At 61.5% G+C, this 461373-nt stretch carries 408 protein-coding genes, 2 tRNA genes, 22 pseudogenes and 3 riboswitches (2 of these 435 cut by a window edge); of the genes and pseudogenes, 201 read left to right on the top strand and 231 right to left on the bottom strand.

Annotated elements, in window-relative coordinates:
* On the bottom strand, positions 1-949 hold the 5' portion of the coding sequence (gene cobW / locus RX328_RS08050; RefSeq protein WP_213253901.1) for a cobalamin biosynthesis protein CobW. It extends 89 nt beyond the left edge of the window; 949 of the gene's 1038 nt are visible here — the first part of the coding sequence; it begins with the start codon at positions 947-949; the stop codon falls past the left edge of the window.
* On the bottom strand, positions 946-1320 hold the full coding sequence (locus RX328_RS08045; protein ID WP_213253902.1) for a DUF1636 family protein: 375 nt from the start codon (positions 1318-1320) through the stop codon (positions 946-948). The genes cobW and RX328_RS08045 overlap by 4 nt, the downstream gene beginning before the upstream one ends.
* Before the next feature lie 96 nt (positions 1321-1416).
* Positions 1417-1633: riboswitch (cobalamin riboswitch) on the bottom strand.
* A 39-nt stretch (positions 1634-1672) separates the two neighbouring features.
* Here RX328_RS08045 and cobO point away from each other — a divergent pair.
* Complete coding sequence (gene cobO, locus RX328_RS08040) at positions 1673-2326, top strand: cob(I)yrinic acid a,c-diamide adenosyltransferase (RefSeq protein ID WP_213253903.1); 654 nt, start codon at positions 1673-1675, stop codon at positions 2324-2326.
* Positions 2327-2350: 24 nt separating this feature from the next.
* The gene (locus RX328_RS08035) at positions 2351-3799 is read left to right on the top strand and encodes a cobyric acid synthase (RefSeq protein ID WP_213253904.1); all 1449 of its coding nucleotides are present in this window, start codon (positions 2351-2353) and stop codon (positions 3797-3799) included.
* Positions 3800-3808: 9 nt separating this feature from the next.
* On the opposite strand, the gene cobD is transcribed toward RX328_RS08035, so the two are convergent.
* Together cobD and cbiB are read right to left on the bottom strand one after the other, a co-directional pair.
* A complete protein-coding gene (cobD, locus tag RX328_RS08030) occupies positions 3809-4774 on the bottom strand; it encodes a threonine-phosphate decarboxylase CobD (RefSeq protein WP_213253905.1) in 966 nt (321 codons plus the stop codon).
* Positions 4775-4785: 11 nt separating this feature from the next.
* A complete protein-coding gene (cbiB, locus tag RX328_RS08025) occupies positions 4786-5727 on the bottom strand; it encodes an adenosylcobinamide-phosphate synthase CbiB (RefSeq protein ID WP_309142464.1) in 942 nt (313 codons plus the stop codon).
* 128 nt (positions 5728-5855) lie between these two features.
* Between cbiB and cobU the strand changes: the two genes are divergently transcribed.
* The 4 genes and pseudogenes from cobU (at position 5856) to hemN (ending at position 11659) form a co-directional block, all read left to right on the top strand.
* Entirely contained in the window at positions 5856-6359 is a 504-nt protein-coding gene (cobU, locus tag RX328_RS08020) for a bifunctional adenosylcobinamide kinase/adenosylcobinamide-phosphate guanylyltransferase (protein WP_213253906.1), read from the top strand.
* Positions 6360-6427: 68 nt separating this feature from the next.
* A complete protein-coding gene (gene cobS, locus RX328_RS08015; protein WP_213253907.1) occupies positions 6428-7210 on the top strand; it encodes an adenosylcobinamide-GDP ribazoletransferase in 783 nt (260 codons plus the stop codon).
* The gene (bluB, locus tag RX328_RS08010; RefSeq protein WP_213253908.1) at positions 7207-7848 is read left to right on the top strand and encodes a 5,6-dimethylbenzimidazole synthase; all 642 of its coding nucleotides are present in this window, start codon (positions 7207-7209) and stop codon (positions 7846-7848) included. The genes cobS and bluB overlap by 4 nt, the downstream gene beginning before the upstream one ends.
* Before the next feature lie 2457 nt (positions 7849-10305).
* Positions 10306-11659 (top strand): annotated as a pseudogene (gene hemN, locus RX328_RS08005) (oxygen-independent coproporphyrinogen III oxidase).
* Positions 11660-11692: 33 nt separating this feature from the next.
* Here hemN and RX328_RS08000 read toward each other — a convergent pair.
* The 11 genes from RX328_RS08000 to RX328_RS07950 form a co-directional block, all read right to left on the bottom strand.
* The gene (locus RX328_RS08000) at positions 11693-12100 is read right to left on the bottom strand and encodes a DUF6455 family protein (protein ID WP_057854144.1); all 408 of its coding nucleotides are present in this window, start codon (positions 12098-12100) and stop codon (positions 11693-11695) included.
* 150 nt (positions 12101-12250) lie between these two features.
* Positions 12251-12439: a cbb3-type cytochrome oxidase assembly protein CcoS gene (gene ccoS, locus RX328_RS07995; protein WP_108521769.1), complete on the bottom strand. Its 189-nt coding sequence runs from the start codon at positions 12437-12439 to the stop codon at positions 12251-12253.
* On the bottom strand, positions 12439-14631 hold the full coding sequence (locus tag RX328_RS07990) for a heavy metal translocating P-type ATPase (RefSeq protein WP_213251452.1): 2193 nt from the start codon (positions 14629-14631) through the stop codon (positions 12439-12441). Before RX328_RS07990 ends, ccoS begins: the two co-directional genes overlap by 1 nt.
* Before the next feature lie 11 nt (positions 14632-14642).
* Positions 14643-15089, bottom strand: coding sequence for a FixH family protein (locus RX328_RS07985; protein WP_249726348.1), 447 nt, complete (start codon positions 15087-15089; stop codon positions 14643-14645).
* A gap of 71 nt (positions 15090-15160) precedes the next feature.
* Positions 15161-16624: a cytochrome c oxidase accessory protein CcoG gene (ccoG, locus tag RX328_RS07980; RefSeq protein ID WP_108521774.1), complete on the bottom strand. Its 1464-nt coding sequence runs from the start codon at positions 16622-16624 to the stop codon at positions 15161-15163.
* A gap of 78 nt (positions 16625-16702) precedes the next feature.
* Positions 16703-17572 carry a cytochrome-c oxidase, cbb3-type subunit III gene (gene ccoP / locus RX328_RS07975; protein WP_213251450.1) on the bottom strand — a complete coding sequence of 290 codons (870 nt, stop codon included), beginning with the start codon at positions 17570-17572 and terminating at the stop codon, positions 16703-16705.
* 6 nt (positions 17573-17578) lie between these two features.
* Positions 17579-17743, bottom strand: a complete 165-nt coding sequence (locus RX328_RS07970) for a cbb3-type cytochrome c oxidase subunit 3 (protein WP_057846728.1) — start codon at positions 17741-17743, stop codon at positions 17579-17581.
* Between the two features lie 11 nt (positions 17744-17754).
* Complete coding sequence (gene ccoO / locus RX328_RS07965) at positions 17755-18489, bottom strand: cytochrome-c oxidase, cbb3-type subunit II (protein WP_057854472.1); 735 nt, start codon at positions 18487-18489, stop codon at positions 17755-17757.
* A gap of 11 nt (positions 18490-18500) precedes the next feature.
* Positions 18501-20123 carry a cytochrome-c oxidase, cbb3-type subunit I gene (gene ccoN / locus RX328_RS07960; protein ID WP_108521779.1) on the bottom strand — a complete coding sequence of 541 codons (1623 nt, stop codon included), beginning with the start codon at positions 20121-20123 and terminating at the stop codon, positions 18501-18503.
* A 403-nt stretch (positions 20124-20526) separates the two neighbouring features.
* The gene (locus tag RX328_RS07955; protein ID WP_108521781.1) at positions 20527-21246 is read right to left on the bottom strand and encodes a cyclic nucleotide-binding domain-containing protein; all 720 of its coding nucleotides are present in this window, start codon (positions 21244-21246) and stop codon (positions 20527-20529) included.
* 1271 nt (positions 21247-22517) lie between these two features.
* On the bottom strand, positions 22518-22958 hold the full coding sequence (locus RX328_RS07950; RefSeq protein WP_108521783.1) for an HPP family protein: 441 nt from the start codon (positions 22956-22958) through the stop codon (positions 22518-22520).
* Here RX328_RS07950 and RX328_RS07945 point away from each other — a divergent pair.
* The 5 genes from RX328_RS07945 to RX328_RS07925 all read left to right on the top strand — a co-directional run bounded on the left by RX328_RS07945 (position 22951) and on the right by RX328_RS07925 (position 26576).
* The gene (locus RX328_RS07945) at positions 22951-23148 is read left to right on the top strand and encodes a hypothetical protein (protein WP_213251449.1); all 198 of its coding nucleotides are present in this window, start codon (positions 22951-22953) and stop codon (positions 23146-23148) included. The two genes, RX328_RS07950 and RX328_RS07945, sit on opposite strands and share 8 nt — an antisense overlap.
* Positions 23145-24680: a sensor protein FixL gene (gene fixL, locus RX328_RS07940; RefSeq protein WP_213251448.1), complete on the top strand. Its 1536-nt coding sequence runs from the start codon at positions 23145-23147 to the stop codon at positions 24678-24680. The genes RX328_RS07945 and fixL overlap by 4 nt, the downstream gene beginning before the upstream one ends.
* Complete coding sequence (fixJ, locus tag RX328_RS07935) at positions 24670-25287, top strand: response regulator FixJ (protein WP_057854466.1); 618 nt, start codon at positions 24670-24672, stop codon at positions 25285-25287. The genes fixL and fixJ overlap by 11 nt, the downstream gene beginning before the upstream one ends.
* Before the next feature lie 85 nt (positions 25288-25372).
* Positions 25373-25768, top strand: a complete 396-nt coding sequence (locus tag RX328_RS07930) for a response regulator (protein ID WP_213251447.1) — start codon at positions 25373-25375, stop codon at positions 25766-25768.
* Between the two features lie 118 nt (positions 25769-25886).
* The gene (locus RX328_RS07925) at positions 25887-26576 is read left to right on the top strand and encodes a helix-turn-helix domain-containing protein (protein ID WP_213251446.1); all 690 of its coding nucleotides are present in this window, start codon (positions 25887-25889) and stop codon (positions 26574-26576) included.
* Between the two features lie 522 nt (positions 26577-27098).
* On the opposite strand, the gene RX328_RS07920 is transcribed toward RX328_RS07925, so the two are convergent.
* The 5 genes and pseudogenes from RX328_RS07920 to RX328_RS07905 form a co-directional block, all read right to left on the bottom strand.
* Positions 27099-27302 carry a cold-shock protein gene (locus RX328_RS07920; protein ID WP_213251445.1) on the bottom strand — a complete coding sequence of 68 codons (204 nt, stop codon included), beginning with the start codon at positions 27300-27302 and terminating at the stop codon, positions 27099-27101.
* A gap of 104 nt (positions 27303-27406) precedes the next feature.
* Positions 27407-27508, bottom strand: coding sequence for a hypothetical protein (locus tag RX328_RS43295; protein ID WP_410734052.1), 102 nt, complete (start codon positions 27506-27508; stop codon positions 27407-27409).
* A gap of 184 nt (positions 27509-27692) precedes the next feature.
* A complete protein-coding gene (locus RX328_RS07915; RefSeq protein ID WP_213251444.1) occupies positions 27693-27836 on the bottom strand; it encodes a hypothetical protein in 144 nt (47 codons plus the stop codon).
* Between the two features lie 96 nt (positions 27837-27932).
* Positions 27933-30259 (bottom strand): annotated as a pseudogene (gene metE, locus RX328_RS07910) (5-methyltetrahydropteroyltriglutamate--homocysteine S-methyltransferase).
* A gap of 100 nt (positions 30260-30359) precedes the next feature.
* Positions 30360-30555, bottom strand: a riboswitch (cobalamin riboswitch).
* A gap of 159 nt (positions 30556-30714) precedes the next feature.
* Positions 30715-30933 carry a hypothetical protein gene (locus tag RX328_RS07905; protein ID WP_197427507.1) on the bottom strand — a complete coding sequence of 73 codons (219 nt, stop codon included), beginning with the start codon at positions 30931-30933 and terminating at the stop codon, positions 30715-30717.
* Positions 30934-30947: 14 nt separating this feature from the next.
* On the opposite strand from RX328_RS07905, the gene RX328_RS43290 reads away from it, so the two are divergent.
* Complete coding sequence (locus tag RX328_RS43290) at positions 30948-31145, top strand: DUF6925 family protein (RefSeq protein WP_409410781.1); 198 nt, start codon at positions 30948-30950, stop codon at positions 31143-31145.
* Positions 31142-31405, top strand: coding sequence for a hypothetical protein (locus RX328_RS07900; RefSeq protein ID WP_145963731.1), 264 nt, complete (start codon positions 31142-31144; stop codon positions 31403-31405). Before RX328_RS43290 ends, RX328_RS07900 begins: the two co-directional genes overlap by 4 nt.
* Before the next feature lie 1040 nt (positions 31406-32445).
* Here the strand turns inward: RX328_RS07900 and RX328_RS07895 are convergent.
* The 7 genes and pseudogenes from RX328_RS07895 to bioB form a co-directional block, all read right to left on the bottom strand.
* Positions 32446-32876 (bottom strand): annotated as a pseudogene (locus RX328_RS07895) (3-methyl-2-oxobutanoate hydroxymethyltransferase); the annotation flags it as partial.
* 189 nt (positions 32877-33065) lie between these two features.
* A complete protein-coding gene (locus tag RX328_RS07890; protein ID WP_145963732.1) occupies positions 33066-33266 on the bottom strand; it encodes a hypothetical protein in 201 nt (66 codons plus the stop codon).
* 822 nt (positions 33267-34088) lie between these two features.
* Entirely contained in the window at positions 34089-35354 is a 1266-nt protein-coding gene (locus RX328_RS07885; RefSeq protein WP_057846716.1) for an adenosylmethionine--8-amino-7-oxononanoate transaminase, read from the bottom strand.
* A complete protein-coding gene (bioD, locus tag RX328_RS07880; protein ID WP_057854461.1) occupies positions 35351-35983 on the bottom strand; it encodes a dethiobiotin synthase in 633 nt (210 codons plus the stop codon). Before bioD ends, RX328_RS07885 begins: the two co-directional genes overlap by 4 nt.
* Positions 35980-37135, bottom strand: a pseudogene (locus RX328_RS07875) (8-amino-7-oxononanoate synthase). The gene bioD and the pseudogene RX328_RS07875 overlap by 4 nt, the downstream one beginning before the upstream one ends.
* An 81-nt stretch (positions 37136-37216) precedes the next feature.
* Positions 37217-37570 carry an aspartate 1-decarboxylase gene (gene panD / locus RX328_RS07870; RefSeq protein WP_057846713.1) on the bottom strand — a complete coding sequence of 118 codons (354 nt, stop codon included), beginning with the start codon at positions 37568-37570 and terminating at the stop codon, positions 37217-37219.
* 50 nt (positions 37571-37620) lie between these two features.
* Positions 37621-38616 (bottom strand): biotin synthase BioB, encoded by a 996-nt coding sequence (gene bioB / locus RX328_RS07865; protein WP_213251443.1) that lies wholly within the window; start codon positions 38614-38616, stop codon positions 37621-37623.
* A gap of 227 nt (positions 38617-38843) precedes the next feature.
* Here bioB and RX328_RS07860 point away from each other — a divergent pair, with 227 nt between their 5' ends.
* From RX328_RS07860 to RX328_RS07845, 4 genes are all read left to right on the top strand, one after another.
* Positions 38844-39479, top strand: coding sequence for a GntR family transcriptional regulator (locus tag RX328_RS07860; protein WP_057854457.1), 636 nt, complete (start codon positions 38844-38846; stop codon positions 39477-39479).
* A gap of 171 nt (positions 39480-39650) precedes the next feature.
* On the top strand, positions 39651-40010 hold the full coding sequence (locus RX328_RS07855) for a Dabb family protein (RefSeq protein ID WP_213251442.1): 360 nt from the start codon (positions 39651-39653) through the stop codon (positions 40008-40010).
* Between the two features lie 117 nt (positions 40011-40127).
* Entirely contained in the window at positions 40128-41519 is a 1392-nt protein-coding gene (gene pabB, locus RX328_RS07850) for an aminodeoxychorismate synthase component I (RefSeq protein ID WP_057854455.1), read from the top strand.
* Positions 41516-42100: an anthranilate synthase component II gene (locus RX328_RS07845; protein WP_213251441.1), complete on the top strand. Its 585-nt coding sequence runs from the start codon at positions 41516-41518 to the stop codon at positions 42098-42100. The genes pabB and RX328_RS07845 overlap by 4 nt, the downstream gene beginning before the upstream one ends.
* A 105-nt stretch (positions 42101-42205) precedes the next feature.
* On the opposite strand, the pseudogene RX328_RS07840 reads toward RX328_RS07845, so the two are convergent.
* Positions 42206-42962, bottom strand: a pseudogene (locus RX328_RS07840) (IS5 family transposase).
* Between the two features lie 962 nt (positions 42963-43924).
* Between RX328_RS07840 and RX328_RS07835 the strand changes: the two are divergent.
* Positions 43925-44185 carry a hypothetical protein gene (locus tag RX328_RS07835; protein WP_213251440.1) on the top strand — a complete coding sequence of 87 codons (261 nt, stop codon included), beginning with the start codon at positions 43925-43927 and terminating at the stop codon, positions 44183-44185.
* 189 nt (positions 44186-44374) lie between these two features.
* Here the strand turns inward: RX328_RS07835 and RX328_RS07830 are convergent, their stop codons facing one another.
* Together RX328_RS07830 and RX328_RS07825 are read right to left on the bottom strand one after the other, a co-directional pair.
* Positions 44375-46615, bottom strand: a complete 2241-nt coding sequence (locus RX328_RS07830; RefSeq protein WP_213251439.1) for a hypothetical protein — start codon at positions 46613-46615, stop codon at positions 44375-44377.
* A 591-nt stretch (positions 46616-47206) separates the two neighbouring features.
* Positions 47207-47776, bottom strand: a pseudogene (locus RX328_RS07825) (IS66 family transposase zinc-finger binding domain-containing protein); the annotation flags it as partial.
* Positions 47777-48164: 388 nt separating this feature from the next.
* Between RX328_RS07825 and RX328_RS07820 the strand changes: the two are divergent.
* Positions 48165-48701: pseudogene (locus RX328_RS07820) on the top strand (recombinase family protein); the annotation flags it as partial.
* A gap of 196 nt (positions 48702-48897) precedes the next feature.
* A complete protein-coding gene (locus RX328_RS07815) occupies positions 48898-50331 on the top strand; it encodes a recombinase family protein (protein WP_249726347.1) in 1434 nt (477 codons plus the stop codon).
* 52 nt (positions 50332-50383) lie between these two features.
* On the opposite strand, the gene tnpB is transcribed toward RX328_RS07815, so the two are convergent.
* Positions 50384-50641 carry an IS66 family insertion sequence element accessory protein TnpB gene (tnpB, locus tag RX328_RS07810; RefSeq protein ID WP_374226562.1) on the bottom strand — a complete coding sequence of 86 codons (258 nt, stop codon included), beginning with the start codon at positions 50639-50641 and terminating at the stop codon, positions 50384-50386.
* A 163-nt stretch (positions 50642-50804) separates the two neighbouring features.
* Positions 50805-51011 carry a transposase gene (locus tag RX328_RS43285; RefSeq protein ID WP_214493425.1) on the bottom strand — a complete coding sequence of 69 codons (207 nt, stop codon included), beginning with the start codon at positions 51009-51011 and terminating at the stop codon, positions 50805-50807.
* Between the two features lie 269 nt (positions 51012-51280).
* Between RX328_RS43285 and RX328_RS07805 the strand changes: the two are divergent.
* Positions 51281-51479 (top strand): annotated as a pseudogene (locus tag RX328_RS07805) (IS5/IS1182 family transposase); the annotation flags it as partial.
* A 942-nt stretch (positions 51480-52421) separates the two neighbouring features.
* Here RX328_RS07805 and RX328_RS07800 read toward each other — a convergent pair.
* Positions 52422-53249: a citryl-CoA lyase gene (locus RX328_RS07800; RefSeq protein WP_213251437.1), complete on the bottom strand. Its 828-nt coding sequence runs from the start codon at positions 53247-53249 to the stop codon at positions 52422-52424.
* A 63-nt stretch (positions 53250-53312) separates the two neighbouring features.
* A complete protein-coding gene (locus RX328_RS07795) occupies positions 53313-54530 on the bottom strand; it encodes a CoA transferase (RefSeq protein WP_317258792.1) in 1218 nt (405 codons plus the stop codon).
* On the opposite strand from RX328_RS07795, the gene RX328_RS07790 reads away from it, so the two are divergent.
* Both RX328_RS07790 and RX328_RS07785 read left to right on the top strand, forming a co-directional pair.
* Complete coding sequence (locus RX328_RS07790) at positions 54417-54839, top strand: hypothetical protein (protein ID WP_317258815.1); 423 nt, start codon at positions 54417-54419, stop codon at positions 54837-54839. The two genes, RX328_RS07795 and RX328_RS07790, sit on opposite strands and share 114 nt — an antisense overlap.
* The gene (locus tag RX328_RS07785; RefSeq protein WP_244608354.1) at positions 54839-54982 is read left to right on the top strand and encodes a hypothetical protein; all 144 of its coding nucleotides are present in this window, start codon (positions 54839-54841) and stop codon (positions 54980-54982) included. Before RX328_RS07790 ends, RX328_RS07785 begins: the two co-directional genes overlap by 1 nt.
* Here the strand turns inward: RX328_RS07785 and RX328_RS07780 are convergent, their stop codons facing one another.
* The 3 genes and pseudogenes from RX328_RS07780 to RX328_RS07770 form a co-directional block, all read right to left on the bottom strand.
* Positions 54983-55267 (bottom strand): hypothetical protein, encoded by a 285-nt coding sequence (locus RX328_RS07780; protein WP_249726346.1) that lies wholly within the window; start codon positions 55265-55267, stop codon positions 54983-54985. It abuts the gene before it with no gap.
* A gap of 15 nt (positions 55268-55282) precedes the next feature.
* Positions 55283-56050 (bottom strand): ABC transporter permease, encoded by a 768-nt coding sequence (locus RX328_RS07775; RefSeq protein WP_108516969.1) that lies wholly within the window; start codon positions 56048-56050, stop codon positions 55283-55285.
* Positions 56034-56784, bottom strand: a pseudogene (locus RX328_RS07770) (ABC transporter ATP-binding protein). Before RX328_RS07770 ends, RX328_RS07775 begins: the two are co-directional and overlap by 17 nt.
* A 156-nt stretch (positions 56785-56940) precedes the next feature.
* Here RX328_RS07770 and RX328_RS07765 point away from each other — a divergent pair.
* Together RX328_RS07765 and RX328_RS07760 are read left to right on the top strand one after the other, a co-directional pair.
* The gene (locus RX328_RS07765) at positions 56941-57666 is read left to right on the top strand and encodes an IclR family transcriptional regulator (protein WP_312017997.1); all 726 of its coding nucleotides are present in this window, start codon (positions 56941-56943) and stop codon (positions 57664-57666) included.
* Between the two features lie 150 nt (positions 57667-57816).
* The gene (locus tag RX328_RS07760; RefSeq protein WP_213251435.1) at positions 57817-58086 is read left to right on the top strand and encodes a hypothetical protein; all 270 of its coding nucleotides are present in this window, start codon (positions 57817-57819) and stop codon (positions 58084-58086) included.
* A 206-nt stretch (positions 58087-58292) separates the two neighbouring features.
* Here RX328_RS07760 and RX328_RS07755 read toward each other — a convergent pair whose 3' ends face one another.
* On the bottom strand, positions 58293-58649 hold the full coding sequence (locus RX328_RS07755; protein WP_190241880.1) for a hypothetical protein: 357 nt from the start codon (positions 58647-58649) through the stop codon (positions 58293-58295).
* Between the two features lie 1129 nt (positions 58650-59778).
* Here RX328_RS07755 and RX328_RS43280 point away from each other — a divergent pair.
* A pseudogene (locus RX328_RS43280) lies at positions 59779-59996 on the top strand (transposase); the annotation flags it as partial.
* A gap of 455 nt (positions 59997-60451) precedes the next feature.
* Here the strand turns inward: RX328_RS43280 and RX328_RS07745 are convergent.
* Both RX328_RS07745 and RX328_RS43275 read right to left on the bottom strand, forming a co-directional pair.
* Positions 60452-60623, bottom strand: a pseudogene (locus RX328_RS07745) (transposase domain-containing protein); the annotation flags it as partial.
* Positions 60617-60770, bottom strand: a pseudogene (locus RX328_RS43275) (FAD-dependent oxidoreductase); the annotation flags it as partial. The pseudogenes RX328_RS07745 and RX328_RS43275, both read right to left, overlap by 7 nt.
* 701 nt (positions 60771-61471) lie before the next feature.
* Between RX328_RS43275 and RX328_RS07740 the strand changes: the two are divergent.
* From RX328_RS07740 to RX328_RS07725, 4 genes and pseudogenes are all read left to right on the top strand, one after another.
* Positions 61472-61702, top strand: a complete 231-nt coding sequence (locus tag RX328_RS07740) for a hypothetical protein (RefSeq protein ID WP_249726345.1) — start codon at positions 61472-61474, stop codon at positions 61700-61702.
* A 544-nt stretch (positions 61703-62246) separates the two neighbouring features.
* The gene (locus RX328_RS07735; RefSeq protein ID WP_309142465.1) at positions 62247-63368 is read left to right on the top strand and encodes a TlpA disulfide reductase family protein; all 1122 of its coding nucleotides are present in this window, start codon (positions 62247-62249) and stop codon (positions 63366-63368) included.
* A gap of 117 nt (positions 63369-63485) precedes the next feature.
* Complete coding sequence (gene gltB / locus RX328_RS07730; protein ID WP_213251433.1) at positions 63486-68219, top strand: glutamate synthase large subunit; 4734 nt, start codon at positions 63486-63488, stop codon at positions 68217-68219.
* A 100-nt stretch (positions 68220-68319) separates the two neighbouring features.
* Positions 68320-69462 (top strand): annotated as a pseudogene (locus RX328_RS07725) (IS110 family transposase).
* Between the two features lie 1082 nt (positions 69463-70544).
* Here the strand turns inward: RX328_RS07725 and RX328_RS07720 are convergent.
* From RX328_RS07720 to RX328_RS07690, 7 genes and pseudogenes are all read right to left on the bottom strand, one after another.
* A pseudogene (locus RX328_RS07720) lies at positions 70545-70983 on the bottom strand (helix-turn-helix domain-containing protein); the annotation flags it as partial.
* Positions 70984-72056: 1073 nt separating this feature from the next.
* On the bottom strand, positions 72057-72362 hold the full coding sequence (locus tag RX328_RS07715) for a hypothetical protein (RefSeq protein ID WP_213251431.1): 306 nt from the start codon (positions 72360-72362) through the stop codon (positions 72057-72059).
* Positions 72331-72516: a hypothetical protein gene (locus RX328_RS07710; protein WP_213251430.1), complete on the bottom strand. Its 186-nt coding sequence runs from the start codon at positions 72514-72516 to the stop codon at positions 72331-72333. Before RX328_RS07710 ends, RX328_RS07715 begins: the two co-directional genes overlap by 32 nt.
* Positions 72517-72959: 443 nt before the next feature.
* A pseudogene (locus RX328_RS07705) lies at positions 72960-74233 on the bottom strand (IS256 family transposase).
* A gap of 200 nt (positions 74234-74433) precedes the next feature.
* Positions 74434-75182 (bottom strand): annotated as a pseudogene (locus RX328_RS07700) (ParB/RepB/Spo0J family partition protein); the annotation flags it as partial.
* 245 nt (positions 75183-75427) lie between these two features.
* Positions 75428-75865, bottom strand: coding sequence for an ImmA/IrrE family metallo-endopeptidase (locus tag RX328_RS07695; RefSeq protein WP_213251429.1), 438 nt, complete (start codon positions 75863-75865; stop codon positions 75428-75430).
* Positions 75865-75993, bottom strand: coding sequence for a hypothetical protein (locus RX328_RS07690; RefSeq protein WP_256441656.1), 129 nt, complete (start codon positions 75991-75993; stop codon positions 75865-75867). The genes RX328_RS07695 and RX328_RS07690 overlap by 1 nt, the downstream gene beginning before the upstream one ends.
* Between RX328_RS07690 and RX328_RS07685 the strand changes: the two genes are divergently transcribed.
* Both RX328_RS07685 and RX328_RS07680 read left to right on the top strand, forming a co-directional pair.
* A complete protein-coding gene (locus tag RX328_RS07685; protein ID WP_249726344.1) occupies positions 75993-76520 on the top strand; it encodes an SAVED domain-containing protein in 528 nt (175 codons plus the stop codon). The two genes, RX328_RS07690 and RX328_RS07685, sit on opposite strands and share 1 nt — an antisense overlap.
* 42 nt (positions 76521-76562) lie before the next feature.
* A complete protein-coding gene (locus RX328_RS07680) occupies positions 76563-77549 on the top strand; it encodes a hypothetical protein (protein ID WP_213251427.1) in 987 nt (328 codons plus the stop codon).
* Positions 77550-77604: 55 nt separating this feature from the next.
* Here RX328_RS07680 and RX328_RS07675 read toward each other — a convergent pair whose 3' ends face one another.
* Positions 77605-78588, bottom strand: a complete 984-nt coding sequence (locus tag RX328_RS07675; protein WP_213251426.1) for a hypothetical protein — start codon at positions 78586-78588, stop codon at positions 77605-77607.
* A gap of 189 nt (positions 78589-78777) precedes the next feature.
* On the opposite strand from RX328_RS07675, the gene RX328_RS07670 reads away from it, so the two are divergent.
* Both RX328_RS07670 and RX328_RS07665 read left to right on the top strand, forming a co-directional pair.
* Positions 78778-79980 (top strand): toll/interleukin-1 receptor domain-containing protein, encoded by a 1203-nt coding sequence (locus RX328_RS07670; protein ID WP_213251425.1) that lies wholly within the window; start codon positions 78778-78780, stop codon positions 79978-79980.
* A 357-nt stretch (positions 79981-80337) separates the two neighbouring features.
* The gene (locus tag RX328_RS07665; protein WP_108516991.1) at positions 80338-80550 is read left to right on the top strand and encodes a DUF2188 domain-containing protein; all 213 of its coding nucleotides are present in this window, start codon (positions 80338-80340) and stop codon (positions 80548-80550) included.
* 179 nt (positions 80551-80729) lie between these two features.
* On the opposite strand, the gene RX328_RS07660 is transcribed toward RX328_RS07665, so the two are convergent.
* From RX328_RS07660 to RX328_RS07620, 9 genes are all read right to left on the bottom strand, one after another.
* Positions 80730-81389, bottom strand: a complete 660-nt coding sequence (locus RX328_RS07660; protein ID WP_249726361.1) for an SMODS domain-containing nucleotidyltransferase — start codon at positions 81387-81389, stop codon at positions 80730-80732.
* A gap of 174 nt (positions 81390-81563) precedes the next feature.
* A complete protein-coding gene (locus tag RX328_RS07655) occupies positions 81564-83291 on the bottom strand; it encodes a ferritin-like domain-containing protein (protein WP_213251424.1) in 1728 nt (575 codons plus the stop codon).
* A complete protein-coding gene (locus tag RX328_RS07650; protein ID WP_213251423.1) occupies positions 83284-85959 on the bottom strand; it encodes a xanthine dehydrogenase family protein molybdopterin-binding subunit in 2676 nt (891 codons plus the stop codon). The genes RX328_RS07655 and RX328_RS07650 overlap by 8 nt, the downstream gene beginning before the upstream one ends.
* A 186-nt stretch (positions 85960-86145) precedes the next feature.
* Positions 86146-88350: a tetratricopeptide repeat protein gene (locus RX328_RS07645; RefSeq protein WP_213251422.1), complete on the bottom strand. Its 2205-nt coding sequence runs from the start codon at positions 88348-88350 to the stop codon at positions 86146-86148.
* A gap of 59 nt (positions 88351-88409) precedes the next feature.
* The gene (locus tag RX328_RS07640) at positions 88410-88622 is read right to left on the bottom strand and encodes a hypothetical protein (protein WP_108516999.1); all 213 of its coding nucleotides are present in this window, start codon (positions 88620-88622) and stop codon (positions 88410-88412) included.
* 425 nt (positions 88623-89047) lie between these two features.
* Complete coding sequence (locus tag RX328_RS07635) at positions 89048-89884, bottom strand: hypothetical protein (protein WP_213251421.1); 837 nt, start codon at positions 89882-89884, stop codon at positions 89048-89050.
* A gap of 65 nt (positions 89885-89949) precedes the next feature.
* On the bottom strand, positions 89950-90147 hold the full coding sequence (locus RX328_RS07630; protein ID WP_213251420.1) for a hypothetical protein: 198 nt from the start codon (positions 90145-90147) through the stop codon (positions 89950-89952).
* Complete coding sequence (locus tag RX328_RS07625) at positions 90147-90509, bottom strand: hypothetical protein (RefSeq protein WP_145963648.1); 363 nt, start codon at positions 90507-90509, stop codon at positions 90147-90149. Before RX328_RS07625 ends, RX328_RS07630 begins: the two co-directional genes overlap by 1 nt.
* Positions 90506-91072, bottom strand: a complete 567-nt coding sequence (locus RX328_RS07620) for a hypothetical protein (RefSeq protein ID WP_213251419.1) — start codon at positions 91070-91072, stop codon at positions 90506-90508. The genes RX328_RS07625 and RX328_RS07620 overlap by 4 nt, the downstream gene beginning before the upstream one ends.
* A 2069-nt stretch (positions 91073-93141) precedes the next feature.
* On the opposite strand from RX328_RS07620, the gene RX328_RS07615 reads away from it, so the two are divergent.
* The 3 genes from RX328_RS07615 to RX328_RS07605 all read left to right on the top strand — a co-directional run bounded on the left by RX328_RS07615 (position 93142) and on the right by RX328_RS07605 (position 96104).
* Positions 93142-94344 carry a tyrosine-type recombinase/integrase gene (locus RX328_RS07615; protein WP_213251417.1) on the top strand — a complete coding sequence of 401 codons (1203 nt, stop codon included), beginning with the start codon at positions 93142-93144 and terminating at the stop codon, positions 94342-94344.
* 326 nt (positions 94345-94670) lie between these two features.
* Positions 94671-95333 carry a DoxX family protein gene (locus tag RX328_RS07610; RefSeq protein WP_213251416.1) on the top strand — a complete coding sequence of 221 codons (663 nt, stop codon included), beginning with the start codon at positions 94671-94673 and terminating at the stop codon, positions 95331-95333.
* 30 nt (positions 95334-95363) lie between these two features.
* Positions 95364-96104 (top strand): class I SAM-dependent methyltransferase, encoded by a 741-nt coding sequence (locus tag RX328_RS07605; protein ID WP_213251415.1) that lies wholly within the window; start codon positions 95364-95366, stop codon positions 96102-96104.
* A gap of 1 nt (position 96105) precedes the next feature.
* Here RX328_RS07605 and RX328_RS07600 read toward each other — a convergent pair whose 3' ends face one another.
* The 5 genes from RX328_RS07600 to RX328_RS07580 are packed head-to-tail and all read right to left on the bottom strand — an operon-like array spanning position 96106 to position 100187.
* On the bottom strand, positions 96106-96840 hold the full coding sequence (locus tag RX328_RS07600; protein WP_213251414.1) for a glycosyltransferase family 2 protein: 735 nt from the start codon (positions 96838-96840) through the stop codon (positions 96106-96108).
* 35 nt (positions 96841-96875) lie between these two features.
* Positions 96876-97955 carry a radical SAM protein gene (locus tag RX328_RS07595; RefSeq protein WP_213251413.1) on the bottom strand — a complete coding sequence of 360 codons (1080 nt, stop codon included), beginning with the start codon at positions 97953-97955 and terminating at the stop codon, positions 96876-96878.
* Positions 97952-99325 carry a glycosyltransferase 87 family protein gene (locus tag RX328_RS07590; protein ID WP_213251412.1) on the bottom strand — a complete coding sequence of 458 codons (1374 nt, stop codon included), beginning with the start codon at positions 99323-99325 and terminating at the stop codon, positions 97952-97954. The genes RX328_RS07595 and RX328_RS07590 overlap by 4 nt, the downstream gene beginning before the upstream one ends.
* Complete coding sequence (locus tag RX328_RS07585; protein WP_213251411.1) at positions 99322-100026, bottom strand: TIGR04282 family arsenosugar biosynthesis glycosyltransferase; 705 nt, start codon at positions 100024-100026, stop codon at positions 99322-99324. The genes RX328_RS07590 and RX328_RS07585 overlap by 4 nt, the downstream gene beginning before the upstream one ends.
* Positions 100023-100187, bottom strand: coding sequence for a hypothetical protein (locus RX328_RS07580; protein WP_213251410.1), 165 nt, complete (start codon positions 100185-100187; stop codon positions 100023-100025). The genes RX328_RS07585 and RX328_RS07580 overlap by 4 nt, the downstream gene beginning before the upstream one ends.
* Before the next feature lie 295 nt (positions 100188-100482).
* On the opposite strand from RX328_RS07580, the gene RX328_RS07575 reads away from it, so the two are divergent.
* Entirely contained in the window at positions 100483-101628 is a 1146-nt protein-coding gene (locus RX328_RS07575; RefSeq protein WP_213251409.1) for an acyl-CoA dehydrogenase family protein, read from the top strand.
* A gap of 82 nt (positions 101629-101710) precedes the next feature.
* On the top strand, positions 101711-102556 hold the full coding sequence (locus RX328_RS07570) for a phosphate/phosphite/phosphonate ABC transporter substrate-binding protein (RefSeq protein WP_213251408.1): 846 nt from the start codon (positions 101711-101713) through the stop codon (positions 102554-102556).
* Between the two features lie 48 nt (positions 102557-102604).
* Here RX328_RS07570 and RX328_RS07565 read toward each other — a convergent pair whose 3' ends face one another.
* From RX328_RS07565 to RX328_RS07545, 5 genes are all read right to left on the bottom strand, one after another.
* Positions 102605-103798, bottom strand: a complete 1194-nt coding sequence (locus tag RX328_RS07565) for a radical SAM protein (protein WP_317258636.1) — start codon at positions 103796-103798, stop codon at positions 102605-102607.
* 145 nt (positions 103799-103943) lie between these two features.
* The gene (locus RX328_RS07560; RefSeq protein WP_249726343.1) at positions 103944-104948 is read right to left on the bottom strand and encodes a transporter; all 1005 of its coding nucleotides are present in this window, start codon (positions 104946-104948) and stop codon (positions 103944-103946) included.
* 157 nt (positions 104949-105105) lie between these two features.
* Positions 105106-106536: a DUF1254 domain-containing protein gene (locus RX328_RS07555; RefSeq protein ID WP_213251405.1), complete on the bottom strand. Its 1431-nt coding sequence runs from the start codon at positions 106534-106536 to the stop codon at positions 105106-105108.
* 117 nt (positions 106537-106653) lie between these two features.
* Positions 106654-107328, bottom strand: a complete 675-nt coding sequence (locus tag RX328_RS07550) for a hypothetical protein (protein ID WP_409410782.1) — start codon at positions 107326-107328, stop codon at positions 106654-106656.
* Positions 107329-107511: 183 nt separating this feature from the next.
* On the bottom strand, positions 107512-108153 hold the full coding sequence (locus tag RX328_RS07545; RefSeq protein WP_249726341.1) for a helix-turn-helix domain-containing protein: 642 nt from the start codon (positions 108151-108153) through the stop codon (positions 107512-107514).
* On the opposite strand from RX328_RS07545, the gene RX328_RS07540 reads away from it, so the two are divergent.
* The gene (locus RX328_RS07540; protein ID WP_213251404.1) at positions 108124-109131 is read left to right on the top strand and encodes an AraC family transcriptional regulator; all 1008 of its coding nucleotides are present in this window, start codon (positions 108124-108126) and stop codon (positions 109129-109131) included. The two genes, RX328_RS07545 and RX328_RS07540, sit on opposite strands and share 30 nt — an antisense overlap.
* A 545-nt stretch (positions 109132-109676) precedes the next feature.
* Here RX328_RS07540 and RX328_RS07535 read toward each other — a convergent pair.
* Positions 109677-110879 carry an aspartate kinase gene (locus RX328_RS07535; protein ID WP_213251403.1) on the bottom strand — a complete coding sequence of 401 codons (1203 nt, stop codon included), beginning with the start codon at positions 110877-110879 and terminating at the stop codon, positions 109677-109679.
* A complete protein-coding gene (gene nagA, locus RX328_RS07530; protein ID WP_213251402.1) occupies positions 110880-112061 on the bottom strand; it encodes an N-acetylglucosamine-6-phosphate deacetylase in 1182 nt (393 codons plus the stop codon).
* A gap of 116 nt (positions 112062-112177) precedes the next feature.
* Here nagA and RX328_RS07525 point away from each other — a divergent pair, with 116 nt between their 5' ends.
* From RX328_RS07525 to RX328_RS07515, 3 genes are read left to right on the top strand one after another with little or no spacing between them, the layout of a single operon-like run.
* Positions 112178-113116 (top strand): BadF/BadG/BcrA/BcrD ATPase family protein, encoded by a 939-nt coding sequence (locus tag RX328_RS07525; RefSeq protein ID WP_213251401.1) that lies wholly within the window; start codon positions 112178-112180, stop codon positions 113114-113116.
* Positions 113117-113135: 19 nt separating this feature from the next.
* Positions 113136-114080 carry an N-acetylmuramic acid 6-phosphate etherase gene (locus RX328_RS07520; protein ID WP_213251400.1) on the top strand — a complete coding sequence of 315 codons (945 nt, stop codon included), beginning with the start codon at positions 113136-113138 and terminating at the stop codon, positions 114078-114080.
* 11 nt (positions 114081-114091) lie between these two features.
* Positions 114092-115090 carry an SIS domain-containing protein gene (locus RX328_RS07515; RefSeq protein ID WP_213251399.1) on the top strand — a complete coding sequence of 333 codons (999 nt, stop codon included), beginning with the start codon at positions 114092-114094 and terminating at the stop codon, positions 115088-115090.
* A gap of 120 nt (positions 115091-115210) precedes the next feature.
* Here RX328_RS07515 and RX328_RS07510 read toward each other — a convergent pair whose 3' ends face one another.
* The 9 genes from RX328_RS07510 to RX328_RS07470 all read right to left on the bottom strand — a co-directional run bounded on the left by RX328_RS07510 (position 115211) and on the right by RX328_RS07470 (position 126252).
* Positions 115211-116413 (bottom strand): alpha/beta fold hydrolase, encoded by a 1203-nt coding sequence (locus RX328_RS07510; RefSeq protein WP_249726340.1) that lies wholly within the window; start codon positions 116411-116413, stop codon positions 115211-115213.
* Between the two features lie 16 nt (positions 116414-116429).
* Positions 116430-117878: a DUF4403 family protein gene (locus RX328_RS07505; protein ID WP_249726339.1), complete on the bottom strand. Its 1449-nt coding sequence runs from the start codon at positions 117876-117878 to the stop codon at positions 116430-116432.
* A gap of 300 nt (positions 117879-118178) precedes the next feature.
* Complete coding sequence (gene cbbX, locus RX328_RS07500; protein WP_213251398.1) at positions 118179-119072, bottom strand: CbbX protein; 894 nt, start codon at positions 119070-119072, stop codon at positions 118179-118181.
* Between the two features lie 154 nt (positions 119073-119226).
* Positions 119227-119646, bottom strand: coding sequence for a ribulose bisphosphate carboxylase small subunit (locus RX328_RS07495; protein ID WP_213251397.1), 420 nt, complete (start codon positions 119644-119646; stop codon positions 119227-119229).
* Between the two features lie 12 nt (positions 119647-119658).
* Positions 119659-121119 (bottom strand): form I ribulose bisphosphate carboxylase large subunit, encoded by a 1461-nt coding sequence (locus RX328_RS07490; protein ID WP_213251396.1) that lies wholly within the window; start codon positions 121117-121119, stop codon positions 119659-119661.
* 55 nt (positions 121120-121174) lie between these two features.
* Complete coding sequence (gene fba / locus RX328_RS07485) at positions 121175-122260, bottom strand: class II fructose-bisphosphate aldolase (RefSeq protein ID WP_213251395.1); 1086 nt, start codon at positions 122258-122260, stop codon at positions 121175-121177.
* A 33-nt stretch (positions 122261-122293) separates the two neighbouring features.
* A complete protein-coding gene (tkt, locus tag RX328_RS07480) occupies positions 122294-124330 on the bottom strand; it encodes a transketolase (RefSeq protein WP_213251394.1) in 2037 nt (678 codons plus the stop codon).
* Complete coding sequence (locus tag RX328_RS07475) at positions 124327-125202, bottom strand: phosphoribulokinase (protein ID WP_213251393.1); 876 nt, start codon at positions 125200-125202, stop codon at positions 124327-124329. The genes tkt and RX328_RS07475 overlap by 4 nt, the downstream gene beginning before the upstream one ends.
* A 12-nt stretch (positions 125203-125214) precedes the next feature.
* On the bottom strand, positions 125215-126252 hold the full coding sequence (locus tag RX328_RS07470) for a class 1 fructose-bisphosphatase (RefSeq protein ID WP_213251392.1): 1038 nt from the start codon (positions 126250-126252) through the stop codon (positions 125215-125217).
* A 147-nt stretch (positions 126253-126399) separates the two neighbouring features.
* On the opposite strand from RX328_RS07470, the gene RX328_RS07465 reads away from it, so the two are divergent.
* From RX328_RS07465 to RX328_RS07450, 4 genes are all read left to right on the top strand, one after another.
* A complete protein-coding gene (locus tag RX328_RS07465) occupies positions 126400-127368 on the top strand; it encodes a LysR family transcriptional regulator (RefSeq protein WP_213251391.1) in 969 nt (322 codons plus the stop codon).
* Between the two features lie 259 nt (positions 127369-127627).
* The gene (locus RX328_RS07460; protein WP_213251390.1) at positions 127628-128173 is read left to right on the top strand and encodes a TRAP transporter small permease; all 546 of its coding nucleotides are present in this window, start codon (positions 127628-127630) and stop codon (positions 128171-128173) included.
* A gap of 1 nt (position 128174) precedes the next feature.
* Positions 128175-129482, top strand: coding sequence for a TRAP transporter large permease (locus RX328_RS07455; RefSeq protein ID WP_213251389.1), 1308 nt, complete (start codon positions 128175-128177; stop codon positions 129480-129482).
* Positions 129483-129496: 14 nt separating this feature from the next.
* Positions 129497-130471: a TRAP transporter substrate-binding protein gene (locus RX328_RS07450; RefSeq protein WP_213251388.1), complete on the top strand. Its 975-nt coding sequence runs from the start codon at positions 129497-129499 to the stop codon at positions 130469-130471.
* A gap of 150 nt (positions 130472-130621) precedes the next feature.
* On the opposite strand, the gene RX328_RS07445 is transcribed toward RX328_RS07450, so the two are convergent.
* Positions 130622-131389: an SDR family oxidoreductase gene (locus tag RX328_RS07445; RefSeq protein WP_213251387.1), complete on the bottom strand. Its 768-nt coding sequence runs from the start codon at positions 131387-131389 to the stop codon at positions 130622-130624.
* Between the two features lie 428 nt (positions 131390-131817).
* Between RX328_RS07445 and RX328_RS07440 the strand changes: the two genes are divergently transcribed.
* From RX328_RS07440 to RX328_RS07340, 21 genes are all read left to right on the top strand, one after another.
* Positions 131818-133068 (top strand): ABC transporter substrate-binding protein, encoded by a 1251-nt coding sequence (locus RX328_RS07440; protein WP_213251386.1) that lies wholly within the window; start codon positions 131818-131820, stop codon positions 133066-133068.
* Positions 133069-133206: 138 nt separating this feature from the next.
* The gene (locus RX328_RS07435) at positions 133207-134034 is read left to right on the top strand and encodes an AraC family transcriptional regulator (protein ID WP_213251385.1); all 828 of its coding nucleotides are present in this window, start codon (positions 133207-133209) and stop codon (positions 134032-134034) included.
* 129 nt (positions 134035-134163) lie between these two features.
* Positions 134164-135174 (top strand): branched-chain amino acid ABC transporter permease, encoded by a 1011-nt coding sequence (locus RX328_RS07430; RefSeq protein WP_213251384.1) that lies wholly within the window; start codon positions 134164-134166, stop codon positions 135172-135174.
* Between the two features lies 1 nt (position 135175).
* Positions 135176-136258, top strand: a complete 1083-nt coding sequence (locus tag RX328_RS07425) for a branched-chain amino acid ABC transporter permease (protein WP_213251383.1) — start codon at positions 135176-135178, stop codon at positions 136256-136258.
* The gene (locus RX328_RS07420; protein ID WP_213251382.1) at positions 136251-137033 is read left to right on the top strand and encodes an ABC transporter ATP-binding protein; all 783 of its coding nucleotides are present in this window, start codon (positions 136251-136253) and stop codon (positions 137031-137033) included. The genes RX328_RS07425 and RX328_RS07420 overlap by 8 nt, the downstream gene beginning before the upstream one ends.
* The gene (locus RX328_RS07415; protein WP_213251381.1) at positions 137026-139263 is read left to right on the top strand and encodes an ABC transporter permease; all 2238 of its coding nucleotides are present in this window, start codon (positions 137026-137028) and stop codon (positions 139261-139263) included. The genes RX328_RS07420 and RX328_RS07415 overlap by 8 nt, the downstream gene beginning before the upstream one ends.
* A gap of 2 nt (positions 139264-139265) precedes the next feature.
* On the top strand, positions 139266-140099 hold the full coding sequence (locus RX328_RS07410) for a phosphoenolpyruvate hydrolase family protein (protein WP_213251380.1): 834 nt from the start codon (positions 139266-139268) through the stop codon (positions 140097-140099).
* A 24-nt stretch (positions 140100-140123) separates the two neighbouring features.
* Complete coding sequence (locus RX328_RS07405; protein ID WP_213251379.1) at positions 140124-143018, top strand: flotillin family protein; 2895 nt, start codon at positions 140124-140126, stop codon at positions 143016-143018.
* Positions 143019-143027: 9 nt separating this feature from the next.
* The gene (locus RX328_RS07400) at positions 143028-143465 is read left to right on the top strand and encodes an SRPBCC family protein (RefSeq protein WP_057842976.1); all 438 of its coding nucleotides are present in this window, start codon (positions 143028-143030) and stop codon (positions 143463-143465) included.
* Between the two features lies 1 nt (position 143466).
* Complete coding sequence (locus RX328_RS07395) at positions 143467-143910, top strand: SRPBCC family protein (protein ID WP_213251378.1); 444 nt, start codon at positions 143467-143469, stop codon at positions 143908-143910.
* Positions 143911-143926: 16 nt separating this feature from the next.
* Positions 143927-144745: an FAD binding domain-containing protein gene (locus RX328_RS07390; RefSeq protein ID WP_213251377.1), complete on the top strand. Its 819-nt coding sequence runs from the start codon at positions 143927-143929 to the stop codon at positions 144743-144745.
* Positions 144746-144751: 6 nt separating this feature from the next.
* A complete protein-coding gene (locus tag RX328_RS07385) occupies positions 144752-145231 on the top strand; it encodes a (2Fe-2S)-binding protein (RefSeq protein WP_213251376.1) in 480 nt (159 codons plus the stop codon).
* 11 nt (positions 145232-145242) lie between these two features.
* Complete coding sequence (locus RX328_RS07380; protein WP_213251375.1) at positions 145243-146820, top strand: xanthine dehydrogenase family protein molybdopterin-binding subunit; 1578 nt, start codon at positions 145243-145245, stop codon at positions 146818-146820.
* A gap of 2 nt (positions 146821-146822) precedes the next feature.
* Complete coding sequence (locus RX328_RS07375; RefSeq protein WP_213251374.1) at positions 146823-147845, top strand: xanthine dehydrogenase family protein molybdopterin-binding subunit; 1023 nt, start codon at positions 146823-146825, stop codon at positions 147843-147845.
* An 8-nt stretch (positions 147846-147853) separates the two neighbouring features.
* Positions 147854-148735, top strand: a complete 882-nt coding sequence (locus RX328_RS07370) for an AAA family ATPase (protein ID WP_213251373.1) — start codon at positions 147854-147856, stop codon at positions 148733-148735.
* Positions 148732-149850 carry a vWA domain-containing protein gene (locus tag RX328_RS07365; RefSeq protein WP_213251372.1) on the top strand — a complete coding sequence of 373 codons (1119 nt, stop codon included), beginning with the start codon at positions 148732-148734 and terminating at the stop codon, positions 149848-149850. The genes RX328_RS07370 and RX328_RS07365 overlap by 4 nt, the downstream gene beginning before the upstream one ends.
* Positions 149847-150737 (top strand): amidohydrolase family protein, encoded by an 891-nt coding sequence (locus tag RX328_RS07360; RefSeq protein WP_213251371.1) that lies wholly within the window; start codon positions 149847-149849, stop codon positions 150735-150737. Before RX328_RS07365 ends, RX328_RS07360 begins: the two co-directional genes overlap by 4 nt.
* A 43-nt stretch (positions 150738-150780) precedes the next feature.
* A complete protein-coding gene (locus tag RX328_RS07355; protein WP_213251370.1) occupies positions 150781-151629 on the top strand; it encodes an MBL fold metallo-hydrolase in 849 nt (282 codons plus the stop codon).
* Positions 151630-151648: 19 nt separating this feature from the next.
* Positions 151649-153226 (top strand): isochorismatase family protein, encoded by a 1578-nt coding sequence (locus RX328_RS07350; protein WP_213251369.1) that lies wholly within the window; start codon positions 151649-151651, stop codon positions 153224-153226.
* Between the two features lie 13 nt (positions 153227-153239).
* A complete protein-coding gene (locus RX328_RS07345) occupies positions 153240-153866 on the top strand; it encodes an FMN-dependent NADH-azoreductase (RefSeq protein ID WP_213251368.1) in 627 nt (208 codons plus the stop codon).
* Between the two features lie 73 nt (positions 153867-153939).
* Entirely contained in the window at positions 153940-154953 is a 1014-nt protein-coding gene (locus RX328_RS07340; protein WP_213251367.1) for a zinc-dependent alcohol dehydrogenase family protein, read from the top strand.
* A 37-nt stretch (positions 154954-154990) separates the two neighbouring features.
* On the opposite strand, the gene RX328_RS07335 is transcribed toward RX328_RS07340, so the two are convergent.
* A complete protein-coding gene (locus RX328_RS07335; protein ID WP_249726338.1) occupies positions 154991-155761 on the bottom strand; it encodes a DUF2066 domain-containing protein in 771 nt (256 codons plus the stop codon).
* Between the two features lie 640 nt (positions 155762-156401).
* Here RX328_RS07335 and RX328_RS07330 point away from each other — a divergent pair.
* From RX328_RS07330 to RX328_RS07315, 4 genes are read left to right on the top strand one after another with little or no spacing between them, the layout of a single operon-like run.
* On the top strand, positions 156402-157487 hold the full coding sequence (locus tag RX328_RS07330; RefSeq protein ID WP_213251365.1) for an efflux RND transporter periplasmic adaptor subunit: 1086 nt from the start codon (positions 156402-156404) through the stop codon (positions 157485-157487).
* Between the two features lie 47 nt (positions 157488-157534).
* A complete protein-coding gene (locus RX328_RS07325; protein WP_213251454.1) occupies positions 157535-158215 on the top strand; it encodes an ABC transporter ATP-binding protein in 681 nt (226 codons plus the stop codon).
* On the top strand, positions 158212-159372 hold the full coding sequence (locus RX328_RS07320; protein ID WP_213251364.1) for an ABC transporter permease: 1161 nt from the start codon (positions 158212-158214) through the stop codon (positions 159370-159372). The genes RX328_RS07325 and RX328_RS07320 overlap by 4 nt, the downstream gene beginning before the upstream one ends.
* A gap of 2 nt (positions 159373-159374) precedes the next feature.
* Positions 159375-160565 carry an ABC transporter permease gene (locus RX328_RS07315; protein WP_213251363.1) on the top strand — a complete coding sequence of 397 codons (1191 nt, stop codon included), beginning with the start codon at positions 159375-159377 and terminating at the stop codon, positions 160563-160565.
* 5 nt (positions 160566-160570) lie between these two features.
* Here RX328_RS07315 and RX328_RS07310 read toward each other — a convergent pair whose 3' ends face one another.
* Complete coding sequence (locus RX328_RS07310) at positions 160571-161548, bottom strand: Bug family tripartite tricarboxylate transporter substrate binding protein (RefSeq protein ID WP_213251362.1); 978 nt, start codon at positions 161546-161548, stop codon at positions 160571-160573.
* A 216-nt stretch (positions 161549-161764) separates the two neighbouring features.
* Here RX328_RS07310 and RX328_RS07305 point away from each other — a divergent pair, with 216 nt between their 5' ends.
* The 4 genes from RX328_RS07305 (at position 161765) to RX328_RS07290 (ending at position 167283) form a co-directional block, all read left to right on the top strand.
* Positions 161765-162709 carry a LysR family transcriptional regulator gene (locus tag RX328_RS07305; RefSeq protein WP_213251361.1) on the top strand — a complete coding sequence of 315 codons (945 nt, stop codon included), beginning with the start codon at positions 161765-161767 and terminating at the stop codon, positions 162707-162709.
* Positions 162710-162884: 175 nt separating this feature from the next.
* Complete coding sequence (locus RX328_RS07300; protein ID WP_213251360.1) at positions 162885-165563, top strand: flavin-containing monooxygenase; 2679 nt, start codon at positions 162885-162887, stop codon at positions 165561-165563.
* A gap of 261 nt (positions 165564-165824) precedes the next feature.
* On the top strand, positions 165825-166325 hold the full coding sequence (locus RX328_RS07295) for an L-2-amino-thiazoline-4-carboxylic acid hydrolase (RefSeq protein ID WP_213251359.1): 501 nt from the start codon (positions 165825-165827) through the stop codon (positions 166323-166325).
* Positions 166326-166431: 106 nt separating this feature from the next.
* The gene (locus RX328_RS07290) at positions 166432-167283 is read left to right on the top strand and encodes a phytanoyl-CoA dioxygenase family protein (protein ID WP_213251358.1); all 852 of its coding nucleotides are present in this window, start codon (positions 166432-166434) and stop codon (positions 167281-167283) included.
* Positions 167284-167523: 240 nt separating this feature from the next.
* Here RX328_RS07290 and RX328_RS07285 read toward each other — a convergent pair whose 3' ends face one another.
* The 3 genes from RX328_RS07285 to RX328_RS07275 form a co-directional block, all read right to left on the bottom strand.
* Positions 167524-168876 carry a flavin-containing monooxygenase gene (locus RX328_RS07285; RefSeq protein ID WP_249726337.1) on the bottom strand — a complete coding sequence of 451 codons (1353 nt, stop codon included), beginning with the start codon at positions 168874-168876 and terminating at the stop codon, positions 167524-167526.
* Positions 168789-169187: an NAD(P)-binding protein gene (locus tag RX328_RS07280; protein ID WP_249726336.1), complete on the bottom strand. Its 399-nt coding sequence runs from the start codon at positions 169185-169187 to the stop codon at positions 168789-168791. The genes RX328_RS07285 and RX328_RS07280 overlap by 88 nt, the downstream gene beginning before the upstream one ends.
* 170 nt (positions 169188-169357) lie before the next feature.
* On the bottom strand, positions 169358-170089 hold the full coding sequence (locus tag RX328_RS07275; protein WP_213251357.1) for a gamma-glutamylcyclotransferase: 732 nt from the start codon (positions 170087-170089) through the stop codon (positions 169358-169360).
* Positions 170090-170290: 201 nt separating this feature from the next.
* Here RX328_RS07275 and RX328_RS07270 point away from each other — a divergent pair, with 201 nt between their 5' ends.
* Positions 170291-171880: a gamma-glutamyltransferase gene (locus tag RX328_RS07270; protein ID WP_213251356.1), complete on the top strand. Its 1590-nt coding sequence runs from the start codon at positions 170291-170293 to the stop codon at positions 171878-171880.
* A gap of 143 nt (positions 171881-172023) precedes the next feature.
* Here RX328_RS07270 and RX328_RS07265 read toward each other — a convergent pair whose 3' ends face one another.
* The 6 genes from RX328_RS07265 to RX328_RS43270 all read right to left on the bottom strand — a co-directional run bounded on the left by RX328_RS07265 (position 172024) and on the right by RX328_RS43270 (position 177143).
* Positions 172024-173307: a DUF1236 domain-containing protein gene (locus tag RX328_RS07265; RefSeq protein ID WP_213251355.1), complete on the bottom strand. Its 1284-nt coding sequence runs from the start codon at positions 173305-173307 to the stop codon at positions 172024-172026.
* An 83-nt stretch (positions 173308-173390) separates the two neighbouring features.
* Positions 173391-174683: an NAD(P)/FAD-dependent oxidoreductase gene (locus tag RX328_RS07260; RefSeq protein ID WP_213251354.1), complete on the bottom strand. Its 1293-nt coding sequence runs from the start codon at positions 174681-174683 to the stop codon at positions 173391-173393.
* Between the two features lie 10 nt (positions 174684-174693).
* Positions 174694-175425: an amino acid ABC transporter ATP-binding protein gene (locus RX328_RS07255; protein ID WP_213251353.1), complete on the bottom strand. Its 732-nt coding sequence runs from the start codon at positions 175423-175425 to the stop codon at positions 174694-174696.
* Complete coding sequence (locus tag RX328_RS07250) at positions 175422-176075, bottom strand: amino acid ABC transporter permease (RefSeq protein ID WP_213251352.1); 654 nt, start codon at positions 176073-176075, stop codon at positions 175422-175424. The genes RX328_RS07255 and RX328_RS07250 overlap by 4 nt, the downstream gene beginning before the upstream one ends.
* Complete coding sequence (locus tag RX328_RS07245) at positions 176075-176842, bottom strand: ABC transporter substrate-binding protein (protein WP_213251351.1); 768 nt, start codon at positions 176840-176842, stop codon at positions 176075-176077. The genes RX328_RS07250 and RX328_RS07245 overlap by 1 nt, the downstream gene beginning before the upstream one ends.
* A gap of 43 nt (positions 176843-176885) precedes the next feature.
* Positions 176886-177143, bottom strand: coding sequence for a hypothetical protein (locus RX328_RS43270; protein ID WP_249726335.1), 258 nt, complete (start codon positions 177141-177143; stop codon positions 176886-176888).
* Here RX328_RS43270 and RX328_RS07240 point away from each other — a divergent pair.
* Positions 177118-177705: a cupin domain-containing protein gene (locus RX328_RS07240; protein ID WP_249726334.1), complete on the top strand. Its 588-nt coding sequence runs from the start codon at positions 177118-177120 to the stop codon at positions 177703-177705. The genes RX328_RS43270 and RX328_RS07240 overlap by 26 nt on opposite strands.
* A gap of 347 nt (positions 177706-178052) precedes the next feature.
* Complete coding sequence (locus RX328_RS07235) at positions 178053-178334, top strand: hypothetical protein (protein WP_249726333.1); 282 nt, start codon at positions 178053-178055, stop codon at positions 178332-178334.
* A gap of 147 nt (positions 178335-178481) precedes the next feature.
* Here RX328_RS07235 and RX328_RS07230 read toward each other — a convergent pair whose 3' ends face one another.
* Positions 178482-179747: a D-amino acid dehydrogenase gene (locus RX328_RS07230; protein ID WP_213251348.1), complete on the bottom strand. Its 1266-nt coding sequence runs from the start codon at positions 179745-179747 to the stop codon at positions 178482-178484.
* A 64-nt stretch (positions 179748-179811) separates the two neighbouring features.
* Positions 179812-181140: an aspartate aminotransferase family protein gene (locus tag RX328_RS07225; protein WP_213251347.1), complete on the bottom strand. Its 1329-nt coding sequence runs from the start codon at positions 181138-181140 to the stop codon at positions 179812-179814.
* A gap of 153 nt (positions 181141-181293) precedes the next feature.
* Between RX328_RS07225 and RX328_RS07220 the strand changes: the two genes are divergently transcribed.
* From RX328_RS07220 to RX328_RS07210, 3 genes are all read left to right on the top strand, one after another.
* On the top strand, positions 181294-181842 hold the full coding sequence (locus RX328_RS07220; RefSeq protein WP_213251346.1) for a cupin domain-containing protein: 549 nt from the start codon (positions 181294-181296) through the stop codon (positions 181840-181842).
* Between the two features lie 203 nt (positions 181843-182045).
* Positions 182046-182423: a PRC-barrel domain-containing protein gene (locus tag RX328_RS07215; protein ID WP_057842937.1), complete on the top strand. Its 378-nt coding sequence runs from the start codon at positions 182046-182048 to the stop codon at positions 182421-182423.
* A 262-nt stretch (positions 182424-182685) separates the two neighbouring features.
* A complete protein-coding gene (locus RX328_RS07210; protein ID WP_249726332.1) occupies positions 182686-183591 on the top strand; it encodes a 3-keto-5-aminohexanoate cleavage protein in 906 nt (301 codons plus the stop codon).
* 250 nt (positions 183592-183841) lie between these two features.
* Here the strand turns inward: RX328_RS07210 and RX328_RS07205 are convergent.
* Positions 183842-185403 (bottom strand): annotated as a pseudogene (locus tag RX328_RS07205) (winged helix-turn-helix domain-containing tetratricopeptide repeat protein).
* A gap of 147 nt (positions 185404-185550) precedes the next feature.
* Between RX328_RS07205 and RX328_RS43265 the strand changes: the two are divergent.
* Positions 185551-185787 (top strand): DUF1127 domain-containing protein, encoded by a 237-nt coding sequence (locus RX328_RS43265; RefSeq protein WP_213251345.1) that lies wholly within the window; start codon positions 185551-185553, stop codon positions 185785-185787.
* A gap of 41 nt (positions 185788-185828) precedes the next feature.
* On the opposite strand, the gene RX328_RS07200 is transcribed toward RX328_RS43265, so the two are convergent.
* The gene (locus tag RX328_RS07200; protein ID WP_213251344.1) at positions 185829-186440 is read right to left on the bottom strand and encodes a TetR/AcrR family transcriptional regulator; all 612 of its coding nucleotides are present in this window, start codon (positions 186438-186440) and stop codon (positions 185829-185831) included.
* Positions 186441-186553: 113 nt separating this feature from the next.
* On the opposite strand from RX328_RS07200, the gene RX328_RS07195 reads away from it, so the two are divergent.
* Together RX328_RS07195 and RX328_RS07190 are read left to right on the top strand one after the other, a co-directional pair.
* Positions 186554-187042 carry a tautomerase family protein gene (locus RX328_RS07195; RefSeq protein ID WP_213251343.1) on the top strand — a complete coding sequence of 163 codons (489 nt, stop codon included), beginning with the start codon at positions 186554-186556 and terminating at the stop codon, positions 187040-187042.
* A gap of 47 nt (positions 187043-187089) precedes the next feature.
* Complete coding sequence (locus RX328_RS07190; RefSeq protein WP_213251342.1) at positions 187090-187869, top strand: crotonase/enoyl-CoA hydratase family protein; 780 nt, start codon at positions 187090-187092, stop codon at positions 187867-187869.
* Positions 187870-187940: 71 nt separating this feature from the next.
* On the opposite strand, the gene RX328_RS07185 is transcribed toward RX328_RS07190, so the two are convergent.
* The gene (locus RX328_RS07185; protein ID WP_213251341.1) at positions 187941-188831 is read right to left on the bottom strand and encodes a LysR family transcriptional regulator; all 891 of its coding nucleotides are present in this window, start codon (positions 188829-188831) and stop codon (positions 187941-187943) included.
* 116 nt (positions 188832-188947) lie between these two features.
* Between RX328_RS07185 and RX328_RS07180 the strand changes: the two genes are divergently transcribed.
* On the top strand, positions 188948-189379 hold the full coding sequence (locus RX328_RS07180) for a cupin domain-containing protein (RefSeq protein ID WP_213251340.1): 432 nt from the start codon (positions 188948-188950) through the stop codon (positions 189377-189379).
* Positions 189380-189431: 52 nt separating this feature from the next.
* Here RX328_RS07180 and RX328_RS07175 read toward each other — a convergent pair whose 3' ends face one another.
* On the bottom strand, positions 189432-189710 hold the full coding sequence (locus RX328_RS07175) for a DUF1488 family protein (RefSeq protein WP_213251339.1): 279 nt from the start codon (positions 189708-189710) through the stop codon (positions 189432-189434).
* Between the two features lie 154 nt (positions 189711-189864).
* Between RX328_RS07175 and RX328_RS07170 the strand changes: the two genes are divergently transcribed.
* On the top strand, positions 189865-190269 hold the full coding sequence (locus RX328_RS07170; protein WP_213251338.1) for a DUF4864 domain-containing protein: 405 nt from the start codon (positions 189865-189867) through the stop codon (positions 190267-190269).
* Positions 190270-190272: 3 nt separating this feature from the next.
* On the opposite strand, the gene RX328_RS07165 is transcribed toward RX328_RS07170, so the two are convergent.
* Complete coding sequence (locus RX328_RS07165; RefSeq protein WP_249726350.1) at positions 190273-191472, bottom strand: MFS transporter; 1200 nt, start codon at positions 191470-191472, stop codon at positions 190273-190275.
* 166 nt (positions 191473-191638) lie between these two features.
* Here RX328_RS07165 and RX328_RS07160 point away from each other — a divergent pair, with 166 nt between their 5' ends.
* From RX328_RS07160 to RX328_RS07140, 5 genes are all read left to right on the top strand, one after another.
* A complete protein-coding gene (locus tag RX328_RS07160; protein ID WP_213251336.1) occupies positions 191639-192061 on the top strand; it encodes a hypothetical protein in 423 nt (140 codons plus the stop codon).
* A gap of 147 nt (positions 192062-192208) precedes the next feature.
* A complete protein-coding gene (locus RX328_RS07155; protein ID WP_213251335.1) occupies positions 192209-192670 on the top strand; it encodes a cupredoxin domain-containing protein in 462 nt (153 codons plus the stop codon).
* Positions 192671-192942: 272 nt separating this feature from the next.
* Entirely contained in the window at positions 192943-193428 is a 486-nt protein-coding gene (locus RX328_RS07150) for a DUF411 domain-containing protein (protein WP_213251334.1), read from the top strand.
* Between the two features lie 205 nt (positions 193429-193633).
* A complete protein-coding gene (locus tag RX328_RS07145) occupies positions 193634-194704 on the top strand; it encodes an AI-2E family transporter (protein ID WP_213251333.1) in 1071 nt (356 codons plus the stop codon).
* A gap of 167 nt (positions 194705-194871) precedes the next feature.
* Positions 194872-195576 (top strand): hypothetical protein, encoded by a 705-nt coding sequence (locus tag RX328_RS07140; protein WP_213251332.1) that lies wholly within the window; start codon positions 194872-194874, stop codon positions 195574-195576.
* A gap of 152 nt (positions 195577-195728) precedes the next feature.
* On the opposite strand, the gene RX328_RS07135 is transcribed toward RX328_RS07140, so the two are convergent.
* Positions 195729-196571 carry a GNAT family N-acetyltransferase gene (locus tag RX328_RS07135; protein ID WP_213251331.1) on the bottom strand — a complete coding sequence of 281 codons (843 nt, stop codon included), beginning with the start codon at positions 196569-196571 and terminating at the stop codon, positions 195729-195731.
* Positions 196572-196933: 362 nt separating this feature from the next.
* On the opposite strand from RX328_RS07135, the gene RX328_RS07130 reads away from it, so the two are divergent.
* A complete protein-coding gene (locus RX328_RS07130; RefSeq protein ID WP_213251330.1) occupies positions 196934-197362 on the top strand; it encodes a hypothetical protein in 429 nt (142 codons plus the stop codon).
* Positions 197363-197533: 171 nt separating this feature from the next.
* Here RX328_RS07130 and RX328_RS07125 read toward each other — a convergent pair whose 3' ends face one another.
* Positions 197534-197782: a hypothetical protein gene (locus RX328_RS07125; protein WP_317258633.1), complete on the bottom strand. Its 249-nt coding sequence runs from the start codon at positions 197780-197782 to the stop codon at positions 197534-197536.
* A 749-nt stretch (positions 197783-198531) separates the two neighbouring features.
* The gene (locus RX328_RS07120) at positions 198532-198729 is read right to left on the bottom strand and encodes a DUF3606 domain-containing protein (protein ID WP_213256606.1); all 198 of its coding nucleotides are present in this window, start codon (positions 198727-198729) and stop codon (positions 198532-198534) included.
* Between the two features lie 103 nt (positions 198730-198832).
* On the opposite strand from RX328_RS07120, the gene RX328_RS07115 reads away from it, so the two are divergent.
* Positions 198833-199267 carry a SemiSWEET transporter gene (locus RX328_RS07115; protein ID WP_312018149.1) on the top strand — a complete coding sequence of 145 codons (435 nt, stop codon included), beginning with the start codon at positions 198833-198835 and terminating at the stop codon, positions 199265-199267.
* A 609-nt stretch (positions 199268-199876) separates the two neighbouring features.
* On the top strand, positions 199877-200047 hold the full coding sequence (locus RX328_RS07110) for a hypothetical protein (RefSeq protein WP_213256608.1): 171 nt from the start codon (positions 199877-199879) through the stop codon (positions 200045-200047).
* A gap of 171 nt (positions 200048-200218) precedes the next feature.
* Here RX328_RS07110 and RX328_RS07105 read toward each other — a convergent pair whose 3' ends face one another.
* The 4 genes from RX328_RS07105 to RX328_RS07090 form a co-directional block, all read right to left on the bottom strand.
* Complete coding sequence (locus tag RX328_RS07105; RefSeq protein ID WP_249727236.1) at positions 200219-200821, bottom strand: hypothetical protein; 603 nt, start codon at positions 200819-200821, stop codon at positions 200219-200221.
* A gap of 341 nt (positions 200822-201162) precedes the next feature.
* Entirely contained in the window at positions 201163-201513 is a 351-nt protein-coding gene (locus tag RX328_RS07100) for a DUF6665 family protein (RefSeq protein ID WP_213256612.1), read from the bottom strand.
* A 45-nt stretch (positions 201514-201558) separates the two neighbouring features.
* Entirely contained in the window at positions 201559-202707 is a 1149-nt protein-coding gene (locus tag RX328_RS07095) for an OpgC domain-containing protein (RefSeq protein WP_213256620.1), read from the bottom strand.
* A 357-nt stretch (positions 202708-203064) separates the two neighbouring features.
* Positions 203065-203547 (bottom strand): GNAT family N-acetyltransferase, encoded by a 483-nt coding sequence (locus RX328_RS07090; RefSeq protein ID WP_213256622.1) that lies wholly within the window; start codon positions 203545-203547, stop codon positions 203065-203067.
* Between the two features lie 957 nt (positions 203548-204504).
* Here RX328_RS07090 and flhA point away from each other — a divergent pair.
* Both flhA and RX328_RS07080 read left to right on the top strand, forming a co-directional pair.
* The gene (gene flhA, locus RX328_RS07085; protein WP_213256623.1) at positions 204505-206646 is read left to right on the top strand and encodes a flagellar biosynthesis protein FlhA; all 2142 of its coding nucleotides are present in this window, start codon (positions 204505-204507) and stop codon (positions 206644-206646) included.
* 327 nt (positions 206647-206973) lie between these two features.
* Positions 206974-207180, top strand: coding sequence for a hypothetical protein (locus tag RX328_RS07080; protein WP_213256625.1), 207 nt, complete (start codon positions 206974-206976; stop codon positions 207178-207180).
* Between the two features lie 368 nt (positions 207181-207548).
* Here the strand turns inward: RX328_RS07080 and RX328_RS07075 are convergent, their stop codons facing one another.
* The 4 genes from RX328_RS07075 to fliI all read right to left on the bottom strand — a co-directional run bounded on the left by RX328_RS07075 (position 207549) and on the right by fliI (position 211062).
* Positions 207549-208460, bottom strand: coding sequence for an anti-sigma factor domain-containing protein (locus tag RX328_RS07075; protein ID WP_213256627.1), 912 nt, complete (start codon positions 208458-208460; stop codon positions 207549-207551).
* Between the two features lie 3 nt (positions 208461-208463).
* On the bottom strand, positions 208464-209021 hold the full coding sequence (locus tag RX328_RS07070; RefSeq protein WP_213256629.1) for a sigma-70 family RNA polymerase sigma factor: 558 nt from the start codon (positions 209019-209021) through the stop codon (positions 208464-208466).
* Positions 209022-209211: 190 nt separating this feature from the next.
* Positions 209212-209628, bottom strand: a complete 417-nt coding sequence (gene fliJ, locus RX328_RS07065; protein ID WP_057842912.1) for a flagellar export protein FliJ — start codon at positions 209626-209628, stop codon at positions 209212-209214.
* Between the two features lie 108 nt (positions 209629-209736).
* Complete coding sequence (gene fliI / locus RX328_RS07060; RefSeq protein WP_213256631.1) at positions 209737-211062, bottom strand: flagellar protein export ATPase FliI; 1326 nt, start codon at positions 211060-211062, stop codon at positions 209737-209739.
* Positions 211063-211429: 367 nt separating this feature from the next.
* Between fliI and ctrA the strand changes: the two genes are divergently transcribed.
* The 5 genes from ctrA (at position 211430) to RX328_RS07035 (ending at position 215345) form a co-directional block, all read left to right on the top strand.
* Entirely contained in the window at positions 211430-212131 is a 702-nt protein-coding gene (ctrA, locus tag RX328_RS07055; RefSeq protein WP_016848562.1) for a response regulator transcription factor CtrA, read from the top strand.
* Positions 212132-212301: 170 nt separating this feature from the next.
* Positions 212302-213108, top strand: coding sequence for a cytochrome P460 family protein (locus RX328_RS07050; RefSeq protein ID WP_213256633.1), 807 nt, complete (start codon positions 212302-212304; stop codon positions 213106-213108).
* A gap of 255 nt (positions 213109-213363) precedes the next feature.
* Entirely contained in the window at positions 213364-213768 is a 405-nt protein-coding gene (locus tag RX328_RS07045) for a DUF350 domain-containing protein (RefSeq protein ID WP_028347248.1), read from the top strand.
* Positions 213769-213770: 2 nt separating this feature from the next.
* Positions 213771-214181 carry a hypothetical protein gene (locus RX328_RS07040; RefSeq protein WP_213256635.1) on the top strand — a complete coding sequence of 137 codons (411 nt, stop codon included), beginning with the start codon at positions 213771-213773 and terminating at the stop codon, positions 214179-214181.
* 6 nt (positions 214182-214187) lie between these two features.
* On the top strand, positions 214188-215345 hold the full coding sequence (locus RX328_RS07035) for a glutathionylspermidine synthase family protein (RefSeq protein ID WP_213256637.1): 1158 nt from the start codon (positions 214188-214190) through the stop codon (positions 215343-215345).
* Positions 215346-215408: 63 nt separating this feature from the next.
* Here RX328_RS07035 and RX328_RS07030 read toward each other — a convergent pair whose 3' ends face one another.
* The 6 genes from RX328_RS07030 to chpT form a co-directional block, all read right to left on the bottom strand.
* Positions 215409-216287 (bottom strand): CheR family methyltransferase, encoded by an 879-nt coding sequence (locus RX328_RS07030; RefSeq protein WP_213256639.1) that lies wholly within the window; start codon positions 216285-216287, stop codon positions 215409-215411.
* Entirely contained in the window at positions 216284-217450 is a 1167-nt protein-coding gene (locus RX328_RS07025; protein WP_213256641.1) for a chemotaxis response regulator protein-glutamate methylesterase, read from the bottom strand. The genes RX328_RS07030 and RX328_RS07025 overlap by 4 nt, the downstream gene beginning before the upstream one ends.
* Before the next feature lie 77 nt (positions 217451-217527).
* Positions 217528-217893 (bottom strand): PleD family two-component system response regulator, encoded by a 366-nt coding sequence (locus RX328_RS07020; protein WP_213256642.1) that lies wholly within the window; start codon positions 217891-217893, stop codon positions 217528-217530.
* Positions 217894-217945: 52 nt separating this feature from the next.
* The gene (locus RX328_RS07015) at positions 217946-218416 is read right to left on the bottom strand and encodes a chemotaxis protein CheW (RefSeq protein WP_213256644.1); all 471 of its coding nucleotides are present in this window, start codon (positions 218414-218416) and stop codon (positions 217946-217948) included.
* A gap of 33 nt (positions 218417-218449) precedes the next feature.
* A complete protein-coding gene (locus RX328_RS07010; protein WP_317258632.1) occupies positions 218450-221167 on the bottom strand; it encodes a hybrid sensor histidine kinase/response regulator in 2718 nt (905 codons plus the stop codon).
* Positions 221168-221359: 192 nt separating this feature from the next.
* Entirely contained in the window at positions 221360-222007 is a 648-nt protein-coding gene (gene chpT / locus RX328_RS07005) for a histidine phosphotransferase ChpT (protein ID WP_213254070.1), read from the bottom strand.
* Between the two features lie 150 nt (positions 222008-222157).
* Between chpT and cysQ the strand changes: the two genes are divergently transcribed.
* The gene (cysQ, locus tag RX328_RS07000) at positions 222158-222985 is read left to right on the top strand and encodes a 3'(2'),5'-bisphosphate nucleotidase CysQ (RefSeq protein ID WP_213254071.1); all 828 of its coding nucleotides are present in this window, start codon (positions 222158-222160) and stop codon (positions 222983-222985) included.
* 110 nt (positions 222986-223095) lie between these two features.
* On the opposite strand, the gene RX328_RS06995 is transcribed toward cysQ, so the two are convergent.
* A complete protein-coding gene (locus RX328_RS06995; protein ID WP_247508661.1) occupies positions 223096-223560 on the bottom strand; it encodes a YHS domain-containing (seleno)protein in 465 nt (154 codons plus the stop codon).
* 152 nt (positions 223561-223712) lie between these two features.
* Between RX328_RS06995 and RX328_RS06990 the strand changes: the two genes are divergently transcribed.
* The 3 genes from RX328_RS06990 (at position 223713) to RX328_RS06980 (ending at position 225922) form a co-directional block, all read left to right on the top strand.
* On the top strand, positions 223713-224318 hold the full coding sequence (locus RX328_RS06990) for a DUF1134 domain-containing protein (protein WP_213254073.1): 606 nt from the start codon (positions 223713-223715) through the stop codon (positions 224316-224318).
* Between the two features lie 128 nt (positions 224319-224446).
* Positions 224447-225730: a hypothetical protein gene (locus RX328_RS06985; protein WP_213254074.1), complete on the top strand. Its 1284-nt coding sequence runs from the start codon at positions 224447-224449 to the stop codon at positions 225728-225730.
* A gap of 117 nt (positions 225731-225847) precedes the next feature.
* A tRNA-Val gene (locus tag RX328_RS06980) sits at positions 225848-225922 on the top strand.
* Positions 225923-226031: 109 nt separating this feature from the next.
* On the opposite strand, the gene RX328_RS06975 is transcribed toward RX328_RS06980, so the two are convergent.
* Positions 226032-226181, bottom strand: a complete 150-nt coding sequence (locus RX328_RS06975; RefSeq protein ID WP_213254075.1) for a hypothetical protein — start codon at positions 226179-226181, stop codon at positions 226032-226034.
* A 101-nt stretch (positions 226182-226282) separates the two neighbouring features.
* Positions 226283-226483: a hypothetical protein gene (locus tag RX328_RS06970; protein ID WP_028351264.1), complete on the bottom strand. Its 201-nt coding sequence runs from the start codon at positions 226481-226483 to the stop codon at positions 226283-226285.
* Between the two features lie 170 nt (positions 226484-226653).
* Here RX328_RS06970 and RX328_RS06965 point away from each other — a divergent pair, with 170 nt between their 5' ends.
* Together RX328_RS06965 and RX328_RS06960 are read left to right on the top strand one after the other, a co-directional pair.
* The gene (locus RX328_RS06965; protein ID WP_283772412.1) at positions 226654-226782 is read left to right on the top strand and encodes a hypothetical protein; all 129 of its coding nucleotides are present in this window, start codon (positions 226654-226656) and stop codon (positions 226780-226782) included.
* Between the two features lie 937 nt (positions 226783-227719).
* Positions 227720-228073 carry a nuclear transport factor 2 family protein gene (locus RX328_RS06960; protein WP_213254076.1) on the top strand — a complete coding sequence of 118 codons (354 nt, stop codon included), beginning with the start codon at positions 227720-227722 and terminating at the stop codon, positions 228071-228073.
* 80 nt (positions 228074-228153) lie between these two features.
* Here RX328_RS06960 and RX328_RS06955 read toward each other — a convergent pair whose 3' ends face one another.
* The 7 genes and pseudogenes from RX328_RS06955 to RX328_RS06920 all read right to left on the bottom strand — a co-directional run bounded on the left by RX328_RS06955 (position 228154) and on the right by RX328_RS06920 (position 234911).
* Positions 228154-228936: an SDR family NAD(P)-dependent oxidoreductase gene (locus RX328_RS06955; protein ID WP_213254077.1), complete on the bottom strand. Its 783-nt coding sequence runs from the start codon at positions 228934-228936 to the stop codon at positions 228154-228156.
* 811 nt (positions 228937-229747) lie between these two features.
* Positions 229748-229852 (bottom strand): annotated as a pseudogene (locus RX328_RS43260) (PEPxxWA-CTERM sorting domain-containing protein); the annotation flags it as partial.
* Between the two features lie 960 nt (positions 229853-230812).
* A complete protein-coding gene (locus RX328_RS06940; protein ID WP_213254078.1) occupies positions 230813-230953 on the bottom strand; it encodes a hypothetical protein in 141 nt (46 codons plus the stop codon).
* A gap of 101 nt (positions 230954-231054) precedes the next feature.
* On the bottom strand, positions 231055-231234 hold the full coding sequence (locus RX328_RS06935; protein ID WP_141686714.1) for a hypothetical protein: 180 nt from the start codon (positions 231232-231234) through the stop codon (positions 231055-231057).
* 119 nt (positions 231235-231353) lie between these two features.
* Positions 231354-232610 carry a M20/M25/M40 family metallo-hydrolase gene (locus tag RX328_RS06930; protein ID WP_312018089.1) on the bottom strand — a complete coding sequence of 419 codons (1257 nt, stop codon included), beginning with the start codon at positions 232608-232610 and terminating at the stop codon, positions 231354-231356.
* Positions 232611-232692: 82 nt separating this feature from the next.
* Positions 232693-233208, bottom strand: a complete 516-nt coding sequence (locus RX328_RS06925) for a hypothetical protein (RefSeq protein WP_213254079.1) — start codon at positions 233206-233208, stop codon at positions 232693-232695.
* Between the two features lie 155 nt (positions 233209-233363).
* Positions 233364-234911: an acetolactate synthase large subunit gene (locus RX328_RS06920; RefSeq protein WP_213254080.1), complete on the bottom strand. Its 1548-nt coding sequence runs from the start codon at positions 234909-234911 to the stop codon at positions 233364-233366.
* 228 nt (positions 234912-235139) lie between these two features.
* Here RX328_RS06920 and RX328_RS06915 point away from each other — a divergent pair, with 228 nt between their 5' ends.
* The 3 genes from RX328_RS06915 to RX328_RS06905 all read left to right on the top strand — a co-directional run bounded on the left by RX328_RS06915 (position 235140) and on the right by RX328_RS06905 (position 237865).
* Entirely contained in the window at positions 235140-235742 is a 603-nt protein-coding gene (locus tag RX328_RS06915) for a L,D-transpeptidase (RefSeq protein ID WP_213254081.1), read from the top strand.
* Positions 235743-235840: 98 nt separating this feature from the next.
* Complete coding sequence (locus tag RX328_RS06910) at positions 235841-236653, top strand: DUF2927 domain-containing protein (RefSeq protein WP_213254082.1); 813 nt, start codon at positions 235841-235843, stop codon at positions 236651-236653.
* A gap of 348 nt (positions 236654-237001) precedes the next feature.
* On the top strand, positions 237002-237865 hold the full coding sequence (locus RX328_RS06905; protein ID WP_213254083.1) for a LysR family transcriptional regulator: 864 nt from the start codon (positions 237002-237004) through the stop codon (positions 237863-237865).
* A 141-nt stretch (positions 237866-238006) separates the two neighbouring features.
* Here RX328_RS06905 and RX328_RS06900 read toward each other — a convergent pair whose 3' ends face one another.
* The 3 genes from RX328_RS06900 to RX328_RS06890 all read right to left on the bottom strand — a co-directional run bounded on the left by RX328_RS06900 (position 238007) and on the right by RX328_RS06890 (position 241656).
* A complete protein-coding gene (locus RX328_RS06900; protein ID WP_249726916.1) occupies positions 238007-239098 on the bottom strand; it encodes a M48 family metallopeptidase in 1092 nt (363 codons plus the stop codon).
* A 32-nt stretch (positions 239099-239130) separates the two neighbouring features.
* On the bottom strand, positions 239131-240288 hold the full coding sequence (locus tag RX328_RS06895; protein ID WP_213254085.1) for a DUF898 family protein: 1158 nt from the start codon (positions 240286-240288) through the stop codon (positions 239131-239133).
* Positions 240289-240483: 195 nt separating this feature from the next.
* Positions 240484-241656 (bottom strand): isovaleryl-CoA dehydrogenase, encoded by a 1173-nt coding sequence (locus RX328_RS06890; protein ID WP_213254086.1) that lies wholly within the window; start codon positions 241654-241656, stop codon positions 240484-240486.
* Between the two features lie 309 nt (positions 241657-241965).
* Here RX328_RS06890 and RX328_RS06885 point away from each other — a divergent pair, with 309 nt between their 5' ends.
* Together RX328_RS06885 and RX328_RS06880 are read left to right on the top strand one after the other, a co-directional pair.
* The gene (locus RX328_RS06885; protein ID WP_213254087.1) at positions 241966-243237 is read left to right on the top strand and encodes a cytochrome P450; all 1272 of its coding nucleotides are present in this window, start codon (positions 241966-241968) and stop codon (positions 243235-243237) included.
* Positions 243238-243269: 32 nt separating this feature from the next.
* Positions 243270-244544 (top strand): cytochrome P450, encoded by a 1275-nt coding sequence (locus tag RX328_RS06880; protein WP_213254088.1) that lies wholly within the window; start codon positions 243270-243272, stop codon positions 244542-244544.
* A 687-nt stretch (positions 244545-245231) separates the two neighbouring features.
* Here RX328_RS06880 and RX328_RS06875 read toward each other — a convergent pair.
* The 4 genes from RX328_RS06875 to RX328_RS43255 form a co-directional block, all read right to left on the bottom strand.
* On the bottom strand, positions 245232-246248 hold the full coding sequence (locus RX328_RS06875) for a methyltransferase (RefSeq protein ID WP_213254089.1): 1017 nt from the start codon (positions 246246-246248) through the stop codon (positions 245232-245234).
* Between the two features lie 22 nt (positions 246249-246270).
* The gene (locus RX328_RS06870; protein ID WP_213254090.1) at positions 246271-246711 is read right to left on the bottom strand and encodes a Bug family tripartite tricarboxylate transporter substrate binding protein; all 441 of its coding nucleotides are present in this window, start codon (positions 246709-246711) and stop codon (positions 246271-246273) included.
* A 17-nt stretch (positions 246712-246728) separates the two neighbouring features.
* A complete protein-coding gene (locus tag RX328_RS06865) occupies positions 246729-247145 on the bottom strand; it encodes a Bug family tripartite tricarboxylate transporter substrate binding protein (protein ID WP_213254091.1) in 417 nt (138 codons plus the stop codon).
* A 195-nt stretch (positions 247146-247340) separates the two neighbouring features.
* Entirely contained in the window at positions 247341-247727 is a 387-nt protein-coding gene (locus tag RX328_RS43255; protein WP_410734015.1) for a MarR family winged helix-turn-helix transcriptional regulator, read from the bottom strand.
* Between the two features lie 550 nt (positions 247728-248277).
* Between RX328_RS43255 and RX328_RS06855 the strand changes: the two genes are divergently transcribed.
* Both RX328_RS06855 and RX328_RS06850 read left to right on the top strand, forming a co-directional pair.
* On the top strand, positions 248278-248880 hold the full coding sequence (locus RX328_RS06855) for a winged helix-turn-helix domain-containing protein (RefSeq protein ID WP_249726918.1): 603 nt from the start codon (positions 248278-248280) through the stop codon (positions 248878-248880).
* Between the two features lie 11 nt (positions 248881-248891).
* Positions 248892-249680, top strand: coding sequence for an SRPBCC family protein (locus RX328_RS06850; RefSeq protein ID WP_213254093.1), 789 nt, complete (start codon positions 248892-248894; stop codon positions 249678-249680).
* A gap of 31 nt (positions 249681-249711) precedes the next feature.
* On the opposite strand, the gene RX328_RS06845 is transcribed toward RX328_RS06850, so the two are convergent.
* The gene (locus RX328_RS06845) at positions 249712-250353 is read right to left on the bottom strand and encodes an alpha/beta fold hydrolase (protein WP_213254094.1); all 642 of its coding nucleotides are present in this window, start codon (positions 250351-250353) and stop codon (positions 249712-249714) included.
* Between the two features lie 260 nt (positions 250354-250613).
* Positions 250614-251537 carry a LysR substrate-binding domain-containing protein gene (locus tag RX328_RS06840; RefSeq protein WP_213254095.1) on the bottom strand — a complete coding sequence of 308 codons (924 nt, stop codon included), beginning with the start codon at positions 251535-251537 and terminating at the stop codon, positions 250614-250616.
* A 128-nt stretch (positions 251538-251665) separates the two neighbouring features.
* Here RX328_RS06840 and RX328_RS06835 point away from each other — a divergent pair, with 128 nt between their 5' ends.
* The 4 genes from RX328_RS06835 to mdlC all read left to right on the top strand — a co-directional run bounded on the left by RX328_RS06835 (position 251666) and on the right by mdlC (position 256600).
* On the top strand, positions 251666-252832 hold the full coding sequence (locus RX328_RS06835) for an acyl-CoA dehydrogenase family protein (RefSeq protein WP_057857527.1): 1167 nt from the start codon (positions 251666-251668) through the stop codon (positions 252830-252832).
* Between the two features lie 9 nt (positions 252833-252841).
* The gene (locus tag RX328_RS06830; protein WP_213254096.1) at positions 252842-253972 is read left to right on the top strand and encodes a CaiB/BaiF CoA transferase family protein; all 1131 of its coding nucleotides are present in this window, start codon (positions 252842-252844) and stop codon (positions 253970-253972) included.
* Positions 253969-254823 (top strand): MaoC family dehydratase N-terminal domain-containing protein, encoded by an 855-nt coding sequence (locus tag RX328_RS06825; RefSeq protein WP_213254097.1) that lies wholly within the window; start codon positions 253969-253971, stop codon positions 254821-254823. The genes RX328_RS06830 and RX328_RS06825 overlap by 4 nt, the downstream gene beginning before the upstream one ends.
* Before the next feature lie 154 nt (positions 254824-254977).
* Complete coding sequence (gene mdlC / locus RX328_RS06820; RefSeq protein WP_213254098.1) at positions 254978-256600, top strand: benzoylformate decarboxylase; 1623 nt, start codon at positions 254978-254980, stop codon at positions 256598-256600.
* 238 nt (positions 256601-256838) lie between these two features.
* On the opposite strand, the gene RX328_RS06815 is transcribed toward mdlC, so the two are convergent.
* Positions 256839-257447 carry a hypothetical protein gene (locus RX328_RS06815; protein ID WP_213254099.1) on the bottom strand — a complete coding sequence of 203 codons (609 nt, stop codon included), beginning with the start codon at positions 257445-257447 and terminating at the stop codon, positions 256839-256841.
* Between the two features lie 119 nt (positions 257448-257566).
* Between RX328_RS06815 and RX328_RS06810 the strand changes: the two genes are divergently transcribed.
* Positions 257567-257998 carry a hypothetical protein gene (locus tag RX328_RS06810; protein ID WP_213254100.1) on the top strand — a complete coding sequence of 144 codons (432 nt, stop codon included), beginning with the start codon at positions 257567-257569 and terminating at the stop codon, positions 257996-257998.
* 263 nt (positions 257999-258261) lie between these two features.
* Here RX328_RS06810 and RX328_RS06805 read toward each other — a convergent pair whose 3' ends face one another.
* A complete protein-coding gene (locus RX328_RS06805) occupies positions 258262-259056 on the bottom strand; it encodes an SDR family oxidoreductase (protein WP_213254101.1) in 795 nt (264 codons plus the stop codon).
* A 26-nt stretch (positions 259057-259082) separates the two neighbouring features.
* Positions 259083-259781 (bottom strand): PAQR family membrane homeostasis protein TrhA, encoded by a 699-nt coding sequence (gene trhA, locus RX328_RS06800; protein ID WP_213254102.1) that lies wholly within the window; start codon positions 259779-259781, stop codon positions 259083-259085.
* Positions 259782-260053: 272 nt separating this feature from the next.
* Here trhA and RX328_RS06795 point away from each other — a divergent pair, with 272 nt between their 5' ends.
* The 3 genes from RX328_RS06795 (at position 260054) to RX328_RS06785 (ending at position 263557) form a co-directional block, all read left to right on the top strand.
* The gene (locus RX328_RS06795) at positions 260054-261517 is read left to right on the top strand and encodes a YcjX family protein (protein ID WP_213254103.1); all 1464 of its coding nucleotides are present in this window, start codon (positions 260054-260056) and stop codon (positions 261515-261517) included.
* A complete protein-coding gene (locus RX328_RS06790; protein WP_213254104.1) occupies positions 261514-262545 on the top strand; it encodes a YcjF family protein in 1032 nt (343 codons plus the stop codon). Before RX328_RS06795 ends, RX328_RS06790 begins: the two co-directional genes overlap by 4 nt.
* 337 nt (positions 262546-262882) lie before the next feature.
* Positions 262883-263557 carry an L-2-amino-thiazoline-4-carboxylic acid hydrolase gene (locus RX328_RS06785; protein WP_213254105.1) on the top strand — a complete coding sequence of 225 codons (675 nt, stop codon included), beginning with the start codon at positions 262883-262885 and terminating at the stop codon, positions 263555-263557.
* 154 nt (positions 263558-263711) lie between these two features.
* On the opposite strand, the gene RX328_RS06780 is transcribed toward RX328_RS06785, so the two are convergent.
* Positions 263712-264695 carry an AraC family transcriptional regulator gene (locus RX328_RS06780; protein WP_213254106.1) on the bottom strand — a complete coding sequence of 328 codons (984 nt, stop codon included), beginning with the start codon at positions 264693-264695 and terminating at the stop codon, positions 263712-263714.
* 158 nt (positions 264696-264853) lie between these two features.
* Here RX328_RS06780 and RX328_RS06775 point away from each other — a divergent pair, with 158 nt between their 5' ends.
* Positions 264854-266101: an NAD(P)/FAD-dependent oxidoreductase gene (locus RX328_RS06775; protein WP_213254107.1), complete on the top strand. Its 1248-nt coding sequence runs from the start codon at positions 264854-264856 to the stop codon at positions 266099-266101.
* A gap of 590 nt (positions 266102-266691) precedes the next feature.
* Positions 266692-267831 carry an O-antigen ligase family protein gene (locus RX328_RS06770; protein ID WP_213254108.1) on the top strand — a complete coding sequence of 380 codons (1140 nt, stop codon included), beginning with the start codon at positions 266692-266694 and terminating at the stop codon, positions 267829-267831.
* A gap of 931 nt (positions 267832-268762) precedes the next feature.
* Here the strand turns inward: RX328_RS06770 and RX328_RS06765 are convergent.
* On the bottom strand, positions 268763-270931 hold the full coding sequence (locus RX328_RS06765) for a pentapeptide repeat-containing protein (RefSeq protein ID WP_213254109.1): 2169 nt from the start codon (positions 270929-270931) through the stop codon (positions 268763-268765).
* A 663-nt stretch (positions 270932-271594) separates the two neighbouring features.
* Between RX328_RS06765 and RX328_RS06760 the strand changes: the two genes are divergently transcribed.
* From RX328_RS06760 to RX328_RS06745, 4 genes and pseudogenes are all read left to right on the top strand, one after another.
* Entirely contained in the window at positions 271595-272470 is an 876-nt protein-coding gene (locus tag RX328_RS06760; protein WP_312018091.1) for an AbiJ-NTD4 domain-containing protein, read from the top strand.
* 203 nt (positions 272471-272673) lie between these two features.
* Positions 272674-273087: pseudogene (locus tag RX328_RS06755) on the top strand (hypothetical protein).
* A gap of 56 nt (positions 273088-273143) precedes the next feature.
* Positions 273144-273632 (top strand): hypothetical protein, encoded by a 489-nt coding sequence (locus RX328_RS06750; RefSeq protein ID WP_213254110.1) that lies wholly within the window; start codon positions 273144-273146, stop codon positions 273630-273632.
* A gap of 12 nt (positions 273633-273644) precedes the next feature.
* Positions 273645-273755 (top strand): annotated as a pseudogene (locus RX328_RS06745) (SOS response-associated peptidase); the annotation flags it as partial.
* Positions 273756-273904: 149 nt separating this feature from the next.
* On the opposite strand, the gene RX328_RS06740 reads toward RX328_RS06745, so the two are convergent.
* Positions 273905-274144, bottom strand: a complete 240-nt coding sequence (locus RX328_RS06740) for a helix-turn-helix domain-containing protein (protein WP_213254111.1) — start codon at positions 274142-274144, stop codon at positions 273905-273907.
* 383 nt (positions 274145-274527) lie between these two features.
* Positions 274528-275556 (bottom strand): IS110 family transposase, encoded by a 1029-nt coding sequence (locus tag RX328_RS06735; protein ID WP_317258631.1) that lies wholly within the window; start codon positions 275554-275556, stop codon positions 274528-274530.
* A 128-nt stretch (positions 275557-275684) separates the two neighbouring features.
* On the opposite strand from RX328_RS06735, the gene RX328_RS06730 reads away from it, so the two are divergent.
* The 7 genes from RX328_RS06730 (at position 275685) to RX328_RS06700 (ending at position 284539) form a co-directional block, all read left to right on the top strand.
* On the top strand, positions 275685-276197 hold the full coding sequence (locus RX328_RS06730) for an SOS response-associated peptidase family protein (RefSeq protein WP_410734013.1): 513 nt from the start codon (positions 275685-275687) through the stop codon (positions 276195-276197).
* Between the two features lie 137 nt (positions 276198-276334).
* A complete protein-coding gene (locus RX328_RS06725; RefSeq protein ID WP_213257124.1) occupies positions 276335-276877 on the top strand; it encodes a response regulator transcription factor in 543 nt (180 codons plus the stop codon).
* A gap of 19 nt (positions 276878-276896) precedes the next feature.
* Positions 276897-277175, top strand: a complete 279-nt coding sequence (locus RX328_RS06720; protein ID WP_213257123.1) for a hypothetical protein — start codon at positions 276897-276899, stop codon at positions 277173-277175.
* Positions 277168-279936, top strand: coding sequence for a sensor histidine kinase (locus tag RX328_RS06715; protein WP_213257122.1), 2769 nt, complete (start codon positions 277168-277170; stop codon positions 279934-279936). The genes RX328_RS06720 and RX328_RS06715 overlap by 8 nt, the downstream gene beginning before the upstream one ends.
* 367 nt (positions 279937-280303) lie before the next feature.
* Complete coding sequence (locus tag RX328_RS06710) at positions 280304-281998, top strand: MFS transporter (RefSeq protein ID WP_213257121.1); 1695 nt, start codon at positions 280304-280306, stop codon at positions 281996-281998.
* 350 nt (positions 281999-282348) lie between these two features.
* A complete protein-coding gene (locus RX328_RS06705; protein ID WP_213257120.1) occupies positions 282349-283089 on the top strand; it encodes a metallophosphoesterase family protein in 741 nt (246 codons plus the stop codon).
* A 4-nt stretch (positions 283090-283093) separates the two neighbouring features.
* The gene (locus RX328_RS06700; protein WP_213257118.1) at positions 283094-284539 is read left to right on the top strand and encodes a serine/threonine protein kinase; all 1446 of its coding nucleotides are present in this window, start codon (positions 283094-283096) and stop codon (positions 284537-284539) included.
* Positions 284540-285315: 776 nt separating this feature from the next.
* Here the strand turns inward: RX328_RS06700 and RX328_RS06695 are convergent.
* From RX328_RS06695 to RX328_RS06670, 6 genes are all read right to left on the bottom strand, one after another.
* Complete coding sequence (locus tag RX328_RS06695) at positions 285316-286818, bottom strand: adenylate/guanylate cyclase domain-containing protein (protein WP_317258791.1); 1503 nt, start codon at positions 286816-286818, stop codon at positions 285316-285318.
* Positions 286819-288259: 1441 nt separating this feature from the next.
* The gene (locus tag RX328_RS06690; RefSeq protein WP_213257116.1) at positions 288260-288961 is read right to left on the bottom strand and encodes a hypothetical protein; all 702 of its coding nucleotides are present in this window, start codon (positions 288959-288961) and stop codon (positions 288260-288262) included.
* Positions 288962-289354: 393 nt separating this feature from the next.
* Positions 289355-290386, bottom strand: a complete 1032-nt coding sequence (locus tag RX328_RS06685) for an IS110 family transposase (protein ID WP_317258574.1) — start codon at positions 290384-290386, stop codon at positions 289355-289357.
* Between the two features lie 272 nt (positions 290387-290658).
* Positions 290659-290952 (bottom strand): hypothetical protein, encoded by a 294-nt coding sequence (locus tag RX328_RS06680; RefSeq protein WP_213257522.1) that lies wholly within the window; start codon positions 290950-290952, stop codon positions 290659-290661.
* A gap of 313 nt (positions 290953-291265) precedes the next feature.
* Positions 291266-292300, bottom strand: coding sequence for an SAM-dependent methyltransferase (locus RX328_RS06675; RefSeq protein WP_213257532.1), 1035 nt, complete (start codon positions 292298-292300; stop codon positions 291266-291268).
* Between the two features lie 235 nt (positions 292301-292535).
* Positions 292536-292808, bottom strand: coding sequence for a DUF3551 domain-containing protein (locus tag RX328_RS06670; protein ID WP_213257534.1), 273 nt, complete (start codon positions 292806-292808; stop codon positions 292536-292538).
* Positions 292809-293579: 771 nt separating this feature from the next.
* Between RX328_RS06670 and RX328_RS06665 the strand changes: the two genes are divergently transcribed.
* Both RX328_RS06665 and RX328_RS06660 read left to right on the top strand, forming a co-directional pair.
* On the top strand, positions 293580-293831 hold the full coding sequence (locus RX328_RS06665; RefSeq protein ID WP_317258630.1) for a hypothetical protein: 252 nt from the start codon (positions 293580-293582) through the stop codon (positions 293829-293831).
* A gap of 424 nt (positions 293832-294255) precedes the next feature.
* Positions 294256-295632 carry an IS110 family transposase gene (locus RX328_RS06660; protein ID WP_317258629.1) on the top strand — a complete coding sequence of 459 codons (1377 nt, stop codon included), beginning with the start codon at positions 294256-294258 and terminating at the stop codon, positions 295630-295632.
* Here the strand turns inward: RX328_RS06660 and RX328_RS06655 are convergent.
* Positions 295569-297146 carry a winged helix-turn-helix domain-containing tetratricopeptide repeat protein gene (locus RX328_RS06655; protein WP_213257510.1) on the bottom strand — a complete coding sequence of 526 codons (1578 nt, stop codon included), beginning with the start codon at positions 297144-297146 and terminating at the stop codon, positions 295569-295571. The two genes, RX328_RS06660 and RX328_RS06655, sit on opposite strands and share 64 nt — an antisense overlap.
* A 115-nt stretch (positions 297147-297261) precedes the next feature.
* On the opposite strand from RX328_RS06655, the gene RX328_RS06650 reads away from it, so the two are divergent.
* From RX328_RS06650 to RX328_RS06605, 10 genes are all read left to right on the top strand, one after another.
* The gene (locus tag RX328_RS06650) at positions 297262-298284 is read left to right on the top strand and encodes a Bug family tripartite tricarboxylate transporter substrate binding protein (protein ID WP_213257500.1); all 1023 of its coding nucleotides are present in this window, start codon (positions 297262-297264) and stop codon (positions 298282-298284) included.
* A gap of 14 nt (positions 298285-298298) precedes the next feature.
* Complete coding sequence (locus RX328_RS06645; RefSeq protein ID WP_213257499.1) at positions 298299-299303, top strand: methyltransferase; 1005 nt, start codon at positions 298299-298301, stop codon at positions 299301-299303.
* A gap of 26 nt (positions 299304-299329) precedes the next feature.
* A complete protein-coding gene (locus RX328_RS06640) occupies positions 299330-300385 on the top strand; it encodes an IS110 family transposase (RefSeq protein ID WP_317258790.1) in 1056 nt (351 codons plus the stop codon).
* A gap of 609 nt (positions 300386-300994) precedes the next feature.
* Positions 300995-302791, top strand: coding sequence for an adenylate/guanylate cyclase domain-containing protein (locus tag RX328_RS06635; protein WP_213257591.1), 1797 nt, complete (start codon positions 300995-300997; stop codon positions 302789-302791).
* A 423-nt stretch (positions 302792-303214) separates the two neighbouring features.
* Positions 303215-304246 carry an IS110 family transposase gene (locus RX328_RS06630; RefSeq protein WP_317258628.1) on the top strand — a complete coding sequence of 344 codons (1032 nt, stop codon included), beginning with the start codon at positions 303215-303217 and terminating at the stop codon, positions 304244-304246.
* Positions 304247-304951: 705 nt separating this feature from the next.
* Entirely contained in the window at positions 304952-305326 is a 375-nt protein-coding gene (locus tag RX328_RS06625; protein WP_213251950.1) for a response regulator, read from the top strand.
* 39 nt (positions 305327-305365) lie between these two features.
* Positions 305366-306505, top strand: coding sequence for an FIST signal transduction protein (locus RX328_RS06620; RefSeq protein WP_213251949.1), 1140 nt, complete (start codon positions 305366-305368; stop codon positions 306503-306505).
* 95 nt (positions 306506-306600) lie between these two features.
* Positions 306601-308721, top strand: a complete 2121-nt coding sequence (locus RX328_RS06615; protein ID WP_213251948.1) for a PAS-domain containing protein — start codon at positions 306601-306603, stop codon at positions 308719-308721.
* The gene (locus RX328_RS06610; protein ID WP_312018023.1) at positions 308673-308996 is read left to right on the top strand and encodes a response regulator; all 324 of its coding nucleotides are present in this window, start codon (positions 308673-308675) and stop codon (positions 308994-308996) included. The genes RX328_RS06615 and RX328_RS06610 overlap by 49 nt, the downstream gene beginning before the upstream one ends.
* Entirely contained in the window at positions 308993-310582 is a 1590-nt protein-coding gene (locus RX328_RS06605) for an adenylate/guanylate cyclase domain-containing protein (RefSeq protein WP_213251946.1), read from the top strand. The genes RX328_RS06610 and RX328_RS06605 overlap by 4 nt, the downstream gene beginning before the upstream one ends.
* A 69-nt stretch (positions 310583-310651) precedes the next feature.
* Here the strand turns inward: RX328_RS06605 and RX328_RS06600 are convergent, their stop codons facing one another.
* The 8 genes from RX328_RS06600 to RX328_RS06565 form a co-directional block, all read right to left on the bottom strand.
* The gene (locus RX328_RS06600) at positions 310652-311062 is read right to left on the bottom strand and encodes a hypothetical protein (protein WP_213251945.1); all 411 of its coding nucleotides are present in this window, start codon (positions 311060-311062) and stop codon (positions 310652-310654) included.
* Positions 311063-311207: 145 nt separating this feature from the next.
* The gene (locus tag RX328_RS06595; protein ID WP_249726433.1) at positions 311208-311855 is read right to left on the bottom strand and encodes a hypothetical protein; all 648 of its coding nucleotides are present in this window, start codon (positions 311853-311855) and stop codon (positions 311208-311210) included.
* Positions 311855-312427: a c-type cytochrome gene (locus RX328_RS06590; protein WP_249726432.1), complete on the bottom strand. Its 573-nt coding sequence runs from the start codon at positions 312425-312427 to the stop codon at positions 311855-311857. Before RX328_RS06590 ends, RX328_RS06595 begins: the two co-directional genes overlap by 1 nt.
* Positions 312428-312489: 62 nt before the next feature.
* The gene (locus tag RX328_RS06585; protein WP_249726431.1) at positions 312490-314199 is read right to left on the bottom strand and encodes a PQQ-dependent dehydrogenase, methanol/ethanol family; all 1710 of its coding nucleotides are present in this window, start codon (positions 314197-314199) and stop codon (positions 312490-312492) included.
* Positions 314200-314383: 184 nt separating this feature from the next.
* A complete protein-coding gene (locus tag RX328_RS06580) occupies positions 314384-314893 on the bottom strand; it encodes a copper chaperone PCu(A)C (protein WP_213251943.1) in 510 nt (169 codons plus the stop codon).
* Positions 314894-315071: 178 nt separating this feature from the next.
* Positions 315072-315368, bottom strand: coding sequence for a hypothetical protein (locus tag RX328_RS06575; RefSeq protein WP_213251942.1), 297 nt, complete (start codon positions 315366-315368; stop codon positions 315072-315074).
* Positions 315361-315630: a hypothetical protein gene (locus RX328_RS06570; protein WP_213251941.1), complete on the bottom strand. Its 270-nt coding sequence runs from the start codon at positions 315628-315630 to the stop codon at positions 315361-315363. The genes RX328_RS06575 and RX328_RS06570 overlap by 8 nt, the downstream gene beginning before the upstream one ends.
* Positions 315608-316108: an alpha/beta hydrolase gene (locus RX328_RS06565; RefSeq protein ID WP_213251940.1), complete on the bottom strand. Its 501-nt coding sequence runs from the start codon at positions 316106-316108 to the stop codon at positions 315608-315610. Before RX328_RS06565 ends, RX328_RS06570 begins: the two co-directional genes overlap by 23 nt.
* 647 nt (positions 316109-316755) lie before the next feature.
* On the opposite strand from RX328_RS06565, the gene RX328_RS06560 reads away from it, so the two are divergent.
* The 3 genes from RX328_RS06560 (at position 316756) to RX328_RS06550 (ending at position 322167) form a co-directional block, all read left to right on the top strand.
* Positions 316756-317376, top strand: a complete 621-nt coding sequence (locus RX328_RS06560) for a DUF2760 domain-containing protein (RefSeq protein WP_213251939.1) — start codon at positions 316756-316758, stop codon at positions 317374-317376.
* A 120-nt stretch (positions 317377-317496) separates the two neighbouring features.
* Positions 317497-319329 carry an Hsp70 family protein gene (locus RX328_RS06555; RefSeq protein ID WP_213251938.1) on the top strand — a complete coding sequence of 611 codons (1833 nt, stop codon included), beginning with the start codon at positions 317497-317499 and terminating at the stop codon, positions 319327-319329.
* A gap of 24 nt (positions 319330-319353) precedes the next feature.
* Positions 319354-322167, top strand: a complete 2814-nt coding sequence (locus RX328_RS06550; RefSeq protein ID WP_213251937.1) for a hsp70 family protein — start codon at positions 319354-319356, stop codon at positions 322165-322167.
* A gap of 1502 nt (positions 322168-323669) precedes the next feature.
* On the opposite strand, the gene RX328_RS06545 is transcribed toward RX328_RS06550, so the two are convergent.
* The 12 genes from RX328_RS06545 to RX328_RS06490 form a co-directional block, all read right to left on the bottom strand.
* On the bottom strand, positions 323670-323975 hold the full coding sequence (locus tag RX328_RS06545) for a hypothetical protein (RefSeq protein WP_213251936.1): 306 nt from the start codon (positions 323973-323975) through the stop codon (positions 323670-323672).
* A 468-nt stretch (positions 323976-324443) separates the two neighbouring features.
* Positions 324444-324548: riboswitch (SAM-I-IV-variant riboswitch) on the bottom strand.
* Positions 324549-324885: 337 nt separating this feature from the next.
* Positions 324886-325440, bottom strand: a complete 555-nt coding sequence (locus tag RX328_RS06540) for a hypothetical protein (RefSeq protein WP_213251935.1) — start codon at positions 325438-325440, stop codon at positions 324886-324888.
* Positions 325441-325554: 114 nt separating this feature from the next.
* Positions 325555-325965, bottom strand: a complete 411-nt coding sequence (locus tag RX328_RS06535) for a hypothetical protein (RefSeq protein WP_213251934.1) — start codon at positions 325963-325965, stop codon at positions 325555-325557.
* A gap of 75 nt (positions 325966-326040) precedes the next feature.
* Positions 326041-326580 carry a hypothetical protein gene (locus tag RX328_RS06530; protein WP_213251933.1) on the bottom strand — a complete coding sequence of 180 codons (540 nt, stop codon included), beginning with the start codon at positions 326578-326580 and terminating at the stop codon, positions 326041-326043.
* Positions 326577-329276 (bottom strand): hypothetical protein, encoded by a 2700-nt coding sequence (locus RX328_RS06525; protein WP_213251932.1) that lies wholly within the window; start codon positions 329274-329276, stop codon positions 326577-326579. Before RX328_RS06525 ends, RX328_RS06530 begins: the two co-directional genes overlap by 4 nt.
* Positions 329273-329875, bottom strand: a complete 603-nt coding sequence (locus tag RX328_RS06520; RefSeq protein ID WP_213251931.1) for a hypothetical protein — start codon at positions 329873-329875, stop codon at positions 329273-329275. Before RX328_RS06520 ends, RX328_RS06525 begins: the two co-directional genes overlap by 4 nt.
* Before the next feature lie 85 nt (positions 329876-329960).
* Positions 329961-331067, bottom strand: a complete 1107-nt coding sequence (locus RX328_RS06515; RefSeq protein WP_213251930.1) for a DNA polymerase III subunit beta — start codon at positions 331065-331067, stop codon at positions 329961-329963.
* A 213-nt stretch (positions 331068-331280) separates the two neighbouring features.
* Entirely contained in the window at positions 331281-331703 is a 423-nt protein-coding gene (locus RX328_RS06510; RefSeq protein WP_317258626.1) for an MT-A70 family methyltransferase, read from the bottom strand.
* Between the two features lie 304 nt (positions 331704-332007).
* Complete coding sequence (locus RX328_RS06505; protein WP_213251929.1) at positions 332008-332250, bottom strand: hypothetical protein; 243 nt, start codon at positions 332248-332250, stop codon at positions 332008-332010.
* A 195-nt stretch (positions 332251-332445) separates the two neighbouring features.
* Positions 332446-333120 (bottom strand): hypothetical protein, encoded by a 675-nt coding sequence (locus tag RX328_RS06500; protein WP_213251928.1) that lies wholly within the window; start codon positions 333118-333120, stop codon positions 332446-332448.
* Positions 333121-333355: 235 nt separating this feature from the next.
* Entirely contained in the window at positions 333356-334507 is a 1152-nt protein-coding gene (locus RX328_RS06495; RefSeq protein ID WP_317258625.1) for a site-specific integrase, read from the bottom strand.
* A gap of 586 nt (positions 334508-335093) precedes the next feature.
* Positions 335094-336593 (bottom strand): glycosyltransferase family 39 protein, encoded by a 1500-nt coding sequence (locus RX328_RS06490; protein WP_213251960.1) that lies wholly within the window; start codon positions 336591-336593, stop codon positions 335094-335096.
* 332 nt (positions 336594-336925) lie between these two features.
* On the opposite strand from RX328_RS06490, the gene RX328_RS06485 reads away from it, so the two are divergent.
* Complete coding sequence (locus tag RX328_RS06485) at positions 336926-338656, top strand: adenylate/guanylate cyclase domain-containing protein (RefSeq protein WP_213251959.1); 1731 nt, start codon at positions 336926-336928, stop codon at positions 338654-338656.
* Between the two features lie 381 nt (positions 338657-339037).
* Positions 339038-339238, top strand: coding sequence for a cold-shock protein (locus RX328_RS06480; protein ID WP_028351035.1), 201 nt, complete (start codon positions 339038-339040; stop codon positions 339236-339238).
* Positions 339239-339386: 148 nt separating this feature from the next.
* Here RX328_RS06480 and RX328_RS06475 read toward each other — a convergent pair whose 3' ends face one another.
* Complete coding sequence (locus tag RX328_RS06475; RefSeq protein WP_213251926.1) at positions 339387-340046, bottom strand: hypothetical protein; 660 nt, start codon at positions 340044-340046, stop codon at positions 339387-339389.
* 234 nt (positions 340047-340280) lie between these two features.
* On the opposite strand from RX328_RS06475, the gene putA reads away from it, so the two are divergent.
* The 3 genes from putA to RX328_RS06460 all read left to right on the top strand — a co-directional run bounded on the left by putA (position 340281) and on the right by RX328_RS06460 (position 345261).
* Positions 340281-343292: a bifunctional proline dehydrogenase/L-glutamate gamma-semialdehyde dehydrogenase PutA gene (gene putA, locus RX328_RS06470; protein ID WP_213251925.1), complete on the top strand. Its 3012-nt coding sequence runs from the start codon at positions 340281-340283 to the stop codon at positions 343290-343292.
* Positions 343293-343401: 109 nt separating this feature from the next.
* Complete coding sequence (locus tag RX328_RS06465; protein WP_213251924.1) at positions 343402-344607, top strand: CaiB/BaiF CoA transferase family protein; 1206 nt, start codon at positions 343402-343404, stop codon at positions 344605-344607.
* Between the two features lie 6 nt (positions 344608-344613).
* A complete protein-coding gene (locus RX328_RS06460) occupies positions 344614-345261 on the top strand; it encodes a glutathione S-transferase family protein (RefSeq protein ID WP_213251923.1) in 648 nt (215 codons plus the stop codon).
* Between the two features lie 12 nt (positions 345262-345273).
* Here RX328_RS06460 and RX328_RS06455 read toward each other — a convergent pair whose 3' ends face one another.
* Together RX328_RS06455 and RX328_RS06450 are read right to left on the bottom strand one after the other, a co-directional pair.
* Entirely contained in the window at positions 345274-346788 is a 1515-nt protein-coding gene (locus RX328_RS06455) for a hypothetical protein (RefSeq protein ID WP_213251922.1), read from the bottom strand.
* Between the two features lie 90 nt (positions 346789-346878).
* Complete coding sequence (locus RX328_RS06450; RefSeq protein WP_312018021.1) at positions 346879-347883, bottom strand: hypothetical protein; 1005 nt, start codon at positions 347881-347883, stop codon at positions 346879-346881.
* Positions 347884-348118: 235 nt separating this feature from the next.
* Between RX328_RS06450 and RX328_RS06445 the strand changes: the two genes are divergently transcribed.
* The 4 genes from RX328_RS06445 (at position 348119) to RX328_RS06430 (ending at position 350042) form a co-directional block, all read left to right on the top strand.
* Positions 348119-348490, top strand: a complete 372-nt coding sequence (locus tag RX328_RS06445) for a Crp/Fnr family transcriptional regulator (RefSeq protein WP_213251921.1) — start codon at positions 348119-348121, stop codon at positions 348488-348490.
* Positions 348490-349302: an MBL fold metallo-hydrolase gene (locus RX328_RS06440; RefSeq protein ID WP_213251920.1), complete on the top strand. Its 813-nt coding sequence runs from the start codon at positions 348490-348492 to the stop codon at positions 349300-349302. The genes RX328_RS06445 and RX328_RS06440 overlap by 1 nt, the downstream gene beginning before the upstream one ends.
* A gap of 126 nt (positions 349303-349428) precedes the next feature.
* Positions 349429-349830 carry a glutathione S-transferase gene (locus RX328_RS06435; protein WP_249726430.1) on the top strand — a complete coding sequence of 134 codons (402 nt, stop codon included), beginning with the start codon at positions 349429-349431 and terminating at the stop codon, positions 349828-349830.
* A 2-nt stretch (positions 349831-349832) separates the two neighbouring features.
* Positions 349833-350042, top strand: coding sequence for a glutathione S-transferase C-terminal domain-containing protein (locus RX328_RS06430; RefSeq protein ID WP_249726429.1), 210 nt, complete (start codon positions 349833-349835; stop codon positions 350040-350042).
* Between the two features lie 269 nt (positions 350043-350311).
* Here RX328_RS06430 and RX328_RS06425 read toward each other — a convergent pair whose 3' ends face one another.
* The 3 genes from RX328_RS06425 to RX328_RS06415 are packed head-to-tail and all read right to left on the bottom strand — an operon-like array spanning position 350312 to position 352331.
* Entirely contained in the window at positions 350312-350809 is a 498-nt protein-coding gene (locus RX328_RS06425; protein WP_213251919.1) for a TPM domain-containing protein, read from the bottom strand.
* Positions 350810-350811: 2 nt separating this feature from the next.
* Positions 350812-351702 carry a TPM domain-containing protein gene (locus RX328_RS06420; protein ID WP_213251918.1) on the bottom strand — a complete coding sequence of 297 codons (891 nt, stop codon included), beginning with the start codon at positions 351700-351702 and terminating at the stop codon, positions 350812-350814.
* A 20-nt stretch (positions 351703-351722) separates the two neighbouring features.
* The gene (locus RX328_RS06415) at positions 351723-352331 is read right to left on the bottom strand and encodes a LemA family protein (RefSeq protein ID WP_213251917.1); all 609 of its coding nucleotides are present in this window, start codon (positions 352329-352331) and stop codon (positions 351723-351725) included.
* A 160-nt stretch (positions 352332-352491) separates the two neighbouring features.
* Between RX328_RS06415 and RX328_RS06410 the strand changes: the two genes are divergently transcribed.
* From RX328_RS06410 to RX328_RS06400, 3 genes are read left to right on the top strand one after another with little or no spacing between them, the layout of a single operon-like run.
* Positions 352492-353343: an enoyl-CoA hydratase gene (locus tag RX328_RS06410; protein WP_213251916.1), complete on the top strand. Its 852-nt coding sequence runs from the start codon at positions 352492-352494 to the stop codon at positions 353341-353343.
* A gap of 21 nt (positions 353344-353364) precedes the next feature.
* The gene (locus tag RX328_RS06405; RefSeq protein WP_213251915.1) at positions 353365-354498 is read left to right on the top strand and encodes an acyl-CoA dehydrogenase family protein; all 1134 of its coding nucleotides are present in this window, start codon (positions 353365-353367) and stop codon (positions 354496-354498) included.
* A 14-nt stretch (positions 354499-354512) separates the two neighbouring features.
* Positions 354513-355709: an acyl-CoA dehydrogenase family protein gene (locus tag RX328_RS06400; protein WP_213251914.1), complete on the top strand. Its 1197-nt coding sequence runs from the start codon at positions 354513-354515 to the stop codon at positions 355707-355709.
* A 141-nt stretch (positions 355710-355850) separates the two neighbouring features.
* Here the strand turns inward: RX328_RS06400 and RX328_RS06395 are convergent, their stop codons facing one another.
* Positions 355851-358178 carry a xanthine dehydrogenase family protein molybdopterin-binding subunit gene (locus RX328_RS06395; RefSeq protein ID WP_213251913.1) on the bottom strand — a complete coding sequence of 776 codons (2328 nt, stop codon included), beginning with the start codon at positions 358176-358178 and terminating at the stop codon, positions 355851-355853.
* Between the two features lie 149 nt (positions 358179-358327).
* Positions 358328-359428 (bottom strand): S1C family serine protease, encoded by a 1101-nt coding sequence (locus RX328_RS06390; protein ID WP_213251912.1) that lies wholly within the window; start codon positions 359426-359428, stop codon positions 358328-358330.
* Positions 359429-359775: 347 nt separating this feature from the next.
* Here RX328_RS06390 and ftsH point away from each other — a divergent pair, with 347 nt between their 5' ends.
* Positions 359776-361617 carry an ATP-dependent zinc metalloprotease FtsH gene (ftsH, locus tag RX328_RS06385; RefSeq protein WP_213251957.1) on the top strand — a complete coding sequence of 614 codons (1842 nt, stop codon included), beginning with the start codon at positions 359776-359778 and terminating at the stop codon, positions 361615-361617.
* 2 nt (positions 361618-361619) lie between these two features.
* Here ftsH and RX328_RS06380 read toward each other — a convergent pair whose 3' ends face one another.
* Entirely contained in the window at positions 361620-362495 is an 876-nt protein-coding gene (locus RX328_RS06380) for a dihydrodipicolinate synthase family protein (protein WP_213251911.1), read from the bottom strand.
* Positions 362496-363004: 509 nt separating this feature from the next.
* Between RX328_RS06380 and RX328_RS06375 the strand changes: the two genes are divergently transcribed.
* Both RX328_RS06375 and RX328_RS06370 read left to right on the top strand, forming a co-directional pair.
* Complete coding sequence (locus RX328_RS06375) at positions 363005-364744, top strand: peroxidase family protein (RefSeq protein WP_213251910.1); 1740 nt, start codon at positions 363005-363007, stop codon at positions 364742-364744.
* A 41-nt stretch (positions 364745-364785) separates the two neighbouring features.
* Positions 364786-365196, top strand: a complete 411-nt coding sequence (locus RX328_RS06370; protein WP_213251909.1) for a hypothetical protein — start codon at positions 364786-364788, stop codon at positions 365194-365196.
* Positions 365197-365200: 4 nt separating this feature from the next.
* Here the strand turns inward: RX328_RS06370 and RX328_RS06365 are convergent, their stop codons facing one another.
* A complete protein-coding gene (locus tag RX328_RS06365; protein WP_213251908.1) occupies positions 365201-367309 on the bottom strand; it encodes a BTAD domain-containing putative transcriptional regulator in 2109 nt (702 codons plus the stop codon).
* 39 nt (positions 367310-367348) lie between these two features.
* On the bottom strand, positions 367349-368689 hold the full coding sequence (locus RX328_RS06360) for a YcaO-like family protein (protein WP_249726441.1): 1341 nt from the start codon (positions 368687-368689) through the stop codon (positions 367349-367351).
* 89 nt (positions 368690-368778) lie between these two features.
* On the opposite strand from RX328_RS06360, the gene RX328_RS06355 reads away from it, so the two are divergent.
* Positions 368779-369333, top strand: a complete 555-nt coding sequence (locus tag RX328_RS06355; protein ID WP_213251906.1) for a hypothetical protein — start codon at positions 368779-368781, stop codon at positions 369331-369333.
* A 63-nt stretch (positions 369334-369396) separates the two neighbouring features.
* Here RX328_RS06355 and RX328_RS06350 read toward each other — a convergent pair whose 3' ends face one another.
* The 5 genes from RX328_RS06350 to RX328_RS06330 all read right to left on the bottom strand — a co-directional run bounded on the left by RX328_RS06350 (position 369397) and on the right by RX328_RS06330 (position 373036).
* Positions 369397-369846, bottom strand: coding sequence for a helix-turn-helix domain-containing protein (locus RX328_RS06350; protein WP_213251905.1), 450 nt, complete (start codon positions 369844-369846; stop codon positions 369397-369399).
* A gap of 61 nt (positions 369847-369907) precedes the next feature.
* Positions 369908-370264, bottom strand: coding sequence for a hypothetical protein (locus RX328_RS06345; protein ID WP_213251904.1), 357 nt, complete (start codon positions 370262-370264; stop codon positions 369908-369910).
* 233 nt (positions 370265-370497) lie between these two features.
* Positions 370498-372138, bottom strand: a complete 1641-nt coding sequence (gene pgm / locus RX328_RS06340) for a phosphoglucomutase (alpha-D-glucose-1,6-bisphosphate-dependent) (RefSeq protein WP_213251903.1) — start codon at positions 372136-372138, stop codon at positions 370498-370500.
* A 109-nt stretch (positions 372139-372247) separates the two neighbouring features.
* Entirely contained in the window at positions 372248-372502 is a 255-nt protein-coding gene (locus tag RX328_RS06335; RefSeq protein ID WP_213251902.1) for a DUF3551 domain-containing protein, read from the bottom strand.
* Between the two features lie 51 nt (positions 372503-372553).
* Positions 372554-373036, bottom strand: coding sequence for an acyl-CoA thioesterase (locus RX328_RS06330; RefSeq protein WP_213251901.1), 483 nt, complete (start codon positions 373034-373036; stop codon positions 372554-372556).
* Between the two features lie 253 nt (positions 373037-373289).
* Between RX328_RS06330 and RX328_RS06325 the strand changes: the two genes are divergently transcribed.
* Positions 373290-373799 carry a MarR family winged helix-turn-helix transcriptional regulator gene (locus RX328_RS06325; RefSeq protein WP_213251900.1) on the top strand — a complete coding sequence of 170 codons (510 nt, stop codon included), beginning with the start codon at positions 373290-373292 and terminating at the stop codon, positions 373797-373799.
* Positions 373800-373801: 2 nt separating this feature from the next.
* Here RX328_RS06325 and RX328_RS43250 read toward each other — a convergent pair.
* Positions 373802-375443: pseudogene (locus tag RX328_RS43250) on the bottom strand (ATP-dependent acyl-CoA ligase).
* A 184-nt stretch (positions 375444-375627) separates the two neighbouring features.
* Here RX328_RS43250 and RX328_RS06310 point away from each other — a divergent pair.
* Positions 375628-377250: an AMP-binding protein gene (locus RX328_RS06310; protein WP_213251899.1), complete on the top strand. Its 1623-nt coding sequence runs from the start codon at positions 375628-375630 to the stop codon at positions 377248-377250.
* Between the two features lie 21 nt (positions 377251-377271).
* Here RX328_RS06310 and RX328_RS06305 read toward each other — a convergent pair whose 3' ends face one another.
* The 7 genes from RX328_RS06305 to RX328_RS06275 form a co-directional block, all read right to left on the bottom strand.
* On the bottom strand, positions 377272-378429 hold the full coding sequence (locus RX328_RS06305) for an ABC transporter substrate-binding protein (protein ID WP_213251898.1): 1158 nt from the start codon (positions 378427-378429) through the stop codon (positions 377272-377274).
* A 27-nt stretch (positions 378430-378456) separates the two neighbouring features.
* Positions 378457-379242, bottom strand: coding sequence for a cyclase family protein (locus RX328_RS06300; RefSeq protein ID WP_213251897.1), 786 nt, complete (start codon positions 379240-379242; stop codon positions 378457-378459).
* A gap of 29 nt (positions 379243-379271) precedes the next feature.
* Positions 379272-380513 (bottom strand): SDR family NAD(P)-dependent oxidoreductase, encoded by a 1242-nt coding sequence (locus RX328_RS06295; RefSeq protein WP_213251896.1) that lies wholly within the window; start codon positions 380511-380513, stop codon positions 379272-379274.
* Positions 380510-381688 (bottom strand): thiolase family protein, encoded by a 1179-nt coding sequence (locus tag RX328_RS06290; RefSeq protein ID WP_213251895.1) that lies wholly within the window; start codon positions 381686-381688, stop codon positions 380510-380512. Before RX328_RS06290 ends, RX328_RS06295 begins: the two co-directional genes overlap by 4 nt.
* A gap of 27 nt (positions 381689-381715) precedes the next feature.
* Complete coding sequence (locus RX328_RS06285) at positions 381716-382144, bottom strand: organic hydroperoxide resistance protein (protein WP_283772370.1); 429 nt, start codon at positions 382142-382144, stop codon at positions 381716-381718.
* Positions 382145-382153: 9 nt separating this feature from the next.
* Positions 382154-382954 carry an aspartate/glutamate racemase family protein gene (locus tag RX328_RS06280; RefSeq protein WP_213251894.1) on the bottom strand — a complete coding sequence of 267 codons (801 nt, stop codon included), beginning with the start codon at positions 382952-382954 and terminating at the stop codon, positions 382154-382156.
* Positions 382955-383453: 499 nt separating this feature from the next.
* Positions 383454-384290 (bottom strand): alpha/beta fold hydrolase, encoded by an 837-nt coding sequence (locus tag RX328_RS06275; RefSeq protein ID WP_213251893.1) that lies wholly within the window; start codon positions 384288-384290, stop codon positions 383454-383456.
* Positions 384291-384430: 140 nt separating this feature from the next.
* On the opposite strand from RX328_RS06275, the gene RX328_RS06270 reads away from it, so the two are divergent.
* The 4 genes from RX328_RS06270 to RX328_RS06255 are packed head-to-tail and all read left to right on the top strand — an operon-like array spanning position 384431 to position 389137.
* The gene (locus RX328_RS06270) at positions 384431-385579 is read left to right on the top strand and encodes an ABC transporter substrate-binding protein (protein WP_213251892.1); all 1149 of its coding nucleotides are present in this window, start codon (positions 384431-384433) and stop codon (positions 385577-385579) included.
* 38 nt (positions 385580-385617) lie between these two features.
* A complete protein-coding gene (locus RX328_RS06265) occupies positions 385618-386661 on the top strand; it encodes a branched-chain amino acid ABC transporter permease (protein ID WP_213251891.1) in 1044 nt (347 codons plus the stop codon).
* Positions 386658-388427 carry an ABC transporter permease subunit gene (locus tag RX328_RS06260; protein ID WP_213251890.1) on the top strand — a complete coding sequence of 590 codons (1770 nt, stop codon included), beginning with the start codon at positions 386658-386660 and terminating at the stop codon, positions 388425-388427. The genes RX328_RS06265 and RX328_RS06260 overlap by 4 nt, the downstream gene beginning before the upstream one ends.
* Positions 388428-388432: 5 nt before the next feature.
* Positions 388433-389137 (top strand): ABC transporter ATP-binding protein, encoded by a 705-nt coding sequence (locus tag RX328_RS06255; RefSeq protein WP_249726438.1) that lies wholly within the window; start codon positions 388433-388435, stop codon positions 389135-389137.
* A gap of 16 nt (positions 389138-389153) precedes the next feature.
* Here RX328_RS06255 and RX328_RS06250 read toward each other — a convergent pair whose 3' ends face one another.
* Genes RX328_RS06250 through RX328_RS06220 form a run of 7 tightly spaced genes read right to left on the bottom strand, consistent with a single transcriptional unit; the run spans position 389154 to position 395631 of the window.
* Positions 389154-390131 carry a 3-hydroxybutyryl-CoA dehydrogenase gene (locus RX328_RS06250; protein WP_213251888.1) on the bottom strand — a complete coding sequence of 326 codons (978 nt, stop codon included), beginning with the start codon at positions 390129-390131 and terminating at the stop codon, positions 389154-389156.
* Positions 390128-391219 carry an NAD/NADP-dependent octopine/nopaline dehydrogenase family protein gene (locus RX328_RS06245; RefSeq protein WP_213251955.1) on the bottom strand — a complete coding sequence of 364 codons (1092 nt, stop codon included), beginning with the start codon at positions 391217-391219 and terminating at the stop codon, positions 390128-390130. The genes RX328_RS06250 and RX328_RS06245 overlap by 4 nt, the downstream gene beginning before the upstream one ends.
* A 41-nt stretch (positions 391220-391260) precedes the next feature.
* Entirely contained in the window at positions 391261-391908 is a 648-nt protein-coding gene (locus tag RX328_RS06240) for a flavin reductase family protein (protein ID WP_213251887.1), read from the bottom strand.
* Between the two features lie 10 nt (positions 391909-391918).
* Positions 391919-392830 (bottom strand): fumarylacetoacetate hydrolase family protein, encoded by a 912-nt coding sequence (locus tag RX328_RS06235; protein WP_213251886.1) that lies wholly within the window; start codon positions 392828-392830, stop codon positions 391919-391921.
* Between the two features lie 10 nt (positions 392831-392840).
* Positions 392841-393968, bottom strand: a complete 1128-nt coding sequence (locus RX328_RS06230) for a cupin domain-containing protein (RefSeq protein ID WP_213251885.1) — start codon at positions 393966-393968, stop codon at positions 392841-392843.
* A 51-nt stretch (positions 393969-394019) separates the two neighbouring features.
* The gene (locus RX328_RS06225) at positions 394020-394415 is read right to left on the bottom strand and encodes a RidA family protein (RefSeq protein WP_213251884.1); all 396 of its coding nucleotides are present in this window, start codon (positions 394413-394415) and stop codon (positions 394020-394022) included.
* Between the two features lie 40 nt (positions 394416-394455).
* Positions 394456-395631 carry an acyl-CoA dehydrogenase family protein gene (locus RX328_RS06220; RefSeq protein ID WP_213251883.1) on the bottom strand — a complete coding sequence of 392 codons (1176 nt, stop codon included), beginning with the start codon at positions 395629-395631 and terminating at the stop codon, positions 394456-394458.
* A gap of 280 nt (positions 395632-395911) precedes the next feature.
* Between RX328_RS06220 and RX328_RS06215 the strand changes: the two genes are divergently transcribed.
* The 7 genes from RX328_RS06215 to RX328_RS06185 are packed head-to-tail and all read left to right on the top strand — an operon-like array spanning position 395912 to position 403699.
* On the top strand, positions 395912-398074 hold the full coding sequence (locus RX328_RS06215) for an indolepyruvate ferredoxin oxidoreductase subunit alpha (protein WP_213251882.1): 2163 nt from the start codon (positions 395912-395914) through the stop codon (positions 398072-398074).
* A complete protein-coding gene (locus tag RX328_RS06210; RefSeq protein ID WP_213251881.1) occupies positions 398071-399615 on the top strand; it encodes an indolepyruvate oxidoreductase subunit beta family protein in 1545 nt (514 codons plus the stop codon). Before RX328_RS06215 ends, RX328_RS06210 begins: the two co-directional genes overlap by 4 nt.
* A 2-nt stretch (positions 399616-399617) precedes the next feature.
* Positions 399618-400580, top strand: coding sequence for a PDR/VanB family oxidoreductase (locus tag RX328_RS06205; protein ID WP_213251880.1), 963 nt, complete (start codon positions 399618-399620; stop codon positions 400578-400580).
* Between the two features lie 11 nt (positions 400581-400591).
* A complete protein-coding gene (locus RX328_RS06200) occupies positions 400592-401905 on the top strand; it encodes an aromatic ring-hydroxylating dioxygenase subunit alpha (protein ID WP_213251879.1) in 1314 nt (437 codons plus the stop codon).
* A 1-nt stretch (position 401906) separates the two neighbouring features.
* Positions 401907-402419, top strand: coding sequence for an aromatic-ring-hydroxylating dioxygenase subunit beta (locus RX328_RS06195; RefSeq protein WP_249726427.1), 513 nt, complete (start codon positions 401907-401909; stop codon positions 402417-402419).
* Between the two features lie 12 nt (positions 402420-402431).
* Entirely contained in the window at positions 402432-403160 is a 729-nt protein-coding gene (locus RX328_RS06190; protein WP_409410801.1) for an SDR family NAD(P)-dependent oxidoreductase, read from the top strand.
* 20 nt (positions 403161-403180) lie between these two features.
* The gene (locus RX328_RS06185; protein WP_213251877.1) at positions 403181-403699 is read left to right on the top strand and encodes a MarR family winged helix-turn-helix transcriptional regulator; all 519 of its coding nucleotides are present in this window, start codon (positions 403181-403183) and stop codon (positions 403697-403699) included.
* A gap of 78 nt (positions 403700-403777) precedes the next feature.
* On the opposite strand, the gene RX328_RS06180 is transcribed toward RX328_RS06185, so the two are convergent.
* Genes RX328_RS06180 through RX328_RS06155 form a run of 6 tightly spaced genes read right to left on the bottom strand, consistent with a single transcriptional unit; the run spans position 403778 to position 410151 of the window.
* The gene (locus tag RX328_RS06180) at positions 403778-405196 is read right to left on the bottom strand and encodes an aldehyde dehydrogenase family protein (RefSeq protein WP_213251876.1); all 1419 of its coding nucleotides are present in this window, start codon (positions 405194-405196) and stop codon (positions 403778-403780) included.
* A 55-nt stretch (positions 405197-405251) separates the two neighbouring features.
* Positions 405252-406223 carry a Bug family tripartite tricarboxylate transporter substrate binding protein gene (locus RX328_RS06175; RefSeq protein WP_213251875.1) on the bottom strand — a complete coding sequence of 324 codons (972 nt, stop codon included), beginning with the start codon at positions 406221-406223 and terminating at the stop codon, positions 405252-405254.
* Between the two features lie 43 nt (positions 406224-406266).
* Positions 406267-407361 (bottom strand): alpha/beta hydrolase, encoded by a 1095-nt coding sequence (locus RX328_RS06170; RefSeq protein ID WP_213251874.1) that lies wholly within the window; start codon positions 407359-407361, stop codon positions 406267-406269.
* Between the two features lie 55 nt (positions 407362-407416).
* Complete coding sequence (locus RX328_RS06165; RefSeq protein WP_213251873.1) at positions 407417-408388, bottom strand: DUF6282 family protein; 972 nt, start codon at positions 408386-408388, stop codon at positions 407417-407419.
* Positions 408389-408416: 28 nt separating this feature from the next.
* Complete coding sequence (locus tag RX328_RS06160) at positions 408417-409349, bottom strand: hypothetical protein (RefSeq protein WP_213251872.1); 933 nt, start codon at positions 409347-409349, stop codon at positions 408417-408419.
* Entirely contained in the window at positions 409333-410151 is an 819-nt protein-coding gene (locus RX328_RS06155) for an HpcH/HpaI aldolase family protein (RefSeq protein ID WP_312018019.1), read from the bottom strand. Before RX328_RS06155 ends, RX328_RS06160 begins: the two co-directional genes overlap by 17 nt.
* Before the next feature lie 135 nt (positions 410152-410286).
* Between RX328_RS06155 and RX328_RS06150 the strand changes: the two genes are divergently transcribed.
* The 5 genes from RX328_RS06150 (at position 410287) to RX328_RS06130 (ending at position 413661) form a co-directional block, all read left to right on the top strand.
* The gene (locus RX328_RS06150; protein WP_213251870.1) at positions 410287-411066 is read left to right on the top strand and encodes a DNA-binding transcriptional regulator; all 780 of its coding nucleotides are present in this window, start codon (positions 410287-410289) and stop codon (positions 411064-411066) included.
* Positions 411067-411218: 152 nt separating this feature from the next.
* A complete protein-coding gene (locus tag RX328_RS06145) occupies positions 411219-411494 on the top strand; it encodes a helix-turn-helix domain-containing protein (protein WP_312018018.1) in 276 nt (91 codons plus the stop codon).
* 202 nt (positions 411495-411696) lie between these two features.
* Positions 411697-411918: a hypothetical protein gene (locus RX328_RS06140; protein WP_213251868.1), complete on the top strand. Its 222-nt coding sequence runs from the start codon at positions 411697-411699 to the stop codon at positions 411916-411918.
* 306 nt (positions 411919-412224) lie between these two features.
* Complete coding sequence (locus RX328_RS06135; protein ID WP_249726426.1) at positions 412225-413247, top strand: putative sulfate exporter family transporter; 1023 nt, start codon at positions 412225-412227, stop codon at positions 413245-413247.
* A 204-nt stretch (positions 413248-413451) separates the two neighbouring features.
* The gene (locus RX328_RS06130) at positions 413452-413661 is read left to right on the top strand and encodes a tautomerase family protein (RefSeq protein WP_213251953.1); all 210 of its coding nucleotides are present in this window, start codon (positions 413452-413454) and stop codon (positions 413659-413661) included.
* Between the two features lie 274 nt (positions 413662-413935).
* On the opposite strand, the gene RX328_RS06125 is transcribed toward RX328_RS06130, so the two are convergent.
* The 9 genes from RX328_RS06125 to RX328_RS06085 form a co-directional block, all read right to left on the bottom strand.
* Positions 413936-414706, bottom strand: a complete 771-nt coding sequence (locus RX328_RS06125; RefSeq protein WP_213251866.1) for an SDR family oxidoreductase — start codon at positions 414704-414706, stop codon at positions 413936-413938.
* 170 nt (positions 414707-414876) lie between these two features.
* Positions 414877-415533 carry a TetR/AcrR family transcriptional regulator gene (locus tag RX328_RS06120; protein ID WP_213251865.1) on the bottom strand — a complete coding sequence of 219 codons (657 nt, stop codon included), beginning with the start codon at positions 415531-415533 and terminating at the stop codon, positions 414877-414879.
* Between the two features lie 125 nt (positions 415534-415658).
* Positions 415659-416486, bottom strand: coding sequence for an enoyl-CoA hydratase-related protein (locus RX328_RS06115; protein ID WP_213251864.1), 828 nt, complete (start codon positions 416484-416486; stop codon positions 415659-415661).
* A gap of 22 nt (positions 416487-416508) precedes the next feature.
* Positions 416509-417513 carry an NAD(P)H-dependent flavin oxidoreductase gene (locus RX328_RS06110; protein WP_213251863.1) on the bottom strand — a complete coding sequence of 335 codons (1005 nt, stop codon included), beginning with the start codon at positions 417511-417513 and terminating at the stop codon, positions 416509-416511.
* A gap of 53 nt (positions 417514-417566) precedes the next feature.
* Positions 417567-418754 carry an acetyl-CoA C-acyltransferase gene (locus tag RX328_RS06105; protein WP_213251862.1) on the bottom strand — a complete coding sequence of 396 codons (1188 nt, stop codon included), beginning with the start codon at positions 418752-418754 and terminating at the stop codon, positions 417567-417569.
* A 47-nt stretch (positions 418755-418801) separates the two neighbouring features.
* Positions 418802-419932, bottom strand: a complete 1131-nt coding sequence (locus RX328_RS06100; protein WP_213251861.1) for an acyl-CoA dehydrogenase family protein — start codon at positions 419930-419932, stop codon at positions 418802-418804.
* Between the two features lie 19 nt (positions 419933-419951).
* Positions 419952-421133, bottom strand: a complete 1182-nt coding sequence (locus RX328_RS06095; protein WP_213251860.1) for an acyl-CoA dehydrogenase family protein — start codon at positions 421131-421133, stop codon at positions 419952-419954.
* 15 nt (positions 421134-421148) lie between these two features.
* Positions 421149-421886: an SDR family oxidoreductase gene (locus tag RX328_RS06090; protein WP_213251859.1), complete on the bottom strand. Its 738-nt coding sequence runs from the start codon at positions 421884-421886 to the stop codon at positions 421149-421151.
* A 19-nt stretch (positions 421887-421905) separates the two neighbouring features.
* Positions 421906-423510, bottom strand: a complete 1605-nt coding sequence (locus tag RX328_RS06085) for a class I adenylate-forming enzyme family protein (RefSeq protein WP_213251858.1) — start codon at positions 423508-423510, stop codon at positions 421906-421908.
* 235 nt (positions 423511-423745) lie between these two features.
* Between RX328_RS06085 and RX328_RS06080 the strand changes: the two genes are divergently transcribed.
* Complete coding sequence (locus RX328_RS06080) at positions 423746-424489, top strand: SDR family NAD(P)-dependent oxidoreductase (RefSeq protein ID WP_213251857.1); 744 nt, start codon at positions 423746-423748, stop codon at positions 424487-424489.
* Positions 424489-425166, top strand: a complete 678-nt coding sequence (locus RX328_RS06075; RefSeq protein WP_213251856.1) for a glutathione S-transferase family protein — start codon at positions 424489-424491, stop codon at positions 425164-425166. Before RX328_RS06080 ends, RX328_RS06075 begins: the two co-directional genes overlap by 1 nt.
* A gap of 32 nt (positions 425167-425198) precedes the next feature.
* On the opposite strand, the gene RX328_RS06070 is transcribed toward RX328_RS06075, so the two are convergent.
* Both RX328_RS06070 and RX328_RS06065 read right to left on the bottom strand, forming a co-directional pair.
* Positions 425199-426398, bottom strand: a complete 1200-nt coding sequence (locus RX328_RS06070; RefSeq protein ID WP_213251855.1) for a CaiB/BaiF CoA transferase family protein — start codon at positions 426396-426398, stop codon at positions 425199-425201.
* Between the two features lie 101 nt (positions 426399-426499).
* A complete protein-coding gene (locus RX328_RS06065; RefSeq protein ID WP_213251854.1) occupies positions 426500-427132 on the bottom strand; it encodes a 2-hydroxychromene-2-carboxylate isomerase in 633 nt (210 codons plus the stop codon).
* A gap of 225 nt (positions 427133-427357) precedes the next feature.
* Between RX328_RS06065 and RX328_RS06060 the strand changes: the two genes are divergently transcribed.
* Positions 427358-427870, top strand: a complete 513-nt coding sequence (locus RX328_RS06060; RefSeq protein ID WP_213251853.1) for a winged helix-turn-helix transcriptional regulator — start codon at positions 427358-427360, stop codon at positions 427868-427870.
* A gap of 118 nt (positions 427871-427988) precedes the next feature.
* Here the strand turns inward: RX328_RS06060 and RX328_RS06055 are convergent, their stop codons facing one another.
* The 6 genes from RX328_RS06055 to RX328_RS06030 form a co-directional block, all read right to left on the bottom strand.
* Positions 427989-429791 carry an AMP-binding protein gene (locus RX328_RS06055; RefSeq protein ID WP_213251852.1) on the bottom strand — a complete coding sequence of 601 codons (1803 nt, stop codon included), beginning with the start codon at positions 429789-429791 and terminating at the stop codon, positions 427989-427991.
* Positions 429792-429981: 190 nt separating this feature from the next.
* Positions 429982-431199: an ABC transporter substrate-binding protein gene (locus tag RX328_RS06050; RefSeq protein WP_213251851.1), complete on the bottom strand. Its 1218-nt coding sequence runs from the start codon at positions 431197-431199 to the stop codon at positions 429982-429984.
* A 609-nt stretch (positions 431200-431808) separates the two neighbouring features.
* Complete coding sequence (locus RX328_RS06045; protein WP_213251850.1) at positions 431809-432027, bottom strand: hypothetical protein; 219 nt, start codon at positions 432025-432027, stop codon at positions 431809-431811.
* A 20-nt stretch (positions 432028-432047) separates the two neighbouring features.
* Positions 432048-432212 carry a hypothetical protein gene (locus RX328_RS06040; protein WP_213251849.1) on the bottom strand — a complete coding sequence of 55 codons (165 nt, stop codon included), beginning with the start codon at positions 432210-432212 and terminating at the stop codon, positions 432048-432050.
* 68 nt (positions 432213-432280) lie between these two features.
* Complete coding sequence (locus RX328_RS06035) at positions 432281-433141, bottom strand: alpha/beta fold hydrolase (RefSeq protein WP_213251848.1); 861 nt, start codon at positions 433139-433141, stop codon at positions 432281-432283.
* Between the two features lie 32 nt (positions 433142-433173).
* Complete coding sequence (locus RX328_RS06030; RefSeq protein WP_213251952.1) at positions 433174-433752, bottom strand: TetR/AcrR family transcriptional regulator; 579 nt, start codon at positions 433750-433752, stop codon at positions 433174-433176.
* Positions 433753-433836: 84 nt separating this feature from the next.
* Between RX328_RS06030 and RX328_RS06025 the strand changes: the two genes are divergently transcribed.
* The 3 genes from RX328_RS06025 to RX328_RS06015 all read left to right on the top strand — a co-directional run bounded on the left by RX328_RS06025 (position 433837) and on the right by RX328_RS06015 (position 438664).
* Entirely contained in the window at positions 433837-434943 is a 1107-nt protein-coding gene (locus tag RX328_RS06025; protein ID WP_213251847.1) for an efflux RND transporter periplasmic adaptor subunit, read from the top strand.
* Positions 434944-434980: 37 nt separating this feature from the next.
* On the top strand, positions 434981-435439 hold the full coding sequence (locus tag RX328_RS06020) for a nuclear transport factor 2 family protein (protein WP_213251846.1): 459 nt from the start codon (positions 434981-434983) through the stop codon (positions 435437-435439).
* A gap of 114 nt (positions 435440-435553) precedes the next feature.
* Complete coding sequence (locus tag RX328_RS06015; protein ID WP_213251951.1) at positions 435554-438664, top strand: efflux RND transporter permease subunit; 3111 nt, start codon at positions 435554-435556, stop codon at positions 438662-438664.
* Between the two features lie 91 nt (positions 438665-438755).
* Here the strand turns inward: RX328_RS06015 and RX328_RS06010 are convergent, their stop codons facing one another.
* Positions 438756-438878 (bottom strand): hypothetical protein, encoded by a 123-nt coding sequence (locus RX328_RS06010; RefSeq protein ID WP_283772368.1) that lies wholly within the window; start codon positions 438876-438878, stop codon positions 438756-438758.
* A 264-nt stretch (positions 438879-439142) separates the two neighbouring features.
* Positions 439143-439508 carry a hypothetical protein gene (locus tag RX328_RS06005; RefSeq protein WP_317258624.1) on the bottom strand — a complete coding sequence of 122 codons (366 nt, stop codon included), beginning with the start codon at positions 439506-439508 and terminating at the stop codon, positions 439143-439145.
* Between the two features lie 361 nt (positions 439509-439869).
* Between RX328_RS06005 and RX328_RS06000 the strand changes: the two genes are divergently transcribed.
* The 5 genes from RX328_RS06000 to RX328_RS05980 all read left to right on the top strand — a co-directional run bounded on the left by RX328_RS06000 (position 439870) and on the right by RX328_RS05980 (position 445554).
* Complete coding sequence (locus RX328_RS06000) at positions 439870-442734, top strand: penicillin-binding protein 1A (protein ID WP_213251844.1); 2865 nt, start codon at positions 439870-439872, stop codon at positions 442732-442734.
* A gap of 8 nt (positions 442735-442742) precedes the next feature.
* Positions 442743-443750, top strand: coding sequence for a hypothetical protein (locus RX328_RS05995; RefSeq protein ID WP_213251843.1), 1008 nt, complete (start codon positions 442743-442745; stop codon positions 443748-443750).
* Positions 443751-444127: 377 nt separating this feature from the next.
* The gene (locus RX328_RS05990; protein WP_213251842.1) at positions 444128-444787 is read left to right on the top strand and encodes a hypothetical protein; all 660 of its coding nucleotides are present in this window, start codon (positions 444128-444130) and stop codon (positions 444785-444787) included.
* Complete coding sequence (locus tag RX328_RS05985; protein ID WP_213251841.1) at positions 444784-445050, top strand: HGGxSTG domain-containing protein; 267 nt, start codon at positions 444784-444786, stop codon at positions 445048-445050. Before RX328_RS05990 ends, RX328_RS05985 begins: the two co-directional genes overlap by 4 nt.
* Positions 445051-445239: 189 nt before the next feature.
* Positions 445240-445554 carry a hypothetical protein gene (locus tag RX328_RS05980; RefSeq protein ID WP_213251840.1) on the top strand — a complete coding sequence of 105 codons (315 nt, stop codon included), beginning with the start codon at positions 445240-445242 and terminating at the stop codon, positions 445552-445554.
* A gap of 352 nt (positions 445555-445906) precedes the next feature.
* Here RX328_RS05980 and RX328_RS05975 read toward each other — a convergent pair whose 3' ends face one another.
* Positions 445907-446941 (bottom strand): IS110 family transposase, encoded by a 1035-nt coding sequence (locus RX328_RS05975; protein WP_317258523.1) that lies wholly within the window; start codon positions 446939-446941, stop codon positions 445907-445909.
* A 128-nt stretch (positions 446942-447069) separates the two neighbouring features.
* Between RX328_RS05975 and RX328_RS05970 the strand changes: the two are divergent.
* Positions 447070-447249, top strand: a pseudogene (locus tag RX328_RS05970) (SOS response-associated peptidase); the annotation flags it as partial.
* 1514 nt (positions 447250-448763) lie between these two features.
* A complete protein-coding gene (locus RX328_RS05965; RefSeq protein WP_213257066.1) occupies positions 448764-452591 on the top strand; it encodes a LuxR C-terminal-related transcriptional regulator in 3828 nt (1275 codons plus the stop codon).
* 502 nt (positions 452592-453093) lie between these two features.
* Here RX328_RS05965 and RX328_RS05960 read toward each other — a convergent pair.
* Positions 453094-453168, bottom strand: a tRNA-Glu gene (locus RX328_RS05960).
* Between the two features lie 130 nt (positions 453169-453298).
* A complete protein-coding gene (locus tag RX328_RS05955; protein ID WP_213257068.1) occupies positions 453299-453637 on the bottom strand; it encodes a hypothetical protein in 339 nt (112 codons plus the stop codon).
* Between RX328_RS05955 and RX328_RS05950 the strand changes: the two genes are divergently transcribed.
* Positions 453636-454664: an RluA family pseudouridine synthase gene (locus RX328_RS05950; protein ID WP_213257070.1), complete on the top strand. Its 1029-nt coding sequence runs from the start codon at positions 453636-453638 to the stop codon at positions 454662-454664. The genes RX328_RS05955 and RX328_RS05950 overlap by 2 nt on opposite strands.
* 215 nt (positions 454665-454879) lie before the next feature.
* Positions 454880-455776 carry an RNA polymerase sigma factor RpoH gene (gene rpoH, locus RX328_RS05945; protein WP_171583706.1) on the top strand — a complete coding sequence of 299 codons (897 nt, stop codon included), beginning with the start codon at positions 454880-454882 and terminating at the stop codon, positions 455774-455776.
* Positions 455777-456001: 225 nt separating this feature from the next.
* Here rpoH and RX328_RS05940 read toward each other — a convergent pair whose 3' ends face one another.
* The 3 genes from RX328_RS05940 to RX328_RS05930 all read right to left on the bottom strand — a co-directional run bounded on the left by RX328_RS05940 (position 456002) and on the right by RX328_RS05930 (position 458440).
* Positions 456002-456625: an N-acetylmuramoyl-L-alanine amidase gene (locus RX328_RS05940; protein WP_213257072.1), complete on the bottom strand. Its 624-nt coding sequence runs from the start codon at positions 456623-456625 to the stop codon at positions 456002-456004.
* A gap of 745 nt (positions 456626-457370) precedes the next feature.
* Positions 457371-457988 (bottom strand): LysE family translocator, encoded by a 618-nt coding sequence (locus tag RX328_RS05935; RefSeq protein WP_213257074.1) that lies wholly within the window; start codon positions 457986-457988, stop codon positions 457371-457373.
* 50 nt (positions 457989-458038) lie between these two features.
* The gene (locus RX328_RS05930) at positions 458039-458440 is read right to left on the bottom strand and encodes a response regulator (protein ID WP_213257076.1); all 402 of its coding nucleotides are present in this window, start codon (positions 458438-458440) and stop codon (positions 458039-458041) included.
* Between the two features lie 150 nt (positions 458441-458590).
* On the opposite strand from RX328_RS05930, the gene RX328_RS05925 reads away from it, so the two are divergent.
* A complete protein-coding gene (locus RX328_RS05925; protein ID WP_213257078.1) occupies positions 458591-459433 on the top strand; it encodes an SDR family NAD(P)-dependent oxidoreductase in 843 nt (280 codons plus the stop codon).
* A gap of 310 nt (positions 459434-459743) precedes the next feature.
* Here RX328_RS05925 and RX328_RS05920 read toward each other — a convergent pair whose 3' ends face one another.
* Entirely contained in the window at positions 459744-460550 is an 807-nt protein-coding gene (locus tag RX328_RS05920; RefSeq protein ID WP_213257080.1) for a lytic transglycosylase domain-containing protein, read from the bottom strand.
* Positions 460551-460734: 184 nt separating this feature from the next.
* Positions 460735-461373 carry the 3' portion of an IS4 family transposase gene (locus tag RX328_RS05915; RefSeq protein ID WP_317258526.1) on the bottom strand. 549 nt of this gene lie beyond the right edge of the window, so 639 of the gene's 1188 nt are visible here — the last part of the coding sequence; the start codon falls outside the window, past its right edge; the stop codon is at positions 460735-460737.

Below are 461373 nucleotides of genomic sequence, written 5' to 3'. Positions count from 1 at the left end.
CCCAGGGCATATCGAACTGATGTCGTACTCGCTCCCCGACCGATTGCATCAGCAATCGCATCGGCTTGCCCGCAACCGCAATATATCCCTTGGCGCGCAGCACGTTCTGTTCGCGCGCAAGCCGCTGAATCGATGCGACCAGCGCATCGATATTCGCGACTTCCGGGAACTCGACTACAACGGAGGCAAAATCGTTGTGTTCGTGCTCTTCCTCGCCGTCGTGGTGCGAGGGGCGCGCGGCGAGATCGTCTTCTGCCGCTGCTTCGAGACCAAGGATCACACGGGCATCGACCGCGCCGTCGACGACCGGCAGCATCAGCAGCACGCGACGCGGCATCTCGGCCGCGATTGCCGCCTTGGCCGCTTCAAGTCCTTCCGCGCCGACAAGGTCCGCCTTGGTGAGCAGCACGATGTCCGCGCAAGCGATCTGATCCTCGAATACTTCCGAAAGCGGCGTTTCATGGTCGAGGTTTTCATCGGCCGCACGCTGGGCTTCGACCGCGACAGGATCGGGTGCGAAGCGGCCGGCCGCCACGGCCTCCGCGTCCGCTAGCGCGATCACGCCGTCGACCGTGATCCGCGAGCGGATTTCGGGCCAGTCGAATGCCTTGAGCAGTGGCTTCGGCAATGCCAATCCCGATGTCTCGATCAGGATATGGTCGGGCTTCACGCGTCGAGAGAGCAACTGCTCGATGGCGGGAATGAAATCGTCGGCGACTGTGCAGCAGATGCAGCCATTGGCGAGCTCTACGATGTTCTCTGCAGGACAGTTGGCGTCCGCGCAGGATTTCAGGATCTCTCCATCCACGCCTTCGCTGCCGAACTCGTTGACGAGCACCGCAAGCTTCCTGCCGTTCGCGTTGGTGATCAGGTGCTGGATCAGCGTCGTCTTGCCCGATCCGAGAAAGCCGGTGACAACGGTCACCGGGATCTTGGCAAGCGTTTTCATTCTGCGGCCTCCGGCACGACGGCGATGGGTGGAATGCGCGCAAGCGACTGCTTGCGGAAGATCTCCGGCCGGCTGCGCCATGGCACGATGCCGTCGGGCGCCGCCGCATAGGCCGCGGCGCCAGCAACAACGTCCGGCGCGCTTGCGTCTGACAAGCGGCCGTACACATAGGACCAGCGCCGGGGACCGGAGAGTGCAATCGAGCAGCCTTGGCTGCAGGCGGATAGACACTCGACCGGAACGACGTTGACGCCTTCCGGCACGCCAGCCGCGAGGATGGCGCTGTGCAGACGCGCGCCTGGCGCGGTTTCGCCTTCCATCAGCGTTTGGCCGGCACAGCAGGTGATGCAGACATGCAACGTAACGGTCATCGCCCCTTCTTCAAAAAATTTTTGACGGAGGCGATGAGGCACACGAACCCAGAGACGCGAGGGTTCGCTCCCCGTCGCGGAACACCCCGTCCGCCGGTGGTCAATCTGTGCGCTGGCAGGTCTCCCGGCTTGCGGAGCAGGTTTCCCTTTGATCTCCACCTTCCCAACCCAAACGGGCCAGTGGTTCTTGGAGATCTCTCCGGTCACGGTCGCGGGGGCGGCTGCTTTTCAGGGCTAAAGCTTCGAGGCAAGAGCCCTATCGCATTCCCTCTTCGCCTGTCGTAGGACAGGAACCAACGCTGCCTCACCATTTGCTCAAGCGTGCAACTTGTCAAGCCAAAGGAACGTGCAGATGATTTCCGAACCGGATGCCGCTGAGGAGGAAGCTGTCGTCGCCGAGGCCTCGCTCGATACCCGCCATGCTGCCAAAATGGCGAAGAAGAAGGCCGCCCGCGACCGGATGATGGCCACCAAGAGTGGAGAGAAGGGACTCATCATCGTCCACACCGGCGCAGGCAAGGGAAAATCTTCCTCGGCCTTCGGCATGATCATGCGGTGCGTCGCGCATGGCTTTCCCTGCGCTGTCGTGCAATTCATCAAGGGTGCGTGGGATACCGGCGAGCGCCGTCTCCTGACCGGACATTTTGGTGAACTGTGCCAGTTCCATGCGATGGGTGAAGGCTTTACCTGGGAAACCCAGGACCGCTCCCGCGACGTCGCTGCCGCCCGCGCCGCATGGGAGAAGGCCAAACAGCTGACCGCCGATCACGCCTTGCGCATGGTCGTTCTCGACGAGATCAACATTGCGCTTCGCTACGACTATCTGGAGATCGGAGAAATCGTTGAATTTCTCAAGAATTCAAAGCCGCCGATGACGCACGTCGTTCTCACCGGGCGCAATGCCAAGCAGGAATTGATCGACGCCGCCGACCTCGTCACGGAGATGACGCTCGTGAAGCATCCCTTCCGATCCGGAATCAAGGCGCAGCCCGGCATCGAGTTCTGACGAAGCAAGCGAGAATCCGATTCCATGGCGCGCGCATTGATGATCCAGGGAGCCGGCTCCGACGTCGGCAAGTCGCTCATCGTGGCCGCCCTTGCTCGCGCCGCGACCCGCCGCGGACATCGGGTACTTCCCTTCAAGCCGCAGAACATGTCAAACAACGCGGCCGTGACTATCGACGGCGGCGAGATCGGACGCGCACAGGCATTGCAGGCGCAAGCCGCAGGCGTCGAGCCGCACACGGACATGAATCCCGTCTTGCTGAAGCCGGAAACCGATATCGGCGCCCAGATCATCGTGCAGGGGCGCCGCGTGGCGACGGTGCGCGCACGCGAATATGCCGCGATGAAACCCTCGCTGATGGCGCCGGTTCTCGAGAGTTTCGCCCGGCTGAAGGATCGCGCCGATCTAGTTCTGGTCGAGGGCGCCGGCAGCCCCGCCGAAGTCAATTTGCGGAGCGCTGATATCGCCAACATGGGCTTTGCCCGGAGGGCCGAGGTCCCGGTCGTGCTGATCGGCGACATTGACCGCGGCGGCGTCATTGCGCAGCTCGTCGGCATCAAGACCGTGCTCGATCCCGAGGATGCCGCCATGATCCGCGGTTTTGTCATCAACAAATTTCGCGGTGATCCCTCCCTGTTTGACGATGGCTATCGGCTGATCGAAACCCGCACATCCTGGCGGGGTTTTGGGGTCCTGCCCTACTTCGCCCGCGCCAACGAGCTTCCGGCCGAAGATGCCCTGGGGCTTGCCGGTGCGCGCAAGGCGGCGCAATGCAAAATCGCCTTTCTCGCGCTTTCGCGGATCGCGAACTTTGACGACCTCGATCCGCTGAAGCTCGAACCCTGCGTCGATCTTGTGATGGTCGGGCCTGGAGAGGCGATCCCTGGCGATGCAAAGCTCGTCATCGTTCCCGGCTCGAAGTCGACACGTGGCGACCTCGCCTTCCTGCGCGCCCAGGGCTGGGACATTGATCTACTTGCTCACCATCGTCGCGGCGGCCATGTGCTCGGACTCTGCGGCGGTTACCAGATGCTCGGGCGCAGTGTGCAGGATCCGGAAGGTATCGAGGGACCGGCGGGAGAAACGCCCGGCCTCGGACTCCTGGACGTAACGACGGTGATGACGCCACAAAAGACTCTTACGCGCGTCACGGCGGTTCACGCCGCGACGAACCGGCCGATCGAGGCCTATGAGATTCACATCGGGCACACCGACGGGCCGGATCGAGCACGGCCATTTGCCTCATCTGACGGCGCACTGGAAGGCGCAGTTTCCAGCGACGGACGCGTGTACGGCAGCTATCTGCACGGCCTGTTTGCTTCCGATGGTTTCCGCGGCTCATTTCTCGCACGACTGGACATTCCGGCTACGGACCAGCAGTACCGCGCCAGAGTGGAGAGCGCACTCGACGCGCTAGCCGATCATGTCGACGCCCATCTCGACGTCGAAGGGCTGCTTGCGCTTGCGCGCTGAGGTTGGTGATCAACGCGAGAGCGCGGCAGCAAACCGCGCCCATTCGGTCTCGTTACCCGGCAATCCCAGCCGCAGCCATCCCGGTCTTTGCCCAAATACACGCGACCAGATCTGGCCCCGTGCGAGCCGCTCCTGCGCGGCACGCGCGTCGCCGGCCTCATAGAGCCGGAACAGCGGCGTGCCACCGACCAGTTGCCAGTCCTGCGATCGCACTTCGGCGTCCAGCCGGACGCCGTCGTGTGCCAGCCGCATGGAGGTCGCCTTCGTCCAATCGCGATCAAGCAAGGCGCGCCGTCCGATCGCAATCGCAGCACCCGAAATCGGCCATGGGCCTGCCATCGCCGCCAGCGCCGCGACATCGGCCTCGCTGCCGAGCGCGAAGCCGAGCCGTAGTCCCGCAAGCCCGTAAAATTTTCCGAACGAGCGCAGGATCAACAGCCCCGGCCGTTTCGCCTCCGGTGCCAGCGACAGGTCGGGGACGGCATCGCCGAAGCTCTCGTCGACCACGAGTCGACCGACGCGCGGCAACAGCGCGAGCAGTTCGTTCGGATCATGGCGCTGGCCGTCTGGATTGTTGGGATTGACGACCACGGCGAGATCGGCACCCACCAACCCTTCGAGATCAAAAACCTCTGCCACGTCCCAGGCTGCGGCCGCAAGAACTGCTGCGTACTCGTTATAGGTGGGCGCAAGAATCCGCGCCCTGCCGCACGATGAAAGATTCGGCAACAATTGGATGGCCGCTTGTGCGCCACCAAGCGCCACGATTGGCGCCTTGGTGGCATAGGCCTGATGAGCAGCCTGATGGAGGGACTCGATGTCGGATCGGGAGGGCAGCGCGCTCCAATGCCTTGGCTCAATCTCGCTCACCGGATAGGGCTGCCGATTGATCCCGGTCGAGAGGTCGATCCAGTCCTGCGCACGCCCGCCGAAACGCTGCACGGCGAGATCGAGATTGCCACCATGCTCGAGCATAGCCTTCTCCGTTATGCGAGAGCCATCATCGCAAGCGCGCCGGCCAACAGGACCATGGCGCGGACGTAGAGCTTCAGCCCTTGCCATATGTCAGCGGCAAGCGGATCGCGCGCGCCCTCGTTGAGCCAGGGTTCGTCGGCGGTACTTCCGTGATAGATGCGCGGCCCGCTGAGCCGCACGCCGAGCGCGCCGGCCATGGCTGCTTCCGGCCAGCCGGCATTGATCGAGCGGTGGCGGCTCGCATCCCTCACCATGCACGACATGGCATCCGAAGGCCGCCCGGCAACCAGCATGAACAGACAACCGGTGAGACGTGCAGGTATCAAATTTGCGAGATCGTCGATGCGCGCGGCAGCCCAACCGAAAGATCCGTGCCGCTCCGTGCGATGGCCGATCATGGAATCGAGCGTATTGATCGCCTTGTAGCCGATGATGCCCGGAAGCCCGAACAACGCCCCCCAGAACACCGGCGCGACGATGCCGTCGGAGGCGTTCTCGGCCAGACTCTCGATGGCCGCGCGCGCAATACCTGCCTCATCGAGAGCTGCGGGGTCGCGTCCCACGATGTGCGCGACCGCGGCACGTGCGGTTGCGATATCACCGGATTGCAGGGGATGCGCAACGGCGGCCACATAATCATAAAGCGAACGAAGTGCGACCAAGGGCCATACCAGGATTCCCAGCAGGACGATGCGGCTCCATTCAAAGGTGAGCGCGGCTTGAACTGACCATCCGATGCCGGCCGAAAGCCCAATCACGAAAAGCGCCACGACTGCGCCAGCAATCCGCCGGATTCCAGGCGGGTCGATGGACCTGTTGAAGCAAATATCGAGGATGTTGATCAGCCTGCCGAGCCAAGTGACGGGATGCCCCACGCGGGCGAACAGTGCGTCGGGCCAGCCCAACAGGGCGTCCACCGTCATCGCCACCACCATCGCTCCTGCAAAGCCCACGTATCGTCTCCCGTCCTGTCTGATCCTGATGCGCAAGAATTCTGCATCAAGGCAAGCCCCATCTCGCCTGATTTCGCCTTTGTCTTTATCGGAGAATGGTGATTACTGCTGGCTGAGCGGAGGACGTCATGGCCATCATACTCATCACGGGCGGCGCCCGATCAGGCAAAAGCCGGCGCGCGGAAGTCCGCGCGCGTGCCTTTCCGGGGCAACCCGTCTATTTCGCCACGGCAGAGGCGCTCGATGAGGAAATGGGCGAACGAATAGCAAAGCATCGCGCGCGACGCGGAAATGACTGGATCGAGCGCGAGGTACCGCTTGACCTCGTGCAGGCCCTAGCCGAGACAGATGGCGGTGGCGCAAGGCTGATCGATTGTCTCACGCTCTGGCTATCGAATTTGCTCCAGGCGGAGCGCAACTGGTCGCATGAGGCTTCACTGCTCGCTGACGCGCTTGCCCGCCAACGCAGTCCGGTCGTCATGGTCACGAACGAGGTCGGGCTCGGTATCGTGCCGGATAATGCGCTGGCGCGCGCATTTCGGGACGCGGCGGGCATCCTGAACCAGACGATTGCCTCCGTTGCCGACGAGGTCGAATTCGTCGTGGCAGGATTGCCGATGAAGCTGAAATAGTGCCGCGCTCGGCGGAGTTGCGACGCCTCGCCCGTTGTGCGAGTTGACGGTTCGAAGGTTGAAGACCTATGCATCATCTCGAGGTTCTCAGAAGCATCGTTACTGATCTGAGGATCGCCATCTCTCTCTCCACGATTCTACCTCTCGGGCCGGCGAAGCCGGTCAGCGATGGCGGTGTTGGCCGCGCGAGCTGGGCGCTGCCGGTAGCCGGACTGGTGGTGGGCCTTACCGGAGCGGTGGTCTATTCGATCGCGCGCGAGGTGGGTTTGCCGCCCGGCCCGGCCGCCATGCTCGCGGTGGCGGCCACGGTTCTTATCACCGGCGCGATGCACGAGGACGGCCTTGCCGATACCGCCGACGGGCTCGGCGGCGGTCGGACGCGCGAGCGGAAGCTCGAGATCATGCGGGACAGCCGGATCGGTACTTATGGCGGCTGCGCGCTTATCGTCTCGCTCATCTTGCGATGGAGCGCGCTTGCAACTATCGCCGATCCACAGTCGGTTGCGGCCGCGCTTTTGGTTGCACATGCGGCGGCGCGCGCCGGCTTGCCGGTATTCATGTGGCTGATTCCGCCGGCACGGTCGGACGGACTTTCAGCGGGGGCCGGACAGCCGCCGTGGCAAAGCGCTGCCATTGCTGTTGGTCTTGCGACCGCTTGCCTCGTTTGCGGTCTCGGGCCGAGCAAGGCGACGATCGGACTGATCTTGTTGTCGCTGGCCGGGCTGATATTGGCGCGGCTTGCCACCAGACAGGTCGGAGGACAGACAGGTGATATATTGGGTGCGTTCGAGCAGATTGGCGAGATCGCGATTCTGCTGGTGGCGGTAGCCCTCCTCCAGACGGAACTATGACCTTGACGATCTCATTCGATGAAGTTTTTCGCCGGCAACTGCGTGAGCTGTTCGTGTGGCGCCGCGACGTACGGCGCTTTCGTCCCGATCTGCTCCCGAGCGAAGCCATTGAGCGGCTCATTGAGATCGCCTGCCTTTCCCCGTCCGTCGGCCTGAGCCAGCCGTGGCGGTTCGTCATCGTCGAGGACAAGGCGAGGCGCCGTGCCGTGATCGAAGACTTCAAGACCTGCAATGCCGATGCGTTGCATTCTTATTCAGGCGAACGCGTGGCGCGGTACGCGACGCTTAAGCTTGCCGGCCTCGAAGAGGCTCCGGGTCACCTGGCCGTGTTCGCGGAAAAGGCAAGCGATATCGGGTATGGCCTCGGGCGAGCAACGATGCCGGAAACGGTCGAATATTCCGTCGCCGCGGCCATCTGCTCGATGTGGCTCGCCGCACGCGCGGAGGGCATTGGGCTTGGCTGGGTGTCGATCCTGAATCCGGCCCGCATCCACGAGATTCTCGAAGTGTCGGAGTCCTGGAAACTCATCGGCTATCTCTGCGTCGGCTACCCCCAGGCAGAGTTCGATCGGCCAGAACTTGAGCGGGCCAAGTGGGAATATCGGCGAGCGGCGAAGGAATTTACCACTCGACGCTAGCGCCCAGAATTTCAAGTTTCCACCCGGAGCCTTCCGTCGCGTGTTAACGTCGTGTAGGTCAACCAACCAGGACTAACGACCTGGCGATTGGCCGAAGGCAACGTTAGATTCCTCTCGGCTAGATATTGGCCCCACACTGGTTTGTCTGGCACTGCAGACCCGGGCCGCGATGTTTTTCCAGAGAGAGAGAGAGAGAGAGAGAGAGAGAGAGAGAGAGAGAGAGAGAGAGAGAGAGAGAGAATTTCCAGTTCCGGACGGCTGTGTTCGCTCGCAATACCCCGTGCGCACCTAAGAAGCGAGAAACTCGTTCGGGTTGAGGCCCCGGATCGGCGCGACCGATGCGGCGCCTGTTGCTGGCTGCCGTCGAAACCGGTGGGCCTCGCGCTTAAAGCTAGGCGCTAACCGACATCGATCGCCCAGCAATGATGGGTAGAGCGCGTGAGAAGCCACCCGCAGCCATCTACCAGAGTACGCTCGCACGATGATCGATCAGTGTGCTCGCAATTCGACGGGAAAGAATAATACCCGGTCGCCACTTCAGCTGTACGAGGCCACAACTATTTGAATCAACGCACTTAGTGGTAATGCCATGCCTGTCCTTGACAAAACGCTTTTCTGCCGTCCCAGTATCGTTGCGAAGTAATAGGCCGGTGACAGACATCAACTAATCCGATGGGCCGTTCTGATTTAGCGATGGATTGGTGCGAGGACGCGGCCAACCCCTGAATTCATGGGCGTGAGTGAGATCAAATGCAAGATCGCAAGCTGGCGCTCATACTCGCCGTAGTAAAAAATGCCCGGCCCCCTTTCGGCGGCCGGGCGGAAGTCAGTCTGGGAGGAGCGACGCTGTTACACATCGCACCAGCTTCCGTCGGCAGAGGGAGGGTGCCGACGGTTCATTTACGGCGAGGGCATTCGCCGTTAACTTTAGCCACGGGAAGGCCGATATCCGTTCCAAATGAAATCTGGCTTCGCTTCCTTCTGCTCTATTCAGGGAATTCGGCCCAACGCTGCGCGGGAAGGTCGACAACGGCGTCAGTTCTTCCCTCACGTAATCTTAGGACGGTCACCAAGATCATGCTTCTGAGATGGACCCACGGAAAAGAGGCTGTCCGTCAATGCTACACCCGCCGACTGATCGTCATCCACGACGGAAATGACGCCGAGTGTGTGCGGCCATTTGCACCAGACTATGCGCTTTTTCTATGCAGCATTCCGTAAAATTGGTGAAATCGATTGTTTTGATGGGATGCATTTATACTGTTGATACATAAAGACATGCGTTCAGCGGCCTTGATCTAAATCGCGTCGTTCGCGCCGGACGCTCTGATGACCCAGCGTAAGCTCTGGCCTCATAGCAATCTATTCTATCAAGACCTCGCGGTGGCCGACTTTTTTGCGCGGCCTCGGCCCTTTTCCCACCTGCAAGGCCCGCTGCGGGCTTGCGCTGCTTTTACGGATCAGCCAGGGCACGCCGCGGAAATCTCACAATTGCGCGTTTAGGGCTTCAACCGCGAAAGACCTCTGAGGGGGCGCGTTGGCCGACGGCTGGTGCGAAGGTAATCATCGAGGCTTGCACGGACACGGCTCGCAAACGGCGAGGCACCCGGCTCATCATGGCCCATGATTGTTTGATGGCCGACAAAGTCTCACTCGGCAACGTGGTAATTGCGACACTATTCTCAATCCAAGAATATCGCGCGGCCGTGCCCCGGGCCGACTAGACGCACATCATCGACAGCCTTCGAGCGGCACGTCATTTGCAAAGATGATGTTGGGCGTGGACACGGACGTTCACCCGTGCCGATGCCCGCAACCTCCAGGTTGCAGCCCGACGCACCTCTTGCTTCCCCCTTGCAAAGTGCGTCGGGCTTTTTCGGTCGTCAAGTTTCCACGCATCTGCCTATCCTTCGCGTGAATGCAAATTGGAACGCCTATGAACTATACGCGCGCATTTTCGGAGACGCCGAACGCCATGTCGGCGCCAATCATCGGATGCATGGCGATGTTCTCGGCGACCAGCGGCATTGCGGTCGCTGAGATTTAGTCCACTTCCTCCTGCGCCAGACGCAGCGGTAACGTTCACGGTGAGCAGGAAGCAGGGCTTGCGCCAGAGCGTAGCGACGCTGAAAAGTGCAGTTCCCTACTCGCTGAAAGGAGTGATCACCTTCAATAGTTCTTTCGGTAGCGTCCAATCCGATTAGAAGTGCACGCTGCTCCGTATCCGGATTTTTGTATCCGGGATGCGACAATGCAGCAGACAACCTGTCGGGGAGCCATCGAAAAACATTCCCAAATTGATAGTTTCCCGGTGATTTAGAACACTACCAACGACAACCTTGACGATCAAGCCCATTGGCTTTGAATCGCTGATCTCGCCGGTCATACTCCCTGACCCAGCGCAAAGTCCAGTTGGCGCTAGGCTGTTATGTGGCTAGGAATGGGGGGAACTCGAATATGCGATCGGATTTGGCTGACATCTACGGGCAAGACAAGCTCCCACGGTACACCAGCTATCCAGCAGCCCCGCACTTCTCTTCTGCAATCGGCGAGAAGGTGTATCGGCATTGGCTCAGATCGGTTTCGGCCCACCGACCCGTCTCGCTCTATTTTCACATACCTTTCTGTCGCTCAATGTGCTGGTACTGCGGATGCCATACATCGGTGGCCGAGCACGAAGAGCCGATCGCCGCGTTCGTCGCAGCTTTGCGTCGGAAGGCGCAACTAGTCGCGGACACGATAGAGAAAAGCCTGCCGGTCGCGCATCTGCACTTCGGCGGGGGCACTCCGACCATCATGGCTCCGCAACTGCTCGTCGATCTCGCTTACGCCTTGCGCTGTATCTTTTTCGTGGTTCCGGATGCCGAGATTGCCGTTGAGGTCGATCCGCGAACTCTGACCAACGACCTGACGCAGGCTTTAGAATACTGCGGGGTCACCCGCGCGAGCCTCGCAGTCCAGAGCTTCGACCCAAGAGTGCAGCGCACAATAAATAGATTGCAAAGCTTCGAGCAGACGGCCGCTGCAGTCGAAAGGCTTCGCCGGGCAGGTGTGCGGGGGATCAACTTCGACCTTCTCTATGGTCTTCCTTTTCAGACGGTAAGCTCTTGTCTAGACAGCATTGCCAAGTGCGTCGAATTGCGCCCCGAACGGCTTTTCGGTGTTCGGCTACGCGCACGTCCCATCATTCAAGAAGCATCAGCGCAAGATCGCGGAGGAGAGCTTACCTGATAGTGTCGAGCGACACGTTCAGTCCGAGACCATCGCAGAGGCCCCTCAGGACGCGGGGTATGTGCGCATCGGGTTGGATCACTTCGCGCTCCCAGACGATGCGCTCGCGACGGCGCAGCGCGATGGCCGATTGCGGCGCAATTTCCAGGGCTACACCGATGACGGCGCTGACACACTCATCGGCCTCGGGGCGAGCGCGATCGGTCGGATGCCACACGGCTTTGTCCAGAACGTGGTGGCCATCCGCGACTACCTGAACCGCATCGCGGAGGGCCGGCTAGCCACGGTGAAGGGTTATGCTTTCACCGAGGATGACCTTTTCCGCGCTGATATCATCGAGCGGGTCATGTGCGATTTGACCGTTGACCTGGAGCAGATATCCCGCATCCATCGTCGGGATCCACGGACAGCAGTCGTCGATCGCGCCCGAATCGACCGGCTTTTAGCCGACGGAGTCGCGACAATGTCTCAAGGTCGGCTAACCGTCAGCGAAGGATCGGAATTCCTGGTGCGTAGCGTCGCCTCAGCGTTTGATGCTCACCTTTCGCGGTCAACAGGCGTGCACAGTCGCGCGGTTTAAAGACCGAGAGGCCCTTAGACCATTTGTAGCTTGTCAGCAGCAGCTCGGACCACGAACGAGATCCATCGCATCTGGCTTTGGCTTCGTCCGCAGCGCATCGATCGTGTAGCTGTTGGCGCAGTATTCATGAAGATGCTGCGCCGTTGTTTCCGCCTCTATCTCGCGGTTGCATCGGGTCTTTTCGGCGCACAGTGCACACACCAGCGTCATGTCGCGCAGCACGCCCGGCTCCTTGCGCGCAATGGCCGTCTCGTCGATGCCGAGCGCCTTGAGTAGTCCCGACAGCTCATCAGCGCCGCGCCGCCCACGGTAAGTGAGGGTTTCGAGCTCGGTCGGTGAGACGCGAAGGTCGCGCGCGATGCAATCGAGCTCGGCGGCTCCAAGGGCGCGGAGGTCGGCGGTATCACGGAGCCGGCCGAGCCACTCCGAAAACCTGCCCATGAGCCTACCTCCGATCGATTCCTTTCTTATAGCCGATGCCATAGTACCCTCCCGGTACGGTTTGAGCACGTCAAGTATGCGGGGCGAATAGCCGACCGTATTGCGTCAGATCAAAATTGGAAGCATCCCGGGACGCGCAACGACGAGGCATTACGGTCGCGATTCCGACCTCAGCTCGACGCGGCGTGGAGCCTGCGTTTCGTCGTCGTCAGAAATCGCGCGCCAGGCGGCTCCCTCGAGATCGTCATATTGGCCGTTCTTGAGGGACCACAGAAATCCGAGCAGCCCGAACAGGCCGAGCAAGAGCGCCAGCGGCACCAGGAACACGATCACCTCCATCACAGATTCTCCTGCGGGAGAGGTCGCGCACGCAGCGCATTCAGCATCACCAGGATCGAGGAGCCCGACATCGCGGCGGCCGCGATCAGAGGCGTCACGAAGCCCAGAATGGCGATCGGCACGGCGAGGCAATTGTAGCCGACCGCGAGATAGAGGTTCTGCCGCATCAGGCGCAACGCTTTCCGCGAATGGTCTACCGCGGCAATCACCGGCGCGAGGCGGTTGCCGAGGAAGACGAGATCGGCCGTCGCCTGGCTCAAATGCGCCGCCGAGATCGGCGACATCGAGACATGCGCCGCCGCCAGCGACGGCGCATCGTTGAGCCCATCGCCGACCATCATGACTTTAAAACCCTGCCGCTTCAGTTCCCCGATCCGGGCGATCTTGTCGGCGGGCGTGACGCCGGCGCGCCATTCGGGGATTTGAAGCATCTCAGCCGCGGCGCGCACCGCCGGCTCGCGGTCACCGGAAACAATTTCTACCGCCACGCCACGCTTCTGCAGCGCCGCGATGACCGCGCGCGCGTCCGGCCGCAGGCTCTGGCAGACCGCGAACACATAACGTTTTTCACCACGCGCGAAGGCAACGACGGAAACCTCGGGATCGCGGCTCAGGAGTTCGTTCGCGAGATCATCGGCCTTGCAGAAAGTTGGACTTCCAAGCCTCACCTCTTCACCTTTAAGAACGCCGCGAACGCCCTGCCCCGGCTGTTCCGTGATCCCGGGCAGCGGCGATTTCGCGCCGGCCGCGCGCGCCAGCGCCGAGGCGACGGGGTGATGGCTCGCCAGCGCAAGCCGGCCCGCGAGCTCGAACACATCGGCGGGCACGGCCGCCGAGTTCACCACATCGAGCTCAGGTAACGTCAGCGTTCCCGTCTTGTCGAAGATGATACGGTCGATCTCGGCGACGCGCTCGATGGCATCACCCGAATTGAGCAGCACGCCAGCGCGGAACATCGCGCCCGACGCCACTGTCTGCACCGTCGGGATCGCAAGCCCCAGCGCACAGGGACAGGTGATGATCAGAACGGCGATCGCGGTGATAATGGCGTCATGGACGCTGGCGCCGGCGATCAACCAGCCGATCATGGTCAGGAAGGCCGTCGCGTGCACCACCGGTGCGTAGAGGCGCGAGGCACGGTCGGCAAGTTGCACATAGCGCGAGCGCACCTGCGCGGCGTGATCAAGCAGCCGCTGGATGTCCGCAAGCAGCGTGCCTTCGGAGGCGGCGGAAACGCGCATGCGCAAGGAGCCGGAGATGTTGAGCGAGCCGGCGTAGACCGCACTGCCCGGCTTGACCGCCGCATGCGACGTCTCCCCCGTGATCAGGCTCTGGTCGATCTCCGACCTGCCGTCGATGACCCTGCCATCGATCGCCGAACGCTCGCCGGGCCGCAGCAGAACGATGTCGCCGGCCTTGACCGCTGCGGCCGGCACCACGGAGATCTCGTCTGGACCGACGAACTTGGTCGCCGTCTCGGCCTTCAGAGCGGCGAGATTGCCGGCCACCGCGCGGGTTCGCCGCTGCATGTTCTGTTCGAGATAGCGCCCGATCAGGAGGAAGGTGAGCAGCATGATCGCCGCGTCGAAATAGGCGTGCTCGGCATGGCCGATGGTCTCGACGATCGAGGTCGCGAGCGCCAGGATGACGCCGATGCTGATCGGCACATCCATGTTGACGTTGCCGCTGCGCAGCGCGTTGAAGGCGGAGCGGAAGAAGGGCTGACCGGCATAGGCCGCGGCCGGCAGCGCGATCAGCGCCGATATCCAATGGAAGAAATCGCGCTGCTCTGGTAGCATGTCGCTGACATTACCGGACCACACCGGGATCGACAGCATCATGACGTTCATGGTCGCGAACGCCGCAACGCCCAGGCAGCGCAGCAGGAAGCGGGAGTTCTCGGCCTCTGCCGCTTCAGCGGTGACAGCCTCGAACGGATAGGCCTTGTAGCCGAGCTCGACCAGGCAATCGATGAAGCGCGCCGGATCGAGCGCGCCCTCCTTCCACTCCAGCGCGACACGGCGGTCGGTCAGGTTGACGCGCGCCAGCGTCACGTCCGGGATGGCTGAAAGGCCACGCTCGATCTTCGAGATGCAGCCGGCGCAGCTGATGCCTTCGACAGCGAGGTCAATATGCGCCACTCCGGAGCCGAGATGCTTAACATAATGCGAAAAGTCCCGTGTCGCCTGCATGACGCGTTCCCCTAGTTCAGTACCACGCGGTTCCTAGACATGAACAGACGCCGGCCGTCGGCTTCGCTTTCCAGCACCAGATTCCATTGCCCCGGTCCGACGGCGCCGCCGCTGCCCCGATAAATGCCGCCTGTCACCTCCAACAGCGCGATCACCCGGTCCGCCCGCCGGTCGGTCGGCCGCTCCAGGCGACCGGTGAATTTCAGTCCGGTCAGCGCCTTTCCGCTCCCGTCGCGTGCCTTGACTTCCAGCGCCGTGTCCCCGTCCGCACTGCGCGCAAGATGCGCGTCCACCTTCCAGCTGCGTGCATCCTGCTCGCGTGCGGCGGCGATCTCCTTCTCATAGGCAAGGCTCGCCGCATAGGCGCTGTCGACCTCGGTGCCGGGCAGCGTCATGGAAGCAAGCCTTATCATGGTGAGGTTGACGCCGATGACGACGCCAAAGAACGCAAGCAGCATGAAAAGCACCTTGCGGCCGGTGAGCGGCTTTGGCGATGCACTGGCTCTGTTCACGACAGCTCCACTTGTTCTCATGGCGAGACGAAATTGTCGATCGCGGAAGCGACCTCGCCGAGACCGATATCGGTGATCCGGAATTTAGTCGGGATCGATTTTTCGGTATTCTTCTCCGACGGAGCAGTCACCAGCACACGCAATTCTGTGGTGCCGTCGCGCCCGAGCACGACCATTGGCCGGTCGGGCGTGATCGAATCGTCGCCCACTACGTGGAGAACGGCATCCTGCGGACCATCGACGTCGATCGTCACCACGCGGTCAAAACCGCGCTTGTTGAGCAAACGGACCGTGTAGGCGTTGCGGATCGAGCCGTCGCTAAGCTTCACCGCGACAGGGTTGCGATCGTGCAGCACGTTGATGTCGAGCAGCGAACGGGTGAGCAACGCATACAGCATGATCCCACCGACGAGTGCGATCAGCGCGGTGTAGATGATCGTGCGTGGCCGCACGATGCGGTAGATCGGCGGCTCGCCGGCCATCCGGCGCTGGATGTTAATGTCATTGTCGTAGCCGATCAGCCGAGTCGGCCCGCCGATCTTCTTCATCACGTTGTCGCATGCATCGATGCACAGGCCGCACTGGATGCAATCGATCTGCGGGCCATTGCGGATATCGATGCCGGTCGGGCAGGCCGCCACGCATTGATAGCAATCGACGCAGTCGCCGGCAGGCAGGCCGAGCGCCCGCAGCTCGTTCGCCTTCTTTACCGACATGCGCTTTTCGCCGCGGTCGTAGCGATAGGTGACGTTCAGCGCCCATTCGTCGGTCAGCGCCGCCTGGATACGCGGCCAGGGGCACATGTAGACGCAGACCTGCTCGCGCATGAAGCCGGCGAGCAGATAGGTCGTGGCGGTGAGGATCGCGATCCAGATATAGGCGATCGCCGGCGCCTGGAAGGTGACGAGCTCCTTCACCAGCGTCGGCGCGTCGGTGAAATAGAGCACCCATGCGCCGCCCGTCCACCAGGCGATCAAGAGCCAGATCGAATGCTTGAGCACGATTTCGGAGACGCGCCCGAGTTTTAGGGGATCGGCGGAAGCCGCCTTCCTCATGCGCTCGCGCCGGTCGCCCTCGATCAGGCGCTCGACCGCATAGAACAGGTCGGTCCAGACCGTTTGCGGGCACAGATAGCCGCACCAGATGCGGCCGCCGACCGAATTCATCAGGAATAGTGTGAGCGCGGCGATGATCAGGAGGCCGGTGAAGTAATAGACCTCCTGCGGCCACAGCTCGATGAAAAAGAAATAGAAGCGACTGTTCGGCAGATCGATCAGCACCGCCTGATCTGGGGCGCCAAGGCCGCGATTCCAGCGCACGAAGGGCAGCAAGTAGTAGACGCCCAGGCAGAACGCCATCAGGCCCCATTTGATCCGACGGAAGGTGCCAAAAACACTCTGCGGGTAGACGTTCTTGCGGGCCGCGTAAAGCGGCCCAACATCTTCGACTTGGTCGGGGTCTGTTTGGATGATTTTGTTCATGGGCCCGTGCTCTCTTAGTCTCCTCCCTCTCTGCCGGGTTGATCCAGCGCAAACCCAACGCCGCTTCCCTTTGCTCCGCTACTTGCCGCCGCCGAGCGTGTGGACGTAGACCGCCAGCGCCTTGATGGTGGACGGATCAAGCCGGCCCACCCACGCCGGCATCACGCCGGCCCGACCATTCGTGATGGTCTCACTCAGGGTCGCCTCGTCCGATCCGTAGAGCCAGATCTTGTCAGTGAGATTGGGCGCGCCGAGCTCCTGGTTGCCCTTGCCCGCCTCACCATGGCAGCTCGTGCAATTCTCGGCGAAAATTTTTGCGCCGGCGGCGACATCGTAACCCTGGCGCGTCGGCAAGCCCGAGAGCGAGCGCACATAGTTGGCGACCGTGCCAATCTCGTCCCGCTTCAAGATGCCATCCTTGCCGAAGGCGAGCATCGCGCCCTCATGGGTCTTGGTGTGACCCGAGCGCGCGCCGAATTGGATAGTCTGCACGATCTGGTCGAGCGAGCCGCCCCACAACCAGTCGTCGTCGTTCAGGTTGGGATAGCCTTTTGCGCCGGCGCCGCCCGAGCCGTGGCACGGCGCGCAGTTGTCGCCGAACGCGGCCTTGCCGCGGGCGCGCGCCAGCGTCAGCAGCGCCGGATCCTTTTCGATATCGGCGAGCGAAGCAGCACCCAGCGCAATCATCTTGTCGCCGCGGATCTTTTCCAGAATTGCAAGCTCGACGCCGACCGCGGCGCGCGTCGAATAGTTGAGCGCGCCCCTGGTGTAGCTCCACAGAAGCGGCCAGGCCGGGTACACGACCCAATAACCGATCGCCCACAGGATGCAGGCGTAGAAGGTGATCAGCCACCAGCGCGGCAGCGGTGTATTGAGTTCCTTGATGCCATCCCACTGGTGACCGGTGGTGGTCTTGCCGGAAACCTCGTCAAGTTCGCTTTCCGCCATGACCTCTCAGTCCTCCCGCAACGGCATCCGAGATGCCTGGTCGAAAACCGCCTGGTTCCGCGGCCAAAGCGCGTAGATCACGATCGCAATGAACAGGCCGACGAAGATCGGCGTCCACACACTGGTGACGAGGTCCGACGCGATGTTGTGAACGATCAAGATTGCTTTCATCGTCCTGCCTCTCAGCGAAGATTGGCTTTTTCGTTGTAGAGCTTGAAGTCGACCAGCGTGCCGAGCATCTGCAAATACGCGACCAGCGCATCCATCTCGGTCGGCGCACCGGCCTTGCTGTCGAAATTGCGGATCACAGCTTTTGGATACCGTTTCCCGAACGCGTCGGTGCCGACACTATCCGGATCGGCCTGCGCCTTCAGGTCGGCGACCGCGTTCTTGATTTGCTCGTCCGAATAGGGCACCCCAACGATGCGGCTGGCCTTCAGGTTGTCGGCGACAACAGCGGTGTCGACCTCGGTCTGGGCGAGGAACGGATAGCCCGGCATCACCGACTGCGGCACAATCGCGCGCGGATTGGTCAGGTGAGTGACGTGCCACTCATCTGAATACTTTGCGCCGACCCGCGCGAGATCCGGCCCAGTGCGCTTCGAGCCCCACTGGAATGGATGGTCGTACATGCTCTCGGCAGCGAGCGAGAAGTGGCCATAGCGCTCAATCTCATCGCGGAGCGGCCGGACCATCTGCGAGTGGCAGAGATAGCAGCCCTCGCGGACATAGATATTGCGGCCTGCCAGTTCGAGCGGTGTGTAGGGCCTGACGCCATCGACCACCTCGATCGTGCTTTTCAGGTAGAACAGCGGCGTGATCTCGACCAGGCCGCCGATCGCAATCACAACCAGAATGCCCGCGATCAGGATGATGGAATTCTTCTCGAAGATTTGATGGCGGGTCCAAAAGGACATCCGATCGCTCCTTATTCCGCCGCCTGCAACGCGAGCTCTGTGCCGACGTCCGCCTCGCTTGCCCGCACCGTCATCCAGAGATTGTAGGCCATGATCAGCGCGCCGATCAGGAACAGCGCGCCGCCGGCGGCACGGATGACGTAGAACGGGTGCATCGCTTCCACCGTCTCGATGAAGGAATATTCGAGGAAGCCGAGCGAGGTGTAGGCGCGCCACATCAGGCCCTGCAGGATTCCGGAGACCCACATCGCCGAGATGTAGAGCACGATGCCGATGGTCGAGATCCAGAAGTGCCAGTTGACGAGCTTCAGGCTGTACAGTTCCTTGCGGCCCCACAGCCAGGGCACCAGGCAATACAGCGCACCAAAGGAGACGAAGCCGACCCACCCCAACGCACCGGAGTGAACGTGGCCGATGGTCCAGTCCGTATAGTGACTCAGCGAGTTCACCACCTTGATCGACATCAGAGGACCTTCAAAGGTGGACATGCCGTAGAAGGCCACGGAAACCACCAGCATGCGCAGCACCGGATCGGTGCGCAGCTTGTCCCAGGCGCCCGACAGCGTCATCAGGCCGTTGATCATGCCGCCCCAGGATGGCATCCAGAGCATCACAGAAAAAGTCATACCGAGCGTCTGCGTCCAGTCCGGCAGCGCCGTGTAGTGCAGATGGTGCGGGCCGGCCCAGATGTAGAGGAAAATCAGCGACCAAAAGTGGATGATCGAGAGCCGATAGGAATAGACCGGGCGCTCCGCGCGCTTCGGGATGAAGTAGTACATGATGGCGAGGAAGCCGGCGGTCAGGAAGAAGCCGACCGCGTTGTGGCCGTACCACCACTGGAACATCGCATCCTGCACACCGGCCCAGGCGATGTAGGATTTCGAGCCGAGCAGTGACACCGGCAGCGCCAGGTTGTTGCCGAGATGCAGCACGGCGATGGTGACGATGAAGGCGAGATAGAACCAGTTGGCGACGAAGATGTGCGGCTCCTTGCGCTTCACCAGCGTCATCACGAACACGACGAGATAGACGACCCAGACGATCGTCAGCCACAGATCGGCGTACCATTCGGGCTCGGCATATTCCTTGGATTGCGTCACGCCAAGTAGATAGCCGGTGCCTGCGATCACAATGAAGAAGTTGTAGCCGAGCACGACGAACCAAGGCGCGAGATCGCCCACGAGCCGCGTCCGGCAGGTCCGCTGCACCACATAGAACGAGGTCGCGATCAGCACGTTGCCGCCGAAGGCGAAGATCACCGCCGAGGTGTGCAGCGGCCGGAGCCGGCCAAAACTGGTCCAAGGCAGATCGAGATTGAGCAAGGGCCATGCGAGCTGGGATGCGATCAAGAGCCCGACGGCGAAGCCGGCGATGCCCCAGAACATCGCCATGAAGGAGGCAAATTTGATCGGACCGAGATTATAGTTCGGCTTCCCGCTGATCTCCTCCGGCGGCAGCGACGCGGGGCGGTCGAGATACCGATTCATGATGGCGAAGGAGGCGACGCCGCTCGCCACTGCAGCGAGCGAAGCATGAAACGCGAACGGCGCGTCCAGCGCCTTGGCGGCTGCGAACGCGCAGACGAAGGCTGCCATCGCGAAGAATAGCATCAGCCCGGCTTCGCCGTGGGTCATCCATTTCGTGGATTGAGTTTGCTGCATGTGTGATTCTCTTTGCATGGGCGCCTGCCCCGTCAGCCCGGGTCTCGCTGTGTTGTCCTTGATTGAGATCAACCCGATCAGCTACCCCCACGACCGGCGGGCATTTTGCACCCGCTCCAGCGGCTGCCTGAAGGAATCAGAATGGACGACGCTTGCGCGCTCCCGGTGTTGCCTGATGCGACCTTGGTGATTGGACACTGGCCCAAGCAAGAGCAGCGGCGAAAATCACGAAGACCGAGATGACAGCTGCGGAAACCAAGAGCGCATCGGCGGGCATGACGACCTCCATTGAAGCTGATGCGAATATATCGCCGTTTCAACAGAGGCGTCTTTGATCTTGATCAAACTAGGACAAAAGAACCCAACGCGACGCGCTTCAACTTATGCCCGCAGACAAGGCTTCGGCGCGCGGGGTATCCAACAGGACGACGCCACTCGCAAAGGTTTGGATCACACCATCACGTTCGAGCTTCGAGAAGGTACGGCTCACCGTCTCGATGGTGAGCCCCAGATGATCCGCGATGTCCAGCCTTTTCATCGGCAGCGGCATAATTTCTCCACCACGTCCAATTCCACTCAGTCGGTCGCGCCAGCCGATCAGGAAGCTCGCTATCTTCTCTTCGGCGGAGCGCCGTCCGAGCAAGACCATATGTTCCTGTGCCCGGGCCAGCTCGCGGCCCGCCAATTCAATCATGCGGCGCAGCAACTGCGGCCGGTTCTCGGCGAATGTCGCGAACGACTCCTTGGAGAACTGACACAGCGTGACACGGCCGATCGCGTCAGCGGAGAATTCGTGGCGCGGCAAGCCGGGGAGCCCGAGGAAATCGCCTGGCAATGCAAAACCGACGATCTGCCGCCGGCTGTCCGGCAACAGCTTGTAGAGGCGCAGGGTACCCGCATGCACGCTGAAGAACGACGTTGCTATGTTTGCCTGTGCGAACACGGTGGCGCCTGATTCAAAACGAACATGCCGCGACAGCTGCGCCAATTCGCGCAATTCGGTCTTGTCGAGCGCTGCGCAGATGGCAAAGCCCCTCGCCGTGCAATCGTGACACAATCGACAACGCGTTCCTTCCCCCAAAACCGAAATCTTCACACGTCCCTCCGATTGCCGCCTGCAGGCGCCTCATGGGCGCGTTTCCCTGCCGGTCGATGCAGTGTAGCGTCCGTAGGGATGAGGTGTTGTTGATGCAGATCAATCGCCGGAGACGCCCTGAAGCTGCGTCGTTCCGCGCCCCGCGTAGGTCGTTAAGGGCGCGAGCTCGAGCTTGCCACTGAGATCCACGGCACCTCGCTTGACGCGCTCCAGATCGAGGCGCCCAGCTATCGCTGGTCTCGGGCCTGCTGCACCATCCCCTGAACGGACAGTCAGCCTGCTCGTACCGGTGGTCAGCATCATTATCAAGGCCTGACCAAGCCCGCAGCTAGCCAGCTCCCACTTAAGCTGCCTGTTGAACAGAGCAAGATCGCCACGAAGAAACCCTCCCTGAAGCCGATTCTTAAACCCTCCCTCCCTCCCATCGCAGTTATCGCAAGATCCGGCTGGAGCCTGCGCAACAGCCAGGTCGCCCCGAAGGCGGCGCGGGCACCGGCCATGTGATCGTTGCGCCGCTGGACGATGACTTCAGGATCGACGCCAATTCTGGCGGGCCCGCCGCGAAGCGTGCCGCTTCGCAAAATGCGGTCCTATGAGGAAAACGCCCTCGGCCAACTCGTTCGCCGTCAAGGAGGTGGCTGGGTGTTACACTATGATTCCTCACTCCGCCTGGCCCACGAAGTCCGATTCATTGCAAGGACGAGCGTTCGCTCCCGGCGAATATGTCTCGATCGGCGGTCTGATCGGGTCACCGCCCTGCGGGGTCCGCGAGGGAGCGGAAGGCGGCAGTGCCGTTCCACCTCACCAATCCGAATTGTGGAATATTGTGTTGGTTTGGACTGTCCGGATCAATCCAATCTCGGATTTCGTGTTGGAGTCACCAGCCGCGTGTGCGACTATCCTTTCGAGGCCATGCTGCCGATGGTGCCCAGTCACCCTGGCGTTGTACTGGCTGATCGACCGCGCAGCACCTCTTGGGAGAAACGACCGATCAAGACATGCCTGGCGAGCACCCGATTCGCGCTCATCGAAGTGCTGCGAACGTTTGGCTGCGTTGCTCGAAATCGACTGAACTCTGGCCCCCGGAGAGGGAAGGCCGCTATAGAACCCACACGAACCAATGCTCTACCAGACATCGCAGTTCAACACGACAATCCAGATGGCCCACATTCGCCGCCGGGTTACTTCGGAGGATGGCGCGCCCGATCCGAACGAGCCGCTCAACTCATTGACCCTCAAGCGACTGCTGGTCATACGCGGCACTGCTGCGATCAGACTCGGTCAGCGTCCGCCGTGGCGCAATCCTGCAGCGCCCGCATCACGTCCTTCCGCGAAATAATGCCGGCAAGCCGCTGCTCGCTGTCGAGCACTGGCATGCTGCGGAGTCGGTGGTTGACCATCAGCTCCAGCACGCGGGTCAGCCTGGTTTCGGGAGCGACATAAATGAATTCCGCTGTCATTAGATCAACGGCAGTCCGCTGCATCAGGTCGCGGTAGCGCGGGATGATGCGCGCCGGCGTGAAAACGAAGCAGGACAGGTAGTCAAACTTGGAGATGACGCCGACCACCTGCGATCCGTCCATGACCGGATAGGCATTGAAATCTTGCTTCTCGAAGAGATCGCCGAGTTCGCACATCGTCATATCGCGCGCAACCGTCCTAGGCTCGCGCGTCATGTAATCGGCAACCGTCTGCTCGAGAAACTTGTACAAGGCGAAATCCTCGCTGTCGACGGCGCCACTTCAAGCACGCGGGGCGGCCGCGCATATTGAGCGAGGTCAAACGGATGAAATCAGCGCGATCGCACATATTTTCTCGCCCTTGAGTGCGGCCGGGCATTCGGCCCATAATCGGGAAAATCTCAATCGAATCCGCGCTCCGGAATTGGAAAAGGACAATTGAGCGGCATAGCCCCCTTCCCGTGTGACGACGGCAGCCACGATCAGCGCTTTCGGCTGGGTGCCGAGGGCGCTGGCGTCGGCGGCTGGGATATCGATCTGTCCACCAGGGAGTTGTTCTGGTCGAATATCGCGCGAAAACTGTTCGGCGTTTCCAATGCCGCTGCGGTCAGCTACGACCTGTTCCTTTGGCTGCTCGAGCCTGAGGACCGCGAGCGAACCGAGCAGGCGATCTCCCGTTCACGCGAGACCGGCGCCTCGTTTGACCTCTCCTACCGGCTAAGACACGAGGACGGCGGCAGCCATTGGGTCCGCGCCCGCGGCAGCGTCATCAGGAACAAGGATGGCATTCCGTCCCACCTTTCCGGCGTCGTGCTCGACCTCGAGGAGGAGAAGCGGCTCGAGGAGGACCTGCGCACGCGCGAACGGCACCTGCAGTTGATACTGGAGACCATCCCGGACGCGATGATCGTCATCGACAGCCGCGGCATCATGCAGTTCTTCTCGAGCGCGGCGGAACGCCAGTTCGGCTACGTCCAGAGCGAGGCAATCGGGCAGAATGTCAGCATCCTGATGCCCGAGCCCGACCGTTCACGCCATGACGGCTATATGGCGCGATACGTCGCCACCGGCGAACGGCACATCATCGGCATCGGCCGCATCGTCACCGGTCAGCGCAAGGACGGCACCACCTTCCCGATGCACCTGTCGATCGGCGAGATGCAATCCGGCGGCATGCCCTATTTTACCGGCTTCGTCCGCGACCTCACCGAGCATCAGCAGACCCAGGCGCGGCTGCAGGAATTGCAGTCCGAGCTCGTCCACATGTCACGGCTGAGCGCGATGGGAGAGATGGGTTCTGCATTGGCACATGAGCTTAACCAGCCGCTTGCTGCCATCAGCAACTACGTGAAGGGCTCGCGCCGGCTGCTTGCCGCGAGCCCCGATCCGAATCGCGCTAGAATCGAGAACGCGATGGATCGCGCCGCGGAACAGGCGATCCGCGCCGGGCAGATCATCCGGCGGCTGCGCGATTTCGTCGCCCGCGGCGAATCCGAAAAGCGCGTCGAGAGCCTTTCGAAGATGATCGAAGAAGCCGGCGCGCTTGGCCTAGCCGGTGCGCGCGAACAGGACGTGCGGATCCGCTTCAGCCTGGACCCGCAGCATGACCATGTCCTGGTCGACCGCGTCCAGATCCAGCAGGTGCTGGTCAATCTGTTCCGCAACGCGCTGGAAGCCATGGCCCAGTCCGCACGGCGCGAGCTCATCGTCTCTAACCGGCCGATCGACGGGGACATGACCGAAGTCTCGGTGTTCGACACCGGTCACGGATTCCCCGAAGATGTGGAGAGGCACCTGTTCCAGACCTTCTTTACGACCAAAGAAACCGGCATGGGGGTCGGGCTGTCGATCAGCCGCTCCATCATCGAGGCCCATGGCGGCAGGATGTGGGCCGAATCCGATCACGCAGGCGGCACGACGTTTCGCTTCACCCTGCCGGCGGCACCCAACGAGAGTTTGACAGATGGCAACTAGAGGAAATGTCTACGTCATCGACGATGATGAGGCGATGCGTGACTCGCTGCACTTCTTGCTCGATTCCGCGGATTTTGAGGTCAGTCTGTTCGAGACGGCGCAGAAATTCCTCGATCACCTTTCCACCATCGAATTCGGCTGTGTAGTCTCGGACGTCCGCATGCCCGGCATCGATGGCGTCGAGTTGCTAAAGCGCCTCAAGGTGAGCCGCGCCTCCTTGGCCGTCATCATCGTGACCGGCCATGGCGACGTCCCCCTCGCCGTCGAGGCGATGAAACTCGGTGCGGTCGATTTCCTGGAGAAGCCGTTCGAGGATGACCGCCTGGTCGCGATGATCGACGCCGCGCTCCGGCAGGCTGAAGCCGGCGCCCGCGACGAGGCAATGACGCAGGACATCGCCGCGCGGGTCGCCTCGCTGAGCCCGCGCGAGCGGCAGGTGATGGAGGGATTGGTGGCTGGCCTATCCAATAAGATGATCGCAGGCGACTACAATATCAGCCCGCGCACCATCGAGGTCTACCGAGCCAACGTGATGACCAAGATGCAGGCTTCGAGTCTTTCGGAACTCGTCCGCCTCGCCATGCGAGCCGGGGCGCTTAAAGATTGAGCTGAATCAAGTCGGGCCCGCTGGAAGGCCTTATGGATGCTCTGATCGACCGCATGGCTGATCAGAAAGCCGCATAAAGCCTGTGATGCCCTCACCTAACAGAACGCCCCTTGTCTACGTCGTCGATGATGACACCGATGTGCTCGGATCGCTGCGCTTTCTCCTGGAAACCGACGGTTTTTGTGTCCGCACTTTCCGCAGCGGCGAGGCGCTCCTGAACGCCATGACTATGGGCGGCGCCGATTGCTTCGTGATCGACTACAAGATGCCGGGCATGAGCGGCATCGACCTTGCCAGTCTCTTGCGCCGGCGCGATATCGATACGCCGATCATCCTGATCACCGGTCACCCCGACTCGTCCATTCCGGCCAAAGCAGCAGGCGCCGGTATTCGCCATGTGCTGGTCAAGCCGCATGTCGAGGACAGCCTTTCCTCCCATATCTGGGACGCGATCAACACGGAGCGGCCCTCGGCGTCCTGAAAACCGGCACACAGCTCCGGGATTCTACTTAAGGCATTGCCCCTAAGGCATGAAGCGAAATTTCCCAGCCGTTTTGTTCCACTTACCAATTCGCCATCCGCTGCACAGGAGATGGCTCATGCTCACACGATCGATCGCCCCGTCCCTCAACGTCAACCGAGCCGCTCCCGGCGCGTTTGGGCCTGTCGAACCGTTTTTCGGCCTCACAGGCCATGCTGGCCTGATCGCCACGGAGTTCACCTACCGCAAGGACGAGGAAATCTACGGTGAGGACGAGCCGGCGGAGTATGTTTACCAGGTCGTTCGCGGCGCGATGCGCACCTACAAGCTGCTGTCCGACGGACGTCGTCAAATCGGCGCGTTCCATTTGCCTGGCGACGTGTTCGGGCTAGAGTCTGGCACCAAGCACCGCCTGGCCGCCGAAGCCATCATCGACAGCACCGTGCGCCTGGTGAAGCGCCGCAGCCTCGAACATGCGGCCGGCACCGACGTCCGGGTCGCCCACAAGCTCTGGACCATAACGGCTGATGACCTCAAGCGCGCCGAGGAGCACATCCTGCTGCTTGGTCGCAAAAGCGCGATGGAACGAGTCGCCAACTTCCTCCTGGAGATGGATCGCCGCCTTACGGTGGCCGGCACGATGGCGCTCCCGATGTGCCGCCGCGACATCGGCGATTATCTCGGGCTTACGCTGGAAACGGTGTCACGTGCCCTGTCGCAATTGAACGACGAAGGCGTGCTGGGCTTTTCCGGTGCCCGCCAGATCGTGCTGCGCAACCACCAGCGCCTGCGCAACATGGATATCTGATCGGCCTCATATGGCGAAGCCAAGTCGAGCGAATTCAGGTTGGCCGATGTGAATAAGCAGTCGCTCCAACCTGAAGCGTTCCGGCGTGTTGACAAAGATCCAGTGATGCCGGGCGTGAGGCCAAAACAATGCGCAGGCTATAGATGTCTCCAAACGAAAGTTTCGCGAGATGCATGGCGTTCCCGATTGGACGTTGCATCCGACCGGGTCGAGGTAACGGGAGCGCAGCCGACGGGAGATCGCAATTGAACGCGATCGCCGCCTCGCGTCCGCCCGCTTGGTCCGCGAGCAGGGGCTTGATGTTGCACCGCCTGCCGAGACCTGGCCACTTACCTTGCGAGGTAACCGCTAATGCCTGTCCGAAAATATAAGGACTTGCTCGGTCCTAATGAAAAGGCGTGATTGCGGGGCGACTGGGATTGCGGGTTCATGGAGTGGGAGAAGCTAGAGGCGCTTTGGAACGCCGGTGATAAGAAAGCCTTCGTATGGTGGCCGGGAATGACTCTGCCCAAGTCTCTATGATCAACCGATCACGACCTTTTCGGCTCGACTACGTCCGGTCCTGCGGTCTACACCGATTTCATAGCTGACGCGGTCTCCTTGCTTGGGCGTTACACCGGGCAACAAGCTGCTCACGTGGAAGAATAGGTCCTCACCGCCAGTATCAGGCGCTATAAAGCCGAACCCCTTATCGTCCTTAAACAGCTTCACCTTGCCTTTGGGCATGTTCTTCTCTCCGAATCACATAAATTAACGGCGTATCAGATCATTAAACTCGACAGACCTGCTCGCCTCAAGTGATTTGCGGAATTAGGATTAGCTTTAGTGCGTCAACTCCGCCGCGTTGAGCCGTGGTAGCAGCAATGCAGCCGACAGTTTCTGAGACGCCTTTCGACAATGGCACCCGCCGGATAGGCGCAGCGATCTTCCAGCGCGAACAGATCGCCCTGTCTCAGGCGAACGACGACGGTTCGCTCGCGAGACGAGGAGCAAAAGCGTTCTCCGGCCTGATCTCACGCGACCAGGCAAGAGCATGCCAGTCCGGATGCGCATCGCCCGTTCGCAAATCGACCGACACTTCGCCGGTTCCGGTTCCCAAAGTCTGCAACACTCGACTCAACAAACCCCACCGAGATGGATCGAGAGATTTCGTCCGGCGCCCTCGTTCACCTCGATCGTTTGGGCGTTGCTTCCGACAAACTCCAGGATCGTTTTCTCGCCATCACGCCCATCTCCTCGACAAGCGAGAAATTCACGCAACAGGGCTCCTCCTTTCCAAAGCGGGTGCATTTGATCCAGAAACGCATCGGCGCTCCCTGTGAAAAAAGACGCCGGACATCGGCGATTGCCTCGGGATCAGGACGCCGCCCGCAATTCACGGGCAGCGGCGACCATATTGATGAGCGCGGGACGCACCTCATCCCATCGGCGCGTTTTAAGGCCGCAATCTGGATTGATCGAGAGCTGCGCATCGGAAAGCCGCTGCCGCGCCAGCGCAATGAGCTTCTTCATCTCGGCCGCGTCCGGCACGCGCGGCGAATGGATGTCGTAAACGCCGGGTCCGATCTCGTTCGGATATTTGTAGCTCTTGAAGGCGTCAAGCAGTTGCATCTTTGACCGCGACGTCTCGATCGAGATGACGTCGGCATCCATTGCCGCGATCGCGTCGATGATGTCGTTGAACTCGGAATAACACATATGGGTGTGGATCTGGGTCTCGTCGGCCACGCCCGACGAGCAAATGCGGAAGCTGTCTACGGCCCAGCCGAGGTAGGTCTTCCATTGTGACTTGCGCAGCGGCAATCCTTCTCGGAGCGCAGCCTCGTCAATCTGGATCATCATCGCGCCGGACCTCTCGAGGTCGATCACCTCGTCACGGATCGCTAGCGCGATCTGACGGCATGCTTCGCTCCGTGGAATATCATCACGGACGAACGACCAGTTCAGGATCGTCACCGGTCCTGTCACCATCGCCTTCAGTGGCTTCTTGGTCAGCGATTGCGCGTAGCGCCACCACTCCACCGCCATCGGCTTCGGCCGGGAGACATCACCAAAAAGGATGGGCGGCCGGACACAACGCGAGCCGTAGGACTGAACCCAACCATGCTTGGTGAATGCGAAGCCGGACAGCTGCTCGCCGAAATACTGCACCATGTCATTGCGCTCGAACTCGCCATGCACGAGAACGTCGAGACCGATGTCTTCCTGCCAGCGCACCGCGCGTGCCGTCTCCTCTTTGAGAAACTGCTCGTGTTGTGCGTCGCTCATCGTTCCCCGCGCATGGGCCGCGCGGCCTTTGCGAACTTCCGCCGTCTGCGGGAACGATCCGATCGTCGTCGTGGGAAATGTCGGCAATCCGAACCGCGCGCGCTGAACCTCGGCGCGCCGGGCGAAAGAACTGCGACGACGCCGCATGCCGTCATCGATTGCAGCCATTCGCTTGGCGACGTTCGCATTGTGAACGTTGGGCGACGTTTCGCGCGTGACGGCCGCGCCTTCTGAGGCCGCAAGTACATCCGCCGCTTCCTCCCAGCCTTTAGCCAGCACGCGTCCCAACGTTGCGAGTTCTCCGATCTTCTGGACGGAGAAAGCAAGCCAGCTTTTCACATCGGGATCGAGATCGGTCTCGAGATCGAGGTCGATCGGACATGAAGCAGCGAGCATGAGGGTGCAATCTGCACGCGGTCCTCGCCAAGCTTTGCGACGGCAGGTTCGAGCCGGTCGAGCACCGCTGGAAGGTTCGAACGCCAGACATTGCGGCCATCGACGACGCCGAGAGAGAGGACAATATCCCTTCGAGCGTCGGCGACAATCGGGCTCAACTGCTCTGGGGCGCGGACCAGGTCGATGTGAAGGCCCGCAACCGGCAACGTCAAAGCGGTTTCCAGGTTGTCGCCGATCGTTCCAAAATAGGTAGCGAGCATGATCTTGAGGTCGGGAACCTTCTTGGCCAGGTGGGCGTAGGTCCGGCGCAGCGCGTCGCGTGTAGCGTCGTCGAGGTCCAGGACCAGACATGGCTCGTCCAGCTACACCCACTCGGCGCCCCTTAGGGTGAGTTCGCGGAGAACATCTACATAGACCGGCAGCAGCCTATCGAGGAGCAACAGCGGATCGAATGCAGGATCTGCGCTCTTGCCGAGCTTCAGAAAGGTGACCGGACCAACCAGCACCGGGCGCGTCTGACAACCCAGGCTTTTCGCCTCTTCATACTCCTCGATCGGCTTGCGAGAGAAAAGCGTGAAGGTCTGGTCCTTGTGAAATTCCGGCAGCATGTAGTGATAATTAGTGTCGAACCATTTGGTCATCTCCTGCGCTGCGGCGCCGTGCTCGGCGTGACCGCAATTCGCATCATGGTCATCGCGCCGTGCGCCCCGTGCCATCGCAAAGTAGGTCTTGAGCGAAACAGGGCCTGCGCTCCAACCGTAAATTTCCGGAATGGCACCGACCATCACGCTGGTATCGAGCGCATGGTCATAAAGCGAGAAGTCGTTTGAAGGAATAACGGTTACGCCGAGCGATTTCTGCCGCGCCCAGTTGGCGGCGCGAAGCGCAGCCGCAGCCTCAAGAAGCTGCGTTTCGTCAGACTTTCCGGCCCAATAGCTCTCGAGCGCGAGTTTGAGTTCGCGGCGGGGACCGATGCGCGGCGTGCCGAGGGTAGCGACAGGAATCGAGAGAAGAGACATAGCTTCAACCCTATGTTGGGAGCAAGGCCATGGCGGACGCGTCCAGAAAAAGCCGCCGAAGCGGCAACTGCTTGGCGCACCACCGGGACACCCCGCCCGTGGACGAATATGTTGTCGGGCCAGGTCTCCCGGCTCGCGGGTCGTCGCTGCTATCCGGCCTTCCCGAAGCCGCGTGGCTTCAGTGACTTCTATTGGACAGCGGCTCGCCGCTTACAGTTGCGGGGGCAGCGCCGGCATCGCACCGGCTTCCCTCTTAGCTCCGGATCAATCCGGAGAGCCTCGACATCTCCGATTACCTGCAAGAGGGCCGTTCCGTTCGGTTCTCGGGAGCGATCGTCTGGACAACGGAGGCATCTAGCGCCTCGTCGTCGTGCGGCCCGATCGTCGCATAGAGTTCGGCGCGCGTCTGGATTCGATCGACAATCTTGTGGGTGCCGCGGTCGCGCGATCGCAGCTTACAGATCTTCCTGCGCCTTGTTAGCCACCCGCAGCGCAGACACCGGCCAGATCACCATTGAATAGTTACCTCGAATTCTGCCACCGCAAAGCAACGGCGTCTTGCCGAAGGCGGTCATGTTGGCGAGCAGCGGCACGCCCGGCATCCGCTCGGCAAAGGCAGGAACATTTCCGCGGTGTTGAGCGCGCCGGGAAAATCGGTAGGCGCCCGCCTCCAACTCTGCACGCGCTTATGTGCTGTATCGCGAGGCACACCCATATCTTTGCCGAAAGTACTGTCGCATCGCCGTACCCATGCAGTGACGTAGCCATTGCCCGAGGGTTGCCCACCTGCGCGCATCTCTATCCCCTGCATCCGCTCCGCGACCACCTTGGCCAAAAACGCCCGTTCAGGCATGACTGCCGCATCACCTTTCTGGCCCTTGCTTGAAAGTTACGGGCAACCCCGATCTCGTGGCCTTCGAGCGGCATGTCATCCATTCCGTCGTCTGCGGACTTGAACCATCCACCGTCGCACTCCGAAACGACCATTTTGCCTGCGCCATATTCCGCGTGACGCTTCGCCAGGTGCAGGCCTTGGAGCAGACATCGGCAGTGCTTGCGGCTTGGCTGTCGGCCTGGGACGAGCTCGGTCCGGTGGACGCCGACGACCCATCGATGCGCTACATTGACATTCCTATCGGCCTGTAGCTGCTCAAGATTCTGAATTCGCAGTGTACGTTACATACAGACTATAATAGATCACCGAAACCCGTGACGAGTGTCGCCGAGATGACCATCCCGCCTGAACAACGAAGGGAAACGGTGACCTCCCTAGGCATCCGGGCTTATCGCGGTAGACCGACCGATGCGTTGAGCTGCACGCTGCGTCCAGTTGATCATCTTTGCACAAAAGATGCGACACATGCGCAAAAATCACCGCCAAACGGCGCAAGAACTCGAGTATTCGATCATTTGTTCGCGCGACTAGAGACGACTAAAAGGGCATCTCGTAACACTGATGTTCTCACAAGCTTGGAGTTCTCGGTGAGTGATCGATCTACTCATCTCGATGCTCCTTCAGCGGCCCCTTGGGGCGTTTCCTCCCTGACTTGGCCGCGCGTAACATTCGCGCGGCCTTTTTTCTGCCTCCAGCAAGAGATTGACTTGCAGGATTCAATGGGCTTTGAACGCAAAAACGCATGGTGCGAGTAGGTTCTCGCGCAGATACAGGGTCATTAGCCCCTTGGCGAAGAGTTGTTCGTAAATGCCGGCGTACGGTCACCCATCCAAATTTTCGATTTGATTTCGCGAATAGGACGCCTCCGCAAGGCCGGCGATTGACGTCTTCGTAATTGTAATAAGCAGCCTTCGCGTCTTCGGGCGAGCGGCTCTGCAAGAAAGGTTGCGGTCGGGTATCTTCAAGCGGACTCCAGAGCGTCGCTCATGTATATCGAGTTCACGAAATCGGCCACATCGAATCAACCGTGAGCCGCCAGATCCGTCGGAATACTTCCAGACGACCAATTAGTTGCGCCGTGCTTTGTCATCTGAGACCGTCGGTCTCATCCGTCTGTCATACCGTTCCGCTAGGTCCAGCAGCCTTTTTCTGGTGAAAGGGTCTGCCTTGTCCGCTAGATCGCGAATGATCTGGGCCCGGTCCTTTAAAAACTGCTCATCCACGAAAACACCTATCCAGTGCAAGTTTCCGTTTTTTCTTAGCACTCAGTCGTTTGGTTCTCATCGGCTTTCCTTCCCTGCACCTTGGATCCACCCATGACATTAACGCTCTGAGGGGTGAGGCCGAGACGGTTCGTCATAGGAATTTCGGAATCGACCAAGGCACGCGCCATTTCGACACGCTTGGCACCACCCTTGGGCTTCACGGCGTCCCTGCCACGCTGAAGGAAGCCTCCGGCGTTCCGCCAGAAGCAAGGCATGGGTCTGGCCTGTGTGCGCGCAACCGCATCTAAGTAATAATTCCCATGGCCACTGACCGGCACTGTGTTTGCAGAATCCGAGGCAGACGTTGCCAACGCTATCTCCGGCCAGGATGACGTCGACGATGCGTGTCGTAATAGCCTCGTACGCTGTGCCCCGGCGACACGACGTCCCTCCACTGTCCACCGCTGCAGCATTGGATGGCGACACGTTCAAGAGGCTGCTCCGAACTGTGGCTCATTTTAGATCCCGGTCGATCGCTCGCCCCGTATCCCTGCAGCCAATGATTCCTAGGGAATTCGAGAGAAAACCGTCAATGGTAGAGGGAAGGAAGGATCTTGCCTCTCCAAAATTGGAGAACTACGCACAAACGTTAGTCGTCGCGCAACCATCTCTGTCGCTAATTCCCATCGCAGCGTCCGGGCATTGCTCACGAAGGCTCCTGGTCCGACGCTGGCAGATCCAGCAAACCAAACGGGATCCAGGCCAGAAAAGGCCAGAAGAAATAGAAGGATGCGACCGCTCGATAGGGCGCGGTCGAGTAAACTTCGTCGCGCGACAGCTCAGCCGCAGCACGCTTGTTCATCCTGTAAGCAGTGAAGTCGATGATTGTTGCCGACGTGTCTGTCACTTGATGCTTCCATGCTACTCTAGCGTCACACCGAATTCTAATGAGAAGTTTGTCAACTCCGCTAATGCGCTTCTGCCGCGCGCCTGTCTCCCGCGACTCGGTGCCACATTTAAGCCGCTCGCAACCAGCGAAGCCATTTGTGGTCGGCCTCCCGCCGCGCCTTGAAGTGGTCGACGCATTTGTTCGAACAAAGGGCCGTTCGCCAGCAGTAGTAGCGGATCAGCCCGAACTTTCCGCCGCATATCGCACAGCACCTCACTGGACCGTAGTAGGGAATATGGGAGCTGTTGCGCATTTTCGCCTCCTATCGGCGTTAGGTGGATAGCCCCTGCACTTTCTTCGCCTCAGCACCACGCCCGCACGTGAAATGCCGCGTCGGCGATGCCAAGTCTCGCGGTAGGTACGGGCGCTGGGGGCAAGAGTTTGACCCTGATGTGCGCCTCCCTGGTGAAGCGACGGCTCAATCGGCGTCCTTCGCTGAGATTTCCAATCTGTAACGAATATTTTCGTCTTGATTGATGCAATGAGCGGAGCGTTGACGGTTAAATCCTGCGCTCGCACGCGTTTCTTCGACCGATTTCAACAGGCCTTGCTGATGGGGTGCGTGTGCTAGCACTCGCCCCGATCTCGTCGCTGCCACCTCGTGCTTTGCGGTGTCAAAGGCGGCAATCCGATTTTTATCTCCAGCTGCTCGAAATGCATGGTCACTGTGGGCTGGGTGAGATGCCGATTTTGCCGCTGCCTAGGCGAATCCGAGGTGTTCGCGCTCCTTAGAGAACGTGCGGAGACGTTTAATGGTGGCTACACGCACCAAGCGCGTCCTCAAGCCTGCGCATCGGCAGAATCCCTGATGGCGGCATAGATTTGGTCAAGATCTATCGCCGTGACGCAATAAGGCGGCATCACATAGATCGTGTTGCCGAGCGGCCGCAGCAGCAGATTGCGGGCTTTAAAGAAAGCCTGAAGCTTCGGACCGATGCCCGCGAGATAGCCCGCATCATTCGTTTTCAGATCGAGTGCTGTAATGGTACCAGTTTGACGGATGTTTGCAAAGCGAGGGTCGGCGCGGAATGGCTCAATTGCCTGCTCTTGCATCGTGGCGACCGATGCAACACGTTGGCGAGTTTCCTGATCTTGCCAGAGATCCAGGTTGGCCTTTGCGGCGGCGCAGGCTACAGGATTCGCGGTATATGAACTCGAATGAAAGAACGTACGCGTACGATCTTTCGAATAGTGTGCGTCGAAAATATCTGCGCGGCAGAGTGTCACGGCGAGCGGAAGCGCCCCTCCCGTAAGTCCCTTCGAATAGCAGGCAATATCGGGCGTGACATTGGCCTGCTCACAGGCAAATAACGTTCCGGTGCGGCCCCAGCCCGTCATGACCTCGTCGGCAATGAACAGGACATCCGAGGCCTCGCAGATCCGCTTCATCTCTCTTAGCACCCAGGCTGGGTACATCAGCATCCCGCCTGCCCCCAATATCAGAGGCTCCACAATAAAGGCGGCCGGCATTTCGTTTCGACATGCGGACTCGAGCGCGTCGAGCGTCGCCTGCTCACGACCTCCCGCGGGGAATGGGATTGAGGTGACGTCGAACAGCAGCGGCCCATACGCAGCGTTGAACACGCCTCGGGCACCGACCGACATCGCCCCAACCGTATCGCCGTGGTAGGAATCTTGCATCACGATGATGCGTATTCGCTGTTTGCCGATATTATGCCAGTAGCCGAGTGCCATTTTTAAGGCCACTTCCACACTGGCTGAGCCACTGTCGGAGAAGAAGACATGGTCGAGGCCGCGGGGTGCCAGTTTCAAGAGTAGCGCCGCAACCTCCTCGGCCGGATCGTGGGTATAGCCGGCGAAGATGATCTGGTTGAGCTTGCCTGCCTGTTCCCGGATGGCGCTCACGATATGTGGATGGCAATGACCATGCGTCACGACCCACCAGGATGAGATTGCATCGATGATGCGGCGACCATCGGCGGTGTGGAGATAGGCCCCTTCACCACGCACAACCTTTGTCATCTCGTTTTGAAGCGCGTGTTGCGTGAACGGATGCCAGATCGGCGACTTCGTCTTTGGCATCATGGCTTGAAATCATCACCGCGGAATGAGGCTTTGAACGCGGCCTGCAGCGTGTCTGCCGTGAGAGGAGAAAGCCAGGGCAATCGCCCTAACCAACGCACCCGCCCGATCTCGCAAATTGCGCTCTCAGTCTCAGAATTTCTCTCGCCAATGAACGCAATCCCAAGAAGCTCGATCTGGCGCTTTCGCAGAGCCTCTATCGACAGCAGCGAGTGATTAATGGTGCCCAGCGCTGTTCTTGCGCAAAGCACGACTGGAAGCCGCCATCGCTCAAAGACGTCAGCATAAACTGCGCCGAGACTCAGCGGCACCATCAGCCCGCCGGCACCCTCGATCACTAGCGGTCGTTCCCCGGTATCCGGCACATCCAGCGAATCCGCGTCAATGCGAACTCCATCAATTTCGGCGGAATGATAGGGCGAAGCGGGCGTTCGAAGGCGGTAAAGCTCCGGCACGATGCGATCGGCTGAAAGGCTGCCCAGCCGTGCGACGAGCTCCGTATCGGTCTCCCCTTCGAGGCCGGCCTGAATCGGTTTCCAATAGTTCGCGCCGAGGAGATCGGCGAGTCCCGCAGAAAAAACCGTTTTTCCGATCCCGGTATCTGTGCCTGTTACCACGATCCGCTGACTCATCGAGATTCACCTCTCGTCTCCTCCATGAGAGCATCGAGCATCGCGCGCACGTCGTCCTCCACAACGTTGAGTGTCAGTGAAATTCGCAAACGGGCTGTGCCCGCCGGCACAGTTGGCGGCCGGATTCCGCGGATATCGAAGCCGCGAGCCTGCAGCCTCGATGCAAGCCGCATCGCACGCGAGTTGTCGCCAACAATATAGGGCACGATCTGCGAGTCCGAAGTATTTCGCAAACCGCGCACGCCGATCTCCCGATGCGTGAATGCGACCAGGTTGGCCAAACGTTGCTGACGCTCGGGTTCCTGCTGCAGGATCAAGATTGCCTCGCGCACGGCGACAGCCGTCAAGGGTGATGGCGCCGTGGCGTAGATAAACGGACGGCAGCGATTGATCATAAAGTCGCGCAGCACGCCGGAGGCAGTGACAAGCGCGCCGGCCGTACCCAGCGCCTTGCCGCAGGTATGAACGACCAAGAGATTTTCGCGCCTTTCATGGGGCGCGGTGAGTCCTCGTCCCTGCTCGCCGTAAACGCCTGTGGCATGAGCCTCATCCACCATCAGGAATGCATCGTGCCGGTCCGCAATCGCGACCAGCTCTTCGAGCGGCGCGAAATCGCCATCCATGCTGTAGAGACTTTCGACCACGATCCAGACGCGGCCCACTCCGCCTTTGGCCCGCCAGTCAAGAATTGTGTTTTCGATCGACTGGAGGTCATTATGGGCGCTTATCCGAAAGTCGGCCCGGCCAGCTCGCGCTCCTTCATGAATACTCGCGTGCACGAGCGAATCGAGGACAAGCAAATCGCCCCGCTGCGGCAGCGTTGTTAGGATAGCAAAGTTTGCGACATAACCGCCGCTAAAGAAAAGCGCCGTCTCTGCCCCAAAGAACCTGGCAGCGGCTGCTTCGAGAACTTCGTGCTCCTCGCAATTGCCGCGGAGAAGCCGCGACCCGCCAGCGCCGATTGGTGTGCCGGCCTGGAGAGCGGCCATGAGAGCTCTTTTTCATACGCGGCGCGCTCGCGAGCGCCAGATAATCGTTCGATGCGAAATCAATTCCCGCGCGCGGCCTGAGACTCCGCAGGCGATTGTCGTGTTTCAGGGCATGCAAGGCCGCGACATAATCGGCAACTTTGGCCGCGTGGTTTGCGTTCATTCTTCACTCCAGGATCACGATCCATCGCGCAAGAATTCCATTGGCCGCTAAGAACAACTGCTTCAGCAGCGACCTTAGCTTTCAACGTGACAAGATGCGATTTTCTCCGTCGACCAGCACAACACGCGGCCTGAAGATTTTTGCTTCCGCCTCATCAAAGGAGGCATATGCAACGATAATAATTTTGTCTCCGGGCATCGCGAGCCGCGCAGCCGCACCGTTCAAATCTATGGCGCCAGACCCGCGGGGCGCTTCCATCACCTCGGTGGCGAAACTCGCTCCGGTTTCGATGTTGTAGATTTCGACGCGCTCGTTGATCAGGAATCCCGCCGCGTCCAGCAGCGCCCGATCAATCGAAATCGAACCTTCAAGGTACAGATCGGCTTCGGTTACCGAGGCGCGATGGATTTTGCCTTTCATCAACGTAATCTGCATTTCTCACCTAAGCCGGAGTTTGCGCATAGCGCCCGTTTAGCTGTTTTCAATCAGGCAAGCCCGGACGTGATGCCGAGCCGGTGCAACAAACTCGCGTCGCGGTCGCGCTGCGGGTTCTTGGTGGTCAACAGTACATCGCCGATAAAGATCGAATTTGCGCCGGCCAAAAAGCACAGCGCCTGCAATTCGTCGGTCATGTACTGCCGTCCGGCGGATAACCGCACCACGCTCTTCGGCATCATGATTCGGGCCGTCGCTATCAGGCGCACCAGCGCGATCGGATTGGGGCGCTCCGCGGTGTCATAGACCGGTACGCCCGTGACCTCGTTCCATAGATTGATTGGCACGCTTTGCGGATGGCTCGGCAGATTGGCGAGCAGGACGAGCATGCCGAGCCGGTCCTCGAGGCGCTCGCCCATGCCGATAATGCCGCCACTGCACACCTTGATGCCGGCATCGCGGACGTGCGCAAGTGTGTCGACGCGGTCCTGCAGGGTGCGGGTGGTGATGATTTTGTCGTAGAACTCCGGCGAGGTGTCAACGTTGTGATTGTAGAAGTCGAGACCGGCCTCAGAGAGCCGTGCGGCCTGCTTAGGCGTCAGCATGCCGAGCGTGACGCAGGTTTCCATGCCAAGCCCTTTAACCGCGGTGACCATGTCGCAGATCTGATCGAGATCGCGATCTTTTGGACCGCGCCAGGCGGCGGCCATGCAGAAGCGAGTCGCGCCGGCATCCTTGGCGCGCTGCGCAGTGACGACCACATCGGCGCGATCCATCAGGCGGGTGGCTTTCAGGCTGGTGTCGTAGTGCGCGCTCTGCGCGCAGTAGCCGCAGTCTTCCGGACAACCGCCGGTCTTGATGCTGAGCAGGCTTGCTGTTTCGACGCGGTTTGGATCGAAGTTATCGCGATGAATGCTCTGCGCCTGAAACATCAGGTCGGCAAACGGCAGGCCATAAAGCGCGCCGGCCTCGGCTCGCCCCCAGTCACTTCGGACCGGCACGCCGTTGCCCCTGTCATTCCCTTCTACTCCCACGACAGCAACCATACAACTTGCCTTCCCAATTTTTAATAGATAAGGACGTCGATTATTTATTATGTGTGCCCGTCCGTTGGACCCTTCTATGCGTTCTCCAAGACGAACATAAAGATGTGTCAACGCTCAAAGGCCCCGGAAATCTGCCCGGATTGCAGAAAATCTGCAAAAAGAGGCCATTCTCGATTGCTACGGCCGAGTCGTCGCGCACGGCCGGCGCATAATTTGATAGATAATCTATGACGGACGACGAGAACACGACGATGGCGGGTCGCATTGCAGCGGCAATCGCTGCGCGCATTGTCAGCGGCGCGCTGCAACCAGACGCCCCACTCCGGCAGGATCATGTCGCGCGAGAATTCAACTCCAGCCACGTCCCGGTGCGCGAGGCGTTTCGGCAACTTCAGGCCCAACAGCTTGTCGTCGGCGTGCCCCGTCGCGGTATGCGGGTTGCTCCGCTCGATACCAATTCGGTGAAGGAGATCGCCGAGATGCGTGCCGCGCTCGAAGTGGTCGCGTTGCGCAATGCGGCGCCAAAGCTCACCTCTAGACATTTGGCACGGATCGAGCTTGCCCTGATTGAAGGAGACAATGCCCAAACGATTCAGGACTTTGAAATGGCCAACCGCGCCTTTCACCACGCGCTGGTGGCGCCCTGCGCGATGCCGCGCCTGCTCGCGAGCCTCGACGGACTACAGCTTGCAAATTCACGAGTCGTGTTCGCGGTGGCGCGCAGTAGCGGCTGGCGACCGCGGTCCAATCAGGATCACCGCCTGATTCTGCAAGCCCTGCGAGCGCGCAACACCGACCAGGCCTGTAGTCTGCTCGCGCGCCACATTCAAACGATTGAGCGCCTCGCCCTTCCCGCGTCCTGACCAGGAATGAGATCTGGCGAGTTGCGTTGCCGACCGCGGGCGAAGCGCAAGAGCGTCAAACCTTCGACCGTTTTGCCGCGCGAGGCGGCTTGCGGCCGCCCGCCGTTGCAGCGGGCTCGTTCCTAAGCTAGTTATGCGACCTCCTTGCGACATCACTCCTTAAGGCCATCCATGATTCGTCACATCGTCTTGTTCAGCGCCAAAGATCGGGCCCATATCGACCAAATCATCGAAGGCCTTTCGCTTCTCACCACAATCCCGCATGCACGCCGGCTCGAGGTTGCGCGCAACCGCAAGACCGACCAGCTTGGCAACGAGATCGACGTGGTGGTTTATGGTGAGTTCGACAACGAGACGGAGCTCGCAGCATACAAAGCGCACGATCTCTACCAGGAATCGATCAGGCGGGTACGATCCCTCCGGGAGCTGCGGTTCGCGGCCGACTATAATGTAGCCACAGATGCGCGGTTCGCCTCGACGGCAGCGGTAAGCCAAGGTAGTGGGCGCTTCGGGTCCACCGGCGGGGGTTAACCTGGCAATCGATCTCAAGACCTTGCGGAGCCAGACGAGCGTCGCTCTCGTCGGGGTGGGGATTCGTAATCGGAGCGCGTCTCACCAGCACGCCAATCGTCGGTGAGTGACAAGGCGATGCACGTCCGCGAACTGCAGTGGATTGAGCCTGTCACCGCGATGCGCTGTCTCGCGCATCGCCCGCACCTGACGTTCCTCGATAGCGCTGCACCGCAGCTGCTCGGGCGCTACTCCTATATGGCCTGCGACCCCTTCAGCACCTATATGGTCGCGGACGGACAGGCGAGTTGCAACGGAGAGACTCTTGCGGGCAATCCGTGGCGAGCTCTTCGCACCCTGCTCGCCAGGTACCGCGAAGAGCATCGTCCCGATCTGCCGCCGTTCCAGGGTGGTGCGGCCGGCTTCTTTGCTTATGATCTGAACAGGACACTGGAGCGACTGCCCGCGCCGGCAATTTCCGGTCAGAGGTTGCCGCAATCCATCCTGCATTTCTATGATGTGGTCATCAGCTTCGACCACCGTGACGAAAAATGCTGGCTCGTCTCGACCGGATGGCCGGAGCAGGATCTCGCACGACGGCGCGAGCGTGCGCGCCGTCGGGCCGATGAGTTTGCAGCGCGGCTCGCCGGCCCAAGGGCGCCGCGGAATGACCTCCCCGCCACAGCGGGCGCATGGCATTCGAACTTCAGCCGTGAGGGCTACATTGCGGCGGTGCAGCGCGTCATCGACTTGATTCTGGCTGGCGACATCTTCCAAGCGAACATTGCGCAGCGCTTCAGCGCCCGCCTGTCGAGCTCATTTGATCCGCTGGCTTTCTATTGTCGGCTGCGGTCGTTGAACCCGGCCCCCTTTGCGGCCCTCCTGCGCTATGGCAGGCTGACCATTGCCTCGAGCTCGCCAGAACGATTCCTCAAACTTAATGGACGGCAGGTCGAAACGCGCCCGATCAAGGGCACGATCGCGCGCTCCGCTGATTCCAAGGACGACCGGCGCCGCGCTGAACTCCTCCTCGCGTCCGAAAAGGACCGTGCCGAGAACACGATGATCGTCGACCTCCTGCGCAACGATCTGTCACGTGTTTGCACGCCGCAGTCGGTCGAGGTTCCAGCGCTGTGTGCCCTGGAATCCTATGCCTCAGTGCACCACCTCGTGTCGACCGTGACGGGTGAACTTGCCGGAGATGAAGACGCCGTCACCTTACTGCGAGCGTGCTTTCCCGGCGGCTCCATCACCGGGGCGCCCAAGGTGCGATCGATGGAAATTATTGCGGAGATCGAGCGGGTGGCGCGAGAGGTCTATTGCGGGGCGATCGGCTTTATCGGCTTCAACGGGCACATGGATACGAACATTGCGATCCGCACGGTCACATTCGACGATGACTTGGCTGTGTTTTATGCAGGGAGCGGGATCACGGCGATGTCGGATCCAGAGGCCGAATACGAGGAGACGCTCGCCAAGGCGCAGCGAATCTTTGACGCATTTCGTGCTGGGAGCTGTGGTGCATTTTGATTGTCATCATCGACAACTACGACTCCTTTGTCTTCAACATTGCCCGCTATTTCCGCAAGCTAGGTGCAGCAACGGCAGTGATACGGAACGACGCCGTCAGCGTCAGCGACCTTACCGGCCTCAAGCCGCGCGCCGTGGTCCTCTCCCCTGGTCCCTGCACACCACTTCAGGCCGGAATCTCGACCGCCGTCATCCGCGAACTGTCAGGTCGCGTCCCAATTCTGGGCATCTGCCTCGGACACCAGTGCATTGGGAGCGCGTTCGGCGGACGCGTGGCGCGTGCACGTCGTCCCATGCACGGCCGGTCCTCATACGTAGCCCATGACGGCCGCGGACTGTTCAAGGACCTTTCGTCCCCACTCTGCGTTGGACGCTACCATTCGCTTGTTGTTGAGCTCGACGGGTCATGCGCACCGCAACTCGCAGTGACAGCGCGTTCGGACGAAGGCGAGATCATGGCCCTCGCACATCGCTCTCACCCGACCTATGGCGTGCAGTTCCACCCGGAATCGATACTCACTCAACAAGGGCAGCTGCTACTGATGAACTTCTTGCGACTCGCAGAGACTCGTAGATCGTAAGGATATCGGAGAGCGTGTCGCACAATTGCCAGCTGGACGCACGGAAGCGAATTCGTCAGCTTCTGCGGGTTTGATAGGTACTAAGCAGATGGGTCGTGTGGACACTTATTTCACATCCAGAGCATGATGGCTGGAGAGTGACGACGGCGCAATCGCTTCGGGCGGTTTTTCGAGGCGGGTTGCTACGCGTCGGAACTGCTTGAGCTTGCTGAAGCCGCATTCCACACGATGTTTCTGGGCGTAGAGATGCTTGTCGAGCGGATATTTGAGCCCCCGTGACCGGTTGTTGGGAATGACAGTCCGCTCTTGGCGGGCGTTGGCTAGGCGTAAGTGGTCCGCGTCATAGGCCGTGTCAGCCATGACGACTTCGGCGGATAATCCCTCTATCAAGGCTGCGGCTTGCGGTGTATCACCGTTCTGACCCGCAGTTAGTATGAGCCGCACGGGCATCCCAAGCCTCGGACGACCATGTGGATCTTGGTGCTCAGGCCATCGCGAGAACGGCCGATGGCTCGATCTTCAGGCCCTTTTTTTAGCCCCGGCAGCGTGCTGATGGGCTCGGACGATGGTGGAATCAACGATCAGGTATTCGAAGTCCGGATTAGCGGACATCGCCTCGAAGATTCGCCACCAAACAACCTGGGTGTTCAGCGACTGAAGGGCCGGAAAACGCTGTTCCAATCGCCAAACAGCTCTGGAAGATCACGCCAGGGAGCACCCGTGCGCACAATCCAAAGGACGCCCTCCACGACATCCGGTGGTCGCGTCCCGTCGATCCCCTTTGATCGGGCCGGCCGATGATCAGTGGCCCTATCCGATCCCACGCCGCGTCGCTCAAGACCAAGCCGTCCATCACACCCAAGACTGTCCCCCAAAAAGCAGCCTTGAATCTGATTGCCGCCTCAAGGGAATCCCCAAAAGTCCACAGCACCTAATCCTAGAGAGCCCCTCGCCGCGTCCGGTTAGCGGCCGAGCTAAAGGCATCATCCCGTGCGCTCCCCCGGAATCAACAAATGAGACCGCAAGGCCATCGATCGGGCGAGCGGTTTTGTGACGCTCCTCGCGAGAAAGTTGCACCATGATCCTTTAAGGTGTTTTGCGGACTTACAACTGCGCGCTCGGTTGTAGTCAATGCGGCACGCTAAGGTCTCCGCTTGATCGTAGGCGCGCGCATGATGCTGCCCTGACGCCGGACGGCTGAAGAGCGCTGGGTCGTCAGGTTCTCGACAGCTCCACATAGCAAAGTGTGGTCTCCGGACGCCCGAAAGACGGCTGATGACACCGGAAGAACATTGGAGTGCCCGATGCTCAGCTGCTTGGAAGCGGCCCCTTGGGAACGTACGCTGGTTTGTTGTTGAGGTCCGACGTCCAGAAGCAGATTCGCAGTTGAAGCCTTGATCGTTCTCGGTCTGCCGTCTGAAATTCCACATCAGATCCGAGCCTAGCTTCGGATCGGCCTAAATTTTCGAAAGTGAGAACGGATGGATCTCCTTTAACTAACCGACTACATCAACAATCGGGCAACGCGGACCCGCAGGAGAGGACACCGGAGTTCTCGTCCGCAGATGCGGCGGCCTTTAGGCGCCAGCTGGGCGAATTTGCCAATTCAGACCCTCGCAGGCAGCCCCCACTGATCCAGTCGGCGCGCCACCACCGGAACCTATGTCCATGACGCAACCGCGCTGGGAGGACTACTCCCGAGTAGTCGCAAGGTAGCGGCGGTAAGGCGATGCCGGGCATTTCGGTGCCGCAGCCGCTCCAATCAAGTGGGGATTTCGTCCGTCGCAGAAGGCAGCCTCTTTATGCCGAGGATGCGCCCCTCATTTGGGGCTTGAGAACGCACTCAAGAAGACGGCCACTGAGCGCACCGCCAAGGGCCATGTAGATTATCTTCTCGGCTTGGGCCGCTGGCTCTTTGATAACAACAAGCAGGCCATCGCCGGTCGACTCAATGACGCTTCGCTCAACGATGATGTCCGGCAGTTCATAGGCGACAGCTACGACAGGAGGAGAGTCCTTACCGCGCTAAATTACCTCCGGGCGTCCCAATCCTCGAGCGGTGTGCCGCCGATCGCCGGCATTTGACGGTTCAGCTGCCAAGCAGAAGGAAGTCGGGGTCACGACGCTCCCGATCGAATTTCAGTCGGCCCCCGTTGTCGATCTGTTCGAGGGAGCCCGCGCCGGCTTCGAGCTCATCGAGGATTTCCTCTCGGTGATAACGGTCTGCTTGATGGCGTCACCACAGCGACGCTCTGGCGCGAGACACTCAGGTAACTACATCCCGAGGCGCGCGAACTGCATCGACGCGTGCTCCGCCTCGGGAAGGGGGTACCACGGGGCAATGCTCAACAACGACTTACAGAACGCAGGCGTGAGCTTGCCACGGTGAATCACAACGTTCTCGTGCCCCGTCGCAGCTTGGGCGCTCTGCCAATGCCGATTGTAGCCACGCTGTTCATTGGACTTCACGTGGCAAGCGGCGAAGTCGGCGTCACCCAGCGACGCCAACTGCCACGCATGTACCGGCCGCTTCGTATGGATGTGCACCCACATCGGGCTTGGCATCGCACCACTACGCAGCGCCTTGGGCTGCAGCTTGATCTCGAACAGCGTCCCTGGCTCGCCCTTCAAGGCGCGCGGTGGATCCACAGACGCCAGTTCCTCGGCCGCCCGCAACTGTTCAAGGTACTTCTGCGACGGAAACGCGTAGGTCTTCATGCAATCGATCGTGATCGCCGCCTTTCGCGCGTTCAATGAGTTTGTCTGTCCCTGAACCTCGGACAACATCGCCTTAAGCCGGACTATTTTTTCGTGCACTTCCGGCACTTGCGCAGGCGTGAGTAGGCCACGTCGGCGAGGCTCCTCCAGCGCGGCTACACAGGCCTCAATCTCGGCGGCCTGCGTCTGCAGGCGCTTAACGACGAGATCCACGACGTGGTTGGCGTCCTCGGGCTTCATCTGGCGCGCTTGCGAGACGGCGCTTTGCTGAGCCGGCAGATCGAACTGCAGCAGCTCGTCCAATCGCTTGAGTAATCCCGTCAGTGCGTTCCTGGAGGGCGGAGCCTGCCACATCTCCAGGTGCCCGGTCGCCGATGATGACGCCCTCGCGCGTGCCTCCTCTGCACTCGCGAGTTTCTTCGTACCCAGATCCGAGAGTACGATAACCTTGGCTGTCGGGGCCGTGGCAGCGTCGGGCCTGGCGAGCTGCGGCTCGCGCAGCCCGGCAGTTGAACTCCTCTCGCCTGCGGCCGGTGCGCGCTTGCCTTTCCCCTTCCTGCGCGCCGCGTGGCCCTCAGCCAATAAGACGGTATTTTCCGGTATCGCAGCCTGGGCAGGCGGTTCAATCAGGACTGGCCTCTTTGGCTGCACTGCCAAAAGTCGCGTGACTTCGTGCGCGGTGACCCATGCACCTTCCACGATCTGGTTCAACAGTTCCAATGGAAGGTCGGCATCCGTTCCGGCATCCCTTAGCCTGGCAACGATGCCGTTCACCCCTGACGCAAATTCCGAAAGCCGCTCCATGACTCCTTCCAGAACGGTGCAGTGCTCTGCGTCGAGTGCCGCTCCGTTGCTGTTTAAAACCGCGTCGGCCGTCGAGAGGAATGCCGGAAAAACATCCTCGATGAAGGTCCCGAGCAGACGCACTCGCCCGTTCTCACCCATGAGGATTTCCCTCACGGCTAGTCCGAACGTGCTCGCCTGCGGCACAATCATGAGCTGCGCGAGAGCGATCCGCGATTGCAGATACATGCACTTCGTATTAAGTGCCCAGCCGGTATGCAGCCGTAGTGCGGCCTCTTCGGCCTTCCGCATCTCGGGCGTAGTGCTTGGCAAGTTGGCAGTGGCCGCGCAGACGGACTGCATCCGTTCCGAGCGCAATGCCTTCTTTCCCCACCACTCCATGCAGGCCAGGTAGTGCTTCGCCACGCTGGAAACCGCTCGGCTCAGCTGGCCGGGCGGCGCGTTGGATTGGCGCATCTGGTCGAGCACGGCTGCTGCTTTCTTCCTGCTCGCCTCCAAGTCGTGGATAGTCCACGTGGCCACGGCGTTGCATTCGTCCGCCGCATCGAGCGTCTCGTCGCGGAGTCGGCGAGCCTGCTTGTCGGACAGAATGCTACGCGCCATATCTCGGGGCAGGCCCGCGTAGTAGTCCAGAACTGCTGAGCCTGCCTTGACGACTTGATCGATCAGCTCTTGCGCCTCCGACGGGTTCCGGGCTTGCGTGGCCACATTACGACAAGCATCAAGGTCCTCAAGCAGGCTGCGCATTTTTCGCTTTGCTGCCTTGTTCTCGTCGCCTCTTGGGGCTGCCACACCCGAAGTTGGTGGCTGGCTCACGAGCGGCGCCGTTCTATCTTGAGGCCCGGAGCGCATCCGCTCCACGACGGAGTCGAATGATTGCCTGCCTTGCCCGGGGGCGGGACCGGGCTCCGGGCTCAAACTGCTCGATCCCCACGTGCTGTCGGCTCCTGCAGCCCCAACGTGCGATTTGCCAGGTCGGTCAATGCCCGTCATATTCCATCTCCGATATGGGCGAGAATGCGCAGCCTGTCTGGATAGACAGGCTGGCTGACGAGTAGCTGACGAAGGGCGTTTTTCCGGATGCACAAGAAAACCCAGGTACCGTCGGTTGCAATTCCATGGGGTCTGGCGTGCTACTGGAGGCAACGGGGATGACCGCGTCGCCGTGACCGCCATAAGGAACCGCGCTGTCAGGCTGCGACAGAATCGGCCGTGACGGCGATCCTTGAGACTCCGCCCTATGCCGGCTGCTTTGTCTATAGGGACTTGGCAAAGACCATCCCGAAATACCGGAGCGCCGCCACGAGAATGCTCGCGTCCTGAAACGGACTGGTGGATTGTGGTGAGGCAAAAATACCCGGCGAATATCGATTGGCAGACCTTCGGCTGCCGCACGTCCTGTTCTCCGGGAAGGAGATGCGAGTCCGAAGAGCTTACTGATCCAGCGGTGATGCACCAATCCTGACCAGACGCAGAACGTCGGTCAAAACAACATTTTCTTGCCCCACGTCCGAATTCCGATGTTGCGCAGCTCTTTTCCAAAGCACAATCTTGCCGAAGCTGCCGCCCATCCCAGCCCAGTCAGAAGCGGCGCGGGATCGCCTCCAATGTCCTGGTTACATCCTCGCCCAGCTTCGACAACCGCGCCCCGCCACAGCAGGCGCAGGTGGTGGGGGGTATAGAGCGGCAATCTGGGTGCGAAGAGCGCGACAACCCGATTGACGCACTTCCACACTGTTTGCCGCGCGGCACGGGGGGATCGATGACGACGCGCTCGCGTTCGATGTCATCCGGCCAGGCCTTGCGTACCGGCCGCTTGCGCGTGAACGCGCGCACGGTCTGGGTTTTCGCCGCCGCGGCCCGAGCTGCAAGCTCATCCTCGGTCGCCGACATTACCAGATCTTTCAACTGCTCGATCAGCCGCGCCGTGGGTTCGGAGCGCGACCCATGCAACTCGCGTTTCAGCTTTTCGATCCTGAGCTGCAGATGAGCGATCAGCGCTTCGGTGTCGGACAGCTTTGCCTTCGCGCTGGCGGCTTCAGCCACGGCCGCATCACGCTCAGCCTCGACCCTTTGCCGCGCTTCACGCTCGACCAGCAGCGCCGCCTGGGCTCTCGCGAGGTCCGAAGGAAGATCATCCGACTTCAAATTCATGAAGCGAGTGAAATCAGATTGGCTGGCAAGTTCAATCACAAAATGTTTATCCAACTCGCGTTGGACGCCACGTTCCTTGAGGAGCGTCGGGAGATACCCATAAGAGTAACGATGACGTGGCGACCTCCGAAGAGGTGGAAGTCGTTGATCCGCGTCATCCGCTTTACGGTCGGCGCTATCGCTTAATCTCGATCGGCAAGGAGACGACAACACGCGGAGCGTGCAAGGAGCTCTTTGCGCGTGTACATTACCGATTCGGTCTCACGCTTCTTCTGCCGCTCGGGGTGACGAATCTTGAGCGGAACGGCTTGCTGCGCGCCGCGCCAACCAAGCTGAGCCTCGACGCGCTGCAGGACTTAATCGCGTTGGCCGAAGAGAGCGGGGGCACATGCCCATCGAACCTCGAGAGGTCTGGCGCAGTCTGCCGGAAGCGCTCCGGCAGGCGATCGCAGAGGATCTCGGCCAAGTCCTGCGGGAGATGAGCGATGGGCTCGGAACTCGTCAAGCCGGATCACCTGGACCGCAAAGCAGTGGTGTATGTGTGCGGCAGTCGACGCCACACCAAGTGATCACCAATCAAGAAAGCCTAAGGCTTCAGTACGCCCTCTCGCAGCGTGCTCGCGAGCTCGGATGGCGCGAGGCGGACATCGATGTGATTGACAGCGATCTTGGGCAGAGCGGCGCTGGCGCAGCGCACCGGAAAGGCTTCAAGGACTTGGTCGCCCGCGTCACTCTTGGTGAGGTTGGCCTTATCCTATCGATGGACGTGACGCGCCTGGCGCGGAATTGTTCGGATTGGTACCCGCTGCTTGATGTCTGCGGGCACCGTCGTTGTTTGATCGCCGACCGGGATGGCGTCTATGATCCTGGGACACCCAATGGCCGCCTGCTGCTCGGCCTGAAAGGTACGATCTCAGAGCTGGAATTGCACACGATCAGAAGCCGGATGACCACTGGGCGTATGGCAAAAGCCGAACGCGGTGACTTGGTCGTGCAGTTGCCGGCGGGCCTTGTCCGCGACCCTTCAGGGGTGGTCACCAAGGATCCCAATCTCGAGGTGCAGGGGCGCTTGTCGCTGCTCTTCGAGACCTTCCTGAAAGTACCGGACGGCCGCGCAAGCGATGCGGGCCTTTGTTGGCCGCGGCTTGGCACTGCCTCGCCTCGACCGCCATGGCGATCTGCGCTGGCAGCCTGCGACGGTGTCGGCCGTGACGGCGATCCTGAAGAATCCGGCCTATGCAGGCGCCTTTGTCTATGGAAGGACTTGGCAGAAGCCGTCCGAAATACCGGGAGAGCGTCCACAAAAGTCTCCGCGTCGTGGAACGGACTGGAGGATCGTGGTGAGGGAAAAGTACCCGGCCTATATCGACTGGGAAACCTTCGAGAAGATCCAGGCGATGCTGCGCGACAATCGTGCGGAGTACCAGCACATCAAAAGCCGTGGCATCCCGCGTGATGGAGCGGCCCTGCTCCACGGCATCACCTATTGCGGCGAATGCGGACACAAGATGGCCGTGCGTTACAAGGGCGGTAGTCAATATGTCTGCAATCATCTCAAAATCCAGCGTGGCGCACCAGAATGTCAGAACCTGCGCGCCGCACCGATCGACGCACAGGTTGCGGCGGCATTCTTGGAAGCTGTGGCACCGGCGGAAATCGATGCGTTGTCCAAAGCGCGCAAGACCCATCTGCAGTCCGAAAGAGCCCTGCGGCACGCTGAGGAGCAGCAGGTTGAGAGGCTTCGCTATCAGGCAGCCCTCGCCGAGCGCCAGTTCAATCGCACCGATCCCGATAACCGGCTCGTGACAGGCGAACTGGAACGACGGTGGGAAGCCGCTCTATCGGAGCTGCGCCGAGCCGAGGAGGCATTAGCCCAGCGCACGATGCACAAGTCCAATGAACCCTTGGGCGTTCCTCACGATCTGCGTGCCAAGGTGATCGCCCTTGGAAATCGTCTTCCGGCGCTATGGGACAACCCCGCGACCCGCAGGGACCACCGCAAGGCGCTCTTGCGCTGTCTGATCGAAAAGGTGGTGATGCGCCGCTGTGCCCGGGACAAGGCTGAGGTGCGCATTGTGTGGCGCGGCGGCGCGACCACTGAGCTTGTAGTCACCCTACCTGTGAATGCTGTGGCTGCGCTGCCGCGTCACAAGGAGATGGTAGAACGCATATGCGCATTGGCGCGGGATGGCGCCTACGACGATGAGATCGCGCGCATTCTGACGCAGGAAGGACATCACTCGCCATGGGAGGCTGACAAAGTTCTGCCGATCACGGTCCGGCGCATTCGTCTCAAACACCGCCTCAAGGTGCGGCATCGAACACGGTGGCCGGCGGTTGCCGACCATTTGACAGTAACCCAACTAGCACAACGCCTCAGGATACCCGTCAAATGGATTTATGTTCAGCTCAAGCGAGAGAGCATCCTGACCACCCGAGAGGCTTCGGGCCGCTTCCTCTTTCCTGACAACACAAACGCGTTGCAGGCGATTCGCAGCTTGAGAAATCATCATATCGCGAAGATTGATCTGAGGGAGGATCACCATGAAAAGTAGGGGCATCAACAAGAGCCCTCAAAGAGATAGCTCAATTGCGCCGGAGAGATCGTCACTGCTTCCCCTGCAACCGAAGGCGAGATGAACCTTCATCTCTCAAGTCTTTTTGTAAACAGGCATGCCCCCTGGCCATCATGCCAAATACCTTCAAAAGATCGCCGCGTTTTCCCCTGAAGCAAAAAAGATTTCCGCCAAGAGGATCTTGCTTGAGCACTTCCTGCACGCGGAGAGCCAAACTCGGAAAGCCGCACCGCATGTCGGTGTAGCCGGTCGCAAGCCACACACGAACGCCCGTCGGAATTGGGATCATCGTCCCTCCAGCACTCTTAAGACCCGCGATAGAGCGGCGATGTCGACATCCACTCCGACGATCAGACGAACACCGCTGCCGAGCACGATCTCCATCCGTCCAACAACCTGCTCGCAGCGAGCGGCGTCACGGCTCCCATCGCTTCTCGTTGGATCCGGCTCAATCAGAGCCGCAATAAACCCGTGTTCGCCATCTTTGGGTTAAGCGCTCCAAGAGCGCCCTGTCGCGCCAGGCGTCGCCATCCGAACAGTTGGCCAGGAAAAAGTCCGTGGCGGCGAGTAACAGGATCGCCACAGCAATAACTCTCCTCCACAATCCGCTGCTTCGCTTCAATACTGAACCGCCGCCGTCCTGTGTCGACAACCTCCATAACTTTCGCATTATTGGCAGTGGGTATGGTGTCCATACTGCCTGTAATCATGCAATAGCCAACCGCTGCAAGGCGGCCGCCCTCGGATGCGTACCTACCGACCGTGCTGCTGGCTGAATATTTCCCACCTCTCGCGTGCGATCTCGCGAATGGGCCGCCGAAGGTGCTCTCCCGCAATATCCTCCGGCGCCCCCATGTGCTGCGGGCTCTTGAGGATTCCCTTGAGGCGGCAAATCAGATCCAAGGCCGGTTTTTCGGGAGACAGTCTCGGTGTGTGGGCCGTCATTCCCAACAACCCGTCACCGGCGCTCAAATATCCGCTCGAAGCATCCAATGCCGAGGAACATCTTGTGGAATGCTGCTTGCAAGCTCAAGCAGTTCCGACGCGTAGCAACCCACTTCGAAAAAAATGCCCGAAGCTATTGCGCCTTCGCAACTCTCGCAGCCATCATGCTATGGATGCAATAAGTGTCCACACGACCTTGGCCGAAATGGCAGCAAGTTACATCAACGCGACGTCTGTGCCGCGATCACCCACTGAACCTTTGGCGGGCAGCAAGCAGCGGCTCTCCGGCTTGAGCCAGATGCGTCAGTGCGACCACGAGGTGTTACGGATATTGGTGACCAGTAGCCAGTTGCGCGGCGATGGCGGTCTGCCAACGCGTATCAGCATCATCTCGCGCCCTGTATCTGTGTTGCCGATAACCGAGCGCCGGGGAGTCCGGCAAAAAGCCCGGCATCGGCGGGTCGATACAGCGGTTGATCACGCGTCGCCCCGTGCTCTCCTTCGATAAAAACAACTGATCGAAATGACGATAAGATGCAGCTTGCCGAAGCTGCCGCTTTTTTGAGCGTGGCTTTACAAGGCACCAACTCTGCGATCAATACTGAACGTACCGAACCGGTTGCTAATTCTGTGATAAACAAAGCGCCATCTTGACCCAAGGCAACGCTCGTACACGTCGAGCCAGCGCAGGACTGATGCGGAGCGATGCACTCGCCATCCGATGCTAGGACGAAGACGTGGCCCAGCTATGCATGAGCTACGAACAGCGTCTGGCGTCCATTGCCAGCACGTCCGGACCGCTCGTCCCGAAGAATGAGCTAAACCTGCTGATCTTACGGCACACCCCAGACGACGCGAGAATGCTGCCAGGCCATTCCGCCAACCGTTATTGACGATCAAGGACCAGGAGCCACCGGGTGCAAGCCTGAAGATGCGGCCAAGGAAATGTCGATCAGATAGAGATTTCCCTACGCGTCGAACGACGGCCCTCGATGAAGCAGTCAGCCGGCTTGCCTCCACGGTTGACGTCCGCCCAATCCGAGCGGACTCCGGGCCGACGCAATTTGGCGGGCATGGCCGAAAAGACGCGCGTTCGGTGAGCTGCGGTGGTCCCTCAAGGTACATCATGGCGCTTCCTTCAGGCTGCGCTTTGGCTGCCCCTGATATTTGTAGGCGAACTGCTTGGGCATCGGCCCTTTATTGCGGTCCTTGCGTCCGGTCTGCTCCCATGCATGGGCCAGGATGCCTACCGCGCGTGACAAGCAGAAGATGCCGCGAGCTAGGGGTGCAGCAAAGCCCAGCTCCCCGTAGACGACTGCAGTGGCTCCATCGATGTTCATCGGGATGAGCTTGCCTTTGCGCTCGCGCATGACGCGCTCGATCGCGCGCGCAGCGCTGGCATAGCAACCGCTGACGACATCGCCACTGACCGCTGCATCGACTAGTGCGAGCAGCGGGTCAACGCGCGGGTCGACGGGATGAAACCGGTGACCGAAGCCGGGCAGATATTTGCTGCGCGTGGCGGTGAAATGGTCGATCGCCTCAGCGGCAGCCTCATCGATATCCTTGGTCTCGCTGCGGCGCAGGACCTCGTCATAGAGCTCAATCGCCTGCTCCCCCGCTCCGCCATGCAGGTCGTCGAGCGTGTTGATCGCGGAAGCCATCGCGCCGTTGAGCGGCACCCCACAACTGACAGCCATCTGCGCGATGGCGATGGAAGGTGCATGCGGGCCATGATCTACTGATGCAACCAGCGCAGCCTGCAACAGCCGCTCCTGCGCCGGTGTGGGTAGCTCGCCGCGCAGCATCAGCCAGATTATCGCGGTGAAGGAAATATGACCAATTAATTCCTCGATCGTGTATCCGCGGTAGGCGATCCGCCCGGGCGCAATGTCGCAGATGGAGGTCCGCCACCAATGGGCGGCCTGCTCTCGCAGCTCCGTTTCGCTCATTCTGTTTTCCAATCTCGTCAGCCTATGTCCTGCCGAAGCTTGCTTGCGTGCAACTCCTGCCCGTTACGCTGCTCCATCCGTCGCCGGGCGGACCCGCGAAAAATGTGCTCCTCCTTGACGTGGCGCTCCGGCGGCACCGCTTGCGATAAGGTGCTCAATTTCCGGATAGGTATGACCGAGCCGAGCCAGCCATCGCTCTGTGTCCGCACCGAGCAAGGGGGGGAGCGCGGGGACAGGAAACGCCTCATCCAGCCGAAAGCCGGGGCGCGTAATGCGTAATGGTGGTTCGCCAGCCCTGTCGAGCGGCAGCGTCTCGACAAAGCCGCGCTCCAGCAACTGCGGCTCGCGCAAAACTTGCGGAACGGTCAGCACACAGCCGGCAGGGACGCCGGCGGCATTCAACAGCGCCTCCCACTCGTCCGCAGGCCTGCAGCTCAACGCCGCATTCAACTCATCGCTAAGCGCCCAGCGGTTCATTTTACGCGCTTCGCGCTTTGCGAAGCGCGGATCTGTCTTCAGATCCGGCCGGCCGACCAGATCGCAAAGGGTCCGGTACTGCTTCTGCTCGTTGGCGGCTATATTCAGCGGGCCGGTCGCGGTGCGGAACGTGCCGGAGGGTGCAGCCGTGAAATTCTCGTTCCCCATCGGCTGCGGCTCGACTCCGCCGTTCAGATGATTGGAAACCACCCATCCCATGGCCGCGATTGTCGCCTCGAGCAGCGACACGTCGATGAACCGACCCCTGCCAATTTGCTGCTGCTCGACGAGCGCCGCGGAGATGGCAAAGGCGGCTGTTAGCCCGGCAATGGTGTCGGAGATCGGGAAGCCGGTCCGCAGCGGAGCCGTGGCTGCATCACCGGTAACACTCATCGCGCCGGAAAGGCCCTGGACGATCTGGTCGTAGGCCGGGCGGGCGGACCAAGGACCGTTTTGCCCAAAGCCTGAGATCGCGCAATAGATGAGGCGCGGGTTGCGCTTGCACAACGCGTCAAAACCGAGACCAAGCCGCTCCATGACCTTGGGCCGGAAGTTTTCGAGAAGGACGTCGGCCTCGGACACCAGCCTGAAAAACACTTCCCTTCCCGCTTCAGACTTCAGATCGAGCGCCACCGACTGCTTACCGGCGTTCACGGCGACGAAGGAGAGGCCCTGAAGGCGCTCTGCCCTTTGCGGATCGGCGCCAAGGCGCCGCGCGAGATCGCCTCCATTGGGGTTTTCGATCTTGATAACCTCCGCGCCCAAGCGCGCGAGATGGTAGCCGCAGAACGGGCCTGCCAACACGTTCGACAGGTCGAGGACACGGATACCGGTGAGCGGCAGGGACATCTGACGAAGCCTTCTTTGCGGTATCTTCGGCCGCTGCGGTTGAAGTTTTTGCTGAGGTCGATGTTGGCGGTGGCGATCCTGGAGTCGAAATCGCTCAACACAGCCAGCGGTACCTTGGCCGCCTCGGCGTCCATCAGGCCGCTCTGGGAAAACAGCGCTTTCGACGCTTTCAGGAAATCGACGTTCACCTCGCGATTATCGGTCTTGTATCGGGTCGGGACAACGAGCTGCTCCGTTGATACCGAGTTGATCCAGGAGCCGTGATGCCGAGCCTCAGGCCCTTGAGGTTGGCGCCGCTCTTCACCTTGTCGGCGATCGCTGCGCACCCCGAGAAGAATGCCGGGTATGTCGTTGAGCACGAAGACGCAGGATTCTCCTCGCGCTGCGCCTGCATCTGGATCGTGTGATCACAGAACCGCACGACGCCGTCCACCGAGCCACCAATCAGCGCCTGCAGCGCCTTGGAGCCGTCGGCCTGGAAACTCTCGAACAGTGACGTCGAGCCCTTCTTCTTTGAAGGTACCGAGCTTTACGCCCAATTCAGCAGGCATGTAATTGAGAATGTGGGAGCCGACGATGATCTTCAGTTTCGCCTTTTCAGGTTCGCCGGCGTCAGCCGATAAGAGGCAGAGGCCAGCGGCCGCAACACCAAAGATCAGTCGGATTAAAACGCGCATATACACCTCCATCATTAGCCAAGTACATGTTCAAGCTGCATGAGCCGGCGCTGGCCGACAAACCAACAACCTCTTTTCGGCACGATCGACGAGCGCGTCGAGCGCAACCACGAATGCGGACAGCACGATGATTCCGGCGAACACGCCCATCGCATCGAGCACCCCTTCCTGCGCGATCAGGTGCCCCAACCCGGCGGATGAGCCGAGATACTCCGTAACCACGGCGCCCACGACCGCCATGCCGACGGACACCCGCAGGCTCGACAGGGTCCAGGTGGTGGCAGAGGGTAGATAGACGTGGCGCAACAGCGAGGATTTCGAATCGCGCAGCAGTCGCGCGCTCGCCAGGACGACCGGATTGACCTCGCGCACGCCTTGGAAAGTGTTGAAGAACGCAACGAACAGCACGAGGGTCACGCCGAGCGCAACGTTCGAGGTCAGCCGCAGACCGAACCAGATGACGAAGATCGGCCCCAGCAGGATACGCGGGATCGCGTTGAACATGATGAAGCGCTGAACGACATCAGCGGCAAACGGGCTTAATCCCAGCCAGATCCCAAGCGCAGTGCCGATCGCAATCCCGACTACGAATGATAGGATCGTCTCGACCAGCGTTATGCCAACATCGCCCCAGAAATCCGCGGTCGACGTCCCGTTCCTTATCCTGCCGACCGGGGTCGACGGCGCCGGAAAGAAGAAGGCGTCGATGAGGCCTAATCGCACCCCCAGCTCCCAGATCAGGACAAGAGCGAGAACGATCGCGACTTGCGTGACAACGACCTTATTTCTGCGCGGCATAGCTCCTCTCCACTTCAGCGCCCAAGCAGCGACCAGATTTCGCGATAGAGCGCGACGAACTCGTCCTGGTCTGCAGCGCGGAGACGTCCCGGGGACGAGGCAGCGTGATCCTGACCTCGCCGACCATCCGGCTGGCAGGGCCTGCGGACATCACGGCGACGCGGGTCGGCCAGCGTAATCGCCTCGTCGAAATGATGGGTGATGAAGATCAAGGAGCGGCGCTCGGCCTGCCAGAGATCGGGCAGGATGCGGTGCGTCAGCCGGCGCGTGTGAACGTCGAGCGTCGAGAAGGGCTCGTCCATCAGAACGATTCTCGGCTCCATGATGAGCGTCTGCGCCATCGCCGCGCGCTTGCGTTGCCCGCCTGATAGCTGATGCGGATAACGCTGCTCAAATCCCGTCAGGCCGACTTTGGCGGGCCACTGCCGAACCTCGGCGCGCGTCTCCTCGAGTGACTTGCCCAGAAAGGCGAGCCCGAGCCCAACGTTGTCCTGCGCGGTCTTCCACGGCAGTAGGACCCCCTGTTGGAGCATGTAGCCGGACTGATCATTCAGTCCCGTGAGCGGCTTGCCGAAAATCTGAACGTCTCCCGAGGCGGGTTTTGAGAGACCTGTGGCAGTGCTCAGGATGGTGGACTTGCCGCAACCGGTTGGTCCCATGACCGCAACGAACTCCGCGTCGCCTACTTGGAGGTTCACGCTTTTGACTGCGATGAATGCGCCGAAGGGGATCATTACCTCGCGCAAGTCAACGGCCAGCGTTGGCTGCCCTTCGCGCTTCAGAACTCGTTCTGTTATATGCAATCCATAGTCATGTGTGTGAGAAGAGTCAATCTATTCTGCCGTACAGAACCGTTTACCTCCTTCTGTAATGGATTCTGGCGCCTTAATATGGCAGTGGTTCTATTCTACAGAACTGGAGCAGAGATGAGCAAGACAGGAGTTGACGCGGTCAGGAGAGCGCTCGCGATCCTGAAAAGTCTCAACGCGGAGCGGTCTGCGATCACGCTGACGCAGATTGCGGAGATGACGGACCTCTACAAGAGCACAGTACTCCGATTGGCCTCTTCGTTGGAGGCTGACGGCTTTCTCGTCCGCGGCGCGGACCGGTTGTTTCGACCGGGACCGGAGTTGTGGCGTCTCGGGGCGCTCTATCAGCGCGGTCTGGATCTTGGCGAAGTCATCCGGCCATCGCTTCGTCGCCTGGTTGAGGCAACGGGGGAAACTGCATCCTTTTATGTTGCAGATGGCGACGAACGCATCTGTCTTTACCGCGTCAATTCTCCACGTTCAGTTCGACATCATCTCGAAGAAGGCCAGCGATTGCCGATTGATCGCGGCGCCGCCGGGCGAATTCTTACTGCATACCGCGAGCCAACGAACGTAGAAGGGAAGAAGATCCGCGATAAAGGCTTTTATGTTTCGATCGGAGAGCGGGATCCGGAGGTCGCCGCGGCGGCCGTGCCGTTGATGGACGTACACGGCAAACTGAGGGGCGCCCTTTCGCTATCAGCGATCAGGACGCGCTTCGATGCCGACGCCCGCAAGTCGGCAATCGATGCTCTCAAATCGGAAGCCAAAGCCTTAGCGGGGTTGCTGCCTGCGAGCGAATGCTGATCATTGAGGGCGTCCGCTTTGCGCCATTTGTAAAGAAGTCGACGCGGCTTCGGCAAAGGCTGGCGGTGTCTTATGGCGCAGCATGAGGCAATCAGGCAGTTCACGACTGTTCAGAGGCAGAGCAGCCACGTTGAACGATCGAGTACAGAGATGATGGACGCGAACGACATTCACATTCGATTCGATGCGCCCGCCATGCTTCGCAAATGGCCCTCCATAAACAATGAGCGCCGTGCAGACAGAAGCACCTATCTGCTGGCGGAAGGCACGCTGGACGACTGCATACGAAAGTTTATGACCAAGCCTGAGGCCACACGTCATCTTTACGAAATCCACACAGCGCCACAGCCTCCGCTCGTAACGGAAGTCTTGTCAGCCGATCACATCACGGAGCTCGCCAGATTCCGAAGTTTCCTCTGATCGGGATGTTCCTGTCGGCACTTCTGGGTCAGGCGAAGGTCAGCCTCAAAATCGATGTTCGGGGGACACGCACCGCGCAACGCACGCCGAATGAATTAGTCTCAGATCAAGGACAACAATTCCGCTTCGCCCTCGAAAGCAGAGCTGAGCGTAGGTGCCGCTTTCGTCCTTGAGACCGGCTGCCCGGAGCATAGGCTCTTATTCAATCAGAAGCGATCATGCAGCTGCCGGCTGCGCGTCTTGTCGCCGACCGTCTCAGCCACGAACTGTCCCGGTCCTCGCGGGGGGCCCTCGGGCTGCCGTCGCCCCATCGCCATGATGGCGGTGCCCATCGCGCTGGAGCTGAGGGTGATGATGAAGCCGAACAGGAGCAGCCCGAGCGCGATGCCGGGGGTGTTATCGGCCAGGATGAGGTCTCGTATGTTGCCGGGATTGAGCAGCATGAGGCCACCGACCAGGAGCACCGCCAGCGACACGCCCGCGGCAAAGTTGATCGCGAGCAGCCGGACCAGCGGCGCTTCGAAAACAAGGGACCTGGGCGGCGACGGCGCCTCTTCCTGCATGTCGTCCTCCATCGCAAGAAAGCTATCGCATTTTTCGACCGATCGACCGCCGGGTCGGCTGGTGAAAGAATCCGCTCGCGGCGTTCACACCATGCGACAATAAGCATCAGGCGGCCGACCGCTACCTCGCCGTCCTCGAAATTGCTTCTCCGAACGTCTGCACGGCCACCACACGCGCCGCTGCCAGACTGCCTCGTGGTCGCGTCCATCGAACCCGAATAGGGCCGCAGTGATCGCTTCCAGCGCTGTGCTCGGAATCAATCAAGGGTTGCTTGGTTGATGACCTCGGAGTTCTCGCAGAGTTTGGGCTTGACCGACGTCTATGCATCGACAAGGCTTCTGTAATGGTACTCAGTCGCGCCGTAACAATCAGTGTCTTCAAATAGACGCTGGACCAAATCGGGAGAATTGAAAACGAAAACTTGGCGACCGCCAGCTCCGTACCTGTGCGTCGATGTGGCTTACTCCCAACATAAAGGCAGCAAAGTCCACTCGGTCCCGTATTCTGGGGAGCTCTAATTTATGATATGAGACGGTCAATTTCCCACCCGCGCATTCACTCTTAAGCAAGGCCCATGAGCAACCGCACACGTTTGCAAGCTGCCCCCCGAGCGATCCAACGATCAGGCGCTCCTCGCCCTGCCCTCAGACGGCAAGGCGAGGTAAGCGGTACTGAACTTTCGCTCCTACTCAGTAGCCGGTAGTGCCGTGCGATTCTTCAAGGACCCTCGGCCGTTCTAGCCGCAACTATCGCATGCTGCGGTATGCTCCCAAACCGCATCGAAGAGTCGCGAATTTCTTTGGCCTTAGTCTCTCCCCTTGGCATCGGCGCTTTTTATCCGTAAGCCCAAGATCCTGTCGTGCGGCTCATGTTCAGCTCCTTCAAATTGGCCCCCTATTGCCCTATGGCGGGAAAGAGCAAGGGCGGTGCCAGCACGTCTCGCGCGCATTAAGCGCCTGATTGCGCGTTGAAACAGTTCGCGATGCGCAAATGGCGCGCGGTGTTGTGAAGCTCACAGGTTTTGTGTGCCCCTGTCAGAAACCGGACAAGGATCGAGAGGCTGGCGCAGCTGTACCTTGCCCACGGCCTTAATCCAGGTGAAGTTCGCTCTGGCCCAAAACAAGGACCATGAAGCGTAGCCGCTTTCGGAAGAGCAGATCATCGGGATTTAAAAGGAGCACGAGGCTGGCGTTTCGGCCGCGGATCTGTGTTGGAAGCACGGCGTCAGTGACGCCAATATCTACAAATGGAAAGCCAAGCTCGGCAGGATGGAGGTCTCGGAGGCCAAACGCCTGAAGAGGTTGGAGGACGAAAACACGTGGCTGAGGCGGCTGCTGTGGGATGCGACCGTGTTCTGCAAGATCCGGGATCGGCTGCTGGACGGCGATATCGCGGCCAAGTTCTTGTCACTGTGCTGAACCTGCCGCACGTGCGTGTGGCTCTTGTCCAGCGAACACTTCTCGGTCGATGGCACGCTGATCGAGGTCTCGGCCTCCGTGAAGAGCATCAAGCCGAAGGGCGGTTCGGGGAAGCCGACAGCGCAAGGCGGGGCTCAATGCTAAAGCCCCTCACTTGGATAAGCAACACTAAGCCCGCGGGGATGCGGCCAATCATGCTTAGCGGTTTATGCCGCACGTGGCGTAAGGCCGTATCGATCAGGGACGCGATGACGGCCGATGCTCGGCGCTGCCGTCCGAAGCGACGCAATAGTGCTCGGAGCCTGGGTATGCGATCGAAGCCTTCTACCCATTTCACCTTCTTCGCGAAAGTGTTTAGCTGAAGCCATTCAGGCTTTGAGGTTTCACGGTATGAGAGCATCGATCTGAGACATCGGCCAGCCCCGCGCGTCCGGTTCGAAAGTTTGTGTGAACCAGGCATGCGGATCGACGTCATTCATCTTCGCGCGTCTGCAGAACCGTGGCGATGGTCGCCCAGGTCCGGCCGCCACCATGGCTGTCCGCCGAGAGCGCATTTTCTTCATGACGAAGGAGTCGTTCAGCGTGTTCTTTGCAGAGCGTCAGATCGTTTGCCGTTGTGGGATCGCGGCGCGACTTCACCTGGAAGATCGCTTCCGCCGCAATTCGGCCGGAGGTCATCGCAAGATTCGGACTTCCGACATGCGCAGACCATCAAACACTGTGCTGCATGAAGCCTACTTGCCGACGGCCCGCCGGCGGCGGCGTACTCGCCGCGGGGGCTACGGCCCGCCATCCGTCGTTTTCCGGCGTGATGGCTCAACCCCGCAACAAGGCACGTCATTTTGGTTGCATTCGCAACCGATAGACGCGGGAACCATGAAAGCCACTGTCCATCAGAAGATCACGGACCAGATCGTCAGTGACCTGCAACGACAATGGCCATTTCGATGAAAGCCGAGCATCGAGAAAGGCGCCATCTCGCGTCCTTGCGCCGCAACGGACTCCGTGTCGGGCACCAATATCGTGGTACCGTGGTCAGCGGCCGGCCGAAAAAGGAGACGCCGCCCGATCGCAGCGCGGAATTTCGTCGTGGCGTGTTTTCTAACCGAGATGCTGAAGCGAGCTGCTGCAAGGAATGAAACGATGCGGCCAATTGTAGAACGCAAACCCGTTATCCCGAAGGACGAAGGGACGACGGACTTGCGAAGGTATCGGTCTGAGGATCGATCAGCTCCCACAAAGCTCGCCGCGGGATCAGACGTCGATCGCGATGGTGATCTATAGCACCATCGCTTCAGTGAAGCAGGTCGATCCGCTTTTGATCAAGTCGGCGCGGACAATGGGAGCAACGCCGTAGCAATTCTTCCGCAAGGTCATCGTTCCTGCCGCGCTTCCGAGCATCTTTGTCGGCATTCGACTCGCCAGCGCGTCCGCAATGCTGGTGGGTTGCGTCCGAGATGGTCGGCGTGACGGCTGGTCTCGGCTATCTCATCATCAACAGCCAGTACAGCTTCCTGACCCCGCAAATGTATTTCGGCATCATTGGCATCACTGTGATCGGGCTTGCCTTCAATGCCGTTCTCAAGGCGCTGGAGCGGCGCTTTATGCGATGGAAGGCACCGGTGACGACATAAACAGGGCGGTACGAGCGGCTCCGATGCAACGACGTTGTCGCGATTTGCAACCTCATCGGCTAACGTTCAAGAAAAGCGTAACCGTCGGATCGCCGCGCTTTCTTTAGGAAGCAGGAACACCGAGTAGGAGGAGCGCAATTGGACGGGCAGAGCGAGCGAGGCTCGTATTAACAGCTATTTGCCGGTTCTGCGCGACGGCGGTTACGGCAGCAATCATCAAAACATCAGGTGCGCGATCGTCATGATGGGCGGGGCACAAAACCCCACGGCCCGAAGCGCACGACCCGCGTCCGATGTCTGACATCGAACAAGGCCGCCAGCTACAAACGCACCGCCGTGTTGGGCCGCCGAGGCAATCTTAGGCCGAATCAGGTGCGTATGTGCGTTGGTAGTGCTGGCACGGTCGTTGCTACGGGAGCAACACGGTGTCAGGCGGAGTGCATGCAGACGCGCTCTCGTTCATTGAACTCGTGCCCCGTTTCTTAGAGACAAACGATCTCGCGCACGGTCGCGCGAAGGTTTGGGAATAGCTTTGGAGAACAACGTGATCCTTCGTATCGACTCGCCAGCTCCTCCGATGAGGGTGGAAAGCTGGGTGCGTGGCGAGCCCCTCACCAACTTTAAGCTGGGAACGCTGTATATTGTCGAGTTTTGGGCGACTTGGTGCCGCGGATGTGTGGCGGTGATGCCCCATCTCGCGGAACTGCAAGAAAAATACAAAAATAGCGCAGTTGAGGTCATCGCAGTTGCAGCTTCCGAGCGAGGCTCAACGGCCGAGGAGGCGCGAACGAACTTGGACGCGTGGTTGACCGAAAAAGGCTCCAAGCTGAATTTTCGGATCGCGTTCGATTACGCGGGAAAAATGAAGAAGCTTTGGATGGCGCCCAGTTTTTCTGCCACTATCCCTACGTCATTCGTCATCGACCGTGACGGTCACGTCGCCTTTATCGGTCACCCGATGCAACTGTATGACGTGTTTACAAAAATGTTAAACGGCACCTGGCGCACCAGCGATGAAGCCAAAGCAGCGGATGCGGAGCGAATCGCTGAAGCAGAATCTAGAATGCGCGAGAAAGCCCGGATGCAAGCGTTCTGGGCCAAACTTGGGCCGGCGCTGAAGGCGCAGGATTGGTCGACGGCGCTTTCGGCCGCTAAAGAGGGCGTTACAGTGACGCCGGACGACATCAGCGTTCGCGTAGTTCATGCGGATCTGCTCCTGCACAAAATCCATGACATGCAGACGGGGTTAACCGTTATGCGTCAATTGGCTCGCGATGCGATCGACAAAAAATCTGAGGACTGGATGGTCGGGGCGATCCGCCAACTCTTCGATCCAGCGGAGGACAACTCTGATTTCCCGCATTCTGATCGCTTTGCGATGGGCAAGGAGTTGGCCGAACACATCCTCGCGCTGAATTCTCCAGAAGGCAGCGCCCTCCCCAAGTTTCTGTCCTATGGGGCGGTCGCTCAGTATTATTACGAAAGCGGCAACAAGGATCGTGCGGTCGAGTTAGTCGAGTCGGCGGTGAAGTCGCTGGATAGCCCGGGGCGGCCAATGGGGGCTGAAGAGAAGGCGCACTACCTGCGGCTGTTGCTTAAGGCCTTGGCCAAGTACAAGGATGAGGAGGCAAAGCCGTTCTGGGGGACGAAGAACGCCTTGGCCTGAATTTAAGAAAATGCGGCTCGCAAGGACGAGCGGTGGCCCAAGAGCGGGTGCCGCGGAACGCCCAAGGTGCGCCGAAGATGGCGGTGAGGCAGCTTGCCGCATGGAGAGGACGAGGACATGAACGGGTCGCAATTCGAGCGCGCAAACATCATGGCAGAAGAGCTGTCGGCGACCGTCGCCTCGAAAACGACTGATCCGATTCAGGAACACAATTCGCGTCCGCCGGCCGAAGGCCTCTACGATCCGAGCCTGGAGAAGGATTCCTGCGGCGTCGGCTTCATCGCCAACATCAAGGGCAAGAAGTCGCACGAGATCGTCTCGGACGCGCTCAACATCCTTTGCAATCTCGAGCACCGCGGCGCGGTCGGCGCCGACCCGCGCGCCGGCGACGGCGTCGGCATTTTGGTGCAGATCCCGCACGCCTTCTTCAGCCGCAAGGCCGGGGAGCTCGGCTTTACGCTGCCGGCTCCGGGCGAATACGCCATCGGCGCGCTGTTCATGCCGCGCGACACCGCCTGGCGCAACGTCATCAAGAGCATCATCGCCGACCAGATCAAGGCGGAAGGCCTGACCCTGCTCGGCTGGCGCGACGTGCCGACCGACAACTCCTCGCTCGGCGTCACCGTGAAGCCGACCGAGCCCGCCTGCATGCAGGTGTTCATCGGCCGCAATGGCACCGCCAAGACCGAGGACGATTTCGAGCGCCATCTCTACATCCTGCGCAAGTCGATCTCGCAGGCGATCTACCAGCGCCGTGACCGCGGCCTCGCGGGCTATTACCCATGCTCGATGTCCTGCCGTACCGTGATCTACAAGGGCATGTTCCTCGCCGACCAGCTCGGCAAGTACTATCCCGACCTGCATGAGGCGGACTTCGAGAGCGCCCTGGCGCTGGTGCATCAGCGCTTCTCGACCAACACCTTGCCGGCATGGTCGCTGGCGCATCCCTATCGGATGATCGCGCATAACGGCGAGATCAACACGCTGCGCGGCAACACCAACTGGATGGCGGCGCGTCAGGCGTCCGTGAGCTCGGAGCTCTACGGCAAGGACATCAACCGGCTCTGGCCCATCTCTTATGAAGGCCAGTCGGACACCGCCTGCTTCGACAACGCCCTCGAATTCCTGGTGCAGGGCGGCTACTCGCTGCCGCACGCCGTCATGATGATGATTCCGGAGGCGTGGGCCGGCAATCCCTTGATGGATGAGAAGCGCCGCGCCTTCTACGAATATCACGCAGCCCTGATGGAGCCGTGGGACGGCCCCGCAGCGATCGCCTTCACGGACGGCCGCCAGATCGGCGCCACGCTCGACCGCAACGGCCTGCGGCCGGCGCGCTATCTCGTGACCAAGGACGACCGCATCGTGATGGCGTCCGAGATGGGCGTGCTGACGATCCTCGAGGACCAGATCATCACCAAGTGGCGGCTGCAGCCCGGCAAGATGCTGCTGGTCGACCTCGAACAGGGCCGCCTGATTCCCGACGACGAGATCAAGGCCGAACTCGCCAAGAGCCATCCCTACAAGGAATGGCTCGAGCGGACCCAGATCGTGCTGGAGGAACTGCCGAAGGTGCCGACCACCGGCGTGCGCTCCAACCTGTCGCTGCTCGATCGCCAACAGGCGTTCGGCTACAGCCAGGAAGACATCACCATCCTGATGACGCCGATGGCCTCCATTGGCGAGGAAGCCGCGGGCTCGATGGGCAACGACACGCCGATCTCGGCGCTGTCGGACAAGGCCAAGCCGCTGTTCACCTACTTCAAGCAGAACTTTGCGCAGGTCACCAACCCGCCGATCGACCCGATCCGCGAGGAGCTGGTGATGAGCCTGGTCTCGATCATTGGACCGCGGCCGAACCTGTTCGACCTCCAGGGCCTTGCCACCACCAAGCGTCTTGAAGCGCGGCAGCCGATCCTGACCGACGCGGATCTGGAAAAGATCCGCTCGATCTCGGACGTGGCCGAATCCCACTTCAAGTCGCGCACGCTCGACACCACCTTCCACGCCGGTCTCGGTGCGGCCGGCATGGACCAGGTGCTCGACGAGCTCTGCGCACGCGCCGAAAGCGCGGTGCGCGAGGGCGTCAAAATCATCATCCTGTCCGACCGCATGGTCGGCTCCGACCGCGTGCCGATTCCGTCGCTGCTCGCCTGCGCCGCCGTGCATCATCATTTGATCCGCACCGGCCTGCGCACCTCGGTCGGCCTCGTCGTCGAATCCGGCGAGCCGCGCGAAGTGCATCACTTCGCCTGCCTTGCCGGCTACGGCGCAGAGGCGATCAACCCATACCTCGCGTTCGAGACCATCATCGCGATGAAGGACCGCCTGCCCGGCTCGCTCGACGACTACGAGATCGTCAAGCGCTACATCAAATCGATCGGCAAGGGCCTGCTCAAGGTGATGTCCAAGATGGGCATCTCGACCTACCAGTCCTATTGCGGCGCCCAGATCTTCGATGCCGTCGGCCTCAAGGCCGACTTCGTCGCGAAATTCTTCGCCGGCACCCATACCCGCGTCGAGGGCGTGGGTCTCGCTGAGATCGCCGAAGAGGCCGTGCGCCGCCATGCCGACGCGTTCGGCGAGGCGCTGGTCTACAAGACCGCGCTCGACGTCGGCGGCGAATATGCCTATCGCAGCCGCGGCGAGGACCATGCCTGGACCGCGGAATCGGTGGGCCTGCTCCAGCATGCCGCGCGCGGCAATTCGCTGGAGTGCTATCGCGCCTTCGCCAAGATCCTGAACGAGCAGTCCGAGCGGCTGCTGACGCTGCGCGGCCTGTTCCGGGTCAAGAGCGCGGAGGAAGAGAAGCGCAAGCCGGTGCCGCTCGACCAGGTCGAGCCGGCCAAGGACATCGTCAGGCGTTTCGCCACGGGCGCGATGAGCTTCGGCTCGATCTCGCGCGAGGCGCACACCACGCTCGCGATCGCCATGAACCGAATCGGCGGCAAGTCCAATACCGGCGAAGGCGGCGAAGAGGCCGATCGCTTCAAGCCGATGCCGAACGGAGATTCCATGCGCTCGGCGATCAAGCAGGTCGCCTCGGGCCGCTTCGGCGTGACCACGGAGTATCTCGTCAACTCCGACATGATGCAGATCAAGATGGCGCAGGGCGCCAAGCCCGGCGAAGGCGGCCAGCTGCCCGGCCACAAGGTCGACGCGACCATCGCAAAGGTCCGGCATTCGACGCCCGGAGTCGGCCTGATCTCGCCGCCGCCGCACCACGACATCTACTCGATCGAGGATTTGGCGCAGCTCATCTACGACCTCAAGAACGTCAACCCGACGGGCGACGTCTCGGTCAAGCTCGTCTCCGAGATCGGCGTCGGCACGGTCGCCGCAGGCGTCGCCAAGGCACGCGCCGACCATGTCACCATCGCCGGCTTCGAGGGCGGCACCGGCGCTTCGCCGCTGACCTCGATCAAGCACGCCGGCAGCCCCTGGGAAATTGGTCTCGCCGAAACCCACCAGACGCTGGTGCGCGAGCGGCTGCGCAGCCGCATCGTGGTCCAGGTCGACGGCGGCTTCCGCACCGGGCGTGACGTCGTGATCGGCGCGCTGCTTGGCGCCGACGAGTTCGGCTTCGCCACCGCGCCGCTGATCGCGGCCGGCTGCATCATGATGCGCAAGTGCCATCTCAACACCTGCCCGGTCGGCGTCGCGACCCAGGACCCGGTCCTGCGCAAGCGCTTCGCCGGCCAGCCCGAGCACGTCATCAACTACTTCTTCTTCGTCGCCGAGGAAGTCCGCGAGATAATGGCGTCGCTCGGCTTCCGCACCTTCAACGAGATGATCGGCCAGACCCAGCTGCTCGACCAGACCAAGCTGGTCGCGCACTGGAAGGCCAAGGGCCTCGACTTCTCGAAGCTGTTCGTGCGGCAGAAGGAAGAGAAGGGCCAGAAGATCTACCATTCCGAGCGCCAGAACCATCATCTGGAAGCGGTGCTGGATCGCGCGCTGATCGAGAAGGCCACGCCCGCGCTCGATCGCGGCGCGCCGGTCAAGATCGAGGCAGGGATCAACAGCACCAACCGTTCCGCCGGCGCGATGCTGTCGGGCGCGGTCGCCAAGATCTACGGCCATGCCGGGCTGCCGCATAACACGATCCATGTCAGCCTCAAGGGCACCGCGGGCCAGGCCTTCGGCGCCTGGCTGGCGCAAGGCGTCACTTTCGAGCTCGAAGGCGAAGCCAACGACTATGTCGGCAAGGGCCTCTCCGGCGGCAAGATCATCGTCAAGCCGCCGAAGAACAGCAGCATCGTGCCGGAAGAAAGCATCATCGTCGGCAACACCGTGATGTACGGCGCCATTCAAGGCGAGTGCTACTTCCGCGGCGTCGCTGGCGAACGATTTGCCGTGCGCAACTCGGGCGCGGTCGCCGTGGTTGAAGGCGCGGGCGATCATTGCTGCGAATACATGACCGGCGGCATCGTGGTCGTGCTCGGCAAGACCGGACGCAACTTCGCGGCCGGCATGTCCGGCGGCATCGCCTATGTGCTCGACGAGAGCGGCAATTTCGACAGATTGTGCAACCTCCCGATGGCCGAGCTCGAGCCGGTGCTGTCGGAAGAGCTGATCAACGCCGGCACCTATCATCACTCCGGTGACCTCGAGGCGCATGGCCGGGTCGACGTGTTCAAGAACCTGCTCGACTCCGACGTCGAGCGGCTGCACGTCCTGATCTCGCGCCACGCCAAGGCGACCGGCTCCAGGCGCGCTGCCGACATCCTTGCCAATTGGAAGGGCTGGCTGCCCAAATTCCGCAAGCTGATGCCGGACGAGTACCGGCGTGCGCTGCGCGAAATGGCCGCCAACGCGGACGCCGAGCCGAAAATCGCGATCAGGGCGTAGGCAATCACACCCCATCATTGCAAGCGCAGCGAAGAGAGTGGATAGCGACCAGATCTGGCCATACTGAAGTTGCGAGAAACCACCCAACATCGAGACGACGATGTTGCTCGATCATCCTCCCGACGGACCGACCGCTATCAGGACGCAGTTTGGCGCAATTTTTGTGTTTTGGAACTGAGCCGTTCGACGTGGCTGGTCACGTCGCCTTCGCCCGGGAAGGGCGAGAAGATGTCCAGGCTTAGCGTCACAGGGGCGAGCCGGCTGAGCTGATGAAACTGTTTGCGGAACTCAAGCGCAAGGCGGCGGCCCGAACCGGTCAGACCAATCCGATCGTCAGGATTCAGGAGGCGGGGCTTGACGGGTTCTGGCTGCACCGGGTTCTGCAACAGGAAGGCATTGAGAGCCACGTGGTCGATCACGAATCGATTGCGACCTCCCGGCGCCGGAGGCCGGCCAAGGCGGACAGGCTGGATGGCGAGGCGCTGTTGCGGGCGCTTCTGGTCTACAAGCGCGCGAGCCACGGGTCTGTGCGATGGTGGCGGCATCTTCACCTGAAGAGGAAGATCGCCGCAGGGTTTGCCGCGAATGGCAGACATTGATTGCTGAACGGATCGCGCATCGAACCGGATCAAGGGCCTTCTGTTCGCCCAGGGCATATCCGATTGCGCGCCGCTGCGGCAGGACCGGCGGGCGCGGCTTGAAGCATTGCGCACTGGAGACGCTCGGGCGTTGCCGTCGCATTTGGAAGATGCAAATCAGCCGTAAGCTGCATCGTCTCGAACTTCTGCTCGAACAGATCAAGACCGTGGAAGTCGAGCAGGATGCGTTGTTGGCTGCTGCCGAAAAGCCTGGGACTGAGACGACGGGGCCGGCCCCGATGACCATGCTGTTGGCATTGAAGGCGATGGGTCCCAACTTTGCAGCCGCTCTCTGGTCGGAGGCCTTCTACTGGCAGTGCTTCAACCGCCGCCAGCTTGCTGCTTATGCGGGACCCGCGCCGACGCCCTGGCGCAGCGGCGGCATCGAGCGGGAGCAGGGCGTGTCCAAAGCCGGCAGTCCACGGCTGCCAACCACGATGATCCAGCTCGCTTGGTTGTGGCTGCGGCACCAGCCGCAATCGGCGCTGGCTCGCTGGTTCAAGACGCACAGCCAAGGCGGTCGCAAGACCGCAATCGTTGCGCTGGCGCGCAAGTACGTGACGGCTGGTGTTGTGATCGAGGCAGCCGTGATGAAGAGCGTCTGAGATCAAAGCTTCTCTCGTAAGGAAACAAATCCGCCGCGGCCCGATCAGGCTCGGCCGATCCGGGTGGACGAACCGATGGATTGCATGGCTTCAAACGCCGCAATGAAGAATGGCCTCGTCCTCTCGAGCTTGCCCGCCGCAAGCGGAATTATGGTGCAGTCGCCCCCCTGACCGAATGTGAGTTTGATCTGGCACGTAAACCACATCGCCAAACCGGCTCGAATTTTGGATCGCTGACGATAAGGAGTTCTCCGGCCCAGTTACGCCCGACCACGAAAGCCTGATGGCGCTCTCGATCACGTCAAGGTCAAGCCGCTTCGCGGCGGCCGTACGGGCCAACCTTGACCTGATCTCCGCGCGCGATCTCCATAGCCAACGGGTTGGGACGAAGAGCTGGCCTGCAATCGAACAAAGAGCTGACAAACCGTATTGACGCACCACTTCCCCATGTGAGCAATCCATACTTTCTCATCGGATACACGGGATTACTTCGTCCGTTCCCTCGCAATGACGATGAGGAACAAACAGAACGAACTTAAGCGGCAGGTACTTCGGGTTTAATAGGCAAGATCACGGGTTTTCTCGAAATCGAACGGCACGACCGCAAGTACGCCCCGGTCGCCGAGCGGGTGAAGCATTTTCACGAATTCGTCGTTCCCTTGAGCGAAAAGGATCCGCGCGAGATGCTCAATGAATACGACGCCGTTGCGCTGACCGGCGGCGCGGAAGCTCCGCGCGACCTGTCGATCCCCGGCCGCGATCCGAAGTCACCGCTCGACGGATCTCCAGTCCGCGAGAAGGCGACCGCGCCTATGAGGCTCGACCGTCGGCGTCTCAGCGGACCCCGCCGCGCCGCCCTCCGAGCGATACGGCGGCGATGTGGAGGGCATTGTCGGCACCGTGCGGCATAGGGGGCTCGCTGAGCACCGCCCCTGGCGGTTACGTAAGCGGCGGTTCGGCAATGCCGCCTTCTTCGAACTGTCCGGCGTGCGGCAACGAGCCTTCTTCTGGTGATGCCGGAGACGCGGCGTGCGGCTTGATCGCGGCAAAGAAGTGGCCGCCGCCGAAGCCGGTTCGGTCGGTCACGTCGCTGGGGACAACGTTAGTAGGGAGAAAGGCCAGGCGTCGAGATTGTGCAGGCTTGCCGGTTGCGGAGCACGATCTGGCGGGCGCCGGAGAAGCCCAAAATGCCCTGCGCGTGAAGCTGTGACAGCGCGCGCGACACGGTCTCCAGCGTGAGGCCGAGATAATCGCCGATGTCGCGCCGGCACATCGGCAGCGCCATCATGCCGGCGACGGCCAGGCGGCGGTCCATTTCGAGCAGGAAGTTGCAACGCGCTCCATCGCGGTCTTGCGTCCCAGCAAGAGCATGTGATCCTCGGCATGGCGCAGCTCGCCGGCCGTGATGCCCCACAGCTTGCGTGCGACCAGTACGTCAGTGCCGGCCGCCTTTTCGAGGCTCGCGCGCTTCACGAGCCGTACGGTGGCGTCGATGATGGCTTCGGCCGCAAGGCGGTGCCGACGCGAATTGCTGTAACTGAAGCGCAACCTTCGCTTCGAAAGAGATGCTTGCGTAAAGTGGTAGTCTTAGAAATCATCGTGAACTTGCGAGCAAGCGTGCACATCGGATCCGAGGGCTTTCTCATCACCTGGCTGAGATCGATGGCCTTCAAGAGGGCGGTCCGGTCGTCCTTTTTCTTCCGGTAACCTGCGGAAGAATTCCCGCCAGAACCAGGATCACGGACGGGCCGACCTTGGTATCGAGTTTCCAGCCTACCGTACCTTCCAGCCATCTTTCGTTTCGTTCCTAGCAGGCTGAATACGGCAGGTATCGAAAAGACGTTCTCCCGTCCAACGGGTATCCAAGCACCCGCAATCACCTTGGGGAGCCGCAACATACATGCAGGAAATAGGAAGCGCGCTAAAATCCGAACGCCACACCGGGCTTGTTCACATATGGATCGGGGGCGAATTCTTGCCCGGCTCAATCGGTTAATGGACGCGACATGACAATTATTAAACATCCAGCCCGGAGTCTCAGATCCGTCGATCCGCCGCGCCAAGCGCGCCCGGGCAGTTGGATTTCTGGCTGTAAGCCATTGATCTATAATGATCGGGTTTCGACTCAGTTGGAAAAATTCTCGCGAAAAATCGATGATGGAAGCGTGCTCTTAATCAGCGGGTCCCAGGTTCGAGCCCTGGTGCGCCCACCGCCCTCGAGAGGCTGGCCCGCAAGGGCTTTTTAATTCCTCCACAGAACAAACCGGGTCTCGTGCGACGTTTTTTGTAGTCGTACGTCGCACGCCGTGCGACGAGTGGTGATGTTCTCGGAGTGTTCCGGATGGAATCCGGTACGCAGGGGACCGTCGATGCGGATCGTAGGGAATGTCACCATCCGAAAGGATGCGGAGCGCCGCGCGCAGTCGAGTGTGCTTGACCAGCTGCTGGAGCCGATGGCCGGCTGTGGGAATTACAATCACAGCGCCCAACTCGGGATAGGGCCGCGTTGGCCGCTCCCGAATATTAACGCGCCGAGCACCACAGCATCGTGCAGGGCTACAAGGCCGCCGAAATGAGATTGGGCCGGTCGGCGATCAGCCCTTCATCCCTTCCTTGCGAACCTGCAATTCAAGCCGATCGATGCCGGAATCTGCGCGATCCGCATTGCGGGCGCGGTAATGCTTCACGATAGTCTGCGCGCTTCGGTACGAGTGCCCGGTGATGTCGCAGATCGTCAGCAAGTCGCAGCCGGCGCGATCGAGCAGCATGACGCAGGTATCGCGCAGGTCCTGGTCGTGTTTTTGGTCAAGTTCGCCGGCGCCGTTGACGAACATCAGCGCAGGGCACGGCTTCAGACGCCATGCTGCCTCATCGCGTGCTGTCGCGCGCCGCCTGCGCATTCAGCCATTCCGTCAACACACGCTTGCGCTGATCGACCGCGCGGGCGCGCTGCGCCTTGTTCTCTTCATCGAGCGGGAAAGGCGCGAACAGCCTGTCGACGGTTCTGATCAGTTCGGTGGTCAGTCGCTCCGCGCGGACGATTGCCTGGCGCACGGTAACACGTGCGAGACATAGAAACTTTTGTGATGGGATCTAATAGCCAGCCTGCCGCGCGAGCGGGAACGGCGGCAATAAGATCTATGCTGGGCGGGCGGCTATGAGCATGGCGAGACTCTGAGCCCAGGCCCGCTGCGGTGCGCATCGGTCACGATTTCGCCTCGCCCTGCCGACTGAAGCTTCTTCTACCTCACATCCAGACCGCCCTGGCGCGGCCGCTCGCCGCCCCAATTCCGCTCGATCAGCCTTCGTAACATACGAGCATCCAGCTCTGAACATGGCTTGTCTTCAATCGCAGCTGAGGTTCGCCGGCATGACAATTGCAAATCTCAAAGCATCGAGCCAGGTGCTCGTGAAATCGTAACCCCCGACAGGATCACAAATGGGGGATGTCCCGATCGCTGTTGAACTACGTCGGGCTGACGTTGCCGGAATGAATGTTACGCGGCCCTCGTGACGTGGGCAACGGGGTTGATCGTCATGCGATTGTGGCGAGCTTGAAGGGCCGCACGCAGAACCGACAATTGCTTATGCGCCTTCAATCGTCTGAAGCCCTTGTTGGCCTCGATCATGCCGGCCGCGACCCATCGCAAGGCCATACCGGCATCTCGCCAGCGTTTGACGTTGCGCGTGACGCGGCGAATGGTGTCCATCATGTTCTCGGCGATGTTGGTACAAGCGAGCGATCGACGAAGCTCCTTCGGCAGCTTCAACCGGACCAGTCAGGATTTCGTCGAGGCCTTCGAGGATGCTCGCCGCTACGCCGGGCCATTGCTGGTCCAGGCGACGCGCGAGATTGCGGATCAATTTTTCAGCCTTGTCGGCGTCATCGAGCTCCCAGGCCTGGCGCAGCACCCGACGGGTGGCCGCATGATGCTCTTTCGGCAGGCGTTCCATGATGTTGCGCGCCTTGTGGATCTGGCAGCGCTGGATCGCAGCGGCCGAACCGAAGGTGAGGCGGATCGCCTTCGACAACGCCTTCGCGCCGTCGGCGATGAACAGTCTTGGCACCGTCGGGTCGAGCCCGCGCGAGACCAGGTTGTCCAGCAGGGACCTGAACCGTTGCGGCATTCTCGGTCGCCCCTTCCACCAGCGCCAGCGGATGCTTGTTGCCTTCGCCGTCAACCCCGATCGCGGCGACCAGCACGAGATCGTCGCCGAGATGCAGCCCGTCGATTTGGATCACCAGAAGGTCGAGTGCGGACAGATCGGCAGCCATGAAGTCGGCCAGCCGCGCCGCCGACAGCGCTACGAACCTCCGCGAGGCCGCCGACTTCGAAATCCCCGATCCGGGCGGTGCCGGCACGTCACCCTCGGGCAGCCGGACAGCGCGGCCGAACCGGCGCGTCGATACATTGATCAGCATCAGGTTCATCGCCCAGCGACCGAGCCAGTCTTCCTCCGCCGCCGTTTCCCAGCTCGGGATCGTGACCTCGCGGCCGTCCACGTCCCGGACCCGCGGGCGCTCGACCACGATCTTGCCGCCGTGGAAGCCGATCCGTCCCCGCGTTCGGCCCCAACGATGCGCCCGCCGCGCCGTATCGCGACCGTGGCGCGGCCCGCAGGCCGCCGTCACATCCGCCTCCATCATCGTGCCGAGCGCCTCGATCCCCGCCGCAAGGCAGAACCGATCGAAGCTCGCCCGTACTTCCGCAAACGTTTCGTCCACAGCCCCGGTCGCCGGCCAACCAGCCGGTGTGATATCTCTCGTTATGGCGTTGCTCTCCTTTGTGGAATCAGCACCCCGAGCCTATCGGCTCAAGGGGGGCAACGCCGACCTCTTCAGAAATTCAACAGAACCCGGGACATCCCCACACCAACATGATCACCAATTTTGTATAGCCACCACATTGATTTCATCCATTTTCAGTCACGTTATTCTCTTATCTGGCCGGGAAGGTCGGAACGGATGCCGGTAATCAGCGCAGCGGGAATGTTGCCGCCCGCTTCCGTGTAGGCTTCCGCGCCGATAAAGACCGCGGGCCGGTCCGTTGCCGCCACATTGGTCTTGGTCAGGTCGCGGCGGATGATCCACGGCTCGCGGTTGTAGGACAGGTTTTCATAAACCTGCTCCTGCCGTGCATGATCCTCGGTGATGGCGAAGGCCATCAATTGGTCCAAGGTCAGGTCGCCGTCGCGGTAAACCTGCATCTGATTGGGGCTGACAGCGCCAAGGCGTAGCCTCTGCTTCACCACATGCGGGGTGACGCCGAACCGGGCCGCGATTTCCTCGGCTCCCCATCCGTGATTGTCCGCAAGCTCGCGGAAACGCTCGAACTCGTCGGCAGGGTGAAGGTTCTCGCGCGTGACGTTCTCGTCAAGGCTGATCTCGGCGGGGTCGTTGGCCGTGTCGATGACGCAGCGGATCGGCTCCGTCTTCTTGATCTCCTTGCGCTTTACGCGCAGAAGCTCCGCCAGCCGACGGCCTTCACCGACACTCACAAGAAAGAAGCCGGTCCGCTCGCCTTCGCCGTCACGCTCCGGCTCCACCACAAGGTTTTGCAGCATCCCTTTGGCGGCGATGCTCGCGGCCTTCGCCTCGATGGACGCATCGCTGTGCGGGGTCTTCCGGGCGTTCTTCGGGTGCTTCTTGAGCTTGTTGAGGGGGATGAAAACCGTCGTGCCATTTTCAACGGTCGGGTGTTGTTCGCATTCGTGGTCATGGTCTTTCTCCTATGGGCTTGGGTTGGAGCGCAGCGCTGCGCTGCAACCCTGCCCGTCGGCGAGACCGGGTAGCAGAGGGCAAGAGCGGCCGGGCGGAGGGGGATCGCCGCTCGCAGGTCTGTGAAGTCGATCCATTTGCGGACCGCGGCCAATAGATAAACACCGTAGCGATTGGTGACATGATTCAAAAGCGACCACGTGATCTGCCTGCCGCTCACTTGCTGGCGGTAATCGTCGATCGGCATCAGCAGAAACGACGCAAAGGTGTCTGCTTCTCGCGCTCTCTGTCTGACTCCTTCCATTTGTTGCTCTGCAAAGGCGAGCATTCGAAGTCCAGGCCTATCGGGCTCGCGCCGTTCGCGTAGTCGGCCGCCGTCAATGGCCGGCGGTGCATGACGTAGTGCCCGAACTCGTGCGCCAACGTGAAGCGTTCCCGGCCTGGATATCGCGTCGTCGTATTGAAGAGGATTCGCCACGCCGGCTTCTTCCGGCTGGCGCGCAGCATGCCCTCGAACCCGTTGATTTCGATCCCCTCGATTCGGCTGATGGGATCTTCGAAGTTCTTCGAAACCTCCATGGCAAGGGCTTTGACGTCCACGGGGAAGCGGTCTTCACCAAGAACCGTTCGCAGCAGGACGGAAAAGTCGTTCGCTGCCTTTTTGGGCCGCTTCGATAAATGCATCAATCGTCCTCATCGTGGAGGATCTTCAACATCTCGCGCAGGCGCTCCTTGCTTCGTGGATTCATGCGCTGATACTTCCGAAAGAACGCCGTATCGGTTGCGTCCTCCTGGGTTGGCGCCGGTGCCATTGACGTTCCTGACGGGCGTGCTGATCGACGACGAGACGTCGACACTTATCTTCGATTGGAACCGCCATCAGCAAAAATGGCGTCCTCTGGATGCGGCCGACGACCAAAAGCGTTTTGCCATTGATGGAATCGATGAGGGCGCGGCTGGCGCTGAAGAAGTCGCTCTGCTTGTTTCCGTGTCGTATCAGGTTCATGCGGTCGGCGTCGCCAAGAAGCTCGCCGGCATTGCGCAGATATCCTTGTCCTTGGACGGTGGTCTTCCGGACAGCCATTGGTCAGAAGACAAGCAGCGAGCACTGGGTCAGCAGTTTCTTGAAACAGCGATCCGCTCAGGTAACCTGGGCATCCGTCGCATCCATCGTTTTCTGGCAGCCCAGAACAGCGTCGTTTTCCGTTTCGGATGCCTGTACGACAAGCGCAACCTCCCCGAATTGATCGTGTATCAGTACCAAAGGGAAGCGAACCCGCCTTACCCGTGGGGTATTCTCATGCCCGTCAGCGGACGCCTCAAGCCCGAAATCATCTGATAAGAGATCCCCATCGGCCTGAGAGATGATCGGCGAACGTCCATGAATGAGCGCGAGGTATCTGAACTCTGGAAGCAAGCCATTCTGGCAAAGCTCTATGAGCGGCAGCCACGCCCTGTTGACGTCGCGGTCGATGACGCGAATGCCGCCGCAAAAGCGACCGTTCCAGACGAGAACGAACTGTTCGATGCCATCATGGATGACCTACGACGCGATGGCTTGATCACGCACAGCACGCAACGCGCGCCGGAAGGAATGGTCTTCGACGCGAAATTGACGGCCACGGGAATCAAGCACTACGAGAAAACCCATCTCTCGGCCGCACCACGCAATGCGCCCATTCTTGCCGCGCTGGATCGGATCCGCGACATTTTGATCGGCGTCGCGACCGGCGGGCCAAGAATTCAGCAGGTCGACGCGGAGTACCGCACGCTCTTCGGGGAGCTCAGCGATCAACTCACCGCTCAGGGCATAGAGAACCCAGTTCCGTTTTCCGATCTTTGGCAGTGGTATGGCCGCTGGAGCAGTGGCGACCTTCCAAGCTATCAGTCACGCCGCCAATTCATCGCCGAGTTGATCGATCCCCTTGCTGCTCGGCTTCGCTCTGGACGCGCGCCCGCTGTCATTTCTCCTACGGGCTGGAGTCTTGTCGACCAGCAGATCGGCATTGCTCGCAAGAAGCTGGAAGCCGCGCAGACTGAGGTTGAATATCAGAGCGTGGGACTCGTCTGCCGTGAGGCCCTTCTTTCACTAGCCAAGGAAGTCTTCGTGGCCGCGCGACACCCGATCCTCGACGGCAAGGCCGTTGGTCCTTCAGACTTCAAGAGGATGATAGAGGCGTATATCGCTGTCGAGCTTGCAGGCGGTGCGGTCGAGGAACTCAGAAAGCACGCGCGCTCGGCCCTCGATCTTGCCAATCACACCACGCACACGCGAACCGCTGGTTTCCGAGATGCGGCGATAAGCCTGGAAGCGACGGCCTCCGTCGTGAACATTATTGCGATCGTCTCCGGGCGACGCGATCCATAACCAGCGTGCTTTATGGCTTCCTCCTGAGAAGGGCAAAGGGAAGGACCGACGGCTGTCAGTCTGGCTTTTCTTCGAACGGATCCCCCTCAGTCCAGGACTCGACATTTTCGACATGCGCATCCCAAAATGCGGAAAGCGTTTCGATATCCTGAGGCAGCAGCCATGCGGCCTCGAGATTGTCGAAGTGATTGAACTGGGGGATGGGTAGCAACCCGCTCGATCCCTCCCACAGGATGGGGCCGTATATCGCAGCCGCAGCGCGGCAAATGCCCTCATGGCAGCGCGCAAGCTTGTCGAGAGAAAAGCCGTTCTGACCGTCCAACAAAGTACTGCGCGAATGCTCGTCGGCGGCGTGAGCAATGAACTTGTTGCCGAACTCGGCAATGTCTTGCCACCCGCTTTTAGTCAGCATGGCCTCTATTTTGTCGAAGACGTCATCAGCGATGACATCACTCGGCGACCGCTGATCGTGCGCAACGCCGGACAACTTGTCGAACCGTTCGTGGACCATTTGCGAAACTGACCACGCCTGTGGTCCTGTTGTCGGCAACCACTGTGTATGGACGCCACCGCCCCGTTTGACGAGGCTCTCCATATAGGCGCGTTCGCCGGGTTCTGGATTATATGGCAGGCCATCGTAGGCGACATAATTCTCTCGCGTGATGAGTTCGCGGTGTGCCTTGATGTCATCGAGCACTCGGCGCAATGAGATGACCTGCCGTGCAGGCTTCGACGCCGCCTTGTCCATCAGCCTGCGGATCGACAGAGTCTGCACGGCGACGAAGCCTTGATCCATGAACTGGGCGATGGACCAGTTTCGCGCCGACGACTTGTAGCCGCCCAACCGTGACAGTCGCCGGGATTCATTTGTCACCCGAAAGACTGCGTCGTTCCAAAGCATCGCTGTGATCTGTTTCGAGACGGCGTGGTCCGGGTCGCCTGCAAGCATGTAGAGCCATCCGGTGCGCTTCTCTCGATACTGCCTGAGTCGACTCTTGTCAGCCACATCGCAATCGTCAATGCCGTACTGGAAATTCATGCTGATTCGCACCCACGAGCCGTTCATCCAAAGTTGAGTCTTATTGGACAATTCACGCGGGCGTTTGTCATCTGTGGAATAAGGGCATGGAAGCGCTCCCGCGCCCGAGCTCAAGGCTGCAGCACCGTTGAATTTTGTTCCTCATATGTTCATAATAGGTAACATGCGAACACGCGGTGGGGATGATCTATGGGGTTGCGATACAAGGGGCGGGCATTCAACGCAGGGGACTTCGCGAAGGACATCGAGTCGGCCGCGATCGAGGCTATCAAGGAAGAGCTGAGGGAGCGCTTCAGTACGATTCGCCATCCCAACACCGGTGAATTCCCGGCCGTGCTCGTCCATGGAGAAGCGCTCGACGATTTGCGTTTGAGCATCGAGGGCTCGCCGCAGCTCCTCGCGATCGTCAAGGAACGCATGAGCGCTGAAGAACTGGAAGCCACCGCCTTTTTGCCGGTGCAGAGTGGCTCGCCCAAAGCCTTCCTTAGCTATTCGTTTGAAGACCGTGATATGGCCGAGAAAGTGGCCCGAGGATTAATGGCGAGCGGCATCGACACTTGGTGGGCCGAATGGGAGATCCGCTCCGGCGACAGCCTGCGCCGGAAGATCGACGAAGGGTTGGGAAACTGCACCCATTTCCTCGTGCTGCTGACGCCCAGCGCGATGAAAAAGCCCTGGGTTCAGCAGGAAATGGATGCAGGCTTGGTCCGACGCATTTCCGGACAGGCACGCTTCATCGCGCTCCGCCATGGTCTCGCGGCGAGCGAGCTCCCGCCACTCTTGTCGGGCATGCTTTCGCCGGAGCTATACGTCTCGCACTTCGATCAAGGGGTGCGCGACCTTGTGAATGACATTCATGGTGTCTCCCGTAAGCCCCCGCTTGGCCCGATACCCAGCAGCATCGACCTGCCGGCCATCGGGTATTCGAAAATCGCAACGGCGATCGCCAAGGTCTTCGTCGAGGAAACTAAGGATGCAATGTTTGGTGATCCTCAGAAAAGCACAGGCGAGTTGGCAACGGCGGTCGATGTGTCGGAAGACGACATCGAAGACGCATTGCATGAGCTGCGCGACCTGGTGACGGTCAGTTTCGACCGTGGTCTCCCAAAGGCGGATCTCTTCGCCACGTTCGACAAACACTTCATGGAATGGTCGCCCCAGGAGGACGCACTGCGGATTGCGGCTGACCTCGTCAATGATCCGTCGATGCCGATTGATACCGGACAGGTCGCTCAGCGCTATGGGTGGGAACCGAGGCGGATGAACCCGGCACTGGCCTACCTTTTGGCGAGAAAGCTGATCGTCGACTATCAGGTGCTTGCCAGTCAGTACAACTCGATCCGTATCGTGAAGACGGACGCCACACGCCGCTTCGTAAAAAGCCGAAGCTGATTGAGGTCGCAGTCACAAAGTAGCCATTCGGTCGAGAGACTCGAATAGCCGCACCTAGCGCGATGGAGGCGCGGCAAAACCTGCTGGATTACGACCTACAGAACCTGATCCCCAAAACCAATCCCTGGGAGGTTTGCAATCAACTGTCTGGATAATATTGTCATTTCAGTCGGTTAAGGCTGATTTTCAGGCGTCATTTTGGAGGGCTATAGCGTAAACGTAGTTATCATCATCGCCCGGTGCGGCGCGACAATACTAGAGTGTTTATTTCACTCAAGTTTTTGCTTGGCCCTCGCGCTTCCTGATCTCTCTGAAAACCCAGTCCGTCACAGCCCTGTCACAGCTGGACGGAAAAACATGCCAACGATCCGAAAAAGAGGCCAGACGTGGCAAGCGCAGGTGCGCCGCGCTGGCTATCCCGCCTTGTCAAAATCCTTCGCGACCCGCGCCGACGCCATTGCTTGGGCACGTGAGAAGGAGCGATCAATTGATCGGGCGGAACTGCCCACCGACATCAAGGAGATGAGAAAGCTAACGATCGCTGATCTGCTGAAGCGGTACGAGCAGTAGATCACGCCAAGGAAGCGAGGGGCCGTCTTTGAGCGGTCGCGCATTCGCCAGCTATTGGCCCACGGGATGTCCCAAACAAGCCTGAGCAATCTGTAGGGCGCAACGGTCAGCCAGTATCGCGACGACCGGCTCAAGCTGGTCAATGCGCCGTCAGTGCGCCGCGAGCTGGTCATCCTTCGTCATGCATTCGAGGTTGCGAGACGCGAGTGGGGCCTTCCGATCAGGGAGAACCCCTTCAAATATATACGACTGGCCTCGCACGCGCGAAGATAGGCGCTCCGGGCCTTGAACTCGAAGACACCTTTTCTAGTCACTGAGGAGCCGCTACCCGGTGCACGCCAGTACGTTTGCTTCTGGTCTTGCTTTGAAAGGAAATCGAAGAAATCGCGCATGATCCAATCGTGGTACACGAATGACTTGTCGCGGTACTGGTAATTCTCAATGAACTGATAGCCGGGAGTGTCGACCAACATCCCGCTCATTGGCACGTCGCAGTGTTTGCGCCAGACGCGGCTCATGCGAGCCAGATATTTCATATTCTTGTTGGTCGCTTCGCTTCTCTTGGAGATCGCCGCAATTTCTGCTCGCGGATTGCAAACCTTCCAACTACCCCCGTCGTTTTCGTTCGGATAGGTGAAGCTATCGCTGTCTTTGTTCTCGAAAACCGGCAACACCCCAAAGGTCAAACCGTCTGTGAATGTGATGACGACGACTTGGCCATCGCCGAAACTTTCGGAGGTGCTGTAGGTCTTCTGAATTGATTTCTTGACCGCTTGGAGCGGTGCCGACTGACCGTTCGTCTGATATGCTTTGTACTTGTGATATTCAGCGTTTGGCAGAATGAACGCGATGTCGAGATCGCTTATTCACCAATTTAGAAGCCCACCTCCATGCGACCAAGTTCCTCCGCCATGCAACAATTCTCGGAGATCGAGGAACACCCCACCGATAGCCTGTAACAATTGAAACAACAATCGCGCGCACTTCCGTCATTTCGGTAGTGTTTGCGGCCATCAGGACGTCATACGCAACTCCTGCGTCGTCTCAAGAGCGCACCGACTGGAGTAATCAAAGGGCAGGAATGCCGCGAAGCGCTTCTCCGCAAACGCAATTTCACCAAGCATCGACATGGTCAGTTGTAAATTGACCAAAGTATCCGCCCCCGGCGCGTACCCTGAAGGTAGGACGTCGAATGGCATCCCCTCTCCGTCACGCGCCAGCTCGGTCGCCAGACTGCGGAGCGGACCGGTCATGTGCCTACGCGCCGCATTATGAAACCGCCCGCCACGCCTGTACGACTGATCAAGCAACATACACACAATCCAGTAGTGCAAATTACCAAGATGCCTCAGCGCGGGGTGTTTGTGGTGCGGGATCGGTTCGCCCGTTAACGGCAAACCGCTCGTCACGGACAGCTTGAATGCCGGGTAGTCGCGATTTGCCGGATCCCAGACCTCAAGACCCGGCAGCGCGGGATGCGTGCCATCAAACAACGAGCGAAAGAATTCGAAGTGTTCGCTTTCTCCTTCTTCTCGCACCTCTTCGAGCCGGCGTTGCCAAAGCCCAAAGTCAATGAGACGCGGATGACGCATCCGCAATTGATCGAGAACCGCTTCGATTTTGTGATAGAGCGAGCCAATCCGGTTTGGGCGAGTGGTACCCAGCACCTTGTACAGGCGCTCCACGAAGAGCTTATCTTCCTCATTCGTCTGCGCATCCGGGTCAACTGCTCGAGCGGATGCTTCAACATAAACGTATTTCGCAATGGTTTCCAAACTCAATGCCTCAAGCTTGAAATCGAACGGATAAATCTCTTGTTCATAGGGGAACTGTTGTCGGCCAAGATGTGGCGCGACGCCAAGTGCGAAAAGTAGATTATTCACAACATCCAAATGGACCATCTCTTCAATCGCTACGCCGAGCACATGAAGGGGACGGCCTCCGTATCTGTGGCTTGGCCAACCTGCCAGGGCCGCATATTGAGGCGTTTTGATCGAGAACGCAGCGAACAAGTATTGGACAAGTAGGGAGTGTTCGATTTCGGCCGCATCGCGCAACAATCTGATAAGTTCGAGCAATGGGTTGTCAAAGAGCGGGACGTACCGAAGTGCGTCTTGAATATCGGAAGACAACGTTTCGCGGAGCGGCATTTCTGTCGACAGAAAGCGATCCCTTGAAACAGCCGCTCCGAAATGCGCAGAGATCGACGACGGCGTGTCCGAGGACTTCTTTTTGGCATAAGACGCGACGACCTGCGTGATTGCACTGCGGTACCGAGCGTAGCCCGTGCATCGACACAAGTTATGGCCCGTTACCGCTTCGACGACTGTGTCGAGATCCTGCCCCTCAAGACTCGCCATTTGCTCGCAAGCAACCACACCAGCCAACACAAATCCGGCGCTGCAGAACCCGCATTGCATGGCATCGTGGTGAAGAATTGCGTCCTGGATTGGATGAAGTTGTTCGCCCACTGCGACACCCTCGATAGTAGTTACCTCCCACCCGTTCACATGACGCAGGCTAATCATGCACGATTGCTTCGTTGTGGGTGGTTCTGTCGGCGAATGCCGAACCAATACCGTGCATGCTCGACATTCCCCGATGCTACAGCCGATGCGGGTTCCGGTAAGACCGACGACTTCGCGAAGGTAGTGCGCGAGATGCATGTCGGCAGGTGCATCTCCAAGGTCATGAAGCTGACCATTGATAACGAGGCTGACATCGGTGGTTTTTCTAAGCACCTGGACGGCTCCGGATTTTCAGGTCTTTGTATCTGATCGGTAGCGCAGAAGGCCAAGCGTCTTCATCGTGATGTCCCAGAGCGTGCGCTATTGCGTTTGCGATCGCCGGAGCGACCGTCGTCATCGTAATTTCACCGGCCCCCTTATGGCGAATGTTAGCCTGCAGCTCGTTCAGCGCACCGCCTTCAGGAAGAGGTAACAGAACCGTTTCTAGATCTATCGCAATAACATCCGATGCTCGAGGAACGATGTATCGATCAAAGTTTACAAACCGGTCCTGACCGCTTGCTGGCGGCAACTGCTCAAAGAGTGCATGAGCCAGTCCCATTTGGAATCCACCTTCAACCTGGCCGTGGAGGATCGTCGCCGTGATTGCATCGCCAGCATCCAGGAATGAGACCGCAGCCGTAACCCGCAAACTTTCCGACTTTGGGTCAATTTCCACGACCACTAGGTGGCCGCCGGCTGCGTACGCCGAACGGGGGACTCGTGTCTTTCCAACAGCCGAGTGCGCTGGCGGGAAAATTGGATCGCCTTGAGTTGGCACCAGGGTGGCTTGGCAGGTCGCTTCCTTAGCAAAGCCAAGGGCATCAATAAAAGATGTGAAAGACCGCTCCCCGTCCATGAAAGTGGCCCGAGACCAGCCGTTCGAGAAGTAACCATGCGCAATTGCGAAACGCGGAGCGCTAGTCCTATCAAGGTGTGCGGCGATCGTACTGAGCGACACGGGCTTGCCTTCGCCGACGTGGAAGCCATCCGAACGCCAAGCATCGAAGAGGTCTTCGTCCGAAGTATCGAAGTTAACCAGTTCGCGTATCCCGGGAAAGATCTTGAGCCTGATCAATGCGTCGCAGGCTTGGCGCAAGACGTGAACATGGAAAAATGCGGTCTTCGATGCAGCCGTAGCCTGATGGCCATAAGTCGTCCCCTTCGCGATCAGCTGTTCTGCGAAGGAAACGAAAGGCTCTGCGTTGCCCAGCGACACATCGGCGGGAGCCCGGAATGTGTCAGCGGCGACTTTTCCTAGAGACCGGCGTGCTCCTTGACCTAGGTCTACAGATTGGCTCCAGACCGTTATCTGCCCGTCGAGTTCGAGCTGCACTGCAGCATATTGGCTATCTCCGCTTGTTCCGTAGGCTTCCATGCAACCGGCAAAGCCGACGCCACAATAGAGGCCTCTTGCCGCTCCTTCTCTTCGGATTTCGTCACGATTCTTCCACAGGTGGTGTTCGGCAGCTCTGTCACAGACTTCCGCATTGGCGACATGGAAGCAGAGCGGGGTACCTGCTATGTCGCGATCTGCTTTTTGCGGATCCGAATCGTATTGCAGAACATTCTGACGGCGAACGCCGATAGGATCGCGATTGAGCTTTAGAGTAGCAAGCTTGTCGATGGCCGTTTCAATGTTGAAAACGACCTGTGGAATTCCGAAGCCTCGCATCGAGCCTACGATAGGAACGGGGCGTCGTGTAACTACACCATTCGCACTGACTTTGTTGAATCTGTAGAATCCCGTCGCGTGAAGGGCCCCTAACTGCATCACAGGCGTGCTGAGATTAAGCTCAGCACCACCTTCGAATACAAAGTGAACAAGCGCTCGATCAAGCGAGCCATCTGGCTTGGCTGATATCAACGTGTGAACGCCGGAGCCATGCCGTTTTAACCCGGCCTGAAATTGCTCGAACCTGTCATATGCCAGCCTGACGGGGCGATCTGATAAAGCTGCAGCAAAGGCCAATTGGACAACGAACGGCGACTTATCACGGCCGCCGAAGCCGCCCCCGAGGTCGACACTGAGGATTTTGACATCGCGTATAGCAGGATTGTCTAGGCCGGCAGCAACAGCCTTGCGAATGTCTTTTAAATCAGCATAAGGCGCTTGGGTCCCAACCAGCATTGTAAGTGTGCCGTTTTGGACCCCCGCTAGGCCAGTCTCCGGTTCGAGGAAAGCAGGATCAACTTGCTGCGTGAAGGTCGTCGTCTCAATGCAGAATTCTCCGGGCGCCATTTTCAACAGTTCTTCGTATATCGCATTGGCGACCGGATCATGCACGTCCGCCCGAGTAAACTGGTCTTTCTCGAGCCGAAGGTGCCCGTGGTCGAACTGACTTGATAGTTGATGTTGTGAGAGAGACAGCAGGTAGTGCTGCGTCGATAGTATTGCGGGGGCAATCAACAATCGCCAGTCTGTTAACAGCTCCGCAGTCGACCGTTCATCGGCAATTGGAGTTGGGGTACCGTAGCTTACGATGCCGCGGTCCTCCCGCAATTCCTGTGCTGCTCTACGGAAGGTCAGGAAATCTTGAAACAGAAGAATCGCCAGAGGCTGGCTTAGGTACTGCGGTACTCGGTTCGGCGGGCATAGCTGCAACATTCCTGCGCCCGTTGCCGTGCCGGCTGTGTTGTCCAAACCGTGCTCCGCCAGGGTATCAGCTGTGATCGTGCGAAAAGGCTGATTCTGTGGGCCAAGGCGTTCAACGTTCAGGCGGACGAAGGGACGGTCAATGAAGGCTGTACGGATAATCAGTGCATGGGCACATTCATCAGGCCAACCAAGCTGCTGAGCGATATCCTTCACCCGAAAATCGCTAGCGAAGACTTTCCCTCCGGTGATCTTCGCCTTGCGTAAGTCGGACTCGGCAGCGAATGGTGCAACTTCAGGTCTCATTCGGACCTCGGGTTAATCGTTGCCGCTCTTTTGCTTGGCGTTTCGACCGCGGCTAAAGAGGAATGTGGTAGTACGCAAAAACAACGCTGCTGACGCGACGAGTCCACTCCAGCTTGCTCGAAGGCTTGGCTCGGGAATTTTTTTGTCATCGACGTTAATTCGTTCTTTTTGTGAGGCACTGCGTGCTTACGTTTCTGCTGAAAGAGCGCTGGGTTTCGCGTTCGAGCCCAGGCGTTCAACGACGCCCAAATTGGCCTCGAAATCGGGATCATTCCCGTGTTCAACGGCCAGATGAGCGTGCTCCAGAGCTTGCTCGAAGCGACCAAGCTTTAAGAATTCGGCCGCCAAATTGTTATGTGCTGCCGCGTGGTGCGGATTCGAACTAATGGCAACCTGAGCCAGCGCGATTGCGCGTTCCGTAAATCCGAGCTCGGACGCAGCAACGCCAGCGTTGGCGTTCAAATCCGGGTCGTGAGCTTCATGTCTTAGAGCCCGATCGTATGCGGCCAGCGCCAGAGCAGCATCTCCTCGTCCCAGATTGAGATTTCCGAGCTCGCGCATCGCTCGCCATTCTGACGGCTTGATCTCCAATGCACGCTGAAAATCCGCTTCCGCGCCTGTCACATCGACACCTTGAGCGCGCAAAATGCCACGGTTCAAATATGCTTCATAGTATGGTGGTGAAAGTTCTATCGCTCGCGCATAGGCATCGAGCGCCTCGCGTTCGCGACCCGCTATGCGGGCCAATAGGTTACCGAGGTCATTGTAATACTCGGCATAGTAGGGATCGAGCTCAATAGCATCCCGCAGACGCGCCTCAGCTCGAACAACATCTCCGGCCAGCTCATAAACTTGGCTTGTATTGTAAACAAGGATGGATCGATGAAGCAGAAAGGCGCCTTCGCCGTATGCTTCGACAATCTCTGAGAGTCCGTGCTCGCAAAGTGCTAATGCACTATTCAAGTCGCCTTGTCGCGCCTTAATGTAGGCGTACGCATTCTCCGCAAATACTTTGATGTATTGATAGCGTGGATGATTTGCGAACTTCTCCTCGATTAACCGCAGGTTGGCAACCGCACAGGCCTCGGCACGAGGAATATCTACGGGCACCTGGTATCGACCATAGGTCATCGACTGTGCGTACAGGGCGGTAGGAACAAAGCGGCTTAGTGGAAACTGCCGCAAGAATGCTTCCAGAAACGGTAGTGAGGAAGAGGAATACCCCATTGCATACAAAACGAATGCAGCATTGATAAAGAGCCCGTTTATCGGGTCATCACCCGACCCGTGCTTCTGCAACTCAGGATCTGAATAATTTGCAGCGAAGAATTCGAACCAGGTATCATAAAGCCCGATCCCCATGAGGATTTCACAGGGCTGGACCAGCGCTTCGACCCTCTCGAACTTGTTGCTGAGCGCGACGGCGTGGGCAAGGATCAGCGGAGCTGATCCTGATCTATATTGTGTCAATCGTCGAATGTGCGCTTCGCTATTGAGCCGATCTAGCACACTACAAGGCAATGTTTCGGCATTTCGGCGATTGATCAAATCGCCAACAAGTCCGTCCTCGACAAATGCAGTGGCCATTTCGACCCGCCGCTCTTGCGGGATAGAGGCTAAAAACAGATCGACGATGGCAAGAGCGCTCAACCGGTTAGTAGCATCCAGGCCTCTTCCCATGCATTTGAGCAACGCGGCACCCACGTCGAGATTGCCATTTGATCGCGTGAATAGGAGGTCCTTTTGCGCCGAAGCAAGACTCTCAACATCAAGTTGACTTTCAAAGTCCAGTTGGGTGAGAGGTGGGAGAACGAATCGCGGCGCATTTGCAATCAGCAATGCGCCCTCGCGGTCCAGAATCACGAATCGAATTCGTTTGCACTTCTCCTGAAGTCTTAGGAGAATTTCCAACAGGCTCCGCGAAGTAGCGCAAAGAGCTTGGCAGTTGTCGATAATGAGAACGACTTCGCGGTTAGATGTTTTGAGCGCTTGCAATATGAATTCACCAAGGCCCACCAGAAGTTTGTTTTGATACTCGTGATGGTAAAATCGGGTACGCTCTTCCCGGTTTGCCGTATTCGTCAAATCGCGCGGCACTAAGAAGGCTGCGGAACTACGAAAAGGCCATAGCCTCTTTAAGGTTTGCTCGTATTTGGCTAGAAGCCGCGGCGTGGCGGCCTCGCATTGCTTTATCAGGTCAAGACACAGCTCTTCAAATCCGGCGAGATAACCGCCGTGCAGCCATGAGCCATTTGATGTGACAACTTCATGGTTGGCAATGCCGTGGGCCGCTGCCAGCGCAGTGGAGCGCGTACCTGCCCCACTTGTGTCGACCAGCACGACAATACCTGCATCCCGCAACGCCGTGCGGATTAGCGCGACGAACGGCACCCTCGCCTCGCTAATCCATGTTCCTTTTGACGTTGCACTCACTTGTCTCGTTTAACGAGCTAGACGGTGCCAGTGTAAGGAGTGGTAGTGCGGATTTTGGTTTTGGTCGTGGTGACCTTCTTGATAATCGACGTGCCGCGCGGCGCTCCTGACTCGTAGGTCAGCTTCTGCTCTTCCGTGGATTCCGCGCGCTTCTCCGATTCCGTCTCGGTGATGATTTCCGGATATTTGGAGTTGAGCGGATTTGTTGAATGTGCGGTATCAGCAGCCATTGATATAACCCCCAGCCAACGCTTTGGTTGAATATCACTAAAGATCCAACTTTCGTTTCAAAATGGGTGTATGTCAATGGCCCTGCAACTCGGAGAATAAAATATTCCCTGCGAGGCTCGAAGGCCGGGACTAGGTGCCACGGGGCAGCCGTGACCGCTATCGCTTTTTCGGCGCCGTCTCCACACCAACACCAAGCCCAGTCATCGCGGGCCGGACTGGAATAGATCCCGCCAATCATCGGTTTATCAAACGGAATTAACTGAACAACTTCAATTTGCTACGGAAAGTTGTGCGCAAAGCTGTTTTAGACCCCGCAAACATTCGGGAATTTTCGAATCCAGCATGTATTACAACGACAGCGCGACCGCGGTGCCAGCCGCGCCGTCGGTGGTCACCAGCTTGTGGCAGCGCGATCTCAGCTCCTTCAAGAGCGACCCATCGGGGACTGGGTTCTTGGTCCCGTAGACTTGCTGCTTGGTTGAGACAAGTACCTGAGCATGTGCCTTGCGCTTGACGGTAGCAGGCGGTCGAGCAATTGCAGCGGCGTACCGTTGTGGCTGCCGTGATGCGCCACTTTGAGGAAATCCACCGGCTCGAGTTCGGAGGCGCATTTCTTTTCGATCATTTCCCAGCTTTCGAGTTCGGCATCACCGGGCAGCAGGAGTCGCTTGCCGGCGGCTTCGATGAGCAGGCACAGTGACGTATTGTTCTGCGCCTTGTCGATGAACCGTGCGGCCGTCACTCGGTGTTCGCGAATGGCGCGCCGAAGCCGCTCGAAATCGCTGGCCGATATGCCGCCGCGCTCCGCAGCACCGGCGCGCGCCACCGCGGGAAAGTCCCAATCGAAGCCTTCATCGCCGCCACGCACCTGCTTCTCGTGGCCGGTGCCGACCGCCGCAAGCGCTGTTGTCAAGGCCCGCTCTCGGGCACTCGTCGTGTAGTACACGCTAACGTCCGGTTCGGGCGCGAGCACCCGGATCTTGATGTTCTTGAACGTCGAAGATTCTTTCGCCTTGCCGCGCGCCAGGTAGGCAATCGGTTGCTTGCCGAGCTTGCGCAGGTAGTCGATCCGGTCCTTGTTGGCCAAGTTGTTTTCGAGGAGCGAACGGAAGGCGGGGTGCAGCACCATCCCGTTGCGGCGGACGTCGCGCGCGAATCCAGCCAGACCGTCGCGGAGTCTCTTCTGCAGCTTCGCCTTGGGAAAGTCCCGGTAGTAGTCCGGATGGCTCGGCAGGCCCATCCAGACCCGCTCGATTTCCATGCGGTTGAAGATCTCTCGCTCGCGATAGAAGCCTTCCAGGTGGTCGAGATGCTCGTGGGTGACAATCAGAAGATCAATCTTTCCATTGCACTGCTTCTCGATGTCGGCGCGATGTCCGGGAAGCGCACCAGGCTAGACAGATCGTTGGGAGCGCGGCCGAAATCGATTAAGATATGGCGGGTTTCGGCGCCATCAGGCAGGCTGAGCAGGATGCAGTCGCCGAACCCTACGACGTAACCACGGATCTGAATCGTACCTGTCATCAGTGCCCTCCAGCATAGTGGTCGTTATTGGGCCGGGCGTGCCGCATCGCGGCATTGCGCTGAAGCCGGAGTCGTCTTCCCTCGATCGTGGCGCGGATACGAAAATTTCCACCATCGGGCGCGCCCAATCCGCGGATCCCGTCGCTCACTCCCATGCTACCGGAGCGAATGAGGTAACGGGCATATTGCACTAGCGTCTTCCGCCGATCTTTCGTAGGCAGAACCATCGCCAGATGCAGGAAGTTACCGTTGCCGTCAAAAACCAACGTTCCACCGCAATAGAGCGGCAGCAATGTGTTGGTGAGCTTGCCGAGCGCGCGGCCTTTGAGCTCGACGTCTTCACTCCACGCGAATTCGATCACCCTCTCTTTGGGCGGCCAGTAGCCGCTTCGCGCGCGCTTCTTGGTGTGATAGACGGAAACAATGGTGAGGTTGGCGTCGAAGGGAATCTGGAAGAGCTCGCGGAATTCGTCGAGGAACCGATAGGCGTCGGCCGGCGTGGCGGTGATCGCTTCGATGTCTTGGCCTCGCGCAAAGCGTGAACGATATCTCTCCTGACACGCCGATCCTCTTGCATCGGCTTGAGTCCGCGCCGGCGGAAAATGCGTTTGAGTTCTGATCTGATTCCGTAGGAATCATCGGGATAAGCGACTTCGTCGGCGCGCAGCAGGGCGCGCGCATATTCATCGTAGCGTAAATCCACCGGCGGGCAGTAGTCGATGGCCCGGAGCATCACGTTGGCGGTTTGGTCGGCGGCGCGAAACAGCGCCTGGATCGCCTGCTGTTGGTCGCGCTTCTTCCCGCCCGCCTCACGGGAAACCTCCTTGAGATTGCGGATGTAGAGATACTGCAACAGATCGTAATAGACCCCGGTCAGGATCTCGGACCAGCCGTGCTCCTCGTAAGTGCCGCGTAAATCGCTCATTTTGCGTTTGTTCCAGGCGCCTCGCAGATAGTCCTGCTTGGCTAGGCCATGGATCGCCGCACCGAATTCGCTGGCGATAGCCGAGACGACATTTTTTGGCCGACAGGAGCGCCGGCGCTCCTGTCGTTACTAGCTTGGCAATTTCGCGATTTTTCAGACTTGCCAGCATAGCTATCGCATCGCCAAAATACTCGTGAAACCCTGCCGTCTCCGGGGAAGAAACCTCGTTGTACCCAGGCTTCAGCCCATCGAGTACTGTGTGGCCGAGTTCATGCGCGACGATGTCATGCGACAGGCAGGTATGGACCGGCTTGCCGTCGGGGCCTTCGAAATAGCAAAAGTGCAGCGCGCCGGTATCGCGATCGTAAAACGCGTTGTCATCGTAGCCAGCATGCGGCAACACCAACAGGCGTCCGAGGCCCGACGCCAAGGCACCGGTCGGCCCAAGGCTGTATCGTCCTCTAACACCGTCAGGACCTGTTCGATTATCGCCCAGACGTTCACTTGGTGAAAGTTGAAGTTGTCGAGAATCCGCTCGTTCTTCAAGCCTGCAATGCCGACGAATCCTGAGCGGTCCGCCAAGAGTCTGGCCGGCGTAAACCGTGTATCGAGGTCAGCGTTATAGTCCACGATCGCGACGCGCGCGCTGGTCGGGCCGTCGCCGACGGTAGCACACTCGATCGTCGCTTCAACCGGCCACAAATTTCGGGTGCGTGCGAGGAGCGGGTCCTTCGGAAGAACCTTGATCCGAATCGATCCGTTTCGACCTCTGCGCCGTTTCGTACCTGGCTTAAGTGTCACGCAGCCCCTTAATGGGAGCTACAATTCTGACTACAACTCTAGGTTATCGCAACAGCTTTTTTGGACCCGGGACGACCACACAGAACCGTAGCGCGCTATTTTCCTAACCTCCTTCGGCACAAGAACAGGGGCCCGGACTTTCGGAACCTCTTGAAATGGATAGGGCTGTTCGCGTCCAACGGCACGCCACCGGAGGTCATTACAAGCTCTCGGCGAGTGTCACGTCGAGATCAGCTTCGAGGCGCAATGGGTCGCCCCCAAGAAAATCTCCGAACGCGTTACGGCCGACATCGAGCTTTTGTCAGCGCTTACGAAGGAAGCCGGCATCGAACGCCAATGAGGTTGCTTTACGAGGTTGCTTCTGTTGGCTCGTGAGATTTTCTTTGATCTCGCGGTGCACACATCGTACACACGCCGCGTTCTAACCAATTGAAAGAATTAAACTCTCGATCCAATCCATCACTGGACCGACAGACTAAGAGTCGGCAAGTGTCGCGAGTGTGACACGGCAGGAGTGAATATCGAGCGTGATGAAAGCCAGAATGTCTTTGGTGCTATTGGACCGAGATAGCTGAGGGTTGAATGTGTCAATGCGCACATACCACACCAATTCCGCAGCATTGGAATGAGATTGATTACAAAAATATGATCGCATTGCTCAACCTGCGACCAAACCATATGAAGTGAGACGGGCTTTCGTGACCTAGCGTTTTGATGTGGCGAGCTTCCTTTGCTTGCAGTTGAGCGACGAACAAAAGTGCGCTTGTGTTGATTCATGTAAATCAACGATCGAAAGCCACTCCGGCTTCCAGCTCCAGGATCGCCTGGCAATGCGACAGAGGGTGTTCCGAGCACATGCCGCGCTTCTTCGCCTGAACGTTTTCACTTGGAAACCTCGTAGCGGAGTAATTCCACGGCTCTCGCGGAACTTTGCATGCAAGCAGCTCGCCGGCGTCGGCGCTTCCTTTAGATCAGCGCGGGGCTCCTTGATGTGCGGTCACAAAGCCATCGAAGTGTGTCGAAGGTTTTTGTTGCTCGGTTGAATCATTTGTGAGATGACCCGTGCGCAAACCGGCGCTAACATCGTTGGAGAATATAGGACCTGATACACCGCTCAGGCTGTCCGTAGCAGCCGCAATCGCGTTTCCGGATCAGACCATTTCCGAGAACAGCTTGAGACGAGAAGCCAAGCGCGGGCGACTTACGGTCGAGATTATTGCAGGCAAGGTGTTTACGACTCTCAATGAAATTGAAAGGATGCGTGGCCGATGCCGCGTAGAAGTAAGGGTGCCCGTCTCCACCTCAGACCAGCCCGCTACAGGGCCGGAAAGCTCACCCATCAAGCCACTTGGGTCATCCGGGACGGCACGGGATATTACGCCACTGGATGCGCTGAACGCGAAGTTGCAGCGGCTGAGCAAGTCCTCAAGGACTATATTGCAAAAAAATACGCGCCGACGCGCAAGGAACAAGACTTAGAGAAAATTCCCGTCGCCGACGTGCTTTCGATTTTCATTGACGACCGCCCCGACCTTTACGTCGAGAACTCCGACGCTCAGAAGTATCTCAATCGCATCGGGCGCCTCAAAGAGTTTTGGGGAAAGCTCATGTTGTCGGAGGTAACCCGGACCAAGTGCCGTGAGTACCAACAACACCGTGGCAATAAAGGCGGTGCCCGCCGAGATCTGGAGGATCTCAGGGCAGCCATCGCCAACCATGCGGCGGAAGGGCTGCACCGTGGCATTGTGAAGGTCACGCTTCCCAAGAAGGGCCCTGCCCGCGATCGATGGCTGACTCGCGATGAAGCCGCCCACCTAATCTGGACGTGTTGGCGCGCCCGCGAGATACAGACCATGCACCGCGGACCCAATAAAGGACAGCAGGTTGAAACGAATAAGCGGCCCCTTCGCCATCTCGCCCGGTTCATCCTTATCGGGGTCTATAGCGGGACGCGCGCGGGCGCCATTGCGTCAGCTTCGCCGACCGCGGCTATCGGGCGGTCCTTTGTCGACCTTGAACGTGGCGTCTACTACCGACGCGCCCAGGGGAAGCAGGAGACTAACAAACGGCAGCCGCCGATGCCGATCCCACCGCGCCTGCTGGCACACCTGCGACGCTGGAAGGAGCGCAAGATTATTGCGCGGCACTTTGTCGAGTTCAACGGCGAAGGTGTATCTTCCGTGAAGACCGCGTTCAAGCATGCGGTGACGCTGGCCAAGCTCGGGCCCGGCGTTTCGCCGCATACGTTACGGCACACCGCGGCAACGTGGTTGATGCAGAACGGTACCGACCCATGGCAAGCCGCCGGGTATCTCGGCATGAGCGTCGAAACGTTGTTGCGCGTGTACGGGCACCACCACCCGGACCACCTAAAGGACGCCGTCGCCAAGATGACGGCCAAACCTACCGCCTCAGCTTCGCCTCAGAAACCAGTCGAAAGGAAGAAAACGAACGTAGTCAAAATTCAATGAAAATGGGCACTTCTAGTGGGAATAGTGCGAGTTTCCGCCGCTCATAACGGTCTGGTTGCAGGTTCGAGTCCTGCCGGGCCCACCAAAGAAATTAGTAGTTTGCTGAGCCTGTTTTCGTAATCTCCGCGCCACGCGGTCTCTTAGCCTGGGACAAGGAAGCCTTCCCCGAACGAGGTACGGGCGCCTAAGGTTTTGATGCCGCCTTCTGCGTAATAACCACACGTTCCATTGCGTAGTAACCTGGTAGGCCCCTCAATCGCCCGCGCGGCGGTGCGCCAGCTGGCCGATAGGCAGATCAGCTATTCAATTCTTTGGAGCACGCGCAAATGCCCAAAAATCCCTTTACCGATATCTGGCAGTTCGTGACCGCGACTACCAGCGATTATCTTCGTCTGGGAAACTGGCGCTTTCTGATCCTGGCGCTGTTCTGGGCGCTGCTGCTCGCCAGCATTGCAGTGGCCTTGCAGAATTGGCGGGAGGATTCGGCGCAACGTAGCGGCCGACATCTTGGAATCTGGCTGGTCCGGGTCCTGATCGGCTGCATGTGGTTCGAAGGCATGTTGTGGAAACTCCCGCTGCCCGCGTCCGACGGTCTGCGATACTGGACCGAACAGGAAACGACCCGCGCAGCGTTCGAGTTTCACGGCACCTTCATGAAGGATATTGTGTTGCCTTACATGAGCGTCTTTGGACCAATTGTTTTTCTTGCCGAGCTGACGTTCGCCGCGTCGATGATCCTCGGGCTTGCGGTACGGTTCGTGGGCGTGCTGGCCGTCGCCTATACGCTGCAACTCTGGCTCGGCATCTATCGGCCGGGCGATCCGGCCGAGTGGCCGTGGTCATACATGTTTCTGGCCATGCTGATGTTCCTGTTTGTGCTCGAGGGCGCCGGCCGCAGTCTCGGCCTTGATGCCTGGTTGCGGCGCAACGTGCCTGTCGTGCGCGATGGGAAGGGCCTTATTGGCCGGTTCTTCAACATCGCCGGTTAGTCGTTATCGTTTTGCGTGGGAGACGAACAGATGATGGCACTGGCCCGCGCAGCGGCGCTTGTTGTAGGTCTGGGCGCAAGTTGCGGACACGCCGCTGACATTGGCTATCTGGCTCCGCCGGGTGTCCCCGCAAAGGAGTTTCCCGCGCCTCAGCGCGCCGTTGCGCAGATCGTCAGCCCGAGCCGCGCCTCCGAGGAGCACCGCGATTCACTGAATGAGGCCGGTGAGATCGCCCGCCTTCTTGAACTCAAGCCAGGCATGACGGTCGGCGATATTGGCGCCGGCGCCGGCTACCACACGGTCCGTCTCTCCCGTCTGGTCGGTCCCACCGGCTCCGTCATCGCCCAGGACGTCACGCGAAGTTACCTCATCGCGCTCGCCAGGCGAACGCAACGCCTGAGGCTGACAAATGTCACATTCGCGCTGGGCAAACCACACGACCCGCGCCTTCCCGCTTCCTCGCTCGACGTTGCCATCCTCGTGCACATGTATCACGAAATAGCTCAGCCCTATGCCTTCCTCTACAATCTGGCGCCCGCCTTAAAGTCGGGCGCGCGGGTCGGAATTGTCGATCTCGAGCGTCCGACGTCGGAGCATGGCACTCCAATCAAGCTGTTGCGTTGCGAACTGACCGCCGTTGGCTATCGCGAGATCGCCACACATCAGCTCGCAGGCGACGGCGGATACCTGGCGGTGTTTTCGCCGCCGGAGCCACGGGATCGAAAAGCCCCCCGGGACATCGTTGCTTGTCGGGGTGCCGGCACTCGCTGATCTAGCCGCGCCTCTCTCCCGGACCCCTTTGGTGTCGCAGCTCAATCGCGAGGCGAACAAAGGTCGTCGAAATCGACCAAGCTGCCTTGATGCCGGCAATGAGATTGCCGGAGACCTTCGATACCCCACCGATCCGGCGCCGCTGCCCGACGGCGATCTCGAGTGCCGGCAAGCGGGCGGCCGCAACCCGCATCAGCATTTCCAGGTTCCAGCCATATGTCTCCTCCTTCATACCGAGATGTCTCAGCTCATCCCGCCGGATGGCGCGAAACGGCGACAGGTCGGTGAAGCCTACGCCATAGACGAAGCGCAGGAGCAGCGTGCCGACATGAGCCGCGAGGAGCTGCTGCGGCGACAAGCTGCCGGATTCGCGTGAACCACGAACGCGCGAGCCGACAACGAAGATGGCCCGCCCAGCGACGATTGGCGATATAAGATCAGAGATGCGCTCTGCAGGATCACTGCCGTCACCGTCGAGAAAGACCAGAATGTCGGCGTCATCGCGCGCAGCGGCGATGCCTGCCTGGATGGCGCGACCGTAGCCACGTCGCGGCTCGACAATCACGCGAGCTCCGGCGGCCTGTGCCCGATCGGTCGTACGGTCCCGCGAGCCGCCATCGACAACGACGACTTCACTCACGTCCTGTGCCAGCACGGCGGCTACCACCTGGCCGATTGCCGTTTCCTCGTCGAGGCACGGAATGATCGCGGAAACGACCGGCGGTTGGCACAACACGGGCCGCTTCCCACCGATCCCGTGGGTCACCTCGTTCATAGGCTCCAGCGCAGGCCGCAATTGGCACAGCTCTTAGGCGGCTTATCCGATAGCAGGGCCGCACGAAACTCCCGGTACGCGGACCCGTTCCAGATGTCGTGTAGGGATTGCTGCCCTGCATGGCCAAGGGTGTAGTTGTCGTAGCCATGCTGCGAAAATGGCGCGATGCAGCATGGCAAGGCACGGCCATTGGCCGTGAAATACATCAACGACCATGGCCGTCGGCAGAGTGACCACGGCGAACCGTCACCACTGCCCTTTAGACTTAGTCCCGGCTCGGTTGCCGCGCCCGACGCGCTGAAGGTCACGCCGAGGGAATGCGCCAGATCCTCCGCCTCTTTCAAATAGGCCGCTTCTTCCTGCGTCAGGCGCTCGAACAGGGCCTGATCCGGCCGCGCCATACCAATGGCGGATTCCGTGAAGAATACGAGCCGTTGCAGATAAACTTCTTTGACACCGATCTCCGCCGCAACTTTCACAAATGCCGGCAGTTGCTCGACAGTCTCTTTCAGGCCGGTGAGCCAAACGGAAACTTGCGGCCTTGCGAACCCCTCCCGCTCCTGTAGCTCGCGAAATGCGCGAACATTGCGGACAATCCGACCGAAATAATCCCTGCCGCGAATCGCCTTGAAGCTCTCGCGGTTTGACGCGTCGAGCGACACACGCAGCTCATCAAGCCCGGCGTCGATCAGCGCACGGCCGTTGCGCTCACTGAGGACCGTGCCATTGGTGTTGAACAAGACGTAAACGCCGCGCCCTTTCAGGTATTTGACCATTTGCGGCAGGTTCGGGACCAGCATCGGCTCGCCAACGCCGTGCAGAACTACGCGCGCCAGATCGGGAAGCTGGTCGACAATCGACGAGAACAAATCCCAACTCATGTCTGCCGGCGGCTCGAGCTCCTCGTAGGTGCGAGGACAGGTGGTGCACAGCAGATTGCAGCGGTTAGTCACTTCGAGATAGGCGCAGACCGGCGGACGCTGGGCGATCTCGGTGCGCTCGCCCGTAACCGACTCGTGATAGCGGCGCGGATCGAACGGCGCGCGAGTGCCGTGCGCTTCGCCGGAGACGTTCATTGCGATGCCCCGGAATCTGCAGTCCGCTGCATGCGGGCCCTCCAGGCCGTAAAGGCGCAAGCTAGGAAAAGACCTCCGAACAGAATTGATTTGCTCACAATTCTCGGAATGTAGAAATCCCAGTCGAGCTGTTCGGACAGCAACAGCGCTCCGATCGAAACGGCCCAAGTAGGCGCGGATCCACACAGGGCGACAAACGGCATTATAATCAGAAAATACCAGGGATAGTTGGGCGACAACAACAGGAGCGCGAGAAGTAACAGCATGTTGATGTCGGCAAGACGGGATGCGATGCTGTGATGAGCGCTGCGGGCCACGGAGAGCCCCGTGAACCAAAGGACCAGCGCGGCCAGTGCGACGTAGGCGGCAACGTCGCCTTGATGCTCGCCAAACACCAGGCGCCAAAGTGACAACAGCCAGAGATCGTTGCCGCCACTGATGCCCTCTTCTGTCAGATAGCCTTTGGTGAGGAATCCGAGAACTCCCGAGCCAACCGACAGATAGGGAAGATAACAAAGCGCGACGGTAGCGATCACAACGAGCGGCATCTTGACGTCCCAGGGGCGCCAGATCCCGGCCAGCACCGGCGCCGCATAGGGCTTGACCAGCACTGAAAGAGTGATCACCACGGCTCCGCGGAGAGCACGGCCGGTCAAGGCAATCCACAGACCCAGCAGCATCAGCGCAACCATCAGCGCGTCGACATGGCCGTTGTTGGCAATCTCCCACACAGGCAGCGGATGCCAGAGATAGGCAACTACGCGCGTCACCGGGCGTTCCATACGCCGCAGCAGGACCACGATCAGTATCACCGTGACGGACTCACACCCCAGCAGCGCGAGACGCATTGTCGTCACGCTCTCGCCGATCCGCGTGACAATGAGGAAGAAGAATTGCGCCACGGGAGGATAGATGGTTACGGCCGTATCAGCCCGGTTGATGTGAGGAAAGACGATGCTGTCGCGCAGAAAGGCCAGCGTCTCATCAGCTGGCATGAAGCGATAAGGATTAATGCCTGCGGCCTGAACCCTGCCATCCCAGACGTAGCGATAGACGTCACTGGACAGAAGTGGATCGAACAGCAGCACATAACCTCTCAGCACGATCCCAAGCCCAACGATAAGCCATAGTGCATGACCAGGTGGCGAGCGCTCCGCCAGACTTGTCGCTACGATCGTCAGCAGACCTGCAAGGATGCTCAGAGCAATGAAGGCATTGTCGCCAGCAGCCTCGAAGGCGTAAGGAGTGACCAGGGTAAGACCGCACAAGACAACTCCGATGCCGGCCAACAGGCGAAGTGGAGATATCTCGTGGTCGGAGCGCATCAGTCGACCGAATTGACCGGCGATCGCTCCTGGCATGGGCTTCATTGGCTTACCTGCGGCGCGTCCTTCAAAAAGGCCCGGCTCGCCGGGGCAAATCCGCCGCCGCGAAAGCGGGTCGAATGCCCGGCCAGTTCGTCCTGCAGCCAACGCAAAGTTTCAATATCGTCGACATCGTACCATTCCGCTAGCAGCGTTGTGGCAAGCCCGATTTCGGCGGCGCGCTCGCGCGTACTGCGAGCTACGGTTTCTGTTCCCCATGCGATCTGCGTAAACAGGTGCTTGTGCGGATGCTTTAGGCCGATGAGATAGTAGCCACCGTCGCTTGCTGGCCCAAGCACCATCCGATCTCCGGGCTCGCGCATGGCTTCAACAGCCTGTACCAGCAAATGGATTGGCAGCGTCGGGCTGTCGCCGTTGACAAGCAGGACACAGTCATGTCCAGCGTCCAGAAGAGCGCGTGTCGCGCCAAGCAGCACGTGTCCCAAGTCATCGCCAGCCTGTAGTAGCAATCCGAACCCTGCCGGAAGCAGTTGCCGCATGACGTCTTCGGTGCCCGCCGGCGCGTAGACGCCATAGCCGCGCCTGCCGAGTGCCTCAGGGACCGCCTCGATTGCCGCGGCCACGTCGCGCAGAAAGCAGGCGGACAGCTCTGATGCTGCAACTTCGCCAATCGCCGTCGCAAGCCGTGTCTTTGAGCGGCCGGGCTGCGGCGCCTTGCATATGATGCCGATCGCCGCGACGCTCACAGCAGCCGACACCGCAGGCGGTCGGCCGCGACCGCGGTCAATTGCAACGTACACTTTTGCGTGCGCGCCTCGCGCGGCAGATTTTCCGGCGCCAATGCGGACGGTTGGGTGTAATGTTTCTGCGCGAGGATGGGCGGGATCCCGCCATCATTGATCGCCATCACCAGACAACCTCGTCACGCCGACGCCGGGCACGGTAGCGCTCTCCCTGACGGCGGGCAAGCGCCGCCGAAGCTGCACCGAAGTCACAAAAGAATTCTTCAAGTGACGTAACAAGTCGGCTTTGAAGAACGTATTTATCACGGCCTCCGCTCGCTGTTGGCATGGCAAGGGCTTGCCATGCCCGAAGCTAGTCATGTTGATCCAATCGTGCGGGTCGCGTAGCATCGATCGCAAAGAGAGGCGGGTTCGATATCTTCGAAGTTGGCTGGCAACACCTAAGAATCGAGGGTCGCCATGAATCACGAGACCGCAGTTTCGAATGCCAAAGAGATCGCCGATCGCATTCTCGCACCGACGGCCAGGCAAAATGACAAGGAAGCGCGATTTTCGTCCGAGGCAATCGCGGCGCTCGGTTCGGCCGGATTGATGGGGATCACGCTGCCCACCGAGATGGGCGGCTCGGCCCTAGGACCGCGGACGTTCGCTGCCGTCGTCGCGATACTTGCAGAAGCGGACGCGTCCGCCGCGATGGTTTATTTGATGCACATGAGCGCTACCGCGACGATCGCCACGGCCCGTCCGGGTGCCACGGTCACGCAGACGCTAAAGGATATTTCGGCCGGAAAACACCTGACCACCCTGGCATTCAGCGAAGCCGGATCGCGGAGCCACTTCTGGGCGCCCGTCTCGCGAGCGCAGCGAAACGCCGCCAACGTGCACCTCACGGCCAAGAAATCATGGGTGACAAGCGCCGGTCATGCACAAAGCTACGTTGTTTCGGCGCTCGCGCCTGAAGGCAAGAGCCCGACGGATTCAACCCTTTATCTTGTCGCCAGTGACACGCCCGGATTGTCGGTCGCCGGCCCGTGGGATGGTCTCGGGATGCGCGCCAACGCTTCTGCGCCGATGATCCTGGATGATTGCAAGATTAAAGCCGATCTCCAGCTGACCGACGATGGCGCCGGGTTCAAGGCGATGCTGGAAGTCGTGCTTCCGCTATTCAACCTCGGAACATCAGCGGTCGCGCTTGGTCTTTGCCGGGCTGCGGTGTCGGGGACGGCAGCACATCTCAACGGCGCTCGCTTCGAGCATTTGGGCCAGACGCTCGGCGAGAGCCTGCCGACGCTTCGCGCACAGCTTGCAACGATGCAGATCGACACCGATGGGCTTGCCGCGCGCGTCGACGATCTCGTCGATCATCTTGAGCGCCCCCGAGATACCACCATGCTGCGCGTGCTGGAGAGCAAGGCGGCGGCGGGTGACGTTGCCATCGCCGTCACCTCGGCAGCGATGCGGGCGTGCGGAGGCGCTGCGTTTTCCAAGCATCTGGCCATAGAGCGATTGTTCCGCGATGCACATGCAGGCGCCGTCATGGCGCCGACGGGCGATGTGCTGCGCGAGTTCATCGGGAAAGCCGTTTTGGGAATACCACTGTTCTGAGCGCGAGAGCTCTGCGCCGCTTGGCAGCGCTTGGATCGCGATAGACGAATTTCAATGTGGGCTCGAGAAGCGGGATGCAATCATGAGCCGGACGATCTGGGTAGGCGCCGTCGCATATGATCCGAAAGTGGTTGGTATCTGGGAGGGCATGCGACGCTACTTTCACGATGAAGCGGGCCTCGCCGTCGAAGTGGTGCTGTTTCAGAGCTACGAGGCGCAGGTCGCAGCTCTCCTGGCCTCGCCGAGTGAGCGGCTGCCGCGCATCGACATCGGATGGAATACGAATCTCGCCTATGTCCAGGCCGATGCCTGGAGCGACCATCGCTGTCGGCCGATCGCGATGCGCGATACGGATGTGGGCTGGATGACCAAGATCGTCGCGGTTACCGGCGGGTCCGTCGCCAAGCTTGCTGACCTTAACGGCCGCACCCTGGCTCTCGGCAGCCGCGACAGCGGCCATGCGGCGATCCTCCCGGTTTACTTTCTGGAGCGCGAGGGACTGTTTGAGGGAAAAGACTACCAAACGCTGCGCTTCAACACCGACCTTGGCAAGCACGGCGATACCGGCACCAGCGAGGCCGATGTCGTTCGCGCGGTGCTCGACGGCCGCGCCGATGCCGGCGCCATTGGCAGCCCGTTCTGGAATACCGTGCGTACCGAGCGCCTGGTGCCGCAAGGTGCGCTGACCGAGATCTGGACATCGCAACCCTTCAATCACTGCATGTTCACGGCGCGGTCGGATCTGGACCCCGCGTTGGAGCAGCAGTTTGCCAAAGCATTGTTTGGGATGAGCTACGATAACCCGGCCCATCGTCCTGTGCTCGAAGCGGAAGGGTTGCGCCAATGGATAGCACCGCAGCTTGATGCGTATGCGCAACTACGGGAAGCGTCGACGCAGCAAGGTTTCCTAACGCGGCCTTTGGCCTAGCAGCCGCTCCAAAGCCCCGGTCCGGCGTTGAGCGCGCTCGCGCCTTTGTCAGGCGCAATTGAAAATCATCGCCAACCTGCGCTGATGCTCGGATTCGCGATCGAAGGCGCGGCGCACGGCTGCGAAGGATTCGGCGAGCGGAAAGATTTCACGGCTGACCAGCAGGTCGTTATCCTCGGCTCCAACCGGATGCCAAAATACGCCCTCCGCAGTGATCGTCACCTCGGGAACCAGGTCCGCCCTTGCCAAAGCGATGCCCTGCGTGGCGGAGCCTCGCAGCGCAATCCGCCTGATCACCCGGTTCTCCTCGCTAATATGATGAGCGTCAAGGAAGCTGCGGAACTCATCGGCCTCTGCGTCAGTCGACACTGTCGCGGCCAATCGCACGCGGAATCCTTCAGCGCGGGCCCGTTCGATCCCCTTCCAGGCGCGTGCCCATGTTCCACCTCCTCGATGGCTGTCGTGGCGCTCCGGCGTGGGGCTGTCGAGGCTAATCTGCAACGTTACGCGCTCGCGCGGCAGTGAGCGGAGCGTTTCGAGCCGACGTCCCTCGAATAGCATACCGTTGGTGAGCACAATAATCGGCGCCGCAGCAGCACACGCTGCAAGGATCTCGCCGATATCCGGCAGCATGAACGGCTCGCCGCCGGTGACAAAAATCTCACTCACGCCGAGCTCCGCGGCCTCGATCGCGATCCGCCGCACCCGCTCGATACCGAGAGCCCGCCGCGGAGCTTTGGGTGACGAGCGCACGCAGCAATAGTCGCAGCTCAGGTTGCAATCGAAGTTGGTGTAAAGCCACAAGCGAGAGCCAACAGGCCGATCTTCCCCCACATTCTCAGGCGCCTCCCCGTACCGAAGCACCCATCGCGTGCGACCGTCTTCGACTGTCGCGTCAACCAAACTGTTGCGGGTGAAGCGACACCATGCCTCGAGCTCCGGGCCCACACTCGGATCACCGCTGATCACGGCCACAAGGTCACCCTTACGGCTGCGCCGCAGCGCAGCTATCAAATCCGGCAGCAGGCCCGAGGCGAATGTCTTGGTGCCGGCGTCGAGTTCAAGGTTGGCATTGGTCCTCATGCGTAGATCCTCGGCACCGGTTTCGTACCAGAACAATCTCGCCAGAACGCAACGAACACAGCCAATTTCCAACGAAAATGCAGGAAAATCAACGGTCGCTTTGTTTGCCCTCGCCGCTCGTAACGGTCTGGTTGCAGGTTCGAATCCTGCCGGGCCCACCAGTAGATCAATGGCTTGGTCGGTGGTACTTCGTTCGCCCGCTGAGAAAAAACGCGGGTGCGGCCGCCTGGGAAGTACGTGAGAGAGCTGATTGACCGATGGCGTATCTGGCAAGATTGGCGGCGTCGCTGCAGTGGCCGCGTGGCTATTTCGTAGTTATTCGCCGAGTTGCCGCCACGGTGGTGGGCGCCATCGGCGAAATCGAAAAGGTTAGCCACGTGTTCCAGCCGGCCGGGCGATTCTCTGCGGCGAACTCACCGTATCCTTTCAGGTTCAGATAGCCCTGCATGTCTCCTACAGGAAACAGGAAGCCGACCTGCGGACCGATGCCGAGCACCCGGGAGCGGAAGCCGCCCAGAGCCGGGTGCTGGCCAAAGTCATCGGTGATCTGCTGATAGGCATAACCCACAAGGCCGATGAAAGCCTGCTTTGATAGAAACTGAGAGGCACCCCAATCCACGTGGAAGTCGATGCCGTTCTGGTACTGCGTGTCCGGATTCTTGAAATTGTAGGTGAGTCCCGCGACGGCCGAAAATTCATGGCCGGTTTGCGGATTGAAGTAGGTGTAGCCGCCGCCGGTGTCGATGGCAGCGTGACCGATGCCGAGATTGGCGAGGCGGGTCGGACTGTAAGCCCCGACGGGAATGTCTCCCGTCACGTAAGTCATGAAATTGTGGAGGCCGGCGTTCCACTTGAGCGTTGCCTGCGGATAGAGGTCGCCGACCGAGGTGATCGAATCGCCGAAGCTGCCCGTGCGCGTTATCGCCAGCGGGCCGACGGAAGCGGTCAGCGTTCCGGCAAGATCGGCGCTCGACTTTCCGAACAGTCCAATTACGCCGATGGCTAGTTGTCCGCCCAGCACCGGCGTTGCAAACGTATAGGTAGGATTGAGCATCACGAGATCCGCCTGCGCATTCAGGCGCAGGTTCAGATCGACGTTCACGGTGGCGGGGATTCTGCCGACATGGATTTCCCTGGCCGCTGCTGCGCTGCCGAAGGCGCTTACGCTGGTGTGATAATAAACCGCCGCCATCGACCAGCCGGGGACCTGAGGCGTCGCTGCAAGGCTGCTGAAGCGGCCGGGAAGCCAATATGAGACGCCGCCTTCGTCGGCGTAGACCGCCGCAGGCGAGACCGACATCATCGCCATCGCGAAGGCGATGGCCGGGTTTCTGAATTGGAAACGGATTCTGGATTTTCTTCTGCCTGGCAGCATCACATCCCCCTGCATTCTGGATCGCGCAAAGCTCGTTCTGCCCGCAATCGATCTCATGCCGGCCCACAGGGGCCGGCATGAGTCCAGCTTCTCAAGCGCCAACCTTCCTGGCGGCGGGAACTGTCCATGTGCCGTTGATGATCGACGGATCTGTTTCCTGCGGCCAATACATGCGCAGCATGAGTATGAAATCGCCCTCAGGCGCGGGAAGCCAGTTCGATTCCTTGTCCTTGCCGGGGGAGTCCTTCTGAATGTAGAGATCGGTTGAGCCGTCCGGATTTTCCTTCAGATCTTCCCGGGCGCTGATCGAGTAGCGGTTGATCGGATTCTTCACAAAGAAGTAGCCGCTGTCGTACATCGTGAGCGACCAAAATCCCTCCGCCGGAGGCAGGTGGCCCTTGGCAAACCGCATCACATACTTGTTCGCGCCATTGTACTTGTGGCCATCCGCATCTTTTTGTGAAACCGGATACACCGCGTCCTGTGGACGATTGGCGCCGAGACCGATCGCGGTCACCAAAGCCCGCATCAGATAGTCGGTGCCGTAGATGCCGGTTCTCGTCGTGAAGGCAAAGCCGTTCTCGTCCCTGACGGCCTTGTTGACCTTGAACTGAAGCATAATCCGGTCGAACGAAACCTCCGGCACGCGCTTCAGGAAGTCCGCCTCCAGCTTGCTCTCGTCAAAATCCTGTCCGGGAACGATGCCGATGCGGGCAAATTTGGCAAGCTGAGGCGCGTCGGCGGCGTATGGCGGATTGGTCTTCATCAGGTCGCACAGCAGCTTGAAATACGACACCGCGTCCATGCGATTGACCTGCTCGCGGACGGCCGTCTTCATGTCGATCGACGGATCAACCTTTCCCGGAGGCGGCGTGTACGGCTTGCCGTAGGCGCTGAGCGGAACGAGCGTGCACTCGTCCTGCAGCTTGTGGACGCCGGCGTAGTCCTCCGGCGTGCCGGTGCAATAGATGCGGCCGAGCAGCCACACGATATTGGTTTGCGATTTGTACTCCCTCACGCCGGCCGGCAGCGTGCCTTTCCACCCGGGACCGGTGATGGCGTAAGTCTGCGCCCCGGTGCCGGTGGTGCGCTTGCCGGGCACCTGGAACACCGTCGTCCAGCCGTCCAGCATGGGCATCAGGAAATAGCGCCCCTTCATGTCGGGGATGCTCAGGACCCACGGTTCTTTCCCGACATCGAAGAAAGAAGTCGTGTAGAGCGTGTCCGCGTTCGGCGCGGTGACATCCCTGAACGAGGCGTCGGGATACTGGCGCAGCTTGATGATCTGGCCCATCGGGCCGCGCGTGCCCACGGGTTCGGCGACGTTGGTGATGATCCGGCGGGTCATCTCCATCGTCACCAAAGGATAGCCGAATATGTAGGCGTCGCTGGCGAGCCAGAAATCCTCCAGACCTTGCCCCACCCCGAGGAAGGAATCCTGGGCAAGGACCGATCGTGTTGCGGCCGCTCCTGCCAGCAGCCCCATTCCACCAAATGCAAGGGATCGACGGGTGATGTTCATCGCTATCTCCTTCCTGAAAACGAATACAAACGACGGGTAGATGTGAAGCTCATGCCATGTGGGACGAGGCGGTGAATTGGGCGGAGCGGCGGCTACGATGCCGCCAGTCGGCGCAGCTCAATAGCAAGGCGGATAAGGATAGTATCCGCACCGAGACGCGTAATACGGATAGGCCGCAGATCCGGCCACGGCGGCGGCTCCCGCAACGGCGGCGCCTCGGTAGAAGGCCCCCCGCCAAGCCGTTCGGCGGGCGACGCCGGCAAATGACAGAGGCGTGAACGGGCGGCCGATGATGTCGATAAATACCGATGCCGGCCCATCAGCTCCCGCAAGATCGCCCTCGAGAATATCGACGTCGAAAGTCAGCTTGTCGCCTTCAAGCCTGGGCGATTTCAGTACGACGACGGCGTCGAGCACCGAGGATCCGTCCTTTTTGAACCCCGAAACGGTCGCGTTTGGAGGGTCTTTCGCGAAATTGTCGCTACCACTGCCCCAATCCTCGACGATTCGGGCCGTGAGATCGTGGCCCGCCGCTCGGACGGGACGATCGGCAAATACGATCGCATTCGGCGAAATTCCGGTCAGCACCAGCTTGCCGTCCTTCAAGCTTGCACCGCGCGAATTGAGGACGAAGAGAGAGGGTACGACTTCCGGCTTTGCCTGGCCGATGGATTTCTCAAGCGGCACGTGCGGTTTGGGTTCGGATGTAGATTGAGCAGAAAGGTCTTGGGGAAAGACCAGCAGTCCGCCGGCGCAAAATGCGATCAGAGCAGCGCGAAATGTCATGGTTATTATCTCCCTTGAAAGCGGGTTGTTTTTCTTTTCGGGCGGCTCGCATGGCTTTCCAGAAAACGCCCCAAGCATTATCTCGCCTTGCAATAGGTGGCTCCTTCAGGAGCCCGGCAATCTCGCTAAACATTTCGCGCCAATTCAGATCGCGCGTCTTGCCATTTCGCGCCAATCGTCCGTAATAGTTCAGCGGCCAATCGCGTGAGACCGCCCGCGGGGGCGCGCCACATCATGTTTACGGGCACGTTGCTGCCGCCGGTAAACAACGGGTTGAATTTTCATCAAACGCGCGAAAGAGCGGCTGAAGCTGCTTGCGTTGGTATAGCCGAGGAATTTGGCTATATCCGACAAGCGCTTGCTTGAATCGGCGAGCAGGTGACACGCGATCTTCAAGCGAACCTCTGCGAGCATTTCGCTGTGGCTTGTGCCCATGCGCCCGAGATGACGCTGCAGCGTGCGCCCGCTGATTTTGAGCGCATGGGCCGTGCTATCGAGAGTTGCGTCACCGTGCCGCAGTGACGCGACAATGGCCGCGCGGACTATCCGGGATGAAGGCAAACGGACGGCTCTCATCGGTTTGTGTGAGGCGTGAAGCCCATGCTCCCTCAAGAGAAAAAGTGATGGTTCGAGGTTACCGGCAACACGGCCGCCAATCTGGCCATCAGCCGCCAGAATTTTCGCTAAATGAAATTGGTCGAGCGCATTCCGCCCATCCCGGGCATTGCGTGACTGTGAAATAGAGCAAGAGGGTTGGCGGCCTGCTAGACTGGGATCGCGCGACTTCTTGGGCAGGTAGCAATGACCGTCATTCCGTTGACCCGTTGTCAATTTCTCATGCCATTTGCCGAGATCCATTCGGAGATAGGTGGACCCACCGCGGCACTTCTCGCCAAGTTTCAGCTACCTACGTCCCTGGAAGAAAAGGCGGATCACTACGTGCCGCTGCTGCCGGCCGTTCGGTTCGCGACGGCGGCGCAGGAAAAGCAAGGCTTGTCGGAGATCGCCTTTCGAGCAGCCCAGAAACTCTCATTCGACCATTTGAGTGAGGACATGCGGGCCCGAATTCGCCATTCGCCTACCTTGCTGGTCGCTTTCCAGCACATGTGCAAGTGGGCTCCCGTCGAAGATACAAATCTCCGTCTATGGCTGGAGCCGCACGACGAGAGCGTAAGAATTTGCAGCAGGCTCGTTGGAACGAAAGGCATCTCCCATCTTGAGATGTCCCAATGGCTTCAGAACATTTTTGTCATGCACATTGTCCGTCAATTCGCGGGCGCAAACTGGACACCGAAAGTCATCGCGTTTGAAGCAAACTATACACCGGGCATTGAGGTTCAATCGCTTTGGCCGAATACCCGCTTCATATCATGCCAGAGGGCCTCATGGATCGAAGTGCCGCTGCAGTTCTTGAGCCATCCCAATCCAATGGATGTCGTTCCGTCGAATTTGCCCGAGACCGAGCGGCAGCCTTTCGGCAATGACGTCGTCAGCGTTCTCAAATTGACCCTGCCATCGTATCTGGACGAAGGAGGCCCTGCGCTGGCCCAGGCGGCCGAGATGGTTGGAGTGAGCGTTCGAAGTCTGCAGAGAAAGCTTTCGTTGGCTGGGCTGACATATTCGAGACTGCTGGAGCAGGTCCGTTTCAACAATGCGATAAGGCTCCTGAGTGATACCGAGAACAAAATCATCGACGTGGCGTTCTCATCGGGCTATGCTGACCCCGCCCACTTCACTCGCGCCTTTCGTCGAATCTCCGGACTTACCCCGCGAGAATTTCGAGACGTCCGGAGAAGCGGGGGAAGTTGAGCCTCACCTTCCCGACTCAGCAAACAACTCAATGCATCGAGACTGTGATTCTGGCTCGACGCAAACCACCACCAATCGACAGACTCGGCTGTGGGTCGACAGCAGAAAGCATTTCCGCTCTTCACCTGATGGCAGACATCCCTTCGAATATTGTCATTGTCTGTCTATCGGGGAGCGGTTCATCGACCACCGCTACGGACGGCACCAGTTTCGCCCCCAGAAAGGACTTCAATAAAGCGCAACGAACGCGATCGAAACCAAACGAAAACACATCAAAATCAACGAGGCGGATCGATAGCCCGCCGCTCGTAACGGTCTGGTTGCAGCTTCGAGTCCTGCCGGGCCCACCAGCCTTCGCTCGCGAAGCGAGAAGGCTGCCGCGCCGGAGCCCGAGGGCTAAGGCGGGCTGTACGACACGCGAGCTACGGCTCGGCAAGCCACGCCGGATCGTCGCAGCAGAAATCCGGAGAACTGCTGCTGGCTGCCGCTGAAGCACAATGCTGCAGAGCGCAAAGACATAAGGCCTGTTTGTCCGCTTCTCGAAGCTATGTTTTCTGGACAAGCGAATGCAGCGCCTTAACCGCAGCCTCCCGGCTCTCCACAGGGATAAACAGACTGACCGAATGCGGCGACAACACGTACTTATCGGGGACAATCCCGTGCTGTCCGAGAGCCTGCAACGCCTTGAACGGTAATTCCGACGAAACGCCGCCGAAGCAGGTGAGAGTAACCGAACTTGAAGCCTCGCGCTGCCTGCGCAGATCCTTGCTTTGCTCCAGCGTGCGCAACAGGGCGTCGAGCCACTCTGAATCACAGGCCACGGTCATGCTGGTTTTTTCCACGGCGAAGCTCGAGGCGAGGAGCTGCGGCCAGGACAGGCTGTTTTGCTTGAGATGCTCCGCAAATTTCTCGAAACCGTGATTGAGATCTTTGGAATCGATCTCCACGTGCTCAATGCGAGCCATCGAGTTGACGGCCAGAACCTTTCCGTTTTCCATGCCTGCAACCTCTTTCGTCACTTCCGTACTGCGTTCAACGCTACCCCACTGCTTCAGAACCAGACGCACATTCTGACTTTGCGCCAGCTCCACGCTGCGAAAATGCAGGATCTTTGCACCCCAGAAGCACATGTCGGACAGGGATGCGAAGTCCACGCGCCGCAGGGGCTTTGCATCCGGCACGATGCGCGGATCGGCCGAACAAATTCCGTCGACCTCTTTGATGATCTCACAGCGTTCGGCCTTCAGCGCCGCGGCCATCGCAACGGCCGTGGTGTCGCTGCCGCCCCGGCCGAGCGTGGTGATTTCCCGGGTCGCCGCGTTAACGCCCTGGAATCCTGCCAGCACCACAACGCGCCCACGATCAAGTTCCTCATGCACGCGAATGGGGCGTACATCCAGAATGCGTGCGGAGGAATGGGAGTCGTCGGTCATCACGCCGGCTTGGCTGCCGGTGAAGCTGATCGCGGGCACGCCGAGATCGGAAAGCGCCATGCTCATCAGGGACATGCTGATGCGCTCACCGGTGGTTAGCAGCATGTCGAATTCACGCCGATTGGGAGCAGGACTTACCTGATAAGCCATCTGGATCAATTGGTCAGTGGTATTGCCCATGGCGGAGACGATCGCCACGACACGATGACCACGGCCATGCAGGTCGGCGAGACTGCGCGCGACCGCACGAATTTTCGCCGGTGTTTCAAGACAGACACCGCCATATTTTTGTACGATGATGGGATGGTTGCGCATCTAACCTCGGTGAGAAGCCTCGCTCGCCTCGCCCTTCGAACCGACACCGCCTATCCATGTGCCGACGACTTCAAAGTTCGGATTGAACACGACAAGGTCCGCGCGGTATCCGGGCGCGATCCGTCCAAGCTCGGACTCAAGGCCCAGAAATGCCGCGGGTGTCCGGGAGGCCATGATGAGGGCATCGACAAGGGAGATGCCGAGCAGCGCAACAGCGTTGCGCACCGCCTCGATCATGGTGAGGTGGGCGCCCGCGAGTGTGCCATCGGGGCCAGTCAGGCGATTTTCGTTCAACGTGATCTGCCTTCCATGCAGCATGAATTGCCGGTCGTTCGTGCCCGTCAGTGGCATGGCATCGGTGATCAGCATCAATCGGTCGCGTTCCTTGCAGCGGAAGGCAACACGCAAACCGGCGCGGTCAACGTGGATGCCGTCGCAGATGATCCCTGCAAACAGCCGGTCATCCCCAAGCGCGGCACCCACCAAGCCCGGCTCCCGGGCGTTCAACTGCGACATGGCATTGAACAGGTGGGTGACCCCCGAGACACCGCGATCGACCGCCTGCCCGACTTCGGCTGCGGTGGCGTCGCTGTGGCCGGCCGCGATACGCAATCCGGCGCCGATCAATTCATCGATCATGGACGCGGGCACGCATTCCGGGGCCAAGGTCACAATGGAGCGGCCGCGGCCTCCAAAACTTTTGATCGCGGCGAGATCCCGCCGATCGGGCACGCGTATCTCGGCTTCCGGGTGAATGCCCTTGCGAGACCTGTTGAGGGCCGGTCCTTCCAGATGAAAGCCGAGAACGCCGGGAATCTTCAGACAGGCCTGGGCGACTGCAGCCAATCGCTCGATGACCTCGCTGCGATCGGTGATGAGGGTCGGCAAGCAGCCCGCGGTCCCCCCCTTGCGGTGCGCCTCAACGATGCGTCGCACGCCAGCCTCCGTTGGCTGGTCGTTGAGAAGAACGCCCCCGCCTCCGTTCACCTGGATGTCGATGAATCCGGGTGCGAGGATCGCGTCTGCGGGAAGGTGGATGGAGGCGCGCGCCTCCACCTCGCCGAAGGTGATGCGTTCAATCCGCCCCTCCGAGATCTCGACCGACCCGGGCCCGCGCATCTCGGCACCATCAAAGATGCGCTGCGCGGCAATCGTGAGGGAGGAAGAACCAGCGTGGCCCATCAGTATTGATCCGAGTGGCAGTCACAGACTCGTGAGGCGAGTCTCGTACAAGGCTTCATATGTACACCAAGGGTCTCTTGAGAGGACCCGGAGCGAAACCTTCGCGTTAACTTTCCATGGGAACAAAAGGTACCACGTATCTCGGCATTGATGGCGGTGGAACCCGCTGCCGCGCCCGGATCGAGGACGAAAGCGGCAGGGTACTCGGTGCAGCGAGTTCTGGACCTGCCACGACCCGGATTGGCTTCGAGAAGGCTTGGCGGTCCATCATGGAGGCCACTGAAGCTGCAGCCGCACAGGCCGGACTGACGCGCGAGGATTTCGCGCAGATGCACGCCGGAATTGGCCTCGCCGGTCTTGGTCGCCGGGGCGCGGAAGCGGCACTCAACAAGATCGCGCATCCCTTTGCGTCCGTCATCTTCATCAGCGACGGCCTGGCGGCCTGTCTCGGCGCCCATAGCGGCGCGGACGGGGCCATCGTGGTAGCCGGCACAGGCTCGGTGGGTGTTGGCCTGATCGAGGGCCGCGAGATCCGTCTCGCCGGTTACGGCTTTCCCGTGTCGGACGAAGGCAGCGGTGCCGACATCGGCCTGCAGGTTGTTCGATTGGCGTTGCGGGCCGCCGATCGCCGCAGCGAGCTGACCCCGTTGCTTTCAGAAGTGCTGGGCGCATTCGATCATGATCCTTATCAGGCGGTGGCCTGGTCTGAAGAAGCCAGGGCCACAGACTACGCTGCGTTCGCGCCGATCGTGATACGGCACGCCAATCAGGGCGATCCGGTCGGCCGTCGCATTGTGGAACGCGCGGCCGACGCCATTGGCGATCTGCTCGATCTGTTCCTGGCGAGAGGAATTGACCGGCTCTCGCTGGTGGGCGGGCTCGCCGATGCCATTACGCCCTGGCTGACACCTGACCTGCGCGCCCGCCTGAGGTGTCCCGACGCCGACGCGGCGGCCGGCGCATTACTAATTGCGCGAAGGCGGCTTGACGTGCCCAAGAAAGAACTGCCCAAGAGAGAAGCTGACCATGAACAGGCTTCAAAGTTCCGCGTTTGATGGGGCATGGATCAACTATATGGCCACCGAAGAAGTCGATCCCCGCTTTGCCGATCTCGATGCATGGCCGCTGACGTCAGCGATGGAAGCGATGTGGGAGGGCCAGCTTGCGGCAGTCGCGGCGATCGGCCACGCTCTTCCCGCGATCACAGCGGCGACTGAGGCGGCCAAGGCGGCGCTCGGCGATCGCGGACGCATTGTGTATGTCGGCGCCGGCACCTCGGGCCGCGTGGCGGTCCAGGACGGCGCCGAGCTGATGCCGACCTTCGCCTGGCCCAGCGAGCGCGTCCGCTTCATCGTCGCCGGCGGAGAAAGCGCGTTCGTTACCAGCATCGAGGGCGCGGAGGATGATGTCGACGACGCGGTCACGCAGATCGATGCCGCTCGGCTCACAGCGCACGACGTGGTGATCGCCGTTGCCGCCAGCGGGACAACGCCGTTCACGGTCGCGGCGCTGCAGCAGGCAGGCTCTTTCGGTGCCGTGACGATCGGTGTCGCCAACAATCCCGGCACTGCACTGCTGGAATCGGCAAAGTTTCCGATCTTGATAGAGACCGGTCACGAGTTGATCGCCGGCTCAACGCGGATGAAAGCGGGTACCGCGCAGAAGGTCGTGCTCAACCTGATCTCCTCAGGGATCATGTTGCGCCTCGGCCGGGTCTATCGCGGCATGATGGTGAACATGCAACCGACCAATGCCAAGCTGAAGCGGCGCGCCGAGGCCATGGTGGCGCAAATCGCGCATTGTGATCCGTCGCACGCGGCACGCTCGCTTGAGCAGGCCGAGGGCGACATCAAGACGGCAGGCCTTCTGGCATTGGGTGTCGACAGGGTTGATGCCGAGACCATTCTGAAAAATTGTGACGGCAACCTCCGGCGCGTGTTTGCCGAGCTAGCCAAGGATCGTGACCGGCATCCCAAGGAAGCGGCACCGCGCAAGCAAGGCGGAGCGGTTGAGCCGTGACGAAATCCGCAATGGCGAGCGAAATCGGGGAAAGCGCGGATGTTGTCGCCAAAATTCTGCGTAACCGCCCCGCTGGGCGCGACATCGCACAGCGAATCGGGATTGGCTCCGCCCCCCTGTGCGTGGTGTGCGGCCGGGGAAGCTCTGGGCATGCCGGGGTTTTCTTAAGATACCTGGTCGAGACGCGGCTTCGCCTTCCCGTTTCGGCCAGCGCTCCTTCGGTGATCACGGCATTTCGTACGCCCTTGATGCTGCGCGATGCGCTGTTCATCGTAATCTCGCAATCCGGGCGCAGCCCGGATCTTGTCGCGGCGACTAGGTCGGCGCGCGCCGCGGGCGCCCGCACCATCGCCATCGTCAATGAGACGTCGTCGCCGGTGGCTGACGAAGCGGAGTTCGTCGTTCCGATCGAAGCCGGCCAAGAGCACTCGGTCGCGGCGACCAAGACCGTAATTGGCTCGATGGCCGCTAGCGCCGAACTTGTTGCCGAGCTGGCGGAAGATCGTGCGCTGCGGTCAGCCCTCGACAGGTTGCCCGAGCGCCTGCACCGCGCGCTGGCGCTCGACTGGTCCGAGATTGCCGATGATCTCACCAAAGCGTCAGCCGTGTTTGTCGCCGCGCGGGGCCTGGGCCTGGGCTCGGCGCGGGAGATCGCGCTCAAGCTTTCGGAAATCCTGCGCCTGCCTTCCATTGGTTTGAGCGCCGCCGAGCTGCAGCATGGGCCGCGCGCCGCGTTATCATCGCGCACGCCGGTTCTCATGATGCGCCTCATGGATGAAACGGCGGCCACGGTGGACGCGCTGGCAGAAGAATTGCGCGAGCAAAAGATCGCGCTGCATCTGTGCGGCGGACCGCATGGCTCGCTGCCCTGGTTGGCCGAAGATGACCCCGCCACCGACCCGATCACCATGCTCGTTCCGGCCTATCGGATGATCGAGCAGACGGCGCGCGCCTGCGGATTTGACCCGGATCGTCCCCCTCGCCTGAGCAAGATTACCGAGACGTTTTGACAGCTGACTGATCGCTGGTGGCGACCGAAAGCTCGGCACCGCCGCACGCTACAGGTGAAATCGAAGCTGTTATGCCCATCGAGCAGATCGGCGTTTCCTTCGCAGCTCTCTGGACGAGCTCTATCTGACGCAATCGTCCGGAGGTATTTTCCCGGCAAAGCGGTCAGTCATCCAGTTCACCGCCGCCATCGTGCTCGCTTGCGCGGCGCGTCCGTGCCCGATACCGGGCAGGATGACCATCCTGACCTTGCTGCCAGCCTTGCACAGCTTGTCCATGTAGGCCTGGGTAATCGCAGGCTGGATGATCTGGTCATTGGTCCCCTGCGCTAGAAAGATGGGGATCTCGGGAGAGAGCACGCCGGTGCTGTTCTGTTCGAGAAGCGAGCGCCACGGTTCCACCTTGGTCGGATCTTGCACTGTCAAAAAATATTGCTCGAGCGGCCTCCCTGTTCTCTGCCTGACGATCAGGTCGAAAGGCCCTTCGATGCATTCTTGCGCCAGCCTGTCGATCGCGGGCATGGCGCGCGGATCGATGACGTTGTCGATGACCGCTCCGTAGACGCGGTGCCACGACCATAGCGTCATCGCCGTGATGTTCTTGCCGCCGATCGAATTGATATCGTCGCTCATCAGCTTTGCGAGGTCGGTTGCCGGCGCCGCAGCAGCGACGCCGACAAGCCGCAGCTCAGGGGCGTAGGTGTTTGCCATCATCCCAGCGAAGAGCGCGGCTTGCCCGCCTTGCGAATGTCCCCACACTATGAAGTCCTTGCCCTCGCCCGCGCGGGGAATGGAACGGGCCGCGCGCACGATATCGATCACGGCGCGACCTTCGCTCTCACCCACCAGATAAGGATGCGGGCCCGGCGTGCCGAGTCCCGGATAATCGGTCGCCGCCACGACGAAGCCACGGGAGATCATCGAACGAAGACCCTGGATCTGCTGAAACAGAAAAATGGCGAGCGACGGCGCGCAGCGCGGGACGATGCCCGAGGTAGGATGCGCCCAGGCAACGATCGGACGACCGCCGGGCGGGGGCGCGCCTTGGGGAACAATGACGACGCCGGACACAAAGATCGGCCGGCCCTTCAGCCCCGTCGACCGATATAGCACGCGATAGGTGGAGGCGCCGAGCGGAGCCCCGTCCATCGGCTCCTGCCGCACCAAGCTGCCCGGAGCGCCGGCGAGCAACGATTCCGGCGCATCATAAAATGCCGTCTGGGCCGACGCTATTCCCGCCAGGCCAAAGACAGCCGCGGCAACGAGCGCATTCGGCATCCATTTGCGCCGCCAGCGGCCGAAGAAATTGGTGGTGAAGTATCGCATGGTCCAGCTCACGTGCTTACAGCCCGTAAAGTATCTTCAGACCGCCGCTAGCATGAAGGGCAATCAGGATGCCTTCGCGTAGCAACTGCACCTTTTCGAGCCTTGCCGAGTCGAGGTGGCCCTCCATGCGAAAGCCATCCTTCAGCGGGCGCGTCAGGCGCTCGTTCGCCGCCATGAGCAGGTTCTGGTAGGAGATGCCGTAGTCGACATTGGCGACATTCTTCAATTGTGCCGCGAGCTGTTCCACGGCAGATCGAATCTGGCTGTCGTCTGATGAAGTTGTGAGGTCGATTTCGCCGAGACTGAAGGTCTTGGCGTTAGTATCGACGTTTGGTGTGGTGGAAAGATAGGTCCATTGGCCCGCGCTGGAATCGGTATCCGAGCTCTTTGCGATGCGCAGGCCTATCACGAGTTTGCCCGATGACGGATAAACCTGAACCTCGCGCACGGACGTGTCCTGTGCCGGCACGGCTGCGATCGCCTGGCTGATCTTGTCCTTGAGCGTCTCGTAGTTGATGCGGACGGGAAGAATGATGTTGAAGGTGCCAGGCTCGGCCACCTCGGTGCCGAGCGGCGGCAGGGCAGTCACTGTAACAGCTGGGGGCTGCTGGCCGATCACGGTTTCAGCGGAGCCGGTAAGTTCAAGCGATCCCCACAATACCTTGGCATCGGCGCGGACGCCCGCGAAAGCCGCGCTCTGCGGGGTCAGCTGCAGCCAAACCGGCGGATCCTCCGCGAGTTTGACCGGTTCAAACGCGTGACGCCACGCCGCCTCGGCCTTGCCGTGTAGGTCGAGTGCGCGCGCCGCCGCCAGCGCCCGTGACCGGATGCGGCCCAGCTGCGTCCGGATGTTGGGCTCGACATAGGGCGCAAGGTCAAACTCGCGGCCGAGCACGTGAAGGTAGGGATGTTCGCTCCAATGAAAGGAGTCGCTGATGTTCAGCTGTAGCGACCCATCCCTCCGCAGCGCCGGGCGCGCTTCAACCTCGATCGTGGCGCGCGCCTCGGTGTCGCCGCGAATGCGCGCCGTGAAACGATTGGCTCCCTGGCCTTCGGCCGCGCCATATATGGAGACGGCCCCGAAGATGCGGTCGCCCCGGCCATACAGAGAGACCGGGGTGGTCCGGTCGACGAAACCCCAGACATCGCAATTGGCGTTGATGCGGAAAATGAGAACACGACGATGAACGCAGTTGACGCGCTCGTCGATGGTGGCAAGCCGCTTTGGAATATCCCGCTCGATCGCCGCAGCGAGAGCCGGCAACCCGAACTCCACTGTCGCAGAGATTCGCGAAGTCGTTACGAGTGGCGTTGCTGCGTCCGGGCTCAGCGCCGGCTTTTCGGCGCCGAACGCGATCGACGGGAGCGCCCCAAGAGCGAACGCCGCCAGACGGGCAATGCCCATGCGTGATCCATTCGCGATCGAATCGTACTGCGGCTGATACATGCGTGATGGATGAGTCATTTTAGTGCTCCAGTTTCGGGAAAAACTAGAACCACAGTCGGAACTCAGTGTCGCTCGCGAGCAACCACAGCACTATACGTTAGTGGAACGAATGGCGGAAGTTGTTTCGCGATCCGGCTCGGCCGGAGCCCTATTGGCGAAGGCGGGGCTATGCGGCACGCGACCTACGGCTCGGCAAGCCACGCCGGATCACCGCGCCGCAACGTCGCACCGCAACGATACGTTCCGCGCCGCTCCGGCGAGGCGCGTTGTTGATCCCATCACACCCCTTTTCCCGCAAATTGAACGCGCGATCGCGCTTCACGCCGAACCAGCCGTCGACTTGTCTTTCAAAAAGACGCGGCTGGCGAGCACGTCCGACGCCTCCAGGGACATGATGTCGTCAGCCGTCAGCACACGATCGAGATTTGCGACGAGACGATTGGCTTGGCGCAGGCGCATGCGGTCGAGCGCATTTCGAATCGAGCGCGCGTTGGAGAACAGCGGCTGGGTCTTGCGCAGCGCGATATAGCGCGTGAACGCTTCACGCGCGTCGGCGCTGAATTTGTAGTTCATGTCGCGCAGCATCAGCTCGGCGATGGCAAGCAATTCGGGCTCCGAATAGTCCGGAAAATCGATGTGATGGGCGATGCGGGAGCGGAAGCCGGGATTGCTGGCGAAGAATTTATCCATCCGATCGCCGTAACCGGCAAGAATCACGACCAGATCCTCGCGCTGGGATTCCATCACCTGCAGCAGGATCTCGATCGCTTCCTGACCGTAGTCGCGTTCGTTGTCCGGCCGGTGGAGATAATAGGCTTCGTCGATGAAAAGCACGCCACCCATCGCCTTCTTCAGCACCTCCTTGGTCTTGGGCGCGGTGTGGCCGATATATTGTCCAACCAGCTCATCGCGGGTAACCGACACCACCTGGCCACGACGCACGAAACCGAGCCTGTGGAGGACGCTCGCGATCCGCAGAGCCACCGTGGTCTTGCCGGTGCCGGGATTGCCGGTGAACGACATGTGTAATGTCGGCACCTCGGACGTCAGATTGAGGCGCTTGCGGATACGTTCGATCAGCAAGAGCGACGCGATTTCGCGAATACGGGTTTTGACGGGCATCAGCCCGATCAGCTCGCGGTCGAGCTGCGTGAGGATTTCTTCGATGCCGACGGCTTCAAGCTCCTCGCGGAGGTTGACCGTGTCTGTCATGTCGGCGGTATCCAAGTCCATTTGGCAAACCTCGACGCGATGCACGCGCAGTCTGGAAAAAACTCCGTCGCCGCTTCTGCAGCGACGAAGCAGTGTATCCAGCAGACGAAAGGCACGATCAGGGAGAACTCGTCTGTCGGACCGAACCGATGAACTAACCGTAACGCCGGCCCTCCGGACGGTCGGCGGCGTATGATCTGGTCGTATAGCGGATGTTGCGGCCGGCAACTTCATGCCGCTCGAGGCGGAAGCCGGGTTCCTCCTTCGGTCGGTTAACGATGAAGGACAGCCGCACCGATTCCCAGCCGTGACTGGAATCGAATGCCGACAGGCGGATGTAGCTGTTACCATACACCTTGCGGCATTGGTTCAGCTCCATCATCACGCCGGCGGCGTCGCGGAGATCGAACATCGGCAATCCCCACATCTCCCACAGATTGTTGCGGGGATGCGGATCGTCGGTGAATTCGATGTTCACCGCCCAGCCATTCTCCAGGCAATACTGGACCTGCCGGGAAATCTGCTCGTCGGTGAGATCGGGCAGAAACGAGAAGCAGCCTTGGGTAATGCGCATGATTTCCGCTCCTTACATCGCGACAGAGGGCGTGGGCACGTAGTCGGGCATGTCGGTCGATTCGTAGTTGAAGGTGACATCCTTCCAGACCTCCAGCGCCGATTTCAGCGGCGTGCAGGTCTCGGCCGCCTTGGCCAGAATTTCGGGGCCCTCGTGCAGATAGTCGCGGCCTTCATTGCGCGCGAGAATCATTGCTTCCAGCGCGACGCGGTTGGCGGTCGCGCCGGCCTGAATGCCCATGGGATGGCCGATCGTGCCGCCGCCAAACTGCAGGATCACGTCTTCGCCGAGATGATCGAGCAGTTGATGCATCTGTCCGGCGTGAATGCCGCCGGACGCGACCGGCATCAGCTTGTTGAGGCTCGCCCAATGCTGGTCGAAGAACACGCCGTGCTCCAGCCGCATCGGATTGTAGTCCTCGCGGCAGATATCGTAATAGCCGCGCGTGGTCGCCGGATCGCCTTCGAGCTTGCCGACCACGGTGCCGGCATGGATGTGATCGACACCCGCGAGCCGCATCCATTTCGCGATCACCCGGAACGAGACCCCGTGGTTGCGCTGCCGCGTGTAAGTGGAGTGCCCGGCACGGTGCAGATGCAGGATCATGTCGTTGCGGCGCGCCCATTTCGCCATCGACTGGATCGCGGTGTAGCCGATCACCAGATCGATCATGATGATGACCGATCCGAGCTCCTTGGCGAACTCGGCGCGCTCGTACATATCTTCCATGGTTCCGGCGGTGACGTTGAGATAGGTGCCCTTGATCTCGCCGGTCGCCGCCTGCGCCTTGTTGACGGCCTCCATGCAATACAGAAACCGCTCGCGCCAATGCATGAACGGCTGCGAGTTGATGTTCTCGTCGTCCTTGGTGAAGTCGAGGCCGCCCTTCAGCGCCTCATACACCACGCGCCCGTAGTTGCGCCCGGATAGGCCGAGCTTCGGCTTAACCGTGGCTCCGAGCAGCGGCCGGCCAAACTTGTCCATGCGCTCGCGCTCGACCACGATGCCCGTCGCAGGCCCCTGGAACGTCTTCACGTAGGCCACCGGCAGCCGCATGTCCTCGAGCCGCAACGCCTTCAGCGGCTTAAAACCGAACACGTTGCCGATGATCGAGGCCGACAGATTGGCGATCGATCCGGGCTCGAACAGGTCGAGGTCGTAGGCGATGTAGGCAAAATACTGGCCCGGCGAATTCGGCACGGGATCGACGCGAAAACATTTGGCGCGGTATTTCTCCGCCGCCGTCAGCCGGTCGGTCCACACCACGGTCCAGGTCGCGGTCGAGGATTCGCCGGCGACCGCCGCTGACGCCTCGATCGGATCAACGCCTTCCTGTGGCGTGACGCGGAACAGCGCGATGATGTCGGTGTCCTTGGGCTGGTAGTCGGGCTCCCAGTAACCCATCTTCTTGTATTCGAGGACGCCGGATTTATAGCGATCCTTGCCGCGGACAGTCATCGAGTGCATGTTCATATCGCTCTCCTTGGGTGGTGTGCGGCGAGTGGTCGGGAATGAAGGCGTCGTCAGCTCATTCGGCGGCATCGGCTATTCCTCCGATTCGTGGATCGAGTGCGCCCGAGCGGTAGCGTCTTGCCATCTCGGCCAATGGGATGACCTTGATCTGCGACGCATGGCCCGCCGTGCCGAACTGTTCGAAGCGCTCGCGGCAAAGATCGCGCAAGCCATCCATCGCCGGTTTCAGAAATTTGCGCGGGTCGAACTCGCTCCTGCTCTGCGTTGCGACCTTGCGGAACGCCGCGGTCATCGCCAGCCGGCAATCGGTATCGATATTGACCTTTCGGACGCCGTGCTTGATGCCGCGGACGATTTCCTCGACCGGCACGCCCCAGGTCTGCGGCATCTCGCCGCCGAACTGGTTGAATGCGTCCTGCAGCGGCTGCGGCACCGAGGACGAGCCGTGCATCACCAGATGCGTGTTGGGCAGCCGGCGATGGATTTCCTCAACCACCCTCATGGCGAGAATGTCACCGTCCGGCTTGCGCGAGAATTTGTAGGCGCCGTGCGAGGTCCCCATCGCGATCGCCAGCGCATCGACCTTGGTAGCGCGAACGAAATCGACCGCCTGGTCTGGGTCGGTCAGCAACTGGTCGTGACTGACCTCGCCTTCGACGCCATGGCCGTCTTCCTGTTCGCCGCTGCCATGCTCCAGCGAGCCGAGCACGCCCAGTTCACCCTCGACCGAGGCGCCAATCCAATGCGCCATGTCGACGACACGGCGGGTGATGCCGACATTGTATTGGTAGCTCGCCGGAGTTTTGGCATCGGCCATCAGCGAGCCGTCCATCATCACCGACGTGAAGCCGTGCTGCAGCGCGGTGGCACAAGTTGATTCCTCGTTGCCGTGGTCCTGGTGCAGGCAAAGCGGGATATGCGGATACATCTCTTTCAGCGCATCGATCATCTTCGCCAGCATGATGTCGTTGGCGTAGGAGCGCGCGCCACGCGAGGCCTGGATGATGACGGGCGCATCGACAGCAGCCGCCGCCTCCATGATGGCAAGGCCCTGCTCCATGTTGTTGATGTTGAATGCCGGCACGCCATAGCCACGCTCGGCGGCATGATCCAGCAATTGCCTCAGCGTTATCAGCGCCATCGCAGCCTCCGTGTCATTGCTCTCTTGTGACCGTCATGCCCAAGTTGCCGCCATCCTTGACTGCGCGATGCTGCGCATCGCCGCTACTGCGACGGCGTTCGCGGTGATGCCGAATTCGCGATAGAGCGTTTCCGCCGGCGCAGATGCGCCAAAGCCGGTCATACCGACGAATTCGCCGCCATCGCCGAGCCAGCGCGCCCAGTCGCCCTCGATCGCGGCTTCGACCCCGACCCGCGGGGCGTCTCCAAGAACCTCCGCCCTGTACTCGCGCGACTGCTGGCGGAACAGCTCGAAGCACGGGGCCGAGACGACGGCCGCGTGGACATTATCCCTTGCGAGCGTTTTCGCAGCTTCGATGGCGATCGCGACTTCCGATCCGGTCGCGATCAGCGTGACATCGCGTCCGCCCTGCGGCTCAACGACGACATAGGCGCCGCGCGCGACCAGATTATCATCGCCGCCTTCGCGGAAGGCGGGCAGCGCTTGCCGCGACAGACACAGCACTGACGGACTGGCCTGCGCCCGTAGCGCGCAGTCCCAGGCCTCGGCGGTCTCGATGGCATCGGCCGGTCGGAAAACCAGCAGATTGGGGATCGCGCGAAGCGATGCCAGATGTTCGACCGGCTGATGGGTGGGACCATCCTCGCCCAGCCCAATGGAGTCGTGCGTCATCACATGGATGACACGAACGCTCATCAGCGCCGCCAGCCGGATCGCCGGACGGCTGTAATCGGCGAAGCTGAGAAACGTACCGCCGTAGGGGATGAATCCGCCATGCAGAGCGATGCCGTTCATCGCCGCCGCCATGGCGTGCTCGCGGACGCCATAATGAATATAGCTGCCTGAAAACGAGCCGGGCTGTACCGGGCGCTGGGTTTTGGCCCGCGTCAGGTTGGAATGCGTGAGATCCGCCGAGCCACCGAGCAGATTGGGCAGCGCTTCGGCGATTGCATCAATCACGCGCTGCGACGCCTGCCGGGTGGCAATATTCGGCCGCTCGGACGCGAAGTCATCGCGCAGCTTTGTCATGGCTTGCGCATAGCTGCACGGCAGGTTGCGATTCAGCGCGTCGTGAAATGGCGAGCGGGAATCCGAACTCAGACGCCGGGTCCGTTCGATCCAGCAGCGGCGGGCGGCATGCCCGCGGCGGCCTGCCTGACGCCACTGCGCGAGGACGGCTTCCGGAATCTCGAACGACGCGTGCGGCCAGTTCAGCGCAGCGCGGGTTTTGGCGGCTTCTTCGCCACCCAGCGGCGCGCCATGGACTTTCTCGGTTCCCTGACGGTTCGGCGCACCAAAGCCAATGATCGTGCGGCAGGCAATCAGCGACGGCCGGTCGCTGTTGCGCGCCCGCTCGATCGCGGCCGCGATCGCTTCGGGATCGTGGCCGTCGATTCGACTGGCCGACCAGCCTGCGGCCTTGAACCGTGCGAGCTGATCATCCGAACATGACAGTGACGTGGCGCCGTCGATCGAGATTTCGTTGTCGTCGAACAGCACGATCAGACGATTGAGCCTGAGATGCCCGGCCAGCGAGATAGCCTCGTGGCTGATCCCCTCCATCAGGCAGCCGTCGCCCGCGATCACATAGGTGAAATGATCGACGCAATCGTCGCCGAAGCGGGCGTTCATCAGCCGCTCGGCCAGCGCCATGCCGACGGCCGTGGCAATGCCCTGCCCTAGCGGTCCGGTAGTCGTCTCGACGCCGGGGGTGTGGCCATACTCGGGATGTCCCGGCGTCTTCGAACCCCATTGCCGAAAGGCCCTGAGCTCGTCCGACGTCACGCCCTCGTACCCCGTCAGGTGCAGAAGCGCATACAGCAGCATCGAGCCATGGCCGGCCGACAACACGAAGCGGTCGCGATCCGGCCACGCCGGGTCCGAGGGATCGAATTTGAGAAAGCGCGAAAACAGGACGGTCGCGACGTCAGCCATGCCCATCGGCATGCCGGGATGACCGGACTTGGCCTTCTCAACGGCGTCGATCGCCAGGAAGCGGATCGCGTTGGCCATCTCTGCGTGTGACAGATCCGGACGGCTGGCCATGCGGGATAGAGCGAGAGCGTTCATATCGTGCGCCTCTTGCGTTCCATCAGTTGCAGAATCAGTGGGGTGAGGATGAGCTGCATCGCCAAATCGAGCTTTGCTCCGTGGATCACGATCGAATTGGCGCGCGACATGAAGCTGTGCGGAATCATCGACAGCAGATAAGGAAAATCGATGCCGCGCGGATTCTTGAGACGGATCACCACCATCGATTCATCCGGCGTCGGAATCCACCGCGCGATGAACGGGTTCGACGTATCGACGGTCGGCACGCGCTGGAAATTGATGTCGGTCTCGGCGAACTGCGGACAGATGTAGTTCACGTAATCAGGCATTCGCCGTAGGATGGTGTCGGTCACCGCCTCAGCGGTATAGCCACGGTCGCGACGATCGCGATGCAGCTTCTGGATCCATTCCAGATTGATCACCGGCACGACGCCGATCTTGAGATCGGCATGCTGCGCCACATTGACCTTGTCGGTCACGACAGCGCCGTGCAACCCTTCGTAAAACAGCAGGTCGGATCCTGCCGGCAATTGATCCCATTCGGTGAATGTACCTGGTTTGGCGCCGTACAGCTTCGCCTCTTCGTCGTCGTGGACGTAATGACGTGTCATTCCGGTGCCGGATTCACCGTAATCGCGAAACACTCTTTCGAGTTCCTCGAACAGATTGGTTTCCGGACTGAAATGGCTGAAATGCTTGTTGCCGCGCTCGGCCTCCTCCTGCATTTTGGCGCGCATCTCGAAACGATTGTAACGATGGAAGGCGTCGCCCTCGATGTAGGCCGCAACCACCTTTTCGCGGCGGAAGATCTGCTCGAACGTCTTCTTCACCGACGTCGTGCCGGCGCCCGACGAACCCGTGATCGATATGATGGGATGAGCCCGTGACATTATGATGCCCCGTCAGCGGAACAGGCCGCGCCGCGCGAACAGCGGCGCATCGCTATTGTCGAACATCGGCTCGATCCTTTCGTGAATGGCGGCGATATCGCGCACGCCACGCACAGAACCCATGATCAGCGGCACCCGCTGGTGCGGGGTTTTCGCGCCCAGTTCCAGAATTCGCCGCCGTCCGGTCGACGCCGCGCCGCCCGCCCATTCCATTACCAGCGCCATGGGATGGGCCTCGTACAGCAGGCGAATCCTCCCTTCGCGATAGCTGGGGCGGGCATCGGCCGGATAAAGAAACACGCCGCCACGCGCCAGGATGCGAAGCGATTCCGCAACCAGCGAACCGATCCAGCGCATGTTGAAATCCGCCTCACCACCACCGCTGGTACCCGCGAGACATTCATCGATGTAGGCGCGAACGGGACCATGCCAGTGCCGGCGATTGGACGCGTTGATGGCGAACTCCGGCGTATCGCGTGCGACCTGCACGGCCTGCCGGATCAGCAGAAATTCCCGCGCGCGCCTGTCGAGAATGAAGATGTCGACGCGCGCGTTGAGCGCGAGAACGAGCGTGGTCTGTGGACCGTAGACGAAAAAGCCTGCCGCGCACTGCGCCGTGCCGGGCTCAAAGAAGGTCGAAAGGATGTCATTGCCTCTCGGGCGGATCGAAAAGATGGTGCCTATCGAGATGTTGTTTTCGAGATTGGCCGATCCGTCGAGTGGATCGATCGCAACACACAGGCGCGCCTCGGGCCGCAAGGTTTCCGGCACCGCCGCTTCCTCGGAAAGCACCGCCGCCACCGGCGCATCGCGCAGCGCACGCCGCATCATTTCGTCGGCGACGATATCGATGTCTTTCTGCCGGTCGCCGTCGGAATTGATGCCACCATCCTGCCCGGTGATATCAGCGAGCGGCCCATCCGCAATTAGCGCGGCGAGTTCGATTGCAGCAGCGGCAATGGCCTCGATCACCGCACCGATCGCCGCGCCATGGGGGATCTGCGCAATCGATTGGTCGAGATGTGAACGCAGCGTCACGCGTTCGTCCATGGCCGTCTCCCCGGTGCGCTCTCGCGGCGCTGTCGCAGCGTTCGCCGCGTTTGGCGACCCGCGCTCTTAAGCAAGCGCAGTTTGCCGAATTAGGGAAATTTTGTTATCTTTGGCCTGAGCAAAGTTTTTATTATAATGGGGTCTATCATGGCCGGCCGACTGTTGCGGGAATTGACCATCCGCCAATTGCGCGCGCTGGCCGCCGTGCAGAAGCACCGGTCGGTTACCGCGGCGTCGAAGCAGCTATACCTGACTCAGCCCGCGGTAACGCTGCAGTTGCGCAACCTGCAGGCGGTCGCCGGATTGCCGCTGATCCAGCGCACCGGCGACGGCATGCTGCTGACGGATGCCGGGCGCGAGGTATTGGCGCTGGCCGAGCGGATCGAGGCGGCGATCACCGACTGCGAGACCAGGTTGGAGATGATGGCGGGAAAGACCGCGGGCCGCATCTCGATCGGCGCGGTCTCGACCGCAAAATATTTCGTACCGTTCATGATCTCCGGATTCTCGAAGCTCTATCCGAACGTCGAAATCACGCTCTCGATCGGCAACCGCCAGGAGGTCGGCGAGGCGCTGCGCGGCTACGATCTCGACTTCGCGATCATGGGGCGCCCGCCCGCCGACATCGACATGAACGTCCACCTGATCGGCGACCATCCCCACGTCATCATCGCGCCGACCGCGCATCGGCTGGCGCGGAAATCCCGCATCGCGCTGCGCGAGCTTGCCGGCGAAACCTTCCTGACGCGCGAGCCGGGATCCGGAACGCGCGGGCTGATGGAGCAGTTGTTCGAGACATCTGGCATCCGCCCCAAGATCGGCCTTGCCATGAGCAGCAACGAGACCATCAAGCAGGCGGTGATCGCAGGGCTCGGCATCGCCTTCCTCTCGGCGCACACGGTCGCAACCGAGCTCGATGAACGGCGCCTGGTCACGCTGGACGTCGATGGCCTGCCGATCGTGCGGCAGTGGTTCGCGCTTGCGCGCAAGGACAAGGTCTTGCTGCCGCCGGCCCAGGCGATGCTCGATTTCCTCAGCGCCAAGGGCAAGCAGTTTCTGCCCCGCACCCACCGTCGGATAAGGCTCACCCGGCCGTCAGGCCGTGCCAGGCGCTGACGCGCTCTTCTCTCAACCTAAAGGACTAGAGCCAAGGGTCCGGCCGCGGAATGGTGTCCCGTAGAAAGAGTCGCAGGGATTTGCCCCGTCCTGCCTTGACTGTCCCGAACAACTCCGAAAACCTATCCCTTAGGAGGTTGATTTCGGTCGTCCGCTTTGGCGGGAAGCGGATCGATAGACCCTTCCAGAAGGAACGACTACCGGAATTGGTACGTCTATTGCTTCCGGGTGGTATGCGTGTGAGGGGTAAGGTCTCATTATGATCCGCGTGTTTCTCGATCGGCTCTACCTTTTCTCCGGATATCTTGCCGGACTTTTCCTCATTGCGATTTTTGTCCTGATGCTGCTGCTGTCGGGCGGCCGGCCGTTTGGCATCAATATTCCAGCGGGCGACGATTTCATCTCCTGGTGCATGGCGGCGACCGCCTTCCTCGGGCTGGCGCATACGTTCAAGCACGGCGAGATGATCCGCGTCGGCCTGTTGATCGACCGCCTCAACGACAACGTCCGCCATTATGTCGAGATCGCAGCCCTCCTTGTCGGTGTCGGCTTCATCGGCTTTTTTGCCTGGCATGCCGTGATCATGACCTGGCAGTCGTGGAAATTTTCCGATATTTCGCAAGGCGTCATCGCGGTGCCGCTGTGGATTCCGCAGCTCGGCTACAGCGGCGGCCTCGTGATTCTTTTCATCGCTTTTATGGATGAACTGGTCCATGTCCTGCGCGGCTTCACGCCGCGCTATGAGTTGCCAAAGCCGACGAGCGCCGAGGAAATCGTCGAGCGCGCCATGCAGAGCGGGGTCTGAGATGGAGCTGCTTTCCATCGCCGCCATCCTGCTCGGATTCCTCGCACTGCTGCTCGGCGCCGGCGTCTGGATTGGCGTCGCCCTGATGGCGACGGGATGGGCCGGCATGCAATTCGCCGGCGGCGCCATTCCGGCCGGCAGCGTGCTGGCGACGACGGTGTGGGGCAACAGCGCATCCTGGTCGCTCGCCGCGTTGCCACTTTTCATCTGGATGGGCGAAATTCTATTCCGCACGCGCCTGTCGGAGGAGATGTTTCGGGGATTTGCGCCCTGGCTGAACTGGCTGCCGGGCCGGCTCATGCACGTCAATGTGCTCGCCTGCGGCGTGTTCGGCTCGGTGTCGGGATCATCAGCCGCGACCTGCGCCACGGTTGCCAAGATCGCCCTACCCGAATTGAAGAAGCGCGGCTATGACGAAGGCTTGAGCCTCGGCTCGCTGGCCGGTGCGGGCACGCTCGGCATTCTCATCCCGCCGTCGATCACCATGGTGGTCTATGCGGTGCAGGCGAACGTCTCCATCATTCAGGTCTTTCTCGCCGGGTTTCTGCCGGGTGTGTTGGTGATGGCGCTCTATTCCGGCTACATCGCGATCTGGTCGCTCGCCAATCCGAAGCGGACGCCACCGGCCGAGCCGCCGATGAGCCTTCGCAGGCGTATTGCTGAGTCGCTCAATCTCATTCCTTGTCTGCTGCTGATCATTTTCGTCTTTCTGTCGCTGCTGATGGGCTGGGCGACGGCAACGGAATGCGCGGCCTGGGGCGTGCTGGGGTCGCTCGCGATTGCTTGGTGGCAGGGCGCGCTGAGCTGGCAATCGTTTTGGGCGAGCGTCATGGGCGCGACGCGGGTCAATTGCATGATCCTGCTGATCCTGGCGGGCGCCTCCTACATGGGCACCTCGATGGCCTATACTGGCATCCCGATGGCGCTCGCGAATTGGGTGAACAGCCTCCAGCTCAGCCCCTACGCGCTGATCGCGGCGCTGACAGTCATGTACGTCATACTTGGCACGGCACTCGACGGCATCTCCATGATTGTGCTGACGACCGCCATCGTCATTCCGATGGTGAAGCAGGCCGGCTTCGATCTGGTCTGGTTCGGCATTTTCCTGGTGCTGGTGGTGGAAATGGCGGAAGTCTCTCCACCCGTCGGCTTCAACCTGTTCGTCCTCCAAACCATGAGCGGCAAGGATTCCAACACGGTCGCCAAGGCAGCCCTGCCGTTCTTCTTCTTGCTCGTTCTGGCGGTTGCCATCATCACGGTGTTTCCTGATATCGTGATGATGCTGCCGCGGATCGCGTTCCCTGGCTAGAGAAAGGTATTGTCATGTTCAGACTTATAAAGACGTGCGCATTGGCCGCCTGCGTCGCGGCGCTTGCCGTTCCAGCAACGGCGCAGACAAAATGGAATCTTCCGGCGGCCTATCCGGCGGACAATCCGCATTCGGTGAATCTGATCGCGTTCGCCAAGGACGTTGCCGATGCCACCGGCAACAAGCTGCAGATCACCGTGCATCCCGCCGCGTCGCTGTTCAAGGCGCCGGAAATCAAACGCGCGGTCGCGACCGGCCAGGCGCAGGCCGGCGAGGTTCTGATCTCGCTGCACGAGAACGAAGATCCGATGTTCGGTATCGACGTTATCCCCTTCCTAGCGACGAGCTACCCCGCAGCCAAGAAGCTGTGGCTCGCCTCGAAGCCTGCCATCGAAAAGAAGCTCGCGTCGCAGGGGCTTATGCTTCTGTTCGCGGTGCCATGGGGTCCGCAGGGCATTTATGCCAAGAAGGAGCTCAACACGATCGAGGACATGAAAGGCCTGAAGTGGCGCGCCTATAACGTCGGCACCTCACGCATCGCTGAACTTGTCGGCGCGCAGCCCGTCACCATCCAGGCGGCTGAACTGCCGCAGGCATTGGCCACCGGCGTCGTGAACGCGTTCATGACCTCGGGCTCGACCGGCTACGATAGCAAGTCCTGGGAAACCATGACGCATTTCTACGATACGCAGGCATGGATCCCGAAGAACGTGACCTTCGTGAACAAGGCGGCTTTCGATGCGCTCGACAAGCCGACGCAGGACGCGATCCTCAAAGCAGCCGCGGTCGCCGAAGAACGCGGCTGGAAGCTCGCGGAAGAAAAGGCGAAATGGTATCTCGAACAGCTTCAGGCCAACAAAATGAAAGTGCTGCCGCCGCCTCCGGCGCTGAAGTCCGGCCTCGAGAAGATCGGCGAGCAGTTGACGGCCGATTGGCTAAAAAAGGCCGGCGCCGATGGTGAAGCCGTGATCGCCGCCTATAAGAAGTAAGAGCAGCGTTATCTTGCGCTCGCAGCGCCCGGCGTTGATTGCCGGACGCTGCCATTTCGCGGGGATGCTCGCAGGTGATATCTCGGCGAGCGCAATCAACACAGCAGCAACGAAACGCTGCTCCCTAGAAGTGAAACGACGCGTCAATAATCAAAGACAGGTCGTGATGCCGCCGTCGACGTAGAGCGTATGCCCGTTGACGAAAGATGAGGCATCTCCCGACAGAAAGGCGGCGGCGCCGATCAGTTCGTCGACATTACCCCAGCGCGAGGTCGGCGTCCGCTTTTCCAGCCACGCTGAAAATTCGGGATCGTCGACCAGCGCTTGATTGAGCGGGGTCTTGAAGTAACCCGGCGCGATGGCATTGATCTGCAGTCCGTGCTTGGCCCAATCGGCGCACATGCCGCGGGTGAGGTTCTTGATCGCTCCCTTGGTGGCGGTGTACGGGGCAATGCCTGGCCGGGCCAACTCGCTCTGGACCGACGCGATGTTGATAATCTTGCCCTTGCCGCGCGGGATCATGTAGCGCGCGACAGCCTGGCCGACGTAGAAGGCGCTCGAGACATTGGTTCTGAGCAATTGCTCCCACTTCTCCGCCGGAAAATCCTCAAGCGGCGTGCGAAACTGCATGCCGGCGTTGTTGACGAGAATATCGATTGCGCCATTCGTCCGCTCGATCGTGGCAATACCTTCGCGGACATCCTCGGCGAGGGTGACATCGAAACCGGCGACCGCAACGTTGTGCCCGGCTGCGGTCAAGCTCGCGGCGGCGGCCTCGAGCTTGCTGCGCTCCCGTCCATTCAGGACCACGGAGGCGCCATGCTCGGCGAGCCCTCGCGCGATGGCGAGGCCGATCCCCTGGGACGATCCTGTGACGAGCGCTCGTTTGCCGGCCAGATTGAACAGTTCAAATGCCACGGCGGGACCTTCTCCATGCGTGCAGGACCATCCGAGCGCCTTTCTGACGCCTGCCGGTCCGGTGCGAAAGAACGGATCCGGATGGACCTAGAAACACTGCAGACGGCGGTCAAGCCAAAACGGCGGTTGATGCGAGGTGACCCGTGTACCGGCGACTTTCCAGCCGCATGAATCTTCTTGACCGCAAAAAGTCCACCGCTCCACATCTCCACCGTCCGCAGCCTCACGGCCTGAACTCGCCGCAAATTTCGTCGCGGCGCAGCATGCAAAATGAGACTACCGGTCAAGTTGCGGCAGGTGAAGTTGCGCGCCCCGCCCCAGTCATCGGCTAGCTTTCGCCCGGCGGTCCCGGTCGCAAATGCATTGTGAAGGGCATGGCGATTTCGGAACGACCTATACCAAAACTGGCGATACAAGGGAGGGGTTCGATGTTTAAAAGCTGTGCGGGACTGGTCGCGCTGAGCAGTCTGTTGCTTTCCGGCGCCGCCTTAGCTCAAGAGAAAATCAGGGTCGGCGTCACCGCGACCCTCGAAGGCACTTATACGGTGCTCGGCGAAGACGGAATCCGCGGCCACCAGACCGCGATCAACACGCTCGGCAAGAAGGTCGGCGACAAGGAAATCGAATTCATCATCGCCTCCACGGATGCGACGCCCGACTCCGCCGTTCGTGCCGTACGCAAGCTGATCGAACAGGATAAGGTCCAGATCCTGCTTTCACCCCTGTCCGGTGACGAAGGCATTGCGGTGAAGAACTTTGCCAAGACGCGCCCCGAGCTGACTTTCATCAATGCCGCTTCCGGCGCGCAGGAGACCACTTACGTCGACCCGGCGCCGAACTTCTTCCGCTACAACATGGACGGCGCGCAATGGCAGGTCGGGTTGGGCAAGTATGCCTATGATACGAAAGGCTATCGCAAGATTGCGACGGTCGGGGACGATTATTCCTTCATCTATACGCAGGTGTTCGGGCTGGTGCTCGAGTTCTGCGGTGCTGGCGGACAGGTCACGAACCGGCAATGGGTGCCGCTCGGCACCAAGGACTTCGCCTCCGTCATTGCTGCTCTTCCCGACGACGTCGATGCGATCTATCTCGGCCTCGGCGGCGCCGACGCCGTCAATTTCCTAAACCAGTATCAGCAGGCTGGCGGCAAGGCCCGTCTGATGGGCGGCTCGATCATGGTCGACCAGACCATTCTTTCGGCCAAGGGCAATGCCAAAAATGCCCTCATCGGCACCATCGCCGCGAGTGGCCAGGCCGACACCTGGGAGGATCCAGGCTGGCAGAAGTTCGTGAAAGCGTATCAGGACGCCTTCCCACCGAACAAGCGGTTCCCGAGCCCGTCGCTGCTCGCCACCAACTACTACAACTCGACGATGGCGCTGATCCTCGGACTGCGTCAGGTCAATGGCGACCTCAGCAACAACCAGGCGAAGCTTAAGGAAGCCCTCGCCAAGATCGAGCTCGACGCGCCCAATGGCAAGATCAAGCTCGACTCCAACCGCCAGGCTATCGGAACCAACTTCGTCACCGAGGTGGTGGACGACGGCAAGGGCGCCTTGTTCAGCAAGGTCGTGAAGGTCATTCCGAACGTGAACCAGACGCTCGGCTACGACCCGGCAGTTTTCTCCAAGATCGGGCTGCCGAGCCGGACGGTTCCGGAGTGCAAGAAGTACTGACCTCTTCGCATTTGCGAACGGGCCCCGGTCACGCCGGAGCCCGGGCGCGACCCGGCAGGATGTGATCTACCCTTGCATTCTCGCGGCGGATGTTGAACGCTCATTGAAAAGACAAGAACATCCCGCGGGAGGGAAGGCATGAGCAAGGCTCTCGCCGTCTTCCACGGCCGGTTCGGTCGCGCGACGGTCTATCAGTTGAACCGCCCCTTCAACATGCACGCGCATCGCGAAGGGCACCTGATATTTCATGTCGGTGGAACGCCAGCGCGCATTGATGTGTGCGATGAGCGATGGCTGCTCGCGGAAGACTCCATTGTTGCCGTCAACCCTTGGGAACCGCACAATTTTGTCCCGACCGACACGGAGAACGGGGCGATCTTCTTCGTCCTTTACGTCAACGCCGAATGGTTCGCCCCCGATGCGGCCCGCGCCCACAGCCTGCGGTTTGGCCGCACCTGCTTCAAGCGTACGGCCACGCTCGACAGGCATATTCGCCGCTCTGCCGCGCTGGTGTGCGGCGCGCCTTCGCTGAGCAGCCTCGACTGCGAACTCAGGCAGTTGATCGACAGTTGTTATGACGAAAGCTGGCAGACGCCCGAGCCGGTGCAGGAGACACGGACCGCCACCGCCGTCACTGACTTTCGCGTCCGCAAATCCATCAAGCTGATGTCCGAAAGCCCGGGCGCCGAGATCGAGCTGGATTCGATCGCGCGGGCCTCTGGGCTGTCGCGCCCGCACTTCTACCGGCTGTTCCGAACCCAGACCGGCGTCACGCCAAACCTCTATCTCAATACACTGATCATGGAACAGGCACTGGACGCCCTGGTCGCGACCGAAGTGCCGATCGCCGATATCGGCTTCGATCTCGGCTTCTCCTCCCAGAGCGGTTTCACCCGCTTCTTCGCGGCCAATGTCGGGATGGCGCCGACTGAATACCGCCGCGCCGCCAAAGTCTTGCGCCCCTGAGTGCAACAGGCGCGAAAAGATACTGACAATCAAGTGCAAGGTCCGCGGCACCATTAGGATGCCCCAAAACGCGAGCCGAAACGGCCGCGGCGTCTGGGAGGACGGTATGGCGATGGCCGGGCTGCTACCGTGACAAGATTCATCGAACGCCATCCGGCGTGGGCGCTGATACTGCTGATCGCTGTCGCGGTGCTGTTGTGGCTGATCCTTGCCGTCTGGCCACCCGGACTCGAAGAGGCGATCGGCAGGAAGCGCGTCTTTCTCAACGCCCTGTTCAACGGCGTCACGCTCGGCAGCCTTTACTTCCTGGTGGCCAGCGGCTTCACGCTCATCTTCGGCCTGATGCGCAACGTCAATCTGGCGCATGGTTCGCTCTATCTGTTCGGCGGCTACATCGGTTACGCCATCAGCGTCTGGACCGGCTCATGGGTGCTCGGTTTCATCATCGCGTTTCTCGGTGTGGCGCTGGTCGGCATCGTCCTGCAAATCGTCGTCTTCCGTCGCATGGAGGGCGAGGATTTGCGCCAGACCATGGTCACGATCGGGCTCTCGATCGTGTTTGCGGACCTGATGCTGTGGGTATTCGGCGGCGATTTCTATCAGATCCAGACCCCGAGTTGGCTGGTCGGCCCAATCGAATTGCCGCTGGTCACCGCAGTCAAATCGTCGGGCGAGGCGGTCTACCTGCGCTACCCGATGGTGCGGCTCGTGATCTTCGTCGCCGCCGTCGTAATCGGCATCGTGATGTGGCTGGCGCTCAATCGAACCCGCGTCGGCATGATGGTGCGCGCCGGAGTCGACGACCGCGACATGCTTGCTGCGACCGGCGTGCCGATCCAGCTCGTCTTTGTTGCCGTGTTCGCACTCGGCGCGGGCCTTGCCGGCATCGCGGGCGTCGTCGGCGGAACCTTTCAGTCGATTTCGCCCGGCGAGGACACCCGATTTCTTCTGGCTTCCCTCGTCGTCGTCATCGTCGGCGGCATGGGCTCGATTCCGGGCGCGGCGCTGGGCGCCGTCATCATCGGCCTCGCCGAGCAGCTCGGCTCTGTCTACATCCCGACTTATGCAATCGTCGTAACCTTCCTCATCATGGTGCTGGTGCTGGCGCTGCGACCGCAGGGCCTATTGGCGAGGCGCTGACATGTCGTTGGTCCAGGGCGCGCATCCTCAGACCAGTCAGCCGGCAGGAGCGCGCGCGGCGTTGTTGGCGTGGCCGGAATTCAACAAGCCGGCTGTCTGGCTGGTCGCCGTGATCCTCTTGATCATGCCGTTCATCGCTAACGCCTTTTTCCTGATCGAGATCTTCGCCACCACGTTGATCCTCGGGACCGTCGCCCTCAGCCTGATGTTCCTGGCGGGCTATGGCGGCATGGTCAGCCTGATGCAGCTCACCGTCGCCGGCTTTGCCGCCTACATGGTCGCGGTGTTCGGCATGAGCGCCAACACCAATATCAGCCTCGGCTGGCCGTGGTGGCTTGCAACGCCGATGGCGCTGGTGCTCGCAACCGTCTTCGGCACGCTCGGCGGCGCGCTCGCGGTGCGCACCGAGGGCATCTACACCATCATGATCACGCTCGCGATCGGCGCGGCCTTCTACTATTTCACCAACCAGAACTGGCCGATCTTCGGCGGCCACACCGGCATCAACACCATCGCCACGCCGAAATTCTGGGGTGTCGACTGGCGCTCCGACATTCCCTTCTACTACGTCACGCTGGGCGTCGCGGCGTTTTGCTATTTCGCCGTTCAATATGTCTCGCGCGCTCCGTTCGGGCTCGCGCTGCAGGGCGTGCGCGACAATCCCCGCCGCATGGCGGCGCTCGGCTATAATGGCAACGCGCACCGCGTGGCAGCCTACGCGTTCGCGGCCTTCATCGCCGCACTCGGCGGCGTCCTGCAGGTCTGGAACTACCGGCAGATCTCGCCCGGCTCGGTCAGCGTCGGCGCCTGCATTGATATTCTGATCATCGCCGTGGTCGGCGGCATCACCCGCCCCGTCGGGCCCTTCATCGGCGCCTTCATCTTCGTCATCCTGCGTACCTTCGCGCTCGATCTGCTGGTCAAGTTAGGGCTCGACGGCAATCGCTTCCGGCTGCTGATCGGCCTCGGCTTCCTCGCCATCGTGTTCTGGTCGTCGGACGGCGTGATCGGTCTCTGGGAGCGATGGCGCCGTCGCACGGCCGTACCAGAAAAACGCGCAAGCGGAGGCCACGGTCATGGATAGCGCCGCGCCACGCTTTTCGGCCGTCGGTGCCGGCGCCGCGCTGGAGCTGCGCGGCGTGACGCGGCTGTTCGGCGCGCTCGCTGCCCTGACCGACGTCACCATCACCGTTCGCCCCGGCGAACGCCGCGCCGTGCTCGGCTCCAACGGCGCCGGCAAAACGACGCTGTTCAATTGCGTGACCGGCGACTTTCCGCCGTCCTCCGGCACCATCCGCTTCTTCGGCGAGGACATTACCCACTTCCCGCCTTACGAACGTATCAGGCGCGGCTTGCGCCGCACCTATCAGATATCAGCGCTGTTTCCCGGCCTCACAGTGAGGGACAATGTCTATCTCGCCTGCCGCGGCGTTTCCCGCGGACGATTTTCTCCGCTGCGCCCGGGGGCGAACGATGCCCTCATGCATGCGACAGAGGCGCTGATCCAGGCGGTGCACCTGACATCGGTCAGGGAGCAGCGGGTCGCGGAGCTCGCGCACGGCCAGCAGCGGCAGCTCGAGATCGCGCTCGCGCTCGCCGGCGCGCCCCGTTTTATCCTGTTCGACGAACCGGCCGCGGGCCTGTCCCCCACCGAGCGGCGCGAACTGATCGATATCTTGACGTCGCTGCCCGCCCATATCGGCTACATCATCATCGAGCACGACATGGATGTCGCGCTTCGCGTCGTCGAAAGCGTCACGATGATGCACAACGGCCGTGTCTTCAAGGAAGGCCTGCCGCACGAGATCGAAGCCGACCCGGAAGTGCAGGAGCTCTATCTCGGGGCCGGCCATGAGTGAGATCCGCCGTTCAGCGCCTGCCCTCGAAGTCCGGGGCCTCGACGTTTACTACGGCCATTCCCATGCGCTGCAGGGAGTCGAGCTGACGCTGGATTCCGGCGTGTTCTCGGTGGTCGGCCGCAACGGCATGGGCAAGACCACGCTGTGCAAGACCATCATGGGCTTGCTGCGGGCGAGCGGCGGTTCGGTTCGCGTCCGCGGCGAGGATATCACCCGCCTTAGCCCGGCGCGGATCGCGCAGCTCGGCGTCGGCTACGTTCCGCAAGGGCGACGGCTGTGGCGCTCGCTCAGCGTGGACGAACATCTGCGGCTGGCGGCCGGGATGCGGCGCGGCGTCTGGACGATCGACCGTGTCTACGAGACCTTTCCTCGCCTTGCCGAGCGCAAGGACCATGGCGGCGGCCAGCTCTCGGGCGGCGAACAGCAGATGCTGGCGATCTCGCGCGCGCTTCTGACCAATCCGCATCTCCTCATCATGGACGAGCCGACCGAAGGTCTTGCGCCTGTCATCGTCGCCCAGGTCGAAGAAATGCTGGTGCGGCTTGCCGAAGACGGCGAGATGTCGGTGCTGGTGATCGAGCAGAATATCGGCGTCGCCACGGCGATTTCGAAGAACGTCGCGATCATGGTCAATGGCCGCATCAATCGCATCATCGACTCCGCGCGACTTGCCGCCGACCGCGAGCTGCAACAACGGCTGCTTGGTGTTGGAGTCGTTGGAGTCCACGCCGAGCCGGACGCGGATATCGAAGGCGCGGATGCAGGCGCCGAAGCCAACGCGCATCCCGCACCGCCGCGCGCGTCGAGCACAGCGCCAATCCGCATCTATATCTCCAATCCCACGCTGCCGACGCGCTGGTCGCAGCCGGCGCCGATTGCGCGCATCGAGGCCGCCGCGCGCACGCTTTCGACGGGCATCACCCGGATTGAAGACGCCGCACGGCAGAAACGCCAAGCCGGTGCCGTCGTTCAAACCGCGTCCGGGCCACCGGTCGTTCTTGTCGTCGGCACGCTTGATACTAAGGGCGAGGAGTTGCGCTTCATTCGCGACGTGATCGCCGGACACGGCTTGCGGACGCGCCTGGTCGACGTCTCCACCAGCGGCAAGCTCTCCACCTGCGACGTCTCCGCCCAGGAAATCGCGCTCAATCATGGGCGCGGCGGATCGAGCGTGTTCGGCTCGGACCGCGGCGCGTCGGTGACCGCGATGGCCGACGCCTTCGCCAATTGGCTGCGCCGTCAGGGTAATGTCGCAGGCATCATTTCGGCGGGCGGCTCCGGCGGCGCCTCGCTGGTCGCGCCGGGCATGCGCGGCCTTCCCGTCGGCGTGCCGAAACTGATCATCTCATCCGTCGCGTCGGGAGATGTCGGTCCTTATGTCGGACCTGCCGATATCACGATGATGTATTCGGTCACCGACGTGCAGGGCCTCAATTCGATCTCGCGTGCCGTGCTCGCCAACGGCGCCAACGCCATCGCCGGCATGGTGAAGGCGCGTCTCGACAATCAAAGCGCGGCCGAGCGTAACGCGCGGGTTGCGTTACCCGCTGTCGGCATCACCATGTTCGGCGTGACGACGCCCGCCGTGCAGAAGATTACGGCCGATCTGCGCAGCGATTTCGAATGCCTCGTCTTCCACGCTACCGGCGTCGGCGGCCGCTCGATGGAAAAGCTGGTCGATTCCGGAATGCTCGCGGCCGTTGTCGATCTCACGACGACGGAAGTCTGCGATCTCCTGATGGGCGGTGTATTCCCCGCCACGGACGACCGCTTCGGCGCGATCATCCGCAGCCGCCTGCCCTTCATCGGCTCCGTCGGTGCGCTCGACATGGTCAATTTCGGCGCACCCGACACCATTCCCGAGCGCTATCGTCAGCGCAAGTTCCACGTTCACAATCCGCAGGTGACCTTGATGCGCACCACACCGGAAGAGAACGATCGTATGGGACGTTGGATCGGCGAAAAACTCAACCGGATGGACGGGCCGGTACGCTTCTTCCTCCCGGAAGGCGGCGTCTCCGCGCTCGACGCGCCGGGCCAGCCGTTCTGGGATCCGGAAGCGGATGCAGCGCTGTTTACCGCGCTGGAACGCAGCGTGCGCCAGACCGGCAATCGCCAGCTCATCCGCATCAGGCGCCACATCAACGAACCGGAATTTGCATCCGCCATCGTCAACGCGCTCCGTCCTCTGGTCGGACGCCCGGGGACACGTCGGAAAGTCGCGAGGTGATCATGGCGAAGTTCGAACGTTCGGCCATCCTGAAGAAATTTCGCAACATGGCCGCCAAGGGGGAGCCGATCGTTGGCGGCGGGGCGGGCACTGGCCTATCGGCCAAATGCGAGGAAGCCGGCGGCGTCGATCTGATCGTGATCTACAATTCCGGCCGCTACCGCATGGCAGGACGCGGCTCCCTCGCCGGCCTGATGCCCTATGGCGACGCCAACGCGATCGTGCTGGAGATGGCCGGCGAAGTGCTCCCCGTCGTCACCCGGACGCCGGTATTGGCGGGGGTCAACGGCACCGACCCGTTCCGCGACATGGATAGTTTTCTCGATCAGTTGAAGGCGCTGGGCTTTGCCGGCGTGCAGAACTTTCCGACCGTCGGCCTGATCGACGGCGTGTTCCGCGCCAACCTCGAGGAAACCGGAATGTCCTATGCGCTGGAGATCGACATGATCTCCAAAGCGCGCGACAAGGACATGCTGACGACGCCCTATGTGTTCAGCGAGAGCGAAGCCGCGGCAATGGCGATCGCGGGCGCTGACATCATCGTCTGTCACCTCGGCCTGACCACAGGCGGTGCGATCGGCGCGCATACCGCGCCGAAGCTCGAAGATTGCCCGGAACAGATCGACACCTGGGCTGCGGCGGCGCTCAGCGTCAATCCGGACATATTGGTGCTGGCCCATGGCGGCCCGATCGCCGAGCCCGCCGACGCTGACTTCATCATGAAACACACGCGCAAGTGCCACGGCTTTTACGGCGCATCGTCGATGGAGCGCCTGCCGGTGGAGCGGGCGCTCACGGAACAGGTTCGTAAATTCAAGGCGATCGGCGCGCGGTAACGCCGAGACCAAAGGGAGGAAGAGATGTCGGGGATTCTGGTTGGCGAATTGATCCTCTGGCTGATCATAGCGATCGTCGTGATCGCCATCGTCGTCTACATCGTGAACTGGCTCTACCACCGTTCGTCGAAGGAAGTGTCCTTCGTCCGCACCGGTCTCTTGGGCGAGCGCGTGGTGATCAATGGCGGCGCCTTCGTGCTGCCGTTCATCCACGACTACACGCCCGTCAACATGAACGTGCTGCCGATGGGCATCGTGCGCGCGAAGCATGACGCTGTCATCACCCGCGACCGCATGCGGATCGACATCGAGGCCGATTTTTACGTCCGGGTGCAGCCGACCCGCGAAGCGGTCGCCATCGCCGCCGCCACGCTCGGGCGGCGCACGCTCGAGCCGGAGCAGTTGCATGCCCTGCTTTCCGGCAAGTTCGTCTCCGCCATACGTTCGGTTGCCGCCGAAATGACCATGGAGCAGATGCACGAGCAGCGCGGCGAATACGTCACGCGGCTCAAGGCCGCCGCCGCCGAGGCGCTGGCCCAGAACGGCCTCGAGCTGGAGTCAGTCGCGATTACCGATCTCGACCAGACTGATCTCGAGTATTTCAATCCGTCGAACCGGTTTGATGCCGAGGGTCTGACGCGGCTGATGGAAGATATCGAGGCCAAGCGTAAGCTGCGCAACGACATCGAACAGGATTCGATGATCAAGATCCGCTCCCGCAATCTCGACGCCGAACGTCAGGCGCTGGAGATCGAACGCGAGAGCGAGACCGCCCGCCTCGAACAGGAGCGCGACATCGAGATGCGCCGCGCTCTGCAGCGCACGGAAGTTGCGCGCGAACGCGCCTTGCGGGAGACCGAGGCCGAGCAGGCGCAGATTTCGGCGCGTGAGGCCATCGAGAAGGCGCGCATCGCCAACGAGCTCGCCATCGCCGAAGCCCGCATCGCCTCGGAACGCGAAACGAGACACCGCGAGATCGAGCGCACGCGCGCGGTCGAAGAGAAGGAGCTGCTGGCGCGCGAGGAAATCGAAAAAGCCAAGATCGCCAACCAGCGCGCGGTCGATACCGCCCGCATCGCCTCCGAGCGCGAGGTGCGACAGCGCGACATCGAGCGTACGCGGACCGTCGAGGAGGCCGAGATCACGGCACGCGAAGCGATCGAGAAGGCGCGCATTCAGCAGGATCGCTCTGTGACCGACGCGCGGATCGTCAACGAGGAAGAAACCCGAAGGCGCGAAATCGAACGCACCCGCGCGGTCGAAGAAGCCGAGATAGCGGCGCGTGAGGCGACCGAAAAAGCGCGCATCGCCCAGACCACGATCGTTAACGTCGAACGCATCGCGTCCGACGAGCGCACCCGCGCGCTGGAAATCCAGCAGGTCCGCACCATCCAGGAAGCGGAGATCGAGGCGCAGAAGGCCGTGGAAGCTGCGCGGATCGCGCGCGAACGGACACTCGCAGCCGAGCGGATCGCCGCCGAGCAGACCACACGCAAGCTGGAAATCGAGCGCAACCAGGCGCTGGAAGTTGCCGGCATTGCCGCGCGAGAGGCAACCGAAGCCTCCCGCATCGCTCAGGAAGAGCGCGTTCGCTCGCTCGAAATCGCGCGCAACCGCGCCGTCGAGGAGGCCGATATCGCCTCGCGCGAAGCGATCGAGGGCGCCCGCATCTCCCAGGAGAAGGTCGTCGCCGCGCAACGTATTCGGGCCGAAAGAGAAACAAGGGGACTTGAAATCGAGCGCACCGAAGCGATCGAGGCCGCCGAGCTCAAGCGGCGCGATGCCATCGAACGGCGGCGCGTCGAAGTGGAGCTGGCGCTGGAGGCTGAACGTATCGCCTCGTCCAGGACGCGCGAAGTGCTCAATATCGACCAGAAAAAAGCGGTCGAGATCGCCGACGAGGAGCGCGTGATCGCGCTTGCCGCCAAACGCTCCGAGCGCATCGATGCCGACCGCCAGGTCAAGCAGGCAGAGATCAATGCCCGCAAGGAAGTCGAGACCACCGACGTCTCGCGCGAACAGGCGCTGGAGGCCGCTCGGCTGGCACGCCGGCGCGCGATCGAGCAACTCGAAGTCGCCCGTGTCCAGGCGCTGCAGGAGGCCGAGATCGCTTCCCGCGAGGAAGTCGAGCGGGCGCGCATCGCCTCCGACGGTGGCCTTGACGAAGCCCGCATCGGCCGCGAGCGCGATCTGCGGAAACTGGAGGTCAATCGCGAGAAGGACGTCGAAACGGCGCTGATGGAAAAGGCGATCGCGCTTTATCAGAAATCTCTGGAAGAATCGGCAGCCAAGGTGGCGGCCGAAGATGCGCGCGTGCGCGCGACCGAAGCGGCCGAGCGCGTCGTCACCGCCCGCGAAAGCGAGATCGCCAAGCGACAAAAGACCATCGAGGTGCTGCTGGCGGAGAAGCGGGCCGAGGAGACCCGTATCGCTGCCGACGCCGAGCGCGTGCGCGCCGCGGTCGAAGCCGAGGCGCAGCGGCTGCTCAACGAAGCGGAGAACGTGCTCACCGACCAGGCGCGCTACTCGCTGTTCCGCCGCAAGCTGCTCGACCGGATCGAGGGTATCGTGCGCGAGAGCGTCAAGCCGATGGAGAAGATTGAAGGCATCCGCATCCTTCAGGTCGACGGCCTCAACGGTAACGGTGGCGGCGGCAGCGGCCGCAGCGCCACCGACGAGGTGATCGACTCGGCGCTGCGCTACCGGGTGCAGGCGCCGCTGATCGACTCGATCCTTTCCGATATCGGCGTCGAGGGCGGCAGCCTCGCCAAGATGCCCGGCCTCATTCGCGAAGCGCGCGACATGCAGGGCATCAAAGAAGCGACGCGCAAGAGCGGTCCGGGCAAATCCGACGCGTCCCCCACCGCGCCTGCCGCCGGCGAGCCCCCCGCTGAACGCGGACCGCGCAAGAAAGGATAAGCACGCGTCATGGCCCGGGTCTACGTTTCCACTGTCGTCAACGCCCGCAACGACCGCGTCTGGGCGCGCGTGCGCGACTTCAATGGCTTGCCGAACTGGCATCCCGCGATTGCGGAGAGCCGCATCGAGGGCGGCGAGCCCGCAGACAAGATCGGATGCGTGCGGGATTTTCGCCTGCGCAACGGCGATCGTATCCGCGAGAAGCTGCTCGGGCTGTCCGACTACGACATGTTCTGCACCTACTCCATCCTGGAATCCCCGATGGGCGTGGAGAACTACGTTGCAACGCTGCGGCTGACGCCGGTGACCGACGGCGACCAGACGTTTCTGGAATGGACCGCCGAGTTCGACTGCGCGCCGGAGCGGGAAAACGAGCTCGTCAGCAACATCGGAACCGGCGTGTTCCAGGGCGGATTCGACGCGCTCAAGCGCGCCTTCGGAGGCTAGCGTGCCGCATATCGTCAAGAGCACGATCCTCGACGCGCCGACAACCGCGGTCTGGAACGTGCTGCGCGATTTCAACGGCCACGACCGCTGGCATCCTGAGGTCGCCACCAGCACGATCGAACGCGCACAGGCCGCCGACAAGATCGGCTGTATCAGACGTTTCAAGCTGCAGGACGGCTCGGAGCTGCGCGAGCAACTGCTGGCACTTTCGGACCTCGAACAGACCTTCAGCTACTGCCTGCTCGATACGCCGATCCCGATGTTCAACTATGTCGCACACGTACGCCTGCTCCCGGTCACCGACGGCGACCGCACCTTCTGGCACTGGGAATCCAGGTTCACCGCGCGGCCCGCCGATGCCGAGCGGCTGACTCAAATGGTCGCGGAACAGATCTATCAAGCCGGCTTCGATGCCATTCGCCGGCACCTGAAGGAGGCTGCATGAAAACAGAGGCGAAGCCATGCCCGTCACGGTGAAGACATTCGCAAGTTTCGGCGAGGCCGCCTCGGCATTGTCGTCCGACCGCAGCGCCCGCTATCTCGGCGGCGGCACGCTGGTCATGCGCGCCCTCAACGAGGGCGATGTCTCGATCTCCACCGTCGTGCGCGCGACCGATCGGGCGCTGTCTCGTATTGATGTCGCAAGCTCGCGCGTCACGATCGGTGCTGGTGTCACCTTTGCGAGAATTCTGGCCGAGCGCGAACTCGCCTTTCTGCACGCCCCAGCTCGTTCGATCGGCGGGCCGGCCGTGCGTAACATGGGCACGGTGGGCGGCAATCTGTTCGCGCCCAACCCTTATGGCGATTTCACCGTCGCACTGCTCGCGCTAGATGCGACTGTTTCCGTCCAGGGCGGTCTTGGTGCGCGCGACATGCCTATCGAAGAGTTCCTGCAATCCCGCGAACGCCAGAGCGGCGCGCTGGTGCTAGCCGTCTCCTGCCAGCGGCCCGCAAGCGCCGACGCTTTCCGCTATCGCAAGATCGCCCGCATCAAGCCGAAGGGCGGTTCGGTGATCACGCTCGCGGCGCATCTGCCTGCTAGCGGCGGCCGCATTTCAGGTGCGCGCATCGCGCTCGGCTCGATGGCCGCCACGCAAATTCGCGCCAGAGCCGCCGAGCGCGCGCTGGAGGGACGTTCGCTTGACGGTGCGGCAATCAACGCTGCTGCGGCGGTAGCCGCCGAAGGTGTGTCGCCCACAGACAATGCCCTTGGCAGCGCCTGGTATCGCCGCGAGATCGTCGGCGTTCACCTTCGTCGCCTGTTATCCGGGCTGGAGTAAGCCATCATGACCAAGACCCCGCTCCAGTTTCGTCACAATGGCCGCGATGTCGCGCTATTCGTCGACGGCGGCGTCAATCTGCTGGTCGCGCTCCGCGAACAGATCGGCGACATGACGCCGAAATTCGGCTGCGGCCAGGGCGGCTGCGGCGCCTGCAGCGTGCTGATCGATGGCGAACTGCATCTCTCCTGCCTGACGTTGGCGGAGTCGGTGGCCGGACGCTCCGTCGAGACGCTCGACGGGCTGAAGGACGGTCCCAACCTGCATCCGCTGCAACGCGCCTTTATGGAGCAGTTCGCGGCCCAATGCGGCTACTGCACGCCGGGCATGCTGATGGCGGCGAAGGCGCTGCTCGATCGCAATCCGTCTCCGAGCCGCGCCGAGGTCATTGAGGCGATCTCCGGCAACATCTGCCGCTGCACCGGATACGAGCCGATCATCAACGCCGTGATCGCCGCCGCTGCGAGTGGTCGCGCACGCGCCTAAAGGGAACGACCATGCTGGAACTGCGCAAGGACATCTTCGCCGACGAGCGCGACGATAATCTGAAAGAGATCGGAAAGGGTACGCAGCGCCAGGACATGCTCGGCCATGTCACTGGCACTTCGACCTATTTCGATGACCATAAGCTGCAGGGCATGCTGCATCTGAAAGTATTGCGCAGCCCGCATGCACATGCCCGCCTGCGCCGCATCGATACGATGGAAGCGGAACGTTCGCCCGGCGTTCGCCGCATCATTTGCGGCGCCGATGTGCCGCGCAATCTCAATACGCTGCTCAGCCTGATCAATTTCGGCAAGGACGACGAGCCGTCGCTTGCGGTCGACAAGGTGCGCTACAAGGGCGAGCCCATCATCGCGGTTGTCGCCGACACTCCGCGAGAAGCCTATGAGGCGATGGCGAAGGTGCGCGTTGACTACGAGCCGCTGCCCGCAGTGTTCGACGTCGAGGAAGCCCTGAAGCCGGGTGCGCCCGTCGTCAACGAGGTCTACCCCAAGAACACCTTCATCTATCACGACGTCTATGATCACCAGAAGCTGCGCTTCGGCGACGTCGAGCGCGGCTTCGCCGAGGCCGACCACGTCCTCGAACAGCGCTACCAGATGTCGCCGATCGAGCATGCGCCGACCGAAACCAACGGCTCGATCGCCGCACCCGACACCAACGGCCGTTATGTCGTCTACACCTCGACTCAGGCGCTGTTCTTCTCGCTCGATACCTGCGCCAAAATCCTCGATGTCCCTTCCAACACCTTCCACTTCATCGGCGGCACCGTCGGCGGCGGCTTTGGCGGCAAGGTGGACACGCTGACCGAACCGCTCGCCATTCTCGGCGCGATGCTGACTGGGCGTCCGGTGCGCTATCAGCTCGGCCGCGAGGAGGAGATGCAGTTCGGCTCGCCGCGCGGCGCCGAGCGCATTTACATTAAGGACGGCGTGATGAGCGACGGACGCATCGTCGCGCGCAAGATCCGCGCCTATTTCGACAGCGGCGCCTACACCCGGCTGTCCAGCTACGCGGTGGTCAAATGCGTGGCTCACCTGCCCGGCCCCTATACGATCCCGAACGTCCATGGCGACGTCTACTGCGTGTTCACCAACCGGACGCCGGCGACCGCCATGCGCGGCTTCGGCGTCACGGCGATGGACTTTGCGCTCGAATGCCAGATGGACAAGCTCGCCCATCTCGTCGGCATCGACCCGATGGAGTTTCGCATCCTCAACGCCTATCGCGACGGCGACATGAAGGCGCACCGGCGCGAGGCCAAGAACACCGCGTTGATCGAATGCGTCCAGGTCGCCGCCGAAAAAGCCAAATGGCCGCTGCGCGAAGAGTTCAAGCGCATGTCGTCGCGCCAGGACGGCGGCGGCAGCCGGGCAGCGATATCGCCGACACCGATCGAGCCTGTCCCGCAACGCGCCGCGGTCTCACAGCAGCGGACCACCTACGATCGCGCGCCTCCTGCGCCGATCCACGAACCGCCGCCACCCGCGCCGCCCCCTCCTCCAAGGCCGCCATCGCCATCACACGGCGCCACGCGCTTTTCTTCCGTCTTCGGCACCAGGAGGCGCTGACCATGGCAAAGCATCGCGGACGCGGCATCGCCTCGATCAACTATCCCATCGGCATGAACCTTGGCGGCGACCCCAGCCAGGCGCTGGTTCATTCCAATCCCAGCGGCAAGTTCACGGTGTCGCTATCGTCGATCGACCTCGGCCAGGGCATGAAATCGGTGACGCGGCAGATCTGCGCGGAGACGCTCGGCGTTCCCGTTGAAGACGTGTATGTCGACACCGCGGATTCCGACACCGGGCCACACTGCATGGGCTCGTTCGCGTCACGCGGCACGCATCGCGTCGGCAACGCGGTGATGGCGGCGGCGAAAGAGGCGCGCGGGGTCATGATGGAGGCCGCCGCCGAGGAGTTGGAGGTCAACGCTGCCGACCTTGAGACCGACGGGCGTGGCAACATCCACGTCAAGGGCGCGCCGCATCGCTCGATCTCCACCAAGGATGTCGCGATTGCTGCGCAGTTCAAGCAAGGCAAGACAATATCGGGACGCGGCATCTTTCTGGTGCCGTTGTCCGAGGTCAATCCCGAGACCGGCGAGATGTCACCCGCTACCTGCTACGCCCACGCCTGCCTGGTCGCCGAGGTCGAGGTCGATGACGAGACCGGCGAGATCGCGATGGTGCGCATGGACAGTGCCTACGAACTCGGCCGCGCGCTCAATCCGCGCTTGGTGGAACAGCAACTCGTCGGCGGCGCCTGGATGGGGATCAGCCACGCGCTGTTTGAAACGCCCGAGCCTTATTATCCCGATCCGGCGCACGGCCCGCGTGATTTCGTCGAATACCTGATGCCCGGACCCGGTGACATCTGCCCGCACGATATCGCGGTGCTGGAACGCCCCGCGGCCGACGGCCCGTTCGGCGCCAAGGGCCCGGGCGAGATGTGCGCCAATCCGGTGCTCCCTGCGGTCGCCAACGCCATCTTCAACGCGGTTGGCGTGCGGATGGATGAATTGCCGATCACGCCGGAAAAAGTTTTGCGGGCGATCAAGGCGCAGGGCGGCGCACGACCGCAGGCACGGCGCTGAGGCAGAACATGACGGTCCGCGGCAACATCGTCGGCATCGACAGCCCGGAGGCGCTGGAGCGGGCCCTGCGGACGGCGTACTATCTCGCCGACGACGGCCTCGCGACAGCAGCCTATCTGGCGCTCGCGCTCGGCAAGCCGCTGCTGCTGGAAGGCGCGCCCGGCGTCGGCAAGACGGAAGCCGCAAAAGCGATCGCCGCCGTGCTCGGCCGCCGCTTGATCCGGTTGCAATGCTATGAAGGCATCGACGCAGCCGCCGCGCTCTACGAGTGGAACTATCCGCGCCAGATGCTCGCGATCCGCCAGGCCGGCGAGGAAACAATCGATATCTATGGCGAGACCTTCCTGATCGAGCGGCCGATGCTCGCCTCGTTGCGCGCGCCTGACTCCACTGTGCTGCTGATCGATGAGATCGACCGCGCCGACCAGGAGTTCGAGGCCTTTCTGCTGGAATTCCTCTCCGACTTCCAGATTTCCATTCCCGAGCGCGGCACCGTTCGCGCCGCCGAGCGCCCGGTCGTCGTGCTGACCTCAAATCGCACCCGTGACCTGCACGAGGCGTTGCGCCGCCGCTGCGTCTATCACTGGATCGATTATCCCACCGCCGAGCGCGAGGCGCGCATTGTCATGATGCGGGCTTCCAGTGTCGCCGAAGCGACCGCGCGCGCGGTCGTCGCCGCCGTCGGCAAACTCCGGCGCGAACCGCTCAGCAAGGCGCCCGGAATCGCGGAAGCCGTGGACTGGGCCGAAGCCGCCACACTGCTGCACGCGCGCGGCGTCCGCTGGCCGGATGCGTTCAAACGCTCGATCGGGGTTGCACTGAAGGACGAGGAGGATCTCACCTTCATCTCCGGCCGGCTCGACGCCCTCATTGCGGAGGCTGCCGCGTGAGCGACGAACCTCAATTGCCGCGCGCTGCCGGCGTCTTCGTGTCCTTTGTCGCACTGCTGCGCACCAACGGCTTTGCCGTGGCGCCGGAACAGACGACTACGTTCCTGGCCGCCATCGAACTGCTGGGTCCGCGCAGCCTCGAAGCCATTCGGCAGGCTGGATTGGCAACGCTCGCGCCGCCACCCGAGCGGCGCGCGACCTACGACCGGCTGTTCGACATCCATTTCCTTGGAAGCGAAGCGGTCGATCGGGCGGGCGCAGAAGATGAGGAAGTGGTTCGCCTGCAGGAGGAAGGCCGCGGCGAGGACGAAACATTGTTCGCCGATGAAGCCCACGAATCCGGACTAGCCGCAGCCCGCGCGGAAGCGCTGGTCGAACGGCGCTTCGTGCCGGGCGCAACCGGCGATGTCTTGCGAAAGCTCTCTCGCGAGGCGCCGGCGCGGCTGCCACGGCGGCGCGGCCACCGGCGCAGGCGCGCCCGGCGCGGCCCTTGGGCCGACCTGCGGCGAACCTTGCGAGAGAGCGTGCGCAACGATGGCGAAGTGCTGCGGCTCGGCCGGCTGAAGCGGCGCACCCGGCCGCGCAAGATCCTGCTGTTGATCGACGTCTCCGGCTCGATGAAGGGGCGTACCGACGATAACATGAAGCTCGCGCATGCGCTGTCGCACGCGGCTCCCAACGTCGAAGTGTTCACCTTCGGCACCCGCCTCACCCGCGTCACCCGCGCGCTCCGTCTCAAGCGCCGCGAGCAGGCGCTGTTCGCCGCTGCGCATCTCGTCAGCGACTGGGACGGCGGCACCCGCATCGGCGACGCACTGCAGGCGTTCCTGGCGGTACCGCGGTTCGGCAGCTATGCGCGTGGCGCCGCCGTCGTGATCGTCTCCGACGGCCTCGAACGTGGCGATCCCTCCGCGCTACGCGACGCCGTTGCAAAGCTGTCGCGGCGCGCCTGGCGCCTGAGCTGGCTGACGCCGCTGGCGTCAGGCCCCACCTTTCAGCCGCAGACCGAAGCGCTGATCGCGATCAGGCGCTTCGTGGATGATCTGGTCGATGGCGGGTCTACAGCCGCGATCGTCTCGCATGTTCTCTCGCTCGGACAAAGGAAGGCCGCGTGACCGAAATCGTCGATGCTCATCACCACATCTGGCGTCAGGCCGACCTGCCCTGGCTTGTCGGCCCGATGCAGCCGCGCATCTTTGGCCCCTATGAGCCGATCCGCCGCGACTATCCGATCCAGGAATATCTTGGTGACCTCGCAGGCTCCGGCGTAACGCGGTCGGTCTACGTGCAGACCAACTGGGCCAACGATCGCTTCGAAGACGAAACGGCCTGGGTGCAAGAGACCGCAAAGGACCATGGCTGGCCGCACGCCATCGTCTCCTATGCCGACTTCAACGTCGATGATGTCCGCCCGCAGCTTGATCGTCTGGCGCGCTATCCGCTGGTGCGCGGCGTGCGCATGCAACTGCATTGGCACGAAAACCCGCTCTATCGTTTTGCCGCGCGACCGGACCTCTGCGCCGATCCGAAGATACGCCGCAACATCGCGCGGCTCGCCGATTATGGCTTCAGCTTCGATCTGCAGGTGTTCGCGCCGCAAATGGAAGATGCCGCAGGCCTCGCGGAAGCCTGTCCCGATGTAACCTTCATCCTGCAGCACGCCGGCATGCTGGAAGACCTTTCGCCGCAGGGTCGATCCGCCTGGCGCACCGGGATGACCCGGCTCGCGGCCTGCCCGAACATCGTCTCAAAGCTTTCCGGGCTCGGCACCTTCATCCACCGCAACGACCCGGCGCACGTAGCCGGTGTTGTCACCGAAACGGTCGCGATCTTCGGCGCCCAGCGCTGCCTGTTCGGCTCAAATTTTCCGATCGAAAAACTCTGGACCAGCTATCGCGAACTGATCGACGCCTACCTCGCCGCGACAGCCTCGCTTGCCGCGGATCAGCGCGACGCCGTTCTGCGAACGACTGCCACGCGCGTCTATCGGCTTGACCGATGACGGCGCGCGGATCCGCCAATCAAAAGAACGTGGGAGGGAACAGATGCCGCTTGAAATCAAGATCCTGGACTATGGAGATATCGAACTGGAATCGAGCTTTCTCGTGCTCGGCCGCGATTGCGGCCGGACCCGCCGTGTCCTGACGCTCGGCTTCCTGATCGTCGGCGGCCCCTATCCGGTGGTGATCGACACCGGCTACCGCTCCAACCAGATCATGGAAACGCTGGGCATGCGCGGGCTCCAGTTCCACGAGAACATGATCGAGAACCAGCTCGCGCGCCACGGCGTGCGCATGGGCGACGTCCGCTTCGTCTGCCACACCCATTTGCACATCGATCATGCCGGCAAGGACGATCTGTTTCCGATGAACACGACGGTCGTGCTCAACCGCAAGGAGCTGGAATATTCCGTCTCCGGCCTGATGCATCCGCAATATCCGGCGCCCGATATCAAGCATCTGATCGACCGCCTGCACACCAAGAGCGCACTGCGCTTCCTCGATCTCGAAGTGACCGGCCCGATCGAGCTGATGCCGGGCGTCTATTGCGAGGCCGCCAACGCCCACACCGAAGGCTCGATGAACATCCATGTTCACACCGCCGACGGCATCGCCACCATCTGCGGCGACGTGATCTACGATTTCAACGACCAGATCGTGAATCCCTTCCACGAAATCCATGATTGGGAGCCGCGCACCACGGGCAATCACGGCACCAGCAAGCGCGCCGAGAAGGCGGCCATCAAAAAGCTCCTGAGCAACTCGCGCTACCTGCTCCCGGTCCACGACCGGCCGGCCAAGATCGAAGGCGGCATGGTGGTCGGCCGGCTGCACGACCAAGTGCCCGGCCCCATCGTTCAGAGCTTGCCGCAACGCCACTGGTTCCCGGCCTGAGCGCTGAAAGGACCGACCGATGACGCACGTCACGCTGCGCCCGGACTTCGAGACATTGATCGATCCCTATGCGCCGGTCGGCCAGGTCGGCACAGGCTTTGAATTCACGGAAGGACCGATCTGGCACCCCACCCTCCATTATCTGCTATTTTCGGACATGCCGGCCGACGTGCGCCGGCGGTGGGACGCCAAACGTGGTGTCGTCGAGGTCAAACGCCCGTCGAACAAATGCAACGGCATGACCTATGACGCCGAGCTCAACCTGATCGTCTGCGAGCACGCCACCTCGTCATTGATCCGCGAACGCCCCGACGGAAGGCGCGAGGTAATCGCCTCGCATTTCGAAAATCAGGAACTCAACAGCCCGAACGACGTCTGCGTGCATTCGAGCGGCGCGATCTATTTCAGCGACCCCTGGTATGGCCGCATGCCGGTCTACGGCGTCGAACGGCCGCGCCAGCTCGGCTTTCAGGGCGTCTATCGTGTTCCGCCTGGCGGCGGCCCACCGAAGCTCGTCGTCGATCGTCACCTCTTCGATCAGCCCAATGGGCTCTGCTTCTCGCCCGACGAGCGCCTGCTTTACGTCAACGACACCACGCAGGCGCTGATCCGCGCCTTCGACGTCGAAGCCGATGGCTCGCTCTCCAACGCGCGCGTATTCGCCAGCGGCATCCGTTCCGAGCTCGAGCCCGGCCTGCCCGACGGCATGAAGTGCGACCAGCGCGGCAATGTCTGGGTCACGGCGCCCGGCGGTGTCTGGGTCTATTCGCCATCAGGCGAATTGCTCGGCAAGGTGCGCGTGCCCGAACTCGTCGCCAATCTCACCTGGGGCGGCTCTGATTTTCGCACGCTCTATCTGACTGCCACGCATTCGGTCTATGCAATTCCGGTCAGGGCCGGACCGCGCCACGAGCCCTATATGAGCGGCCGCACCTCGTCCGGTCCTGACACCGTCTCTGCCACGCCTGCCTCACCACAACTTGCCGGCGGCGACATGCGGCTCGATCCGCGGCGCTGCGCGATGATCATTCAGGATTTGCAGAACGACGTGATCATGGAGGGTGGCGCATTCGCCGATTCCGGCTCGCCCGCCCATGCGCGCCAGCAGCGGGTGGTCGACAATGTCCGCCGCCTTGCCGAGGCCGCGCGGGCGCGCGGCGTCATCATCATCCATGTCTGGTTCATCGTCGAACCTGGCGCGCCCGGCGTCACGCTCAACGCTCCCTTGTTCGAAGGCCTGGTCGATAGCGGCGCGATGGTGCGTGGAAGCTGGGGTGCGGCGCCAGTGCCAGGGCTTGAGCCGCGCGCCGGCGATTTCGTGGTCGAGAAGATGCGCATGAGCGCCTGGGAAGGCACGCGTCTGGAGACCATCCTGAAGGCGACCGGCCGCGACATGATCATCAACACCGGCGCCTGGACCAACATGTCGATCGAGCACACTGCCCGCACCGGCGCTGACAAGGGCTACTTCATGATCGTGCCGGAAGACTGCTGCTCGACCATGAACGCAGACTGGCACAACGCCTCGATCAACTTTGCGATGCAGAACGTCGCCGTCGTCACCAACGCCGATGCGGTTATCAGGGGATTAGGATGACCAGGGCGCGGCCATGCCAAAACTCTTTCACCTGAGCTGCTCGCCGCGCGCGGATTCGGAATCTTCAGCCGGCGCGCGCGTCTTTATCGACCGCTTTCATCAAGCGCGGCCCGACTGGGACATCGACGTGATGAACCTGTGGCGGGATCACCTGCCGGAGTTCGAAGGCTACGTGTTGGAGGCCAAATATGCCCGCATTAATGGCCGGGCTTTCACCGATTCACAGCGCGACGCCTTTGCGGTCACCGAGCGTATCGCGCTCCGGTTCGCGCTCGCCGATCGCGTGCTGATCTCGACGCCGATGTGGAATTTTGGCGTTCCCTACAAGCTGAAACAATGGATTGACGTGATCACGCAGCCCGGGCTGGCGTTCCGCTTCGATCCGGCGCAAGGCTATTTGCCTTTGTTCAAGGACCGGCCGACGGTCATCATTCTCGCCAGCGGCAGCGACTTCGTCACCGGCATGAACCGCGGCCGCATCGACATGGCGACGCCCTACCTGCGCGAGGCGCTCCGCTTCATCGGCGTCAGCAACGTGCGTTTCGTGCCGATCGGGCCGACGACCGGGCCGGTCGAGCCGATCCGGGCGGCACGCGAAGGCGCACATCGGCGGCTGGCCGAGATGGCTGCGCGATTCTGACCCGCAAGGTTGGCGGAACCGGAACATTTGCGGCAATATTGCGCGTACCGGACCGCATCAAAGGAGACTTCCGTTGAAATGTTATGAGCTACAGGGACCGAGCGGAATCGATGGACTTGCCCTCGTGGATAAGCCTGTGCCGACGCCCGGCGACGGCCAGGTGCTCGTCCGGCTCAGGGCGGCAACGCTGAACTATCGCGATCTCATCACCGTCAAGGGCGGCTACGGCTCGCGTCAGAAATTTCCGCTCGTACCGGTTTCGGATGGCGCGGGCGTGGTCGAGCGGGTCGGCCCGGGCGTGCGTGAATTCGCACCGGGCGATCGCGTCATCGGCAGCTTCTTCGAAGGCTGGATCGGCGGCGAACCAAGCGAAGCAAAAATGCGCTCAGCCCTCGGCGGCGCGGTGGACGGGGTCCTTGCCGAATATCGGGTTTTTCCGAAACACGCGCTGGTCCGAACACCGGAGCACCTCAGCGATATCGAAGCCGCCGCGCTTCCCTGCGCCGGGCTCACGGCCTGGAGCGCGATCGTCAAGCTCGGCGGCGTGAAGCCCGGTCAAACCGTTCTGACGCAGGGGACCGGGGGCGTATCCCTGTTCGCAGTTCAGTTCGCCAAAATGTGCGGCGCGCGCGTCATCGCAACCTCATCCAGCGACGCGAAGATCGAACGTCTCAAGCAGCTCGGCGCCGACTATACCTTGAACTACAAGACGACGCCCGATTGGGGGAAGAAAGCCCGCGAATGGAGCGGTCACGGCGTCGACCTGGTCGTGGAGGTCGGCGGGGTCGGTACGCTGAACGAATCGATCCGGGCGACCAGGATCGGCGGCACGATCGCGTTCATCGGCGTGCTCGCCGGGCCGCCGCCATCCGACCTGCGGCTCCCCTTGATGGTCATGCAGCAGCAGCGGCTGCAGGGCGTCACCGTCGGATCGGTCGAGGATCTCCAGGCGATGGCGGATGGGATTGCCGTCAACGGCATGAAGCCGGTGATCGACAGAACGTTCGGTTTCGATCAGGTCAGGGACGCTTTTATGCACATGGAGAGCGGTGCGCATTTCGGGAAGGTGGCGATCGAGATCGGGTGACGCCCCCTAAAGTCTGCTAAATCTGCGGCCGATTTCGTTAGCGTGGCGCCTGGCTGGCCGGATCGCCGTTGTCGGATAAAACCTGGGCCGCGCCGCCGACGCCACGCCGAAACGCTTCGTCAAACGTAACGCCGCGGACTTGCCAGCGGTGCGTCCGGCCTTGCCAGTCCATCTGCCAACGCGTGGCCCATCCAAGCTCGCGATCATTCCAAACCAGATGTCCGACCAACGCGAGTTCCCCACCCTGCTCTGTCGCAAGCGGCGCCAGAGCCGACGATGGCCTAGTCTCGAGCTTCGCGCCTTCCAGGCCCGATTTCGCCAACGCGGCCATGCTGGGCAGCACGATGTTCATCCCGCGCCTGTCGGCGGCTGCGAGCAACGCGTCGCGATGCAAATCGGACTGAGCTCCATCCGCCGCGACAATAAAATTCCTCGGGCCCTGCTCCATCTCGACAAAAACGGCCAGCCGCGGGCGATGTGAAAGCCATGGCTTGAGGCCGAGCGCCTTGAGGACGCCGTCGATTTTCTTTTCGTCAAAATCGACCGTCAGATCGTAGGGCCGATCGCGGGTACCCTGCTCGTCACGAACAGGCTTGCCTGCAAACTGGTCGCGATAACTGAATGCCTTGACGAAACTTTTTGCGTTCGATTTGTACGCCGCCAATCGACGGTCGCCCGCGAGTTTCTGTGCGCCGGATACCTTGATCAGGACGTCCTCCAAACAGGAGGCAAAGCCGATGATGCGGTTGCCTTCGCCCTGTCCCGTGACGACGGTCTGCGCCCGATACAGATCAGCTCCCGCCGCCATCGCTCCGGTGCACCAAACCAGGGCTGTTGCAAGGAGTATACCGACGATGGTGGCTGCGCCACGCCATATCAAAACAGGCTGGCGTCTCGTCATAGGCAGATCAACCACGATGAGGCTTCCGCGATTCCTCAAGCTCTTGTCTTGGAACATTGGCTAATGCAAGCCCCAGAAATATCGTTTTAAGAAAGCCCTCCCCGCTGGTGGGCCTTCAACCCTAGCATTATGTATCTTCGCTGGGAAAAACATACGCGCGGGTCCAATGACAGGGTTCCGACCTGCAAGGTTTTCCCGAGTTTTGCGGTCATTTCAGGATCGCAGGCGTCTACGCAGGGATCCGCGATGCTGATGTCCTGAAAATTGGCGATGCGGCGCGTACAACTCTTGCTGGTTCCACGAATTGCTTCTATCGCCATTAGGCCTTAGATTTCCGCCATTCGCCTCGTCGAAAACGGGCGCCGCCCGGCGCGCGCGAGAGCTGAACGGGATTTACAACCGAGCCGGGGTCGCCGCCTCACGAAAAAGCGGAGGGCTCGACCGCTGCTATGGCGAGACCTGTAGATCGGCTGTAAGAGAGACGGCCCGTGCGAGAACGATGTCGCCCGCGCGGAAGCTGCGGCGAGCAGCCGGATGGAAATGAACGATGCGCGAAGACAAGAGCAAATTGCTGAGATCGCTGACGATCGATCGCAGCGCCACCAAGGTGGAACGACCGAAGAGCCGCCGCTGGCTACCGATCGCGGCGGCCGTTGCCGCCTGCGTCGTCGCCTTTGCCGCCTTTGCCGCCTTCGAACTGCGCTGGCAGGACCCGCCCAAAGAAGCCGCACCGCAAACCGCATCGCAGCCGAACTCACAGCAGCAAGCGCCGCAGCAGCCTCAGCAGCCCGCAACGAATGGCAAGGCGGCCGGCAGCCTGGCGGCCTCCGGCTATGTGGTGGCACGCCGCAAGGCGACCGTTGCGGCCGAGATCACCGGCAAGGTGGTCGAGGTCTTCACCGACGAAGGCAGGACGGTGACCGAAGGGCAAGTCGTCGCGCGGCTCGACAGCGTGCTGGCCGAAAAGGACTATGAGCTGGCGCGTTCACGCGTCGAGACGGCCGACGCTGCCGTCGCCGCGATCACCGCCGAGCTGGAGGATGCGACCCGGATTATGTCGCGCGTGCAGACGCTGTCGCAAAAGAATTTTGCCACCGAGGCCGATCTGACCAAGGCGCAAGCGCGCGTCGGCGTGCTCAGCGCTCAGTTGCGTCAGGCGCAGTCGCAATTCGAGACCGCCAAGATCGACGCCAAGCGCAGCGCCTCGATGCTCGATAAGCATCAAATCCGTGCGCCGTTTGCCGGCGTCGTCATCGACCGCAGCGCGCAACCCGGCGAGATGATTTCGCCGATGTCAGTCGGCGGCTTCACCCGCACCGGCATCTGCACCATCGTCGACATGGATTCCATCGAAATCGAGGTCGACGTCAACGAGGCCTTCATCGGCCGCGTCACCCCCGGCGGTCCCGTGAACGCGGTGCTGGATGCCTATCCGGACTGGACCATTCCCGCCTCTGTCATCGCAATCGTGCCGACCGCAAACCGCGAAAAGGCCACGGTGAAGGTCCGCATTCGCTTCGAAAAGAAGGACCCACGCATTCTGCCCGACATGGCGGTGAAGGTGAACTTCTTGCGCGAGGCCAAGGCGAACGATAAGGCGAACGGCTCCGCCGACGCCAGCGCCGCGAACTAGCTCCCGACCGATTCAAAGAGGAGACAAATGTGACAGCCGAACACCCGATGGTTCGCCTTACCGCCGTAGCTAAGCGTTTCACCAAAGGCAAGGAGACGATCTCGATTTTCGACCACCTCGATCTTGCGATTCCCCGCGGCGATTTCGTCGCCGTCATGGGACCGTCGGGTTCGGGCAAGACGACGCTACTCAACCTGCTGGGCGGCATCGATCGCGTCGACGCGGGCGAGATTGCGGTGGCGGACCATCGCATCGACGGTCTCTCCGAGGGCGAATTGGCGGCTTGGCGAGCCGCCAATATCGGCTTCATTTTCCAGTTCTATAACCTGATGCCGATGCTGACGGCGGCCCAGAACGTGGAATTGCCGCTGTTGCTCACCAAATTGCGCAGCAAAGAACGCGCCGAGCGTGTTCACACCGCGCTTTCCGTGGTTGGGCTTGCCGATCGCGTCAAGCACCGTCCGCGCGAAATGTCGGGCGGCCAGCAGCAGCGCGTGGCGATAGCGCGCGCCATCGTCTCGGACCCGAATCTGTTGCTGTGCGACGAACCGACCGGCGATCTCGACCGTCAATCCGCCGACGAAATCTTATCGATTCTGCAACTGCTCAATGGCGAGCTCGGCAAGACCATCGTCATGGTCACCCACGATCCCGCGGCGGCAAACTATGCCAAGCGCGTCTTGCATCTCGACAAGGGCCGCTTCGTCGAACGGGAGCTTGCCGCGTGAACGACTTCGACCTGGTGCGGAAAAACCTGTTCCGCCGCAAACTGCGCGCGAGCCTGATGATCGTGTCGATCCTGATCGCCTTCATGATCTTCGGCGTGCTCGCCGGATTTTACCGTGCCTTCACCGCCGGCGAGGATGCCGCCGCCGCGGACCGGATGATCACGGTCAACAAGATCAACTTCACCCAGCCGATGCCGATCGCCTATTTCAACCGCGTAAAAGCGGTGGAAGGAGTGCGGCAGGTGACCTTCGCCAACTGGTTCGGCGGTTACTATCAGGATCCCAAGAACTTCATCATGGCGCTCGCGATCGAGCCAAACACCTATTTCGACGTCTATCGCAGCGAAATCGACGTTCCTCCCGAGCAGCTTCAGGCCTTCATACGCGACCGCGGCAGCGCGGTGGTCGGTGAAACGCTGGCGCAGAAGTGGGGCTGGAAGATCGGCGATCGGATTCCTCTCAATAGCAACATCTTCAGCCAGAAGAGCGGTGGTCACACCTGGGATCTCACCATTGTCGGCATCGCCAAGGGCAAGGCCCAGCACGTCGATACCAACTTCCTTCTGTTCCAGTATCCCTATTTCGACGAGACCCGCAGCTTCGGAAAGGATACCATCGGCTGGATGATCCTGCAGACCACCTCGCCCGAAAACAACGACCGCGTGGCCAAGGCGATCGACGCGATGTTCGCCAATTCCACCGCCGAGACCTCGACCGACACTGAAAAGGCCTTCGGCAAGGCCTTTGCGGCGCAGTTCGGCAACATCGCGCTGATCGTGTTGCTGGTGGTCGGCGCCGCCTTCGTCACCATTCTGATGATCGTCGGCAACACGATGGCGCTGTCGATCCGGGAGCGCACCCGCGAGATCGGCGTGCTGAAGACGCTCGGATTTTCAGGCCCGCGAATCCTAACGATGGTGCTCGGCGAATCCGTATTGCTGGCGCTGCTCGGCGGAATTCCCGGACTGGCGATCGCGGCGCTGATCGCCATGGCGCTGCGCAACAGCCTGGCCAACGTCGTGCCCGGCTTTGCCGTATCGCCGACCATAGCTCTGCAGGGGCTGGCGCTCATGATCGCGCTGGGGCTGATTACCGGGATCATCCCGGCGCTCAACGCCATGCGGCTCAAGATTGCAACCGCGCTCGGACGGGGATAGGCATGCGTTCGCTTTGGCTTCAAGTGGCGGCGGTCACCGCCATCAATCTCAAGAGCATCTCGCAGCGCCGCTGGCTCTCGCTCTCGACTGTGATCGCGATCGCACTGGTGGTGATCGTGCTGCTCGCATTCCTGGCGATGGCCAACGGCTTCCAGCGCACCATTGCCGGATCCGGCGCAGACGACATTGCCATCGTGTTGCGGGCCGGCTCGCAGGCCGAGATCAACAGCACCGTGAGCCGCGATCAGGTGCGGCTGATCGAGGATGGACCCGGGATTGCGCGCGGCAGCGACGGCAAGCCGCTGATCTCGCCGGAACTCTATCTTGTGGTCGACGGCATCAAGCGCACGACCAAGACCAAGGCCAATCTGCCGCTGCGCGGGATCGGTGAACAGGGCTCCGAGTTGCGCAAGGACGTTCGCATCACCGCAGGCCGCATGTTCAATCGCGGCAGCAACGAGGTGGTGGTCGGCAAGGCATTGCTGCGGGAATTTGAAGGGCTAGACCTCAGCTCCACCGTATCGTTCGGCGCCACGCGCTGGACCGTCGTCGGCGTGTTCGAGGCCGGCGGCAGCGTGTTCGAATCCGAGATCTGGGCCGATCTTTCCGTGGTCCAGAGCCTGTTCAACCGCAACAACATCGTGCAAACCGTGCGTGCGAGGCTCACCGGGCCGGCCGCACTGAATGAGCTCAAAAGCTACAGCGACAACGATCCGCGGTTGAAGCTCGACGTCAAATCCGAAGCGAGTTACTTTGCCGAACAGGCCTCGCAAACCTCCGACCTGATTCAGAAACTCGGCTGGCCTTTGGCGATCGCGATGGCGCTCGGAGCTGTCGCCGGAGCACTCAACACGATGTATTCGTCGGTCGCCGCGCGCGCGACCGAAATCGCAACGCTGCGAGCCATCGGCTTCGGCGGCTTCCCGGCTTTTGTCGGAACATTGGCCGAATCCCTGTTGCTCGCCGTCATCGGCGGCCTGCTGGGTGCCGCCGCCACCTATCTGATCTTCGATGGCGTCACGGCCTCGACGCTTGGCGGCAACTTCACCCAAGTGGTGTTCGACTTCAAGCTCAGCCCGTGGCTGATCGCCGAAGGCGTCGCGCTCGCGCTGATCGTGGGCCTGATCGGCGGGCTGTTTCCGGCGCTACGCGCCGCGCGATTGCCCATCGTCGAAGGTCTCTACGCAAACTGAGGGCTCTATTCGCCCTTCAGGCCTGCCACGCGGATCACCTCGCTCCATTTCCGTGTCTCGTCGTCGATGAACTTACCGAATTCGGCGGCCGAACCGGCGCGTGTTTCCAGCCCCTGGGCGAGCAGCTTCTGCTTCACCTCGGGGTCGGCGAGCGCACGGTTGATCTCTTGCTGCATCCGCTCGACGATTGGCTGCGGCGTCCCTGCCGGCGCCATGAAGCCGAACCATCCCGATGCCACCACGTTGGGAAAGCCCTGCTCGCGCAAGGTCGGAGCCTGCAGGTAGATGTCACTGCGCTCGGCGGAGGCGACACCCAGCACGCGGAAATCGCCGTTCTGGAGGTGCGGTAACGCCGTGCTGATCGCGGTCAAGGTGGCGTCGACGCGGCCAGCGAGCAGCTCCGTGTACGCCATCGCATCGCCGCGGTACTGCACGTTGAGGCCCTTGACGCCGGCGTCTCTCAGCAGCAACTCGGCCGCCAAATGCGGTTGAGAGCCGGCGCCCGGCGAGGCGAAGGTCAGGCCATCGGGCTGCGACTTGCCGTAGGCGATCATCTCCTGCAAATTCTTGAAGCTCGCCTTGGCATTGACGATCAGAAACAGCGGTGCCATGACGGTCATCGCCACCGGCTGCAGATCTTTGCGCTCGTACTTCAATTTTCCGAACAGCGCTTCGGCGGTGGCATAGGGCGCGGCGGCATAGAGGAAGGTGTATCCGTCCGGCACGGCGCGCGCGACCAGCTCGTTGGCAATGCGCGTGCCCGCACCCGGCTTGTTCTCGACGGTGAACTGTTGCCCGAGGCTGCGCCCGAACTGCTCGGCCAGGATGCGCAGCGAGATGTCGTTTGCCCCGCCGGCGCCGTAAGGCGACACCAGCCGCACCAGCCGTGACGGCCAACCGTCTTGGGCAAATGCCTCGAAGCCGGAGCCAGCCGAGAGGCAGGCGGCGATCGTGCCGAGCAACGTTCGGCGTGTGACTTTCATGAATGCCTCGTTGGGACCGCCCGAAGGTGCGGTGCAGCCCGTCGCGTCCATCCCATTTTTATCCGAGCCACATTGGCGCGATCGCAGACATCGCTGGACTCGTCTCATCGAGGCCGCAACGATAGATACGCGCCTTCTATCGAACAATCTGTATTTTTTGACCGATTGATAACCTCATCCTATGAATACGAGAGCGGCGACGCTGGGGGACCCGACATGGCGATGGATGTGACAGTGCGGCAGTTGCGCGCCTATGTGGCCGTGCTGGAGACCGCGAGCTTCTCGGAAGCCGCCAAGGCCATGCACTTGTCGCAGGCAGCGCTGTCGGGCCTCATCAAGGAGCTCGAGAGTCGCGTCGGCGTCCGCCTCCTGGACCGCACCACCCGCAAGGTTTCCGCTTCCGCCGTCGGCGAGACCTTTGCGCCAATGGCCCGGCGCGTGCTCTCGAACCTGGACGAGGCGCTGGAGAGCCTGACCAACCTGAAGGAGCTGCGCCGCGGGCTGGTGCGCGTGGCCGCGCCCGAGACCTTATCGTGCACGCTGCTTCCGGAGCTGATCGCTGAATACAATAATAGCCATCCCGGCGTGGACGTCCGCTTTGACGACGTGCCGATCCAGGAGGTGCTCGCCGGCTTGCAGAACGGCTCTACCGACATCGGCTTCGGGCCAGCCGGCGTCGTCCCGGATCAATCGGTCGAGGTGCACATGATTTGCGCCGATCCGCTCTGGGCGGCGTTGCGCAGCGATGATCCGCTGGCAAAAGGCAAGTCGGTTAGTTGGAAGGATCTGCGCGAGCGGCCCGTGCTCAACTACATGCCCAACATCGCCGTCAACGTGTTGAGCAACGTGCCGCCGAGGCATCACCCGAAGGAGCTGGTGCCGGTGCACCGGGTGAATACCGCGCTATCGATGCTGCGCGTGAGACAGGGCGCCGTGATCTGCCCCTCGACGGCGGAGCCGCTGGTGCGCGGCTTCGGACTGACGTTTCTGCCGCTCACGCAACCCACGGTCAAGTGGAAGATCGCGATGTTTGTCCGGAACAGCGCATCGCTCTCGCCCGCCGTGGAGAGTTTTCGCGAGTTCACGCTGGATTTCAGCGCGAACTGGGCGGCCACCGGAATCGGGCGCCGGCGCACGAATGAGCGACGCAAGCGCATGTAGCAAAGAGCATCGCGGGTAAGTCACTGCTTCGTAGGGAGAATTTGTGAAATCGCGGAAATCGGCGCCTCGGCAGAATGGGTCTGCAACCAACATCCACTGATTGCATATGTCCTGATGACAAACTGAACACGCGGCAGTAGCCTCCTTCAAAATGTAAACATACGGGAGGAGTGGCATGCCGGACGCAGCGGTCGCAGCACGTTCTTCTGAAGCAGCGAACAGCGGTACGACGCAGCAGGTCGATGTCGCAGTCGTTGGCGCCGGGTTTGCCGGCCTTTATCTCCTGCATCGCTTGCGCAAGGGCGGCTTCTCGGCGGTGGTGATCGAGGAGGCCGGCGACGTCGGCGGCACCTGGTACTGGAACCGCTATCCCGGCGCGCGCTGCGATATCCAGACTATCGACTACAGCTACGCCTTCGATCCCGAGTTGGAGAGCGCGTGGCAATGGTCGGAGAAATACGCAACGCAACCCGAGATCCTGCGCTATCTCGGTTTCGTCGCCGATCGATATGAGTTGCGGCGCGACATCCGCTTTTGCACCAAGGTCACAGCGGCAAATTGGGAAGAGAACGCAGAACGCTGGCGGCTCACGACGGACAATGGCGCTGATCTTTACTGCCGCCATTACATCATGGCGACCGGCTGTCTCTCCGCGCCCAAGCCACCGGAGATCGACGGCGTCAAGGATTTTGAGGGCGAGGTCTATTTCACCGGCCGCTGGCCGCATGAAGAGGTCAACTTCGCTGGCAAGCGCGTCGCCGTGATCGGCACGGGATCATCAGGCATCCAGTCGATCCCGCTGCTCGCCGAGCAGGCCGCGCACCTCACCGTTTTCCAGCGCACGCCGAATTTCGCCCTGCCCGCCCACAACGGTCCGGCGCCGGCGGACCGCCTGGCGCGGCTGCAAGGCGACCGGGCGGACTATCGCGAGCAGGCGCGCTGGTCACTCGCGGGCGTCCCCTATCCGCAGCAGACGTCCGTGAGCTGGCAGTTGAGCGACGCCGAGCGGCGCGAGCGGTTCGAGCAGGCCTGGGCCACCGGCGATCTCGTCTACATCCTGACCCAGCTCTGGGCCGACCAGGGTGTCGACGTCGATGGCAATGCGCTGCTCGCCGACCTCATCCGCGAGAAAATCCGCACCATCGTCAAGGACCCCGAGACGGCCGACGCATTGACCCCGCGCGACCATCCGTTCGGCGCCAAGCGGCCCTGCCTCGATACCAACTACTACGCTACGTTCAACCGCCCCAACGTCACGCTGGTGAACTTGCGAAAGGAGCGGATCACATCGATCACGGCTTCGGGCATCACGACCGACAAGCGCACGTTCGACGTCGATATGATCGTGTTCGCTACCGGCTTTGACGCCATGACCGGCGCCATCAAGGCGGTTCATCCAATCACGGGCCGCGATGGCAAATCGCTGTCCGACGTCTGGGCCAACGGTCCGCAGACCTATCTCGGGCTCACGGTGTCAGGCTTCCCCAATCTGTTCCTGATCACCGGCCCGGGCAGCCCGTCGGTGCTGTCGAACATGGCGGTCTCGATCGAGCAGCATGTCGACTGGGTGGTCGAGCGGCTGGCGGCGATGCGCGAGGCCGGCTTCACGACCATCGAGGCGACCGAGACCGCACAGGCCGGCTGGGCGCAGCACATGGCCGACTGTTCGATGCTGACGCTGCATCGGCTTGCCAACACCTGGTACACGGGCGCCAACGTGCCTGGCAAGGCGCAGGGCGTGATGCCCTATACCGGCGGCGTCGGCCCCTATCGCAGCATCTGCAAGGAGGTCGTCGCCCGCGGCATGCTCGGTTTCAGGCTGACCGGCCCGAACGTTCCGGAGCAATGCAATGACGGCCAGGTCGTACGCCTGCAGCCGGATGTGCGGCTGGTGCTCGGCATGCTGGCAGAGATGAACCTGCCGGCGATCGAGTCGCTCGGCGCCCAGGGCGCGCGCGACTTCGTCACCGAATTCAACAAGAGTCGTCCCGCCGGCCGGCCGGTCGGCGAGATCGGCGACGGCGTGCTGCACGGCGCCGATGGCCTGCTGCAGTATCGCCTGTATCGGCCGGCGACGCCCGGGCCGCATCCGATCGTGGTCTATTTCCACGGCGGCGGCTGGGTGTTCGGCGACGAGCAATCCGACGATCCGTTCTGCCGCGACATCTGCCGCCGCAGCGGGATGATCGTCGTCAGCGTCGGTTACCGCCATGCGCCCGAGCATCGCTTCCCCGCCGCGGCCGAGGATGGTTATGCGGCGACGCGCTGGATCGCCGAGCATGCGGCCGAGCTCGGCGGCAGGCCGGGACCGGTGCTGGTCGCGGGCTGGAGCGCCGGCGCCAACATCGCTGCCGTCACCTGCCAGCTCGCGCGCGACCGCGGCGGCCCGCAGATCGCAGGCCAGCTCCTGGTGTGCCCGGTCACCGATTGCAGGTTCGACCGTCCATCCTATACCGAGAATGCGGTCGGCTATTTCCTGACGCGATCGCTGATGTTCTGGTTCTGGGATATCTATTGTTCGCCCGCCGACCGCACCGATCCGCGCGCCTCGCCGCTGCGCGGCAATCTGGCGGACCTGCCGCCGGCGTTCGTGGCAACCTGCGAGTTCGATCCGCTGCGTGACGAGGGGATCGAATATGCCGAGGCGATGGCGGCCGCGGGCGTCCCGATCGAGCAGCTGCAGGCACGCGGCCACATCCACACGTCGCTGATGATGGTGGATGTGGTGATCACCGGCGTCAGTGGACGTGCCAAGATGGCGGAAGCGCTGCGCGGTTTTGCAGGGTTGCCGCGAAAGCTGGAAGAGAGCGGCGAAGGCGCTTCGCCGATCGCGGTCAACGCGGCTGCGGGATAGGCGCGAGGCAACGGCCGCTCGGCTTCATCCGAGCGGCCGCTCACGACCGGCGTTATGCTGCTTTGGCGCCGGCCTGGAGTGGCGATCGATAACCCATGCTGGTTCGAATTGTCCGGTGTCCCGCCCCATGCCTGAGCCTGCCGCATCTCATCGAGGGGCATGCATCAGATTTTCTAAGTCGATCACCCAATTTATCTCGCTTGCGCTCCCCTCGCCGGCCGCAATATCTCGCTGGAGGTCGGGAAACGAAAGGAGCCTGCGATGAACGTGCTCGACAATTATATGGTCGATCCCCGCCTGTCGCTGTTGGACAAAACGCGGATCCAGGCGCAGGTGCTGGTGCCGATGCTGCGGGCGTTGCGCGCGGAACTGGGCCAGCAAAAGGCCGATGCGATTGCGCGACAAGCCTTGCGCGACTGGTCGAAGGCGCTGTTCGCCGCCATCGGCGAGAATGTCGAGGGTAGCGCGCGGCGCAAATGGGCGACCATGCACACCGCGCTTGCCGGAGTCACCGAGCGGGAGGTAACGGTCGAGATGCGCCGCCACGACAAGGAGGCGCTGGAATTCGACGTTACGCATTGCCGGTTCGCGGACTTCTTCCGCGCGCTCGGCGAGCCGGAGCTCGGCGCGCTGCTGGTCTGCGCCACCGATTTCGATATCGTTGCCGCCGGCAACAGTGAGGTCAGCCTCAGGCGCGACCAGACTCTGATGCAGGGCGCGCCGAGCTGCACGTTCCGCTACGCATTCGCACCGCGACCATGATTTGCGCCACCGTCGACGCGCAGAAATCTCGTGAAAAACCCCCGCAGTTGCGTATGATATCTCGCAAGAAGCCTTGGCTTGACCGGGCTCACGAGGGAGAGCGCCGATGGCAGCGACAGCGGAGCAGGTTTTGCCCTGGCTCGGGGAACGCTCGTTCGCCTCCTTAAAGGAAGAGTTCGACCGCAGCGGTTACCTGATCTTCGAACGCGTTCTTGCACCTGACCGCGTAGCCGAAATTCGCGCGGCGCTGGCGCCGCATCTGGCGCGGGATCTGTTCGGCCGCAACGATTTTGAAGGCACCAGGACCAACCGGGTGTATGCACTGCTGGCGAAATCGCCCGTCTTCGCAGAGCTCGCGATCCATCCGCTCGCGATGGCCTTTGTGGAAGCCGAACTCGGCGACAGCTGCCTGTTGTCTGCCATGCTCGCAATCAATCTCCATCCCGGCGAGACTGTCCAGCCCTGGCATTTCGACGACAGCGGCGTGAAGATTCCGCGCCCCCGCCCCGCTCTTGGCATCAGCACGTTCTGGGCGATCGACGATACGACCGAGCAAAATGGCGCCACCGAAATTATTCCCGGAAGCCATCTGTGGGACGGGCACTATATCGAGGGCGCGGTGAAACCCGCTCATTTCACCAACGAAGCCGGTCACGAGGAAGGCGACAGGCCTGACGCCGTCAAGCTGATCATGCCATCCGGATCGCTGGCCATCACCAAGGGAACGCTGTGGCACCGCGGCGGCGCCAACCGGTCGGACCGGCCGCGCCTGATCATTACACCGCAATATTGCGCGGGCTGGGTGCGGCAACTCGAGAACATGGCGCTCGCCGTCCCTGCCGAGGTTGCCAGCAAACTGCCCGAGCGCGCACGCGAGCTGATCGGCTACTCGATCCATCCGCCGTTCATGGGCTATGTCGATGGCGTTCATCCCAGGCGGCTGCTGCAGACGCACTAACCTAGCGGCGCCATAAGTCCCTCATGGTGAGGAGCGCCAACGGGTCCGCGCGTAGCGCGGCCCGATGACAGGCTCCGCGCGTCTCGAACCATAAGTCTGTGGCCTACATCCTTCGAGACGCCCGCTCTGCGAGCTCCTCAGGATGAGGGGCTAGCTTTGCTAAACCCATCGCTTAGGCTTCCAGAGATGATGGGGTTTCGCTATGCTGAAACCATCCTACGCACTGCCCTTACGCACATCTTACTCCGCGGCGGCCGATGCTCTCGCCTCAACCCGCCCCTCCGTCTCAAACACGATTCCCTCATACCCCTTATCGGCAACGTCGGTGATCGCCGCGACGTATTTCGGCGTGCCGCCATTGTAGACGAGATATCGCGTCTTGCCGTGCTCGTGGCCGGGGATGTTGGAGTTGTAGCCGGTGAACCACGACTTGGCTTTGCGCATCAGCATGATGGCGTACATCTTGGTGACGTGGGCGGTCCAGCGCGCCTGCGCTTCGGCCGTTGGTTCGGCCCGCGTGTAGCCGCGATCCCAGATGTGGCCGAGCAGGCCCATGCACCAGCCGACGCCGTTCTCGATGCCGCGTGGAAAATTCGTCGAGGCCGAGGCGCTCTGCGGGCCGGTCGGCATCAGCAAGTTCGGAAAGCCATGCGTCATCATGCCGAGAAAAGTCGAGGGTCCGTCGCGCCATTCGTCGGCGAGCTTCACTCCGCCGACGCCGGCGATGTCGATCGAATCGAACGCGCCGGTGATGGCGTCGAATCCGGTGGAGTAGACGATGATATCGAGCTCGTAATCGCGCATGCTGGTACGCAGGCCGGTTTCGATCACGCGCTCGATCGGCGTCTCGCTGATGTCGACGAGATGCACGTTGTCACGGTTGTAAGCCTCGAAATAATTGGTCTCCAGCGGCACCCGCTGCACGCCAAAACCGTGATCCTTCGGAATCAGCTTTTCCGCGGTCACGGGGTCCTTGACGCGGCGGCGAATGCGGTCGGCGATATAGGCGGAAAACTCGGCATTGGCCGCCTCGTCGGTAAAAATCTCGCGAAAATTGCTCAGCCAGATCCCCAAGCCGGGCTCGTCATAGAGCTTGTCCCACAGCGCGAGCCGCTCCCCGCGCGTGGCCTCATAGAAGCCGCGCCGGTCCGGCTCGTGCTCGAAGCCGCCGGGCGTGCGCCGGCAGGCGGCAAAGATCTCGTCGTAGCGCGAGCGGATGTCGGCCATTTCCTGGTCCGAGATCGGGCTGTTGTTGAGCGGTGCGCTCCAGTTCGGCCGCCGCTGAAACACCGTGAGTTCGCCGACCTTGTTGGCAATCTCGCCGATCACCTGGATCGCGGTGGCGCCGGTGCCGATGATGCCGATCTTCTTGCCGGAGAGTTCAACCGGCTCGTGCGGCCAATAGAAGGTATGGAAAGAATGCCCCTTGAACGTCTCCATGCCCTCAAGCCGCGGCAGCGTCGGTACCGAGAGCAACCCGACCGCAAGAATGAGAAATCGGCAGCTCAGTTCACGCCCGTCGTCGAGCCGGAGCCGCCATAGATGACAGCCCTCGTCGAACGCCGCCGCTTCCACCCTGCGGTTGAACCGCATGTATTTGCGCAAATCGAACTTGTCGGCGACATAGTTGAGGTAGCGAAGATTCTCCGGCTGGCTCGAAACCGCTCCTGCCAGTGCCATTCGTTGAGCAGCTCTTTCGAGAAAGAATAGCCGTAGGTGTAGCTCTCGGAATCGAACCGCGCGCCGGGATAGCGGTTCCAGTACCAGGTTCCGCCGAGATCGGGCGCGGCATCGAGCACCAGCGCATCCACCCCGAGATCGGCCAGCCGCTTGATCTGGTAAATGCCCGATACGCCGGCGCCGACGACAACGACCTCGTAGTGCGACTTGATCTCCCCGGTCATGCGCGCCCTCTCCATTAATTGTTTTGGCCTTGATCGTCTCCGCGCGGCGGCCCTTATGATGCCAATTATCCGCGTCCTGCACTTGCGTCAGGATGCCGGATTGTGCGGCAAAACCAGCCTGAAACATTGTTTGAAAAATAAACGCGCCAGGCCGCCGTGGGGTGACCGCCTCAAGCACCGGGAGCGCCGCCGATCTGCGCATGCAAGTGCGCGACATACGGATCCTCGATCTCCAGCGCCTGCAACTGCGTCGCCAGTTGCACGAGGTATTCGCGGTTAGTGCCGAGAACGCCCTTTCCGCTCGCGATCATCGCGGCGGTCTCGGCGAGCGGCAGTTCGCCGACATAACTCGGGTGCGAGCGGTTGGAGGTGAAGGCAAGTGCGGTGATTGATCCCTGCGGCGTCGCCATCGGCACCATCGCCGGCGCATAGCCGCCGCGCAGCATTTCGCGGCGCCACAGGATCGCAGTCTCGGCATGGACGGAATCGGCCGCAATGCGGAACGCCAGCCCGCGGCAACATCCCAATTGCGGCTCCAGCGAGAGCATCAGCGCCGGATGGTCGTGCGATCCTCGGCCGAGATTGATCTTCAGCGTGAAGCGGCGCTGATAACCCTCGACGTCGGCGAGCCGGACCTCGGCAAAGTGAAAACCGGGATCCCACATCAGCGAGCCGTAGGAATAGATCCAGAGGTCGTCGCCATCAGCGTGATCGCCGAGCACCGTAAGCCGCGACGCTTCGATCGCCTCATCCGACAGCCGCCAGCCTGCCGGCCATCCCCCGGCCCGCGCCCGCCGCTCCCACATCGAAAGCATCTCCGGCGTCAGGCGCAGCAGCGACTTTTCCGGGTGCGTTACCCGGGCTCGCAGCTCCGGCAGATGAATGAATGCGTCGGCGGTCAAGCCAGTATGCTCCTTTGTGGATACGGCCATCGTTCGCAATGTGCCATTGTCGGGTGCAACACGCCAACACGAAGGCGGGCGATGCGAACTCCCAGCATGTTATTCTGTCATGGCTGGCCCAAGATTTTTAGGGTGTAATGGCGTCAACGAAATCCTCCGGCGACCGGCAACCACACACGTACAGGGATCAAAGGCAATCCGATGCGCGACCAGTTCTCCACTACCCAGGTGATACGCAAGCCGGCCGTCACTTCCAAGGGCGGCATCGTCGCCGCGCAATCAAGCAGGGCGGCGCGAGTGGGGGCCGAGGTGCTGGCCGCGGGCGGCGATTGCGTCGATGCCGTGATCGCGACGACGTTTGCGCTTGGCGTTCTGGAACCCTGGATGAGCGGGGTCGGCGGTGGCGGCGCGATGGTGCTCTACCGGGCGCGCGAAGACCGCTACGAGGTGATCGACTACGGCATGCGCGCGCCACTGAGCCTGCGGCTGGAAGATTATCCGCTGACCGGCGGTGGCGCGGCTTCCGACATCTTCCCCTGGCCGCGGGTAAAGGACGACCGCAACATTCACGGCCCCGGCTCGATCGCCGTGCCCGGCGTGGTCGCCGGCATGGAAGAGGCGCACCGCCGCCACGCAAAGCTGACGTGGAAGGAATTGCTGGCGCCAAGCATCGCGCTCGCAGAAGGCCTTGCGGTCGACTGGTGGACCACGGTGATGATTTCGAGCGCGGCGGCAGACTTGCGGCGTTACCCCGCGAGCGCCGCCGCCTATCTGCAAGACGGTCTGCCACCCAACCCGCAATGGGGCATCAGGTCCAAAGTCCGCATGCCGCAGGACCGGCTCAAGGCCACGATGGCGCAACTCGCCGGCGCCGGCCCGCGCGACTTCTACGAGGGCGATCTGGCGCAGAGCCTCGCCGCTGACATTCAGGCCGCGGGCGGCGCGCTGTCGGTCGAGGACCTCAAGCCGTTCCGCGCTCAATTGCGTGAGCCGCTGGCGATCCCCTATCGCGGCGGCAAGGTGTTCGCGACGCCCGAACTCACCGCAGGTCCAACGCTTTCGCGCACGCTTGGTCTGCTGCAACAGGATATCAAGCCCGCACGCGGCGGACCGGATGCGGCGGCCTACATCGCCTATGCATCGGCGCTGCAGGCCGCGTATCGCGAACGGTTGAAGGACATGGGCGACGAAGACGGCAGGCGCTCGCTCGGCGCCGAAGCGCTGGCACCGGCCTGCACCACGCATTTTTCCGCCGTCGACCGCGACGGCAACATGGCCGCGGTGACGCAAACCTTGCTGTCGACCTTCGGCTCCAAATTCGTAACGAACCAGACCGGCATCACCATGAACAACGGCATCATGTGGTTCGACCCGACCCCCGGCAAGCCGAATTCGCTGGCGCCGGGCAAACGCTGCCTCACCAATTACACGCCCGTGGTGGCGCAGGCGGCGGACGGAAGGCGCATCGCGGTCGGCGCTTCCGGCGGCCGGCGCATTCTGCCGGCGGTAAGCCAGCTTCTGTCTTTCGTGATGGATTACGGCATGGATCTCGATGCCGCAATCCATCAGCCGCGCATCGACGCCAGCGAAGGCGCGATCGTGATCGGCGACGTCCGTCTGCCGCAGGCCGCGCGCGATGCGCTAGGCTCGCGTTTCGATTACGAGGAGACACGCGTCCAGAACCTGCCGATGAAGTTCGCCTGCCCCAGCGTGGTGCTGCGCGACGGCGAAACCAACAGCGGCGCGACGGAGCCGTTCCACGCCTGGAGCGAGGCAGTGGTGGAGGGGTAGGAGGCGGCCCGTCATCAGGCAGCGACGCTGCTAAAGGTGCGATGCCGCTGAACGAGAAAAGTGCGGCAATCAGATGCCGCACTTTCCGTTACCCGTATCGATATTCTGGTGTGACGGCCTCTTGCGAGGCCAGACACACCCGCCTATCGCGTCTGCGGCTCAATCGTCACGGTGCAGTCGCCGCCTTGCATCGCAACCACGATCTGTCCATCGGATGCACCCAATGCAATCGGATTCGTCGATCCGCCGCCGCCCGGCGCGCGAACAGTGACGCTGATCGAATCCTGCGGTGCGGTCGAACCAACCGTCGGTGCGGTCGAACCAACCGTCGTGGGCGAGACTTCGGTAAGATTGCCCGCGGTATCCCGGCGCATGATACGGCAAGGCGCTCCGCCGGCTTGGGCCGCTCCGCCGGCCTGAGCCATCGCGTCGGCCGCACGTCCACTGCCGGCGGCGTCGCCGCCTGCGGCGCGAATGCGCGACGCGTCACGCGGAATATGGCTCACAATCCGCTGCGTGCGGGGTTCGACGATCACGATTTCCTCCTCGGTCGTGAAGTAATCGTAACCGCGGTACTGCGGCTCGATCGACACGATCGTGGCTGGCAGCCGTTGCACCCGCACATGGCGCGGGAGCCGCTCGCCTACCCGGATCGAGACGTTGAGATTGCGCTGCGGCGGCGCGAGACGCTCGCGGGTTAGCGTCTCGGAGATGCGCAGCTGCCTCTCGGTCGAGATCTGCTGGCGGTCTTGCGTCTGGCCAGTCTGGGTCTGCGTCGTCTGGCCAGAAGGCGGTGTGCGCGTGGTATCCGTCGCGGTCGATGGCCGGTCCGCATCCTTACCCCGCTCCGCAGCATCCTTCGAGCTATCGCGCTGATCGCGGCCGGATTCCTTTTGCGTCGTAGTTGTTCCCTCGCGCTCCTTCTGAGCGGCCGGGGTTCCATCCTTCGACTTTTCCTGCTCCGCCGTGGACTTATCGCGCGCCCTATCGCGTTTCATCTCGGCGCTGCCCTTGCCGCTGTCTTTGGCGTCCTTGCCTTCACGGGCTGTTTGTTCGTCGCGGCCGCCCTGGCGGGAATCCTGCGCGCGCTCACGGGATTTTGCATCCTCGCCGCGTCCGCGCTTGTCATCACTGGCGGTCGCCGGACGCTCGCTCGAGGGCGTGGCCTTGCCCTTTTCCTCGGTCTGTCGGGAACCGGCTCCCCTTTCCTCGCGGCCCGCCGGGCCTGGCGCCTTTTGTTCCGCACCCCGACCGCGCTCCTGCGCCCGGTCCGTGCCGCGCTCTTGCGATGCAGCACCCTTGCCGGAATCGCTCGGCCGCATCTGTTTCTGCTCTTCGCCTCTTCCGCCCGGCGCCTGGCCATAGGAAACAGCCGGCGCCAGCATCAGGCAGATAATTCCCGTCGATAACAGTAATTGCTTGCGCATTTGAATCTCCTTCAGATCGGAGTTACGCAAGCGAACGTTCGCCGCTGCCGTAGGTTCCGCATGAGCAGGGCTGGAGTCAGAAACTAGATCCCGAGCCGGTCCCGCACCCGCCCCGTGACGACGGCGGCGGTGACGCCGAGCGGCCAGAACGCGTGCAGCGCCATCGGCTTGATGCCGGTGATAGGCATATCAATCTCGGCATTCTTGCCGCCGACGAGGCGGCGCGCCAGCCGGGCGCCCATCGCGGTCGAGAGCGCGACGCCGCGGCCGTTGCAGCCGAGCGAGATCAGAAGATTCTCCGCCGGTTCATGCACATGAGGATAGTGATCGGGCGTGATCGCGAGCCGGCTATTCCAGCCGTGCGTCCAGGTCACGCCTTTCAGCCGCGGCCACAGCCGTTCGGCATAGCGGATGAGATAGGCGACATCGGTAGGCTTACTGATCCAGCGCATCGGCCCACGGCCGCCCATCAGCAGGCGATTATGCGCATCGATCCGGTAATACACCGTGATGTGGCCGCTCTCGTACAGCACCGAGCGCGTCGGCATGATTTCGCGTGCAACCTCCTCGGATAAAGGCGCGGTGGCCGCAATCGACGAAAACACCGGCACGATGGTGCGGCGGAGGCCCGGCCACAGATCGTCTGTGAATCCGTTCGTCGCCAGCAGCACTTTTTCGGCGCGCACGATCCCGCGCGGCGTCTCAACTCGCCAATGCGCGCCTTCACGCGACAAGGAAAGCGCCGGCGTCTCGCCATGCACGGCTGCGCCGGCCGCGATCGCGGCGCGCGCGAGCCCGCGCGCATAGCTCAGGGGATGCAGGTCGCCGCCGCGATTGTCCAGCATGGCGCAGAGATAGCGGTCGGTTCCGGTCGTCTCCCGCATCTGTTCGCGATTCAGCAGCATCACCGGCATGCCGCGGCGGATGCATTGCTTTGCCGTGTTTGCGATCGCCGCGGCGCTCGCCTCGTTATAGGCCGCGCGCAGCGTGCCGTTCTGCCTTGCTTCGCACGGAATCTGGCATCGGCGTATCAGGTCGAACGTGAAGTTGGTGGTGCCATAGGCGAACGCAATCATGCGACCGCCGAGCTCGGCGCCGAAATCGGCCTCGATCCGGTCAGGATCGTGCTTGAGGCCCGGATTGACCTGACCACCATTGTTGCCCGAAGCGCCCCAGCCCGGCTGTTGCGCTTCCAGCACGGCGATATCGACGCCTTGCTCGGCCAGATGCAGCGCCGTGGACAGTCCGGTAAAACCGCCGCCGATGATTGCGACGGAAACCGTCTTGTCTCTATCGAGCGGCGGCGTCGATGCCGGCGCGACCGCCGTATCAGCGTAGAGGCTTGGCGGCAGCGGCCGTCGGATGGGCGCATTCATGCCGGCAGACTCAGAGCGGATGCAGCACGCGCCGCAGAAAATCCTGCGTGCGCGCATGCTGCGGCTGGTTGAGAACCGATTTCGCCGGCCCCTGCTCGACGATCACGCCGCCATCGATGAACAGCACGCGGTCGGCGACATCCCGGGCAAATCCCATCTCGTGGGTGACGACGACCATGGTCATGCCGTCGTCGGCGAGCTTGCGCATCACCGACAGCACGTCGCCGACCAGTTCCGGATCGAGCGCCGAAGTCGGCTCGTCGAACAGGATCGCCTTCGGCTGCATCGCAAGTGCACGGGCAATCGCGACGCGCTGCTGCTGGCCGCCGGAGAGTTGCGGCGGATAGCTGTCGGCTTTCTCCGCGAGGCCCACCTGCGCCAGCAGCGCGCGGCCGCGCTCCAGCGCCTCACCGCGCGGCTCCTTCTTCACATAGAGCGGCCCCTCGATGACGTTTTCCAGCGCGGTGCGATGCGGAAACAGGTTGAAGCGCTGGAACACCATCGAGACCTGCGTCCGGATCGCAACGATCGAGGGCGCGCTGCGATCGACCCGCGCGCCTTCGACGAGTATATCGCCGCCGTCATAGCTCTCCAGCCCGTTGATGCAGCGCAGGATGGTGGATTTTCCGGAGCCTGAGGGGCCGACGATGCAGACCACCTCGCCCTTCTCGACGGAAGCCGTGATGCCCTTGAGCACCTCGAGCTTGCCAAAACTCTTGTGAACGTTAGTGAGTTCGATCATTTGTGGCCCCCGCGCTTCTCGAAGTGACGGACCAGCAGAATGAGCGGGATGCTCATGGTGAGATACATCAGCGCCACAAGCGTGAACACGCTGGTGTTCTTGAAAGTGGAGGACGCGATCAGCTTGCCCTGCAGCGCGAGCTCGGCCACCGTGATCGTCGACGCCTGCGAGGAATCCTTCAGCATCATGATCATGATGTTTCCGTAGGGCGGCAGCACGATCTTGACCGCCTGCGGCAGCACCACGCGGCGCATGGTCTGCCACCAGCCCATGCCGATCGCCTGCGCCGCCTCGATCTGCCCCTTGTCGATGGCCTCGATGCCGGCGCGGAAATTCTCGGCCTGGTACGCCGAATAAGCGATGCCAAGACCGAGAATTGCCGCCTGCAGGGCCGTCAAAGTGAGGCCGAGTTCGGGCATCACGAAATAGAGATAGAACAACAGCACGATGATCGGGATGCCGCGGATCACGTTGATCAGCCCGGCGCTGAAGCCTGTGAAGACGCCGATGCCGGATACCCGCATCAAGGCCCAGACCAGGCCGAGCGCGGTCGACAGCAAGAGCGAGCCGATCGTGACGATGACCGTCAGCGCCACGCCGCTCATCAGGATCGGCAGGAACTCGGTCGCGTCGCGCCAGAAGCCTTGCATCAGGCACCCTGCGCCTTGAGGCCCCATTTATCGAGGATCTTTTCCACCGTGCCGTTCGCCTTCAGCTTCGCCAGCGAGGCGTTGATCTTGGCAAGCAGCTCGGTATCGCCCTTGCGCACACCGATGCCGACGGAACCGACTGTCGCGGGCTTGTAACTCTCGACGATGCGCGCCTCGGGGAAGCCGCCTTGCTTGAGGTTGTAGGCGAGGATCGGATAGTCGGCGAAGCCGGCTTTGAGGCGGCCGGCGTTCACGTCACGCAAAATATCGGGAATGGTATCGTAGGCCTTAACCTCGCTGAACAGCCCCGACTTCTTCAGAGCATCGACGAACGCCGTGCCGACCTGCGCGCCGACCACTTCGCCCTTCAGATCGTCCTGCGTGGTGTAGGTCTTCGTATTGCTCTTCGGCACCAAGAGGCCTTCGCCGTAGCTGTAGAACGGTTCGGAGAAATCAATCACTTCCTTGCGAGCGGGGGTGACGAACATCGCCGCCGAGATGATGTCGATCTTGTTCGAGGTGAGCGAGGCGATCAGCGTCGAGAACTGCATCGGCTCGATCTGCACCTGGAAGCCGGCGTCCTTGCCGATCTCGGTGATGAGATCGACCATGATGCCCTGAATGCTGTTGGTCTTGGTGTCGAGGAAAGTGAAGGGCACACCGGTCGGCGTCGACCCCACTTTCAGCACCTTTTGCGCGGATGCCGGCATCGCGGCTGTGAGAACCATGGCCGCCACCGCGGCCTGAACGAGACGCTTCAGAGCCATCGCACCACCTCCTGAAACTGCACTCTGGCCTGGCCCGCCCGCCTTAGACCAAAGAGTTGCGGGCAACGCCGTTCAGGCCTATTTTCACCAATATGAAATTGTGGTCACACTTTCCTCGGGTTTGCAAGCGATTTTCATGCACATGAAGGAAGCGGTCTGACGTGAGCGGCGGCAAGCGAATAAAGAAACCGGCGTTCAAGGCCAAAGCAAGGGCCGCCGGAAAGGCAACGGCCAGGTCGAGGGCGAAGACCGCCGCCAGGCCGGCCGAGCCGGCGATGGACCTTGCGGTCGGCCGCCGCATCCGCGAGCTACGCCGCGAGCACAAGCTCTCGCTGGAGACGATTGCGGCGAAGACCGATCTGTCGATCGGCTTTCTCAGCCAGATCGAGCGCGGCCTGTCGTCGCCTTCGCTGCGCGTGCTGGCGACGCTCGCCGACGTGCTTGGCGTCGGCATCGCCGCGCTGTTCGGCTCGCAGCCGAGCGACGACGCCGCGTCCGGCGGCGTGGTGACGCGCGAAATGCAGCGCGCCGAACTAAAGCTGTGGCGCACCGGCATTTCAAAGCAGTTGCTGAGTCCGGCGGGTGCGGAAAACCGCCTCAATCTGTTTCTCGTGCACCTGGAGCCCGGCGGCAACACCGGCGACGAGCTCTACACCCATGACGGCGAGGAGGCGGGACTGGTGCTGGAAGGCGAGATGACGCTGACCGTCGACGCCGAGACCTGGTCGCTCAAGCGAGGAGACAGTTTTCGCTTTGCCAGCCGCCGCCCGCACCGCTTCTCAAATCCCGCGAAAGATGCGAAAGCGGTCGTGCTGTGGGTGAATTGCGTGACGCAGGCGAAACCGTCATTGCGAGGAGCGTAGCGACGAAGCAATCCATCTATCGCCACCCCGTGGGATGGATTGCTTCGCGGAGCCTGTCATCGGGCGCGCATTCGCGCGACCCGTTGGCTCGCAATGACGGCTTCGCTTCCGTTCCTCTCTCCTTCGCCGTCCACCGACTGTCCGCGTGCCGGGAACAACATCGCGAACGAATTTAGATATACCCGAATGAAATCGACAATCCGAATTTAGGACTGTCGATTCAGATGCCGTCAACTCCCGCCCTCTAGGCTTCCCGGAGGGCAAGGGTACATAGGAGCCGAGCAATGCCGAACCGAGGGAAGCACGGGAAAGCACGAGCCGATGCCGCCGAGGCCCGAGAAGATATCATGAGCTCGGCTGCCTTGAGCGCCATGAGCGCGGGCGCTGTAAATGCCATGGCGGCCGTGGGCGCCGCCGTCATCAAGCTGCACAAGGAGACCATGGACAAGAAGCCGGAATGGTTCTGGCACCTGTTCGCGAGGTGCGAGGCCAAAGCCGCACGTCTCGCCGAGCAGGCCGCGAACATCCCTAGATCCAATGGCGACGCCACATTCATTGAAGTCTACGCCAGGACCTTGCCGGAACTGGTGAAGAAGGCGCTAAGCGACCGCGACCGGGCACTGCACTGAACAGAACTCGGCGCGTCCGTGATGCGGACGCCGCGATGCGACACAAATAGCAGAAGTCAGTGCTCTGCGTGAGGTCTACGAATTCTCATCCCGCCGTCATTGCGAGGGCCAACGGGTCGCGATGACGGCGGGAGGTCCTGTGCGCCCCTATCCAAACCGGTGATCGTACCGGCTCACATTCAGCTCACTCACGTCGATATCCGGCTTCCGCCCGGAGATCAGGTCTGCCATCACCCGCCCCGAGCCGCAGGCCATGGTCCAGCCGAGCGTGCCGTGGCCGGTGTTGAGATGCAAATTGCTGTAACGCGTGGCGCCGATGATCGGCGGGCCGTCCGGCGTCATCGGGCGCAGGCCGCACCAGAAGCTGGCTTTGCTCAAGTCGCCGCCGCGCGGAAACATGTCGGACAGCGAATGGTCGAGCGTCGCGCGCCGCGCCGCATCGAGCGTGTTCGAATAGCCGGAAATTTCCGCGGTGCCGCCGACGCGGATGCGGTTACCCAGCCGCGTGATCGCAACCTTGTAGCTCTCGTCCATCACGGTCGAGACCGGCGCCCCCTCGGGATCGGTGACCGGCACCGTGATCGAATAGCCCTTCACGGGATAGACCGGAACGGAAATGCCGATGGGTTTAAGCAACCGCGGCGACCAGCTTCCGAGCGCTGCAACATAAGCGTCGGCCTGTAACAGGCCGGCGCCGGTCACCACGCCCGTAATCTTGCCGCCTTCCGTGACCAGCCGCTCGATCGTGGTATTGAACTTGAACTGCACGCCGAGCTTTGCTGCTTCCTTGGCAAGCGCCTGCGTGAACATGTGGCAATCGCCGGTCTCGTCCTCCGGCAATCGCAGCCCGCCGACAAATTTTTCCTTCACGGTCGCGAGCGCAGGCTCCGCGCCAATGCAGCCGGTGCGATCCAAAAGCTCGTACGGCACGCCATATTGCTTTAGCACCGCGATATCGCCGCCGGTCGAGTCGAGCTGCTTCTGCTTGCGGAAGAGCTGCAGCGTGCCGCGGCTGCGCTCGTCATATACGATGCCGGTCTCGGCGCGCAGCGCGCGCAGGCAATCGCGGCTGTATTCGGCGATCGGGATCATCCGGCTCTTGTTGACCGCGTAGCGCTCTTCGGTGCAGTTGCGCAGCATCTTCAGCCCCCAGATCCACATGACAGGATCGAGCTTGGGCCAGATCACCAGCGGGCCATGCCGCATCAATAGCCACTTGATCGCCTTCACCGGCACGCCGGGGCCAGCCCAGGGCGAGGAATAGCCGGGCGAAACCTCGCCGGCGTTGGCAAAACTGGTTTCCTGTGCAGGCTCCGCCTGACGGTCGACGACGACAACTTCGTGGCCGGAACGCGCCAGATAATAGGCTGTCGTGACGCCGATCACGCCACTGCCGAGTACGATGATTTTCACAATCCCTCACGCATCTGCCGCGGCGTCGCACGCCGCGGCCGCTCTATTTTCTTCAGAGCAAGGATCAGGCCACGCGCTTGATCGCGTCCCCGAGGATCGAAACCATGTCGTCGATATGGCTCTTCTCGACGATCAGGGGCGGCGACATCGCAAAGGAATCGCCGCTCATGCGCAAATAAAGCCCGCGATTGAAGCAATCCACCATCACGTCATAGCCCCGCGCGCCGACGCCGTCGCTGCGCGGCGAGAGCTCGACCGCACCCATCAGGCCGACATTGCGGATGTCGATCACGTTGGGCAGGCCTTTCAGCGAATGCAGCGCATCGCGCCAGTATTCGGCCAGCGACGCCCCGCGCGTCAGCAGGCCCTCGTCCTTGTAGATGTCGAGCGTTGCGAGGCCCGCGGCGCAGGCGGTCGGGTGCGCCGAATAGGTGTAGCCGTGGAACAGCTCGATCGTGCCCTCGGGCCCGGTCATCAGCCCGTCGTGGATCTTACGGCTGGCAAACACGGCGCCGCAGGGAACGGTGCCGTTGGTGATACCCTTGGCGGTCGTCATCATGTCGGGCGTGACGCCGAAATAATCCGCCGCAAACGGCGTGCCGAGCCGACCGAAGCCGGTGATGACCTCATCGAAGATGAGCAAGATACCGTGCTTGTCAGCGATCTCGCGCAGGCGCTTCAAATAGCCCTTCGGCGGCGGCAGCACCGCGGTCGAGCCCGGCACCGGCTCGACGATGACGGCGGCGATGGTGTCGGCGCCATGCAGCGCGACCATCCGCTCGAGATCGTCGGCGAGCTCCGCGCCATGCTCCGGCTGATCCTTGGCAAAGGCATTGCGAGTGAGATCGTGGGTGTGACGGATGTGATCGACTCCAGGCAGATGGGTGGCGAACGCGCGGCGGTTGGCCACCATGCCGCCGACCGACATGCCGCCGAAGCCGACGCCGTGATAGCCGCGCTCGCGGCCGATCAGGCGCGTCCGCGTCCCCTGTCCAATGGCCCGCTGATAGGCGAGCGCGATCTTCAGCGCGGTATCGACCGACTCGGAGCCCGAATTGGTGAAGAACACGCGATCCAGTCCCTTCGGCGCGATCTCGGTGAGCCGCTCGGCAAAATCGAACGCCAGCGGATGGCCCATGTTGAACGAGGGCGCGAAGTCGAGATTCATCAATTGCCGTTCGACGGCAGCCGCAATCTGGCGGCGGCCATGGCCGGCGTTGACGCACCAGAGGCCGGCGGAGCCGTCGATCACCTTGCGGCCGTCGACGGTGGTGTAGTGCATGCCCTCGGCGGAGGCGAACAGGCGGGGCGCTTTCTTGAACTGCCGGTTGGCCGTGAAAGGCATCCAGAACGAGTCGGTCTGCAGGGTGTTCGGCTTCTGATGAAGGGTCACGGTCTAGCTCCTTTGCTGGCAGCTCAAGGGTCCACCGGGCCACGCTCGGGAAGCCACAACAAGTCCTTTTCTGCACTCCTGCAACCCATTGATTTTGCTAACCAGGTCAGGGCATATTTGTTCGATCCGAAACACCTGCAACAGGGATTTTCGATGACCGTCGATATCGGTGGGCGACTCCGCTTCGTCCGGGCCCGGCACAAGCTATCGCAGCGCGAGCTGGCAAAACGCTCCGGCGTGACCAATTCGACGATCTCGCTAATCGAATCGAACCAGATGAACCCCTCCGTCGGCGCGCTGAAGCGAATCCTCGACGGGCTGCCGATGGGGCTTGCCGAATTCTTCGCGATCGAGCCGGAGCGGCCGCGCAAGGCGTTCTACCGCTCCGACGAACTGACCGAGATCGGCAAGCAGCCGATCTCCTACCGCCAGGTCGGCGACACCATGTTCGGCCGCGCGCTGCAGATCCTGAAGGAGCGTTACGAGCCCGGTAGCGACACCGGCCGGGTGCCGCTAACCCATGACGGCGAGGAAGGCGGCATCGTGGTGAGCGGCCGGCTGGAGGTGACCGTCGACGACGAGCGCCGCATTCTTGATCCGGGCGATGCCTATTATTTCGAAAGCCGCCGCCCGCACCGCTTCCGCTGCGTCGGTGGAAAGCCGTGCGAAGTGATAAGCGCCTGCACGCCGCCGACGTTTTGAGCGGCCAAGGCGCGTACTCATAAATCCGGGTGCAGCGCTGAATAGCAGCCGTCTCCGCCTTTGCGGCAGCGCGGACGCTCAGGCTCCCTGCGCCGCAACAAATGCCCTTGGCCGCGCTGTGAAATGTTCTCCGCTGCCAGGAACGACCCCCGTAGCGGCCGAGTTAAGTCGACGAAATCCACTCTTGTGAAGGGAGCCGAGCCATGGCCCGCGCAACAGCCCATCCGGATCATCAATGCATCTCAAGCGAAGACATTCATGGAACCGAGGTTTATGGAGCAGATGGAAAGAATATCGGTGAGATTGATCACCTCATCATCGACAAGGTGTCAGGTCGCGTAGCTTATGCCGTCATGAGCTTTGGCGGATTTGTCGGGTTGGGCCACAGCCATTATCCCATCCCGTGGAGCGCCCTGACATATGATACGTCGCTCGGTGGTTTTCGAACCAATATCACCGAGCAACAGCTCAAGGATGCGCCGGAGTTCAGTGACGACTCCTGGCAAGATCGAGACTGGGAAACGCGCACCCACCGGCACTACGGGATACCTACGTACTGGGAAGGGCGAGGTGGTCTATAACGCTCGGTAGCATCTGAAAATTTTCACTCGTCAGTGCCGCTGAGTCATTGAAGAAAGTTGGTCGACCGCCCTGGCTCGGCGTGGGGCGGTCGTACTATGCCTTCAAGTGCCAGCGAAAGCGCCTTTCATAAGGGAAGGCAGCGCCAGACCTCCGTGTCCGCCTTGGTTATTTGCGGCATCCGCCAGAGCCCAAAGATGCGTCTGCTTAGCCTCAGCAATCGATATCGCTCGTTTACGGGTACACGCCCTATGGATAGAAGGATTGGATCTTCAGGAGGGCGACACCGTGCGCAAGGTCTGGATCGAGGCGGCGTTGAACGGCTCATGGGGCCGCGCGCTCCAACCCGGCATTCCCGATACCGTTGAGACCATCATCGCCGAGGGCGTCGCCTGCGCGCGGGCCGGCGCTACCATCATTCATGTCCATGCCTATGATGGCGGCGGCCCGCAGACCTACGACTGGCAGGTCTATGCCCGCATCATCGAAGGCATTCGCAACCACGTCGATGTGCCGGTCTATCCCTCCTATCCGGCTTTCATAACCACAGGCAGCGACGGCAGCCCGCTCGCCGACGTCGCGGCCCGATTTGCCGACATCGAAGAACTTGCCGCGCGCGGCCTCTTGGATTTTGCCGTCATCGATCCCGGTAGCGTCAATTTGAGCCTGACAAAAATCACGGCGGACACGCAGCCTGGCGGCACCTACATGAATCCTGAATCCCATATCCGGTATGCGCTCGATTTCGCAGCACGTCGCGGCCTGCATACCGATTTTGCCATCTACGAGCCCGGCTTCCTGCGTGCCGGCGCAGCGCTTGCGCGCGCGTCCGGCGTCAAGGTGCCGATCTATCGTCTCATGTTCTGCAATCTGATCGCGGTCGGCCTTCCACCAAAGCCATATGCGCTCGCGGCCTACCATGCGCTGCTGGAGGAGGAAGCGCCCGGCGCGCCCTGGATGATTGCGGGCGTCAGCGCCGATCTCCGCCCGCTGTTCACTGATACGATCGCGCGGGGCGGCCATCTTCGCGTCGGCCTCGAGGATGCGCCGCTCGGCACGACCGCGACCAATCTGGAACTGGTCGAAGAGGCGGTTAGAACTGTGCGCGAACACGGCGCCGAACCCGCCTCTCCGGCCGAGATGCGGCAGGCATTGGCAGCGGCCGGCTGATAACCCGTTCCTCCCGGGGATCCTGAACAAAAACGCGAATCGACCTGCCGAGCCGGCCCGATCAGTACGATTGGATTTGGAACGTGATTTCCGGATGGTGGGTGCAGGCGATTATTGCGCGCAGGCGATCCGCCTATTTCGATTTCGGCGGAACGGCGCGCGATGACGCTGTGTCAATCTGGATTGCTCAATTCGTCTTGCAGAAAACATCAGGAACCGCCGGTCTCCTTTGGAGCATGCGGCATCACAATTAATCGGGAAGACCCGCACTGCGGAGACCCTTGGCGAAAGTGGCGAAGTCCTCCTCCCGGCGAAACATCGCCAAATCTCGCAGATTGGTGGCGCGCAAATCGGGATCACATTCGAGTGCTCGCGATATTGCTCGTTGTGCCAGATCAAGTCACCCCGCGAGCGCATTGCTCGCTGCCGAAATGCTTGTGGCCAGCAGGAAAGTCGGATTGAAACGTAGAGAGCTTTCGGCGCATGACGACGCCTTCTCATAGCGGCCTGCGAGAAAATGGGCATAAGCCATGGCCCCGTGCATGGCGTACGTGGAAGGATCGAGCGCGCTCAAGCGCATGGCATGCGCAGCGTGCTCAAGTGCTAAGTCCGGCTCACCTCTCCAAACTCTTAGCCACGCACTAAGGATCCAACTTCGCCCCAAGTTAGGATTTACCGCTAGTCCCCGGTCCATGAACGCCGCCGCATCGTCGAACTCATGGGCTACCAAGGCGAGTGCATATCCACCCATACACAGCGCAATCGGGTCATCTTCCCCCAGCAGCACCGCCTTCCGAGCCAGCCGTACAGCTTCCACACTTTCGTGAATGCGTTCGTCCATCCAACCACGCGCTTTCCGCTGCACGTAGCACCACGCAGCCATGCCATAGGCGCAGGCCAGACCATGATCGAGCTCGACAGCCTTGCAAAAGAGCCGGAGTGCTTCGGCATTCGCGTCCTTGGTCCACCGACCAGCGCTGGCCAGCCCACGCAGATAATAGTCGTATGCATCCAGATTTTCAGTTGGTTTGCGCTTTGCCCGCTTGATTTCCTCGCGCTGCAGCTTTGGTGCGATTTCACCCACCACGCTGGAAGTCACATGGTCCTGTAGATCGAACACATCCTCAAGCGCACCATCAAAGTGGTCAGCCCACAGATGTGCTCCAGTTTCTGCATCAATAAGCTGCCCCGCGATGCGCAGGCGATTTCCTGCCTTGCGCACGCTGCCTTCGAGTACGTAGCGCACCCAAGCTCGCGGCCGACCTGCCTCACGTCTACATTTCGGCCTTTGTAGGTGAAGCTCGAATTGCGAGCGATCACAAAGAGCCAATGAAAGCGCGACAGCGCCATCGTGATGTCCTCCACGACGCCGTCAGCAAAATACTCCTGCTCTGGATCTAAGCTTAGGTTGACGAAGGGGAGGACAGCGACTGAAGGCCTCGCGGGCAGCGTCAGGGAGCGTTTCGGCGGTTCTGCCCAGTTGTCGGACGCTGTGCCGCCTCGCTCTTCCTGCACTTGCCCGACAAAACGGAAGCCCCTCCGCGCCAGAGTTTTGAGGAGGCGCTGCTCTTCGCCGGAATCGCCGATCGCATTCCGAGCGGCGTTCAGGCGGGTCGTCAACGCAGCATCGGATACAATGCGTCCATTCCAAACGGCAATAATGAGGTCGTCTTTGCTGACGACGCGCTCCCTGTTTCGAATCAAGTAATCGAGCAGGTCAAAAACCTGCGGTGTGATTGACACCGCATCCGTCCCGCGGTGCAGTTCACGCTTTTCAGTGTCAAGCGTGTAATTCTCGAAGAGATAGCGCAAGTTGCCATTCCTTCTGGGTCACCTCTAAGGCCACCGCAGCACGAAGAATAAGCTGCCGGTAAGGGAAATGTAAGCCACCAGTTAAGCGCGCCGGCGCATCTAGCGGCAACTTTGTCTAGTGAAGAAGTCCAGACAGGACACACCGCAATGAGCACGATTCAAGGGCCTACCGAGCTGGGACCGGCAACCGCAAAGCGGCCCGTCTACAGTCCTCTCGAAGCATACTGGAATGCATTTCAGGAGTGGCGCAAACGCGAGAAGCTGCGAACCGAGTTGTGTCGCCTGACGGACAGCGAGCTTGCGGACATTGGTATCACGCGCGGCGAGATTGACTACGTCGCCTCAAACCACTCAATCTCGCCAGATCCCCTTCGTTGGATCTGACATCGGCACTCGATGGTGATCGACGTCGGGTGCATCTCGGCCTACTTCGCCAGCGCGCTTGAAAGCACCAGCTCGAGCTCCTGCCTGACATCATCAAGTGGCTGGGCGCTGCGCGCGGCGCGGCACATCGCGACCGTTCCCTCTACGGACGCGATGACGAGTGCGGCGAGCCGCCGCGCGCGCGCCGGCGCCACGCCCTCGCGGCGTAGGGCCGTGAACATGATGCGCTGCCAATCGGCAAACACGCCGTCGGCAAGATCGAGCAGATGCCGTTGTGCGGCTTCGTCCGGCTCGCCGTCCTTCTCCGTAGCATCGTTGACATATTGCTCGACCGCAACCGCGAGCACCGGGCATCCGGCCTGGAATTTCGTTCTCTCCAGCGTCTGACGCCACAGCGCGATGAAGGTGCACAGACCCGCGATGGCGCCGCGCGATTGGACCAGATGCCCCAGCGGCCCGCTGACCTGCTTGCCCGCAAACACCAGCGCGTCCTCGATCAGTTGCTGCTTGCCGCGCGGAAAGTGATGGCCAATCGAGCCCCGCGGCGTGCCGGTGTGGCGCACCACCTCGCGCATGCTGGTGGCGTTGACGCCGCGGCGGCTCATCAGGTCGGCGGCGCCTGCCACCATTTTTGCGCGGGTATCTGACGTCATCGCGAATCCTGTTCCAATGGACGGCCCACCCTAGAATATGACGCTTGACATAGCCAGCTCCATGGGACGCTATGACGAGTGTCATAGTCGGTGCCGCAGAAGGGATGTGCGTGATGACCTTCATCCATGTGATGACGCCGCAGGGACGGTTGAACGCCGATCAGCGGCGCGTGTTGGCAAAGACGCTGACGGATGCCGTGCTGGTGCCGGAAGTCGGCAAACTCACGCCGGAGGCGCGCCGCGGCTATCAACTCCATTTCGTCGAGCGTCCGCTCGACATGATCGCGCACGGCGGAGAGCTGCTCTCCGACAAGCCTAGTGATGTCATGGTGCTCGACGTCGTCGTGATGGACTGCTGCTGGACGCGCGAGGATCGCGCTGCCGTTATCCGCAATATTCACGCCGCGCTTGCAGACGCCTGCGGGATGAAGACGCCGTCGCCAGGCTGGTGGATCAATTTCCGCATCATCGAGGAAGGAAGCTGGGGGTCGCGCGGCGGCGCGCTGTCGTTCCTCGACCTGCTTGAACATGGCGCAGCGCATTTTTCGCCGGAACGCGCCGCGGCGATCCGCACCGCACTTGCCGTCAAATACGAGCGATAGGCGCGAGCCCGGCACTGCATTCCAGAACAGTCAGGACGGAGAAGATCATGAGCAGCGAAGGAACAATCCGCACCGAAACCCATGATCGCATCTTCAAGATCATCATCGACAACCCCGCCAAGAAGAACGCGTTCTCGCCGGCGATGATGGAGCAGTTGTCGGACGCCCTGACGGAACTCCACAACAACGACAACTATTGGGTCGGCGTCATCTGCGCCGAAGGTAAGGATTTCACCGCCGGCCTCGACATGCCGAAATTCTTCGGCCCTAACGCCGAGAAGCGGAATTTCAAAGAAGGTAATGTCGACGTCTTCGGCCTGCAGAAGCGCTGCAAGAAGCCGATCGTCACGGCGGTGCAGGGCATCGTCTTCACCGTCGGCATCGAGCTGATGCTGGCGGGCGACATTGTTGTTGCCGCCGACGATTCCCGCTTCTGCCAGATGGAATCCAAGCGTGGCATCGCCCCGCTTGGAGGTGCGCATTTCCGCTTCCTGTCGCGCACCGGCTGGGGCAACGCGATGTATCATCTGTTCCTCTGCGACGAATTCACCGCAGCGCGCGCCCGCGAGATCGGGCTGGTCCAGGAGGTGGTCCCGGCGGGCCAGCAAATCGAGCGTGCGATGGCGCTCGCCAGGATCATTGCCGGCAATGCGCCGCTCGGCATTCAGGTCACCAAGGAAGCGGCGCTTAAATATGTCGAGCAGGGCGAGCAGGCGGCGATCGCCTATCTCCCGACCGTGCGGGAACGCGTGCTCAACAGTGCCGACGCGCGCGAAGGCATTCAATCCTTCATCGAGCGGCGCGCCGCGGTCTTCCAGGGGCGGTGACTACCGCCCGTCCCTCACCTGACATCGACAATCTCGGCGGCCCTATCCGGTAGGCGCGGGGGCTTCCCCGCCTACCCCGTCAGGATCGATTTCAACGAGTCGCGCTGCTCGACGATGTAGTCGAAAAACGCGACAATCCGCGGCAAGCGTCGGATGTCGGGGTGCGTCAACAGCCGCCAGCTTCGGGTCAGCTCCGGCACGGGCCCGAGCACACGGACCAGATCCGGCTCCGCGTCCCCGAGCGCCGTCGGCAGCGGCCCTATTCCAGCGCCGGATTTCACCGCGGAAACGAGGCCGAGCACGCTGTTGTTGCGCACCGGCATTCTGGCGTCGGGCGCGACGTCCTTCAGCCACTTGGCGGCCCGGTGATTGGCCAGCGTCTCGTCGAAGCCGATAAGAGGATGTTGCGACAAGTCTTCGACACGATCGGGCTTGCCGTGACGCTCGACATAATCACGGCTGGCATACACCGCCCAGAATGAATCCGCGATCTTCCGGCCGATTAGCTCGTCGTCAGTATCGCCTGAGCGGAAAGCGACGTCGACCTCGCCCTTCGACAGGTCGAGATAGCGGTCGCTGGTGATGAACTCGACGCGCAAATGCGGATGGCGGGCATGAAACCGCTCGATCAGGCCCGACTGCGTTATGCGGATGACGATCGGCTCAGGGCACGTGACGCGGATCGCACCCTTCATCTCATGCTCGACATCGGTTGCCCGCCGCTGGAAATCCCCTATCGCGGCCTCGACGCGTTCAGCAAAGGGTAAGAGCGTGGTGCCGTATTCGGAAAGACGATAGCCACCGGCCTGCCGGCTCACCAGCGCCTGGCCGATCCGGCGCTCCAGCTCTTCAAGCCGGCGGTGCACGGTCGACTGGCTGGTGCCGAGCGCCTTGCCGGCTGCAATCGTGCTGCCGTGCCGCGCCACGGCAAGAAAGTATTTCAGGTCGTTCCAGTCGAACATGCGCCCATTATGCACTTTTGGAGCGGGACCTAGCAATCTTGCGGCTCCCGCGGCGTCGCCCTGCTGCCTAGGCTGTTGCGTCGAAACAGCGCGGTGACTAACGAAAGGAGCGATACATGCGTAGCCATCTTGTGCCGGGCATCACCCTGCTCGCCGGCCTCGGCCTCAGCCATCCCGCATCGGCGCAGCAACACGGAGCGACCACGCCGAATATCGCCAAGCCGAACATGGTGCTGCAGCAGGTCGTCGAGGGATTGCCAAAGGACGACAAGCAAACCGTGCGAGTCATGACGGCGACGTTCAAGCCGGGCGACAAGACCGTTTATCACACCCATCGCTTTCCGGTGACGGTCTACGTCCTCGAAGGCGCCTTCACGCTCGAACTGGACGGCCGTCCACCGCTCACGGTCAAGGCTGGCGAGGCGATGGTCGAACCGCCGAACGTGCCCATGACCGGTTACAACCGCAGCGCCACCGAGCCGACCAGGGTGGTCATCTTCTACGTCAGCGCGAACGATACGCCGTTCCTCGACGTGCATTCGCACTAGGCGGCCTGCCATCGCGGCGACGACAGCGCCTGGAGCAGGGCCAGCAACAGAGCTAACCGCGAAAATCGATGCTGCGCAGGATGATGCCGGGCGGGCTCCCCTCTAACTCCCCGGCGTCGAACTTGCGCGACGCGCATTGCTCGATCCGGTCACGCAGGCGCAGGAATTGCTGTTCGCGCTCGCTGGTCGCCGTGCGCGAGGCATGTTCCAGATCGTCCATCGCTGAAGCGCTGACGGCGCAGGGAATCTCCCTGGACCCATCCATCATGGAGAACAGCAGCACCATGCGATCGAACTCATAACCGCGAACGTTTCCGCGTGTGAGTGTCATCGGGTGTTCCTCCCCGAGAGAAAACGATAATTGCCTTGGCTTGTTCCTCCTCCCCCGAACGCTTACGCGAATAGTCCTTCCGCCGACGTGCCGGTGGGTATAAGTTTTCACCTGTCTGCACCGTGGCAAGCACCGCCAGTCGGGGGCATTTTGCATGCGCGCTCTTGTTCTGGTTCTCGCATTCCTCATCGGGTCGGGCGTCCCTGCCCTCGCCGACGATATCGCTACCGCCCAGAGCGTGATCCGCGCGCAGGAGCAGGCGTTCATCCGCGATGACGCCGCGGCCGCCTATTCCCATGCCGCGCCCGAGATCAGGCAGATCTTTCCGCAAGCCGACATCTTCATGCAGATGGTCCGGCAAGGCTACGCCCCGGTCTATCGCCACAAGAGTTTCGACTTCGGCGAGGCGCGTTCGGCCAATGGCCGGATCGCCCAGCGCGTCCACATCGTCGACGACAATGGCGAAGCCTGGGAAGCGCTTTACACGCTGGAGCAGCAGCCGGACGGCAGCCTGAAGATTACGGGATGTTCGCTGCTGAAGGCGGGACAGGCGGTTTGACGCTCATGCCATCGCGAGCCGCTGGCGTGCGCGCATCAGCAGCAGCAGCATGATCCCGATGTTGAGCGCGTTCCACGCCAGCCCGTTGGCGAACGCGGCGGTGTAGGAGCCGGTGGCGTCGAAGATCGCGCCGGAGATCCAGCCGCCGAACGACATGCCGAACACGGAGGCGAAGATCACGATGCCGACACGGGTCGCGGCTTCGGAAGCCGGCATCGCCTCGCGCACGATAATGGCGTAGCTCGGCACAATGCCGCCCTGGAACAGGCCGAACATCGCGGAGATGATGTAGAGCGAGGTCAGGCTGTCGAAGAACAGATAGAACAAAAGCGCGGTGCCCTGCGCCACCGAGCCGATCAGGAGCGTGGGGATGCCACCGATCTTGTCGGCGAGAAAGCCTGAACCGATGCGGCTGATGATGCCGAAACCCAGCATCAGCGACAGCATTTCGGCGCCGCGCGCCACGCCATAGCCGAGATCGCCGCAATAGGCGACGATGTGCACCTGCGGCATCGACATCGCCACGCAGCAGGCAATCGCGGCGAGGGACAGGATCGCCGTCAGCGCATTGGTGGAAAGGCGCAAGTCCACGCGCGGCGGCGGCGCATTGTCATGGTCGCGCTGCCCTCCCGCTCCCATCAGCATACGCAACGCGATCAGCGCCAGCGTCATCGCCACCGCGGTGAAGACGCCGATCGCGATATGGCTGGTGCGCCAGCCGATCTGCTCCATGCCGAAATTCACCAGCGGCGGCCAGATCGCACCGCCGATGTAGTTGCCGCTGGCGGCGATGGCGACCGCCAGCCCCCTATAGCGATCGAACCAGTGCGAGGCTTCCGCCATCAGCGGGCCGAAGGTGGCCGACGAAGAGAGCCCGATCGCGAAATGCACCAGGATAAAGGGCCAGATCGAGGTCGACATACCCGCGACGATATAGCCGAGGCCCAAAATGCCGATGCCGAGACCGATCGCGGTGACGATGCCGTAGCGGTCGGTGATCTTGCCCGTCAGCACGCCGCCGGAACCGAACCCGAGCATGACCATCGTAAAGGCTAGCGAGGCGGTGCCGCGGCTCGCGGCAAACTCCGTCTGCACCACCGGGAGTGCGACCACCACCGACCACATGCCGACGCTGCCGAGCGAGCCGATCAACACGGCCACGGCAAGCCTGAGCCACGCCCGGCGCGAATCGGGAACGAACAGGTCGGAATCTTTGGTGAATTCAGAATAAGTTACCACGGCAGGCGGAACTTCGGGGTCAAATCGCCCAAGGTCAAGCCACAATGCCGCGATGTTAGGCATGCGTTTGTGATGGGGACGGCGTCTCACGCCCTTGGCGGAATCGGCGGTTGGGGATAGCTTGCCCGCAATGTTCGTTCGCTTGACGAGGCCGGTGCGCGTCAAAGCGGGGTGGTTTGCTGCCCTGCTCTATCTGTTTTGCGTGCTGGTACCCGGCGCTGCGCTGGCGCTCGGCGATGCCGCGTCGTGCCTCGTGCACCAGTTCGGGACGGCTGCCGCCGCGCATATTCATGACGGCGCGCAGCCGGAACATGAGGCCTCGCACCAGCATCACGCCAATGCCGATCATGTCATGCCCGGGCACGCCGGGGATCAGCACGACGGCAAAGCCTCGCCGGGACCGTGCTGCGTGGTGCTGTGCGTTTCAGCGATCGCAGCCGATCCGCCTGCCGTCGCAATGCCCTCGCCGCCGGTCTCGCTCTGCGCTGCCGAAAACGTCCAGCGCCTGCCGGGTGAGGCTCCCCCTCTGCTCTATCGTCCTCCGATCGCCTGATCCGACATCACGACGGGCGGCTGCGCTTCGACTGCGCGCGCATGCCCGTACCTTCCTTCCCACGGATCTAGCCCAACATGCCGCGCGTCGCCGCGGCTGATCGTTGACGAACGAGAGAGAGAGAGAGAGAGAGAGAGAGAACATCGGATGAAAAACATCGTAATGGCTGGCCTTGCAATGGCCGCCTTGTGCGCACTGCCGGCGCCTGCGCATAGCCACGACAAGCACGCCCATGAAACCTATTCGGCCGGCGAGCCCGGCAATCCCAAGAAACCTTCGCGGACGATTCAAGTTGAAATGAGCGAAATGGCCTATACGCCCTCACGCATCGAGGTGAAGCACGGCGAGCAGATCCGTTTCGTGATCCGCAACGTCGGCCAGGAAGACCACGAATTCCTGCTCGCCACGACCGAAGAGAACCTGAAGCACGCCGAGGATATGAAGCAACACCCGCACATGGAGCACGACGAACCCAACGGCGTGCGGTTGGCGCCGAAAAAATCGGCCGAGATCGTCTGGAAATTCACCAAGGCAGGCACGTTCGAGTTTTCGTGCCTGATTCCCGGCCATCGCGACGGCGGTATGATCGGCCAAATCCTGGTGAAATGAATGACGGTGAGGTGAAGCCAGAACTGCAGGCTTAAGGGGACAACCAAGGGACAGCAGCAGGAGATCGACCAGATGAAGCAAATACTGGCCGGCTCAATAAATAGCGCGCCTGGATTAGTCCGTAGGATGGGTGGGGGGAAGCGATACCCATCGTCTGCAGTTCAAGAGGTGATGGATATCGCGGAGTTTATCATCGGGCCGGCCGAAGGCCGGACCCGTTGGCTCCACCCATCCTACGCTGACTGGAACCTCCAACGGAAAAGGTGAAGTCGATGAGCGAAACACTGCATTGCATCGCCCGGCGGTCCTTCCTCGGCGTGATCGCCGCCGTGCTGGCAGGCCGGACGATCGCGTCCGCCGCTGCCGCTAACCCTGTCGTGACCGTCCACAAGGATCCGAACTGCGGCTGTTGTTCGGGCTGGGCCGATCATCTGCGCGCGGCCGGCTTTCCGGTCGAGGTGCATGAGGCTACCGATCTTGCGCCGATCAAGCAGCAGCATGGCATTCCGCCTGAGCTCGCCGCCTGTCACACCGCGGTCGTGAGCGGCTACGCGATCGAAGGGCACGTGCCGGCGCTCGCGATCCAGCGCTTGCTGGCGGAGCGTCCGAACGCCAGGGGTCTTGCCGTTCCCGGCATGCCGGTTGGGTCACCGGGAATGGAAGGCGGGACGCCACAACCTTACACGGTCGTGTTGTTCGGCCCGGCCGGGCAAAGCCCCTATATGCGCTTCGTCGGAACGCAGCCGGTTGACACCTGATTTGCCGGTTGAGCCCTGCCTCGCACGCACGCCGGCCAGCGAGGTGACGGATTCTCAGGCTCGCGCGATCCTGGGCGTTACCGGAAATTCTGCGAACGGACGCGGTACAGGCACGAAAAACCGCTATACAAGCGGAGGACAAGCGCACCGGATCCATGGTCCCGGCATTGCGCAGCCGAACCGGAAAGCAGCGAACGAGACGCCCGTGCGAAGGATCGATGATCAGACCTTTCTGCTTTTGCTGTTTGCCGTTACGCTGGCATTCGCCTGGATTTTGCAGCCGTTCTACGGCGCCGTTCTGTGGGCGATCATCGTGGCCGTCATCTTTGCGCCGGTGAATCGGGCGCTGCTGCGATCGATGCCCGGCAGGCCGAACCTCGCGGCCCTGGTAACCGTCCTGCTCATCATCGCGATTGTACTTATACCGCTGGCGATGGTTGCGGCCTCCCTGGTGCAGGAAGCAACGAGTCTTTTTGAGAAGATCAGGTCCGGAGAATATGATTTCGCCGGCTACATCCAGCGTGTCTTCGATGCGCTGCCGGCCTGGGCGACCGGTTGGCTGGAGCGGTTCAACCTGACAAACCTTTCAGGGCTTCGCGAAACATTGTCGTCCAACCTGATGAAGGGCGGTCAGGTTCTGGCTCCCCAGGCGCTTACCATCGGGATGAACACTTTCGAGTTCGTGATCAGCCTCGCCATCATGTTGTACCTGCTGTTTTTCCTGATGCGCGATGGCAGGGCAGTGGCGGACCTGATCAAGCAGGCTGTTCCACTCCACGGCGATCAGAAATCAGCGCTCTTCACCAGGTTCGCCGATGTCGTTCGCGCCACCGTCAAGGGTGGGGTTGTGGTGGCCATTGTCCAGGGCGCGCTCGGCGGTTTGGCGTTCTGGTTCCTCGGGGTTCACGCGCCGATTTTGTGGGCCGTGCTGATGGCGTTCCTGTCGCTGCTGCCGGCCATCGGAGCCGCCTTGGTGTGGCTCCCCGTCGCGATCTACTTTCTCGCAACCGGCGCCGTTTGGCAGGGCATCGGGCTGATCGCCTATGGCGTGCTAATCATTGGCCTGGTGGACAATGTGCTGCGTCCATTCCTGGTCGGCAAAGATACCAAGCTGCCGGATTACGTTGTGCTGATTTCCACGCTGGGCGGCATCGAAGTCTTCGGCCTCAACGGTTTTGTCATCGGCCCGCTGATCGCGGCGATCTTCATGGTGAGCTGGGAGATTTTTTCGGCGTCCAGGCGGACGTCACGGAATGAGCGGGCTGGCGGCGGGTGATGTTGGCATAGACGTTTCGGCCGTCATTGCGAGCGAAGCGAAGCAATCCATTTCTCCGCACGGGGATAGATGGATTGCTTCGTCGCTTCGCTCCTCGCAATGACGGCGCCAGTTCCTAGAATGCACGAAACATACCGCCTGCCGAAACAAGTCGGACGGAGAGCGTCTTGAATTCCCGCATCTCGTTTGACGCGTTGCAGTTTGGCGCTCTGTGGCTGATCGGCACGGCGGCCCTGAGCCTCTCCGCGGTTCGGCGCCAAACATACATCCTCCCCACATTGGGCCCGACCGCGGCTGTGCACTTGTCTCTGGTCGCCCGGCTTCCTCAACAGCCCAGTTCCGGAATCAGCAAAGTCCTGGCTGAACTCGAGCGTCACCATCCTTCGCACCACTATTACCCCTCCGACACCGTCCATGTGACGATCCGAAATTTCGACGACATGAAGGACGTCGACCGACCCGAGTTGATCGCCCGACTGCGGCATTGCATCGGATCGCTTCGTCCCTTCGGCCTAACCGGACGAGGCCTGGGCGTTTCCCCCAATTCCGTCTTCCTGCAGTTGTTTCCCGAAGACGATTCGCTTTGGGAGCTCAGACAACAGCTTATACGCTCGACCCAGGATCTTTCTCGCGCGCGAAAATCAACAGCAGGCCCGGGGTTGTTTCGCGATCTTCTGTTTCGCAGGGCTGCCTTTGCAAACCTGATCCGCTTTTCGGGCCCGTTATCCGGTTCGTTCATTCGCGCGATCGCGCGCCATCGCACGACCAGCTTCGGCCGCTTTGCAGTTGAGGCTCTCGAACTCGTGCAAACGGACAGACTGTTCTCTGCCGCCGGCACCACGATAATGGATCGGATGCCATTGGGCCGGTAATGCCGAGGCCCGCGTGGCCTATTTCCGCCGTCATTGCGAGGAGCCAAGCGACAAAGCAATCCATACTTTCCTTGCGCGATGGATTGCTTCGCGGAGCCTGTCATCGGGCGCGCATTCGCGCGACCCGTTGGCTCGCAATGACGGTTGTGTGCCTACCCCAGCTCGAACGTCGTGACGCCGAACACTCGCTCCAGCCGCAGCGGCGGGATCGCGCCGGTATACATGCGCGCCGTCTCGAACACCGGCGCGAGCCCAAAACCTTCCGCCAGCGCGACCGCGTCGCGGTTGGTGCTGGGCACATCAAGAAAAATCTCCCCGCCGCCCTCCTTGGCGACCAAGTCGGACAACACCGCTTCGGCGATAGCGCGGTCGTCGGCAACCAGCGGCCCGATCTTAAAACCCTTCCGGCAGGGCCGGATCACGCCCCAGCCCGCTAGCCGACCATCGCGCACGACCGCGCACCCGACATGTCCGGGCGTCCCGATCCAGGCCCGCAGAAACGCCAGCCGTCGCGCCGGAAACACCGTCGCGTCGTCTGCTTCCACGTCAGCCAGCGGGATTTCGCGGAGGTCAATCACCCCGGCCTGCGGCGCGCTCGGCACCGCGATCATGCCGCCGTAGCGGACGTTGGCGTAAGCAAGCTGAAAGCCGGACTTCCTGTAATTGTCCTGCTGCGCCGTCACGCCATCGAGTCCGATCACGCGCGCGCCGGCATGTGCGATGGCCGCATTCCAGATGCGCAAGCCGTAGCCTTTGCCACGCACATCCGGCCGCACGATGTAAAAGCCGAGAAAGGAAAAGCGTGCGTCGTAATTGACGCAGGAGACGGTCGCGGCAGGCCGACCGTCGAGCTCCCCAATCAAGAAGCCGTGCGGATCAACGCACGAAAAACAGGTGGCATCCGCAAGCCCCGGATTCCAGCCTTCGGCCGCGGCCCAGTCGATGGCGATTGAAATTTCGTCCGGCCGCATGGTGCGGATGTTGAAGTCACTCATGATGACGATCTTTTGGGTGTGTCTCTCCAGCCGTCCTTGCGAGCGAAGCGACTTGTCCGCCATAGCTCGCAGAGCGACGGCGGAAGCAATCCATCAGGCGGCAACAGGAGCATGGATTGCTTCCTGGCGGAGCCTGTCATCGGGCGCGCATTCGCGCGACCTGTTGGCTCCTCGCAATGACGGCTATCGCGGAATTGTGTACTTGAGCGCACTGCGCTGGCGTCCTCGATTTGCGCTGCGAATGTGTGCGCCGTCCAGAAATGGCACACTTCTTCGCGCAGATTATCATTGCGCCCCTCGAATTGTTTAGCGAAAATTAACCACGCTGGCTGGCGCGGCTTGAGTAGTTGGAGGCTTCACACATGTACCGATCATCGCTCACGCTGGCCTTTGTTGTCCTGTGCTCCGCGCCCGCCGCGGCCACCGACGTCTATGTGGCGCCCGGCGCAATCTACGCGCCTTCCGCTGACATCTATGTGCGCCCTAGCCCGGCTCATCGACCATACGCGGAACCCGATTACGGATATCGGCAGCCCTCTTACGGCGTGCCGGCCCCCGCCTACCGCGCGCCGGCAGCGGTCTATGGCGAGTACGGAACGCCCTACCCCGCGCAGCCTGTCTACGTCGAACGTACGCCCGCCTATTCCGAGCGTTACTACGCTCGGGAGCGTTACTACGCGCAGGAACACGACTATGCGCGTGAATACGCGCCGCGGCCACCGCTGCCCGTGCCTTACCGCGCGCGGGCGCGATGCGACGACGGCTATGGCAGGTGGAGCTACTGCGACTAGAGTGCGCCCCACGCAGGCCCGTTGCCACATAGCGCGCAGGATGGGTAGAGCGACTTATCCGCCGTAGCTTGCCAGAGCGAAGGCGGAGGTTCGCAAGAGCGAAGGCGGAAGCGATACCCATCCGCGCACGCGATTGATGCGTTTCGATTTCTACTCTACCGATCCAACGCGCTACGGCCACAGCTGGATAAATTCGGGTCCACGCAACCCGGCAGCTTTCACTGCGCTGACGAATTCGTCGCCCAGGAATAACGGGCCACGTAGCAGCTGCGGCACCTTGAACACCGCTAGGCCCTCCGTCAGCTCCGGCCGGAACACGTAGCGTTCGACATCAAGGATGTCTCCATCGTCGAACCGCACCAGCTCCGATTTTTCCTCATTATAAGCGCGTCGACAACGGTTAGTACGTTGAACAGCCACAGGTCCGCTTCCGGACATTCCAGCGGCAGGAGTTCGCCGGAACGGTCCAGCAGCGGCGCCAGCACCCTGGCCGCATGCTCGCGAAGCACCAGCACGTGTCCGCCAAGCCAGGGAAGGTCCGCCTCAACCCGCGGCTCACCTTCGTCGTCCACCAGGAGCCTGGCCACAGGCATCGGTCGCCATCTAGCTCGCCGGGCGGTCCCATCCAGGCTCCACAAGTGCTCGTGATCGCTCTCGTGCACCGGAAGCACCCACTCCAAATTCGGGCGGACCCGCGGCTCGTAAATCCTCAAGACTTCCTCCTGATGACGAGTGCTCTTCAATGCTTACAATTGCGTAATATTCTTGACGGCAAGCACGTTTGCACCATGTAAGTGACAGGCGGAAGCGTTGAAATCCGTTCTTCAACTGAAGCCCAGCGGCCGTGCTCTGTGAGGCGAGCTGGGTCCTTTTGATTTCTGTATCTGGCCCGCCTCGATTGGCCTCAGAGGCAAACTACGATGAGCGGTATGAGACAAAACCGCGGCCGTCACTGGTCGGACGAGGACGACAATTTGCTGCGTTCTATGTCACGGGCAGGAAAGAGCCTCACCCTTATGACGGTGAAGCTCAATCGGCCGATGGCATCGATCAGAGCGCGCGCCGAAGATCTCGGCATCGGGATCCCCGGAACTGAGATAGGCCGGCGCAAGCATAGAAGAAGTGGTTAGCGAAACGACCGATCCCGCGAATGCCAGACATGCTGCCTCTTATCCCTTCTGATGCCGTGTGCCGAGCAGCCCCAGTTCTTTCCTGACAGCCGAAGCGGAATTGCCAACCCTATCGACGGCGCGAAGCAACTCCTGCTTTGATACCCCGAGCGCCTTGGTCCAGTACTTCATCTCCCACGCTTCGCGCGTGTTGATCTTGCTGCGGTCCGGAGCGCTCTTCTTGATTAGGCTTGTCATCATCTCCTCCTCGGGGAGCACGGTCCCGCCTGGGTTCTTGGGGGCATGAAGAAACGGGACCGTGCGACGGCCGGCGGTTACGCCGGCCTCGACGAACAAATACGTGACGACATTTCTGGTTCCTATTGCCAAGCTCTTGGACGAGCTTGGCACGCAGTACGCGGATCAAGATGTCGCGGTGCTAACTGTTAGACCCAATGGCGACCGAGCGTGCATAGCCGTCCCTCAACGCGCGCTCGTTGGAACGAACGGACGCGCGCACGATTGCCAGTCGATGAACACTGCTGTTGGTCTATTCGCTGCCTTTTGCACCACTGTTTCGTACGTTCCCCAGTTGAAGAAATGCTGGGAGACAGGATCAGCCGGCGATCTCTCGCTTCGAATGGTCCTGATCCTCGCATTGGGGGTTGCGACCTGGATAGGGTACGGCGTCTTGCAGAGCGACATCGTAATCATCATCGCCAACTCGGTCAGCCTCTGCCTCTTGCTCGGCATCCTCTATTTCAAGCTGAAAGAACGCCGCGCTCCCCGGAAATAGCGGTCGTCGCAATCCCGCTGTTCGGCTTCGGGCAAGTCGACGTGCTGGTCGAGCTATTTCTGAGCTAACATTTGTTATGGCCTGGGGCGAAGGATACGCGCAGCATCCTCGCATCAGCCCGGTGTGGGTGTCGGGCTGCATCTGCTGCAGCAAGGGCTTCAGCTCCATCAGGAGTTGGGGCTCTTGATTTTCAACGCATGTGGATAAACGCCGGCGAAGTGCTTCCGGTAACTTCCGGCCGATCATCGGACATGCGCCAAGCTGCCACGCCGACGCATACGGTGAGCATCAGGGACATCACGAGCAGAAGCATAAAGGAAAACTGGCTCAACTCCCTTGCCCCGCAAACCAGACTCAAATTTTGAGGAAGCGAGCACGGTCTGCCGAGTCGAACAATGCAGTTCGGTTGACCTAAGTGGAGTTTTCCCCACGCGGATTTTTTTGCAGGTGGGTGAAGCGGTCTGTCCGCCGGAGCTCACCAGAGCGGAAGGCGGAAGCTCGCTAGAGCGAGTTCGCATCTTCGCATCTCTTGCAACAGGCACCCGGCGGTCCCTGCGTCCTCTTCTTGATGGGGCGGAAGGATGGGCAAGGTGCCGGGCGAAACGCGCCATGCCGCAACTCGACGAGGTGCTGCGCATCCACCGCAGCGCGACTCTCGGCGCGGTCGCCAATGGGACGCTCGCCGACGCCGCACTCCTTCGCGTCGAAACGGTTCGAAACTTCGAAGCGCTGTCGCAGCACGCCTGGCGCTCTGCAGCTCATCTTGTCGGTCGCGGCTAGCCGGAAGCCCGTGGTGTCCATCGCTCCAGTTTCCTTGGCACCGTTCGTCATTCCGGGCTTCTCCATGCCGGTCTGCGGAGCGGCACCAGTGTTTTGTGCGAAGGCTGGGGTAGACAGAAAGATCAAGGATCGAACTCGACGTCCGCGATGGCCGCCAACTTCGTCCTCGCGTCAATCGCGCAACAACACGGCCTCCCGAAGGGTCCGGCTCGAGCCCAAGACGAAGGCGAGCCCCAGCGCCATCAGCAGCACGCCAAGCCAGGTTGCCATCCAGCCCCAGCCGTCATCAGCCGCCTCGGCGATCGGAGAGGCGACCGGCGCGGCCGGAGGCACGGAGACCGCAACCGCATCGCTTGGCGCCGGTGCGGCTGCCAAAAGTGTCTCCGCGTCGAGCCGGCGCGGCGTGGGGTGGTCAGGCGTGAGCTGATCGATCGCGCGGTTGGCGACCGGTGCCGGCGGCACGAAGGCCGCGGCCGCCGTAGCCGGGACGGAAGCGGCATCGACCACCTTGAGCTCGGGCGCGGGTTGCGTCGGCTGAGACGTTTCCGCCGGTGCGGAGCGCAGCAGCTCCGCACGCGCATCCATGACCGCCTTCTGCTTGGCCCGCGCGGCCTCGTTCTCCTCGACAGTGGCGACACGAGGCTTCGCGGCGCGATGACGAACCTGCTTCACCGTCGCGGTCCCCTCGGCAGCCTGGAACCAGCATTTGCGGCGCCCCTCAGATCGATAGACCCAGCGCTGACCTTCCGCCGTCGACGTACCGGGTCGCGGCAAGCACTCCCTTTCCCTTTCCGCTGAAGCGGGCTCAGGGGGCGTCGGGGGAGAGACATTGAACAAGTCTGCAAGAGGATTCGAAGATGCAGGCGAAGTCGGGAGACCTGCGAGAAGCACAAGAACGGCGATGCAAAATCGCAAATGACCGGACATGAGAACCCCAGTGTTGCGCCCCCTCGCGCCCGACCTTTGGCCGCGACCTGGGTCACAATGCGACTCAAATCCGGCAAGGCGGTGGATTCATTCTGGCCCGGAAACGAGAATGGGGCCCGAGTTCCGGTCCTTGCAGCCGCGCGAAAGGTGTCCAAGGCGGCCTCGATCGGTCATTGAAACTCAGTAAGTCATGTTGCTGACAGCATCGATGTGGCGGGCACGGCCCCCATGCACTGCTGCACCTCGCCCGGCACGTTATAGTCGCGCATGACAGGGCGGCTGTCGCGCAAGCCACACGCCTCTCGCTGCACCACGAACATCCAGAGCGCGTGGCCGGCCTCCGCCACTAGGATGCGCCGTGCCTGCTGCGCTGACGCCGGCGCGCCCGAGCGCGGATGGGTGGCATCGAACTCCCGCAGCCTGGCGAGGGCCGCTTCCAGCGCTCGCCCCATCCGTCCGAGCCCAACGGCTTGGTCCTGGGCGATCTCATAGTTGAGAACGTCGACGGGAGAGCGATCAAGGCGAAAATCGCGGGACATGGGGAATTTATAGCGCCACATGGATCGCATGTGCAACGAGGCGCGTCACTGTTGCGATCGCTGCCTGGGTTTGATGCTGATCGAGCTTAGCAGTGTTGCGGTCACGATCATCGCTGCGATGCCAGTGAGACTCAATGCTATCTGCATCGCAAGTCCATCTGAAATGTTTAGCAGCGCCGCGTAGCTGGCGAACGTCAAGAGAACGCCGAGGCAATAGATTGGTAGCGAGTTCTGGCCACAGAGGATCGCGCCGCGCATCACCGGCGTCGTCAGCCCTCGCCATTTGCGGGGCACGAGCCATGACGCCAAAACAGCAAGGGCCAAAAAATGCAGCAGTCGCAATGGATCGAGATTCGATTTATCCAAGGGGTAAATCAGTTTCGCCAACGCCTCCGGGATCAGTGCCTCCAGCGGTCTGATGCGCCAGCTCAATGCGATGAACAGGGTGAAGAGCAGATACAGAACGGCAAGCATAAGCGTCGTGCGTGACGTCACCCACGACCGGGGCCTCTTGCCCTCGATCATCCACCACGCGCCAAGCACGAACAGCAATTGCCAGGCCAGCGGATTGAAAGCCCAGTGGCCGTTCGGCCACGCCGGGACAGTCCAGCCAAAGGCATGCACCAACACATAAAGCGCCAGCGAGGCGCCAAGCGTCGCGTTCGGCGCTCGCAGCAGCAGCCACAGCAGCGGCGCGAACACGAGGTGAAGAAGCACGAAGACTGCCAACACGTCGGTATTGACCGGACGGTATTGCAGGACCGCCGCGCGCGCGAGCGTCGCGCCGGGATGGTCCAGCAAGATACGCGTATTGCTCTCGTCAGCAAGACGGCCAGTGCCCGCGAGGTGAACCAGGATGACGCAAGCGAGCGTGAGCAGCAGAAATGCAACATAAATGTCCCAGCTTCGCCGCAGCGTTCGGCTGATCACTCCGGTCCAGCCCTCGCAGCGCCATGCCCTGCCGTAAGCCAGCGCGCAGGTTACGCCCGAGACGAACATGAACACCTCCGAGGCATCGCTGAAGCCGTAGTTCCGCAGCGTCAGCCAAGTTCCGATGTTGTTGGGAACATGGTCAAGAAAGATGAACCACAGCGCGATGCCTCGGCAGGCATCTATTCGCAGGTCGCGGCCTTCGCCTTTCAGCTCCGGCAGCTCGCCGACCACGAACTTGGGGATGGTATTTCGGTCGTGCATCTCGATCACCCCGAGAACCAGCAAAATGGACCTGCCGCTCGAGCTCCTGGTGTGAGCTCGTTCACCATTAAAAGCTTATTTTTTCAGGCGAATCTGCGCGCAAGCGTTGAGCTCTGTCGGCGTTGCACGTGATCATTTGGGCCGCGCGATTACGCTCACACGTCCCTTCGGCGATTGACGAGCTCTGTCCGATGTCGGCTGTTAGAGAAGAGGGAGACTAGGTGTCGCGTGGTCAGGCAGTACTTAGGATGGGTGGAGCGCAGCGATACCCATCATCAAAAATCCATTCAATGAGTATGATGGGTTTCGCCTCGCTCTACCCATCCTACGCAGCACGTACCAAGGCGCACTGGCTCATTAGCTCAAAATGCCGTCCCCTAGTCCCCACCGGATCGCCATCTCGCTCGTCGTCCCCCACCCCAGCCGTTCGTAAAGCGGGCGTCCCTGCCGGGTCGAATGAAGGATCGCATAGCCAACCCCAAGTTCGCGGGCCCTCCCCTCGGCCAGTGCCATCAACCGCTTCGCCAGTCCCTTGCGCCGATGCTCGGGCTCCACGAAGACGTTGAGGATGTAGGCGCGGCGATGGTCGGCCGGATGGCTCGGATGGGGTGGCCAGTCGATGACCATCATGCCGAGGCCCGCGATCACGAAGCCGGCCCCCTCCAGCATCCAGCCGAAATAGCTGCCGTCTGCAAGGCGCGGTGCGAGCCATTGCTCGAAAGCCATCGTCATCGGCCGCAGCGCTTCGCGCGTTCGGCCGGACTCGGCGAACATCCGCTCGCGGTGTTCGCAGATCAATTTGAGATCATGTTCTGCAACGGGTCTTGCTGTGATGGCCATCAGACATCGTCCAAGCAGCGCGGTGGAGGGTAGTCTGTAGGATAGGTGGAGCGGGCGATACCCATCATCCCTCCGCGCACGCGATTGATGGGTTTCGCTTCGCTCTACCCATCCTACGCAGGAGTTACCTGACACGCACGCACGGAATGTCATGCTTGCAGTCCTCGCATCCCGGTGTTGTGAAGTGACTGATTCACTTGCCCAAATTACCGCGTACTCGGAAACGCATTTCACCGGCTCACAGCCAGAATCCGCTCGCACGGTTTCCTCAACGCAATCAACGTGATTTGCTGTCTAGTCCTGTCAGAAAAAATAAATCTATTTTCGATTGCCGCAAATCAGTCCTACAACCTTGCCCGTTCCGGCCCGCTAGAGGGGCGTATCGCGATCGTCACGGACGTTGGGTCGGAATGCGGTGGACGCGGCGGTGCCCGCTGCGTGCGCACCTTCGCAATCTCTTGCACACGAGACCGCGGGTGCTAGCCGGCACCCGGCATTCCCTGCGCCCTCTTCTTGATGGGCGAAAAGTTTTGGCAAAGCCCGGGCGGAATGCGCCGCGGGAACGCGGAGGTGTGTGTCTCTCCCCGTCATTGCGAGCCAACGGGTCGCGCGAATGCGCGCCCGATGACAGGCTCCGCGAAGCAATCCATGCCGCCGCTTGCGGAAACATGGATTGCTTCGTCGCTGACGCTCCTCGCAATGACGGGGCTGACAGCACAGGCATGCGGGCAGGACGGACGGCGGCCAGAAATACCGGCCCAAATCACCTCCGTTAACCCTTTGCTAACCATACACCGGGCAAAAATTGCCGGGTGAAGTCGAGTGTCGTCGGCCGCGTAGAACGGGAGGAACCCCGTGGACGCCAGTGCGGTACCTCACTTTCGGAACGGTGGCCCTTCGGCCGCCGCCAAGACGTCTGGCGCCCGATGGCGGGAGACGCGGGGGGAAGCGGCTACCATGGTCGATGTGACAGCGGGTCAGGGCGGCGCAGGCGCAGGCGCAGGCGGCAAGTTTCCGTCCTTAAGCGAAATCGGCGATATCCTAAAGCGCGGCGATCTGGCGCTGGCGCTCGGCGTCCTCGTCATCCTCGTGGTGCTGATCCTGCCGCTGCCGGCGATCGTGCTGGATCTCTTCCTGGCGATCTCGATCACGGTGTCGATCCTGATCCTGATGACGTCGCTGTTCATCCAGGCACCGCTGGAATTCTCGGCGTTCCCGACCGTGCTCTTGATCTCGACCATGCTGCGCTTGTCGCTGAACATGGCCTCTACCCGCCTGATTCTGTCGCACGGCCACGAAGGCACCGCCGCCGCCGGCCACGTCATCGAAGCGTTCGGCAATTTCGTGATGAGCGGTAATTTCGTGATCGGAATTATCGTGTTCGCGATTCTCGTGATCGTGAACTTCGTCGTCATCACCAAGGGTTCTGGGCGCATCGCCGAAGTCGCCGCCCGCTTCCAACTGGATTCGATGCCGGGCAAGCAGATGGCGATCGACGCCGATCTCTCCGCCGGCCTGATCGACGAGAAGACCGCCAAGGAGCGCCGCAAGGCACTCGAGGACGAAAGCGGCTTCTTCGGCGCCATGGACGGCGCCTCGAAATTCGTCCGCGGCGACGCGATCGCGGGCTTGCTTATCGTCTTCATCAACGTCATCGGCGGCATCATCATCGGCGTCGCCCAGCAAGGCATGAGCTTTGGCGACGCCGCCCGCACCTATACCATCCTGACGGTCGGCGACGGCCTGGTGACGCAGGTGCCGGCGCTGATCGTGTCCACCGCGGCGGGCCTTTTGGTGTCGAAGGCCGGCATCACGGGCGCCGCCGACAAAGCGCTGATGAAGCAGCTCTCGGGTTATCCGCAGGCGCTCGGCATGTCGGCCGGCGTGATGCTGGTGCTGGCGCTGCTGCCGGGCATTCCGATGCTCCCGTTCCTGGCGCTCGGCGGCGGCGCCGCCGTGCTGGCTTGGAAAGCGCGGAACCGCAACGGTGCCGTCAGGGCGGCGGAAGCGGCCGCCGCCGCCGCGCCCGAACTGGCCGCCGCAGCCGCCCAGGCCGCAGCGGAGGAGCCGATCGCCACCGCGCTCAAGATCGACGACCTCAAGATCGAGCTCGGCTATGCGCTGCTGCCGCTGGTCAACGGCCCTGATGGTACCGACCGCCTCACCGAGCAGATCAAGGCATTGCGCCGCTCGCTCGCGATCGAAATGGGCTTTGTGATGCCCGCCGTGCGCATCCTCGACAACGTCCAGCTCGAGGCCAACACCTACATCATCAAGATCAAGGAGGTGGACGCCGGCACCGGCAAGATCTGGCCGAACCAGTTCATGGTGATGGATCCCGCGGGCAACCAGGTCGGCGTGCCCGGCATCCATACCGTCGAGCCGACGTTTGGACTGCCCGCCACCTGGGTCGATGCCGCGCTGAAAGAAGAGGCCTCGCTGAAGGGCTACACCGTGGTCGATGCCGCGACCGTGCTGTCGACGCACCTCACCGAGTTGCTTAAGAACAACATGAGCGACTTGCTGTCCTATGGCGAGGTGCAGAAGCTGCTCAAGGACCTGCCGAAGGAACAGGGCGAACTGGTCAAGGACATCGTGCCGAGCCAGGTCACGGTATCGGGCATCCAGCGCGTGCTGCAGCTCCTGCTGGCCGAGCGGATCTCGATCCGCGACCTCTCCACCATTCTCGAAGGCATCGCCGACGCGCTCGCCTTCTCGCGCAACCCCGCTACCATGGTCGAACACGTCCGCGCTCGCCTGGCGCGCCAGATCTGCGCCCAGAACACCACATACAACGGTTATCTGCCGCTGATCGCGCTGTCGGCGCGGTGGGAACAGGCGTTTGCGGAATCGATCGTGGGCCAGGGCGAGGAGCGCAGCCTCGCCATGCAGCCCTCAAAACTGTCGGAGTTCATGACCAACGTTCGCAACGCCTTTGAGCAGGCAGCCCGCGAGGGCGAAGCGCCGGTGCTGGTGACGTCGGCGGCGATCCGGCCGTTCGTGCGCTCGCTGGTCGAGCGCTTCCGTTCGCAAACCACCGTGTTGTCGCAGGCGGAAATCCATCCGCGCGCGCGGCTGAAGACGGTCGGCAGCGTCTAGCCGCGGGCCGAAACACGGGCAAATCAGCGGCTTAATGCCGAAGCATTTTCGCCACAGGCAACTGGTTTGTCGAAAATGGCCCGTCCCGCACCATTCGGCGTTGAAACGTGGTGACGCCGGTATAAACCATTACAACTGCTGAACATTTATTCATTTGCGGCGGTCGCCGCGGGCATTCCAATCGCACCCGTTCAAGTCTTTTCACCGGCTTGTGATCGCCTCTTGGGAACGGGATCCCGGATTCCTACGTTGCCTGACGCGAGACGTTGAACCAGCCTGTCGGCGCATCCGACAAATCTACAGGCCGGAAGGCGGCAGGAGACTTCCATGAACCATTCGATCTACAGCGCAGATCGCACGACTCATCTCAAGATCGTGGTCGTGGCACTCGTGGCAGGTATCGTGGTCGCCGGGTTCAGCATCTCCGCGCGCAACACCTCGGATGAAGGTCTTACCCAGACCGCGAGCACGCGCGTGATGAAGGCCGGCAAGCCGGTGGCGATCACCAGCTCCGGTAACTCAGTCGTACGTTAACGGAGGAATCCGCAACACAGGAATTCACGGAATTCATGCGGCCCTTTAACAGCCCCCCAAAGTCGCCGCGTGGATATATAAGACCCCAACTACCCCCAAGTTGACTGCGAAAACGCCCGCTCCCCACGGGCGTTTTCTTTTTTGGCCGCGCGATACGAGACCGCTGCGTGCCGCGGACTCGCCGACGCTCACAAACCTTATTTGACACACCCACGGCCCTCATCCCTGAGGAGCAGGCCGAAGCCTGCATCTCGAAGGATGGCCGCGGAATGAGCGGCTGCAGCGGGGGTCTTCATGGTTCGCCCGGCGATGCGAAGCATCGTCCGGAGACGCGCGCAAGAAGCGCGCTCCTCACCATGAGGGACGGGTTAGCGCGGCGCGCTCGCCGGCACCGTCTCGATCAGCTTGCCGGTATAGATCGGCGCCGAGGTCGGCTGGCCGCTCGGCGAGCCGCCGGCCTGTTCGACCGTCACCGCATAGAGCGCCGTGTTAATCGTGCTGGCGTCGTAGTCGGCAAGCACCGGGCGCGCGGTGAAATCGCTGCCGCCGATCACGCCGAGCGAGCGCGGCTGCGCGAGGCGGTCGGAGATCAGCCAGAGCTCAAAGCTCTTGCCCGGCTCGGCATCGGCCCCGACCTTGCGGACGGTAAAGTTTTTGGTCGCCGCATCGACAGTCAAAATGAACGCGGGCGAGCCACCGTCACGCTGCAGCAGCGCGACATATTGCGCCGACGGTGTCGGCTGTGGCGCCGGCGTCTTCACCTCGACGGTCTGGATGCGCGGCTTCGGCCGCAGCGCCTCCGGTAATAGCTCCGGCCGATACACCTGCACCGCCAGCATCGCGATAAGCGCTGCGGCAATTGCGGTGGCGAAGGAGGCCACATTGCGCCAGCGCTTCGCGCGACTGGATAACTGGATGACGTTGTCCGCAACCGTATTGTCCGTGACGACTGGCGGTGCCTCGGCTACCGCGGGAGTCACCGGCTCAGCCGTGGGTTCAGGCGGCGGCGCAGGCTGCGTCGCCTCAGGCAGCGTCAGCGGCGCCTGCGCTTCCGTGGAATGTCCGATCGCGGCCTTGATGTTTTCCCACACGATCGGCCGCGGCTCGACGGAACCGACCATCTGGTTCAGCGCGCCGAGCCGGTATTCCCAGGCATGGACCAGCGCGCTGTATTCGCTATCGACGGCCATCATGGTCTCGACCTGCGCGCGCTCGTCGGCATCGAGAGTACCGAGCGCATATTCCGCGGCGAGCGCGATATGGTCTTCGCTATAGGCCATCGTTCAAGATCCGGACGCTAGTCCGAGACATTCCCTTATTTCCATCATGCTGCGGCGCAGCCACGTCTTCACAGTATTCACCGGCGTCTCGAACTTGGCGGCGAGCTGTTCGCGGCTCCAGCCGTTGTAATAGGCGAGCAGGACGAGCTTCTGCCGATCGGGCTCCAGGCGGCCGACGCATTCCAGCAACCGCTTCAACTCTTCCGTCATCTCGCGCCGCGCCAGCGGATCGGGTGACTCGGCCGCCACTTCCATCGCGGTCGGCTCCTCCTCGATCGAGCTTTCGCTCTTCTTGCGCACTACGTCGATCGCCCGGTTGCGCGCGATCGACGCCATCCACGTGATCGGCGAAGCGAGCGCAGGGTTGAACTGTCCGGCGCTGTTCCAGATCTTGACGTAGGCCTCCTGAATGACCTCCTCCGCGAGGTCCTGACGCCGCAAGATACGGAGCACGACGCCGAAGAGTTTCGCGCGCGTGGCGGCGTAAAGGCGCTCAAAAGCGGCCTCATCCCCCTTCGCCACCGCGGCAATCAGCCAGACCAGCTCCGCTGGCGTCAGCATTCAGCGTCCCCCAAAATCCCGCTCCTCCAATGCGTCCTACGCCGGAGCCGACGAGAAGTTTCGTAGCATACCTTGCGTCACAGGGGCCACCAAGTCGCCGATTCCGGAAGATTGGCCAAAAGATTGGCCAAGAAAAACCCGGGCCGTGAGGCCCGGGTTTTCAATCGTTCAACCGATGGTGTGAGAAGCGTCAGGCGACGCCAAGCCGGGCGCGCATCAGGCCGATTGAATCCATGTCGGCCTGCTCGCGGGCGCTCTCTTCGGCGCGCTCGCGGGCCTGGTCGCGCTCGTCGAGCAGTTCGACCTTTTTCAATTCCTCGAACGCCTCGCTCAACAGGCTCTTGGCATCCTCGAGTTGGATGCGCAGTTCGTCGGCGGAGCGGGTCAGGTTTTCCCGGCGCTGGATCGCGGCCTTGGCGTAGGTCGGATAGGCGAAGTGGGAGGGGTCGTTGATTCCGGCCCGCTCCTGCTCGGTCTGGATTTCGCGCTCGAGGTCGACCGACATGCGCTGGAAGTCGGCGATCATGCCTTCGATCTGGGTAACCCTTCGGCGCTTCTCGTCGACCTGAAATTTCTTCAGGCGGATCAGCGTTTCTCGTGACTTCATCGACTCATACTCCCCAGAAGTCCCAATCTGAACGCGGGACGGAGCCGGCTCCCTCGGGGGACCCACCGGCGTCGTTAATCATGTGCCGGGGATGATGGCCTGACAAAGTTAGCGTTCCGTTTCCAAATTGGCGAGGATATGCGCCAATTGGCGGTAGCCGTCATCGAGGCTCGATTTTTCCTCCTTGGCCTGGCGCAGGAAGGCTTCCAGCGGCTCGTGCAACCGGATCGCCTCGTCCACTTCGGGGCTCGAGCCTGCCCGATAGGCGCCAAGCCGGATCAGTTCCTCCATATCAGCGTAGGTCGCCATCACCTGGCGGCCCCGCATGATTATGGGGAGATAGTCGGGATTGGCCGATCTCGGCATCGTACGCGAGACCGATTTAAGAATATTGATCGCGGGAAACCGTCCGCGTTCTGCAATCGAGCGCTGCATCACGACGTGGCCGTCCAGAATGCCGCGCACCGCATCCGCGATCGGTTCGTTATGGTCGTCGCCGTCGACCAGCACCGTGAAAATGCCGGTGATGGTCCCAGCGCCGGTGCCCGGCCCTGCCCGCTCCAAGAGTTTCGGCAATTCGGTGAACACGGTCGGCGTATAGCCTTTCGCGGTCGGCGGCTCGCCGGCCGACAGCCCGATCTCGCGCTGTGCCATCGCAAAGCGCGTGACCGAATCCATCAGGCACAGCACGTCCTTGTCCTCGTCGCGGAAATATTCTGATATCGCCAGCGTCAGGTAGGCCGCCTGCCGCCGCATCAAGGCGGGCTCATCGGATGTCGCCACCACCACCACCGAGCGCGCCAGGCCCTCGTCGCCGAGATCCTCCTGCAGAAATTCCTGCACCTCGCGGCCGCGTTCGCCGATCAGGCCGATGACGGTGATGTCGGCGTCGACATTGCGCGCCAGCATCGACAGCAGCACCGATTTGCCGACACCGGAGCCGGCGAAGATGCCGAGCCGCTGGCCGCGGCAGCAGGTCAGGAACGTGTTGAGCGCCCGCACGCCGAGATCGAGCGGCGCCCCGACGCGCTTGCGCGAATGCGCAGGCGGCGGCGAATTGCGATAGGGCATCGGCGACGGGCCCTGCACCAGCTGCCCCTTGCCGTCGATCGGCTCCCCCATGGCATTGATGACGCGGCCGAGCCAGGCCGGCGACGGTCGCACCTGGCTCGCGGCGGTAGCGATCACCGCGCGGCAACCACGCCGGACGCCGTCGAGTCCGCCGAACGGCATCACGACAGCATTGCTGCCGGAAAAGCCGATCACTTCGGCCGGGATGAAGCGGCTTCCGCCGGTCTCGATGATGATGCGGGCGCCGACCGACATCGCATGGATAGGCCCCGCGATCTCGACCATCAGCCCGCGCACGCCCACGACGCGGCCATATATATTGACGCCGTCGATATCGCCGATCTGCTCCGCTAGCGCCTTCATTGCGAAAACCTTAAGTTTCCGCGCTTTAGCCGGCGGCGCTTAACCTCGTGTTTACCCGCATCATTAATCATTGCGTCACTGTCTTTGGTGACTGAGAGCGCTTGCCCGTCAGAAGAAGGGTGAGTCGCGAGAGTCGGTTAGGCCCGCCTCTTAATGTGGAGACTAAGCACACGCGGTAGAGAAAAGCTGCTTCTACGCAACATCTTAGGGCGATTCGATAAAAATTGCACTTGAAGACCTTGCGAACCGGAATCAGATTTTGTTAACCATGTGTCTGTCAGGATCCGAATCAGTTGTTCAAAGGCGTTTTGAGTGCCGCAAGTGCGGCCGACCTGACGCCCGGAGCGGCGGACTAAAGGGGACTGGCATGCGCGTTTTGCTGATAGAAGATGACAGCGCCGTCGCGCAGTCGATCGAATTGATGCTGAAATCCGAGAGTTTCAACGTCTACACGACGGATCTCGGAGAAGAAGGCGTCGATCTGGGTAAGCTTTACGACTACGATATTATCCTTCTCGACCTCAACCTGCCCGACATGTCCGGCTACGACGTGCTCAAGCAGCTCCGGGTCTCGAAAATCAAGACTCCCATTCTGATCCTCTCCGGCCTCGCCGGCATCGAGGACAAGGTCAAAGGTCTCGGCGTTGGCGCCGACGACTACATGACCAAACCTTTCCACAAGGACGAACTGGTTGCCCGCATCCACGCGATCGTGCGCCGTTCCAAGGGTCACGCCCAGTCGGTCATTCAGACCGGCGATCTCGTGGTCAATCTCGATACCAAGACGGTCGAGGTCGGCGGCCAGCGCGTGCACCTGACCGGCAAGGAATACCAGATGCTGGAGCTGCTCTCGCTCCGCAAGGGCACCACGCTGACCAAGGAAATGTTCCTCAACCACCTCTATGGCGGCATGGACGAGCCCGAGCTGAAGATCATCGACGTCTTCATCTGCAAGCTGCGCAAGAAACTCGCGAACGCCTCCGAGGGCCGCAACTTCATCGAGACCGTGTGGGGCCGCGGCTACGTGCTGCGCGAGCCGCACGAGGCGGACGAGCGCATTCCGGCCTGATCAGGGCTTACGGCGAGGCGCAAGGCTCTCTCCTGCCGACTGGACCCCGCCCGAATGGCGGGGTTTTTGTTTGGGCCATCGCTTACGCGACAAATTCGCTTCCCCTGGATTGAAACCCGCTTCGCGGTGTCTCGTACTTAATGGAATTGTCCGCAAACGAGGGGGAAGTCATGAAAAACGTCAGGCTGGTTGCCGCTGTCGCGCTCGGATCGGCATCGGGCGCGCTCATCGGCTATTCGGCGCTCGCCGGCGGCGACAAGGTCGCCTTCCCGGAGAATTTCGACAAGGACACGCTCTACGCCACGGTCGATCGTTACGACAACAAGCAGTATCGCGAGCTCTATGCGACGCCGGCGGCGGTCGACGCGGTACGCAAGGGGCAGCCGATCCCGAGCGGCACGGTGCTGACGCTGGTGCAGTACAAGGCGCAGCTCGATGCGGTCGGCGAGCCTCTCAAGGACGCCAACGGCCGTTTCCAGAAGGGCGACCTCGTCGCCTACACGGTGATGGAAAAGCGCGACGGCTGGGGCACCGAATACAAGGACGACATTCGGAACGGCGAATGGGAGTATCAGGCGTTTGGCCCGGACAAGAAGGTCAACGACAAGGCCAATTTGACGGCCTGCTTCACCTGCCACAAGCCGCATGCCGGGCAGGATTTTGTTATCTCACTAGCGGGCCTGAAGGGCACCCCCGAAGGCGCCATGGCAAAGCCCACGCCCGGGCCCGGCGTGGTCTCGATCTCCGACTTCAAGTTCGGGCCGGAGACCGTCGTCGTCAGCAAGGGCCAGGCCATCATCTGGCACAACGCCGATTCCTCGCCGCACCAGGTGACGATCACTAGCCCCAAGGCGCAGCGTTCGTCGATCGCACTGAAAGGCCAGACCACCCAGCTGACCCTCGCCGATGCAGGAATCTACGATTACATCTGCGGTCTGCACCCGGCAATGAAGGGCAAGATCGAGGTCAGGGAATAGCCAGCAGCGTCAAGACCGCTGCGGAAGATTTGCGAACCCCGCCGCAGATGGCGGGATTTTTTGCAGCGTTTTCAAGCGAAGTGGACACCGGTTCGCGTCAAGAAAACGCGTCAAAACAAGAACCTAGAGTCCGGTTCTGATTCAATCAGAACCGGACTCTAGGTAGAGTTTTTATTGGGATTGAACCGCTCGCGTCTATGCGCCGACTGAGAGATCGTGCGAACCTTTCGGAACGTACGAGTCGGGGCGAATTCAATGATCCTGCAATCCCTCGCCGGGCTGCCGGCGTTCCTGGTCTACTTCTGCACGGCAATCGTTGCCGTGGTCGCGTACCTCTTCGTCTACACCCGCGTCACGGCGCACAACGAGTTCGATCTGATCCGCGCCAATGAACCGGCCGCCGCGATTGCCCTGGGCTTGAGCCTGCTCGGCTTCGTGCTGCCGCTGGTCAGCGCTATCACCCATTCGGCCAACGTCTGGGATTGCCTGATCTGGGCCGCGATCGCGCTGATCGTGCAGATCATCGTCTATTACCTCGTCAGGGTTCCGGTGCCGAACCTGTCGAAGCGGATCGCATCGGGCGAACTCGCCGCCGCGATCTGGCTCGGGCTGTCCTCGCTGGCCGCGGGCGCGATCAACGCCGCTTGCATGACCTACTGACCATGGCGAACAATTCAGAGCCTGAATTCGGCAAGCGCAAACCCGTCTCGGTGCCGTCGGCGCCGCGCCCCGTTCCGCCGCCGCCGGCCAAGCGCTCTAGTCACGTTGCGCTCTTGCTGATGGGCACATTTGCCGTCGGCAGCGCCGCCTACACGCTGATGCCGAGCCGCACTTGCGAGCAACCAAACCCGCACTTGGCGTCGCCAACGCAAAGCAATGCCGAATGCTCGTCGCACAGCTCTTCGTCGAGCCATGGCGGCTCCAGCGGCGGCTCGTCCTCGCGCAGCAGCTACTACAGTAGCGATTCGTCCTCGAGCCATTCTTCCTCTGGCACTTCCGATTCTGGCTCGCATAGCGCGCAGCGCGGCGGCTTCGGCTCGTTCGGGCATGCCATCGGCTTCTCGGGCGGTTGAAATTGCATGCAGCGTATCCCCTGCCCCGAACGCGACGACTGGCGTGCTACCGCCGAAGGCGTTGGGTTCACTTTTCACACCATCGACGGCGAGCGCTATTGGGATGAACAGGCCTATTACGCGTTCACGCTGCAGGAAATCGAACGGCGGATCGAGACGCCGACCGGTGAGATCGATGCGATGTGTCTTGAGCTGGTCGGCCGCGTGATCAAGGACGAAAAATATCTGCGCCGATTGAAAATACCGGAAGCCTTCTGGCCGCTGCTCTCCGAGAGCTGGCGCCGCGACGATGCCAGCCTCTACGGCCGGCTGGACCTGAGCTACGACGGCTGGAGCCCGGCGAAGCTGCTGGAATACAACGCGGATACGCCGACTTCGATTTTCGAAGCGGCGGTTTTTCAGTGGACCTGGCTCGAACAGGCGATGGAGCGAAACATCATCCCGAAGCGCGCCGACCAGTTCAATTCAATCCATGAGCGCCTGATCGATGCCTGGAAGAAACATGGCGGCGCCAAGCATCTTCATCTCACAGGGATGACCGACAATACCGAGGATGCCGGTACGCTGATCTATCTGCAGGACACTGCGAGCCAGGCCGGACTGAAGACGACATTTATGGACATCAAGGACGTCGGGCTGGATGGCGATGGCCGCTTCGTCGATCTCGACGACCGTGCGATCGAGCTTGTTTTCAAGCTCTATCCCTGGGAATGGATGTTCCGCGACACGTTCGGCGAAAAACTCGCAACAGCACCCACCCGCTGGATCGAACCGCCATGGAAAGCGATCCTTTCCAACAAGGGCATCCTTCCGCTGCTGTGGGAGATGTTTCCGAAGCATCCCAATTTGCTGCCGGCCTATTTCGAGGACGATCCGAAAGCGGCGATGCTCGGCTCCTCATTCGTGCGCAAGCCGCTCTATTCGCGTGAGGGCGCCAACGTCGCGCTTGTCAGCGCCGGCACCACACTGATGGAGCAGCAGGGCCCTTATGGCGCGGAAGGATTCATTCGGCAGGCATTCGCGCCGCTTCCGAGCTTCGCCGACCAATACCCGGTGCTCGGAAGCTGGCTGGTCGATCACACGCCATGCGGCCTGTCGATCCGCGAGGACGAGAACCCGATCACCGGCAACACGTCGCGCTTCCTGCCGCACGCGATCTTGTAGCGCGGCAAGCCCGGAGGCGTGTCTCTCGCTCTCCCCGCGAAGAGCGGGGCAAGGTAAAGAAGATCAGCGCGCCGCGGCAACCGCCCGCAGGGTTTGCGGCACCAGGGTCGATGCCCCCGCCCGTATCACCGGTGCGATGTTCGGGCGATAAAGTCCGCGTCGCTCCGGATAAGGTTTGAAGGTGTTGGTGATGCCGACCACAGATTCGGCCGCGCCCAGCGCCAGCACGCCATCGGGCTCTAACATCCGGGACAGCCGCTCGAAGATGTTCGTCTTGGTGTTCTGATCGAAATAGATCAGCACGTTGCGGCAGAAGATGACGTCGAACACGCCGAGATGGGAGAAGTCCTGCAGCAGGTTGAGCTGGCGGTGCTGCACCATGCTGCGGATCTCGGCGCTGATCTGCCAGAGCTCACCATTCTGGGTGAAGTATTTCACCAGCAACCCAATCGGCAATCCGCGCTGCACCTCGAACTGGCTGAAGATACCGGCCTTCGATTTTTCCAGCACCGCCTGCGACAGGTCGGTCGCGACGATCTCGGTGCGCCAGCCGGACAGCAGGGGTCCCGCCTCCTTCAGGCACATCGCGATCGAATACGGCTCCTGCCCGGTGGAGGAAGCGGCGCACCAGATGCGTAAAGCGCGGCGGGCCGCGCGCGCCTGTACCAGCGCCGGAATTATCGCTTCCCGCAAATGATCGAACGGAATCTTGTCGCGGAAGAAGAACGTCTCGTTGGTGGTCATCGCCTCGACCACCTCCGCCGTCAGCGTCTCGGCCCCGCTCCTCATCTTCGCAACGAGCTCGGGAATACCCGGCAGGCTGGACTTGCGCGCCAGCGGCAGCAGCCGGCTTTCGACCAGATATTGCTTGTCGGCCGAAAGATCGAGCCCGGAGCGCTCTTTCAGAAGCTTACGCAGATACTCATAGTCTGAAGGCGTCACGAACGATCTCCCGAAAACAACCGAACCAGTTTTGGCGCGATCTGATTGAGCGGCAGAACCGCCGCGCAAATACCTGCATTGGCGGCCGCGCCAGGCATGCCCCACACCACGCTGGTCGCTTCGTCCTGAGCAATCACGCTGCCGCCGGCGGCGACGATCTCCTTGCCGCCGCGCATCCCGTCGGAGCCCATGCCGGTCAGAATCACCGACATGATGCTGCCCTGCCAGACGTCGATGGCGGAGTTGAACAGCGGGTCCACCGCAGGCTTGCAGAAGTTCACCGGCGGCCCGTCGTCGAGCGCGATCACAGTGTCGGCGCCATGGCGCACGACGCGCATGTGACGGCCACCCGGTGCAAGATAGATTCGACCGGGCTTGACGATCTCGCCATCAACGGCCTCGTGCGCCGGCCGGCGGCTCGCACGTCCCAGATGTTCGGCGAGAATCGTGGTGAAGGTTGGCGGCATGTGCTGGGTGATCAGCACCGGAAAACGATCGATCACCGGGCCGATGTCGGCGACCAGCGCCATCAGGGCCTGCGGGCCGCCGGTCGACGAGCCGATCAGAAGCACACGCGGTGCCAGCATGCTGAAGGGCCGGCGCGCCAGTGGCAGTTGCGCAACCGGTGCCGCGACCGGATGAACGGATACCTCGCGCACCCGCTCGGCCAGTGCCGGAGCCGGGCTCGCGCCAGGCGACGCGCGGCGGCGGGCCCGGGCGCCCAGATGGCGGATCTTCTGGATCAGGTCGTGGTGGAAGGTCTCGGCAGCGGTGGCCTCGCGCGTGCTCTCCGGCTTTGGAATGTAGTCGGCGGCGCCGAGCGAGAGCGCCTTGAAGCTGATCTCCGCATTGCGGCGGGTCAGCGTCGACGCCATGATGATCACAAGGTCGCGCTTTTTCGCAAGCAACTGGGGCAGCGCCGAAATACCGTCGAGCTCCGGCATTTCGATATCGAGCACGGCGACATCGGGCTTGATGCGGTCAATCTGGTTGACGGCGTCGAGGCCGGTGCGCAGGGAGGCGGAGACCTCCATGTCCGGCTCGGCGCCGATCCAGCGCGAGATCATTCCGCGGATCACGACGGAGTCGTCGACCACCATCACGCGCAGCTTGTCTTGCCTTGTCGAGATTGGCGGCGGAGACTTCGTTAACGCAACACTCATTACTTCACCCGACCCAACTCAAGCGGCACACTTACAAAAACAAGCCGAAGGCCGTTGAGCCGCCGGGAACGCGAGAATCAGATCAGGCCGACTTCCTGGAACTTCGCGGTAACGATGTCCTTGTCGAACGGCTTCATGATGTATTCGTTGGCACCGGCATGCAGCGCGCGCGCAATGTGTGCGACGTCGTTTTCGGTGGTGCAGAACACCACCTTGGGCGCGTCGCCGCCGGGCATGCGGCGCAGATTGCCGAGGAATTCGTAGCCGTCCATGACCGGCATATTCCAGTCGAGCAAAACCGCCTCGGGCATCGCGCGCTTGCAGGCTTCAAGCGCCTTCTCACCGTCCTCGGCTTCGACGATCTGAAAGTCGAGACCTTCGAGGATGCGTCGTGCGACCTTTCGGATGACGCTGGAGTCATCGACGACAAGACATGTTTTCATTTTAGGTCTCCACTTACATCAATTCCCAAGAGGGATGTTCCAGGTTGGATTGTCATGCCGCCATCAGGTCGGGCACGATTTCGAGAACGCGATCGACGTCGAGGACGACCATGAGCTGGCCGTCGAGGCGGTGCACACCGCCGGCGAGCTTGGCGAAGCGGGAATCCAGGTTGACCGGGTTTTCCTCGCGGCCATTGTCGGGTAGCCGCAGCACCTCGCCGATCTGGTCGATCAGGAGGCCGTAGGACTCGCCGCGCAGATCGACGCCGACCGCCATCGGCGGCTTGCCGTCGTCGTTCTTCGGCAAGCCCAAGCGGGCGCGCATGTCGACCACGGTGACGATGCGGCCGCGCAGATTGAGCACGCCGGCAATCTCGGCCGACGACAGCGGAACGCGCGTCAGCCGTTCCGGCATGAACACGTCCTGGACGCGGGAGATCGGCAGGCCGAACAACTGCCCGCCGATCACGGCGGTGACGTACTCGGCCACGGTGCCCTCGATGGTCTCGGTCTTGGTTGTCATGGTCTAACTTCCTTATGCCCCGGCCAAGCCTGCTTACGCCGCGCGCCGGGTCTCGGCGGTCTGTTCCTTCAGCGCCGCGATCAGGCCGGGGCGGTCGAACTTGGCGACGTAGTCGTGGAAGCCGGCCTGCCGCCCGCGCTCGATCGCCGCCGGCGACACCAGCGAGGACAGCGCGATGATCGGCAGCTGGCCCAGATTGTTGTCGGCGCGGATCGTCTCGGCGAATTCGAAGCCGTTCATGTCGGGCATCTCGATGTCGGTCAGCACCACGTCGAAGCTCTGGCCCGAGCGCAGCGCCGACAGCCCCTCCTGCGCGTTGACGGCGACCCGCACCTTGTAGCCGGCGGCTTTCAAGACCGGCGCCAGCATGTTGCGGAAGAAGGCGGAGTCATCGACCAGCAGCACCGATTGCGCCATCGACGAGGCCCGCATCTCCTTGCGCGAGAACCAGTCGGCAAACGCCATCGGCAGGAAGTGGCCGACGTCGATCACCTCGGTGGCCTGGCCCTTGATCACGGCGGACCCCAGAATGCCGTCCTGCTGGCCGGCGACCTCGATGTGCAGCCGCTCCTCGACGATGTCGATGATCTCGTCGACCACGAGCCCCATCGAGCGGCCGTCGTCGGCGAACACCAGGATCGGCTGCGCGCCGGAGGTCTGCACGGTGACGCCGGCCATCTGCACCAAGGGCATCAGCTGCTCGCGGTACTGCACCATGTAGCGGCCGTTGCTCAGCTCGATCTTGTCGGTGGCGATCTCTTCCAGCCGGGTGACGAGGCCGAGCGGCACCGCCTTGGGCTGCGAGGAGCCGGCGCGGAACACGAGCAGCGAGGTGAGCTGCTCGCTGCCGAAGCCATGCGCGGCGGAGGCCTCGTCGGCCATCTCATGGGCCGAGGAGCCGGAGGCGCCGAGCGCCTTGGCAATGCCGTTGGGGTCGATGATCATGATCACGGCGCCATCGCCCAAAATGGTGTTGCCGGAGAACATGTCGATGTGCCGCAGCTTGGTCGACATCGGCTTGACCACGATTTCTTCGGTGTGGAACACGCCGTCGACCACGATGCCGAAGGTCTGGCTGCCGACCTGGGTGACCACGATGAAGCCGTTCTCGGGGTCGCTGGACGAGCCGTCGTCGATCTTCAACAGCTTCTTCAGGTGCATCAGCGGCAGCAGCTTGTTGCGCAGCCGCAGCACCGCGGTGTCCTTGATGCGCTCGATGCGGTGTTCGGAGTTGGCGCGGGCGCGCACCAATTCGACCACCGACAATTGCGGGATGGCAAAGCGGTCGCCGGCGGCCTCCACGATCAGGGCCGAGACGATCGCGAGCGTCAGCGGAATCTTGATGGTGACGGAAGAACCTTCGCCGGCCACGCTCTTGATGTCGATGGTGCCGCCGATCTGGTCGATATTGGTGCGCACCACGTCCATGCCGACGCCGCGGCCGGAGACCGAGGTGACGGTGGCGGCGGTGGAAAAGCCCGGCGCGAAGATGAACTTGTGAACTTGCGCTTCGGTCATCTTCTCCAGTTCGGCCTCGGTGACGAGGCCGTTCTGCAGCGCTTTCGCCTTGATCCGCTCGGTGTTGAGGCCGCGGCCGTTATCGGCAATGCAGATGATGATGTGGCCGCCCTCGTGGTAGGCCGACAGCCTGATCGTGCCCTGCTCGCCCTTGCCGGCCGCCAGCCGCTCGGCCGGCGTCTCCAGGCCGTGGTCGGCGGAGTTGCGCACCATGTGGGTCAGGGGATCCTTGATCAAATCGAGCACCTGGCGGTCGAGCTCGGTGTCGGCGCCGTGCATCTCGAGCTCGATCTGCTTGCCAAGTTCGCCGGAGAGGTCGCGCACGATCCGCGGCAGCTTCTGCCAGGCATTGCCGATCGGCTGCATCCGCGTCTTCATGACGCCTTCCTGCAGCTCGGCGGTGACGTTGGAGAGCCGCTGCAGCGGCACCTTGAACTCGGTGTCCTCGTTGCGGCGGGAGATTTCCAGGAGCTGGTTGCGGGTCAAGACCAGCTCGGAGACCATGGTCATCAAATGTTCGAGGGTGTCGACGTTGACGCGGATCGACTGGTTGGCGATCTTGTCGGCTTCTTGGACGTCGACCTCGGTCGCGGCGGCGCGCTTGGCCGGCTTGGCCTTTAGTTCCTTCGCCGCTTCCTTGGCTTCCGGCGCCGCCTTGGCGACCGGCGCCGGCGCGACTTCGGTCGCGGTCTCGCGGAAGGCGCGCTCGAGATCGTCGAGCGAGACTTCGCCCGGACGCAACGGGCGTTCCAGCACCTGCTCGACCAGCGTGCCCGAAGTGACCGGGGGCTTCGCCCGCGGTGCCGCCACGACGGGCGCCGGCGCGGGTTCAGGCTGCGCCTCGGTGTCGGCCTGATGGCCGCCTTCGGCCATCGCATGCAGCTTCTCGATCAGGTCTTCGTCGGTGCCCTCGGGCTCGGTCTCGGTGGCCTCCAGCCCGGCGAGGATTTCCTTGATGCGGTCGATGCTGCTCAAGATCAGCGTCACGGCTTCGGCCTTGACCGGCATGCCGTCGCGGAATTTGCCCATCAAGGTCTCGCCGGCATGGGCGAGCGCTTCCAATCGCGGCAGGCCTAAGAAGCCGCAGGTGCCCTTGATGGTGTGGACCAGGCGGAAGATGTTATCCAGGATCTTCGCGTCGCTCGGGTCCTGCTCGAACCGCACCAACTGATTGTCGACCGTATCCAGGCTCTCGCTGGTCTCGGTCAGGAACTCCCGCAACAAATCATCCATGAAACTGGCCTTCGTACGCACCGGCACGCGACATCGACGCGCCTTACGGAACAGGGCCAGCTTCTATGCAAAGCGTTTAATATTGGTTGAGCAAATGGAAAAGAACGGGATCAACAAAGAGATAAGACGGCAGAAATGAATTCTGCCGCCTGTTTTCAACCGTTGATTAACCATGTCGGCGCGGTGGCGCGCTCAGGAAGCAGTAACGAGCACCTTTTCCCCGTCGGGTGCAAGCGTCACGCTCAGCCCGCAGGCCTGCGCCAACAACCGCGTATAGTAAGGCTGCACCGCATGCGCATCGACGGTCGCCGTCGAACTCGCGCTCACGAGATTGGCGATGTTCTGCGGCACGCGGGCATTGAGGCCCGAAGACGTGACGCGAAAACCCATCGTCTCGCCGTCGCCGATCGGATCGATCGTCAGCGTGCCGCCGCGCGGGATCGTTTGCTGCGCGATGATCAGCATGTTCAACAGCAGCTTGACGCGGTTCTTCGGCAGCAACAGCCGCGGCAGATTCCAGGTGATGGTAATCTTGCCGTCCTCGATGTGACCGCGTGCCATGGTCTGGGCATCGCCGAGATCGATCTGCGCGCCCGCCGATCCCGCAGCGCCAAACGCCAGGCGGCAGAACTGCAGCCGTGCGGAGGCGGTCTTGGCGCTCTTGCGGATCAGATCGAGCGCGAAATCGCGGTCTTCGGGCTTCGGGTTGTCGTCAAGCACCTCAAGCCCATTGACGATCGCGCCAACCGGGCTGATGAGATCGTGACAGACTCGCGAACACAACAGCGCCGCAAGTTCGAGGGTATCGGGAGCCGGACCGGGAGAGGAAGTGCCAGACATCATGGGTTCCTGGAAAGCCGCCGAGTCGCAAATTGCGGGCGGACCGTTACGAATCACGCGTGCTTATCGGTTTGATACACTGCGCAGCCCCGTGCTGCCAGCAGGGGGCGGCAATGGTAAGGCAGGACGAACAGCAAATGGGCCGAGCTCATGAATGAGGCACGTCCGCCGGCGCTCGATCGTGAGGCCGCAGCAGCGCTGATCGAACCGCTGACCGAGATCGTGATTCGGGCCGGCGCCGCCATCCTTGCCGTGAACCGTTCCGCCATGAAGGTCGACGGCAAGACCGACGGCTCGCCGGTAACGGAGGCCGATCTGGCGGCCGACCGAATCATCGCCGAGGGCCTTGCCCAGCTAGTGCCCGAAATACCTGCGCTCTCGGAGGAGCGCGTCCAAACGTCCGCGCTGCCCTATATGGAAAGCTTCTTCCTGATCGACCCGCTCGACGGCACCAAGGAGTTTGTCGCCGGCCGCAACGAATTCACCGTCAACCTGGCGCTGGTGACCCAGGGGACGCCGCTGCTTGGTATTATCAGCGCACCTGCGCTCGGGCTGATCTGGCGCGGCATTGTCGGACGCGGCGCCGAGCGGCTGACGCTCGGCACGAGCAAGCCGCTCGTTGAGCCGATTCGTACCCGCCCGTGCCCGCCGCGCGGCCAGCCATGGACCGTGGCGGTCAGCCGTTCGCATGGCGATGCCAGGACCGAAGCCTTTATTGCCGCAAGACCGGGGGCAGTACGGTGCGAGCTTGGCTCGGCGGTCAAATTGGGCCGGGTGGCCGAAGGCTCCGTCGATATTTATCCCCGGCTGTCGCCGACCTCGGAATGGGACATAGCCGCGGGCCACGCCGTCGTCGCAGCCGCCGGCGGCAGGATCACGGATTCAAGCGGCGCGGCCTTGCAATTTGGCACGGGACGGACGGGCTTCCTCGTTCCGGAATTCATCGCTTGGGGCGATCCGAAGGCAATGGAATCGTAGCCCGGGCGAGCGGAGCGACCCGCGGGCCGTGCCAGACAACTCGAATACGAGACGTTATCGCCAGTTTATCCCGGGGTCGCTTCGCTCGCCCGGGCTACGGCGTCTGTAATCTACTGCGCCAGCTCTCGCTCCAGCACCGGCCAGCGCGCGACGGCGTCTTTCAGGAAGCGCGCCGGCTCGGCGGCGAACGCATCGCGGTTGTCCTCGCGGCCGAACAGATAGAGCCGCTGGCCCGCAATCACCCAAAATCGCGGATTGCCCGCATAGGTCACCCCTCGCCCCAGATCGACCGGGTCATAGCCGCCGAACTGAGGCCCGTAGATTTCCGGATGCGCGACGAAAGAGGAGCGATTACCTTCGTTGCGGAAGCGCCAGACGGCGCCAGCTTCGCGGGCCTCGAAATCGGGTAAACCCTCGAGAGCCATGGATTCCGTAAAGTAGGCGACAGGATCGAAGCCTCCGATGGCGAGGCCGGAATAGCGGTTCACCACCACCCGCTCGGTGGTTGCAGCGCGCGCGGCAAAATCAAGGCTGACGACAACAAAAAAGCTTGCCAATAAGGCAAAAACGGCCATTTGGGGGCGTGAACCGTATCTTTCCTGCCGTTGTGCCGTCATAGTTGGTGCCGATAACATGCGAGTCGAGGGGACACTGGGCGCAACCTAGAGCCATGCAGTTGGCGTCAGGTTAAGGCGGCGGCCAGAATTTCGATGCCAGGGGTTCTTTCATGACGTTTGCTTCACGCCTTGCCGCGGTGACGTTCGCCGCGCTGATGTGCTGGATCGTGCCGGCTTCGGCGCAGCAGCCGCCGCCGGGGCAATACCCGCCTCCGCAGCGCCAGCCGGGTCCCGAGACCTTCGGGCCCGAAGAACTGGTCTCGGCTGGGCACAAATTCTTCGGCAATGTCTCGCGCGGCTTGGCGTCGGTCATCGAGCGCGCGGTCAGCCAATGGGGCCTGCCCAATGGTTACGTGCTGGGCGAAGAGGGCTCAGGCGCTTTTGTGGCGGGCCTGCGATACGGCGAAGGCACGCTCTACACCAAGAATGCCGGCGATCTCAGAGTCTACTGGCAGGGACCGTCGGTCGGCTTCGACTGGGGTGGCGACGGCGCGCGCACCATGACGCTGGTCTACAACCTGCCCGCCACCAACGCGATCTATCAGCGCTTCGTCGGCATCGACGGCTCCGCCTACATCGTCGGCGGCTTCGGCATGACCGCGCTGACCGCCAACAACATCGTGCTGGTGCCGATCCGTTCCGGCATCGGCTTAAGGCTCGGCGCCAATGTCGGGTATCTCAAATACACCCCGCGCGCGACCTGGAACCCGTTCTAAGCCCATCTTCAAGCATAGACGCCAAGTCTCCCGGATGGATTCAGGTTAACGCGGCATCGGGCTGGCGCAGGGTCGGGCCGGCGTGGCAATGTTATTAACGATTCCTTCTCTGTGTGGAGTAACCATCCATGATCGAGCCGATCATGTATCTGGCGATCGGTTTTCTGGTCTCGATGTTGTTCGGCCTGATGATCGTGCCGCTGGTGCATAACCGCGCGGTGCGGCTGACGACCCGGCGGCTGGAGGCGGCGACGCCGCTGTCGATGGCCGAAATCCAGGCCGACAAGGATCAGTTGCGCGCGGAATTCGCCATGTCGGCGCGACGGCTCGAAATGAGCGTCGAGCAGCTCAAGAACAAGACCACGAGCCAACTCGCCGAACTCGGCAAGAAGAGCGATGCGATCAACCGCATGAAGATCGAGCTCGGCGAAAAGAACGCCACGATCTTCGCGCTCGAAGCGCGCGAGAAGGCGATGAAAGAGCAGCTACGCGCCACCGAAGAGGAATTCGCGGCCAAGACCGAACTGTTGCGCAATGCCGAACAGGCGCTGACCGACAAGCAGGCCGAACTCGCCAGGATCAATCACGAATTGAACAACCGGTCGATGATGGCGGACAGCCGCCAGGTCGAGTTGGTCACGGTGCGCACGCAGATCGAGGAACTGAAGGGCCGCGTCGGCGATGCCGAGAAGGAATTTTCGGCAACCCAGGCCCGCCTCGCGCAGGAGCGCGCCGATTCCGAGCACGCGACGCGCGAACTGATGGAAGCGCGCAGCCGTGTCGAAAATTTGAGCCAGCGCGTCACCGATCTCGACCGGCAATTGATCGTGCAGATGAAGGAAGCCGAGATGCTCGGCAACCGCGTCAACGACCTCGAAGCGCGGCTGGCGACGCAAGGCAAGATCCTGGCCGAACGCGAATACGAGAACAATCAGCTCAAGCAGGCGAACGAAAACGCCGAACGCGCCGCGCGCGAACTGCGCGAGGAGATTGCGGCGATCAGCGGCGGCAAGTCGTCGATCGTGGAAAAATTGCGCGCCGAGAAAGCGGCAGTCGAAGAGCAGCTTCGCATCGCCCGCGACGAGCGCGCCAAACTGCAGCGCGACATCAACGCGATCCAGCAGCAGGCCGAAAGCTCCTGGGCGACCGAGCGGATGGAAAACGCGCTATTGCGCGAGCGCATCAACGACATCGCGGCCGAAGTTGCAAAACTCGCGATGCAGCTCGAGGGACCGAACTCAGCGATCGAGGCCATGCTGGCCGCGGAACCGGCCGTGCCGAAAGTGCCGGCCAAGCCCGCCAATGACGTCGCCGGTGCCGCCCCCGCCATGTCGGAAGGCGGCGGGACGTTGGCCGAGCGCATCCGGGCGCTACAGTCGCACGCCTCCCGCGCCCGTCAGCAGGGCGCGTAATTACCCCCTCTCCCGCGCGAAAACGCGAGGTTACGTCCTGACTGATCGCTTGACACCAGGGGTTCGTCCTTCGTAAATCGCGGGCTCTGACGGGCTCATTGCTTGCCCACATTTCCCGGACGCATAGCTCAGCGGGAGAGCGTTCCCTTCACACGGGAGAGGTCCAAGGTTCGATCCCTTGTGCGTCCACCATTCAAAGCCCCGTCAATCGGGGCTTTTTTGCATTTTGGTACCGCCTATTCGGTAGATACCGGTCGCGTCACCAGCGTGTCGCGTACCAGCCCGTCGAAATCGGCTGGTCTTATTCGATGCGGGCTTTTTCCTTCAGGTCGCGGATGCGAATTTCGGCCTCTTGCTTCGAGGTCACGATTTCGGACTGGTCGGGGACGCGGGCCTCTCGGCTGAGCCTTTTCAATTCCTCAAGCTGTTCATGCGTGGGTTTTTCGGTCATGGGGGCCTCCTCTGACGGGGCAACCGTGTCAAGAACGTCCTGTTCCCCTTGAGCCGTCCGTTGCGGCCGCCACAGGAAGAGAGAGGCCAAACCGAATGACCTTACTCCGGCGCCCTCATGCCGGGCGAGCGAAGCCACTCGTTTAGCCGAGATGCGGCTTCCATCTGTCGCGCCCGCCGCAAGAGCAGTTCCCGGGCCATGCCGGGCTGAGCCTCCCTTGCCGCCTCTCTGAAGCGCTTGGCTTCTTCCGCCAGCCGTTCCTCGAAAGTCTTCTCGTGCTTGATGCGCCGTCGTGTTGGCATGCCCGTGATCCCTCGTTCACGAGGGCCATTGAAATCCCGTGCCGGATCGCCGTCTGTCCGGCACCAGACTCATCGGCAGGCTGCCAATAAGTCGCGGCCCGTAGTTTGCCCGTCTTGCCGGAACACGATTCGCGGCGTGTCGTGGTAGCGGCACTTTCCGGGAGCAAACCATGCTCACAACCCTTCTTGTGATGGCGGCCATCACCATCATCGCTGGCGCCGCAGTGATCGCTATTTCCGAACTCACCCGTGCGCGCCACCCGCAAGCCGGTCCGCCGCCGCGGCGCCGGGCGTTTTAAACGCGCTCCACGTTCGCAGCGGAGCCTATGTTCCAGGCCATCAGCAGAAAGGGCCCCAGCGGCGGCGCTGAGGTCCTTTCAGTCAATGTCGCATCGGGGATATGCGACACACGATCCAATGCGGGTCGCAGATTTTCGTTCCTGTGGCGCGAGCCGCTTCTCGCTAGCCAGTCCTCTTGACCGCCTTCTTCACGGCGGCAAAAAAGCGGCCGCTCAATCGAGTATGACGGACTAGGTTATTTTAAGCAGCATGCGGGTTAACAACCGTGTAGCCGCGCAGCGAGCGCGCATGGATTCTCGTTGCGTGGCCGCCCGAGTTCGCATCGTATGCTATCCACGTATCGCCTTCGACATGTCGCTCTAGAACGAAAACGTGCCCACGTCGCACAGCGACCATTCCGGGTGCCGGCGATGTCCGTGGAAAGCGCAGCCAGTTGGATGCGAGATTCAGACCAGGCACGATCCGGCCGAAAACACGTATAGACGCACCGCAGCCGCAGAACGAGCGGGGACAACCGGCCGGACGACCGCCGACAGTTTGACCGCGATCGACATTCACGTCCGCCAATTCGCGACGGTAACTCTGTGCGGTCGCTTGAGCTGTGTAAGAACTGATCCGCTCACGACGGGGCTGCGAAAACGAGAAGTCGCAGGGCATGGTCACATTGCATTCGGGTATTTGAGCGGTGCGGGAAGGACGGGCTTCCGAAGCGATAGACCCGGTTACAACAAGGACAGACGCAACGAGGATTTGTTTGAGCATGCAGGACTCCGATTTAAATCCTGCCCCGCAATCAGGAGCCAATAATAGTTTGGCGAAAATGCGTTTGGAACGGCCGGTAGTTCCATATACGGAACCCTCCTAACCGCGCCTGAACGTTTGGTTCACAACGTGTTCATTCGCTTTGCCGTTAGTGATCCGCGGGAGGGACCGGACATGGCAAATGTGAATAACCGTTTCGATGCAATGGGTATTGTCGTTGATTGGATTGATGCCTGTAAGCAGCGGCGCCTCGATGCACTATTGGACCTATACGACGATGCGGCCACCGTGGAATGCTGCGAGGGCGGCAGCTTCAACGGTCGATCAGAGATGGAACGATATTGGCGGCCACGGCTCGCCAGGGCGGGAAATGACGCGTTCGCGATCGACGCATTGATGCCGGAAGAGGACGGCGTTTCACTGGACTATCGCGGTTACGACGGAAGGACGATGAGAACGCATTTTCGCTTCACGCGATCCGGCAAAATCCGGCTCACGGCGTGCGAGCCTGTGAAATCCGCCGCGTAGCGACCAACGTCCCGTGGCTATCGTGGCGAATGCCGCTGCAGTGGTGGCCGGCCCGAACGCGCCACGAGGACGGCGTAACCTTATCCGCGTTTTCGTAGCTGAATGCGACCGATCGCAGCCAGGATAAACCCGCGCGGAAACAGCCGCAGTAGAAACGGAACTATCTTCATGCCGAGGCCGGGCAGCACGACGCGTTTATTCTGCATCAATCCGCGATACCCCGCCTGCGCGACATCAGATGCCGAAACGTTCAGGATTTCATGCTCGAATCCGGGTTCAATCCCGGCCCGCGTTTGAAATTCCGACGACACCGAACCGGGACAGAGCGTCGTCACGCACACACCGCGTGGAGCGAGCTCCTGGCGCAGCGCCTCGCTGAATGACAGGACATAAGCCTTGGACGCATAGTACACCGCCATCCCTGGGCCCGGCAGAAAACCGGCAAGCGAACCAAGGTTGAGGATGCCGCCACGATGCCGGATCAGGCTCTCGGAAAACCGCAACGACAAATCGGTCAGCGCGACGATGTTGACGGCGATGATGCCGAGCTGCTCTGCCCGATCCAGTTCGATCGCATAGCCGAAAAGACCGAACCCCGCATTGTTGACGACGAACTCGACCTCCACGCCTTCGGCGGCTAGAGCCGAGGCAATGCTGTCGCAGGCCTTGGGGTGTTCAAGGTCGCAACAAATCAAGATCGGCGCCGTGCCGCCAGCCGCGACGATTTCGCTCGCCAACGTCGTCAGGCGATCCCCGCGTCGGTCGACCAGGGCTAATCGATGCCCGTTTGATGCGAAGACGCGCGCCAACGCGGTGCCTATTCCCGCCGATGCACCGGTAATCAGCGTGACACGCTCAACCATGCATTATCCTCAAGCGGGACAAGGGTCACCTGCTACGCGCCTGACGACAAGACAACGTCAACGACAGGTCTCGCGATACCGTCGGCAATTCCCCTCGCCTCGTTCGCCCAACCTGTCCTTGTTCAGGCAAGCCGCTCGTAATTCTTCACATAGGCCATCGCGTCGAACCCGCCGTTCGCAGGTTTCCCGATATCGGCGGCAACCGCCTTCGCCGCGCTCGCAGGAACGCCTCAGCTGATCGCAGTGCCCGTAGACACGAACTCCGCCAGGACCAATTTCCAAGCCCTGAGACGTAGCTGGACTGGGCAAGAGAGGGATCGCCATCAGCAGGAAAAAAGCCAATGCAGATGTTCTCATGTTCGATCCTCGGAAATAGCTGTCGAGGGAATAGTAAGTAAACATAACTGCATTGGTTCCTGACCCAAGCAATTAGTTGCCGCACGCGGAGCAGGCTCAAGGTCGGTCCATGGTGTGTCCACCGCCGTCCGGCCCTGTGCTGCGAAGCGCACGCCTAGACGAGCTTTAAAACGCGGACAGCCAAAGCGGCCGCCACCGAAGCGCCTCACTTCTCACGAGCGCCTACCAAATTCTTCAACGCCTTCGGAGGCTGCAGTCCGGGCGAGGTCAGCCACTCGTTGATGTAAGCGGTCGCCTCAGCTCGTCGGCACGTCGCAGAAGCAATTCCCGGGCTACGCTCGTGGCAATTGAGCCCCCAGGGTAATTGAAGACCAGCTTAAACCGCCGCGTCCGTCGGCAGCCGACGAAGACCGCCCGAACGCGGTCCGTTTGGCTGTGATCCTAGAAGATCAGACTACGCGACGTGCTGCTGCCTGTTGCGCCGACGATACGCCATGAACCCGACGCCGGCGAAGCCGAGGATCATCATGGCCCAGGTGGACGGCTCGGGGACGCCTGGCGTGACGGCGTTTGGATCGAAGGCAGCGATGTTGGTCAGAGGCAGGTCGATATGGGCATTGATCAAACTGCCGCCTGTCGCAAATCCGGTGTTGGGATCGATCAGCCTGACGGTGATGACCGTTCCGTTGATGCGGAATTGATAGTCTTTTGCCTGGAAGGTGAAATTCGTAATAAAGTTGAACCCGTTAAAGACGCTATTCTTGTATTGAATGCCTGCCGAAGTAAGCGCGTTGATATTGTCGGATAGATCGAAGCTGAGCCCATCCAGCGTGAGATTGAAGGCTGTGGCAGGCGCAATGGCGGCGATGTCAGGGAAATTCGAATAGAAGACATTCACAGTCCCGCTTCCCGGCGCAGGGATCAGCGAACTGTCGAACACGAAGCTTCCCGAGAGCGGGTCACTTTGAGTGAACCCATTTCCGCTAAAGGGCGCCTTCACGTTGGCGCCGCCCGGATTGATCGCTCCGGAAAAATTTGCGGTCATGTAAACGTCCGCGGACGCAACGGTTGCGCTCAGTATTATCGCGGCAATACCAAAAGCTGCAGCACTTAATTTCATCACTGGTACTCCACACACGAAATTAAATTTAGGTTTTAATTGTACCTGAAGATTAATAGTGACTAACAATCGGCTACAAGCATCCATGCCGTCAGTGATGAGGAATCATCTATCTGAAGTTGTGACTCCGACTGTCGGTCTTCGGCAGGCCAATTAATCTTTTGCTGCGCTAAACAGCGTGGGATCGATCGGCCCTCCCGCTTTATGGAGAGGCGGACGATTGCAGTTGCCGATGGCTTCGTCAAAAGGCTGCTGCGCACCGACCCCGAGGAGGCCTGATCCTGACGTTGTTTTTCTTTCCGGTGTGATGCCTGCTGGTGGTGCTCGGCCTGTTAATCGGGCGCAAGGCAGGACTGCTCGTGACCGGCGGCACGCCGGTCGCGCAGCGATAGAGTTAGATCAGATCCCAAGCACCCAGATCGCCACGATGGTGCCGAGCGTTGCCAGCCCGCTGATGGTCCATCCGGTTGCGTAAGAGATGCCGTCGTCGCTGGTGCCGCGCATTTCGTCGGCGCCTGTGGTTGGAGACCGCCACTGCATGGCACTGCTCCAAAAAGCCTGCCCGCAAGTGTAACGTCGGCCCGGGTTCCCGGTTCCACTCTATTTGGAAGCCGTCGGAGAGACGGCGCAAAAATCTTCGATCAGACGAAGGAAAGCCGGCGCGCGTCGGCCGGCGCGATCTCGTTTTCGTCGCCGACGATGATGGTGACCTTCCATCCCTCGCTGGCCCAGACCCGCGCTTTGGCGACCGCCACCAGCATGCTGCTTCGGTCCATCCTGACGGTCTCGTCCTTGCGTTCCGCCACGATCCTGTACGCCATGCCACAATCCCCTACGCCGGTATTACTACGGGAATTTTCGGTTACCGCTTTGGCCGCAATTGGCCGACAATTTGTCCAATCGGGGGCATGGTTAACGGCGCTGGGGACAATTCAGCCGCCTATTTCGCGGCGTTTCGCACCGCAAGCGGTTTGGTCACGCCATCGAGGCCGGTCAGGATCAGGACGGTTAACAGGGCGTTCTGCGGGCCGTACCAGGCGTTGGTTGGCTTGTACCACTCATTGCGCGAGTGCCAGTTGCCGCCCTCGCCGCCGCCGCCGATGGTGACGGCCGGAATGCCCAGCGACATCGCGATGTTGGAATCGGTGGAGGAGCCGGCAAAGGTCGGCCGTGGCCCCTTGGTAACTGCAGAGACGGCGCGCTGGGTCGCCTGGACGATCGGTGAATCCATCGCGACAATGCCCGCCGGCCGGTCGCCGATCAGTTTTGTCTCGACCGTCATCTTGTCGGACTTCCAGCGCGCGTTCTCATCCGCCACCGCTTCCTTCACGAGTTCGAGCAGCCGCGCCTCGAGCTTGAGCAGTTCCTCGGTCGAATTCGAGCGCATGTCGACGGCCATCCGCGCTTCGGCGGCGATGGCGTTGACCGAGGTGCCGCCGGTCACCGTGCCGACGGTAAAGGTGGTCTTCGGATCGGACGGCGGCTGCAGCTCGGAAATTTTCGCGATCGCCCGGCCCATGGCATGCGTCGCGCTCGGCAGTCCGAATTCCTGGAACGAGTGCCCGCCGGGGCCCTTGAAGGTGAACTCGTAGCGATGGCTGCCGGTCCCCTGATTAACGATGCGGGTGATGCCGAGCCCGTCGATCGAGATGAAGCCGTCAATATCGGTGTGATCGCGGAACAGCGCCTTCACGCCGCGCAGATTGCCGAGCTCTTCCTCGCCGACGGTGCCGACGAACAGGATGTCGCCGACGGTCGCGATCCCGTTTTCGTTCATCACCTTGATCAACGACAGCAGCACCGCAAGGCCGCGTGAATCGTCGCCGATGCCTGGCGCTACGATCGCGCCGTCCTTTTCCTTCACCGTGACGTCGGTACCTTCGGGAAACACCGTGTCGAGATGCGCGGAAACCACGAGCTTGGGCCGACCGCCGCCGCTGCCCTTGCGTAGCGCGATCACATTGCCTTCGGTATCGATCGACGCATCCGTGAAGCCGAGCTCCTGCATCCACTTCTGAAAATATTCGGCACGGACTTTTTCCTTGAACGGCGGCGCCGGGATTTCGGTGATGCGCTTCTGCTCGGCAAAAGTCCGCTCGTCGTCAGCCTTGATGTCGTCGAGCGACTTGGCGATTTTGGGATGGGCCAGAATGGCTTCGAGGTCGGGCGCGGGAGCTTGCGCCGCGGCCTGCTGCACCAGAGCGTGCTGTGCGACGGCGACAAATGCGATGGCCAGGATTGATCAGGTGAGCGTCATCAAAGTTCTCCGTTTGCAGGCTTCAGCCTGCGCTTAGCCCTGCATCCTTCAGCCGCTGCGCGAACCAGCCGGACAGGGCCTGGTCGAGAACGCCGCTGGTATAGACCTCCGACATTGTGACGTGGGTCTTGCCCAGCGTCAGCAGCACGCCGATCCAGTAGGCGAACCACAAATGCGGATCGGTCAGTGCGCGCAGCTTGTGCTGGTCATGCTCGAGCGGCTGATGATTGGCCGATTTGCGCACCTCGACCGCGAGCAGATTGTTGGGAATGGCGCGCTGGTGCACCACGATGTCGGGATAGATGGATTTGGCGAGGTGATCGTCGGTCGAGACGGTGGATCCGTGCGGCAGCCGCAGCGTGCGGTCGCCGAGCCGGTCGTATTCGCAGTCGATCTCCCAGCCCGGGAAATGCGTTTCGAACTGCACCGCGAGCCGGTGCGTCAGCGCGCGCTCGCCGACGTCCCTGTCGAGCAGGAAAGTTTCGCGTGCATAAAACTCGTGAAGTGCGGTGACGACCTTGTTCAGTTCGGTCTGCATCTGGCCTCCGACAAACACATGCCGTCATTGCGAGCGCAGCGAAGCAATCCATAGTGCCACAAGCGGAGGAATGGATTGCTTCGTCGCTGCGCTCCTCGCAATGACGATCTTATTCGGCGTTCCGGCTATCTCAAACTTCGAAGAATTGTTCTCTTCTACATCTGCACTTCGATCAGCCGCGGCCCCGGTTCGGCGACAGCTTCCGCCAGCGCCTTGTTGAAGTCGTCGACATTGGCGACCGTGCGACCCGGTACGCCCATGCCCTTGGCGAGGGCGACGAAGTCGAGATCGGGACGGTCGATCTTGAGCATGTCTTGCGCGCGCTGTCCTGGCTCGCCGGCGCCGACGCCGTCGAATTCGCCGCGAAGAATTTGGTAGATCTTATTGGCGAATACGATCGTGACGACGTTGAGGCCTTCGCGCGCCTGCGTCCACAGCGATTGTAGCGTGTACATCGCACTGCCGTCGCCGACCATGCAGATCACCTTGCGGTCCGGGCATGCCACCGCGGCACCCGTCGCGACCGGCGTCGAGAAGCCGATCGAGCCGCCCATGTTCTGCAGCCAGTCATGCGGGGCGGCGGCGGCGGTCGGCGGAAAGAAGCCGCGACCGGTGGTGATGGATTCATCGACGAGGATGGCGTTTTCCGGGATCGCCATCGCGATCGCCTGCGCGATCGAGGCGTGCGTCAGCGCGCCGGTCGGTTTGGCGATCTCGACCATCTTTTGCGGCTGCCGGTCGGCCGGCTGCGCGTGAAGCGCACCCGCCAACGCCTCCAGCGCAGCGACGGAATTTTCTGCGCCCGTGGTCATGCGATGAACCTCGCAGCCCTGGGGTTTGAGCATGCTCGGCTTGTTCGGATAGGCGAAGAACGCCACCGGGTCGTTGGCCTCGACCAGTACGATATTCCTAAAATCCTTCAGGATCGGCAGCGCCTGCTCGATCACGTAAGGAATGCGGTCGATCGCGAACCGGCCCCTGCCGCGCGCCATGCGCGGATTGTAGGTCTGGCCCATCACCTTGCAACCGGTCTTGCCCGCGATCTGGGCGGCCAGCGCCAGCCCGTGCTCGGTCAGCGCGCTGCCGGTCATCAAGAGCAGCGTCGACGCGCCGCCGCTCCGCAAAACCTTCGCGGCATGGTCGACGGCCTGCGCGGAATAATTGGCGCGCTGGCTTTCTGCCGGCACTTGCGCGATGCCGTCGGCATCGTTCCAGGCGGTGTCGGCGGGCAGGATCAGGGTCGCGATCTGCGGCGGCGAACTCTTGGCGGCGGCAATCGCGGCGGCGCCATCGGCGGCGACGGATTTGGCATCCGGCGAGGTCCGCACCCAGGACGACATCGGCCGAGCCAGCCCTTCGATATCTGATGTTAGGGGGGCGTTGTAGCCGATGTGATAGGTCGCGTGCTGGCCGACGATGTTGACGATGCCGGAATTGGCCTTCTTGGCATTGTGCAGGTTGGCAAGACCGTTGGCGAGGCCGGGCCCGAGATGCAACAGCGTCGAGGCCGGCGTGCCCTTCATGCGGTAATAGCCGTCGGCAGCCCCCGTCACCACGCCCTCGAACAGACCGAGCACGCAGCGCATCCTCTCGACCCGATCCAGTGCGGCGACGAAATGCATCTCCGAGGTGCCGGGATTGGTGAAGCAAACGTCCACCCCACCCGCGACCAATGTCCGCACCAGACTTTCCGCACCGTTCATGGTCTCATTCCCCTTCGCGCTTCGTTCTTAAGAGCCGCTGACGATCAAACATTGTTCGCACGTTTCGTCAAAGGTTTAGCGGAACAATGCAGCCATCGCGTAGGGCATGTTGTCTTTTTTAACCGCGGTGTTTCAAAATGGCTGTGGTCACGGGCTCGTTGCTTGCACGATCGCCGCAATTATGGCCTGTCTCGACCTGCTTATTCAGATCTTTCGCGAGGGAGAACAATGCTCCGGGCTTTTGCTTTGCTGTTTGCGGCGATCGCGATGCTGGCGGGGGCCGGCCACGCACAGGCCCAAAATCTCTTCCAACCTTTCTTTGAAGATACGCGCGACATCATGGGCGGCGGCCCCGGTTTCTTCCGGCCCGGCATGCCCAGCGGATCGAGCCCGATCCCGCGCACGACCGTAAACTTTGCCGGCAATTTTGCCCCCGGCACCATTTACATCGACACTGCCGAGCGCCGGCTCTATCTCGTGCTCGGCAACGGCCAGGCGATCCGCTACGGCATCGGTGTCGGCCGGGACGGCTTCCGCTGGAGCGGAACCCACCGCATCACTGCGAAGAAGGAATGGCCGAGCTGGACACCGCCGGTTCAGATGCTGCGGCGCCGGCCCGACCTGCCGCGCCACATGGTCGGCGGCATCGACAACCCGCTCGGCGCGCGGGCGATATATCTGGGATCGACGCTGTACCGCATCCACGGCTCCAACGAGCCCGAGACGATCGGACAGGCGGTCTCGTCCGGCTGCTTCCGCATGACCAACGAGGACGTGACCGACCTCTATAGCCGCGTCCGCATCGGCACCCCGGTTATCGTGAGGAATTAGGCTATAGCCATCCCGGAATTGGGCGGTCACGCGCGCAAGCGCGTGATCGGGGCTTTCAAGCCTTGCACGCACGCGCCAATTGCTGCAGCGTTGTTTGAATGCGCACGCCCCGCCGATTCCTGTATGTACGGACGCTAGCGGCTGCCCTGAGCGCCGCAGCGCTCGGCGAAACGTTGGTGGCGTGCACGGCCTTCGCCGATATTCCCGCCATCGCGCAGCGTCAGCGCGCCGAAAAAAAGATTTTCACCGACAGCGAGATCGTCGAAGGCTTTCTGAAGATCGCCTTCGGCGCCGAATATCATCTCGCCGGCCGGGTCGACCGCATCCGCAAATATGACGGGCCGGTGCGGGTGTTTGCCGACGGCACGCGCGCCGACCGCAAGGCGCAGCTTGCGAAGATCGTGGCCGATATCGCCGCGCACGTTCAGCACCTCGACATCGCGATGGCCGAAACCAGCGAAGACGCCAATGTGCAGGTCAAGCTGGTGCGCGACCGCGATCTCCAGCGCACGATCGCTACCTTTTACGGTAGCGAGCGGGCGCGCGAGATTCGCTCTTCGCTCGACCCGCAATGCCTGTCCGGCTTTCGCAAGAACGAGAAATTCGAAATCGAGCATTCCGACGTGATCCTCACCGTCGACAATGGCGATTTCGTCTTCTTCGACTGCGCCTATGAGGAATTGCTGCAGTCGCTGGGACCGATCAACGATACCTCGACCGTGCCCTGGACCATGTTCAACGACAATGTGTCGATGGGCTATTTCGATGTCTACGACCAGTATCTGCTCAACCTGCTCTACGATCCCCGGATCAAGCCCGGCATGACCGTTCAGGAGGTCAAGCCGCTGCTGCCGGATGTGCTGGCCGACGTGCGCACCTGGGTGCGCAAAGTCAATAACCTGCCGCAGTGATGGATCCCGTCCGGGCCGTGGCCCCACCCCGTCATTGCGAGGAGCAAAGCGACGAAGCAATCGATGTTTCAGCGGGCGCGGACAGATGGATTGCTTCGCGGAGCCTGTCATCGGGCGCGCATTCGCGCGACCCGTTGGCTCGCAATCGGGAAGTTGCCCGCAGGGCAGATTCGGCCAAGTCTTCGCTACCTCCGCTAGCCGCTCGCGCGCCGGTTGAACATCCCGCCAGGCCCTCTCCTATCCACTTTTTTTCAGTGACAACGCAAAGTTTTATCAATGAAAGGTTGTGACTTCCAAGAGCAAATCCTGTCTAATGGGGGTCATGGGCGCTTGCTATAAGTCTCTCAAATGAAGGACCTGCCGCGGATCCAGGCCCTGCGCTGCTTCATCACCGTGGCCCGCGAAGGCACGGTTTCGCGTGCGGCCACGTTGCTGCACCTCACCCAGCCTGCCGTCAGCCTGCAATTGAAGGGCCTGGAGGAGAGCACTGGTCTGCAGCTTTTCAACCGGACGCCGGGCGGCTTTACGCTGACGGAGGCGGGCGCCGCCCTGCTGCCGCTCGCGCATCGAACGGTATCGGCCTCGGCGGATTTTAGGACGGCGGCGGATTCGTTGCGCGAATCGCTGCGGGGCACGCTGCGCGTCGGCACGATTTTGGACCCCGAGTCGATCCGGCTCGGTCCGTTCGTGCGAAGCCTCGCCACCTCCTCGAAAAAGACCGAAGTCTTCCTCCGCTACGGCATGGCCGAGGACGTACTGGCGCAGATCGGCAGAGGCGAGCTCGATGTCGGATACTATATCGATGCCACGCCCGCCGAATTCCTCACGTCAGGGATGCTGTCCGAACGCGCCATCGACGATGGCAAGTTCCAGTTCATGGCGCTGACGCGCTTCGACTACCGCGTGATCGCCCCACGCGAATGGAGCAGCAAGGTGCTGGGCAAGGTCTGGGCCGATCTTGCCGATCTACCCTGGATCGGAACGCCACATGACTCGGCGCAGCGGAGGTTGCTCGACGACGTGTTCCGGCCGATGGGCTCATCGCCGAAGCGCGTCGCCTTCGCCGATCAGGAAGAAACCATGATTGAACTTGTCGAAGGCGGCAATGGCCTCGGCCTCGCCCGCGACAGCGTGCTCGACCGCGTCACGAGCAAACGGAATTTCGTGATTGCCGAGAAGGTGGCGCTGACCTGCGACCTCGGTTTCGTCTGATGTCGCGGCGCCACGAGCCGATGATCTCGCAGGCCTTCTCGGCCATGCAGGCGGTATGGGACTTGAAGCCGGCCGGTGTAGCGCCCGCACCGATCGAAGCGGCGAGATCACGGAAGAGCGCCCGTAGGTAACCAGAGCGGGTCAGGTTTTGCCGTCGCAGATCGATTTCAGTGATCGCCATTCCTCATTCGTCAGCAGCGGCGGCCCGCTGGCCGGCGGGTCTTGCCGGCTCATCCTTGCCAGCCGGTCCTCGCTCAAGGGATGGGTGGAGATGATGGAGAGGCCCTTGCCTTCCTTTCCAGTGACCCGAAGTAGCAATTCCCCGGTCGGCTTCGCCGGCCGGCCGAGCCGGTGCATAACCTCGATCGCAAAACTGTCGGCGTCGTTTTCGGCTTCGCGCGAATGCGACGACGTCACCAGCGTGCGCGAGCCGAAGATCAGCGCGCTGGAGCCCGTGATATCGCCGAACAACAATCCGATCAGGAACGAGGTGCCGCCATCATGGATCAACCCGCGCATGCTGTCGCGATGCTTGAGATGGCCGAGCTCATGGGCCAGCACGCCCGCGATCTCATCGGCGTTCTCGGCCTTCGCCAACAATCCGTTGAACAGATAGACCTTGCCGCCCGGCAGCGCGAAGGCATTCGGAACCGAACTCGACAGCACGCCCGACTGCACCGACGTGTCGAGACCCGCGGATTCCCGAAGCGCGGTCACGAGTTTGACGAAAGCCTTCTGGCCGGCGGCATTATCGCACACTTTGGCATCAAACATCGTCTTGACCTGACTGTCTGCGACGTCGCCGAGCCGCCGTTCGAACGCTTCAGGCACCAGCGGCGTGAGGCGATCGGCCGCGAGCGGAAGTCCGAACAGCACGACGGCAACGATTGAAGCTGCGGCCGCGAGCGACCAGCCGACGATGGCGGCAACGCCGCGGCGGCCGATCATGTGGTCATCTATTTTGGTGCAGCGCGAGACGAGCTCGTTGGCAAGCTCCGTGTCGCGAACCTCCAGTCGCGCCAGTGCAGGCGCGGTCAGACAGCTCAGGCGCAGCATACCGGCCGGACTGTCGGCGCGACGGATATCGGCATAGGCCCACGCCGCCAGCGCTTGTTCCCCCTCGTTGATTTCGAGCCGGTCGGCAAGGCGCAGCGTCACCATCCGTCGCCGGCTCGACGTTCCGTCGAAATAGGCCACCGAACCGCCCAGCAGCGGGTTTGCAGACATTGGCATATCGCTATCCATGGCCATAAGAGCTCTTAAGCCTAGAAGCCGCCGACATCGAGACCGTCAGCAAATCCTTCGCCGAGCGCGCTGGCCATTCCGCCGCGCGCCGAAACGTTGGCGGCTGCCTCGATACCGCTGACATTGACCGATCCGAGCACCCTGACCCAGAGGTCACGCAACAGGTAGACCCGGATCACGATATTCATCGCCAGCGCGAAAGCGAGATAGCCGATGCCGACGAGCACCAGAAGCGGGATGCTTTTCGCGAATTCCTGCGACTTGAAAAACTCGCTGAATGAATCGCCGCTCATGCTGGCGACCAATGCCGCCGACAGCGCCAGGTACGCCGAGAACACCAATGCGAGCACCACGATCCAGCCGATGACTTTCCAGTACAGGCCGATCAGCGCGCTCTTGGGCAAGGACGATTCCACACGCACGCCGCCGAACCGGATACCCGAGAGCCACCAGCGCCATTCGATCGCCTTGAACGCGCCGTAGATAAACGGCGCGAGCGGATACACCATCATGGCGACGGGCGCCAACAGCCACAGCCACCAGCCGCGCTTGAAAAACTCCCAGCCGCGGCCCTCGAAGCTGCCTTGCAGGTCGCCGTAGAAGGTGTGGCGCATCTTGTAGCGTTCGAGTGCCGCCGTGCGCCACGGCAGCGCCAGCCCAAGGGTCACCGCCGACAACAGGCCCCACAGCGATGCCTGCAAGGCATATATCCAGCCCGAGCCGGTCATCCAGAACCGCAGGCCGCGCCACACCGTGCGCGTGAGCCGGTAGCGGCGCGCGCGATAAATCGCAAACTGCCCGAACACATAGAAGAAGGCGACCAGCGGAATACTGGCAAACGCCTGGATATGCTCGGCCTCGAGGCCGATCAGAAAATAGCCGAGATAGACCGGCACCAGGATCGCGAGCGCGACCAAAAATCCGATCAGCAATTCCTTGCCGCGGCCGGTGTATTCCGCGGCATCGCCATTGACATGGGTGTTGGCCCAGAGATGGCGGCGGATGTCGGTGAGCAGCCAGAACCGGTAGAAGCCGAGGGTGACGAACTCGAGGCCAGCGCCGCGCTTGACCAGATCGAAGAATTCGCCGCGACTGCCCGAAAACGCCACCGGCATCGGCGGCGGCACGGACAAAGGCATCGGTGGCGGCACCTGCGGCGGCCAGCTCATCTGGTTCATGGTTCAACTCCAGCGCGAACGGTAGCGGATCAAACCACAGATTTGCCGGCCGTTGTGTGACCCAAGTCCCACAGGTGCGTCGAAGCTTACCGGTTTGAGGTTGGGCGGAGCCGTCGCGCCACATTGGATCACCTGCGTTGAGAGAGCTCCTCATCCCGACCTTCTCCCCGCAAGAGCGAGGAGAACGCGTAGGAGCTACGCCGTCTTCTCGAACAGCTCCCGTCCGATCAGCATGCGGCGGATTTCGCTGGTGCCGGCGCCGATCTCGTAGAGTTTGGCGTCGCGCAGCAGCCGCCCGGTCGGGTAGTCGTTGATATAGCCGTTGCCGCCGAGCAGCTGGATGGCGTCGAGCGCGCACTGCGTTGCTTTTTCCGCCGCGTAGAGAATGGCGCCGGCCGCGTCCTCGCGCGTGGTCTCGCCGCGGTCGCAGGCCTTGGCCACCGCATAGACATAGGCGCGCGAGGCATTCATCGTGGTGTACATGTCGGCCATCTTGCCCTGCACCAGCTGGAAGCTGCCGATCGGCTCGCCGAATTGCTTGCGCTCGTGCACGTAAGGCAGCACCACGTCCATGCAGGCCTGCATGATGCCGATCGGCCCCGCCGCCAGCACCGCGCGCTCATAGTCGAGGCCGCTCATCAGCACGTTGACGCCGCGGCCGACCTCGCTCAGCACGTTCTCCTCGGGCACCTCGCAGTCCTCGAACAGCAGCTCGCAGGTGTCGGAGCCGCGCATGCCGAGCTTGTCGAGCTTTTGTGCGGTGGAAAATCCCTTCATGCCCTTTTCGATGAGGAAGGCGGTGATGCCGCGCGGGCCAGCGTTAGGGTCGGTCTTGGCGTAGACCACCAGCGTGTCCGCCTCCGGACCGTTGGTGATCCACATCTTGTTGCCGTTCAGCACAAAGCGATCGCCCTTTTTCTCGGCGCGGGTCTTCATCGAGACCACGTCCGAGCCGGCGCCCGGCTCCGACATCGCGAGCGAGCCGACATGCTCGCCGGAGATCAATTTCGGCAGATATTTGCGCTTCTGCGCCTCGTTGCCATTGCGGCGGATCTGGTTGACGCAGAGGTTGGAATGCGCGCCATAGGACAGCCCGACGGAGGCTGACGCGCGAGATATTTCTTCCACCGCAATGCAGTGCTCGAGATAGCCGAGACCGGCGCCGCCATATTCCTCCTCGACCGTGATGCCGTGCAGGCCGAGCGCGCCGATCTTGGGCCAGAGGTCGCGCGGGAACTGGTTGCTGCGGTCGATCTCGGCGGCGCGCGGGGCGATTTCGTTCTGCGAAAACGCATGCACCGTGTCGCGAATTGCGTCCGCAGTCTCGCCAAGATCGAAATTCAACATCCGATGGGCGTTGGGAATCATGGCCGCCTCCCGGCGAATTAAACGTTGTTTCAAACAGACTTATAGCGTTTTCGAGCGAAGTGGACACCGGTTCGCGTCAAGAAAACGCGTCAAAACAAAAGCCTAGAGTCCGGTTCTGATCCAATCAGAACCGGGCTCTCGTCTTCGAAGCTAAGCTTGTCACGAGGCGAAATACTTGCGGCTGCCCAAGATCGGGCGGTACTGCGCTGCGGCCAACTCGCTCTTGCGCCGGGACACGGCTCGGGATGTAATAGGGTAAAACATCACCCGTTCGGTATGCTTCGCACGGGGAATCAGGGAGAGCGGCTCATGCACGGAACCATCGATCTCGCCGGAGATTCTCATCTGCGCGCCGCGCGCGACACGGCTCAGTCGATGCCGCTGGCCGATTTCGATGTCGGTAATCCCGAACTGTTCCAAAACGATTCATTCTGGCCGTATTTCGACCGGCTGCGCCGGGAAGAGCCGGTGCATTACTGCAAGGACAGCATGTTCGGCCCGTATTGGTCGATCACCAAGTACAACGACATCATGGATATCGAGACCAATCACGCGGTGTTCTCGTCGGCGGCCTCGCTCGGCGGCATCACCATCCGCGACGTCCCGCCGGACCTTCGCCGCGAAAGCTTCATCGCGATGGACCAGCCTCGCCATAGCGCGCAGCGCAAGACGGTGGCGCCGATGTTCACGCCGACGCATCTGGACCAGCTCGCGATCAACATCCGCAAGCGCTCCGCCGAATGCCTCGACAATCTTCCAAAGAACGAGGTGTTCGACTGGGTCGATCAGGTCTCGATCGAGCTCACCACGCAGATGCTCGCCGTATTGTTCGACTTCCCCTGGGAAGATCGCCGCAAGCTGACGCGCTGGTCCGACATCGCGACCACGATTCCGCATCCCGGCGGCCTGGTCGAGACCGAGGACCAGCGGCAGGCCGAGCTGCTGGAATGCGCGACCTATTTCGCAAGACTGTGGAAGGAGCGCATCAACCAGCCCCCGAAGAGCGACCTGTTGTCGATGATGGCGCATAGCGACGCGACGCGCGACATGGACCCGAAGAATTTCCTCGGCAATCTGATCCTGCTGATCGTCGGCGGCAACGATACCACCCGCAACACGCTCTCCGGCAGCGTCTATGCGCTGAACAAGAATCCGGAACAGTATCGGAAGCTCCGCGAAAACCCTGATCTGATCGACAGTTTCGTGCCCGAGGTGATCCGCTGGCAGACGCCGCTGGCGCATATGCGCCGCACCGCGCTCGAAGACATCGAATTCCGTGGGCGTCAGATCAGGAAGGGCGACAAGGTCGTGATGTGGTACGTCTCGGGCAACCGTGACGAGGAGGTGATCGACCGTCCCTATGAGTTCATCATCGACCGCGCCCGGCCCCGCACCCACCTTTCCTTTGGTTTCGGTATCCACCGCTGCGTCGGAATCAGGCTGGCGGAATTGCAACTGAAGATTATCTGGGAAGAAATCCTCAAGCGGTACGATAATATTGAAGTGATCGGCGAACCGAAGCGGGTATATTCGAGTTTCGTCAAGGGCTACGAGACCCTGCCGGTCCGCATCGCCGCCTAGCCGCGCTCACGCTCACCCGGGATGATCGAACAATGAACGTTCAGACTGCCATCAGAGCCGACAGACAAGAGCTGCTGCGCGCCGCACGCGAGGAGGCCTACTCGACGCCGCTGAAGGCCTTTCATCCCGGTGCGCCAAGACTTTTCCAGAACGATACGCTGTGGCCGTGGTTCGAGCGGCTGCGCAAGGAAGAGCCGGTACACTACTGCGAGAACTCGCCGATTGAGCCCTATTGGTCGGTGACCAAGTACAACGACATCATGCATGTCGACACCAACCACGGCATTTTCTCTTCCGACTCCACGCTCGGCGGCATCTCGATCCGCGATGTGCCGCCCGGCTACGATTATCCCAGCTTCATCGCGATGGACCAGCCCAGGCACTCGGCGCAGCGCAAGACGGTGTCGCCGATGTTCACGCCGACGCATCTGGATGAGCTGGCAAAACTGATCCGCGAGCGCTCGCAAAAGGTGCTGGACAATTTGCCGCGCAACGAGACCTTCAACTTCGTCGAGCGCGTCTCGATCGAACTGACAACGCAGATGCTGGCGACGCTGTTCGATTTCCCCTGGGAGGAGCGGCGCAAGCTGACGCGCTGGTCCGACGTCTCGACCGCGCTGCCCAAGAGCGGCGTTGTGGAATCGCCCGAGCAGCGACGCCGGGAGATGGATGAATGCTACGCCTACTTCTCAAAACTCTGGAACGAGCGCGTCAATGCGCCGCCGAAGAACGATCTGCTGTCGATGATGGCGCATAGCGACGCGACCCGGCACATGGACCCCGACAATCTGATGGGCAACATTATCCTGCTGATTGTCGGCGGCAACGACACCACCCGCAACACGATGAGCGGCTCGGTGCTGGCGCTGAACGAACACCCGGATCAGTATCAGAAGCTGCGCGAGAACCCCGCGCTGATCGATTCCATGGTTCCGGAAGTGATCCGCTGGCAGACGCCGCTCGCCCATATGCGCCGCACCGCTCTGGTCGACACCGAAATCGGCGGCAAAAAGATCAGGAAAGGCGATCGCGTCGTGATGTGGTACGTTTCGGGCAACCGCGACGAGGAAGGTATCGAGCGGCCTGATGAATTCATCATCGACCGCGCCCGCCCCCGCACCCATCTGTCGTTCGGCTTCGGCATTCACCGCTGCGTCGGCATGCGGCTCGCGGAGCTGCAGCTCAAGATCGTCTGGGAGGAGATGCTCAAGCGGTTCGATCGCATCGAGGTGGTCGGCGAGCCGAAGCGGGTCTATTCGAGCTTCGTGCGCGGCATCGAGCAATTGCCGGTTCGCATTCCCGGGTGAGCAGAGAGCTCAAGCCGCCTGGACTCGCGGAAGCGATCAACGCAACGGCTTTACCGGCGCGGCTGGAGAAGCAGACGTGACCAAGGCATTCATCGGCAGCGTAGCTGCATAGGGTTTGCCGCGGCCTCCCGCTGATCCGCGGGCTGGCCCGGCCCCACGTCCGCCCCTGAATTAAAGGCTGATCTCCCCCGCAACGTCGGCTGAGGGCCACAAAAGGGATATGGAGATGGCGTTTATGGATTAGAGGGGGCCTCAGGAAGAAACAGCACGGGGCGGATCGCGTTCTGTAAGGCCATCTCGGCCGTGCGCAAAATGCTTTTCTAATGGCACCTTCGATCTGGACACGCTCTTCAGGGGTAAGAGCCCCCATGTGCACAATTCGGTTTGCTTCGAACTCAGTCCATTCGTTGAAGTCCATTAGCGCTCCTGCGACTATGGCTTAATAAGATGCACCGTATTGTTGCGGTCGAGAGTGCGCTTCGGGTCAACAACGGACCTGGACGCGCCCAAAAAAGAAGTCCGCTGTGCCCTCGTAAACGGATATCGTCAGCCTGAACGCTCAGGTCCGAAAAGTGCCAGCCACGGAAGTGGCCAAGCCGACCTTAGCAAAACCGGTAGACGGAATTGGAGATCGACGGCTCTCGCGACTTGAGACTCGGCAGCAGTCTGCAAGCCATCAGATCGTTCTCAACCAACGCTCGCTTCGATCACACTGAAGCGGCCTGCCGGGTAGATCGATTCCGGTCGGAATCCATTTTCGTTGAGAAGATGGCGATGTTCTTTCTCCGTGCGCTCAAGACCTCCCGGGCCGCGAAGCATATTCAAGTCGCTCATCGCGTGCGCTTTGTCCTCATCTTTGACGGTCGGCGAATCCGGCATGATTCGTTCGACCAACAGCAACGTCCCATCTCTCGGCAGGGCTTGGCGACAATTTTTGAGGATTACGCCACTGCGTGCGTCATCCCAGTCGTGGATCACGCTTTTCAGGATAATGGCATCGGCGATGGCTGGAACCGTTTTGAAGAAGTCGCCAGCTAGGAAGCTTGCCCGATCACTGACACCCATGCGTTGAAAATGATCGTTCGCTATTGCGGCACATCTGGGAAGATCGAGAACCGTCCCGCGAAGCCGTGGATACTGCCTTGCGACGGCTCCGATCAGTTCGCCCGACCCGCCCCCCACGTCCATCAGATGTGAAATGCGGCCAAAATCATAGGCCGAAAGGATGTCCGGTGTGACCAGACGAGTCAGGTCCGCCATTGCCGCGTTGAATATGCGTACGTTCTCCGGGGTGCGCGACATCAGATCGAAACTGTTGCTCAGGCCCAGAAGCTGCGCGGCCGTTTTCCCGGTCACGATGGACTCAAGCAGTCCGCTCCATGATTTGGAAAGCATTTCGCCTTCGAAGATGACCCAGCTCTTGACGGAATGGTCGGCAGCGCCGTCCAGTGCCGTGCCAGTTTCCGTCAATGAATATCGCTCGTCGTCGGCCCGCGCACACACGCCGATGGTCGAAAGTCCTGTCAGAAGGCGTCCAAGCGCGTGTTGATCCGCACCTGTTGCCTTCGCGAGCGCGTCGAGGGACTGCGGACCGCCACGCAGCAACTCGGCAATCCCGAGCTTGGCTGCGACGTAAATTATCGCCGTCACGCGATGGGACTGGACGAGGTCGAAAAGCTTGAGAGCCGACGTAGGCGAGGGCATGGACGGCTCCTTTTGTTTTGCGCTATTGCGCGTTCCGAATGTCGATGAGCTTGGTGATCTCGCCGAGCCATGCGCGTTGCCGCGCGATTGCCGCCTTCAGCTCTTCGGTCGTCCCGTTGAGGACAGTGTGACCGCCGGCCTCCAGCTTTCGGCGAACCTCAGGCTCGCGAGAGATCGCGGCGACGTCGGCAGCGACGCGATTTCGCAACGCTTCTGGCATCGCCTTGTTGCCAAAAATGCCGGCTAACCCGTCTATTTCAAGTTCGGGGTACCCGAGTTCGCGCGCGGTCTGAAGGTTGGGTAAGGCAGCGGCGCGCGTCGGATTGATGACAGCAAGAAAGCGTGCCTTTCCGGACTGCACCGGGGAGGATGACGCCGTCAGTGATGTCACCAAGGCCTGGATCCGGCCTTCGCCGAGGTCGGCCTGGGGCTGCGATGCATCGCGATAACTGACGAAGTTCATCTGCAAGCCGTTCCGCTTCAGGAACGCCGCAAAGACGTTCGCGGCAGGGTCGGTCCGGACGTCCAGGCATATTTGCCGGGATTTGATCTCAGGACATCGATCAATTCCGGAATGCTGCGGACCGACAGATCGTTGCTGACTGCGAGAGTGAGGACGATCGCCGTCGTGGCAGCGATCGGCTCCAGATCGCGGTCGACATCGTAGGGCAACTTGTCGATTAGCAAGGGCGCAACGGTGACCGATCCAGCAACCGTATACAGAAGGGCGTGGTCGTCCTGACTGGCGACGAAAGAACCCACGCCGATGGTGCCTTCCGCACCGGGCTTGGCTTCGACGATGACCGGCTTGCCCCATTGCTTGCCGAGCGAGTCGGCGAATATCCGGGCCGCCGCATCGTTGGCGCTTCCGGCCGGGAACGTCACAATCAGCTTCACCGGACGTTCGGGCCAGTCAGCGTGTGCAGGCACTGGGACAGCAAGAACCGCAGCGCAGCCCGAGACTATAATCAGGGAAAGCAATCGTCGTGCAGCACTTGCACCCATCGCTATTTTGCGCGATTTCAGATCGAAAAAACGGACCCATGGACTTGAGCTGATCGTCTGTCGCTGGAGCACCATCATCGCCGCCTCCTATGTCGTCGGTTTGGTATCGGATTTGCGTCGCGGCTTTCGTCGACCGTTGCCGGGACGGGCGTAGGAATCGTGAGCTTCGATCAGGCGCACCAGCATATCCAGAAGGGCCGTGCGCTCGGCTTTCGAGAGTGGGGCCAGCAGGCGCTCCTGCGCGGCGAGCAGGGACGGGCGCAACCGGTGGCGCAAGTCAGCGCCCCGCCTCGTTCCGTAGAGCTGGCGCGCCCGTCGGTCATCGGGATCGATCTCCCGTTTGACCAGGCCTTTCTGCTCGAGAAATTCGATCATTTGGCCGAAGGTGACCGCATCGACACCCATGCGGGCCGCAAGCTGCCGCTGGCCGCTTCCCGGCTCCTCTAGAACGGCGGACAAGACTCCCCAAAGCATGGGCGTCAATGCTTCGTGCACGAGAGTTTCGGCCGTGACACCAAGACAAATCTGATGAAATCGGCGGGCTAAGTGAGCGGGCACCCTATGCGAGGGGAGCACCGGAGACTTTTCGGTCCGTCCAGAGCGAGTCTCGTGCATGGTTCACTCAATAGATAAGAATACTAATGATAAGAATACATACTATATCCGTTGTCAATGGCTGTCCTGCGCGAATCTCGCCGGGGCTCGCTTACGACGCGCCAAGGACCTGCGCTTTGTTTCCCCACTCACTACGGGAGGGATCTATCAGCGTCTGGGACCTACTCGATGCAGACGTCTGGTTTGATCAAACGCGGACCTTGGCCCTGCCCTATCCTCTATCTGCGTGACCTTCGAATGCGGACATCGCCGCCGACAGCGTTCGATTCCCCTTTGTGGCAGGAAGAGCATCGCCAATTCGCTTGCGCAGGTTCGACAACTCCGTTCGGATGACAGTGCACAGTCGCGTCGGGTAAGACTGCGGCCGAACGCAACTGTCCGCGTCGCTTCTTGACAAAAAAATTTGTCAATGTACGCTACCGCCATGATCGATATCGAAGTGATCAGCGATCCGGCGGTTGCAGTTGCGGCCCTTGACCCTATTCGAAGCGCGTTGCTGGCCGAACTCGCAGAGCCCGCGTCGGCGGCGATCCTGGCGACGCGCCTGGGGCTGCCTCGTCAGAAGGTGAACTATCATTTGCGCGCGCTCGAAGCCTGCAGGTTGGTCGAGGTCGCGGACGAACGGCAGTGGGGCGGATTGACCGAGCGGCTATTGGTGTTATCGGCCAAGTCGTTCGTTGTTTCGCCAGAGGCGTTAGGCGCGGTCGCAGCCGATCCGAAGCGCAGCAAGGATCAGCTCGCGGCCAGCTATCTGATCGCACTCGGCGCCCGGATCGTTCGCGAAGTCGGCGATCTCTGGAAACGTGCGCGGAAAGCCGACAAGCAGCTTGCGACCTTGTCGATCGATACAGAAATTCGCTTCGCCTCGCCTGCTGCCCGCGCCGCGTTCACGCGTGAGCTGACACAAGCCATCACCGAGCTGGTCAGCCGCTACCACGATGCGAACGCTTCGGGAGGCCGTAACCATCGATTGGTGATCGTGTCTCATCCCTTCCCTCAAACGTCCCACTGAAAGGACAGACCATGCCCGTGAAGAAGGAACCGTCTGGCCGTCGCAGCGTCGAAGCCAAGGTTGAGGTCCCCGGCACACCCGAAGAGGTATGGCAGGCGATCGCGACGGGTCCCGGCATTTCGTCGTGGTTTGTGCCGACGACGTTGGACGAAAAGGTCGGCGGCGAAACCAAATCGAGCTTTGGTCCGGGAATGGATTCCGAGGCCAAGATCACCGCTTGGGAGCCGGCCAAGCGTTTCGTCGCCGAAACAGAGGAAGGACCTGGCACAGTAGCCACCGAGTGGACCGTCGAAGCCAAGGACGGCGGCACCTGTGTGGTCCGGGTCGTTCATAGCTGGTTCGCCAATACGGACGATTGGGATGACCAGTTCGAGGGGCACACCTACGGCTGGATCGCATTCTTCCAGAACCTGCGGCTCTATCTGGAGCAATTCCGTGGGCAACACTCGACGACAGTGGCACTGTCCGCGATGTCGAATGGCAGCGATGCCTGGAGTCGCCTGGTCGGTCCGCTCGGATTAGCTGACGCAAGCGCCGGCACACGCTTTGCGACACCGGCTGGAGTGCCCGAGCTACGCGGCATCGTGGAAAACGTCAGTCCTCCTCAGTGGCCAGGACTGCAATTGCGGCTCGAACACCCCGCACCCGGCATCGCACATCTCTTTGCCATGCCGATCGGAGGGCCTATCCTGCTGACGGTCCGTCTCTACCTCTTCGGAGAGGCCGGGCGCGCTGTGGCCAATCACGTCGAGGCCGATTGGCGGCGTTGGCTCGATCGTGAATTCCCACCACAGACGTAGCGGCTGACGGTTCGGTCATTCCGGCAAGCCACTACGGGGCGTTAGCAAGTTGGCGCGACATCGACAGGATGGCGTGCATAGTCTCGGCCGGTTGCAGCGTCGGATGCAGATGCGTGCCTTTCAGCGTTGTTACTGGCCATCCCCGCCGTCGCGCTTCCAGGGTTGCGTGATCGTAAATGGGCGAGCATTGAATGAACCCGACCGGAACGTGGTCCCACGAGAAGGCGATCGGGTCTCTCGCCAAGAGGTCCAGGCCAACGAGGGACGTGCGCTTGATATCGCCCGCGAACCATCGTGACCAGATCGGAAGCGTTCCGTCGCTGGCTGCGATGCTTCTTATAAAATCCCGCAGAGCAGGTCGGACGGGCGAGGCAGCGCCTCGCGATGGCGGCACCTCTCCGTCGACGATAACAACGCCACGGCAGGGTAGCCTGCGCGCGAGATCTGCGACCAGCACACTTGCAGAGCTGTGACCGACCAATATCGGTTCGTGGCACGAGGTGATGCGCTGGAGCAGGTGGGACGTCCAATCACGCCAAGCCGGCGGCGGCTGGTTGTCGAGCACATCTGGCGTCTGAACATCGTGTCCTGATTTTCGCAACTCTTGTGCTGTAGGCTCCCAGCTCGACGCCCGAACCAACGGACCGGGTACAAGAACGAAATTGAGGCTCATACGAATTCCGCAAACTAAATTATGCTCAGCGCTATGATACCGCCGAGCGTTGCGAGCGCACAAGTTCGCTACGCCAAGCTCGTGGCCAACCATCGCGTTTTCATCGAGCTCGCTTCAATTCGAGCTTGGCTGCCTGCCAATCAGTTCCCACCCTGCCACCGCCACCCCCTATACAATTGCGGCATGACAGAAGTAGCCAGATGAGAATGCCGCACCCGGCCGTTTTCCTCTAAGCCAGCGCTTAAGGCCCGCACATCGGCTCAGGCGAGCTTGATGTCCCAGAGGCCCGCTTCGCGGCAAGCGATCAGTTCGTCGCGAAGCAGATCGCTCACGAGCGCAATTGCAGTCGAGCCGGGATGATCGATGGGAGACGCAAGGGTCAGTTCGCGCATCGGCGACGGTTTTGATATCGCCGCAGTTTCCAGCCGGCCGCTGGTGACTTCGTGGCGCACCGAGGACGGCGGCAGCAGCGTGTACCCCAGCCCTTCCTCGACAAGGCTGGTCAGCACGCGGAAGGAATCGGCTTCCAGCTTGACGTCGAGCTTGATTTTCTTCTTCGCCGCCGCCTGCTCGATCAGCGCCCGGAGCCCGTGCGAATGACTGGGGAGCACGAGGCGCTGCTTCAGCAGCCAGCCGATATCGACCTGCTTCCTCTCGGACAGCCCGCTGCCGCGCGGTCCGACGGCAACGATGGGATCGCGGCCGAGGCTTTGCACGGAAAGATGCAGGTCGCTCGACGGCCCGTAGATCAGCGCCAGATCCATCTCGCCGCGGTGCAGCCATTCCGTCAAATGGCCGCTGTAACTCTCAACGATGCAGAGCGAGATGCCGGGATACTTGTCGACCGTGCGCCGCGCGAGCCGCGCCGAAATCACGCAGCTCACGGTCGGCACCAGCCCAAGCACCACCCGGCCCGAGGGCGGGCCGCCGGCGGACTGGATCTCGTCGCGCACCTGATCGATCTGCCGGACGATGCCGGCGGTGCGCGCCAGCAGCAGCCGGCCGGCCTCCGTCAGCACCATGCCGCGGCCGTTCCGCGTGAACAGCTCGGCCCGCAGTTCATGCTCGAGCAGCTTGATCTGGCGGCTCAGCGCCGGCTGCGCCACCCGCAGCGTATCGGAGGCCTTGCTGAGGCTGCCGAGCTCCGCCACGCAACTGAAGGTCCTGAGCTGCCGGATATCCATTACTTGCCAATCTTCGAAGGCAGGTTCATACGCTATAACAATTCAGCATAGGTGCTCAGCCGCAGTTTCACAACGTTCCGCATCCCTAAGCAATTGACATCAACCCGCATCCATCGCCAGAAAACCCAATGACCGCACAAGAGCAACAAGACGAATTCCACGACATCCGCGACGCCGTCGCAAAGCTCTGCGCCCAGTTCCCCGGCGAGTACTGGCGCAAGCTGGATCGCCAAATGGCGTATCCGAAGGAGTTCGTCGACGCGCTCACGGAGGCCGGTTACCTCTCGGTGCTGATCCCCGAGGAATACGGCGGCTCCGGGCTAAAACTGTCGGCCGCAGCTGCGATCCTCGAAGAGATCCAGCGGGCGGGCTGCAACGGCGGCGGCTGCCACGCCCAGATGTACACCATGGGCACCGTGCTGCGGCACGGCAACGATGCCCAGAAGGCGAAGTACCTGCCCGGGATCGCTAGCGGTAAATTGCGACTGCAGGCGTTCGGCGTCACCGAGCCGACCAGCGGCACCGACACCTCCTCGCTGAAGACCGTCGCCAAGCGCGACGGCGACCACTACGTCGTCAACGGCCAGAAGATCTGGACCAGCCGCGCCGAACATTCCGACCTGATGATCCTCTTGGCGCGCACCACTCCGAAGGAGCAGGCCAAGAAGCGCACCGATGGCTTGTCCGTGTTCATCGTCGACATGCGCGAGGTCAAGGGCAAGGGCCTCGAAATCCGCCCGATCCGCACCATGATGAACCACGCCACGACCGAAGTGTTCTTTACGGACATGCGCGTGCCGGCCGAGAACCTGATCGGCGACGAGGGCAAGGGTTTTCGCTACATCCTCTCCGGCATGAACGCCGAGCGCATTTTGATCGCCGCCGAATGCATCGGCGACGCCAAATGGTTCATTGCGAAGGCCACCGCCTACGCCAAGGAGCGCGCCGTATTCGGCCGCCCGATCGGGCAGAACCAGGGCATCCAGTTCCCGATCGCGAAAGCCTACGCCGCGATGCGCGCGGCGGAGCTGATGGTGAAGGAAGCCACCCGCAAATACGAGGCCGGGCTCGATTGCGGCGCAGAAGCCAACATGGCCAAGATGCTGGCGGCGGATGCCTCCTGGGAAGCAGCCAACGCCTGCGTGCAGACCCATGGCGGGTTCGGTTTTGCGGAAGAATACGACGTCGAGCGCAAGTTCCGCGAGACGCGGCTCTATCAGGTGGCGCCGATCTCGACCAATCTGATCCTGTCCTACGTCGCCGAGCATGTGCTCGGCCTGCCCCGCTCCTACTGAGAACGTCAGATGCTGCCATTGGAAGGATTGATCGTCGTCTCCGTCGAACAGGCGGTCGCAGCCCCATTCTGCAGCTCGCGGCTTGCGGACGCCGGCGCGCATGTCGTCAAGGTCGAACGCCCCGAGGGCGATTTCGCCCGCGGTTATGATGCCGCCGCCAAGGGCCAGAGCAGCTATTTCGTCTGGCTCAACCGCGGCAAGAATTCCGTAGTGATCGACCTCGCGACCAAAGAGGGCCGCGCTGAACTCGAAGAGCTGATCGCAAGCGCCGACGTGCTGCTGCAGAACCTCAAGCCCGGATCGATGGACAAGCTCGGCTTCTCGCTGGATCGTCTGAAGAAGGATTATCCCGCGCTGATCTGCTGCACCATCTCGGGCTATGGCGACGAGGGCCCCTATGCCGACCGCAAGGCATACGATCTCTTGATCCAGGCCGAGAGCGGACTTGCCTCGATCACCGGCGGCCCCGAGGGCCCGTCGCGCGTCGGCATCTCCGTCGTCGATATCGCGACCGGCGCCACCGCGCATGCGGCGATCCTCGAGGCGCTGATCGCGCGGGGACGCACCGGCCGGGGCGCCGATATCCGGATCTCGATGTTCGACGTGATGGCCGACTGGATGGCGGTGCCGCTGATCAATTCGGAAGCCGGCAATCCGCCGAAGCGGATGGCGCTGGCCCATCCCTCGATCGCGCCCTATGGCGTGTTCAATTCCAGGGACGGCAAGGGCATCTTGATCTCGATCCAGAGCGAGCGCGAGTGGAAGAAGCTCTGCGCCGAGGTGCTCGATCAGCCCGACCTGCCCAATGATCCGCGCTTTGCCAACATGGTCGAGCGCGTGCGCAACCGCCAGCTCACCGACAAGGTGGTCTCGGATAGTTTCGCCTCGATGATGCGCGCTGAACTCTTGAAGCGCCTCGACGAGGCCGACATCGCCTTCGCCGAGGTCAACACGATGGCCGACCTCTCGGTGCATCCGCATCTGCGCCGCATCGAGGTCGATACGCCGAACGGCCAGGTGAGTTACGCCGCCCCCGCCGCGATCTTCGTCGGCGAGCCCAGGCACTATGGCGCGGTGCCCGCCATCGGCGACCATGTTGAACTGCCCAAAGCTCCCCGTATCAGGAGCCGCCAGTTATGACAGAAGCTCTCAACCTCGATCATCTGCGCCAATGGATCGGCCGCAGCACCGAAGCGTCAGACATCGTCACCGCGCAACTGGTGAAGGGCTTGCGCGCCACCCTGTTCCAGGACATCGGCGACCCTAAGACGGGCGACGCCGCACCCTGGACCACGCATTGGTGCCTGGCGCAGCCGGTGTTTCCGATGTCGCAGCTCGGCCCGGACGGCCATCCGACCCGCGGCGGTTTCCTGCCGCCGGTGCCGCTGCCGCGCCGGATGTGGGCCGGCGGCGAAATCGAATTCCTCCAGCCTTTGCGCGTCGGCGATGAGACGACACGCACGTCGCGCATTTCAGACGTGACGATGAAGACGGGCTCCACCGGCGTCCTGTGCTTCGTCTCCGTCGAACACACGATCACGACGCCGCGCGGGGTTGCTATCCGCGAGCGGCAGGACATCGTCTATCGCGACGTTGGGAGCGCTGCCGCCGCTTCGCCGCCGAAAGCTCCTCCGCCGCCGCCGGTCGCACGGCATCGCGAAACCCATGTCAGCGATCCCGTGCTGCTGTTTCGTTACTCGGCGCTGACCTTCAACGGCCACCGTATTCATTACGATCGCGACTACGTCACCAAGGTCGAGGGCTATCCCGGCCTGATCTTTCACGGCCCCTTGCAGGCCGCGCTGCTCGTTGAATTCGCCGCCAAACTTCACGGCGACAGCGCGCCGAAGAAATTCAGTTATCGCGGCCTGCAGCCGCTGTTCGAAGGCAGCGAGTTCTCGATCAACGCCAACGAAACCCACGCCGGCATGGAGCTGTGGATCGCGAATGCGGAAGGGCAGCCGACAATGAACGGCACGGCGACGTGGTGATTTTCACCGTCATTGCGCGCCAACGGGTCGGCGCGAAGCGCCGCCCGATGACAGGCTCCGCGAAGCAATCCACACCTCCCCGCAGGAAGCATGGATTGCTTCGTCGCTTTGCTCCTCGCAATGACGGAGTATGCAGCTAGATCTGGGAGTCCCAATGTCGTCCCGCAAACCAGCCAAAGCCGCTTCCGTCACCGTCAAGGACGCCACCTTCAGCCTGCTGCGCGCTTTCGGCATCAAGCGCGTGTTCGGCAATCCCGGCTCCACCGAACTGCCCTTCCTCAGCGACTGGCCCGATGACATCGACTACGTGCTCGGCCTGCAGGAGGCCTCCGTCGTCGGCATGGCTGATGGCTATGCGCAGGCGACCCGCAATGCCGGCTTCGTCAATTTGCATTCCGGCGCCGGCGTCGGCAACGCGCTTGGCAACATCTATACCGCCCATCGCAACCAGACGCCGCTCGTCATCACAGCCGGCCAGCAGGCGCGCTCGATCCTGCCGCTGCAGGCCTTTCTCTATGCCGAGCGCGCCTCGGAATTTCCGCGGCCCTATGTCAAATACAGCGTCGAGCCGGCGCGCGCCGAAGACGTGCCGGCCGCGATCGCGCGCGCCTATTACGTCGCGATGCAGCCGCCCTGCGGGCCGACCTTCGTCTCGATTCCGATCGACGATTGGACGCGCCCGACCCAGCCGGTCGAGGCCCGCCACGTCAGCCGCGAACTCGGCCCCGATCCGCAAGCGATGAAGGCGCTGGTCGCAGCACTCGCAGCCAGCAAGCGCCCGGCCCTCGTCGTAGGCCCCGCCGTCGACCGCGCCGAAGCCGTCGACCTCATGGTGAAGGTGGCGGAGAAGGCGAAGGCTGCCGTCTGGGTCAGCCCGTTCTCGGCGCGCTGCTCGTTCCCGGAACGCCATCCGCAATTTGCAGGCTTCCTGCACGCCTCGCCGGGACAGCTATCGGACGCGCTGCGCGGCCATGACCTCGTGGTCGTCATCGGCGCGCCGGTCTTCACCTTCCATGTCGAGGGCCATGCCACGATCTTCGATGGTGCCACCACGATCTTCCAGATCACCGACGATCCCGATGCCGCCGCGGTCACGCCGTCGGGCGCCAGCATCGTCGCCACCATGAAGCCCGCACTTTCAATGCTGCTCGACCTGCTGCCGGAAACCGCGCGCGCGATCCCGGCAGGCCGCGTGCTGCCGCCGGCCCCCGCAGCGGCCGATCCGCTCCCGGTCGAATTCCTGCTGTATCAGCTCTCGCAGGCCATGCCCGACAATGCAGCACTAGTGGAGGAAGCGCCCTCGCACCGCCCGGCGATGCAAAAGTTCATGCCGATGCGCGGCCAGGATAGTTTTTACACCATGGCAAGCGGTGGCCTCGGCTACGGCCTGCCCGCTGCCGTCGGCATCGCGCTCGGATGCCCCGGCGTCCGCACCGTCTGCCTGATCGGCGACGGCTCGGCGATGTATTCGATCCAGGCGCTGTGGACGGCGGCGCGGCGCAACCTGACACTGACCGTAGTGGTCATCAACAACGCGGGCTACGGCGCGATGCGCTCGTTCAGCCAAGTGATGCAGGTGCGCAACGTGCCGGGTCTCGAGCTGCCCGGCATCGATTTCGTGAAACTCGCGGAAAGCATGGGCTGTCACGCGGTGCGGGTGACGAAATCATCCGAACTCGCGGGCGCGCTCAAGCACGGGCTCTCTCATGACGGCACCAGCCTGATCGAAGTGATGGTCGATTCCGCCGTTCCGCTGCTCTATGCGCAGAAGGGGTAAGTTTGACCCCCGTAGCCCGGATGGAGCGTAGCGCAATCCGGGACAATTTCATCCGCGGATGCGCCTACCCCGGATTTCGCTTCGCTTCATCCGGGCTACACGCTGCTCTACGCGCAGAAGAGTTGAGGCACGCCTCTCTCCACGTCATTGCGAGGAGCAACGCGACGAAGCAATCCATTTTTTCTTTACGCGGTGAGATGGATTGCTTCGCTGCGCTCGCAATGACGTGGAGACGCCGTCACCCGCGCACCGCGGCGATTTCACCCGCGAGCCGGCTATAATCGGCCCAGACCAGATTTAAAAATAGCGGCGGCTCCTGCGCGGCTTGCAGCATCTGCGCGTAGCGCTGCTTCGCGCCGTCCATCTCCCACCATCGCTGCGCCGATATCACAATCTTACGGAAGTGATTGAGCGTTCCCGAAAATTGTCGGCGGTCGGCACCGGCAAGACCGGCGCAATGATTGAGCCAGTTGAATCCGGCGATGACGGCAATCGCCAGGTCGTTCATGGTATCGCCGGAGAACTCGATCACCGTCTCTTCGTGCGGCCGGTGCCGAAGATAGGCGTCCAGTATCGCGGCTTGCGAGTCCGGCTCGGCGAGCAGCTTGAATTCGCCCCTGGGCACCATCAAGAGATAGCGGAAAGCTTCCAGCCGCGTGTGATCGCAGACCGTCTGCTTGTCGGCACCCGTATCCGGCGATTTCCGCTTGCAGGCCGGATAGACCCAGTTTCCGTTGTCGGCCTCGTCGAGATATTGTTTGCCCTGCTTCTCGATGTCAGCCAGCAGCGCATGCGGAGCATCTGGCGTCGCAGAGGCTCGTCCGAGTAGCCTGGCATACCAGCTCATGACCCTCATTTGATTCAAAGGTTCGTCTATTCGCCCGCGAGTTCCGCACGCGGCGTTTACTTGACGTTGTTCTACGTTCGCACGAGAATTCGGCATGGGGCAACCATGGAGTGAACGCCATGAAACAGCCAAGCCTCAGAAAAGCTGCCCTCGCGGTCTCCGTCTTCGCATGCGCTACCATGCTCTCGTTTGACTGGAGCGAACAAAGGAGCGCTTCGCTATCTATCGAGCGCGCGCAGGCACAGACGGTTGATCCGTTAACCCCGGCGCCGCGCGTTACCCGGCGGCAGGCGCGGCGGGCCGCGGCCGGTGCCGCCGCAGTGGGCGCCGGTGCTGTCGCAGCCGGAGCGACTGCCGCCTACTACGGCAGCGGTCCCTACGCCTACTACCGCGGCAACGGTCCCTACGCCTACCAGGGCGGCGGCGCTCCCTACGCCTATTACGGCGGTCCGGGCGTGTGGAGCCAAGACTACGCAACGCGCAACGGCATCATCTGCCAGCCCGGCACAATGGTCCGCCTGGACGATGGCCTGATGCACAGGTGCCAGTAAGAGAGAAGTGACGCGAAATTCTCTCCTCCGTCATTGCCTGCGACAAACGCGAAGCGTTTGCGCAAGGGAGCGACGCGACGAAGCAATCCATTCTTTCCTCACGCGGAGAGATGGATTGCTTCGCTTCGCTCGCAATGACGGGAGGCGTAGGAGCCACCCCTCATCCTGAGGAGCGGCGTCTTCGCCGCGTCTCGATGGATGAGGCCCCAGTCCGGGCCTCATGGTTCGAGATGCGCTACGCGCTCCTCACCATGAGGGTCAAACTATTTGCCATAAGCTTCCCGCATCTTGGCCTGGATCTTCGCCATGCCCGCGATCCAGCGGTCGTAATTCTCGGTTTTCTTGCGCATGTAGCCGAGCACCTGCGGGTGCGGCAGGATCACGAAGGTTTCCGCTTCCAGCCCCTTCAGCACGTCCTGCGCCACCTGCTCCGGCGAGAGATCGCCGTCGCCGGATTGCGGGCCCTTGGGGATCGAGCGCAGCATGTTGGTATCGACGCCCTGCGGGCACAGGATCGAGACCTTGATGTTGTCGGCCTTGTGCGAGATCGCGAGGTTTTCGGCAAAGCCGACGGCAGCATGCTTGGTGGTCGAATAGGCCGGGCTGCCGACCTGCGACAGCAGGCCTGCCGCCGAAATCGTGTTGAGGAAATAGCCGCCGCCGCGGGCCTTCATGCGCGGAATCAAATGGCGCGCCGCATAGACATGGGCCATGACATGAACGGCCCAGCTTCGCTGCCACGGTTCGTCGGAGTCTCCGCCGGCATTTACCGACAGTGGATCGAAACCGCCGCCGATGCCGGCATTGGAGCAGAACAGCGCAATCGGGCCGAATTGATGCTCGGTCTCCTCGATGACGTGATAGACGTCCTTCTCCTTTCCGACATCGCATTTGAAGGCCGCCCCACCGATCGGCGTGGCGATGGCTCGCGCGCCATCGGGATCGATATCGGCGACAACAACCTTGGCGGCGCCTGCACGATGGAAGGCCTCGCACATCGCCTTGCCGATACCGTTGGCGCCGCCGGTGACAACCACGACTTTGCCCGTCACCCGCATGGCCGCCCTCCCCGTCTTCTAAAGTTCTACGTCAGGATCATCATATCGAGAATAGCCGTATAATGGCAGGCGGCGCCGAGCAAGACGAAGCCGTGCCAGATCGCGTTCTGGAAGCGCAACCGCTGCCAGGCATGGAAGATCACCCCAAGGCTATAGAGCACGCCACCCGCCACCAAAAAGCCCAGCGCCAGTGGCGGCACCGCCTTCACCACGGCGTCGTAAAGCGTGACGCCGCTCCAGCCCAACGCGAGATAAAGACCGACGGCCAAACGGTCGTATCGCCCCGGCAGCGCCAGTTTCAGCACCACGCCGGCGATCGCAATGCACCACACCCCGATCAGCAGCGCGATCGCGAGATAGCTGTCCCTCAGCTCCACGATGAACGGGGTATAGGTTGCGGCGATCAGGAGATAGATTGCGGAATGATCGAAGCGCCGCAGCACCCATTTGGCGCGCGATACCGGCCAGAGATTATAGATTGCCGACAAGGTCAGCATCGCGAGCAGGCCCGCGACGTAGACCGACACCACGGTAATTTCGAACGCACCGGCATAGACCGCCGTCAGCACGATCAGGGTGGTGGCGGCGATAAGCCCGAAACAGACGCCGACGATATGTACGACGCCATCGGCGATCAGCTCGGCGCGGTCGTAGTTCCAATGCATAGCGCCCGCCGCCGCATGGATCGATGTCGATGCGAATTGCTTCAGTTTGAATATGGTCATGCAGGCCCGTGAAAGCTGGTGAGGAGCGATTAGGACATGGGGGTTCCAAGGTCAACGAACCGTTGGCGCCGCCACCCTCAAAGGCTGTCGTCATGCGCTTTGGCGAACGATGCCAGTATCCCATCGTCGTGGCATTTTCGTGCTCCCGGTAACCGCCGGATATCCCGGGGGGATCGCCCTCTTCAGGCGATCACAAGCGCTTGATTTCAGCCCGCCAATCGCCACTTCTCCGGTAATTGCACACCAACGCCTCTCTCGAGCTTTCCGCCCGTATGCCTCCCAGTTTTTCAGAAATCATCGAGGAAGCGCGCCTGTCGGCGCGGGCACTGCTGGATTACGGCGACAGCTTTTTCAATCCCACCGTGCGGCTCGGCGTCACCGGCCTGTCGCGCGCCGGCAAGACGGTGTTCATCACGGCGCTGATCCACGGCCTGACCCGCGGCGGCAGGTTTCCGGTTTTCGAGCCGTATGCCTCGGGGCGGATCGCGCGCGCCCGGCTCGAGCCGCAGCCGGACGACGCGGTACCGCGGTTCGATTATGAGAACCACGTCCGCACCCTGATCGAGGAACGGCGCTGGCCGAACTCGACCACTGACATCTCTGAACTGCGCCTCGTCATCGATTACCAGCGGCAGAATGGCGCGGACCGCACGCTCACCATCGACATCGTCGATTACCCCGGCGAATGGCTGCTCGACCTGCCGCTGCTCAACAGGAGTTTTGAGCAATGGTCGGCCGAAAGCCTTGCGCTGTCGCGCGAGGGCCCACGCGCAAAGCTCGCCGCGCCGTGGCACGAGCATCTGGCGACGCTTCAGCCCGGCGGCCGCGAGAACGAGCAGGCGACGCTCGCCGCCGCAAAACTGTTCACCGATTATCTGCGCGCCGGCCGCGACGAACGTTTTGCCATGAGCCTGCTGCCGCCCGGGCGTTTTCTGATGCCAGGCAACCTCGCAGGATCGCCGGCGCTGACCTTCGCCCCGCTCGACGTGTCCATTGACGGCACCGCGCCCGACGGTTCGCTGTGGGCGATGATGCGGCGGCGCTATGAGGCCTATAAGGACGTCGTGGTACGTCCGTTCTTCCGCGATCATTTTGCGCGGCTCGACCGGCAGATCGTGCTGGTCGATGCGCTCGCGGCCTTCAATGCCGGGCCCGAAGCGCTGCACGATCTCGAAGCCGCGCTTGCCGGCATTCTCGATTGCTTCCGGATCGGCCGCAGCACCATCCTGAGCAGCCTGTTTCGTCCGCGGATCGACCGGATTCTGTTTGCCGCCACCAAGGCCGATCATCTGCACCATTCCAGCCATGACCGGCTGGAAGCCGTGCTGCGGCGCGCCGTCGCCAAGGCGGCCGACCGCGCCGAGTATGCCGGCGCCGCCATCGACGTGGTCGCGCTATCAGCAGTACGCGCCACGCGCGAGGCAATGGTTGCGCGCGGCCGGGAGAAGCTGCCGTCGATCCTCGGCACGCCCGCATCGGGCGAGGCCGCCAATGGCGATACCTTCGATGGCGAGACCGAAGTGGCGACCTTTCCGGGTGATCTGCCCGCCGATCCTGAAGAGCTGTTCAAGGGCGGCTTTCGCGGCCTTTCCAGCATGCCGTCCGACAGCGCCGATTTCCGCTTCCTGCGCTTCCGGCCACCGCTGCTGGAGCGCACCGGCAAGGACGAGCCCGCGCTGCCTCACATCCGCCTCGACCGCGCCCTTCAGTTCCTGATCGGAGACCGACTGCAATGAGCGAGAAAACGCCGCATCGGCGGCCGGCGACATTCAAGCTCGGCGACCCCGGCGTCATCGTGATAGATCCGGAGGAGACCGGCCGCCCTGCCCGCGGTACGGTGCAGATCACGCCGGAGGCAGATCCCGCAACGCTACCTGTACCGGTCGATGCGCCCCGTGCGCCGCTTCGCCGCGGCTTTCGCTGGGGCGCGCTGTTCTGGTCGGCCGTCGGCGGGCTGGTGCTGCTCGGCACAGGGCTCGGCGTCGTCAATCTGATCGAGGATCTGTTCGCGCGCAGCCAGACATTGGGCTACGTCGCGCTGGCATTTGCGGTGGCAGCCGGACTGGCGCTGACCGTCGTCATCGCGCGCGAAGCGTTCGGCCTGGCGCGGCTGGCGGCGATCGAAAAGCTGCACCAGCGCGCCGCCGAGGTGCTGCGCAGCGACGACCGCGCCGAGAGCCGTGCCGTCGTTAACGACTTGCTCAAGCTCGCGCATCAAAACCCGCAACTGGCGCGCGCCCGCGCCACGCTGGCAGGCCACGCCGACGACATCATCGACGGCGCCGACATGATCAAGCTGGCCGAGCGCGAACTGATGGCGCCGCTCGATGAAGAGGCGCGCCGGCTGGTTTCAACGGCCGCACAGCGCGTTTCGGTCGTGACCGCGGTGAGCCCGCGCGCGCTGATCGACGTGCTGTTCGTGTTCGTCGCCGCAATGCGCTTGATCCGGCAGCTGGCGCGGCTCTATGGCGGCCGGCCCGGCACGCTCGGCATGCTCAGCCTGTTGCGCCATATCATCGGCCATCTCGCCGTCACCGGCGGCATGGCGGTGGGCGACAGCCTGGTGCAGCAGATGCTCGGTCACGGCATCGCCGCAAAACTCTCGCAACGGCTCGGCGAGGGCGTGCTCAACGGCCTGCTCACGGCAAGGCTGGGATTAGCCGCGATCGACGTCACACGCCCCTTGCCGTTCACGGCACTGCCGCGCCCTGCGCTCTCCGATCTCGCCAAGGATTTGCTGAGCAAGCGCGAGGATGAGGCGTGAGGTTCGATTCCGCTAGGGCGCGCCCTTGAATCGAACCGACGAAAACAAGACGAGCAAGTTATCCCACAGCCCTTGATCGGTGTTGCACACTTAGTTGCCCGCCCACAGCGCCCGAAGACCTTCTCCGTTCGCGCATCAACGAGCTATCGAAAGTGGGCACACCAACCAGAGGCGTTGGCGAACGTCCGTCTGGGTTCGCATAGCAGACTCAAGTCGGGCATCATGCCACGTCCGGAAAGGGCCCAGAAGTGGACCCGTTGCAACCTTTGGAGCCGACTTTGGTGGTGGATTGCTGGGCCAGTCTGAAATAGGCTGGTTCTGCGGGTAGGGAAATCTCATGGCTGAAATTCATCCCTTTTATCTGGCCCATCGCGACGCAATGGAAGCCGCCATGCGCCAGCGCCTCGATCTTGCCGAAACGATGTTGCGCGAACGCGCGCAGCTCTCCGACATAGGCAAAATCAGGCAAGAAGTGATGGATGAGTTCGAAATCGTGCTCATTCAGATGCCCTATGTCGGTGGTGCGGCTAGTCGCATGAGCGACTTCTTCATGCGATTAATGGGCTTTATGGCTATCGGGCGCGTGCTCCGTCGGCATTGCGTGGCGCTCCCCGTAATCGGCGATATCGAACGAGAAAGCTACAAGGCTCAGTTGCTGACCGTGCCGGAGGCCAAACGGCTCGCATCGGGGCGTCAATTCATGTCTCCGGAAAATCGGGCCCTTCTGCGCGAGCAGGCGGCAAAAAGCCACGCGGAAGAATATCCGGAAGATTTCGTCTATGATTTTGTCGAGCCCGGCCCAGGCGATAATTTTGAGTTCGGCATCAATTACAAGGCGTGCGGCTTCTGCAAGTTCGCTGGCCGACACGGAGATCAAGAAATCCTGCCACACATTTGCGGGTTAGATTTCGAGGCTTACGCGACACGGGGCATTCGCCTCGAACGGACACAAACGCTGGCCGGCGGCGCAAGCCATTGCAATTTTCGGTTCTCGCGGCTCGAGCCAGAATAGGCTACGCCTAACGTCGGCTTTGGTCATTCGCGTCGGTTTGATCGCACATGGCGACTTCCTGTCTACTCCGGTGAACGGACATTCTCAGGACACGCGGGCATGTCTCAAATGTCCCAACAGCGGACCTTCACAACGCGCCGGAAGGGATGCGAGTTTACCTGTCGCCGCCAGGGAGTCCCGATTGGAAGACCGACCTTCGGAATTGTCCCGGTGGAATACCAAACTCGCGCTTGAATGCGCGATTGAATGCCGCTTCTGAATCGTACCCGACCTCCGCGGCTACATGTAGCACCGCCTCCCCCGTCGTCTGCAGCATTCTTGCGGCGAGCTGCAATCGCCAGCGTGCCAGATAGGTTAGTGGCGGCTCGCCGAGAAAGCGGGAGAACCTCTCGACGAGGACCGAGCGCGAGGTCCCGGTCTCGACGGCAAGCTTGTCCACAGTCCAATGATGCCGAGGCTTCCGGTGCAGAAGTGCCAGCGCACCGCCAACGACCGGATCGCGCGCGCCCGCAAGCCAGCCGGTCTGCTGCGGCGGCAACGCCTCCATGTAGCGGCGCATGGTCTCGATGAAGAGCGCTTCCGCCATCTTAGAGAGGAGGACCGATCGCCCCGGTCGCCCCGATCCAGCTTGGGAGACAAGATGACGAACCGAGTTCTCCAGCCATTCGCCGGCCGGGTCGCCGCGGAGATTGATCTTAATCATCAGCGGCAAGCCGGCCAGGAAAAGCCGATCCGCATGCCGCTCGCAGCCGAAGTAGCCGCAGACAAATCTGGTCGTCTCGCCGCCGCCGCCCAACCGCATCGTGGTGAGATTGCCCGCCAGGAATTCGCCGAGCGAGGCTCCGCTATCGAGGAAGGTCGACGGCGAGCCGTTTGAAACCGTGTGCGCGTCGCCGTGCGGGATGATCAGGATATCGCCCGCACCGACGGCTATATCCTCTTCACCCGGGAAGCGCACGACCGCCTTTCCATCGGTGACCAGGTGATAGCTGACCAGTCGCTCGGTCCCGGGGGCAAGCAGGTGAGCGACCTTTTGCAGTTGCGGCACCTGGAAACCCCAGGGGGCAGTGCACTCCGCGTGATAGAAGATGGCGCCGGTCATGCGCACCGAGGTCAGCACCTCCGATAGGGCATCCATTTGCTTGCTCCGGCGAGCGTGGACCCTGAATACGCTGCAAAGAAGTACGGATTTCCAGCAAAGTTTGGGATTCGGATTTCGGGTAGCTTTGGGCCTTAAGGCCGGCCGCCGCTACCAGTCTGCCTAGGCCGGCACGTAATATTTGGTGGGAGGTTTCGATGCGCAAGGCATTTGACATGATTGTTGTAGGCGCGCGCTGCGCCGGTTCGCCAACGGCGATGTTACTGGCCCGCAAAGGGTATCGGGTACTGGCGGTGGACCGCTCATCATTCCCGAGCGACACCATCTCCACTCATCTCCTGCATCCCCTCGCTGTGAGTGCCCTCTCGCAATGGGGACTGCTCGATCGGTTGGTGGCGACCGGATGCCCACCTATCCACACCTACTCCTTCGACTTTGGCGCTTTCACGATTTCCGGAGCCCCAGGCACGGACGAGAATCCAATCGCCTATTGCCCGCGGCGGACGATTCTCGACAAGCTGCTCGTCGACGCCGCGGCCGAATCCGGTGCGGAGATCCGTCAGGGTTTTACCGTCGAGGAGATTATTTTGGAAGGCGAACGTGCGGTCGGCATCAAGGGTCGATCCAAGCAGGGCGGTTCCGTCACCGAGTATGCCGACGCTATCGTTGGGGCCGACGGACGACACTCAATGGTCAGTGAGGCGGTCCACCCTGAACATTACCGCCAGAAGCCGCCACTTTTGGCTGGTTACTACAGCTATTGGAGCGGGCTGCCCATGAACGGCCGATTTGAAACCTATATTCGCGAGAAGCGTGGATTTGCGGCAATCCCGACCCACGACGACCTTACGCTCGTAATTGCCGGATGGCCGTACGCGGAGTTTGCGAAGAACAAGAAGGACATCGAGAGCAACTATCTCAAAGCAATCGATTTGGCGCCAGACTTCGCGAAGCGGCTGCGCAGCGCAACACGCGAAGCGCCGTTCGCGGGCACGGCCGTCCCGAACTATTTTCGAAAGCCCTACGGCCCCGGTTGGGCTCTCGTGGGGGACGCCGGTTACAACAAGGACTTCATTACCGCACAGGGAATTCTCGATGCCTTCCGCGATGCCGAACTCTGCGCGACAGCACTCGACGAGTCTTTCTCAGGCGCACGGCCATTCGAGGATGCCATGGATGAATATCAGCGCACCCGAGACGCGCAGGTTGGGGCGATGTACGAATTCACTTGCGATCTCGCAACGCTGGAGCCGCCGCCACCCGACCTGCAACGGCTGCTTGGGGCGGTTCACGGCAACCAAGTGGCCATGGACGGATTTGTACGTCTGAACGCCGGTACGATTTCGCCGACGGAATTTTTTGCGCCGCAGAATACCGCAGCGATCTTTGCCGCTGCGGCTTCGAGGGCTCACAGCGTGGGTGCTACTGCTGAAAGTAGCCCTTGATTCAGTCAGAGAGCGTAGCTGATCCGTTGCGGCTCAGTCCGCAATGGATCAATCCAGACTTCGAGCAGCGCAGTCAAGAGGTCCGCTTTGCCCTCTGGACCGGACATCGCGAACGCTCGACGCTCGGGTGTTGGCGGAATGACATCCCTGCCCCTGTTGCACAGTTTGTCGCACACAAAGTGCGGCAAGCAAGTTCAAGAAGACGAAGATTCCAAAATGATATCGGCTTTTCAAATATCAAGCCGAAGTTGAAGTCGCGCCGCTAGGGAGCGCGAGTCATTTATTAGGTGGGAAGACCTAGCTCTTCCCATCGTAATCGCCTCCCTACCCGCGTTAGTTGCTCAGCTCGCCTAATCAACCTAAGGAATTAGATTTCTCAAGTTCCATAGCTTAGCATCGTCTCGAAGTCGTTTTTTAATAATTGCTTTTTTGGGGCCTCATTGGGAATGGGCACAGCGCCTCAGCGCTCAGCTCTCTTGGCATTGGTTTCAGCCTGGACACGATCGTGGTTCTGGCTCCTGTGCACAGACCTTTATCCCGCGCTGGCTGCGGCGGCTCTGCCGTGGTCTACCACCGCAGTGGTTGTGTTTATGTCCGTCTGGATCGTCGTCATGCTGCCGACGATAGACTACGACACATTCGTCAAAGTCCTGGCTCATCCGGCTGCGCTTTTGCCTGTTGGGCTAGCCGGGTTGGCGATCCTTGGAATGCTATGGGCAGACGATACGTGGAGCGCGAGGATTCAAGGGGTAAGCCCCGTTGCAAAGCTCCTGGTAATTCCATTGCTGCTTTTTCACTTTCAGCGGTCTAAACGCGGACATTGGGTTTTCCTGGCCTTTCTCGCGTCCTGCTCGATGCTGGTAGCGACATCGTGGGTCCTGTATTTCTTGCCGGACTTAACTGTCGCAGCAGGCAAACCTCTGGGCGTTCCGGTTAGAAACTACATCGATCAAACTCAGGAATTTTCCCTCTGCATCTTTGCATTGGCGGCAGTCGTGGTCAGCCTCGTAGCGAAAGGACGCCACGCAATGGCTCTGGCATGTACGGCGCTGCTGCTCACCTTTTTTCTTAACATGACGTTTGTCGTGGTAGCGCGAACCGCGGTGATATATATCCCGGTGCTGGCAGCGCTGTTTGCGATAAAATTCCTCAGCGCGAGAGCCGCGATTTCCCTACTTGTTCTCGGGGGACTGGCTAGCGGGCTGATCTGGTCAACATCGCCGTACCTTCGCTGGCGCGTCGAACGGACCGTTCATGATTTCAAACTAGCCCGTGATACTGACATAGCTACCTCGAATGGGGAGCGTCTGGCATATTGGCGAACTTCGATCGATGTGATCGCAAAGTCACCAATTTTCGGGCACGGCACTGGATCAACCAAGGAAATTTTCAAGGCGGCAGCGCAGGGCAAGAGCGGGGAATGGGCGAACTCCGTCCGCAATCCTCATAATCAGATACTCTACGTATCGATACAATGGGGTCTAATCGGCAGCATAGTGCTCCTGGCAATGTGGTATTTCCACCTAGCGCTATTCTCTGCGACCACGCTGATCGGGTGGATCGGACTAATAGTCGTGGTGCAAAATTTTCTGAGTTCAATGCTTAACTCGCACTTATTCGACTTCCACGAAGGCTGGATTTATGTGCTTGGTGTTGGTGTCGCAGGCGGGTACGCGATTCGTCAGAAGGCCGAGAATTTCTATTCCTTAGGGCAGCGATCGTCACCTTGAGGTGCAGGGAGCCGGAAAATGGAAACAGCGATCTGGATCGTACTTGGAATCGGGATCCTCTATTTGGTTGTTCGTTTGTCACTGTCTCTGCTCTTCAGGCGTGAGCGCTACAAGTAATTGCGGTGCCTTGGCCGCAAAGAAGGGAGGCGGCTTTAGGTGGTTGGTGAGCCAGCTGAGCAAGCGCGACGATGAGGCGTGAGGTTCGACTTCGTAGGTGGGCAAAGGCGCACTTGCGCCGTGCCCACCATCTCTCGGCAGACCGCTATCGTAAATGGTGAGCACGCTTTCGCTTTGCCCACGCTACGCAACTCGAACTGATTTGCGGCGCGCAAAAGCGAAAAATTCAATGCGCGGCTGCGACCAATTGGCACGACGGGCAAATCACCCAAAGTCTGTCCAGACCTTCTTGCAAAAATATTCCGCTTAACAGGCCGGGCAGATCAGCCGCATAACTCCGCCCGTCTCACCCGATGGAGGGGCGGCTCGCGATCGTCACGAACGTGCGGTGGGATGCGATGGACGCGAGAGGTGCGCAAGACGTACGCGCCTGAAGCGTACGGCGAAGTCGTGTGGTTCTGGCGCCGCGGTGCTGGCGTTAAGTCCTTTGGAAGCGAAGCTTCTCGGGGGCGACGGTGGCAAGAAAGCCGTTCACCGGGGAGAGCACGAAGTAAGCCGTAAAGCCATTGCGAAGGTGTGGGCGCAAAAAGCTCAGATAATTCAACGCGATGTCGTGGCAGTGTCCTCGTTTGTGTCCCGAACCGCCTGGAGCTGGAACAGCTGTGCAAAACTCTGTGATGCACCGCCACGAACACTTTTACCCGTTCTAAGACCGGCGGGCGACAAGCCGATCCTCGCCAAACCGGCCAAGGATGTCTCGTGGGTCAAAGCGGTCTGCTAGGCAGGCCGCTCAAGAAACTCAGATGCTCGTTTCTCAGTTCGATTTGCACCTTGGCGCGTCGGGCACAATCTCACAAAGCTCACTGATCATATGCGTAGGAAGACCCGCTGCACCCGCGCATGAACGGTCGAGCAACCTCCTTCCGGCGATGGGACGGAGAGGATAAAGGGTCGCCTCGGGCCGGACCGCGTCAAGCAGCCGCCGCGTAATGCCGCGAGCTAGGTACGTCGCACCGTCAGTGTTACAGGCCATATCAGTAAGAAAAGCAGCGAGCTTTCCAGAATATTCGCTATCTTCGGCGACTCGCGCGACGATTCGCCAGTCCTCCTGGGGGAAAACCGCCTTAGGAGATGTGGGCGCCAACTCCAGACGGAAAGGTAGAAGCGCCCGTATCTCATCGCTGGTGGCCAAGGCGGCCTCGCGCTCGCAGATCTCTGATTGGCGTAACGAGCAATTCACATCGCGGACGAGCACGGAGTTGCGGAAGTCGGCGAGATGAAGCCGAGCAGCTAAGCTGTCGAGCGGCTCCAGCACAGTCCAGCTTAGATTGACTTGTCCAAGATCCGCGCCGATTAAATTGGCCGCTTTCAGGTCGACGCCCAGCCCGGTACTAACAACGCGGCTGCCGCGCAGATCCACTTCGGCGAGGACGGCGCCATTGAAGCGCGTGGCAACTGCGTTCACCGCGCGAAGGCTGGCGCCACGAAGGTTTGCGCTTTCCAGGTCCGTGTCGAAGAGATCGGCACCGTCGAGCGCAGCACGAGCAAGGTCGGCGTTCGTAAGATTAGCGTTGCGGAGGTCTGCCCCGCGAAGATTGGAAGACGAAAAATCTGCAAGCTGGGCATCTGCTGAGGGCAGCAAGGCGTCCACCAATGAGGCATTGTCTAGCCGAGCCCGAGCCAGCCGCGCGCCTGAGAGGTCGGCGCGATCGAGCTTAGCTTGCCGGAGGGATGCGCGTTCTAGGTTGACGCACGCCACTCTATCTATGCAACCTAGTCGAGCTTCTGTCAGTTCGGCTCCATCGAGCATGACCCCACTGAGGATAGATCCCTGAAGGTCTGCACTGGCTAGCTGGGCCCGTGCCAGATACGCGGAGCGTAGATCGCGGCCGCGGAACTCAGAACGGCGGCGCGATTCACTATTGGTTATCTGAAAATTCGGCAGGACTAAGTTCCTGGCGAATGGACTTGTCGTGATCCCACGGACATGATCGATTGGCCCCTCGAACAGGATCGCAGTCGGCCGCCAGGTCTGCGGCCCTGGTTTGCACTCATCGTCCGAGGGGGCCTCGCCGCTGCTGGTGGCAATCCCGCTCAAATCTAATTCCCGCGGCGCAAGTTTACTTGCATCCCAGCGTGGCATGGACTCGCGCCAAGTCGACCAGTCTAACAGCTCGACAACTCGGCCCGGATGCGGCGACTCCTCCGTGGATTCCGCCAGGCGGGAGCACTCTGCACTCCGCAGCATTCCAGTCTTCAAAAGCATCCGTTCCACGCCTTCGTCGGGCACAGTTGCAATCAGAACTGATAATAAAGCGACTACTAATGCGAGTGCTGGCAGCGCGAGGGCGGTGAGTGTCGACGTGAGGCGGGTAAGGCCGCGCGGCCTAGCTGCAGTTGGTGGATACGAGCGCGGCCATAAGGCCCACAGCAGTGCCACGTCGACAAGCAGGCAGCCGCGGTGCCACCAAGTCATCGCTTCGGCGTGATACGGAAGAAAGCGTACCTGGAAGGCCAGGAGCAGGATCACCGGTGCCAAAATAACGGTGACCCAAACCATGAGCCTAACAAGGCCGGCCTGGACCGGGCCCTTGTGCGGACCGGCGAGCATCTGGGTCAGTGGGAAGCCATCGAGGCGCTGGCGGAAGGCGGTGCGCTCGGACCGCACCCGAAGCTCATGCTCAATCCCGACGTTAAGCGCGTGCAACTTTGAGGCGAGCAGATAGAGATGGATCAAAAGATAGAGGTGAAAAATGATAAAAAAGAGCGGTGCTACCCAATAAAACGTGAAGAGGTTAAGGTCCACGTCGAGAAGTGGTAGCCGGACCGGATTTTCGAGAAGCAGGTCGCGATGGGTGGTGGCTCCGACAGTAATTGCCAGGTATGTGCCGAACAGCAGGAATGTGACCCAGATATTGCGCGCCTGGCTGCTCGCCGTTTCCGCAGCGCTGAAAAGCTTCTCAAGCGGCTCGCCCGTCACCATGGTGCTGCCATGCTCCGGCCAATTACTTCCCGATCTCGACTGAGCCGACTGTTCCGGGATGGCCTCAGTCGACGGATGAGAGCCTGCTACTTCGCCGAGCCGTGGTCAATCTGGCTCCGCGCCGCGCCGACCATCGACTGGCACAAAAGTGAGCGGCAATCGTGCTGGACGGAAGTGTGGCGGAGAGGTGAGCGGCTACGTGGCGGTCGGCACGAGCTAGATGACGCCGGACAGGCCACCGCTCCATTTGCTGGCGCAAGGACGCTGTCATCAACCGGATTACCGGCGCGATAGACGTTCACGTTATCCAGTTTGATGGACTGGAAAAATTCTCCGGCGAGGGCAGCCGCGCAGAAGCCTCAAGGAATTTTATCCGCTGTGTAGCGTGGTCTACGTGTTGCTTTTCAGTAAAGACTTATCGGGTCTTTCTGAGATCGAGTGCCCTGTGAATAGCCGGGACAAACCGTCCAATCCTAGCTTTGCTACCCTGCATTGTGTCACCGTGTAGGCTCCCGATTCGCAAGGAGATCGAAAATTACCGATGTTGACTGATATTTTTGCTCACCGTTACGCACAACCCCGTATGTGGGAAACGTTTTACGAGGAGCACCGCCGCCTACTCGTGCAGGGTACCAGCTCCTGAACGATATTTGCCCGTACTTCGTGGACGGGAAAGTAGACAAGCAAGGGAAGGATTTTTGGAAGCGGATACACGATTTGCTTGCGAGAGAGCTTGGTCTGAAGGAACTAACTCCGCAGTACTGGGGCTTTTACGACAACCAAAATATTTGGCGGGGCCTTGAAAACAACGGTGCGGAGAGGTGCGAGAAGTGGATGCTAACGCCTTTCGACGGCAAGATGTCGGCTGATCGGTTTGTCAAAGAGCGCCTCAGCCTATTTGAAATCGGCTTTCGTGAGCACGAGAATTTCGTGGCGGGACTGAACGCTAAGCTCGCGGAGAATATCGCAACAGCTGAGATATACGATAAGACGTTTAAAGGCGTGGGGCTTCGGGTACCGGGCAACACCGCCGATAGTGTAAGAGCGGCAAACGCCGGTTTGAACGCTAAGTTTCAGGGGGCAGTAAATGAACTAAATGCCCGCTTTCGCCAAGCGAGTTGCCAGTTGCACTACCACAACGGCTTTATTCAAATCTCTGAAGACCAAACGGTCGCACAGGAAATTGAGACGCCTTTCTGGAAGTTGGTGGCAGAGCCAAAGTGGGACAACGTGGACCACGACATAAAGGAGGCTATTGATTTGCGTGATACGGACGGGCGCGATCCGGCCTTCTATGCTGCCCGCTCACTGGAAAGCACCATCAAGATCATCTCGGGCGAAAAGCAACTGACCACGGGCAAGGAGAAAGGCGCTCACAACTACATTGATAACCTGATGGGCGCGAAACTCATCGAGGTATGGGAGATGGAGGCGCTGAAGCACTTCTTCACGAAGGTCCGCAATCCTTTTGGACATGGTCCCGGCGCTGCGCCCATGCCGAGCCTCACCAGACCAACTGGGCTATTGAGAACTCCATGATCTGGATCAAGAGTCTTATTCGCAGGATGTAACGCACACCCTAACGACAATTCGACTGGATGTCGCATGGCTTGCCCTCCAAAATTGTCGAGACTTCCCGTCGCCGCGTTATTCACAGCCACAATTCGCCGTGGTTCCGGCAACGGCCGACTACCAGCTATAGCGCGATTTGCGCCAAGCCCGGCGACCGGCTTTGATAGGCGATGGGCACCAAGTCACGGGAAGCTATTTACGGCGCGTCGGTTCGGGCTGCCGCAGAACAGGCAGCGGAGGCACGCAGGACCGCTGACCGTTTGGGGTGCGAGGCGTGGAAGAAGCGCATGCTCGGCTTTCAGGGTCCGGCGCAGCCATCACCCGCGCTCGGCGACGCGATCAATGCCGGGTTTGGCTATCTCGAAGTAAAATGCCTTGGCTGCAACACGCATCAGACCGTTGCCCTCGACATCGTGCGGCGACCGAAGGCAACGCCGATCCATGAACTGGAGCGCTACATGCGGTGCAAGGATTGTTCAAAGCTTCAGGGACGGCCGTAGAAGCGGAGCCATCTGGTGGCGCTGCGCACCACCAAGATCACCGCGAGCGATCCGCCCTCGACGTGGTGGCCGGGTGAACGATGACTTAAAATGCTTAAACCGCTGCCATCGTTTGTCTTGGGCGTTTTGATTGCCACGCCGTGGCCTCCGTTGTTGCGCTTTTCTTTGCGAGCGATGCAACGCACATATGGGATATCCTAAAGCTTGCGATGCAGGGTGTCGGCGCCCTAGTGATTGCCCGACTAGCTGTCGTTTGGGCAATCGAAACGTTCAAATCTCAAAGAAGCTGGGAGAGAGAGGCGTCGACCTTCGCGAGCACGCTCTCGGCCCTTCGTGAACTGGACCGTGCTAACGACATAATGTGGAACGAGGCCATCGGTGCCAAGCTTTACACCGACGAGTATCTTGATGAGGCGAGTAATTGGTGGACATCAGCAAAAAAGAAGTTCGATGATGCTGCGGCAGCCGCCATCTTTCTTCCCTCTGAAATTTCATCGATCATTCTGCAGGTAGAAACCGATCTCGCGAATATTCGCCGCTATGACACATACGGCGAATATCTCGAGAGCAGAGGGTATTTGGTTTCAGAGGCATTAAAGAGGTTAGAGCGAAAGAAGCACCTGCTCTGATCCATCAGGTCACTGCAATGTGCAATCTATTCGATCACCACAAACCAAGAAGCTATCCGCGCGCTGTTCCGCGTGATCAACCGCTACGTCGGCAACCTACGACCGATGCCGGGCGCTTTCCCGTCGGTTCTCGACTTCTTGAATGCCCAACCGGCGCTGACTGTCCTGCCGGACTTCAATTGGAAAGAGAAGCCGGTCGGCATGTTTGGGATACCGTAGCACCTCTCGGCCATTTGGAACGGGATCAGGTCCTAGTGGCCGTAAGCCGCTGGTTAGTGAATGCGGCGTTCCCAACACAGCAGCCACTCTGGCTTCACGTCAAGCGCATGGCACAGCTTTATGAGTTCGTTCGGGTAGAGCGGCGCGCGCCCGCGCTCCCACTGCATGATCTGTGCCTCACAGTAACCCGTCAGTGCGGCGAGTTCTCGGCGATCCATGTGGGCCCTAGCCATCGCGCGCGACAGGCGCTCGCCGATCCGCTGTTGCTTGGCGACGTAGTTCTCCTTGAGCATCGTCGCGCCTCCCTGGTCTCAATCCAGCCTACATCTAAACCCCGGACGTTTCACGCGACAATTCGCGCCACCAGGCGAAGAGGCCCCGTGGTTGGACTATTGACGGGCACCGCGCGTACCAGGTTAATCGGCCCCATGTGCAACCTCTTGTCTGATTGCGGTTGCTGGCACAAGGGTTCAGCTCGTTACCGACAGCCTGCGAGGCTCGCTCTTGTCTACGAGGTCGACGTTCATAGCCGCCTCACGATGGTAGTCCGAAGATCGGGAGCTGCTATCTATTAGGCGCGTGCTGCAGGCACAGAGGTTGCAGCGCAGTCACCCCGACCTCGTCCTCGCAGGACGTCGTTCCGCCTTTTCGGCGGATCCGCTGAATTGCTAATCGATCATGCGGTCGCCTCCTCGCAGGTCCATCGGAACTCGCTTCCATCTGCCCAGATCCGATGCATCACGATCGCTAATTTTCGCGCGACCGCCACGACTGCTCGGCGAAGACCGCGTCGCTTGGCCACCCTTACACCCCAGGCTTTCAATGCAGACCAACGCTGGGTGCGGGTTAGAAGTGCAAGCGCTGCCTGATAAAGTATGGTCCTGAGCATCACATCGCCGCACCTCGAAATAGCGCCATTCCGATCGCCAGATGCGTATTTGCGTGGCGTAAGGCCAAGATGCGCGCCAACATCGCGGGAGCGTTGAAAGCGATCCGGGTCATCAATAGTTGTTAGAAACGTGATTGCCGTCAGTGCGCCTACGCCTGGTATCGTCATGAGCCGCTGGCATGTCGGTTCGCGGCGTACTATTTCAAGTACCATCTTGTGTAGGACGCCGTACTGTTCACGCAGCGCGGCTCGAGCCACAAGCGTTGGGCGCAGCATCGCCGCGAGTTGTGGATGGCCATCTGTGAGTTCATTCGTTTGCTGCTCAAACGTTACTTGAGATATACGACCAGACAGCTTTAAGCCGAAGACGCGTAAGACGCCCCGAATTTCATTCTCGATATCGATCTGCTTAATCAAAAGCGTCTTGCGATTATTGAGAAGCATTCGTAGCTCCTGGCTCACGTCACCCTTGATATGAACAACGGTGTACCAGCCGACCCGCATTACCTGCGCAATAGCGCGAGCGTCGTTTCGATCGGTCTTAATCGGCATCGTCCTAGTCACGCCGCGCAGTCTTCGGGGGTCGATGCAGACTGCGTGTAAGCCGGCAGCACGCAGTTCGCCGTACAGCCAACGAGCGAGACCACCAATCTCAATCCCGACCTTGGCAATGGGCAATCCGCTTTCGTTGAGCCAGGCAACAATAGCCTCCGGTTCCGAAAATGTTTTGCCCTCGCGAATGACGACGCCATTCTCGTCCACAACACAGATAGCCGTCTCCTTTAGCGAAACATCCAGACCGACATAGTGCTTCATGTTCCCGCTCCTGCTGCCGCCGGCTCGCCGGCTTCCCTTCCAGGCTGAGCCTTTCGAGCAGCAACTGCAATCACCCCATCTATTCAATCACCACCAACCAGGAAGCCATTCGCGCGCTCTTTCGGGTGATGAATCGCTATGTTGGCAACTTGCCAGCAATGCCCGGCGTATTTCCAGATTATCCCGCGCCAGTCGTGCGCAACGCCGGCGCCGAGCGCGAGCTAGTCTTGATGCGCTGGGGCATGCCGCCACCGCCGCGGACCGGCGGGCCGCCAGTGACCAACATCCGCAACACGTCCTCGCCGCACTGGCGCGGCTGGCTGAAGCCGGAAAACCGCTGCCTGGTGCCGTTCAACAGCTTCGCTGAGTATGCGCCGGAGCCGAACGCCGAGACCAAGAAAAAGGACGTCGTCTGGTTCGCGATCAATGAGGATCGGCCGCTCATCTGCTTCGCGGGCATCTGCACCGAGTTCAAGGGCGACCACGGGACGAAATCGAAGCCGATCCCCGGACCGCATCAGGTCTACGGTTTTCTGACGACGTCGCCACCACATCAACACCGGACTCATGCACTGCAGCAACTAGCTGCGCTATTCGATCACTCTGTCGGCGCTTTCCTGAAGGCCTGGCCCAGTCGTTGAGTGTGGTCGCCACCTCCTTGTAACGCGCCATCGCCCACACGCCATAGCGTTCGATCCAGATCACCGGGCCGGCGTCGCGGAGCGTCCCATGCGCGGGATATGGCATTTCCCGCCAGCCCTGTCTCCAAGGGGTCAACATGCGCAATGGGTATTGCAATCCAGCAAACAGCCAATTTCCTGTAACCTTCCGATTGCGACCCGAATTAATTAGTCTTAACTTTGAGATGCAGGTCTTTGCTTGGCCGATCAGGGCAAGACGGATTTCGGCCCCAGCGGTGATTGCCATGAGCAACCCCCAAAGCGTTCTTATCGTCGACGATGAGCCGAATATCTTACTCTCGTTGGAGTTCCTCATGAGGAAGACCGGATACGAGGTCAGAACGGCTAAGGATGGCGAGGAGGCTTTAGCCGAGATTTTGCAGGCGGCGCCCGACCTGGTGCTGCTCGACGTCATGATGCCGAAGATCGACGGATTTTCGATTTGTCAGCAAATCCGGGCCAATCCCGCGTGGAATGACGTGCGCATCATCATGCTCACCGCCAGGGGCCGCGACGTCGAGCGGGAGAAAGGGCTGGCCCTTGGCGCCGACGACTATATCACCAAGCCATTCTCGACCAAGGACGCGATAGCGCGAGTCGAGGCCGTGCTCGCTCGCGCCCGAAAGACGGAAAGGCAGTAAGGCACCCGTAGAGGTCTTCATGCTAGCGCCCAGCCGTACGCGCGAGCTTCTGGTCGCCCTGTTTCTGCTCGGGGCGGTTCTATTAGCACCGCCGCTCCTGATCATCTTCAACCAGGCGGCCAGGGTTTTCGGCGTACCGACGCTCTATCTCTACCTGTTTACCGTCTGGGCAGTCCTCATCGCGCTCGTTGCCTTCGCGGTCGAGCGCCGGCATGCGGCCAACGATCTCGCCGAAGCCGATGCGAACGTAGCAGACAAGGAATCCGGGGAAGCAGCGGGGGAGCCCAGCGATGCTTAGCGGCCCCGTCATCATCACCGTCGCCTTTCTTTATCTCGGCCTGCTGTTTGCAATCGCCTATTATAGCGACAAGCGTGCCGACCAAGGGCGGAGTCTGATCGCCAATCCCACCATCTATGCCCTGTCGATCGCCGTCTACTGCACCTCCTGGACGTTCTACGGCTCGGTCGGCAGGGCTGCGTCGACGGGCGTCGATTTCCTGCCGATCTATCTCGGCCCGACACTCACCTTCATCGTTGCCTGGTTCGTTATCCGCAAGATCATCCGCATCAGCAAGGTTAACCGCATCACGTCGATCGCGGATTTCGTCGCCTCGCGATACGGCAAGAGCTTTCAACTCGGCGGTCTCGTCACCGTTATCGCGGTGGTCGGCATACTTCCTTACATCTCGCTGCAGCTCAAGGCGATATCGACCAGCTTCTCGGTGCTGCTGGACTATCCCGAGATCGTGATGCCGACCACTCCGGCGAGCGCTCTCTTCCTGCAGGACACAGCCTTTTACGTAGCCCTCATCATGGGCGTATTCGCGATCCTGTTTGGGACGCGTCACATCGATGCGAGCGAGCACCATGAGGGCATGGTCGCCGCTATCGCTTTCGAGTCAATCGTCAAGCTTGTTGCATTCCTCACTGTTGGCCTATTCGTAACGTTCGGCATTTATGGCGGCTTCGGCGAGATTTTCGCACAGGCCGAGGCCTCCGGGGCGTTGAGTAGGCTGTTCATCATCGACGGCGTCGCGGCTTACACCAGTTGGATCACTCTGACGCTGCTTGCAATGGGCGCCATCGTCGTATTGCCGCGTCAGTTCCAGATGCTGGTGGTGGAGAACGTCGACGAACGCCACCTCAGGAAGGCGATGTGGCTGTTCCCGTTGTATCTCCTGCTCATCAACATCTTCGTGCTGCCGATCGCGTTCGCCGGGTTGCTGCATTTCCCGCAAGGCGGGGTGGATGGCGATACCTTCGTGCTCACCGTGCCGATGAAGGAACAACGGCCCATTCTTGCGCTGATCGCCTTCATTGGGGGGCTCTCGGCCGCGACCAGCATGATCATCGTCGAAACGATCGCGCTCGCAACCATGGTCTGCAACGATCTTGTCATGCCTCTGCTCCTGCGCGTCGGCCGCTTGCATCTGTCGGAACGCAGAGACCTTGCCGGAATCTTGCTGACAATCCGCCGCGCCACGATCATCGTCGTTGTGTTGCTTGGCTATGCCTATGTGCGCTTGATCGGCGAGTCGTATGCACTGGTGACGATCGGCCTCGTCTCTTTCGCGGCCGCGATGCAGTTCGTGCCGGCGATCGTTGGCGGCATTTACTGGAAAGGCGCCACCAAGGCCGGTGCGGTCGCAGGACTTACGGGCGGGTTCCTGGTGTGGATCTACACGCTCCTTTTGCCATCTTTCGCGCGCTCGGGCTGGATCAGCCAGAGCTTCGTCGAGAATGGCCCATTGGGCCTTGCCCTCCTCAAGCCGTACGCGCTTTTCGGACTCGCAGGGCTGGACCCGATCGCGCACGCCACGATCTGGACGCTGCTGGTGAACGTTGGGCTCTTTGTCGGGGTCTCGCTGATGACGTTCCAGTCCATTATCGAACGTAGTCAGGCGGTACAGTTCGTTGAAATCTTCAAACGATCCGCAGACGTCGGGGGCGTATGGCGGGGTCGCGCGACGATCGGGGATCTCAAAGAACTGCTGGTCCGCTTCATGGGAGAAGCGCGTGCGAACGCGGCTTTCGCGCGTTTCGAGCGCGAGAACAAACGACACCTCCACGATCATGGTTCGGCCGACTCGGACATCGTCTCCTATTCGGAGCGCCAGCTCGCCGGCGCCATCGGCGCTGCCTCCGCCCGCATTATGGTCGCCTCGGTATTGAGGGAAGAGATGCACAACATCGACGAGGTCGCGCAGATTCTGGATGAAGCCTCGCAGCTCGTCGTCTACTCGCGACAGCTCGAGCAGAAGTCGCGGGAGCTCGAGGCGGCAACGGCGGAACTGAGAGCCGCCAACGAGCGCCTCAAAGAGCTCGACAAGCTGAAAGACGATTTTGTTGCAACGGTGAGCCACGAGGTTCGCACCCCGCTGACCTCGATTCGCTCGTTCAGCGAAATCTTGCGGGACAACCCGGATCTCGACGCCGATCAGCGCCATAAGTTCGTAAGTATTGTCGTCCAGGAGAGCGAGCGACTGAGTCGGCTCATCAACGACATTCTCGATCTCGCCAAGATGGAGGCGGGCACATCAGAATGGCATATGGCGGACCTCGCTCCGAAGGCGGTCATCGAGCAGGCACTCGCCGGTATGGCTGGCCTCTTCGCCAAGGCGCGTCACGTCTCGCTCGAGACCAGGATCCCCGACGATCTTCCGCCAATCCGGGCTGATGCGGATCGCTTCACACAAGTAATTGTGAATTTGATCTCCAACGCGGAGAAGTTTTGCGCCAAGGAGAACGGCTGGATCCGGCTTGAGGCTTGGCAGGAGGCTGGCTTCCTCCGCGTTGATGTAAAGGACAACGGCATCGGCATCGCCAAGAAGGACCAGGAGAAGATATTCGAGCGCTTCCAGCAGGCTGGCAATACGCTTACGGACAAGCCGCAGGGCACCGGGCTTGGTCTGCCCATCTGCAGGCAGATATTACTACGCTTTGGCGGCGCCATCTGGGTTGACAGCGAGCCTGATCACGGGGCGAAATTCTCTTTCCGCATCCCCCTGTCTCACTCGGGTGCGGAAGCGGGCGCCGCAACATTCGAGACGGCGCAATAGCACCCTGTCACTTTAGCTCTTTCAGGCTGAGCGGTCGTACCTCAATGCGCGGCGCGACTGCGTCCATTCATCGCAGGCGACCACTTTGTCGTCTCCATCCAGCATTCATCCGGTCAGGGAGGCATAGACTAACCTCCTACGATAAACAGCTAAGTCGACGCCATTGCCGGAAAATGCTATTGATCGAGGTGCACAAAAGAGCGGGCGGCGAGTTTCGCCAGTGTCGGTGCATGTGTCGCATTCGGATCAGCGACCGACAATCGCTGGTCCGCGATAGCCGTGAGCGTTGAACGCGCCCGTACAAACACGGGGGCCACAAATGTCAATTCAAGCAACTATGGATGAGGTGGCGGCGCGAGGCCATCCGATGAGCCGCGAAGAAAAAAAGGTTATCCTTGCCTCTTCGCTCGGTACCGTTTTCGAATGGTACGACTTCTACCTCTACGGCGCTTTGGCCGCCATTATCGGCGCGCAGTTCTTCAGCCAGTACCCCGAGGCAACGCGCAACGTCTTCGCGCTGCTGGCGTTTGCCGCGGGCTTCCTGGTGCGTCCGTTCGGCGCGCTGGTGTTCGGCCGGCTGGGCGATCTCGTTGGACGCAAGTACACCTTCCTCATCACCATCTTGATCATGGGTTTGTCGACCTTCCTGGTCGGCTGCCTGCCAAGCTACGAATCGATTGGGTTCATCGCGCCGGTAGCGCTCATTGCGTTGCGCATGGCCCAGGGTCTCGCGCTCGGCGGCGAGTATGGCGGTGCGGCGATTTACGTTGCGGAACATGCACCTCCCGGAAGGCGCGGCTTCTTCACGAGCTGGATCCAGACCACCGCGACGCTCGGTCTTCTGCTTTCTCTGATCGTCATCATGTTCACGCAGATCTACGTGAACGCGAACTTTGCCGAGGTGACGACGGCGGCTGGAGCGAAAATCACACCCTTCGCTGCGTGGGGCTGGCGCATTCCGTTCCTGGTCTCGATCGTGTTGCTCGGCGTCTCCGTGTGGATCCGTCTGCAGATGCAGGAGAGCCCTGCTTTCCAAAAGATGAAAGAGGAAGGCTCGTTGTCAAAGGCGCCGTTGACGGAAGCCTTCGGGCAGTGGAGAAACGCCAGAATCGCGCTGCTCGCTCTTTTCGGCCTCGTCGCCGGCCAGGCCGTCGTCTGGTACACAGGCCAGTTCTACGCGCTGTTCTTCCTGCAGAACATTTTGAAGGTCGATACCTTCACGGCCAACGTGATGGTTGCGTGGTCGCTTGTCCTTGGCACCGGCGGTTTCATCGTGTTCGGCGCGCTTTCCGACAGGATTGGTCGCAAGCCGATCATTCTGGCGGGGTGCCTTATTGCAGCGGTCACCTACTTCCCGCTCTTCAAGCTCCTGACCGCGACGGCCAACCCGGCGCTGCATGCGGCCCAGGTGAACACACAGGTCACCATCATCGCCGACCCCGCCGAATGCTCGTTCCAGTTCAACCCGACCGGCACCGCCAAGTTTACGAGCTCCTGCGACATCGCCAAGGCGCTGCTAGCACGCAGTTCGGTGAACGCAACGACGGTCAACGCGTCGGGCGGTACGGTCGCCAAAGTGAGGATTGGAGACAAGGAATTCACCGCCAACGATCCGAACTTCGCCCGAGATGTCGGTGCGGCCCTGACCGCGGCCGGATATCCTGGCGCCAGCAATCCTACGATCGCGCGGATTCCGATCGACCCGAAAGCAGGGCTGGCCAATTTCGCTGGGATGTTCGACATCTTCAGCGCGCAGAAATTGACCATCATCGGCATCCTGACCATCCTGGTGATCTATGTGACGATGGTCTACGGCCCGATCGCCGCGGCTCTGGTCGAGTTCTTCCCGACCCGCATCCGCTACTCCGGCCTGTCGCTGCCCTACCACATCGGCAACGGCTGGTTCGGCGGCCTCTTGCCAGCCACATCGTTCGCGATGGTGGCCCAGACCGGCGACATCTATTTTGGCCTCTGGTATCCGATCGTGGTGGCACTGATGACCTTTGTGATCGGTCTGATGTTTGTGCCGGAGACCTACAAACGGGACATCTTCAAGCAGTAACATGCTGTCCGGAGCTTCCAGGCGGTGGACCGGAGCGAACGATCGATCCGGTCTATCGCAGCCAGGTCCATTGAAGGCAGATAATCATCAACCGCATGAGCGCCTCGCCTGAGGCGCTCATGAGCCTGTCGGGGGAGGGCAGAATGACCCGATTTCAACGCATACTGTCGCTTACTGCCGCCTGCGGTGTCATTGCCATCGGCATCGCCTACGTGATCCTGGTGCTTTTCCGCTGAGATCAGGCAGAAGTCTTGCACGGCGGCTGGCAGGACATGTCTCGCTTGTGGGGCTTGTATCATTGCTGATCCGGATCGGGTGCGGCAAGCCGCTGTCTATGCTACAATATCAAGATGTTGATTGCCCTGCTTGCCGACATCCATGGCAACCGTGAGGCGTTGACGGCTTGCCTTGCCGACGCCCAGCGCGCCGGAGCCGATCGGTATGTGTTTCTAGGCGACCTCGTCGGCTACGGTGCAGATCCGGCGTGGGTCGTGGATCGCGCGGCGGAGATGGTACAGGCCGGCGCCGTTGCCGTTCTCGGAAATCACGACGCGGCGGTCTTGAGTCCGAGCGAAACCATGAACGCCACCGCCAATACGGCAATCGCATGGACGCGTACGCGGCTCAAAGACGCACACCGATCGTTCCTCACCCAGCTTCCACTGACCGCTGAGGAAGGTGATCGACTTTATGTCCACGCAAGCGCCAGCGCGCCGGACACATGGATCTACGTGCTTGGGCCGCGCGAAGCCTTCCAGAGCTTTCGGGCGACCCGCCATCGCCTCACTTTTTGCGGCCACACGCATTTTCCAGCGCTCTTCAATGAGAGCGCTCTGACGCTCCCGCAGCACCACGTTCCGGCCGATGACAAGCCGATCCCTTTGCTCGGGCAGCGCCGATGGCTCGCGGTGCTTGGCGCAGTCGGCCAGCCGCGCGACAACAACCCGGCCGCCTGTTACGGGCTCTTCGACGACGCGCGCAACAGGCTCACCTACGTGCGCGTGCCCTATGATGCCGAATTGGCCGCGCGCAAGATTCGCAAAGCGGGGTTACCGGACTTTCTGGCCTCGCGACTGACAATGGGGATCTGATCACGTGGCGAAGGCGCAGCTGACGGTTGGTATGACAATCGACGGCTTTCGGCTGGACGAGCGCATCCACCGCGGCGGCATGGCGGATATCTGGCGTGTCAGCCGAAACGATATCGACTTTCCGATCGTCATGAAGTTGCCTCTCCTCGATTTCGAGGGCGACATCTCGTTGATCGTCGGCTTTGAGGTCGAGCAGATGATCATGGCGGAGCTCAAAGGCCCTCATGTACCGCGATGGGTCGCGAACGGCGATTTCGCGGTGCAGCCCTATATCGTGATGGAACACATCACGGGGCCGACGTTGCTGAAAAGCCTGGATCAGATACTCCCGATCGATAGGATCGTAAGCATCGGCGCGGAAGTGGCCGCAGCCCTCTCGGATCTACATCAACAGGACGTGCTGCACCTGGATCTCAAACCGGCCAACATTATTTTCCGCCCGTCCGGCGCGGCCGCCCTGGTCGACTTCGGCTTGTCGCGTCACAAGCATCTGCCCGATCTTTTGGAAGAGCAGTTCCATCGGCCGGTGGGAACGACCGAATACATGGCACCCGAACAACTCTTCCGGGTCCGGTCCGACAAGCGCAGCGACATCTATGCGCTTGGCGCGATCCTCTACCAGTTCGCGACGGGGCGGCTTCCGTTCGGAGTACCCGCGCGCATGCGCAAGGTGCGCCGCCGCATATGGCGCGATCCGATTCCGCCGCGCGCCTTACGGCCTGATATTCCACCGGGCCTGCAGGAGATCATTCTCAAGTGTCTCGAACCCCTGCCCGATGCCCGCTACGCGCACGCCGAGGATCTGATGTTCGACCTGCGCCATCCGGACCTTGTCGTGCTGACCGAACGCGGCGAGCGCATACAGCAGAGCGACTTCCGAACGACCCTCGCGCGAAGGCTCCGTGCGGCAATGACGATGCGGGAGATCGTTGCGAGTGCGACCAGATCCCCGCCGCGTGCTCCCATCATTCTGGTGGTAGTCAGTCTGCGTCCCGGCCTTGATGAGGTGAGACACGCTCTGCTCGACGCCAGCGCATCGGTGCTCGCGAACATGCCAGGAGCGCGTCTCGCCTGCGTCAGCGTAGTGCCGACGTCCCTCATCGCCATCGACGACAACGTCGACGCGGCGGGGGACAATATTCACGTCCAAAGGTTGGTCGAGTTGAGAAACTGGGCGCGGCCGCTCCAGCTGCCAAGGGGAAAGATCACCTTCCATCTTCTTGAGTCACGAAATGTTGCCGGCGCCATTCTGGATTTTGCACGGTCGAACAAAGTGAATCACATGATCATCGGTGCATCGACGACGGGGGGCGCTTCCGCCAAGGTTAGCGCCCGAATTACCGCCGAGGCGCCGTGCACCGTGACAGTCGTTCGTGCCGCAAGCGAGACCGATCGCCCTGACGAAGTTCAGCTAACGGCCCGGGGGGGCAATCAAATCCTTTCGCACTAGGTGCAAGGCCGGTCAGAGTGACACCATGGGTGCGGCAGGTGGTGGGGTTTGTCGGAGGACGATGAAGCGGCAGCACATTCAACCTGGAGCCCATCGAAAGGTGGGAGATGAGTTGGACTTGCTCGAACCAGACGCACAGATGCTCCGAGCTTGGGAGGTGTATCAGTTCAAAGCCGACATTCGGGGTCATGTTCCAAGATATTCGTTGTGGGGAGGCCGCGTTCTCCCCAAAGAACGCATCTCCGTCGGAAAATCCACCGTAAACTACGATACAAACTTCGAGGCTTGTCGTTCTGGTGGGAGAGGAAGTGAGTTCGAGTCGCCTTCATGCAAGTCAGCGTGTTCTACCGGAATTTTGTACCAACAAGGATACCGCTGCTTCAGCGCGCCTCGATGCCCGAGTCGTTTATCATCCGATCGCTTTTCTTAACGAACGATCTCCGGCTCTTTCAGCTCGCTGCTAAGCCAATGAGAAATCTTGCGCCATGACCCGTCGAGGGGCCTTGGACCCTAGGAATAGGCTCAAATGGCCGCATGGTCCCGTCATCTTCTCCAACAATTCGGCCGGTGTGCCGACTAGGCTGCCCGAGTGAATTCGTGAGACGTAACGAGATCAGCAACGGGTCAATCGCATCACTTTGGCCGTCGGCCGACTACTTCCGGTCTTCCCCTGTAAACGGACGTCGTCAGGGCCAGTGAGCATGTCTCAAAAGTGCCAATAACGGTCATTCCGGCATCCCCGCGATCCGGAAAGCCTGCGCCAATCTGTCGATATCTTAGATCTCTCGTGCTTCCTCAATCCGTCCAGACATCGCATGGCATGCCGCCAGAATAAATTGTGCGGGCCGATAATCTGGTTGCTGCCGTAAAGCAGTCGTCGCCCACGTTGAGGCCTCCTCATTGCGGCCGGCGAAAAAATGAGCATAGGCCAGCCCGGTCTGAACGTTGAAGATCCGTTGATCCAGCGGGTTCAAACGCGAGGCGACCTCGAATTGCTCGATCGCGGCATCTACGTCCCCGAGATAAAGGTGGACCCAACCGCCCCAATGTCGTGCGGTAGCCAGATTTGGGTCTAGAGTTATCGCCCGCGAGGCGAGGGCTGCGCCCTCCTCGACCTCACCCACTACGTAAGCGAGCGCATATCCGGCCCATGCGAGTACCGATGGATCGTCTCTATCGAGTTCGAGCGCCCGCCTCGCGAGCCGCCGGGCCTCAGCTATCTCTTGGGCAACAGTATCGATTCTCCAGCCGAAACCTTTCCTTTGTACATAGCAACGAGCGCCGAGCGCATATGATAGGGCGAATTCGGGATCGCGGCGGATGGCCTTTTTGGTGAGCTTGAGCGCTTGAATGTTCGCTTCACGGGCGATCCGATAAACGCAAGCGAGCGCGCGAAGATAATAGTCGTAGGCATGAAGGTTTTCGGTTGGTTTACGCTTTGCTCGATCGATTTCGGCGCGTTCAAGCTTAGGGGAGATTGCGCCGATCACGTTCATGGTGACCCGATCCTGCAGATCGAAAATGTCATCGAGCTGGCTGTCGAACCGGTCGGCCCAGAGATGCGCTCCTGTTGCGGCATCGATGAGCTGTCCCGAGATACGAACGCGATTGCCGGCCTTGCGCACACTGCCTTCGAGCACGTAGCGAACGCCAAGTTCATGGCCGACTTGCTTGATATCGACGGCCGTGCCTTTGTAGGTAAAGGTCGAGTGTCGCGCGATGACGAAAAGCGATTTGGACCGCGACAGTCCGGTAATAATGTCCTCGACCATGCCGTCGGCGAAATATTCCTGTTCCGGATCGCCGCTCATGTTCTGGAACGGCAGCACCGCGATGGAGGGTTTGTCGGGGAAAGGGAGCGGCTGCGCAGTCTCGCTTGACAGGTGTGTTACCATTGCCGGAGAAGAGATTGGGACAATGCGCACGCGCCAGACCCGTATCGGTTCGGCGATATTCTTCAAAGATTGCGAGCCCGTGTCCTCAAAGGTGATATCTACCTTGCCACGAATTTGCCGGTGAGCATCGTCGGAAATGCTAATGCCGCCCGGTTCTGCGATCTCTTCGATACGCACCGCAATATTGACCCCGTCACCAAAGATATCGTTCTCTTCGATAACAATATCACCGACATGAATGCCGATGCGAAATTCGATCCGCTTGACCTGCGGCACATCGATATTTTGTTCGGCCATTCCGCGCTGAATTTCGACGGCGCAGCGTAGGGCATCTACGACGCTCCCGAACTCAACGAGAGCGCCGTCCCCGGTGTTCTTGACGATGCGCCCGCGATGATCGCTGATTTTGGGATCAAAAAGCGTCTTTCTCAGAGCTTTCAGTTGCGCCCGCGCCTTCTTCGTCGATCCCTATCAAGCGGCAAGAGCCCGCAACATCCGCCGCCAGAATCGCTGCCAGTCGCCGCTCTACGTGCTCTCTGCTCAAGATGCACCCCCGGGGCTCGGGGAAATTGAACGTTCATATAGCACAATTGTGGGCCGATGTCCGGCTATGCCCACGTCCGAATCGGGTCAGACTCGGAAGTCAGGCGATGCAATCGCGACTTCCGTTCTTCTCTCAACAACAGACATTCCTGCGTCCGGTTGTGACGTCCGAAAAGTGCCAAGAGCCGACGTATTCAGCACCTTGACGATTGTCTGGCAGGGGCCAGAGGACTAAGCCGCTCGCGCGGTTGTGTGAGGCGACGAGTGATGCGCGCAACGGAGTACCGGCAACACTGCCGCTGAACGCGGCCGTGACATTGCCGGTGCGCTCGATATCCTGCCACCCCATTGGCTATTGAGGTTGTGAGGACCCCGGGCTCCAAGGCACTCCGGGCCTTTGTTTTGAGGTACCGTTGGCAATTTGCACCGCCGCGACGACACCCAGTTCGAGACCAGGCATCTCGGCCTGCAGGATGGCTGGGCCATTCTAAACAATCGACGGGTCGCGTAATTCGGAAGGACTTGAAGTCCAAGGATGATGCGCGGAGCTACATCAACACTGTCTTGCGTTCGCAAGTGGTCGGTCGCTGAATGCTGAAGCTTTGCGACGACAGCACGCCGGCCATTGATACCATTGCCGGCGGGGCTGTGAACGGTCCGCGCGATCTTCGGCTTGATGCCCTTATTGATCAGGGCTGCTCTATATTGCCGGGATGGCGCCATGACCGCACAGGGTATTGGCCGCCACGATACATACGTCCCTCACCACGATAATCCCGCCCAGCTCCGTGCGGATAGCAGCGTCCATCTTTATCATTGAAATCGTAACCGTGCGGACACTGGCCACTGCCCGGGCCACGGAATTGAGCTTGATGAATCAAAGAACCGCTGTCTGCAACGGATGGCGCCGTGTGCACGAGCATTGCGGCAAGAACTATGAGGGTACCTCGAAGCAACATGTTCGTCCTCCCAGTTTACCCACGATGCAAGCAGGTTAAGAAGAACGACACTTGTTCCGATTTGTTCCATCGCCCCGGCGGCAGCAAAGATGCAGATACTTAATATGGAGACTACATGATCAAGCTTACTGCCAAGCAAGCATCGTTCTGCAGGGAATACGGCACGCGCTATTAGATGACAGCACGGCGAAGGTAGATGAGACAGATGCCCTGTTCATGCTGGGGGCGTACGCGGCGTTTGTCTCGTATTTGATAAAGTGATGACCACTTCACCATCGATGATGGCTTCGCCGGGGATATTAGACGCCGAGTGCCAACACGTCCTATCTGTGGGACTCTTGAGCTGTTCCAGACTTAACGAGTTTCAGCGCGCCGTCCTGCACCATCCCGATGCCAGGGGCGTAGTATTTGTAGTCCGTGACGCCGGCCTCCAAGGGAGTTGTCTCCTTGACCTTCAAACAGTTCTTGAACTCCCCCGCCGGCGTTCTGACCGTGTCGGTCAGGCTGATGATCTCGACTCGATCCATAGCCACTCCAGGGGCCACCTCCTGGTAGTATCTCGCATTCACCGATGGCTGGCCCGGGATAAAGAGGCCGAATCTCGCCCCGTTGACGCCCGACAGCCACGCCCCAGAGTGGCTTACGACCTTGCCACCTTCGTAAATGTCCACGTCTTCTCCGAAGTAGAACACGTCGTTGGTCCGCTTGCTGATCGCGAAGTAGTTCCTCGAAATCTCGAACAGCTTGCCGGCCTTGGTTTCTCGCTCCTCGACCACGCGCGTCTGCACCCCATCCACCATTTTGGTCTCGGTCAAGACGGTGATGGTCAACTCTACGTCGCCCCCTCTGAGGACTAAGTAGTGGCCTGGTTCCAAGATGAAGTAAGGGTTGCGACCAGTGGAGGCCAAGTCTTGCTTGTCGATCGGAAACTCCGTGGTCCATGTCTCGGCGCGCAGGGGCGCTCCGAGCATCAGTACAACGATCCAGCCTGCGATGATCAACGGAACCAATGGAAACTTACGCATGATGAGAATCCTTTATTTGCTTAGTGGAACCCACAGTTTGTGTGAGTGTCGATCCACCGACTAGAAGACTTCGCGCCCTCCGATAAAGGGTCTGCGATGATACCTTATCGGGCAGCTAGGCTCACAGTCGGCTGACGCTCGTCGTCAGCACGTGTGGACGGCGCCCTGGCAAGAACTTTCTGACGTTTTGCAGCATTGGTCGGGTGCGGTCACGTGTCCGGCCTTTTAATGCGGCAGGTGTGGCCGCTGGCCCTAATGCTCTGCGCGGATCGGGTCCCAATCGTTCGCATGCACTTGAAAGTGCGTTGACCCAAACGGGCTCTCCCAATCCCCGGAACAACCGTATCTGCATTACGTCGTCATGCCCTCGCCAATCGTTGAAACTCCTGTTGTCTATGCTGCTGGCAGCAATCTTGGCTCTTTGAACTGCTCTCCGCGTACCATCATGGCCCAGGCCATGCGCGCGATCTTATTGGCAAGCGCCACGGCGGCGACCTTGATCGGCCGGCGCTCCATAATATGCGCCAGCCAGAGGCGCCGCGTGCCATGCTGCCGCGCATATCGGATAACGGCCATGGCGCCCGTGACGAGCAGCCATCGCAAATACCGATTTCCCTGCTTTGAAATTCTGCCCAGACGTTCCTTGCCGCCGGTCGAATGCTGCTTGGGAACAAGCCCGATCCAGGCCGCCAGGCTTCGTCCGGACGAGAACTCTTTCCAGTCACCGACTTCTGAGACCAGGGCGGTGGCGACGATGGGACCAACGCCTGGGATCTGCTCGAGCCGGCGACTTTCTTCGCTCGAACGATGCCAGGCATGGATGCGCTTCTCGATAGCTCCGATCTCTGCTGTGATCGCGGCGTGTTGGCCGGCAAGAACATCGAGGCTGAACCGTGCGGCCGCGGGTATCCGACCATCCTTCTCGTCAGCAATGATCTTGAACAGCTCGGCTGTGCCGTTGCGCCCCTTTGCCGAGATAATGCCGAGCTCGGCCAGGTGACCACGGATCGCGTTCGACAGCATCGTTCGTTGACGGACCAGTAGCTGTCGGCTGCGATGCAGCATCAGGCCTGATTGTTGCTGCTCGCTTTTGGTCGGTACAAAACGCATCGACGGACGTGTCACTGCCTCGCAGATCGCCGCAGCATCATTAGCGTCGTTCTTACTGCGCTTGAGATAGGCCTTCACATAACTGGGGGGCATCAGCCGCACCGTATGGCCGAGCGCCCGGAGCTCACGGCTCCAATAATGGGCACTTGGGCAAGCTTCAATGCCAACAACGCAAGCCGGCAAAGTCGAGAAGAACTCCAGCACCTTGGCGCGGCTCACACGTTTGCGGATCACAACCGCGCCATCAACATCTGCGCCGTGAACCTGGAAGACTGACTTCGCAATATCGAGACCGATCGTGCTAACCTCGCCCATGGACGGCTCTCCTCAAAGTGGTTTGCTTCAACGCAACCACCCTATGGCACTTCGATGCCGCAGAGTGGGCGCCGTCCACAGCATCATTCGTTCGCGTCGGTTTGGCCGGACCAGGGCGACTTCCGGTCTACCCGGTGAACGGACATTCTCTGGATAGGCGGGCATGTCTCAGAGGTGCCAGAAACTGACTCATGCACTGCAACAATCAGCCTTCATTCGATCACCTCGTCGGCGGGGCGAGCAGGGACGGCGGCACCGGGAGGCCGAGCAGGCTACCAGCCGCGAATGATGAACCTTGGTCCGCCGTAGCGGCGATCGTAGTAGCCGGGGCCAGCGTAGTAGTTGTAGCCCCGGCCGGGGAAGTAGCTGGGGTCGTAGTAATAGTGCAGGACATAGCGCGGTCCTGGGGTCCGCCAGCAGCGTCCATAATACTCGTTGCAGACCAGACCGACCTGATCGGCGTTGGAGACTTCGGCGGAGCCGATCGTCGTCGCGTTGAGGGGCGCGGCGGAAGCGGCGGACGCGAGCAGCGCGGCACCGAATGCGCCCAGTGCGATGGCCTTCATGGAGTTCTCCCTTCGGTTGGGCGAGACAATCGATCTCTATGACGCGGCGTTCCGGGACTCAACCCTCGCGCCGTCTCATGTTCAGCCTCTGTCGGGGACGACCATGGTATCGAATCAAACCGCCTCACTGAATGGGGCCTCGCACCCGAGGTCAGTCAATGGCAGCTTTGGGTCAACACCGGAAACGCTCGACGAGAACAAACGTTTTCCGCTGGTCACCCAACAACGGACATTGCCAAGATACTTCCGCATGTCGTCGCCTCATTCGATCACCCCACAACGTCGGAGATCATTTGGGTCAAAAGCACCCGGATTAGAGATCAGTCTCGGCAACGCTACCTAGTGCTTCTGAGGATGCACGAGTCTGCAGGGAGCAAGATGCTGCCTCGGGCTTGGTAGCCAACACAGTGTTGTACGGGTTGCCGAAGACAAATGCCTTTGAAGTGCGCCAAATGATCCGTTCCAATTCCACGAATGTGCGCATCTTTAGCCGATACTTCCACAACACCAGGTGTTGAATGAAATTCCACGTGAGGCCCCACGCCCAGAATGGCAGCCGCCGATAACGGATCGGGTTGAAGCCTAATCGGCGCATCTTGTAGACGAGAAGGTTGGCGCCGACAAAATTGTAGCGCCAGTTGTCGAAGAAGGCGGTGACGCTCAGGTAATCCTCTTCACGCCGACAATGATCCAACGACCCCGGTGAGCGGATCAACAGGCTTCCCCCCGGCTTGAGCATCAGCCAACAGCGCGCCAGCCAAGCGTCCAGGTTTTTAGTATAGCCGATCGATTCGAGCGCATAGATGGCCTCAAAACTTTCACTCGGCAGATCGAGGCTGTCGAAGTCGGTAACGATCACCTGCCCACGCCCACCCAGTTTTGCAAATTTCCGCCGGCAGATGTCCGCTTGCACGGATGAGTTGGTGACGCACACAACTTCGATATCTCGCTGGCTGGCGAGGTAGTAGGCCGCCGCGCCAGATCCACACCCGAGATCCAACAGCCGCATCCCGTCCTTCAGCTTCAGAAGAACGCGTTCGGCTTCGTAGAGACGCGAAAATGCGACGCGGGGAAATACGCATGTGCTGTAGTTCGCTTGCTCGTCGCGATACGTCCCGAACACGTCATCATATGTACGCTTCTCGTCGTCGTGCTTAAGAAAGTCGATCGGCTGCGGTGTCCACTCGGTCAGTTGGCGCCGCTCGAATTGATTCAAATCGTGCCCGATCTTGCTCGCGTCCTTCGGTTGAGTCACCAAGAGAAAAAGTACGTAATGAAAAACGTTGTATGATACGAACAGCGAGATGATGATCGCCACGAACAACTGAAACGTCATAACAATGTTCAAGGTTGCTCCTGCGACCGCTGAAAAGCTCTGAAAGTGATGGAGAGATTAATCTCACGTCGATGAGGGTCAGGGCCAAGCATGATGCAATTCCATGCGCTTCTTGGTTAGGGCCAATGTCAACTCTCGGTCAAAAGACGACGTGCGCTGCTGCCTAAACTAAGTCGGCTCTATCCCCAAGGACGGACGTCACCGCAGGCGGGGTCGATGTTAGTTTCGTGCCAACAGCAGACGTGCCTCACCAATTCAAGCTTTGGTGTCGCTGATTGGCACGCCGCGACGCCTTCTTGTTTGCGTGCGCATAATACGGGTTGGCAAAGCACTGGGCTCCACGACCCGATGCCGACGCCTGACACTGAGCCAAAGTACCATAGCCACACCCAATGGAAGTGCCGTCTATGGTCGCGACCTGCACGCAAACGGGATAACGCGGATCGTAGGTCTGAGCCTGTACTGCGGAGGTGGCCGCCATCATTCCCATCACGAGGATTGTCCCGATCAGTGCGCGCATTTGAGCCTCCACTACGTCCAACCCACACTCTAGAGACCGCGCAACACGAACGTTATCAAGGTTTCGATTTGGCTCCGGCTGCTTTGATCTGAGTCAAAGCATCGCGAGTAGGGATGCAAACCCGTATCGCTACACGAAGCAGCCGCTCTTCAGGCGGCGCTTTGGGTCACGAGCGGTAATACTTGCGACGAGCAAATCTAGTCGGCTCCGCCCCTGAAAGCGGACCTCATCGGGACGGGTCAGATTTGTCGCGATGGGCCAGGAGACGGGCCGTCCTTCGGGGCGGCCCGTTTTGCGTCACCGGCCAGCGCGAAGAAATCCCCCAATTTGGGGGATTTTCCGCACGCGGTAATGGCCTACGATCCGACGCAGGCGCTAGACCAGCAGGCCGGAGCGCGCCGCCTGAGCTGGCGCTGATCGGCTGGCCTGAGACCCTACCGCTTGTCGCCAAGGCCGGAGTCGCGCTGATTTCGGATATACAGGTCTCGGTCAGCGCTGCTCACACCGCCCGTCCAGAAGACTGGAGACGCACCCACAGCCGGAGACGCAGGCGCAGCGGCGGCAGGCGATGGCTTCGCCGCGTGGCGAGCCTTATTCTTCGCGGCCATAGCGACGGAAGCAGACAGAGTGAGGACGGCAAGACTGACAAGAATGGTTCTGGTCATAGTTGGCTCTTCCCGAGATATCCACCCCAGCACCAAACGACCGTCGCGGACAGAGGTTCCCGCATCAGCTCGCCTTAAATTGCACCTGGATGCCGGCGAGGAAGCGGTGGTTTGGCTAAGGCGAAGCATTGAGGCCAATCGAAACAATCCGCTTTCGCGCTTCTGGCTCGCCGACGCGTTGACGCGGATTGGCGAACTGAATGAAGCGAAGGCAACCGCGCAGGCAGCCCTGGCCCTTGATCCGATCTTTACCATCCGTCGCTTGCGCGCGACCGCGCCCAGCAACAATCCGGCCTTCCTTGCCGGGCGCGCGCTGTTTTACAGGGGTCTGCGGCTGGCCGCGGTGCCGGAGGGTTGATGTCCGCGATGGGTCAAACTGAGAAGTCCTGAGGTGCAGCCGGGAAGTCGGCTTTGCTTTCAAGAACGGACATCGTCAGTCTAGCCTCTGAGGTCCGAAAAGTGCCGATTGTGTTGCAAAAGTCGAAAATCGAACAGCACCAAAAATCTCGCGAAAGTTGATTTTTTGACTTCTCTGCTGCTGCGTCGCTTTTCAGCGCCACTACGGAGGTCCGTGATCAATTTTGGATGAAGCGACTTGGCCCCCCTCACGTCGCCGCGCGTAAAACGGATCAGCGGCTCTAAGAATTTTCGTTCGCCACCCCAAAAAAACTTTTGCAACATGGGGTAATTCCGGGATCGAGCCAGACAAAAGGCAAAGGAATCAGCTCTCCAGGAACGTAAGAGGCCAGCCTCATGTGGCCTCGCAACGATGGAGAGCGGCAATGGAATACTTTGTCGGACTGGACGTATCGTTGAAGCAGACATCGATCTGCGTGGTCGATCAGACGGGGTCGGTCGTGCGAGAGGGCGTGGTCGATTCAGATCCTGAGGCGATCTCAGTTTACGTGAGGTCAAAAGCGCCGGATGCAGTACGCATCGGCCTCGAGACCGGCCCAACGTCCACCTGGCTGTGGACCGAACTTAAGCAGCTTGGCCTACCGGTGATCTGTATCGACGCGCGCCATGCCAAGGCCGTGCTCAAGATGCAGATCAACAAAAGCGACCGCAACGATGCTATCGGGATCGCCCGCATCATGCAGACCGGCTGGTTCAAAGAGGTGCACGTCAAGGATATCGACAGCCATTCGGTCAGGGCGCTGCTGGCGAGTCGGGCGCTGCTGGTCAAGATCAAGCGCGATCTTGAGAACCATGTTCGCGGCCTTCTCAAGAACCTCGGTCTTGTCATCGGCCGCGCCACGTTCAATGTCTTCGCCGTACGAACCGAGGAGTTGATCGAGGGCCGTCCTGAGCTGATAGCTGCGATCAGACCGCTGCTCGAAGCGCGCAATGCCGTTGGGCAGCAGGTTAGCGAGCTTGACCGCAAGGTTATGAAACTGGCCCGCCATGATGCGCAGGTCCGCCGATTTATGACGATGCCTGGGATCGGTCCGATCACCGCGCTCGCCTTCAAGGCAACGATTGACGATCCGGCACGGTTTGCGCGATCGAGAAGCGTAGGTGCTTATGTCGGGCTAACCAGTAGACGCCACGCCTCCGGAGAGCTCGATTGGTCAGGTCGCATCTCGAAGTGCGGCGACGCGATGCTACGAAGTTACCTGTTTGAAGCAGCCGGGGTTCTGCTGACGCGCGTCCCGAAGTGGTCCGCCGTGAAGGCTTGGGGGGTTAGGCTCGTCAAGCGCAACGGACTCCGCAAGGCAAGGTCGCAGTCGCGCGTAAGCTCGCGGTCATTCTGCACCGCATGTGGATCGACGGAACCGAGTTCAACTGGTCGAAAAAGGAAATTGCTGCCTAGCGAGGGCATTACAGAGTTTCTGCCAAACGGCGGGAAAAGACGTCCCAGCCGGGACGATGGCGATGGTGAGTTCGACAGATTTGGTGCGAGCGTTGGAAAGGACGACCGCGATTGCAACATTGAACCGCCAACGTCACCTTACGCCATCATGCGGAGGGTTCACCCTACCGCGGAGAGAACAGTGGGCCCGGCAAGGATGATCGTGGAGAGCTTGACACCCAGACCCGGAATTAGAGAACACAATCTGCCAATAGCTGAAGTGAGCCACCTGAGTGTCGATTTTCATTCCGGCAGTCCAGCTTGGCGCAAGCCCTCCTCGTATCGGGAAACGTTCTCGGCCTTTTGATAAGGCCCCAGCCCGTCCTTCAAATTGGAAAGAACCAGCGTGGGATTTAGCTCTCGCAGCCTGGCCAACAAATGCCGGGCCTGCTCCATATGTCCAGCCATCGCGTTGCTTGCGGCAGCGATGCGCAGCGCAGGTTGGAAGTTTGGATTGTCCCGCAATGCCATCGCAGCCCAGCCTGCCGCTTCTTCGTAGCGGCCGGCAAAAAAATATGCATGCGCGACGCCGCTTCGCATTCCGCCCATCCGTGGATCTAGGGGATCCAGGCGCATAGCACGCCCGAAGCGTTCGATCGCTGCTTCGGGCTCTCCGAGCCAACTTTTCACCCATCCACCGAAACGCCACGCCTCCGCCAGATTGGAATTCAGCACAAGCGCCCGCTCCATTAAGTCGGCGGCTGCGCCGAGATCGTGAACGACAAACGCTAAGGCCCATCCGCTCGCGGCGAGCGCGATCGCATCGTCTCTGCCCAGTTCGATCGCTTTCCGAGTGAGCCGCACAACCTCGGCTATCTCGTTCGGAGTGAGGACAATCCAACCATCGGCCTTAAGGCGGGCGAAACAGGAGGCGGCACGCCCGTAGGCACATGCGAAGTCTGGATCAACCTCGATTGCACGATAGAACAGGCGTAGCGCCTCTTCGTTCGCTCGCTGGCTGGCAAACTGGTACAGCTTGGCCATTCCGCGCAAATAGAAGGCGTAAGCATCCAGACTCTCTGTCGGTTTACGCTTGGTGTGCTCGATCTCCGCCTTTTCCACGGCCGGTGCAATGGCGGCGACAACGCTCTCGGTCACTCGATCCTGCAAATCAAATATGTCGCCAAGCCCACCATCGATCCGGTTCGCCCAAAGATGTCCCCCGGTTGCAGTATCGAGGAGCTGTGCCGTGATCCGTATGCGGTTTGCTGCTTTGCGGACGCTTCCTTCCAGAACATAGCGCACCCCAAGCTCGCGCCCGACCTGCTTCACATCGACCGCTCGCCCCTTGTAAGTGAAGCTGGAGTTCCGAGCAATGACGACCAACGCCTTGAAGTGAGATAGCGCCGTTATGATGTCATCGACCATTCCGTCAGCAAGATATTCCTGTTCCGGATCGGCGCTCAGGTTGACGAAGCAAAGAACCGCGATTGAAGGCTTATCAGGCAGCCTGAGAGCCGGCTGATGCGGCTCTATCGGGCGACCGGCGATGGTTGGATCTGCGTCCCCCTGTGCCTCCTGCACGCGTCCGATGAAGCGGTAGCCCTTGCGCGGCAGTGTCTTGATGAGGCGCTGCTCATCGCCGGAATCGCCGATCGCGTTCCGAGCTGCATTCAGCCGGGTCGTCAGAGCGGCGTCAGATACGACACGGCCGTTCCAGACCGCCTTGATAATCTCTTCCTTGCTGAGGACGCGTTCCCTGTTGCAAATCAAGTAGTCGAGCAGATCGAATACTCGTGGCGGGACGGAAACTAGGTCTGTCCCGCGGTACAGTTCGCGCCGTTCAGCGTCAAATACGAACTCATCGAAGAAATAGCGCAAGGTGCCATCACCTAGGTTACGTGCGACGGTGCTGGTGCCGAAAGATAAGCCATCGGTGAGCAAATAGTAAGCCGGAGGTTAAGCGCGTGCTGACAGGGCCTGGTACGGTCTTCGCGTGAAGATTCAAATCGTTGAACACAGGTCGCTGAAGGAGAATGCCATGTGCATTGCCAGTCGATCCGTCGCTGTCGTCGGCCTCCTGCTGGGCGCCATCTTTTACTCAAGTTCTGCTGCCGTTGCCGGCGACTGGCCGCATCGCACCGTCCGTTTAATTCTACCCGTGCCGGCGGGAGCCGCGGCGGATTTCACCGCCCGGCTCTTTGCCGAACGACTCTCCCGACGTTGGGGACAGCCCGTCATCGTGGAAAACCGGCCAGGCGCCGACGGGGTGATAGGAGTCTCTGCCTTTCTCGGCACCGATGACGACCATACCCTGCTGTATGCAATCTCGGCCGTTTTTACCGTCCATCCGATTACGCAACAAAAGCTGCCCTATAATCCGGTTCGTGACCTCGTCCCGATCTCCCCGACTTCGGACGTTGTCCTTGCAATCGCGGCCTCCGAAAAGAATTCAATCCGCTCGCTCGACGACTTAGTTCGAACGGCTCGCGCTCAACCGGGCAAGCTGAACTGGGCCGCTTCGCCTGGTCTTCCGCCTTTCGTTACAGGCGGGTTCTTCAAGAGTTCGAAACTGGATCTCGCTTTTGTGTCATATCGCGACGTTAGCCCTGCTCTCCAGGATCTTGGCGAGGGCCGCATAGATGTATTCGTTCACGCGCTGGGTGTGATCATGCCGCAGGTGCAGTCAGGCAGAGCGCGGCTGCTTGCAGTAGCCAGCGACGTTCGCGTGCCGCTTGCTCCAGATGTGCCGACCGTAACCGAAGCCGGATTCCCCGAGCTTCGAATGGACGGCGTTGTCGGATTTTACGGCAAACGCGGACTGCCCGATACACTGCGCGACCGGATTGCATCTGATGTCCGCGCAGTCGCAAGCGATCCCGACGTTCGTGAAAGACTGGCCGCCGTTGGACAGACCGCTCGTCCAGGTACCGCGGCCGATTTTGCCGCTTTGCTGGATCAATACCGTCGACGCCTTGCCGATCTCGCGAAAACCATCGATTTCAAAGCGACCCAGTGACGGAGGTCCGTCAAGTGACATCCGACCCTTGGCTCGATCTGCTGGGCCTGATCAATGGTTTTCAGATCACGCAGGCAATCCATGTCGCGTCAGCCCTGCGAGTCGCCGATCATCTAAGTGGCGCGGCTCGTTCGGCCGGCGAACTTGCGGCGCTGACAAGAAGCCATCCTGATTCGCTGTACCGGCTGTTGCGGGCGCTCGCTGCAGTGGGTGTTTTCCGGGAAGAGGAAGGCCGAACGTTTACGCTCACTCCCATGGGTGATTGTTTGCGTACGAATTCCGGGACGCCGCTCGGGGCGTGGGCGGAAGTCGTCGGAAGTCCCTATTTTTGGCAATCTTGGGGCCACCTGTTGCACAGCGTGCAAACCGGCGAGAACGCATTTCAAGATCTGAACAGCAAGGACGTGTGGCAATTCCGCGCCGAGCACCCCGAACACGGCGCAACGTTTGATCGGGCGATGACGCAATTTTCACGCGGCAGCGCCGAAGCGGTGATCCGCGCTTATGATTTCTCCCCATTTCGCCACATCGTGGACGTGGGTGGCGGGCAAGGTTTGATGTTGGCCGCGATCCTGCGCGCTCACCCTCACGTCCGCGGCACGCTGTTCGATCAGCCGGACGTCGTAGCGCAAGCAAGGGCTGTATTGGCGAAACGCGGCGTCATCGACCGGTGCAATATCGTAGGCGGAAGCTTCTTCGAAACGGTGCCTGAAGGCGCTGATGCATATCTGATGCGGGTGGTAATTCACGATTGGGAAGACGATGAAGCCATCGCCATCCTGAAAGTGTGCCGGCGCGCGGCGGGGGAAGCTGCAAAATTGCTTCTCATCGAACGGCTCGTCGGGCCCCCCAATGAAATGCCGGCAACCAAGTTCAGCGATCTGAATATGCTTGTCTCGCCGGGTGGACGAGAGCGAACGCGCGAGGAATTTTCAGACCTCTTTGCCAAGTCCGGCTTCGAGCTGACGCGCGTTTTTCCGGCGGGCATCCACAATGTGATTGAAGCTCGACCGCACTAAGCCTCGCGGATTATGGTCGATCCCGTATCGGGGGGAAGAACACCTGGAAACTGGAGTTTCGTATCCCGCTTTTGAAAATCTCGGACGTGGGGCATGATCACCGCGGTGCCATCGTGCTGCGGCAGAAGTGGTCACGCGGCCAGGTGGAAACGCGGCTCGCCAACCTGCCGCCGTGCTTGATCGGTATGGAGGCCTGCGTAGGCGCCCATCATCTCAGCCGCAAACTCCAGATGCTTGGCCACGACGCCCGCCTGATGCCGGCGAAGTACGTGCGCCCGTACTCGAAGGGACAGAAGAATGACTTCCGAGATGCGGAAGCCATCGCCGAGGCTGTCCAACGCCCGACGATGAAGTTCGTCGCGACCAAGACCGCCGAACAGCTCGACCTTCAGGCACTGCACCGCGTCCGCTATCGATTGGTCGGTCAGCGTACCGGCGTCATCAATCAGATCCGTGCGTTCCTGCTGGAGCGGGGCATCGCCGTGCGGCAAGGCCTGCATTCCCTGCGGTTCGAGTTGCCGGGCATCTTGGCGACACGCATCGATGTCCTCTCGCCTCGCATGTCGCTCATCATCGAGGGCCTGGTGGAAGACTGGCGCCGGCTGGATCAGCGTATCGAGAGGCTATCTAGCGAGATCGAAACACTAGCCCATCAAGATGAGGCCTGCCGGCGACTGATGACGGTGCCTGGTATTGGCCCGATCATCTCGAGCGCAATGGTGGCCGCGATCGGCGCTGGAGACGTGTTCTCGAAAGGCCGCGACTTCGGCGCCTGGCTTGGACTGGTGCCGAAGCAGACATCGACCGGCGACCGCACGATCCTCGGCAGTATATCAAGGCGCGGCAATCGCTACCTGCGCGCGCTGTTCGCGCAAGCCGCTTGGGTTGTGCTGGTCAAGATCAGGTGTTGGGAGCGCTATGGCCTCAACTCTTGGATCCGAGCCGCCAAGAAACGATTGCATCACAACGTGCTGGCGATTGCGCTCGCTAACAAACTCGCCCGAATTGCCTGGGCGGTCCTCAACAAGGGACGCGCCTTCGCGAGCGTCAAGACGGAGGAGACAGCGTCCCGACCTGCTTGACCCTCGCGCCGTGCGCGGGGCCGTCAAGGCGCAGCCTGGCAGCAGAGAGCAAGACGTCAGGAAAGCACGACGGCCGGCCTTGACGACCCCTTGCGCGCGGCGCGTCTGCGCGCGCAGGCCGGGACGAAGGAACGACCGCCAGGCACAAACAAAGGAACAGCGCGAAGTGAAGAGCTATCGATGACGTAACAACACCCTTACCCGCCGAGGTCTGCGAGAAGATGAGACGACGATGGAGAATCGGTCTTCCCGGCGCATGCGAACACTGGTGACCCAAATGGCCCGGTCGAGGCCTGTCCGCTAACCAGATCACATGCGCGCTGATATCCATGATGGCCCGGAGCACTGCGCTCCAAGCAGAGGCCGGATACATTGATGCAAGACCGCATCTACCGGATCATCGAAATCTTCTTGCACCGCACGGCCGGACCATACATTCGGGTCATTCGCGTCGGTTTGACCGGACCGCGGTGACTTCCGGTCTGCCCCGAGGAACGGACATTCTCAGGATAGGCGGGCATGTCTCAAAGGTGCCAATATGCGACATCAGCCTTAGTGGGCATCCCATCTGATCTGTCGTACAATCGCATCTAGGTTGGATCGTGGGCCATGGTGCAGGAGCGGCCAGTCCGGGTCGAGCGGAGGTTGTCGGCGATATTGGCCGCCGACGTAGCTGGCTACTCGCGGTTGATGCACAATGACGAAGAGGCGACCCATGCCAAACTGGCCGCGCTCCTAACCGACGCCGTCGCCCCGGCAATTGCCGAACACGGCGGCCGTGTCGTGAAGAACACCGGCGATGGGTTCTTGGCGGAGTTTCCGAGCGCGGTCCAAGCGGTTCGAGCCGCTGCGCAGTTTCAAACCCGCATCAAGGAACTTACAGTTGGTGACGCGGAAGACAGACGCATCGCTTTGCGCGTGGGCGTCAATATCGGCGACGTGATTGTCGAGCCCCACGACATCTTTGGAGATGGCGTCAACATCGCGGCCCGGCTTGAGGGGATCGCTGAGCCGGGCGGCATCTGCATCTCGTCTTCGACCTACGATCAAGTCCGAGGCAAGGTCGGGATCGAGTTCGCCGATCTTGGCGAGCAGAACCTCAAGAACATCGACCGCCCGGTGCGGGCCTATGCCATGGTCCGGGATGAATTCAGCCTGCCGACAAAGGACAGCAGCACGACACCCAGCCCACCTTCAGTGCCACACTTGTCCATCGTGGTTCTACCATTCGCGAACATCAGCGGCGATCCCGAGCAAGAGTACTTCGTGGATGGCGTCACAGAGAGCCTGACCACAGACTTATCGCGCATCAGCGGCGCGCTTGTGATTGCGTGTAACACAGCGTTCACGTTCAAGGGCAAAGCAATCGATGTCAAGAAGCTGGGACGTGAGCTGAACGTCCGCTATGTACTGGAGGGTTCGATGCAGCGTGGCGGCAACCGCCTCCGCGTGAACGTTCAGTTGATCGACGCCGAAACTGGCAACCACCTCTGGGCCGAGCGCTTCGACAAGCCTGTCGCCGACCTCTTCGACATGCAGGACGAAATCGTATCGAGGCTAGCCAACACGCTCGATGCGCAACTCATTGCTGCCGAAGCAAGACGCGCGGAGAGTTCGTTACATCCAGACGCCTTGGATTTGGTGTTGCAGGGCCGAGGCTGGTTCAACAAGGGCCTGATCCCCGATTACATGGCGCGGGCGCGCGGTTTTTTCGAGAAGGCGGTGGCGCTTGATCCCGAAAATGTCGAGGCCATGGTTGGTTTGGCGCGGGTCGATACGATGACTGGAGCTGCCCTTATGACCGACGACTGGTCAGCGCGGCTTGCCTCGGCCGAGGCGACTTTAACCAAAGCATTATCGCTCGCGCCGAACCACGCTGTGGCTCACATGTTGCTGGGCATCGTGCAAGTGGTCACGAAGCGCGCGGCCCAAGCCATGGTTCAATGCGAGCACGCAACGGCTCTGGATCGCAATTTGGCCCCCGCTCATGCTGTCATCGGGGGCGCAAAGTTTTTTCTTGGTCGCGGCGAAGAAACTGAACCCCACATCAATGAGGCACTCCGCCTTTCTCCTCGCGACATTTTTGCCCATCGATGGATGGCAATCGTCGGCTTCGCCAAGGCGCAGCTCGGTGCCGATGCCGAAGCAATCGTCTGGCTGCGCCGGGCCCTCGACGCAAACCGAAACCATTCCACCGCGCATTTCGTTCTCGCGGCTGCGCTGGCGCGGCTCGGGGAGCTGGACGAAGCGCGGGCCACAGTGCAAGCGGGACTTGCGCTCGATCCGAGTTTCACCATTCGCCGCTTTTGTGATGCCACCAACGCACGGAGCGACGTTCCGACTTTCCGTGCCTGGCGCGACCGCGTGATTGAGGGCATGCGATTGGCCGGGGTACCTGAGGGCTGATGTCCGAGTTGGGTCAAATTCGGAAGTCTGGGCGCGCAACTCGGCAGTCCGCTTTACCCTCAAGAATAGACATCATCAGCCGGGCCTATCAGGTGCGAAAAGTGCCGATAGTGTTGCAAAAGTCTTTTTTCGGCATGTGACTCAAATTCTTAGAGCCATAGGCGCGACGATCGAATAATAACGTGGGGGACCCACGCTGTCGGGCGCTAAACTCACCGGCGATTCTGACAACGGGCCTGAGGCTACATTGACCGGCGATTGTCGTTTATTTCGTTCTTTCGCGGAAAATTAGCCGCGCGTCCTTTTGGGACTTTTGCAACATGGGGTAATTCCGGGATCGAGCCAGACAAAAGGCAAAGGAATCAGCTCTCCAGGAACGTAAGAGGCCAGCCTCATGTGGCCTCGCAACGATGGAGAGCGGCAATGGAATACTTTGTCGGACTGGACGTATCGTTGAAGCAGACATCGATCTGCGTGGTCGATCAGACGGGGTCGGTCGTGCGAGAGGGCGTGGTCGATTCAGATCCTGAGGCGATCTCAGTTTACGTGAGGTCAAAAGCGCCGGATGCAGTACGCATCGGCCTCGAGACCGGCCCAACGTCCACCTGGCTGTGGACCGAACTTAAGCAGCTTGGCCTACCGGTGATCTGTATCGACGCGCGCCATGCCAAGGCCGTGCTCAAGATGCAGATCAACAAAAGCGACCGCAACGATGCTATCGGGATCGCCCGCATCATGCAGACCGGCTGGTTCAAAGAGGTGCACGTCAAGGATATCGACAGCCATTCGGTCAGGGCGCTGCTGGCGAGTCGGGCGCTGCTGGTCAAGATCAAGCGCGATCTTGAGAACCATGTTCGCGGCCTTCTCAAGAACCTCGGTCTTGTCATCGGCCGCGCCACGTTCAATGTCTTCGCCGTACGAACCGAGGAGTTGATCGAGGGCCGTCCTGAGCTGATAGCTGCGATCAGACCGCTGCTCGAAGCGCGCAATGCCGTTGGGCAGCAGGTTAGCGAGCTTGACCGCAAGGTTATGAAACTGGCCCGCCATGATGCGCAGGTCCGCCGATTTATGACGATGCCTGGGATCGGTCCGATCACCGCGCTCGCCTTCAAGGCAACGATTGACGATCCGGCACGGTTTGCGCGATCGAGAAGCGTAGGTGCTTATGTCGGGCTAACCAGTAGACGCCACGCCTCCGGAGAGCTCGATTGGTCAGGTCGCATCTCGAAGTGCGGCGACGCGATGCTACGAAGTTACCTGTTTGAAGCAGCCGGGGTTCTGCTGACGCGCGTCCCGAAGTGGTCCGCCGTGAAGGCTTGGGGGGTTAGGCTCGTCAAGCGCAACGGACTCCGCAAGGCAAAGGTCGCAGTCGCGCGTAAGCTCGCGGTCATTCTGCATCGCATGTGGATCGACGGAACCGAGTTCAACTGGTCGAAAAAGGAAATTGCTGCCTAGCGAGGGCATTACAGAGTTTCTGCCAAACGGCGGGAAAAGACGTCCCAGCCGGGACGATGGCGATGGTGAGTTCGACAGATTTGGTGCGAGCGTCGGAAAGGACGACCGCGATTGCAACATTGAACCGCCAACGTCACCTTACGCCATCATGCGGAGGGTTCACCCCTACCGCGGAGAGAACAGTGGGCCCGGCAAGGATGATCGTGGAGAGCTTGACACCCAGACCCGGAATTAGAGAACAGTATCTGCCAATATCGGAAGTACCGGACGCGACGTTGCGGCGTAGGCAGAAGCAGCGGAACTATTCTCGCGTTCAACTTTGTTGCTTCGCAGCGAGATCGATAGTCGGGGCCAATGTACACGGGAAGCCAAACTTCCCTAACCTGCCATGTCCAAAGGTGCTAAGTTAGCGGTGGTCATGGTGCTCCTCGCGGTACAGAGGTCTGTCGGCCCTGCCGCGCGGACGGCTGTGCATCAAGACTATCTGCAACGCCGGCTTGCGGCTATCCTGGTGGCACACGTGGTTGGCTGCCTGTAGGCGCAGCCCAGATCACGCGTCCCCTTCAATTCAACGTCGGCGCCACTCGCCATTTTTGTGATGCGACAGGTAGGCTTGAGTGCTAAGTTGATTTTTTAGGCGTCTATTGAGGCCACTCGGGGTGGTCTCCGGCAAGCAGTGCTCACAGTCCGGCTCGAGGCGGTGTGATGCCCAAGATCCTGCTGGTCGAAGATAACGAGATGAACAGCGACATGCTCTCGCGGCGCCTCGTGCGCGGCGGCTACGAGGTCATCATTGCCGAGGACGGAGCGCGCGGCGTCGCAATGGCGACGAGCGACAGGCCCGATCTCATTTTAATGGACATGAGCCTGCCGGTGATTGACGGTTGGGAGGCGACGCGCCGGATCAAGGCCACGCCCGAACTGCGCAAGATCCCCATTATCGCGCTTACGGCGCACGCCATGGCGACCGACCGGGACAAGGCCCTCGAGGCCGGCTGTGACGACTACGACACAAAACCGATCGAACTGCAGAGGCTGCTGGGCAAGATCGAGACGCTGCTCACGGCTGCGGGACAGTAGATGACCAAGTTCCGGACAGATGACGAGAGGAAACGACTCATGAAAACGGCTCAGTACAAGTGGTCCCAAAGTGGCGGGTGGGGGCCGAACTTGCCAACTGGTGAAGTCGGACAACAAAGTGTCGTGTTCGTTTTCGGCGCTAGATCGCTGATGCAGGCAGGTGACATTGTGGGCGAGCTACGCGATCACTTCAAAGGGGCCGCCATGCTTGGTTGCTCGACTTCCGGCGAGATTCTAGGCGACATGGTCGTCGACGATTCGGTGATTGCCACCCTTGTCGACTTCGAACATACGCAACTCCGGTTTGCCTCCGCTACGATTGGCGAGGCGAAGGCAAGCTACGACGTCGGCAAGGAGCTCGCGCAGCAGTTGAACGACGGCTCATTGCGCCATGTGTTCGTACTTTCGGACGGCTTGCACGTCAATGGCTCTGACCTGGCGCGCGGTCTCGCGGGCGGCGTCTTGGAAGGCGTGTCGATCACCGGCGGCCTTTCCGGAGACGGAACCAACTTCGCCGAGACCTGGGTCATTGCCGACGAGGGCGCGGGCCCCCAGCGCGTGGCGGCGGTCGGTCTGTATGGCGACGACTTGCGCATTGGCTACGGATCGATGGGCGGCTGGCAGCCATTTGGGCCGCTGCGCACCATCACCCGGGCCGAGGGCAACATCCTCTATGAGCTGGATGAGCGGTCAGCGCTCGATCTCTATAAATCGTACCTGGGCCCACACGCCGACCAGTTGCCAAGCTCTGCCCTGCTTTTTCCAATCCTGGTTACCGAGGCAAAGGGCGGCCAGGGTGTCGTCCGGACCGTCCTGTCTGTGGACGAGAAGAACAAGTCAATGACGTTCGCGGGCGACATCCCACAGGGCGGAACGGCGCAGTTGATGAAGACCAATGTTGACAATCTGGTCGACGGCGCGACGGCCGCCGCCAAGGCCAGCCTCAGCGGGCTGGGCGACAGGCGACCGGATCTTGCGATTCTGGTGAGCTGTGTCGGTCGTAAGCTTGTGATGAAGCAGCGCACCGAAGAAGAAATCGAAGCAATCCGAAATGTCTTCGGGACGGATGCAAAGATTTCCGGGTTCTACTCATACGGCGAGCTTTGCCCCTTCATGCACGGTGGCGAGTGCCGCCTGCATAATCAAACCATGACCATAACAACCTTCGCCGAGGACTGAACTGTCACAGGGCACAGATGCACAGGCTGCTACGACGCCAGCTCAGAAAGCACCTCGGTGTCGAGGGTGAAGTACCGGCTGCCTTGCAGCCATTCGTGGCAGCCGTCGATGCCGCATACACCGATTTCGATAGCGATCGGGCCATGGTCGAGCGCTCGCAGGAGCTGAGCTCGAAGGAGCTGTCGGAGGCACGCGACAAGGCTACGCAGGCACAGCGCCGGCTGGTCGACGCGATCGAGAGCATCTCGGAGGGTTTCTCACTCTACGATGCCGATGACAAGCTGGTGATATACAACCGACGGTACCGGGACATGCACGGCAGCGGCAGCATCGATGTCGTGAAACAGGGCGCATCGTTCGAAGCGATCCTCCGCAATGCGGCCACGAGCGGCGAGATCCGTGACGCGGAGGGGCACGTCGAGGCCTGGGTCGCGGAACGTCTGGCCCGGCATCGCGATCCCAAGGGCACGCATGTGCAACGCCGCTCCGACGGGCGCTGGATCCAGATCAACGAGCGCAAAACCGACGACGGTGGCACGGTCGCGACCTACACCGACATCACCGACGTGAAGCAGGCGGAGCAGGCGATCCAGGAGAGCGAGCAGCGGCTGCGCGTCATTGCCGAGGCCGCGCCGATGGCGGTGGCGATCGTGACCTTCGATGACGGGATCATCCAGTATGCCAATCAACGCTTCAGCGAAATGTTCGATGTCGAAGGTTCGTCCGCCCTGGGCCTGCAAGCAAAAACCTTCTACGCAGACCCCCAGCATCGCGAGCGCTTCATCGACGCGCTCACCGAGCACGGCCATGTGGAGGGCATGGAGATACTGCTCAAGCGGGCTGGAGGCGAGGAGTTCTGGGCGCTCATAGCATCGCAGCGCGTCCAGTTCGAAGGGCGCCCGGCGATGATCAACGGCCTCGCCGACATCAGCGACCGCAAGCGCATGGAGGGCGAGCTGCACAAGGCGATCTGGGCGAGCGAGCAGGCCACCAGCATGAGCCATGAGCTGCGCACGCCCTTGAACGCGATCATCGGTTACAGCGAGATCCTGTTCGAGGACGCCCAGAGTGCCGGGCGCGAATCCGAGATGGTGGACCTGCGCAAGATCCAGGATGCCGGCAAGCATCTGCTCGGCCTGATCGACAACATCCTCGATCTTTCCAAGATCGAGGCCGGCAAGATGACGCTCTATCTCGAGACCTTCGAGCTGCGCCCCATGATCGATAGCGTAGCGGCGACCGTCACCGCGCTGGCCAAGAAAACTGGCAATGTTCTCGTGGTGAACTGCGCCGACGAGGTCGGCACGATCCACAGCGATCTGACCAAGGTGCGGCAGATCCTGTTCAACCTTCTCAGCAATGCCTGCAAGTTCACACGGAACGGGACGATCACGCTTGCCGCGCTCCGTGATACAAACGAGGCGGTCGACTGGATCGAGTTCCAGGTGCGCGATACCGGTATCGGCATGACGACAGATCAGCAGGCCAAGGTGTTCGAGGCCTTCAGTCAGGCCGATGCCTCGACGGCCCGCACCTATGGCGGCACCGGGCTGGGCCTCGCCATCACCAAGAGCTTCTGCCGGCTGATGGGCGGCGATGTGACGCTGACCAGCGAAGCCGGCAAGGGAACGACCTTCACGGTTCGTCTGCCGGCGGTGACACGCGCTGCATCGGACACGGTCTCGGCGGCAGAGAAGCGTTCCGAGGGTCCGCAGGTCACCGAGCCCGAGCATGCGCCGATCGTTCTCGTGGTCGACGATGACCCCAACGCGCGGGAGCTGCTGAGCCGACACCTGCAGCGAGGCGGTTACGCCGTTCGCGTGGCTGCCAATGGCGAGGAGGCGATGCAGCTCGCCCGCACTCTGCAGCCCGACGTCGTCACGCTCGACGCTCTGATGCCGCAGATGGACGGCTGGGCCGTGCTCAGCGCCATGAAGGAAGATGCGGCACTCGCCGAAATTCCCGTGATCATGGTCACGGTCGTCGACAACCAGGGCATTGGCTTCTCGCTCGGCGCCGCCGATTACCTGATCAAGCCGATCGATCGCGACAGACTGGTCCGTGCGGTGGAAAAGTGCTGCCCAAGGGGCTCGCCACGGCACGTGCTGATAGTCGAGGATGACGCTCCGACCAGCGAGCTGATGGCGCGCGCCTTGCGGCAGCTCGATTGCACGGTCACGCAGCAGAGAATGGTCGGGTTGGTCTCGAGCGTTTGAACGAGGCTTTACCCGACGCAATTCTGCTCGATCTGATGATGCCCGAGATGGACGGGTTCGAGTTCATCGCACGGGTGCGCGCCGAATCCCGCTGGCGGCGCATCCCGATCATCGTCGTCACCGCCAAGACACTTACCGCCGATGATCGCGCGCGGCTCAACGGCCAGGTACAGCGTTTGGTGCACAAGGGCGAATGCAGCGGCAAGGCCGTGCTGGCGGCGCTCGACGAGCTGGTACCCCGATACGCCCGGCGCGCGAGTCCGGATCGGCCATGAGCATCATTGACACCGACAGCGCACGCGCCAGGCGCATTTGGCTTGCCCACCTTCGCCAGGAACTGCTGTCCCCGGTCAACGCCTTGCTCGGCTATGCAGAAATCCTGCACGAGGAGGCGTCCCGGAAGGAGCGCCCGGAGATTCTCCCCGATATGAACCGTATCCTCGGCGCTGCCCGGGATCTCGCCGGCAAGGTCGACCGGCTGGTGGATGGCGATCGCGCCAAGAGCCCACCCGGCTCAGCGGCCGCCACGCAAGAGCAGGAGCTGCGTCACGAGCTGCGCACGCCCCTCAACGCGATCAAGGGCTATGGCGAGATGGTGCGCGAGGATGTGGCCAATTTCGCAACCGGCTCGCTACGGGCAGATCTCGACCGCCTGCTGGTGGCGGCCACCGACCTGCTGCTGCGTCTCGATCGCATCGTGCGATTCTCGGTCGATGTCGAGCAGACGAGCTTGGCCTCCGATCAGACCGGCGCGGTCATTGTTAGCGACTTGTTGCGCAGCCTCGGGCCCGTCCGGCATGAGACGAATACTGTCACCGAAACTGGCTCCATTCTCGTCGTGGATGATATCGAGGCCAACCGCGATCTCCTGTCGCGCCGACTGACCCACGATGGCCATCGCGTCGCTTCGGTGGCCGGCGGTCAGCAGGCGCTGCAGGCGCTCGCCGACGATGAGTTCGACCTTGTCCTGCTCGATTTGATGATGCCCGATATCAACGGGTTTGACGTGCTTGTGCGTATGAAGGCTGACGAGCGGCTGCGTCGCATTCCGGTTATCATGATCACGGCCTTGGCGGAGACCGAGAGCGCCGTCCGCTGCATCGAGGCCGGGGCCGAGGATTATCTGCCAAAGCCGTTCGATCCGATCCTGCTGCGCGCGCGGATCAATGCTTGCTTGCACAAGAAGCGCTGGCGCGACCGCGAGCAGAAGTATCTTCGCCGCATTGAGAACGAGACCGCCAAGTTCGAGCGGCTGCTGTTGACCATCCTGCCAAGACGTGTGATTGGCCGCCTGAACCAAGGCGAAGCCATGATCGCCGACCGCTTCGAGGGCGTGAGCGTTCTGTTCGCCGATCTGGTGGGCTTCACCGAGCACTCGGCACGGGTCACGCCCGCAGCGATGGTCGAATATTTGAACCGGCTGTTCTCGGAGTTCGACGCGCTTGCCCGCGAGCTCGGTGTCGAGAAGATCAAGACCATCGGCGATGCCTACATGGCCGTCGCCGGCTTGCCCGATCCGAACCCCGATCCGCTCGCAGCGATCGCAAAAATGGCGCTCGGCATGATCGATCGGCTAGGCCGCGTCAACAGCCATTTCGGCTGGCCGTTGCAAATCCGCATCGGCATACATTCCGGTCCCGTGGTTGCCGGCATCATCGGCGCGCACCGCTTCATCTACGACGTGTGGGGCGATACTGTAAATGTCGCCAGCCGGCTTGAGGCCTATTCTCTACCCAATCGAATCCATGTGTCCCAGGATATCGCGCGCCACCTCGTCGGTCGCTTCGCGCTGGAGCCACGTGGCAGCATTGACGTGAAGGGCAAAGGCAAACTGGAGACGTTTTTCTTGAGCCGGATCTAGTCGCGCGCTCCGGCCGGGTGCATCGGACTGGCTTGTTCCTGAAGCACGTGCTGATCTTGCAGTGGTAATTCAAGCAACGAGCGAGCACTTGCCCACCCGCAAGGCTCCGATCATGGCGATCGTGATGGGGACGCACGGAGGCTTGTAGTCTTCTTCGTCGATATCAGGCGCTTCCTCCTCGCGATAATACGCATTGAACGGGAAAGGACGCGTGATCGCGGATTCTGGATAGATCGGGGCAAGTCGGTTCGGGTCGAAGAGCCACCCCTGCACGCGGTCATTGAAGCGAGACACGATGCGCAGCGCATTCTCAGCCGATGGCCCATCGATAATATCGCATCCGGTCAGGAAGGCGAGCGCACCCACGCTGGCGCCGGCCTGTAGGAAGGCGCGGCGGGTTGGCTCGGGCAGGAGTTTGGCGGTGTCTCTGGCGAGGAGTTCGGCATCGACACCGGGAACCGATGATCTCGAACGAGACATCTCTGGTCTCCTAAGCGGCCGCAGATTCCAACGCCCATCGCCGCAAGCATCGCGACGGCGTTAATCCAATGGGCACCCGGACTTCAAGCGGATGAAGCCGGCTCTTTCGCCTTTGCGAAACCCGGCCCGCCGAGGGTTGGGGGTTCTAATCCTTGGCTCGCAGGATGCTGATCCGCGTTTCGTCGACGAAACTCTTGCTGTCCTGATGGGGCCGGCGGAACAGATTGCGTTCGACAACGAGCGAACGGCCGCTGATGGTCTTGGTGCAGCGCTCCTTGACGTAGACGCCTCCCACGGGCTGGTCTCCTGCGCCCGGCTGGCCCTCGGTGCACGCCCAGCCGTCCGAGCCGTAGCGCGATCTGGCCTGTAGCCCCAGCAGAAACGCCTTCTTGCGGATATAGAGACGCGCCTTCGGATCGGTCTCGATCTGCAAACCGGCAACATGCCCGGTATCGTCGATCAGAAGGGTGAGGATCGCCGGATGACCCGCCACCATGGTGCCGTCCCGGCTGGTCGACGGATCGTAACCAAATCGGATCGCCCGCGTCCCACGCGCATCGGCAGGACAGTCACGCCAGTTCTTCCAGCCGGCCAATGCACGCTTCGGATCCGCTGCGCAGGCGAAATCGACATAGCCGGCCTCCGGCAACTCGGCCGCAGCCATTCCAAGGCGAATGTCACGCAGATCGTTGCCGCTGAATTCTTCCGCCCTTGCCGGAGAGTTCGCGAGCGCAACCGCCTGCCAGGCCAAGAGACCCGCGGCAAAAATTCCCGGCAGCTTCCGTCTGTCCATCACTGGTTCTTCCCCGTGTTGGCGGCCGCATCCTCCGGCTTCTGCTCCTGCGTCTTGTAGACGTCGCACACCCGCGACGCGCTGGCGAAGAAGGCGACGCACTCCGCGTAAGTGGGCTCGCCGGCTCCCTTGATGTGTGCGATCACGTAGTCGGCGACGGCTTCGATATCTTTCGGCCGCAGGAACGTTCCGCCCTCGGGCGGCATCTGTGCCCCCGCGTCCTGGCGGTTCATGCCGTGGCATTTCACCTCGTCGTAGGCGCCGCGTATAAAGAACGGCATCGCGGTGCCCGGCCGCCCGCAGCCGACGGCTTCAATGATCTGATCCCGCGTCAGCTCGGTCTTGCGCAGCGACAGCGCATCACCGCCGTAGCCGCCGCCGCCATTGCCGTGCCATTTGTGGCACCCCACGCAATTAGCCTTGCTGAACACCGCCTTGCCGGCATTGGTCGGATCCGAGGCTGGCGTTTGCGCCGACTGACCGTAAACAGCGGTCGGCGTCGAAAAATTCAGGGCGACGACGCTCACGAGCAGCACGCCTGCCGTCGCCGGGAATCGGTTAAAGATCATCATTGCGTCTCTTGTGGAAGAAGCCGGAGGGCCCACGGTTGGCGGGCCCTCCGTTTTTTGGGATGTCAGAGTGCGAACACGTAAAGCATCGATCCCGGCTGTATCTTCTTCAGCTCAGGCGTCGAATCGATGAACCACTTGTCCCAGGCGCCGCCCAGGCCGACCAGAATGGCGATGTACTGTTTGCCATCGACCGTAAAGGTCATCGGCGGTGCATTGACGCCGCCGCCCGTGTTGAACTCCCAGAGCTTCTGCAATGACTTGGCATCAAGCGCCATCACTTCGCCGGATGGCTGCCCGGTGAAGACGAGGTCGGGAGTCGCAAGCATGCCGCCCAAATTGGGGAACGGTGTTTCCATTTTTTGGGCGATCTTGCCGGTAGTCACATCGATCGCAGTCACGCTGCCGGTGATCCTGAAGGGCTGGCTCGGGCCCCCGCCGGTCCAGAACTCCCGCGGTTTCAGTTTATCCGGCGTCATCACCTCAACTTTGATGCGATTGCAGCTCTCGATCACCGGGATGTACCAGAGCTTCAGATCCGGATTGTAGGCCGTCGGCGGCCAGTTCTTGCCGCCCATATTGCCGGGGCAGATGTCGGTTTCCATGTTGGCGCGGCTTGGCGTCACCGACGCGATATAGGTCTGCACGGACTTATTCGGGTCATACTCGATCGGCTTGCCGGTCTCTGCGTCGAGCCCTTTGGTCCATGTGACTTTCTTGACGAACGGGAGGCCCCAGACGAACTTGCCGGTGGTGCGATCGATCGCATAGGCGAAACCGTTGCGGTCCGCTTCGAGCGCGAGCTTCCGCGGACCACTGGGCCCGGGGACATCGACCAGCACGTTTTCCGCCACGCTGTCATAGTCGTAGGGGTCGTTTGGCGTGTGCTGATAGTGCCACTTGATCTTGCCGGTTGTGGCGTCAAGGGCCAGCGAGCTGTCGGTGTAAAGGTTGTCGCCTGGCCGATAAGCGCTATCCCAGTCCGGTCCGGGATTGCCGGTGCCCCAGATGATGGTGTCGGTTGCGGGATCGTAGGTGCCGGTTACCCAGGTCGAACCGCCACCCGCGGCAGCCGCGTTGTTGCTGTCTTTCCAGGTTTCGCTGCCGGGCTCACCCTTGCCCGGGATTGTGTAGGTGCGCCAGACCTCCTTCTGGGTCGTGAGGTCGGTGGCGGCGAGCCATCCACGGATGCCGTACTCCGCGCCGGCCACGCCGGTGATCGCCATGTTCTTGACGATCAACGGCGCGCCGGTGATCGTCTCGCCCTTGTCCGGATCGGCGACAGTACGCTGCCAGGCGACCTGGCCGGTTTCCTTGTTGATCGCGATCAGCCGGCCATCGAGCGTATGGGAAATGACTTGATCACCCCACAATGCGACGCCGCGGTTGTCGACGCCGCAGCACGCAACAGCACCTGCCCAGTCACGGTCCGTCTTGGGATCCATCTTCCAGACCAGCACGCCGCGGCCACCATGCGCATCGATCTTGTAGACCGAACCCCATCCATCGGTGACGTAGAGAAAGCCGTTCTCGGCAATCGGAGTGCCTTCCAGCCCGCCATGGCTCCAGATGCCGCCGCCCTCGATGCCGCCGAGGTGCATGGTCCAGGCGACCTTCAGGTTCTTCACGTTATCGCGGCTGATCTCCTTGAGACTGGAGAACCGGTGAGCCGAGTAATTCTGATGATGATGAAGCCAGTTGCCAGGCTCCTTGTCGACGTTGAGCAGCCGTTCCTGGTTGACCTCGTCTGCAGCGGAGACTGGCTGTGCAGCCATCATGCCTCCGGCCGCGACTGCAATGGCGAGCAGACCTGCTCGCGTGAAGATTCTTGTGTGACCTGAAAATCGCTCCATGAGTCATGCCCTCCTGTGGCAAATTCATGCTGAATCGAGCGTCCGGCACATCCGGGCGTTCAACTGAGAAGCCTCGTTCAGCGAGCTCAGCGGTCCGCTGTCGCGATCAGGGCGTTCGTGAGACCTGCACCTCCGTTTCTTTGGTTCCGGCTTTCTGGAAAACGACGGCGCATGTGAACGTCTCGCCATCGACAAGCTTCTGCCGAGTCTGCAGCAGCATCACGTGATATCCGTCCCGCTTGAGTTCGATCGTCTTGTTCTCTGGGATCGGAATGGACTTGATCTCGCGCATGGCGGGCGCGCCTTCGCCGCGATCGACGGTATGCTTTTCGGAGAAATTCGCGAACGGACAGCGGACGCGCAATATCGCGTCGGGTTCGGCCGTATCGTTCCTGATCGTCATCAGAAGCGGGAGATCGATACCAATCTGGTCGGAGGCTGGCACCCGGGCGTTTGTCACCTGCAGCCCGTCACCTGCCGCGGCGAACCCGGGCGTCAGCCAAAGTCCAGCGGCAACCAGTCCGACCGCAAGAGATCCAGATCTGCCAAACAGCGCAATCTGGCCGACGCGGTCGAGACCCGCGCCATGGAGACCCGATATCGCTATGGCGATCATCGGCTATGTCTCGGCCAAAGCGCAATGCTGCAAATGCGTGGTCAGTCGAGACTTACAAGCGAGGGATGCCCAAACGAAAAATTTCGTCCGACTCATGGCGCGATCCTCCCACGATCGATTTTTCTTGCTTCAAGTTACGCTCCTAGACGCGGCGCCGCCATCGCAGCCCTCTTTTGCCTCAGCCCTGCTCAGTGAGCCGGACAAAGTCCTCGAGGATGGCCGCGATGAGGTCGCGATGCCTTGTGTCTTCCGGCGCCAGTCCTGCGGCATACAGCTTCAGGACGTAGCGCGCCTTGGCGGCCGCCTCCGGCCACGACGCGGCGGGAAACGCCAGCAGGTGATCTTCGATCTCGGTCCGCCGTTCGCGCAGCTCCCGCGCATGGGTCTCGACTTCCGCCAGCGCGCGGCGGATGTCGGTCGCTCTCTGCGCCGCCATGCCGCGATGGCTGTCGAGGTCGAGCGGTTCGTCAGCCATCGGATGTGCTCGCGTCGATGCGCTGCGCGTCCGACAAATCGACCGGGCCGATCGAGACCACCTCCATCGCCAACCCGCGCGAGCCTTCCGCCGGCACCTTGATCATAGTGGGGACGCGGCGGAACGCCGCGAACGAAAGGCCCTCGATCGTCTCCTCATCGGTGACGACCTCGTAGGCGCCGGCGGGCAACAGGCGATCGATGCCCCTGATCCGGAACGGATGTTTGAAGGTGACGACTTCACGTCGGGAACGGATGGTCATGCGCGCCTGCCTTTCGCAAAGCGCCGGCGCCGACGCTGCCCGCAAAGCAGCATGCGCTCCCTCCGCCGCAATAGCCATCGCTTTCTTGCCGCACGGCGACTGTGCCCCATGAGTAGCCCACGAGACTGAGCTTGGAGACGCCTCGCCGCTGAAGGATGAAATCGATGGCGGAGCCGACATCCCTCACCGCGACATCGCTCGTGGCGATGGGAGGATTACTGGCCGCCGGCTGATCCATTTCCGGCGGCCGGGTCGATCGACCGTAGCCGCGCACATCCACCAGATACACATCCCAGCCGCGCTGGGCGATGTAGTCCGTCCAGGATAGTCCTTCGAGCGGAAAATCGAATATCGCCTCGCCTGGCAAGGTTGCGCCATGGACAAACAGCAGCGTTTTTTGTGCTGTAAATTGCTTCAGGCCTTCCGGGCGCTTGTTTCTGACGTACAGCTTTGTCCCAGGTTCGACAGCGTCGATCATGAAGTGCTCGGTCAAGAGCCGCGCGATCACGCGCAGACCGTCGAGTCATAGCGGAACCGATTAACCCTCCGTCAGGTTTGGGTCCGTTACAAGGCAGTATGTCTGCCCAAATCTCGCGATGGCATTTCCTCGACCGGCAGCAAGCAGCGCTAAGTCGGCTCTTGGGCACTTTTCGGACATGGCGCGATGTCCGAGTTGAGTCCGCTTTCGGGGGGATTGTGTTGCAAAAGTCGTTTTGCCGAAGGTGTCAAAAATTCTGAGGGCCGCAGGCGCGATTTTCGTGTAGAGATCTGAGGGAACCTCATCGCCTCACGCTAAACTCATAGGCGACGTCGGTAACGCGATTGAGGTTATCCGAATCGTCGATTGCCTCGCGTTTAAAGGTTTCACCAAAAATTCGGACTGATGCAACTTTCGACTTTTGCAACAGTATCGGGGGTAGAGCGGAAATTAGATTTCGGAGCAGGTCGCCTGTTTGGCCAAGGACGCTCCGACTATCCGACTGACCTAGGAAGTTCCGAGCGGCGCTGTGCCGGTTGCGCAATTAGCGGGCGCGGACCCGGTTAGGTTTCCACAACCGTCGATTTCCTATATTCTTCGTGCGTTAATCAACGCTGATGCGTCTCAAAAGGGAGCTGCGGCTAAACATGCATGCGATGAAAGCGATCGCCATCATAGTGGTCCTGCTCCTGGTCGTGGTGAACGCTCTGCAATTGCTGCCGGCAGCGAGCGCATTCCAAATGTATCTGTCGGGTGGGGCGGTGGCGCTGAGCCTTGTCGCGCTGATAGCGATCCTGGTCGGGCGCGGCCCGTCACGGGATAACCGAAGTGCTGGCGCTGAGGCGGCCCGACCGATGCCTGTTACGACTCGCGCAAACCAGGCAGACGCCGAGATCGTCAGCTTTTTGGCGATGCTGCAGGCAAGGGGCCGGCTGGTCGATTTCCTGATGGACGACATCAACGCGCATGATGACGCACAGGTTGGGGCAGCCGCGCGCGTGGTCCATGCCGGATGCAAGACCGCCCTGCTGGAGCACTTCCGAATCTCTCCCGTGCGCGCAGAGAGCGAGGGATCGACGGTGCAGGTCGCCGCTGGCTATTCGGCGGACGAGTACCGACTGCTGGGCAAGATCAGCGGCCCGGCGCCATTCTCGGGAGTGCTTGTCCACCACGGCTGGAAAACGGATGCGGTGAATCTACCGCGCGTTTTGCGGAGCTCGACCGATCGACTTCCGGCAATCGCTCCGGCGGAGGTGGAACTGAGATAAGCGGGCTCGAATCGGCCGGCTGCCGGACGCCCGAGTCGGATCACGTACAACCGGTGCTTTCCATCACGCGCGGCTATTGACGCGAATTGACAGCACGACAACCAGGACAAACCTCCCCTCATGAGCGCTCGTTTCAGTCTTGCTATCGACCTCGGCACCAGCAACAGCGCAATCGCGATCGCCGATCTCGAGAGTGGTGAGACCAGGATTATCGAAATCGCGCAAACCCTGGGACCAAATCAGATCGGCGAGATGCCGACACTGCCGTCCGCCATCTATATTCCGCACTCCGAGGAGTTCCCGGAGAGTTCGTTTCCTCTGCCCTGGAACGATGCCGGGGAGCGCGCGATCATTGGCCAGTTCGCGCGCGAGCGGGGGGTGCTCGTGCCTGATCGCCTCGTGACCTCCGCCAAATCCTGGCTGTCCAACCCGCATATCGACCCGAAGCAGCGAATCCTGCCCTGGCGATCCGACATCGCGGAGGAGAAGCTCTCGCCATTCGAATGCTCACGTCTTTACCTCCAACGTCTCAGGGACGCGTTCCTGCATACCGAACGGGCGCAGGGGCGGGATTGGGACCTCTCGGACGGCGAGATCGTTGTAACCGTTCCTGCCTCGTTCGATGAGGTCGCAAGAAGCCTCACCGCCGAGGCCGCCAAGGCTGCGGGGCTTGAGGACGTCACATTGCTGGAGGAGCCGCAGGCTGCATTCTACGCCTGGATGGTGCAGAGGCGCAGAGAATGGCGAAACCTGATTGCTGATGGCGATATCGTGCTGGTCTGCGATGTCGGTGGCGGGACAGCCGATTTCAGCTTGATCGCGGTCACAGATGTCGAAGGCCGACTGGAACTAGAGCGTGTGAGCGTCGGCGAGCACATTCTGTTAGGTGGCGACAATATGGATTTGGCGCTCGCATATGCGCTGCACGCCAAGCTTGAGGCCGCGGACAAACGGCTGGACTCCTGGCAGTTCCTGGCGCTCGTGCATGCCGCCTCCAAAGCCAAGATCGTCCTGTTTGATGATGGCGGGCTGGCGCAGGCGCCCATCGCGGTCCCCTCGCGCGGCTCCAGCCTGCTTGCCAAAACTGTCTCAACGACTCTCGATCGCGAGACGCTGGAGCAAGTTGTTGTCGACGGTTTTTTCGCCAGAACCAGCGTTGACGACCTGCCGCGCGAGAGCCGTATGGCAGGGCTGCAGGAATTCGGTCTGCCCTATGCTTCCGATCCGGTCGTCAGCAAGCATATCGCCCGGTTTCTCGCTCAGAGCCTGCAGAACGTGAAGGCAAGCGAAAAGCTTGCCGCTCTGGTGGGAGCATCGGCTGGCACGCAGGTGCTGATGCCGACCGCGGTCTTGTTCAATGGGGGCGTTTTCAAGGCCGCGCCGATCCGTACCCGGGTGCTTGATCTGCTGGCGTCCTGGAATGGGGGCCAGCCAGTCCGCGAATTGCAGGGTTTCGAACCAGACCTCGCCGTCGCACGCGGCGGCGCGATCTACGGACGTCACCGCGCCACTGGCAAGGGCATGTGCATCAAGGCCGGCGCGGCGCGCTCCTATTACATCGGCCTGGAAACGTCGATGCCCGCCATTCCGGGCTACAAGCCGCCGCTGAAGGCATTGTGTGTTGTCCCGCAGGGGATGCAGGAAGGCACGGAACTGCTGATCGAAGGACGCGAGTTCGGCCTTGTCACCGGCCGCACGGCGGAGTTTCGGTTTTTCTCCTCCTCGGTACGAAGCGGCGATACGCCGGGACAGATCCTCCCTGACGCCGAGCGCGACCTTGATGACGCTGGCCTGCTCGAAGTCGCGATCCCGGCGCTGGACGTCCCGGTGGGGCAGGTGGTGCCGGTCCGCGTCAACCCCGTCGTCACCGAACTTGGCATCCTTGAGCTTTGGATGAGGCACACGAACTCCGATCGCCGATGGAAGGTTGAGTTCCAGGTCCGCACGGAATAGGGGCCCCGCCTCTGGAGGTAATTCTTGACGAAAGACCGCGCCCGCTTCGCCATTGGTATTGATCTCGGCACGACCAACTCCGCACTCGCATTCGCGCCACTGGTCGGCGAGGGGACGCCAGAGGTCCTTCTCGTCCCGCAATGGGAAGGCCTGGCGCGTCTGACCGAGAAGCCAACGCTACCTTCTTTCCTGTACCTGCCAGAGGAAGCGGTCGCAGCACACTTGCGCGGTGAGGAGGTCGGAGCCGGGCAATGGATCGTCGGACTTTTTGCACGCATGAAGGCAAGCGAAGCGCCCGGACGGGTCGTCCATTCCGCGAAGTCGTGGCTTTGCCATCACGCCGCCGACCGGTCGGCACCTTTTCTGCCATGGGGATCGACGGTTCTGGCACGTGAGCAGAAAATCTCACCGGTACGCTCCTCGGCACTGATTCTGAACTATCTGCGGGGGATCTGGAACAGCCGGTTTGCCCAGGCCGGGTTTGCGTTCGATGATCAGGACATCACGGTTACCGTCCCGGCTTCCTTCGATGCGGCGGCGCAGCGGCTGACGATTACCGCCGCCGAGGAAGCGGGCTTCCCCGGCGATGTGCGACTGCTCGAAGAGCCGCAGGCTGCGTTTTATTGCTGGCTGGAAAGCCACGACCCAGCGCGCGAATTATGGCAGCGGCCCGACAATGGCGATGCCGGGCTGCGACACGTGTTGGTCATCGATATCGGCGGCGGCACCTCGGATTTCAGCATTTTTGAAGTTCGCCTGAACGAGCAAACGCCGGACCCTGACATCAGGCGTGTCGCGGTGAGCGAGCATACGCTGCTCGGCGGCGACAATCTCGACCTTGCCGTCGCCCATTTCCTGGAGCCGCGGCTTGCCGGGGCGGGCGGCCGGCTTTCCGGCCCGCAATGGGATCAGCTCGTCGCCGCCTGCCGTCATCTGAAAGAGCACGCGCTGGCCGCTACGGGGCCGCCGGATGAGCGGTTCGTTGTTGCACTGGCCGGTCGCGGGTCGGGGATGGTCGGCGGCTCGCAGGCGGCGACGGTGATGCGGGCGGAAATCGAGAGCCTATTGCTGGACGGATTTTTTCCCTTCTGCGACGCGGCGGCGCGGCCGTACCTGACGCACGCGGCACTGAGGGAATGGGGGCTTCCTTATCCTCCCGATAGCGCGATAACCCGACACCTTGCCGAATTTCTCAACGATCGCCCGCGCATTGATGCCGTCCTGTTCAACGGCGGATCCGTCCGACCGCCGCTCCTGCGCCAAAGACTCCGCGAGCAGATCGGAGGCTGGCAGGACGGCTTCGTACCGCAGGTTCTGGAGAACGAGGAGCCGGATCTGGCGGTGGCGCGCGGAGCCGCGCGATTTGGTGCCCTCCTCCACCACCGTTCGGGTCGCATCGCCGCTGGCGCCGCCGCTGCGATCTTTCTCGAAGTGGAGGGGATACAGGCAACGGATCGCCAGACAGTGCGTCCGCCCCTCATATGCGTTCTTCCTCAGGGTGCAGGGCCGTCGCAGCTTTTTGAGATCGCTGATCTTGGGCTTAAGCTCCGCACCGATCAGCTAGTGCGCTTCCAGGCTTATTCCTCAACCCGGAAGAGCGTCAGCCAGGCCGGAGACATCGTTTCCTGGTCCGAAGGCGAATTTCACCCGTTGCCCCCGCTCCAGACCATCGTCAGGACGGCTGAGCTATCCGGTCCGGAACCGGGCGGGATGTTGCCCGTCGGTCTGACGGCGCGGATGAACGCACTGGGGCTGCTCCACATCTCGTGCGTCAGCGCCGACCCCGCCGTCCAGCAGTCCTGGCCGCTGGAATTCAACATGCGCGAGCATGTCCAAGGCGTCGCGGGCGCGCCCGGTGTCGGGCGGGCGCGGGAGGCAAACGCTCCGATTGAACCGAACGCTTCAGCGGACGCGCTGGAAACGGCACGCAGGCAGATCGGGATCGTGTTCACCCAGCCTGCCAATAACAGCAAAAAGAACAAGATTACTGCTGCCACGATCCTCAAGGGTATGGAGCGCATCCTCGCGTCTGCCAGAAGTGAATGGAACGGGCCCCTGCTGCGCGCCCTTTGGCCTGCGCTCGAGGAGCGGCGGGACGACAGACGACGTTCGGCGGACCACGAAGAGGCATGGCTCATCATGGCTGGATTCCTGCTGCGCCCGGGCTTCGGCGTTGTCCGGGACGACCTTCGTATCGATGCCCTGTGGCGGCTGCACCATGATGGCCCGTGTTTTCCCGGTCGGCGCATCAAGAGCCAGGAATACATCCTCTGGCGCCGGGTGGCGGGCGGGCTCACGCGCGAACGCCAGACCAGGCTTATGGCCGGAGAGATCGACAGGATCCGCAGCGGCAGGGCGTCCGACGAACTCGTGCGCCTGGCTGGATCCCTGGAACTGATCCACCACGACACCAAGGCGGAACTGGTGCGTTGCTTTTGCGACATCGCGGTGACGCTTGCACGGGCCAAGCGGCACTGCGCTCCCTATCTTGCGGCGCTCGGGCTCCTGCTCAACCGAACTCCGCTCTACGCAGGGCCGGAGACTGTCGTCTCGCCCGATCTCGTCGAGCACGCGTATCAGGCTTTCCAGCGCTTTGATTGGACTACGCCGGAGTTGCTCGACCTGCAGATTCTGTTCCTCCGGGCCGCGCGCGTCGTCGACGATCGGAGCTTGGATTTGCCCATGCCTTTGCGCGGTTTGATTGCCAGCAAGCTGGAGAAATCCGGCGTCCCTGCGCTGCAGACCGCAAAAATCAAAGGGTTCGTTCCGATCGGACGATCCGACTGGGCCAGTCTATACGACGATTCACTCCCTCCCGGTCTGATCCTGATCGAATAGACATGCGCGAGGCCCGTGCCGCTAGCGGCCATGCGGCCGCCGCGCCGCCGAGAAGCGTAATGAAGTCGCAAGCACTGTCGCCGCCGCAGCGGTTTAACGTAGGTTAATGTTTCTACTAGTTTGACGCGCCGCATATCGGACATCCCGTGTTTGTTGCGATGGTTCGGCTTCGGGTCAAACTGAGTGATCTCAATACGAGCAAATGTTTTCCGCGCTTCCGCCGATAGTGTTGCAAAAGTCGAAAATCGAACGACGCCGAAATCTCGCAAAATTTGATTTTTAGCCGACTCCGCCACAGCAATACTCCGTAGCGCCGATACGATGCTCTGTGGTCGTTTTTGTGTGAAACGATGTGGTCCCCTCATATCGCCGCGCGCGAAACGCATCAGCGGCTCTAGAAATTTCCGTTCGTGACCCCCAAAAAGACTTTTTCAACACTATCCCGCCGATAGCGGACATTCCCGGTCGGGGCTGCTGAAAGTTAGAGAGGCTGTTACTCTTGCTCGTCGGAGAAGGATTCGAACCCTGAGCAAACTGCAGCGCAAGTTATTGCGCTCGCCCTTTGGTTTTCAGAACTGTACTGAAATGACGAAGTACGAAGCTTTGGAGAAAAATGTCATCTCCAGCCGCAAATTGCCGCCTCTTCGGTAATCTCTAGTACGGTCCGTCACCCAAAAGGTCTCAGTTTGTTGGGATTTTGGGGCTGGTCGACCGAGCTCGAAGGCAGACTGCCCTGGTCGATGGCGGAGCGAGAGCGATTCGAACGAAAGATACGGTCAGTTTCAGGAATTCCCAATCAAAAGAAAAGCCGCCAAGCCTTTGACTTGGCGGCTCTTTCTGGTTGCGGGGATAGGATTTGAACCTATGACCTTCAGATTTTGAGCCTGAGCGGCTGAGAAATCCAAGCCGGAGCTGCCTAGTTCGTTCAATATCACCTACGGCGACGTGTTCGAGTGGCGGAAGGTGTGGCCAGCCATGGCCAGACTCCTTGGTGTCGAAACGGGGCCGGACATGCCAACGAGCGTGGCAGCCTACCCAAAAGGAAAATCCGGATCTCTGGGACCGGATCCGTCACGAAGTACGGACTTCGTTCACGGAGCCTGCGGGAGCTTGTCGGCCAAGGAGACCAGCATACGGACTTCGCATTCGCCTACGCGCCCTGGAAGGACCTCGGGCATTCGTGAGCACCGTCAAGCTGCGCCAAGCTGGATTCGCAAAGACAATCGATACCGAGGACGCCTTCCGCAAGGCGCTACAGTTCCTGCTCGATCACAAACTCCTGCCGCCCCCACGAAATAATCCGGGAAGGGACACGCCTTTCGCGCGCACTACATTCGCGTCGCCCAAACACGATGCCCCAACCGATGGGCAGCCTTTAAGAGTACTATACAAAGTTCTTTTGGCAGCGTCGGCAAACGCGGCTTCGAAAATGCGAAGCGGATTCCGACGTCGTCCGCCGGTGCCGTCGCCCATAGAATTACGTGGGCCATCCCTCCGGCTTTTCACAATCCCTGTGCGGTCATCCACATGACATAGCATCGAGCGGCAGCTTCAGAAGTTCCACCGAACGTCTGGGAGTCACGGCCTTCCCAGCCTCTCCTCAAGGCTTGCCTCATGAAGTGAATCCGCCAGGTGCCGATAAAGCCCAACGAGGGCTTTTCTGGATTGATTGAAACGGTCGAGAGAATCAGTTGCTGGATCGGCATCAAGCTTGCGGCCCGCACAATGGCTGGCCTGCAAATCAATGAAGCGGTCGCACCAACTAAGATGCTTCTGCGTGTCAGTTCCCGGCTGTCAGAATTGGGCATCACCGCTCTCTAGGCTACGCCTACTGAACATCGTTGCGTGATCGCACGCGGAGGGCGTCAGGCAGCACCGTATCGGCCGAAAGCCAGCCAACTTCTCCATGAGGCCATTTGGCCCACCGCCAGCCGGTGAACGGACTGACCAACCAAGCTCCAGGGCGGCAACCAGCCAGTCGTTGCCTTGCGCCATGAACATCGGCCATTGGCTTTGATCCGCGTGGACGGTCAGCATGCAGAATAGGAAGAGCTAAAAGTGCTTCGGGGATAGGAAACTGATCAACGGACGGCAGCGCGTCCTTCGCCGGGCCGTGGCGCCCATCCAGCCATTCGGTATAGGGACACGGGGATTCAGGCACCTCGGACCAAGGAATGCCAGCCGAAGTTAGCTCACTCGAACCGGTCGCGGGGGTCTTGAACTTACGTGTAGGCATAAAAATCCCTCCTTCGGATCCCGAGGAGGACTGACATTCGCGCGACCCGTTTCGTTGCCGAATGGCCGCATCTCCCTTGCGGGAAACCACCTTGCCCGGATTCGGCAGGTTGGCGAGGGTGTGGCCCCTTCTCTGGATGCAGTGTCAGTATAGCAGGCTCTGATATCGTTTTCCAGAGCTGGTTTGACCCGGAGTTATCAAGCGGGAATTTGACACTGTCTTCGGGTCGAACCGGGGAATGGACCGGGAGCATGCGTGACGGCTCTGTTCAGGTACAAGAAAGCGCACATCATCGGTGAGATCGACAACGTGCAGCCGGTCCGTGAACCAAAAGGTGTCATCAGTGCAGCGTCCGTTTTGGCCTCGGCCAGCCCGCTCTATGCATCGCTTCGCGGACGGCGGGCCAGACCAGTGCCTCGACCTCGGCCTCGGTCAAAATTTCTACTTCGCCAGTCGGGCCAATCCGAAAGCCGGGGACCTCGTCACTCAGCAGCGTCTGTGGCATCCTCTTTTTCGCTATCATTGTCGTCTCTCCTATTGGGTTCACCATTCTTGCTCTCGACGCCGGCAGCAGCGGCGCGTGCGGCAGCGCCGGCGGGATCGGCAATCTCCTCGAGGGCGGCGCGAACACTATCGTCCAGAATCTCGAAGCATTCGGCCTGCGGACGCATTGCGAGCATGTAGGCGGTCTCGCCGGGCAAGTTGAGCAATCGATTACGCATCCCCACGAGCATCTGTTCAAGGTAGCGCCGGACGACCGCGAGTCGCACAACCTGACCGGATTCGAGTTCATCCTGGCGTTCCTCGCGCCGACGTTTCGCAGCCGTTAAAGCAGCGCGCTCCGCCGTGAGCTTGTCACCGGCGGCACCACCCCGACCAGCGGCGACAGAGCGCAGGTGGGCAAATGCCTCGCGGCGCACCTCATCGAGATCGTATTTGCCACTAGGCTGCCGCGTGACCACGCCCTCAGCCAGGTACTGGTCAAATTGGGCTCGCGAGCAGCAAAGGTGAGCCGCTGCTTGAGCTATTGTTGCCATTTCACTTCTGACTCCTCGTTTCCAATACAACCCTGAGAGACGCTCGTGCGGTCGCGCTACCGGCGATTACTCCGCTCCAACAGGGACCCAAATTCTCTGAAAGCACGTGACTTATCATTGGATTCGGAATCCCTCGCAGGACAACAGGAACTCAATGAAACGTTGAACCTCGCCGATGAATTCGTTGACGAAGCGACGCTCATCTGGCCTACAAACCGGAAAGGGAGCATCGCTGCTGTCATCTTCGTATTCGACAAGGCACCTCATTCTTTTGCCGTTGTACAACCGAACAAAGAGTTGGCGTGCATACTCATCAATCCTGCCATCATCTATTGAGCGCTGCAATTCGGCGGCGAGCTCGCGCGCCTGATCGCCGTTCAGTCCATCCTCGTCGCTTGAGCGCCAGTGGCGGCACGCACTCGTAACGCTTGGCGCGATGTGATGGGAGTAATCGGCAAGCGTAAACCACCAGTACAGCGCCACGCGCCACCATCCGCTGCTGTTTCCGATGACGTCTACACTCATCTTACTGCTCCCTTTCTTAGAGATTAGATCCTGGTCCAACGCACGACCTCTGTCGTCCGAATGGCATATTTGTGATCACACGAAATCTTCCAGCGAGTCGCCAACAGACCCAAGGGCTGGCTTGTGGTACTTGCGGTATTTGATGGACGGCCCTCCGAGAGATTCGATTGCCGCAGTCGTCGCCGTAAGTGCAACAACGGGACGACCCTCTAGTAGCCAGAGCAGACCTGTCTGGTCGTATCGGGAAAGCCGGCTATAGGACGGATGCGGATTGGCTGGCGGATCGTGCAACCCAAAGAGGTCCTTGGCTGTCCATCCAAGAGCCACGGCCTGACTGCCCCAGCTTCGGGGGAAGCGTCGGGCGTCGCTGATGCACCACTGCCAGCGGCCCTCGTCGACATAGTCGGGGCACGCACACTCTAGCCGGAGAAGTGCGTGATCGAGCCTCCCACTGCCAGACTGTAGCAATGTGAGAATATCAGCTTTGTAGTTGGACAGGAGTTTCAGAACAGAAGCGGGAGGCTTTGCCTCCGCCTTGATCAGCAGGTCGTTGCCCTCAGTCCGGATCTGGATCCCGAACGAAGTGATCTCTTCAATTATCTGGGCGGCATTCATATCCGAGCCCTCCAACCCTCGCATTCACCGGCAGGCTCATCCGAAAAAATTGTTTTATCCTGGCCAGCGGCGGCCGAAACATTCCCGTCTTTTCCCACTTTCCCGGCTTTCCCCGTCGACCTTGCTGTTGCCCCGGCGGCCGCATTGGTCTCGCCGCTCCGGTTAGGCGCGTCAGGGGCCAAACCCCGAGGACCTGACGTGGAGGACTGCCTCGGATTGGATATCTCGACCCGGTATTCGTTGGCATCGTGGCCCGGAATCTTGCGAAGCACCGCCACGACATCACCGTCCGCCAGCCAGACCGGCCGGTTCGTAAGATATTTCTGGAAGAGTTTACCAACACTGCGGGCAGTCGGATTCTCGAGCGGCTTTCCGATCAGTTCGCCCAAGGCATCGGAGAGCGCCTCCGCACGCGCGACCTTGCTCTCCATCATCGAGCCCAATTCAGCTAGCTTCATCACCACCAGTCGCGTGGTGAAGCTGTCTTCACCCCAGCATTCTCGCAGGACGGTAAGAGCACGGGATGCGGCACTCGCTTCTTCCTCGCTTGCCTCGCCGGCCCTGAGGAGCTGAGTGCAGTCCACCTCGATCTCGAGCAGTCCGGCCGCATATTCTACAGGCCACCCGATCAACCCCCACCATGTTTTGAACCGGGTTTTTGCAACCTGGCCTCTTGGGCGCGACAACGCCCCGCCGACCAGGATCGTGTAGAGCGACCGTAGGATCTTCGCCCTGTTTGCCTGCGTCCAGGCCAGCGGGTCGGCATGCGTGAAAGCGCGATTCTCAGGGTCTGGCCGATTCACATCCAGCGGCAGGATGAACGATCGGCTCGCCATATCCCCGCGCGGCGCAATCGAGTTGCCGGTGAAGATCTGGATCGTGGACGAGGGGACCGTCTCCACCCGTGACACTCCCAAGACTCGATCGGAAATCTCTGAGGCCGTCAACGCAGCCTCGATATGCGGACACGTGATGTTGCCGCCCCTGGTGATGTTGTCCCAGACCAGCGCCGCTACATTCTGGCGCAAGTAGGAGAACAGGGCCTTCTTTCGCTCCTCGACATTTTCTGACCAACCTGCGGCCGCAGCACGTCGCCCCAAGACCGCCGTCAGGATCATGTGGACCAAGGTCGTCTTCCCCCCGCCCCGCTGCCCCGCTGTCACAAAAAACGCAGGGCGTTCAGGCAGCAAGGCTCGCTGCAGCAGAGTGAGCGCGAGCAGGACGGCAATGCACTTGCCGACCGGATCGAGCGCGACGTCGACCAGCCAGTCGTCCAACAGAAACTTGAGAGCAGATTTGACCTCATCGTTTGTCGGGGCACCGGCCGGAACACACGAGCGAAGAACGGGATCGATGCGGTGGACCAGCCCAGTGGGCCGGTCCAGTCCAACCCCATCGATGATTCGACCTGACATAGTGACCAACGGCGCCGTATTGATCGCCCTTGCGACCGGCAGCGCACTCCCGGGAAACTCGATCAGCGCATTGATGAAGGGCGCCTGCAAAGCGCCGAAGTAATATGCATCCCGCGTCACGACTTCCCATCGGACGTAGCGTTCAAGGAGTAGTTCAACTCCGATCGGCGTCAATTCAGCGAGGACCGGCTCTGCCGGCGCCTTCATGAGATCGGTGTCATCGCCAATCGCATTGGCACTCTCGGCCGTCAGCAGATGCAGCGCCCAGGGCTGCTTCACCTCCACCTGTACGAACGCGCCGGAAGCATTCCGCATCGGCGGCTCTTCGCTCCCGTCCGCGGCAAGCAGCTCATCAACGAATGTAATCGTCGGCAGCAACTCGCCGTCGGCCTCGGGCCGCCGCCGAATAATGCGGCCATCGGTACTCGATCCCATGGATGCTTTATGCTTCTCGGATTCGCGTTGCGCACGGTCCTTCTTGATCCGCCTCGTCAAAACGCGAACGCCAACGTTCGCAGATTTGGAAACATGCGCGACAAAATCTGCGAGCTCGTCCTCCTCAAGCTCGGCTTGGGCCAAGATCGCTAGGGCATGTTCTACCATGGCGTCGGCTGGAGCTTGTGCAAAGGCAGCCTTGCCAGATTTCAGGTCGTGCCGAAGAAGGTAGACGCCCCGGCCGTGCGCGAAGCTATGAATCAGCAGGGCGTCGTCTTCGCCTTTCATCACCATGGCCTTACAGCGTCCGTAACCGACGCCTTCCATGGGGTCAGCGAGCGTCTCGCCGACGAACCGCTCAGGATCAGCCAGCACGGCCCCGATCGTCACGACGCCCAGGTGATCAAACTCGAGCTCGACGTCGGGAAAGAGCACCCCGCGATGTCGCGCAGCCACGAGGCGCAGCGCCGTCAACAGAGGCTTGCCCGACTCGGCTGCGATTCGCTCGGCGAGCTTGCGGTCATGTTCACTGCGAACAGCTGCTGCAGGTTTGCCCAGCGCCTCGGCACTGGCGCGTTTGGCCTCGTTGACGCGATGGCGCTCAAACTCGGTCAGGCGGGGTACAACCCGATCCGACTGAATCGCTTCGCCCTCGAACATTTCGGGTACGCGCTTCACCGGATCCTGCGCCAGCGGCGGAAGAATCAAGGGCGCGCCTTCAAAGCACAGGCGTTCGCCGTAGCCGACCATCCGATCGATCAATGACCGTTCGAGCAACTGACCTGCTGCGCCGATCGTGTGCCAGCCGAATCCGTGCAACCAGCAGCGCTCGTGCAGGTCCTTCAAGAACCGTTCGACGTCTCTACCATCCCGTAGTGGTGCATACCATTGGAGCCAGGAATTGGCTCAAGGGTGTCGCTGCGGGAAAGACCCGCCGTGGTGCTCGCCCGGGAAACTCGCGCAACAGCCGCCAGTTCTGGCGCCACCGTCAACAAGGCGTTCCACATGCCACCTACGACTTCGATCCGGGCAGCCACCTGTTCAGGCATTGCTTTTGCATCGAAATCGATGAGCACCCAGGCAGGACTTCCCGGCCGATAATCGATGAACTTACGGGAGCGAGTAATGGCACCAGGATGACGGTCAAGTCTGCTCGGTACAGTGATCTCCACACGGTCAGGGAGCTCATCTTTTAAGCGACCAAGCGCGATGGCCTGATCTGAACCACAGCTCGCGATGATAAGAACGAGGTCGCTCGCTGTTGCCGCGAACGCGCGAGCTGCCGTGCCGTGCACCATCCGGCATTCGGACGCATCGCTGTGCAGCTTACCCGCCTCGTCCAGCGAAATGCTTTTCGACATCAGCGCAGGCGTACCGCGCTTGGTGATCAGCGTGATCTGCGGACACACTTGGTTCTTGTTGTGTTGGTCAGCACCCTGATCCATCAGCAATGCTCCCGACCGCTCGAGCTTGATACGGGCGCTGCACAGTGCATCTTGGAATTTGGTGCGGATCCGCGGACATGGACCCTCATGTCCTTCTCCCGCGACTACCGAAGTTCCATTTCGAGCGGACGATGAGCGCCAGCTTCTCGCTCGCACCACAGATCACAACCGGCAATTCGTTTGCAGTTTCGAGCAGGACGTGCTCGTCACTAAATTCCTTTAGCAACGCTGCGAATTGCGGAAGCGAAAGCGCAGCCTCCGCACTGCCATGCACTTCGGCCGCAATGACATCGGCACCATCAAGCGGGCGTCGTGCCAGGTGAAGGTCCAGGCATCGGCCGTCTCCCCAGGATAGTGCAACCAGCGCGGTGTCATTGCTCGAAGCGGCGGCGCCGAGCCGCGACAGTGCTGCGAGCAAGTCGCCACGGTTGCAGAAAACTGAGTTTGGTGCGGGCGGTGGAATCAAGCCTTCATAAGCCGGGAAACTGGAATCGATCAAGCGAGCGGTGAAGCTGAAAGACGGAGCTTCAAAGGCAATCAGGCTACGGGATCGCCGAAGCGTAACGCGAGATGCACCAGCCTTTTGCAACAGCCGGCGCACCACAATGCCAACCTCGGTAGGCACAATGAGAGTACGGTCCTCCGAGAACGTGGAGGCGGCAACGCTCGTACGGATCAACCTGATTCCGTCCGTGGAAACCGCGACGAGCTGATGGCCGACGCCGTGCAGAAAAACGCCTGTTAGCTGCAACCTGGTGCGGTCCGCTACTGCGAGTGGCTCCAGGAGTTGGAGAAGGTCGGCGCTGCTGATCTCGACACGTCCAACCTCTTGATCGATGGTAATTGCCGCTGGCGATTCGACAACCGAAACAGCCGGCAATCGTAAACGGCTAGTGCCAGAGACCACGTTAACTGCGCCGGTGGTCCCTTCGATGTCGACGATCGCGTCGGCCGTGAAGCTGGAAAGAAGAGTGGCAAGACGAGCTATGGAAACGGCAATCTCGCCCGGTTCTTGGATCGTTGGGGAGACGCTGGTCGCGATCGTGCCCACTGTATTCTCGGTGCACGTGATAGAGACGGCGTCCCCAGTCGTGGCGAGATGCGCGAAGCACGGGCTATTGCCGCCCCGCTTGATCACGCTCGCAAGCGAGATCGCATCGGAAAGCACGCAAGCTGGAGCCGAGAGTTTCACTTCCGCGGCTCCTCGTAAGCGAGCAGCGTACGGTGGCAACCGCCACAATTGATCTGAAAAGCAGACCGATAGATCGACTCCAAGTCGTAGCTCTGAATAGCGCGATTGCAGCTCGGGCAGAGCAAGCCCTCTGCTATGGAGAGCACGCCGAAGAGTGAATGAATCGAATACTCGCGACGGTTTCCGTTAGGTTTCTTCATACCTAGTCTCCTTTTAAGAGGTGAAGCTAAGGGGTGGCTGCTCACTGGCAGCCGGCGAGAATTTCTCGACCTCGTCACCCCAAACGTCCCAGCCTTTGCGCTTTTCGCGAGCGAACACGTCGGCACGCCGCAGGTTCGGCGTCCGGTCCGTGATCATGCGGTAGAATTCATCCGGTTTGCGGCTGTGCTCGCGCGCGATTCCGTCGAAGCAAGACGGCAGCGTGAATTTGCTCGGCTTGCCGACCGTGCCCAGCAGGATAGGCTCATGCATGCTGCGCGCCCAGAAGCCGCAGCCCATGCGCACTTTGCCGTTGCGCGTGACCTTGCGCCAGGCAAGCTCGGTTTTGAAGGTGATGCCCCACGCCTCCATAACGGCCACCCCGTGCGAAAGCATCGCGCCGGTCGTCCAGAGGAGAACAACAGCGTTGTCCTTCAACAAATCACGGACCGGCAACGCCTTGATGTCGGAAGCGTCATCACGCGATAATGCTTCGATGCGGACTTGCCTTCCCCAGCCGCACTCCATGTTGCGAACGGCCACGGCGGATCGATAACGATCAGATCGTAGCTGTGCGCCGGCAGTGGATGGAAAACCCGTCCGGCGGTTTCCTGCTCGGGGAAATCGTTACAGGTTGGCGCGCCCGTGAGCGCGCTGGTATTGCTGACAAACATTCTAAGAGATTCCGTGAGAGAGAAATTGGAGAGAGCGGCCGGCGCGCCGCCGTTTCTTTCCGCGCTAACTAGGCGATGCCGTTAGCTGCCTCCGCCGCCTGCTCGCGCTCGCGACGCCATGCAGCAGCCGCTTCCTTGGAAATCAGCACGCGCGTCCCGACGTTGAACGTGCGGGGCATCTGGTTGCGGAGTTTGTAGAACAGCTGCACAGAGATGCCGTTGCGGCGACAAAATTCTTTGACCGAAAAGGCGTCCGCTTCCGCGGCGTCCAGCGATGCTATCTTACGGCCAGTAATCTCAGGGCGGGCCATCGTGTTATCTGCTCCTACTGTATGGTTGCGCGTAGGAGGCAATGAAGCGCAGTTGATCTGCTCAGATAAGTTTACGATCGATGCTCAGTGCAGGATCGATAAAGGAAGTGGCGAAACATCATTGCAATTCAATGTCTTGCGGCAGATTTGAATTTTGCTCGTTAATTGCTCGTGTAGCCGGATGACTCGGGCGAATCACGACCCGATGATTCGGACTCGCATCGCGTACATCAGGAAGGGATCGTGTGGTGGTCGTCGCCCTCGATGACGGTCGATGATTCCGGCAATCCCGGATGGAGTGAGAGACCTACCAAGAATGGCGTGGAGGGTGTGCGTGAGAAAATCTATCAAGGGTCCGTAGGGAGTGCCTGGCTCGCGCAGTAGCCTGCGAACAGGCTTGGTCGGTCGCCGCATCCCAGGTTCCTGCTCCCTCGTAAAAACCAGCTTCCCGCCGGCCTTCTTCCAAAGGGCCAGCAAGCGCCATTCTAGTTCCGCCTGAATCGGGTTGCTCTTGCCGGCAAATGGCCGAACCCAAAGATCATACTCAGAGAGCCACGCTTCAAGCCTATTCTCCGGTGACTCGAGATCGGGATAGGGGAAATCATCATCGAGCAGGCCGTCATTACCCAGTGCTGCCAGAGCGGTCCGCAGCTGTTGCGATGATATCCACGCCTTGTGGATTTTCTCCCGCTGCTTTGCCGGTTGTTTTCCCTGCAATCGCTTGACCCAAATCTCCCTGGCAGCTTGCGCATCCCAATAGTCTTGTCCGATCCGCTCGATCTCACGCCGGTAATCGATTCCGTTCGGCCAGTTGGTGCGGGTCGAACGAATGGCCTCCCATTGCGCGTTAGAGAGAGCGGTAAATGTCATGAAGCTAGTCATGTGAACGGAACGGACTTGCGAGTCGCGGACCGGCGATACTCCGGGTGATCGACGCCGACCTCCCGATCTGTTGCTGAGTTTGGGCATACTAGCACCGACTCTTCAAATCTGATCCAACAACTCAGAGACTTGCAGGGCGTTGCCATCTGCTCCAGTCAGAAGCAGAAATCTTCAGACTGACGATGGCGCTGGATCACGACCCGCTCGTAAGTTCGTTGTGGCTTCATCTCGCCAAGGCAATAATGTTGTCGGCGTTGCCTGCTTGCGGCTCCTCATGCTGCAGCAGCGCCTTGCGCGAGATATCGTCAGTGTGTTCGGTGATAAACCTCGAGTAGGTTCGTTCAATCATTATGACGCTTGTATTATGAAGCGATGCAACCAACCTGATTGGAACGTTCTGCAGCAGCATTCGCACGATGCTCGAATGCCGTAGCGCGTATATCGTTACAACGGCTGGATCGAGGCCGGTGGCAGCGACGGCCTTGTCAACCTGCCGGTGATAGTTCTGCCCAGGGTTGCGGTCCCAAGGTCTGCCATCGCTTTGTAGCAATAGAGGTGCATCGTATGCACGGCCTTTGACTGCTGCCTTCAGCTTCGCCGCGAGCTGCACGGTGATGGGCACGCTGTACCGCTCGTTCTTCTTAGCGGCGCGATTTCTACCGCCGCCTTTGCCGGACTTGGGCATCATCAGTTTCGGTCGGACGGGATGATAGTGCAGGTCCTCGACGCGGAGCCGAACCGCTTGGCTTGGTCGTGCGCCAGTTATTGCCAACGTATCAACCAGCAGCCCAAACTGATGTTCAAGGCCATAGCAGGCGCTGACGAATTCGCGAACCTTATCGTCCGACAAGATGACGTTGCGCGCCTCTTGAGCGTCCGGCAGAGCAGCCAGCCCAATTTCCCATGCTTGCCGGTTCTGAATGCGCTCGTCGTGCTGTCGCGCCAATTCCAAGGCGGCGCATAGGCATCTGCAAATGCGATTGACTGTGGCCGGTGCGACCTTGCCGAGAAGACCGTCGCGCCATTTTTTCAGCTCGTGCGCGTTAAGCAGTTGCACTGGTTTAGCCAGTAGCACCGGTGTCAAATGCGCGCGCGGTGATTGAGCGTTGTACGCATTCGCTCCGCGCGCTTCGAGATCACGCCTGTAGTCCTTGAGCGCTCCATCGACCGTAATCGGTGCGGTGTCGTCGCTGCCGTCCTCGCCGCCGCGCGCGAGTTGTTTCGCCACGCCCTGCGCTTGAAAGAAGTCCAGCACATTCTTGCCGTTGGCGTCGTCGTAGTCGTCGGCGATTCCGACGACCTTTGTCCAGTATGCTCCGTGGCCGTCACTGGCCTTGACCACCCAAGAGCCGCTCGTCACGTTGCGCCTGTACATCAGCGAGACGCCGCGCGCGAGCGACGGACCGCTGTACGGCTTCCGCCGAACGGCGAGCTTCAGCCGCGCCGTGCGCGTCTCAAGGCTGGAGTAGCGAACGTTGCGTGCCATGTGTGTCCCCGATTTTGTCCCAATGGTGTGTGGGAGTGCCAACAGAACCGAGTGGCATGGTATGGGGAGAGTTCGTGGCCGATCAATAGCTTAGGCTTTCCATATGCCTCTCTGGAAATCCATCGGGATATTTATTTTCTCTTGCGCAGGGAAGGCCGGGATGCTCCCGCTGTACCTGTATGCTCGTGTGCACTTTTGTTTGCGCAAATCGCACGCGAGACCGCGGGTGCAGCGCGCACCCGGTCTTCCCTGCGCCCTCTGAATGAGAGGGCGGCAAGTTCTAAAGGCAAAACTCGCGCGAATGATGCGGCGAGATCGCGAACGCACATTCAACTGTCATCACCCGCCAACGGGTCGCGCGAATGCGCGCCCGATGACAGGCTCCAGCGGGTGATCCAGTATCCCAGAGACGTCAGTGATTGAATCGAGAAGCCGCAGCGTACTGGATCCCCCGCATACGCGGGGGATGACGGCCTCACGAGAGGCTGGCATCAAACCGCATCATCCCTGCCAGCACGCGCCAGCGGAACAGCGGCGAATCCTGCGCCGGCGAGAGTTCGGGCGTCCAGCCGTTCAGTTTTTCCAGCGCATAGGTATCCATCACCATCCCGCGCCAGACGCGCTCGACCCGCTCCAGCGGCTGCCGCTTCGCGGTGGTGAGATCCCACAGCGGCAGGCGGTGGTCCGGCTCGCGGGCGACATAGAGGCCGGGATGATCCTTGATCAGGTTCATGCCGGGATCGCGAAAGCCTTGAAACCGTCCACGCTCGTTGATCTGGATGACCGGCACCTGCCCTTTGAAATGCCAGCGCAGCATTGCATAGGTGCGATAATCCGACGTCGCGATCCAGGTCGCGCCGGTCTTCTGCAACTGCTCGCGGGCGCGGGCCGCGACCTGCTCATAGCCGGCCTCGCCGCCGACGGGATCGGTCCTGCCGATGAAATTCCAGGGTGCCGCGACGTAATAGAAGAACACGCCGACCACGAAAGCGATGCCGGAGATGACGGCCACCCTCGCCCACAAGAACGTCGACTTCACGATCCAGTCTGGCCAGCCCTCACGCGGCAGCATGACGAGATTGATGGCGGTCGCGGCAAAGCCGGCGGGCCACAAAAACATCGGCCAGGTGTCGCCGACGCGGAGCGTCAGCGACTTCCAGAGGAAATAGAGGAAGGGCACGAGCACGGCGGTCGACAGCAGGATCGCGACCGGCTCGCGCGTGCGATAGCCGCGCCACGCCGTCAGCGTGACGCCGGAGAGCACCACCGGCAGCAGCACGAAGCCGACGAGCCCGAACTGCAGGCCGATGAATTCGCCGACGGTACGCAGCGACAGTTGGTGGGTCGCAACCGCGCGCACGAACTGGAAACGGAACGAAGCCCAGTCATGTTGCGCGTTCCAGATCAAGACTGGCGAGAACACGATCACCGCGATCAGCGCTGCCCGCCATGGATACTGGCTGAGCAGCCAGCGCCGCCGCCAGTCCGGTACCAGCACAAATGCGATCACCGCCGGCAGCAGCATGATCGCGGTGAACTTCGACAGCAGCGCCAGTCCTGCAAACAGTCCCGCGGCAAGCCACCAGCGCGGGTTGCCGCTCTCGTTGAGCCGCACCAGCGCCCACAGCATCGCGACCGCAAACGGGATCATCGCGGTGTCGGGCGCGACCTTCGCCATCAGCAGCCCGTAATACAGCGCCGCTTCCGGCAACAGCACCGCAAAGATGACGGCACGCACGTCATGCGTCACGCGCCGGACGATGTCGGCGAGCAGAAGCTGCGTGATCAGCATCGCGACGATGCCGCCGAACCGCACGCCGAGATTGGTGTCGCCGAAAATCGCGGTGCCGAACCGGATCAGCCAGGCGATGCCCGGCGGATGATCGAGAAAAGCGAGCGCGCTCTCCTTCGACCAGGTCCAGTAATAGGCCTCGTCGGTACGCAGATCGAGCACGCTTGCATAGACGAAGCGCATCGCCGTCAATGCGGCAATCAGCAGCGCCACGGCAAGCCACGGCTGCGTGGCGGGACTGGCTTTGCTTTTATGGGGCTGGGCAATCGTCACGACGCGCTTTCTCGTCGACTGGCCCGGAGGTGTCAACGTGCCCTGCAGAAAAAGTGATCCTCCGTCGTCCCTGCGGAAAGCAGGGACCCATAACCACCGATCGTGATAAGGAAAACACCATGGGCTACAGCACTACAGAGAGGCCGCGGCGTATGGGTCCCTGCTTTCGCAGGGACGACGGTAGATGGTATTCACCGGATAAATTAAACGCTACCATCACCGAATATTGACCCATGGATCGCATGGCCGCCCTCTCCCGAGACCAGATCACGACTTTCCTCCGCGGCATCAGCCTGCGGCAGGTCCGCCTTATCACCGGCGTGATTTTATTTGCCTATCTGGTCAGCCATTTCCTCAACCACGCGCTTGGCAACATCTCGCTGGAGGCGCTGGCGACAGGCGTCTATATCCACACCGCGTTCTGGCAATTCCTGCCCATCACGATCCTGTTCTACACGGCATGCCTGGTGCACACGGCGCTCGGCATCTGGGCCCTCTACGAACGCCGGCAATTCCGCTGGAAGGCGATCGAGCCGCTGCAGCTTGCGCTCGGGCTCAGCATACCGATGCTGATCATCGCCCATATCGTCGGCGTCCGGCTCGGCCAGACGCTCTACGGACATGAGAAGCTCTATCCGCAGGTGCTGTTCCTGTACTGGATCTGGGCGCCGTGGCGGATCTGGATGATGCTCGCGGTGATGATCATCGCCTGGGTCCATGGCTGCATCGGGCTGTATCTGTGGCTGCGCATGCGGGCGTTCTACAAGCGCGCCGCGCCGTTCCTGCTCGCCGCGGCGGTGCTGATTCCAACGCTTTCCATGCTCGGCTTCTATCAGAGCGGGCGCATGGTGATTAACAATGACAGCGCCGAATGGCGGGCGCAAACCCAGTCGGAGCGCCAGATCGGCACGCGGGCCGAGGCGCAGGCGCTCGAACGCATCACCGACTATTTCCTGTTCGGCTATTTCGGCCTGATCGGTATCGCGCTGGTGGCGAGAGGCGTGCGCACGATCAACGAGCGTCGCCGCGGCATGATCAGCCTCTCCTACGGCAACGGGCGCACCGTCCGTGTGCCAAAGGGCCTGAGTGTACTCGAGGCGAGCCTGCGCAACAACGTGCCGCATGCCAGCGTGTGCGGCGGCCGCGCCCGGTGCTCGACCTGCCGCATCCGCATCATCGGCGACTGCTCTGTGCTGCCGGAGCCGTCGCAGCGCGAGGCGTTCGTGCTTAGCCGGGTCGGCACGTCGGATCCATCCATCCGCCTCGCCTGTCAATTACGGCCGCCGACCGATCTTTCATTCTTTCAACTCTTCCTGCCGCACACCTCCGCCGACGGCCACGAGTCGAACCCGACGCGGATCGGTCAGGAGCGCTATCTCGTCAGCCTGTTCGTGGACATGCGCGGCTCGACCAAGCTCGCGGAAAAGCGCCTGCCGTTCGACACCGTCTTCATCGTCAATAAATTCCTTGGCGCGGTGTCGCAGGCGGTGCTCGAGAGCGGCGGCATGCCGAACCAGTTCGTCGGCGACGGCATGCTGGCGCTGTTCGGGCTTTCGACCACCCGCCAGAACGCCTGCCGTCAGGCGTTACGCGCAGCGGCGATGATCGCCGCCAATGTCGACGAGTTGAATAAATTTCTCGAACATGATTTGCGCGAACCGATCCGCTTCGGCATCGGCATCAACGGCGGCGAAGTGATCGTCGGCGATATCGGCTACCGAGATCACATGGTGTTCACCGCGCTCGGCGACGCCGTCAACGTCGCGGCGCGCCTGCAGGACATGACCAAGAGCCTTGCATGCGAAGTCGTCATCTCGGACGAAGTTCGCGAAACTGCCGGACTAGATGCCGACGCGCTGCCGCAGCATGAAGTCGAGATCCGCGGGCGCAACGAGCCGATGATCGTACGCAGCGCGACCGATGCGCGGATGCTGCCGGCGCTGGCTAACGAAGAGCAAAGCGCCGCTGCGTGAAATCGCTCCGGCAATGGTGGTTCGAAGCGCAGGCAATGTTCTTTCACACCTGAACAATCGTTCAGAAAGTTGTCGGCGAACGCGGCGCAGCCATGCCGAAGGCTCGCCGCCGCCTCCCTCCAGGCGGAAGGATGGCGTCAATGCAGCGGATCGATCCACTCGCCAAAAATTGAAATTGCCGGCCGCCCGGCCGCGTCAAATGGGCGCGAAACCGGCAAAACGGCGCGAATCGGCTGGGAATGGGGGCTTTTTTGCCGAAACGGCCGATCCGTTTACGCTACCCAGCCTGCCCCAACCCGCGTATCCTGATGGTACGGGCATGCCGGTTAGTGCGGGGACCGGCGGCTCGTTTATTTTTTTGATTCCGCGGAGACGACGTGAATGGCTAAAGGTACGGTGAAGTGGTTCAATCCGACCAAGGGATACGGATTCATCCAGCCCTCAAGCGGCGGCAAGGACGTGTTCGTTCATATTTCGGCAGTTGAGAAAGCTGGGCTTTCGACGCTCAATGAAGGGCAGACCGTCGAGTACGAAGAGATCGCCAACCGCGGCAAGACTTCGGCCGAGAACCTCAAGGTTTAGCGCGACCGCGCAATCGGCAACGGCGCACTCTCGGACCTAAATCCGGGAGTAGGGCTTAAGAAACTCTTCGAAAACTGTGAGCGTTCGGCGGAGCGGGCACCGCTTCTGCACGCACGATAGTCAGATCGTTGCGCGAAAAACCGGCCGCTCAATCTTCCGTGACCCACTTCTGGACCGTCATCACGTCGGGTGGCTGCAGGTAGCCGCGCGGCCAGAGATCGACGACCCATTCGACCTTGGTGGCGCGATCGACCAGCACCGCGGTGTTGTGCGGCGTCTGCAACACCAGCGTATTGCCGCGATAACGCGGGTCGCCGATCGCATGATGCTTCAACAGGCCCCACTCCTGCAGCACCAGCAGCAGGCTGGTCGTGTTGCGCGTCGTGTCCCAGCAATCGTAATTGTGCTTGTCGTCGAAGTAGCGGAAATCAGCCTTCGGCACGCGCTTGTTGGTGCCGATGATCGGTCCCATGCGGCGGTCGAACCACACCACCGCCTTCTGCACGGCGGCGCGTTCGGCCGCGGCCGAGGCGCGGCCTGCTTGCATGATCTGCGTCAGCGCGCTGCGATCGGCGGCCGTGAAATCGAGGATCTCGCGGCGCCGGCAGACGAAGCCGTAGCACACGGTCATGGATTTGGCTGACGGCGGATAGATCGAAACCGAGCTGTAGAGGTTGGCGACCTCGGCGCTCATCTCGATCGCTCTCGCCGGCAGCGCTGCAAGCAGCGCGGCCAGGAGCACGCCAAGCACGGCCGCAAAACTGTTCCGCGTTCGGCTTCCCGGTATCGGCGAGGCGGCGTCTCTCATGATCCCTGCTGTTCCCAAGCGACGGGCGTGCCTGACGATTAGCGCGGCTCCTGCACGCTGCCAACCAGCAAGCCCGCGATTCCGTGGACCAGGCCGCGGAAATTCCGGCCGCTGTGTTTTCCATGCGCCAGTTGGTTCCGCCGGCGCCGCCATCCCCTGCGCAATTGAGGGGGCTTGCGGCCCTGTTCCGCCCATCCTGGCCCCGCTAGACTGGCCGAAGCCAAGAGAAATCCCATGCTGTTTCCTCCGTCGCCGCTTCCGCCCTTCAGCGCGCCCTACGCGCCTGATGACCGTGCGATGGCTGTCCGCCTGCTCCAGGCCGCGCGGCTGGATGCGGCGCAGGAGCGGCGCATCGATCGCACGGCGACTGCGCTGATCGAGGCCATCAGAGCCAATGACGATCCGCTCGGCGGGGTCGAGGACATGCTGCGCGAGTTCGCGCTGTCGACCAAGGAGGGGCTGGCGCTGATGGTGCTGGCGGAAGCGCTGTTGCGGGTCCCGGACGCCCGCACCGCCGACCAGTTCATCGAGGACAAGCTGGCCCAGGGCGACTTCGTCCATCATGAAACCAGGTCGAGCGCCTTCCTGGTCAACGCCTCGGCGTGGGCGCTCGGCATGTCGGCCCGCGTGATCCAACCCGGGGAGACCCCGCAGGGCACCATCGGCCGGCTGACCAAGCGGCTGGGCGCACCGGCCGTGCGGGCCGCAACGCGGCAGGCGATGCGCCTGATGGGCAACCATTTCGTGCTCGGCGAGACCATCGAGGCGGCGCTGTCGCGGGCGCAACCGCGTTCTGCGCGCCAGCAACGCTACTCCTTCGACATGCTCGGCGAAGGCGCCCGCACCGCCGATGACGCCGCGCGCTACTTCACTTCCTATGCCAGCGCCATCGAGGCGATCGGCCGCACGGCCGATGACCATCCCCTGCCCGACCGGCCCGGTATTTCGGTCAAGCTCTCCGCGTTGCATCCGCGCTTCGAGGCCATAAGCCGCGCGCGGGTGATGGACGAACTGGTCCCGCGGCTGATCGATCTCGCCAGGCAAGCGAAATCCTACGACCTCAATTTCACTGTCGATGCCGAGGAAGCGGACCGGCTGGAATTGTCGCTTGATGTGATCTCAGCGGCATTCGTTGATCCATCGCTGGCCGGCTGGGATGGATTTGGTCTCGCAGTTCAGGCCTATCAAAAGCGCGCCGCTGACGTGATCGATTACGTCGATCGTCTCGCGCGCAGCCTCGACCGCAAAATGATGGTGCGGCTGGTCAAGGGCGCCTATTGGGACACCGAGATCAAGCGCGCGCAGGAACGCGGTCTCGACGGCTATCCCGTGTTCACCCGCAAGGCGATGACGGACCTGAACTACATTGCCTGCGCAAAACAATTGCTGGCGCTGCGGCCACGGATATTTCCGCAGTTCGCCACCCACAATGCGCTCACCGTCGCAACCATCCTCGAACTGGCAACGGAGCAGAGCGGATACGAATTCCAGCGCCTGCACGGCATGGGCGAAGCGCTCTATGCAAAGCTCGGCGAAGACCGTCCCGATATCGCTCATCGCACCTACGCGCCGGTCGGCAGCCACCGCGACCTCCTCGCCTATCTGGTGCGGCGATTACTGGAGAACGGCGCCAATTCATCCTTTGTCGCGCTCGCCGCCGACGAGGCGGTACCGGTCTCGCAATTGCTGCGGCGCCCCGCTGATATCGTCGGCAGCGCCGACAATGCCAGACATCCGAATATCCCGCTGCCGCGCGACCTCTATGGGCCGCAACGAAAGAACTCCCGCGGAATCGAATTCGGTGAACGCGCGGCATTGAGCAAACTCGTCTCGGCCATCGCTGCGGAACGACTGCCCGCATCCGGAAGCATTGCGGATGCGACGGAGATGGAGGCGAATGCGGCGGTATCGGCCGCACGCGCCCGCTTTATGAATTGGAGCAGAACGTCGGCCGGAACGCGCGCTGCCGTGCTGAAAAAGGCCGCTGACCTGTTGGAAGCGCGCGCGGCGCATTTCATCGCGCTGCTGCAACGAGAGGGCCGAAAGACGCTGGACGATTCGGTATCGGAAGTCCGCGAAGCCGTGGACTTCTGCCGCTACTATGCGGCGCAGGGACGCGAGCTGTTTGGCGAAGGCAAGCCGCTGCCGGGGCCGACCGGCGAGAGCAATGTACTTCGCCTGCGCGGCCGCGGCGTCTTCGTCGCGATCTCGCCGTGGAATTTTCCACTGGCGATATTCCTTGGACAGGTTACGGCGGCATTGATGGCAGGCAACGCGGTTGTTGCCAAGCCGGCCGAGCAGACGCCGCTGATTGGCGCTGAAGCCATCAGGCTGTTGCACGAAGCCGGCGTCCCGGCATCAGCGCTGCACCTGATGGCCGGCGACGGCCGGATCGGCGGCGCGCTAGTGGCGCATCCCGGTATCGCCGGCGTCGTCTTCACCGGCTCGACAGAAGTGGCGCGCACGATCAATCGCGCGCTCGCCGCCAAGGACGGGCCGATCGTGCCGCTGATCGCGGAAACCGGCGGCATCAATGCGATGGTCGTCGACGCCACCGCCCTACCCGAACAGGTCGCCGACGACGTCGTGACGTCGGCATTCCGCTCCGCCGGCCAGCGCTGCTCGGCGCTGCGGCTATTATTCCTGCAGGACGACGTCGCCGATCGCATGATCGAGATGATCGCGGGTGCAGCCCGCGAACTCGTTATCGGCGACCCCTGCGATCCGGCCACGCATATCGGACCGGTGATCGACGCCGAGGCCAAGCAGCGGCTGGACGCGCATATCGGGCGCATGAAGCAGGAGGCCCGGATGCACTTTGCGGGTCAGGCACCACAAGGCAATTACGTCGCGCCGCATATTTTCGAACTGTCCGATGCCGGCCAGCTCACGGAAGAAGTGTTCGGCCCGGTGCTGCACGTGGTGCGCTACCGCGCCGACCGGTTCGACCAGGTGCTGCGATCGATCGAGCATTCGGGCTACGGGCTCACACTCGGCATCCATTCCCGGATCGACGATACCGTGGAAGACACGATCGAGCGCCTGCAGGTCGGCAACATCTATGTCAACCGCAACATGATCGGCGCCGTTGTCGGCGTGCAGCCGTTCGGCGGCCACGGGCTATCCGGCACCGGGCCCAAGGCGGGCGGGCCGCATTATCTGGCGCGGTTTGCAACCGAGCAGACGGTGACCATCAATACGGCGGCTGCCGGCGGAAATGCAGCACTGATGTCTGGCAGCGAGTAGTTGCATCGCCCACCCGACATGGGCCAAATGCCCATCCGAACTTCAGCTTTCGCTGACGGTAATTCCGACTTACGAAAAAAATCAACAAACCACACGGAGCGGCGGCACTATGGAAAAGGGTATCTTCGACGGCCTCAAGGTTCTGGATTGCGCGAGCTTCATCGCTGCGCCCGCGGCCGCCACTGTGTTGTCGGATTTCGGCGCCGACGTGATCAAAATCGAGCCGCCCGGCTCCGGCGATCCCTATCGCAACCTGCCGAATTTGCCGGGTTACCCGCACAGCGAGTACAATTTTGCGTGGATGCTGGAGGCGCGCAACAAGAAGAGCCTGGCGCTCGATCTCTCCAAGCCCGAGGGGCAGGCGGTGCTGCATCGTCTCGCCGCCCAGGCGGACGTCTTCATCACCAATTATCCCCCGCAGGTACGCGAACGACTCGGCATCACGCATGATCATTTGGCGCCACACAACGAACGTCTGATCTACGCTTCCTTCACCGGTTACGGCGAAAAGGGCGAGGAAGCCAACAAGCCCGGCTTCGACTCCAACGCCTATTGGGCGCGCTCCGGCCTGATGGACCTGGTGCGGGCGGATGAACATACGACGCCGGCGCGCTCGATCGCCGGCATGGGCGACCACCCCTGCGCGATGGCGCTTTACGGCGCGATCGTCACCGCGCTCTACAAGCGCGAGCGCACCGGCAAGGGCTCGCATGTCAGCTCGAACCTGATGGCCAACGGCGTCTGGGCCGCTTCGGTGCTGGCGCAAGCAAAACTGGTCGGCGCGAAATTCGGCGAACGCCGCCCGCGCGAGCGCGCGCTGAACGCGGTGACTAACCACTACCAGTGCAAGGACGGACGCTGGCTGATCCTCTCCCTGCTCAACGAGGACCGGCAATGGCCGACGCTGGCGCGCTGCCTCGGCCGCGAGGATCTCGTCACCGATCCCCGCTTCGAGACCAAGAAGGAACGTCACGCGCGGTCGGTCGAGCTGATCAAGATTTTCGACGAGACGTTTGCGACCAAGGACCTCGCGGAATGGCGCAGGATACTCGACGGCAACGGCCTGGTCTTCGGCGTAGTCGGCATCCTCGATGATATTCCGAACGACAAGCAGATGATTGAGAACGAGGTGCTAGTGCCGTTCGAAAACGACACTATGCTGACGATCAATAGTCCGATCTGGATCGACGGCAGCCGCAAGGTCCAGCCGCGCAAGCCGCCCGGCATCGGAGAGCATAGCGACGAAATCCTGCGCGACGCCGGCTATGACGAGGCAGCAATCAAAGCGCTGCGCTCGGCCGGCGCAGTGGCGTAAGCCGCCATGCCCAGCTATCGACTGCATTACTTCCCGGAGTCGGGAAACAGCTACAAGCTCGCGCTGATGCTCACTCTGTGCGGGCAGAAGTTCGAGCCGGTATGGACCGATTTCGGCGGCGGCGTCACGCGTACGCCGGAATGGCGGCGCGATGTCAACCCGATGGGCGAAATTCCCGTGCTTGAGGTCGACGGCGAGCGTCTCACCCAGACGGCGCCGATCCTGCTCAAGCTGGCAAAGCAATTCGGCCGGTTCGGTGGTGAGATCGAGCAGGAGGAGTTCGAACTGCTGCGCTGGCTGTTCTGGGACAACCACAAGCTCACCGGCTACATGGCGACCTATCGCTATTTCCGCACCTTCACGCCGTCGCCGGACGAGCACGTGCTGAAACATTTCCGCAGGCGGCTCGACGATTTCCTGTCGATCCTCGAACAGCACATGCAGAAGAATGCATTTGCCATCGGCGAACGGCCGACGGTGGCCGACATTTCCATGATGGCCTATCTGCATTATCCCGCTGACGAGACCGGATATGATTGGGCGGTGAGCCATCCCGCGATCAACGCCTGGCTCGGACGGATGGCGCAGTTGCCGGGCTGGAAATCGGCCTATGATCTGTTGCCCGGCAAGCGCCTGACGCATTACGCCAAGTGATGGTCCGCAGCGCTAGCGGCTTTTGACGAAGCACATGCCGAAGCGCGAGGTCTTGCCGGCGGCCTGGCACGTCAGGCCCTCGGCGCAGGTCCAGTCGCGAAAGCTCGCGTCAGTGGTGGCGGCCGGCTTGCCCTGCACATAGCAATGCGCGCCCCAGCCATCGGAATAATTGCTGCCGGCGAGTTCGGTGCTGCCGCGCAACTGCGGACGGTTGGCAAATCCGCGCGAATAATTCGGCGCCTTGCCATCGCGGAGCGCGTTAAGAATATCGCGGCGGCGGATCTGGTCGCCGAAGAAATGCGGCGATGCCGGCACTACGGTTGTGTTCGAAGGCTTGTCCGCCATCCAGTCGACGCCAGGGAAATGGAAGCCGCCGATGCCGCGCGTCTGGTGGCAGCCGGAACAGGTGACGTCGTTGAGCCGCCGTTCGAACCCCGCAAGTGACCGGATATTCTGGAGCTTCGCGCCGCCTTCCATGGTCTTTTTTAACGCCGCCACCACGTCAGCCTCGCTGAACACGGCGCCCTCTCCTTGCACCAGTCCAAATTCAGGCTCCAGATCCGATGGATCGAATCCGACCGGCGTTGGCGCGATCGCGCTGCTCGCGAGGAATTTTTCCGGGATCAGCACGGTGCCGCGATCGAAGGCAACGAGGTTGACGGGATCGAGCAACCATCCGCTGAACTCGCGCCTGAGGCGGTCGTCCGCCAGAAGGCGCGCGCGGTCGATCTGGTTCTCCATCGGCGATTCCACGAACGCCCGCGCGTCCCGATCGTAGCGAAACATCTTAAGCAGATAATCGGTACGGAATTCGCGAACTGAGGATTTCGGCGCGTGCGCGATCTGGAGATTGGTCTCGATGCGGTCGATATTCTGATAGTCGATCAGGTCGAGCGGGCCATCGCTCGCCGACAGCTTTCCGTCGACCGACGCTGAGAGCCAGCGCCTGGCAATTTCGGAACACGCGATCGCCGAACCTTCGCCTCTTGCCTTCAGCACGAGGTTCAACGTCATCGGCAGCCGCGGCGGCGAAGCATCGTCGCCAGCCGCCTTGTTCATCCGCGTCAGGCGATAGATCAGGCGGATCTCACCGCAGCTTGCTTCTGCGGCGTAAGTGCGGTCCATACGGTTGATGATGCCGGCCAACACGAACCGCGTCTCAGCCGAATAGAGCAACGCGCGGTCGAACAAATGGAAATCGAAGCTCTCGCCGACGCCGATCGTCTCCTTCGGCAGGTTCGTGTGATGCCGCGCCATGTAGCGATCGAACTCGCCGTCGATCGCCTGCCGGACCGCCGCCAACGATGGCAAGGCGAACAGTTCGCTGTTGGCAAGCGGAATATCCGCCGACCGCTCCGGCACCAGCATGCGATCGAGGCGAAATTTCCCGGCATCGAGCTCGCGCAACGTCGCGGGATCGGTGATGGCGGCACCGCGCTCAAGCGCCGCATCTTGTGCCGCGCGCGCCGACAAAGCACCACACAGCAGAGCAAACAAAATGGCGAGAAATCTTGGCGCGCGGCTCATGTCGCAACTAACACCGCGCAAAGAGGTCTATTCAAGATTAAAGGCGCTTCACATCGCCGTGAAGCGCCTTGCTGTCCGTTAGCCGTGCCGTTATCGCGCGACGATCAGGCCCTTGCTGGTCACGACCACCCAGCGGCCATCCTGCTTGCGAATGGCGTCGACCCGGCCGAGACCGGGCACGGGATCGCCGGCATAGACCTCATACATTCCGCGGCGGCCCTCGATCAGCGCGCTGCCGTTGACGACATCGCGCAGTACCCAGCCCTCCACGGTTGGCAGCCGGGCGACTTCAGGCTTGGGCGGAGCCGCGGGTGCTGGCGCTGCGGCAGCAACCTGTTGCGGCACTGAGCCGGTCACTTCCTTCGCAGGGGCCGGCACGGCAGCCGTCGTTGCGGAAGCCTGGGCAGCGCGGAGCTTGTCGACGGTCTCGCTGAGCTTGGCGAGTTTCGCAGCCGGCTCGGCCTGGGCCTTTTCGACCTTGTCGAGGCGGTCACTGGCCTTGTTGAGCTGGCCTGTCGTCGTCTTGGAAGTATGCTCCAGGCTGGCTTTCAGTGCACCGATCTCGGCATCGAGCCGCGCCACCGAGGCTTCAAGCGCGCTATCCTTCGCCGACGCCTGGACCGAATCGCCGGCCATCAGCTTTCCAACGCCTGCGGTTGCCAGCGCACCACCGAGCGCCCCCGCCACCGTTGCCAAGGCCACGACGGCAGCCATGGCTCCAACTTTTCGCTTGCCGGACGACCCTTCCACCGGCGCAGCCTTTGCATCGGCCCCAACGCGGTCGCCAGGCGACATGATCGTCACATTGCCGGGGAAGCGCGGCGCTTCCGGTTTTACGGCGTCGATCTTGGGAGCATCAACTTTTGGTGCCTCGACCTTTGGCGTTTCGACCTTTGGCGCTTCCGTGCCGGCAGCTTCCAGCTTAGGCGCGTCAGGCTTCGGTGCGGTCTCTTCCTGCTCGGGCGCCAGTCTCACGGGCTCGACCTCAGCCGCAGCGGCCACCGGCTCGCTCAGCGCCGGCTTGTCCGGCCCGGCTGGCCCGGCTCCAAGGGTTCCGGTGTCACCGCTGGTGGGCTGGGGTTGCTGATCGCTCACGTTGGATTCTCCAGAATTGATTGACCATTTGGTAACTTTTATTGCTTGCCAAATCGTTACCGGCCCGGGCCTTACCGAAATTTTAGGAACTCATCCGGGCCGATTTTGGCCGGCACACCGCCATCCGGACCCAAGTCCCCTATGCTGCCCTGCGGCATCCGTGGTTCCGTTTGCACCGGTCTGTTTCCCGACTAACATGGACGCAACCGACCAGCCAGAAAGGCAGGGGGCCACCATGACCATCGAGAAATGCATCAACGAGTTTGATGTAGATGACGTCATTTTTGAGGAAGGCTCGACCGGGCGGGAACTGTTCGTCGTGCTCGACGGCAAGGTCGAGATCGCCAAGATGAACGGCGCCGGCAAGACCGTGATCGTCACGCTCGGCAAGGGTGAGTTCTTCGGCGAAATGGCGGTCATCGACGGCTCGGCGCGTTCGGCAACGGCCATTGCGGCCTCGCCGAAGACCCGCGTGATGCGGATCAATCACGCCCGCTTCGTCTACCTGGTCAGCCAGCAGCCGGCCTTTGCGCTGATGATCATGGATGCGCTCAGCAAGCGCCTGCGGGCATCCAACACGGTCGCCTTCCGAACCGCGGGCGGTTGATGAGCGAGCGCAGACCAAGCCCGTTCAAGACGCTGCTTGACAGCGATGTCTGTTCGCTGATCCAGGCCGCCGAAGACGTTTATCAGGTCCGCTTTAAGAACCGCGCGGCGAACGCCTATCTGGTGCGCGGGAGCTCGCGTACCATCCTGATCGATGTCGGGCTGTCCTCGAACTATCCGCACCTGCTGACATCCCTCAATTACATCGGGGTGAAACCCGACGATATCGACATGGTGGTGCTGAGCCACGAGCATCTCGACCACATCGGCGCAGCCTATCACTTCCACGGCCAAGCCTTCATCGCGGCGCACAGGCTGGCCGCCAACAAGATCATGCTGCGCGACGACTTCTCGATGCTGCGCAAGATGTTCAACGAGCCGAACGTGCCGATCAACATCGACCTCTGGCTGGAAGAAGGCAATTTGATCGACCTCGGCAATTTCCGCCTTAACGTGATGTACACGCCCGGCCACACCTCGGCCTGCATCACACTGTTCGACCAGGACAAGGGGCTATTGTTTGCCTCTGACACGCTGATGCCCGGCGGCGTCATGGGCGGCGTGTTCGGCTCGGGCAGCATCGCCGATTACATTCAGTCGCTGGAGCGGCTGAAGGGACTGAACTCAAAGATCCTGCTGTCGGGCCACGGGCGACTGTCCGACACGCCGCAGGAGGATGTGCGGATCGCGATCCAGCGCTCGCACGGATTGTTGTCGGACACTGCGCAATTATTCGACGCGCTGGATGCGCGAGCGAATTTCGAACCGATCATGCAGTCGGTGCGTGACCTCAACAAGCTCGACGACAGCTAGGCCAGCCCCGCGACATATTCCGCAGCGGCGAATGTGCGATCCGCCCATTTGACAAATGAAACGGCGGCTTGTTCAACGGTTCGCAACAACGAAGCCGGCAAAAAAAGCATCAGGAGAGACAGCATCATGAAGCTTTACGACTCGGTCGGGCCGAACCCGCGCATTGTCCGCATGTTCATGGCGGAAAAGGGCATGGAGATGCCGAAGCAGACGGTCGATCTGCGCAAGGGCGAGAACCGCGAGGCCGAGCATTTGAAGCGCAATCCGCACGGGCAGATGCCGACGCTCGAACTCGACGACGGCAGCTATCTGTCCGAGATCACCGCGATCTGCGAATATCTCGAAGAGAAGCGTCCGAACCCACCGCTGATCGGCGCTACGCCGGAAGAACGCGCCGAATGCCGGATGTGGACGCGGCGCATCGATCTCAACATCTGCGAGCCGCTCGCCAACGGCTTTCGTTTCGGAGAGGGCCTAAATTTTTCGAGAAGCGCATCCTCTGTGCGCCCGAGGCCTCGCCCGGCCTGAAGATGATCGCCGCCAACCGTCTGCAATGGCTCGACGGCCAGATGGCCGATGGCCGCCAATATATCTGCAGCAAGCGCTTCACGCTGGCCGATATCCTGCTCTATGGCTGGCTCGATTTCGCCGGCCAGGTCGGCCAGCCGCTCGATACGGCAAACATCAATATCGTGGCCTGGATGGCGCGGGTGGGAGAGCGGCCTCCGGTGAAGGCGTGATCCCGTTACATGTCGAGAGGCTCAGCTTGCCGCCCGATCAAGAGAAAGGCCGGCGGGCGTTACGCCGCCGACCCTTTCCCGCAACTGCCGGCTCGTAGGTCCGGTTCCGTTGCTTTGCATTCCGCTTACTACTTCTACCTCGATCGGTAACACCCAGAGCCGGGTGACGCCATTGCACGCCGGTATGGCCAAAGCGTACCGAGGTATAGGTTGGGACCATGGAAACTGGTGGAGCCGACTATCCATTGGTTTAGGGCGGTGATAGCGAGTTACATCACGACCGGCGCGTCCGGCAGCTCATTCGCCCCGCCGCCAGCCTTCGGAAAATGGGTCGCCAATTCGCGCGACACCGCGGCGACGCCCTTGATCACACCGCGTTCGAAATCGCCTGCCCTGAAATCCGCTTCCATCTCCTTGCAGATCTTCTCCCAGCCGGCTGCGCCGACCTTGGCATTGATGCCGCGGTCGGCGACGATCTCGACGTCGTGATCGGCAAGCAAGAGATAGATCAGCACGCCGTTATTGTCGGCGGTATCCCATATCCGCAAATGCGAAAAGACGTCCAGCGCCCGTTCTCGCGCGGGTTGGTTGCGAAACAACGGCGCGCCGTCGAGCGCGCCTTCGACCACGAAACGGACCTGTCCGGAATGAGTTGCCTCGCCCGCTTTGATCGCCTGTTCGATCCTCGCCAAGACGGCTGGCGGGAAATCGCGGCGGCGGCGCCAGTGATGCTGGAGAAGATGCCTGATGATACGTTTGATGCTCATGTCTACCAGCTCCCCGATGCACCGCCGCCGCCAAAGCTGCCGCCACCACCGCGGAACCCGCTGTCGCTGGAGCTGCTACCGCCGGACCAGGAGCCGCCGCTGCCACCAACCCATCCACTGTCTCTGCCGCGGCGTCCCACGCTTGGCCCCATCGAGCCCATGTTCTGGACGAGGAAACTTACGACAAACGCGATAAGGCCGATGAGGATAGCCGCTGCGAGCGATCCCGCAACGAACCAGCCGAAGATTCCCGCGATGCCGCCGGTTGCCGCCGCGCCGATGAATCGGCCGAGCACCGCCCTCAGCACCCCGCCGACAATGAAAACGAAGACGAGAATAAATGGATTGAACGGGTCGACATAGTTGGACAGGCCGGGACTTTGCCAGTGTGGCGGCTCCGGCTCCGGCAGTTTCTCGCCATTGGCGACCGCAATCATCCGGTTGACGCCTGCCGAAACGCCGCCGGCGAAATCGCCGCTCTTGAATTTTGGCGTGATGTCCTCGTCGATGATGCGCTTGGTGGTGGCATCGGTGAGCGCGCCCTCGAGGCCGTAGCCGACCTCGATCCGCAAGCGGCGATCGTTCTTGGCGATCACGAGCAGCGCGCCGTCGTCAATTTTCTTGCGGCCGATCTTCCAGGCTTCCGCGACGCGGAGCGCGAGTTGCTCGATGGCCTCGCCGTCGGTCGTCGGCACGATCAGCACCGCGATCTGGCTGCCCTTTCGCGTCTCGAGATCCTTCAGCCGCTGCGTCAGCGCGGCGATGTCGCCGGCGGTGAGCGTGCCGGTCTGATCGACGACCGGCCCGCTCAAGGGCGGAACCGCGACGAGCGCCAGGGCTGAAGCAGCCCAGCACAGCAGTAGCGCAAGAAGGGACGCTCTCGCAGCGTTCATCGCGGTGGCCTTTTCAGCCGCTACTTGGCGGGCGCCGGCGTCGGATTGAAGTCAACCTTCGGCGCCGTCGAGATCGCCTTCTCGTTCTCCACCGCGAAATTCGGCTTTTCCTTGTAGCCGAACGCCATCGCCGTCAGATTGTTTGGGAACGTGCGGATGCCGACGTTATAGTCCTGCACCGCCTTGATGTAGCGGTTGCGCGCCACCGTGATGCGGTTTTCGGTGCCTTCGAGCTGCGCCATCAAATCGCGAAACAGCGCGTCCGATTTGAGCTGCGGATAATTTTCGGTGACGACCAACAGCCGCGACAGCGCGCTCGTAAGTTCGCTTTGGGCGGCCTGGAATTTCTGGAACGCGGCGGGATCGTTCAGCACCTCCGGCGTGGCCTGGATACTGCCAACCTTGGCGCGGGCATTGGTGACGCCGAGCAGCACGTCTTTTTCCTGCTGCGCAAAGCCTTTTACGGAATTGACGAGGTTGGGCACCAGATCGGCGCGGCGCTGGTATTGGTTGACCACTTCCGACCAACCGGACTTGACCCGCTCGTCATTGGTCTGGATGGCGTTGTAGCCGCAATTGGTCAGACTCAGGCACGACAGCGTCGCCAGCACGGTTAAAAATCTGCGCATCGAACTCTCCCAAAGAAACGTTCAACGCCAACCTATCTGATTGGTTGCGTCTGGCATGCAAGGCACGAGCCTGCCTCAGGTTCATTTTGTAGCCCGATGGCCCTTGCCTATCATTCGCCGAAATAACAACATGGCCCGACAATAATAGAGGGAGGGCCGATTGACCGCTTTCGAAACCATCGTCGTAGAGCGACCGGAGCCGCGCATCGCGCGGATCGTGATGAACCGGCCCGAGGCGCGCAACGCGCAGAACCTGCAGATGACCTACGACCTCAACGCCGCCTTCGATCAGGCGGTGCAGGACGATGCGGTCAAGGTCATCGTTCTCGCCGGCAACGGCCCGCATTTTTCGTCCGGGCATGATCTGCGTCCGGCGGCTAAGAACACTGCCGGCGTGGATTTTCCGCCGATCGGAAATTGGGGCGGGTTCGCCGAACCCAACGCCCACGGCCGCTTTGCGCGCGAGCAGGAAATCTATCTGCAGATCACGCGACGCTGGCGCAACCTCGCAAAGCCGACGATTGCCGAAGTGCACGGCAAATGCATCGCCGGCGGATTGATGCTGGCGTGGGCCTGCGACCTCATTGTCGCAAGCGATGATGCCGAGTTCTGTGATCCCGTGGTCACCATGGGCGTCTGCGGCGTCGAATGGTTCGTGCATCCCTGGGAGCTCGGCCCGCGCAAGGCCAAGGAATTGCTGTTCACCGCCGACGTCTGGAGCGCGGAGGAAGCGCACCGGCTCGGCATGGTCAACCACGTCGTGCCGCGGGACGAGCTTTCCCCCTTCGTGATAAAGCTTGCTGAAAGGATCGCGGCAAAACCTTCCTTCGCGCTGAAGCTGACCAAGGAAGCGGTCAACCGTTCAGTCGACGTGATGGGACAACCTGCGGCGATCGAGCAGGCATTCGCGCTGCATCAGCTCTGCCACGCGCACAATCTGCAGGAATTCGGGACGATCGTCGATCCCGCGGGCCTCCATCCCTCCGTCCGGAAACCGGCACAGGCCAGCTAAGAAAAAGGCAAAGCAAATCAGATGGACCTCACCCTGAGCGACGAGCAGCGGCTGCTGCGCGAAAGTGCCGACCGCTTCGTCAGCGAGACCTATACCGCCGATCATCGCCGCCGGATCGCCAATGATCCGCTCGGCTTCAGCGCCGACATCTGGAAACAGTTCGCCGATCTCGGCTGGTTGGCGCTGCCGATTGCCGAGTCGCATGGCGGGCTCGGCGGCGGCGCGATCGAGATCGGCATCCTGATGGAGGCGTTCGGACGTGCGCTCGTTTCCGAACCATATCTTTCAACCGTCGTCATCGGCGCATCGTTGATCTCGGAATGCGGCTCTGAGGCGCAGAAGCAGGCACTGTTGCCGAAAATTGCCGATGGTTCACTGATTCTGGCATTCGCGCATTCCGAACGACAGGCGCGATACGACCTTGCCAAGGTGGCTACGACAGCAAAGAGAACACCTGACGGCTGGCGTATCGACGGGCAGAAGACCGCCGTCCTCGACGGCAGCGCCGCCGCGCAGATCGTCGTCTCGGCGCGCATCGATGGCGGCAAGCTTGGTCTGTTCATCGTGCCGCGCGGCATTCCCGGACTCGCCGCACGCGACTTCCCCCGGCTTGGTGGCGGCCGCGCCTGCAACCTCGAACTCAGGGATGTGCAGCTTCCCGCCGATGCTCTGCTTGGCGACGGCGGCGACGCGCTGCCGGCGATCGAGGGCGCGGTCGATCGCGCCATGGCTGCGCTCGGTGCCGAAGCCGTCGGTATCATGCAGACGCTGCTCGACCAGACGCTGGAATATACCAAGATACGAAAGCAGTTCGGCCGACCGCTATCGGCCAATCAGGTGATCCGCCATCGCCTGGCGGATATGGCCATGCAGTGCGACGAAGCGCGCTCGATGGCGCTGCGCGCCGCACTGATGGCCGATGCCGAACCGGTGGCGCGCAGCCGTGCCGCTTCGGGCGCCAAAGCCAAGATCGGTAAATGCGCCCGCTTCGTCGCCGAGCAATCGGTCCAGCTTCATGGCGCGATGGGCGTAACCGAAGAGCTCGATATCGGCTCCTACTTCAAACGGCTGCTCACCTTCGAGACGCTGTTCGGCGGCAGCGCCCATCATTATCGCCGGCACGCTGCCCTTGGCGGCCGCGCCGTCCAGGCCTGAAAGGAACGCTAGCCATGGATCTTACCTTCAGCGCCGAAGAACGCGCCTTCGAGAAAGAGGTACGCGAGTTCATCGCAGCAAACCTCACGCCGGAAATGAAGCGCGCCACCGCGCTGACGCCTTCGGTGTTCTCCGATCCTGATATCGGCATGGCCTGGCAGCGCGCGCTGCACAACAAGGGCTGGGGCGCGCCGGGCTGGCCGGTAGATCATGGCGGGCCCGACTGGACGCCGGCGCAACGCTGGATTTTTGAGGCCGAATGCGCCCGCGCCGGCGCGCCAAACGTGAACGTGATGGGCGTCAAGATGGTTGGCCCGGTCATCATCGGCTTCGGCTCGCCCGAGCAGAAGAATTTTTATCTGCCGCGGATTCTCTCCGGCGAGGATTACTGGTGCCAGGGCTATTCCGAGCCGGGCTCCGGCTCCGACCTCGCTTCGCTGAAAACTCGCGCGGTGCGCGACGGCGACGAGTACATTATCAACGGCACCAAGATCTGGACGACGCACGCCCACCATGCCAACCGGATGTTCGCGCTGGTGCGCACCAACGAGACCGAACGGCAGCAGGACGGCATCTCTTTCATCCTGATCGACATGAAGACGCCAGGTATCACCATAAGGCCGATTCTCACCATCGGTGGCGATCATGAGGTCAACCAGGTGTTTTTTGACGACGTGCGCGTGCCCGTCGCCAACCGCGTCGGCGAGGAAGGCAAGGGCTGGACCTACGGCAAATATCTGCTCGAGTTCGAACGCGGCTCCGGCATCGCCTCGGCCAAGCTGCGCGATGCGCTGAAGACGGTCTCTAGCCTTGCCGAATCTGACGCGACCGGCCGCGCCATCGACGATCCCGATATCGCGGTGCGGATGTCGGAAATCGAGGTCGATATCGATACACTCGAGATGACGGAATTGCGCGTGCTGTCGGCGCTGCAGACCGGGCAAAATCCTGGCGCGGTGTCGTCGCTCCTAAAACTGCGCGTCAGCGAAATCCGCCAGGCGGTGACGCGGCTCGGCGTCGACGTGATCGGCAATGACGGCCTCTATGTCGAACCAATGCGGCCGCTCTACCGGCTCAACGAGGCACCGGGCATCCCCGAGGAGATGCTGCCGGTGGTGCCGGAATATCTCAACGGCCGGGCGTATACGATCTTCGGCGGCTCATCCGAGATCCAGCGCGATATCGTCGCGAAGATGGTGTTGGGGCTCTAGGCCTCACTCGCACCATCGTTCCGGGGCGATGCGTAGCATCGAACTATGATGCGCAATTGCGCATCTGAGAACCTCGAGACTCTCAGGTGCGCAATTGCGCACCATAGTTCGCGCTTAAGCGCGCCCCGGAATGACGGGCAATCACATCGCAGCAGCCCTCGCATCCCTTATCGCCTGCCATACCTTGGCCGGCGTCAGCGGCGTGTTGAGTTGCTTGATGCCGAGCTCGCTCAAGGCATCCATCACGCCGTTGGTGACGCAGGGCGGGCCGCCGATCGCGCCGGATTCGCCGCAGCCCTTGGCGCCCAGCGGGTTGGTGCGGCACGGCGCGGAATCGTCCAGCGTCACCGCGATCGGCGGAATGTCGTCGGCGCGCGGTACGCAGTAATCCTGATAGCTCGCGGTCAATAGCTGCCCTTCCTCGCTGTAGGCGACGCCCTCGTAGAGCGCCTGCCCGATGCCCTGGGCGACACCGCCATGAACCTGGCCAGTGACCAGCATCGGGTTAACGGCAATGCCGACGTCGTCGACCGTGGTGTAACGCACCACCTTGCTCACCCCGGTTTCCGGATCGATCTCGACCTCGCAAATGTGCGTGCCGTTCGGCCAGCTCGGCCCGTCGACTTCGCCTTCGGAATCGACGGAGAGTCGCGCGCCATCTTCGTTCTTCGCAATCTCGAACAGGCTGATGCGTTTGTCGGTGCCTACCACCGTCAGCCAGCCGTCGCGATATTCGATATCCTCGATGGACGTTTCCAGCACGTTCGAGGCCTTCTCGCGCGCCTTCTGGATCATGTCGTTGGTGGAAACCGCAACTGCCGTGCCGCCGACAAACAGCGAGCGCGAGCCGACGCTGCCGAAGCCGGTGGCGAGATCGGTATCGCCCTGCACGACGTCGATCTTGTCCATGGGAATTCCGAGCGTATCGGATACCATTTGCGTGTAAGTGGTCTGCAGGCCCTGCCCCATCGCCATGGTACCGGAATGCAGGATAACGCGGCCTTCCGCGGTCGCGTGCAGGCTGACCTTTTCGGTATGCGCGCGCCCGCCGGTCCATTCGATATAGCTGGTGAGGCCGCGGCCGTAGAGCAGCCCCTTCTTCTTCGCCGCCTTCTTGCGCGCGGCAAAGCCGTCCCAATCCGATAGTTCAGCGGCGCGCGACAGCATGTGCGCAAATGCGCCGGAATCGTAGACTTGGCCGACGGCGTTGGTATAGGGCAGTTGCGCGGGTTTGATGTAATTCACCTTGCGGATGGTGCGTGGGTCCATGCCGATCTGGCGCGCGGCGGCATCCATCAGCCGCTCGACGATGAACACCGCTTCCGGCCGCCCCGCCCCGCGATAGGCACCAACCGGCGCGGTGTTGGTCATCACCGATTTCACCTCGAAATGCACCAGCGGCAGATCGTAGACGCCGGTCTGCACGAACGGCCCGAGCACCAGCGGAATGATGTTCCCAGTCCCCGACGAGTACGCGCCGGTGCCGCCGATCGAGCGGACGCGATAGGCGAGCACGCGGCCCTTGGCGTCGAGCGCGAATTCACCGGTCGAGGTCAGATCGCGGCCATGTGTGCCGCCGACGAACTCGTCGGTGCGATCGCCGCGCCAGCGGATCTTCTTGTTCAGCTTGGTCGCGGCGTAAGCAACGATGCCGTCTTCGGGATAGAGGCTGGTCTTCTGGCCAAAGCCGCCGCCGATGTCGCCGACCAGCACGCGCACACTATCCTTCGGCCGCTTCAGTATGGATTCCGCGAGCAGGTCCCGGGTAGAGCCGGGCGTTTGCGACTGCACGTGCAGGATCAATCGGCCGGTCTTCTTCTCGATCTCGGCAATCGTCGAGCGAGGCTCCATCGCCGAGGGCACCAGCCGCTGGCTGACCAGGTCGAGCGAGACCGTGTGCGCAGCCTTGGCAAAGGCTTCCTCGATCTGGGCGGCATCGCCGTAGCTCATGACAGCCACGATGTTGTCGGGCGCCTCGGGCCATACTACGGGTGCGCCGGGCTTCACCGCCTCGACAGGGTCGACCACTGAGGGCAGCACCTCGTAGTCGACCACGATCGCTTCGGCCGCGGTCTGCGCCAGCACGCGCGATGTCGCCACCACGGCGGCCACGGCCTCGCCGGCATAGCGAACGACTTCATGGGCGAGCAGACGCCGCGGCGGCACCGTCATCGGCGAGCCGTCCGGCCGCTTGAAGATCGCAAGCGTGGGGATGGTACCGATATCGTCCTTGATCAGGTCGGCCCCGGTATAGATCGCTTCGACACCGGGCATCCCGGCGGCGGCTTCGGAGTCTATCGAGACGATTTTGGCATGAGCATGAGGTGAGCGCAGCACGTAAAGCCACAACGCGCCCTCCTCCGGCTTGTCGTCGATGAACTGTCCCTTCCCGGTGAGCAGTCGCTGGTCTTCCAAACGCTTGACCGGCTGGCCCGCACCAAACCGCATATTACCGGGAAGAATGTTCATCAGTTTGTCCTTCGAGCTTTCTTGTCGGATCGGGCGGGGTTTTAGCGGTTTTTCCGCAGGAGACAACTCATTCAGCTCACTGTAACAAACGCACCGACGCGCCGGGCGCGGGTGACCGCGAACGGGTATGATTCTGCTGCAGGGGACTATTAGCCGCGGCTGATATCCACGATATCGACGTTGACATCGCGCGTTTCCGAACCGCGTTTCAGTGTGATGCGGACGCTCTTGCCCGCACCGACCTGCTCGATCTGATCGGTCAGGTCGGAGAGCCGGTGAACCGGCTTACCATCGGCTTGAACGATCACGTCGCCGAGCGCACCCGAGTTGAAATCCACGCCACGGATGCCGGCCCGTTCGGCCGGACTTCCGGGCGCGGTACGCACGACGATCACCCCTTCGACGCCCATGCGCGTCGCAACGGCTTCACCGGCAGCGACGATGCCGATTCCCGGGGTCGGTACGCGACCATTCTTGATGAGTTCGGGCACGATACGATTGACGATATCGGCCGGAATGGCGAAGCCGATGCCGGCGCTGGAGCCGGAGGGCGAGATGATGGCCGTGTTGACGCCGATCAACCGTCCCGCCGAGTCCAAAAGGGGGCCACCGGAATTGCCGGGATTGATCGCGGTGTCGGTCTGGATCACGTTGGCGATCTCGCGACCGCTGCTGGTCGGCAGCCGCCGCTTGAGCGCGCTGATGATTCCGCTCGTCAGCGATTGATCTAGTCCGAATGGGTTGCCGATCGCAAATGCAATTTGGCCTACCTTGAGGTCGTTAGAACTGCCAAGCGCCACCGGCGGCGGCAGCTGGCGCGGATTCCTGATCCGCAGCACCGCCAGATCGTAGTTCGGTGCTACGCCCACGATTGAAGCTTGGGCCACCTCGCCCGAGGCGAAGCGAACGGCTACCTCGCGGCCATTTTGCACGACGTGATTGTTGGTGACCACATGACCGCTACTGTCCCAGACAAAGCCAGTGCCGGAGGCTGCCGGGCCGGAGGCCGCCGGGCCTTCCTCTTCTTCGAAGGGATTGGCCATGGCGGATCGCGCCGCGACCTGCACGACCGACGGCGAGACTCGCTCGAAAAGCTCTATGTTTGCCCGCTCGGCATCGGACAGCGGACCGCGCTGGTCGACGGTTCGGGCGGTGGTATTGGTCCATGGGCTGTAGCGAATATTGGAAAGGGTCAGCGCGACCAGTACGGCTGCTATGACGGCTAAAGAAAGCGCGAAGCGACGGTTCATCGGTCACTCATCTGGTAATGCCGCTCGCTTGCAAGGCGCGAAAGCGGGAGGCGGGATTTTCAGCCCGCTGTGGTGTCCGCGTGACAAACGCCCCGGCTGGCCGAAAGTTTCTGGTGTTTCAGAGGCTTGTTGGCGCACTAAAGACCCCCTGTCCTGCATCATCTGGGCAGCATCTAGGCAGCGCGATTTGTCGCGCAAGAAGTAGTCGCCATTGAAACCAAACCTCGCTGTTCCCATTGTCAGGAGACGCAGTCCAGGGCCACGGGCCTTATGGACCAGGTGAATGCGCCGACGCGCTTGCCGCGAGGGCGTGCGCCCGGAGTTCGATCATGAACAACAATTCGATGATGAACAACAAAACGCGCTTCAACGTCGGCTATGCGATCGCCGCCATCTTTGGCATCTTCATCATTCAATACTTCATTTCAACTGCCAGCCAGATCGCAGTCATCCCCTACAGCGAGTACCAACAGCTGCTGAAGCAGGGGAAGGTCGCGACCGTCGGTATCTCCGACCGGACCTTGCAGGGCACGTTGAAAGAGCCGCTGTCCGGTGGACAGAAACAGTTCGTCACTACTCGGGTCGACCAGGAGACCGCGCAGGAGCTCGAGAAATATAACGTCCGCTTCACCGGCCAGATCGAGAGCACCTTTCTCCGCGACCTGCTGTCATGGGTCATGCCGGTGCTGCTGTTCTTCGGCCTGTGGTGGTACATCGGCAAACGCACCATGGAAGGCGGAGGTCTCGGCGGCGGGCTGATGGCGATCGGCAAGAGCAAGGCCAAGATCTATGTCGAGTCCGATACCGGCGTCACGTTTGCCGACGTGGCCGGCGTCGACGAAGCCAAGGATGAGCTGCGCGAAGTCGTCGACTTCCTGAAAAATCCGACCGACTATGGACGGCTCGGAGGGCGCATGCCCAAAGGCGTGCTGCTGGTCGGTCCGCCCGGCACCGGCAAGACGCTGCTGGCCAAGGCGGTGGCCGGCGAGGCCAAGGTGCCGTTCTTCTCGATTTCAGGTTCGGAATTCGTCGAGATGTTCGTCGGCGTCGGCGCGGCGCGGGTGCGGGACCTGTTTCAGCAGGCACATCAGAAAGCGCCTGCCATCATCTTCATCGACGAACTCGATGCGCTCGGCCGCGCCCGCGGGATCGGGCCGTTTGCGGGCGGTCACGACGAGAAGGAGCAGACGCTCAATCAGCTTCTGGTCGAACTCGATGGCTTCGACTCGCGCTCCGGCCTCGTCATCCTGGCCGCCACCAACCGGCCTGAAATCCTCGATCCGGCGCTTCTGCGCGCCGGTCGCTTCGACCGCCAGGTGCTGGTCGACCGCCCCGACAAGAAGGGCCGCACCGAAATTCTTAAAGTTCATATGAAGAAGGTGCAGCTCGACTCCGGCGTTGATGCCGAGGCGGTCGCGGCACTGACGCCCGGTTTCACCGGCGCCGATCTTGCCAATCTGGTCAACGAAGCCGCGCTGCTGGCGACTCGGCGCGGCGCCACTGCCGTCGCAATGACCGATTTCAACAACGCCGTCGAGCGCATGGTCGCGGGGCTGGAGAAGCGAAACCGCCTGCTCAATCCGAAGGAGCGCGAGATCGTTGCCTATCACGAGATGGGTCACGCCTTGATCGCGCTGTCGCTGCCCGGCGTCGATCCCGTGCACAAGGTATCGATCATCCCGCGCGGCGTCGGCGCGCTCGGCTACACCATCCAGCGACCGATCGAAGATCGCTTCCTGATGACCAAGGAGGAACTGGAGAACAAGATGGCGGTGCTGCTCGGCGGCCGGGCGGCGGAGTTGATCGTATTCAACCACCTGTCCACCGGCGCCGCCGACGATCTTCGCCGCGTCACGGATATCGCCCGCAGCATGGTGACGCGCTACGGCATGTCCGAAAAACTCGGCGGCGTCGCCTACGAGCGTGATCCCGGCAACTTCTTGGCCGGGGCCGATCGGCCCTTCCCCACACGCGAGCGCGATTATGCCGACGAAACCGCTGCGGCAGTCGACGAGGAGGTTCGCGCGATCGTTGATCGGGTGTTCGAACGCGCGCAGGGCATCCTGAAGGCGCGCCGTGCGATCCTGGATCGTGCGGCGAAAAAATTGCTGGAGAAGGAAACCCTGGAGCAGAGCGACCTTGAGGCATTGATACGCGAAACACCGAAGGAGGCGCTGCGGGCGATCTAACCTTATCCGAGGTCGCGCAGCGCCGCCTCGACCACCTTGCGCTGCTCGGCCGTCAGCGCCGCCTGCGGCGGGATGGGATCGCCGACCGCGTAACCCTGAATCTCGAGTCCGGCCTTGATGCAGGCGGCCAGGTTGAACCGCGCAAAAGCCTCGTTGATGTGCCATAGCTTGCGCTGCAACGCCATCGCCTCATCCCAGCGCGCCGCCTTGCAAAGATTGTAGAGTTCGACGCTCTGCCGCGGGATGATGCAGGCAGGACCGGCCATCCAGCCCACCCCACCGATCAGCATCACCGCCGCTGGGATATGGGCGGATGCGGAGAACACGCGGATCGCCTGTCCACAGCGATTCATGATCGACAGCAGCCGGCCGGTATTGGTGGAGGCGTCCTTGATATAGCCGATGCGTGGATGGGTCGCGAGCCGCGCGATCACGTCGAGCGTGAGATCGGAGCGCTGGAATTGCGGATTGGTGTAGATCACGACGGGAATGTCGACCGCGTCGGCAATGGCGCGGAAATAGGATTCGACCTGCGCGTCGGCGACCGTGAAGTAAGCTTCCATGATCGCAAGAATTCCGTCGGCGCCGAGCTCTTGATACGCCTTCGCCTGCGCCACCGCATCCGCCGTCGATGTCGAGGCAACCCCGGCGATCACCGGCACGCGGCCATCAGCGGCTTCGATAGTGCCCTGCACGACGCTGGCACGCTGCGCCTGGTTGAGATAGGCGAACTCGCCGGTCGATCCCAGCGCCGTCAGCCCATGCACGCCTGCCTTGATGAGGTCGTCGCAGAGCCGGCCCAGCACTTCGGTGCGGATTTGGCCTGATCCATCGACTGGTGAGACCAGGTAGGGAAAGACGCCGTGAAAATCAGCCATGGAAGGAATATGCCTTCAGGAGAGTCCGGACCGCCATGGCTATCCGGAATACCGGCGCAAGACAACGATTCGCAAACGTGATGACCTGATCCCATGCGCCGAAGCAATGTCATGTTGGCTACCTTGAGCGGCTGCCGCGCGTGGGCCGCGACTCCATATCGGCATCTCAGCTCGATTGAATACTGGTCGGATCGATCGTCGGCGGCGGCTCGCCTTGCGCAGCGCCTGAAACAACAATCATCATCGCGAGCATAGCGCCGAAATGTCGCGCCGAGGATGCCGTCCTCAATGAGCTTCACGCGCCAAAAGCGCCTGCAGGTTCCGGATCATACCGTCGCACCACTTGCCGGAAAGCAGGGCCCGAGAAGCCGCGTCACGCGTTATGCACGCTGCACCACATGGCCAAAAGATGTCCACAGATGTTCACAGGTTCTAACGATTTAACTCACGATAATTTCACGACTTTCTTCGCACTCTCGCCGCCTTGACCAATCGCGAGAATAGTCTTGATGGCTGTGCAGAAGGTCACTGACGCATCCTCCTTCCGAACTTCCGAGCTCAATCCGCGCGGCTCTAATCCGCCAGCGACAGTTCGCGGCTTTCGTCACTTCCTCGGCACACCGGCTCCTTCGCAGCGCTTCCGCGCCTTCGGTATCGATCCGCTCGAGTCGCCGTCACACCATGCAAAGCTTCGCGGATTGATGCATCGCCTGTCACGGCGAATGGATGCTGCCATAAAATGGCCGCCACACCAGGCTCGATCGGCGGAACACTGGGAAAATCCCTTCATCCCCTCGGGCTACACTTATCTGCTGCAGTTCATTGCGCATGATTTGGTTCACTCGGCGATTCCGCTTTCGGTTGCGGGAGGGCTCGGCCGAGGGACGACCAATGCCCGTCGTACGCCGCTTCGGCTGGAAACGCTGTACGGCAGCGGCCCGGTCGGATCGCCGCACATCTATGCGCTCGACGCACCGAGCGACGACCGGCGCACCAAGCTGCGGCTCGGGCGAATGCGCTGGAAGGAAAAGCAATCGGCGACCGGCTGCCCATTTCGCGATATCGCACGGACCCCTGCCGAGAACGTGACGGGCATCGATCGCAGCATTGCGGGTGTCCGCATTGCCCTCACCGAAGCGCTGGTTGCCGATCCGCGCAATGACGATCACGCCGTAATGTCCCAGCTCACCGCGCTGTTTGCCCTGCTGCACAACGGGCTCGTCGATATCATTCGCCGCCATGAAGGCAATGCCGGGCCAAACGGCCAGTTCGGCGCCGCCTACAAGCGCTTCCTGTGCGCTCGCGGCGCATTGACGGCCATCTATCACAACGTCATCCGCAACGACCTGATGCGACGGGTGATTCATCCGGCAATCTACGCGAGCTACTGCGGGCCTGCCCCGCACTTCATCGACCGTGTCGCACCAACCGACGGTCCTGCGATCGGAGATTGGGAAATTCCGTTCGAGTTTTCGCACGGTGCGTTTCGCTTCGGTCACGCCATGGTGCGGCCCGAATACCAGATCAATGACCGGTCGCTCCACGACCTCAACAATACGCTTGAAAAGAGCTCGGTGAACGACCCGGCAAACATGCCGCTCGACGAAACCTGGATGGTGCAATGGTCGCGCTTTTTCGAGATTAACGGCTCGACGCCGAATTTGAGCCGCCGCATCGGACCGCATCTCAGCGATGGACTTGGCAATGACCAGATCTTTCCGGCGTTCGACGAGACGGAACGGGTCGGCCTGCTCTATCGCGACCTGCTCGGCGCGGGCCTCACCGGCATGTGGTCGGTAGATGCATTGATTGCCGAGATCGGCGGCAGGCAGCCGCATTTCATCGCCACCTCGCGCCTGCTTGCCGACCGCGCCTATCGCGTCAATCAGCTTCGCGAATGGCTCCTTTCGACCCCGGCCTACGGCGCACTGACGGATGAGGACATTGAAACCCTTTCGAACGATCCGCCGCTGCCGTTTTTCATCTTGTTCGAGGCGATGCAGCAGACGGAGGGCCTGCAACTCGGGCTGCTGGGTTCGATCATCGTTTCGGAAGTGATATTCGGAGCGCTCGCGAGCGTCCCGCAATCGGCCGGCGGCTCGCTCGCCGACCAACTGGATCTCGTTTCCCGCGAATTTTACCTGACGAACGTACTTCAGGAAGTTCCAGAGATCTCAAACATGGCGCAGTTGGTGGAGTTGACCACCGAAATTGCCGAGCTGCAGCAGGCCGTGCCTGCATTTTTGTGAGCGGAATTGTCCGTCTCGCGCAAACCGGAGGAGTAGAAACTATGGCCCTCGAACGAATGCAAGTGACCAACCATGAGCGCTGGGGCAACCTCGTAAAGACGTGGTCGACGGGCAAGAACTATCTTGACGACGACAACGAGTATCCGATCCCGACCACCGTCCAGGAATTCAAGGAGCAACTCGCCAAGGCGCAGGTGTTCATGACGGTGCCGGATCGTTTCAAGAAGGTGAAGTTCGTTGAGCAGGAGCTGGACACGATCGTGGTGCGCTTGCCGCCCGCCGCGGCGATCGCGGATTCCGAAGAGAAGCTCAGCAAGCCTGGCGCGACCTATCCACTTCCGCCGTTCTACAAGCGGCTGTTCAACGGGATGGATCCGGTGATTCCGGAAGCCGAAAAGTTCAAGGTGCATGCCGAGCGTATCGGCGACTACACCATCAGCTATTGCGCTTGATGACCTAGCTCCGCGCTAGGTGAACGATGCCGTCGACAGGGAGCCCTCCGCCATGCAAACTTTGGCGCAGGGTTTCCCATCGCTCCTTCACGCTGATGGGATGCGCTTGCATGACCCAGCGCGCCGCCGCCTCATCGGTCGGAGGAGAAGATCCGACCCAAAATGAGCGCAGGCCGTTCACGAAGCGCTGGACCTCCTGCTGCGCCAGCACGCGTTCCCCGAGCTGAAATAGCGCGGCGGCCCGCCATGCCGGCAGGACCTTGTTGATGCCTTGCGCGCGATCGCACGCCTCGATAGTTCCCTCATAGTCGCCGCAGAAGAATCGCACAGTGCTGTGATAAGCCCATTCAAGATAGGAAGGCGCAGGTGAGAGCGTCAGCGCTTGATCGGCCCTGAGCCGGGCCTGCTCGATTGATCCGCAAAAGACCTCATAGTGAGCGCTCGACAGCAACGTCCACGGGTCGTTGTCATTGAGCTCGCAGGCAAGCGCCATATGCGGCGCAGCTTCGGCTTCTCGAAGCGCCATCACATAGGACCAGCCGCAGCACAGATGCGCCCTGGAATCGACCGGGTCCAGTTGAACGGCGGTCTTCGCCAGCTCAAGAGTGGCCTTGGCCTTTTCCAGATCGCGAAAGATCCCGGGATGGACCAGATGTTCGATGTTGTTCATCTGCACGAGGCTGCTGTAGCAGGGCGAGAAACCCGGATTGTCGCGGATCGCATCGCGAAAGATGGCGACCGCCCGCCGCCAGCTTTCGGGATCGAACTTCGACATCAGGCTCTGTCCGCGCAGCCAGCGGTCATGCAGGTCGAGCGATACGTCAGGCTCGCCGGCCAACCGCATCAACCGTTCGGTCGAGAGCTGCACGTTCAGCGAGGTGGCGATCCGGCGGATGATGCGCTGCTGTGTTTCGAACCAGTTACCGAGGCCGAGCCGGAAGCTTTCGCTCCAGACATAAATCCCGGTGGTATCGTCCCGAAGCACCATCACGATGTTGATTTCAGCACCCGCCTGGTAGGCGGTGGTCTCGATGCAGTATTGCGGAGACGTACCCGCCGGAAGCACGAGGGCCGCCGGAGGACGATCGACGACGCTCCATTCCCGGAAGCGCACGAGACAGGCCGCGAGATGTTGGGAGAAACCCTGCACCAGATGGCTGTGGTCCTCGTCGACACCGTGCATCGCAAAGGGCCGCAGCACCAGGCGCGTCTTGGCAGGCGCATTGACCGGTGGCGACATCGGGACGACCGGCTGGAGAGCGGTCGCTCTGACCATCCTGACAGCGAATTCGTCATTCGCTGCCGAGGCTGTCCGATCGGCCGGCGCGCGCTCCAGAATACCGAGCTTGATGTTAGCAACGAGTTCTTCGGTGGCCGACGACGGCTCCATGGCGTAGTCGCGATCGAGCAGGTCCCACAGCGCCTTGTAGATGCGCAGCGCGCCGGCAATATCGCCTTCTTCCGCATGCGTACGCATCAGATAGCGGCAGGCGTATTCATGGGTCGGATCGAGATTGACGATCGCGGCCGCGATCCTCTTTTTGGATTCGTCGGGAACGCTTGCGGAGGTCAAGCCTTCGTCGAGATTGCGCATCAGCCGTTCATGGATGGTCTGCCGCTTGGCCAGCACCCACACCCGGAACGACGGGTCGAGATCGTCCATTCCTTCGAGCAACCGCCCGTCGAGCTGCGGGGTGTCGAGCAGCAGCGGATGAACGCGCCCGCCTTCGGCGAGCTGAATCACGCTTTCGATATCGACTTCGATTCGTCCGACGTCGAGGCCGATCAGCAGCCGCTCCGCGATGAAACCGTCATAGCCGACCTCCTCAAGCAACGATCGCAGTTCGCGGACGACCTGACGCAACGAGGCACGCGCCTTTTCCTCGTCGGAGCGGCTCCACAGCAGGCCGACCAACCGCTCGCGGCTCTCCTGCTTGGTCTCTGACAGCGCGAGATAGCTAAGGACCGCACCGGCCTTGCGGGTTCGCAATTCGATCGGCCGGCCGTTAAGCCGCAGGCCGAGCCGCCCGACCAGCGATACCGATAGACGCGGAGCGCTTTCGGGCGCCGCCGCGGCATTGTCTGATGTCATCGCGTTGGCACTGGCCGGCATGAAACGGTTTCCGGAACCGGTTGGTTAATTCCCGCCACTCTATATCAAAGGGACACCTCCGGTATAGGTTGCGCCACCCCCACTTCGCGCCATCGCATCCTGCAGCCTGGCCGTGACGATTTCGGATGGCTCGAGTTGCAGGCCTGGGGCAATCACGCGGACGACCGGAACGGCAAAACGCTGGCGCGTGAGTTCGAGGTAGAACGTCTCGATTCCGAGCTTTTCCAACCGCTGTACGATCAATCCAAATATGACGCTCGCCTCAGTTGCGGGAAAGGGCAGATGGGCCGCGCACTCTGCGACCGGCTGCAGCAATCTGCACTCGTCGGCATCGATTGCGGCGCGCTGCAGGTGGATGCGGTCCTGTGCGTTGAGCGCGTTATCGCCGCGTTCACTGCGTTTGGTTGCGACGACGATGTCGGCCAATTCGAGCTGGCACATTTCCAGAATCGCCGAGCGGACCGCGGCCTCAAGCGCCGGCCGCGCGGCGAGGCCGAAGGCAAAACCGGAACCATCCGCCCGGCAGGAGACCGCCGCGACGCAGGGCACGCCGATATCAGTCGTAATGTCGAGCAGCCATGTCCGGCGCAGCACCGGTGCGCCATGCCGAAGCTGCCGCAACAACCCCTCCGCCGCGATGCCCGCTTCATGCTGCGGCGGAATCGACCGCGGCAACTGACCGCCTCGCCACCACAGGCTAGCTGCATCGCGCTCGATCAATTCCAAAAGTCCATGCAGTGCTGCGGCGTCTCGTGACGGACCGGCGGCCGATCCGATGCTCAGCGGGAACGGCGGCGCAAACTCGCGTTGCGCTGGCGGCCGACGCAGGCAGATGTCCGCCGGAAGCCACACCTCGGTTCGGTCAGGCAGCCTTGTTGCGCGACACCAGGAAAGCGCTCGCTCCGGTTGCATGCGGCGTTCCGAAAGGGCAGCGACCAGCTCCAGCGCCTTCGGACCGAGTTTTCCGGCCCAATCGTCGACGCCGCGTTTGAGCAACAGGTCCGTTCCGGTTTGCAATTGAGAGAGGTACTCGATGCCCTCGCCGATGCAGCTCTGAAACGCTTCCCGCAACGTCAGACCGACGCCGGAAACGCCGACCAGGGGGCTTCCGTCATGCAAGGGATCAGCAAGCGCTGGATCGAATTGCGCGCCAAAGCTGATCAGGCCAGGCGCATCGGGCGAGGCCAGTTCGAACACGCGCGCAAATCGGGAAGCAGCGATCAGCAAATGAGCGCGATTCGCGAGCTGCGAATCAATCCTGTTGCTGGATTCTTCGGCATATTCCAGCGCCTCAAGGATGAGTCTGGCATCGTGATCGCCGACTGCGTCCACATCGTTGCCAAGAAGCAACGATGCAGCGCGCGCAAACAATTCCTGCATCGAATTTTCGGTACCGCTCACGGTGACCTCACGACTTAACGTGCAGACTCCGGACGTGAGGCCAGTCCGCCCTCGCCCTGGAGGAACTTATGCTCGCGAAAGCCTTCGTCATAGCCATGGCAGCAGATATTGCTCGATCGGATTACGCCAAGCCAACCTTGATTCGTAGCCGCAGCCGCGAGTGGCTGATCGCCTGCCGTTGGGGACCGGAGGGTGAATATCTTTCGATTGCGACAGCCGGCCCGATCACGGAGCCTCTCGCATTGGTTGCACCGCAGGCGATTGCGCCAATCCACAGCTTGGTCGGCGTGCTGGTTTCCGAATCGGAGACGCAATCCACCAGCACATTCCTGCTGGTGCGCCAGTTGCCTGCTGCGATCGAGCTTGCCGGCACGTTTTTTCCGGCCGACGGATACGTGCTGCTGCAGGATCACGGCGATATCGATCTCGTCTGCAAGACGCGCTATTCGCATAGCTGCGGCTGGCTCGACGGCAAGGAGATCCGCAAGGACATTCCTGATCCGGCACCCTATTCGGCTGAGGCGATGTCCTGGCATATCGAAGCAACGCGCCGTGACTGGATCGGCGAGTTCATTCCCGGCAGCAGGCCGCCGGAGCGGTTTGCGATGCGCGCGACCGGCTGAAGCCGCGATCTCCCGTGATCAAACGGGGCGGCACGAGATTGCCGCACGTCTTTCTACGGAAGACTATCCCCGCGAGGGAAACCTGCGCCGCTCATCGCGATCGACAGTATTCAGCCGGGCAACGGGGGCCCTCGCCCCCGGCGTTCGATCGGCGATGCTTTCGACCAGCTTGGCGACGCAAAGCCGCACGCGCGGGCTGGCCACTCGCGCATAGGCCTTGAGAACGCGCAATGCGCCCGGCTTGACGAGCAAATGAACCGGTGAATTCAAGCCGGCAGATCCGGGCTGGGAAGATTCGAACAACTCACCGACCGGGACGCCGAGCACGGAAGCGATTTGCGCCAACCGGCTGGTACCAACCCGGTTGGCGCCCCGCTCGTATTTCTGTACCTGTTGAAAAGTCACGCCGATGCGTTCCGCAAACATGGCTTGGCTGATGCCGCGGTTGACGCGAAACATACAAATCCGGGCGCCCACCATCGCATCAAGCGGGCCAGACTTCCTCGTCGCCATGGGTTGGCTCCCCAGCTATTCAAGCTGGGGATCCTAGCACAACCTCCGGGAGATGTAGGCGCTAATTTGCGATCCTGGGAAGCATCTTTATCCGCTTCTCCTCAGTGACATGCTCGATGGTCAACCGGCCCTTCGGGTCGATCGCTGCCTTCATGGCCGGCGGGTGACCGGTTTCAAGGAAATGCTGCAGGGCGGCACGGCTCTCGTCCGAGAGCGCGAACAGTCCGCGCATTAATTCAAAGAAGCCAGGTTCTTCCGCTACATAGAGCAGCTCGCGCAATTCCGCGCCGGTATATTGCCCCAAGGCCGTTACAAGCCATTCGGTTTGATCATTCGGATCGCTCTCCGGCACGCGATTCAGATAGTAGACAATCGATTCCGCACTCATTTCATCCCCCGCTACCTCGCGATAGCTCACAGGCCGCCCGTTCGGTACGGCTTTCTGGCAGCTAACTCCCGAGCCTAACACTGCGTGGGCTCTCGTGATTTCAGCGTGATCGCAAGCGCAACCGTGACCTGAAAATTCCGTTCCGGAGTTCCAGGCTGTGCCGAACTGGCGCAGGCTGCGCAGCCGGGCGCAATAATCCTCCGCCGTGCCAGGGCGGTCAGGCATTCCCGTTACGAACCGCCCAATCTGCCTCACCACGGCAGTCAGAAAGCCTTTGCAATGGCCTGCTGGGCGTCCTGCTGAATCGACTTCAGGTGATTCTGATCCCGAAAACTCTCGGCATAGATCTTGTAGACGTCTTCGGTGCCCGATGGCCGCGCGGCGAACCATCCCGCTTCGGACTCCACCTTGATGCCACCGAACGATTGATCGTTACCCGGCGCCCGGGTCCGAATCGCGCTGACCGGCTCACCTGCAAGCTGGTGCATGTTGAGCTGCTCCGGCCCGAGTGCCTTTAGTGCGCTCTTCTGTTTGGGCGTCGCCGGCACGTCAATCCGCTCGTAGAAGGGTACGCCCAGTTCGGCGGTCAGGGCGGCAAACTGCTGGCTCGGATCGCGGCCGGTGCGACCGAGGATTTCGGCGGCGAGCAGCCCCATCACCATGCCGTCCTTGTCGGTCGTCCAGACGGAGCCGTCGCGCTTGAGGAACGACGCGCCGGCGCTTTCCTCGCCCGCGAATCCGAAGCCGCCGGTGCCAAGGCCATCGACGAACCATTTGAAACCGACCGGGGTTTCGACCAGCTTCCGGTTCAGCTTTTTCGCGACACGGTCGATGATCGAACTGGAGACGATGGTCTTGCCGATGGCGGCCTTGCTGCCCCATTGCGGCCGATGCGCGAACAGGTACGCGATCGCCACCGCGAGAAAATGGTTCGGATTCATCAGCCCGCCGGTGCGCGTCACGATGCCGTGCCGATCGGCGTCGGTATCGTTGGCAAAGGCAACGTCGAACCTGTCGCGCATCTGGATCAGGCTTGCCATCGCGAACGGCGAGGAACAATCCATCCGGATCTTTCCATCCCAGTCCGCCGTCATGAAGCGAAACGTCGGGTCGACGGCGTCATTGACGATGGTCGCATCGATCCCATAACGCTCGATCAGCGGCGCCCAGTAGTGAACGGCGGCACCACCAAGCGGATCGATGCCGATCTTGACGCCGGAGGACTTGATCAGGGCCATGTCCACGGCATTGCCGAGATCGGCGACAAAGGGACTGACATAGTCGTGCAGATGCGTCGTGGGCGCCTTGCGGGCGCGTGCATACGGCATCCGCGCAACGCCCTTCATGTCGGCTTCCATGTAGGCGTTGGCGGCCTTTTCAACCTTGGCCGTCACGTCGGTATCGGCCGGTCCGCCATGCGGCGGGTTGTATTTGTACCCGCCATCCTCGGGCGGATTGTGCGAGGGCGTGATGACGACGCCATCGGCAAGTCCGCTCGTTCGCTCCTTGTTGTAACTCAGGATCGCACGCGAGATGACGGGCGTGGGCGTATAGCCGCCGCGCTCGTCAATCATGATGTCGACGCCGTTGGCGGCAAACACTTCCATCGCGCTCACCAGCGCCGGCTCCGCCAGCGCATGGGTATCGATGCCGATGAACAGCGGACCGTTCAGTCCCGTCTCGCGACGGTGATCGCAGATCGCCTGCGTCGTTGCCAGGATGTGATTTTCATTGAACGAGTTCTTCAGCGACGTCCCGCGATGCCCCGAGGTGCCGAACGCAACGCGCTGGGTGGGATCAGACGGATCCGGCTTCGACGCAAAATAGGCCGTTATCAACTGTGGTACGTTGACGAGGGAGACGGAATCGACCGGTTTGCCGGCAGCGGGATTGGGGGCAGTCACATGACCTCACGGAATGGTGGTTTCGCCGGATTATAGGTACAAGCGATGGCTTGGGCAAAATCGAGCGTAACGTCTGCGACGCAAGCCGATGCCATCTTAGCAAACGCCTTCAGTAAACGCCGCGCTGCCGGGGCGGTTTCCTGGCACCTTGTGCGAAATACGGATTATTGAAGCATTGAGCCCCGCGACCGGATGCGGACGCTGCGCACTGCCCCAGCGAAGCAAAGCTGCAGTCGATATGACCGCCACCAAACGCGTAGGTTTGCAGGCAAACCGGGTAGTTTGGATCATAGGTCTGGGCGCATGCGGGCGCGGACGCCAAGATCGTTCCGAGCGTCAGAATCGTGCTAACCAATACGCGCATTGGGAGCTCCTTCGGGACAACCGACAAGACAATGTAGATTTGGTCCGTATCTCAGACGGACGCAAGGTCGGCCGACGCATCGCAACCCGCCTGGTAATTTTTCAACGCAAGGCGCAGATCGTCAGGCAACACGATCGATTTGTGATCCACCAGCGAGGTCGTCACGGTCACGAAGGTGGACCGTACGCACTCGACGGCATCCTTGAATGCATGAACCGTGAGCGTCACCGAAGCGTGCCCGATATCGCGCTCGATGACTGCGACGTCGAGAACGTCGCCCATGCTGCTGGGCTTGGCGAAATCCGCCGAAACATGCGCATAGCCGAGGCCGGTTCGCCGTGTTCTGACCAGCTCATGATAGGGAAGCCCCAGCGCTTCGCCGTACCAATCCTCAATCACGCCGTTGAACAAGTTGAGATATTCCGGGGTGTAGACGATCCCGGCCGGATCGCAGGAGCCGAAGCGCACTGGAAGCCGCGTGCGCCAGATACCGCTCGGCAGCTCGGAGAGCGTTAGAGGTTCAAATTGGGCCATGGATGGGGGCTCATTTTTAGTTTAAGTATAAAATATTTTCTCACAGCTGGGCCCGGCTATGCAAAGTCGAGTATTGAAGCACGGCGTAGTCTGCCCCTATCGCGAATTCGCGCTGGAGCGCGACGCCGCATTTCCGGGCAAATTGGCCGCTTCCCAAGCATTTGATTTGGCCCTAAAGGATTTTAGGATCCACTGCAGAACCTGATTGCCGATCCGTCTGGCCGCACAACGGAACGTCGGGAGAGATGGATAGATGGCCGGCAAGGAGCTCGCGCTGATCGACGACGAGAACATGACTGAGCAGGATACAGACAACCGGGCCCAGGTCAGGGTTTGGCTTCGCCTCCTTGCCTGTACATCCTTGATCGGCGCCGAGCTGCGGCGCCATTTCCGCGAAGAGTTTGACTTCACGATGCCACGCTTCGACGTGCTGGCACAGCTCGATCGCGAGCCCGTCGGGTTAGTGCTGGGTGAGCTACCGAAGCGCCTGATGGTCACGGCCGGAAATCTGACGCCGATCGTGGATCGCCTGGTCGAAGACGGCTTTATCACGCGGTCGCCGTCGCCGCTCGACCGTCGCGTGCAGATCGTCTGCATGACGGCCGATGGCAGGAAGGCGTTCAGACGGATGGCAAAGAAGCACGCCCTCTGGCTGGCTTCGCTGCTTGCCGGGTTTCCGAAAGGACGGCTTGATGGATTGGTCAGGGAGCTCGACGATCTGAAAAACGCCGTGAAGCAAGCGACGGACCAAGCCCGCACCTGATCTTAACGACGCAGTTTGTATCCGGCAGCATCGCGGTCCCAGGTGTCGGGAGTCTTCCCAGCCTCGCGCAGCCCGACCTTGCGTATCTTGCCGTTCTCGGTCAACGGCATCTCGGTGACGATCCGGACAAAGCGCGGAATCGCGAAATAGGCCATCTTGCCCTCGCAGTGCCTGACGACATCGATCGGCTCAAGCTCACGCGCGGGTTCGAGCTGGACGGCCGCCGCAACCTCGTCTTCGCCGACTTCGGACGGCAGGGGATAGACGGCGCACGCGGCGATTGCCGGATGCTTCAGCAACACCTGCTCCACCTCCCAGGACGAAACATTCTCGCCGCGCCGACGGATGGAATCCTTCATTCGGTCAACGAAACGGTAGTGGCCGTCCGCATCGCGTACGACACGGTCACCGGTGCGAAACCACTCATTCCGCCAGGCTTCGGCCGTCTTGTCCGGCATTGCGAAATATCCCGTCGCAAACGCGAGCGGTTCGCGCGCGCGCAATAGCAGCTCGCCGGCCTCGCCGTCAGGCAGGGGTTCGTCCTCGGAGTTGACGATGCAAGCCTCCACGCCTTCGACGAGATAACCCATGGTGCCAGGGCGATCGGACGGGATCGTGCCCGCGAACACGAAATTCGTTTCGGTTGAGCCGTAGCCGTCGAGCAACGGCACGCCGAAGCGCTCAAGAAACGGGCCGTGAAATTGGCCGGGAACGCCGCCACCGAGCGACCCGCAGGAAATGCGCGGTATCGCCGGCAGATTTTGGCTGTGCCAGCAGCATCACGGCCATCGCGCCCAACAGATAGCCGACTGTCGCCTGATGCCGTCGCGCCGCCGCCCAGAAGCCCGAGGCGGAGAATTTCGGCTCGATCACGTAGGTGCAGCCGTTGAGGAGCGCCTGATAGGACGCGTTCAGGGCGTTGGTATGGAACAGCGGCAGCGTCGTGAATAGGACGTCGCCTTCGCGAATGTCGAGCGCACGCGCCGAATAGACGCCCCACCAGAACATCTGCGCCTGTGGGCAGCAAACGCCCTTGGAAGGACCCGTGGTGCCCGACGTATAGAGGATCGCGACCGTGTCGCCCGGCCGGACCGGCGCGGGCGGAGCTTCGTCGCCGAGCACGGGCAACGGCAAGATCGAGCCCGGCGCGACCGGAGACGCGACACCTTCGCCGATTGTCCAGACAGTATCCGGCGGCGCGACGTCGCTTTCCAACGTTTCGAGGGCCGGCACAAAGCAGGACTCGATCGCCAGCAGCTTCGGCGTCGAGTTGCGCAAGATATGGCTGAGCTGGATGCCGCGCAGTGCGGTGTTGATCGGCACGGTCACGGCGCCCATCCACGCGCAGCCGAGATAGATTTCCAGAAACTCTGGCCGGTTCGAGCACATCAGGGCAACGCGGTCACCGGCGCGAATTCCGGCCTGCATCAAGCGGGCAGCCGACGCAGCGGCAATTGCAGCCGTTTCAGCATAGCTCCATCGTGTTTCGCCAAAGACAAACAGGGTGCGGTCGCGATACTGCGCGGCCTGCCGCGTCAGAATGGTCGAGAGAATTCGATCCAACGGCGGAAAACGCTCAGCCGCCTGCGGCCAGATCGACCCGCCCCGCCGCTGCCCGGCCGCGCTGCCATCACCTGATTGCATACGCACCTCCTACTTCCAAGGCTACTCTCCAAGGTTCGCCGGGCAGGTCTGCGATAGATCGCTATTGGCCAGCAATATAGTTTAGGCTTAAAGTATTCGACGAAGACCGCTGCAGCAAGTGCTGAGTGCGGGCTTCCGGCCACCACCGTCCGGCGGCAGGACATGAATGGGAGCGACGTTCGCAATGAGTCTCAACATTCCGTATCGATCGCCGTCCGATGCTTTCGCCGCCACGGCTGCAAGGCGGCCGGACGCGCCATTCCTGCTGGCGCCCGCGAGTGCGCAACTGCCCTACGCACCGGAAGGATTCAACATCGAATACGGCGCGTTCAAGGCCGATGTTGACCGCGTTCGAGCCGAATACGCGGCCGCCGGCTACGGACGCGGCGCGCGGGTCGCCTTGCTGCTCGAAAATCGGCCGGTTTTCTTTCTGCATTGGCTCGCGCTCAATGCGCTCGGGGTTTCGATCGTTCCGATCAATCCGGACATACGCCCCGACGAACTATCCTTCCAGCTCGAGCTGTCACAGGCGGACCTGCTGGTGGCGACCCCGGATCGCATCCACGTGACGAAGGATGCAGCACTCGGACGTGCCCGCGTCATCGATACCGACAGCCGTATCCCGCCGTGCCGGACGGACGTCAGCGCCCAAACTCCCGAGTTCAATGATGAATGCGCGCTGCTGTTCACTTCAGGCAGCACCGGCAAGCCAAAGGGCTGCATGCTCTCGAACCGCTATTTCCTGCAGGTCGCCGACTGGTATCTCGCGCAGGGCGGCGTGGCCGAACTGCGGCCTGATCGCGAGATCAACCTGACGCCATTGCCGATGTTTCACATGAATGCACTCGGCTGCAGCGCTGTCGGCATGATGGTGCTCGGCGGCGCCGTGGTTCCGCTCGACCGCTTCCACGCCAATCGCTGGTGGCAGTGTGTGGCCGACAGCGGCGCAACGGTCGTACATTGTCTGGGCGTCATCCCGGCCATTCTGCTCCAACTGCCTGTAACTGAAGTAGAACGACAGCATCGGGTGCGCTTCGCCTTCGCGCCCGGCGTCGACGTCCGCCATCGTGCCACCTTCGAGGAGCGTTACCGCATCCCGATCGTCGAGGCCTGGGCGATGACCGAGACCGGCGGTGCGGCGGCAACGACCACCGCGCGTGAGCCGGCGGGATTTGGCGCGCGCTGCGTTGGCCGGCCATCATCAAGTATGGAGTATCGTCTCGTTGACGATCAGGGCGCCGATGTCGCGCCTGGAAAGCCTGGCGAATTGCTGGTCCGCGCCAAGGGCGACAATGCCCGGGCTGGCTTCTTCAGCGGTTACCTGAAGGACAAGGAGGCCACCGAAGCGGCCTGGCAGAATGGCTGGTTCCACACCGGCGATCTGGTGTTCGCTGACGAAGACGGCCTTCTGTATTTCTTCGATCGCAAGAAGACCATCGTGCGGCGCAGCGGCGAGAGCATTGGCGTGCTCGAGGTCGAGAGCGCGCTTTACATGGACACGCGCATCGGCGGCTGCGCGGTGACACCCGTCCCCGACGACATCCGCGGCGAAGAGGTTTTTGCTTTCATCGTGCCGAATGCGGAGGTCGACGATGCAGCCGCGCTCGCGGCTTCGATTGTCAAAACCTGCGCCGAGCGCCTCGCCTATCACAAGGTGCCCGGCTACGTCGCCATCGTCGACGAACTTCCCTTGTCGTCAACGCGCAAGCTCGCGCGGGGCGAGATCAAGACGTTGGCGGCTGCCGCAGTCAGCGCAAATCGCGCGATCGACATGCGCGCGCTGAAGGCGAAGCTGCGCCACGGCTGAGCCGCTCGCAGGCCGCTGCTATCATGGCAGCAGCTTGTATTTCCCGCCTTCGATCTGGACCAGTATCCGCGCGCGGCTATCGACGCCGTGACGGTCGGCCGGCGTATAGCTATAGATGCCGTGCGCGCCCACCACGTCCTTGGTCGTGAACAGGGCTTCGCGCAGCGCATTGCGAAAGGCTGGCGTCCCGGGCGTCGCTCCGGTCGCCTTGGCACGTCTGGCTGCATCCATGAACACCAGCCAGCCATCGAAGGCGTAGGGCGAAAATGCATCGGCTGGCGTCTCGCCATTGGCTTTCTCATAGGCGGTACGGAATGCGAGAACGACCTTGCGGATCGGATTGCTCTCGGGAAGCTGCTCGCCCGCCGTCACCGGCCCGGTCGGGCAGATGATGCCCTCGGCCGATTTGCCGGCGAGCCGCAGGAAATCCGCGCTGATCATGCCGTGATTACCGTAGAGCGGCCCCTTGTAACCGCGCTCGGACAGCGCAATCACGGGCAATGCACCGGGCGTTCCGGTGCCGCCCAGCATGATCGCATCGGGACGCGCGGAGACCGCGCGCAGCACCTGTGCGGTGACCGAGTTGTCCGAGCGAGCATAGCGTTCGTTGGCGATCACCTTGATGTCCGCCTTCTCGGCGCTTTGCAGCAGCGAATTATACATCAGGTCGCCAAAGGCGTCGGAGAAGCCGATGAAGGCCACGGTCTTTACGTTGCGGTTCTTCATGTGATCGACGATACCCTGGACGAGCAGCGGCGTCGGCTGCGGGGTTTGCACCACCCATGGCCCGCCCTCTCCGGCCGGCACTGGCGCGATCGGCGAGACCGCCACCATTGGGACCTTCATCTCGATAGCGGCGGTCGCCATCGCCAGCGTCTGCGGCGCGCCCGACGTGCCGATCAGGAAATCAACGTTTTCCTGCTCGACCAGCTTGCGGGCATTGCGCGTCGAGGCGGCCGGGTCCGAGCCGTCGTCAAGCTGGATGACGCGGACTTTCTCACCGTCGATCTCGCCGACATAGGTCTGACCCGCGGCCAGTCCCTTGGCGTTCGGCACGCCGATCGAGGACACCGGCCCGCTCAAGCCGGTGACGAAACCGACAAGGATTTCGGCATGGGCCGGCGCCATGGCGGCAAGCAAGATCGCGACGCCAATCAATAGAGTCTTCTTGTTTTCCATGATGTCACTCGATGTGTAAGAAAAGGTTCAACCCTGCCCAGGCACCAGCGCAAGCACGCGCAACGGACTGCCAGAGCCATTCTGGATTTTGAGCGGCGCGGCCACGATCACCGCGCCGGTTGGCGGAAGCTGATCGAGGTTACACAGGCACTGCAGGCCGTAACGTCCGCCGCCGTGAAGGAAATGATGCGCCGGATACGGAGGATCGAGATGCCCGGCCTGGCCGGCATCGGTGCCGATCGTCTCGGTGCCGAGGCCCATGATGCCACGCTCCTCGACGAGCCAGCGCATCACGGCTGCATCCGGCCCCGGCGTGTGCGCGCCGTCGTCTTTCAAGTTGGCATAGTCGCGCCAACCTTTCTTCGACCAGTCGGTACGCAGCAGCACCCAGTGCCGTTCCGGAATTCGCCCGTGGCTTTTTTCCCAGGCTTCGACCACCGGTATCGTCAAAAGGAAATCCGCATCCTTTGCGGCTTGCGCCGAGCAATCGATTACGCAGGCCGGCGCGATCATGTCGCGCACCGGCAACGTGTCGACGGCGTTGTTCGGCAGGTCCTTGCCGGTGAACCAGTGGATCGGCGCATCGAAATGCGTACCGGTGTGCTCCCCAAAGGTGAGATTGTTCCAGTACCAGGCGGGGCCATTCGCGTCGTAGCGCGAAATCTGCTGGATGCGGACCGGCGCGGCCTGACCAAAATCCGGCGGCAGCACGATGACCGGAAAATCGGGACTGAGGGTGAAGGTCAGATCGACGACGCGGACCGCGCCGGATGCAACCGCGCCGGCAAATTGCATGAGACTGTTGCTGTCCATTGCGCTTCTCCCGTTCTCAACAACCCTGCCTACGCCCCTAGCTCACGCTCGACTGCCTTGGGGTTGGCGGCCAGGCGCTGGCGAATGTCTTCGGCGACGTCTCCTACGAACACATCTTCAAGCCCGCGCTTGAGCGCCGACACGATCGCACTCGCCACCGCGCGGGGCGCCACCTTCGGCGGCGGCACCGTCTGGAACCATTCGATATCGAGCGGCCCGGTGAACACGTTCACCACCTTGACACCGCCGGGCCGAAGCTCCGCCCGCAGGCAGTGCGACAGCGACAGACAAGCAGCCTGTGACGCCGAATAGGCGCCGAACACCGGCCAGTTCGCCAGCGCATAGACGGAGAGGATATTGATCCAGGCAGCGGCGCTGTTGACGCCATCGGAGCCCCGCATCCGCATCGCCGGCCCGAACGCCTGCGCCAAATGCACGAAACCGAGATAGCTCTGGTCGATCTCATCGCGCACGACGCTGGTGCCTTGCCGATCGAGCAGCCCGCCGGCGCGGACATGCTCGGCCGTGTTCACGAGGATATCGACCTTGCCGCCGATATCGGCCGCCAGATCGGCGACCGACCTCTCGTCGCCGACATCGAGCGACACGATCTCGACGCCCTCCATGGCGCGTAATGCATCCTCGCCGCGGAACGGCTTCCACGGCTCGGCGAGGCCGACGAACACGATCGACGCGCCCGCCGCCTTCAGTGCAGCCACCGTTTCCTGACCGACGATGCTGCGCCCGTTGGTCACCAGAACGCGCCGGAATTTTGGATCAGCCGTCATCTCACGCCACTGCCTGTCATCCGTCATGTTGGGGGTCTCACGTTCGGGGTGCGCGAAGGCGACGGCCTGCCCGCTCTTGTCCAGTTGGAACGACATCACAACCGGCCTGCCCTCTTCGCAATCGGCATGCAGGTGCGTCACGAGGGTTGGCCCGCACTCCATCGCAACCAGGCCGATGCGCCATGGCGCGCGCTCGCGGAAGTGCACGTCCGCCGGGACATGCAGCGTCGTTTCGGACAAAAGCGTCCCTCGCCGCGGCGCGTCCGTGAGGGCGAGATCGGCGGAAAGGCACGTGGGGCATGCATCGCGCGCCGGATAACAGAACGTTCCGCAGGCACCACAGCGCTGCAGCATGAAGCGCCCCTCGGCGGCGGCCCGCGTGAAACCGTGCGACGGGCGGCTGCGTGCGCGCGGCGGCGACGTCGGCAGCCGCGTCCGCTGCAAAGGGTTCTTCCGGCGCGGTTTGATGATCGGTTCGATCATGAGCCCGGTCCCGCGAGAATCGCCGCTCCCGAAGCAAGGCCACGATCATAGTTGATCATTCCAAAACCCGAAGCCAACCCGACACGTGCATCCCTAACCTGCGTCGGACCGGCTTGCCCAAGAACCTGGCGCAGGGCCTCGACCACGCCGAGATAGGCGCCTCCCGCACCGGCCTGCCCGACCGATAACTGGCCACCGGAGGTGTTGTGCGGGAAGGTGCCGTCGATCGTGAGATCGTGCTGCCGAACGAAATCGGGCCCTTCGCCCTTCCGGCAGAAGCCGAGGTCCTCGAATTGCATCATCGAGATCACCGGATAATCGTCGTAGGTCTCGACGAAATCGAGATCATCCGGCTTGACGCCGGCCATCGCGTAGAGCTCATCGATATCCATCGCCCATCCGCCACGCACCTGAACGGGGTCGTCGCCGAATGCATTGTGGCGCTCGATCGTGCTAAGAATTTTGGCGGCGGGCAGGTTGAGGGACGCGGCGACATCCTCGTCCATCACGAGAAACGCCTCCGCACCGGCGCACGGCATAACGCAGTCGAACAAATGGATCGGATCGGCGATCGGCCGCGCCGACATGTATTGCTCGATGGTCAGCGGCGCTTTCATCAGGGCGTTGGGATTGCGGAGCGCATTGCTGCGCTGGGCGACGGCGATTTTGCCGAAATCCTCGCGCTTGGCGCCGAACGTTCGCATGTAGTTGCGCGCGATCAACGCAAAGCTCGCATTGGCGCCGCCCGCGCCATAGGGATAGACGGCGTCCTGGTTGAAGCGCGAGAAATTTTCCAGCGTGGAGCGGAAGGAATCGACGTGGTTGGTATCTCCAGCCACGCAAGCCACGATGCGCGCGTCGCCGGCCTGCACCGCCCGCGCGGCGCGGCGGAGCGCCGCGATCGCGCTCGCGCCGCCTAGCGGAATGGTGTCGATCCATCGCACGCACAAGCCGAAATGCTGGGTGAGCCCGATCCCGCTATCGAGCCCCGCCGTAAAACTCGAAACGCAGAAACCATCGATGTCGCGCGGCGTGATGCCGGCGCCGTCAACCAGCGCCTTCAGCGCGCGGCCGATCCACCACTGCGCGCTCTCGATCGAGTAGCGCACGTAGGGTATCGTCACCGGAACCGCCATCACGACCCGATCATAAGGTGTTCGGATGGAGTTTTGCATCGGAGTGCCGGTGTTCCTGTGAGCCGTTCAGAGTACAGTCAACTTGACGTCGATATTGCCGCGCGTTGCGTTGGAATAGGGGCAGCGTTCGTGCGCGCCGGCCACGACTTCCTCGGCGACGGATTTCTCCAGCCCGGGAAGCAGCACCTTGAGTTCGACCGTGAGCGCATAGCCTACAGCGACCGGTCCCATGCCTACTTTGGCGGTGACGGTCGGCTCTGCAGACGGCGTGATCTTCCTTGTGCGTGCGACAAGTTTGACCGCGCCTAGGAAACACGCGGCGTATCCGGCGGCAAAGAGCTGCTCGGGATTGGTCCCCGGTCCGCCCGGCCCACCCAGTGATTTCGGCAACGACAGCGACACCGAGAGAAGCCCGTCATCGCTCGCAGCCTTGCCGTCGCGCCCGCCGGTCGCCGTTACCTCGGCTTCATACAGAATCTTGTCTGGCTGCAGCATGTCTTGTCCTTACCGGTTCTTTGCTTTGTCGGCGTGCGTACGCGCTACCGTCGCGCGGAAATCCTGGCGGGCACGGTCATTGGCCAACGCGAAGCTGGGCCCCCGGCTCGGCTCGGTGCCGTTGAGGCGGTGCAGTTGCACCCACATCTCGGCGCTCTTCAGCGCCACCGCCGCGCAGTTCACCACGGGCGCATAGCCGATCTTGAAACCACGCTCGCTCGCAATCAGTAGACCGGGCAACACGCCGGCCGGAATGATGACGTCGGCGCCGCGATCGACCAGCGGCTGGGCGCAGGCCGTAAAGTCGCTCAGCATGCGTACCTTCGCCGCCGCATCGCCTGCAAACGCGGCGCTGAAATCTTCGGGACGGCAGCCCATGCCGGTGACATGCACCACACGGCCGGAAAGTCCGTAGCGATCGGCCTGCTCGTAATGCCAAACTTCGAAAGCTGAATCGAGCGTGACAAGGCCGAGCCGACGGCCGAGTTGCGAGGCCGCCAGCAGCGTGGCTTCGCCGGTGCCGACCACCGGGATAGTCAGCGCCGAACGCAGTTCGTACAATCCCGGATCCTGGAAGTGGCCCATGACGTAGGCGTCGAAGCCGCTCTCCTGCGCTGCGAGTCCGTTGTCGACCGCCTGAATGGCACAACGGAATTCGCTCAAGCGGCCGAAGTCGCGGTCGGCGGGCGTGATGCCCTCTACGTGGACGCTGGTGCCGGGCGCCGCGATCTCGTTCAGATAGGCCGCAAGCCGTGCCATGTAGGGCGCGCTAGTAGCCTGATCGACGAAGCTCTGCCAGAAGATGCGCACAGCGGATATCCCGTTCACAGGCGACGCGTGCCGATCGGTCCTCAAATACACCGCAGTCTGAGAGAACACTACGACATTCACAAGCCGGCGATGTGAAAGCGCACGATAGCGTAGCGCCATTCCCCTCGACCGAAATATTTCAACCACAAAATAATTTTCGCGTCAATTGAACGGCTTTCCGACGACCGCTGCGCGCGACAAGACCGAATTGCCGAAAGGACAGGCAGAGAGCGCCTCACCCTCTTGCATAGGCGAATTCAGCTTTCGCGCTTGCACGCGCCGCCGCAAACTTTTCCGCAAAGGCACGAAGCTGGCGTATTGACGTTCGGCCGATAAATACTTTAGGCTTTAAACAATTGACGGGCATCGGCGCCTGCGCGGGCACGCGTCGCATTGGTATTTGCGTTGATAAAGGTCATCAATCGTGGCTGAGATTATCGACCTCGGAACAGCAGGTGTTGCAGACGGGTTCGCATTCGCCGCGGTTAGATGCGGCGTTTCAGGTGCTGTTCCCGCCCTTGGCTGGCTCGACGCGGACGAAGTCGCGGACCAAGGCGGCGAAGGCCTCCGGCATCTGATCGGGAAGCGGCACCATGCCTCCTGAGAGCTCGCGCAAGATGCTACCCTTGATAGCTCCAGCAACTCTTGGAGCCACGGGATGAACGTGCGGATCGGCTGTCGGAGCAATGACCAGCGTGGGACACTGGATGCTTCCCAGACGATCTTCCATCCGATAGCGATTCACCACCCGGTGACCTTCCGCCGCCATCTCACGAGTCCGCAACGCATCGACCATAAAGCGCTGCAGCAAATCGATGTCATCAGCAGGATAGAACGGCTGCCGGCGCGCCCAGAGCTCGGTGAGATGCGAGCCGTCGGTACGCGCCTCGACCTCGTCGATCACACGCGTGCCGTCATGCTTGGCCCGGCGCGCCGCATCGACGAAAGGACAGGCCGAGAGCACCAGTGCGCTCACCCGCGCAGGCGCCGAGGCCGCCATTTCGACCGCGATTACCGCACCGGTGTGATGGCCCACGATCGCGGCCCGCGGCTCTTCCAGCGCATCGAGCAGCGCGAACGCCCCTTCAGCCCACAGTTCAATCGAAGGATCAGCGGCAGGCCGATCGGAATCTCCGAAGCCGAGCGTATCCATTGCGATCGCGCGGAAATCGCGGCCGAGCAGCGGCAGCACATCACGGTATTCGTCCCACGAGCGTGGCGTCTGATGCAGCAGGAGAACGGGAAACCCCGTTCCGGCCATAGCGACATGGATGCGGCCAAGATGCGTCGTGACGAAGCGGCGCTCGAGATTGGAACCGACTTTGTTGACGCTCATTTCATAACTCCCGTCCGGAGGCGGGGACCAGACCCGCGCCGGGTTTCGGCGACAATCACGGCATCGATCGTGCTGGTCCGACCTCGATCCATGCTGACATCTCGCTCAGGTCGCGGCTGTTTTCAACCAAGGGGAATGCAATGCGCAAGATGTTGAGTTTGACTGCCCTCATCGGCGGCCTCGTCGCGGCCTCGACCGCACAGGCCGACATCACGATCGGATTCGTCACCTCGCTCAGCGGGCCCGGCTCCTCGATCGGCATCCCCTATGGGCGCGGCATCCAGGCCGCGATGGAATACAAGAGCGAAGTCAACGGCGAGAAGATCAAACTGATCCAGCTCGATGACGGCTCCGATCCTTCCGCCGCAACCCGCAACGCGCGCAAGCTCATTGAGGAAGAGAAGGTCGATCTCCTGATCGGCACCGCAACCGCCCCATCGACCATCGCCATGATGGCGGTCGCGACCGAATTGAAGGTGCCGATGATCGCCGTCTCCCCGGTGATCGGACAGCCCAACCCAGCCGACCAATGGGGTATTTCCGTCCCGCAACCTGCTTCGCTGCTGGTCAAGGTCGTCGCCGATCGCATGAAGCGCGATGCCATGAAGAACATCGGCTACATCGGCTTCTCGGATGCCTGGGGCGATCTCGTCTATAACGGCGCCAAGGCGGTGGAAACCGAGGACGGCATCAAGGTGCTGACCAACGAACGCTATGCGCGCGTCGATACGTCGGTCACCGGCCAGATCCTTAAAGTTCTCGCGGTGCGTCCGGATGCCGTGCTGATCGGCGGATCGGGCACGCAGGGCGCGCTGCCGCTGCTTGCGCTTGGCGAGCGTGGCTTCAAGGGCAAGACCTACGGCACGGTAGCGTTGGTCAATCCCGATTTCGTGCGCGTCGGCGGCAAGGCCGCGGAAGGCATTCAGGTCTCGGCCGGCCCGGTCATCGTGGCCGAGCAGCTTCCCGACAGCCATTTCGCCAAGAAACTGGCACTCGAATTCCGCGCCGCTTACCAGAAGGCGCATAATCTCCCGACCACGGACGGCTTCTCGGCCTATTCCTTCGACGGCTGGATGATCTTCACGTCCGCCGCCGCGGGCGCGCTGAAGACCGCCAAACCTGGCACCGTCGAATTCCGCAAGGCCCTACGCGACGAGATCCTCGGCACCAAGGAGCTCTCGGGCGTGCACGCGGTCTACAACTTCAAGCCCGGTGCCTATCACGGCGTGGACGAGCGCGCGCTGGTAATCGTCCGCCTGGTCAACGGCGCCTGGACCTACCAGCCCTGAGCGATGCCGACGCGTGACACGGAAGGACGACTGAGGGCATGACGGCAGACATCGCAGCGATCCTTGCGATCGACGGAATAGCCACCGGGGCGGTCTACGCCCTGGTGGCGATCGGCACCGTGCTGATCTTTACCGTGACGCGGGTGATCTTCATTCCGTTCGGCGACATCGCAGCCTTCACGGCGTTGACGCTGGCAGCGCTCGACGCCAAGCAGCTTCCCGGAACGGTCGGGCTGGTTGTCGTGTTGGCGTGCATGGCCTGCACGATGGAAGTCGTCTCGCTGGCGCGGTCCGGCGAGCTTCGCGCGGTACCGAAGGCCGTCCTCTTCTATCTCGTGTTGCCCCTGATCGTGGTCGGGGTCGTCTGGCTGACGATGCGCTTCACTCCGCCGATGCCGGTCAGAATCGTACTGGCGCTGCTCTTGATCATGCCGATCTCGCCACTGCTGGACCGGATCGTGTTTCGCCCGATCGCAGACGCCTCGGTTCTCCTGTTGCTGACGGTCTCAGTCGCGCTGCACTTCGCACTGGTCGGACTTGGCCTGTTGTTCTTCGGTCCCGAAGGCGTCAGGACCGAGCCGCTGACCTCGATGGCAATCGAGGTCGCCGGCGTGCACGTCTCCGGACAGACAGTACTGATCCTCACCGCTGCGCTGGTGTTCAGCGGCCTGCTGTTTCTGTTCTTCGACTTCACGCTGATCGGCAAGGCGCTGCGCGCAACCGCGCTGAACCGGACCGGCGCCCGGCTGATGGGCATTAGACCCGCGCGGGCCGGGACGATCGCCTACCTCCTGGGATCGCTGATGGCCGGCGTCTCCGGCATCCTGATTGCGCCTGTGAACACCATCTTCTACGACTCCGGATTCCTGCTCGGCCTGAAAGCCTTTGTCGGCGCGATCGTTGGCGGCATGGCCAGCTATCCAGGCGCGGCCCTCGGCGCCTTCGGCGTCGGCCTTCTCGAAAGCTTCGCCTCGTTCCAGAGCAGCACCTTGAAGGACGTCATCGTCTTCTCGCTGCTGATTCCCGTCCTGCTCTGGCGCTCGCTCGCCTCGCAGCATTCCGAAGAGGAAGTCGAGGAATGACACTGCAGCAGATCCGTCTCATCATTGCCGCAGCGATCGCCTGCCTCGTGGCGGCTCCCTTCGTGCTCAATCCGTTCAGCATCACCCTGCTGAACTATATCGGCATCTACTCGCTTGCGGCCATCGGCTTGGCATTATTGACCGGCGTCGGCGGCATCGTCTCGTTCGGCCAGGCAGCTTTTGTCGGCGTCGCCGCTTATTCGACAGCGTGGGTCACCGCGCTGAACGGCTATTCGCCATGGCTCGGACTGGTGCTCGCCGTCATCCTGACCTGCAGCATCGCGGCGATCCTGGGTTTCGTGACGCTGCGCCTGGGCGGACATTTCCTGTCGCTGAGCACGGTCGCCTGGGGACTGGCGATCGCATTCCTGTTCGGCAACATCCAGGGGCTCGGCCAACATAACGGCATTTCGGGCATTCCGCCGATCTCGATCGGCCCCATTGCTCTGGTCGAGAGCCGGCAGATCTACTTCCTGATCTGGGCGATCGTCGTCGCGGTACTTCTCCTCTGCTACAACCTTCTCGACTCCCGCATCGGCCGCGCAATGCGCGCGCTGCGCGGCGGCAATACGCTGGTCGAAAGCCTCGGCATCAACGCATTTCAGATCAAGCTGGTGACGTTCGTCATCACCGCTTTCCTCGGCGCATTGTCCGGATGGCTTTACGCCCACCTCGGCCGTTTCGTCAGCCCTGGTCCGTTCGAAGCCGGGATGGGCATCGAATATCTGATGATGGCGATGGTCGGCGGCGCCGGTAGCATTTTGGGCGGCGTGATTGGTGCTGCGATCGTCACGCTGTTGAAGAACTCCGTGCAGGATTACCTGCCGCTGATCGCTAAAGGCGCCTCCGGCCAGCTCGAGATAGTTGCGTTCTCGGCGTTGTTCATCCTGTTTCTGCAACGGGCACGGCAAGGTATCGTGCCGTTCCTCGCAGGCTTTCTGCCCGACGTGAAGCAGTCCCGTCCGCAAGCCGCGGCTCCGTTGCCGCGCCGCGAGCAACCTGCGCCCGGCACGCTTCTTCTTAAAGTGAGCGGCGCGCAGCGGCGGTTTGGCGGCCTCGTCGCCGTCAATAATGTCAGCTTCGAAGTGAGGTCCGGCGAGATCCTGGGGCTGATCGGGCCAAATGGCGCCGGCAAGACCACGATGTTCAACCTGCTCACGGGGGCCCTGCGCGCCAACAGCGGTGAGATCGCGTTTGCGGGCCGCTCGATCACCCGCGACCAGCAATTCCACATCGCGCGCTCCGGCATCTCCCGCACGTTCCAGCACGTCAAGCTGCGCCCCCGCATGACGCTGCTCGACAACGTGCTGCTCGGCACCTATTCGCGCACCAGAACCGGCCTGCTCGCCGGCGCGTTGCGTCTGAACCAGGCGGAAGAGGCCAGCGCACGTTATGAGGCGCTGCAGCAGCTCGAACGCGTCGGACTCGGCGACAAGCCATTCGAGCTAGCCGGCAATCTGCCGCTCGGCAATCAACGCGTGCTCGAAATCGCCCGCGCGCTCGCCGCCGATCCGACGCTGCTCGTCCTCGACGAACCAGCAGCCGGCCTGCGTCGCCAGGAGAAGCTGAAGCTTGCCGAGCTATTGCGGTCGCTGCGCGCCGATCATCTGACGATCCTTTTGGTCGAGCACGACATGGAGTTCGTAATGTCGCTGGTCGATCGTATCGTCGTGCTCGATTTCGGCTCCAAGCTCTGCGAAGGCGAACCGGCGGCAATACGCAACGATGCCCGCGTCCAGGAAGCCTATCTCGGAGGTGTTGCGTGACCCAGATGTTCTCGATCGAGAATGTATCGGTCGCCTACGGCAAGGTGGAGGCGGTACGCGATGTCTCGCTTTCGGTCGAGCAAGGGCAGATCGTGACCGTGATCGGCCCGAACGGCGCCGGCAAGACGACGCTGCTGATGGCCGCCATCGGCCTACTGAAGTCCACAGGGCGGATGGTCTTCCAAGGCACCGATCTCTCGCGGATCGACGTCGAGGGCCGCGTCGAGCGCGGCCTATGCCTCGTGCCGGAGAAGCGCGAGCTGTTCGCCGACATGTCGGTCGCCGATAATCTGTTGCTCGGCACCTACAGCCTGCGCGACCGCTCGACGACGCGCAAGAGCCTCGACGATGTGTTCGACCGCTTTCCGCGGCTCAAGGAGCGCAGCAAGCAAGCCGCCGGCACGCTGTCGGGCGGCGAGCGGCAAATGCTGGCGCTTGGGCGCGCGCTGATGGCGAAACCTAAACTCCTCGTGCTCGATGAACCCAGCCTCGGCCTTGCGCCGCTGATCGTCCGCGAAATCTTCCGCACCATCGCCTCGCTGCGCAGCCTCGGCGTGTCGGTCCTGCTCGTCGAGCAGAACGCCCGTGCCGCGCTGGAGACCGCGGATTACGGCTACGTGCTGGAAACCGGCGAGATCATCCAGTCCGGACCGGCGGACACCTTGATCCACGACCCCAAACTGATCGCAGCCTATCTCGGCGGCCACTGAAGCGATGGCGCTCGCTTCAGGCGACGGGTTCGCGTGCGAGACCCATGGCACGAAGCGCCGACGCAAACGCAGCAAGCCGCTGCTCGCGATAGGCGGCCTGGTCGACGCCCTCGTAGTTCATGAAGCCCTGACCGGTCTTCATGCCGATGCGTCCCTCCCGCATATTGGCCGCGATGATCGGCGGTGCGGCGTAACGGCTGTCGCCGAGCGCCTCGACGAGATAGCGGCTGGCATGATGCAGGATATCGCCGCCGCCCCAGTCGACGAATTCGAGCAGGCCCAGCACCGCGAAACGAAATCCGAAGCCATAGATCACGGCCTTGTCGATATCTTCCGCGGAGGCGACACCCTCCTCCACCATCCGGGCGGCTTCGTTCATCGCCAGCGTCTGGATTCGTGGAACGATGAAGCCCGGGCGCGCCGCGCAGACCACTGGCACTTTGCCGATGCCTTCGAGCAGCGTCTTCATCCGCGCTGTCGTCTCCGACGCGGTGAGCCGCCCCGGAGAAAGTTCGATCAGCGGCACGAGGTAAGCGGGATTGAGCCAGTGCGCGTTGAGGAAGCGGTCGGGATGTTCGATCGATCCGGCGAGATCGTCGACCAGGATCGTCGAGGTAGTCGAGGCGATGATCGGCCCCTCGCCTGCCAGCCGCGAGGCCTCGGCCAGCGCCGCCTGCTTTAGCGCGAGGATCTCCGGCATTCCCTCGAAGATGACATCGCAGCGCGGCAGCGTCATACCCGCCTCCTGCCGAGGCACGATCGTGATCCGTCCGGCAATTGTGGGCACAAGCTCTGGCGGGAGCAGATCGATGCGCGAGAGAATCTCGAGCGTCGAACGGATTTCTGCCTTGGCTTCGGCCGCTAACGTCTCGAATGCCGACGCGTCCCGCTCCTTGAAATCGATGACGACAACCTGATGGCCAGCGAAAGCGAACACAACGGCAATGCCGCGGCCCATTCGTCCGGCACCGAGACATCCGATCACCGGTTTCATCGGAAACCCTCGGCCAGAAGATTTTGCAACGCGGCGCGGTTGAGATTGCCGAGGCCGAGTGAGGACAGGCTCCGGCCCGTCACCGTGAAATCTTCGCCGGTAATGGCGGAGCCGATCGCGAGGAATGCCTTAACTAGCGGCGTGTGCACGCCCGCAAGACCGGCCACCGATGCGAGGAACGACAGGCCGAGACGCAGATCCTCCAGCATGTAGCGGTGCTCCGTGAGAATGAGGCGTTCGGACCAATCGCCGGAATCGGTGAGCTGCTCATGCGCGTCTCGGGCATACATCCAGGGTTCGCCGTCGCGCGAATAGTGGTCCGCCAATGGAAAATGCGGCTTTCCATAACCAAGCGCCTCGCGGACGGCCATGCGCTCGGCGTCGAGGGCGTCCGTGACGCGACGTATGGCCGGCTGCGTTCCTTCCTTATGGATGTCCCACTTTTCGAAATGTTCGATCGGGCCCGCGTTCATTGTGATCAGCGGCGGGTGAATGATCGGGCCGGCGTTCATCAACGCCGCCGAGAGTGCATCCCCGCATGGCTCGATGGCGTTCGGAAACGCGCGCTCGATCACGCCGAGCGCGTGCGGGGCAAGCCGCTGCGGAAACACACCGGTCGGTAACCGCGCGCCCCTGCCCGAGATGCGGACGGCATAAGGACCTTGCTTGCGCGCCAGCCACGGCAAGGTCCCGGTCTCCGCGGTTGCGATCTCGGCGCGGTTTCCTGCGTCGCGGGCGGCGCGGGCGAAGATGTAGGAGCCGAATGTGCCGGGCGGCAGGAACACGACCTGGCCGTCGCGCAAATGCGGTGCGGCCAAATTCGCAATCGCCGGCTGCGCAAAGGCGGGCGCCGGACACAGGATGAGATCAGTCGCGTCGATGGCTTCCGCGATCGAAGACGTGACCACACCCAGCCGGACGTCACGGCGGCCCGATCGATCGATGACCGTGATCGTGCCACCCTCGGCACGATGCGCCTCGACATCTCCGGGATTTCGCCGCCACAGCCGGATTTCATGGCCGGCCAAGGCGAGGTCGCCGGCGGCCGCGAACGAACCGTTTCCGCCACCCAATATTGCGATCTTCAAGATGTCCTCCGCTTCGTCGCCCCACGCCTCGGAAAGTCCCGTCACGCAGGCTCTGCCTTGACGTTGTTTTCCTGCCACGCCGCCCAGGTCGGCCGGTCGATCTGGAACAGGTCGGTCGAGCGCGCGTACCAACCGCTGCCGTGCATGCGGGCGATCAGACGCAGCGCCTGCGTATCGATATGACAGCGCTCCTTGTCCAGGATCACCGCGTCATCGACATGGGCTCGGACGACGCGGCCGATCACGGCGGTCTGCCGTGGCCCCGTCACCAGCGAGGTGAGGACCCGGCATTCGAACGACACAGGCGATTCCGCAATGCGCGGCGGGCGCACCGCGTCGGAAGCTGCCGGTGTCAGTCCCGCCAGCACTAGTTCGTCGATCTCCGGCGGCGCGTCGATACAGGTGATGTTCATGGCCTCGGCGTTGCGCTCGGCAACGAGGTTCACGACGAATTCCCCGGTATCGAGGATATTCGCCGCCGTGTCCTTGAATCGCTTCGAGCCTGCCAGCAGTCCGATCGCGACGGTGGGCGGCTCGTGCCCCATCACGTTGAAGAAGCTGAAAGGCGCGGCATTGATCACGCCGCTGGCGGAGAGTGTGGTGATCCAGGCGATCGGCCGCGGTGTCACCGTTGCCGTCAATATCTTGTAGCGGTTCTGCGCTTCCAGCGTCTCCATATCGAAGATCATGTTAAGCCTCTCAGATCGCCACCACGGGATGGCGCAGTCGGCCGATGCCCGTCACTTCCGCTTCCACCACATCGCCCGGCCACAGCCATTCCTGCGGCGAGCGCCCTGCGCCGACGCCTTCGGGCGTTCCCGTCGCGATGATATCGCCCGGCTCCAGCGTCATTGCGGCCGAAATGTCGGCAATCAGGAGCGGCACCTTGAACAGCATGTGGCGCGTGTTGGAGCGCTGCTTTTCGACGCCGTTTACCGCGAGCCAGAGATCGAGCGCATGCGGATCGGTGATTTCATCTGCCGTTACGATGCACGGCCCGAACGGCGCGTAGGTGTCCTGCCCCTTGGAATAGATCCATTGGCCGGCGCGGCGATTGTCGCGGGCGCTGACATCGATCATCACGCTGTAGCCGAACACGAAGGAAAGTGCTTCCGCCTCCGGCACGCGCCGCGCGGTTCGACCCATCACGACGGCAAGCTCGACTTCCCAGTCGAGTTGCCGGGTAATCGCCTTGTTGTGATGAATGGCTTCGCCCGGCCCGATGATGCTGGTCGGCGGCTTCGAAAAGATGATCGGCTGCTTGGGCAGGTCCTTGGCGGTGTCGAGCGCGCGCGAGGATTCCGCGACGTGCTCGACATAGTTCAGGCCAATGCCGAAAATGTTCTTCCGCGGACGCGGGATCGGCGCCAGCAGCCTAACATTTGCAAGCGGCAACGCAGCGCCGACCGGCCAGTTATCCCTGCTCTCGTTCAGTATCTTCTTGAGCGCCGCCAAGGCCGGCGGCCCGAGATCAATGAAATCGAGCATCGATGAGGGAAGGAAAACCCCGGCATGCCGGCCAACCTTCTCGACATCCACGACGAGATCGTCAACGACAGCGCCGAGACGGGCTGCGGCCTCGACCGTGCCGCGATAGGTAACGAGACGCACTGCTTTTCTCCTAGGATACGAGGGGCTGGCGGCCGCCATTATCGCCGAAGGCTTCCTCGCGATAGAGCCCGAGCGCGTGCATGACCGGCAGGTCGTTGAACGTGAAGAGGCAGGCGTCCTCGCTGGCGGAGGCGTTGACATGTTCATGCCAAGCCCAGGACGGAACACAGAAGATGTCGCGTTCCTTCCAGTCGAAGCGCTTGCCGTCGATGATCGAATGACCGCGTCCCTTGGCGACCTGATAGATGAAGCTGCCTGTGTGACGATGCGCACGGGTGCTCTCGCCCGGCCGCAGCATCTGCATCGATGCGCCAATCGTCTGCATCACCGGACCGCCGGTCACCGGATTCACATAGTTCATGAGAACGCCGTCATACGGCGAGCCGTCGGTGGCCTTGGCGTAGCGCTGCAACGCCTCGTAGGTCGGTCCCCATTCATACTTCAATAGCGGCGAATATCCCTTGGACCATTCGGCGCCCGCCGGGCGCAGGCCGGGATTGCCCCAGGTGTGCGTCATGTCGTCGACGGGATAACCGACGCTCTGCTGCAGGTCGGGGTGAACCACATAGAAATTGGCTTCAAGCGTGTTGACGAGAGGAATGTCGAGACCGTCCTGCCAGATGCACGGCGTGCCGTCGCTGGAGACGCCGTGTTCGTGCCAGGTGCCGTTCGGCGTCAGCACAAAATCGTTGGCGCCGAGCGTCATCTTGTGACCATCGACGATCGTGTAGGCGCCCTCGCCTTCCATGATGAAGCGAAGCGCAGACGCCGAATGGGCGTGGGCGGATGCGACCTCGCCCGGACGCATGACCTGCAAGCCGGAATAAAGCCAGCCGACCGCGGCGGCGTGCTCGCGGCGTCTGGGATTATTCAGATAGATGACGCGGCGCCCGGCCTTCTCGGGCGACACCAGTTCAACGGAACGCAGCACATGCGCGCGGAGGTCCTCATAGCGCCACAGCACCGGGACGGAGGACGATTTGGGCTGCCACGGCTCGATCTTGTTCGCGACCGTCCAGAGTGCGCCCGCCTCCAGCCTTTCGAGCTCGTCGTAATAGGCGAGCAGCTCAGGCGTATCCTCGACATTGGCCCGTCCGGCTACATCTTCCCGGTGGTTTTCATGCGCTTTCGTTGCCATGTCACCCTCCTGTGGGTTGGCGCCGCTTCCGGCGTCGCATTGTCAATTCATCTAGTCAGGCATCATTGCGATCGCCTGGATTTCGACCTTTGCGCGGTCCTCAACCAGCCCCGATATCTGCAGCGCCGTCATGGCCGGAAAGTGCCGACCCATGACGTCGCGATAGACGACGCCGATTTCCTTCAGGCGCGCCGAATATTCCTTGCGATCGAGCAAGAACCAGGTCATCGACACGACATGCTCGGGCGCGGCGCCGCCGGCGCGCAAGACCGCATCGACGTTCTTCAGGGTCTGGCCGATCTGATCTATCAGATCATCGGACTCGAACTTGCATTTTTCGTTCCAGCCGATTTGGCCGGCGACGAAGATCATCTTGCCGCGCGCCGCGATGCCGTTCGCGTACCCCCTCGGCTTGGCCCAGCCGGGTGGCTGCAAGACCTCGAACATTTCATACTCCCGTAGCAGGACGCGACTGAACGCCGTTCGGCTAGACCGCCTTCAGGACATCACGTCCGATGATGAGTTTCTGGACTTCCGTCGCGCCTTCATAGATGCGCAACGCGCGTATCTCGCGATAGAGCTGCTCGACGACTTCGCCCGAGCGTACGCCGCGGCCGCCGAACATCTGCACGGCGCGGTCGATCACCGCTTGCGCGGTTTCGGTCGCGACCATTTTCGCCATCGCCGCTTCTCGGGTCGTGGAAGCTTTCTGCACGTCGCGCCGCCACGCCGCGCGGTAGGTGAGAAGCGCGCTGGCATCGACACCTGCGGCCATGTCGCCGAGGGCTGCCTGCGTCAATTGCTGGTCGCCCAGCACGCCGCCGAACATCCGCCGTGACAGTGCATGCGCCACTGCCTCGTCGAGCGCGCGGCGGGCAAAACCCAGCGCGGCGGCGGCAACAGATGCGCGGAAGATATCGAGGGTGCGCATCGCAATCTTGAAACCTTCACCCGGCGAACCCAACAGCCGCGCCGCCGGAATCCGGCAGCCCTCGAAACGCAGCGTCGCCAGCGGGTGCGGCGCCATCACATCGATGCGATCGGCAATCGAAAAACCGGGATCGTCCGGCAGCACCAGAAAAGCCGAAATGCCCCGCGCGCCCGGTGCCTCGCCGGTTCGCGCAAACAGCGTATAGACGTCGGCAATGCCGCCGTTGGAAATCCAGGTCTTCTCGCCGTCCAGGATGTAGTGATCGCCTTCAAGCCGGGCGTTGCAGGCCATGGCGGCAACATCGGAACCGGCCTCCTTCTCCGACAAGGCAAAGGCGGCAATCCATTCGCCACGCCGCGCCTTCGGCAGCACCAGCGCGCGCATTTTGGGAGAACCGGCAATCGCCACTGCGCCGGTGCCAAGTCCCTGCATCGCGAAAGCGAAATCGGCGAGCCCGCTGTACCAGGCCAGCGTTTCGCGGGCGAGACAAATCAGCCGGGAATCGATGACCGCATCGGGCTGATCGCCCGCGACCGAGGCCTCCAGCAATCCGGCAGCGCCAAGCCTGCGTACCAGCGAACGGCAGGTTTCGTCGACGTCACCGCCGTGCGTATCGCCAAGATCGGCTGCAAATGCGTCGAGTGCGGCAGCGTATTCGCTGTGGCGGGAATCGAAGAACGGCCACGCAAGGTGTTCGCGAGACGGCCCGCGTAATGGCGAAACCGGGGTCATATCAGTCTCCCGCAAAGGCCAGTTTTGCGCACGCCGCCAAGAGCAACGCGCGTCTCAATAATGTTTCATGGCTAAAATATCCTGTCAAGCGAACCGGCCGCCGATCGGAAGCTCGGCGCGCGTGCACGAAGTCCATGAAACAGGCTAGAGCCGCACTCATAATGCGCGTGAAGCGTTTTGCGGCCTCAGAACTTGCGGGTCCGATTGACATCATTTTTGTTTGATGTCTAAAATTATATTCGATCATCCGGAGTTCCGGGCGAGCCCTCAGGAGGCGAGCATGGCAGAACGCTCTTTCGCGCGCGAGGTGGAGGACCTGAAGCTCGGCGCCGGCCAGGAATTTCGCGGCGAAGGTATCCTCGCCATTACCAAAGCACTGCTCGAATGTGGCGTCAGTTATGTCGCCGGCTACCAGGGCGCGCCGATCTCGCACCTGATGGACGTGCTGTCGGACGCGCAGGATATTCTCTCCGACCTCGGCGTGCACTTCGAATCCAGCGCCAGCGAGGCCACCGCCGCGGCGACGCTGGCCGCCTCGGTGATGTATCCGGTGCGTGGCGCGGTCACCTTCAAGGCGCCGGTCGGCATCAACGTCGCGTCCGACGCGCTCGCCAACCTCTCCTCGGGCGGCGTGACCGGCGGCGCGCTGATCATCATCGGCGAGGATTACGGCGAAGGCTCCTCCATCATGCAGGAGCGTTCGCATGCGTTCGCAATGAAGTCGCAGCTCTGGCTGGTGGATCCGCGGCCCAACGTGGCATCGATCGTCAAGGCCGTGCACGATTCCTTCGAGCTATCAGAGGCGTCGAATACGCCCGTCATGCTGGAGGTACGGATACGCGCCTGCCATGTGCATGGCCGCTTCGCGACCCGCGACAATGTCCGCCCCGCGTTTCCGCTGGCCCGCGCGTTGGACCAGCCGTCGCGCGACACCAACCGGATCGTGCTGCCGCCGGCTTCTTTCCTGCACGAAAAGGAGAAGGTCGAGCATCGCTGGCCCGCCGCGGTTGAATTCATCCACGCCCGCGGCATGAACGAGACCTTCGACGGCGACATCGACGATATCGGCATCATCATGCAGGGCGGCATGTATAACGGTGTCATCACCGCGCTGCGCGAGGCCGGCCTTGCCGATATCTGGGGCGAGACACGCGTGCCGCTCTACGTGATGAATGTGACCTACCCGATCGTCGACCGCGAGGTGATCGACTTCTGCCGCACCAAGAAGGCGGTGCTGATGGTCGAGGAAGGCCAGCCCGAGTTCATCGAGCAGGCGCTGCACAAGATCCTGCGCAACGCCGACATTCCAGCGAAGCTGCACGGCAAGGACCTGCTCCCGATGGCCGGCGAGTACACCGCGCAGATCACGGGCGATGCGATCGGCGCCTTCATCCGCCGCTGGCGCCCGGATGCGCTGCCGGATGCCGCACGCGCACCGAACATCGACCGTGTCGAAGTTGACGACAAGATCCGCGCGTTGGCCGACGTGGTGCCGCCGCGCCCGCCCGGTTTTTGCACCGGCTGTCCGGAGCGGCCGATCTTTTCCGCGATGAAGCTGGTGGAAAAGGAACTCGGCCCGCATCATGTCGCCGCCGATATCGGCTGCCATTTGTTTTCGATTCTGCCGCCGTTCAATATCGGCGCCACCACCATGGGCTATGGGCTCGGCCCGGCCTCGGCCTCCGCCTTCAACGTGCCGGCGGGCAAGCGGCCGATCTCGATGATGGGCGACGGTGGCTTCTGGCATAACGGACTGACCAGCGGCGTCGGCAACGCCGTCTTCAACCAGCACGACGGCGTGATCGTCGTGGTCGACAATTACTATTCCGCCGCGACCGGCGGCCAGGACATCCCGTCCTCGCGCGCCGACAACCGTTCGCGTTCGACCAAGCATCCGATCGTCGAGGCGGCGAAGGGCGTCGGCGCCAAATGGGTACGCCAGATCGATCGCACTTACGACGTCACGCGCATGCGCGATACGCTGCGCGAGGCGCTGACGACGGAGGAGAAGGGCCCGAAGATCATCGTCGCCTCGTCGGAATGCATGCTGAACAAGCAGCGGCGCGTGAAGCCGATGCTGGCGGCCGCCGCCAAGCGCGGCGAGCGCATCGTGCGCGAGCGCTTCGGCGTGGATGAAGACGTCTGTTCCGGCGACCACGCCTGCATCCGCCTGTCCGGCTGCCCCTCGCTGTCGGTGAAGCCGACCAGCGATCCTCTCAAGGACAATCCGGTCGCCGCCGTCGACAATAGTTGCGTCGGCTGCGGCCATTGCGGCGAGGTCGCGGACGCGGCTGTCTTGTGTCCCTCGTTCTACCGCGCTGACATCGTTTCTAATCCGACGGCGTTCGAAGCGCGGCTCGACCGCTTCTGGCAGCGGATGATCGGCGCGTTGCAGCGCTGGCGGGCGGGACGACGTATCATGTTCGAGCAGGAGGCGGCATGAACGTCTCAGTCGCGCCCTCCTCCATCGCGCTCAGTCAGGCCCGCCCGATCACCGTGGCGGTGCTCGCGATGGGCGGTCAGGGCGGCGGCGTGCTGGTCGACTGGATTGTGGCACTGGCGGAGCGGCGCGGCTGGTTCGCTCAATCGACATCGGTGCCCGGCGTTGCCCAGCGTACCGGCGCCACGATCTATTACATAGAGATGATCGCGCCCGACACGGATAAGCCCGATCGCCACCCCGTGCTGTCGCTGATGCCGGCGCCCGGCAAAGTCGATATCGTGATCGGCGCCGAATTAATGGAGGCCGGCCGCGCCATTCTGCGCGGATTGGTCTCACCTGATCGCACGCTGTTGATCGGCTCCTCCCATCGCTCGCTGGCGGTGATCGAGAAGACCGCGCCTGGCGATGGCACCGCCGACGCGGCGCAGGTCTATGATGCGGCAAACGTCGCTGCCAATCGCTTCATCGCGTTCGACATGGCCGAGATCGCCGACGCCACCGGCAGCGTGGTCTCCTCGGTGCTGTTCGGCGCACTCGCCGGCTCCGGCGCCCTGCCCTTCACTGTCGAAGATTTTGAGGAAACGATACGCGCGGCGGGAGTCGGCGTCGATGCCAGCCTGCGCGCCTTCGCCGCCGGTCGCGAGCGCGCCGCCGCCATGCTCAAGCAGGATCCCAAGATCAAGCCTGTGGCGAAGCCGCCACTCGCAAAACGCTTTCCACGTCTCGAACCGATCGGCCAGCCCGGCTACGACGCGCTGGTCGCGCGGGCACGGCAGTTGCCACCGGAGGTGCACGGCATCGTCGCCGCCGGCCTGCAGCGCGTAGTCGATTATCAAGACGTCGCATATGGCAGCGAATATCTCGACCGGCTGGAAGCAATGCCGCGCGAGGCGACCGGTCTGCTGCAGGCTTTTGCAAAATATCTCGCGGTCGCGATGGCCTATGACGATGTCATTCGCGTGGCCGATCTCAAGACGCGCGCGGGGCGATTCGAGCGGGTCCGCCGCGAAGTCCGCGCCGGCAATGACCAGGTTCTCGCGATCACCGAATTCTTCCATCCGCGAATCGAGGAAATGGCGGGCCTCTTGCCGCCCTGGCTCGGCGAGAAGGTCGAGCGCAGCGAGGTGCTTGCGCGGCTGATCGATCGTGGACGTAAACTGCGCACCACCGCGCCGTCGTCGTTCTTGCTGCTGTACTGTGTTGCGGGCCTACGGCGCTTCCGTCGTGGCACACTGCGGCACGCGCGCGAGATGCGCCATCTCGAAGAATGGGCGCAACGCATCCGAAAAATCGCTGCCAGCGACCCGGCGCTTGCAACCGCCGTGTGCGAGGCCCGCCGTCTCGTCGGCGGCTATTCGGACACGCATTCGCGCGGTGAATCGAAGTTCGACAAGGTCATGCTTGCGTCCGAGCGTCTGGCCGGCCGCCGCGACGCCGCCGAATGGGTGCAACGGCTGACCAAGGTGGCGCTGAAGGACGCCGATGGCACTGAGCTCGACGGCGCGTTGCGCACCGTCGAGACGTTATTCGAGGACGTCTGAGGATGGATCGATTCGAAGTGGTGGTGTCGAAGGCCGAGGCGCTCACGCCGCGCATTCGCGAATTCGTGCTTGCGCGCGCCAACGGCGCGCCGATGCCGGGCTGGGCCGCGGGCGCTCATATCGACGTCCACCTGCCTGATGTCGGCCGTCGCTCCTATTCGCTGATCGAAACGGCGTCGCCGCGCGCGGCCGAACATCCGACCGCCTATCGCATCGCCGTGTTGCAGGAAAGCAAGAGCCACGGCGGCTCCAGCTTTATGCATGGCCTCAAGACCGGCGATCGCCTGATAATCTCGCCGCCAGCGAACAATTTTCCGCTCGGCGCGGGTGCGGGAGAAGTCGCACTTGTCGCGGGCGGCATCGGCGTGACGCCGCTGCTCACAATGGCCTGTGAATTGAACGCGGCGAAGCGGCCGTTCTCGTTCTATTATGCCGGCCGCAGCCGTAGCGAACTCGCCTTTCTCGGCGAAATCGAGCGGCTGGCCAGCGAAAGCGCGACCATCCACACCGACGACGAAGCCGGTTGCTTCTTCGACCTTGAGGGCTTGATGAGCCGGCTCGCACCTGACGTGCCGCTGTATCTCTGCGGACCGCTGCCGATGATCGAAGCAGCCATCGCGCTGGCGAAGCGGATGAACTGGCCGCAAGGGCGGCTGCATTTCGAAATCTTCACTGCGCCCGAAGAGAAGTCCGGGGACTCCGCTTTCGAGGTCGAACTCAAGAGCAGCGGGCGCGTCTATGACATTCCCGCCGGCAAGACCATCCTCGACGTGCTGCTCGAGGCCGGCGAAGACCCAATGCATGACTGCAAGCGCGGCGATTGCGGCATCTGCCAAACCACGGTGATCGCGGGCATTCCCGATCATCGCGACTACATCTTGAGTGAAAGCGAGAAGGCCTCGAACAAGGTGATGCAGATCTGCATTTCGCGCGCAAAAACCAAGCGACTCGTGCTCGACCTGTGAAGGAGGAACGCATGACCCGATATGCCGGCAACGTCGCGGCAATTCGCGCCCTGGTCCGCGACCAGGAGGTTCACCGCGACGTCTATGTCAGCGAGGAAGTGTTCCAGCTCGAGATGGAGCATATGTTCCCGAATAGCTGGGTCTATGTCGGCCATGACAGCCAGGTGCCCAATCCCGGCGACTATTTTGGCACCACAATCGGCACGCAACCTGTCCTGCTGGTCCGCCACACCGACGGGACGGTAAAAGTGCTGCACAATCGCTGCCCGCATAAGGGCACGCGCATCACGTCAGAGACCTGCGGCAATGCCGGAAAGTTCTTCCGCTGCCCCTATCATGCCTGGAGCTTCAGGACCGACGGCTCGCTGCTCGCGATTCCCCTGAAGAAGGGCTACGAGAACACCGGCTTCGAACAGAGCCATGCGGCGAGCGGCATGGCGCCGGTGCGCCATGTCCGCAACTACCGCGGCTTCGTGTTCGCCAAGATCAATGACGGCGGCCTCGATTTCGAGGAGTTCTTCGGCGAGAGCCTATCGAGCTTCGACAACATGATCGACCGCTCACCGGTCGGTCAGCTCAAGGTTGCCGGCGGCGTGCTGCGTTACATGCACAATTGCAATTGGAAGATGCTGGTGGAAAACCAGACCGACACCTGCCATCCGATGGTAGCGCACGAGTCCTCCGCGGGGACCGTGGTCGAGGTCTGGAAGAAGGCGCCGCCCGGCACCAAGAAACCGATGGCGGTCGAGATCATCGCCCCTTTCATGAGCCCCTACGAGTTCTTCGAGAACATGGGCATCCGGATCTGGGACAATGGGCATGGCCACACCGGCGTGCACCATTCGATCCATTCTGATTATTCGGCGGTGCCGGGCTATTTCGAGAAGATGACGGCCGCCTATGGCGAGGACCGCGCCAAGGCGATCCTCGGCGAAAACCGGCACAACACGGTCTACTTCCCCAACATCATGATCAAGGGTCCGATTCAGTTGTTGCGGCACTTCAAGCCGATCGCGGCCAACAAGACGCTGGTCGAATCCTGGACGTTCCAGCTCGTCGATGCGCCCGACATGCTGCTCGAGCGCACGCTGATGTACAACCGGCTCATCAATGCGCCAACCTCGATCGTCGGCCATGACGACCTCGAAATGTATGAACGCGCTCAGGAGGGCCTGCACTCGAACGGTAACGAGTGGGTGAACCTCCAGCGCCTCTACAGCCCCGACGAAGCCGGGCAGACCAACGTGGCGGTCAACGGCACCAGCGAGTGGCCGATGCGTCACCAGTTCCGGGCCTGGACCAAGTTCATGACGATGGGGATGTGACATGAGCATGCTCGCCGAGGCTCCCCTCAAGAATGCGACTCCCACCGATCAGGAACTGATTGACTTCGTCGTCCGCGAGGCGCGGCTGATCGATCAGCAGCGCTTCGACGAATGGCTCGATCTCTACGCCAACGACGCTTTCTACTGGATGCCGCTGGAATGGAATCAAACCGATCCGCGGCTGACCTGCTCGCTGATGTATGAGGACAAGCTCTTGCTCTCGATCCGGGTCGAACGGCTCAAGGGCGCGCGGACGTTCAGCCAGAAGCCGAAGAGCCGCTGCCATCATGTGCTGCAGACGCCGCAGGTCGATTCGCGCGATCCCACCGCCAACAGTTATGTCACCTGGACCCCGATGCACTATATCGAGACCCGGATGGACGAGCAGACACTCTTTGCAGCGTGGGCTACGCATCATCTCAGCGTCGAGAACGGCAGGCTGAAAATCAAGCTCAAGCGCGTCGACCTGATCAATTGCGATGCTGCCTTCGGCAACATCCAGCTCTTCATGTGAGGAAGGATGAACGTGTCCCATCACACGGCGATCGTGAGCGGCGGTAACACCGGCATTGGCGCTGCGATCGCGCGCGGCCTCCTTGCGGAAGGATATGACGTGATCTCGCTGTCGCGGCGCAAGCCGGACTGGAGCCATCCAAAACTCTCCTCTCGCGAGGTCGACCTGCTCGATGCGGCTGCGACACGCCAGGCGGCGGCAGAAATCGCCGTCAAGGTTGCTATCACTCATGTCGTGCACAATGCCGGCGCGATTCGCGCAAAGCCGCTGGAAGAGGTCGATGACGAGGACGTCGGCGCCTTGGCACAGCTCCATTTCGGCGCGGGAATCGCGCTGGTGCAGGCGGCACTGCCGAACATGAAGCAAGCCCGTTTTGGCCGCATCGTGCTACTGTCCTCCCGCGCCGCGCTCGGCGCCGCCACCCGCACGGTCTATTCGGCCACCAAGGCCGGCATCATCGGCATGGCGCGGACCTGGGCACTCGAGCTCGCTCCGTTCGGGATCACCGTCAACGTCGTCGCGCCGGGCCCGATCGGCGATACCGAGATGTTCGAGAGCGTGATGTCTCCGGAATCCGAACGCGCGAAAAAATTGGCGCAATCAATTCCGCTCGGCCGGCTCGGCAAATCCACCGACGTCGCCCGCGCGGTCAGTTTCTTCAGTTCACCGGATGCCGACTTCATCACCGGACAGACGCTTTACGTCTGCGGCGGAGCCAGCATCGGGTCGATTTCCATCTAGCTCGGGGTGAGATGCCAGCCATGGACGCCACGGTCAAACGAAAGGCTCGATCCCCCAAGGGCGCGCGCATGCAGCCGGTCGAGCCAGGGCACGAATCCGACGGCGCGCATCTCGAATTGCGCATTTGGCTACGGCTGCTTTCCTGCTCTACCCGGATCGAGAAGGCGCTAAATGCCCGGCTGCGCAAGGAGTTCAACACCACGCTGGCTCGCTTCGACCTTTTGGCACAGCTCGCACGCAAACCTGCAGGCGCGACCATGTCCGAAGTCTCCGAGCTCTTGATGGTCTCGAACGGCGCCATCACCGCGCTCGTTCAGAAGCTGGAAGCCGACGGCTTTATCCATCGAGAAGTCGATTCCGAAGACCGCCGCACCTTCCGCCTGCGCCTCTCGCAGGAAGGCGCAAAGGAATTCGGCCGGATGGCACGCCGGCACGAGGAATGGGTGATCGCCCTGATCGGCGAGCTGTCACCCGTCGCGCAATCGGACCTGCTGCAACACTTGACCCTGCTCAAGCGCCGCCTCGACAAGCACGCCTGACGCGGACGTCGGGCGGCTATCCGCCAAGTGATATGATAATGTCCCTTGCTCGACCATCGTACGGTGCTCCCACCGATCTCAGGGGCCGAGTATCGCCTTCACCTCGAGATATTCTTCAAACCCGAAGATTCCGAATTCGCGCCCATTGCCGGACTGCTTGTAGCCGCCAAACGGCAGGCTGCGGTCGAAAGGAGCACCGTTGAGGTAAACGCGCCCTGCGCGGATACGGTTGGCGACGGCGCGAGCGCGGTCCACATCCCTAGACTGCACGAAGCCTGCCAAACCGAACGGCGTGTCATTGGCGATTTCGATTGCCTCATCCTCGCTATCATAGCTCATGATTGACAGCACGGGGCCGAAGATTTCCTCACGCGCAATCCTCATTTGCGGCGTCACATCCCCGAAGACGGTCGGGCGAACATAGTATCCGCGGTTGATTTCCGCAGGCCGACCCGTTCCGCCGGCCACCAGCGTCGCCCCCTCATCGATGCCGGATTGAATAAGGTCCTGAACTTTCTGAAACTGCGTCTGACTCACCAGCGGCCCCATGGTGGATGCGGGGTCGAGCGGGTCTCCGGGTCGAATGCTGTCGACCGCCTCGCGCGCCGCCTCGAATGCCGCGTCCCGCTGCGCGCGCGGAATCAGCATGCGCGTGGGAGATTGGCAGTTCTGGCCGCCGTTGGTGTAACAGGCGTGAACGCCCTGCATCACAGCCGCTTTCAGATCGGCATCGGCAAGGATGATATTGGCCGACTTGCCGCCGAGCTCTTGCGCAACGCGCTTGACCGTATCAGCCGCAAGCTTGGCCACTCTTACGCCAGCCGCCGTGGATCCCGTGAAAGACACCATGTCGATCTCGGGATGGGCGGCGATCGCCTGGCCCACTATGGGACCATCGCCGTTGACGAGATTGAAGACGCCCGCCGGCACGCCAGCGGCGTCGACGATCTCCGCGAACAGCATCGCGCTGAGCGGCGCGATCTCGCTGGGTTTCAGGACGACCGTGCAGCCGGTTGCGAGCGCCGGCGCGACTTTGGAGGCAACCTGGTTCAGCGGCCAATTCCACGGCGTGATCAGTCCACAGACGCCAATCGGTTCGCGGCGGATGATCCCGTTCCCCATCCGCTCCTCAAACTTGTATTGCGCAAGCACACGCGCCGCTTCCTCGAAATGAAACAGCGCGACCGTGGCCTGACGTTCGGTCGCAAACGTGATCGGTGCGCCCATTTCGAGCGTCATCATCCGCGCCAGTTCCGGCAGGCGCGTTCTGAAACCCTCGATGATCTTCTGTAGCCAGGACAGGCGTTCTTCGATACCCGTCTCGGCATAGGTCGCGAAGGCGCGGCGCGCTGCCTTGGCGGCCCGGTCCACATCGGCCCCTGAACCCAAGCTGATGCGCGCAAAGGTTTCCTCGGTTGCAGGATTGACGATTCCAAGCGTTGACGGCGCGGCCGGATCGACCCAGTCGCCGTCGATATAGAGTTTCAGTTTTTCCATTGTTCTCTTTTCATGCCCATCGCCTTGCCGATGCCACTGCTGCCGCCTGTGACGCTTACTGCATCGCGATCTTTGCCGCCTCGATCACGGGGCGCCATTTGTCGCGTTCGCCATCGATAAACGCCTTGAGGTCTTCCGGCGCGCCGCCGACGCCGTGCAGCGAATTTTGTTCGAGGATGGTCCTGCCCTTGTCGCTCTTCAGGAAGGCGTTCACCGCCTTGTTTACCTTCATAACGATGTCGGGCGGTGTACCGGTCGGCGCGACGATCGCGTACCATGCGGTCGCCTCGAATCCCTTGAATCCCGCTTCCTGCACCGTCGGTACATCGGGCAGTTGCGCCACGCGCTGACTTGTCGTCACGGCAAGCGCGCGGACCTTGCGCTCGGCCACCAGTGGCAGATAGGTCGGCATGAAATCCATCGCGACGTTCACTTGTCCGCCCAAGAGGTCCGTGATCAGCGGCGCGGATCCGCGATAAGGTACATGTGTCATCTCCACGCCGGCAAACTGCTGGATCAATGCCGAGGTAATGTGTCCGAGCGTGCCGTTTCCGGGATGGCCGACATTGACCTTGCCCGGATTCTGTTTGGCGTACGCGATCAGGTCGGGAAGCGTCTTCGCTGGAAAGTCTCGCGTCGCCGTAATGATCATTGGAGACTTGGCGACGAGTATGACCGGCGTGAAGTCTCGCTCCGAATCGTAAGCCAGGCCCTTGTACATGAACTTATTGAGCGCGATCGGCGCCGGCGTCCCGAACAGCCATGTATGGCCGTCTGCCGCCGCTTTGGCGACCGCCGCCCCACCGAGATTACCGCCCGCCCCCGCACGGTTTTCGACGATGAACTGCTTGCCGAAATCTTCGCTCAACGTGTGGGCCACGGCGCGCGCCAGCGTGTCAACGGCAGCGCCGGCCGGGAACGGCACGATCATGGTGACCGGTCGGTTCGGCCACTCCTGGGCCGCGGCGCGGTGACATGGCGCAATGGCAAGTGCAAGGCCAATGAGGCCGAAAGAGAGCAGGCGCATGTTTCCTCCCCAGCTGTGCGCAGGTCCCGCGTGGCACCAGCGCTTATTCTCCGGCAAACTTGTCCAGGCCCTTGCGGACCAGCCATTTGGATAGTTCGTCCGCAACGGCTTCGTTGTTGAGATCGGCAAAGGCGATGTGCGTGTTGCCATGCAGCCCCGCATCGGGCAGCAGCAAGACCTCGCAATCTCCGCCGTGACGATTGACGATATCGCAGAAGGTCCGCGCCATCTTGACCGAGGTGACCCAGATCGGACGCGTGTCGGTGTAATCGCCGAACACCATCTGGATCGGAAACCTGGTCAGCTTCTTGAACTCGACGAGGGGCACGGAATTAGGGCCGTACGGCGCATCCGGCTTCGGCTCGGGCCCCTCGCCCACCGGGAAGACGAAGCCTGGTGTTTCGTAGGCGACAATGCCCTTCATGTTGTCGCTCTTTGCCTTCAGCGCCGACAACAGCGCGCGCCAGCCGCCCGCGGAATTGGTGACGGCAACGACGGGACCGATCTTGTCGATCGCCTGGCCGCCGGCCTCCGCCTGCAACACTGCATTCTCGAGCGTATCGAACTCGTCGTAACGGGCGCGCGTCGCCTGATTCCAGGCTTCCTTGTCGGCCGTCGGAAACTGCAGGCCCGGATGCCAACTGAGATAGGTCAGACCGAAACGCCAGGCGGCAAAGTTGCGCTGATCGAAATAATCCGGCGTGTAGGTGATCGGCTCGCAACTCCAGTTCGCGCGGCCGACGCGCGGGCCGTCCCACAAGTAAACAGGATAGCCCTTGCGCAGGAAGATGCTCTTGTACCCTTCGCCGCCGTCCCAGCGGTTCTCCCACACTTTGGTGCTGGAGCTGTGCCACATGATCAGGCCGACGCTGCGCCTTTTCGCGGGGATGAAGTACTCGATGTAACCATGGTCGCAGGAGAGCGTCTGGCCGGGATCGCCGGGCTTGGCAACGACCTTGCCGCCCACTTCATACGCGCCCGTCGATTCCAAGATGATCGGCGGCTTCGGCGGCTTGCGCTGCTCTTCCGCGAAGGCGGTGTGGCTTGCTCCCATGAACAGTAATGCCACCATGAATGGCATGACTCGCGACATGCTGAGGTCCATCAGCGCGTCACCGTCGCGATCTACCCGTTTCATGCTGACTTCCTCCCCTGGGCCCACGCCGCTTTTCGCAGTCTTTGCGCTTGTCCCGCTAAGCGGCGTCTTGCGCGGTCGACTGCATCACCGGCAGGTTCAGAAACCGCGCCGCGTTGTCGCCGATGAGCTTCCTGATCGCGGGCCTCGGCATCTGGAGATCGAGCAAGATCTGGGTGATGCTGCGGAAGCCATCGACCGGACGCTGCGACCCCTGCAGTCCGAGATCGGACGACAGAATCGTGTTGTCGACGCCGGCCACTTCGATCAAGTGCGCGAGATCATCCGGGCTGTACTTCAAGGATTTGCCTTCAATGAACATACAGATCGAATGCTCCATCTTGACGCCGCGCGCGACGAGCTGGCGGATGTCGGTGTCATTGCAGCCGACGATGTAGGTCGGATGGTTGACCATCATCTTCTTGACGCCGCGTCGCGCCGCCTCTTCGAACAGGATGTGCAGTTCGCTGGCCGGCAGGTGACCGCCGGCCAGGATAATGTCCGCCTCGGCAATGAGATCGATGACCTTCCTGGTGTCGTCCGTGAGCTTGCCGTTGGCATCGAGCGCGGAAAGCGGGATCGGATCGAGCATTTTTTGCGAGGTCTTCGGAAACGTCGAGTTTCCTGCGGCCATGGCTTTGATGTGGTTCGCGGCCGACAGCGTCGGCATCCAGACGATCTTGCCGCCGAGTTTGATCGTATGGTCGACCGCATGCGGGTTGATGCCGCCCGAGGCATTGTTCAGCACGATGCCGGAGAACAGCTTCACATTGGTTTCGGGAAACAGCTTCTCCAGCAGTATCGCGTGCGCCATCCCGGCATAGAAGTGATCCTTGTAGAGCACAGCACGGAACTTCGCTTCCGCCGCATGGAGCAGCTCCTCGTGATGATCGAGGATGCGCGGCATGGCTGCCGGGCCGCTATGGCAGTGCAGGTCGATCGCGCCGACCAGGAGCTCGGCGACTTCTGCCGCCCGCGACAGCGGCGGCAGCGGCACGGTGCTCGGGTAGGACACTTGCTTGTCGGCCATGGTCAGGGCCCTTTCAGATGGAGATGTGTCAGGCCGCAGATTGCCCGGCGGCGGTTTGCGCGGGCATCGGATAATCGTCCTCGTTCAACACCCAGCCCGGCTTGGCCGAGAAATCCAGGCGCGGCGGGCAGAAGATGTCGACGAGAACGTTGAGCTTGGGATCGACGGCTTGCGATGTGTGAATGGCCGGTGGTGGAATCACGGCAATGGAGGGCGATCCGCAGCGTTCGTGATCGTCGTCGCGCCACTGGGCCATGTCCGTCGTCCAGGGCCAGCGCAGGTGGTGAACAAAGGTGCCGGCCAGCGCCAGCGAGCATTGCTCGAAATCGTCATGGTGATGCGGCGACATCTTGCTCGGGTCGCGCGGGCCGTTTCGCGGCTCGAGGAAATTCACCATGAAGGTCGAGCAGCGGAAGATGCGCCCGAACCGACCCGGCGTCGCCGCGACGTCGAGACTGTAGGTCCGGATCTTCGCGCCCGTAGCTGCCTCCGGCCACGGCTCGAACGGCGGCAAATTGGGATGCGGCGTCGCGTAGGATGCGGCATTGGCGCACAGTTTCGCGAGATCTTCCGATCGCGTCGTCACCATGCGCACCACCTTGGCGGCACCCTGCAACGTGACGGAGCTTGCACCCGAAGGCACGAAACTGATGGAATGACCGTTGACGACGTTGCGCTCGTTGCCCCAGACGATTTCGGCGCCTGCCCCCGGATCGGGAAGCAGCACGACATATTCGTCGGGCTGGCTCGTCCGGCTCAGCACCGCGCCCTTGTCGGCCTCGCTATAGGCGATGATGAAGTTCTGGCCGCGGGCATACCAGGTGCGCGCGCCGTTCTGATTTTCAGCCGGCGGCGTTTCGTAGAACTTCGCATACTCGGCGCCTGCAAAATGGGTAGCCGCCGGCCTTGTGCTGACGGGCGTGGCGGCGAGCGCAGCGCGCGGATCAGTGCTGTGATACATGTGAGCCATCCGTGGTTCGAACGAGCGTTTTGAAATCGGTGAGCGTTTGCGCGGCAGCCCGGCGCATCTGGCCCTGATCCGACGAGATGATGAAGGCGCTGGCGCCCAGCTCGGCGAAATCCTTGGCTTCCGTAGCACTCGCGACCATCACGCAGACCGGCTTGGTGACTTTGTTCGCCGCCGCAATGATCCTGATAACCGCGTCCTTGACAGAGGCGTCGGCCGGCGATTTGGCGCCGAGGGCGACGGTGAGATCGCCGCGGCCGATGAAGAAGCCATGGATCCCGTCGACCGCGGCAATGGCGTCGATGTGATCCAGCGCTTCCGGGTCCTCGATCATTGCAATCGCGCAGACCGACGCACCCTGTTCATCGACGAGAGTCCACATCGGCGTTCCGCCATAGGCGCCGGCGCGGGCCGAACCGGAATAGCCGCGCCGTCCGCCGCGATAGCGCGCGGCAGCCGCAATCGCGCGCGCCTTCTCGACCGTCGCAACGTGGGGCACCAGCACACCGGCTGCGCCGCAATCCAGGCAGGACAGGATCTTGGCCGGATCGTCTGACGACACGCGCACGATTCCCGCGAGATTGCTGGCGCGCGCGGCCAGCAGCATGACATCGGTCATCGCGCGATCGATCGGCGCGTGCTCCTCGTCGATCACGACGAAATCGTAGGCGAGCGCGCCGAATATTTCGGTCGCATGCGTGGTCGGCGTCTTGATGAACGTGCCAACCACGTGCTGCCGCGCGGAGAAGCGGCGGCGGAATGACGAGAAATGCGGCCTGACGACGTCTCCGGACACGGTTGCTCCTCCCCGGCCATCTGCACAGGCTGCCCTCGGAAGCAGGCCCGGTGTGGCGCTTGGCGAAAACCATTGCAGGGAGGGCGCCGGTCGGCCATAGCTATTCCACCGTGTTCCACCAGGTGGAATTTCAGGATGCCGCTCAAGTCTGACACCGTCGAAGCCGCCTCGCGCACGCTCCTGCTGCTGGAGGAGCTCAACCGCCACCGCGTCACCTCGATCCATCGCCTGCACAAAGCGACGGGGTTGCCGAAATCGACGGTGGTGCGGTTGATGAAGTCGCTATGCGCGCTGGGCTATGCCGCGAACGACCGGCGGCAGGGCGGCTACGCGGTCGCGTCGCGGGTCAAATCGCTGAGCAACGGCTTTCACGGCGATCCGCTGGTGGTGGAAGCCGCGCGCCCGTGGGCGCTCGCCTTCACCAGGCAGTATCACTGGCCGATCGCCATCGCCGTTCTCGACCGGAGTTCAGTCGTGGTCCGCTTCAGCACCATTCCTGACAGCCCGGTTTCGCCCTTTCACGGTACCCTCAATATGCAACTCAGCCTGCTCGGGCGGGCGCTGGGGCGCGCCTATCTGGCGTTCTGTCCGGTCAGCGAGCGATCGATGCTGCTCGACATGCTTGCCCGGTCGCAGGAGGCCGAAGACAAACTCGCCACCGAACGAAAACGGGCATTGGCTTTGCTGGCCACGATCCGCAAGCAAGGTTTTGCAGAACGCGACCCGATGGTCGAACCGCGCTCCTCGAACACGATCGCACTCCCCGTCATCGACAATCAGCGCGTACTCGCCACCGTCGGCATGACCTATTTCACGTCGGCGCTTGACCGAGCAGACGTCGTCGGGCGCTACGTCCCGCTCGTGAAAGCCCTGGCGGACAACATTGCCGCAAGTGTCTCGTCTTTGCAGGAGTAGAGGCCGGAGTTACAAAAAATCCTGGCAGGATCGCACGCAGCAACCTCAGCCTTGACAGAGCGAATGCTACCTATTTAGTAGCGAGAATGCCGATGAGCCAAACAACAAAACCTGGGAGACCTGTCCGAGGCTCGCGGACAGGCGTCCCCGTCATGGCGCTCCTGGATCTGTTGGGGCGACGCTGGACAATGGGCATTTTGTGGAATCTCGGCAAAGGTGGACCCTGCACATTCCGCGAACTGCAAGAACGTTGCGAATCGATCTCGCCTACGGTTCTTAATTCGCGCCTGAAAGAATTGCGTGAAGCAGGCTTGATCGAGCATTCGCACGAGGGTTATCGCGCTACACCGACCGGACATGAACTTTATGCCCTTCTTGTCCCTCTTGGTGTTTGGGCGAAGAAGTGGGCAGCGAAGTTACCGGCGTAAGTCATTCCTGGGACAGTGACAACGGAGCGCAACAAGCTCGAGCAGTCTTGAGCTGCGCTGATATTCGGGTCGAGAGAAGAAAACCCTACCCCAGGGCGGCAGCGGAAAACGCGCTTCCACGCCGCTGCCGCAAAAGGCATTCCTCTACCCTTGCTTCCGCGCAGCTATTGGCGACATTAGCCTTAGTGAAACGGAAGCTATCATGAGCCAGCCCGCATTCGATCCCTTTGGAGAGCCGGTCCCGGCGGTCGATCCTTCGACTGCGCCGGTCGGCGCGTCCAAATGGCTGAAGTCGGCCGGCATAGGCCTGTTCTGGGGGCTTGTCGGCGTCATCGTGCTGGCGCGCGCGGTCTATTTCGAGCCGGGCGATCTCAGCTTCGAGCGCGCCGTCGCGTGGGCGCAGGGCTTGCTCGCCTCGCTTTAATATCTTGCCGGCATGCGCTGTGCGGGCTGGGCTGCCCGGACGTTCCTATCCAATGATCCGTTCGAACGCGACCGCGGCAGGACTACCTTGAACCGCCCAAGTTGATCTGATCCTCGTTGGACGCCAACCGGGACGATGGCCATGCCGACGCCTGCAAATTCAGGTTGAGGGATATAACCTCTCTGTATGGGCACAATCCGAAAATGTACTAGCGAGCCCGCGTGGTCCGGCGCATAAATTATTCTCCAAGGAGGATAAGTGCCGCCACCCCAAAGCAGTTCTGACGACGCACGGCCGCGACCAGGCATGTTCGGCCGCGGCATGGCCGTCATTCCAGGGGTCGCGCTCTGCGGCATCATCACCGCCGTTTCGCTGGCCGCGCAACGCCTCGAAGAGCACGTCTTCATCCATCCTTACGTCGAGGCACTGGTCATCGCGATCCTGCTCGGAATGGCGATTCGTAGCGTGTGGCAACCATCCCAACGCTGGCGTTCCGGCATAGCCTTTAGCGCCAAGCAACTGCTAGAGGTGGCCGTCATGCTGCTCGGTGCGTCCGTCAGCTTTGGCGCGATCGCGGCCTCCGGCTATCTCTTGATCAGCGCAATCGTCGCCACCGTCGCAGTGATGCTCGCGGTGAGCTACGGCCTCAGCCGCATGCTGGGGCTTCCTACGAAAATGTCGATCCTGATCGCCTGCGGAAATTCGATCTGCGGCAACTCGGCAATCGCCGCCGTCGCGCCGGTGATCGGAGCCAATAGCGATGATGTCGCCTCGTCGATCTCCTTCACCGCCATCCTCGGCGTGTTGATGGTGCTGGGCCTGCCGCTCCTGATCCCCTTGCTGGACCTGTCGGCGACACAATACGGCATTCTGGCGGGCCTCACCGTCTATGCCGTTCCGCAGGTCTTGGCGGCGACCGTGCCCGCGGGCATCGTCAGCACGCAAATTGGCACGCTGGTAAAGCTTGTGCGCGTGCTGATGCTGGGGCCGATCGTGGTCGCCCTGTCGCTAGTCGCGGCACGGCGCCGCAAGCTCCATGCCGATCAAACGAAGGTCGCCGCCATCAGCCCATTCAAGCTGGTGCCCTGGTTTATCATCGGCTTTCTGATGCTCGCAGCCCTGCGCTCCCTCCAGCTCGTGCCGGATCTTGTGGTCGCACCGGTGACGAAGACGGCGGCTATCCTGACCGTCCTCTCGATGGCTGCGCTTGGCCTTGGCGTCGACGTGCGCGTGCTCTCCACCGTGGGCGGACGGGTCACCGCCGCCGTCACGCTGTCGCTGCTCCTCCTGCTGGGCCTAAGCATCGGGCTCGTCCACTTATTCCGGTGACCGGGAAGGTCACCAAAGACGGAATGAAGCCAATTGTTCGCGCCAAGCGGTGCTATGTCGTTCTTCAGACCTTGCGCAGCGACGTCGCGGTGGACACGAGATTCCGCGGACCGGCAGCCAATGCATCCGCTGAATGAGCCGCGCCGAGAGGTTCGCGGCGATCGAACTTGAACCCGGAACAGGAGGAATAGACCACTCGTCGATATTCACGTCATCCGTGACGTTTTCACACCGGGCCAGAAGCAGCAGCTGATCGAGAAGGTGACCGAAGCGATGGTCGCCGTGGAGGGCGAGAGCATGCGAAGCGTCACCTGGGTGAAGATCAACGAGCTCGCAAGCGGCGACTGGGCGATCGGCGGAGAGAGACTGACTTCCGAAAAGGTGAAGGCAATCGCTGCCGGACGCGCAGCGTAGTCGCCGGGCCACAGTGCCCTTGCAGGAGGCAACCGGTGGACCACGAATGGAATCCTCCGGGGCGGAGCCGCAGATCGATCGCATCCTGGCAGAGGCGGAAACAACCCTCGCTCGCTATGTCGCTGCCGATGGACTTGCGTTCGACATATCGGCGCATCTCGCAACCTGCAGACGACCTTAGGTGGCGGAGGATCACGATCAGCTTCGGCACCAGGAGCGATCCCGAAAGGCATTGCTCGGGCGCTACCCAGATCCGCACCGACGTTAGTGCTAGTCACCATTTCTCGACCCACGGTCGGAGCACGACTTCGAACGCCCAGGTCGACCGATGCTGGCGATGCAGTTGCAGATACGTTTCGGCGACATGGTCGGGATCGGCCATGTTGTCGTCGACAGTTGTTCCTGCCAGCCGGTGTGCGCGGGTCCCGTCCTCCTGAGTCCAGCCGATCGCGGCGTCGATCGGCACATTCGCAACGTGGATGCCCTGCGGCATCAGTTCTCTTGCCATGCTCTGCGCAAGTCCGGACTTGGCTTGACATGCCATTGCAAAGGCACCGCTCGATGGAAAGCCTTTGAGCGCCGCGCTGGCGTTCGTGAAGATGATCGTTCCTTTCGCACCATTGGGATCGAGTTTGTTTCCGAGCATGAGTCGAGCCGCCTGTTGGCCTACCAGGAACGCGCTGAACGCCGCATTCCGAAGTGTTTCGAGCGCCATGACCGGGTCGGCTTCGATAACGCTCTTGCGGAAAATGCCGGGAACACGGCCATCGATGTTATGCACGACAAGCCTCGGCGTCCCAACGTCCTGAACGACATTCTCGAACAGCTTCTCCACGGCCGCCGGTTCGCTTGCATCGCAGGCATATCGGCGCACGCCATGCATCTTCTCGAGAGTCTCAAGGACGGCTTTCTCGGGATTTCTGGCTGCGACGCAGACTCGCATGCCGCTTTCCGCGAACAGCCTGGCGCAACTTGAGCTAATGCCCGGGCCGCCGCCGACAATGAGGGCAACGTCCCGGGCGGTATCGTGTCTGGATTGATTCATGTTGTTTGCTCGGATGCGTTTGGTGGTCAGCAATGTTTCCGCCGTTACCGGCGTCCAGTTCTTCGGCGATTCCCGCGATCATTGCCGAAGAACATGTCGCCGTTCGGAATGAAAGTAGGCGCACCGAAATACCATGATACCCGCGGCCACTTCGGCTTTCACGTGTTCGGTCACGATTTTCTCCTCTCGAACTCGGATTCTGTACACTGGAGACGCTCCGCGCTGGTGCCCGCGGTCTGATTGCGCAAGGCCTGCCGACCGGCCTCCAGAAGGGCGTCAGACAGTTGCTTGTCGCCAGATGCCCGCGCCAGCAAGATCGAACCGACCATGGTTGCAATTGCGCCGGCGGCGGCCTGCCGCGCATCTGATGGCGATCTCTTCGGAATCAACCCGGCGATGATATCGATCATTTTCTCGAGCCCGCCTGCAAGGGTACGCCGGGCCTCCGGGCCTGACCGTCCGATATCCGCGGCTAAAGCCGGAAGCGCACAACCGCGGGCCGGATTGTTGCGATGGCGGAGGCTCAGATAGGACTCGACGACTGCATCGAATCTTTTCTCGGGAGGCAATCCCTGCGTGAGATCCAGCCAATGGGCGACGGTTCGATCGATGGCCAAAGCGAGCGCTTCAACGACCAAAGCGTCCCGTGACTTGAAGTAGGCATAGAAGCTGCCATGCGTCAGGTCAGCGAGCTTCATCAGGTCGACCACACTCAAGCCATCGGCACCGTTCTGACGCAGGCCATAGGAAGCATTTTCGACGATCCGCCTGCGGGTCTGCTGCCCATGGTCTTTCGGGTAACGCATCGCCTGCTCCGGAATGATCAAAGAAACAGAGCAAGATTAGATGATTATCATCATATACAATAGCGAAATTCACCAGAAAGGCTCGCTGTCTGCGCCTCGATCAGGAAAAGCCGGTCAGCGATGCTGACCTCCAGATTGAATGCACATTAATGTCCGACGAATACGGGCTTGCGCTTTTCGACAAAGGCGCGCACTGCCTCCTTATGATCCGTCGTTCGCGCGGCGCGGACCATGTATTCCGCTTCCTGGTCCATCGAATCCAAGAGGTCGGCGGTCAGGGCATGGTCAAGATTGTCCTTCATGCCGGCGAAAGCTTGCGAGGGGCCCTCGGCCAGGGACCTTGCAAGCGCAAATGCAACATCGCGAAGCTCGGCGTCGGCCACCACCCGGTTGACGAGCCCCAGGGTCTCGCAGCGGCGTGCGTCGATCCGCTCGGACAGAAACATCAACTCGCGTGCCCGGGACGCTCCCACCAGCCGCGTCAGCAGCCAGCCGATGCCGTAGTCTCCCGTCAAGGCGATGCGGGCATATCCCGTGGTCATCACAGCCGATTCAGCGGCGATTCGAATGTCGCAGGCGAGCGCGAGCGCAAGCCCTGCGCCCGCGGCAGGCCCGGGAAGAGCCGCGAGAGTCGGCTTTCGTAATCCCACCAACGCACCCGTGAGGGTGCGCTGCTTGATGCGCAAGTCGGCGATCCGCTCATCGATCGGCGTTTCAGCCTTCGCAAAATTGCTCCCCATACCCTTGACGTCGCCGCCTGCGCAAAAGGCGGCCCCGGCGCCCGTGATGAGCAGTGCGCCGACGCTGGAATCATCGCCGCACTGCCTGATCATGCGCCGGAGCGCGGGGGTCAGTTGATCGGACAAGGCGTTGCGCGCCTCGGGCCGGTTCAGCGTGATGAGCGCCACGCGATCCCGGATTTCACAGAGCAATTCACCTGTGCCGGTGTCGACCTTGATCCGATCTTCTGCCATCCGCGCTGTCCCCGTCGCGCCTTCACGCGACCTTCAAGGCTTGCTCGCTGTCGGCGTCCAGGAATCCCGTAAGCCGTCCCCTGATCAGCCGCTCGGCATCCGCCATGATGCGGTCGATCAGTTCCTTCACGGTCGGGATATCGTGAATGAGGCCTGCGACCATCCCGCAGCTCCATGCGCCGGCGTCCATGTCGCCGTCGATCATCACCTTCGGATAGACTCCAGCGACCTGCTCGTGGATGTCGCCAATCTTCAGGCTTGCGCCCTTCTCGCGCTCGACCTCCAGCAACTGGTCAACGCCCTTGTTCTTCAAGACGCGCTCGGTATTGCGCAGCGCGCGCATGACCAGCACGGTGTCGAGTTCGGTCGCCTTGACCAAGGCCTGCTTTACATTGTCGTGGACTGGCGCTTCCTTCGTGGCGATGAAGCGGGTACCCATGTTCATGCCGGCGGCCCCCATCGACAGCGCCGCGACAAGGCTCCGCGCGTCGGCCATGCCGCCCGACGCCACAAACGGAATCTTCAGCTCGTCCGCCGCACGGGGCAGCAGGATCATGTTCGGGATGTCGTCCTCGCCGGGATGGCCGCCGCATTCGAAGCCATCAACGCTGACAGCGTCGCAGCCGATCTTCTCGGCCTTGAGCGAGTGCCGCACCGAGGTGCATTTGTGGATCACCTTGATGCCAGCGGCTTTCAGCGCCGGCATATACTGCTCGGGGCTGCGGCCGGCGGTCTCCACCGCCTTGACGCCGCCTTCCTTGATAGCAGCGATATACTCCGGATATGGCGGCGCGGTGAAGCTCGGCAGGAAAGTAAGGTTCACACCAAAGGGCTTGTCCGTCATGTCGCGGCAGCGCGCGATCTCCTTGGCCAATAATTCCGGCGTCCGTTGCGTCAGGCCGGTGATGATTCCGAGCCCGCCGGCATTCGATACCGCGGCGGCGAGTTCGGCAAACCCGACATAGTGCATTCCGCCCTGGATAATCGGATGTTCGATGCCGAACATCTCGGTAATTGCAGTCTTCACGCGTGCCTCCGATGTGGTTTTCCAGATGTCTAGTGTAGCCAGGTTGTTGTTCGTCAGTGAACGATTTCGAGCAGGCCTGCGGCGCCCATGCCGCCGCCGACGCACATCGTAACAACGGCGTATTTCGCCTTGCGACGGCGGCCCTCGATCAAGGCGTGGCCAGTTAGCCGCGCGCCAGTCATGCCGTAGGGATGACCGACTGCGATCGATCCGCCATTGACGTTGAGCTTCTCCGGGTCGATCCCGAGCTTGTCGCGACAATAGATCACCTGCACCGCGAATGCCTCGTTCAATTCCCAGAGATCGATATCGTTGATCTTAAGTCCGTGTCGCTTGAGCAGCCGAGGCACAGCATAGACCGGACCGACGCCCATCTCGTCCGGTTCGCAGCCTGCGGCGACGAAGCCACGGAAGATGCCCAGCGGCTTCAGACCCTTTTGCGCCGCGAGCTTGTCGCTCATGATGACAGCTGCACTGGCGCCATCCGAAAGCTGACTGGCATTGCCGCCGGTGATCGTGAAACCAGGCCCCTTGGCTGGCTTGACACCTGCGAGACCTTCGGCAGTGGTATCGGGACGCGGCCCCTCGTCAGCCGACAGCGTCACCTGCTGGTACGAGACGGCGCCGCTCGCCTTGTCGGTGACTGCCATCGTGGTCTTGATCGGTGCGAGTTCGTCGTTAAAGCGGCCCCCCTGCTGAGCGGCCGCCGTCCGGCGCTGGCTCTCGAGGCTGTATTCGTCCTGACGTTCGCGCGAGATGTCGTAGCGCTTCGCAACGACTTCGGCAGTATCCAGCATCGCGATGTAGGCGTCCCCTTTCATCGCGAGCAATTCGGGATCGACGGCATGAAAGCTGTTGAACTGGTTGTTCTGAACCAGGCTGATGGATTCGCCGCCGCCGCCGATGGCAACCTCCACGCCATCGAAAATGACCGAGCGCGCTGCCAGCGCAATCGCCTGGAGCCCGGACGCACATTGGCGATCGATGGTCGTTCCGGCCACACTCACCGGAAGCCCGGCGCGCAGCAGCGCCTTGCGTGCGATGTTGGTGCCCGTGGTGCCCTGTTGCATGGCGCAGCCCATCACGACATCCTCGACCTCGGAGCCCTCCACGTTAGCGCGTGACAACGCAGCGGAAATGGCATGACCCAGCAACGTTGCACCTTCGGTATTATTGAGGGCGCCCTTGTAAGCCTTGCCAATCGGAGTACGAGCAGTCGAGACGATTACGGCTTCGGTCATTGTTTACCTCTGGTCGGGGTGCGGCGGTCGATTTGCTAGAAGGAGATTCAGCTCTGCTGCGCGTACCGCATCAGATGATAGGCAGGATCGCCGAACTGGACGTTGATGGAGCTTATGCGCTTGAAGTAGTGGCCGACGTTCAACTCGTCGCTCATGCCCATGCCGCCATGCAGTTGCACGGCCTGCTCCGCGACAAAGCGCGCGGCATAGCCCACTTTCGTCTTGGCGCCGGACGCCAGTTTCGATCCGTCCGCTTCCTTCGATGCCAGGGTTAAATTCAAATGCTGGGTTAGCGAAATCGACTCCTCAAGCGCGATGAACATGTCCACCATGCGGTGCTGCAGCACCTGAAACGTCCCCAGCGCGACCCCGAACTGCTTACGCGTCTTGCTGTATTCTAGTGTCGCCGAGTTCAGCTCCGCCATGGCGCCGACCGCTTCCGCGCAAAGCGCTGCGATGGCACGATCGCGGCACGCCTCCAGGGCGGCGACGCCCTCGCCTTCGCTCCCCAGCATCTGGCTGGCCGGCACCTCGACTTTCATCAGCGTGAGTTCGGCGGCGCGCCGGCCATCCATGGTCTTGAAGCTCTGCAGGTGAAGATTGGCTGCATGGCGATCTACAACAAACAGACTCACGCCGTCGCGATCGCGTGGCCCGCCCGACGTGCGCGCCGAGACGATCAGCTTGTCGGCCCACGGCGCGCCAATCACCGCGGCCTTGGTCCCGCTCAGGACAAAACTGTCCCCTTGGCGGCGCGCCGTAGTGGTGACATTGTTGAAATCATACCGTGACCGTCCTTCCGCCCAGGCCAGCGCCCATATCGCCTCGCCCTCCATGATCTTCGGCAGGAATGCCTGACGCTGCTCGGGCGAGCCGACGGCTTCGATCAGGCCACCGGCGAGGACTACCGTCTCAAAGTACGGCTCGACGACGAGGTTGCGGCCGAATTCCTGCATCACGATCATCGTCGCAAGCGAGCCGCCACCAAGGCCGCCGGAGCTTTCATGGAACGGCGCGGCGCAGAGACCGAGTTCGGCGAACGATTTCCAGTGCCTGCGGCTCCAGCCCTCATCGGTCGCGACGATCTTGCGGCGCTCGTCGAAATCGTACTGCTCGCGCAGGAAGCGTTGAATGCTGGAACGGAGCAATTCCTGTTCTTCCGTCAACTGAATATCCATCGGATGCCTCGTGATGTAGTCAGAGACCCAAAACCGCTTTCGCGATAATGTTGCGCTGAATTTCATTCGATCCCCCGTAAATGCTGAGCTTTCGGGAGTTCAGATATTTTTCAGTCGCCGTGTGCCCATAGTCCGGCCCCGGCATGAAGCGGTTGGCGCTCACCGGGTGCTCACGGATGGCCAGACCGTAATTGCCGATCGCTTGGTGCGTCAGATCGGTAATGCGCTGGAATATCTCGGTGCCCCTGATCTTGAACAGCGACGCGGCCGGTCCCGGGTCGATGCCGCGCGACATCTGCGCAACGATGCGCAGTTCAGTCGCCTCCAGCGCGAGCACATCGAGCTCGACGCGCGCGATCTCCCTGATGAATTCCCCGAACGCTGGATCGTCCTCACCAACCTCGGTTCTCACGATCTGCTTGAGACGCCCGAGGTACCGAGTGGACCGGCCGATCCCGGCCATGCTGGTGCGTTCGTTGCCGAGCAGGAATTTCGCGTAGGTCCAACCCTTGTTTTCCTCGCCGATCAGGTTCTCCACGGGGACCCGCACGTCCTCAAGGAACACATCGTTCACCTCGTGCGATCCGTCGATGGTGATGATCGGCCGCACGGTGACACCGGGCGACTTCATGTCGATCAACAGGAAGGAGATTCCGGCCTGAGGCTTTGCCGACGGGTCAGTCCGCACCAGGCAGAAGATCCAGTCGGCATGTTGGGCCAGGGTTGTCCAGGTCTTGTGGCCGTTGACGATGTAGTGGTCGCCGTCGCGCACCGCCTTGGTCCGGACGGAAGCAAGATCGGAGCCGGAGCCGGGCTCCGAATAACCCTGGCACCACCAATCCTCACCGGAGAGAATCCGCGGCAGAAACTTCTTTTTCTGCGCGTCGTTGCCGAAGGTGTAGATGACCGGGCCGACCATGGTGACGCTGAACGCAAGCGGCGGCAGCGTTCCGGCGCGCGACGTTTCCTGCTCAAAAATGAAGCGCTGCGTGACCGACCAGCCTGGGCCGCCATATTCCTTGGGCCAGAGCGGAGCAATCCACCCCTTCTTGTAGAGGATCCTGTGCCAGAGCAGCGACTGCTCCTTGGTCAAATCAGTCTCGGGGTTTGGAACGCGCATTTCCTGCGGATAGTTCTCCGCAATAAAGGCGCGCACCTCGTCACGAAATGCAGCATCCTCGCTGGAAAGATTGAGCTCCATCGCGCGAGGCTCCCGTTACCATTTCTCGCCGAACGGACGGATTTCCAGCTCGAACGTCCAGGCGCTCTTGGGCTGCTGATAAAGCAACCAATAGGATTCCGCGACCGAGGACGGCGGCATCAATGCATCGGGGTTGTCCAGCGCTGTCGGTCCAAGGGCCTCGATCCGCCGCTGGCGCACCCATTCGGTGTCGACGCCGGAATCGATGATGAGATGCGCCACGTGGATGTTCTTTGGCCCCAACTCACGCGCCGCCGCTTGTGCAACGGCCCGTAGGCCGAACTTGGCGCTGGCGAAGGCCGCATAACCCGCTCCACCGCGGAGACTCGCCGTCGCTCCGGTGAAGAAGATATTGCCCTTGCCGCGCGGCAGCATCAGCCGCGCCGCTTCGCGCCCAGCGAGGAAGCCGGAATAGCAGGCCATTTCCCAGACCTTGCGGAACACGCGTTCGGTGGTTTCCAGAATCGGAAAGTTGACGTTGGCGCCGATGTTGAAGATGCAAACCTCAAGCGGCGCGTGCTTGTCGGCGTCGCTGAGGAAGGAGATGATCTCCTCTTCCTTGCGCGCATCGAGCGAGCGCGCATGAATTTCGCCGCCGGCTTTCTCGATCTCCTTGACGAGTGGTTCGAGCTTGGCGCCGTTGCGGCGCCCGACAAACACCGTGAAGCCCTCTGCGGCGAACTTCTTTGCGATCTCGCCGCCGATATAGTCACCGGCACCGATCACGGCCACGGTTGCGTTTCTCTTTTGCAAGGGTGTTCTCCCGGTCAGGTTAGACTAGCTGTCTACGAAGTGGTGCCGTCTGCGCCGTAGGGGCTTCGCTACCTTCGCGCAAAGCCTCCCCGAGCTTATGCTTGAGTATCTTGCCGGTCGAAGTAGCCGGCAAGGCATCGAGGACGATGATTTCGGAAGACCGTTTGTAGGAAGTCAGCTGAAATCGGATGAAACCCATCAGCTCGGCTGGTGTCACCCGCGACCCCTGCAGCAACTGCACAAAGGCGACAATCTCCTCATTGCCACCGGCGGGACGGCCGACGACGGCGCATTGCACCACGTCCTTATGTGAACTGAGGACCGCTTCGACCTCGGCGGGATAGACGTTGAAGCCCGAGCGGATGATCATTTCCTTGGTGCGGCCGACGATATACAAGCAATCGCCGTCGAAGCGCGCCAGATCGCCGGTATTGAACCAGCCCTCGCTATCGATCACCTTGGCCGTCAGCTCGGGCGCGCGATAATAGCCAAGCATCACGTTGCGTCCGCGAACGTGAAGCTCTCCAATCTCGCCCCTGGACGTCGGTATGCCGTCGGTTGTCCTGACCCGGGCCTCTACTCCCGGCAGCAGCGTACCGACCGCCTGATCGGAGCGCGGCGCATCGAAGCGCACGCCAGATATTCCCGGCGAACATTCGGTGATGCCGTACCCGTTGAGAAGCGGAAGACCGAACTCCTTCTCCACACGCAACTTCAGATTCAGGTCTAGCGGCGCGCCTGCCACGGCAATCAGGCGCAACGAGCCCCGATCGAGCCGTTTCAGACCCGATACACTCTTGTACTCCAGCAGGCGTTGATAGGTGGCGGGCACGCCGTTGAGGATGGTAATGCCCTCCTCCGCGATCGCCTTGGCGGTAGCCGCCGGATCGTATTTGCTGACCATCCGCACTGTGCCGCCAACCATCAGCGTCATGATCAGGAGCGAAATGCCGACGATATGCGAGATCGGCAGCACGAGATAGACCTTGTCGTCTCGATCCATGTTGCGGAAATGCGCCGTGGTCCTGGCGCTGATCAGCAGGTTTTCATGGGAGAGCATCACACTCTTCGGCGTCCCCGTCGCTCCCGAAGTATAGATCAGCACCGCGACTTGCTTGGCCGGATCGACCTCCACCGGCTCGACAGTCGCGCTTTCGTTCAGCGTGCTAATGCCAATCTCCCGCAGCGTGCCTATTTGCCGGTTATCCGCGCCATAGCGTGATGCGTGCGCCGCAGCCTCTTTCGAAACACCTGACGTGAAAAACATCCGGCGGGCACCGCTATGATCGCGGATCTGGTCCAGTTCGCGCGCCGACAATCGAGGGTTGGCGACGATTGCCCAAGCGTCGAGCCGGCTTGCCGCCAGCAGCAACGCAGCCAGCGCAATACAGTTTTCGCTGACAATAATCATCCGGTCGCCCGCTCTGATTCCAAGCGAGGAGAGAACGGTGGCGATCTCTCTAACGCGCTGCTCCAGATCGCGGTAGCTCCAGGACGCCCTGTTCTCGACCAGGGCGATCCGGTCGGGGGCTTCGGCGACCTGCCTTGCCGTTACTTCATGTATGCGGCCAGGCAAGCCAGCGGCAATCTCGTCGAGATTGATCGTCTCTGAAAGCGCCGCCACGACTGACCTCCCGACCAAAACATGCCGACTTTTGCAACGCGGCACATTCGCCGCATCTAACGTTCTTTTTTAGAACTCGTCAATCACTAATTCAATCATCCTGTTTCATGAGGTCCGAAGGGGCAACTTCGCTGCCCTATTATTGTCCCCCACATTGTTGAAAGCCTCGTTTACAATGTATCGGCCCGCCGCTACGATTAAAGTATCAAATAGGAACTTGGCGGGGAGAGACGGAATGGCGGAGAGCCGCGGCGTGGCGATACTTGTGGGCGCAGGCGACGCCATCGGAGCGGCCGTCGCCCGGCGTTTTGCGAAGGGCGGCTATACGGTTTGCATCTGCAGGCGTGATGCGTCCAAGTCGCAGGGGCTTGTGGGCGAACTGAGGACCGCGGGACATAACATTCACGCGTTCAGTGTCGATGCCCGCCAGGAAGCAGAGGTTCAAGGCATATTCGCGCGAATCGAGAAGGAGTTCGGACCCATCCAGGTCTGCCTCTTCAACGCGGGCTCGAACGTCAACAAGCCCTTGGTGGAGACCACAGAAAAGCTGTTCTTCAAGGCCTGGGAACTGGCCTGCTATGCCGGATTCCTGGTTGGACGCGAGGCTGCTCGCGTCATGCTGCCGCGCGGACGCGGCACCATCTTGTTTACCGGTGCGACCGCCAGCGTGCGTGGCGGCCAGGGGTTTGCGGCGTTTTCATCGGCGAAGTTCGGCCTTCGCGCGGTAGCCCAGGCGATGGCGCGCGAGCTTGGGCCGAAGAACATCCACGTCGTCCATCTCATCATCGACGCCGGCGTCGATAGCGAAGCCATTCATCAGCGCATGAAAGCGGCGAAGGGAATCGAGGCGAGCGAGATTCCTCCGGACAGCCTGACGCGAACGTCTTCCATCGCCGAGGCGTATTGGTTCGCCCATCAGCAGAGCCGAGACGGCTGGACCCATGAACTCGATCTTCGTCCGTCCGTGGAGAAATGGTGATGAGCGCAACACCCGAACTCACCCTGTGGGGCGTTGGGACAAGCCGCACCATTCGTGCGCATTGGGCCATGCACGAACTTGGCTTGTCCTACAAGATCAAGCCGATCGGGCCGCGAACGGGCGAGACCAAGACCGCCGAATACACCAGGCTCAATCCCCGCCAGAAGATCCCGTTGCTGCAGGACGGCGACTTCTGCATTGGAGAAAGCGCCGCGATCGTTGCCTATCTGTCGCGAACCTATTCGACACCAGACCGTTCGCTGATTCCCGAAACCCAGCGCGAGTTCGCCGCCTGGCTCGAGTGGTGCTTCTTTATCGTGGCCGAACTCGATTCGACGAGCCTTTACGTGATGCGCCGCCATCGCGCGGATGCACTGGGACACATCTATGGAGTTGCGCCCGAAGTCGTCGCACAAGCCGGCGAATATTTTCGGCAACAGTTGCGACATGTGGAGGTCGCGCTGGAAGACGGCCGGACGTTCTTGATGGGTGACCAGTTTACCAGCGCTGACATCCTGCTTACGACGTGCCTGGATTGGGCCATCGCTTACGGCGTCGGTATTTGCGACAACGCGCGCCCCTACCTTGAACGCATTCAAAACCGAGCGGCCTATCAGCGAGCCGCCGCGGCGAACGCTCCGGTGGCACCGATTACGCCGGCGACGGCGAAGGTCTGAGAACCGTTCGCCGATCGCGGGAGGGCTTCGGCTCAGACCGCCACGCGCACGCTGCGCTCGGCAACCATCCTGTCGATGGCGCTATCGTCGTAACCCAGTTCCCGCAACACGTCGCGCGAATGCTCGCCTACCCGGGGAGCAGGCCCGCCGATCGCGGCCTCATTTACCTCAAAGCGGGCCGCGGGCTTGGGCTGCCGCACCCGTCCGACCTTCGGCTGATCGAATTCAGCGATGATGCCGCGCGCGATCACCTGTTCATTGTGGATGATTTCGCCTCGGCGCAGGATCGGCGCGCACGGCACGTCGGCAGCGTCGAGCCGCTCAAGCCATTCGGCGGTGGTGTGTTGACCGATGTATTCCGCCATCTTGTTGATGCGCGCCGTAGCGTTGACCGAGCGCGCCGCCGGCGTCGCAAAGCGGGGATCCTTGGCAAGCTCGGGATCGCCGGAGGCCCGGCAGAAACCCTGCCATTCGGAATCGGAGATGGTCCCGGCTGTGATGTAGCCGTCGCTGGTCTTGAACACGAGATCCGGCCGATCGTTGGGATCGGCGGCGGTGGTCTCGGCGCCCACCACTGTGTACTGCATCATGCCTTCCGGCCACAGGTAGGAAATCATCGCATCCAGCATCGCGACCTGGATATGATCGCCCTGCCCGGTTTTCTCGCGGGCATAGAGCGCCGCCGCGACCGCCTGTGCGGTGAAGACAGCGGTGGTCTTGTCGCATACGATGGTGCGGATCATTTGCGGACGGTTGGTGACCGGCTGCGACTGGATATCGGCGAAGCCGGACAGGCCCTGAATGATTGGATCGTAGACGCGCTTCTTTACGTACGGGCCGGTATCGCCGACGCCGCTGATCGAGACGTAGATCAGGCGCGGATGGCGCTGGCGCAACTCATCGACGCCGAGACCGAGGCGCTCCATGGTGCCGGGCCGAAAATTCTGCACCAGCACATCAGCCTGCGCGACCAGCCTGGCGAGCACCTCGCGGCCAGCCGGGCTCTTGACGTCGATCGACAGCGAACGCTTGCCGCGGTTTGAAGAGATGAACAGGGCAGAGAATTCTCCGTCCTTGTCGATGGTGGCACGGCTGCGGCGCGTGATGTCGCCGCCGATCGGCTCAATCTTCAGGACGTCGGCGCCCTGATCCGCCAGAAACATGGTCGCGAACGGGCCCGACACGACGCCGGTCAGATCGAGAACACGAACACCGCTAAGCGGGCCAGGCATGAGCATTCTCCCTGAATTTTGTTCTGCCAAAGGGCCGAGGACAGGTTTAGTTTCCCCGCGCATGGCCTCGCCACGATACTCCCAGACCGCAATGCCCTACTTCAAGCGGTTCTTGGAACGGGTTGCCGGGTCTGTTCGACAATCGACTCCTCGACGTCGCGGAGCTGATCCTTGCCAAAGAACATTTCTTGTCCAACGAAGAAAGTCGGCGAGCCGAATGCTCCCCGGCTGACGGCGTCGTTGGTCAGGTCGATCAGCCTCTTCTTGACATCATCCTGCTGAGCACGCGCAATCAGCCGGTCGATATCGATGCCCGAGGAGACGAATGCGTTACGGAAGATTTCAAGGTCATCCATCTTCTTCGGCTCTTCCCACATATGATGGTAGGCGGCGCGGAAATATGGCTCGAACACGCCTTCGAACTGGGCCGCGACGGCACCGCGCATCAGCATCAAGGTGTTGACCGGAAAGAACGGATTCTGCCGGAATTTCGTGACGTTATGGCGCCGGATAAACCGCTGAGTCTCGAGTGCCTGGTATTCCGGTTTGTTCTTGATTCCGCGAAGCGAGTCGAACGGCGACATGTTACCCGTCGCCTTGTAGATGCCGCCAAGCAGAACCGGGACGTACTCGAATTTGACGCCGGTCCGCCGCTCGATCCCGGGAATGGCGACTTCCGCCAGATAAGCGTTCGGGCTGCCGAAATCGAACTGGAATTCTACCTTCAGGGACATGTCGGCTCCTCCCGCGAGCGTTTCGAATGATCAGGTTTGGTACTCCGGCTACCATTTGTTTACAGTTCTAAAAACGAACTGTCAAACCGTTGCATATTTCTGCTGGTTTCGCCCGATCCATAGGGATTGTTTGGAGCTGAGTACCTATCTAGAATGGTAAGGAAGCGGCGGTTCCCTGGAGATTCGAGCGGAAAACAGGGTGCCTGATGGACTGGAGAGCAGGAAATGCGATGGGATGCCCTTGAAGAAGAGCCGTGTTCGATGGCCCGCACCATCGGCGTGATCGGTGACCGTTGGACCCTTCTTATCCTGCGCGAATGCTTCCTGCGCACGCGCCGCTTCGAAGGATTTCAGTCCGCGCTCGGGATTACACGGCATTTGCTCGCCGAGCGGCTGAAGAAACTGGTTCGGCAAGGCGTGCTGCGCCGCATTCCCTATCAGGAGTCGCCCAAACGGCACGAGTATATTCTCACCCAAAAGGGTCTCGATCTCTATCCAATCATGATGGCAATCGTGCATTGGGGCGACACGCACATGGTCGACGAACGCGGGCGGCCGTTGCTGCACCAGCACCGCAAATGCGGCAAGAACTTCGATCCGGTAATGGTGTGCTCCGAATGCGGCGAGCCGCTTTCGGCCAAGGAGGTTCATACCCACCCCGGCCCCGGTGCCCGAAACACCCCGGCAATAAAGGAGCCGGAGAAACCGAAGGCGAAGGCGCGCCGCAGCGCCGCTTGAGGTGGCTGCGCACGCGGGCTACCGCAATGCTAAGCAGATGTCAGCGCAAGCATACCCGTAGGCACCAAATGGCGGACACGAGATGTCCGTCGACGGTCGCGGCCGGCTGAACTCGTCCTCAGACCTGGATCACCTCTCGACTTGCTTCATTGCAGTAGAGACGTTCGACCTGGTCAGAGCGATGTTTCAGCACGGCACGTTGATTGACGTAGGCCTTGTCGGTGATTTCTCCTGCCGCCAATGACGGTGGATCCTTCAGCAGCGAGAACGAACAGATTCTTTCGCTGCTTCCGACCGTTTCGTTGTATTCCTGAAAACGATCCTTCAGGAATTGAATCACGAGAGGGTCGCAGGTCAAATCCGCGGCTGGAGCCTTCGAAATCCGTGCTGCCTCGGTTGGATTCAACCAGCAGAGCAGCGCGCACGATTCACGATTTTCTCCCGCAACGACAATGTCCAGCAGTACGCCGCGCGTTGCAGCCAGGATTGCCGCGCGCATATTCCCGATCGAGACCCATGTGCCGTTCGCGAGTTTGAAGTTCTCGGAAATTCTGCCTGTAAAACGCAGCCCAAGCTCCGGCTTCTGAGGATCCAGAAACGAGACGGTATCGCCGATGCGATAGAACCCTTCCTCATCGAAGGCCTTTTCCGTCAAATCCGGCCTTCCGAGATAACCTGGCGTAACGTTGGGTCCTTTGACCCTTGCCTCGTAAGTATCGGAGACCGGGATCAGCTTTAGCTGCAGACCCGGCGCGGGAAGTCCAATCTCTCCCGGCTGGTCCGTGGCCCAGTGAGTCGTACTGATTGTCGGGGCGGTTTCGGTGGTGCCGTAGCCCGACATGACCGGGATCCGCCGGCCTGTGATCAACGATGTCAGCCGATAGAGTTTTTCAAGCGTTCCCTGCGAGATTGCAGCCCCGGCATAGCTCAATCTGTCAATCCGCTTGAACACGCTGGCACCAAGTTCGAAGTCGTTCTCGATCGCGTCACATAAGAGATTATAGCCGGCGGGTACGTTGAACATGGCGGTGGGCGAAATCTCCGTGAGATTCGCGATCGTCTTGTGGAAGAGCTGAGGCAGCGGCCGGCCATCATCGATGTAGAGCGTCCCGCCATTTTTGAGAATGCCGTGAAGGATCACGTTGCTGCCCATCGTATGGTGCCAGGGCAGCCACTCGACCTGCACCGGCGCGTCCGGAGGAGACACCAGCAGACTGCCCATTTGCAGGGAGCTCGCCAGCATGCGATGGGTATTGAGCACGCCTTTGGGGAAACCCGTCGAACCGGATGTGAACAGAATCTTTGCGACAGCGTCGCAGGAAACCGCACGTGAAGCATCCGCGAATCCTTCACTCGCCGTTCGGGATGTCAGTACGCCGAAAGGGACGGTGTCCGGCGCGCCATCGACGCTGATCCAGGTTGCGGCTGTCAGTTCGGGAATCGAGCGACCGGCGGAAAAGTCGCGCCCGCTCTGGACGAAAACGAAATTCGGGCGGAGCGCCTCCGCTATATCCTTGAGACGAGCTAGGCCGCCGGGCATCAGCGTGTAGTTAGGCGAGATCGGCGCCAGGATTACTCCTATCGACATCGCGGCAAACGAGATCACCGCGTTCTCGATGGAGTTTCCTGAAAGTATCGCCAGCTTGTCAGCCGGCTTTGCGCCCATATCGATCAGGCTTTGGCCGACCGCCTGAACCTGCAACCATGCTTCGCGATAGGTGATCTCGTCCCATCCCCCGTTAGCATCGCGTTGCGCAAGAAAAATTCTATCGGGAACGGAATTTGCCCAGGTCGGGAGGAAGTCCGTGATGCGCCAATCGCATTCCCCCAGCTCAACGGGCGAACTCAATATCAGTGTGCCGTCGGTTCGACGCTCTATGGAAAGCTCCCTCGGCGCAAACGTCAGTGCCTTCGTCGACATCGAAAAACTCCTGAATTGCTGTGATGGTCCGACGAGCCCGCGAGACGCGATTCACCACCCTGATGCCATCGCTGCTGCGTCTACCGCTTGGATCATGCGAGCCGACAATTGGGCTGTCGATCGGGCCAGACCGGTCGGCAGTTCGCATCAGCGCGCGAACTGCCGCACCCGTCGCTTCGCCCGTGCGAAGTCACTCGGACCTGGCGTCCAGCACTTCCCCGAAGGCTTGCCAACCCGTGCCTGTCCATCGCTGCAATCGCATCTGTGTCCAGATCATGTTCTCGGTATCGGTCGTGTTGACCTTGATGCCGGGCAGCGCAGTCGGAACGACGAAGTCCTTCAGGTTCTTGGCCTGCGCAAGTATATTCTTGCGAGACAGGTCGTTGCCGCACTGCTTTAGAATCTGCTCGAGCAGGATGCCTTGCTGATAGCCGGTCAGATAGCTGCCGTTGGTGATATCGGCGCCCGGCAAATATTTGTCAAAGAACACCCGGAAGGCCTGCATACCCGGGTCGTTATTCCATGCCGGATCCAGAATATCCTTGTTGGTCGTACCGACGATCACGCCGACCGATTTGTCGAGACCGGCCGGTGCGAGCGTGCCTCCGACCGAGCCGGATGGGAAATTGATGATCACGGTCGCCTTCCAGCCGATCACCGATGCTTGCCGGATCGCCTGCGCGGCGAACTTCGGTGTGCCGGCGATCACGAGAGCGTCCGCACCGGAGCTCCTCAGGTTGACGACCTGCGAATCAACCGTCGGTTCAGTGACCTCGTAGGAAGCCGTCACGACCTGTCGGTCGAAATCTTTGCCGAGAAACGCCTTGAAGGCGTTGACGTAGTCTTTGCCGAGGTCGTCGTTCTGATAGAGGATGGCATACTTGGCGTTTGGCAGCGTCTTCGTCAGATATTTGGCGTAGATCTTTCCTTCGGTGTCGTAGCTGACAAGACCCGTCGTCGTCAGCGGGTAATTCGCGACGTCAGTAAATTTGGAAGAACCGCTGATAATAGCGATGCTGGGCACGCCTTTCGAGCGCAGGTATTTTGCCGTAGCCGAGATGCCGGGAGTGCCGAGCTGGCCGAACATGAACGACACTTCGTCGCTCTCAACCAGTTTGCGGACGTGCTCCACCGCTTTGGGAGGGCTGTATGCGTCGTCATACGCGACGTAGTTGATCTTGCGTCCGTTAATGCCGCCGCGATCGTTGACCGATTGTATGTAGGCCATAACTCCCTTGCCCACGAGCCCGATCGATGAGGCCGGTCCGCTGAAGGGAAAAACGCCGCCGATCTTGATCTCCGTCGCTGTAATTCCAGGCTCTTCAGCCGCGAATGCAGGCCCGCTCAAAAGTGCAGGCCCGCTCAAAAGTAAAGTCAGAGCCGCTACGGTTTTCCATTTCATCAACATTCTCTCCTCCCAAACGCGATGCGCCCTTGCGGGCACGTGGTTCTTGTTTTTGTGCCGCCGCCTACTCGCCCCTCATCGGTGCGAGCCGACATCGGGAATTTCGGTAAATCGGTCCCAGCGCCTTTCCATTCAGCGCTGCACCCGGCACGTCGCGGCCGTTGCGATCGGCCATCTTCTCCCTGCAGCCTACAGTTCTTTTTTAGAACTAGTCAAGCACTTAGATGATCGTTTCGCCGACGAGCGAGCGGCGAGCTTACCGACGCACTCGCAAAAGTTACGAGTTCAACTGTGGCCACTGTTGCTTTCAAGCTAGTAGCTGCGGAGCCGCGGCGCGCTCGTGCGCTGAATCTGCCAGGAAGTGGCGTGGCATTTCTTCCCGCTCAGCGGCCCGATTCTCTACGAATTAATGGCTATTCGGATTCAAGTGATCGCTGGAGACACTGGCGCACTATCGCCTCATGGCTGCGCGAGTAAGTGCTCGCGAGACGGTCTTTTGAGCGACCTTGGGCAATCAACAAACGCGGGTTCATCGCCGAGCCCGGGTCAGACGGCGGGAAAAATAGTTCTATTTTGAAACTCTTGAGGCCACCAAGTTAGGTCAACGCTCTTTCAAGCGGCGACCGTTTCGCGAAGGTGCTCGACCGCCCTATCCAAAAAGGCCTGAGCCAGACCGGGGTCGTTAACGACGCGCGATAGCGTGAGCGCACCGACCATCGTGGAGAGAATGACCAGGGCTTTGCCATCAGGCTCCTCGCCGTCAGTCTCGGCAATCAAACGACCGAGGATTTCGAGATACGCTTTGATTCCGGCTTCGAAACGACGCTTCAACTTGTGACAGTCGTCTTGAATTAGCGGCGTTCACTGTTGAAGATGACTTTGCATCGATGGACGCGGTCATCCGGCGAGCCAACCGGCGTTGTTCGGGACTGGATCTGAAGACCTTCAACTTCGCGCTCGAGCTTCGCAACACGCTCTTCCAGCCTAAACATGTACTCGCCGCGCGGATCGTCCATGCCTAGCAGCCCAGTAATTCAAGCTTTCCCAGAGGCGCTTGAGCATAGTTGCACACTCCCGTGTTTGATCATTGCGGCCATTCGGTCCCCATTATCACGCGAGCCAGCTCCGACGGATTCTCAACAGCTGAGAAGTGGCCGGTATTTTTGAGCGTCACCATCTGCGAGGCAGGAATCAGCGACCGTGTGCGTTCGCGTTCATTTGGCCGAGACCAATCGCTATCGCCGTAAATGAGCGTCACAGGCGCCGAGACCTGCCGATAGTAATCGCGTGCCTTGCTCCAGGACCGCCAGCCTGCCAGCACCTTGCGTGCGATCCCCTTGTATCCCGGGCGGCGGGCTACTTCATCGAACTCAGCAAGCAAATCGGCCGGCAGTTTGCGCGGGTCGTGATATCCGCCGCCCATGATCTTGCCGAGAACCATCTTGTTTTCGAGCGATGCATTCATCGCGCCGAGTACCGGGATCTGCAAACTTCCGATGATAAAATTCGCGAACCAGTTGCCGCGTCGAATACCGTCCCCGTAGCGGGTCTCGTAGTCGTAGGGGTTGATCGCATAGACCCGCTTCACCCGCTGCGGAAGCGCCGCCGCCACTGTAAGGGCCAATGCCCCGCCGATCGACTCGCCAACAACCGTGACGGCCGAGAGGTTTAGCTCCTCGATGAAGCGAATGACGGCCTGCCTGAAATAGGGTTCGTCGAAGCTCGCGCTTGGATCTATTGGAGAGTGTCCGTGGCCTGGGAGGTCAATGGCGTACACCGTGTGCGATGTCGCGAGGAGCGGCGCCAGACTGCGGAAATATTCGAGCTGCGTCCGGATCGTATGTATGAGCAGTAACGGAGGCCCGCTGCCGATCTTTTGAAAACGCAGGCTAAGCGTATCCGATATTTTGAGCAAACTTGGTTTGGCTCTTGTCACGCTAAGCATTCGATTTCTCCTGCGCTTTGAGGGGCGATCTTTCAAGCGGCGACCGTTTCGCGAATGTGTTCGACCGCCCTATCCAGAAAGGCCTGAGCCAGATCGGGGTCGTTGACGACGCGCGATAGCGTGAGCGCACCGACCATAGTCGCGAGAATGACCATGGCTTTGCCATCAGGCTCCTCGCCGTCAGTCTCGGCAATCAAACGACCTAGGAGTTCGAGATACGATTTGATGCCGGCTTCGAATGACGCTTTCACGTCGCTGCCCTGTCTGGCGGCGTCAGAGCCGAGCGCCACGACTGGGCAGCCGTCCATCTTTTCTTCGCGATGTTCCGTGCTGAGGTAGAACGCGATCACCGCGCCAAGCGGATCCTCAGGCTTCGCCGCGGTCGCTGTCGACCATCGGAGGGTGGCGCTCTCCAATGCCCGCCGGGAGGCTTGCGCCGCCAAATCTTCCTTTGATGCGAACTGCTTGTAAAAGCCGCCTTGGGTCAGGCCGGCACCCTTCATCAGATCCTTAAGGCCGATGCCGTCAAAGCCGCACTCCCGAAAAAGGCGACTTGCCACATTGATTACAGCTTCGCGGTTTTCCGCGGCCTGAATGCGACTCACTCGCATGTCGACCTCCATTTTTTAGATTGCATTCGTAATCTATATCAGATATAGAGTTCAAACGCAATCTATTTCGAATGAGGCGATAGCATGAAAAAGAGACCCGTTATTGTGCTGGGCAGCATCCTGATCGCCGTATCCGGCGTGGCCGCATTCACCGCGCTTTCCATCCGCACGCAGGCAGCCTCCGCCGTGAGCGACCCGAGGCAGGAACCACCGATCGTCAGAGTAGCGACCGCGGCGCAGGTGGCCGGATCCGAACGCGGCTTCACGGGCATCATAGGGGCGAGAGTCCAGAGCAACCTCGGTTTTCGCGTCGCCGGCAAGATCGTGGAACGGCTTGTGAATGCCGGTCAGCAGGTCAAAGCCGGTCAGCCGCTGATGCGGATCGACGAAACCGACCTTCGCCTTGCGGTCACGGCAAAGCGCAACGCCGTTGCCGCCGCGCGTGCATCTTTCGTTCAGACCGAAGCGGATGAACAGCGATACGCCAAGTTGGTGAGCAACGGATGGGCTTCCCGACAGCGCTATGAGCAAGCGAAGGCCGCGTTGGATACGGCCGAGGCGCAACTCGCCACCGCTGAAGCGGATGCGCGGGTCGCCGAGAATGAGGCGACCTACTCGGTCCTGGTAGCGGATGCGGACGGAACGGTAGTCGAAACGCTTGGCGAGCCCGGGCAGGTCGTCTCGGCCGGCCAGACGGTCGTTCGGATCGCAAAGGCCGGCCCCCGCGAAGCTGTGGTCGCGCTTCCCGAAACGATCCGGCCAGCCATCGGCTCCGCGGCCGAGGCCAGCGTGTATGGGGCGGCCGATGGGCGGCGCTACACGGCGCATCTGCGGCAGTTGTCGGATGCCGCCGATGCTCAGACCCGTACCTATGAGGCACGTTATGTGCTCGACGGTGAGGCCGCGGCGGCACCGCTTGGCGCGACGGTAACCATTCGGCTGGCAAGCCAGGCGAGTCAGCCGGAAGTCCAGGTGCCGCTGGGAGCCGTGCTCGATGACGGCCGGAAGACCGGTGTTTGGGTCCTGGATAGCGTCACCTCGACCGTACGCTTTCGGCCCGTCAAACTTGTTCGGGTGAGCAGCGAAACTGCCGTGATCTCTGGATTGAGCTCTGGTGATCCGATTGTTTCCCTCGGCGCTCATCTCCTCCATGAGGGCGCTCGCGTCAGGACTGCCTCTGAAAGCAGATGAGCCTCAATATTTCCGCGACCGCCGTTGGAGAAGTCAGATGCTATACAGTTACGTCGTCAAGAAAGAAATCCGAAAGACCTTCGACCACGTCAACAACCATCGCTGGGATGAAGCGGTGAAAGCAGTCGCGCCGCATGTTCATCACCGCGTTTCCGGCGCCCACGCGCTTGCTGGTGAGCGCCACGACAAAGAAGCGCTGCGCCGCTGGTTTGAGCGTCTCGGCCGCGTTCAGCCCACTCTACACATCACGGTCAACAACATCTGGGTGAAGGGGTGGCCTTGGCATACCACCGTGTTCGTCCAGTGGGACGGCACCGCAACGCTGCTCCACGGCGACGCGTCCTACGTCAACCGTGGTCTCCACGTGTTCACCCTGCGGTGGGGTAAAGTCTATGCACTCGAGGAATTTCAAGATTCACAGGAAGCGGCCCGTGGGCTTGCTGCCCAGGCGGCAGCTGGCCTCAAAGAAGCTGTCGCCGAACCGATTGTAAGCTAGCAGAAGCGCAGTCAGAGGCCCCGCGTTTTTAGGTAAGCGCGTTTCACTCGGCCCACCTGCTGCAGGATGACGCGAACGTCAGGACGAACGTCGAGGAATAGGAGTGGCCAAGTGATGAATTTCAATCTTTCCGCGATCGCCGTCCGCGAACGGGCCGTAACCCTGTTCTTTATCCTTCTGCTGGCGTTCGCAGGCGTCTACGGCTTCCTGAGGCTCGGGCGGGCAGAGGACCCCTCCTTCACCATCAAGACCCTGACGGTCACGACGGTATGGCCAGGCGCGACGGCGCGCGAGATGCAGGACCAGGTCGCCGAACCTTTGGAGAAGCGGCTTCAGGAGCTGACCTGGTACGACCGGGTGGAGACGACCACACGGCCAGGTTATGCATACATGACGGTTACGCTGAAGGACAGCACACCGCCATCTAGCGCGCAGGAGGAGTTCTACCAGGCCCGCAAAAAGCTTGGGGATGAAGCGCGCAAGCTGCCGTCTGGTGTGCTCGGTCCCTTCGTCAACGACGAATATTCGGACGTGAGCTTCGCCCTTTATGCCCTCAAGGCGAAAGGCATGCCGATGCGCGAACTCGCCAGGCAAGCCGAGACCATTCGCCAGGACCTGCTCCACGTGCCCGGCGTCAAGAAGATCAACATCCTCGGTGAACGTCCCGAACAGATATTCATCGAGTTCTCCTATGCCAAACTGGCAACCCTTGGCGTGTCGGCACAGGATGTTGTTGCCGCCTTGCAGCGGCAGAACACCGTCACACCGGCAGGCTCGATCGACACCAAGGGGCCGCAGGTCTTCATCCGGGTCGACGGCGCTTATAACAGCGTCCAGGCGATCGCCGACACGCCGATCGTCGCTGCGGGGCGGACGCTGAAACTCTCCGACATCGCCGATGTCCGCCGCGGCTACGAGGATCCTCCCACCTACCTCATCCGACACCAGGGTGAGCCCTCCATCATGCTCGCGGCGGTTATGCAAGAGGGCTGGGATGGCCTCGCGCTCGGCAAGGCGCTGGAGGAGAGGTCCGCAGCTATCGCTCGGACGCTGCCACTCGGGATGACTCTGGCTAAAGTCAGCGACCAGGCCGTCAACATCACCTCGGCGGTTGACGAATTCATGATGAAGTTTGCGATGGCGCTCGGCGTGGTGCTGCTGGTGAGCCTGCTCAGCCTCGGCTGGCGCGTCGGCATCGTCGTGGCGGCTGCCGTCCCTCTTACCCTTGCCGTCGTGTTCCTCATCATGCTGGAAACCGGCCGGTTCTTCGACCGCATCACGCTCGGCGCCCTCATCCTGGCACTTGGTCTTCTCGTGGACGACGCCATCATCGCCATCGAGGTGATGGTGGTGAAAATGGAAGAGGGCATGGACCGCATCAAGGCGGCAGCCTACGCGTGGAGCCACACGGCGGCACCGATGCTGTCCGGAACAGTCGTGACGATCGCCGGGTTCCTGCCGGTCGGCTTCGCGCGCTCGACGGCCGGCGAATACGCCGGCAACATCTTCTGGGTCGTGGGGTTCGCCCTCATCGTCTCCTGGATCGTCGCGGTGATCTTCACGCCCTATCTTGGCGTCAAGATGCTGCCCGCGATCAAGCCGATCGAAGGCGGTCACCACGCGATTTACGGCACACCGAACTATCGGCGCCTGCGAGGGATCATCACCTTCGCCGTGCGCCACAAGTTCGTAACCAGCGGCATCGTCGCCATCGCTTTCGCGCTTTCCGTCGTCGGCATGGGCGCGGTCAAACAGCAGTTCTTCCCGACGTCCGACCGCCCCGAAGTGCTGGTGGAGGTTCGCCTTCCGGAAGGCACCAGCATTGAGACGACGACCGCCACAGTCGAGAAGCTCGAACACTGGCTGGACCACCAGTCGGAGGCCAAGATCGTCACGAGCTATGTCGGTCAGGGCGCTCCCCGCTTCTTCTTCGCGATGGCACCGGAGCTGCCTGATCCGTCCTTCGCCAAGATCGTCGTGCTTACGCCGGACGCGGAGGCGCGCGAGGCTTTGAAGCACCGGCTCCGCCAGGCCGTGTCAGATGGGCTTGCACCTGAGGCTAGTGTGCGCGTCACTCAGCTTGTGTTCGGGCCCTATACGCCGTTCCCGGTCGAGTTTCGGATCATGGGGCCTGATCCCGCGCAATTGTACGCTATCTCTGAAAAAGCCCTCGATATCATGCGTGGCGTTGCCGATGTGCGGCAAGCGAACCGCGATTGGGGTAATCGCACACCCGTGCTCCGCTTCATCCCAGATCAGGATCGACTGAACCTCATCGGCCTCTCGCCAGCGGAGGTGGGCCGGCAGCTGCAGTTCCTCCTCACGGGCATCGCTGTTACGCAGGTCCGCGAGGACATCCGCAATGTCTCCATCGTGGCACGCAGCGCAGGCGGCGAGCGGCTGGATCCGACGCGTCTGGCGGATTTCTCACTGACGAGCCGGGACGGCCGCCCGATTCCGCTCGACCAGATCGGCCATTCGGAAATCCGTCTGGAAGAGCCGATTATGAAGCGCCGCGATCGCACACCCGTCGTCACGATTCGCTCGGACATCAATGAGGCGACCCAACCTCCAGAGGTCTCCAAGGAGATCAAGACGGCCCTTCAGCCGCTGATCGCATCCCTTCCGGCCGGCTATCGCATCGAATTGGGCGGATCGATCGAGGAGGCAACCAAGGCCAATGACGCGTTGGCGACGGTCTTTCCCGCCATGATCGCCGCCATGCTGATCGTCATCATGCTGCAGGTGCGATCCTTCTCGACGATGGCCATGGTCATGCTGACGGCACCGCTTGGCCTGGTCGGCGTCGTGCCCGTGTTGCTCGCCTTTAATCAGCCCTTCGGATTCAACGCCATTCTGGGCCTGATAGGACTGGCGGGCATCCTGATGCGCAACACGCTGATCCTGACCGAACAAATCAAGGAGAACCGAGCTGCCGGCCTTGATGATTATCACGCCGTCATCGAGGCCACGGTGCAACGTACGCGGCCAGTGATCCTGACCGCACTTGCCGCCGTGCTAGCCTTCATCCCTCTCACTCACTCCGTCTTCTGGGGATCGATGGCTTATACGCTGATCGGCGGCACGGCGGTCGGCACGGTGCTGATCCTACTGTTCCTTCCTGCGCTTTATGCCGCGTGGTTTCGGATCGCGCCGACTGCAGATGAGATCCATGAGGATTCTATGGAGGAACCGGAATTGCGAACAGCAATGGCTGCCGAGTAGGGCTCTGTTGTCGGACGAGGCAGACGGGGTTGGGATCTTATCGCGCTGCGCGTTTGCCAAGGCTTGCGGTTCGATCAGCAGACCTTGCCGTTCATAGCGGCGACGAGTCCTGCTGAAGCGCTTCCTCCAGGCAATCGATCTGTCCGCGGCGCCAGCGCTCCACTGCTCCAGAGTCGAGCCACCCGATCCTGACCAGGATGTCGATGGCGCTCATAAAGTGCTCGGCGGCAAGCGCCGCTTCAGCGGCTTTGGCGACACGATCAGCAAGTGGAACCCGATTCTTCGGCTCATTCCGGGGTCGAACTCTCTGTTCGGTGTGCCGCAAGGATGGGCAACATGGTAGCTCCCAACTGGACAGCGTCGCGGACAAGCACCGGATCTGCGGTCGAGATAATCTCGCGTGCGGAGCCGTGGAGCCGCGCCCCTCGTGGCGTCCAGGCGCGGTCGCTACGACTGCAAATCACTTCAAGCGCAAACTTCACTCATCCAATTTCTTGCTCAGTTCAGGATTGAGCTTGTTCCGATCGACAGACTGATAGAACGTGATGGGTCGGCATTTTCCGTCAAAGTCCGCGAGGACAATAGCCGTCCATGGACTCGCGTTCTCGCCCGAACCCTCGCGGAGGTCCGGCATGACCTTGCGAGCAGCGATCACATACCAAGCGCGACCAGTCGTTGCCGCCTTCGCAGCCGCAGCAAACTCATCCAATATTCCGCGCAGATTTTTGCGCATTTCTTCTTCAGTGTCCCCGCGGAGGTATTTTCGAGACGACTTTCCCGCCTCTCCGTACTCATGATGAATGTTCAGCTGCAGTCGGGCATCGTCCACTTCGATCTTCGTCACCTGTGCCACCGCTCCGCCTTCGCGAAGATAGTCTCGCACCCGGACGTCGCAGGCGAAAAATCTGTCCGTGGGCGGCTGAGCGACGCTAGCTGCAGGGGGGACCGCGGCTAGAGCCCGGCTTTTCTTTTTTCGAGGAGCAGCATCCGCAGGCATCGCGGCGATGGCGGCGCTGAGAAGCGCCGCGGCAAGCACGACTGGGAGAGGGGCATTCATGAGTGCGCTGCCGATGTGGTCTTTCTAAAACGCACTGGCCGCAGCGGTAGTTCCGGCCGTAAGGAACTTTTTCCTCAATACCGGCTTGTTTAATATTGTCCTACAAGAAGGGACCTTACGGAGGCGGTTTTTCGACCGTCGGGAGGTCATGGATTCGATTCTCATCAAGATCTTCGCCACGGCGCTTGCCTTCAGTCAGGTCACTACCCGGCCGGATGGGGTCAAAACGGAGTTCGATGCGGTGCACGACCGCGTCGAGGTGGCGCAGCTTCTGGGTGCCGGCTGCGCTCACATGCGCAAGGCTTTCGACATCGAGGACATCAACCTGGACGATCTGATTGCCACTGCCATGGATGACAAGGAAGCCTTGAGCAGCGAGATCAAGGCGCTCAAAGGACTGAGTCTGGCCGACCTCCACCTGGCCTACAGGCACTTCTGCAAGGCCGAAAAAGTGGAAGGATCTCCGGTCGATCTTGGTCAGGTCATCGCTTTCTACAACAGCGCGGTCAAGGATCTGCCCGACGCGGCGCAGCTGAAGCAGCTCAGGCTTCCTGGCACCAGCGTAATCCTCGATAACAAGAGCCAGCGCGTTGCCGAGATTTACGCGCCGAACAACCGCCGCATCTGGGTCAAACTTGCGGATATCCCAGAAACGGTGCGCAACGCATTCATCGCCGCTGAGGACAAGCGCTTCTTCCAACACGCCGGCATTGATGAGCGCGGACTGGTGCGCGCCTTCATCGGCAACTTCACGAAGCCGGGCCGGCCGCAGGGCGGCTCGACCATTACGCAGCAGGTCGCCAAGAACCTGCTGGTGGGCAACGACATCACTTACGAAAGAAAACTGCGCGAAATGATCGTTGCCTCGCGGATGGAGCGCGCCCTGACCAAGGCGGAAATCCTCGAGCTCTATCTCAACTCGATTTATCTCGGTCGCGGAGCCTGGGGCATCGAAATGGCGGCGCGCAGCTATTTCGGTAAACCAGCCAAGGCGCTCTCCGCAGTCGAGGGCGCGCTGCTCGCCGGGCTCGCCAAGGGACCGAACTACTTCAATCCCGACCACCACCCTGAGCGCGCGCGCGAGCGCCTTGCCTACGTGCTGGGCCGCATGCAGGACGACGCCATGATCGAGGCCGCCTCGGCGCAAGCAATATTGCCGCAGCTCGTCGAGTACCGGCCGACGCGACGGGACTTCGCCTTTCACTTCGTCGATCACATCGCCCGCGAGGCAAAGATGGTCGCGGGCCTCGATACTCTCACCAATTCCTCCTACGCGGTGCACTCGACCGTCAATTCGGCCCTGCAGCGCGTAGTCGAAGCGACGTTGCAGGAGGGCCTCGCGCGTTACGAGCTGAACACCAATCGCTACAAATTTGAGGGACCCGAGGCGAACATTTCCGATGCTGTCCGTCTGACTGCGGCTGACCCGAGGGCCACGGAACCGGCTTGGCTCGTGGCGTTGAAGACGACGCGGCTACCACTCTATGACGTTCACTGGCAATCGGCGGTCGTCCTGGAGAATGCGCGTGGCAAGCGCGGCCCTGCGATCAGTGTCGGTCTGACCGACGGAAGCATCCTGCCGCTGAACACCTGGAGCGCGGCGATCGGGCGCGGTCTCAAGCCGTACGACGTGGTCTATGTGCAGGTGCGCAAAGCCAATGGTAAGCAAGCGGCGCGCGCCGATCTGCGCATTCGACCGAACGTGCAGGGAGCAGCGCTCGTACTCGAGAATGAAACCGGCCGCATTCTCGCGATGGCGGGCGGCTTTTCGTATCCGGCAAGCCAGCTCAACCGCGTCGTCCAGAGCCTGCGGCAACCCGGCTCCACCTTGAAGCCGCTGACTTACCTCGCCGCGCTTCGGAAGGGATTGCAGCCCAACACGCTGGTGATGGACGAACCCATCACGCTGGCACCGATCCGCGCGACGGGCTACGCGCGCCAGCGCGGTTTCTGGTCACCGAAGAACTACGACGGCGGCGCTTCGGGCGCCATTACACTGCGGCGTGCGCTGGAAAACTCCCGGAATCTCGCCACCGCGCAACTGCTCGCGACTGCCCTCGACGACAGCGCCGAGCGAGGCCTCGACCGAGTCTGCGAGCTCGCGATGGAAGCGCAGCTCTACAAGGACTGCATGCGTTACTACCCGTTCGTGCTCGGTGCCCAAACGGTGCGGCTCATCGACCTGGCGGCGTTCTATGCAGCGATCGCCAACGAAGGCGCACGGCCCCAGCCCCATGCGATCGAAACGATCGAACAGGACGGCCGCACGATCTACCGGCACGACCCGCGTGCGGTGGACTGGATCGGCTCCGCCGACCGCGCATCGTTTTACCAGTTGAAATCAATGCTGCAGGGCGTGCTCGAGCGCGGAACCGCGCGCGCGGTGAAGCATCTCTCGCCCTATGTCGGCGGCAAGACTGGTACCACTGATAATTCGGCCGATGCCTGGTTCGTCGGTTTCACAAATGACGTCACCATCGCTATCTGGGTTGGCTACGACAACAGCGACGGCGGGCGCCGCACCCTTGGGCCCGGCCAGACCGGAGGAAAAGTGGCGCTGCCGATGTTCGAGCCGATCGTGCAGGCAGCCTGGGAGCTGCACGCTCCCAAGACGGCGTTGAACGGCCCTTCGCGCGAAGCCATGCGTCAGCTCGCTACTCTGTCGATCGATCCCTATACCGGCGATCCTGTACCGGCCGGCTCGGGGCGCGCTTTCACCGAGTACCTCAAGCGGGATCCGGCGGGCAGAATCGACGATACGCAATTTCGGATCGTCTCGCGTGCAGAACGCTACGCCTATCGTGGCGGCTATGACCGAGATGACGGGCCATTTCAGCAGTGGTCCTACGACAACCGCCTTTACGGCGGTGGCGGGCCGCTCTTTCCGCTCCCGCCCTGGCGTCTTGGTCCGCGCGAATATCCCACCTGGCGCGGATATCCCGATGACGAGGAGCGCCTCCCGCGACCGCCGCTGCGAGTCGATCCCGATTATTTCTGGCGGCGGCTGAATTGAGCATTGACATGCGCCTCCACCGTGCCGCTGTCCTCATCGCCGCCTGCGTGGCCACTTACACGAGCGCGGCCGCGCAGGAATTCCAGCTGGAGGACTTGCCCTCAGCCGCCAGCGTTCCGATCGCACAGATCAAGCCGCGCACCGTCATCTTCGCCGACCAACGCAACGACAAGCTCGCCGATTCCTCGACCGGGCTTATTCCTTTCGACGATTGGGCCCGCTCACGTCCGGTTCAGCGGCGCTTCCTCTCGCTGTTCCCGAGCTTCGTTGAGCCCACGCTCAAACAACAAACGAAGCTGAAGCTCTCGGTCTACCAGGCGGAGGCGCGGTTTCGACTTCCAAAGCCGGCAGCGGCATTGGATCTGTCGCGGTATGCGAATGTCGCGTTCCTCGAGCAGATCGATCCGGCAGTCAAGCACCGGCCGATCACGGAGGGCGATGCTGTTCCCAATAAGGACGCGAGCGCCGCGCACAACCGTCCGCCGAATCGCCGCTGGTGCGAGGACGCGAAGGCGATCTGCGTGCAGTCCCGCTACATGTTCGAAGGGAAAATTCCGGCGGGCATTCAGCTTGCCAACAAGCTGCGCGAGGAGAGCAAAAAGCCCATTCCGGATTTCATCGAGTTTCAGAGTGAGATCATGTTGGTCACGCAGCCGCACCTTGCCGAGCTGCCGAGCCTGACCGGGCTCGACTCCACAGTCACCGGCGGGCTCGAGCAGAACATCTTTTGGGTCAACCAGGTCATCCAATTCGGCAAGCTGCTAGCGATTGTGCAACAGCATCCGACCGAGCGGGAAGCCGCCATCGCGACGGTCTACATCCTGATTGCGGTCAGGGACGACGTGCTGAACAAGCAAAGGGAATACAGCAAAACACCCATGCTGCGAAACCTCGTGCCCGCGCAACTGCTCATGGGCAACAGCTCCTTCAACAGCGGCGATTCGCTGAGCGCCGGCCTGCCGAAATACGCCAGAAGCCGCATCAAGGCGATCGCCGAATTGATGGAGCGGGAATGAGCAGAGCGTGTGCGGCGACGAATGGCTGGCAAGCAGCCACCGAGCCAAGGGCAAGACTCCTTCCCACTACTGCTTGCAATGGCAAGGGAGTCTCGACACACGCGCTCCCAAAATATCGAAAACAACCCCGTGCAAAGTAGCAGGCGGCGGCCGCCATTCGAAGAAGCAGCTTGACACGTCGGGCAAATCAGCGGCATTCCTTCATCATTCCGCAATCCTGTAAATCCCCGTCGCCCCGCAATAGCGGGCGCGTCCGTCGCGATTGCAGCCGAAAAATCCTCACCCACAATTGAAATTGCACTGGACTGCCGCGGCGAGCGATCGCCTGCGCGTGGCCGAACCGTGCGCTTGCCGCGCGCGTGCCAGGGAATCTCGACATGAACACCGCTCCAGATCTCGCTATGTCAATGGCGATCGCCGCGACCGACCAGACCAAAGCCGCAATCCCGCGGATCAAGCTCCTGTCGCACGGATTCTCCATCGACCATCCAGACCCTGAAATCGGCGAACAGCTCATGACGAACGCGCTGGGGGTCGCGGATCGCGAAGCGATGCATGGCATCCTCAGACAATTGGTCAAGGCCAGCGTGAGCGGCGAGAGTCCTGACGAAGTCAACCTCTCCTTCATGATTTCGATGGTGAAGAGCATCAAGCCCCGGGATTCCGTCGAGGCCATGCTGGTGGCGCAAATGGTTTCGGTTCATGTGATGGCGATGCGGTGCGCCCATCACCTTGCGAATGCGGACGACCTCGCTCAGCACGACAGCGCCGCCCGCGCATTGGGCAGGCTCGCCCGCACGTTTCCCGCCCAGATCGAGGCGCTCAACCGCTACCGGAGCCATGGCGAGCCCGCCATCACCGTGCAGAACGTGTCGGTGGGGGATGGCGGCAAGGCCATTGTCGGCAACGTCACGCAGCATGCGAGCGTGATCGTCTCTGACAAAAAGCCGGCATGCGCGGCGCGGAATGCGCGGAAGGCCGCAGGCTCCAAGCGAGGGCCCGATTCCGCTGATGCCAAGCGGAAAGCGCAGGCATGAGCGATCACATCAGAAATACCGGCCCGATGCTGGCGAGCCCGCGTTGCGGCGCCCAAACCCGTTCCGGCGGCCCGTGCCGCTCGCCGGCGGTGCACGGCAGGAAGCGCTGCCGCATGCACGGCGGTGCACCGGGATCCGGCGCGCCAAGGGCAAACCAGAACGCGCGCAAGCACGGCCTGTTCACCAGGGATGCGATCGCCGAGCGAAGGCAGATTCAGGCGTTGTTGGGTGAGGCGCGGAAGCTGCTGGAAGGGATGAAGTGAGTGGCTTTCGCAAACAGCGCGCAAACGCCACCTCGATAGCTCAACCGGAAGCTTTTACAGTTCGGCTCCCCTGGTGCCGGTGCACCAGCGAAAGCACCCACAACTCGCCTGCAGAGTACGGATGTCGACCGTTAATCAGGAAGTCACGATCAAGATCGACGATTCATTCACCGGCCCAGTGTGCGAGTGATGGACTGGAACGGGAAGGAATGCGACGCACCCGACATTGCATTCGTTTCCATTCCGGTGGTTGATGGACGCGAATTGGAGACCACCGGAGCTATCTTCTATAATCTTGGGCTCCCGCGCGACTTCAAGCCCGAGGCTACCGATCATCGCATGGGCACTTGCTATGCGCTCGTGGGTTTCGTCGGGGAATGGACCGAAGAGAGCTCAGCCGCTTACACCAAAGGCAGGAAAATAGACATTAGCGGGCTGTTTGGCGCCGCCAAGGCAGTGCGGCCGTTCCAGGAAGACGGATACATCTCATTGAGGTCGAGGTGAGCTATGAGATGGGACGGAGCACCCAAGATCAGCCGGAGTAAACTTATTAGCCCTAGTCCGCGTCATTGACGGCCCGCGTTCCTCTGTCGCTACCGGCTCTGTCAATGTGCAATCTCTTGTCTGATTGCGGTTGCTGGCACAAGGGTTCAGCTCGTTACCGACAGCCTGCGAGGCTCGCTCTTGTCTACGAGGTCGACGTTCATAGCCGCCTCACGATGGTAGTCCGAAGATCGGGAGCTGCTATCTATTAGGCGCGTGCTGCAGGCACAGAGGTTGCAGCGCAGTCACCCCGACCTCGTCCTCGCAGGACGTCGTTCCGCCTTTTCGGCGGATCCGCTGAATTGCTAATCGATCATGCGGTCGCCTCCTCGCGGGTCCATCGGAACTCGCTTCCATCTGCCCAGATCCGATGCATCACGATCGCTAATTTTCGCGCGACCGCCACGACTGCTCGGCGAAGACCGCGTCGCTTGGCCACCCTTACACCCCAGGCTTTCAATGCAGACCAACGCTGGGTGCGGGTTAGAAGTGCAAGCGCTGCCTGATAAAGTATGGTCCTGAGCATCACATCGCCGCACCTCGAAATAGCGCCATTCCGATCGGTTTCGCCAGATGCGTATTTGCGTGGCGTAAGGCCAAGATGCGCGCCAACATCGCGGGAGCGTTGAAAGCGATCCGGGTCATCAATAGTTGTTAGAAAAGTGATTGCCGTCAGTGCGCCTACGCCTGGTATCGTCATGAGCCGCTGGCATGTCGGTTCGCGGCGTACTATTTCAAGTACCATCTTGTGTAGGACGCCGTACTGTTCACGCAGCGCGGCTCGAGCCACAAGCATTGGGCGCAGCATCGCCGCGAGTCGTGGATGGCCATCTGTGAGTTCATTCGTTTGCTGCTCAAACGTTACTTGAGATATACGACCAGACAGCTTTAAGCCGAAGACGCGTAAGACGCCCCGAATTTCATTCTCGATATCGATCTGCTTAATCAAAAGCGTCTTGCGATTATTGAGAAGCATTCGTAGCTCCTGGCTCACGTCACCCTTGATATGAACAACGGTGTACCAGCCGACCCGCATTACCTGCGCAATAGCGCGAGCGTCGTTTCGATCGGTCTTAATCGGCATTGTCCTAGTCACGCCGCGCAGTCTTCGGGGATCGATGCAGACTGCGTGTAAGCCGGCAGCACGCAGTTCGCCGTACAGCCAACGAGCGAGACCACCAATCTCAATCCCGACCTTGGCAAGGGGCAATCCGCTTTCGTTGAGCCAGGCAACAATAGCCTCCGGTTCCGAAAATGTTTTGCCCTCGCGAATGACGACGCCATTCTCGTCCACAACACAGATAGCCGTCTCCTTTAGCGAAACATCCAGACCGACATAGTGCTTCATGTTCCCGCTCCTGCTGCCGCCGGCTCGCCGGCTTCCCTTCCAGGCTGAGCCTTTCGAGCAGCAACTGCAATCACCCCATCTATTCGATCACGACCAACCAGGAAGCCATCCGGCACCTCTTTCGCGTGATGAACCGCTACCTCAGCAACCTGCCGCGTTGCCGGGCGTGTTTCCGGATTATCCCGCCCCTGTCGTCCCAACGCCGGTCCGAGCGCGAGCTCGTCCTGATGCGCTGGGGCATGCCGCCTCCACCGCGGACCGCGGACGCGGTGACCAACATCCGCAATACCTCCTCGCCGCACTGGCGCGGCTCCGGACCGTGCCACTCGGTCAACCTATGGCGGATGCCATATTCAGACTGGCTGTGACTCTTGGCAGAATTTCGTGCATGCTAGTCGAGCAGACGATCACTCTTGGGCAAATGCGGCAGTCCGGCGCTCGCCGGGTGCATGTGTTCTGCGGCGACTACAAGTGCTCGCATTCGGTTGTGATAGACGCTGACTGCTGGCCCGAGAGCCTGCGGCTGTCCGATCTGGAGGCCCTATTCGTCTGCTCGGTTTGCGGCCATCGCGGCGCCGACGTGCGGCCGGATTATCAGAGAGCAGAACCTCGGCTCGCCAGCGTCGACCGGTGAGAACATCTGCCGAGACCCTGGGGTCTTCGTAGAACTACGCGGACAATTTAGGACCGAACTCTCACGCCGGCGTACTACGGCCGCCTCCGGTCCGTCTTCCCAGGCACCCCCAGCCCGGAGGCAGGTCTGCCCGCCCCGGCGTTGGAGCACCACCAGGCGGCCGCGGCTTGGCTGGCCAGCGTGAGCGGGCTTCGCGATGAGCTGCAGCCTACGAACGGTGGTCGTCGGGTGCAGGCTTTGTCTTTCGGCCGGTCACAGCTCTCAGTTCCGTAGGAGGGTGCAGGCCCAGCGATGATAGCCACTCGCTTATGTGAGCAGCAGTTTTCCAGCAGAGCCTCTTTCTTCGGCCCCCGGTTTCTTCGGCCCCCCGGTGTCGACCCAAGCAGTGCTTCGGCCTCGCCTTTCTGCAGCGATGTTCTGTTCGAAGTGTGGGGCTTGGATTGCTTACGTCGCTTGGGCATCTTAGTTCCGAGGCTGGAACTAACGCAGCACGCTTACAGTAATCGGTCTGGAAGATCTGTGGTACCTGCACCGGAGGATCATTAGGATCCTCGAGGGAAGCCAAGCGAACAGGGCGCTAGCTGCTGGACCAACTTGATGAGCTTGGTCGGAAACTCGCCCTGCTGCTATCGACTGACAGTTATCCGGGGCGGCGCCGTGAAGAAGACGCTGAAACAGGGGCGGCCTTACTGCCCCTCTAATCGGCGAAGCTGAGCCAGTAACTCTGCCTCTAATTCCCGAAGGTGAGCTGCCGTTGGTTCACTAACGTACTCTTTGGCAAGCTGTCTACAGCGCGCCAACTTTTCATGGATTGCCAATTCTTCTCGCTCGCGATCCATAAACGTAAGATACGGCAAAGCGAGAAATGTTCAACACCAGTGCACTATGACCAAGTTTGCCGGATACAACTGCGACCTGCACGATCAGCCATTTTCGCGCCTAGTCTAATCAAGCTAGAACTGGGGCTTGCGGTGGGATACAAAAAAGGTCCATTCTCTAAGTGGGTTGGACGCATCTCGCACCAAGACGCAAACTGATGGCAGCTTTCTCGCCTTCCCCTTGCGGAATGAGTCATCCAGTTCAGAGATTGCAGCGGGTAACCCGGGCTGCCGGCGCCAGACATTTTAGATTTGGCGCTGGGGTAGCAAGAGGACTAAGGCACCGCGCTGAGCAGGCGAGGTCAAGCCTATGTTAGATGTGTCCGCGGACGAAGGAAAATTCACGCGCTGCATCCGGCTGGTGATCGCAGATCGACAACCGATCGTTCTGCAGGGGTTGACGTCGATATTCGCAGCACAGCACGACTTCGAGATTGTTGCGTCGTGTAGACGCGGAACAAGCTGCCTCGATGCAATTCGGAATTTGGCACCCGACGTCGCGCTTGTTGCTAACACGTTGCCTGACCTGACGGTATCCGAGATCCTCGCCATTGCGAAAGCCGAGAATCTTCCCACTCGGCTGGTGTTCTTTGCCGAACCCGAAGGAGACGACGATCTCATCGCGGCAATCGCGGCCGGCACGTGCAGTGCAATTTCGAATTACGCACACCCAGACACCATTCTGCGTTCCCTGCGGCTGATGACGGAGCGCACCAGTGCGCGACCGAAACCGTCCCAAGACCTCTCGCCAAACGGGAAGGAGTTAGACCGCGCCAAAATCGAAAAAATGCTGAGGGTGCTCACGCTCCGCGAGCGCGAAATCATACGACTAGTGGCCGAAGGTTTGTCGAACAAGGAGATTGCGCGCCAGCTGAACGTTTCCCCCGGCACAGTCAAAGTACACCTCTACAACATATTTCAGAAGCTTGAAATCAGTAACAGGACCGTGCTCGCCACGATCGCGTTGTCACAACGATCCACCGGCTTCGGGACGCTCTCGCTCGCCGCCCTGGCGTTCGCAATCTTGAGCGACATCAAGACGTCGGACGCGAACAGCACCTTCCTGGATGAGGACAGCACCGCCTCCAAGGATCTTGAGCACTCCGCATTTGAGCTCTGGAAGAAAGCGATCCTCCGGCACGTCATCGTTGCAGATCCCGGCGAGACGGTCGTGCTTACCCAGAGAAGCTCCCCAATTAAGGTGAACCAAGTCACGCACTCGGCTGCGAGAATGGAAGAGCTGCACGCGGCCGAGCAGGCCGTCCTCTCCAACATCGGGAGAGGCTACGGCCCGATTGGATCCGGCACGCCCCATCTTTTCATTTCGCCGCTGCTGCAAGCGATTAACCAGATCGGCAGCCCCACGGCGCAGCAGTTCCCGCCGCTGGGGTTTGCCTCGAATCCGGTAAAGAGTCATGGAGGCTATGGCGCCTTCAGCATGATGGCCGCCGGCGTGGGGATCTACACACTCGACAACTCTCATGCCGCAACGCAGGTGCTCGACCGGGGCGAAATGCTGATCGACACATCCACGGTCGCCACCCTGGATGGCACCACACAAGAGGCGACAATCACCATTCATGGCGCCAGCCATGTAGACCCCAACGATGTCGACAACTTGGCTTCAGGCCCAGTTGTCCACGACTCCCGCCTGCCGCTCGCGTTTGGACACGACAGCGTCACAGGAGAAGGTAACGCGGGCCAAATAATCCCTGGCGTCGCCGGTGACGACACCCTCAACGGCACCGGCTTAGTGGATGTTATTTACGGAAGCTCAGGGAACGATGCGATTAGGGATACCGGTGGAGACGACACGATCTACGGAGGATCCGGCAGCGACACCATCAACGGCAACAACGGCAACGATACCATCTTCGGCGGATATAACGGTGACCAGCTGCCGGGCAGCAAGGATGATGACATCTTTGTCTATCTTTCAGCGATCGATTCCAACTGTACCCAGTTCGACACCATCATCGATTTCACATCGGGGAAGGACAAGATCAACCTGGCGGCTTTCGGCGCGCTGGCGTTCCTGCACATGACGTCAGCAAGCAAATCCGTGCCGCCGCATACTCTCGCCTGGATCTACAATCCCGCGAGCAATGAAACGATCATCTATGTGAATCCGACGGATCGCAGCCTTGATATCGGCGATCCGGGCCTGCTGGAAATCCATTTGCAGGGAGTTGTGTCCGTTGCCGAGTCAGATTTCGTCTACGAGCGGGAAGCGGCGGCTGTCGCGGCGGCTTTGGAGGGAATCGATCCTGCGCTGCTGGTGGCGACCGCGAGCGATGGGACCGTTCTGACGGCGGGCAGCGCCGAGGCTTCCAGCGAAGCGGCGACGAGCGAGAGCACGCTCGTGACAGCTGGTATTTGGACGATGCCTGCCGACGATGGCTTGAGATTCCATTTCGGGCGGGATCGGATCGGTTCGATCCGACTCGGTAGTTCCGACGACGATTCGGCTTATGCAACGGAAGAGAGCGACGATGGTGCGATTGCTGCGCCGGCGCACGTATCGTCAATCGAGCTTGCTTACAGCCACGCAACGGTCCTGACGGAGGAACATTTCACATCCAAGAAGGAGCCGGTCCACGCGAACACCGGTGCTGTGACGACCGCGCCAGCCAAGGCGCACGCAACCGCCGGGTTCGAACTTCCCGAGTTCTTCGCACTGGGCAATAGCGGGGGCCACGCTAACGCGCAGCACGCCTCGAACTCGCCCGCCGCGAAGGCATCCGGGGCCGCCGAGCCGACAGAACCGGGCGCCACACCCGGCCACAGCAGCTCGCAGCACCCGTCACACGCGGCCTCTGCAAAGGCATTGGCCGCCGGCGAATCAACCGAACCGGGCGTCACATCGGGTCACGGTGTCGGCCACAGCAAGTCGAAGCACGCCTCGAACTCGCCCGCCGCGAAGGCATCCGCGACCGCCGAGCTGACAGAACCGGCCGCCGCACCCGGCCACAGCAACTCGCAGCAACCTTCACACGCGGCCTCTGCAAAGGCCTTAGCCGCCGGCGAGTCAACCGAACCGGGCGTCACATCGGGTCACAGTGTCGGCCCCAGCAAGTCGAAGCACGCCTCGAACTCGCCCGCTAAGGCATCCGCGGCCACCGAGCCGACAGAACCGGGCGCCACACCCGGCCACAGCAGCTCGCACCACCCGTCACACTCTACCTCAGCAAAGGCATTAGCGGCGGGCGAATCAACCGAACCGGGCCTCACATCGGGTCACGGTGTCGGCCACAGCAAGTCGGAGCACGCCTCGAATTCGCCCGCTGCGAAGGCATCCGCGGCCACCGAGCCGACAGAACCGGGCGCCACACCCGGCCACGGCAGCTCGCAGCACCCTTCACACGCGGCCTCTGCAAAGGCATTGGCCGCCGGCGAATCAACCGAACCGGGCGTCCCATCGGGCAACGGCGTCGGCCACAACAACTCGCACTCTTCACACTCGGCATCCGCAAGCACTATGGAAGCGGCCGAGCCGGTCGAACCTGGCGTCGCACCGGGTAATGGTGGCGGCCATGGCAACTCGCCGCACGCTTCGCACTCGGCCTCTGCAAAGCCATTGGAGACCGGCGAATTAACCGAACCGGGCGTCACATCGGGCAACGGCGTCGGCCACAACAACTCGCACTCTTCACACTCGGCATCCGCAAGCACTATGGAAGCGGCCGAGCCGGTCGAACCTGGCGTCGCACCGGGTAATGGTGGCGGTCATGGCAACTCGCAGCATGCTTCGCACTCGGCCGCTGCGAAGGCATCAGCGACCGGCGAGCTGACAGAAGCGGCAGGTACCCCCGGTCAGAGCAATTCGCAGCACCCTTCACACTCGGCCTCTGCAAAGGCATTGGCGGCCGCCCCCCAGCCGGCCGAACCCGCGTGCGGGACCGGCGGCGCTGGCCACGAACCGGCATTCCACTTCAAAGATCAGGCTCCTCCTTCCACCCCCACCGCGGCCGTTGAGCTAGAAGAGCTTAACGATACGCCCGTTCTCCTCGTTCACGGCACCGAGCTGGCGGCAATCCTTAAGATGGGCTCAGCTGCTATGGAGGAACACGCGACCAGTCACGACAATAACGGTCAGCATCATTCCATAGCACATGTGTCCCACGAACTGCTCACGTGAAAAGTGTTGGCAGCGGAGTCCCCTACGATCGCGGCGAGCTGCCACTGGGGCTGACGGCCCGCCTAATCGGTTCTAATATTTCGCTGCACGCTCTTTGTATCCATCGATGCCAGCCCGAATCTTCTTTCCAGACCTTGGCGATCTCGCGCAAGCTCGTCTCCTGCTGCCGCAGGATCTTTGCGCGCGTCAGAGCGGCCTGCTCATTGACGCTTGGCACAAGCTCAATCGGCCTTCCCGGCAGCTTACGAGCGGCGCCTACAGGGCGGCGCTCTAATCTGGCTGAAATGCTGATGCCATTACCGGTTGCCACCGTAGTTTCCGATCCCGCAGGCTCCACTTGACCACTTGGACGCAGTCGGATGATGAGGGCTTCGAATACACCCGGCGCAAAACCGGCGTGCCTGTCGCCGTGGCTATGGCGAACAGATTTCCCCAAACCCTTTCTGACAGTTTGGGGAAACGGATGAAAAAGCGAAGGAGATCAATGTGAAAAGAGGATCACTGGCGCTCCCTAGGGGAATCGAACCCCTGTTTCAGCCTTGAGAGGGCCGCGTCCTAACCGCTAGACGAAGGGAGCGTATGGCCTCAGGGAATAGCCGCGAAATGTGCGCCGGGCAAGGCAAGTCTGAAGCCTTCGCACGGGTAGTTAACTCTGTTGCTTCGGGTCCTCGGGCCGACCCCCGGTGCACACCCGATCCGCCCTGCCCTCAGGGTTCATTGACGAATTTGAGCCTTCCGGCCGGTTTCAGCGTCTTGGCGTCGAAAGTGCGGATTTCGGTCACCCCACTTATATCCAGCGTCAGCACCAGCCGCTCGCCGGCCACCGCCGCCGAGACGATGCGGGCGCCCTTGGGCAGGGTTTCAGTGATATCCGTCGTGCCAGGCGCGGGGCTTCCCTCGCCGCGGTAAAGACGGTACCCGACGGCGATCAGGACCACGGCCACCGCAAGCGCCGAGGTCAGGCCCGCGATCAGCATCATCCGCCGCACCCGCGCGATCAGCGCGGCCTGCTCGGGGGTCGGTTCGGGCGCGACGGTATCGGTCATGCAGGACTCTTGGTTGGAACAGGGATCATCAAATAGCGGTCAAAGGCTGGAGGTTACCGTCGGCGGCGACGAGGGATCGCCCCGCCTCGACCGCGTGCTCGCGGTGCTCCGCCCGGAACTGTCGCGCTCGCGGCTGAAAGCGCTGATCCTGGCCGGTTCCGTCACTGCCAAAGGCACCCCCATCCGCGACCCCGCTTATCATGTCGCGCGAGGGGATACGATCACAATCGATGTCCCCGAAGCCGCTCCGCCGGAGCCTTTGGGCGAAGATATCGCGCTCGATATTGTCTATGAGGATAACGACATCATCGTTATCGACAAACCGAAGGGTCTTGTCGTGCATCCCGCCGCCGGCCACGAAAGCGGCACGCTGGTAAATGCCCTGATCGCCCATTGCGGTGCCAGCCTGTCCGGCATTGGCGGTGTCCGGCGGCCGGGCATCGTGCACCGGCTCGACAAGGACACGACGGGCCTGATGGTGGTCGCCAAGAACGACCACGCCCATCAATCACTGACCGCGCAATTCGCCGATCACGGCCGCACGGGTCCGATGCAGCGCGGCTACATGGCCTTCATCTGGGGCGTACCCAACCGCCAGCGCGGCACGGTCGCCGCACCGATCGACCGGCATCCGTACGCCCGCGAGAAGATGGCGGTGCGCCAAAGCGGCCGCGAGGCCGTCACCCATTGGGAATTGCAGGCGGCCTATCAGGGGCGCGACGGCAAACCGGTCGCTTCCCTGCTCGCTTGCCAGCTCGAGACCGGGCGGACCCATCAGATCCGGGTGCACCTTGCCCATATCGGCCACCCCCTGATGGGTGACGCCGTCTACGGCCCGCACTTCAAGACCAAGGCGCGCCACCTCGGCCCCGAAGGCCAGGCGGCGCTAGCCGCCCTCGGCCGGCAGGCCCTGCACGCTTATCTGCTTGCCCTGGAACACCCCAGAACGGGAGAACTTTTGCATTGGGAGGCGCCCCTGCCGGAGGATCTCATCCTTCTGCAACGCGCCCTGGAAGCGGCCCTATGACGCAGGCTTTTCAGGAAAATTAAGCTATACTAATAGGTTATGGCTGCCACACGGGGACGTGACGTCAGCATTCCTTCCCTATTTGTTCGTTTTTTGCTATGTTGCATATGCGTTGAATATCCAACGCGGAACATCGCAGCCTGATCGGCTTTAACACAGCGATCACCTGCCGGGCCCGCCGCTATCGGGGGCCTGAACCACTGGAGGGCGCTCGAATGGCCCGTACAGCTACGTTGCCGGTTCTCAATGGAGAATCCGGTCTCTCTAGATACCTCGCCGAGATCCGCAAATTTCCGATGCTGGAACCCCAGCAGGAATACATGCTCGCCAAACGCTGGCGCGAGCATGACGATCGCGACGCGGCACATCACCTTGTCACCAGCCATCTCCGGCTCGTGGCCAAGATCGCCATGGGCTATCGCGGCTACGGCTTGCCGATCTCCGAAGTGGTTTCGGAAGGCAATGTCGGCCTGATGCAGGCGGTCAAGCGGTTCGAGCCCGAGAAGGGCTTTCGTCTCGCTACCTACGCCATGTGGTGGATCAAGGCCTCTATTCAAGAGTACATTCTGCGTTCGTGGTCGCTCGTGAAAATGGGAACCACCGCGAACCAGAAGAAGCTGTTCTTCAACCTGCGCAAGGCGAAGAGCAAGATCTCCGCGCTGGACGAGGGTGATCTCCACCCCGATCAGGTAAAGCTGATTGCCAAGCGTCTCGGCGTGACGGATCAGGACGTGATCGACATGAACCGCCGTCTCGGCGGCGACGCGTCGCTCAATGCGCCGATCCGCGACGACGGCGAAGCCGGCGAATGGCAGGACTGGCTGGTCGATACCTCGCCCAACCAGGAAGCCGTGATGGCCGAGCACGAGGAGTTCGATCATCGCCGTCAGGCGTTGAACGGCGCTATCGGCGTGCTTAATCCGCGCGAACGCCGCATCTTCGAGGCGCGGCGCCTGGCGGAAGAGCCGATGACACTGGAAGACCTCGCCGCCGAATTCGGCGTCTCGCGCGAACGCGTGCGGCAGATCGAGGTCCGCGCTTTCGAAAAGGTGCAGTCGGCCGTCAAGGGTACGATTGCCCGTCAGGAAGCCGAACTCGAAGCCGCGCACTAATTCGCGGCAGAGGTATCGAGTAACGAAAGCCGGCGGCAACGCCGGCTTTTTGTTTTTTGAGCACGCTGTTGCAACCAACCCGCTGTCGTCCTCGCGAAAGCGGGGGACCCAGTACTCCGCGGCGGTCGTTCGACACCGCGCAATAACCTCGGTCTCTGGAATACTGGATCGCCCGGTCAAGCCGGGCGACGACGAGTGAGTGCTAGGCAGCATTCACGCCCGCCCCTACTCCCCCCACTCCCGCGCCATCTTTGCCAGCGCACAGCCTTCGCAATAGCGGGCGTCCTTGAAGTCGATCCAGTTGTGCGCATAGACGCGATCGAGCGGAATGCCGTAACGCGCGCGCAGCACCTTTACCAGAATACGCCACGCCGCGATCTGCGCATCCGTCGGGCCCCGCGTCACGTCCGGAAAATTGCCGGCGAATTCGACGCCGACCGAATTGCTGCCGACCACTTGGCGATAGGTCGGGCCGTTGTCGATGTACTTGTTGTCGTTGCGGTTGGCGCCGTCGCCATGCGTCGGAACGAGATGTTCGCCGACCGCCCAGTACACCGTGCCGTCGGTCTCGACCCAAACCATGACGCCGCGCCGCGTCGGGTTCTTCGATTGCGCCAGCGCGCCGCCGCGCGCGGAGCCAGCCGGACCCTCCGTCTGATGCACGATGATGTTGCGCCAGGGATGAGCCTTTGCGAGATCGCCCCATGGCGCCAGCCAGACCATCTTCAAGCCGGGAATATCTGGCGTGCCCGACGAACGCGCGATCGCTGCGAGGTCGGGCGATTGCGCGGAGGCGCAAGCAGGAAGTGAGAGAGCGAACAGTGCCGCCACGACGAGGCGAAAATTCATGATCGAAGTCCAGTGACGAACCTTAGAGCCTTTTCGGTTCTGATTAAATCAGAACCGGGCTCCAGACCTTTGTTTGACGCGTTTTCTTGACGCGAACCGGTGTCCACTTCGCTGGAAAACGCTCTAGTAGCACGTCTCAGGCCCACTTGCGGAGGGCAACGTCCGCTGCCGTTTCGGCTTCGGGCACCAGCGGCGGCGCCGGATCGTTCTGCGCGCTTAACGGACTCTGACGGCCGCCGGCCAATCCAAACCGTGGTTTTGAATTGATGAAGGTCGCGCGCGTTCGGACATCGTTAAGCATCATGCGCGCGCATGCGAGCGGTAGCGGCGACGCTCGTTTCGGCAAAAAATCGCATCAAAATGCATAACAACTGTGGATAACGTGATGACACCGCCATGACGGCACGCGGCATCGCGCCGCGAATCTGCTGGGATCGTGTGTGAGGATGTTGCGAGGCTGGCCCTCCGCCAAGCATGCCTCGGTGTCGCGTTTCAATCCATGAAAACCTTGAGAGGATACTATGGCTAAGAAAGCGAAGAAGGCGAAGGCGAAGAAGGCCAAGAAGGCCAAGAAGTCGAAGAAGAAGTGAATTTCGGCCCGGGTGGAGTGCTCAGCTCCGCCCGGGCTCCCAACTCCGGGTGAAATTTTGGAGAATGGCGGGCCGCAGGTCCGCCTTTTTATTTGCGGCTGCCACCCTCAGTATGGATCGTGTTGCTGCGCTCGCAATGACGGGCGCGCGAAAATCTACCGCTCCGCAAGCGCCAGCCTGGCCCCGAGCGCGGCAAATCCCGCCGCAAAGCTGCGGCGCAGCCAGGCCATCACCTTCGGCCGCGTGATGACGCGGTCGCGCAGCGCGGCCGCGAACAGGCCGTAGAGCGCGAACACCGCAAACGTCATCGCCATGAAGGCTGCGCTCAATTCCAGCATTCGCGCCAGCGGATGCGGCTCATCCACCGCGATGAATTGCGGCAGGAAGGCAAGGAAGAAGATCGAGAGTTTTGGATTGAGGATGTTGACCAGGACGGCGGTCATGACGACGCGCCGGCTGGAGCGCGCCTTCGCTGCCGGGCGCGTGTCGATCGCAAGCGCGCCCGTCTCGCGCAACGCCTGCCAGGCCATGTAAAGCAGATACGCCACGCCACACCATTTCAGCGCGGCAAACGCCAGAGCACTGGTGTGCAGCACGGCGGCGAGCCCGAGCATGGCGGCCAGCATATGCGGCACGATGCCGAGGGTACAGCCGAAGGCCGCCGCGATGCCCGGCCGTGCGCCCAGTGTCAGCGCGACCGCCAGCGTGTAGAGCACGCCGGTTCCGGGGGAAGCGACGACGATCAGCGAGGTCAGCAGGAACGACAGGGTCATGCCCTGCCATTAACACGACGGCGTCGGGCGCGAAAGCAGCGCGCCGCCGCTCACGGGCGCGATTCGCCGCCGTGCGGCCGTGCATACACCATCCGCTCCGCCTCGCGGATCACGTCGAGCGGCGCCCAGGGCTTGGCCCAGAACTGCACGCCATCGGGCAATTCCTGATGCAGCGGTTTGCCCGAGGTGACGATCACGCCGATCTCGGGATTGTACTTCCTGGCGATGTGCGCGAGTTCGACCCCGTCCATATCACCGGCGAGCTGCACGTCGGTCAGCATCAGGACCAGATCGCCGGCCGCGCGCTCCAGCACCAGCTCAGCGGCCTCCGCGCTTTCGCATTCGATGACGTCGACATCGCTCTCTTCCAGCAACAGGCTGAGCATATCCCGCTGCATCGGGTCGTCTTCGACAATAAGGGCCGTTGCGCGATAAGGTTTGGATTGTCCCATATGAGCCTCCTCTCAGGATCGCGTCGGCTGGCGATACCGCCTGTGTCGGGTATTCGACACTAAGCGCGGAAACCGCTTTATGGTTCAGTTCCAATTTGCGAAAGTTTGCAGGAACCCACTATTGCCGACCTGCAAGGAGTTTGACCCGACATGACTGCGATATCTGGAAGCGCGGCCGCCGTGACCGGCGCCGCCAGTGGCATCGGGCGCGCGCTGGCGCTGGAACTGGCCGCGCGCGGCTGCGACCTCGCACTCGCCGATCGTGACGAGGCCGGGCTGCAGCAGGTGGCCGCCGAGATCGCAAACGCGAACAAGCGCGAGGTAACAATCCACCGCGTCGATGTCGGCGAGCCCGCCCAGATCCAGGAATTTGCCAACGCGGCCATTGGCGCGCATCCGCAGCTCAACATCATCATCAACAATGCCGGCGTCGCCCTGCTCGGCGCCTTCAATGAGGTCGACCAAGCGCAGATGGAATGGTTGATCAACATCAATTTCTGGGGCGTGGTGCACGGCACGCGCGCTTTCCTGCCGCATCTTTCGAAGCAACGCGAGGCGCATATCGTCAACCTCTCCTCGATCTTCGGCATCGTCGCCCCGCCCGGCCAGACCGCCTATTGCGCCGCCAAGTTCGCGGTGCGCGGATTCTCGGAAAGCCTGCGGCATGAACTTGCGATGGCGAACAGCCCGGTGAAGCTCTCGGTGGTGCATCCCGGCGGCGTCTTAACCAACATCGTGCGCAACTCGCGCAGCGGCAGCGGCATCGCCGACAATGCCCGTCGCGCCGAATCGATCGAGCGTTTCGATGCGATCGCCAGGACCACGCCGCCGGCCGCGGCGCAACGCATCATCCGCGGCATCGAGAAAAACCAGCCGCGCATTCTGATCGGCAACGACGCGAAGTTGATGGACCTCTTGCAGCGGTTTCGCCCGGCGACGTACTGGGCGGTGTTGGCGAAGCGGATCGAGAGGATCGGCGCGCAGGCGAAGTGAGCTGACCGTTGCCAAACGAAGCTCGTGCGTTACGGGAGGTGCGTTCCCTCCCCCTTGCGGGGGAGGGCTAGGGAGAGGGGTAAGCCACACGCACCGCCGTTGCCGCCACCCCTCTCCCCCACCCTCCCCCGCAGCCGACTGAGCGCGTGGCAACGGTGTGCGCTATACGTCGCTTGGGAAGCGCCATCATTGCGAGCGCAGCAAAGCAACCTGTTCTTTCTTTGTGCGGAGACATGGATTCCTTCGCGAAGCTTGTCATCGGGCGCGCATTCGCGCGACCCGTTGGCGGGATGACGACAAGTGCGCGGAATCACCGCCCCACTAACCGATCCGCAAAATACCCGATCGTCTTGCGGTAGATCGTCGCCCTGTTCCACTCCCGCATGGCTTCGAAATTCGGGGTGCCTTCGCCATAGGGCGCACCGGCCTTGAAGCCTGACACGTGCAAGAGGTTCGCGGTGGAGGCCAGCACATCGGGCACGCTGTGGCGAAGATCGACATGGCCGTTGCCGTCGAAATCGACGCCGTATTTGATGTAGGACGACGGCAGAAATTGCGTCTGGCCGAGTTCACCGGCGAAGGCGCCGATCAAATCGCGCAAGGGAAGATCGCCGCGCTGCACGATTTTCAGCGCGGCCAGCAATTCGCCCTGAAACAATTCGGTGCGACGGCAATCATGCGCCATGGTCGTCAGCGTGCGGATCACCGGCATCTTGCCGATGTCGCCCTTGCCGTAATCCGATTCCAGTCCCCAGATCGCGACGATGATCTGTGGCGGCACACCGAACTTCTGCTCGATGCGCGCCAGCAGTGACGCGTGCCGCTGCAGCATCTGCCGGCCGATGTTGATGCGCCCGGGGCCGACGCGGGTGGAGACATATTGCTCGAACGTCTTGTTGAAGGTGCCGCGCTGGCGGCGGTCGAAAGCGAGCACCGCCGGATCCTGCGTGATGCCCGCGAACGCCTGACTGATTACCGCTTGCGACACGCCGGCGGCCTGCGCCTCCGCCGCCATCGCGGAAACGAAGGTGTTGAAATCGCCGCCACAGCGGGCGGCGTAAGTGGGGGTGGAGAGGATGACGGCGCCGAGAAAAATGGCCCAACGAAATATGCGCATGCGAATCCCTTGTTAAGTCTCGTGCCGATCATGCCATGGGAAAAACGTGCGCGAAACCTCGTCGTCCTCGCGCACGCGGGGACCCATACGCCGCGGCCGATGTTGTTGAAGCGGGCTGTTTAACGGCTTGGCTTCAACAAATTGCCGCCTGTGGTTATGGGTCCCTGCGTTGGCACTAGCTGATTCACACATCTTTGAGGGTCTCCCAGGCGGAAGCCACGCCCAAGAAGTATTGGAGGCCATGCCTCATGGTGATGGGGCCGGGTTTGGTGCGAGGGTATCCATCCCATCCGCCGAGGCGAGCAATGATCCATGAGGCCCAAGCCAAGGTTTGCGGGCGATGTGGATTGCTTTGGAGTTTGGTTCTGCCTTCGTACTTGGTGGCCAGTGCGGCGAGCAGCTTGATCTGCTCTTTGTTGAACGCGTTGCTGGCAGGTTCGGCGCTGCGTCCGTCGCGAGCCTGAACCAGTTGCAGGATCACGACGGCAGCCTTGGCGGCGATCGCGGTGAGCTTGAGCAGCCGATCGGCGGTTTCGATCCGGCTGTCTTCGAGTTGCAGCCCCTGCGTTTTGATCAGGCGGAACAGCTGCTCGATAATCCAACGCTTTTTGTACCAGTTGACGATCTGCCAGGCAGACGCGACATCGTTCACGTCATGGGTCGTCAGCAGGTACCAGTGCAGCGGCTCGACGCCCGCTGGCGGATCGACTTCAACGACCTCGACCAAAGCGAGTTCGACTGTCCGCGGTAAGTCGGCAGACGCGTTCTGCGGCCTTCTGAGGGTGACCCGACCGAACCGCAGCACCAGCTTGGCCTGTCGGGC

It is taken from the genome of Bradyrhizobium sp. sBnM-33, assembly GCF_032917945.1.
GTDB lineage: Bacteria > Pseudomonadota > Alphaproteobacteria > Rhizobiales > Xanthobacteraceae > Bradyrhizobium.
This window is presented reverse-complemented; position numbering and strand designations above follow the sequence as displayed.

Bases quoted from the DNA above. Each gene is read 5' to 3' on its own strand.
- RX328_RS08045 (WP_213253902.1), bottom strand. From the start codon at position 1,320: ATGACCGTTACGTTGCATGTCTGCATCACCTGCTGTGCCGGCCAAACG.
- cobO (WP_213253903.1), top strand. From the start codon at position 1,673: ATGATTTCCGAACCGGATGCCGCTGAGGAGGAAGCTGTCGTCGCCGAG.
- RX328_RS08035 (WP_213253904.1), top strand. From the start codon at position 2,351: ATGGCGCGCGCATTGATGATCCAGGGAGCCGGCTCCGACGTCGGCAAG.
- cobD (WP_213253905.1), bottom strand. From the start codon at position 4,774: ATGCTCGAGCATGGTGGCAATCTCGATCTCGCCGTGCAGCGTTTCGGC.
- cobU (WP_213253906.1), top strand. From the start codon at position 5,856: ATGGCCATCATACTCATCACGGGCGGCGCCCGATCAGGCAAAAGCCGG.
- cobS (WP_213253907.1), top strand. From the start codon at position 6,428: ATGCATCATCTCGAGGTTCTCAGAAGCATCGTTACTGATCTGAGGATC.
- bluB (WP_213253908.1), top strand. From the start codon at position 7,207: ATGACCTTGACGATCTCATTCGATGAAGTTTTTCGCCGGCAACTGCGT.
- RX328_RS08000 (WP_057854144.1), bottom strand. From the start codon at position 12,100: ATGGGCAGGTTTTCGGAGTGGCTCGGCCGGCTCCGTGATACCGCCGAC.
- ccoS (WP_108521769.1), bottom strand. From the start codon at position 12,439: ATGGAGGTGATCGTGTTCCTGGTGCCGCTGGCGCTCTTGCTCGGCCTG.
- RX328_RS07990 (WP_213251452.1), bottom strand. From the start codon at position 14,631: ATGCAGGCGACACGGGACTTTTCGCATTATGTTAAGCATCTCGGCTCC.
- RX328_RS07985 (WP_249726348.1), bottom strand. From the start codon at position 15,089: ATGCTGCTTGCGTTCTTTGGCGTCGTCATCGGCGTCAACCTCACCATG.
- ccoG (WP_108521774.1), bottom strand. From the start codon at position 16,624: ATGAACAAAATCATCCAAACAGACCCCGACCAAGTCGAAGATGTTGGG.
- ccoP (WP_213251450.1), bottom strand. From the start codon at position 17,572: ATGGCGGAAAGCGAACTTGACGAGGTTTCCGGCAAGACCACCACCGGT.
- RX328_RS07970 (WP_057846728.1), bottom strand. From the start codon at position 17,743: ATGAAAGCAATCTTGATCGTTCACAACATCGCGTCGGACCTCGTCACC.
- ccoO (WP_057854472.1), bottom strand. From the start codon at position 18,489: ATGTCCTTTTGGACCCGCCATCAAATCTTCGAGAAGAATTCCATCATC.
- ccoN (WP_108521779.1), bottom strand. From the start codon at position 20,123: ATGACCCACGGCGAAGCCGGGCTGATGCTATTCTTCGCGATGGCAGCC.
- fixJ (WP_057854466.1), top strand. From the start codon at position 24,670: ATGGCAACTAGAGGAAATGTCTACGTCATCGACGATGATGAGGCGATG.
- RX328_RS07930 (WP_213251447.1), top strand. From the start codon at position 25,373: ATGCCCTCACCTAACAGAACGCCCCTTGTCTACGTCGTCGATGATGAC.
- RX328_RS07925 (WP_213251446.1), top strand. From the start codon at position 25,887: ATGCTCACACGATCGATCGCCCCGTCCCTCAACGTCAACCGAGCCGCT.
- RX328_RS07920 (WP_213251445.1), bottom strand. From the start codon at position 27,302: ATGCCCAAAGGCAAGGTGAAGCTGTTTAAGGACGATAAGGGGTTCGGC.
- RX328_RS43290 (WP_409410781.1), top strand. From the start codon at position 30,948: ATGTGCTGTATCGCGAGGCACACCCATATCTTTGCCGAAAGTACTGTC.
- RX328_RS07885 (WP_057846716.1), bottom strand. From the start codon at position 35,354: ATGATGCCAAAGACGAAGTCGCCGATCTGGCATCCGTTCACGCAACAC.
- bioD (WP_057854461.1), bottom strand. From the start codon at position 35,983: ATGAGTCAGCGGATCGTGGTAACAGGCACAGATACCGGGATCGGAAAA.
- panD (WP_057846713.1), bottom strand. From the start codon at position 37,570: ATGCAGATTACGTTGATGAAAGGCAAAATCCATCGCGCCTCGGTAACC.
- bioB (WP_213251443.1), bottom strand. From the start codon at position 38,616: ATGGTTGCTGTCGTGGGAGTAGAAGGGAATGACAGGGGCAACGGCGTG.
- RX328_RS07860 (WP_057854457.1), top strand. From the start codon at position 38,844: ATGACGGACGACGAGAACACGACGATGGCGGGTCGCATTGCAGCGGCA.
- RX328_RS07855 (WP_213251442.1), top strand. From the start codon at position 39,651: ATGATTCGTCACATCGTCTTGTTCAGCGCCAAAGATCGGGCCCATATC.
- pabB (WP_057854455.1), top strand. From the start codon at position 40,128: ATGCACGTCCGCGAACTGCAGTGGATTGAGCCTGTCACCGCGATGCGC.
- RX328_RS07830 (WP_213251439.1), bottom strand. From the start codon at position 46,615: ATGACGGGCATTGACCGACCTGGCAAATCGCACGTTGGGGCTGCAGGA.
- RX328_RS07815 (WP_249726347.1), top strand. From the start codon at position 48,898: ATGCGGGCCTTTGTTGGCCGCGGCTTGGCACTGCCTCGCCTCGACCGC.
- tnpB (WP_374226562.1), bottom strand. From the start codon at position 50,641: ATGATCCCAATTCCGACGGGCGTTCGTGTGTGGCTTGCGACCGGCTAC.
- RX328_RS43285 (WP_214493425.1), bottom strand. From the start codon at position 51,011: ATGGAGGTTGTCGACACAGGACGGCGGCGGTTCAGTATTGAAGCGAAG.
- RX328_RS07800 (WP_213251437.1), bottom strand. From the start codon at position 53,249: ATGAGCGAAACGGAGCTGCGAGAGCAGGCCGCCCATTGGTGGCGGACC.
- RX328_RS07785 (WP_244608354.1), top strand. From the start codon at position 54,839: ATGCCGAGCCTCAGGCCCTTGAGGTTGGCGCCGCTCTTCACCTTGTCG.
- RX328_RS07780 (WP_249726346.1), bottom strand. From the start codon at position 55,267: ATGATGGAGGTGTATATGCGCGTTTTAATCCGACTGATCTTTGGTGTT.
- RX328_RS07775 (WP_108516969.1), bottom strand. From the start codon at position 56,050: ATGCCGCGCAGAAATAAGGTCGTTGTCACGCAAGTCGCGATCGTTCTC.
- RX328_RS07765 (WP_312017997.1), top strand. From the start codon at position 56,941: ATGGCAGTGGTTCTATTCTACAGAACTGGAGCAGAGATGAGCAAGACA.
- RX328_RS07760 (WP_213251435.1), top strand. From the start codon at position 57,817: ATGATGGACGCGAACGACATTCACATTCGATTCGATGCGCCCGCCATG.
- RX328_RS07755 (WP_190241880.1), bottom strand. From the start codon at position 58,649: ATGCAGGAAGAGGCGCCGTCGCCGCCCAGGTCCCTTGTTTTCGAAGCG.
- gltB (WP_213251433.1), top strand. From the start codon at position 63,486: ATGAACGGGTCGCAATTCGAGCGCGCAAACATCATGGCAGAAGAGCTG.
- RX328_RS07715 (WP_213251431.1), bottom strand. From the start codon at position 72,362: ATGCGCAGGCGGCGCGCGACAGCACGCGATGAGGCAGCATGGCGTCTG.
- RX328_RS07695 (WP_213251429.1), bottom strand. From the start codon at position 75,865: ATGCATTTATCGAAGCGGCCCAAAAAGGCAGCGAACGACTTTTCCGTC.
- RX328_RS07690 (WP_256441656.1), bottom strand. From the start codon at position 75,993: ATGGCACCGGCGCCAACCCAGGAGGACGCAACCGATACGGCGTTCTTT.
- RX328_RS07680 (WP_213251427.1), top strand. From the start codon at position 76,563: ATGAATGAGCGCGAGGTATCTGAACTCTGGAAGCAAGCCATTCTGGCA.
- RX328_RS07675 (WP_213251426.1), bottom strand. From the start codon at position 78,588: ATGAATTTCCAGTACGGCATTGACGATTGCGATGTGGCTGACAAGAGT.
- RX328_RS07670 (WP_213251425.1), top strand. From the start codon at position 78,778: ATGGGGTTGCGATACAAGGGGCGGGCATTCAACGCAGGGGACTTCGCG.
- RX328_RS07665 (WP_108516991.1), top strand. From the start codon at position 80,338: ATGCCAACGATCCGAAAAAGAGGCCAGACGTGGCAAGCGCAGGTGCGC.
- RX328_RS07650 (WP_213251423.1), bottom strand. From the start codon at position 85,959: ATGAGACCTGAAGTTGCACCATTCGCTGCCGAGTCCGACTTACGCAAG.
- RX328_RS07640 (WP_108516999.1), bottom strand. From the start codon at position 88,622: ATGGCTGCTGATACCGCACATTCAACAAATCCGCTCAACTCCAAATAT.
- RX328_RS07635 (WP_213251421.1), bottom strand. From the start codon at position 89,884: ATGGAAATCGAGCGGGTCTGGATGGGCCTGCCGAGCCATCCGGACTAC.
- RX328_RS07630 (WP_213251420.1), bottom strand. From the start codon at position 90,147: ATGACAGGTACGATTCAGATCCGTGGTTACGTCGTAGGGTTCGGCGAC.
- RX328_RS07620 (WP_213251419.1), bottom strand. From the start codon at position 91,072: ATGAGCGATTTACGCGGCACTTACGAGGAGCACGGCTGGTCCGAGATC.
- RX328_RS07615 (WP_213251417.1), top strand. From the start codon at position 93,142: ATGCCGCGTAGAAGTAAGGGTGCCCGTCTCCACCTCAGACCAGCCCGC.
- RX328_RS07610 (WP_213251416.1), top strand. From the start codon at position 94,671: ATGCCCAAAAATCCCTTTACCGATATCTGGCAGTTCGTGACCGCGACT.
- RX328_RS07605 (WP_213251415.1), top strand. From the start codon at position 95,364: ATGATGGCACTGGCCCGCGCAGCGGCGCTTGTTGTAGGTCTGGGCGCA.
- RX328_RS07595 (WP_213251413.1), bottom strand. From the start codon at position 97,955: ATGAACGTCTCCGGCGAAGCGCACGGCACTCGCGCGCCGTTCGATCCG.
- RX328_RS07590 (WP_213251412.1), bottom strand. From the start codon at position 99,325: ATGAAGCCCATGCCAGGAGCGATCGCCGGTCAATTCGGTCGACTGATG.
- RX328_RS07580 (WP_213251410.1), bottom strand. From the start codon at position 100,187: ATGGCGATCAATGATGGCGGGATCCCGCCCATCCTCGCGCAGAAACAT.
- RX328_RS07575 (WP_213251409.1), top strand. From the start codon at position 100,483: ATGAATCACGAGACCGCAGTTTCGAATGCCAAAGAGATCGCCGATCGC.
- RX328_RS07570 (WP_213251408.1), top strand. From the start codon at position 101,711: ATGAGCCGGACGATCTGGGTAGGCGCCGTCGCATATGATCCGAAAGTG.
- RX328_RS07560 (WP_249726343.1), bottom strand. From the start codon at position 104,948: ATGGCGATGATGTCGGTCTCGCCTGCGGCGGTCTACGCCGACGAAGGC.
- RX328_RS07555 (WP_213251405.1), bottom strand. From the start codon at position 106,536: ATGAACATCACCCGTCGATCCCTTGCATTTGGTGGAATGGGGCTGCTG.
- RX328_RS07540 (WP_213251404.1), top strand. From the start codon at position 108,124: ATGACCGTCATTCCGTTGACCCGTTGTCAATTTCTCATGCCATTTGCC.
- RX328_RS07535 (WP_213251403.1), bottom strand. From the start codon at position 110,879: ATGCGCAACCATCCCATCATCGTACAAAAATATGGCGGTGTCTGTCTT.
- nagA (WP_213251402.1), bottom strand. From the start codon at position 112,061: ATGGGCCACGCTGGTTCTTCCTCCCTCACGATTGCCGCGCAGCGCATC.
- RX328_RS07525 (WP_213251401.1), top strand. From the start codon at position 112,178: ATGGGAACAAAAGGTACCACGTATCTCGGCATTGATGGCGGTGGAACC.
- RX328_RS07520 (WP_213251400.1), top strand. From the start codon at position 113,136: ATGGCCACCGAAGAAGTCGATCCCCGCTTTGCCGATCTCGATGCATGG.
- RX328_RS07515 (WP_213251399.1), top strand. From the start codon at position 114,092: ATGGCGAGCGAAATCGGGGAAAGCGCGGATGTTGTCGCCAAAATTCTG.
- RX328_RS07510 (WP_249726340.1), bottom strand. From the start codon at position 116,413: ATGCGATACTTCACCACCAATTTCTTCGGCCGCTGGCGGCGCAAATGG.
- RX328_RS07505 (WP_249726339.1), bottom strand. From the start codon at position 117,878: ATGACTCATCCATCACGCATGTATCAGCCGCAGTACGATTCGATCGCG.
- cbbX (WP_213251398.1), bottom strand. From the start codon at position 119,072: ATGACAGACACGGTCAACCTCCGCGAGGAGCTTGAAGCCGTCGGCATC.
- RX328_RS07495 (WP_213251397.1), bottom strand. From the start codon at position 119,646: ATGCGCATTACCCAAGGCTGCTTCTCGTTTCTGCCCGATCTCACCGAC.
- RX328_RS07490 (WP_213251396.1), bottom strand. From the start codon at position 121,119: ATGAACATGCACTCGATGACTGTCCGCGGCAAGGATCGCTATAAATCC.
- fba (WP_213251395.1), bottom strand. From the start codon at position 122,260: ATGGCGCTGATAACGCTGAGGCAATTGCTGGATCATGCCGCCGAGCGT.
- tkt (WP_213251394.1), bottom strand. From the start codon at position 124,330: ATGAACGCTCTCGCTCTATCCCGCATGGCCAGCCGTCCGGATCTGTCA.
- RX328_RS07475 (WP_213251393.1), bottom strand. From the start codon at position 125,202: ATGTCACGGGCTCATCCCATCATATCGATCACGGGTTCGTCGGGCGCC.
- RX328_RS07470 (WP_213251392.1), bottom strand. From the start codon at position 126,252: ATGGACGAACGCGTGACGCTGCGTTCACATCTCGACCAATCGATTGCG.
- RX328_RS07465 (WP_213251391.1), top strand. From the start codon at position 126,400: ATGGCCGGCCGACTGTTGCGGGAATTGACCATCCGCCAATTGCGCGCG.
- RX328_RS07460 (WP_213251390.1), top strand. From the start codon at position 127,628: ATGATCCGCGTGTTTCTCGATCGGCTCTACCTTTTCTCCGGATATCTT.
- RX328_RS07455 (WP_213251389.1), top strand. From the start codon at position 128,175: ATGGAGCTGCTTTCCATCGCCGCCATCCTGCTCGGATTCCTCGCACTG.
- RX328_RS07450 (WP_213251388.1), top strand. From the start codon at position 129,497: ATGTTCAGACTTATAAAGACGTGCGCATTGGCCGCCTGCGTCGCGGCG.
- RX328_RS07440 (WP_213251386.1), top strand. From the start codon at position 131,818: ATGTTTAAAAGCTGTGCGGGACTGGTCGCGCTGAGCAGTCTGTTGCTT.
- RX328_RS07435 (WP_213251385.1), top strand. From the start codon at position 133,207: ATGAGCAAGGCTCTCGCCGTCTTCCACGGCCGGTTCGGTCGCGCGACG.
- RX328_RS07425 (WP_213251383.1), top strand. From the start codon at position 135,176: ATGTCGTTGGTCCAGGGCGCGCATCCTCAGACCAGTCAGCCGGCAGGA.
- RX328_RS07420 (WP_213251382.1), top strand. From the start codon at position 136,251: ATGGATAGCGCCGCGCCACGCTTTTCGGCCGTCGGTGCCGGCGCCGCG.
- RX328_RS07415 (WP_213251381.1), top strand. From the start codon at position 137,026: ATGAGTGAGATCCGCCGTTCAGCGCCTGCCCTCGAAGTCCGGGGCCTC.
- RX328_RS07410 (WP_213251380.1), top strand. From the start codon at position 139,266: ATGGCGAAGTTCGAACGTTCGGCCATCCTGAAGAAATTTCGCAACATG.
- RX328_RS07405 (WP_213251379.1), top strand. From the start codon at position 140,124: ATGTCGGGGATTCTGGTTGGCGAATTGATCCTCTGGCTGATCATAGCG.
- RX328_RS07400 (WP_057842976.1), top strand. From the start codon at position 143,028: ATGGCCCGGGTCTACGTTTCCACTGTCGTCAACGCCCGCAACGACCGC.
- RX328_RS07390 (WP_213251377.1), top strand. From the start codon at position 143,927: ATGCCCGTCACGGTGAAGACATTCGCAAGTTTCGGCGAGGCCGCCTCG.
- RX328_RS07385 (WP_213251376.1), top strand. From the start codon at position 144,752: ATGACCAAGACCCCGCTCCAGTTTCGTCACAATGGCCGCGATGTCGCG.
- RX328_RS07380 (WP_213251375.1), top strand. From the start codon at position 145,243: ATGCTGGAACTGCGCAAGGACATCTTCGCCGACGAGCGCGACGATAAT.
- RX328_RS07375 (WP_213251374.1), top strand. From the start codon at position 146,823: ATGGCAAAGCATCGCGGACGCGGCATCGCCTCGATCAACTATCCCATC.
- RX328_RS07370 (WP_213251373.1), top strand. From the start codon at position 147,854: ATGACGGTCCGCGGCAACATCGTCGGCATCGACAGCCCGGAGGCGCTG.
- RX328_RS07355 (WP_213251370.1), top strand. From the start codon at position 150,781: ATGCCGCTTGAAATCAAGATCCTGGACTATGGAGATATCGAACTGGAA.
- RX328_RS07350 (WP_213251369.1), top strand. From the start codon at position 151,649: ATGACGCACGTCACGCTGCGCCCGGACTTCGAGACATTGATCGATCCC.
- RX328_RS07345 (WP_213251368.1), top strand. From the start codon at position 153,240: ATGCCAAAACTCTTTCACCTGAGCTGCTCGCCGCGCGCGGATTCGGAA.
- RX328_RS07335 (WP_249726338.1), bottom strand. From the start codon at position 155,761: ATGGCGGCGGGAGCTGATCTGTATCGGGCGCAGACCGTCGTCACGGGA.
- RX328_RS07330 (WP_213251365.1), top strand. From the start codon at position 156,402: ATGCGCGAAGACAAGAGCAAATTGCTGAGATCGCTGACGATCGATCGC.
- RX328_RS07325 (WP_213251454.1), top strand. From the start codon at position 157,535: ATGGTTCGCCTTACCGCCGTAGCTAAGCGTTTCACCAAAGGCAAGGAG.
- RX328_RS07315 (WP_213251363.1), top strand. From the start codon at position 159,375: ATGCGTTCGCTTTGGCTTCAAGTGGCGGCGGTCACCGCCATCAATCTC.
- RX328_RS07310 (WP_213251362.1), bottom strand. From the start codon at position 161,548: ATGAAAGTCACACGCCGAACGTTGCTCGGCACGATCGCCGCCTGCCTC.
- RX328_RS07305 (WP_213251361.1), top strand. From the start codon at position 161,765: ATGGCGATGGATGTGACAGTGCGGCAGTTGCGCGCCTATGTGGCCGTG.
- RX328_RS07300 (WP_213251360.1), top strand. From the start codon at position 162,885: ATGCCGGACGCAGCGGTCGCAGCACGTTCTTCTGAAGCAGCGAACAGC.
- RX328_RS07295 (WP_213251359.1), top strand. From the start codon at position 165,825: ATGAACGTGCTCGACAATTATATGGTCGATCCCCGCCTGTCGCTGTTG.
- RX328_RS07290 (WP_213251358.1), top strand. From the start codon at position 166,432: ATGGCAGCGACAGCGGAGCAGGTTTTGCCCTGGCTCGGGGAACGCTCG.
- RX328_RS07285 (WP_249726337.1), bottom strand. From the start codon at position 168,876: ATGCGGTTCAACCGCAGGGTGGAAGCGGCGGCGTTCGACGAGGGCTGT.
- RX328_RS07280 (WP_249726336.1), bottom strand. From the start codon at position 169,187: ATGACCGGGGAGATCAAGTCGCACTACGAGGTCGTTGTCGTCGGCGCC.
- RX328_RS07270 (WP_213251356.1), top strand. From the start codon at position 170,291: ATGCGCGACCAGTTCTCCACTACCCAGGTGATACGCAAGCCGGCCGTC.
- RX328_RS07265 (WP_213251355.1), bottom strand. From the start codon at position 173,307: ATGCGCAAGCAATTACTGTTATCGACGGGAATTATCTGCCTGATGCTG.
- RX328_RS07260 (WP_213251354.1), bottom strand. From the start codon at position 174,683: ATGAATGCGCCCATCCGACGGCCGCTGCCGCCAAGCCTCTACGCTGAT.
- RX328_RS07255 (WP_213251353.1), bottom strand. From the start codon at position 175,425: ATGATCGAACTCACTAACGTTCACAAGAGTTTTGGCAAGCTCGAGGTG.
- RX328_RS07250 (WP_213251352.1), bottom strand. From the start codon at position 176,075: ATGCAAGGCTTCTGGCGCGACGCGACCGAGTTCCTGCCGATCCTGATG.
- RX328_RS07245 (WP_213251351.1), bottom strand. From the start codon at position 176,842: ATGGCTCTGAAGCGTCTCGTTCAGGCCGCGGTGGCGGCCATGGTTCTC.
- RX328_RS07240 (WP_249726334.1), top strand. From the start codon at position 177,118: ATGGACCTTGCGGTCGGCCGCCGCATCCGCGAGCTACGCCGCGAGCAC.
- RX328_RS43270 (WP_249726335.1), bottom strand. From the start codon at position 177,143: ATGCGGCGGCCGACCGCAAGGTCCATCGCCGGCTCGGCCGGCCTGGCG.
- RX328_RS07235 (WP_249726333.1), top strand. From the start codon at position 178,053: ATGAGCTCGGCTGCCTTGAGCGCCATGAGCGCGGGCGCTGTAAATGCC.
- RX328_RS07220 (WP_213251346.1), top strand. From the start codon at position 181,294: ATGACCGTCGATATCGGTGGGCGACTCCGCTTCGTCCGGGCCCGGCAC.
- RX328_RS07215 (WP_057842937.1), top strand. From the start codon at position 182,046: ATGGCCCGCGCAACAGCCCATCCGGATCATCAATGCATCTCAAGCGAA.
- RX328_RS43265 (WP_213251345.1), top strand. From the start codon at position 185,551: ATGAGCACGATTCAAGGGCCTACCGAGCTGGGACCGGCAACCGCAAAG.
- RX328_RS07200 (WP_213251344.1), bottom strand. From the start codon at position 186,440: ATGACGTCAGATACCCGCGCAAAAATGGTGGCAGGCGCCGCCGACCTG.
- RX328_RS07195 (WP_213251343.1), top strand. From the start codon at position 186,554: ATGACCTTCATCCATGTGATGACGCCGCAGGGACGGTTGAACGCCGAT.
- RX328_RS07190 (WP_213251342.1), top strand. From the start codon at position 187,090: ATGAGCAGCGAAGGAACAATCCGCACCGAAACCCATGATCGCATCTTC.
- RX328_RS07185 (WP_213251341.1), bottom strand. From the start codon at position 188,831: ATGTTCGACTGGAACGACCTGAAATACTTTCTTGCCGTGGCGCGGCAC.
- RX328_RS07180 (WP_213251340.1), top strand. From the start codon at position 188,948: ATGCGTAGCCATCTTGTGCCGGGCATCACCCTGCTCGCCGGCCTCGGC.
- RX328_RS07175 (WP_213251339.1), bottom strand. From the start codon at position 189,710: ATGACACTCACACGCGGAAACGTTCGCGGTTATGAGTTCGATCGCATG.
- RX328_RS07170 (WP_213251338.1), top strand. From the start codon at position 189,865: ATGCGCGCTCTTGTTCTGGTTCTCGCATTCCTCATCGGGTCGGGCGTC.
- RX328_RS07160 (WP_213251336.1), top strand. From the start codon at position 191,639: ATGTTCGTTCGCTTGACGAGGCCGGTGCGCGTCAAAGCGGGGTGGTTT.
- RX328_RS07155 (WP_213251335.1), top strand. From the start codon at position 192,209: ATGAAAAACATCGTAATGGCTGGCCTTGCAATGGCCGCCTTGTGCGCA.
- RX328_RS07150 (WP_213251334.1), top strand. From the start codon at position 192,943: ATGAGCGAAACACTGCATTGCATCGCCCGGCGGTCCTTCCTCGGCGTG.
- RX328_RS07135 (WP_213251331.1), bottom strand. From the start codon at position 196,571: ATGAGTGACTTCAACATCCGCACCATGCGGCCGGACGAAATTTCAATC.
- RX328_RS07130 (WP_213251330.1), top strand. From the start codon at position 196,934: ATGTACCGATCATCGCTCACGCTGGCCTTTGTTGTCCTGTGCTCCGCG.
- RX328_RS07120 (WP_213256606.1), bottom strand. From the start codon at position 198,729: ATGACAAGCCTAATCAAGAAGAGCGCTCCGGACCGCAGCAAGATCAAC.
- RX328_RS07110 (WP_213256608.1), top strand. From the start codon at position 199,877: ATGCCGCAACTCGACGAGGTGCTGCGCATCCACCGCAGCGCGACTCTC.
- RX328_RS07100 (WP_213256612.1), bottom strand. From the start codon at position 201,513: ATGTCCCGCGATTTTCGCCTTGATCGCTCTCCCGTCGACGTTCTCAAC.
- RX328_RS07095 (WP_213256620.1), bottom strand. From the start codon at position 202,707: ATGCACGACCGAAATACCATCCCCAAGTTCGTGGTCGGCGAGCTGCCG.
- RX328_RS07090 (WP_213256622.1), bottom strand. From the start codon at position 203,547: ATGGCCATCACAGCAAGACCCGTTGCAGAACATGATCTCAAATTGATC.
- flhA (WP_213256623.1), top strand. From the start codon at position 204,505: ATGGTCGATGTGACAGCGGGTCAGGGCGGCGCAGGCGCAGGCGCAGGC.
- RX328_RS07080 (WP_213256625.1), top strand. From the start codon at position 206,974: ATGAACCATTCGATCTACAGCGCAGATCGCACGACTCATCTCAAGATC.
- RX328_RS07075 (WP_213256627.1), bottom strand. From the start codon at position 208,460: ATGGCCTATAGCGAAGACCATATCGCGCTCGCCGCGGAATATGCGCTC.
- RX328_RS07070 (WP_213256629.1), bottom strand. From the start codon at position 209,021: ATGCTGACGCCAGCGGAGCTGGTCTGGCTGATTGCCGCGGTGGCGAAG.
- fliJ (WP_057842912.1), bottom strand. From the start codon at position 209,628: ATGAAGTCACGAGAAACGCTGATCCGCCTGAAGAAATTTCAGGTCGAC.
- fliI (WP_213256631.1), bottom strand. From the start codon at position 211,062: ATGAAGGCGCTAGCGGAGCAGATCGGCGATATCGACGGCGTCAATATA.
- ctrA (WP_016848562.1), top strand. From the start codon at position 211,430: ATGCGCGTTTTGCTGATAGAAGATGACAGCGCCGTCGCGCAGTCGATC.
- RX328_RS07050 (WP_213256633.1), top strand. From the start codon at position 212,302: ATGAAAAACGTCAGGCTGGTTGCCGCTGTCGCGCTCGGATCGGCATCG.
- RX328_RS07045 (WP_028347248.1), top strand. From the start codon at position 213,364: ATGATCCTGCAATCCCTCGCCGGGCTGCCGGCGTTCCTGGTCTACTTC.
- RX328_RS07040 (WP_213256635.1), top strand. From the start codon at position 213,771: ATGGCGAACAATTCAGAGCCTGAATTCGGCAAGCGCAAACCCGTCTCG.
- RX328_RS07035 (WP_213256637.1), top strand. From the start codon at position 214,188: ATGCAGCGTATCCCCTGCCCCGAACGCGACGACTGGCGTGCTACCGCC.
- RX328_RS07025 (WP_213256641.1), bottom strand. From the start codon at position 217,450: ATGAGTGTTGCGTTAACGAAGTCTCCGCCGCCAATCTCGACAAGGCAA.
- RX328_RS07020 (WP_213256642.1), bottom strand. From the start codon at position 217,893: ATGAAAACATGTCTTGTCGTCGATGACTCCAGCGTCATCCGAAAGGTC.
- RX328_RS07015 (WP_213256644.1), bottom strand. From the start codon at position 218,416: ATGACAACCAAGACCGAGACCATCGAGGGCACCGTGGCCGAGTACGTC.
- RX328_RS07010 (WP_317258632.1), bottom strand. From the start codon at position 221,167: ATGGATGATTTGTTGCGGGAGTTCCTGACCGAGACCAGCGAGAGCCTG.
- chpT (WP_213254070.1), bottom strand. From the start codon at position 222,007: ATGTCTGGCACTTCCTCTCCCGGTCCGGCTCCCGATACCCTCGAACTT.
- cysQ (WP_213254071.1), top strand. From the start codon at position 222,158: ATGAATGAGGCACGTCCGCCGGCGCTCGATCGTGAGGCCGCAGCAGCG.
- RX328_RS06995 (WP_247508661.1), bottom strand. From the start codon at position 223,560: ATGGCCGTTTTTGCCTTATTGGCAAGCTTTTTTGTTGTCGTCAGCCTT.
- RX328_RS06990 (WP_213254073.1), top strand. From the start codon at position 223,713: ATGACGTTTGCTTCACGCCTTGCCGCGGTGACGTTCGCCGCGCTGATG.
- RX328_RS06985 (WP_213254074.1), top strand. From the start codon at position 224,447: ATGATCGAGCCGATCATGTATCTGGCGATCGGTTTTCTGGTCTCGATG.
- RX328_RS06975 (WP_213254075.1), bottom strand. From the start codon at position 226,181: ATGACCGAAAAACCCACGCATGAACAGCTTGAGGAATTGAAAAGGCTC.
- RX328_RS06970 (WP_028351264.1), bottom strand. From the start codon at position 226,483: ATGCCAACACGACGGCGCATCAAGCACGAGAAGACTTTCGAGGAACGG.
- RX328_RS06965 (WP_283772412.1), top strand. From the start codon at position 226,654: ATGCTCACAACCCTTCTTGTGATGGCGGCCATCACCATCATCGCTGGC.
- RX328_RS06960 (WP_213254076.1), top strand. From the start codon at position 227,720: ATGGCAAATGTGAATAACCGTTTCGATGCAATGGGTATTGTCGTTGAT.
- RX328_RS06955 (WP_213254077.1), bottom strand. From the start codon at position 228,936: ATGGTTGAGCGTGTCACGCTGATTACCGGTGCATCGGCGGGAATAGGC.
- RX328_RS06940 (WP_213254078.1), bottom strand. From the start codon at position 230,953: ATGCAGTGGCGGTCTCCAACCACAGGCGCCGACGAAATGCGCGGCACC.
- RX328_RS06935 (WP_141686714.1), bottom strand. From the start codon at position 231,234: ATGGCGTACAGGATCGTGGCGGAACGCAAGGACGAGACCGTCAGGATG.
- RX328_RS06925 (WP_213254079.1), bottom strand. From the start codon at position 233,208: ATGCAGACCGAACTGAACAAGGTCGTCACCGCACTTCACGAGTTTTAT.
- RX328_RS06920 (WP_213254080.1), bottom strand. From the start codon at position 234,911: ATGAACGGTGCGGAAAGTCTGGTGCGGACATTGGTCGCGGGTGGGGTG.
- RX328_RS06915 (WP_213254081.1), top strand. From the start codon at position 235,140: ATGCTCCGGGCTTTTGCTTTGCTGTTTGCGGCGATCGCGATGCTGGCG.
- RX328_RS06910 (WP_213254082.1), top strand. From the start codon at position 235,841: ATGCGCACGCCCCGCCGATTCCTGTATGTACGGACGCTAGCGGCTGCC.
- RX328_RS06905 (WP_213254083.1), top strand. From the start codon at position 237,002: ATGAAGGACCTGCCGCGGATCCAGGCCCTGCGCTGCTTCATCACCGTG.
- RX328_RS06900 (WP_249726916.1), bottom strand. From the start codon at position 239,098: ATGCCAATGTCTGCAAACCCGCTGCTGGGCGGTTCGGTGGCCTATTTC.
- RX328_RS06895 (WP_213254085.1), bottom strand. From the start codon at position 240,288: ATGAACCAGATGAGCTGGCCGCCGCAGGTGCCGCCACCGATGCCTTTG.
- RX328_RS06890 (WP_213254086.1), bottom strand. From the start codon at position 241,656: ATGATTCCCAACGCCCATCGGATGTTGAATTTCGATCTTGGCGAGACT.
- RX328_RS06885 (WP_213254087.1), top strand. From the start codon at position 241,966: ATGCACGGAACCATCGATCTCGCCGGAGATTCTCATCTGCGCGCCGCG.
- RX328_RS06880 (WP_213254088.1), top strand. From the start codon at position 243,270: ATGAACGTTCAGACTGCCATCAGAGCCGACAGACAAGAGCTGCTGCGC.
- RX328_RS06875 (WP_213254089.1), bottom strand. From the start codon at position 246,248: ATGCCCTCGCCTACGTCGGCTCTCAAGCTTTTCGACCTCGTCCAGTCC.
- RX328_RS06870 (WP_213254090.1), bottom strand. From the start codon at position 246,711: ATGAACTTCGTCAGTTATCGCGATGCATCGCAGCCCCAGGCCGACCTC.
- RX328_RS43255 (WP_410734015.1), bottom strand. From the start codon at position 247,727: ATGCTTTGGGGAGTCTTGTCCGCCGTTCTAGAGGAGCCGGGAAGCGGC.
- RX328_RS06855 (WP_249726918.1), top strand. From the start codon at position 248,278: ATGTACGCTACCGCCATGATCGATATCGAAGTGATCAGCGATCCGGCG.
- RX328_RS06850 (WP_213254093.1), top strand. From the start codon at position 248,892: ATGCCCGTGAAGAAGGAACCGTCTGGCCGTCGCAGCGTCGAAGCCAAG.
- RX328_RS06845 (WP_213254094.1), bottom strand. From the start codon at position 250,353: ATGAGCCTCAATTTCGTTCTTGTACCCGGTCCGTTGGTTCGGGCGTCG.
- RX328_RS06840 (WP_213254095.1), bottom strand. From the start codon at position 251,537: ATGGATATCCGGCAGCTCAGGACCTTCAGTTGCGTGGCGGAGCTCGGC.
- RX328_RS06835 (WP_057857527.1), top strand. From the start codon at position 251,666: ATGACCGCACAAGAGCAACAAGACGAATTCCACGACATCCGCGACGCC.
- RX328_RS06830 (WP_213254096.1), top strand. From the start codon at position 252,842: ATGCTGCCATTGGAAGGATTGATCGTCGTCTCCGTCGAACAGGCGGTC.
- RX328_RS06825 (WP_213254097.1), top strand. From the start codon at position 253,969: ATGACAGAAGCTCTCAACCTCGATCATCTGCGCCAATGGATCGGCCGC.
- mdlC (WP_213254098.1), top strand. From the start codon at position 254,978: ATGTCGTCCCGCAAACCAGCCAAAGCCGCTTCCGTCACCGTCAAGGAC.
- RX328_RS06815 (WP_213254099.1), bottom strand. From the start codon at position 257,447: ATGAGCTGGTATGCCAGGCTACTCGGACGAGCCTCTGCGACGCCAGAT.
- RX328_RS06810 (WP_213254100.1), top strand. From the start codon at position 257,567: ATGAAACAGCCAAGCCTCAGAAAAGCTGCCCTCGCGGTCTCCGTCTTC.
- RX328_RS06805 (WP_213254101.1), bottom strand. From the start codon at position 259,056: ATGCGGGTGACGGGCAAAGTCGTGGTTGTCACCGGCGGCGCCAACGGT.
- trhA (WP_213254102.1), bottom strand. From the start codon at position 259,781: ATGACCATATTCAAACTGAAGCAATTCGCATCGACATCGATCCATGCG.
- RX328_RS06795 (WP_213254103.1), top strand. From the start codon at position 260,054: ATGCCTCCCAGTTTTTCAGAAATCATCGAGGAAGCGCGCCTGTCGGCG.
- RX328_RS06790 (WP_213254104.1), top strand. From the start codon at position 261,514: ATGAGCGAGAAAACGCCGCATCGGCGGCCGGCGACATTCAAGCTCGGC.
- RX328_RS06785 (WP_213254105.1), top strand. From the start codon at position 262,883: ATGGCTGAAATTCATCCCTTTTATCTGGCCCATCGCGACGCAATGGAA.
- RX328_RS06780 (WP_213254106.1), bottom strand. From the start codon at position 264,695: ATGGATGCCCTATCGGAGGTGCTGACCTCGGTGCGCATGACCGGCGCC.
- RX328_RS06775 (WP_213254107.1), top strand. From the start codon at position 264,854: ATGCGCAAGGCATTTGACATGATTGTTGTAGGCGCGCGCTGCGCCGGT.
- RX328_RS06770 (WP_213254108.1), top strand. From the start codon at position 266,692: ATGTCCGTCTGGATCGTCGTCATGCTGCCGACGATAGACTACGACACA.
- RX328_RS06765 (WP_213254109.1), bottom strand. From the start codon at position 270,931: ATGGTGACGGGCGAGCCGCTTGAGAAGCTTTTCAGCGCTGCGGAAACG.
- RX328_RS06740 (WP_213254111.1), bottom strand. From the start codon at position 274,144: ATGCTCAAGGAGAACTACGTCGCCAAGCAACAGCGGATCGGCGAGCGC.
- RX328_RS06735 (WP_317258631.1), bottom strand. From the start codon at position 275,556: ATGAAGCACTATGTCGGTCTGGATGTTTCGCTAAAGGAGACGGCTATC.
- RX328_RS06730 (WP_410734013.1), top strand. From the start codon at position 275,685: ATGAATCGCTATGTTGGCAACTTGCCAGCAATGCCCGGCGTATTTCCA.
- RX328_RS06725 (WP_213257124.1), top strand. From the start codon at position 276,335: ATGCGCAATGGGTATTGCAATCCAGCAAACAGCCAATTTCCTGTAACC.
- RX328_RS06720 (WP_213257123.1), top strand. From the start codon at position 276,897: ATGCTAGCGCCCAGCCGTACGCGCGAGCTTCTGGTCGCCCTGTTTCTG.
- RX328_RS06715 (WP_213257122.1), top strand. From the start codon at position 277,168: ATGCTTAGCGGCCCCGTCATCATCACCGTCGCCTTTCTTTATCTCGGC.
- RX328_RS06710 (WP_213257121.1), top strand. From the start codon at position 280,304: ATGAGCCGCGAAGAAAAAAAGGTTATCCTTGCCTCTTCGCTCGGTACC.
- RX328_RS06705 (WP_213257120.1), top strand. From the start codon at position 282,349: ATGTTGATTGCCCTGCTTGCCGACATCCATGGCAACCGTGAGGCGTTG.
- RX328_RS06690 (WP_213257116.1), bottom strand. From the start codon at position 288,961: ATGCGTAAGTTTCCATTGGTTCCGTTGATCATCGCAGGCTGGATCGTT.
- RX328_RS06685 (WP_317258574.1), bottom strand. From the start codon at position 290,386: ATGGGCGAGGTTAGCACGATCGGTCTCGATATTGCGAAGTCAGTCTTC.
- RX328_RS06680 (WP_213257522.1), bottom strand. From the start codon at position 290,952: ATGAAGGCCATCGCACTGGGCGCATTCGGTGCCGCGCTGCTCGCGTCC.
- RX328_RS06670 (WP_213257534.1), bottom strand. From the start codon at position 292,808: ATGCGCGCACTGATCGGGACAATCCTCGTGATGGGAATGATGGCGGCC.
- RX328_RS06660 (WP_317258629.1), top strand. From the start codon at position 294,256: ATGGAATACTTTGTCGGACTGGACGTATCGTTGAAGCAGACATCGATC.
- RX328_RS06635 (WP_213257591.1), top strand. From the start codon at position 300,995: ATGGTGCAGGAGCGGCCAGTCCGGGTCGAGCGGAGGTTGTCGGCGATA.
- RX328_RS06630 (WP_317258628.1), top strand. From the start codon at position 303,215: ATGGAATACTTTGTCGGACTGGACGTATCGTTGAAGCAGACATCGATC.
- RX328_RS06625 (WP_213251950.1), top strand. From the start codon at position 304,952: ATGCCCAAGATCCTGCTGGTCGAAGATAACGAGATGAACAGCGACATG.
- RX328_RS06620 (WP_213251949.1), top strand. From the start codon at position 305,366: ATGAAAACGGCTCAGTACAAGTGGTCCCAAAGTGGCGGGTGGGGGCCG.
- RX328_RS06605 (WP_213251946.1), top strand. From the start codon at position 308,993: ATGAGCATCATTGACACCGACAGCGCACGCGCCAGGCGCATTTGGCTT.
- RX328_RS06600 (WP_213251945.1), bottom strand. From the start codon at position 311,062: ATGTCTCGTTCGAGATCATCGGTTCCCGGTGTCGATGCCGAACTCCTC.
- RX328_RS06595 (WP_249726433.1), bottom strand. From the start codon at position 311,855: ATGGACAGACGGAAGCTGCCGGGAATTTTTGCCGCGGGTCTCTTGGCC.
- RX328_RS06590 (WP_249726432.1), bottom strand. From the start codon at position 312,427: ATGATGATCTTTAACCGATTCCCGGCGACGGCAGGCGTGCTGCTCGTG.
- RX328_RS06585 (WP_249726431.1), bottom strand. From the start codon at position 314,199: ATGGCTGCACAGCCAGTCTCCGCTGCAGACGAGGTCAACCAGGAACGG.
- RX328_RS06580 (WP_213251943.1), bottom strand. From the start codon at position 314,893: ATGATCGCCATAGCGATATCGGGTCTCCATGGCGCGGGTCTCGACCGC.
- RX328_RS06575 (WP_213251942.1), bottom strand. From the start codon at position 315,368: ATGGCTGACGAACCGCTCGACCTCGACAGCCATCGCGGCATGGCGGCG.
- RX328_RS06570 (WP_213251941.1), bottom strand. From the start codon at position 315,630: ATGACCATCCGTTCCCGACGTGAAGTCGTCACCTTCAAACATCCGTTC.
- RX328_RS06565 (WP_213251940.1), bottom strand. From the start codon at position 316,108: ATGATCGACGCTGTCGAACCTGGGACAAAGCTGTACGTCAGAAACAAG.
- RX328_RS06560 (WP_213251939.1), top strand. From the start codon at position 316,756: ATGCATGCGATGAAAGCGATCGCCATCATAGTGGTCCTGCTCCTGGTC.
- RX328_RS06555 (WP_213251938.1), top strand. From the start codon at position 317,497: ATGAGCGCTCGTTTCAGTCTTGCTATCGACCTCGGCACCAGCAACAGC.
- RX328_RS06545 (WP_213251936.1), bottom strand. From the start codon at position 323,975: ATGCCCAATTCTGACAGCCGGGAACTGACACGCAGAAGCATCTTAGTT.
- RX328_RS06540 (WP_213251935.1), bottom strand. From the start codon at position 325,440: ATGGCAACAATAGCTCAAGCAGCGGCTCACCTTTGCTGCTCGCGAGCC.
- RX328_RS06535 (WP_213251934.1), bottom strand. From the start codon at position 325,965: ATGAGTGTAGACGTCATCGGAAACAGCAGCGGATGGTGGCGCGTGGCG.
- RX328_RS06530 (WP_213251933.1), bottom strand. From the start codon at position 326,580: ATGAATGCCGCCCAGATAATTGAAGAGATCACTTCGTTCGGGATCCAG.
- RX328_RS06520 (WP_213251931.1), bottom strand. From the start codon at position 329,875: ATGGATCAGGGTGCTGACCAACACAACAAGAACCAAGTGTGTCCGCAG.
- RX328_RS06505 (WP_213251929.1), bottom strand. From the start codon at position 332,250: ATGGCCCGCCCTGAGATTACTGGCCGTAAGATAGCATCGCTGGACGCC.
- RX328_RS06500 (WP_213251928.1), bottom strand. From the start codon at position 333,120: ATGACATTTACCGCTCTCTCTAACGCGCAATGGGAGGCCATTCGTTCG.
- RX328_RS06495 (WP_317258625.1), bottom strand. From the start codon at position 334,507: ATGTACAGGCGCAACGTGACGAGCGGCTCTTGGGTGGTCAAGGCCAGT.
- RX328_RS06490 (WP_213251960.1), bottom strand. From the start codon at position 336,593: ATGCGCTTCGTCTATGCAAGCGTGCTCGATCTGCGTACCGACGAGGCC.
- RX328_RS06485 (WP_213251959.1), top strand. From the start codon at position 336,926: ATGGCCGCCCTCTCCCGAGACCAGATCACGACTTTCCTCCGCGGCATC.
- RX328_RS06480 (WP_028351035.1), top strand. From the start codon at position 339,038: ATGGCTAAAGGTACGGTGAAGTGGTTCAATCCGACCAAGGGATACGGA.
- RX328_RS06475 (WP_213251926.1), bottom strand. From the start codon at position 340,046: ATGAGAGACGCCGCCTCGCCGATACCGGGAAGCCGAACGCGGAACAGT.
- putA (WP_213251925.1), top strand. From the start codon at position 340,281: ATGCTGTTTCCTCCGTCGCCGCTTCCGCCCTTCAGCGCGCCCTACGCG.
- RX328_RS06465 (WP_213251924.1), top strand. From the start codon at position 343,402: ATGGAAAAGGGTATCTTCGACGGCCTCAAGGTTCTGGATTGCGCGAGC.
- RX328_RS06460 (WP_213251923.1), top strand. From the start codon at position 344,614: ATGCCCAGCTATCGACTGCATTACTTCCCGGAGTCGGGAAACAGCTAC.
- RX328_RS06455 (WP_213251922.1), bottom strand. From the start codon at position 346,788: ATGAGCCGCGCGCCAAGATTTCTCGCCATTTTGTTTGCTCTGCTGTGT.
- RX328_RS06445 (WP_213251921.1), top strand. From the start codon at position 348,119: ATGACCATCGAGAAATGCATCAACGAGTTTGATGTAGATGACGTCATT.
- RX328_RS06440 (WP_213251920.1), top strand. From the start codon at position 348,490: ATGAGCGAGCGCAGACCAAGCCCGTTCAAGACGCTGCTTGACAGCGAT.
- RX328_RS06435 (WP_249726430.1), top strand. From the start codon at position 349,429: ATGAAGCTTTACGACTCGGTCGGGCCGAACCCGCGCATTGTCCGCATG.
- RX328_RS06430 (WP_249726429.1), top strand. From the start codon at position 349,833: ATGATCGCCGCCAACCGTCTGCAATGGCTCGACGGCCAGATGGCCGAT.
- RX328_RS06425 (WP_213251919.1), bottom strand. From the start codon at position 350,809: ATGAGCATCAAACGTATCATCAGGCATCTTCTCCAGCATCACTGGCGC.
- RX328_RS06420 (WP_213251918.1), bottom strand. From the start codon at position 351,702: ATGAACGCTGCGAGAGCGTCCCTTCTTGCGCTACTGCTGTGCTGGGCT.
- RX328_RS06415 (WP_213251917.1), bottom strand. From the start codon at position 352,331: ATGCGCAGATTTTTAACCGTGCTGGCGACGCTGTCGTGCCTGAGTCTG.
- RX328_RS06405 (WP_213251915.1), top strand. From the start codon at position 353,365: ATGGACCTCACCCTGAGCGACGAGCAGCGGCTGCTGCGCGAAAGTGCC.
- RX328_RS06400 (WP_213251914.1), top strand. From the start codon at position 354,513: ATGGATCTTACCTTCAGCGCCGAAGAACGCGCCTTCGAGAAAGAGGTA.
- RX328_RS06395 (WP_213251913.1), bottom strand. From the start codon at position 358,178: ATGAACATTCTTCCCGGTAATATGCGGTTTGGTGCGGGCCAGCCGGTC.
- RX328_RS06390 (WP_213251912.1), bottom strand. From the start codon at position 359,428: ATGAACCGTCGCTTCGCGCTTTCTTTAGCCGTCATAGCAGCCGTACTG.
- ftsH (WP_213251957.1), top strand. From the start codon at position 359,776: ATGAACAACAAAACGCGCTTCAACGTCGGCTATGCGATCGCCGCCATC.
- RX328_RS06380 (WP_213251911.1), bottom strand. From the start codon at position 362,495: ATGGCTGATTTTCACGGCGTCTTTCCCTACCTGGTCTCACCAGTCGAT.
- RX328_RS06375 (WP_213251910.1), top strand. From the start codon at position 363,005: ATGGCTGTGCAGAAGGTCACTGACGCATCCTCCTTCCGAACTTCCGAG.
- RX328_RS06370 (WP_213251909.1), top strand. From the start codon at position 364,786: ATGGCCCTCGAACGAATGCAAGTGACCAACCATGAGCGCTGGGGCAAC.
- RX328_RS06365 (WP_213251908.1), bottom strand. From the start codon at position 367,309: ATGCCGGCCAGTGCCAACGCGATGACATCAGACAATGCCGCGGCGGCG.
- RX328_RS06360 (WP_249726441.1), bottom strand. From the start codon at position 368,689: ATGCAGGAATTGTTTGCGCGCGCTGCATCGTTGCTTCTTGGCAACGAT.
- RX328_RS06355 (WP_213251906.1), top strand. From the start codon at position 368,779: ATGCTCGCGAAAGCCTTCGTCATAGCCATGGCAGCAGATATTGCTCGA.
- RX328_RS06350 (WP_213251905.1), bottom strand. From the start codon at position 369,846: ATGGCGACGAGGAAGTCTGGCCCGCTTGATGCGATGGTGGGCGCCCGG.
- RX328_RS06335 (WP_213251902.1), bottom strand. From the start codon at position 372,502: ATGCGCGTATTGGTTAGCACGATTCTGACGCTCGGAACGATCTTGGCG.
- RX328_RS06330 (WP_213251901.1), bottom strand. From the start codon at position 373,036: ATGGCCCAATTTGAACCTCTAACGCTCTCCGAGCTGCCGAGCGGTATC.
- RX328_RS06325 (WP_213251900.1), top strand. From the start codon at position 373,290: ATGGCCGGCAAGGAGCTCGCGCTGATCGACGACGAGAACATGACTGAG.
- RX328_RS06310 (WP_213251899.1), top strand. From the start codon at position 375,628: ATGAGTCTCAACATTCCGTATCGATCGCCGTCCGATGCTTTCGCCGCC.
- RX328_RS06305 (WP_213251898.1), bottom strand. From the start codon at position 378,429: ATGGAAAACAAGAAGACTCTATTGATTGGCGTCGCGATCTTGCTTGCC.
- RX328_RS06300 (WP_213251897.1), bottom strand. From the start codon at position 379,242: ATGGACAGCAACAGTCTCATGCAATTTGCCGGCGCGGTTGCATCCGGC.
- RX328_RS06295 (WP_213251896.1), bottom strand. From the start codon at position 380,513: ATGATCGAACCGATCATCAAACCGCGCCGGAAGAACCCTTTGCAGCGG.
- RX328_RS06290 (WP_213251895.1), bottom strand. From the start codon at position 381,688: ATGCAAAACTCCATCCGAACACCTTATGATCGGGTCGTGATGGCGGTT.
- RX328_RS06285 (WP_283772370.1), bottom strand. From the start codon at position 382,144: ATGCTGCAGCCAGACAAGATTCTGTATGAAGCCGAGGTAACGGCGACC.
- RX328_RS06275 (WP_213251893.1), bottom strand. From the start codon at position 384,290: ATGAGCGTCAACAAAGTCGGTTCCAATCTCGAGCGCCGCTTCGTCACG.
- RX328_RS06270 (WP_213251892.1), top strand. From the start codon at position 384,431: ATGCGCAAGATGTTGAGTTTGACTGCCCTCATCGGCGGCCTCGTCGCG.
- RX328_RS06265 (WP_213251891.1), top strand. From the start codon at position 385,618: ATGACGGCAGACATCGCAGCGATCCTTGCGATCGACGGAATAGCCACC.
- RX328_RS06260 (WP_213251890.1), top strand. From the start codon at position 386,658: ATGACACTGCAGCAGATCCGTCTCATCATTGCCGCAGCGATCGCCTGC.
- RX328_RS06255 (WP_249726438.1), top strand. From the start codon at position 388,433: ATGTTCTCGATCGAGAATGTATCGGTCGCCTACGGCAAGGTGGAGGCG.
- RX328_RS06250 (WP_213251888.1), bottom strand. From the start codon at position 390,131: ATGAAACCGGTGATCGGATGTCTCGGTGCCGGACGAATGGGCCGCGGC.
- RX328_RS06240 (WP_213251887.1), bottom strand. From the start codon at position 391,908: ATGATCTTCGATATGGAGACGCTGGAAGCGCAGAACCGCTACAAGATA.
- RX328_RS06230 (WP_213251885.1), bottom strand. From the start codon at position 393,968: ATGGCAACGAAAGCGCATGAAAACCACCGGGAAGATGTAGCCGGACGG.
- RX328_RS06225 (WP_213251884.1), bottom strand. From the start codon at position 394,415: ATGTTCGAGGTCTTGCAGCCACCCGGCTGGGCCAAGCCGAGGGGGTAC.
- RX328_RS06220 (WP_213251883.1), bottom strand. From the start codon at position 395,631: ATGACCCCGGTTTCGCCATTACGCGGGCCGTCTCGCGAACACCTTGCG.
- RX328_RS06215 (WP_213251882.1), top strand. From the start codon at position 395,912: ATGGCAGAACGCTCTTTCGCGCGCGAGGTGGAGGACCTGAAGCTCGGC.
- RX328_RS06210 (WP_213251881.1), top strand. From the start codon at position 398,071: ATGAACGTCTCAGTCGCGCCCTCCTCCATCGCGCTCAGTCAGGCCCGC.
- RX328_RS06205 (WP_213251880.1), top strand. From the start codon at position 399,618: ATGGATCGATTCGAAGTGGTGGTGTCGAAGGCCGAGGCGCTCACGCCG.
- RX328_RS06200 (WP_213251879.1), top strand. From the start codon at position 400,592: ATGACCCGATATGCCGGCAACGTCGCGGCAATTCGCGCCCTGGTCCGC.
- RX328_RS06195 (WP_249726427.1), top strand. From the start codon at position 401,907: ATGAGCATGCTCGCCGAGGCTCCCCTCAAGAATGCGACTCCCACCGAT.
- RX328_RS06185 (WP_213251877.1), top strand. From the start codon at position 403,181: ATGGACGCCACGGTCAAACGAAAGGCTCGATCCCCCAAGGGCGCGCGC.
- RX328_RS06180 (WP_213251876.1), bottom strand. From the start codon at position 405,196: ATGGAAAAACTGAAACTCTATATCGACGGCGACTGGGTCGATCCGGCC.
- RX328_RS06175 (WP_213251875.1), bottom strand. From the start codon at position 406,223: ATGCGCCTGCTCTCTTTCGGCCTCATTGGCCTTGCACTTGCCATTGCG.
- RX328_RS06170 (WP_213251874.1), bottom strand. From the start codon at position 407,361: ATGAAACGGGTAGATCGCGACGGTGACGCGCTGATGGACCTCAGCATG.
- RX328_RS06165 (WP_213251873.1), bottom strand. From the start codon at position 408,388: ATGGCCGACAAGCAAGTGTCCTACCCGAGCACCGTGCCGCTGCCGCCG.
- RX328_RS06160 (WP_213251872.1), bottom strand. From the start codon at position 409,349: ATGTATCACAGCACTGATCCGCGCGCTGCGCTCGCCGCCACGCCCGTC.
- RX328_RS06150 (WP_213251870.1), top strand. From the start codon at position 410,287: ATGCCGCTCAAGTCTGACACCGTCGAAGCCGCCTCGCGCACGCTCCTG.
- RX328_RS06145 (WP_312018018.1), top strand. From the start codon at position 411,219: ATGGCGCTCCTGGATCTGTTGGGGCGACGCTGGACAATGGGCATTTTG.
- RX328_RS06140 (WP_213251868.1), top strand. From the start codon at position 411,697: ATGAGCCAGCCCGCATTCGATCCCTTTGGAGAGCCGGTCCCGGCGGTC.
- RX328_RS06135 (WP_249726426.1), top strand. From the start codon at position 412,225: ATGTTCGGCCGCGGCATGGCCGTCATTCCAGGGGTCGCGCTCTGCGGC.
- RX328_RS06125 (WP_213251866.1), bottom strand. From the start codon at position 414,706: ATGAATCAATCCAGACACGATACCGCCCGGGACGTTGCCCTCATTGTC.
- RX328_RS06115 (WP_213251864.1), bottom strand. From the start codon at position 416,486: ATGGCAGAAGATCGGATCAAGGTCGACACCGGCACAGGTGAATTGCTC.
- RX328_RS06105 (WP_213251862.1), bottom strand. From the start codon at position 418,754: ATGACCGAAGCCGTAATCGTCTCGACTGCTCGTACTCCGATTGGCAAG.
- RX328_RS06100 (WP_213251861.1), bottom strand. From the start codon at position 419,932: ATGGATATTCAGTTGACGGAAGAACAGGAATTGCTCCGTTCCAGCATT.
- RX328_RS06095 (WP_213251860.1), bottom strand. From the start codon at position 421,133: ATGGAGCTCAATCTTTCCAGCGAGGATGCTGCATTTCGTGACGAGGTG.
- RX328_RS06080 (WP_213251857.1), top strand. From the start codon at position 423,746: ATGGCGGAGAGCCGCGGCGTGGCGATACTTGTGGGCGCAGGCGACGCC.
- RX328_RS06075 (WP_213251856.1), top strand. From the start codon at position 424,489: ATGAGCGCAACACCCGAACTCACCCTGTGGGGCGTTGGGACAAGCCGC.
- RX328_RS06070 (WP_213251855.1), bottom strand. From the start codon at position 426,398: ATGCCTGGCCCGCTTAGCGGTGTTCGTGTTCTCGATCTGACCGGCGTC.
- RX328_RS06065 (WP_213251854.1), bottom strand. From the start codon at position 427,132: ATGTCCCTGAAGGTAGAATTCCAGTTCGATTTCGGCAGCCCGAACGCT.
- RX328_RS06060 (WP_213251853.1), top strand. From the start codon at position 427,358: ATGCGATGGGATGCCCTTGAAGAAGAGCCGTGTTCGATGGCCCGCACC.
- RX328_RS06055 (WP_213251852.1), bottom strand. From the start codon at position 429,791: ATGTCGACGAAGGCACTGACGTTTGCGCCGAGGGAGCTTTCCATAGAG.
- RX328_RS06050 (WP_213251851.1), bottom strand. From the start codon at position 431,199: ATGTTGATGAAATGGAAAACCGTAGCGGCTCTGACTTTACTTTTGAGC.
- RX328_RS06040 (WP_213251849.1), bottom strand. From the start codon at position 432,212: ATGGACGATCCGCGCGGCGAGTACATGTTTAGGCTGGAAGAGCGTGTT.
- RX328_RS06035 (WP_213251848.1), bottom strand. From the start codon at position 433,141: ATGCTTAGCGTGACAAGAGCCAAACCAAGTTTGCTCAAAATATCGGAT.
- RX328_RS06030 (WP_213251952.1), bottom strand. From the start codon at position 433,752: ATGCGAGTGAGTCGCATTCAGGCCGCGGAAAACCGCGAAGCTGTAATC.
- RX328_RS06025 (WP_213251847.1), top strand. From the start codon at position 433,837: ATGAAAAAGAGACCCGTTATTGTGCTGGGCAGCATCCTGATCGCCGTA.
- RX328_RS06020 (WP_213251846.1), top strand. From the start codon at position 434,981: ATGCTATACAGTTACGTCGTCAAGAAAGAAATCCGAAAGACCTTCGAC.
- RX328_RS06015 (WP_213251951.1), top strand. From the start codon at position 435,554: ATGAATTTCAATCTTTCCGCGATCGCCGTCCGCGAACGGGCCGTAACC.
- RX328_RS06010 (WP_283772368.1), bottom strand. From the start codon at position 438,878: ATGAGCGCCATCGACATCCTGGTCAGGATCGGGTGGCTCGACTCTGGA.
- RX328_RS06000 (WP_213251844.1), top strand. From the start codon at position 439,870: ATGGATTCGATTCTCATCAAGATCTTCGCCACGGCGCTTGCCTTCAGT.
- RX328_RS05995 (WP_213251843.1), top strand. From the start codon at position 442,743: ATGCGCCTCCACCGTGCCGCTGTCCTCATCGCCGCCTGCGTGGCCACT.
- RX328_RS05990 (WP_213251842.1), top strand. From the start codon at position 444,128: ATGAACACCGCTCCAGATCTCGCTATGTCAATGGCGATCGCCGCGACC.
- RX328_RS05985 (WP_213251841.1), top strand. From the start codon at position 444,784: ATGAGCGATCACATCAGAAATACCGGCCCGATGCTGGCGAGCCCGCGT.
- RX328_RS05980 (WP_213251840.1), top strand. From the start codon at position 445,240: ATGGACTGGAACGGGAAGGAATGCGACGCACCCGACATTGCATTCGTT.
- RX328_RS05975 (WP_317258523.1), bottom strand. From the start codon at position 446,941: ATGAAGCACTATGTCGGTCTGGATGTTTCGCTAAAGGAGACGGCTATC.
- RX328_RS05965 (WP_213257066.1), top strand. From the start codon at position 448,764: ATGTTAGATGTGTCCGCGGACGAAGGAAAATTCACGCGCTGCATCCGG.
- RX328_RS05950 (WP_213257070.1), top strand. From the start codon at position 453,636: ATGCAGGACTCTTGGTTGGAACAGGGATCATCAAATAGCGGTCAAAGG.
- RX328_RS05955 (WP_213257068.1), bottom strand. From the start codon at position 453,637: ATGACCGATACCGTCGCGCCCGAACCGACCCCCGAGCAGGCCGCGCTG.
- rpoH (WP_171583706.1), top strand. From the start codon at position 454,880: ATGGCCCGTACAGCTACGTTGCCGGTTCTCAATGGAGAATCCGGTCTC.
- RX328_RS05940 (WP_213257072.1), bottom strand. From the start codon at position 456,625: ATGAATTTTCGCCTCGTCGTGGCGGCACTGTTCGCTCTCTCACTTCCT.
- RX328_RS05935 (WP_213257074.1), bottom strand. From the start codon at position 457,988: ATGACCCTGTCGTTCCTGCTGACCTCGCTGATCGTCGTCGCTTCCCCC.
- RX328_RS05930 (WP_213257076.1), bottom strand. From the start codon at position 458,440: ATGGGACAATCCAAACCTTATCGCGCAACGGCCCTTATTGTCGAAGAC.
- RX328_RS05925 (WP_213257078.1), top strand. From the start codon at position 458,591: ATGACTGCGATATCTGGAAGCGCGGCCGCCGTGACCGGCGCCGCCAGT.
- RX328_RS05920 (WP_213257080.1), bottom strand. From the start codon at position 460,550: ATGCGCATATTTCGTTGGGCCATTTTTCTCGGCGCCGTCATCCTCTCC.